404 protein-coding genes, 1 tRNA gene, 3 rRNA genes, 1 pseudogene and 1 riboswitch (2 of these 410 running past the window's edge) are annotated in these 460,267 nt (G+C 70.2%); of the genes and pseudogenes, 170 read left to right on the top strand and 239 right to left on the bottom strand.

All coding sequences use genetic code 11. The annotated features are described in order from the left end of the window. Positions 1–76, bottom strand: the 5' end (the start) of a protein-coding gene (locus OG257_RS30645) for a FadR/GntR family transcriptional regulator (protein ID WP_329212737.1). Its footprint begins 626 nt before the window's first position; 76 of the gene's 702 nt are visible here — the first part of the coding sequence; it begins with the start codon at positions 74–76; its stop codon lies beyond the left edge, outside the window. Positions 77–207: 131 nt separating this feature from the next. Here OG257_RS30645 and OG257_RS30640 point away from each other — a divergent pair, with 131 nt between their 5' ends. Next, positions 208–717: a gluconokinase gene (locus OG257_RS30640; protein ID WP_329212736.1), complete on the top strand. Its 510-nt coding sequence runs from the start codon at positions 208–210 to the stop codon at positions 715–717. 8 nt (positions 718–725) lie between these two features. Then, positions 726–2,123, top strand: coding sequence for a GntP family permease (locus OG257_RS30635; RefSeq protein WP_329212735.1), 1,398 nt, complete (start codon positions 726–728; stop codon positions 2,121–2,123). On the opposite strand, the gene OG257_RS30630 is transcribed toward OG257_RS30635, so the two are convergent. The 4 genes from OG257_RS30630 to OG257_RS30615 all read right to left on the bottom strand — a co-directional run bounded on the left by OG257_RS30630 (position 2,124) and on the right by OG257_RS30615 (position 6,125). Beyond that, positions 2,124–2,789 carry a cytochrome b/b6 domain-containing protein gene (locus OG257_RS30630; RefSeq protein ID WP_329212734.1) on the bottom strand — a complete coding sequence of 222 codons (666 nt, stop codon included), beginning with the start codon at positions 2,787–2,789 and terminating at the stop codon, positions 2,124–2,126. After that, complete coding sequence (locus tag OG257_RS30625; RefSeq protein ID WP_443054506.1) at positions 2,731–3,483, bottom strand: molybdopterin-dependent oxidoreductase; 753 nt, start codon at positions 3,481–3,483, stop codon at positions 2,731–2,733. Before OG257_RS30625 ends, OG257_RS30630 begins: the two co-directional genes overlap by 59 nt. Before the next feature lie 69 nt (positions 3,484–3,552). After that, positions 3,553–5,124, bottom strand: coding sequence for an APC family permease (locus tag OG257_RS30620; protein ID WP_329212733.1), 1,572 nt, complete (start codon positions 5,122–5,124; stop codon positions 3,553–3,555). Between the two features lie 35 nt (positions 5,125–5,159). Next, positions 5,160–6,125, bottom strand: a complete 966-nt coding sequence (locus OG257_RS30615) for a hypothetical protein (RefSeq protein ID WP_329212732.1) — start codon at positions 6,123–6,125, stop codon at positions 5,160–5,162. Between the two features lie 238 nt (positions 6,126–6,363). Here OG257_RS30615 and OG257_RS30610 point away from each other — a divergent pair, with 238 nt between their 5' ends. Then, a complete protein-coding gene (locus OG257_RS30610) occupies positions 6,364–6,789 on the top strand; it encodes an ASCH domain-containing protein (RefSeq protein WP_329212731.1) in 426 nt (141 codons plus the stop codon). A 97-nt stretch (positions 6,790–6,886) separates the two neighbouring features. Here the strand turns inward: OG257_RS30610 and OG257_RS30605 are convergent, their stop codons facing one another. After that, positions 6,887–8,116: a PQQ-binding-like beta-propeller repeat protein gene (locus tag OG257_RS30605; RefSeq protein WP_329212730.1), complete on the bottom strand. Its 1,230-nt coding sequence runs from the start codon at positions 8,114–8,116 to the stop codon at positions 6,887–6,889. A 212-nt stretch (positions 8,117–8,328) separates the two neighbouring features. After that, positions 8,329–9,984 (bottom strand): FAD-binding dehydrogenase, encoded by a 1,656-nt coding sequence (locus OG257_RS30600; RefSeq protein WP_329212729.1) that lies wholly within the window; start codon positions 9,982–9,984, stop codon positions 8,329–8,331. 142 nt (positions 9,985–10,126) lie between these two features. Here OG257_RS30600 and OG257_RS30595 point away from each other — a divergent pair, with 142 nt between their 5' ends. The 4 genes from OG257_RS30595 to OG257_RS30580 are packed head-to-tail and all read left to right on the top strand — an operon-like array spanning position 10,127 to position 12,267. Next, positions 10,127–11,044, top strand: a complete 918-nt coding sequence (locus OG257_RS30595) for a DMT family transporter (protein WP_329212728.1) — start codon at positions 10,127–10,129, stop codon at positions 11,042–11,044. Further along, entirely contained in the window at positions 11,031–11,558 is a 528-nt protein-coding gene (locus OG257_RS30590) for an NUDIX hydrolase (protein WP_329212727.1), read from the top strand. The genes OG257_RS30595 and OG257_RS30590 overlap by 14 nt, the downstream gene beginning before the upstream one ends. 17 nt (positions 11,559–11,575) lie before the next feature. Beyond that, positions 11,576–11,959 carry a YidH family protein gene (locus OG257_RS30585; protein ID WP_329215433.1) on the top strand — a complete coding sequence of 128 codons (384 nt, stop codon included), beginning with the start codon at positions 11,576–11,578 and terminating at the stop codon, positions 11,957–11,959. Then, a complete protein-coding gene (locus tag OG257_RS30580; protein ID WP_329212726.1) occupies positions 11,956–12,267 on the top strand; it encodes a DUF202 domain-containing protein in 312 nt (103 codons plus the stop codon). Before OG257_RS30585 ends, OG257_RS30580 begins: the two co-directional genes overlap by 4 nt. A 14-nt stretch (positions 12,268–12,281) precedes the next feature. Here OG257_RS30580 and OG257_RS30575 read toward each other — a convergent pair whose 3' ends face one another. Together OG257_RS30575 and OG257_RS30570 are read right to left on the bottom strand one after the other, a co-directional pair. Beyond that, entirely contained in the window at positions 12,282–13,217 is a 936-nt protein-coding gene (locus OG257_RS30575) for an NADP-dependent oxidoreductase (protein ID WP_329212725.1), read from the bottom strand. Positions 13,218–13,253: 36 nt separating this feature from the next. Beyond that, positions 13,254–13,892, bottom strand: a complete 639-nt coding sequence (locus tag OG257_RS30570; protein ID WP_329212724.1) for an NADPH-dependent F420 reductase — start codon at positions 13,890–13,892, stop codon at positions 13,254–13,256. Between the two features lie 102 nt (positions 13,893–13,994). On the opposite strand from OG257_RS30570, the gene OG257_RS30565 reads away from it, so the two are divergent. Then, positions 13,995–14,336: a winged helix-turn-helix transcriptional regulator gene (locus OG257_RS30565; RefSeq protein WP_329212723.1), complete on the top strand. Its 342-nt coding sequence runs from the start codon at positions 13,995–13,997 to the stop codon at positions 14,334–14,336. Positions 14,337–14,373: 37 nt separating this feature from the next. On the opposite strand, the gene OG257_RS30560 is transcribed toward OG257_RS30565, so the two are convergent. Then, entirely contained in the window at positions 14,374–15,663 is a 1,290-nt protein-coding gene (locus OG257_RS30560) for a glucarate dehydratase family protein (RefSeq protein WP_329212722.1), read from the bottom strand. A gap of 141 nt (positions 15,664–15,804) precedes the next feature. Between OG257_RS30560 and OG257_RS30555 the strand changes: the two genes are divergently transcribed. Next, complete coding sequence (locus OG257_RS30555; RefSeq protein ID WP_329212721.1) at positions 15,805–16,827, top strand: phosphotransferase family protein; 1,023 nt, start codon at positions 15,805–15,807, stop codon at positions 16,825–16,827. Positions 16,828–16,833: 6 nt separating this feature from the next. Further along, positions 16,834–18,048, top strand: a complete 1,215-nt coding sequence (locus OG257_RS30550) for an acyl-CoA dehydrogenase family protein (protein ID WP_329212720.1) — start codon at positions 16,834–16,836, stop codon at positions 18,046–18,048. A 47-nt stretch (positions 18,049–18,095) separates the two neighbouring features. On the opposite strand, the gene OG257_RS30545 is transcribed toward OG257_RS30550, so the two are convergent. Next, a complete protein-coding gene (locus OG257_RS30545; protein ID WP_329212719.1) occupies positions 18,096–19,430 on the bottom strand; it encodes a M28 family metallopeptidase in 1,335 nt (444 codons plus the stop codon). 349 nt (positions 19,431–19,779) lie between these two features. Between OG257_RS30545 and OG257_RS30540 the strand changes: the two genes are divergently transcribed. Beyond that, positions 19,780–20,490 carry a DUF6215 domain-containing protein gene (locus OG257_RS30540; RefSeq protein WP_329212718.1) on the top strand — a complete coding sequence of 237 codons (711 nt, stop codon included), beginning with the start codon at positions 19,780–19,782 and terminating at the stop codon, positions 20,488–20,490. Positions 20,491–20,544: 54 nt separating this feature from the next. On the opposite strand, the gene OG257_RS30535 is transcribed toward OG257_RS30540, so the two are convergent. From OG257_RS30535 to OG257_RS30525, 3 genes are read right to left on the bottom strand one after another with little or no spacing between them, the layout of a single operon-like run. Beyond that, on the bottom strand, positions 20,545–21,141 hold the full coding sequence (locus tag OG257_RS30535) for a TetR/AcrR family transcriptional regulator (RefSeq protein WP_329212717.1): 597 nt from the start codon (positions 21,139–21,141) through the stop codon (positions 20,545–20,547). 37 nt (positions 21,142–21,178) lie between these two features. Further along, entirely contained in the window at positions 21,179–22,846 is a 1,668-nt protein-coding gene (locus OG257_RS30530) for an AMP-binding protein (protein ID WP_329212716.1), read from the bottom strand. Then, positions 22,843–23,607 (bottom strand): SDR family oxidoreductase, encoded by a 765-nt coding sequence (locus tag OG257_RS30525; RefSeq protein ID WP_329212715.1) that lies wholly within the window; start codon positions 23,605–23,607, stop codon positions 22,843–22,845. Before OG257_RS30525 ends, OG257_RS30530 begins: the two co-directional genes overlap by 4 nt. A gap of 172 nt (positions 23,608–23,779) precedes the next feature. On the opposite strand from OG257_RS30525, the gene OG257_RS30520 reads away from it, so the two are divergent. Continuing rightward, the gene (locus OG257_RS30520) at positions 23,780–25,048 is read left to right on the top strand and encodes an exo-beta-N-acetylmuramidase NamZ family protein (RefSeq protein ID WP_329212714.1); all 1,269 of its coding nucleotides are present in this window, start codon (positions 23,780–23,782) and stop codon (positions 25,046–25,048) included. A 75-nt stretch (positions 25,049–25,123) separates the two neighbouring features. Here the strand turns inward: OG257_RS30520 and OG257_RS30515 are convergent, their stop codons facing one another. Then, positions 25,124–27,952, bottom strand: coding sequence for a penicillin acylase family protein (locus tag OG257_RS30515; RefSeq protein ID WP_329212713.1), 2,829 nt, complete (start codon positions 27,950–27,952; stop codon positions 25,124–25,126). A 223-nt stretch (positions 27,953–28,175) separates the two neighbouring features. Here OG257_RS30515 and OG257_RS30510 point away from each other — a divergent pair, with 223 nt between their 5' ends. Beyond that, positions 28,176–28,787 carry a hypothetical protein gene (locus OG257_RS30510; RefSeq protein WP_329212712.1) on the top strand — a complete coding sequence of 204 codons (612 nt, stop codon included), beginning with the start codon at positions 28,176–28,178 and terminating at the stop codon, positions 28,785–28,787. A gap of 70 nt (positions 28,788–28,857) precedes the next feature. Here the strand turns inward: OG257_RS30510 and soxR are convergent, their stop codons facing one another. Beyond that, on the bottom strand, positions 28,858–29,331 hold the full coding sequence (gene soxR, locus OG257_RS30505; protein WP_329212711.1) for a redox-sensitive transcriptional activator SoxR: 474 nt from the start codon (positions 29,329–29,331) through the stop codon (positions 28,858–28,860). Between the two features lie 159 nt (positions 29,332–29,490). On the opposite strand from soxR, the gene OG257_RS30500 reads away from it, so the two are divergent. Continuing rightward, positions 29,491–29,952 (top strand): MaoC family dehydratase, encoded by a 462-nt coding sequence (locus OG257_RS30500; protein ID WP_329212710.1) that lies wholly within the window; start codon positions 29,491–29,493, stop codon positions 29,950–29,952. 50 nt (positions 29,953–30,002) lie between these two features. On the opposite strand, the gene OG257_RS30495 is transcribed toward OG257_RS30500, so the two are convergent. The 3 genes from OG257_RS30495 to OG257_RS30485 form a co-directional block, all read right to left on the bottom strand. Then, positions 30,003–30,626 (bottom strand): TetR/AcrR family transcriptional regulator, encoded by a 624-nt coding sequence (locus OG257_RS30495; protein ID WP_329215431.1) that lies wholly within the window; start codon positions 30,624–30,626, stop codon positions 30,003–30,005. 85 nt (positions 30,627–30,711) lie between these two features. After that, positions 30,712–31,002, bottom strand: a complete 291-nt coding sequence (locus tag OG257_RS30490; RefSeq protein ID WP_329212709.1) for a YiaA/YiaB family inner membrane protein — start codon at positions 31,000–31,002, stop codon at positions 30,712–30,714. A gap of 74 nt (positions 31,003–31,076) precedes the next feature. Then, positions 31,077–32,228, bottom strand: a complete 1,152-nt coding sequence (locus OG257_RS30485; RefSeq protein ID WP_329212708.1) for an acyl-CoA dehydrogenase family protein — start codon at positions 32,226–32,228, stop codon at positions 31,077–31,079. A 65-nt stretch (positions 32,229–32,293) separates the two neighbouring features. On the opposite strand from OG257_RS30485, the gene OG257_RS30480 reads away from it, so the two are divergent. The 3 genes from OG257_RS30480 to OG257_RS30470 are packed head-to-tail and all read left to right on the top strand — an operon-like array spanning position 32,294 to position 34,687. Next, a complete protein-coding gene (locus tag OG257_RS30480) occupies positions 32,294–32,968 on the top strand; it encodes a TetR/AcrR family transcriptional regulator (protein WP_329212707.1) in 675 nt (224 codons plus the stop codon). A 15-nt stretch (positions 32,969–32,983) separates the two neighbouring features. Further along, positions 32,984–33,706: an ArsR/SmtB family transcription factor gene (locus OG257_RS30475; RefSeq protein ID WP_329212706.1), complete on the top strand. Its 723-nt coding sequence runs from the start codon at positions 32,984–32,986 to the stop codon at positions 33,704–33,706. 33 nt (positions 33,707–33,739) lie between these two features. Next, a complete protein-coding gene (locus tag OG257_RS30470; protein WP_329212705.1) occupies positions 33,740–34,687 on the top strand; it encodes a DMT family transporter in 948 nt (315 codons plus the stop codon). 23 nt (positions 34,688–34,710) lie between these two features. On the opposite strand, the gene OG257_RS30465 is transcribed toward OG257_RS30470, so the two are convergent. From OG257_RS30465 to OG257_RS30435, 7 genes are all read right to left on the bottom strand, one after another. Beyond that, positions 34,711–35,790 carry a Zn-dependent alcohol dehydrogenase gene (locus OG257_RS30465; protein ID WP_329212704.1) on the bottom strand — a complete coding sequence of 360 codons (1,080 nt, stop codon included), beginning with the start codon at positions 35,788–35,790 and terminating at the stop codon, positions 34,711–34,713. A gap of 99 nt (positions 35,791–35,889) precedes the next feature. After that, entirely contained in the window at positions 35,890–37,284 is a 1,395-nt protein-coding gene (locus OG257_RS30460) for an aldehyde dehydrogenase family protein (protein ID WP_329212703.1), read from the bottom strand. Between the two features lie 146 nt (positions 37,285–37,430). Continuing rightward, the gene (locus OG257_RS30455; protein ID WP_329212702.1) at positions 37,431–38,768 is read right to left on the bottom strand and encodes an ABC transporter ATP-binding protein; all 1,338 of its coding nucleotides are present in this window, start codon (positions 38,766–38,768) and stop codon (positions 37,431–37,433) included. Positions 38,769–38,908: 140 nt separating this feature from the next. Next, positions 38,909–40,159 carry an MFS transporter gene (locus tag OG257_RS30450; RefSeq protein WP_329212701.1) on the bottom strand — a complete coding sequence of 417 codons (1,251 nt, stop codon included), beginning with the start codon at positions 40,157–40,159 and terminating at the stop codon, positions 38,909–38,911. Continuing rightward, positions 40,159–41,562 (bottom strand): CitMHS family transporter, encoded by a 1,404-nt coding sequence (locus OG257_RS30445; protein WP_329212700.1) that lies wholly within the window; start codon positions 41,560–41,562, stop codon positions 40,159–40,161. The genes OG257_RS30450 and OG257_RS30445 overlap by 1 nt, the downstream gene beginning before the upstream one ends. Before the next feature lie 121 nt (positions 41,563–41,683). Then, complete coding sequence (locus OG257_RS30440; protein WP_329212699.1) at positions 41,684–43,864, bottom strand: molybdopterin oxidoreductase family protein; 2,181 nt, start codon at positions 43,862–43,864, stop codon at positions 41,684–41,686. Positions 43,865–44,002: 138 nt separating this feature from the next. Beyond that, entirely contained in the window at positions 44,003–44,614 is a 612-nt protein-coding gene (locus tag OG257_RS30435) for a TetR/AcrR family transcriptional regulator (protein ID WP_329212698.1), read from the bottom strand. Positions 44,615–44,867: 253 nt separating this feature from the next. On the opposite strand from OG257_RS30435, the gene hmgA reads away from it, so the two are divergent. The 3 genes from hmgA (at position 44,868) to OG257_RS30420 (ending at position 48,319) form a co-directional block, all read left to right on the top strand. Then, positions 44,868–46,187, top strand: coding sequence for a homogentisate 1,2-dioxygenase (gene hmgA, locus OG257_RS30430; RefSeq protein WP_329212697.1), 1,320 nt, complete (start codon positions 44,868–44,870; stop codon positions 46,185–46,187). Between the two features lie 43 nt (positions 46,188–46,230). After that, on the top strand, positions 46,231–47,007 hold the full coding sequence (locus OG257_RS30425) for a GntR family transcriptional regulator (protein WP_329212696.1): 777 nt from the start codon (positions 46,231–46,233) through the stop codon (positions 47,005–47,007). Between the two features lie 70 nt (positions 47,008–47,077). Continuing rightward, on the top strand, positions 47,078–48,319 hold the full coding sequence (locus OG257_RS30420; RefSeq protein WP_329212695.1) for a type ISP restriction/modification enzyme: 1,242 nt from the start codon (positions 47,078–47,080) through the stop codon (positions 48,317–48,319). 13 nt (positions 48,320–48,332) lie between these two features. Here the strand turns inward: OG257_RS30420 and OG257_RS30415 are convergent, their stop codons facing one another. Next, complete coding sequence (locus OG257_RS30415; RefSeq protein WP_329212694.1) at positions 48,333–49,043, bottom strand: TetR/AcrR family transcriptional regulator; 711 nt, start codon at positions 49,041–49,043, stop codon at positions 48,333–48,335. A 63-nt stretch (positions 49,044–49,106) separates the two neighbouring features. Between OG257_RS30415 and OG257_RS30410 the strand changes: the two genes are divergently transcribed. The 3 genes from OG257_RS30410 to OG257_RS30400 all read left to right on the top strand — a co-directional run bounded on the left by OG257_RS30410 (position 49,107) and on the right by OG257_RS30400 (position 52,202). Then, positions 49,107–50,075, top strand: coding sequence for an ATP-binding cassette domain-containing protein (locus tag OG257_RS30410; RefSeq protein WP_329212693.1), 969 nt, complete (start codon positions 49,107–49,109; stop codon positions 50,073–50,075). Then, on the top strand, positions 50,072–50,902 hold the full coding sequence (locus OG257_RS30405) for an ABC transporter permease (RefSeq protein WP_443054505.1): 831 nt from the start codon (positions 50,072–50,074) through the stop codon (positions 50,900–50,902). The genes OG257_RS30410 and OG257_RS30405 overlap by 4 nt, the downstream gene beginning before the upstream one ends. Positions 50,903–50,972: 70 nt before the next feature. Continuing rightward, entirely contained in the window at positions 50,973–52,202 is a 1,230-nt protein-coding gene (locus tag OG257_RS30400; RefSeq protein ID WP_329212692.1) for a CaiB/BaiF CoA transferase family protein, read from the top strand. Between the two features lie 12 nt (positions 52,203–52,214). Here the strand turns inward: OG257_RS30400 and OG257_RS30395 are convergent, their stop codons facing one another. Then, positions 52,215–52,478 (bottom strand): hypothetical protein, encoded by a 264-nt coding sequence (locus OG257_RS30395; RefSeq protein WP_329212691.1) that lies wholly within the window; start codon positions 52,476–52,478, stop codon positions 52,215–52,217. Between the two features lie 213 nt (positions 52,479–52,691). Continuing rightward, positions 52,692–53,501, bottom strand: coding sequence for an SGNH/GDSL hydrolase family protein (locus OG257_RS30390; RefSeq protein ID WP_329212690.1), 810 nt, complete (start codon positions 53,499–53,501; stop codon positions 52,692–52,694). Between the two features lie 248 nt (positions 53,502–53,749). Between OG257_RS30390 and OG257_RS30385 the strand changes: the two genes are divergently transcribed. The 6 genes from OG257_RS30385 (at position 53,750) to OG257_RS30360 (ending at position 60,332) form a co-directional block, all read left to right on the top strand. Next, entirely contained in the window at positions 53,750–54,076 is a 327-nt protein-coding gene (locus OG257_RS30385) for a hypothetical protein (RefSeq protein WP_329212689.1), read from the top strand. Between the two features lie 408 nt (positions 54,077–54,484). Next, positions 54,485–55,255 (top strand): glycosyltransferase family 2 protein, encoded by a 771-nt coding sequence (locus OG257_RS30380; RefSeq protein ID WP_329212688.1) that lies wholly within the window; start codon positions 54,485–54,487, stop codon positions 55,253–55,255. Further along, positions 55,252–56,298 carry a glycosyltransferase family 2 protein gene (locus tag OG257_RS30375; RefSeq protein WP_329212687.1) on the top strand — a complete coding sequence of 349 codons (1,047 nt, stop codon included), beginning with the start codon at positions 55,252–55,254 and terminating at the stop codon, positions 56,296–56,298. Before OG257_RS30380 ends, OG257_RS30375 begins: the two co-directional genes overlap by 4 nt. Positions 56,299–56,318: 20 nt before the next feature. Further along, positions 56,319–57,119, top strand: a complete 801-nt coding sequence (locus OG257_RS30370) for a polysaccharide deacetylase family protein (protein ID WP_329215427.1) — start codon at positions 56,319–56,321, stop codon at positions 57,117–57,119. Positions 57,120–57,258: 139 nt separating this feature from the next. Continuing rightward, the gene (locus OG257_RS30365) at positions 57,259–59,115 is read left to right on the top strand and encodes a hypothetical protein (RefSeq protein ID WP_329212686.1); all 1,857 of its coding nucleotides are present in this window, start codon (positions 57,259–57,261) and stop codon (positions 59,113–59,115) included. 122 nt (positions 59,116–59,237) lie between these two features. Further along, the gene (locus OG257_RS30360; protein ID WP_383808614.1) at positions 59,238–60,332 is read left to right on the top strand and encodes a DUF5925 domain-containing protein; all 1,095 of its coding nucleotides are present in this window, start codon (positions 59,238–59,240) and stop codon (positions 60,330–60,332) included. A gap of 26 nt (positions 60,333–60,358) precedes the next feature. Here OG257_RS30360 and OG257_RS30355 read toward each other — a convergent pair whose 3' ends face one another. Next, positions 60,359–60,733, bottom strand: a complete 375-nt coding sequence (locus OG257_RS30355) for a GntR family transcriptional regulator (RefSeq protein WP_329212684.1) — start codon at positions 60,731–60,733, stop codon at positions 60,359–60,361. A gap of 110 nt (positions 60,734–60,843) precedes the next feature. Here OG257_RS30355 and OG257_RS30350 point away from each other — a divergent pair, with 110 nt between their 5' ends. Both OG257_RS30350 and OG257_RS30345 read left to right on the top strand, forming a co-directional pair. After that, positions 60,844–61,764, top strand: a complete 921-nt coding sequence (locus tag OG257_RS30350; protein ID WP_329212683.1) for a GNAT family N-acetyltransferase — start codon at positions 60,844–60,846, stop codon at positions 61,762–61,764. After that, the gene (locus tag OG257_RS30345; RefSeq protein ID WP_329212682.1) at positions 61,745–62,239 is read left to right on the top strand and encodes a DUF402 domain-containing protein; all 495 of its coding nucleotides are present in this window, start codon (positions 61,745–61,747) and stop codon (positions 62,237–62,239) included. The genes OG257_RS30350 and OG257_RS30345 overlap by 20 nt, the downstream gene beginning before the upstream one ends. Before the next feature lie 25 nt (positions 62,240–62,264). Here the strand turns inward: OG257_RS30345 and OG257_RS30340 are convergent, their stop codons facing one another. Genes OG257_RS30340 through OG257_RS30325 form a run of 4 tightly spaced genes read right to left on the bottom strand, consistent with a single transcriptional unit; the run spans position 62,265 to position 66,790 of the window. After that, complete coding sequence (locus OG257_RS30340) at positions 62,265–63,743, bottom strand: trifunctional class I SAM-dependent methyltransferase/NUDIX hydrolase/VOC family protein (protein ID WP_329212681.1); 1,479 nt, start codon at positions 63,741–63,743, stop codon at positions 62,265–62,267. A 36-nt stretch (positions 63,744–63,779) separates the two neighbouring features. Next, positions 63,780–65,288, bottom strand: coding sequence for a tripartite tricarboxylate transporter permease (locus OG257_RS30335; protein ID WP_329212680.1), 1,509 nt, complete (start codon positions 65,286–65,288; stop codon positions 63,780–63,782). Positions 65,289–65,291: 3 nt separating this feature from the next. Beyond that, positions 65,292–65,810: a tripartite tricarboxylate transporter TctB family protein gene (locus OG257_RS30330; protein ID WP_329212679.1), complete on the bottom strand. Its 519-nt coding sequence runs from the start codon at positions 65,808–65,810 to the stop codon at positions 65,292–65,294. Continuing rightward, positions 65,807–66,790 (bottom strand): Bug family tripartite tricarboxylate transporter substrate binding protein, encoded by a 984-nt coding sequence (locus tag OG257_RS30325; RefSeq protein WP_329212678.1) that lies wholly within the window; start codon positions 66,788–66,790, stop codon positions 65,807–65,809. Before OG257_RS30325 ends, OG257_RS30330 begins: the two co-directional genes overlap by 4 nt. 133 nt (positions 66,791–66,923) lie before the next feature. Between OG257_RS30325 and OG257_RS30320 the strand changes: the two genes are divergently transcribed. Together OG257_RS30320 and OG257_RS30315 are read left to right on the top strand one after the other, a co-directional pair. Continuing rightward, positions 66,924–67,622, top strand: coding sequence for a response regulator (locus OG257_RS30320; protein ID WP_329212677.1), 699 nt, complete (start codon positions 66,924–66,926; stop codon positions 67,620–67,622). Between the two features lie 149 nt (positions 67,623–67,771). Then, a complete protein-coding gene (locus OG257_RS30315; protein ID WP_329212676.1) occupies positions 67,772–69,346 on the top strand; it encodes an alkaline phosphatase D family protein in 1,575 nt (524 codons plus the stop codon). Between the two features lie 73 nt (positions 69,347–69,419). On the opposite strand, the gene OG257_RS30310 is transcribed toward OG257_RS30315, so the two are convergent. Both OG257_RS30310 and OG257_RS37265 read right to left on the bottom strand, forming a co-directional pair. Continuing rightward, positions 69,420–70,589: a right-handed parallel beta-helix repeat-containing protein gene (locus tag OG257_RS30310; protein WP_443054504.1), complete on the bottom strand. Its 1,170-nt coding sequence runs from the start codon at positions 70,587–70,589 to the stop codon at positions 69,420–69,422. A 145-nt stretch (positions 70,590–70,734) separates the two neighbouring features. After that, positions 70,735–70,908, bottom strand: coding sequence for a DUF6251 family protein (locus OG257_RS37265; protein WP_443054583.1), 174 nt, complete (start codon positions 70,906–70,908; stop codon positions 70,735–70,737). On the opposite strand from OG257_RS37265, the gene OG257_RS30305 reads away from it, so the two are divergent. From OG257_RS30305 to OG257_RS30290, 4 genes and pseudogenes are all read left to right on the top strand, one after another. Next, a complete protein-coding gene (locus tag OG257_RS30305; RefSeq protein WP_267074644.1) occupies positions 70,843–71,004 on the top strand; it encodes a hypothetical protein in 162 nt (53 codons plus the stop codon). The genes OG257_RS37265 and OG257_RS30305 overlap by 66 nt on opposite strands. A gap of 213 nt (positions 71,005–71,217) precedes the next feature. Then, positions 71,218–71,655: an ankyrin repeat domain-containing protein gene (locus OG257_RS30300; protein ID WP_329212675.1), complete on the top strand. Its 438-nt coding sequence runs from the start codon at positions 71,218–71,220 to the stop codon at positions 71,653–71,655. A gap of 91 nt (positions 71,656–71,746) precedes the next feature. Further along, a pseudogene (locus OG257_RS30295) lies at positions 71,747–71,890 on the top strand (IS630 family transposase); the annotation flags it as partial. A 351-nt stretch (positions 71,891–72,241) separates the two neighbouring features. Then, entirely contained in the window at positions 72,242–73,669 is a 1,428-nt protein-coding gene (locus OG257_RS30290) for a serine hydrolase domain-containing protein (protein ID WP_329212674.1), read from the top strand. A gap of 108 nt (positions 73,670–73,777) precedes the next feature. Here OG257_RS30290 and OG257_RS30285 read toward each other — a convergent pair whose 3' ends face one another. Further along, a complete protein-coding gene (locus tag OG257_RS30285; protein WP_329212673.1) occupies positions 73,778–74,899 on the bottom strand; it encodes an IS630 family transposase in 1,122 nt (373 codons plus the stop codon). Positions 74,900–75,435: 536 nt separating this feature from the next. On the opposite strand from OG257_RS30285, the gene OG257_RS30280 reads away from it, so the two are divergent. Beyond that, entirely contained in the window at positions 75,436–76,461 is a 1,026-nt protein-coding gene (locus OG257_RS30280) for a lytic polysaccharide monooxygenase auxiliary activity family 9 protein (RefSeq protein WP_329212672.1), read from the top strand. Between the two features lie 54 nt (positions 76,462–76,515). Here the strand turns inward: OG257_RS30280 and OG257_RS30275 are convergent, their stop codons facing one another. From OG257_RS30275 to OG257_RS30265, 3 genes are all read right to left on the bottom strand, one after another. Beyond that, positions 76,516–77,421 (bottom strand): esterase/lipase family protein, encoded by a 906-nt coding sequence (locus OG257_RS30275; protein WP_329212671.1) that lies wholly within the window; start codon positions 77,419–77,421, stop codon positions 76,516–76,518. Between the two features lie 166 nt (positions 77,422–77,587). Continuing rightward, entirely contained in the window at positions 77,588–78,568 is a 981-nt protein-coding gene (locus OG257_RS30270; protein WP_329212670.1) for a DNA polymerase Y family protein, read from the bottom strand. Next, positions 78,565–82,020 carry a DNA polymerase III subunit alpha gene (locus tag OG257_RS30265; protein WP_329212669.1) on the bottom strand — a complete coding sequence of 1,152 codons (3,456 nt, stop codon included), beginning with the start codon at positions 82,018–82,020 and terminating at the stop codon, positions 78,565–78,567. The genes OG257_RS30270 and OG257_RS30265 overlap by 4 nt, the downstream gene beginning before the upstream one ends. A 334-nt stretch (positions 82,021–82,354) precedes the next feature. Between OG257_RS30265 and OG257_RS30260 the strand changes: the two genes are divergently transcribed. After that, positions 82,355–83,395, top strand: a complete 1,041-nt coding sequence (locus tag OG257_RS30260; protein ID WP_329212668.1) for a DUF3533 domain-containing protein — start codon at positions 82,355–82,357, stop codon at positions 83,393–83,395. A 12-nt stretch (positions 83,396–83,407) separates the two neighbouring features. Here OG257_RS30260 and drmC read toward each other — a convergent pair whose 3' ends face one another. From drmC to drmA, 3 genes are read right to left on the bottom strand one after another with little or no spacing between them, the layout of a single operon-like run. Further along, the gene (gene drmC / locus OG257_RS30255) at positions 83,408–84,172 is read right to left on the bottom strand and encodes a DISARM system phospholipase D-like protein DrmC (RefSeq protein ID WP_329212667.1); all 765 of its coding nucleotides are present in this window, start codon (positions 84,170–84,172) and stop codon (positions 83,408–83,410) included. Then, positions 84,169–86,061: a DUF1998 domain-containing protein gene (locus tag OG257_RS30250; protein WP_329212666.1), complete on the bottom strand. Its 1,893-nt coding sequence runs from the start codon at positions 86,059–86,061 to the stop codon at positions 84,169–84,171. The genes drmC and OG257_RS30250 overlap by 4 nt, the downstream gene beginning before the upstream one ends. Next, positions 86,058–89,876, bottom strand: coding sequence for a DISARM system helicase DrmA (drmA, locus tag OG257_RS30245; protein ID WP_329212665.1), 3,819 nt, complete (start codon positions 89,874–89,876; stop codon positions 86,058–86,060). Before drmA ends, OG257_RS30250 begins: the two co-directional genes overlap by 4 nt. Before the next feature lie 183 nt (positions 89,877–90,059). Here drmA and OG257_RS30240 point away from each other — a divergent pair, with 183 nt between their 5' ends. After that, positions 90,060–92,231 (top strand): UvrD-helicase domain-containing protein, encoded by a 2,172-nt coding sequence (locus OG257_RS30240; protein ID WP_329212664.1) that lies wholly within the window; start codon positions 90,060–90,062, stop codon positions 92,229–92,231. Positions 92,232–92,278: 47 nt separating this feature from the next. On the opposite strand, the gene OG257_RS30235 is transcribed toward OG257_RS30240, so the two are convergent. Further along, entirely contained in the window at positions 92,279–97,567 is a 5,289-nt protein-coding gene (locus tag OG257_RS30235; protein WP_443054582.1) for an AAA domain-containing protein, read from the bottom strand. 859 nt (positions 97,568–98,426) lie between these two features. Here OG257_RS30235 and OG257_RS30230 point away from each other — a divergent pair. The 3 genes from OG257_RS30230 (at position 98,427) to OG257_RS30220 (ending at position 102,336) form a co-directional block, all read left to right on the top strand. Beyond that, complete coding sequence (locus OG257_RS30230) at positions 98,427–99,266, top strand: hypothetical protein (protein WP_329212662.1); 840 nt, start codon at positions 98,427–98,429, stop codon at positions 99,264–99,266. Positions 99,267–99,371: 105 nt separating this feature from the next. Next, positions 99,372–99,740 (top strand): hypothetical protein, encoded by a 369-nt coding sequence (locus OG257_RS30225; RefSeq protein WP_329212661.1) that lies wholly within the window; start codon positions 99,372–99,374, stop codon positions 99,738–99,740. Positions 99,741–99,783: 43 nt separating this feature from the next. After that, on the top strand, positions 99,784–102,336 hold the full coding sequence (locus tag OG257_RS30220; protein ID WP_329212660.1) for a GmrSD restriction endonuclease domain-containing protein: 2,553 nt from the start codon (positions 99,784–99,786) through the stop codon (positions 102,334–102,336). Between the two features lie 111 nt (positions 102,337–102,447). On the opposite strand, the gene OG257_RS30215 is transcribed toward OG257_RS30220, so the two are convergent. Then, a complete protein-coding gene (locus OG257_RS30215) occupies positions 102,448–104,571 on the bottom strand; it encodes a hypothetical protein (RefSeq protein ID WP_329212659.1) in 2,124 nt (707 codons plus the stop codon). Positions 104,572–104,603: 32 nt separating this feature from the next. Continuing rightward, positions 104,604–108,092, bottom strand: coding sequence for a HelD family protein (locus OG257_RS30210; RefSeq protein ID WP_329212658.1), 3,489 nt, complete (start codon positions 108,090–108,092; stop codon positions 104,604–104,606). 430 nt (positions 108,093–108,522) lie between these two features. Here OG257_RS30210 and OG257_RS30205 point away from each other — a divergent pair, with 430 nt between their 5' ends. The 4 genes from OG257_RS30205 to OG257_RS30190 all read left to right on the top strand — a co-directional run bounded on the left by OG257_RS30205 (position 108,523) and on the right by OG257_RS30190 (position 111,248). Beyond that, positions 108,523–109,020 (top strand): phospholipase, encoded by a 498-nt coding sequence (locus OG257_RS30205; protein ID WP_329212657.1) that lies wholly within the window; start codon positions 108,523–108,525, stop codon positions 109,018–109,020. A gap of 173 nt (positions 109,021–109,193) precedes the next feature. Then, positions 109,194–109,535, top strand: a complete 342-nt coding sequence (locus OG257_RS30200) for a hypothetical protein (protein WP_329212656.1) — start codon at positions 109,194–109,196, stop codon at positions 109,533–109,535. Between the two features lie 5 nt (positions 109,536–109,540). Further along, positions 109,541–110,923, top strand: a complete 1,383-nt coding sequence (locus OG257_RS30195) for a hypothetical protein (RefSeq protein ID WP_329212655.1) — start codon at positions 109,541–109,543, stop codon at positions 110,921–110,923. Positions 110,924–110,963: 40 nt separating this feature from the next. Then, a complete protein-coding gene (locus tag OG257_RS30190) occupies positions 110,964–111,248 on the top strand; it encodes a hypothetical protein (RefSeq protein WP_329212654.1) in 285 nt (94 codons plus the stop codon). A gap of 260 nt (positions 111,249–111,508) precedes the next feature. Here the strand turns inward: OG257_RS30190 and OG257_RS30185 are convergent, their stop codons facing one another. The 7 genes from OG257_RS30185 to OG257_RS30155 all read right to left on the bottom strand — a co-directional run bounded on the left by OG257_RS30185 (position 111,509) and on the right by OG257_RS30155 (position 120,034). Beyond that, entirely contained in the window at positions 111,509–113,017 is a 1,509-nt protein-coding gene (locus OG257_RS30185) for a competence protein CoiA family protein (protein WP_329212653.1), read from the bottom strand. Positions 113,018–113,198: 181 nt separating this feature from the next. Further along, positions 113,199–113,600 carry an ATP-binding protein gene (locus tag OG257_RS30180; RefSeq protein WP_329212652.1) on the bottom strand — a complete coding sequence of 134 codons (402 nt, stop codon included), beginning with the start codon at positions 113,598–113,600 and terminating at the stop codon, positions 113,199–113,201. A gap of 101 nt (positions 113,601–113,701) precedes the next feature. Then, positions 113,702–114,283, bottom strand: a complete 582-nt coding sequence (locus tag OG257_RS30175) for a hypothetical protein (RefSeq protein ID WP_329212651.1) — start codon at positions 114,281–114,283, stop codon at positions 113,702–113,704. Between the two features lie 507 nt (positions 114,284–114,790). Then, complete coding sequence (locus OG257_RS30170) at positions 114,791–115,603, bottom strand: hypothetical protein (protein ID WP_329212650.1); 813 nt, start codon at positions 115,601–115,603, stop codon at positions 114,791–114,793. Positions 115,604–115,672: 69 nt separating this feature from the next. Then, on the bottom strand, positions 115,673–118,042 hold the full coding sequence (locus OG257_RS30165; RefSeq protein WP_329212649.1) for a hypothetical protein: 2,370 nt from the start codon (positions 118,040–118,042) through the stop codon (positions 115,673–115,675). Between the two features lie 131 nt (positions 118,043–118,173). Next, positions 118,174–119,427, bottom strand: a complete 1,254-nt coding sequence (locus tag OG257_RS30160; RefSeq protein WP_329215424.1) for a hypothetical protein — start codon at positions 119,425–119,427, stop codon at positions 118,174–118,176. 157 nt (positions 119,428–119,584) lie between these two features. Beyond that, a complete protein-coding gene (locus tag OG257_RS30155) occupies positions 119,585–120,034 on the bottom strand; it encodes an ATP-binding protein (protein ID WP_329212648.1) in 450 nt (149 codons plus the stop codon). Between the two features lie 190 nt (positions 120,035–120,224). Between OG257_RS30155 and OG257_RS30150 the strand changes: the two genes are divergently transcribed. The 4 genes from OG257_RS30150 to OG257_RS30135 all read left to right on the top strand — a co-directional run bounded on the left by OG257_RS30150 (position 120,225) and on the right by OG257_RS30135 (position 123,589). Next, a complete protein-coding gene (locus tag OG257_RS30150) occupies positions 120,225–120,836 on the top strand; it encodes a DUF6461 domain-containing protein (RefSeq protein ID WP_329212647.1) in 612 nt (203 codons plus the stop codon). Between the two features lie 302 nt (positions 120,837–121,138). Then, on the top strand, positions 121,139–121,606 hold the full coding sequence (locus OG257_RS30145; RefSeq protein WP_329212646.1) for a hypothetical protein: 468 nt from the start codon (positions 121,139–121,141) through the stop codon (positions 121,604–121,606). Positions 121,607–121,829: 223 nt separating this feature from the next. Further along, complete coding sequence (locus tag OG257_RS30140; RefSeq protein ID WP_329212645.1) at positions 121,830–122,183, top strand: hypothetical protein; 354 nt, start codon at positions 121,830–121,832, stop codon at positions 122,181–122,183. Further along, complete coding sequence (locus OG257_RS30135; RefSeq protein WP_329212644.1) at positions 122,180–123,589, top strand: hypothetical protein; 1,410 nt, start codon at positions 122,180–122,182, stop codon at positions 123,587–123,589. Before OG257_RS30140 ends, OG257_RS30135 begins: the two co-directional genes overlap by 4 nt. A 275-nt stretch (positions 123,590–123,864) precedes the next feature. Here the strand turns inward: OG257_RS30135 and OG257_RS30130 are convergent, their stop codons facing one another. Next, positions 123,865–125,136, bottom strand: a complete 1,272-nt coding sequence (locus OG257_RS30130; protein ID WP_329212643.1) for a PIN-like domain-containing protein — start codon at positions 125,134–125,136, stop codon at positions 123,865–123,867. Between the two features lie 328 nt (positions 125,137–125,464). On the opposite strand from OG257_RS30130, the gene OG257_RS30125 reads away from it, so the two are divergent. Together OG257_RS30125 and OG257_RS30120 are read left to right on the top strand one after the other, a co-directional pair. Beyond that, the gene (locus tag OG257_RS30125; protein WP_329215422.1) at positions 125,465–126,283 is read left to right on the top strand and encodes a helix-turn-helix domain-containing protein; all 819 of its coding nucleotides are present in this window, start codon (positions 125,465–125,467) and stop codon (positions 126,281–126,283) included. Beyond that, entirely contained in the window at positions 126,280–126,495 is a 216-nt protein-coding gene (locus OG257_RS30120; protein ID WP_329212642.1) for a DUF397 domain-containing protein, read from the top strand. The genes OG257_RS30125 and OG257_RS30120 overlap by 4 nt, the downstream gene beginning before the upstream one ends. 108 nt (positions 126,496–126,603) lie before the next feature. Here the strand turns inward: OG257_RS30120 and OG257_RS30115 are convergent, their stop codons facing one another. From OG257_RS30115 to OG257_RS30095, 5 genes are all read right to left on the bottom strand, one after another. Continuing rightward, positions 126,604–127,116, bottom strand: a complete 513-nt coding sequence (locus tag OG257_RS30115; protein WP_329212641.1) for a hypothetical protein — start codon at positions 127,114–127,116, stop codon at positions 126,604–126,606. Between the two features lie 291 nt (positions 127,117–127,407). Further along, the gene (locus OG257_RS30110) at positions 127,408–131,709 is read right to left on the bottom strand and encodes an Eco57I restriction-modification methylase domain-containing protein (RefSeq protein WP_329212640.1); all 4,302 of its coding nucleotides are present in this window, start codon (positions 131,707–131,709) and stop codon (positions 127,408–127,410) included. Further along, positions 131,706–134,948 (bottom strand): DISARM system SNF2-like helicase DrmD, encoded by a 3,243-nt coding sequence (gene drmD, locus OG257_RS30105; RefSeq protein WP_329212639.1) that lies wholly within the window; start codon positions 134,946–134,948, stop codon positions 131,706–131,708. Before drmD ends, OG257_RS30110 begins: the two co-directional genes overlap by 4 nt. Before the next feature lie 134 nt (positions 134,949–135,082). Then, positions 135,083–136,339 (bottom strand): serine/threonine-protein kinase, encoded by a 1,257-nt coding sequence (locus tag OG257_RS30100; protein ID WP_329212638.1) that lies wholly within the window; start codon positions 136,337–136,339, stop codon positions 135,083–135,085. Positions 136,340–136,436: 97 nt separating this feature from the next. Continuing rightward, positions 136,437–137,369 (bottom strand): serine/threonine-protein kinase, encoded by a 933-nt coding sequence (locus tag OG257_RS30095; RefSeq protein ID WP_329212637.1) that lies wholly within the window; start codon positions 137,367–137,369, stop codon positions 136,437–136,439. Positions 137,370–137,511: 142 nt separating this feature from the next. Here OG257_RS30095 and OG257_RS30090 point away from each other — a divergent pair, with 142 nt between their 5' ends. Next, complete coding sequence (locus tag OG257_RS30090; RefSeq protein ID WP_329212636.1) at positions 137,512–139,512, top strand: N-6 DNA methylase; 2,001 nt, start codon at positions 137,512–137,514, stop codon at positions 139,510–139,512. 68 nt (positions 139,513–139,580) lie between these two features. On the opposite strand, the gene OG257_RS30085 is transcribed toward OG257_RS30090, so the two are convergent. Then, a complete protein-coding gene (locus OG257_RS30085) occupies positions 139,581–140,666 on the bottom strand; it encodes a S1 family peptidase (protein WP_329212635.1) in 1,086 nt (361 codons plus the stop codon). Between the two features lie 428 nt (positions 140,667–141,094). Between OG257_RS30085 and OG257_RS30080 the strand changes: the two genes are divergently transcribed. Continuing rightward, a complete protein-coding gene (locus OG257_RS30080; RefSeq protein ID WP_329212634.1) occupies positions 141,095–141,979 on the top strand; it encodes an alpha/beta fold hydrolase in 885 nt (294 codons plus the stop codon). Positions 141,980–142,039: 60 nt separating this feature from the next. On the opposite strand, the gene fxsT is transcribed toward OG257_RS30080, so the two are convergent. The 5 genes from fxsT to OG257_RS30055 all read right to left on the bottom strand — a co-directional run bounded on the left by fxsT (position 142,040) and on the right by OG257_RS30055 (position 151,068). Next, entirely contained in the window at positions 142,040–145,975 is a 3,936-nt protein-coding gene (fxsT, locus tag OG257_RS30075; RefSeq protein ID WP_329212633.1) for an FxSxx-COOH system tetratricopeptide repeat protein, read from the bottom strand. After that, positions 145,972–147,318 (bottom strand): FxsC protein, encoded by a 1,347-nt coding sequence (fsxC, locus tag OG257_RS30070; protein WP_329212632.1) that lies wholly within the window; start codon positions 147,316–147,318, stop codon positions 145,972–145,974. Before fsxC ends, fxsT begins: the two co-directional genes overlap by 4 nt. 148 nt (positions 147,319–147,466) lie before the next feature. Further along, positions 147,467–149,716, bottom strand: coding sequence for a radical SAM/SPASM protein FxsBH, inactivated beta-hydroxylase extension form (gene fxsBH, locus OG257_RS30065; RefSeq protein WP_329212631.1), 2,250 nt, complete (start codon positions 149,714–149,716; stop codon positions 147,467–147,469). Positions 149,717–149,771: 55 nt separating this feature from the next. Continuing rightward, positions 149,772–149,945 (bottom strand): FXSXX-COOH protein, encoded by a 174-nt coding sequence (locus OG257_RS30060; RefSeq protein ID WP_329212630.1) that lies wholly within the window; start codon positions 149,943–149,945, stop codon positions 149,772–149,774. 412 nt (positions 149,946–150,357) lie between these two features. After that, a complete protein-coding gene (locus OG257_RS30055; RefSeq protein ID WP_329212629.1) occupies positions 150,358–151,068 on the bottom strand; it encodes a hypothetical protein in 711 nt (236 codons plus the stop codon). Between the two features lie 300 nt (positions 151,069–151,368). Between OG257_RS30055 and OG257_RS30050 the strand changes: the two genes are divergently transcribed. Then, complete coding sequence (locus OG257_RS30050; RefSeq protein ID WP_329212628.1) at positions 151,369–152,298, top strand: DUF4231 domain-containing protein; 930 nt, start codon at positions 151,369–151,371, stop codon at positions 152,296–152,298. Positions 152,299–152,328: 30 nt separating this feature from the next. Here the strand turns inward: OG257_RS30050 and OG257_RS30045 are convergent, their stop codons facing one another. The 10 genes from OG257_RS30045 to OG257_RS30000 all read right to left on the bottom strand — a co-directional run bounded on the left by OG257_RS30045 (position 152,329) and on the right by OG257_RS30000 (position 162,862). Then, on the bottom strand, positions 152,329–152,808 hold the full coding sequence (locus OG257_RS30045) for a hypothetical protein (RefSeq protein WP_329212627.1): 480 nt from the start codon (positions 152,806–152,808) through the stop codon (positions 152,329–152,331). Between the two features lie 184 nt (positions 152,809–152,992). Continuing rightward, a complete protein-coding gene (locus OG257_RS30040; RefSeq protein ID WP_329212626.1) occupies positions 152,993–153,892 on the bottom strand; it encodes a S1 family peptidase in 900 nt (299 codons plus the stop codon). 268 nt (positions 153,893–154,160) lie between these two features. Beyond that, entirely contained in the window at positions 154,161–154,967 is an 807-nt protein-coding gene (locus OG257_RS30035) for a DUF1684 domain-containing protein (protein ID WP_329212625.1), read from the bottom strand. Positions 154,968–154,971: 4 nt separating this feature from the next. Then, positions 154,972–156,261: an NtaA/DmoA family FMN-dependent monooxygenase gene (locus OG257_RS30030; RefSeq protein WP_443054501.1), complete on the bottom strand. Its 1,290-nt coding sequence runs from the start codon at positions 156,259–156,261 to the stop codon at positions 154,972–154,974. Continuing rightward, entirely contained in the window at positions 156,258–157,334 is a 1,077-nt protein-coding gene (locus tag OG257_RS30025) for an LLM class flavin-dependent oxidoreductase (protein WP_329212624.1), read from the bottom strand. The genes OG257_RS30030 and OG257_RS30025 overlap by 4 nt, the downstream gene beginning before the upstream one ends. A gap of 17 nt (positions 157,335–157,351) precedes the next feature. Further along, positions 157,352–158,326, bottom strand: coding sequence for an ABC transporter substrate-binding protein (locus OG257_RS30020; protein WP_329212623.1), 975 nt, complete (start codon positions 158,324–158,326; stop codon positions 157,352–157,354). A 90-nt stretch (positions 158,327–158,416) separates the two neighbouring features. Next, positions 158,417–159,169, bottom strand: coding sequence for an amino acid ABC transporter ATP-binding protein (locus tag OG257_RS30015; protein WP_329215418.1), 753 nt, complete (start codon positions 159,167–159,169; stop codon positions 158,417–158,419). A gap of 50 nt (positions 159,170–159,219) precedes the next feature. Beyond that, complete coding sequence (locus OG257_RS30010) at positions 159,220–160,116, bottom strand: amino acid ABC transporter permease (RefSeq protein WP_329212622.1); 897 nt, start codon at positions 160,114–160,116, stop codon at positions 159,220–159,222. Between the two features lie 41 nt (positions 160,117–160,157). Then, entirely contained in the window at positions 160,158–161,999 is a 1,842-nt protein-coding gene (locus tag OG257_RS30005) for an FAD/NAD(P)-binding protein (protein WP_329212621.1), read from the bottom strand. After that, positions 161,996–162,862 carry an amino acid ABC transporter permease gene (locus OG257_RS30000; RefSeq protein WP_329212620.1) on the bottom strand — a complete coding sequence of 289 codons (867 nt, stop codon included), beginning with the start codon at positions 162,860–162,862 and terminating at the stop codon, positions 161,996–161,998. The genes OG257_RS30005 and OG257_RS30000 overlap by 4 nt, the downstream gene beginning before the upstream one ends. A 447-nt stretch (positions 162,863–163,309) precedes the next feature. On the opposite strand from OG257_RS30000, the gene OG257_RS29995 reads away from it, so the two are divergent. Next, entirely contained in the window at positions 163,310–164,248 is a 939-nt protein-coding gene (locus OG257_RS29995; RefSeq protein ID WP_329212619.1) for an ABC transporter substrate-binding protein, read from the top strand. 83 nt (positions 164,249–164,331) lie between these two features. On the opposite strand, the gene OG257_RS29990 is transcribed toward OG257_RS29995, so the two are convergent. After that, complete coding sequence (locus OG257_RS29990; protein ID WP_329212618.1) at positions 164,332–165,537, bottom strand: DUF5685 family protein; 1,206 nt, start codon at positions 165,535–165,537, stop codon at positions 164,332–164,334. Positions 165,538–165,845: 308 nt separating this feature from the next. Here OG257_RS29990 and OG257_RS29985 point away from each other — a divergent pair, with 308 nt between their 5' ends. After that, positions 165,846–166,286, top strand: coding sequence for a cell division protein SepF (locus OG257_RS29985; protein WP_329212617.1), 441 nt, complete (start codon positions 165,846–165,848; stop codon positions 166,284–166,286). Between the two features lie 41 nt (positions 166,287–166,327). Here the strand turns inward: OG257_RS29985 and OG257_RS29980 are convergent, their stop codons facing one another. Continuing rightward, complete coding sequence (locus OG257_RS29980; protein ID WP_329212616.1) at positions 166,328–167,536, bottom strand: acyl-CoA dehydrogenase family protein; 1,209 nt, start codon at positions 167,534–167,536, stop codon at positions 166,328–166,330. A 73-nt stretch (positions 167,537–167,609) separates the two neighbouring features. Then, complete coding sequence (locus OG257_RS29975; protein WP_329212615.1) at positions 167,610–169,310, bottom strand: MFS transporter; 1,701 nt, start codon at positions 169,308–169,310, stop codon at positions 167,610–167,612. Between the two features lie 500 nt (positions 169,311–169,810). Here OG257_RS29975 and OG257_RS29970 point away from each other — a divergent pair, with 500 nt between their 5' ends. Continuing rightward, positions 169,811–170,851 (top strand): phosphatase PAP2 family protein, encoded by a 1,041-nt coding sequence (locus OG257_RS29970; protein ID WP_329212614.1) that lies wholly within the window; start codon positions 169,811–169,813, stop codon positions 170,849–170,851. 107 nt (positions 170,852–170,958) lie between these two features. On the opposite strand, the gene OG257_RS29965 is transcribed toward OG257_RS29970, so the two are convergent. Further along, a complete protein-coding gene (locus tag OG257_RS29965; RefSeq protein WP_329212613.1) occupies positions 170,959–171,174 on the bottom strand; it encodes an I78 family peptidase inhibitor in 216 nt (71 codons plus the stop codon). A 398-nt stretch (positions 171,175–171,572) separates the two neighbouring features. Further along, the gene (locus OG257_RS29960; RefSeq protein ID WP_329212612.1) at positions 171,573–172,856 is read right to left on the bottom strand and encodes a glycosyltransferase family 4 protein; all 1,284 of its coding nucleotides are present in this window, start codon (positions 172,854–172,856) and stop codon (positions 171,573–171,575) included. Positions 172,857–173,157: 301 nt separating this feature from the next. On the opposite strand from OG257_RS29960, the gene OG257_RS29955 reads away from it, so the two are divergent. Both OG257_RS29955 and OG257_RS29950 read left to right on the top strand, forming a co-directional pair. Next, positions 173,158–173,940, top strand: coding sequence for a hypothetical protein (locus tag OG257_RS29955; RefSeq protein ID WP_329212611.1), 783 nt, complete (start codon positions 173,158–173,160; stop codon positions 173,938–173,940). A gap of 137 nt (positions 173,941–174,077) precedes the next feature. Beyond that, on the top strand, positions 174,078–174,380 hold the full coding sequence (locus tag OG257_RS29950) for a hypothetical protein (protein ID WP_329212610.1): 303 nt from the start codon (positions 174,078–174,080) through the stop codon (positions 174,378–174,380). 61 nt (positions 174,381–174,441) lie between these two features. Here the strand turns inward: OG257_RS29950 and der are convergent, their stop codons facing one another. From der to OG257_RS29915, 7 genes are all read right to left on the bottom strand, one after another. Next, positions 174,442–175,911 (bottom strand): ribosome biogenesis GTPase Der, encoded by a 1,470-nt coding sequence (gene der, locus OG257_RS29945; protein WP_329212609.1) that lies wholly within the window; start codon positions 175,909–175,911, stop codon positions 174,442–174,444. A gap of 79 nt (positions 175,912–175,990) precedes the next feature. Further along, the gene (locus OG257_RS29940) at positions 175,991–176,668 is read right to left on the bottom strand and encodes a lysophospholipid acyltransferase family protein (protein ID WP_329212608.1); all 678 of its coding nucleotides are present in this window, start codon (positions 176,666–176,668) and stop codon (positions 175,991–175,993) included. Beyond that, the gene (gene cmk, locus OG257_RS29935) at positions 176,665–177,381 is read right to left on the bottom strand and encodes a (d)CMP kinase (RefSeq protein ID WP_329212607.1); all 717 of its coding nucleotides are present in this window, start codon (positions 177,379–177,381) and stop codon (positions 176,665–176,667) included. Before cmk ends, OG257_RS29940 begins: the two co-directional genes overlap by 4 nt. 102 nt (positions 177,382–177,483) lie before the next feature. Then, positions 177,484–178,569, bottom strand: coding sequence for a prephenate dehydrogenase (locus OG257_RS29930; protein WP_329212606.1), 1,086 nt, complete (start codon positions 178,567–178,569; stop codon positions 177,484–177,486). Further along, the gene (gene aroH / locus OG257_RS29925; protein ID WP_329212604.1) at positions 178,566–178,928 is read right to left on the bottom strand and encodes a chorismate mutase; all 363 of its coding nucleotides are present in this window, start codon (positions 178,926–178,928) and stop codon (positions 178,566–178,568) included. The genes OG257_RS29930 and aroH overlap by 4 nt, the downstream gene beginning before the upstream one ends. Before the next feature lie 36 nt (positions 178,929–178,964). Then, complete coding sequence (locus tag OG257_RS29920; RefSeq protein WP_443054500.1) at positions 178,965–179,579, bottom strand: TetR/AcrR family transcriptional regulator; 615 nt, start codon at positions 179,577–179,579, stop codon at positions 178,965–178,967. A gap of 17 nt (positions 179,580–179,596) precedes the next feature. Next, positions 179,597–179,959, bottom strand: coding sequence for a DUF1304 domain-containing protein (locus OG257_RS29915; protein WP_329212600.1), 363 nt, complete (start codon positions 179,957–179,959; stop codon positions 179,597–179,599). Between the two features lie 152 nt (positions 179,960–180,111). Here OG257_RS29915 and OG257_RS29910 point away from each other — a divergent pair, with 152 nt between their 5' ends. Both OG257_RS29910 and OG257_RS29905 read left to right on the top strand, forming a co-directional pair. Beyond that, on the top strand, positions 180,112–180,558 hold the full coding sequence (locus OG257_RS29910) for a Rieske (2Fe-2S) protein (RefSeq protein ID WP_329212598.1): 447 nt from the start codon (positions 180,112–180,114) through the stop codon (positions 180,556–180,558). A gap of 18 nt (positions 180,559–180,576) precedes the next feature. Next, on the top strand, positions 180,577–181,269 hold the full coding sequence (locus OG257_RS29905; protein ID WP_329212596.1) for a nucleotidyltransferase domain-containing protein: 693 nt from the start codon (positions 180,577–180,579) through the stop codon (positions 181,267–181,269). On the opposite strand, the gene OG257_RS29900 is transcribed toward OG257_RS29905, so the two are convergent. The 14 genes from OG257_RS29900 to OG257_RS29835 all read right to left on the bottom strand — a co-directional run bounded on the left by OG257_RS29900 (position 181,266) and on the right by OG257_RS29835 (position 196,688). After that, entirely contained in the window at positions 181,266–182,042 is a 777-nt protein-coding gene (locus OG257_RS29900; RefSeq protein WP_329212594.1) for a nucleotidyltransferase domain-containing protein, read from the bottom strand. The two genes, OG257_RS29905 and OG257_RS29900, sit on opposite strands and share 4 nt — an antisense overlap. A 3-nt stretch (positions 182,043–182,045) precedes the next feature. Further along, entirely contained in the window at positions 182,046–183,068 is a 1,023-nt protein-coding gene (locus OG257_RS29895; protein WP_329212592.1) for an ADP-ribosylglycohydrolase family protein, read from the bottom strand. Next, a complete protein-coding gene (locus OG257_RS29890) occupies positions 183,065–183,796 on the bottom strand; it encodes an NUDIX hydrolase (RefSeq protein WP_329212591.1) in 732 nt (243 codons plus the stop codon). Before OG257_RS29890 ends, OG257_RS29895 begins: the two co-directional genes overlap by 4 nt. Beyond that, positions 183,793–184,872, bottom strand: a complete 1,080-nt coding sequence (locus tag OG257_RS29885; RefSeq protein ID WP_329212589.1) for an AAA family ATPase — start codon at positions 184,870–184,872, stop codon at positions 183,793–183,795. The genes OG257_RS29890 and OG257_RS29885 overlap by 4 nt, the downstream gene beginning before the upstream one ends. Further along, positions 184,869–185,519 carry a nicotinamide riboside transporter PnuC gene (gene pnuC, locus OG257_RS29880; protein ID WP_329212587.1) on the bottom strand — a complete coding sequence of 217 codons (651 nt, stop codon included), beginning with the start codon at positions 185,517–185,519 and terminating at the stop codon, positions 184,869–184,871. The genes OG257_RS29885 and pnuC overlap by 4 nt, the downstream gene beginning before the upstream one ends. Before the next feature lie 132 nt (positions 185,520–185,651). Further along, positions 185,652–186,803 (bottom strand): pseudouridine synthase, encoded by a 1,152-nt coding sequence (locus tag OG257_RS29875; RefSeq protein ID WP_329212585.1) that lies wholly within the window; start codon positions 186,801–186,803, stop codon positions 185,652–185,654. Further along, positions 186,803–187,453: an SMC-Scp complex subunit ScpB gene (gene scpB, locus OG257_RS29870; RefSeq protein ID WP_329212584.1), complete on the bottom strand. Its 651-nt coding sequence runs from the start codon at positions 187,451–187,453 to the stop codon at positions 186,803–186,805. The genes OG257_RS29875 and scpB overlap by 1 nt, the downstream gene beginning before the upstream one ends. Beyond that, on the bottom strand, positions 187,450–188,547 hold the full coding sequence (locus OG257_RS29865) for a segregation and condensation protein A (protein WP_329212582.1): 1,098 nt from the start codon (positions 188,545–188,547) through the stop codon (positions 187,450–187,452). The genes scpB and OG257_RS29865 overlap by 4 nt, the downstream gene beginning before the upstream one ends. Positions 188,548–188,655: 108 nt before the next feature. Then, the gene (locus OG257_RS29860) at positions 188,656–189,255 is read right to left on the bottom strand and encodes a hypothetical protein (RefSeq protein ID WP_329215416.1); all 600 of its coding nucleotides are present in this window, start codon (positions 189,253–189,255) and stop codon (positions 188,656–188,658) included. Continuing rightward, positions 189,252–190,370 (bottom strand): ParA family protein, encoded by a 1,119-nt coding sequence (locus OG257_RS29855; RefSeq protein ID WP_329212580.1) that lies wholly within the window; start codon positions 190,368–190,370, stop codon positions 189,252–189,254. Before OG257_RS29855 ends, OG257_RS29860 begins: the two co-directional genes overlap by 4 nt. Positions 190,371–190,739: 369 nt before the next feature. Further along, on the bottom strand, positions 190,740–191,855 hold the full coding sequence (gene ald, locus OG257_RS29850) for an alanine dehydrogenase (protein WP_329215414.1): 1,116 nt from the start codon (positions 191,853–191,855) through the stop codon (positions 190,740–190,742). 145 nt (positions 191,856–192,000) lie between these two features. After that, positions 192,001–194,073, bottom strand: coding sequence for a tetratricopeptide repeat protein (locus OG257_RS29845; protein ID WP_329212578.1), 2,073 nt, complete (start codon positions 194,071–194,073; stop codon positions 192,001–192,003). A gap of 242 nt (positions 194,074–194,315) precedes the next feature. After that, complete coding sequence (locus OG257_RS29840; protein WP_329212576.1) at positions 194,316–194,942, bottom strand: NUDIX hydrolase; 627 nt, start codon at positions 194,940–194,942, stop codon at positions 194,316–194,318. A 75-nt stretch (positions 194,943–195,017) separates the two neighbouring features. Continuing rightward, the gene (locus tag OG257_RS29835) at positions 195,018–196,688 is read right to left on the bottom strand and encodes a CTP synthase (protein ID WP_329212574.1); all 1,671 of its coding nucleotides are present in this window, start codon (positions 196,686–196,688) and stop codon (positions 195,018–195,020) included. Positions 196,689–197,128: 440 nt separating this feature from the next. Between OG257_RS29835 and OG257_RS29830 the strand changes: the two genes are divergently transcribed. The 3 genes from OG257_RS29830 to OG257_RS29820 all read left to right on the top strand — a co-directional run bounded on the left by OG257_RS29830 (position 197,129) and on the right by OG257_RS29820 (position 202,151). Then, positions 197,129–198,931, top strand: a complete 1,803-nt coding sequence (locus tag OG257_RS29830) for a glycoside hydrolase family 15 protein (protein WP_329212572.1) — start codon at positions 197,129–197,131, stop codon at positions 198,929–198,931. 113 nt (positions 198,932–199,044) lie between these two features. Continuing rightward, entirely contained in the window at positions 199,045–200,442 is a 1,398-nt protein-coding gene (locus OG257_RS29825) for an FAD-binding oxidoreductase (protein WP_329212570.1), read from the top strand. A gap of 83 nt (positions 200,443–200,525) precedes the next feature. Continuing rightward, positions 200,526–202,151: a PucR family transcriptional regulator gene (locus OG257_RS29820; protein ID WP_329212568.1), complete on the top strand. Its 1,626-nt coding sequence runs from the start codon at positions 200,526–200,528 to the stop codon at positions 202,149–202,151. A gap of 34 nt (positions 202,152–202,185) precedes the next feature. On the opposite strand, the gene OG257_RS29815 is transcribed toward OG257_RS29820, so the two are convergent. The 5 genes from OG257_RS29815 to OG257_RS29795 all read right to left on the bottom strand — a co-directional run bounded on the left by OG257_RS29815 (position 202,186) and on the right by OG257_RS29795 (position 207,332). Then, entirely contained in the window at positions 202,186–203,280 is a 1,095-nt protein-coding gene (locus OG257_RS29815; RefSeq protein ID WP_329212566.1) for a glycosyltransferase family 4 protein, read from the bottom strand. 173 nt (positions 203,281–203,453) lie between these two features. Beyond that, positions 203,454–205,199 (bottom strand): DNA repair protein RecN, encoded by a 1,746-nt coding sequence (gene recN, locus OG257_RS29810; protein ID WP_329212564.1) that lies wholly within the window; start codon positions 205,197–205,199, stop codon positions 203,454–203,456. An 81-nt stretch (positions 205,200–205,280) separates the two neighbouring features. Further along, the gene (locus OG257_RS29805) at positions 205,281–206,204 is read right to left on the bottom strand and encodes an NAD kinase (protein ID WP_329212562.1); all 924 of its coding nucleotides are present in this window, start codon (positions 206,202–206,204) and stop codon (positions 205,281–205,283) included. After that, positions 206,201–207,016 carry a TlyA family RNA methyltransferase gene (locus OG257_RS29800; protein ID WP_329212560.1) on the bottom strand — a complete coding sequence of 272 codons (816 nt, stop codon included), beginning with the start codon at positions 207,014–207,016 and terminating at the stop codon, positions 206,201–206,203. The genes OG257_RS29805 and OG257_RS29800 overlap by 4 nt, the downstream gene beginning before the upstream one ends. 7 nt (positions 207,017–207,023) lie before the next feature. Continuing rightward, positions 207,024–207,332 (bottom strand): hypothetical protein, encoded by a 309-nt coding sequence (locus tag OG257_RS29795; protein ID WP_329212558.1) that lies wholly within the window; start codon positions 207,330–207,332, stop codon positions 207,024–207,026. 43 nt (positions 207,333–207,375) lie between these two features. Here OG257_RS29795 and OG257_RS29790 point away from each other — a divergent pair, with 43 nt between their 5' ends. Continuing rightward, positions 207,376–207,723, top strand: a complete 348-nt coding sequence (locus OG257_RS29790) for an SCP2 sterol-binding domain-containing protein (protein ID WP_329212556.1) — start codon at positions 207,376–207,378, stop codon at positions 207,721–207,723. 10 nt (positions 207,724–207,733) lie between these two features. Here OG257_RS29790 and OG257_RS29785 read toward each other — a convergent pair whose 3' ends face one another. From OG257_RS29785 to OG257_RS29770, 4 genes are all read right to left on the bottom strand, one after another. Further along, complete coding sequence (locus OG257_RS29785) at positions 207,734–208,549, bottom strand: ABC transporter ATP-binding protein (RefSeq protein ID WP_329215412.1); 816 nt, start codon at positions 208,547–208,549, stop codon at positions 207,734–207,736. A gap of 68 nt (positions 208,550–208,617) precedes the next feature. After that, a complete protein-coding gene (locus OG257_RS29780; RefSeq protein WP_329212554.1) occupies positions 208,618–209,676 on the bottom strand; it encodes a FecCD family ABC transporter permease in 1,059 nt (352 codons plus the stop codon). Continuing rightward, complete coding sequence (locus OG257_RS29775; RefSeq protein ID WP_329215410.1) at positions 209,673–210,653, bottom strand: FecCD family ABC transporter permease; 981 nt, start codon at positions 210,651–210,653, stop codon at positions 209,673–209,675. Before OG257_RS29775 ends, OG257_RS29780 begins: the two co-directional genes overlap by 4 nt. Before the next feature lie 149 nt (positions 210,654–210,802). Next, on the bottom strand, positions 210,803–211,831 hold the full coding sequence (locus OG257_RS29770) for an HAD hydrolase-like protein (protein ID WP_329212552.1): 1,029 nt from the start codon (positions 211,829–211,831) through the stop codon (positions 210,803–210,805). Positions 211,832–211,903: 72 nt separating this feature from the next. On the opposite strand from OG257_RS29770, the gene OG257_RS29765 reads away from it, so the two are divergent. Beyond that, a complete protein-coding gene (locus OG257_RS29765) occupies positions 211,904–213,181 on the top strand; it encodes a DUF1015 domain-containing protein (protein ID WP_329212550.1) in 1,278 nt (425 codons plus the stop codon). Positions 213,182–213,252: 71 nt separating this feature from the next. Here OG257_RS29765 and OG257_RS29760 read toward each other — a convergent pair whose 3' ends face one another. After that, positions 213,253–213,981 carry a hypothetical protein gene (locus tag OG257_RS29760; protein WP_329212548.1) on the bottom strand — a complete coding sequence of 243 codons (729 nt, stop codon included), beginning with the start codon at positions 213,979–213,981 and terminating at the stop codon, positions 213,253–213,255. 78 nt (positions 213,982–214,059) lie between these two features. Between OG257_RS29760 and OG257_RS29755 the strand changes: the two genes are divergently transcribed. Continuing rightward, positions 214,060–215,679, top strand: coding sequence for a hypothetical protein (locus OG257_RS29755; RefSeq protein WP_329212546.1), 1,620 nt, complete (start codon positions 214,060–214,062; stop codon positions 215,677–215,679). A 29-nt stretch (positions 215,680–215,708) separates the two neighbouring features. On the opposite strand, the gene rrf is transcribed toward OG257_RS29755, so the two are convergent. The 4 genes from rrf to OG257_RS29735 all read right to left on the bottom strand — a co-directional run bounded on the left by rrf (position 215,709) and on the right by OG257_RS29735 (position 222,206). Next, positions 215,709–215,825: ribosomal RNA gene (gene rrf / locus OG257_RS29750) — 5S ribosomal RNA — on the bottom strand. A gap of 138 nt (positions 215,826–215,963) precedes the next feature. Beyond that, positions 215,964–219,088: ribosomal RNA gene (locus OG257_RS29745) — 23S ribosomal RNA — on the bottom strand. Positions 219,089–219,389: 301 nt separating this feature from the next. Beyond that, positions 219,390–220,915: ribosomal RNA gene (locus OG257_RS29740) — 16S ribosomal RNA — on the bottom strand. The 16S, 23S and 5S rRNA genes sit together here, the layout of an rRNA operon. Positions 220,916–221,564: 649 nt before the next feature. After that, positions 221,565–222,206, bottom strand: a complete 642-nt coding sequence (locus OG257_RS29735; RefSeq protein WP_329212544.1) for a DNA-3-methyladenine glycosylase — start codon at positions 222,204–222,206, stop codon at positions 221,565–221,567. An 86-nt stretch (positions 222,207–222,292) separates the two neighbouring features. Between OG257_RS29735 and OG257_RS29730 the strand changes: the two genes are divergently transcribed. The 3 genes from OG257_RS29730 (at position 222,293) to OG257_RS29720 (ending at position 224,312) form a co-directional block, all read left to right on the top strand. Further along, a complete protein-coding gene (locus tag OG257_RS29730; RefSeq protein WP_329212542.1) occupies positions 222,293–223,075 on the top strand; it encodes a sporulation protein in 783 nt (260 codons plus the stop codon). Between the two features lie 55 nt (positions 223,076–223,130). Next, positions 223,131–223,664, top strand: coding sequence for a YbhB/YbcL family Raf kinase inhibitor-like protein (locus tag OG257_RS29725; protein WP_329212540.1), 534 nt, complete (start codon positions 223,131–223,133; stop codon positions 223,662–223,664). A gap of 141 nt (positions 223,665–223,805) precedes the next feature. Beyond that, positions 223,806–224,312 (top strand): HNH endonuclease, encoded by a 507-nt coding sequence (locus OG257_RS29720; RefSeq protein WP_329212538.1) that lies wholly within the window; start codon positions 223,806–223,808, stop codon positions 224,310–224,312. A gap of 49 nt (positions 224,313–224,361) precedes the next feature. Here OG257_RS29720 and OG257_RS29715 read toward each other — a convergent pair whose 3' ends face one another. The 4 genes from OG257_RS29715 to OG257_RS29700 all read right to left on the bottom strand — a co-directional run bounded on the left by OG257_RS29715 (position 224,362) and on the right by OG257_RS29700 (position 227,565). Further along, positions 224,362–225,129 carry a sulfite exporter TauE/SafE family protein gene (locus OG257_RS29715; protein ID WP_329212536.1) on the bottom strand — a complete coding sequence of 256 codons (768 nt, stop codon included), beginning with the start codon at positions 225,127–225,129 and terminating at the stop codon, positions 224,362–224,364. Positions 225,130–225,213: 84 nt separating this feature from the next. Then, positions 225,214–226,143, bottom strand: coding sequence for an SPFH domain-containing protein (locus OG257_RS29710; RefSeq protein ID WP_329212534.1), 930 nt, complete (start codon positions 226,141–226,143; stop codon positions 225,214–225,216). Positions 226,144–226,271: 128 nt separating this feature from the next. Further along, a complete protein-coding gene (locus OG257_RS29705; RefSeq protein WP_329212532.1) occupies positions 226,272–226,700 on the bottom strand; it encodes an NfeD family protein in 429 nt (142 codons plus the stop codon). A 67-nt stretch (positions 226,701–226,767) separates the two neighbouring features. After that, on the bottom strand, positions 226,768–227,565 hold the full coding sequence (locus tag OG257_RS29700; protein ID WP_329212530.1) for an ABC transporter ATP-binding protein: 798 nt from the start codon (positions 227,563–227,565) through the stop codon (positions 226,768–226,770). A 122-nt stretch (positions 227,566–227,687) separates the two neighbouring features. On the opposite strand from OG257_RS29700, the gene OG257_RS29695 reads away from it, so the two are divergent. Further along, entirely contained in the window at positions 227,688–228,467 is a 780-nt protein-coding gene (locus tag OG257_RS29695; RefSeq protein WP_329212528.1) for a hypothetical protein, read from the top strand. Between the two features lie 130 nt (positions 228,468–228,597). On the opposite strand, the gene OG257_RS29690 is transcribed toward OG257_RS29695, so the two are convergent. The 3 genes from OG257_RS29690 to OG257_RS29680 form a co-directional block, all read right to left on the bottom strand. Further along, positions 228,598–228,849, bottom strand: a complete 252-nt coding sequence (locus OG257_RS29690) for a chaplin family protein (protein ID WP_329212526.1) — start codon at positions 228,847–228,849, stop codon at positions 228,598–228,600. 162 nt (positions 228,850–229,011) lie between these two features. Then, entirely contained in the window at positions 229,012–229,656 is a 645-nt protein-coding gene (locus OG257_RS29685; protein ID WP_329212524.1) for a response regulator transcription factor, read from the bottom strand. Continuing rightward, positions 229,649–230,794, bottom strand: coding sequence for a GAF domain-containing sensor histidine kinase (locus OG257_RS29680; protein WP_329212522.1), 1,146 nt, complete (start codon positions 230,792–230,794; stop codon positions 229,649–229,651). Before OG257_RS29680 ends, OG257_RS29685 begins: the two co-directional genes overlap by 8 nt. A gap of 181 nt (positions 230,795–230,975) precedes the next feature. Here OG257_RS29680 and OG257_RS29675 point away from each other — a divergent pair, with 181 nt between their 5' ends. The 3 genes from OG257_RS29675 (at position 230,976) to OG257_RS29665 (ending at position 233,809) form a co-directional block, all read left to right on the top strand. After that, entirely contained in the window at positions 230,976–231,689 is a 714-nt protein-coding gene (locus OG257_RS29675; protein ID WP_329212520.1) for an SDR family NAD(P)-dependent oxidoreductase, read from the top strand. After that, positions 231,686–232,741 (top strand): S-adenosylmethionine:tRNA ribosyltransferase-isomerase, encoded by a 1,056-nt coding sequence (locus tag OG257_RS29670; protein ID WP_329212518.1) that lies wholly within the window; start codon positions 231,686–231,688, stop codon positions 232,739–232,741. Before OG257_RS29675 ends, OG257_RS29670 begins: the two co-directional genes overlap by 4 nt. Before the next feature lie 303 nt (positions 232,742–233,044). After that, a complete protein-coding gene (locus tag OG257_RS29665) occupies positions 233,045–233,809 on the top strand; it encodes a transglycosylase SLT domain-containing protein (RefSeq protein ID WP_329212516.1) in 765 nt (254 codons plus the stop codon). Between the two features lie 138 nt (positions 233,810–233,947). Here OG257_RS29665 and OG257_RS29660 read toward each other — a convergent pair whose 3' ends face one another. After that, positions 233,948–236,494, bottom strand: a complete 2,547-nt coding sequence (locus OG257_RS29660) for an ABC transporter ATP-binding protein/permease (protein WP_329212514.1) — start codon at positions 236,492–236,494, stop codon at positions 233,948–233,950. 279 nt (positions 236,495–236,773) lie between these two features. Between OG257_RS29660 and serB the strand changes: the two genes are divergently transcribed. Continuing rightward, positions 236,774–238,021 carry a phosphoserine phosphatase SerB gene (gene serB / locus OG257_RS29655; RefSeq protein ID WP_329212511.1) on the top strand — a complete coding sequence of 416 codons (1,248 nt, stop codon included), beginning with the start codon at positions 236,774–236,776 and terminating at the stop codon, positions 238,019–238,021. Positions 238,022–238,092: 71 nt separating this feature from the next. On the opposite strand, the gene OG257_RS29650 is transcribed toward serB, so the two are convergent. From OG257_RS29650 to OG257_RS29635, 4 genes are all read right to left on the bottom strand, one after another. Further along, entirely contained in the window at positions 238,093–238,611 is a 519-nt protein-coding gene (locus OG257_RS29650; RefSeq protein ID WP_329212509.1) for a SixA phosphatase family protein, read from the bottom strand. A 107-nt stretch (positions 238,612–238,718) separates the two neighbouring features. Next, positions 238,719–238,925, bottom strand: a complete 207-nt coding sequence (locus OG257_RS29645; protein WP_329212507.1) for a hypothetical protein — start codon at positions 238,923–238,925, stop codon at positions 238,719–238,721. A gap of 146 nt (positions 238,926–239,071) precedes the next feature. Further along, complete coding sequence (locus OG257_RS29640; protein WP_329212505.1) at positions 239,072–239,191, bottom strand: SGM_5486 family transporter-associated protein; 120 nt, start codon at positions 239,189–239,191, stop codon at positions 239,072–239,074. 17 nt (positions 239,192–239,208) lie between these two features. Beyond that, complete coding sequence (locus OG257_RS29635) at positions 239,209–240,516, bottom strand: CynX/NimT family MFS transporter (RefSeq protein WP_329212503.1); 1,308 nt, start codon at positions 240,514–240,516, stop codon at positions 239,209–239,211. Between the two features lie 126 nt (positions 240,517–240,642). Here OG257_RS29635 and OG257_RS29630 point away from each other — a divergent pair, with 126 nt between their 5' ends. Next, positions 240,643–241,317 (top strand): FadR/GntR family transcriptional regulator, encoded by a 675-nt coding sequence (locus tag OG257_RS29630; RefSeq protein WP_329212501.1) that lies wholly within the window; start codon positions 240,643–240,645, stop codon positions 241,315–241,317. Positions 241,318–241,348: 31 nt separating this feature from the next. On the opposite strand, the gene OG257_RS29625 is transcribed toward OG257_RS29630, so the two are convergent. The 3 genes from OG257_RS29625 to fabG form a co-directional block, all read right to left on the bottom strand. Further along, positions 241,349–241,714, bottom strand: coding sequence for a hypothetical protein (locus tag OG257_RS29625; protein WP_329215407.1), 366 nt, complete (start codon positions 241,712–241,714; stop codon positions 241,349–241,351). 153 nt (positions 241,715–241,867) lie between these two features. Next, a complete protein-coding gene (gene fabI, locus OG257_RS29620) occupies positions 241,868–242,635 on the bottom strand; it encodes an enoyl-ACP reductase FabI (RefSeq protein ID WP_329212499.1) in 768 nt (255 codons plus the stop codon). A 5-nt stretch (positions 242,636–242,640) separates the two neighbouring features. Next, positions 242,641–243,360, bottom strand: coding sequence for a 3-oxoacyl-[acyl-carrier-protein] reductase (fabG, locus tag OG257_RS29615; RefSeq protein ID WP_329212497.1), 720 nt, complete (start codon positions 243,358–243,360; stop codon positions 242,641–242,643). Positions 243,361–243,583: 223 nt separating this feature from the next. Here fabG and OG257_RS29610 point away from each other — a divergent pair, with 223 nt between their 5' ends. From OG257_RS29610 to tyrS, 3 genes are all read left to right on the top strand, one after another. Then, the gene (locus tag OG257_RS29610; protein ID WP_329212495.1) at positions 243,584–245,107 is read left to right on the top strand and encodes a TldD/PmbA family protein; all 1,524 of its coding nucleotides are present in this window, start codon (positions 243,584–243,586) and stop codon (positions 245,105–245,107) included. After that, on the top strand, positions 245,104–246,498 hold the full coding sequence (locus tag OG257_RS29605; RefSeq protein ID WP_329212493.1) for a metallopeptidase TldD-related protein: 1,395 nt from the start codon (positions 245,104–245,106) through the stop codon (positions 246,496–246,498). The genes OG257_RS29610 and OG257_RS29605 overlap by 4 nt, the downstream gene beginning before the upstream one ends. 74 nt (positions 246,499–246,572) lie before the next feature. Continuing rightward, complete coding sequence (tyrS, locus tag OG257_RS29600; RefSeq protein WP_329212491.1) at positions 246,573–247,841, top strand: tyrosine--tRNA ligase; 1,269 nt, start codon at positions 246,573–246,575, stop codon at positions 247,839–247,841. Between the two features lie 94 nt (positions 247,842–247,935). Here the strand turns inward: tyrS and OG257_RS29595 are convergent, their stop codons facing one another. Further along, on the bottom strand, positions 247,936–248,217 hold the full coding sequence (locus OG257_RS29595) for a GlsB/YeaQ/YmgE family stress response membrane protein (RefSeq protein WP_329212489.1): 282 nt from the start codon (positions 248,215–248,217) through the stop codon (positions 247,936–247,938). Positions 248,218–248,426: 209 nt separating this feature from the next. On the opposite strand from OG257_RS29595, the gene OG257_RS29590 reads away from it, so the two are divergent. Together OG257_RS29590 and OG257_RS29585 are read left to right on the top strand one after the other, a co-directional pair. Continuing rightward, complete coding sequence (locus tag OG257_RS29590) at positions 248,427–248,804, top strand: DUF3099 domain-containing protein (RefSeq protein WP_329212487.1); 378 nt, start codon at positions 248,427–248,429, stop codon at positions 248,802–248,804. Between the two features lie 206 nt (positions 248,805–249,010). After that, a complete protein-coding gene (locus OG257_RS29585) occupies positions 249,011–249,259 on the top strand; it encodes a hypothetical protein (protein ID WP_329212486.1) in 249 nt (82 codons plus the stop codon). On the opposite strand, the gene moaA is transcribed toward OG257_RS29585, so the two are convergent. The 3 genes from moaA to OG257_RS29570 form a co-directional block, all read right to left on the bottom strand. Then, positions 249,242–250,231 carry a GTP 3',8-cyclase MoaA gene (gene moaA, locus OG257_RS29580; protein WP_329212484.1) on the bottom strand — a complete coding sequence of 330 codons (990 nt, stop codon included), beginning with the start codon at positions 250,229–250,231 and terminating at the stop codon, positions 249,242–249,244. The genes OG257_RS29585 and moaA overlap by 18 nt on opposite strands. Positions 250,232–250,386: 155 nt before the next feature. Further along, positions 250,387–252,039 carry a solute symporter family protein gene (locus tag OG257_RS29575; RefSeq protein ID WP_329212482.1) on the bottom strand — a complete coding sequence of 551 codons (1,653 nt, stop codon included), beginning with the start codon at positions 252,037–252,039 and terminating at the stop codon, positions 250,387–250,389. After that, a complete protein-coding gene (locus OG257_RS29570) occupies positions 252,036–252,401 on the bottom strand; it encodes a DUF485 domain-containing protein (protein WP_329212480.1) in 366 nt (121 codons plus the stop codon). The genes OG257_RS29575 and OG257_RS29570 overlap by 4 nt, the downstream gene beginning before the upstream one ends. A gap of 305 nt (positions 252,402–252,706) precedes the next feature. Between OG257_RS29570 and OG257_RS29565 the strand changes: the two genes are divergently transcribed. Beyond that, positions 252,707–254,236, top strand: a complete 1,530-nt coding sequence (locus tag OG257_RS29565) for a S8 family peptidase (RefSeq protein ID WP_329212478.1) — start codon at positions 252,707–252,709, stop codon at positions 254,234–254,236. A gap of 71 nt (positions 254,237–254,307) precedes the next feature. Here OG257_RS29565 and OG257_RS29560 read toward each other — a convergent pair whose 3' ends face one another. The 4 genes from OG257_RS29560 to OG257_RS29545 form a co-directional block, all read right to left on the bottom strand. Further along, entirely contained in the window at positions 254,308–255,351 is a 1,044-nt protein-coding gene (locus OG257_RS29560) for a zinc-dependent alcohol dehydrogenase family protein (protein ID WP_329212476.1), read from the bottom strand. Between the two features lie 21 nt (positions 255,352–255,372). Beyond that, entirely contained in the window at positions 255,373–256,053 is a 681-nt protein-coding gene (locus tag OG257_RS29555; RefSeq protein ID WP_329212474.1) for a lysoplasmalogenase, read from the bottom strand. Then, a complete protein-coding gene (locus OG257_RS29550) occupies positions 256,050–256,952 on the bottom strand; it encodes a sterol desaturase family protein (RefSeq protein ID WP_329212472.1) in 903 nt (300 codons plus the stop codon). Before OG257_RS29550 ends, OG257_RS29555 begins: the two co-directional genes overlap by 4 nt. 110 nt (positions 256,953–257,062) lie before the next feature. After that, the gene (locus OG257_RS29545; RefSeq protein WP_329212470.1) at positions 257,063–257,782 is read right to left on the bottom strand and encodes a VIT1/CCC1 transporter family protein; all 720 of its coding nucleotides are present in this window, start codon (positions 257,780–257,782) and stop codon (positions 257,063–257,065) included. A gap of 142 nt (positions 257,783–257,924) precedes the next feature. On the opposite strand from OG257_RS29545, the gene OG257_RS29540 reads away from it, so the two are divergent. The 5 genes from OG257_RS29540 (at position 257,925) to OG257_RS29520 (ending at position 262,711) form a co-directional block, all read left to right on the top strand. After that, a complete protein-coding gene (locus OG257_RS29540; RefSeq protein WP_329212468.1) occupies positions 257,925–258,926 on the top strand; it encodes a DEDDh family exonuclease in 1,002 nt (333 codons plus the stop codon). Between the two features lie 64 nt (positions 258,927–258,990). Further along, complete coding sequence (locus tag OG257_RS29535) at positions 258,991–259,224, top strand: hypothetical protein (protein WP_073747930.1); 234 nt, start codon at positions 258,991–258,993, stop codon at positions 259,222–259,224. 68 nt (positions 259,225–259,292) lie between these two features. Continuing rightward, positions 259,293–260,087 carry an SURF1 family cytochrome oxidase biogenesis protein gene (locus OG257_RS29530; RefSeq protein WP_329212466.1) on the top strand — a complete coding sequence of 265 codons (795 nt, stop codon included), beginning with the start codon at positions 259,293–259,295 and terminating at the stop codon, positions 260,085–260,087. Between the two features lie 70 nt (positions 260,088–260,157). Next, positions 260,158–261,951 (top strand): glycoside hydrolase family 15 protein, encoded by a 1,794-nt coding sequence (locus tag OG257_RS29525; protein WP_329212464.1) that lies wholly within the window; start codon positions 260,158–260,160, stop codon positions 261,949–261,951. Positions 261,952–261,955: 4 nt separating this feature from the next. Then, the gene (locus OG257_RS29520; protein ID WP_329212462.1) at positions 261,956–262,711 is read left to right on the top strand and encodes an SDR family oxidoreductase; all 756 of its coding nucleotides are present in this window, start codon (positions 261,956–261,958) and stop codon (positions 262,709–262,711) included. A gap of 22 nt (positions 262,712–262,733) precedes the next feature. Here OG257_RS29520 and amaP read toward each other — a convergent pair whose 3' ends face one another. From amaP to OG257_RS29495, 5 genes are read right to left on the bottom strand one after another with little or no spacing between them, the layout of a single operon-like run. Beyond that, entirely contained in the window at positions 262,734–263,312 is a 579-nt protein-coding gene (gene amaP / locus OG257_RS29515) for an alkaline shock response membrane anchor protein AmaP (RefSeq protein WP_329212460.1), read from the bottom strand. 5 nt (positions 263,313–263,317) lie between these two features. After that, positions 263,318–264,004 carry a DUF6286 domain-containing protein gene (locus OG257_RS29510; RefSeq protein WP_329212458.1) on the bottom strand — a complete coding sequence of 229 codons (687 nt, stop codon included), beginning with the start codon at positions 264,002–264,004 and terminating at the stop codon, positions 263,318–263,320. Beyond that, complete coding sequence (locus OG257_RS29505) at positions 264,001–264,354, bottom strand: Asp23/Gls24 family envelope stress response protein (RefSeq protein ID WP_329212456.1); 354 nt, start codon at positions 264,352–264,354, stop codon at positions 264,001–264,003. The genes OG257_RS29510 and OG257_RS29505 overlap by 4 nt, the downstream gene beginning before the upstream one ends. Next, positions 264,351–264,542 (bottom strand): hypothetical protein, encoded by a 192-nt coding sequence (locus tag OG257_RS29500; RefSeq protein ID WP_329212455.1) that lies wholly within the window; start codon positions 264,540–264,542, stop codon positions 264,351–264,353. The genes OG257_RS29505 and OG257_RS29500 overlap by 4 nt, the downstream gene beginning before the upstream one ends. Before the next feature lie 36 nt (positions 264,543–264,578). Next, positions 264,579–265,070 (bottom strand): Asp23/Gls24 family envelope stress response protein, encoded by a 492-nt coding sequence (locus tag OG257_RS29495; protein WP_329212453.1) that lies wholly within the window; start codon positions 265,068–265,070, stop codon positions 264,579–264,581. A 94-nt stretch (positions 265,071–265,164) separates the two neighbouring features. Between OG257_RS29495 and OG257_RS29490 the strand changes: the two genes are divergently transcribed. Then, positions 265,165–265,860 carry a hypothetical protein gene (locus OG257_RS29490; protein ID WP_329212451.1) on the top strand — a complete coding sequence of 232 codons (696 nt, stop codon included), beginning with the start codon at positions 265,165–265,167 and terminating at the stop codon, positions 265,858–265,860. A 39-nt stretch (positions 265,861–265,899) separates the two neighbouring features. Here the strand turns inward: OG257_RS29490 and OG257_RS29485 are convergent, their stop codons facing one another. The 3 genes from OG257_RS29485 to OG257_RS29475 all read right to left on the bottom strand — a co-directional run bounded on the left by OG257_RS29485 (position 265,900) and on the right by OG257_RS29475 (position 269,029). Beyond that, positions 265,900–266,691, bottom strand: coding sequence for an enoyl-CoA hydratase/isomerase family protein (locus OG257_RS29485; RefSeq protein WP_329212449.1), 792 nt, complete (start codon positions 266,689–266,691; stop codon positions 265,900–265,902). A gap of 151 nt (positions 266,692–266,842) precedes the next feature. After that, complete coding sequence (locus OG257_RS29480) at positions 266,843–267,064, bottom strand: helix-turn-helix domain-containing protein (RefSeq protein WP_018518904.1); 222 nt, start codon at positions 267,062–267,064, stop codon at positions 266,843–266,845. A gap of 366 nt (positions 267,065–267,430) precedes the next feature. Continuing rightward, positions 267,431–269,029 (bottom strand): ABC-F family ATP-binding cassette domain-containing protein, encoded by a 1,599-nt coding sequence (locus OG257_RS29475; RefSeq protein WP_329212447.1) that lies wholly within the window; start codon positions 269,027–269,029, stop codon positions 267,431–267,433. A 255-nt stretch (positions 269,030–269,284) separates the two neighbouring features. On the opposite strand from OG257_RS29475, the gene ypfJ reads away from it, so the two are divergent. Together ypfJ and OG257_RS29465 are read left to right on the top strand one after the other, a co-directional pair. Next, positions 269,285–270,172: a KPN_02809 family neutral zinc metallopeptidase gene (gene ypfJ, locus OG257_RS29470; RefSeq protein ID WP_329212445.1), complete on the top strand. Its 888-nt coding sequence runs from the start codon at positions 269,285–269,287 to the stop codon at positions 270,170–270,172. 97 nt (positions 270,173–270,269) lie between these two features. After that, on the top strand, positions 270,270–270,680 hold the full coding sequence (locus tag OG257_RS29465; RefSeq protein WP_329212443.1) for a VOC family protein: 411 nt from the start codon (positions 270,270–270,272) through the stop codon (positions 270,678–270,680). 30 nt (positions 270,681–270,710) lie between these two features. Here OG257_RS29465 and OG257_RS29460 read toward each other — a convergent pair whose 3' ends face one another. The 3 genes from OG257_RS29460 to OG257_RS29450 all read right to left on the bottom strand — a co-directional run bounded on the left by OG257_RS29460 (position 270,711) and on the right by OG257_RS29450 (position 274,061). Then, complete coding sequence (locus tag OG257_RS29460; RefSeq protein ID WP_329215405.1) at positions 270,711–272,018, bottom strand: hypothetical protein; 1,308 nt, start codon at positions 272,016–272,018, stop codon at positions 270,711–270,713. A 184-nt stretch (positions 272,019–272,202) separates the two neighbouring features. Next, positions 272,203–273,333 (bottom strand): alpha/beta hydrolase, encoded by a 1,131-nt coding sequence (locus OG257_RS29455; protein ID WP_329212441.1) that lies wholly within the window; start codon positions 273,331–273,333, stop codon positions 272,203–272,205. Between the two features lie 68 nt (positions 273,334–273,401). Then, on the bottom strand, positions 273,402–274,061 hold the full coding sequence (locus tag OG257_RS29450) for a class II aldolase/adducin family protein (protein WP_329212439.1): 660 nt from the start codon (positions 274,059–274,061) through the stop codon (positions 273,402–273,404). A gap of 315 nt (positions 274,062–274,376) precedes the next feature. Here OG257_RS29450 and OG257_RS29445 point away from each other — a divergent pair, with 315 nt between their 5' ends. From OG257_RS29445 to OG257_RS29415, 7 genes are all read left to right on the top strand, one after another. Continuing rightward, on the top strand, positions 274,377–275,639 hold the full coding sequence (locus OG257_RS29445) for an inorganic phosphate transporter (RefSeq protein ID WP_329212437.1): 1,263 nt from the start codon (positions 274,377–274,379) through the stop codon (positions 275,637–275,639). Positions 275,640–275,651: 12 nt separating this feature from the next. Next, on the top strand, positions 275,652–275,873 hold the full coding sequence (locus OG257_RS29440; protein ID WP_329212435.1) for a hypothetical protein: 222 nt from the start codon (positions 275,652–275,654) through the stop codon (positions 275,871–275,873). 164 nt (positions 275,874–276,037) lie between these two features. Beyond that, positions 276,038–276,164, top strand: a riboswitch (cobalamin riboswitch). A 129-nt stretch (positions 276,165–276,293) separates the two neighbouring features. Next, positions 276,294–277,241 (top strand): cobalamin biosynthesis protein, encoded by a 948-nt coding sequence (locus OG257_RS29435; protein ID WP_329212433.1) that lies wholly within the window; start codon positions 276,294–276,296, stop codon positions 277,239–277,241. Continuing rightward, complete coding sequence (locus OG257_RS29430; protein ID WP_329212431.1) at positions 277,238–278,863, top strand: cobyric acid synthase; 1,626 nt, start codon at positions 277,238–277,240, stop codon at positions 278,861–278,863. The genes OG257_RS29435 and OG257_RS29430 overlap by 4 nt, the downstream gene beginning before the upstream one ends. Then, on the top strand, positions 278,860–280,899 hold the full coding sequence (locus tag OG257_RS29425; protein WP_329212429.1) for a putative cobaltochelatase: 2,040 nt from the start codon (positions 278,860–278,862) through the stop codon (positions 280,897–280,899). Before OG257_RS29430 ends, OG257_RS29425 begins: the two co-directional genes overlap by 4 nt. Beyond that, positions 280,899–281,507 (top strand): cob(I)yrinic acid a,c-diamide adenosyltransferase, encoded by a 609-nt coding sequence (gene cobO / locus OG257_RS29420; protein ID WP_329212427.1) that lies wholly within the window; start codon positions 280,899–280,901, stop codon positions 281,505–281,507. Before OG257_RS29425 ends, cobO begins: the two co-directional genes overlap by 1 nt. Beyond that, positions 281,501–282,847, top strand: coding sequence for a cobyrinate a,c-diamide synthase (locus OG257_RS29415; protein WP_329212425.1), 1,347 nt, complete (start codon positions 281,501–281,503; stop codon positions 282,845–282,847). The genes cobO and OG257_RS29415 overlap by 7 nt, the downstream gene beginning before the upstream one ends. 14 nt (positions 282,848–282,861) lie before the next feature. Here OG257_RS29415 and OG257_RS29410 read toward each other — a convergent pair whose 3' ends face one another. Continuing rightward, entirely contained in the window at positions 282,862–283,584 is a 723-nt protein-coding gene (locus OG257_RS29410) for a ZIP family metal transporter (RefSeq protein WP_329212423.1), read from the bottom strand. A gap of 79 nt (positions 283,585–283,663) precedes the next feature. Between OG257_RS29410 and cobC the strand changes: the two genes are divergently transcribed. Beyond that, the gene (cobC, locus tag OG257_RS29405) at positions 283,664–285,172 is read left to right on the top strand and encodes an Rv2231c family pyridoxal phosphate-dependent protein CobC (protein ID WP_329212421.1); all 1,509 of its coding nucleotides are present in this window, start codon (positions 283,664–283,666) and stop codon (positions 285,170–285,172) included. Positions 285,173–285,251: 79 nt separating this feature from the next. On the opposite strand, the gene OG257_RS29400 is transcribed toward cobC, so the two are convergent. Beyond that, on the bottom strand, positions 285,252–286,379 hold the full coding sequence (locus OG257_RS29400) for an SCO1860 family LAETG-anchored protein (protein ID WP_329212419.1): 1,128 nt from the start codon (positions 286,377–286,379) through the stop codon (positions 285,252–285,254). A 313-nt stretch (positions 286,380–286,692) separates the two neighbouring features. Beyond that, the gene (locus OG257_RS29395) at positions 286,693–287,793 is read right to left on the bottom strand and encodes an amidohydrolase family protein (protein ID WP_329212417.1); all 1,101 of its coding nucleotides are present in this window, start codon (positions 287,791–287,793) and stop codon (positions 286,693–286,695) included. A gap of 101 nt (positions 287,794–287,894) precedes the next feature. On the opposite strand from OG257_RS29395, the gene OG257_RS29390 reads away from it, so the two are divergent. The 8 genes from OG257_RS29390 (at position 287,895) to OG257_RS29355 (ending at position 297,437) form a co-directional block, all read left to right on the top strand. Next, positions 287,895–289,001: a pyridoxal-phosphate-dependent aminotransferase family protein gene (locus OG257_RS29390; protein WP_329212415.1), complete on the top strand. Its 1,107-nt coding sequence runs from the start codon at positions 287,895–287,897 to the stop codon at positions 288,999–289,001. A 336-nt stretch (positions 289,002–289,337) separates the two neighbouring features. Then, positions 289,338–289,868 carry a diaminobutyrate acetyltransferase gene (ectA, locus tag OG257_RS29385; protein ID WP_443054499.1) on the top strand — a complete coding sequence of 177 codons (531 nt, stop codon included), beginning with the start codon at positions 289,338–289,340 and terminating at the stop codon, positions 289,866–289,868. A 74-nt stretch (positions 289,869–289,942) separates the two neighbouring features. Continuing rightward, the gene (gene ectB / locus OG257_RS29380) at positions 289,943–291,211 is read left to right on the top strand and encodes a diaminobutyrate--2-oxoglutarate transaminase (RefSeq protein ID WP_329212411.1); all 1,269 of its coding nucleotides are present in this window, start codon (positions 289,943–289,945) and stop codon (positions 291,209–291,211) included. 63 nt (positions 291,212–291,274) lie between these two features. Beyond that, entirely contained in the window at positions 291,275–291,673 is a 399-nt protein-coding gene (locus OG257_RS29375; RefSeq protein WP_037691652.1) for an ectoine synthase, read from the top strand. 5 nt (positions 291,674–291,678) lie between these two features. Next, positions 291,679–292,572: an ectoine hydroxylase gene (thpD, locus tag OG257_RS29370; RefSeq protein ID WP_329212409.1), complete on the top strand. Its 894-nt coding sequence runs from the start codon at positions 291,679–291,681 to the stop codon at positions 292,570–292,572. Between the two features lie 92 nt (positions 292,573–292,664). Next, positions 292,665–294,779, top strand: coding sequence for a rhamnogalacturonan lyase (locus OG257_RS29365; RefSeq protein ID WP_329212407.1), 2,115 nt, complete (start codon positions 292,665–292,667; stop codon positions 294,777–294,779). Positions 294,780–295,062: 283 nt separating this feature from the next. Continuing rightward, positions 295,063–296,322 (top strand): MFS transporter, encoded by a 1,260-nt coding sequence (locus OG257_RS29360; protein ID WP_329212405.1) that lies wholly within the window; start codon positions 295,063–295,065, stop codon positions 296,320–296,322. 107 nt (positions 296,323–296,429) lie between these two features. Further along, entirely contained in the window at positions 296,430–297,437 is a 1,008-nt protein-coding gene (locus OG257_RS29355; RefSeq protein WP_329212403.1) for a VOC family protein, read from the top strand. Between the two features lie 3 nt (positions 297,438–297,440). On the opposite strand, the gene OG257_RS29350 is transcribed toward OG257_RS29355, so the two are convergent. Beyond that, the gene (locus tag OG257_RS29350; protein ID WP_329212400.1) at positions 297,441–298,997 is read right to left on the bottom strand and encodes a glycoside hydrolase family 53 protein; all 1,557 of its coding nucleotides are present in this window, start codon (positions 298,995–298,997) and stop codon (positions 297,441–297,443) included. Between the two features lie 76 nt (positions 298,998–299,073). After that, positions 299,074–301,119, bottom strand: a complete 2,046-nt coding sequence (locus tag OG257_RS29345) for a beta-galactosidase (protein WP_329212398.1) — start codon at positions 301,117–301,119, stop codon at positions 299,074–299,076. Between the two features lie 188 nt (positions 301,120–301,307). On the opposite strand from OG257_RS29345, the gene OG257_RS29340 reads away from it, so the two are divergent. From OG257_RS29340 to OG257_RS29325, 4 genes are read left to right on the top strand one after another with little or no spacing between them, the layout of a single operon-like run. Then, a complete protein-coding gene (locus OG257_RS29340) occupies positions 301,308–302,624 on the top strand; it encodes an ABC transporter substrate-binding protein (protein WP_329212396.1) in 1,317 nt (438 codons plus the stop codon). Beyond that, positions 302,621–303,547, top strand: a complete 927-nt coding sequence (locus tag OG257_RS29335; RefSeq protein ID WP_329212394.1) for a carbohydrate ABC transporter permease — start codon at positions 302,621–302,623, stop codon at positions 303,545–303,547. The genes OG257_RS29340 and OG257_RS29335 overlap by 4 nt, the downstream gene beginning before the upstream one ends. Continuing rightward, positions 303,544–304,401, top strand: a complete 858-nt coding sequence (locus tag OG257_RS29330; protein WP_329212391.1) for a carbohydrate ABC transporter permease — start codon at positions 303,544–303,546, stop codon at positions 304,399–304,401. The genes OG257_RS29335 and OG257_RS29330 overlap by 4 nt, the downstream gene beginning before the upstream one ends. A gap of 42 nt (positions 304,402–304,443) precedes the next feature. Beyond that, positions 304,444–305,478: a LacI family DNA-binding transcriptional regulator gene (locus tag OG257_RS29325; RefSeq protein WP_329212389.1), complete on the top strand. Its 1,035-nt coding sequence runs from the start codon at positions 304,444–304,446 to the stop codon at positions 305,476–305,478. A gap of 97 nt (positions 305,479–305,575) precedes the next feature. On the opposite strand, the gene OG257_RS29320 is transcribed toward OG257_RS29325, so the two are convergent. Next, complete coding sequence (locus OG257_RS29320; RefSeq protein ID WP_329212387.1) at positions 305,576–306,646, bottom strand: alkene reductase; 1,071 nt, start codon at positions 306,644–306,646, stop codon at positions 305,576–305,578. Positions 306,647–306,813: 167 nt separating this feature from the next. Between OG257_RS29320 and OG257_RS29315 the strand changes: the two genes are divergently transcribed. Then, positions 306,814–307,320: a MarR family winged helix-turn-helix transcriptional regulator gene (locus OG257_RS29315; RefSeq protein WP_329212385.1), complete on the top strand. Its 507-nt coding sequence runs from the start codon at positions 306,814–306,816 to the stop codon at positions 307,318–307,320. A 19-nt stretch (positions 307,321–307,339) separates the two neighbouring features. On the opposite strand, the gene OG257_RS29310 is transcribed toward OG257_RS29315, so the two are convergent. Next, positions 307,340–308,401, bottom strand: coding sequence for an aminotransferase class V-fold PLP-dependent enzyme (locus tag OG257_RS29310; protein ID WP_329212383.1), 1,062 nt, complete (start codon positions 308,399–308,401; stop codon positions 307,340–307,342). A gap of 69 nt (positions 308,402–308,470) precedes the next feature. Further along, a complete protein-coding gene (locus tag OG257_RS29305; RefSeq protein ID WP_329212381.1) occupies positions 308,471–309,205 on the bottom strand; it encodes a DsbA family oxidoreductase in 735 nt (244 codons plus the stop codon). 135 nt (positions 309,206–309,340) lie between these two features. On the opposite strand from OG257_RS29305, the gene OG257_RS29300 reads away from it, so the two are divergent. After that, positions 309,341–309,832 carry a DinB family protein gene (locus OG257_RS29300; RefSeq protein WP_329212379.1) on the top strand — a complete coding sequence of 164 codons (492 nt, stop codon included), beginning with the start codon at positions 309,341–309,343 and terminating at the stop codon, positions 309,830–309,832. Between the two features lie 30 nt (positions 309,833–309,862). Here the strand turns inward: OG257_RS29300 and cpt are convergent, their stop codons facing one another. Beyond that, complete coding sequence (gene cpt / locus OG257_RS29295; protein WP_329212377.1) at positions 309,863–310,396, bottom strand: chloramphenicol phosphotransferase CPT; 534 nt, start codon at positions 310,394–310,396, stop codon at positions 309,863–309,865. A 132-nt stretch (positions 310,397–310,528) separates the two neighbouring features. Between cpt and OG257_RS29290 the strand changes: the two genes are divergently transcribed. Next, positions 310,529–311,158 carry a class I SAM-dependent methyltransferase gene (locus OG257_RS29290; protein ID WP_329212375.1) on the top strand — a complete coding sequence of 210 codons (630 nt, stop codon included), beginning with the start codon at positions 310,529–310,531 and terminating at the stop codon, positions 311,156–311,158. Positions 311,159–311,191: 33 nt separating this feature from the next. On the opposite strand, the gene OG257_RS29285 is transcribed toward OG257_RS29290, so the two are convergent. Next, positions 311,192–312,079, bottom strand: a complete 888-nt coding sequence (locus OG257_RS29285) for an NAD(P)H-binding protein (protein WP_329212373.1) — start codon at positions 312,077–312,079, stop codon at positions 311,192–311,194. Positions 312,080–312,142: 63 nt separating this feature from the next. Here OG257_RS29285 and OG257_RS29280 point away from each other — a divergent pair, with 63 nt between their 5' ends. Continuing rightward, on the top strand, positions 312,143–312,739 hold the full coding sequence (locus tag OG257_RS29280; protein ID WP_329212371.1) for a TetR/AcrR family transcriptional regulator: 597 nt from the start codon (positions 312,143–312,145) through the stop codon (positions 312,737–312,739). Positions 312,740–312,894: 155 nt separating this feature from the next. After that, positions 312,895–313,305: an SgcJ/EcaC family oxidoreductase gene (locus tag OG257_RS29275; protein ID WP_329212369.1), complete on the top strand. Its 411-nt coding sequence runs from the start codon at positions 312,895–312,897 to the stop codon at positions 313,303–313,305. On the opposite strand, the gene OG257_RS29270 is transcribed toward OG257_RS29275, so the two are convergent. Continuing rightward, entirely contained in the window at positions 313,298–313,699 is a 402-nt protein-coding gene (locus OG257_RS29270; RefSeq protein WP_329212367.1) for an ATP-binding protein, read from the bottom strand. The genes OG257_RS29275 and OG257_RS29270 overlap by 8 nt on opposite strands. A 158-nt stretch (positions 313,700–313,857) precedes the next feature. On the opposite strand from OG257_RS29270, the gene OG257_RS29265 reads away from it, so the two are divergent. Together OG257_RS29265 and OG257_RS29260 are read left to right on the top strand one after the other, a co-directional pair. Then, positions 313,858–314,715: a helix-turn-helix domain-containing protein gene (locus tag OG257_RS29265; RefSeq protein ID WP_329212365.1), complete on the top strand. Its 858-nt coding sequence runs from the start codon at positions 313,858–313,860 to the stop codon at positions 314,713–314,715. Then, the gene (locus OG257_RS29260) at positions 314,712–314,918 is read left to right on the top strand and encodes a DUF397 domain-containing protein (RefSeq protein WP_329212363.1); all 207 of its coding nucleotides are present in this window, start codon (positions 314,712–314,714) and stop codon (positions 314,916–314,918) included. The genes OG257_RS29265 and OG257_RS29260 overlap by 4 nt, the downstream gene beginning before the upstream one ends. Before the next feature lie 52 nt (positions 314,919–314,970). Here OG257_RS29260 and OG257_RS29255 read toward each other — a convergent pair whose 3' ends face one another. Continuing rightward, on the bottom strand, positions 314,971–315,945 hold the full coding sequence (locus OG257_RS29255; protein ID WP_329212361.1) for a pectate lyase family protein: 975 nt from the start codon (positions 315,943–315,945) through the stop codon (positions 314,971–314,973). 174 nt (positions 315,946–316,119) lie between these two features. On the opposite strand from OG257_RS29255, the gene OG257_RS29250 reads away from it, so the two are divergent. After that, the gene (locus OG257_RS29250) at positions 316,120–316,905 is read left to right on the top strand and encodes an MBL fold metallo-hydrolase (protein ID WP_329212359.1); all 786 of its coding nucleotides are present in this window, start codon (positions 316,120–316,122) and stop codon (positions 316,903–316,905) included. An 89-nt stretch (positions 316,906–316,994) separates the two neighbouring features. Here the strand turns inward: OG257_RS29250 and OG257_RS29245 are convergent, their stop codons facing one another. Beyond that, entirely contained in the window at positions 316,995–317,600 is a 606-nt protein-coding gene (locus OG257_RS29245; RefSeq protein ID WP_329212357.1) for a DUF1349 domain-containing protein, read from the bottom strand. Continuing rightward, a complete protein-coding gene (locus OG257_RS29240) occupies positions 317,597–319,117 on the bottom strand; it encodes an aldehyde dehydrogenase (NADP(+)) (RefSeq protein ID WP_329212355.1) in 1,521 nt (506 codons plus the stop codon). The genes OG257_RS29245 and OG257_RS29240 overlap by 4 nt, the downstream gene beginning before the upstream one ends. 165 nt (positions 319,118–319,282) lie before the next feature. On the opposite strand from OG257_RS29240, the gene OG257_RS29235 reads away from it, so the two are divergent. The 3 genes from OG257_RS29235 (at position 319,283) to OG257_RS29225 (ending at position 322,076) form a co-directional block, all read left to right on the top strand. After that, complete coding sequence (locus OG257_RS29235) at positions 319,283–320,053, top strand: IclR family transcriptional regulator (RefSeq protein ID WP_329212353.1); 771 nt, start codon at positions 319,283–319,285, stop codon at positions 320,051–320,053. Between the two features lie 3 nt (positions 320,054–320,056). Further along, positions 320,057–320,530 (top strand): GNAT family N-acetyltransferase, encoded by a 474-nt coding sequence (locus tag OG257_RS29230; RefSeq protein ID WP_329212351.1) that lies wholly within the window; start codon positions 320,057–320,059, stop codon positions 320,528–320,530. 94 nt (positions 320,531–320,624) lie between these two features. Next, complete coding sequence (locus OG257_RS29225) at positions 320,625–322,076, top strand: peptidoglycan D,D-transpeptidase FtsI family protein (protein WP_329212349.1); 1,452 nt, start codon at positions 320,625–320,627, stop codon at positions 322,074–322,076. 42 nt (positions 322,077–322,118) lie between these two features. On the opposite strand, the gene OG257_RS29220 is transcribed toward OG257_RS29225, so the two are convergent. Beyond that, positions 322,119–323,591 (bottom strand): NCS2 family permease, encoded by a 1,473-nt coding sequence (locus OG257_RS29220; RefSeq protein ID WP_329212347.1) that lies wholly within the window; start codon positions 323,589–323,591, stop codon positions 322,119–322,121. Positions 323,592–324,026: 435 nt separating this feature from the next. Here OG257_RS29220 and OG257_RS29215 point away from each other — a divergent pair, with 435 nt between their 5' ends. From OG257_RS29215 to OG257_RS29200, 4 genes are all read left to right on the top strand, one after another. Beyond that, a complete protein-coding gene (locus OG257_RS29215; protein ID WP_329212345.1) occupies positions 324,027–324,656 on the top strand; it encodes an XRE family transcriptional regulator in 630 nt (209 codons plus the stop codon). A 182-nt stretch (positions 324,657–324,838) separates the two neighbouring features. Next, a complete protein-coding gene (locus tag OG257_RS29210; RefSeq protein WP_329212343.1) occupies positions 324,839–325,411 on the top strand; it encodes a SigE family RNA polymerase sigma factor in 573 nt (190 codons plus the stop codon). Beyond that, positions 325,411–326,133 carry a hypothetical protein gene (locus OG257_RS29205; RefSeq protein WP_329212341.1) on the top strand — a complete coding sequence of 241 codons (723 nt, stop codon included), beginning with the start codon at positions 325,411–325,413 and terminating at the stop codon, positions 326,131–326,133. The genes OG257_RS29210 and OG257_RS29205 overlap by 1 nt, the downstream gene beginning before the upstream one ends. Before the next feature lie 136 nt (positions 326,134–326,269). Further along, positions 326,270–327,109, top strand: a complete 840-nt coding sequence (locus tag OG257_RS29200; RefSeq protein WP_329212339.1) for a pectate lyase — start codon at positions 326,270–326,272, stop codon at positions 327,107–327,109. Between the two features lie 66 nt (positions 327,110–327,175). Here OG257_RS29200 and OG257_RS29195 read toward each other — a convergent pair whose 3' ends face one another. The 13 genes from OG257_RS29195 to OG257_RS29135 form a co-directional block, all read right to left on the bottom strand. After that, positions 327,176–328,279, bottom strand: a complete 1,104-nt coding sequence (locus OG257_RS29195) for a pectinesterase family protein (protein WP_329212337.1) — start codon at positions 328,277–328,279, stop codon at positions 327,176–327,178. A gap of 107 nt (positions 328,280–328,386) precedes the next feature. Then, a complete protein-coding gene (locus tag OG257_RS29190; protein ID WP_329212335.1) occupies positions 328,387–329,718 on the bottom strand; it encodes a pectate lyase family protein in 1,332 nt (443 codons plus the stop codon). Positions 329,719–329,771: 53 nt separating this feature from the next. After that, positions 329,772–330,596, bottom strand: coding sequence for a rhamnogalacturonan acetylesterase (locus OG257_RS29185; protein ID WP_329212333.1), 825 nt, complete (start codon positions 330,594–330,596; stop codon positions 329,772–329,774). 178 nt (positions 330,597–330,774) lie between these two features. Continuing rightward, entirely contained in the window at positions 330,775–332,106 is a 1,332-nt protein-coding gene (locus OG257_RS29180) for an ABC transporter substrate-binding protein (RefSeq protein WP_329212332.1), read from the bottom strand. Positions 332,107–332,212: 106 nt separating this feature from the next. Next, complete coding sequence (locus OG257_RS29175; protein WP_329212330.1) at positions 332,213–333,757, bottom strand: glycoside hydrolase family 43 protein; 1,545 nt, start codon at positions 333,755–333,757, stop codon at positions 332,213–332,215. Beyond that, positions 333,754–334,578, bottom strand: coding sequence for a PmoA family protein (locus OG257_RS29170; protein WP_329212328.1), 825 nt, complete (start codon positions 334,576–334,578; stop codon positions 333,754–333,756). Before OG257_RS29170 ends, OG257_RS29175 begins: the two co-directional genes overlap by 4 nt. Beyond that, on the bottom strand, positions 334,575–335,744 hold the full coding sequence (locus tag OG257_RS29165; RefSeq protein ID WP_329212326.1) for a Gfo/Idh/MocA family protein: 1,170 nt from the start codon (positions 335,742–335,744) through the stop codon (positions 334,575–334,577). Before OG257_RS29165 ends, OG257_RS29170 begins: the two co-directional genes overlap by 4 nt. Next, on the bottom strand, positions 335,741–337,093 hold the full coding sequence (locus OG257_RS29160; RefSeq protein WP_329212324.1) for a pectate lyase family protein: 1,353 nt from the start codon (positions 337,091–337,093) through the stop codon (positions 335,741–335,743). Before OG257_RS29160 ends, OG257_RS29165 begins: the two co-directional genes overlap by 4 nt. Positions 337,094–337,098: 5 nt before the next feature. Next, positions 337,099–338,010, bottom strand: coding sequence for a carbohydrate ABC transporter permease (locus OG257_RS29155; protein ID WP_329212322.1), 912 nt, complete (start codon positions 338,008–338,010; stop codon positions 337,099–337,101). After that, entirely contained in the window at positions 338,007–338,939 is a 933-nt protein-coding gene (locus OG257_RS29150; RefSeq protein WP_329212320.1) for a carbohydrate ABC transporter permease, read from the bottom strand. The genes OG257_RS29155 and OG257_RS29150 overlap by 4 nt, the downstream gene beginning before the upstream one ends. A 145-nt stretch (positions 338,940–339,084) precedes the next feature. Continuing rightward, entirely contained in the window at positions 339,085–340,824 is a 1,740-nt protein-coding gene (gene araD / locus OG257_RS29145; RefSeq protein WP_329212318.1) for an L-arabinonate dehydratase, read from the bottom strand. Next, positions 340,821–341,723 carry a dihydrodipicolinate synthase family protein gene (locus tag OG257_RS29140; RefSeq protein ID WP_329215403.1) on the bottom strand — a complete coding sequence of 301 codons (903 nt, stop codon included), beginning with the start codon at positions 341,721–341,723 and terminating at the stop codon, positions 340,821–340,823. Before OG257_RS29140 ends, araD begins: the two co-directional genes overlap by 4 nt. A gap of 50 nt (positions 341,724–341,773) precedes the next feature. After that, positions 341,774–342,430, bottom strand: coding sequence for a GntR family transcriptional regulator (locus OG257_RS29135; RefSeq protein ID WP_329212316.1), 657 nt, complete (start codon positions 342,428–342,430; stop codon positions 341,774–341,776). A gap of 170 nt (positions 342,431–342,600) precedes the next feature. Here OG257_RS29135 and OG257_RS29130 point away from each other — a divergent pair, with 170 nt between their 5' ends. Continuing rightward, entirely contained in the window at positions 342,601–343,884 is a 1,284-nt protein-coding gene (locus tag OG257_RS29130) for an MFS transporter (protein WP_329212314.1), read from the top strand. Here the strand turns inward: OG257_RS29130 and OG257_RS29125 are convergent. Then, positions 343,867–345,054: a hypothetical protein gene (locus tag OG257_RS29125; protein ID WP_329212312.1), complete on the bottom strand. Its 1,188-nt coding sequence runs from the start codon at positions 345,052–345,054 to the stop codon at positions 343,867–343,869. The two genes, OG257_RS29130 and OG257_RS29125, sit on opposite strands and share 18 nt — an antisense overlap. Next, positions 345,051–346,016, bottom strand: a complete 966-nt coding sequence (locus OG257_RS29120) for a 5-dehydro-4-deoxyglucarate dehydratase (RefSeq protein WP_329212310.1) — start codon at positions 346,014–346,016, stop codon at positions 345,051–345,053. The genes OG257_RS29125 and OG257_RS29120 overlap by 4 nt, the downstream gene beginning before the upstream one ends. Positions 346,017–346,342: 326 nt before the next feature. Here OG257_RS29120 and OG257_RS29115 point away from each other — a divergent pair, with 326 nt between their 5' ends. From OG257_RS29115 to OG257_RS29105, 3 genes are all read left to right on the top strand, one after another. Further along, positions 346,343–347,152, top strand: coding sequence for an NAD-dependent epimerase/dehydratase family protein (locus tag OG257_RS29115; RefSeq protein WP_329212308.1), 810 nt, complete (start codon positions 346,343–346,345; stop codon positions 347,150–347,152). A 76-nt stretch (positions 347,153–347,228) separates the two neighbouring features. Further along, the gene (locus OG257_RS29110; protein ID WP_329212306.1) at positions 347,229–347,462 is read left to right on the top strand and encodes a hypothetical protein; all 234 of its coding nucleotides are present in this window, start codon (positions 347,229–347,231) and stop codon (positions 347,460–347,462) included. A 64-nt stretch (positions 347,463–347,526) separates the two neighbouring features. Further along, positions 347,527–348,759 (top strand): TerD family protein, encoded by a 1,233-nt coding sequence (locus tag OG257_RS29105; protein WP_329212304.1) that lies wholly within the window; start codon positions 347,527–347,529, stop codon positions 348,757–348,759. 116 nt (positions 348,760–348,875) lie between these two features. Here OG257_RS29105 and OG257_RS29100 read toward each other — a convergent pair whose 3' ends face one another. From OG257_RS29100 to OG257_RS29080, 5 genes are all read right to left on the bottom strand, one after another. After that, complete coding sequence (locus OG257_RS29100; RefSeq protein WP_014156926.1) at positions 348,876–349,106, bottom strand: hypothetical protein; 231 nt, start codon at positions 349,104–349,106, stop codon at positions 348,876–348,878. 78 nt (positions 349,107–349,184) lie between these two features. Next, complete coding sequence (locus tag OG257_RS29095; RefSeq protein ID WP_329212302.1) at positions 349,185–350,765, bottom strand: TROVE domain-containing protein; 1,581 nt, start codon at positions 350,763–350,765, stop codon at positions 349,185–349,187. A 338-nt stretch (positions 350,766–351,103) separates the two neighbouring features. Then, positions 351,104–352,570 (bottom strand): alkaline phosphatase PhoX, encoded by a 1,467-nt coding sequence (locus OG257_RS29090; protein WP_329212300.1) that lies wholly within the window; start codon positions 352,568–352,570, stop codon positions 351,104–351,106. Between the two features lie 184 nt (positions 352,571–352,754). Next, positions 352,755–354,227, bottom strand: a complete 1,473-nt coding sequence (locus OG257_RS29085) for a hypothetical protein (protein WP_329212298.1) — start codon at positions 354,225–354,227, stop codon at positions 352,755–352,757. 187 nt (positions 354,228–354,414) lie between these two features. Continuing rightward, positions 354,415–355,122, bottom strand: coding sequence for an antibiotic biosynthesis monooxygenase (locus OG257_RS29080; RefSeq protein WP_329212296.1), 708 nt, complete (start codon positions 355,120–355,122; stop codon positions 354,415–354,417). 125 nt (positions 355,123–355,247) lie between these two features. Between OG257_RS29080 and OG257_RS29075 the strand changes: the two genes are divergently transcribed. Next, the gene (locus OG257_RS29075) at positions 355,248–355,691 is read left to right on the top strand and encodes a GNAT family N-acetyltransferase (protein ID WP_329212294.1); all 444 of its coding nucleotides are present in this window, start codon (positions 355,248–355,250) and stop codon (positions 355,689–355,691) included. 18 nt (positions 355,692–355,709) lie between these two features. Here OG257_RS29075 and OG257_RS29070 read toward each other — a convergent pair whose 3' ends face one another. Next, on the bottom strand, positions 355,710–356,363 hold the full coding sequence (locus tag OG257_RS29070) for a DUF4232 domain-containing protein (RefSeq protein WP_329212292.1): 654 nt from the start codon (positions 356,361–356,363) through the stop codon (positions 355,710–355,712). Positions 356,364–356,500: 137 nt separating this feature from the next. Here OG257_RS29070 and dapA point away from each other — a divergent pair, with 137 nt between their 5' ends. Continuing rightward, positions 356,501–357,388: a 4-hydroxy-tetrahydrodipicolinate synthase gene (dapA, locus tag OG257_RS29065; protein WP_329212290.1), complete on the top strand. Its 888-nt coding sequence runs from the start codon at positions 356,501–356,503 to the stop codon at positions 357,386–357,388. Here dapA and dapD read toward each other — a convergent pair. Both dapD and OG257_RS29055 read right to left on the bottom strand, forming a co-directional pair. Next, complete coding sequence (gene dapD, locus OG257_RS29060) at positions 357,385–358,383, bottom strand: 2,3,4,5-tetrahydropyridine-2,6-dicarboxylate N-succinyltransferase (protein WP_329212288.1); 999 nt, start codon at positions 358,381–358,383, stop codon at positions 357,385–357,387. The genes dapA and dapD overlap by 4 nt on opposite strands. Positions 358,384–358,392: 9 nt before the next feature. Continuing rightward, a complete protein-coding gene (locus tag OG257_RS29055; RefSeq protein WP_329212286.1) occupies positions 358,393–359,703 on the bottom strand; it encodes an MFS transporter in 1,311 nt (436 codons plus the stop codon). A gap of 86 nt (positions 359,704–359,789) precedes the next feature. Between OG257_RS29055 and OG257_RS29050 the strand changes: the two genes are divergently transcribed. After that, positions 359,790–360,662 carry a winged helix-turn-helix transcriptional regulator gene (locus OG257_RS29050; RefSeq protein ID WP_329212284.1) on the top strand — a complete coding sequence of 291 codons (873 nt, stop codon included), beginning with the start codon at positions 359,790–359,792 and terminating at the stop codon, positions 360,660–360,662. On the opposite strand, the gene OG257_RS29045 is transcribed toward OG257_RS29050, so the two are convergent. After that, positions 360,663–361,211: a TetR/AcrR family transcriptional regulator gene (locus tag OG257_RS29045; protein WP_329212282.1), complete on the bottom strand. Its 549-nt coding sequence runs from the start codon at positions 361,209–361,211 to the stop codon at positions 360,663–360,665. It abuts the gene before it with no gap. Continuing rightward, entirely contained in the window at positions 361,211–361,531 is a 321-nt protein-coding gene (locus OG257_RS29040) for a DMT family transporter (RefSeq protein ID WP_329212280.1), read from the bottom strand. Before OG257_RS29040 ends, OG257_RS29045 begins: the two co-directional genes overlap by 1 nt. 146 nt (positions 361,532–361,677) lie before the next feature. On the opposite strand from OG257_RS29040, the gene OG257_RS29035 reads away from it, so the two are divergent. Next, positions 361,678–362,874, top strand: coding sequence for a hypothetical protein (locus tag OG257_RS29035; RefSeq protein ID WP_329212279.1), 1,197 nt, complete (start codon positions 361,678–361,680; stop codon positions 362,872–362,874). 7 nt (positions 362,875–362,881) lie between these two features. On the opposite strand, the gene OG257_RS29030 is transcribed toward OG257_RS29035, so the two are convergent. From OG257_RS29030 to OG257_RS28985, 10 genes are all read right to left on the bottom strand, one after another. Beyond that, the gene (locus tag OG257_RS29030; RefSeq protein ID WP_329212277.1) at positions 362,882–363,247 is read right to left on the bottom strand and encodes a VOC family protein; all 366 of its coding nucleotides are present in this window, start codon (positions 363,245–363,247) and stop codon (positions 362,882–362,884) included. 62 nt (positions 363,248–363,309) lie between these two features. Then, positions 363,310–363,648, bottom strand: a complete 339-nt coding sequence (locus OG257_RS29025; RefSeq protein ID WP_014156915.1) for a metal-sulfur cluster assembly factor — start codon at positions 363,646–363,648, stop codon at positions 363,310–363,312. Further along, the gene (gene sufU, locus OG257_RS29020) at positions 363,645–364,100 is read right to left on the bottom strand and encodes a Fe-S cluster assembly sulfur transfer protein SufU (protein WP_329212275.1); all 456 of its coding nucleotides are present in this window, start codon (positions 364,098–364,100) and stop codon (positions 363,645–363,647) included. The genes OG257_RS29025 and sufU overlap by 4 nt, the downstream gene beginning before the upstream one ends. A 16-nt stretch (positions 364,101–364,116) precedes the next feature. Continuing rightward, positions 364,117–365,385 carry a cysteine desulfurase gene (locus tag OG257_RS29015; protein WP_329212273.1) on the bottom strand — a complete coding sequence of 423 codons (1,269 nt, stop codon included), beginning with the start codon at positions 365,383–365,385 and terminating at the stop codon, positions 364,117–364,119. After that, a complete protein-coding gene (gene sufC, locus OG257_RS29010) occupies positions 365,382–366,146 on the bottom strand; it encodes a Fe-S cluster assembly ATPase SufC (protein WP_205019479.1) in 765 nt (254 codons plus the stop codon). Before sufC ends, OG257_RS29015 begins: the two co-directional genes overlap by 4 nt. A gap of 7 nt (positions 366,147–366,153) precedes the next feature. Continuing rightward, positions 366,154–366,471: a bifunctional 3-phenylpropionate/cinnamic acid dioxygenase ferredoxin subunit gene (locus OG257_RS29005; RefSeq protein ID WP_329212268.1), complete on the bottom strand. Its 318-nt coding sequence runs from the start codon at positions 366,469–366,471 to the stop codon at positions 366,154–366,156. Then, entirely contained in the window at positions 366,471–367,652 is a 1,182-nt protein-coding gene (gene sufD, locus OG257_RS29000) for a Fe-S cluster assembly protein SufD (protein WP_329212266.1), read from the bottom strand. Before sufD ends, OG257_RS29005 begins: the two co-directional genes overlap by 1 nt. Before the next feature lie 59 nt (positions 367,653–367,711). Beyond that, the gene (sufB, locus tag OG257_RS28995) at positions 367,712–369,133 is read right to left on the bottom strand and encodes a Fe-S cluster assembly protein SufB (RefSeq protein WP_329212265.1); all 1,422 of its coding nucleotides are present in this window, start codon (positions 369,131–369,133) and stop codon (positions 367,712–367,714) included. Beyond that, on the bottom strand, positions 369,130–369,870 hold the full coding sequence (locus OG257_RS28990) for a helix-turn-helix transcriptional regulator (protein WP_329212263.1): 741 nt from the start codon (positions 369,868–369,870) through the stop codon (positions 369,130–369,132). Before OG257_RS28990 ends, sufB begins: the two co-directional genes overlap by 4 nt. Positions 369,871–370,100: 230 nt before the next feature. Continuing rightward, positions 370,101–373,631, bottom strand: a complete 3,531-nt coding sequence (locus OG257_RS28985) for a S8 family serine peptidase (protein ID WP_329212261.1) — start codon at positions 373,629–373,631, stop codon at positions 370,101–370,103. 343 nt (positions 373,632–373,974) lie between these two features. Between OG257_RS28985 and OG257_RS28980 the strand changes: the two genes are divergently transcribed. From OG257_RS28980 to OG257_RS28970, 3 genes are all read left to right on the top strand, one after another. Then, positions 373,975–374,901 (top strand): ABC transporter ATP-binding protein, encoded by a 927-nt coding sequence (locus OG257_RS28980; protein ID WP_329212259.1) that lies wholly within the window; start codon positions 373,975–373,977, stop codon positions 374,899–374,901. Next, on the top strand, positions 374,898–375,665 hold the full coding sequence (locus OG257_RS28975) for an ABC transporter permease (RefSeq protein WP_329212257.1): 768 nt from the start codon (positions 374,898–374,900) through the stop codon (positions 375,663–375,665). The genes OG257_RS28980 and OG257_RS28975 overlap by 4 nt, the downstream gene beginning before the upstream one ends. 86 nt (positions 375,666–375,751) lie before the next feature. Next, on the top strand, positions 375,752–376,732 hold the full coding sequence (locus OG257_RS28970) for a COX15/CtaA family protein (protein WP_329212255.1): 981 nt from the start codon (positions 375,752–375,754) through the stop codon (positions 376,730–376,732). A gap of 71 nt (positions 376,733–376,803) precedes the next feature. Here the strand turns inward: OG257_RS28970 and OG257_RS28965 are convergent, their stop codons facing one another. Together OG257_RS28965 and OG257_RS28960 are read right to left on the bottom strand one after the other, a co-directional pair. Next, a complete protein-coding gene (locus OG257_RS28965; RefSeq protein WP_329212253.1) occupies positions 376,804–377,157 on the bottom strand; it encodes a hypothetical protein in 354 nt (117 codons plus the stop codon). 99 nt (positions 377,158–377,256) lie between these two features. Next, complete coding sequence (locus OG257_RS28960) at positions 377,257–378,210, bottom strand: heme o synthase (RefSeq protein ID WP_329212251.1); 954 nt, start codon at positions 378,208–378,210, stop codon at positions 377,257–377,259. Positions 378,211–378,495: 285 nt separating this feature from the next. Between OG257_RS28960 and tkt the strand changes: the two genes are divergently transcribed. The 6 genes from tkt (at position 378,496) to OG257_RS28930 (ending at position 385,511) form a co-directional block, all read left to right on the top strand. Then, positions 378,496–380,583: a transketolase gene (gene tkt, locus OG257_RS28955; protein ID WP_329212249.1), complete on the top strand. Its 2,088-nt coding sequence runs from the start codon at positions 378,496–378,498 to the stop codon at positions 380,581–380,583. 34 nt (positions 380,584–380,617) lie between these two features. Next, a complete protein-coding gene (gene tal, locus OG257_RS28950; RefSeq protein ID WP_329212246.1) occupies positions 380,618–381,736 on the top strand; it encodes a transaldolase in 1,119 nt (372 codons plus the stop codon). 5 nt (positions 381,737–381,741) lie between these two features. Continuing rightward, positions 381,742–383,274 carry a glucose-6-phosphate dehydrogenase gene (zwf, locus tag OG257_RS28945; protein ID WP_329212244.1) on the top strand — a complete coding sequence of 511 codons (1,533 nt, stop codon included), beginning with the start codon at positions 381,742–381,744 and terminating at the stop codon, positions 383,272–383,274. Then, positions 383,271–384,302 carry a glucose-6-phosphate dehydrogenase assembly protein OpcA gene (gene opcA, locus OG257_RS28940; protein WP_329212242.1) on the top strand — a complete coding sequence of 344 codons (1,032 nt, stop codon included), beginning with the start codon at positions 383,271–383,273 and terminating at the stop codon, positions 384,300–384,302. The genes zwf and opcA overlap by 4 nt, the downstream gene beginning before the upstream one ends. Next, positions 384,299–385,081 carry a 6-phosphogluconolactonase gene (gene pgl, locus OG257_RS28935; RefSeq protein WP_329212240.1) on the top strand — a complete coding sequence of 261 codons (783 nt, stop codon included), beginning with the start codon at positions 384,299–384,301 and terminating at the stop codon, positions 385,079–385,081. Before opcA ends, pgl begins: the two co-directional genes overlap by 4 nt. A gap of 70 nt (positions 385,082–385,151) precedes the next feature. After that, entirely contained in the window at positions 385,152–385,511 is a 360-nt protein-coding gene (locus tag OG257_RS28930; protein ID WP_329212238.1) for a VOC family protein, read from the top strand. 10 nt (positions 385,512–385,521) lie between these two features. Here the strand turns inward: OG257_RS28930 and OG257_RS28925 are convergent, their stop codons facing one another. The 15 genes from OG257_RS28925 to uvrA form a co-directional block, all read right to left on the bottom strand. Continuing rightward, positions 385,522–387,030: a PH domain-containing protein gene (locus tag OG257_RS28925; protein WP_329212236.1), complete on the bottom strand. Its 1,509-nt coding sequence runs from the start codon at positions 387,028–387,030 to the stop codon at positions 385,522–385,524. Next, on the bottom strand, positions 387,027–387,530 hold the full coding sequence (locus OG257_RS28920; RefSeq protein ID WP_329212234.1) for a PH domain-containing protein: 504 nt from the start codon (positions 387,528–387,530) through the stop codon (positions 387,027–387,029). The genes OG257_RS28925 and OG257_RS28920 overlap by 4 nt, the downstream gene beginning before the upstream one ends. 4 nt (positions 387,531–387,534) lie before the next feature. After that, positions 387,535–389,187 carry a glucose-6-phosphate isomerase gene (gene pgi, locus OG257_RS28915; RefSeq protein ID WP_329212232.1) on the bottom strand — a complete coding sequence of 551 codons (1,653 nt, stop codon included), beginning with the start codon at positions 389,185–389,187 and terminating at the stop codon, positions 387,535–387,537. A gap of 154 nt (positions 389,188–389,341) precedes the next feature. Continuing rightward, on the bottom strand, positions 389,342–389,677 hold the full coding sequence (locus OG257_RS28910; protein WP_079099553.1) for an RNA polymerase-binding protein RbpA: 336 nt from the start codon (positions 389,675–389,677) through the stop codon (positions 389,342–389,344). A gap of 109 nt (positions 389,678–389,786) precedes the next feature. After that, entirely contained in the window at positions 389,787–390,023 is a 237-nt protein-coding gene (gene secG / locus OG257_RS28905) for a preprotein translocase subunit SecG (RefSeq protein ID WP_069172160.1), read from the bottom strand. A gap of 114 nt (positions 390,024–390,137) precedes the next feature. Continuing rightward, the gene (gene tpiA / locus OG257_RS28900; RefSeq protein ID WP_329212226.1) at positions 390,138–390,914 is read right to left on the bottom strand and encodes a triose-phosphate isomerase; all 777 of its coding nucleotides are present in this window, start codon (positions 390,912–390,914) and stop codon (positions 390,138–390,140) included. Between the two features lie 6 nt (positions 390,915–390,920). After that, positions 390,921–392,132, bottom strand: coding sequence for a phosphoglycerate kinase (locus tag OG257_RS28895; RefSeq protein WP_329212224.1), 1,212 nt, complete (start codon positions 392,130–392,132; stop codon positions 390,921–390,923). Between the two features lie 112 nt (positions 392,133–392,244). Then, complete coding sequence (gap, locus tag OG257_RS28890) at positions 392,245–393,255, bottom strand: type I glyceraldehyde-3-phosphate dehydrogenase (protein WP_329212223.1); 1,011 nt, start codon at positions 393,253–393,255, stop codon at positions 392,245–392,247. Positions 393,256–393,478: 223 nt separating this feature from the next. Next, complete coding sequence (locus tag OG257_RS28885) at positions 393,479–396,412, bottom strand: M14 family metallopeptidase (RefSeq protein WP_329212222.1); 2,934 nt, start codon at positions 396,410–396,412, stop codon at positions 393,479–393,481. 210 nt (positions 396,413–396,622) lie between these two features. Beyond that, positions 396,623–397,612 carry a DNA-binding protein WhiA gene (gene whiA / locus OG257_RS28880; protein ID WP_030919772.1) on the bottom strand — a complete coding sequence of 330 codons (990 nt, stop codon included), beginning with the start codon at positions 397,610–397,612 and terminating at the stop codon, positions 396,623–396,625. Beyond that, on the bottom strand, positions 397,603–398,637 hold the full coding sequence (locus OG257_RS28875) for a gluconeogenesis factor YvcK family protein (RefSeq protein ID WP_329212221.1): 1,035 nt from the start codon (positions 398,635–398,637) through the stop codon (positions 397,603–397,605). The genes whiA and OG257_RS28875 overlap by 10 nt, the downstream gene beginning before the upstream one ends. Then, positions 398,634–399,593 carry an RNase adapter RapZ gene (rapZ, locus tag OG257_RS28870; protein ID WP_329212220.1) on the bottom strand — a complete coding sequence of 320 codons (960 nt, stop codon included), beginning with the start codon at positions 399,591–399,593 and terminating at the stop codon, positions 398,634–398,636. The genes OG257_RS28875 and rapZ overlap by 4 nt, the downstream gene beginning before the upstream one ends. Beyond that, positions 399,590–401,719 (bottom strand): excinuclease ABC subunit UvrC, encoded by a 2,130-nt coding sequence (gene uvrC / locus OG257_RS28865; RefSeq protein ID WP_329212219.1) that lies wholly within the window; start codon positions 401,717–401,719, stop codon positions 399,590–399,592. The genes rapZ and uvrC overlap by 4 nt, the downstream gene beginning before the upstream one ends. A gap of 131 nt (positions 401,720–401,850) precedes the next feature. Next, a complete protein-coding gene (locus OG257_RS28860) occupies positions 401,851–402,279 on the bottom strand; it encodes a Rieske (2Fe-2S) protein (RefSeq protein WP_329212218.1) in 429 nt (142 codons plus the stop codon). A 257-nt stretch (positions 402,280–402,536) separates the two neighbouring features. Beyond that, positions 402,537–405,560, bottom strand: coding sequence for an excinuclease ABC subunit UvrA (gene uvrA, locus OG257_RS28855; RefSeq protein ID WP_329212217.1), 3,024 nt, complete (start codon positions 405,558–405,560; stop codon positions 402,537–402,539). 174 nt (positions 405,561–405,734) lie between these two features. Between uvrA and OG257_RS28850 the strand changes: the two genes are divergently transcribed. Further along, positions 405,735–406,424: a maleylpyruvate isomerase family mycothiol-dependent enzyme gene (locus tag OG257_RS28850; protein ID WP_329212216.1), complete on the top strand. Its 690-nt coding sequence runs from the start codon at positions 405,735–405,737 to the stop codon at positions 406,422–406,424. 10 nt (positions 406,425–406,434) lie between these two features. Then, a complete protein-coding gene (locus OG257_RS28845; RefSeq protein WP_329212215.1) occupies positions 406,435–407,091 on the top strand; it encodes an MBL fold metallo-hydrolase in 657 nt (218 codons plus the stop codon). Between the two features lie 92 nt (positions 407,092–407,183). Here OG257_RS28845 and OG257_RS28840 read toward each other — a convergent pair whose 3' ends face one another. The 5 genes from OG257_RS28840 to OG257_RS28820 all read right to left on the bottom strand — a co-directional run bounded on the left by OG257_RS28840 (position 407,184) and on the right by OG257_RS28820 (position 414,240). Next, the gene (locus OG257_RS28840) at positions 407,184–408,191 is read right to left on the bottom strand and encodes a TerC family protein (RefSeq protein WP_329212214.1); all 1,008 of its coding nucleotides are present in this window, start codon (positions 408,189–408,191) and stop codon (positions 407,184–407,186) included. Positions 408,192–408,455: 264 nt separating this feature from the next. Further along, the gene (locus OG257_RS28835) at positions 408,456–410,390 is read right to left on the bottom strand and encodes a TerD family protein (protein WP_329212213.1); all 1,935 of its coding nucleotides are present in this window, start codon (positions 410,388–410,390) and stop codon (positions 408,456–408,458) included. Between the two features lie 109 nt (positions 410,391–410,499). After that, positions 410,500–411,078, bottom strand: coding sequence for a TerD family protein (locus tag OG257_RS28830; protein WP_096629140.1), 579 nt, complete (start codon positions 411,076–411,078; stop codon positions 410,500–410,502). 132 nt (positions 411,079–411,210) lie between these two features. Beyond that, on the bottom strand, positions 411,211–413,328 hold the full coding sequence (gene uvrB / locus OG257_RS28825; protein WP_329212212.1) for an excinuclease ABC subunit UvrB: 2,118 nt from the start codon (positions 413,326–413,328) through the stop codon (positions 411,211–411,213). A gap of 39 nt (positions 413,329–413,367) precedes the next feature. Beyond that, entirely contained in the window at positions 413,368–414,240 is an 873-nt protein-coding gene (locus OG257_RS28820) for an MHYT domain-containing protein (RefSeq protein WP_329212211.1), read from the bottom strand. Between the two features lie 214 nt (positions 414,241–414,454). On the opposite strand from OG257_RS28820, the gene OG257_RS28815 reads away from it, so the two are divergent. The 5 genes from OG257_RS28815 to OG257_RS28795 all read left to right on the top strand — a co-directional run bounded on the left by OG257_RS28815 (position 414,455) and on the right by OG257_RS28795 (position 419,212). Then, positions 414,455–415,327: a glycerophosphodiester phosphodiesterase gene (locus OG257_RS28815; protein WP_329212210.1), complete on the top strand. Its 873-nt coding sequence runs from the start codon at positions 414,455–414,457 to the stop codon at positions 415,325–415,327. 55 nt (positions 415,328–415,382) lie between these two features. After that, a complete protein-coding gene (locus OG257_RS28810) occupies positions 415,383–415,928 on the top strand; it encodes a methylated-DNA--[protein]-cysteine S-methyltransferase (protein WP_329212209.1) in 546 nt (181 codons plus the stop codon). A 48-nt stretch (positions 415,929–415,976) separates the two neighbouring features. After that, positions 415,977–417,293 (top strand): MFS transporter, encoded by a 1,317-nt coding sequence (locus tag OG257_RS28805; protein ID WP_443054498.1) that lies wholly within the window; start codon positions 415,977–415,979, stop codon positions 417,291–417,293. Between the two features lie 63 nt (positions 417,294–417,356). Further along, positions 417,357–418,310, top strand: a complete 954-nt coding sequence (locus OG257_RS28800; RefSeq protein WP_329212207.1) for a pseudouridine-5'-phosphate glycosidase — start codon at positions 417,357–417,359, stop codon at positions 418,308–418,310. Further along, entirely contained in the window at positions 418,307–419,212 is a 906-nt protein-coding gene (locus tag OG257_RS28795; RefSeq protein ID WP_329212206.1) for a carbohydrate kinase family protein, read from the top strand. The genes OG257_RS28800 and OG257_RS28795 overlap by 4 nt, the downstream gene beginning before the upstream one ends. 3 nt (positions 419,213–419,215) lie before the next feature. On the opposite strand, the gene OG257_RS28790 is transcribed toward OG257_RS28795, so the two are convergent. The 3 genes from OG257_RS28790 to OG257_RS28780 form a co-directional block, all read right to left on the bottom strand. Next, entirely contained in the window at positions 419,216–419,857 is a 642-nt protein-coding gene (locus OG257_RS28790; protein ID WP_329212205.1) for a uridine kinase, read from the bottom strand. 63 nt (positions 419,858–419,920) lie between these two features. Then, a complete protein-coding gene (locus tag OG257_RS28785) occupies positions 419,921–420,415 on the bottom strand; it encodes a cupin domain-containing protein (RefSeq protein ID WP_329212204.1) in 495 nt (164 codons plus the stop codon). 83 nt (positions 420,416–420,498) lie between these two features. Then, positions 420,499–421,164, bottom strand: a complete 666-nt coding sequence (locus OG257_RS28780; RefSeq protein WP_329212203.1) for a winged helix-turn-helix transcriptional regulator — start codon at positions 421,162–421,164, stop codon at positions 420,499–420,501. An 88-nt stretch (positions 421,165–421,252) separates the two neighbouring features. Here OG257_RS28780 and OG257_RS28775 point away from each other — a divergent pair, with 88 nt between their 5' ends. The 4 genes from OG257_RS28775 to OG257_RS28760 all read left to right on the top strand — a co-directional run bounded on the left by OG257_RS28775 (position 421,253) and on the right by OG257_RS28760 (position 424,102). Beyond that, on the top strand, positions 421,253–422,464 hold the full coding sequence (locus OG257_RS28775) for a pyridoxal phosphate-dependent aminotransferase (protein ID WP_329212202.1): 1,212 nt from the start codon (positions 421,253–421,255) through the stop codon (positions 422,462–422,464). Further along, complete coding sequence (locus OG257_RS28770; RefSeq protein WP_329212201.1) at positions 422,461–423,099, top strand: peptidase; 639 nt, start codon at positions 422,461–422,463, stop codon at positions 423,097–423,099. The genes OG257_RS28775 and OG257_RS28770 overlap by 4 nt, the downstream gene beginning before the upstream one ends. 119 nt (positions 423,100–423,218) lie before the next feature. Then, the gene (locus OG257_RS28765) at positions 423,219–423,716 is read left to right on the top strand and encodes a DUF3574 domain-containing protein (RefSeq protein WP_443054581.1); all 498 of its coding nucleotides are present in this window, start codon (positions 423,219–423,221) and stop codon (positions 423,714–423,716) included. A gap of 74 nt (positions 423,717–423,790) precedes the next feature. After that, the gene (locus tag OG257_RS28760) at positions 423,791–424,102 is read left to right on the top strand and encodes a hypothetical protein (RefSeq protein WP_329212199.1); all 312 of its coding nucleotides are present in this window, start codon (positions 423,791–423,793) and stop codon (positions 424,100–424,102) included. Positions 424,103–424,109: 7 nt separating this feature from the next. On the opposite strand, the gene OG257_RS28755 is transcribed toward OG257_RS28760, so the two are convergent. From OG257_RS28755 to OG257_RS28745, 3 genes are all read right to left on the bottom strand, one after another. Further along, positions 424,110–425,393 (bottom strand): SWIM zinc finger family protein, encoded by a 1,284-nt coding sequence (locus OG257_RS28755; RefSeq protein WP_329212198.1) that lies wholly within the window; start codon positions 425,391–425,393, stop codon positions 424,110–424,112. Next, on the bottom strand, positions 425,390–428,281 hold the full coding sequence (locus OG257_RS28750) for a DEAD/DEAH box helicase (RefSeq protein ID WP_329212196.1): 2,892 nt from the start codon (positions 428,279–428,281) through the stop codon (positions 425,390–425,392). Before OG257_RS28750 ends, OG257_RS28755 begins: the two co-directional genes overlap by 4 nt. A 119-nt stretch (positions 428,282–428,400) precedes the next feature. Further along, positions 428,401–429,459 (bottom strand): slipin family protein, encoded by a 1,059-nt coding sequence (locus OG257_RS28745; protein ID WP_329212194.1) that lies wholly within the window; start codon positions 429,457–429,459, stop codon positions 428,401–428,403. A 220-nt stretch (positions 429,460–429,679) separates the two neighbouring features. On the opposite strand from OG257_RS28745, the gene OG257_RS28740 reads away from it, so the two are divergent. After that, positions 429,680–430,051 (top strand): hypothetical protein, encoded by a 372-nt coding sequence (locus tag OG257_RS28740; protein WP_329212192.1) that lies wholly within the window; start codon positions 429,680–429,682, stop codon positions 430,049–430,051. Here OG257_RS28740 and OG257_RS28735 read toward each other — a convergent pair. From OG257_RS28735 to OG257_RS28725, 3 genes are all read right to left on the bottom strand, one after another. Then, entirely contained in the window at positions 430,045–430,506 is a 462-nt protein-coding gene (locus tag OG257_RS28735) for a DoxX family protein (RefSeq protein WP_329212191.1), read from the bottom strand. The genes OG257_RS28740 and OG257_RS28735 overlap by 7 nt on opposite strands. A 149-nt stretch (positions 430,507–430,655) precedes the next feature. Then, complete coding sequence (locus OG257_RS28730; RefSeq protein WP_329212189.1) at positions 430,656–431,354, bottom strand: class I SAM-dependent methyltransferase; 699 nt, start codon at positions 431,352–431,354, stop codon at positions 430,656–430,658. A 60-nt stretch (positions 431,355–431,414) separates the two neighbouring features. Continuing rightward, positions 431,415–432,563, bottom strand: a complete 1,149-nt coding sequence (locus tag OG257_RS28725; protein ID WP_329212187.1) for an ADP-ribosylglycohydrolase family protein — start codon at positions 432,561–432,563, stop codon at positions 431,415–431,417. Between the two features lie 80 nt (positions 432,564–432,643). Between OG257_RS28725 and OG257_RS28720 the strand changes: the two genes are divergently transcribed. Beyond that, positions 432,644–432,922 (top strand): DUF6343 family protein, encoded by a 279-nt coding sequence (locus tag OG257_RS28720; RefSeq protein ID WP_329215401.1) that lies wholly within the window; start codon positions 432,644–432,646, stop codon positions 432,920–432,922. Positions 432,923–432,937: 15 nt separating this feature from the next. Here OG257_RS28720 and OG257_RS28715 read toward each other — a convergent pair whose 3' ends face one another. From OG257_RS28715 to OG257_RS28700, 4 genes are all read right to left on the bottom strand, one after another. Beyond that, the gene (locus tag OG257_RS28715) at positions 432,938–433,306 is read right to left on the bottom strand and encodes a tetratricopeptide repeat protein (RefSeq protein ID WP_329212185.1); all 369 of its coding nucleotides are present in this window, start codon (positions 433,304–433,306) and stop codon (positions 432,938–432,940) included. Positions 433,307–433,385: 79 nt separating this feature from the next. After that, on the bottom strand, positions 433,386–433,988 hold the full coding sequence (gene coaE / locus OG257_RS28710) for a dephospho-CoA kinase (RefSeq protein WP_329212183.1): 603 nt from the start codon (positions 433,986–433,988) through the stop codon (positions 433,386–433,388). 43 nt (positions 433,989–434,031) lie between these two features. Continuing rightward, positions 434,032–434,970, bottom strand: coding sequence for a PAC2 family protein (locus OG257_RS28705; RefSeq protein WP_329212181.1), 939 nt, complete (start codon positions 434,968–434,970; stop codon positions 434,032–434,034). Between the two features lie 81 nt (positions 434,971–435,051). Then, complete coding sequence (locus tag OG257_RS28700) at positions 435,052–436,575, bottom strand: flavin monoamine oxidase family protein (RefSeq protein WP_329215399.1); 1,524 nt, start codon at positions 436,573–436,575, stop codon at positions 435,052–435,054. A gap of 358 nt (positions 436,576–436,933) precedes the next feature. On the opposite strand from OG257_RS28700, the gene OG257_RS28695 reads away from it, so the two are divergent. Then, positions 436,934–437,896, top strand: coding sequence for a right-handed parallel beta-helix repeat-containing protein (locus OG257_RS28695; RefSeq protein WP_329212179.1), 963 nt, complete (start codon positions 436,934–436,936; stop codon positions 437,894–437,896). A gap of 129 nt (positions 437,897–438,025) precedes the next feature. Here OG257_RS28695 and rpsA read toward each other — a convergent pair whose 3' ends face one another. Next, a complete protein-coding gene (gene rpsA, locus OG257_RS28690; RefSeq protein WP_329212177.1) occupies positions 438,026–439,540 on the bottom strand; it encodes a 30S ribosomal protein S1 in 1,515 nt (504 codons plus the stop codon). A 396-nt stretch (positions 439,541–439,936) separates the two neighbouring features. On the opposite strand from rpsA, the gene OG257_RS28685 reads away from it, so the two are divergent. Together OG257_RS28685 and hrpB are read left to right on the top strand one after the other, a co-directional pair. After that, positions 439,937–440,761: a class I SAM-dependent methyltransferase gene (locus OG257_RS28685; protein ID WP_329212175.1), complete on the top strand. Its 825-nt coding sequence runs from the start codon at positions 439,937–439,939 to the stop codon at positions 440,759–440,761. A 25-nt stretch (positions 440,762–440,786) separates the two neighbouring features. Further along, complete coding sequence (gene hrpB / locus OG257_RS28680; protein ID WP_329212173.1) at positions 440,787–443,288, top strand: ATP-dependent helicase HrpB; 2,502 nt, start codon at positions 440,787–440,789, stop codon at positions 443,286–443,288. A 71-nt stretch (positions 443,289–443,359) separates the two neighbouring features. On the opposite strand, the gene OG257_RS28675 is transcribed toward hrpB, so the two are convergent. Then, complete coding sequence (locus tag OG257_RS28675; protein ID WP_329212171.1) at positions 443,360–445,051, bottom strand: lytic transglycosylase domain-containing protein; 1,692 nt, start codon at positions 445,049–445,051, stop codon at positions 443,360–443,362. 187 nt (positions 445,052–445,238) lie between these two features. Here OG257_RS28675 and OG257_RS28670 point away from each other — a divergent pair, with 187 nt between their 5' ends. Beyond that, the gene (locus tag OG257_RS28670; protein ID WP_329212169.1) at positions 445,239–446,105 is read left to right on the top strand and encodes a DUF4184 family protein; all 867 of its coding nucleotides are present in this window, start codon (positions 445,239–445,241) and stop codon (positions 446,103–446,105) included. A gap of 61 nt (positions 446,106–446,166) precedes the next feature. On the opposite strand, the gene polA is transcribed toward OG257_RS28670, so the two are convergent. Next, complete coding sequence (gene polA, locus OG257_RS28665; protein ID WP_329212168.1) at positions 446,167–448,878, bottom strand: DNA polymerase I; 2,712 nt, start codon at positions 448,876–448,878, stop codon at positions 446,167–446,169. A 251-nt stretch (positions 448,879–449,129) separates the two neighbouring features. On the opposite strand from polA, the gene OG257_RS28660 reads away from it, so the two are divergent. The 7 genes from OG257_RS28660 to OG257_RS28630 all read left to right on the top strand — a co-directional run bounded on the left by OG257_RS28660 (position 449,130) and on the right by OG257_RS28630 (position 458,355). Next, positions 449,130–451,400, top strand: a complete 2,271-nt coding sequence (locus OG257_RS28660) for an FdhF/YdeP family oxidoreductase (protein WP_329212166.1) — start codon at positions 449,130–449,132, stop codon at positions 451,398–451,400. Between the two features lie 97 nt (positions 451,401–451,497). Next, complete coding sequence (locus OG257_RS28655; RefSeq protein ID WP_329212164.1) at positions 451,498–451,968, top strand: PaaI family thioesterase; 471 nt, start codon at positions 451,498–451,500, stop codon at positions 451,966–451,968. A 599-nt stretch (positions 451,969–452,567) separates the two neighbouring features. Then, a complete protein-coding gene (locus OG257_RS28650; protein ID WP_329215397.1) occupies positions 452,568–453,776 on the top strand; it encodes a branched-chain amino acid ABC transporter substrate-binding protein in 1,209 nt (402 codons plus the stop codon). Positions 453,777–453,879: 103 nt separating this feature from the next. Next, positions 453,880–454,809: a branched-chain amino acid ABC transporter permease gene (locus OG257_RS28645; protein ID WP_329212162.1), complete on the top strand. Its 930-nt coding sequence runs from the start codon at positions 453,880–453,882 to the stop codon at positions 454,807–454,809. 5 nt (positions 454,810–454,814) lie between these two features. After that, positions 454,815–456,605 carry a branched-chain amino acid ABC transporter permease gene (locus tag OG257_RS28640; protein WP_329212160.1) on the top strand — a complete coding sequence of 597 codons (1,791 nt, stop codon included), beginning with the start codon at positions 454,815–454,817 and terminating at the stop codon, positions 456,603–456,605. 5 nt (positions 456,606–456,610) lie between these two features. Then, positions 456,611–457,642 (top strand): ABC transporter ATP-binding protein, encoded by a 1,032-nt coding sequence (locus OG257_RS28635; RefSeq protein ID WP_329215395.1) that lies wholly within the window; start codon positions 456,611–456,613, stop codon positions 457,640–457,642. Continuing rightward, complete coding sequence (locus OG257_RS28630; RefSeq protein WP_329212158.1) at positions 457,639–458,355, top strand: ABC transporter ATP-binding protein; 717 nt, start codon at positions 457,639–457,641, stop codon at positions 458,353–458,355. The genes OG257_RS28635 and OG257_RS28630 overlap by 4 nt, the downstream gene beginning before the upstream one ends. A gap of 82 nt (positions 458,356–458,437) precedes the next feature. On the opposite strand, the gene OG257_RS28625 is transcribed toward OG257_RS28630, so the two are convergent. Beyond that, complete coding sequence (locus OG257_RS28625; protein WP_329212156.1) at positions 458,438–459,094, bottom strand: ANTAR domain-containing response regulator; 657 nt, start codon at positions 459,092–459,094, stop codon at positions 458,438–458,440. A 100-nt stretch (positions 459,095–459,194) separates the two neighbouring features. Here OG257_RS28625 and OG257_RS28620 point away from each other — a divergent pair. Both OG257_RS28620 and OG257_RS28615 read left to right on the top strand, forming a co-directional pair. Next, positions 459,195–459,267 (top strand) — tRNA-Leu (locus OG257_RS28620). 111 nt (positions 459,268–459,378) lie between these two features. Beyond that, entirely contained in the window at positions 459,379–460,158 is a 780-nt protein-coding gene (locus tag OG257_RS28615) for a helix-turn-helix domain-containing protein (protein WP_329212155.1), read from the top strand. A gap of 13 nt (positions 460,159–460,171) precedes the next feature. Here OG257_RS28615 and pyk read toward each other — a convergent pair whose 3' ends face one another. Further along, positions 460,172–460,267, bottom strand: the end of a protein-coding gene (gene pyk, locus OG257_RS28610; RefSeq protein WP_329212153.1) for a pyruvate kinase. The gene runs 1,338 nt beyond the window's last position; 96 of the gene's 1,434 nt are visible here — the last part of the coding sequence; its start codon lies beyond the right edge, outside the window; it ends in the stop codon at positions 460,172–460,174.

Genomic DNA, 460,267 nt, shown 5'->3' with positions numbered 1-460,267 from the left:
GGAAGTCCCCCGCGGCGATCTCCAGACCCAGGGCGTCCAGCACATGTGTATGCAGCCCCTGGCCCTGTGTGGTCATGCCCACAAGCCTACGGGGCGGCCTGCAGGAACAAAAAGTACGACGTTTATGTCACAGCCACTTGAATAAGTCGTACGTAATGAGTTTCAGTAGCGCGACGGACCGATGTCGAAGAAGACAGCGAGGCACCAATGAGCACCCCCCACGTCGTCGTGGTGATGGGCGTAGCAGGGACCGGAAAGACCACGATCGGCCCCCTGCTCGCCGCCGAACTCGGCGTTCCCTACGCCGAGGGCGACGACTTCCACCCGCCGGCCAACATCGCCAAGATGTCGGCGGGTACCCCGCTGGACGACAACGACCGCTGGCCCTGGCTGGACGCGATCGGCCAGTGGGCCCACGGCCGGGCGGGGCTCGGCGGAGTCGTCAGCAGCTCGGCGCTCAAGCGGGTCTACCGTGACCGGCTGCGCGCCGAAGCCCCTGGTGCCGTCTTCCTCCATCTGACCGGCGACCGGGCACTCATCGAGCGCCGGATGGCGGACCGCAAGGGCCACTTCATGCCGACCGCACTGCTCGACTCCCAGTTCGCGACCCTGCAGGAGCTGCAGGAGGACGAGGCGGGCGTGGCGGTGGACGTGTCCGGAACCCCCGAAGAAATAACCGACCGGGCCGTCGCCGCGTTGCGCCGGCTCGATTCCTAAGGATCACCGTGAGCAGTCTCAGCGTCGAGATGCTGGCAGCGGATGCCGTCGAGCCGATCACCTCGGCCGGCAACGCGCAGTTGGGCATCGCCGTCCTGGCGGGCATCGCCGTCATCGTCGTACTCATCACCAAGTTCAAGGTGCACGCCTTCCTGGCGCTGACCATCGGCTCGCTGGCGCTCGGCGTCTTCGCGGGTGCCCCGCTGGACAAGACGATCACCAGCTTCTCCACGGGCCTCGGCGCCACCGTCGCCAGTGTCGGTGTGCTGATCGCGCTCGGCGCGATCCTGGGCAAGCTGCTCGCCGACTCGGGCGGCGCCGACCAGATCGTCGACACGATTCTCGCGAAGGCGAGCGGGCGCGCCATGCCCTGGGCGATGGTGCTGATCGCCTCGATCATCGGTCTGCCGCTGTTCTTCGAGGTCGGCATCGTGCTGCTGATCCCGGTGGTGCTGCTGGTCGCCAAGCGCGGCAACTACTCCCTGATGCGGATCGGTATCCCCGCGCTCGCCGGGCTCTCGGTGATGCACGGTCTGATCCCGCCGCACCCCGGCCCGCTGGTCGCCATCGACGCACTCGACGCCAACCTGGGCGTCACGCTGGCGCTGGGTGTCCTCGTCGCCGTCCCGACCGTGATCATCGCGGGCCCGGTCTTCTCCCGGTACGCCGCCCGCTGGGTGGACATCCAGGCGCCGGAGAAGATGATCCCCGAGCGCCCCTCGGAGGACCTGGACCGCCGCCCCGGCTTCGGCGCCACCCTGGCCACCGTGCTGCTGCCCGTCGTCCTGATGCTGGCCAAGGCCCTCGTCGAGATCGTGGTGGACAACCCGGAGAACCACGTCCAGCGGGTCACCGATGTGATCGGTTCGCCGCTGATCGCCCTGCTCGCCGCGGTGATCGTCGGTATGTTCACGCTGGGCCGGGCCGCCGGGTTCACCAAGGCGCGGCTCTCCACGACCGTCGAGAAGTCGCTCGCCCCGATCGCCGGCGTGCTGATGATCGTCGGTGCCGGCGGTGGCTTCAAGACGACCCTCATCGACGCCGGTGTGGGCCAGATGATCCTCGAGTTCTCCGAGAACTGGTCGATACCCGCCCTGCTGCTCGGCTGGCTGATCGCCGTGGCGATCCGCCTGGCGACGGGTTCGGCGACCGTGGCCACCATCTCGGCGGCCGGCCTCGTCGCTCCGCTGGCGGCCGGCATGTCCACCCCGGAGGCGGCCCTGCTCGTCCTCGCCGTCGGTGCGGGCTCGCTCTTCTTCAGCCACGTCAACGACGCGGGGTTCTGGCTGGTGAAGGAGTACTTCGGCATGGACGTCGGCCAGACGATCAAGACCTGGTCGGTGATGGAGACCATCATCTCCGTCGTCTCGCTGGGCTTCATCCTGCTGCTGTCGCTGGTCCTGTAACTACTCCTCCGGATCCCGCCACAACGGGTGCTCGGTGCGGGCCCAAGGGCGCTCGACCGACCCGGTGCGCATGCCACGGCGTGCCTCCGGGTCGGCGAGCGCCATTGCCGTATGTCCGGCCAGGACGATGCCGATCGCGAGTGCCAGCCAGTCGTGCACGAAGGTCGCGCCCGTGCGCCACACCAGCGGGGCGAGGTCCGTGAACCACATCAGCAGGCCGGTGCCGAGCATCACGAGCACGGCGCCGGCGATCCAGGCGGCGTAGAGCTTCTGGCCCGCGTTGAACTTCCCGGCCGGCCGGGCTCCGGGCGTGCGGTCGCGGCGCAGCGCGGCCTTCAGCCACTGCCGGTCGTGCGGTCCGAACCGGTTGAGCCGGGAGAGGTCGGCGCGCAGGGCGCGGGAGACCAGCCCGGCGAGCAGCGGTACGGGGACGAGCAGCCCGGACCATTCGTGGACGGTGACCACGAGGTGGCGGCGGCCGACGAGTTCGGCGAGCTGGGGGACGTACAGGAAGGCCGCGGTGGCCACGCAGAGCAGCGTCAGCCAGGCGGTGGTGCGGTGCACCCAGCGCTCGGCGCGGGTGAAGCGGCGGATCCTCGTGGGGTGTTCAGACGGTGGGGGCGTCGTCGCGGCCGTTGGACCGGCCGACCCAGGCGTCGACGTCATAGCCGAGCTCCTCCCAGTAGCCGGGGCGTACGGCGTCGGTGACGGTGATCCCGGAGAGCCATTTCGCCGATTTGTAGAAGTACATCGGTGCCACGTAGAGCCGGACGGGGCCGCCGTGCGAGTGGGTGACCGGCTTGTCCTGCATGCGCAGCGCGACCAGGACGTCTGCGCGGCGGGCCTGTTCCAGGGTCAGGCTCTCGCTGTAGGCGCCGTCGAAGCAGGTGAAGCGGACCGCCTTCGCCCCGGGGCGTACTCCTGCCGCGTCCAGCAGCGCGGACAGCCTGACCCCCTCGAACGGGGTCTCGGGGACCCGCCAGCCGGTGACGCACTGGACATCGCGCACCAGGCGGGTCTGCGGGAGGGCCTTCAGGGAGTCCAGCGTGTAGGTGGCGGGGCGGTCGACCAGGCCGTCCACGGTGAGGCGGTAGTCGGCTGCGGTCTTCTCCGGTACGGATGTGGCGACGGAGTAGTAGCGGAAACCGCCGCCGTTGGGCAGGAGCCCGGTCAGCCCGGTGGGGTCCTTGTCGGCGACCGCTCCGAGCCCGGTCTCCAGCCCCCGCTGGAGGACGGGGGCGGCGACCACCCCGGCGGCGCCCAGGCCGAGCATGGCCAGGACCAGGCGGCGGCCGACGGGCGCGCCTTCGGCACGGCTGCCGTCTGGGGGATCTTCGCTGTCGGGAGGGCGACTGTTCACCCGCCCATTCGAACACCCGCGGCCGCCCGTCACCAGGGGCCGCGGGTGTTCGTCACCACCGGGTAAGAATTACCGGGGGTCCGTCGTGCTCTCCGCGGCCTTCTCCAGCTGGAACGCCTCGTTGCCGAGGCCGATCCTGGCGTGCACCTCGGGCTTCGTGGAGCGCAGCACCGCCCCGTACACCAGGCCGCCGACGAGCGCGACGCCGATGACGCCGGGCAGCAGCCAGTTGAGTACGGAGCCGGGGCCCGAGCCGACCAGTACGTCGAAGTCACGGACGGTGAACACCGCGATGGCCAGCAGCGCGATTCCGGCGAGGCCGGAGGCCACGAGCCGGGGTGCCTGGGCGCGGCCGGCGCCGCGGCGTACGAAGAAGGCGATCACGGCGAAGGAGGCCGCCGCCATCAGCAGGATCACTCCGAGCGCGCCGACGTTGCCCATCCACGTGAACAGCTGCAGGACGGGCGCCGTGGGGTCACCGACCGGGTAGTCGTCCGTGAAGGCGAAGGCCAGCACGATCACGACGGAGATCACGGACTGGAGCAGCGAGCCGGTGGCGGGCGCGCCGCTGGTCTTGCTGGTCCGGCCGAAGCCCGCCGGAAGCAGGCCCTCACGGCCCATGGCGAAGGCGTAGCGGGCGACCACGTTGTGGAAGCTGAGCAGTGCGGCGAACATGCCCGTGACGAAGAGGACGTGCAGGACGTCCGTGAAGGTGGTGCCGAGCCTCTCCTCGGTGAGGCCGAAGAGCATGCCCGGGCCCTCCTTGAGGGAGGTGTCCGAGATGGAGCCGGGGCCCGCGGCGACGGTCAGCGCCCAGGAGCTCACCGCGAGGAACAGGGCTGCGTAGCCGACGGCCAGGAACATGACCCGGGACACGACGACCTGCGGGCGGCTGGTCTCCTCCGCGTACACGGGGGCCTGCTCGAAGCCGACGAACGCGGCTATGCAGAAGCAGAGCGCGGTGCCGAGCCCCGCGCCGGTGAGGGTGTCGGGGTTGAACGCGTGGAAGGACAGGCCTTCGGGGCCGGGCTTGCTCACGGCGGCGATGTCGAAGATGACGACCAGGGCGCACTCGATGACGAGCAGGACGCCGAGCACCTTGGCGTTGAGGTCGATCTTCAGCCAGCCGAGGACACCGACGACGGCCACCGAGACGAGGGCGGGAAGCCACCAGGGCATCTCGATGTCGAGATAGGTGGCGAAGAGGCCGGAGACCTCGAAGCCGAGGATGCCGTAGATGCCGACCTGCATGGCGCTGTACGCGACCAGCGCGACGAGCGAGGCGCCCGCGCCGGCCGTCGGGCCGAGACCGCGGGCGATGTAGGCATAGAACGCACCGGCGTTGTGGACGTGCCGGCTCATCTCCGCGTAACCGACGCTGAACAGCATGAGGACGATGCCGAGGACGACGTAGAGCAGCGGCTGCCCGACGATGCCCATCACACCGAAGACCGTGGGCATCACCCCGGCGACGACCATCAGCGGGGCGCTGGCCGCGAGGACCGAGAGCAGCAGTCCGGGGGTGCCGAGCCGGTCGGCGCGCAGGGCGCGTTCCTCCCCCTTGTAGGTGTTGATCCCGCCGGTGTCGCCGGTTGTCCTGGCCGTTCCGGTCCCGGTCGTATCTGTTCTGCCCGTCGACATGGCGGGGGTGGTCCCTTCGTTGAGAGCAACGTGCATCACGGGGTACCGAGCGCGTAGTTGCGCGCGGCAAGAAATGCGGGGTGCGGATCGCGGCCGGAGTACGACCAGGGGGCCGCGGTCGCGTGGGGGCCGATGCGGTGGAAGAGGGCGGCGGCCTCGGCGGGGCGGCCCTCGCAGATCTTGGCGTGGGCAAGGAAGTTGAGGTCGACGTGGTGGCGGGGGTGGTCCTCGCGCTCCCATTCCAGCCACCAGTCGAAGGCGGCCTTCATGACCTGCCTGGCCCGGCGGCCGGTCCAGTGCCCCGAGCCCGCCGGGTCGTCGGACACGCTGCCCGCCGCGGCCAGGACGCGGTAGCGCTCGGCGTGCGCGACGACGGGGAGTACGGCGAGCGGCGAGTCGGCCGGGGCCTGTTCGGCCGCCCAGGCGGCGAAGTCGTAGACCTCGTGGAGCGGGTCGTCGCCCCCGGGGTCGGTCTCGGCCAGCAGGGCCGTCATCAGGTGGTGCGCCTGGTGGTGTTCGGGGTGGCGGGACCGGATCGCCTCGAACTGCCTGGCGGTCTCCTCCCGGGTGCCGTGCGTGCGGTCGAGCAGCATCAGGCCCAGCCAGGGCGTCGGGTCCGCAGGGTCGAGCCGGGCAGCGCCCAGGCAGGCTTCGCGGGCCTTCTCCCGTTCACCGGCACCGGACTTGGGACCCAGGGCCCTGGTGACGGTGGCACAGGCAAGGAGGGTGGCGGCGTCGGGGCTGTCCGGTTCGGCGAGCAGCCACTCGCGTGCCCAGCCCGCCGCGGACGGGGTGGCTGCGAGTGCGAGGACACGGTGGCCGCGGCGATCCCAGTCGGTGTCGGTGGCGACGAGGAGGGAGCGGGCCCTGGCCCACCGGCCCTGGGCGAACTGACCTCGTACGTCGATCAGTTCGCTGTCGTCGAGAGCCGGGTCGAAGGCGTGGTCCGAGCGCCCGCCCTTGCGGCGGGCGCGGCCCAGGGGCGGCGGAGGCGGGGACATCCGCAGGCTTCCTTTTTTCGACGCGGTGCGCGAGTTGGTTCGACGCTGTGTGCGAGCAAACGATCGCGCACAGCAAAGCGGTAGGTAATGCTCCACGTCAAGGGCGGCCCTTCAACAACTGCATGCGTGAGCCACGCAGTTGATGGTCACGGGTCGTGGTCTGAACCATTCGTGCAGCTCGTCGCGGGGGTGGCGGAGACACGGGAACGGCCGGGGTGACGCGTGCCACACTGCCGTCATGGAGAACCGTGAACCGCTCAAACCCTTCCTCCTCGCCTTCCCCGGACCGCTGCGCGACCGGCTGGTGGCGGCCGTGCTCTCCGGCGAGAAGGTGTCGACGTCGGGGCTGCTCGCGGAGTACGAGGTGGAGAAGGAGGACCTTCCGCCGGTGGGTGAGCGGTCCGCGCTGATCGACTCCCGGGGGCGGGAGGTCGCCGCAGTGGAGCTGACGGAGGTGCGCGTGGTGGCGCTGGGCTCAATCGGCCTTCAGCACGCACTCGACGAGGGCGAGGGGTACACATCGGTCGCCCAGTGGCGGGCGGGTCACGAGGCGTTCTGGCACAGCGAGGAGATGCGGGAGGCCCTGGGGGACCCGGCGTTCACCGTGGACGACGACACGAAGATCGTCGTGGAGAGGTTCCGGGTGGTGGAGCGGTGGGAGTGACGGGGCGGGAGTGACGGGGCGGGGCGGGGGCGGGAGTGACGGTGCCCGGCCCGGCCCCGCGCGCCGGCGCGGCCGGAACCCGGACCGGGAGCCGGGATCACACGGCGGGGAGCGCGTAGAGCTTCTTGCCGTGCATCACGGCCAGCCGCTTGCCCGCCGCCACCACGTACCACTGCTGGATGTCGCCGGTTCTGTCGTTGTAGGTCCAGCGCAGCTTCCCGGTCGTCGCGTCGAAGGAGTGCACGCCCCCGTCCTTGTCGAACTCGGTCGCGCCGTAAAGGGTGTTGTTCACCTTGGCGAACTGCCATGCCTGCGTGGCCGTGTCCCGCAGATCCTCGTTGTGCCAGATCTGCTTGCCCGTCGCGGGATCCACCGCCCACAAGCTGCGGGCGGTGTCGGAGGCGTAGAGCACCCCGTCCAGGACGTGCGGGTCGCTGAAGGTGCTGAACTCGCTCGTCGTGAGGGACCAGCGCTCCTTGCCGTCGGCCAGTGCGAACGCCCGCAGACGCTGTCCGTCCGCCACGATCACCAGCTCCCCGTGCACGGCGAAGCGACGGTGGCTGGACCGGCTGATCTTCTTGGTCCACACCTGTCGGCCCGTCGCCGTGTCGCGGACGGTCACGTTCTCCCGGTAGTCCGTGTAGACGAGGCGGTTGCCCACGGTCGCGGCGGTGATGCCGTACTCCTCGGTGCCCGTGTCGCGCCGCTCACGCCAGGCGACCTTGCCGGAGGCGGTGTCGATCGCGGCGATCACGTTGTCGGGCGAGGTGAAGTCCTTCTCCAGGATGCCGGCGAGGACGTACACATGGCGGTCGTCCGCCGCGATCGGGCGCGGCTGTTCGTACTTCTTGCCCAGCCGGCTCCGCCAGGTCTCCTTGCCGGTGGCGGGATCCAGGCCCACGACGTCACCGTCGTACTCGCCGCTCGCGAGGTACAGCGTCCCGCCGCCGAGGACGAGTTTCGCGCCGGGTGTGGTGACGCCGGCGCGGGACCACTTCTGCTTTCCGGTGACCGCGTCGCGTCCGACCAGCGGGTCGCCCGACACCAGGACCACGTCCCCGGCCACCGCGAGCGCGCCGTCGCCGGCGAGGTTGCTGTTCGCCGCGTTCTGCTGCCACAGCGGCTCGGGGGCGGTGCCCGGTGGCGGGGTCGTGAAGCGGTCACCGTTCTTGCCCCCGCCCGGCGTCGGGCTGCCTCCCGGCTCGGCCGCCTCCCCCTCGGGACCGCATCCCACCGCCCCGGCGCCGATCACGGCCAGGCCAAGGCCTGTCCCCGCCAGCCTGAGTATGTGCCTGCGCGAAACCGCGTACCCGCCACGTTCGACCACGTCTGTTCCTGTCCCGTCCGCTGTTCCGACGCCCCCCGGGGACGCTTGAGCGCCGCAAGGCTAGTCGTCGGATTTCGGCCGGACGCCGGACGGTACGGAATCGGGACAGGGCCGTGAAGCTCCCGTCGCCCCGTCACAGAACGCCTGACGGGCCGTCCGCCCGGCCGGATGCCTCGGCCGGTCAACGCAGCCGGTCAGCGCAGCCGGTCGCCTCAGCCGGTCGCCTCGGCCGCCGCCCGGCCCGCCGCGCGGCCCGAGAAGATGCAGCCGCCGAGGAAGGTGCCCTCCAGGGAGCGGTAGCCGTGGACCCCGCCGCCGCCGAAGCCGGCCGCCTCGCCCGCCGCGTACACACCGGGAAGCGGGGTGCCGTCCGCCGTCAGGACCCGGGAGGACAGATCCGTCTCCAGGCCTCCCAGGGACTTGCGGGTGAGGATGTTGAGCCGGACGGCGATCAGCGGCCCCGCCTCGGGGTCGAGGATGCGGTGCGGCTTGGCCGTACGGATCAGCCGGTCGCCCAGGTAGGCGCGGGCGCCGTTGATCGCCGTGATCTGGAGGTCCTTGGTGAAGGGATTGGCGACCTCCCGGTCCCGGGCGGTGATCTCGCGGCGCAGGTCGTCCTCGTCGATCAGCGGCTCGTCGGTCAGTGCGTTCATCCCGCGGACCAGCGCGCCGAGGTCCTTCTCGACGACGAAGTCCACGCCCTTGTCCATGAACGCCCTGACCGGCGCGGGGACCTCGGCGCGCGCTCTGCCGATCACGTCGCGGACCGACTTTCCGGTCAGGTCGGGGTTCTGCTCGGAGCCGGAGAGCGCGAACTCCTTCCCGATGATCTTCTGGTCGAGGACGAACCAGGTGTAGCCGTACCCGGACTTCATGATGTGTTCGAGGGTGCCCAGCGTGTCGAAGCCGGGAAAGAGCGGGACCGGCAGCCGCTTCCCGCGCGCGTCCAGCCAGAGCGAGGACGGGCCGGGCAGGATCCGGATGCCGTGCTTGGCCCAGATCGGGTTCCAGTTCTCGATGCCCTCGGTGTAGTGCCACATCCGGTCGCGGTTGATGTGATGGGCGCCGGCCTCCTCGGTGATGCCCAGCATCAGCCCGTCTACGTGGGCGGGCACCCCGGAGAGCAGCTTCTCGGGCGGGGTGCCGAGCCGCTCGGGCCACTGGGCGCGTACGAGATCGTGGTTGCCGCCGATGCCGCCCGAGGTGACGATCACGGCCTGCGCCTTCAGCTCGAAGGCGCCGGTGACCTCGCGGCTGCTGGCCGTGCCCCGCTCGGCGCCGCTCGCGTCGAGGAGCTCGCCGGTGACGGTGTCGATCGCCCCGGCCGAGCGGCCGAGGCCGGTGACCCGGTGACGGAACCGCAGCTGGACGAGGCCCTTCGCGACGCCTTCGCGCACACGCCGTTCGAAGGGGGCGACGACACCGGGTCCGGTGCCCCAGGTGATGTGGAAGCGGGGGACGGAGTTGCCGTGGCCGTTCGCGTCGTAACCGCCCCGTTCGGCCCAGCCGACGACGGGGAAGAGCCGCAGCCCCTGGTCGTGGAGCCAGGACCGCTTCTCACCGGCCGCGAAGTCGACGTACGCCTCGGCCCACTTGCGCGGCCAGTGGTCCTCCTTGCGGTCGAAGCCCGCCGTGCCGTACCAGTCCTGGAGAGCCAGCTCGTGGCTGTCCTTGATCCGCAGCCGGCGCTGCTCGGGCGAGTCGACGAGGAAGAGGCCGCCGAAGGACCAGTGCGCCTGGCCGCCTATGGACTGTTCGGGCTCCTGGTCCAGCAGGATCACCGTCCGGCCCGCGTCGACGAGCTCGGCGGTGGCCACCAGACCCGCGAGTCCGGCCCCGATCACGATCACATCAGCGTCGTACGCCATGGTTCCATCCTTCGGGGCGATGCCGTGCGGTGCACGAAGTTACTTGTGCGTCAGATCTTCGGTACCGGCCGCTTCCACGTCAACCGCCCGGTCGGCGCCGCCCTCACCGCTCGCGCGGGTCCGCGGGGCTATCGTCGGACCCGTGTCGGTGCTTGTTCTCCTGCTCTCCGTGGGCGCCGCGTGCTGTCTGGGCTTCGGGTTCGTCCTCCAGCAGGACGCCGCCAGACGTGCGCCCTTGAGCGACTTCCTGTCACCCCGGCTGCTGCTCGACCTGATGCGGGTGCCGAGCTGGCTCGCCGGGATCGGCCTGATGGTCTGCGGCATGGTCCTCGGGGCGCTCGCGCTCGGCCAGGGCGAGGTGTCGCTCGTCGAGCCGCTGCTGGCGACCAATCTGGTCTTCGCGATGGCACTGTCGCGCCACCGCACCGGGCAGTCACTCGGCAAGCAGGGCTGGGGCGGGCTCTGTCTGCTGGCGGGCGGCGTCACCGCGTTCCTGCTGGCCGGCCAGCCGGAAGGCGGTGAGGCGACCGCGGATCCGCTGCGGCAGTGGCTGGTGATCGGCACGGTCGCGGGGCTCGCCGTGGTCCTGACCGTCTCTGCCAGGCACCCGCGGACCCCCGGAACGCCCGTGCTGCTCGGGCTGGCGGCCGGGCTGCTGTACGGACTGCAGGACGCCCTGACCAGGCTCTGCGGGGAGCGGCTGGACGAGGGCGGCTGGGCGACGCTGATGACGGGCTGGCATCCGTACGCGGTCGTCGTGATCGGGGTGACCGGCCTGCTCCTGGTCCAGAGCGCGTTCGAGGCGGGGCCGCTGCGGATGTCGCTCCCCGCGCTGACGGCCGCGCAGCCGCTGGCCGGGATCGTGTGCGGAATCGGGTTCCTGGGCGACCGGGTGCGCACCGACGCGGGTGCCCTGGCCTGGCAGGCTGCCGGACTCGCGGCGATCGTGGCGGGGATCGTGCTGCTCGGGCTCCATCCGGCGATGCCGGAGGGGAAGAGCAGGCACGGGTCCACTGCTGCCGACCGACTGATGTTGGATGAGCAGCATGACTCCGGATGACGAGATCCTGGACATCGTCGATGAGAACGACGAGGTCGTCGGGCAGGCGCCGCGTGGCGAGGCGACCGCGCGGCGCCTGCGCCACCGCTGTGTCTTCATCGAGGCCAGAGACGCCGGGGGACGGCTCTTCGTGCACCGCAGGACGGCGACGAAGCTGGTCTTCCCCTCGCACTACGACATGTTCGTCGGCGGGGTCGTGGGCGCGGGCGAGTCGTACGACGAGGCGGCGCTGCGGGAGGCCGGGGAGGAGCTGGGGGTGCCGGACCTGCCCCGCCCCGAGCCCCTGTTCAAGTTCCTCTACACGAGCGCCGAGCACAGCTGGTGGTCGTACGTGTACCGGGTGCGGTGCGAGCTGCCGGTGAATCCGCAGGTGGAGGAGGTCGCCTGGCACACGTTTCTCACCGATGAGGAACTGGAGCGGCGGCTCGGCGACTGGCTGTGGGTGCCGGACGGGCTGGAGACCTACCACCGCCTGCGGGCGTTCAGGGCCGGGGCAACGGGGTTCACCGCGTGAGCCGGCGAGGCGACGTCATGCGGGGCCTGCGGCTGTGGTTCGCGCCGCAGCAGATCCGTGCGGAGGGCGACACCCCGGACTACCGCTTCTCGCTCGCCAACGAGCGCACGTTCCTTGCGTGGCTCCGGACCGCCCTTGCGCTGATCGGCGGTGGTTTCGCCGTCGACCAGTTCCTGCCCGGTCTGAGCTGGGGCCTCCGGGCGGGCCTGGCCCTCGGGCTGCTCGTGGCCGGTGTCCTGTGTGCCCTGCGCGCGGTGAATCACTGGGTGCGGTGCGAGCGGGCGATGCGGCGCGGTGAGGATCTGCCGGTGTCCCGCTTCCCGGCGCTGCTGAGCATGGTCGTCGCCGTGGTCGCCCTGGCGATGGTGGTGGTGGTCCTGTTCGGCTGGGAGGGCCGGTGACCACGGCAGGGCGCGATCCGGGTCTGCAGCCGGAGCGGACGAGGCTGGCCTGGCGGCGTACAACGTTGTCCTGCACGGTGGTGGCCCTGCTCGCGGTCAGGCAGGCCCTGCACGGCGGGGCGGACGCGGCCGGGGTGATCGCCGTGGCGCTGAGCCTGCTCGCCTGGCTGGGGTTCCTGCGGGTGGCGCACCGCCGGGTGGCGGGCCTGGGATCCACCGCGCCGCCGGCGCTGTCGCAGCGCAACGCGTTGACGGCAGCGGCGTGCACGGTCGCGATCGCGGCGTTCGCCGCCGCCATGCTCTTCTGATCGGCCGCGCGGTCTCAGCTCTCCCAGTCCACGGTGACGACGATCTTGCCGCGGGTGCGCCCCTGCTCGTTGAGCCGGTAGGCGTCCGCGGCCTGCTCCAGGGTGAAGACCTGGTCGACGTGGACGGTGATGATGCCCTGCTCGGCCAGTTCCGCGATCTGTGCGAGGTCCTGGGCGTCGGGGCGCACGAAGGCGTAGCGGCCGCCGTAGGAGAAGACCTCCGCGTCCGCGATGGAGGCGAGCCTGCCGTCGGGGGCGAGCGTCTCCGCGGAGACCCGCAGGGCTTCCCCGCCGACGGTGTCGAACGCGGCGTCGATGCCCTCGGGGGCCAGGGCCCGCAGCCGGTCGGCGAGCCCCTCGCCGTACTCCACGGGTTCGGCGCCCAGCTGCCGCACGTACTCGTGGTTGTGGGGGCCTGCCGTGCCGATGACCCGGCAGCCCGCGTGCCGGGCGAGCTGGACGGCGAACGAGCCGACCCCTCCGGCGGCGGCGTGGACGAGGACCGTCTCGCCGTCCTGGACCTTCAGGGTGCGGTGGAGCACCTGGTAGGCGGTGAGTCCGCACAGCGGGAGGCCGGCGGCCTCCTCGAAGCTCAGGTTCAGGGGCTTGCGGGCGAGGGTGCGCACGGGGGCGGCGACGTATTCGGCGAGGGTCCCGCGCGAGAGGAAGTCCTCGCGCACGTAGCCGATGACCTCGTCGCCCACGGAGAACTCGTCGACGGCGGCACCGGGTTGGACGACGACTCCGGAGACGTCCCAGCCGGGAATGACCGGGAAGACGGCTTCCAGCGCCGACTGGAGGTAGCCCTGGCGCGCCTTCCAGTCGACCGGGTTGACGGCCGCGGCCCGCACCTTCACCAGGACCGAGTCCGGGCCGACCTTGGGGTCGGGCCGGTCGCCGTACTCCAGTACATCGGCCGGACCGTAGCTGCTGTAGCTGATCGCCTTCATCCTCCGACGATCGGCGCAGGTCAGGGTCCCCGCAACTCAGGCTGTGGCGGCGTGGAAGGGCGGGAGCAGGGTGCGCGGGTCGTGACCGGAGTGCCAGAGCCCGATGAGAAAGGCCGTCGTCGTCTCCAGATACCCGGCCCGGTCGAGCCCGCCCACGGTCAGCGGTACGCATCCCAGGGCCCGCACCAGGACCCGTACCGCCTCCAGGGCCTGCTCGTCGTCCCCGCACAGCGGGACGGTGACCGGCCCGTCGGCGAAAACGGGCGGGGTGAGCCGCCACACGGAGTCCGGGAGGTGGTTGAACGCCTTGACGACCCGCGCCCCGGTGGAGTCGGCGATCGTACGGGCGGCGCCCGGGCCCCCGTCCGTGGTGAGCCTGAATCCGGGTCCGACGGCGTTGGTGCAGTCGATCAGCAGCCGGTCCCGCAGGGCACCGTCCGCGGCGCCGAGGCCGCCGAGGACACCGGCAACGGCGTCGTACGGCACGGCGAGCAGGATCGCGTCGCCGAAGGCCGCCGCCTCGGTGACCGTGCCCGCGCTCTGGCCGGTGCGGCCGGCGAGGGAACGGGCGCGGTCGGGTGACCGGCCGCCGAAGAGGACGTCGTGCCCGGCCCTCCCCCACTGGGTGCCGAGGGCTTCCGCCATGTTTCCCGTACCGATGATGCCGATGCGCATGTCCGTCTCCCGTGGCCGCTGTTCGCGTAGCGTCGTCCTGTCGGAACGCTAGGAGATCCGTTGCGCACCGTTCGGTGTCCAACGGGCCGGGGAGGGGGAACCGTGGACCGGCTGCTCGCGGACTGCCGGGCCAGGCTCGGCTTCGACCTGCTGGCGAACACCTGGAATCCCGTGGTCCTGTACGCGCTGGCCACGGGCCCGCGCCGGCCCGGTGAACTGCGGGCGGAGATCGGTGGCATCAGCGCCAAGGTGCTGACCGAGACGCTGCGCCGGCTGGAGGGGTACGGGCTGGTGGAGCGGTGCGCGTACGCCGAGGCACCGCCGCGCGTGGAGTACGCGCTGACAGCGCTCGGCCGGACACTGCTCGAACCGATCGAGGCCCTGGGCCGCTGGTCGGCCCGGTACGGGGACGCGTTCGTCGCTGCGCAGGGCTGGGAGGACTAGGGCCTTCCGCCCTGGGGCCTCACCGGCCTCATCGGCCTCACCAGCGCGGGATCGGAGGAGTCACCCACTCGGGGTCGGCCTTGCGCATCGCCGCCGCGTCGTCGCGTGCGCGCATCGTGCCGTCGTCGTCGAGCCAGCGCCGGTGGAGCGCGGCCAGCCGGTCGCGGTCCAGTTCGACGCCGAGTCCGGGGGCGTCGGAGACGGCGAGGTGTCCGTCCTCGAAGGTGTGGCGGGTGGTGATGACGTCCTCGGTCTGCCAGGGGTAGTGGCTGTCGCAGGCGTAGTCGAGGTTGGGCACGGTGGCGGCTACGTGGGTCATCGCGGCCAGGCTGATGCCGAGGTGGGTGTTGGAGTGCATGGAGAGTCCGACGCCGAAGGTGCGGCAGATCCCGGCCAGTTCACGGGTGCGGTGCAGCCCGCCCCAGTAGTGGTGGTCGGAGAGGATCACCTGGACCGCGTCGCGGGCGAAGGCCTCGGGGACTTCCGCGAGGGTGGTGACGCACATGTTCGTGGCGAGCGGGAGGTCCGTCCCGGCGGAGACCTCCGCCATCGCCGCTGTACCGCTCGCCGGGTCCTCCAGATATTCCAGTACGCCCTTGAGCTGATCGGCGACGTACAGCGAGGTCTCCACGGACCAGGCACCGTTGGGGTCCAGCCTCAGCGGCTGCCCCGGGAAGGCCTCGGCGAGCGCGCGGACGGCGGCGATCTCCTGGTCGGGCTCGAAGACTCCGCCCTTGAGCTTGAAGGAGGTGAACCCGTGCTCGCGGGAGAAGCGCTGCGCCTGGGCGACGACTCCGGCGGGGTCGAGGGCCGCGCCCCAGTCGTCGGGTTCGCCGCCCGCGGGGTGGGCGGCCCAGCGGTAGAAGAGGTACGCGCTGTACTCGACGCGGTCGCGGACCTTGCCGCCGAGCAGGGCGTGCACGGGCAGGCCGAGGGTCTTGCCGAGCGCGTCCAGGCAGGCGACCTCGAACCCGGAGACGACGGAGAGCCGCAGCTTGTCGGCGGTCTGCACGCCGCGCAGCCCACCCGCGTCGACCCGCCCGTCGGCGGCGCGTGAGTCGCCGCACACCTCGTCGGCCAGGGCGAAGAGGCCGTTCAGGTCGCTGACCGGGCGGCCGGGGAGGGCGCGGGCAAGCGGCTCGGCCAGTTCGAGGTAGGTGCCGTCGCCGTAGGTCTCCCCGATTCCCGTGACACCGCCGCGTGTGACGACCTCCACGATGAGCCGCGGGGTGTACGGCTGGTGGACGCCCTGGGTGTTCAGCAGCGGCGGATCGGCGATGAGGATCGGGGTCAGCCGGACGTCGTCGATCAACAATGCTGTATCCATACGTGAACCCTATTCAGGGATACGACTGAACGCCAGACCGTGAGCCAAGATCGTCCACTTGATTCCGGGAGTTCACTGGACGACATACCGACTGGTCGGCATCATGGTCCCGATCGTTCAACCGTCCCGGAGGTGCGCACCATGAGCCCAGTCCATCCGCCAGGTCTCGACCTCGACCTGCTGCGTGGGTTCCTCGACCGCGAGCGGCCCGGGCTGGTGAACGGACCGCTCGAAGGCCGGCTGATCGAGGGCGGACGCTCCAACCTGACCTACATCGTCACCGACGGCACGGGGCAGTGGGTCGTCCGCAGACCGCCGCTGGGCCACGTGCTGGCCACCGCGCACGACATGAAGCGCGAGCACCGGGTGATCAGCGCCCTGCATCCGACCGCCGTACCGGTGCCCGAGCCGGTGCTGCTGTGCGAGGACGAGTCGGTCATCGGCGCGTCGTTCTACGTCATGGAGTACGTCGAGGGAACCCCGTACCGCACCGCCGAGCAGCTCGCCCCCCTCGGCCCCGAGCGCACCCGGGCCGCCGTCCTCGGACTCGTCGACACCCTCGTCGATCTGCACGCCGTGGACCCGGAGGCCGTCGGCCTCGGCGACTTCGGGCGCCCCGAGGGCTTCCTGGACCGCCAGCTGCGGCGCTGGGGCAAGCAGTTGGACGCATCCCGCAACCGTGAGCTGGCCGGCATCGACGAGCTGCACGCCGCGCTCGGCCGGGCGCTGCCCGCCTCCCCCGCACCCACCGTCGTGCACGGCGACTACCGCCTGGACAACGTGCTGATCGGGGAGGACGACCGGATCAAGGCCGTCCTGGACTGGGAGATGTCCACGCTCGGCGACCCGCTGACCGACCTCGGCCTGCTCGTGATGTACAGCTCCGACCTCGACCTGCCCGCCTCCCCGGTGTCCACCACCAGCGGCGCGGCCGGTCACCCCACTCCCGCCGAGCTGATCGAGCGCTACGCCGCCCGCTCCGGCCGGGACACCTCCGGCATCTCCTGGTACACGGCATTCGCCTGGTTCAAGCTCGCCGTGATCCTCGAGGGCATCCACTACCGGTACACCCTCGGCCAGACCGTCGGCCCCGGCTTCGACCGCATCGGCGACCTCGTCCCCGTCTTCATCGCGCACGGCCTCACCACCCTCCAGGAAGGCTGATCACCCATGGACTTCGCATTCGACGCCCGTACCGAAGAGCTGCGCACGAAGCTGCTGGCCTTCATGGACGAGCACGTGTACCCGGCCGAGGCGGTCGCGGAGGAGCAGCGCGCCCGGCTCGCCTCGCCGTGGGACACCCCGCAGATCGTGGAGGACCTCAAGGCGGAGGCGCGCAGGCAGGGCCTGTGGAACCTCTTCCTCCCCGACGCGGAGTACGGTGCCGGACTGACGAACCTCCAGTACGCCCCGCTCGCCGAGATCACCGGCCGCAGCCCGCATCTGGCTCCGACCGCGCTGAACTGCGCGGCCCCGGACACCGGGAACATGGAGGTGCTCTTCCAGTTCGCCACGGACGAGCAGAAGAAGCAGTGGCTGGAGCCGCTGCTCGCCGGCGAGATCCGCTCGGCGTTCGCGATGACGGAGCCCGAGGTGGCCTCGTCGGACGCGACGAACATCGAGACGCGGATCGTGCGGGAAGGCGACGAATACGTCATCAACGGGCGCAAGTGGTACATCTCCGGGGCGATGAACCCGGACTGCGCCGTCTTCATCGTGATGGGCAAGACCGACCCGGACGGCGAGGACATCCGCCGCCAGCAGTCCATGATCCTCGTCCCGCGCGACACCCCCGGCCTGGAGGTGCGCCGTGCGATGCAGGTGTACGGCTACGAGGACCACTCCCACGGCGGCCACGCCGAGGTCGTGTTCACCGATGTGCGGGTGCCCGCCGCGAATCTGATCGGCGAGGAGGGCGGCGGCTTCGCCATCGCCCAGGCACGGCTGGGCCCGGGCCGTATCCACCACTGCATGCGACTGATCGGGATGGCCGAGCGCGCGATCGAGCTGATGTGCAGGCGGGCCGTGTCCCGTACGGCCTTCGGCAAGCCGCTCGCCCAGCAGGGCGTCGTGCAGAACTGGATCGCTGACGCCCGGGTGACCGTGGAGCAGCTGCGGCTGCTCGTCCTGAAGACGGCCTGGCTGATGGACACCGTGGGCAACCGCGGGGCGCACACCGAGATCCAGTCGATCAAGATCGCCACGCCGCGCGCGGTCGTCGGCATTCTCGACCAGGCGGTGCAGCTGTACGGCGCCGGCGGTGTGAGCCAGGACTTCCCGCTGGCCGAACTGTGGTCCTCGGCACGGACCCTGCGGCTGGCGGACGGGCCGGACGAGGTGCACCAGCGGTCGCTCGCCCGTCGCGAGATCAAGAAGTACCTCTGACCGACGGCGGTGCGGCCCGCTCCTACTGACCGCACCGCCGAAGGAGTTCAGAAGGTGAGCTTCCAGCTGTCGATGTAGCCGGTGTCCTGCGAGGCCGTGTCCCGCACCTGGAGCTTCCAGGTGCCGTTCGCGGTCTCGCTCGACGCGTTGACGGTGTACGTCGCGATCACGTTGTCGGCCGAGTCGCTGCTGCTCGCGCTCTTCAGCCGGTACGCGGTGCCGTCCGGCGCGAGCAGGTCGACGACGAGGTCGCCGCGCCAGGTGTGCTTGATGTCCACGCCCACCTGAAGTGCGGTGGGGGCGTTACCGGTTCGTCCGGTGACCGCGATGGAGGAGGTCACGGCCGCCCCGGCGTCCGGCACGGTGACATCGGTGGTGCTGGTGAACACGCCCTCGCCCGTGGGCGGTTCGACGGTGCCTGCGGACAGGGTCCAGATCGCGTGGGCCACCGCGTCGCTGTTGCGGTCCAGGGCCGTGTCGTTGATGTTGGCCGTGGTGTCGCAGGACGAGTGGTAGCAGCGGTCGAAGGACTGCCCCGCGGTGCCGCCCCACTTCGTGGCCTGGGCGCTGCTCTTCGTGTTGCTCGCCCCGGTGAACAGGCCGCCGACGGGCACGCCCGCGCTCTTGAAGGGGGCGTGGTCGGAGCGGCCGTCGCCCTCGGTCTCTATCTCGGTGGGCACCGAGAGACCGGCGAAGTAGCTCTTGAAGGTCTGCTCGATGACCGGGTCGTCGTCGTAGACGAAGTAGCCGGCGTTGGGCGAGCCGATCATGTCGAAGTTGAGGTATCCGTCGAGCTTGGCACGCTCGGTGGCGGCGAGGTTGTTCACGTAGTACTTCGAGCCGACGAGCCCCAGCTCCTCGGCACCCCACCAGGCGAACCGCAGGTGCTTGTCGGGTGCGAGCTGCGCCCGGGAGACGGCGAGGGCGGTTTCCAGCACGGCCGCCGAGCCGGAGCCGTTGTCGTTGATTCCCGCGCCGGAGGTCACCGAGTCGAGGTGGGAGCCGGCCATGAGGACCTGGTTCGGGTCCCCTCCCGGCCAGTCGGCGACGAGGTTGTACCCGGTGGCTCCGCCGGAGGTGAACTGCTGGAGTGCCGTGGTGTATCCGGCCGCGTCCAGCTTGGCCTTCACATAGTCGATGGACGCCTTGTAGCCGGTCCGGCCGTGGGCCCGGTTGCCGCCGTTCGCGGTGGCTATCGACTGGAGCTGGGTGAGGTGCGCCTTGACGTTGGCGAGGGGTATGTCGGGCGCCGCGGCCACCACGGAGGAGGCGGCCACCGCGGAGGGGGCGGGGGCCGCCTGTACAGCGGGGGCTGCCGTCGCGAGCAGGGCCGCGACGGCGAGGGCGGATGCGGACACGGATCTGTATCTGGCTGGGCTCATCGAAGGCTCCGGATTCCGTTCGGGGACTGACGGAACGTGCGGGGGGTACCCGGCCGTGCACGGCCGGGGCCAGGAGCTGGTGGTGCGATGTGCGTGACCGATGGTCAGCGAGATGGCCGCGTACCGTCAAGAGCTGAATCCGGACAGCCCCGTTCGCTCAGCGGACAGAACCGGTGGGCGGGCTGCCGCACGGGATCGGGAGAACACCGTGGCGTGCCGCGCGGGGGTGCCGATCGTCGTGCGCAGGGCCGGAGTTGGCGCCGCACTGACACCGATCCCGCTTGCCCGCCCGATGATCACGGGATAGGGTCCCCGGGCACATATGGGGTGATCATGACAGGCGGGGGACATGGCAGACGTAACAGGCGCACCCACGAAGGGCACGGGCGCATGGGGGCAGGCCGTCCTGGCCGTGGCGCTGGTAGGGGCACTGGGGGTCGGACTGTGGACGGTCCAGGAGACGTCGTCCGCGGACAGCGTCCCGCCGCCTGCCACCTGCTCGGGCGGGGAGCCCGAGAAGGCGACGGGAAAGCCCGGGAAGGCGCCCTGGCGGGTCTCCGGGGCGCAGCTGTGCGAGGCACTTAACCGTCCCGGCCTGGCCGAGGTGCTGGGGACGCCCGGGGAGACCGTGAAGTCGGCCAGCGGCAACGGCGGCTCCCTCGACTTCTCCGGCGCGAAGGAGATCGACACCCCCTCGGCCCAGGTCGAGTTCGGCACCTACACCGTGACGTTGTCGGCCACCTACGACGGTCTTCCGGTGGACGGGTCCGCCACGCTCCTGGGGGCCGACGCCCGGCAGCAGACGTTTCTGGGCCGCCCGGCGGTCATCTACTCGCAGCGCACCATCAGCATCAGCTTCCGCCTCGACGGCAGCGACTCCGAGAGCGGTCCCGGCGCTCCGGCCCGCGTCCTCAGCGTGGCCCAGGACGCGAAGGACGGCGGCGGGTCCTTCGAGGTGGCCGTGTGGCGCACGGACGGCATGACGCCGGACGACGCGGTGCTGCTCCGCGTCGCCGAGAAGGTCCTGCCGACGGTCCCGCGGTGGGCCGACGCCGGCTGACGGCCTGCGGCAGCGCCTCCGCGTCCGGCACACGGAGTCCGGCGGCTTCGGCCGTCAGGGGCGCAGAGCCCTCAGGAGCAGGTCGGCCAGGTGGTCGGCGACCTCCTGCTGGCTGAGGGGGCCGTCCGGGCTGTACCACGTGGACAGGTGGTGGACCGAACCGAAGTGGTAGTCGACCACCAGGTCCGCCGGGGTCGCCGAGGAGAACACCCCGCTGCGCTGCCCCTCCTCGACCAGCGCCCGGAAGCCCTCGTGGTAGCGGCGCCGCTCCATCCGTACCTGCTTGTTCTTCTCCGGGCTCAGGTGGTGCATCGAGCGGAAGAAGATCGAGGCGTCGTCGAGGTTCTCGATGGTGGTGACGACCACGTCCGCCGCCGCGTCGCGCAGCCGCTGCTCGATCGGGGCCTCGGCGTTCGCGTACGCGTCGAGCCGCTCCTGCTGCAGCCGCAGCACCCGGGCGTAGACCTCCTGGAGGAGGTCCTCCTTGGAGCCGAAATAGTGGTAGAGGGCGCCTTTGGTGACGCCCGCCGCCTCGACGATCTCCTGGACCGAGGTGCGGTCGTAGCCACGCTCGGCGAAGAGCCGGGTGGCGGCGGCAAGCAGCCGTTGAGGGACGGGCGTACCGTTCCCGCCGTCCGTCGCCTTGGCCATTGCCGCCACCTGCCCTCTCGTCTGTGCGTGAAGTGTTCTACCGGGGAGAACGCAGTTCCCGCCTGAGGATCTTCCCACTTGCGGTCTTCGGGAGTTCCGTCAGGATCTCCACTTCGCGCGGGTACTTGTACGCGGCGAGCCTTTCCTTGCAGTACGCGCTCAGCTCGCCGGGCTCCGTCTCGGCCCCCGGACGCAGGCTGACGTAGGCCCGGACGGTCTCCCCGCGGTAGGTGTCGGGGACTCCCACGACGGCGGCCTCGCGCACCGCGGGGTGGGTGTAGAGGACGTCCTCGACCTCTCGTGGCCAGACCTTGAAGCCGGAGGCGTTGATCATGTCCTTCTTGCGGTCGACGACGTAGAGCCAGCCCGCCGCGTCCATGAAGCCGATGTCGCCGGTGCGCAGTTCCCCGTCGGGGAAGGCTGCCTCGGTCGCCTCGGGGAGGTTCCAGTAGCCGGAGACGACCTGCGGCCCGCGTACGGCTATCTCGCCCTGTTCGCCGAAGGGGACGTCGTCGCCGTTCTCGTCGATGATCCTGACCAGCGTGTCGGGTCCGGGAACGCCGACGGACAGGGTCCCGGACACCGGGTCGACGGGGGCCTCGTGCTCCGGCGGTACGGCGGCGCAGGGCGCCGTGCACTCGGTGAGGCCGTAGCCGTTGCGGATGTACGGGCCGAAGCCGTCGCGGAACTTCTCCACGAGCGCGGGCGGCAGCGGCGCACCGCCCGAGGAGATCACCTCGAAGGAGGCGAAGTGCTCGCGGGTGACCCCGGGGTGCGCGGCGAGCGCCATGAAGGCGGTCGAGGGGCCGACGGTGTAGGCGGGGCGGTGCTCGGCGAAGGCCTCCAGGACGACGCTCGCCTCGAAGCGGTAGGCGAGGACGAGGGTGCCCGCGTTGGCGATGCAGGCGGCGAGCTGGCACACCATGCCGGTGATGTGGAAGAGCGGGGCGAGCGCGAAGTAGGCGGCCCCCTCGGCGATGGGGTGGCCGGTCCGCTGCCGCTCCGCGTTGACCATGATGTTGCCGTGGGAGTTCATGGCGCCCTTGGGGGTACCGCTCGTCCCGGAGGTGTAGCTGATCAGCGCCACGTCGGCGGCGGTGAGCTCGGTGCCCTCGGGGGCGGCGAGTCCCCGGCGGGCCACGGCCACCAGGTCCGCCGCCCAGTCGTCGGGGCCGGGGGCGGGGAGCCTCTCGAAGCCGAGCACCCGGGGGTCGTCGGCCGTCTGGAGGTCGCGCTCGCAGGCGGTGACGGCGATCTTCACGCCGGGCGCTGCCTCCGCGGTGTCCCGCAGATAGGACTCCCAGGCACGGTCCGAGCAGATCAGCGCGGTCACCCCGGCGTCCTTCAGTACGTGGCCGACCTCGCCGGACTTGTACATCGGGTTCAGCGGGACGACGGTCGCGCCGGCCTTCCAGGCGCCCAGCAGCGCGAGGACGAAGTGCGGGGTGTTCTGCAGCATGATCGCCACACGGTCGCCGCGCCGCAGCCCTTCGGCGGCGAGGTGCCCGGCCACGGAGTCGGAGAGCTCATCGGTCTCGCGGTAGCCGAGACGGCCGTCGAAATAGGCGAGGGCGGGGTGCTCGGGAGCCCGCCCGACAGCGGCGCGGAAGGCGTGCACCAGGGTCTCGGCCGGGTGGACCGGGGCCCGCTGCGCCTCGCTGAGCAGGGCGGTCCAGGGCTTTGCCGCGTAGATCGACTCGGTCATGCGCCGGCCTCCTCCCACTTCTGCTGCAGGTGGTTCATGCTGCCGATCCAGTGGTCGGGGTCCTTGGCGCGGGCCCGGTAGTACCCGGCCACCTCCGGATGCGGCAGGACCAGGAAGCGGTCCTGCTCCATGGCGTCGAACAGGGCGTCGGCGACGGCCTCCGGCTCGATCGCGGTGGGGGCGAGTACGAGATCGCCCGCGGAGCCCGCGGCGGTGAGCATGTCCGTGCGCACGCCCTGCGGGCAGATCGTGTGGACCTTGATGCCGCGGTGGCGGTAGGTGAGCGCGAGCCACTCGGCGAAGGCCACCGCACCGTGCTTGGTGACGCTGTACGGGGCCGCGCCGATCATCGTCAGCAGACCGGCCGCGGACGCGGTGGAGACGAAACGGCCGCTGCCGCGCTCCAGCCAGTCCGGCAGCAGCGCCTTGGCCGCGCGGACGTGGGACATCACGTTGACGTCCCAGGCCCGTGCCCAGACGTCCTCGTCGGCGAAGGCGTCGCCGCCGGATGCCAGGCCCGCGTTGGCGCAGTAGATGTCCACCGTGCCGTCGAGTGCGTCCCGGGCCGCGTCCACGATCCCCGAGGCGTCACCTGCGACGGCGGTCGCGCCGATCTCCTCGGCGAGCGCCTTGATCCGGTCGATGTCGAGATCGTTGACGACGACCCGTGCACCTTCCGCGGCGAATCTGCGGGCCAGAGCGGCTCCGATGCCGCCTCCGGCTCCGGTCACCACTACGCCAGCGCCCTGCACCGTACTCATCGGTCCCGCCTCTCTCAGCCGTCTTCCCCGGCAGACTAACCAGTCGGTATGTGATCAGGGAAGGGGTCCCGGGCAGGACTGGGTATCTGCCCAGTCAGGGCCGTTCCGTGCGGCCCTCGCCCGCGCTAGCGTGCGTGGCCATGACAGTCGGCGCGATCATGGAGGTAGCGGAATGACCCTGTCCAGACGTGGTTTGCTGGCCGTCGGCGGAGCGATGGGTGCCGTCGCGGCCACCACGGCCGGGCCCGGGACGGCCTCGGCCGCGGGCCGGGGGCACGGTGCCGGGCGCACCGGGGTCCGTACCGGCTTCGAACGGCTGGCCGCCGACGGGTACCGGATTCTGGCGGGAGAGAAGGTCGGTGTCGTCACCAATCCGACCGGGATCACGGCGGACGTACGGCACATCGTCGATGTGATGCACCCGGACGAGCGGGTCAATCTGACCGCGGTCTTCGGACCGGAGCACGGCTTCCGCGGGACCGCGCAGGCGGGCGGCTCGGAGGGGCGCTACGACGACCCGGCGACGGGACTGCCGGTCTACGACACCTACCTCAAGAGCGGGCAGGCGCTCGCGGACATCTTCACGGCTTCGGGCGTGGACACGGTCGTCTTCGACATCCAGGACGCGGGCGCCCGCTTCTACACGTACATCTGGACCCTGTACGACTGCATGGAGGCGGCGGCTCTCGCCGGCAAGCGGTTCGTGGTGCTCGACCGGCCGAACCCGGTGACCGGGCGGGCGGCGCTGGGACCGGTGCTCGACCCGGCCTTCGCGACGTTCGTGGGGCGCAGGGAGATCTCCCAGGCGCACGGGATGACGGTCGCCGAGCTGGCGCTGCTCTTCAACGCGGAGTTCCTCGCGGCGCGGCCGGCGGAGCTGGACATCGTGAAGATGTCGGGGTGGCGGCGTTCGGACTTCTTCGACGTGACGGGGCTGCCGTGGGTGCCGCCGAGCCCCAACATGCCGACGCCGGAGACGGCGCTGGTCTACTCGGGGACGTGCCTGTTCGAGGGAACGAACCTCTCCGAGGGGCGGGGCACGACCCGGCCGTTCGAACTGCTCGGGGCGGAGGGGATCGACCACCGGTGGGCGGCGGCGGCGAACGCGCTGGAGCTGCCCGGGGTGGCCTTCCGTGAGGCGTACTTCGCGCCGACGTTCTCCAAGTTCCAGGGGAAGACGGTGGGCGGGGTCCAGGTGCACGTCCAGGACCGGGAGGTCTTCGACCCGGTACGCACCGGCATCGCGCTGCTGGTGACGGCGAAGCGGACGTGGAGCGGGTTCGCGTGGCGACCGGACAACTGGATCGACAAGCTCACGGGCAACACGCGGGTCCGCACGATGATCGACGCCGGCGCGGACACCGATGAGGTGGTGGGGGCGTGGAACGCCGATCTGGCGGCGTTCCGGGCCACGCGCAAGAGGTATCTCCAGTACCGGTGAGTGCCGGAGGCACCTGCCTCCCCCTCGACCGCCGGACGGGCTCGACATGCCCGTCCGGCGCTCGATGAGTCCAGGTCAGCGGTGGGAGGGGAACTCCACGACCTGCTGGTACGTCGGCCGGTTCTGCCAGTGGATCGTCTTGTGCGTGATCCCGCCGAGCGCGCGGTGGACGATCGCGTCGGTGCACCACTGCTCACCCGCCCCGCAGCTGTCGTCCCCGGGGTAGACGGCCGTCGCGGGCTCGGCAGCCGCCTGCTTCAGCGTGGTGAGCAGCGCCTGGCGGCAGGTGCTCAGGTCGCCGTTGCCGCAGTAGGTCTTCGCCAGCGGTCCCTTGACGGGCTGTCCGAGGACCTGTCGCAGGTCCTTGTCGGCGAAGCCCCACCAGCCGTACTGGAACGCGGAACCGCTGTGCGCCCCGCTCGGCCCGTGGCTCGCGGCCGGCGACTCGTCCGTGGCCAGGTTCGCGGTGAGCGCCGTGTAGAGGCCGTCACCCAGACCGGGCCGGAATTCTGCCTCGATGAGTTTCGGCCACCAGGCATCCATGATCCGTACCGCGTCCGCGTGCGTGTAGGTGTGCGATCCCGGACCGGTCTCCTTGCGCTGCGATCCCGCCGCGCGCCATGAGTCCAGCTGCTGCACCACCGCGTTGAGCGCGGGATCGGTGACCGGCTGGGAGCGCAGCACCTTCAGGAGCTCGGGCAGCAGCTGCTCGCCCCGCAGGTCCGTGACGGCCGCCTCCGCCATGGCGCGGGTGAGGGAGGCGCGGGTCACTCCGCCGTCCTCGACCAGTTCCGCCACCCGGTCGTCGAGCAGGTCGCCCCGGTGCACCGCGCCGAAGCCGAACGCGGCGGTGGCGTAGTCCTTGGCCTGGCGGTTGTTCCAGGAGATGTAGTAGTCCTGGCCGCTGGACTGCGGGTGCTCGGCGAACGGCGTGTAGTCGGTGGTGTTGGCGGCCGGGTCGTAGCCCCGCCACTCGTACGCCTTCTCGGCCTTGACCGGCAGCGCCGGGTCGACTCCGGCCGCTCGCACGGGGTTCATGCCGCTGTTGTAGAAGGCGGCGGTGCGCGAGTCCGCGTAGAACCAGTTGAAGGCGTAGTCGATGTGACTGGCCGCCTGCTGGAAGGAGGCCGCGTCGGTGATGTACGCCGGGTCGTTGAAGAGCTGGAAGCCGATGATCGAGTCGGCTTCGTGGCGGTAGGTGGTGCGCAGCGAGGTGTACGCGACCGGCTTGCCGCCCACCGTGGCGCGGTGGGTGACGATGCCGTAGTCCGTGCGCCAGACCTGCATCCGGTAGGAGCCCTTGGCGGTGGAGTCGGCGACCGTGGGCTTCCAGGAGTTGGTGCGCTCCAGCTTCTCCATCGGGGCGCAGGCACCGTCGTTGCGGTAGTGCGCGGAGTTCTTGGAGGGCGTGGAGCCGTCCGGTTCGCAGAGCTCGACGGCGTACGTGTCGGTGATGTCCTGGGCGGCCGATGTGGCGCTCCAGGCGTAGTCCTGGCCGCGGCCCATCTGGATGTACATGCCGACGCCGGCGAAGGAGACGCCGCGGGCGCTGATGCCGGGGCCCTGGAGCTCCTGGAGCATCATCAGCTGGGGGGCGAAGTAGCCGGTCTGGGGGCCCATCACGGCGATCGGGTTGCCGCTCGCGGTGTGCTTGCCGGACACCAGGAGGGCGTTGGACATGCCGCGCTTCTGGGCGCCGCTGCCGGTTCCGGGCAGCGATCCCTCCGGAATGACGCCGTCGTCGTACATGCCCTGCAGCGGCTTGAGGGCGGCCGGCGCCTTGACCGGGGCCTTCGCGTCGGTGCCCGCCGAACCCGTGCGGTCGTGGATCAGGGGTTCGGGTGTGACGGAGCCCGCGTCGGGAAGGGCGGTGCCGCGGGCCTGGTCGGGCTTGCCCGCGTACGGGAACGAGGTGCCGTCGTGGACGGTGAGGACGGCCTCGGGGTCGTTGCGCTGGCGGAACGACTCCCAGACCCTGGTCCCCTCCTCGACGCCGTACTTCTGCTGGGCGGCGAGCAGCGAGAGCGCGGCCTGCACCTCGCCGCCTCCTCCCCCGCCGAACTGTCCTCCGACGACCGAGGCGATGGAGATCAGGTCGGTCAGTTTGAACGGCTGGATCTCGCCTATGTTGGTGATCGAGTCGATCTTTCCGGTGAGGACGTACTCACCCGGGAAGTAGCGGCCGTTCTTCGACTTCACCCGGTAGGCGTTGATGCCGTCGATGTAGGCCTGGGCGTCGGCCATCGCCTGCTCACCGCGTGGGCCCTCGGTGGTCCTGATCCATTCGACCTGGGCCTCGAGGTCCGCCTCGGTGTACGGGGCCTGCGGCCAGAACTGCTGTTCCAGGCCCTGGTTGGCGAGCGCTCCCCCGGCGAACGAGGTCAGCTCACCGCGCCCGATGTGCCGGAAGAGGTCCATCAGCCAGAGGCGGTCCTGTCCGGCCGCGAACCCGGCGCCGAACTCGGTGCCGTAGCGGGTGGTGCCCTTGATGTGCGGAACGCCGCTCTTCTTGTCGCGGGTGATGGTGACGTCCTCGCGCGGCTTCGTGACGGACTCGACCTGGTCGGCGGCGACCCCGAAGGAGGCGTCGTTGAAGAAGTCGGTCAGCTTCTGGTCGGTGAGGCTCGTATGCCCCGCCACCAGGCCGTTGTAGCGGTCGAGCTGGTCGTCGCTGTGAGCCGGGTGGGTGCCGAACGCCTTGTTGCCGAGGATCTCGACGAGGGTGGCGTTGCCGTTCTCGCCGGGTGGCAGGATGTCGGCGCACTGTCCCTGGCAGTGATCGGTGACAGCGACTTGTTCCGGCTGGGCCGCGCCGGCCTGGGGGGCCGAGGCGAGCAGGGACGTACCGAGGGCGAGAACGGCCGCGACTGTGGCGGCTCTGAGCGTGCGGGTGCGTGGGGGCATGCGTGCTCCTCCGGATGGCCGATGCGCCGGAGGTTACTGGCGGTACACCCCGTCAGTAAGATGAACATCAGTCACTTTTTCCGAATCACCACACCCGTCGCCACGCCGCCCCACATGGGCCATCTCAGGTAGTGGACACATTTCACCTTTCGATGGAGCCGAAACGGGCAGTCGTACGTCCATCCCTTGACGCCGAAGTACGACCGACGGAGGTGGCAGTGCCATGGCCGGTTTCCGGAGTCTTGCGAGACAGGTCCGCGATCCGCGGGGCGATCTGGCTTTGCGGCGGTACTCGCTGCGCAAATGCCTGGAGCGATTCGCCCCTTACGGCCACCGGGCCACGTGGGATCACCTGTGCGCCCGGCACGGGATCGAACCCGAGGACCGGGCTCCCGACCCGGTGCGCCTGATCGGTGCGCTGGAGGAGCTGGAGGAGGCGCGGGACGTCTGGCTCGCGTACGAGACGGGGTTCGCCGAACGGCGGCGCCGTGAGAAGCACGACGGACTGCGCCGGCCGGGCGCGTTCGACGACTGGCACCGGCGGACCTGGGGCGGCAACGGCATCGCCCCCTGCGACAACCCGGGGGTCCATCCCGCCGCACCGCTCGCCGACGTGCTGGGGCGCCTGATCGCCGCCCTGAGCGCGGAGCCGGGCGCCGCATGTCCGGTCTGCACCGGGACCGGCATCGTCTGGCGGCAGGACCTGGACCGGGAACCCTGGTCGGGCCCGGTCTGCACGGGGTGCGGCATCGTCGTCCCCCGCCCCGTACTGACCCCGGGAGCACTGGCCAGGGCCCGGGGGATGCGGCCGAGGGATCTGGCGTCGGCGGCCTGAAGCGCGCGGGGGGCGCTCGCCTGTGCGCACCCCGCGTCGTCCACGTCCGGAGCCGGCAGGGCAAGGGCCCCTAGGAGGTGTCCCCCGCCTTGCGCTCGGGCATCAGGCGCGACCCCGTGATCCGTTCGCCGGACACATCGTCGGGGTTGGACAGCACACAGGTCTCCAGCGACAGGCATCCGCAGCCGATGCAGTCGGTGAGATGGTCCCGCAGCCGCCCCAGCTGCTTGATGCGCTCATCCAGCTCCGAGCGCCACGCCTCGGACAGCCGCGCCCAGTCCTCCCGGTTCGGCGTGCGCTCCTCCGGGAGCTCGGCGAGCGCCTGCCTGATGGTGGCGAGCGGGATACCGACCCGCTGCGCCGCGCGTACGAACGCGACCCGGCGCAGGGCGTCCCTGGTGTAGCGACGCTGGTTGCCGCTGGTGCGGCTGCTGGTGATCAGGCCCTTGGACTCGTAGAAGTGCAGGGCCGATACGGCGGCGCCGCTGCGTGCGGAAAGCTGGCCGACCGTGAGTTCGTGAAGTTTCTGCGGGATCTGTGGCACTCCCCGAACCCTACTGGCCCCGCCTCGAACCCTGCCGCCCGCTTCGAAAACCTGGCCGGTCCGTCGTTGACAGGGACGCACCGCCCAACCATGCTGAGCAAGCGCTTAGACATTCGTTCGGGGACGACGGCTGACAGCCGGAAGGCAGGGACCAGGAACATGGCAGAGCCGAAGATCTTCACGTCCGCACAGGAGCTGCGGGACGGAGTGGGCCAGGAGCTCGGTCACAGCGAGTGGCTGGAGATCGAGCAGAAGAGGATCGACCAGTTCGCCGAGGCCACCGGCGACCACCAGTGGATCCATGTGGATCCGGAGCGTGCCGCCGCCGGCCCCTTCGGCACGACGATCGCCCACGGCTATCTGACGCTCTCGCTGCTGCCCGCATTCGTACCGCAGATCATGCGGGTCGAGGGAGTGAAGATGGGCATCAACTACGGCAGCAACAAGGTCCGCTTCCCCTCGACCGTGCCGGTGGGCTCGCGGCTGCGCGCGACGGGTGTGCTCAAGAGCGTCGAGGAGGTGGGCGGCGGTGTGCAGGTGACCACCCTCGTCACCATCGAGCGCGAGGGCGGCGACAAGCCGGCCTGTGTCGCCGAGGCGGTTTCGCGCTTCTACTTCTGAGCCGTACACGTGCGCCGGGCGGACCCTCGGGCCCGCCCGGCGCACGTGCGCTACTTCTGCGCCCCCACCATCCGCAGGACGAGGTCGGCGTAGAGCGTGCCGACCTCGTCGGGCGTCCGGCTCCCCTGCGCGTTGAACCAGCGGGCCACGTCGATGCAGAGCGAGAGCACGGCCAGCGTGGTGCCCGGGACGTCGGGGACGTCGAACTCCCCCGCCCGGACGCCGTCGCTGATGATCCGGCGCACCGCGGCGTCGCTCTTCCTGCGCAGCTCGACGATCTCCACGCGGTGTTCGTCGCCGAGCGCCTCGAGTTCGTACTGGACGACCCGGGCCGTGGTGTGGCGCTCGGCGTGCCAGCGAACGAAGGCCCGTACGGCGCCGGCGAGCCTCTCGGCCGCCGTGCCGTCCCTGTCGGCGGCCGTCTCCAGGAGGAGCAGGGCCCGGTCGTGACCGATCCTGCTGATCCGGTGGAGCAGCTCTTCCTTCGTCTTGTAGTGGATGTACAGCGCTGCCGGGCTCATCCCGGCCCGCCCGGCGATGTCGCGGGTGGTGGTCGCGTGATACCCGCGCTCGGCGAAGGCCTCGACGGCGGCGACGAGCAGTCGCCGGGCCGCCTCGGGCGTGACCTCACTCCACGGCGTCTCGTCGCCGTCGGTCTGCTCCGCCGTGCTCATGGTCACGTGCCCCTCTCCCTCTGCAGGACGAACACCATACCGCGAACCTGAGCAAGCGCTTAGGGGCCGTCGGTGGCTGAGACCGTCAGAGCTTCTGGAAGGGGTCGTGCTCGGCGAGGATCTTCTCCAGCCTGGCCTGGTCGACGCGGCTGATGATCTGCCCCGCCTCCTGACGGTCCCTGATGACCTTGGCCAGAGTGAAGCACGAAGTGACGAGGTAGAGGACGCCGATGGCGAGGAAGGCGCGCACCCAGGCGTCGGCGTCGAGGAAGAAGATACCGAGGGCCACCGCGCCCATGGCCACTCCGAAGGAGAGGACGGCCTGGCCGTAGAAGGCGGCGGTGCTCTGCTGCTTGACCGATGTTGTCTCACTCATGTGGCACAGCATCCGGCGCGGCGGCGTCCGGCACATCCGTCGGCGTACTCAGTTCGGCACTCAGAAGCCGGCACTCAGAAGGCGGAGACTCCCGTGAGCGCGCGGCCGATGATCAGCTTCTGGATCTGGCTGGTGCCCTCGTAGAGGGTCATCACGCGGGCGTCCCTGACCAGCTTGCCGACCGGGTACTCGTCGATGTACCCGTAGCCGCCGAACACCTGGAGGGCGTTGTTGGCGGCGCGGACGGCCGCCTCGGAGGCGAAGAGCTTCGCCGTGGACGCGGCCGTGGCGAAGTCCTGACCGCGGTCGACGAGGTCGGCGACGCGCCAGGTCAGCATGCGCGCCGCGTCGACGTCCACGGAGATGTCGCTGATCAGCTCCTGGACGAGCTGGTAGCTCGCGATGGACTTGCCGAACTGCTCGCGCTCGCCCGCGTACCGTACGGCGGCGTCGAGGGCGGCCTGCGCGATGCCGACGCAGCCTGCCGCGACCGACATCCGGCCCTTCGCCAGGGCGGACATGGCGATGGAGAAGCCCTTGCCCTCCGGCCCCAGGAGCGTGGCGGCGGGAACGCGGATGTCCTCCAGCACGATCTCGGCCGTCGCCTGGCCGCGCAGGCCGAGCTTGCCGTGAACGGTGCGACGGGTCAGGCCGGGGCTGTCGGCCGGCACCAGGAAGGCGGAGATGCCCCGGTGGCCGGGGGTGTCGTTCGTACGGGCGAAGAGCAGCACCACATCGGCCCAGGTGCCGTTGGTGATGAACATCTTGGAGCCGTTGATGACGTAGTCGTCCCCGTCGCGCACGGCCTTCGTCGTGAGGTTCCCCGCGTCGGAGCCGGTACCGGGCTCGGTGAGGCCGAAGCAGCCCACGGCCTCTCCGGCGGTGAGCCTCGGCAGCCACTGCCGCTTCTGCTCCTCGCTGCCCCAGGAGGCGATGGTCTTGGCCACCAGGCCGAGCGAGACGGACACGATGCCGCGCACGGACGAGTCTCCGCGCCCGAGCTCCTCGGTCACCAGGCAGTACGCGAGGTGGTCACCGCCCGAGCCGCCGTACTCCTCGGGGACGGTCAGCCCGAGGAAGCCGAGGGAGCCCAGCTTCTTCACGATCGACTTGTCGACGCTCTCGGCACGGTCCCACTCGACGACATGCGGGGTGATCTCCCGTGCGACGAAGTTCTCGGCGAGCTCCCGGACAGCTGCCTGCTCCTCGCTCAGCTCCAGGTTCATCCTGCGACACCCCACTTTTAATTAGCACTGCTAGTTTTAGGTTTGCAGGCCCTACTATGTGCCGCATGGCCCGACCGCGCAAGCCCCTCCTCAGCAGAGACCGCATCGTCGAGGCGGCGAGCGCGCTCGTCGACGCCGAGGGGCTCGACGCCGTCTCGACCCGCAGGCTCGCGGCCGAGCTGGGGGTCAGCGGACCCTCGCTCTACAACCACTTCCGCAACAAGGACGAGATCCTCGACGCGGTGGCCGACGCCGTGTCCGCGAAGGTCGATCTGTCGATGTTCGAGGAGGCCGACCCCCGCGACTGGCCTGCCGCCCTGCACGACTGGGCGGTCTCCTACCGCGCGGCCCTCGCCGCGCACCCGCACATCGTCCCGGTGCTGGCCCAGGGACCCGGCCGCAGACCGGCCGGCCTGCGGGTCGCCGACGCCGTCTTCGGCGCGATGGTGCGGGCCGGCTGGCCGCCCGCCCAGGCGACCTACATCGGCGCGCTGATGCGCTACTTCATCACCGGCTCGGCGCTCGGCTCCTTCGCCCGCGGATTCGTCGACGACGAGACGGCGTACGACCCCGCCGACTACCCCCACCTCGGCCAGGCCCACCTGCTGGCCGACCGCCGCCAGCAGGTCGACGAGGGCGCCTTCGAGACAGGGCTGCGGGCCCTGCTGGACGGCCTCGCGCTGCAGTACGAGCAGACCGCGCCGAACGGCACGCTTCGGCACGCGCCGAACGGTCGCTGACGCATCCTGGACCGTATGGCCCGCATGACACCGCACGGTCCGGCCGCGTCCCACCTCGCCGCCCTGGCCTCGCTGCTCGCCGACGAGACCCGCGCCGCTTTCTGCCTCGCCCTGCTCGACGGCCGCGCCTGGACGGCGGGCGAGCTGGCCCGGCATGCCGGAGTCGCCCCCTCGACGGCGAGCGAGCACCTGGGGAAGCTCGTCGCGGGCGGGCTGCTGACGCAGGAGCGCCAGGGCCGCCACCGCTACGTGCGGCTCGCCGGCAGCCGCACCGCCCGCCTCGTCGAGGAGCTGGCCGCCCACGCTCTGCCCGAGCGGGACGAGGAGCGTCCGCGGACCCTGCGCGCGGCGGGCATCAGCAGCGCGCTGGCCCGGGGGCGCACCTGCTACGACCATCTCGCCGGGCGGCTCGGCATCACGGTCACGGACGCGATGACCGTCCGGGGGCTGCTGCGCCAGGACACCGGGTTCGCCCTCACCGACGAGGGACTCGACTGGTTCGCGGCGCTGGGAATCGTCCTGGAGCCCGACGGGCGGCGGCCGCTCGCACGGGAGTGCCTGGACTGGACGGAGCGCCGCCCGCACCTGGCGGGGGCCGCCGGGGCCGCGCTGTGCGGTCACGCCCTGGCGGCGGGATGGTGCGTGCGCATCGGGTCCGGGCGCGCGGTGAAGGCCACGCCGGACGGGGAGCGTGCCCTGTCGGAACTGCTCGGAATCGAAGCCGGAACTATTCGGTAGGCGCCGAAGCGTCCCGCGCCTACTGTCGGGCCCATGACGACGACACCGACATCGCGCCGTGCTGCGCAGACCTCTCCGGGACGCGACTGGCGGGCCCCCGCCGCCGCGTGCACCACGGTGGTCCTGTGGGCCTCCGCCTTCGTCTCCATCCGCAGCGCGGGCGAGGCGTACTCACCGGGAGCACTGGCGCTGGGCCGGCTACTCGCGGGGACGCTGACGCTCGGGGCGATCCTGCTCGTACGCCGGGAGGGGCTGCCGTCCCGGGCGGCGTGGCCGGGCATCGTGGGATCGGGGCTGCTGTGGTTCGGGCTGTACATGGTGGCGCTCAACTGGGGTGAGCAGCAGGTCGACGCGGGCACCGCCGCGATGGTGGTGAACATCGGCCCGATCCTGATCGCGCTGCTGGGCGCCGGGCTGCTCGGCGAGGGGCTGCCGCGAAGGCTGCTCGCGGGCATGGCCGTGTCGTTCGCGGGGGCCGCGGTGGTCGGTCTCTCCATGTCCGGGCACGGGAGTTCCTCGGTGCTCGGCGTGGTGCTCTGCCTCGTGGCCGCGGTGGCGTACGCGGGCGGTGTGGTCAGCCAGAAGCCCGCCCTGCGGCACGGATCCGCGCTGCAGATCACCACGTTCGGCTGTCTGATCGGTACGGTCGCCTGTCTGCCGTTCACCGGGGTGCTGGTCTCCGAGGCGGCCGACGCGCCGGTCTCCGCCACGCTGAACATGGTCTACCTGGGCGTCTTCCCGACGGCGCTGGCCTTCACCACCTGGGCCTACGCGCTGGCGCGTACCACCGCGGGCCGGATGGGCGCGACGACGTACGCGGTGCCCGCCCTGGTGGTGCTGATGTCGTGGCTGCTGCTCGACGAGGTACCCGCCCTGCTCACGGTCGCGGGCGGTCTGCTCTGTCTGGCCGGGGTGGCGGTCTCCCGTACCCGCGCGCGCCGGGCGGAACCCCGGGAGGAGCCGGCGGCCCGGGTCCCCTGACCCGGGCCGCCGTACGGGAGCCTCTAGAAGACGACCAGCGCGCGGCCGCCCTTGCCCGCGATCATGTTCTCGAAGGCCGCCGGAATGCCGTCCAGCGCGATCCGCTCCGTCACCAGCATGGAGAGGTCGAACCGTCCGGCGCGGATGTGCTCGGCGAGCACCGGCAGGTCGCGCGCCGGGTCGCTGTTCCCGTACACACAGCCCGTGAGCGACCGGCCCCAGTGGAAGATCTCCAGGGCGTTGAAGGACACCACCTGGTCCTTGCCGCCGATGCCGACGACCGTGGTGCGGCCGCCGCGGCGGGTGGACTCCCAGGCCCCGCGGATCGTGGCGGGCCGCCCCACGCACTCCACGGCGACGTCCGCGCCCTGGCCACCGGTGAGTTTGCGGATCGCGCGCGGGGTGGTGTCGGAGGCGATGACGTAGTCGGTGGCACCCGCCTTGCGGGCGAGCTCCTCCTTCTCCGGTGAGACATCGACCGCGATGATCTTCGATGCCCCGGCGATCCGCGCGGCCTGCAGGACGGCGAGGCCGACCCCGCCGACCCCGAACACGACGACGCTCTCGCCCTCGCGGACCCGGGCGGAGTGGTGCACCGCCCCGTATCCGGTCAGGACCGCGCAGCCGAGCAGCGCGGCGTCGGTGAGCGGGATGCCCGCCGGGGCGGGCAGCACGCAGTTCGCGGCGACGACGGTCTCCTGCGCGAACGCCGCGACGTTCAGCCCCGGGTGGAGCTCCGTGCCGTCGGCGGTGCGGGCGTGGACGTTGGCCGCGCCCTTGAGCGCGTCGGCGCAGAGCCAGACCTCACCGATGCCGCAGTGGAAGCAGTTCCCGCAGGACGGCGCCCAGTTGAGGACGACCGCGTCGCCGGGGGCGACATCGGTCACCCCTTCACCGACGGACAGGACCGTACCGGCGCCCTCGTGGCCGAGGACGGCGGGGACGGGCAGCCGCATGGTGCCGTTCGTCAGGGACAGGTCCGAATGGCAGACACCGGCGGCGGCGAGCGAGATGCTCACCTGGCCGGGGCCGGGCTCGGGGAGTTCGATGTCGGTGATCTCCAGGGGAGCTCCGACGGCGGGCAGTACAGCGGCGCGGACCACGAACAGACTCCTTGACGGTCGGTGAGGTAAGGCGGGTCCTGACCGCCGCGAGTGTGCGTGCCAGGCATCGCGGGGCAGGCGGAAATTTCAGGACACGCCCTAGAACTGGAGGGACTTGGTCTGAAGGTACTCGGCGAGGCCGTGCGGGCCGAGCTCGCGCCCCACTCCCGACTGCTTGTAACCGCCGAACGGCGCCAGCGGGTTGAACCGGCCGCCGTTGATGTCCACCTGACCGGTGTCCAGGCGGCGGGCGAAGGCCACGGCCTCGGCGTCGTCGGCTGCCCAGACGGCCCCGGCCAGCCCGTACACGGTGTCGTTGGCGATCCGCAGGGCGTCGTCGACGTCCTCGTACCGCAGGATCGAGAGCACCGGGCCGAAGATCTCCTCCCGCGCGATGGTCATGGCGGGCGTCACGTCGGCGAACACGGTGGGGCTGACGTAGTACCCCTGCTCCTTGGGCGCCTCGGGGCCCCCTGCGACGAGGCGGGCGCCCTCCTCGATGCCCTTCTCGATGTATCCGCGCACCCGGGCCTGCTGCTTGGCGTTGACGACGGGGCCGACCCGCTCCCCGGGCACGTACTTCGCCACGGCCGCCGCGGCGAGGGCCACGGCCTCCTCGTACCGCTCGCCGTCGACCAGCATCCGGGTCCACGCGCTGCACGTCTGGCCCGAGTTGGACATCACGTTGGCGACGCCGACGTTGACCGCCTTGGCGAGATCGGCGCCGGGGAGGATGACGTTGGCGGACTTGCCGCCGAGCTCCAGGGCGACGCGCTTGACCGCCGCGCCCGCCGTGGCGCCGATCCGCCTGCCGACGGCCGTGGATCCGGTGAAGGAGACGAGGTCGACGTCCGCGTGCTCGGCGAGCGCCTGCCCGGCGACCGGGCCGAGGCCCGTGACCAGGTTGAAGACGCCTGCGGGCAGCCCTGCCTCCTGGGTGACCTCGGCGAAGAGCTGGGCGGTGAGCGGGGTGTCCTCGGCCGGCTTGAGCACGACGGTGCAGCCGGCGGCGAGCGCGGGGGCCACCTTGGCGACGATCTGGTGGAGCGGGTAGTTCCAGGGGGTGATCGCCCCGACTACGCCGACGGGCTCCAGCAGGACGGTGGAGTTGCCCAGCTTCTCCTCGAAGGAGTAGGAGGCGGCCAGTTCGGCGTACGAGCCGGCGACCAGCACCGGTACGCCCGCGTGCACCATCTGGGACAGCGGCAGCGGCGAGCCCAGTTCCGCGGTGACGGTCTCGGCGATCTCGTCCTTGCGGGCGGCCAGCACGTCACGCAGGGCGGCGATCCGTGCGGCGCGCTCGGCGGGCGGGGTGGCCGCCCAGCCGGGGAACGCGGCGCGTGCGGCGCGCACCGCGGCGTCGACGTCCTCGGCGGTACCCGCCGGGACGTGGCCGATGACCTGCTCGTCCGCCGGATTCACGACCGCGATCGTGTCCCGGCCCGCGGCGGGCCGCCACTCCCCGCCGATGTACATCCCGTCATGCGCCTTCATGGCTGTTCCTCCCGGGCTTGCTGTGCCTGCCGCCGTAGCCGTGCGTCGTACGGACGGATGCCGTCCCGGCCCCAAACTAGCGCTGTTAGTTTTTCGGCGCCAGGGAACGGCTGGAGACACAGGTCACGCACGGCCGCGGCCGGCAGTCACACGTCGAGCCCCGGAATGACCTTGGGCAGGGGGCAGATCCGGCGCCCCGAGTGGTCGAAGACGTACAGATGCGCCAGGTCGACGAGGAGCGGCACCTGCCCGCCGGCCCGCAGCCGCATGTCGGGGCCCGTGCGCACCACGAGGTCGCTCGCCGTGACGGCCGGCCGGTCGGGGCTGCGTACGGCGTACGGTTCCGCGTCCGGCTTGTCGAGTACGGCGACGGAACCGGTGGCGCGCTGCTTCAGTCGTTCCAGTACGCCGATCCCGCCACCGGGTGCGCGGCGGCGGCGCTGGGGCGACTGCTGGCGGGCCGACTCCAGGTCGGGCACCACCGCGGGCTGTGAACCCGTGTTGAGGTGGACGAGCGCCTCGTGCCCCTGGTACTCGACGTGCTCGACGATGCCGCTGAGCGCGACCTCGCCCCGGCGGGCATGGCTGGGCGGTGCGATCCGGACCGCCTCGGAGCGCAGGCCCACGATGATCCGGCGGCCCTGCTGGATGCGGAGCAGCTGGTGGTCGGGGCTGAGCGGTTCGGGCAGCGGCAGGCGCTGCCGGCCGAGGTCGATGGACATGCGCCCCTCGAGCGGGGCGTGGACGACGGCCTGGAGCAGATTGATCCTGGGGGTGCCGATGAACGCGGCGACGAACACGTTCTCCGGTGTCGCGTAGACCTCGCGCGGCGTGCTGACCTGCTGGAGCACCCCGCCGCGCATCACGGCCACCCGGTCGCCGAGCGACATCGCCTCGGCCTGGTCGTGCGTGACGTACACGGTGGTGACGCCCAGCTCCCGGGTGAGCTGGGAGATCTCGGCCCGCAGGTGATTGCGCAGCTTCGCGTCCAGGTTGGACAGCGGCTCGTCCATCAGGAAGGCGGAGGGATGGCGCGAGATGGCCCGGCCCATCGCGACCCGCTGGCGTTCGCCGCCGGAGAGCTGGCCGGGGTACCGGTCGAGCACGCTTTCGATGCCGAGCATCCTGGCCGTGGCCTCGACGCGCTCACTGTTGTCCCTGCGCGGGTTCTCCAGCTTCAGCGGGAAGCCGATGTTGGCGCGATTGGTCATGTTCGGATAGAGCGCGAAGTTCTGGAAGACCATGGCCATGCCGCGTTCGCGCGGCGACACGTGGTTGGCGGGCTCGCCGTCGAGCAGCAGCTCCCCCTCGGAGATCTCCTCCAGGCCCGCGATCATGCGGAGCACGGTCGACTTGCCGCAGCCCGACGGCCCCAGCAGCACGACGAACTCACCCGGGTCGACGGACAGCGAGAAGTTGTCGACGGCACGCGGAGCCCGTCCGTACGTCTTGCTCACACTGTGCAGGGAGATGGCACGAGTCATGGTTCCGCCCGGGGAGGTGGGTGGGCTGCACGTGGGGAGCGGCTGCGTGGCCGAAGTTAGCCCACCGGGCGGGGTGTGGGAATGACTCGCGCGCAGGTTAAAAAGTTAAGTCGGCGAAGTGGCGGAGCAGGCCGGATGTGTCAGGTGGGGTTCCGGTTTGCGCAGGGGTGTCCGGTCGCTGGGACGGGTGGGGTGGGAGAGACTTCCGAGGCCTGCGTCCGGCCGCCGCGCAGACCGAGCCCCGCCGCCCCGACGAGCAGCACGCCCAGCATCACGAACGGTGCGGCGCTGCCCGCGATTCCGGCGGTCAGACCCGCCGTCGCGGGGGCGGCCACCTGGCCGAGGCGGTTCCCGGTCAGCCGGAGGGCCAGCGCGGTGGAACGCGCCTTCGCAGGGGCGGCGCGGACGACGGTCGTCATTGACAGGGGCTGGCCCACACCCAGGCAGAAGCCGAGCAGGGCGAGCATCACGGCGAGCACCGGGACGGGTACGGGCAGCGCGATGGCCGCGCAGATCAGGCCGCCGAGCAGGCAGGTCGTGGTGAGCAGCGCGTTCCGGCCGAGGACCCGCAGCATCGGTGTCATCGCCAGCCGGCAGGCGATGGTCGCGGCGGCCCTGAGGCTCAGCAGCAGTCCGACCGTGGCGGGTGCGATACCGCGTTGTTCGCCGACGACCGGCAGGTAGGCGGTGAGGATGTCGGTTGCGGAGAGTACGGCGAGGCTGATGAAGATGCCGGCCGGGACGCCACGGGTGCGCAGGATCCGGCCGACCGGCACCTTCTGTGCCGCTTCCGAGGGGGAGCCGGCGGCCGTGCGGTGCTCGATGCGCCACAGCGCGGTGAAGGACACGACCGCGACGGCTGCGGAGACGAGGAGGGCGAGGGCGCTGGTACGGGCCATGGCGCCGTCCCGCTCCGAGATGAGGTAGCCGGCGACGATCGGGCCGATGAGCTGGCCGAGGGAGGCGCCGATCGTGAAGTGGCCGAAGTTGCGGTCCTGTTCGGCGGGCGCCGACTGCCGTGCGACGAGTGACTGCGCGCCGATCACGAAGCAGAGGTGTCCGAGGCCCATGAGTCCGCTCCAGGCCGCCAGGGCCGGGAGGGAGCCGGCCGTGCCGCTGAGTGCGCAGCCCCCGCCGATCAGTACGACCCCGAGCGGCAGCAGGGGGGCGCAGCGGCCGTGGTCGGTCCTGCGGCCCAGCGGTACGGCGGCGAAGAGCGGCAGGAGCGCGTACACCCCGGCGATGACGCCGATCGCGCTCTCGTCCGCGCCGAGCGAGAGGGCCCGGTAGGAGACGGCGGGCCGCGCCATCGACACCGCGCCCTGGGCGAAGGCGAAGGCGATGACGAGGCGCAGCAGCCAGCCCCTGCCGGGCCGTGGTTCCGCAGGCATCAGATGATGCCGAAGAGGATTCCGGCGCCGAGGACCACCAGCGAGGTGAGCACGGCCCACTTGACGGTGAACTTGGTGTGGTCGCCGAACTCGACCTTCGCCATGCCGACCAGGACGTAGACCGCGGGCACGAGCGGGGACGACATGTGCAGGGGCTGGCCCACCAGGGAGGCCCGGGCGATCTCCAGCGAGGAGACGCCGTGGGCGGCACCGGCCTCGGCGAGCACGGGCAGGACGCCGAAGTAGAAGCCGTCGTTGGACATGAAGTAGGTGAGGGGGAGGCTCAGTACGCCGGTGACGACGGCCATGTGCGGGCCCATCGCCTCGGGGATGGCCCCGACCAGCCAGTCGGCCATGTGATCGACCATGCCCGTGCCGGTGAGCACCCCGGTGAAGACGGCGGCGGCGAAGACCATGCCGGAGACGTTGAGCACGTTGTCGGCGTGGGCGGCGATGCGGGCCCGCTGGTCGGGCATATGGGGGAAGTTGACCGTGAGGGCGAGGGCCGCGCCGAGGAGGAAGAGCACCGGGATCGGCATCAGTTCCAGGATCATCGACGCCAGCAGGGCGACGGTGAGGCCGGCGTTGAACCAGTAGAGCTTGGGGCGCAGGGTCGGCCTGTCGGGGTCGAGCCCCTTGAAGTCCTCGCCGCTGTCACCGTCCGCGTGGTCCTCGGCGGCGTCTCCGCCGCCCGTGGACGCTGTGCCCTTCGCCGGCCGGTCACCGCCGCCGCCCGCGCCGACGAGAACGGTCTCGGGCTCCCGCACGAGCACCTCGTCGAGAGTGAGTGTGCCCAGGCGCTTGCGCTCGCGACGGCCCAGGACGCACGCCAGGAGGATGACGGCGAGCAGTCCGACGCCGAGGGCCGGGATCATCGGGACGAAGATGTCGGCCGCGTCCAGCTTGAGCGCGGTGGCCGCGCGGGCGGTGGGACCGCCCCACGGCAGGGTGTTCATGACACCGTTCGCCGTGGCGGCGACACCGGTCATCACGACCAGGCTCATCTTCAGCCGCTTGTAGAGCGGGTACATGGCCGAGACGGTGATCATGAAGGTGGTGGAGCCGTCGCCGTCCAGGGAGACGATCGCGGCGAGCACCGCCGTACCGATGACGATCCGCATCGGGTCGGCCTTGCAGAAGCGCAGGATGCCCCTGACGACGGGATCGAAGAGGCCGACGTCGATCATCACGCCGAAGTAGACGATGGCGAACATCAGCATCGCCGCGGTCGGCGCGAGGGTGCCGACGCCTTCGATGACGTAGTCGCCGAGCTTGGCACCCTGCCCGACGGCTACGCAGAAGAGTGCGGGGATCAGGACCAGCGCCGCGATCGGCGACATCTTCTTCATCATGATCAGGACCAGGAAGGTCGCGATCATGGCAAATCCGAGGATTGTCAGCATGTGGGATACCTAACGTTCACCTTTGAACTCTCACCGGTCTCGGCGGTTCGGATGACGTTAGGTGTCCCGTCGGGCTGTTAACAAGATGTTGACGTGTGAGCAATACGAGCAAAACCCCAGGTCAGAGAGTTGGCGCTACGGAGACCGGGACGGCGTTGAGCACAGCGGTGCCGGACAGCGGGTCCAGGAGGGTGCCGTCGAGCAGCTGGTTCACATTGACTCCCGGCCCGGTCTCGGCGACGGACATGCGTGTGCCCGGACGGCTGTGTCCCCAGCCGTGCGGAAGGCTCACGACTCCGGTCCGCACCGCATCGGTGATCTCGGCGGGCGCCTCGACCTCGCCGCCCGCCGCGGTGATCCGCGCCGTGGCACCGTCGGCGAGCCCGATACGGGCGGCGTCGTCGGGGTGGATCTGCAGGGTGCAGACGTTCGAGCCGCCACGGAGGGAGGCGACGTTGTGCATCCAGCTGTTGTTGGAGCGCAGATGGCGGCGGCCGACGAGGACGAGACCCGTGGGCCGTTCGTCCAGTGCCTCCCGGAGCCGTGGCAGATCGGCGGCGATGGGGGCGGGGAACAGCTCGATGCGGCCGCTGCGGGTCTTGAGCAGCTGCGGGACGCGGGGCTTCAGCGGACCGAGGTCGATGCCGTGCGGATGCGCGAGGAGCCCTTCCAGCGTGAGGTCGTACGGGCCGAGGCGCAGCATCAGGTCGAGGCGCCGCTCGGCGCCGGTGCGGCCCGTCAGCTCGGCGGCGAACTCCTCCGGGAGGCCGGCCCTTTCGAGGGTGGCGGCGATGACCATGTCGTCGACCGCTTCGGGCGCTGCCCCGTGCATACCGCCGACGGCGAGGACGAGCCGGGCGAGGATCTCGCTCTCGGCCATGCGGTCGTCCTGCAGCGGGACGGCCGCCCGGGTGTAGCGGACCTGGTTGTGCACGGCGAGGGAGTTGAGGGCGAAGTCGAAGTGGGCGCTCTGCGAGGGCGGCGGCGGGGGCAGCACGACGTCCGCGTGGCGTGAGGTCTCGTTGAGGTACGGGTCGACGCTGACCATGAAGTCGAGGCCCTCGGCGAGCGCCCGGTCGAGCCGGTCGCCGTCGGGCGCGGAGAGTACCGGGTTGCCCGCGACGACGACGAGGGCACGGATGCGCCCCTCCCCCGGGGTCTCGATCTCCTCGGCGAGTGCGACGACGGGCAGTTCACCCTTGGCCTCGGGGTGCCCGGAGACACGGCTCGCCCAGCGGCCGAGCGCGAAGCCCTTGCCGGGGGCGGCGGCACGGGGTGCGCGGGCGGTGGCGGAGAGCGGGAAGAGTGCGCCGCCGGGGCGGTCGAGGTTGCCGGTGAGGATGTTGAGCACGTCGACCAGCCAGCTGGCCAGGGTGCCGTGTTCGACGGTGCAGCTGCCGATGCGTCCGTAGACGGCCGCGGCGGGGGCCGCGGCCAGTTCGCGGGCGATCGTACGGATGGTGCCGGCGTCGATGTCGCAGGCGGCGGCCACCGCTTCGGGCGTGAAGTCCTCGATGGCTTCGGCCAGTTCGTCGTAGCCGTCGAGGTGCTCGGCCAGCGCTCCGGGGTCCGCGAGCTTCTCCTCGATGAGGACCTGGGTGAGCGCGGCGAGCAGGAGGGCGTCGGCTCCGGGGCGGATCGCGACGTGCCGGTCCGCGAGGCGGGCGGTGCGGGTGCGGCGCGGGTCGATGACGGTGAGGGTGCCGCCGCGTTTGCGCAGCGCCTTGAGCTTGCCCGGGAAGTCGGGGGCGGTGCACAGGCTCCCGTTGGACTCGAGCGGATTGGCGCCGATCAGGAGCAGATGGGCGGTGCGGTCCAGGTCGGGTACGGCGATGGCGTTGGCATCGCCGAAGAGCAGGCCGCTGGAGACGTGCTTGGGCATCTGGTCGAGGGTGCTCGCGGTGAAGACGTTGCGGGTGCCGAGCGTGGAGAGCAGCAGCTGCGGATAGAGCCCGCCGGCCATCGTGTGCACGTTGGGGTTGCCGAGGACGACGCCGACCGACTGCTTGCCGTGCTCCTGGACGAGGGCCGGGATCCTCGCGGCGATCAGGTCGAAGGCCTCGCTCCAGGTCGCCTCCCGCAGGACGCCGTCCGTGCGCACGAGTGGGGTGCGCAGCCGGTCGGGGTCGGAGTCCAGACCCCCGAAGGACGCGCCCTTGGGGCAGATGAAGCCCTGGCTCAGGACGTCGTCACGGTCGCCGCGGGCGCCGGTGACCGTCGTTCCCTCGATGGTGAGGGTGAGTCCGCAGGTGGCTTCGCAGAGCGGGCAGATACGCAGAGCGGTGCGGGAATCGTGGGACATGGGCCCTCCCCGGGGCGGCGACAGCGGTGGCGCACGGGCATGCGCCGTCGGGCCGCGGACCGCACAGGGGGTGCGAGCTCCCGGCCGGATCGAGCATACCGACCGGTACGGATGCTGGCGAGGTGTTGGCACCACCTGTCATTCGAGGACCCGCGCGAGATAGGCCTGGATCAGCACGCGGGTCTCCCCTATCAGAGCCGGGTCACCCGACGGGTCGGCGTGGAAGGCGAGTTGGAGCACCGCGTCGGCGGCCTCGACGCAGACCAGCACCGTCCGGAGCAGATCGGTGTCGGGGTCGCGGCCGAGATGACCGGAGAGCAGGGTGGCCAGTCGGCCCGCGACCCTGCGGTTGGACTCGTCGAGCGGGTCGCCGGCCGGCGCGGGCGGACCGAAGTCGACGAGGGCGAAGCCGGGGACCGAGCGCTTCATCGCCAGGTACTCGTCGAGTACGGCATCGATCGCGCTCCGCCAGTCCTCGGTGGGGATGTCCGCGAGGCGGGCCACGATGCGCTCGGCGTAGAGGTCCAGATTGCGCTCGGCGAGTGCGTCGACCAGCCCCCGCTTGTTGGAGAAGAACCGGTAGACGGATCCGATGGGCACACCGGCACGGTCGGCCACCGCCCTGGTGGAGAGCTGTTCGTAGCCGGTCTCGTCCAGGAGCTCGGCGCAGGCGTCGAGGATCCGGGCGAGGCGTTCGGCACTGCGCTGCTGCACGGGGGCGCGCCGGAGGTTCGTGTTCGCATGGGGCACGGCTCCATGATGCCGTGGGTCCGGCCGGAGGTGGGCCCACCGTGCGCGGGCCCGGAGGTCCGGTGCGCCGGTCCCGCCCGGCCCGCAGCACCCGTGTCCGCACCTGCTCCCGCCGCGTTTCCGCACCGGCCGTCACGGACACGGCACAGCGGTGCCCGTATGCCGTTGACGGGCGGCGTTTCGATTCCTACGGTTGTCCATAGGATTCTTCGTCAGGGGATCCATGGGATTCCTCTTCCAACGGGAGCGCATGATGAGTGGCACCGAACAGGCCAGGAAGACGGCGGAGACTCTCACGTACAGCGCCGGTTTCGGCAACGAGCACGGCTCGGAGGCCGTCCCGGGAGCGCTTCCGCACGGCCGGAACTCACCGCAGCGCGCGCCGCTCGGGCTCTACGCCGAGCAGCTGAGCGGCTCGGCCTTCACCGAACCCCGCGCACACAACCGCCGCTCCTGGCTCTACCGGATCCGCCCCTCGGCGGCCCATCCCCCGTTCGTCCGCGTCGACAACGGCGCCGTGCGCACCGCTCCCTTCACCGAAGCGGTTCCCGACCCCAACCGGCTGCGCTGGGACCCGCTCCCCGAGCCCGCTCCGGGTACGGACTTCCTGGCCGGCCTGTGGACGCTGGGCGGCAACGGCGACGCGACGCAGCGCACCGGAATGGCCATTCACCTCTACAGCGCGAACTCCTCCATGACGGACAGGGTGTTCAGCGACTCCGACGGTGAGCTCCTGATCGTGCCCGAGCGCGGCGGCCTCCTGGTCCGTACCGAGCTGGGACTGCTGCGCGTCGAACCCGGCCATGTGGCGCTCGTGCCGCGCGGTGTCCGCTTCCGTGTCGAGCTCCTGGACGCCACCGCCCGCGGGTACGTCTGCGAGAACTACGGGCAGCCGTTCGTCCTGCCCGATCTGGGCCCGATCGGCGCCAACGGCCTGGCAGCCGCGCGGGACTTCCTGGCGCCCGTCGCGGCGTTCGAGGACCGTGAGGGTCCGGTCGAGGTCGTCAACAAGTTCTGCGGGAACCTCTGGTCGGCGACGTACGACCACTCCCCGCTCGACGTCGTGGCCTGGCACGGCAACCACACCCCGTACGTCTACGACCTGCGCCGCTTCAACGTCCTCGGCAGCATCAGCTTCGACCACCCGGATCCGTCGATCTTCACGGTGCTGACCTCTCCGTCCGACACCCCGGGGCTGGCCGGGGTCGACTTCGTCGTCTTCGCCCCGCGCTGGCTGGTCGGCGAGGACACGTTCCGCCCGCCGTACTTCCACCGCAACGTGATGAGCGAGTACATGGGACTCATCGAGGGCGCCTACGACGCGAAGGCGGGCGGCTTCGTGCCCGGCGGCGGCTCGCTCCACAACATGATGTCGGCGCACGGACCGGACCGTGAGACCTTCGACCGGGCGAGCGCCGCGAAGCTGAAGCCGCAGAAGATCGACGACGGGCTTGCGTTCATGTTCGAGACCCGCTGGCCGGTCACGGCGACCGCGCAGGCCGCGGCCGCGGACCATCTGCAGCACGGGTACGACGACGTGTGGCAGGGTCTGAGCCGCAACTTCCGGCCGTGAACCCCCGAAGCCGGCCACTGCCCAGAGAGTCCAGGTGAACCGGATGAACCAGGTGAACGAGGTGAATCACACGCCCGCCTTCGCCCCCGACTCCCTCGTGCTGAACCGGAAGCTTCCCCTGTGGTACCAGGTCTCGCAGTCCCTGCGGGCCTCGATACTGGGCCGCCCGCAGGACGCCTCGCCGCGGCTGCCCACCGAGGAGCAGCTCGCCGCGCACTACGGCGTCAGCGTCCTGACCATGCGCCAGGCGCTCAAGGAGCTGGAGACGGAGGGCCTGATCAGCAGGCACCGGCGGCGCGGCACGTTCATCGAGCCGCGCGCCCGGCGGGTGTCGCCGGTCCGGCTGCTGGGTTCGATCGACGCCATCGTCGCCCAGCAGTCGGGTGAGCGGACGACCGTCCTCGGCCATGGCGCCACCCCCGTCCCGGGCGATCTGGCCGAGTTCTTCCCCGACTGCTCCGAGGTGGTCGACTACCGGCGGCTGCGCCGCGACGACGGGACGGGCGAGCCCACCAACTGGGCGGAGAACGCGGTGCGTCCCGACATCGCGGCCAGGATCGACGTGGCCGATCTCGAGCGGTGGCCGATGACGAAGGTGCTGCGTGACGCCGTCGGCGTGCGGATCTCCCGGATCACGGACACGGTCGAGGCCCGTCTCGCCGACCCGGCGACGGCGGAGCTGCTCCAGGTCCCGCTGCTCAGCCCGATCCTGCACTACACGGGCGTGACGTACGACGACGACGGGCGGGTGGTGGACGTGGCGCGCATCCGGTACCGGGGGGACCGTTTCTCCTTCTCCGTGACGGTGGAAGCGCACTGACCGCCCCGCCCCCGCCGCCCGCCGTTACGATGCCCTGGGCGGCGGACGTGGCGACGGGGAGGACGACACGGTGGCAGCACGGGTGGCGGCCGGAGCCGGCGGGGCCGAGGGGATCCCGCTGCTCGACGACCTCATGCCCTGGTCGGTGCGGCCCCTGAGAACGGGGCGCCCCTGGGTGACCGCGCCGGACGCGGCGTCCCTCAGGGCCCGTTGGGATCTGCTGGTACGGGCCGAGGGCGCCGAGCAGGAACGGCTGTTCCGGTCCAGCCGCTCGCGCAGCCCCCTGACCGCGGCCGCGGCGCTGCCGGGCCGCACCACCGCGACGGGCCGGTTCGCCCGGGACCCGGGCCCCTGCCCCGAACCGGTACGGATCCTGCACGGCCCCTTCGACGAGCAGTGGCTGATCCCCGACCAGCGGCTGCTCGACGCGGCCCGCCCCGAGCTGTGGCGGGTCGCCGACGGGCACCAGGTCTTCGCCGTCGAGCACGGATACGTACCGCAGGACACCGGGCCCGCCCTGTCCGTGACGGCGCTGCTGCCCGACGGGCACTCCCCCGCCGGCCGGCCGGGCCGGATACGCCCGCTCTACCGGCGGCCCGGTGGCCGGGAGCCCAATCTCGCGCCCGGCCTGCTCGCTCTGCTGGGCGACCGGTACGCGGCCCCGGTCGATCCGGAGTCCGTCCTTGCCTGGACACTCGCCGTCGCCCGCCCCTCCCCCGCCGGATGTCTCGTGCCGCTGCCCGCCGACGGGACCCTGTGGGCCGAGGGTGTGGAGCTCGGCCGGGAGCTGCTGCGCCTGCAGTTGCGCGGGGCGCACGGCGGGCAGCGTCCCCGGCTGCCGGGCGGCCGCCGGCCCTATGTGCGGGCCGCGATACCGCCCCGGCCGTCCGAGCTGCGCTACGACTCCGAGGACGAGGTGCTCACCCTCGGCGAGGGGCCGGGCGAGGGGCGCATCTCACCCGTTCCGGCCGGAGCGTGGGAGTTCCGGGTGAGCGGCGTCCCCATGCTGGAGCTCTGGTTCGAGCGCCGCACGGCCCAGGACGGGCGGGAAGGCCTGGAGGCGCTGCGACCGCGCGACTGGCCGCAGGAGTGGACGTCCGAGCTGCTCGAACTGATCACCGTCCTCGCCCTGCTCGGTGAGCTGCGGTCCGCACAGGAGGCGTTGCGCAAGCGGCTCACCGCGGAGCCCGCTGTCACCCGCGACGCGCTGCGGGAGGCCGGGGTGGTCCCGGCTCCCCCGATGGCGCGGCGGCCCGCCTCGGTCCTCGACCACCACGAGGAGGGCCCGGAGGGGCAGTTCGCGCTGCTGTGACCCCGGCAGGCGGTTACCGCTCGAACGAGTCCAGCACCCGGCCCAGCGCCCGGTCGAAGACCCCCTCCAGATCGATCGGCCCGGAGTCCTCGGCGAACCCGGCTGCCAGGCGCGGGTACTTGCCGGTCATGATCTGGCTGATCAGGTAGTTGGTGCGGGCCGCGTGCTCCTGCTCCTCGGTCCAGGGCAGCGAGCGGCTGCGTTCGGCCGTGGCGATCTCGTTGGCCGTATAGGTGGTGACCACGCCGTTGACCATGGCGATGAGTTCCATCTTCTCGCCGAACCGGGCGTCGAGCCCGTCCAGGATGCTCAGCGTGTACTCCATGTAGGCCAGTACGTTCGGGCTGAATCCGTAGACCGGTGACATCAGCCGGGGCACCCAGGTGTGGCGGTGCATCATCGCGCGGGCCTGGTGCGCGAGCGCCGTCATGTCGGCGCGCCAGTCGCCGGACGGCTTCTCCGGCAGGTCGTAGCCGCCGCTGACCGCGTCGAGCATCAGCTCGTACAGGTCCTCCTTGCGCGGCACGTAGTTGTAGAGCGACATCGTGCCGCAGCCCAGCTCCGCGGCCACCTTGCGCATCGACACCGCGTCCAGGCCCTCGGCGTCGGCGATACGCACGGCGGCTGCCGCGATGTCCGCACGGCTGAAAGCGGGCTTGGGCCCGCGGCCCGCCCGCTCGGGGCGCGCCCAGATCACTTCGGGTACAGGGGGTCGCCCCGCCATCGGTCATCACCTCGCTCACCATCGTAGTTACGTACACCGTACGTAGTGCGCTACGGTAGGCCCATGACAACTACGTACGCTGTACTTAGTGAAGGTCTGGAGAAGCACTACGGAGACGTCCATGCCCTGCGCGGGCTCGACCTCGCCGTCGCCGAGGGCTCCGTCTGCGGTGTGCTGGGGCCGAACGGCGCGGGAAAGAGCACCGCCGTCCGGCTGCTCACCACGCTGACGAGCCCGGACGGCGGCAGCGCGCGGGTCGCCGGCCACGACGTGGTCCGCGAGGCCGCGGCCGTGCGCGCGGCCATCGGAGTCACCGGGCAGAGCACCTCGATCGACGGCGAGCTCTCCGGGCGGCAGAATCTCCGCCTCTTCGCGCGGCTGCTCCGCTTCCGGGGTCCCGCGGGCCGCTCGCGCGCCGACGAGCTCCTCGAACGCTTCGGGCTGACCGAGGCGGCCGACCGCCCCGCCCGCACCTACTCGGGCGGCATGCGCCGCCGCCTCGACCTCGCCGCCGGACTCCTCACCCGCCCGCAGGTGCTCTTCCTCGACGAGCCGACGACCGGCCTCGACCCGCACAGCCGCAACCAGATCTGGGAGGCGGTACGCGAACTGGCGGGACGCGGCACCACCGTCCTGCTGACCACGCAGTACCTGGAGGAGGCCGACCAGCTCGCCGACGACATCGTGCTGATCGACCGGGGCCGGGCCGCCCACCGGGGCACTCCGGCCGCACTCAAGTCCCTCATCGGCAGTTACGCGGAGGTCGTCGTCGCACACGAGTCGGCGCTCGGGGCCGCGGCGGCCGTGCTCGACCAGCTGACCGGCGCCGAACCGGCGCTCGACCACGAGCACCGCACCGTCGGCGTCGTCGCGTCCGACGCCACCCTCACACTGCCGCGCATCGTCCGCGAACTGGACGCCGCGGGTGTCCCGGTGATCGATGCGAGCCTGCGCCCGCCCACCCTCGACGAGGCCTTCCTCCGACTGACCGACCGCGGCGACGTCCGCGCACCGAAGGAGCCGGCAGCATGAGCACGACGACCCCGGTCCGCGAGCGGACCCCTGCGCCCGCCGTCACGGGCTCCCTGACGGCCGACAGCCTGGCCATGGTGGGCCGCCAGCTGCAGAAGATCAAAGCCGCCCCCGGTGTGCTGATCCTGACCCAGACCATGCCGATCACGATGCTGCTGTTCTTCGGCTACGTGTTCGGCAGCGCACTGGCGGTCCCCGGGCAGGAGTACCGCTCCTTCCTGGTGCCCGGCCTCCTCGCCGCGACGGCGGCCAACGGCCTCATGACCGGAATGTTCCAGGCGGCCCAGGACTGCGACCGCGGGGTGATGGACCGCTTCCGTACGCTGCCGATGAGCCGGGCCGCCGTACCGCTCGGCTCCACGGCCGCGGAGGTGCTGACCACGGCCGTCGGCATGATCCCGCTGATGCTCGTCGGACTCGCGGCGGGCTGGCGGATCGAGGGCGGCCCGGCCGCCGCGCTCGGGGCGTACGGACTGCTGCTGCTGTTCCGGTTCGCCACGTCCTGGGCGGGCTACTGGCTCGGCCTGCTCATCCGCAACGAGGAGGCCGCGGGGCAGCTGGGCAGTGCCACCTTCATCCTGCCGCTGCTCTCCAGCGCGTACATCCCGACGGACGACATGCCGGGCTGGCTGCGCACCGTCGCCGAGTGGAACCCGATCAGCGCCCTCGCCTCGGCCACCCGCGACCTCTTCGGCAACGCCTCCCCGGCCGAGGGCTCCGCCTGGCCGGTCGCGCACCCGGTGGCGGGAACGCTGGCCTGGGCGGCCGTGCTGCTCGCCGTGTTCGTCCCGCTGACCGTGCGCCGGTACGCACGCGGCACGGACTGAACCACGAGCGCCCGCGAGCGGGGGCGGACGGGATGACAGAAGTGCTGCGTACAGGGTAGGTACGGTGCTCATGAGCACTCAGCCACTCCCCCTGGACGGCATCACCGTGGTCGCGGTCGAGCAGGCCGTCGCCGCCCCCTTCGCCACCCGCCAGCTCGCCGACCTCGGCGCCAGCGTCATCAAGGTCGAGCGTCCCGACGGAGGGGATTTCGCCCGCGGCTACGACACCGCGGCGCGCGGACTCGCCTCCCACTTCGTCTGGTGCAACCGCGGCAAGGAGTCCGTCGCGATCGACCTCAAGGACCCACGAGGGCTGGCCGTGGTGCGCCGCCTCGTCGCGGACGCCGATGTGTTCGTCCAGAACCTGGCGCAGGGAGCGGCCGCGCGACTCGGACTGGACGCCGCCGCCCTCTGCGCCGCACACCCGCGTCTGGTCGCCGTGGACATCTCCGGCTACGGCGCCGAGGGACCGTACGCGCACAAGCGCGCCTACGACATGCTCGTCCAGTGCGAGGCCGGCCTGGTGTCCGTCACGGGAACCCCCGGGCAGCCGGTGAAGGCGGGGATTCCCGCCGCCGACATCGCGGCCGGGATGTACGCCTTCTCCGGTGTGCTCGCGGCGCTGCTGCGGCGCGCGACCACGGGGCGCGGCGGTCCGGTGGAGATCTCGATGCTGGACTCGCTGGCGGAGTGGATGGGGCATCCGCTGCACCACGGGATGCACGGAGGTGAAACCCCGGCGCGCACGGGGCTCGCGCACGCGGTCATCGCCCCGTACGACGCGTACCGCACCGCGGACGGGGAACAGGTGCTGCTCTCCGTGCAGAACGACCGGGAGTGGCGCCGTCTCGCCGAACAGGTGCTGAAGCAGCCGGAGCTCGCGGACGATCCGGTCTTCGCGACGAACACCGCCCGGACGGCGAACCGGGAACGGACCGATGCGGTGGTGGGGCAGGCGCTCGCGCGGCTGACCGGCGCGGAGGCGCTCGCCGAGCTGGACACGGCGGGTATCGCCTGCGCACGGCTGAACACCGTCGCGGACGTGGCGGCCCATCCTCAGTTGGCCGCACGGGACCGGTGGCGGGAAGTGGCCTCACCGGTCGGCGCGTTGCGCACGCTGCTGCCGCCGATCACGCTGCCGGGCGGGGCGGATACGCCGATGGGTGCCGTACCGGCGCTGGGGGAACACACCGACGCAACGCTGCGGGCCCTGGGGATGACGGACGAGCAGACAGCAGCACTGCGCCGGGACGGAGTGATCGTGGGCACGGCCCTGAGCGGTGGGCCGGACCGGTCGTGACAGGCCGTCGGGTCAGCGGCGGCTGCCGAAGAGCGAGCGGCGCAGTCGCCGCAGCGGCGCGAAGAGCGAGACACGCGCGCTCCTGCTCCTGCGGGTGTGCGCGGCGTCGCGCGAGGTGAGCTCGAGCATCAGCAGCGTCGCTTCCGCGGACTCACGCTGCGGAACGGCGGGGCCGCCCAGCACTGCGAGATGGCGGTCGAGGCGCGAACTGGTCGCACTGCTCCCACATGTAATGGCAGGCACACGCGCCCTGCTGCGCACCGTTATCTGTTCCATGTCACTCCCCACCCGTACGAGGGCACCCGGCCCGGGCAGGTTAACCCTATCGTCCCGCGATGACACTCGCGTATCCCGGTAACAGGATTACGTACATGTATACGGAGGTTGACGGGCGGTCACCGAATGCCGCGGATGGAGGAGACCCCGAAGGACGGGGCCTCCTCCCCGGCGACGGCCGGGCCGGGTTGCGCTGCGCGACTACGGGCGGTGTCAGGCCGCCGAGTTGAAGACCGGCAGGTAGCCGCCCGACTGTCCGGCGGCGGTGGGGTGGTAGGACTCGCCGATGTTGAGCCAGTTCACACTGTGCAGCCAGGCACTGCCCGAGCAGATCTCGTGGTTGGTGAAGGTGGACGTGACATCACCGAAGGTGAAGCCGTGGTCGGCGGCCCGCTTGGCGGTGGCCGCGTTGAGGTAGTCGGCAGCGCTGTTGATGGCGGCGCGTTCGTTCTCGCTGAGACCTGCGAGGCAGCTGCCGCCGAGCTTGTAGAAGCGGGGATAGCCGAGGACGACGACACGGGCGGCGGGCGCCTTGGCGCTGATCGCCGAGTACACCGAGTCCAGCCGGCCCGGCAGGGTCGAGTCGACGAAGGAGCGGGCGGTGGCGATCCGGCTCAGGCAGGTGGACTCGGACTGCAGGACGCAGGTGGTCATGACGTCGGCGAAGCCCGCGTCATTGCCCCCGATGGAGATCGAGACGAGGTCGGTCGAGGAGTTGACGGGTCCGAGCTGACCGGCCGTGACATCGGCCGTACGTGCCCCTGAGCACGCGGTGAAGGAGAACGAGGAGGGCGCGTTGGCGGCGGCCCAGAGAACGGGGTAGGCCCGGGTGCTGCGCTTGCAGTTGCCGCTTGCGCTGTCGTAACTGCCGGCGCCCACGCCGGAGGAGTACGAGTCGCCGAGAGCCACGTAGTCGACCGCGGCTGCGGATTCTTCGGCGTTGGCGACACCGGCCCCTGTCAGGGCGAGGACGGTGCCGAGCAGGAGAGAGGACGAGAACGCCACGAGTCTGGACATTTTCATGGAACCTCCTTGGGCAGGATCTCTGCCTACTCCGTGGTAGCAGTCACGGCCGCAATTCCGGAAGTGTCCATGCCAAGACCATTCAGCAAGTGCTTCTTGACGCCCTCCTGGCGTTACGTCACATTGAAGTCCGGCATCCGGCGCGCTGGGGGGCAAAGTCGCCAATGCGGATCATCAGTAGTGAGACAGGGTCAGTTCGGACAGATGTGCTGCCTCTTGTGACAGGGGGCGCCGCGGCGGTGGCGGGGGTGGGCGCCGCGCTGGCACTCATCGACTTCGACTCACCACTGCGCGCCCCTTTCGCGCTCTTTCACCTCTTCGCAACCCCGGCCGCCGCGCTCTCCGCGTGGCTGCCCGGCATGGACCGCACGGGCCGACTGGTCGTCTCGGCCTCGGGGTCCCTCGCCGTCAATCTCCTGGCGGCGCAGGCGCTGACCGCACTGGACAGCAGGTCAGCGCGGAATTCCGTTCTGATCATTTCCGCAGCGGCTCTGATCATTTTCCTGTCGGCCCGGATTCCGAAGACCTGGAAAGACCGGAGCAATAGGAAGTCTCAATTCCGCACGCGAGCGTGACAGTCAGGCAAAAATCCGGAAAAAGCGAGACCTCGCGGGAGGTCTTGTCATATAGTTCCACTCGTTAATACCGTCGTACATTCACCCGCAACGGTCCATCACGCAAGGCGGCTCCAGGGGAGGGCTCAGGCAGCCGCGGTGGATACCGGGCGGGGCGCGGTAGGGGGGTGCCGTGCCCAGCGGCCGTACTCAGTCGAGTCGGCCGCCGTGCGGCCAGTTGTGCCAGCTCATCCAGCCAGCTCGGAGTGCCATGCCGTCATGGCCGGGGTGAGAACCCCCCTTTCGAACCGGACCTTTGACCGGACTGCCCGGGGGCGGGCCGTCCACCGGACGAGAGGGAAAAGACTCATGAGTTCAGTTCTGCCTTCCTCGATCAGATCGACAACCGAAGAGACCGAAGTCGCTCGAATGGAGAGCGAATACCGACCGATCTCTTCCCACCTCGCGATAGCGCCGCCGGTAAGTGTCGTGATCCCCGCCATGAACGAGGCGGAGAATCTTCCCTATGTGTTCAAGACCCTGCCCGACTGGATTCATGAAGTCGTGCTCGTCGACGGGAATTCCAGCGACGACACGATCAGGGTGGCCCGTGAACTGCGCCCTGACGTCGTGGTCGTCAAGCAGGTCGGCAAGGGCAAGGGAGACGCCCTGATCAGCGGCTTCGCCGCCTGCACCGGTGAGATCATCGTGATGGTCGACGCGGACGGTTCGGCGGACGGCGAAGAGATCGTCAGCTACGTCTCGGCCCTGGTCGGCGGCGCCGACTTCGCCAAGGGCTCCCGCTTCGCCAACGGGGGCGGCACGGACGACATGACGCCGGTCCGCAAGTTCGGCAACTGGGCGCTGTGCACCGTCGTCAACCGCAAGTTCGGGGCCCGCTACACCGACCTCTGCTACGGCTACAACGCCTTCTGGAAGCACTGCCTGGACAGGATCACCCTGGACTGCACGGGCTTCGAGATCGAGACGCTGATGAACATCCGGGTGGTCAAGGCCGGACTCAGGGTCCAGGAGGTCCCGAGTCACGAGTACAACCGGATCCACGGCGTCAGCAACCTCAGTGCCGTGCGCGACGGGATCCGGGTGCTCAGGGTGATCCTCAGGGAGAAGCGCGTACGCCGCGGCGGGCGCCGGGCGGCCGCCGTGCCCGCGGTCATCGGCCGGGGACAGGTGCTGTGAACCTGCGCGACTTCTCCGTGGTCATCTGTGTGTACACCGAGGACCGCTGGGAGGACATCCTCGCGGCCGTCGGCTCGGTACGCGCGCAGTCCCTGCCGGCCCGGGAGATCCTGCTGGTGGTGGACCACAACCCGGCGCTGCTGGAGCGGCTGGGCAAGGAGTACGGGCAGCCGGGGCGGTCCGGGGCGGTGCGGGTGCTCGCGAACGCGGGCCCCCGCGGCCTCTCGGCCGGCCGCAACACCGGTATCGCCGCGGCCCGCGGGGAGATCGTCGCGTTCCTCGACGACGACGCCGTGGCCGAGGAGGACTGGCTGCGCCACTTCGACAAGGGCTACGACGATCCGCGGGTGATGGCCGTCGGCGGACGGACCGTGCCCGCCTGGTCCTCGGGCCGCAGGCCTGCCTGGTTTCCCGAGGAGTTCGACTGGGTCGTCGGGTGTACGTACAGGGGGCTGCCGCCCGGCACGGTCCGGGTCCGCAACGTCCTCGGGGGCAACGCGTCGTTCCGGCGCACGGCGTTCGACGCCGCGGGCGGCTTCGCCACCGGCATCGGGCGGGACGGCGACAAGCGGCCGCTGGGCGGCGAGGAGACGGAGCTCTGCATCCGGCTCGCCCGTGCCCTGCCCCGCGCGGTCCTGCTGATCGACGACCGCGCGGTGATCCACCACAAGGTCCCCGCGGTGCGGGAGGGGTTCCGCTACTTCCGTACCCGCTGCTACGCCGAGGGGCTTTCCAAGGCACTCGTGTCGCGGAGCGTCGGCGCGGGCAAGGGGCTCGAGTCCGAGCGCCGCTACACCACCCGGGTGCTTCCGGCCGGGGTGGTGCGGGGTGTACGGGACGCGTTGCTCGGCAGGTCCGGAGGGGCCGGCCGGGCGGGCGCCGTCGTGACCGGTGTGCTGGCAGCCGCGGGCGGCTACGCCGTGGGGAGCGTCCGTTCCCGGGGCAACGGGGCGGCGTTCTCCGTACCGGCCGTCGAACGGCGGCCCCCGGAGGCGGAGGACACCGGGGCACCGGGCCCGGGCGCGCGGGGTGAGCCGTCGTGAGTGTGGCCGTACCGATCCTCATGTACCACGCGGTGGGGCACCGTCCGGCCTCCGCCGCGTACGGGCTCTCCGTGTCGCCCGGCGCGTTCCGGGCGCAGATGGAGATCCTCGCCGGGCGCGGCTTCACCCCGCTCACCACGGCGGCACTCGGTGAGGGCTGGCGCTCCGGGCGGCCCCTGCCGTCCCGGCCCGTGCTGATCACCTTCGACGACGGCTACGAGGGGGTGCACCGGCACGCCCTGCCGGTGCTCGCCGAACACGGCTTCGCCGCCACCGTCTTCGTCTCCACCGGCTGGCTGCGCGGTGCGTACGACGAGGGCGGCGCCCCGGACACCATGCTCGACTGGGGCCAGGTACGGGAACTCGCGGCGGCGGGTGTGGAGATCGGGGGCCACAGCCACACCCATCCCCAGCTGGACCAGCTCGACGACGCGCGGCTGCGGGCCGAGACGGTGCGCTGCCGGGACATCATCGCCGGTGAACTGGGCGGGCGCCCGGCCTCCTTCGCCTATCCCTACGGCTACTCCAGCCGCCGGGTGCGGCAGGCGGTGCGGGCGGCGGGCTTCGCCCAGTCCCTGGCCGTGGGCAACGCGCTGGCACACCGCCGCCAGGGGCCGTACGCCCTGGAGCGGGTGACGGTCCGCCGCGGCACGCGTACCGCCGAGTTCGCACGACTGGTCGAGGGCCGGGCGGTCGCCCGCACCTTCGCCGTGGACCGGACGCTCACGAAGGGCTTCGCGGTCGTACGCGGCGTGCGCCGTGCGCGCCGCTTCTTCGACGGCTCCGGAGCGGCTTCAGGGGCCGCTCCGGGACCGGCCTGATCCAAGGACGGCCGGACTCACCGGACGGGCAACGGCGCCCGTCCGGTGAGTCCGGCTGCCCGCTCCTCGCACTGCCCAGGGACACCCATCGCCGCCCGCAGGCACCCATCGGCACAGGAGAGAGCAGGAGAGAACAGAGATGACCGAGCACCGGCCCGCCTGGGCGCTGAGAACACCGCTGCCGCAGGCAGCCACCGTCCCGAGTTCACCCACGTCACCTCCGTCCCCGACCGCGTCGGCCGGTCCGGGCTCCTTCACGGGCACCGCCGGGGACGTCAGCACTGCCCCGCGCGGTCGCCGCGCGCTCCCCCTGCCGTTCGGCCCCGAGCTCGGCATCGGGCTGCTGCTGGCCGCCGCGCTCGCCCTGTTCTGGCTGCCGCTGCGCTCCCTCGGTGACCGGGAGCTGAACAGGATGGACGACCTGGGACTCGTCTCCGTACTGCCCGCGACGACCTTTCTGGGGGCCGGGCTGCTCGTGCTGGCCTTCGTCTCGCTCCTCTGGCTCGACCGGCCGCGCCGCGCTCTGCTGACGGCCGTGCTGCTCGCCACCCTGTTCTCCCTGCACGGCCTGCAGGCCGCGTCGGGTGCCGTTTCCGCGCCGTCCGGGGCGGCGGAGATCCTGGCGGAGTTCACGACGGGAACCCCGGCGGACGCCGCCGTGCTGGCCCGGTGGTGGCCTGCGGCCGTACATCTGCTGGCGCTGGGGCCCCTGTTGCTGATGATGCGGCAGGTCCGGGCGGGCTGGCGGGCTCCGTGGACCGGTGCGTGGATCTTCGTGCTGAGCGCCTGGGCGGTTCCGGACGGCAGCGCCGCCGAGGGCATCGCCCATCTGCTCCATCTGTCGTTCGTCGCCCTGGTACTGGTCCGGATCCGGGTGCCCCGGAACGCGGATCCGTACGAGCGCGAGCGGCCTCCGGGGGAACGGCCTCCGGGCGAGGCCGAGGTGCGCGCGGAAGGGCTCCGCCCCAGGACCGCCGTCCCTGCGGTCGTCGTCGCCGTGTTCGCCGCCGCGCTGGTCACCCATGCGCCGACTGCCCTGTTCATGCTGGCCGTCCTCGCCGGGCTCGTCCTGGCACGCCGTTCGCAGCTGTACGGGCCGCTGGTGCTCATCGTGCTCCTGGCCGTGGGGTGGACCGTGTTCTCCGGCGAGCCGCTGAGGGTGTTCCGTCCGCCGGCCGGGACACCGGGGCCCGGGGGCGGCACCGAACGGCAACTGCTGTTGCCGGCCGGGGTGGTGCCGGCCGCCGCGGTCCTCCTGCTCGCCTGGTACGGATGGTGGCGGCGGCACAGCCACGGCCACTCGGAACGTACGTTGCTCGTCGTGGCGTTCGCGCCGGTCCCGGTGCTCCTGCTCCGGCCGATGGACGAGGCCGTGGCGGCACAGGTCTTCGCGTGCGCGCTGCCCGGAACCGCCCTGCTGGCCGCCCTCGCACTGTTTCCGCGTGCCGGATCCGGGACGGCAGCCGGGGCCACGGCGGGCGGGCGGGAGCGCGGCCGGATGAGCCCGGCCCCGGTCGGCGCGCTCCTCGCGGGGCTCGCGCTGACCGGTGGCTTCCTCGTGGTGCGGGGCGGCGATGCCCCGTTCGAACGGGTCACCCGCGGTGAGTCCGAGGCTGTCGCGTACGTGGAGGGGCTTCCCGGCGGTCCGGGGCGGCTGGTGTGGCTGAGCGACGGAAGCGGGGCCGGGCCCGGGCCCGCGCTCTCCCCCGGCGCCCTGCGTCCGACGGCCGCGCCCCGCGATCCGGTCCTGGTGGGCGGGCTGGTCGCTGCGCTGCGGGAGGCGGGTCCGCAGGCGTATCTGATGGCCGGTCACCGCCAGGCGGAGTACCTGCGGCTCACCGCGGGGCACTCCGCTTCGTGGGAGCGGCGGCTGATCCGCAGCCTCGACGCCCGGCCCGATCTGGTGCGCGTCCTGTCGAACGACGACGCGCATCTGTACGCGCTGCGCGGGACGGCGCACGCAGCGGCGCGCCCGGGGCCCGGGCTCGATGGGTGACTCCCAGGGCGCGCGCCGCGCTGACCTCGGGCTGGGCGGTACGGGGATGCCGTGCGCCCCGGCCGGGAGCAGCTCGCGAAACCTGGGTGCACGGGGTGCCGCCGTGCCGGATCATGGGCGCCATGTCTGCCAACCCTGAGTCCGCTCTGCCGATCCGGCTCACCGTCGACGACAGCGATTCGCCGTCCGACGTCGTCGATGCGCTGTTCCTCGGGCGCTTCGCGACGGGCGAGCAGCCGTACTCGCACAGTTCCTCCCTCGATCGTGTGAAGTCGGGGGCGACCCTGCTGCCGCCGGCGGCCAAGGTCCTGCGGGCCGCCCGGGACGACGACCGCAGTGCCACGCTCGCCGAGGGCGACGGGTGGACACTGCTGATCTCGCGGTGGAACCGGGGCGCCGACGTGACGGTCACGGCCACCAGCCCCGAACTGGCGGAGAAGGTACTGGCGCAGGCGACGGACGGTGCGAAGGACGAGCCTGAGCCCCAGCCCGAGAACGTGACGATGGGGTTCTGGTACGTGTCCCCGCGCCGCGGCCCGCACCGCACCACCCGGCAGATCGCCGCGGGGACCTGGGACGAGGTCCGCACCAACTACACGGCTCCGGTGGCCGATGCCATGGACCGGCTGATGAAGGTCACTCCGGACGACATCTCCGGCCGGCTGCTCCTGCTGCACGGCCCCCCGGGCACCGGCAAGACCTCCGCGCTGCGCACGCTGGCCCGGTCGTGGCGCGACTGGTGCCAGGTGGACTGCGTGCTGGACCCGGAGCGGCTCTTCAACGATGTCGGCTATCTGATGGACATCGCGATCGGCGAGGACGACGGCTCGGCGAAGGGCCGGTGGCGGCTGCTGCTCCTGGAGGACTGCGACGAGCTGATCCGTGGCGAGGCCAAGCACACGGCTGGCCAGGCGCTGTCCCGGCTGCTGAACCTGACGGACGGTCTGCTGGGCCAGGGACGCAACGTCCTGGTGGGGGTGACGACCAACGAGGACCTGGAGCGGCTGCACCCCGCGGTCGTCAGGCCGGGCCGCTGCCTGGCCCGGATCGAGGTGGGCTCGCTGACCCGGGCGGAGTCGGTGTCCTGGCTGGGTACGGAGGAGGGCCTGGGCCGGGAGGGTGCGACGCTCGCCGAGCTGTACTCGCTGCGGCGCGGCAGCGTTCCCCCCTCCGTGCCGAAGCAGGACGCGAGGGCGGACGAGGGCCTGTACCTCTGAGCGCCCTGCGTCCCAGCACCCTGAGGTCACTGCCCGTAGGCCGCCCGCACGGCGTCCTCGGCCAGCGAGAGTGCCTCGGCCCGCGACAGGCCGAGGCGCCTGGCCCCGTCGGCGTACTCCTGCGCCGCCGTCGCGGCCTTCCGTGCCGCCGCGTCACCCGCGGCCGCGATGAACGTGCCGTTACGGCCGCGGGTCTCGATCACTCCGTCGGCCTCCAGCGCCCGGTAGGCCTTGGCGACGGTGTTGGCGGCGAGGCCCAGTTCCTCGGCGAGGCCGCGTACGGTCGGCAGTCGGTAGCCGACGGGCAGGGCGCCGGACCTGGCCTGCTCGGACAGCTGGGTGCGCAGCTGTTCGTACGGGGCGGTGGCGGAATCCGGATCAATGGCGATCGTCAGGGTCACGGGCCGATTCTCCCGCACCGCCCGCCCGCCGCCGACAACCAGGTGGCCGGTCGGGCCCGCCGCCGGAAATTCGGAGGCGGGGTACCCGGACTCCGCGTACCGTCCGGCCCATGACGGTGATCGTTCGTGACTTCCGGCCCGCCGACGCGGAGGCCTGGGTACAGGTGCGGCGTGCGGCCCTGCCCTACATGGTGACGACTCCGGAGCAGGTCCTGCGTGACCTGGCCGACGCCCATCCCGACAAGCACTACCGGCTGCTGGTCGCCGAGGAGGACGGCGAGCTGATCGGGACCGCGCAGGTCGGTATCGCCTACGAGACCCCGGAACCGGGTCAGGGGTTCTGCAATCCGTACACCCGTCCGGACAGGATGGGGCGCGGGGCGGGTTCGCTGCTGGTGCGGACCGCCGAGGAGTATCTGGCCGGCGTCGGTGCGGTGGCCGTCCACACGTGGGTCCTCGACGCGCCGGCCCACCGCGCGTTCGCCGAGAAGCGCGGCTATGTGGCGAGCCGTCCGGCCCACTTCCTCCATCTCGATCTGGCGAACAGCACCCTGCCGGCTCTCCGGAAGGCCCCGGCAGGCGTGGAGTTGCTCACCGCCGCCGACTTCGAGGACGATCCGCGCCCGCTGTTCGAGGCGGACGCCGAGACGACCGCGGACGAGCCGAGCGACACCCCGTCCGAACTCACCGACTACGAGGACTGGCTGACGACGACCTGGCGCCGGCCCGGTTTCGACCACGGGCTCACTTCGGTCGTGGTGGCGGACGGCGAGGTGGCGGCGTTCAGCGTGGCGGAGACCGACGGTCTGACCCGCTACTGGTCGGGCATGACCGGCACCCGGCGCGCCTTCCGCGGCCGGGGTCTTGCGAAGCTCGCGAAGAACGACTCGCTGTACCGGGCGCGGGCCGCCGGGTACACGGACGCCTACACCGGCAACGACGCCGGGAACGGCCCGATGCTGGCGATCAACACCTGGTTCGGCTACCAGATCTGCGCCACGGAGGTACGGCATGTCCACCGTCTCACCTGAGAACGCTCTGTTCGTCACCCTGGTCAAGGCGGGCAGCACCAAGATCCGGTACCCGGCGGACCTGGTCCGCGACGACAGCACCCGCATCACGGTCCGGGCCCCCTGGGCGGCGCCGCACACCCGGGACTTCGGCTTCGTACGGTTCGAGCCGGGCGACGTCTTCACCGAGCACTACTGGCGCGACCGGTGGTTCGCGGTGAAGGAGGTCCGCACCGGCGGCGGGGAACTCAAGGGCTGGTACTGCGACATCACCAGGCCCGCCGTCCTGCGGGACGCCGAACTCCTGGTCGAGGACCTGGATCTCGACCTGTGGGTGTCGGCGGACGGCTCGTCCGTGCTGCGGCTGGACGAGGACGAGTTCGAGGAGAGCGGCCTGGCCGACCGGGACCCGGTGGCGGCCGAGGCTGCGGTGCGGGCGCTGGACGAGCTGGAACAGCTGGCCCGCACCGGAGGCCTGGCGGAACTCCTGGGCTAGAAGCTCTCGTTCGGATCGGGCCGGATCAGGGAGCGACCAGCTCGACCTCGTACCCCGCGGCGTTCTCCAGATACGCCGCGTAGTGCGTGCTGCCGCCCGCGTACGGATGGCGGTCCGGAAAGAGCAGCCGCCAGCCGTGCCCGGGTGCGCGTGCCACCAGCGCGTCGAGCGTCGCACGGTCCCGGACGTGGAAGGCCAGGTGGTTCAGGCCGGGGCGCAGCCTGTCGTGCGTGTCACCGGCGAGGTCGGGTGACTGCGCGACCACCACGTAGCTCCCGCCGCGCCGCCAGCTGAGGCCTTGCGCCCAGCGCTGGTACGGGACATGGCCCAGCTCGCCCAGCAGCCAGCCCCACTCCGCCTCGGCCGCCGCCAGGTCGGGCACCCACAGCTCGATGTGGTGGACCCGGCCGGTGGGGGCGACGGAGACCGGCAGCGGAACCGCGCGCCGTTCCGTGTCCGGTGCGTACGCGACCGGGTCGCCGTCCTCGTGCCAGTGGACCAGGAAGCGCTCCTCGGCCAGGTACCCGTCGAGGCCGGCACGGCAGTACGCCACCATGTCGTCCGGCAGCGAGTCCAGCGGGAACCAGCCGAGCTCGGAGCACTTCTCCGGCTCGGCGTTGCGGGGCGGCCTGGCCGGGTCGTACTCCGCCTCGAAGAACCAGCCCATCCTGGGACTGCCGCCGGGCCCCCGGTGCTGCATGACCAGGGCCACCCGCAGCTCGTCCGGATCCAGTACGACGCCGATCTCCTCGGCCGTCTCCCTGATCATCGCCTCCCGGACGTCCTCGCCGTCCTCCGCGTGGCCGGAGGGGGCGTGGAGCAGCCCGTCCGCGTACCCCGTGCCCGCCCGCCGGGCGAGCAGTACATCGGGTCCGCGGCGCAGGATCAGATGGACGTCGACGACCTCCGTGTGCCGGTGTGCCGGTTCGGCGCGGGCCACCAGGACGTACCGCTCGTCGTCGACCTCCCTGCCCCAGAGCCGGGTGTCGCCGGAGAGCGGCTCGTGGTGGATGCGCTCCGTGTGCGGGGCGAGGAGTTCGGTGAGGCGGGCCGCGGAGAGTCCCACCCCGCCCCATACGCCTTCGATCAGCACCAGCCGGCCGCCCGGCTTCAGCAGCGTGAACCAGTGGTGCAGGGCGGCTGCGGGGTCGGGCAGCAGCCACACCATGTGCCGGGCCAGGATCACGTCGAACCGCTGCTTGCCGACGGGGGGTTGCCCCGCGTCGCCCACGAGCACCTCGGTGCCGGTCCCGGCGAGCTTGGCCCGCGCCTGCTCGGCCATCCGCGGCGAGCGGTCGACGGCGGTGACCCGGTGCCCCTGCCCGGCGACGAGGAGCGCCAGGCTTCCCGTACCGCACCCGAGATCGAGCACCTCGGAGCGCGCCGGGGGCAGCCAGCTCTCCAGCCGCTGCGCCCATGCGTGGCGTATCGCGGGATCGAGGAGCCCGTGGTCGGGCTCCTCGTCGAACGAGTCGGCGGCGGCGTCCCAGTCGATCGTGGTCATACCCGCAATCCTCTCAGCCGCCGCCGACAGCACCCGCTACTTCCGCGCCTCCCGGCGCCTCACCAGCAGCCTCGTCACCGGCCTGCTCACCAGCGGCCACACCAGGATGAGCAGGACGATCGCGTACACCGTCACGGAGAACGGGGTGTTGACCAGACCGGTGGCACTGCCGTCGCTGATCTGCAGTGCGCGACGCAACTGCTGTTCGGCGGCCGGGCCGAGGATGACGGCGATGACCGCGGGGAGCACCGGCAGTCCGTACCTCCGCATCCCGAAGCCGATCAGCCCGATCACCAGCAGGATCACCAGGTCGACCGCCTCGCCGCCGACCGCGTAGGCGCCGACGGCCGCGAAGAACAGGATGCCCGCGTAGAGGTAGGGACGCGGGATCCGCAGCAGCTTGGCCCACAGGGGTGCCAGCGGCAGGTTGAGCGCGAGCAGCAGCACCATGCCGACGAAGAGCGAGGCGATCAGGCCCCAGACCAGCTCGGGTTCACGCTCGAACAGCAGCGGTCCCGGCTGGATTCCGTACTGCTGGAAGGCGGCCAGCATCACCGCGGCGACCGCGGTGGTGGGCAGGCCGAGGGTGAGCATGGACACGAGAGTCCCGGCGGCGGAGGCGGATGCCGCGGACTCCGGGCCGGCGACGCCCTCGATGGCGCCCTTGCCGAACTGGTCGCGGTGCTTGGAGAGCCGCTTCTCCGTGACGTACGAGAGGAAGGTGGGGATCTCCGCACCGCCCGCCGGGATCGCGCCGAACGGGAACCCGATGAGGGGCCCGCGCAGCCAGGACTTCCAGGTGCGGCCGACGTCCTCCTTCCCGAGCCAGGGGCGTCCGACGGGGATCGGCTTCCCGGTGGAGCGGCGCAGGTGGGCGGCGACCCAGAGGGCCTCGCCGATCGCGAAGAGCCCGACCGCGACGATCACCACGTCGATGCCGTCGGCCAGTTGCAGCGAGCCGAAGGTGAGCCGCTGCTGGCCGGTCATCTGGTCCAGGCCGACGAGGCCGATGGTGAGACCGATGAGGAGCGAGGCCAGGCCGCGGATCCGGGAGGAGCCGAGGACGGAGGTGACTGCTATGAAGGCCAGCACCATGATGGCGAAGTAGTCCGGGGCACCGATGTCGACGGCGAGCGAGGCGACGGTCGGGGCGAGGAGGACCAGCAGGATCGTGCCGATCATGCCGCCGCTGAAGTGGCCGATGGCCGCGGCGGCGAGGGCCTGTGCGCCGCGTCCGGCCTTGGCCATGGGGTTGCCTTCGATCGCGGCGACGACCGCCGCGCTCTCCCCGGGGGTGTTGAGGAGGATCGAGGTGGTGGAGCCGCCGAACATCGCGCCGTAGTAGATCCCGGCGAACATGATGAACGCGCCGGTCGGTTCGAGTCCGTACGTGACGGGCAGCAGGAGTGCCACGGCCATGGCGGGACCGATGCCGGGGAGCACACCGATCGCCGTGCCGAGCAGGACGCCGACGGCGGCCCAGAGCAGGTTGACCGGTGTGAGCGCCGTGCCGAAGCCGTCGATGAGGGAGTTGAGGGAATCCATCGGTCAGAGCACCCCCATCAGCGGGCCGCCCGGGAGGGGTACCCCGAGCAGGTTGTCGAAGACGAAGTAGGTCACGAGCGAGAGCCCCGCCGCGATCAGCGGATCGCGGTCGTAGTGGCGGCTGCCGAGTGCGTACGCGGAGCCCCAGAAGAGCAGGGCGCCGGATATGGGGAAGCCGAGCGGGCCGATGAGGACGGCGAAGGCGAGGAAGACCCCGGTGAGCAGGGCGACGGTGCGCCAGTCTGCCGGTTCGGCGAGATCGACGTCCTCACCGCCTTCGGCTTCACCGCGGCCGCCGCGCAGGACGTCGGCGGCGAGCAGTACGGCGACCACGAGCAGGCCGGCCCCGACGACGACCGGGACGGTCCTGGGGCCGACGGGTCCGCGCTGGGTGATGTCCACGTCCATCGTGAGGGCGTCGGTGAGGACGAGGACGCCCAGCACGAGCAGCAGGACGCAGACTCCGAGTTCGGAGTGCTCGCGCAGCCAGGAGCGTGCGGTGGTGGGAGGGGGTGTCGTCACAGTCCCAGCTCCTTCAGCACGGTGGCGACACGGTCGTCCTGGGCCTCCAGGAACTCGCCGAAGGCGTCACCGGTGAGGAACGCGTCGTCCCAGCCGTTCTTCTTCAGGGAGTCCTGCCACTGCTTCGAGTCGTGCAGTTCCCGCAGGAGTGCGACGAGCTTGTCGCGTTCGGCGTCGGAGAGGCCCGGCGGGGCGACGATGCCGCGCCAGTTGGTGAAGTCGGTGTCCAGCCCCGCCTCACGGAGGGTGGGCGCGTCGAGTCCCGGTACGCGCTCGGGTCCGGTCACGGCGAGCAGCCGCAGTTCGCCGGCCTTGATCTGGTCGAGGTACTCGCCGACCCCGGAGACGCCGAAGCCGACCTTGTTGCCGAGGATCGAGGCGAGCAGTTCGCCGCCGCCGTCGAAGGGGATGTAGTTGACCTGCTTGGGGGCTATCCCGGCGGCCTTCGCCATCAGCATGGGTGCCAGATGGTCGGGCCCGCCGGGCGAGGAGCCGCCGCCAACGGGAATCTTCCCCGGGTCCTTCTTCCAGGCGGTGATCAGCTGGTCGATGGTCCTGTACGGGGAGTCCTTGGCGACGACGACGATGTCCTGCTCCTCGGTGAGCCGGGCGATCGGGGTCGTGTCGGCCAGGGTCTTGGGCGACTTGTTCGTGTGGACGGCGCCCACGACGCCGAGACCCATGGACATGGCGAGCTTGCCGTTGCCGTGTTCGCCGGCCAGCCGGGTCACCCCGACGGTGCCGCCCGCGCCGGGCAGGTTGAACACCTCGATGCTGTGGGTGAGGCCGGCGTCCTCGGCGTTCTTGGCGGCGGTGCGCGCCGTGATGTCGTAACCGCCGCCGGGTGTGTTGGGAACCATGAAGCGCAGTCCGGGAATCTGCGTACCGGTGTCGGAGCCGCTGCCCGTGGAGAGCAGCGGTGGCCCCGCGACCACCAGCAGCGCCGCCCCGAACAGGGCGAGTGGAGTGCGCAATCGCACCGGGTGCCGCCTTTCGAGCCATGCGTGGACGAGTGTGAGGTGGCCCACATGTTGCCCGTGCGTTAACCAGCTGTCGCCGTTCCGGAACCAATGGACGTTGTGGTCGTTGTGGTCGCGACCTACGGTGTCGGGCGTGACGAAAGTGCTGGTGGTGGACGACGACTTCATGGTCGCGAAGCTGCACAGCCGCTATGTGTCCGCGATGGACGGATTTACGGTCGTCGGCGTGGCCCACAGTGGCGCCGAGGCCCTGCGCGCGGCCCGTCGGCTGCGCCCCGACCTGGTCCTGCTCGACATCTATCTGCCCGACATGGACGGGATCAACGTGCTGCGGGAGCTGCGCGCGGCGGAGGAGCTGAACGCGGACGCCCACAGCGCGGACGCGCTCTTCATCACGGCGGCCCGCGACGCCGGAGTGGTCAGGGCGGCGCTGAGGGCGGGCGCGCTGCACTACTTGATCAAGCCGTTCCACCGCTCGGCACTGCAGGAGCAGTTGCAGCACGTGGCGGCGCTGCGCAATCGCCTGAGCGCACTCGACGAGTCCCGCCAGGAAGCCCGCCAGGAGGACGTGGACCGCATCTTCGGCACCCGTCCCCCGGGATCGCGCGAACTGCCCAAGGGCCTCGCGGGACATACCGCGGACCTCGTGGAGCGCATTCTGCGGGACCACCCGGCGGGTCTGTCGGCCTCCGAGTGCGCGGAGGCGGGTGCCCTGTCCCGCGTCAGCGCGCGCCGCTACCTCGAGTACTTCGCGGAGACGGGGCGGGCCGAGGTGTCGCTGCGGTACGGGGGTACGGGGCGGCCGGAGCGGCGCTACCGGGCGGTGTCCTGAGCCACTCGCCGTACAGGTGTCCTGAGCCGCTCGACGTATAGGTGTCCTGTTCACGCATCGCTCGGCCCCCGGCCATACGTTGCGCGTGAGCATGACATCAACTCCCGGCAGCGTGTCCGAGGTTGGCGCAGATCAACCGAGGAGGACCCGTGGTCGCGATGTCCGTGTCCCGCAGGCAGATGTTCGGATTCGGCGGGGCCGCAGCCGCCGCGCTGATGCTCGGGACGGGGGCGTGGGACGCGCAGTCCGCGTTCGCCGCGCCCGCCCTGAAGGGTGACCCGTTCACCCTGGGCGTCGCCTCGGGCGACCCCACGTCGGACGGGGTCGTGCTCTGGACACGTCTCGCTCCCGACCCGTTCGCCCAGGACGGCCTCGGCGGCATGCCGACCACACCCGTCCGCGTCCAGTACGAGGTGGCGCTCGACGAGCGGTTCCGCCGGGTCGTGCGCCGCGGCAGCGTGATCGCGACTCCCGAACTGGCGCACTCCGTCCACCCCGAGGTCAACGGCCTCGCGCCCGACCGCGTGTACTGGTTCCGCTTCCGGGCCGGCTCCGCCGTCTCCCCCGTCGGACGTACGCGCACCGCCCCGGCGCCCCGGGACTCCCCGCGCCGGCTGAGGTTCGCCTTCGCGTCCTGCCAGGCGTGGCAGGACGGCTACTTCACGGCCTATCACCACATGGCGCAGGAGGACCTGGACCTGGTGGTGCACCTCGGTGACTACCTGTACGAGTCCGGCGTCAGGACGAACAAGCGCGGCGTGACCACCGATCCCAGGTTCCACACGGAGACCCTCGACCTGGCGCGCTACCGGCTGCAGTACGGCCTCTACAAGTCCGAGGCCCCGCTGCGCGAGGCGCACGCCAACTTCCCGTGGATCATGACCTTCGACGACCACGAGGTGGAGAACAACTGGGCGGACGAGGTCTCCGAGAACAACGAGAACCCCGAGACGTTCCTGAAGCGCCGGGCCGACGCGTTCCAGGCCCTGTACGAGCACGCGCCGCTGCGCCATACCCAGCTGCCGAACGGCCCCGACGTACAGATGTACCGCAGGCTCTCCTACGGGCGCCTCGCCGACTTCACCATGCTCGACACCCGCCAGTACCGTGACGACCAGCCGTGCGGCGACGGCACGTCCGCGGACTGCGCCGAGCGCTTCGACCCGGCACGGACCCTGCTCGGTGCCCGGCAGCGGGACTGGGTCCTCAAGGGCTTCAGCCGCTCGTCCGCCCGCTGGCAGATCCTCGGCAACCAGGCCCCGATGGGCCAGACCGACCAGGACCCGGGTCCCGGCACGACGGTCTGGATGGACCCGTGGGACGGCTATGTCACCGAGCGCAACCGGCTGCTGGCCGAGGCCGACACCCGCGGGGTGCGCAACCTGGTCGTCATCACGGGCGACCGGCACCAGAACTACGCGTGGGACCTGAAGCGCGACTACGCCGATCCGTCCTCGGCGACCGTCGGTTCGGAGTTCGTGGGCACCTCGGTCACGAGCGGCGGCGACGGCGCGGACATGACGGCACAGGGCGAGACGTTCCTCGCGGCGAACCCGCACATGAAGTTCTTCAACAGCCAGCGCGGCTACGTCCGGGTCACGGTGGACCGTGAGCGATGGACGAGCGACTTCCGCGTCCTGCCCTTCGTGACGAAGCCGGACGCGCCGATCAGTACGCGCGCGAGCGTGGTCGTGGAGGACAAGGTGCCCGGCGTCCAGATCTGACCGGCAGTCACAGGGCGCCGTTGGGCCCCGGCCGGTCCGTCCGACACGACAGGACGGACCGGCCGGGAGTCGGTCACGGCGTCACAGAATTCCCGCCGAAGGTCACGGCGAGGCTGCCGTCCGTGGCGAACGACCAGTCCAGGGCGCCGGCGTAGTCGGAGCACCGGGACCCGTTGGTACCGGTCCAGAACTGGTTCGAACCGTCGACGTCACCGATGGTCCTGTCGTTCGTCCCGTCGCCGCTTCGGCACGACACGTTGTCCCGGAACACCGAAGTGCCGTCGTCGAACTGGAAGTTGCGCTCGGCGTTGTCGATGCTGACGTTGCCCGACACCGACATGTGCCCGGGGTTGCTGTTGTAGGTGAACCCGTGCTTGCCGTTGTCGTAGGCGATGCTGCGCCGGACGACGTGGTCGACCTCGATGTCGTCGCCGCCGAGCTTGTAGCCGTTCCGGTCGCCGTTCGAGTCCTGGCTGCCGTCACTCAGGGTGCCGTTGCTGTAGGCGAGGGAGTCCTCGATGGTCACCGCGCCGATCGGTCCCGTCTCCGACTTGGTGTAGAGGTCCCAGCCGTCGTCGATGTTGTTGTGGGACACGGCGTAGCGGAAGACGTTCCCGGGGCCGACGGTGAGCTTCGCGGCGAAGCCATCGGCGTCCTCACCGTCGGAGTCCGCGTTGTCGTGCGACTCCGCGCTCAGGATGAGGTTGTTGGACGGCCACTCGTCACTGGGGGTGGTGGACAGGATCCGTGAGAGCTGCAGCCCGGTGTCGCGGTTGAACCGCGTCACCGTGCGCTCGATGATGTTGTTGCTGCCACCGACGAAGATCCCGTTGTCACCGGCGTGCTCGACGACGATTCCGTTCACGTGCCAGAACGACCCGTTCACGGCGAGCCCGCGGTTCGTCGTCTCCTCGGCCATGGCCGAGAAGTTCAGGACGGGGGTCTCACCCGGGTAGGCGGACAGCTCCGTGCGGTCGCCCGAGGTGCCGTCGTTGCCCTGCGGGATGGTGACCGTCTGCGAGTACTTGTAGGTCCCGCCGCGCAGGTGGACCGTCCCGCCGGGAGTGACACGGCTGATGGCGGAGGTGAGCGTCGTGGGGTCCGACTCGGTTCCGGCGGCGCTGTCGGTGCCGTCGGGCGACACGTACAGCTCGGTGCCCGCGGCGTGCACCGCGTTGCCGGACAGCGCGACAAGCATGCCGGCCAGCAGGCTGACGCATGCGATGAGAGGTCTCAGTTGCATCGTGTCTCCAGGTTGGGTCGACTCGTCCGACCATGGGGGGAGGGAGGAGAGCGCGAGACGAAAGCGCTTTCTAAGGACGCTAGAGTGTTTGCCGTGAACGCGTCAATGGTCCGGTACTTGATTTCCATTCATGGACCTGAACCATCTAGGCGGAACCGGAAGGCCCGAGGCGCTTGACCGTGCGGTCGGGCGGGGCCTGGTGAACGTACTGGTCCACGATCTGCGGCACAGGTACGGCCGCTAAGGTCGGGGCATGGGGGGACTGGACGTCAAGCTGCGGCTGAAGCCGTGCAAGTGGTGCAAACGGCCGATCAAGCAGGGCCGTTGGTGGCGGCCGAAGCGGTACTGCAACCGGTGGCACCAGGTGAAGTACCGGGTTGTGGACCTGGTCAACAACGTGCTGGACGGCCTCTGAGCGCCCAGCCGGGCACCGTCGTCGCAGGCGATCCAGATGCCGAGCGAACGGCTCCCGTCGGCGGCGCCGGAATTCCGCAACCCCGCACAGCGGCACGGTGAGGCCGCCTGACCATGGGCTCCGGCAGGGCGCGCCGCACGCCACCCTGACGAGAGGCTTAGCGAATGGATATGAATGGCTCCGGCGTACTCATAATCGCTAGCCTCACCGGCTATGAAGCAGCGCCAGCAGAAGAAGCTCTCCCGCCACCTCTTCGAAGCAGTCCTGGCAGGTGACGCCATGCGCACGAAGGCCCTGCTGCGCAGTGGAGCAAGTCCAGAGAGACGGAACAGTGACGGCACCACTCCGCTGTACCTGGCTTCAGTGCAGGGCGAAGCCGAGATAGCTCGTTTGCTCTTGGAAGCCGGGGCTTCTCCCGACACCGAAAGCAGCGGCCTCGGCTCTGAGGGCACACCGCTCTGCGCAGCCGCCTGCTGGGGGCACACCGAAACGATCCGGCAGTTGTTGACGCATGGCGCCGATCCCAACCTTCGCGAAGACCACGGCACAGGCAAGTCCCCGCTGGACTGGGCGAACAGCGGCCCTCACCCTGACACTGCCGAGATCCTTCGGGCAGCAGGGGCACAACCGGCAACTCACCCAACTCCGTAGCTAGTGCGTTGACCGGGTGACTTCGCCGGGTCGGTGCTCTGTGGGACGGTGCGGCGTTGAGCCCTATCCGTTTCGGTTTCGCGGAGGCGTGGTGGCAGAGCCGGTCAGGGTCCGTTGGTTGTCCGACCAGGAAGGGCAGAAGCTGCAGCAGATCGGGCGGCGCGGAGCCATGAGCACGGTGCGCTACCGCAGCACGATGCTGCTGCTTGCCTCGGCCGGCGGGAACCGGGTCCCGACCCCATCCCCCAACCGCACGCGCCGCGGCGGGCCCGGCGACCTGCACCAATGATGACAAAGCGCCCAGTGCGTCCAGGCGTCCGTAGACTGCACAACGGCTGGTGCTGCTGCTGCTTGCAGGCCGTATCTACGGCGGCGCCCACAAGCCCGCACCTGCCGGTCGACCCCCTGCGTGCAGAGTTGTCGGACACCGCCATCGACCCATGAAGAAAAACCTCATGGAACCGTGACTCGACCTGGCCGTAGCATACCCAGGCTGGCAGCCCCTGCTCCATGCACATCGCTGTCATCGATCCACCTCCAGCTCAAAGGTCGAACGAGATCCGCGTGCATCTGTCAGAGAGTCAGAATGTCTGCTCAACGCGCCCTGCTTCCACGTTCGGCACCGGCTGCCTCGGGAATCTCGTCCCGTTCGATCGCCGCGCTGCTGGACCGGCTCGAAGCACGATCGATCGAGTGTCACTCCATCATGGTCGTGCACCACGGCCACGTCGTCGCCGAAGGCTGGTGGGCGCCGTACTCGGCCGAACGTCCGCATCTTCTCTACTCGCTGACCAAATCGTTCACGTCGATCGCCGTGGGGCTCGCGGTCGCCGACGGACTCCTCTCGCTGGACGATCGGGTAGTGCAGGTGTTGCCCGACCACGTCCCGGCCGACATCTCGGAGCAGGGAAGCCGCATCACCGTTCACCACCTGCTGTCCATGACGGCCGGGCACCCCACGGACAGCCTCGCCGAAGCCTGGCAGCTGGAACCCGACGACTTGGTGAAGGGCTTCCTGGGCCTGCCGTTTGCCACGGCCGAGGGAACGCGGCACACCTACGACAACTCAACCACCTTCATCCTGGCCCGGATGGTGGAACGGGTCACGGGTCGCAGTCTCCCGGAGTTCCTCGACGAGCGCCTCTTCAAGCCGATGGGCGTCGACCACGCCGAATGGGACCGGGTGAAGAGCGGTGCCGCCTTCGGATTCCACGGACTGCACCTCACGACCGAGGCCATTGCCGCCTTCGGTGAACTACTGCTGCGCGGCGGCCGCTTCGGCGACCAGCAACTCGTCCCGCGCGAATGGGTGGAGCTCGCGACCAGTCGGCACATCGACAGCGAGTGGATCCTGGACGGATCGGACCAGGCGGACTTCTCTTACGGCTACGGCTATCAGTTCTGGATGTCGCGTCACGGCTACCACGGTCATGGCTCCTACGGACAGCAGTGTGTGGTGGTCCCCTCGCACGATCTCGTGGTCGCCGTGACCGCCCAAGGGGCGTCCCAGGAGGTGCTCGACGCCATATGGGAGTGCTTGCTACCCGGCGTGGACCATGCGGGAAGCGCCCAGGACGACGAGATCCTCGCCGATCGACTGCAGCAACTGTCATTGTCGCCGGTGCCGGGTTCCGCCGACCCGGGGCGTTCGGCCAGTGCGACGCTCGACGCCTCCGCTGAGGGCTCGGCCCTGCCCAACGGAACGACGGTGATCATCGATCCCGTCGACGGCGGATGGCTTGTACGGTTCGAGTCGCTCCTCGACGTTGAGGTCGGCCATGGCGACTGGCGGGAAAGCTCCCCGCTCGGTCGGCCTGTCGTCGCGGCCGGTGCCTGGCAGGGCAGCACATTCGTGGCCGATCTCTACGTCGTCACCACCCCGCACCGCGTTCATCTGGTCGTCGACGCCGAGGCGAGGACCGCGGCGGCGACCTGGAGCACCGTGCCCCTGACCGGTCCCAGCCTGGAATTGCACGTGCGTTCGCCACTGATGACACGACCTGACGTCGAGTAAGAGATAGCGGCCGACCGGGTGTTGCCGAAGGCCGCTACGAGAAGCTGTGCGCCAGGCTGCGGGAGCTTGAGCTAGTGCGGTGCCCGGGTGTCTTCGCCGGGTCGGTGGTTATGCAACTGCGAGGAGTGGGCGTCCGCCCCAGCGGATGCCTTTCTCGCTGCGGATGCGGGCGCGTTCGCGGCGTTGGGCGGCCAGGACGTCGGGGTGGCGGGCGTGGGTGTTTCGCCAGCGCAGGTATGCCTGCAGGGCACGGGTCTGGACGGTGTGGTTCGGGTGGTGGGAGTTGGCCAGGGTGAACTGCCGCAGGGGCCCGAAGTGGGCCTCGATCGGGTCGGCCCAGGAGGCGTTCGTCGGGGTGAAGCAGACCTCGACCTGGTGCTGGGTGGCCCAGGTCCTGATTCTGGTGCCCTTGTGGGCGGAGAGATTGTCCATGATCACGTGGATCGGGTCGCCGTCGGGGCGCGCGGCGCGGATCGATCGCAGTGCGGCCAGGGAGTTCACGGCGCCTTTGCGGCGGCGGTTGACGCCCCACAGGGTGTCGTCGCCCACCGAGTAGCAGCCGTGGAAGTAAGTCACCCCGTGGGTGCGGTGGTAGGTGGCCGGCAGCCGGTCCGGGCGGCCGGCCGGTGCCCAGCTCGTCCCGGCCGTGGGGCGGATGCCGAGCGGTCCGAACTCGTCGAACGCGAAGACACGGTCCGGCGCGTGCTCCAGTAGGTACTCGATCCGGTCGAGCTTGGTGTCGTAGTCGGGGTCGGTGGACTCCTTCCAGGTGCTGGTGCGTTGAAAGGTGACACCGCTTCGGGCCAGCAGGCAGCGCAGGGCCTCGCGTCCCAGATTGATGGTCCGGCCCGGGACGGTGGGCAGGTAGGCGGCGAGCTTGCGCAGGGACCAGTGGGTGAAGGGCCTACCCAGGCGGGCCGGACCGGTGGTGGCCGTCTTGACGACGAAGTCCTCGTCGTCAGGGCTGAGCTGGCGGGGACGGCCTCCCGCCCACTGAGGGTCCAGTGCGGCCAGGCCGATCTCGTTGAACCGGTGGATGACGTCGCGCACGGTGTCCTCGTCCGCGGCCACCAGCTGGGCGATGACCGGGACCCGGCTGCCTCCGGCTGAGGCCAGCAGCATCATCGCGCGGCGGTAGCGCACCGTGTTCATGGTGCCGCGCCGCACGATCTGCTGCAGCTGCCGGCCCTCCTGGTCGGATAACCGACGGACCCTGACCGGCTCTGCCACCACGCCTCCACAAAGCTGGAACGGATGAAGCTCAACAACCCACCGTCCCACATCCCACCGACCCGGCGAAGTCACCCGGTCACCGCACTAGCGCGCCTCAGCACTCACTTTCGCAACAGGGCCTAGTGCCGGAAACGTTAGCCACCTCCTACGAACAGCAGGCCCGGACCTCCGTCCGGGCCTGCTGTCGTTTGGGAGCCACCCAGTCCCGATCTGGGAGCCAAAGTGGGAACCACCGACCATGACACGTGGTGGACCCGCCCGGACAGTCCTGGACTGTGAGGCCGCCTGACCATGGGCTCCAACAGGGCGCGCCGCACGCCACTCTGACGACAGGCTTAGCGGTCCCTTAAGCCCGCCATAACGATGGCCACCTGCGGCTTTCCACGGCCGGATCCGCCCTGGACGGCGGCTAGTTTGCTGATCACCGGGACGGGGTCCGTTCCGTCGGTGCGGCATTCGTACGGGGGGCCGCACCGGCGTTCGGCCCTGTGCCGTCCCCTCACAGACGCGTCCGTCGAAGGAGAACCGCCACCATGGCCGCCATCAAGACCGCTCGCCGCAGGCTCGCCCCGATCGTCGCGCTCGGCATCGCTCCGCTCGCACTGACCGGGCTGTCCGCCGCCCCGGCGGCCGCCCACGGTTCGCTGACCGACCCGGTGAGCCGGGTCTCGGCCTGTTTCGCGGAGGGGCCTGAGAGCCCGAAGTCCGCCGCGTGCCAGGCGGCGGTCGCGGCGGGCGGCACCCAGGCGCTGTACGACTGGAACGGTGTGAACATCGCCAACGCGGCGGGCAAGCACCGTGAGCTGATCCCGGACGGCAAGCTGTGCAGCGCGGGCAACGACAAGTTCAAGGGGCTCGACCTGCCGCGCGCGGACTGGCCGTCCACCCCCATGAAGGCGGGCAGTCACACCTTCCGGTTCCGGGCGACCGCACCGCACAAGGGTTCCTTCGAGCTGTACCTCACCAAGGCCGGTTACGACCCCTCGCAGCCGCTGAAGTGGTCGGACCTCCAGGAGAAGCCGTTCGCCGAGGCGACCGACCCGAAGCTGGAGAACGGGTCGTACGTCTTCGACGGCACCGTGCCGCAGGCTTCGGGACGGCAGTTGGTGTACACCGTCTGGCAGCGTTCGGACTCCCCCGAGGCGTTCTACGCCTGCTCCGACGTGGTCTTCGGTGGCGAGGGGACCGGCAGCGGTTCCGTTGCCGCCGTCCCGGCACCGGCTGCCTCCGCCCCGTCCGACCAGGACATCGACGAGGGCGCCGACAAGTCGTCCGTCGAGCACAACGGGCACGGTGACAGCGACGCCGCGACGGGCGCGAAGGTCACCGAGGCGGCCCCGGCCGACGGGGGCGAGGGTGGGGACGGAGCCAACGCTCCTGAGCCGAACAGTGCCGCCGCCGCTCCGGCCGGCGCCGCGGACGAGACTCTCGCCGAGACCGGTGGCAGCGACAGCACCACCTACCTGGCGATCGGCGGTGCGGCCGCGCTGGCGATCGGCGCGAGCGCCCTGTTCGCCTCGGTCCGCCGCCGGGCAGCCACCGGCTCCCACCGCGGCTGACCGCTCACGGCCGGGTTCCCCGCGCGGCCGCACCGCGCGGGGGACCCGGCCGGCTCAGCCGATCACCGACAGACAGTCCGTCGGGGTGGCGTGCGCCGGGTCGAGCGCGTTCTCGACCTCGTGGAAGGCGATGCGGTCGATGGTCCCGATCGCGACGTGTTCGGAGAGGTCGACGGCGCACAGGTTCTGGAGCAGGACATTGCGTACGTTCGGGCCGCTCAGGTACTGCGTGCGGTACGGGGTCACGACCTCGTCGTACTGGGTCGCGATGACGGTGTAGCGGACACCGGGCACGGTGTCGCCGCCCGCGTTGAGCTTGGTGATGAAGGCGGATCCGGCGACCTGGTCGGCGAGGCCGGGGGTGTTCATGGTGAGCAGGTCCTCGATGCCGGGGAAGTACGGCAGGAGCTTGGTCAGGCCGAGGAGTGTGGTGCCGTGGTTGTCGGGGGCGATCCCGACCAGGGCGTTCACCTTGGCGGCGCCGCCGAGGAACTTCAGGTAGTAGTTGGGCATCATGCCGCCCTGGGAGTGGCCGACGATGTCGGCCTTGGGTGCGCCGGTGGCGCCGAGCACCTTGTCGACGAACACCTTGAGCTGCTCGGCCGACTTGTCGATGGGGCCGAGGCCGTTGAAGAGCGGCACGCCCGGGAGCTGCCCGTAGTCGAGCGAGAAGACGCAGTAGCCCCGGTTGACGAGGTACGGCGCGAGGACGAGCCAGTTGTCGATCGAGTTCCCGAAGGTCCCGTGGACCAGGACGACCGGGCGGGGATGGGCGGCGGAGGGCTTGCAGGAGTAGTCGTTCCAGCCACGGGAGGACGCGGCGGACGTGGCGGCGGCTTCCGTGGGGGTGGCTGCGGTCGCGGTCGCCATGGGGGTGGCGAGTACGGCGACGGCGAGGAAGAGTGCGGTGAGGGGTCGGCGCGCGCGTGGGGTACGCGGGGCACGGGTCCAGGGCAGCATCGAGCGATCTCCTTGCGGCTCAAGGGAGTTGCGATGTCTGTGCGCCCTGTGGTCCGGACCACAAGCTGAATGTGCTGGCATTTCTATGTGCTCATGCCAAATTACGCGCGAGTAAGGTAGCGGGGGAAGTTACGCGTCGGTAAAGAAATGCCGGTAGCCCACACGGTCAATCGGCCAGGGCCCCCGGCCGCACGACCCCCGCCCCGAAGCGCCGGCGTGCCCGGTCCGCGGCGGCTTCGGCGGCGCGGGCCCTGGCGTCCCCGCGGTCCAGGGAGAGCTGGCGGTAGGCACCGCCGGCCGGCAGCAGGTCGTCGGCGCGGACGGCGAAGGCACGGACCCGTGCCCGCTGCAGCCCGAGGGCGGCCAGCAGGCCCAGAGCGGCTGCGACGAGGGCGGGCGAGTGGTTGGTGGGTTCCGGCAGCTTGTGCACGCGGGTGGTGGAACTGCGGTCGGCGTACCGCACCGTGAGGGTGATCCGGCCGGCGACCTGGCCCTCACCGCGCAGGCGCTGGCCGATCCGGTCGGCGAGCCCCAGGACGGATCGGTGATGCTGCGCCGGGTCGAGGCAGTCCCGGTCGAGCACGAGATCGTCGGTCAGGTGCGCCGCCGGCTCCATGGGAGTGACCGGGCGGGGGTCGTGACCGCGGGCACGTTCGGCCAGCAGCCGCGCCTGAGCGGCGCCGAGAAGGCGCTGCAGGGTCGCCGGAGGTACGTCTGCAACCTGGCCGACGGTGTGCAAGCCGTATCTGCTGAGCGTCGATGCCGTGGCACGGCCGATCCCCGGCAGTGCGGTGACCGGGCGGGGGTGGAGCCATTCGGCGGCCCGCCCGTCAGGGACCCAGGTGGTATGCCCCGGCGCGGACGCGTCGGCCGCCATGGCCGCCAGCATGCGATTGCCCGCGAGGCCGGCGCTGCAGTCGATGCCGTACAGGGCCTTCATCCTGATCTTCGCCAACTGGACCACATCGTAGGGGGACATGTCGAAGTACCGGAGCGCCGAGGCGAGGTCCAATTGAACGGCGTCGGGCGGAACAGCCTGGACGTGAGGCGTGATACCAGACACCAGTTCGATTACGTCTGCGTACCGGGTCTCGGTAAGTACGTCGTGCAGATGGAGGTGGGCGATGTGCCGCTGACGCTTGGTCATCCCGCGCTCCCCGGGCTGGTGTAGCCGAACTTCTTCAGGTCGGCCGTGCGGCTGCCGGCAGGCTGCAGGTCGGCGTACGGGTGCAGCCGGGCGCCCGTGGTGCCGTTGACCAGGGTGCGCTGCGGCTGTGCGGGAGTCGGTTGCGGATGGTCGGCGCCGAGCAGGGCGAGCGCGGCCTCGGGGCCGTTGTCGCGGCGGGCCGCGGCGATCTCGTCCAGGTCCCAGGCCATGGTGCCGACGACGGTGCGACGGGTCCCGCGCACCTGGACCGTGCCGCGGACCAGCAGCAGCCCGCTGTGGAAGACGGTGTGCGCGCAGGCCGGGTGGGAGTCCTCGAAGAACGCCAGGTCCACCAGTCCCGCACCGTCCTCCAGGGTGACGAAGATGATGCGCTTGCCGCTGGCGATGGGCGGGGTCTGGGTGGAGGCCCGTACACCGGCGACGAGGACCTGCTGACCGGCGCGCAGTCCGGCCAGGTGGGCCGCGTCGGTGGCGCCGATCTCGCGCAGGAGGCGGTGGTGGTGCTCCATCAGGTGCCTGGAGACATCGATGCCGAGTGTGCCCAGCTCCGCGCTCAGGGCTTCGCGCCCGGTCATCTCCGGAAGACCGCTCGGCTCCGCGCCGCCGGCCACGTCCGCGTCGAAGGGCAGCTGGCCCTTGCCCGCGGACCGGGTACGGGAGGCCCGGTGGAGTTCGGCGATCTGCAGCAGCAGGTCGCGCCGCGTGAGGCGGCCGTCGTGGAGGCAGGTCAGGGCACCGATCTCCGCGAGGCGTTCGGCGACCGGCCGGCCGGGGCGGGCCCGCTGCCAGAAGTCCGACAGTGATCCGTACGGCTGCCCCTCCTCGATCCGTGCGCACTCCTCCTTGCTGATGCCGTGCACCGAGGACAGTGCGAGGCGTACCCCCCACTGCTCCGTGTCGGTCCGCTCCACGGTGTGCTCCACCTTGGAGTGGTTGATGTCGACGGACAGGACCGGCACCCCGCGGCGGCGGGCGTCGGCGACGAGGACGCGCTTGGGCCACATCCCGGGATCGTGTTCGAGGAGGCCCGCCAGCAGGAACGCCGGATAGTGCGCCTTGAGCCAGGCGCTCTGCAGGGCGGGTACGGCGAAGGCGACCGCATGGGCCCGGCAGAAGCCGTAGGCGCCGAAGGCCTCGACGGTCCCCCACACCTCGTCGAGGACCTCCGCGCGGTAACCGCGAGCGCGTGCCTGGCGATGGAACCAGTCCTTGATCCTGGGCAGCCGGTTCTTGTCGCCGAGTGCCCGCCGGGCGATCTCGGCCAGTGCGCGGTCGCATCCCGTCAGCACGGACAGCGTCTCGATGATCTGCTCGTGCCAGATGGTCACGCCGTAGGTGTCGGCGAGTACCGGTTCGAGGTCCGGGTGGGCGTAGTGCGGTGTGCCGCCGTGGCGTGCGGCGATGTACCGCTCGGGCATGCCTCCGGCGACCGGTCCGGGACGGAAGAGGCTGATGTCGGCGATGACGTCCTGCGGGTCGCGGGGCTGCAGCCGGGACAGCAGGTCCTGCTGGCCGGGTGATTCGAGCTGGAACAGGCCCAGGGTCTGGCTCTCCTGGATGAGCTTGAACGCGAAGACGTCGTCGAGCGGCACCTGCTGCGGGTCGTCCAGGTCGATGTGGTTGCCGGTCGCTCCTTCGATCTGGGTGACGGCGTGGGCCATCGCGGACTGCATCCGCACGCCCAGGACGTCGAGCTTGATGTTGCCCAGCGCCTCGATCTCCTCCTTCGCCGCCATCGCCATCGGGTAGTCGCCCTGCGGGGTCGGCTGCACCGGCAGCCGGTCCAGGAGTGTCGCGTTGCTGATGACCACGCCGCAGGGGTGCATGGCCATGCCGTGGACCAGGGAGTCGAGGCCCTCGGCGAGCTCCCACAGCGGTCCGTACCGGTCCGCCTCGGCCGCCAGCTGCCGCAGTTCGGGCAGCTCGGCGAGCGCGCCGGTGATGTCACAGGCCCGCAGGTGCGGGAAGCTCTTGGCGATCCGGTCGACCTCTGCGGGCGCGATCCCCAGGGCCAGGCCGGTGTCGCGCAGGGCGCGGCGGGCCCGGTAGGTCTCGGGCATGGCGGTGACCGCCACCCGCTCCTTGCCGAACCGTTCGAAGATCGCGTCGTAGCACTCCAGCCTCCTGGCGGACTCCACGTCGATGTCGATGTCCGGCAGGGACGCCCGTCGCACGCTGAGGAAGCGTTCGAACAGCAGGTGGTGGTCGAGCGGGTTGGCGGTGGCGATGCCGAGCGCGTGGCAGACCATCGACCCGGCGCCCGAGCCGCGGGCCGCGACTCGGATGCCCTTGGCCCGGATGTCGGTGACGACCTGGCCGACGGCGAGGAAGTACGAGTCGTACTTCAGCTCCGCGATCACGCCGAGTTCTTCGTCCAGCCGGTCGAGCGCCGCTCGGTCCCGGTCCAGGCCGCGTCGGGCCAGACCCGTCTCGCACTGGCGGCGCAGCAGCTGCGACGCTCCGCCCGCTCGGGTCCCTGCGCCGAGCACTTCCGGTTCCGGGAAGTGCGGCGTTCCCAGTCCGAGGTCCGCCACGGGGTCGACGGCGCAGGAGACGGCGGCGGCGGTGGTGTCCGCCATCAGGCGGCCCGCCCGCCGGGGGCCGGCTCCGGCGCACTCGGCGATCATCCGTGCGATGCCCGCCATCGCGCCCTCGTCCTTGAGCCAGCGCTGCCCGCTGTCCAGGCGGCGCCGGTCGATCGGCCGCAGCAGCCGCGCGGCGTCCAGGACGTCGGCGAGCCGGTGCTGGTCCGGGTCGGCGTAGCGGACGGCGTTCGACAGCACGGCGGTGGTGCGGGTGCGGTCGGCCAGCGCCAGGGTGCGGGCAGCCAGGCGGAGCGATCCGGGGCCGAGGCCGGAACGCCTCTGTGCGACGGCCTCCAGCCGGATCCCGTCCCCGAAGATCTCCTGCCACGGCGCCAGCAGTTTCACGGCGACGTCCTCCCTGCCTGCCGCCAGCGCCCGTACCGGCTCCGAGAGCGGCCCGAGCAGCACGGTCAGTCCGGGACCGCCGTGCTCACGCAGTGCCTCCCACGGCACCATCACCGGTGCCGCGCCGGATGCGGTGCCGGCGTGCGCGGCCGATGTGATGCGGCACAGCCGGGCCCATCCGGCCCGGTCCTGCGCGAGCAGCACGAACCGCAGCGGCGGCTCGACGACGTGCGCGCCACCGCGTGCCGGGGTACGACGACGCTGTGCCGGAGGCGGCGGTGCGATGGCCTCGACCGCCAGATCGACACCGAAGACCGGCCGGACGCCGGATTTCGCGCAGGCCCGCGCGAACCGTACGGCTCCGGTGACCGTGTCCCGGTCGGTGAGCGCGACCGCAGCCATACCGCGCTCGGCGGTCCGCCGGACGAGGTGCTCGGGATGGGCCGCGCCGTAGCGGACGGAGTAACCGGACGCGACGTGCAGATGGGCGAAGCCCGCCATGTCGCACCTCCATCACTCCACCCCATTTAACCCATTCACCCGATACGTCTATCGTACGCTCGTTCGATTACCTTAGCTTCATCAACCCAGGTCGGCGACACGATTCGAACGTGTGATCGTATTCCAGAGTGCTGATGGCATGCCCTGGACAGGTGTCTCACCGTCACCTCCGTTGCCCGGCAGGAGGGTTGGCGCAGATCGGCCTCCGCGCCGCATGTATCCGTTCGCGGCGAGAGCTTCGTCACCTGCGGCGCCCGTGTCCGCTCCTCCGCCCCCTGGGCCATTCAGCCCCGCCCCGCCTGCGTGATCGGCGGACCGCCCGGACCGTAGGGGCATGACTTTCGCCGGTGAAGTGAAGAACGCCGTCACCACGCGGGCCGCACTGCTCGTCATCGGCGTGCTCGGGCTGCAGCTGCTGTTCATCGCGTCGTACGTCGGGGCGCTACACAAGCCCGACCCGACGGATGTCCCCTTCGGCGTCGTGGCCCCGCAGCAGATGTCCGGGCAGCTCGTCACCCAGCTGGGCGACCTCCCGGGCGGCCCGCTGGACCCGCGCGCGGTGAGCGACGCGGCCGAGGCCCGCAGTCAGATCATGAACCGCGAGATCGACGGCGCCCTGGTCGTCAGCCCCACCGGGAGGACGGACACGGTCCTCGTCGCCTCCGGCGGCGGCACCGTACTGGCGGACAGCCTGGTCAAGATCATCGCGAGGGCGGAGGAGCCCCGGCAGCGCACGGTGCGAGCCGTGGACGTGGCCCCGGCCTCCCCGGAGGACTTCGACGGCCTGTCGTCCTTCTACCTGGTCGTGGGCTGGTGCGTCGGCGGCTACCTCTGCGCTTCGATCCTGGCGATCAGCGCGGGCACCCGGCCCGCCAACCGGCAGCGCGCGCTCATCCGCACCGGAGTCATGGCGCTGTACGCGATCGCGGGCGGGATCGGCGGCGCGGTCATCGTCGGACCGGTGCTCGGCGCACTCCCGGGCAGCGTGTGGGCCCTGTCCGGACTCGGCGCCCTGGTCGTCTTCTCGGTCGGCATGACCACTCTCGCCCTGGAGGCACTCACCGGCATCGTCGGCATCGGCCTGGCCGTGCTGATCATCGTGATCGCGGGCAACCCGAGCGCCGGCGGCGCCTTCCCGCTGCCGATGCTGCCGGACTTCTGGCGCGCGATCGGCCCCGCCCTGCCGCCAGGCGCGGGAACCTGGGTGGCCCGCTCGATCGCGTACTTCAAGGGCAACGCGGTCACCGGCCCCCTGCTGGTGCTGTCGGCCTGGGCGGTCGCCGGCACGGTCGTCACCCTGCTGTCCGCGATGCGGCGGAAGCCGGACGAGGCGACGAGAGCGGCGACGGGCCACGGCGGCTCGAACCTCGCCTGAGGCTGTGAGCGATCACGCGCGGAGCGGCCGGAGCACTCCTGTGCGCTGTAGCTCCTCGACGTGCTCGGCCGCCCGCCGCGGCGCGTCCCCGCCCCGTACCAGGACTCCTGCCTCGATATTGCGCCGGGCGGCGGATTCCGTGAGGTTCGCGCTGCCCAGGAAGAGGACGCGCCGGTCGGCGACGGCGAGTTTCGCGTGCTGCCGCGAGGCGGAGCCGGCAGCCGGTTCGCGTACCCAATGCCAGAGGTGCAACCCGGGTATGGATGCGAACGCACCAGCCGGTTCCCGGCCCGAGAGGAGGCCTCGTGCGCCGGCCAGCGTCTCGACCACCACATGCACCCGCACTCCCCTGGCCGTCGCCTCGGTCAGGGCATGCGTCAGCGCCCTGTAGGGACGTGCCGCGTACGTCATGGCGAGCAGTTCGTCACGGGCCTCGTCGATGACTTCGACCAGCACCTGAGCGGTTGCCCGAACAGGCACCCCGGGTGTGGCGGGCCCGCTCCACACCGTCCTGACCTGGACGGCATCCCGTGCGCGCAACTGGGCCGCGACATAGCCCCGCAGGTAGGCCGCAGCCTCCGCGCTGGGCAGTGCGTCCGCCTCCATTTCTTCGTACAGTTCCGCCACGGCCTCCCGGACCCCCGGCGTCGCAAGCTCGGTCAACGCCCGCTCCTTGCTGTGCCCCCGGGCCAGCAACCCGGCAAGGTCCTTCGTGCGGGAAGGGCCGAGGCTCACTGCAACCGCCTCGGCCGCGGCCTCGAACCTTCGCCTGCTCACGGCAGCAGACTCACCGGCGTGAGCACCTGGTCCTTGTCTCCCGAAAGGGGAACGAGGAAGCGGCGGTCCAGAAACCGGTTACCACGAGCGCACGTGGTTTCGGAGACGAAGAGGCAGATGTGGCAAGCAGCTCCATGGAGGAAGTCGGCGGGATCGTGCGGAAGCCTCTCCGAGCACAGCGGGTCGCCGGAGCAGTGGGAGGCATCAGCCAGAGCACGGCGGACAATCCGGCCGAACTCCCGCTCCTCCGCCAGTGAGACAAGGCCTCCGAGAGTGCCTTCGGAGTCCGGGACGGCGGTGTAGATGAGGATGCCCGTCCTCGGGTTCCCCTCATCCCCTGCGTAGATCCGCTCTGCGAGGGAGGCCGAGTTGTAGCCGCACTCCAGCGCGATGGTACGGATCAACAGGTGCGAGAGGGTGTGCAGAGCGATGTATCGCGCCCCGGGCCAGCCGTGCAGAGGGTCGAAGTCACTGGTCTTGCGATCCGACTTGCGGTTGGTACGGAAGCGGCCGAAGGCTCCCCGGTGGGCCTCCATCTGTGAGGACTTCTCCACCCTCGCCACCCATTCGGCCATCAGTCCGTCGTGCACACGCAGAAAGATGCCCTCACCGCGTACCTCGCTGGCCGGCACCCAGTTCTGTGCAGTGCGTGAGAGGCCGACCTGGTAGCCGATTTCCGGTGACTCCGGATCGGGCGCGTCGAGGCGGGTGAAGCCGATCAACGCGCGTGCCTCACGAAGCCGTTCGACCTGCCGTAGATCGGAGAACAGTTCGCCCAGCGGTTCCGGTACGGGGACCTGCCGTAGCGCGAAGTCGTCGCTCGGCCGAGGGACGGGACCGGACAGGGCATCCCATTCGGGGCCGTACAGGCTCTCCTGGACGTCGGGAGCCGAGGGGACCGGCCCGTCGGCTCCCTCCTTGCGGGCCGCGATGGCCGCGACCAAGGCGTCCGCGTCGAACTCCCTGAGATAGCCAAAGGCCGGAATGCCCGCGAGGAGCTCGTAGTTCTCCCGGGATCCGATGCCCTGCAGCTCCGGCCAGTGGTCCTCGAGAAGCTTGTCGATGTCACCACCCTGCCCCTTGGGCAGTGCGAGGGCGCTGAGAGTCAGCGGGAACCACTGGTTGGACGCGCCGGCAACCATCAGTACGGCCTGCTCACTGCAGCCCTTCGGGCTGAAGGAGCCCAGATGCGGGTGGTGCCCCCGGCAGTGGGGGAGGTTGCGGCGCCCCCGTTCGCCCATGGCCTCACGGATGTTGCGCTTGGTGCCGCAGGCGACACATTCGATCGTGACGTTGGCTGCCTGGTTGCCGCCGTGGTCTTTCATGCGCAGCTTGGGGCGAGCAGTCTTGGAGCAGTTCTGGCCGTGGTGGACGTAGGCCGTGTAGGGGAATTCGTCCAGGTGGCCGGCGGTGCAGACAAGCGTGAATCGGGCCGCGACAGCCAGGGGCTTGCCCCGCTTGCAGTCGTGGACGAACTTCGCCTCGTGCGGGGTGCGCGGGTTGGAGTTGATGAACGTGAACTCGCCCGAGTCGACGGCCGCCAGGACGTTGCACGCGGTGCACCGTAGCCACTGCGGGAACGGTGTGACGGGCACGCCGGTCCCCTGCGCGGCCGAGCCTTTGGGATCGGTGTCCCCGCCTTCCAGCCACGGTGCGGCCCGCAACTGCTCGATCTGGGAGCGCCCGTAGCGCTGGAGAGAGCGGTTGGCGGCGGCTCGCAGGCGGGGTTCGTCGATGCCGTAGTCGGTGACGCCCGAGTAGCTCCAGAAATCGAGCCCTTTGACAAGGACGGAAAAGTTGGGCAGGTCGACGAGGGAGCCGATGCCCGTGGTGAACATGAGGTGGCTGGGGCGGACTGCGCCGACCCGGCGGTTGGAGTTGAAGCTCATCGCTGTCCCTTCCCGGCTCCGCCGGTGGTGGTGGGCCCGTACTCGTCGCTGTCCACGACGGCCGCGTCGTCAGAGTCCGCATCGGTGCCTGCCGCGCCGAAGTTCCAGTCGGGGCCCGCACCCGCGGGTTCGTCGAGGAATGCCCCGCCGCCCGGCAGCAGCAGGTTGATCTCGTTCTCCGTCTCGCGCATGGACATACCGACGGTGAGCTCGGTCCACTGCGAGCCGTCGGCTCGACGCAGGAGTCCGCTCACGATGGTGTTCTTGCGCTTCTCCCGCCGGTAGCCGAGGGCCGCACTGCTCTCGTCGCGCTTACGGCGCCATTCGTCCTTCAACCGGTCCAGACGCTCGCTGAGGTATTCGCGGGCACGTTCTTGGCCCACCCTTTCGGCCCGGTCCAGGAAGCGGCGCTCCACCTCGGCCGCGAGCGGTCCGTCCAGGTCGACCACATGGGCGTCCAGGTTGCGGGAGGTCTCGTACGCTGCCTGACGCAGCGCGGCGACGTAGGTGGCGGCGACTCCCCGGTCAAGGGCCCGGCGGGTGAACGGGGTGACGGAGAGCGCTTCGACCTGCCGGTAGAAGGTGGCGTGGTAGTGCTCGAAGTCCTCGTAGTGGGCGAGGTCGCGCGGGCGAGCCCAGTTGTAGAGGGTGACGACGAGCCCAGGGCGCTTGGAGTCACGTCCGACCCGTGACGACGCCTGGATGTATTCGGCGGTGTTCTTGGGCTGGCCGACGACCAGCATCAGGCCGAACCGTGAGACGTCGACACCGACCTGAAGCATGGAGGTAGCGAGGGCGACGTCGACGGCCTGCCGGGCCATCGGGGTCATCGAGGCACGGGGCTCTCGCTTCTCCTTGATGGCGATGGCGTACTCGCGCAGGAAGGCACGCCGCCGGACAGAGGTATCGCGTTCCGGGTCGAAGCCGGTCTCCAACCTCTTGAGTGCGGCGCCGATGTCGGCGGAGGAGATGCGCGACGTCAGCTCCTGAATACCGAGCATGCCGGTTCGGCTGACGATGCGGTCGGAAAGGGTGTCCTGCCCTTTCCGGCTTCCGTTGGAACGCACCCGGGTGGTGATGTCGTCATCCATGTACCTCCGCATACCAGCGAGTTCACGGGTGGCATTGAAGTAGCCGACGAGAGTCATGTACGGGTCGGCAGGCTTGCCGTAGTCGTCGAAGAGCTGCTGTCCCGCCAGCAGCAGGATCTCGGCGACCCGGATCTCGGCGGCCTTGAGCCGGGTGCCGTGGGCGCACACGCCGAGGTAGCGCCTGCCGGGGTTCTCTCGGCTTAGTTCGACCTGCCGGGAGAAGAAGGTGTCGCCGACGTCCAGAACCTGTGGAGGGAAGACGGCGACCTTCCGGCCGAAGACGCCGAGCACCTGGTCCGCGGCGCGCTTGGTGGTTGCCGTTGATGCGACGATCTTGGGCCCGGCCTCGCGCTGCTGCCCCTGGGCATCGGTGAAGCTCCAGGTGCACAGCTGGTCAATGGCGGACTCGAACAGACCGACGGTGGTGCCGAGAGCACCGGAGATCAGGTGCAGCTCGTCCTGGATGATCAGGTCCGGCGGCCGGAGGCGCGTGACGGGCTGCGCGGTGACGCCTGGCAGGTCGCCCTTGGCGTGGTGCCGACTGCCGCAGCCGGTCTTGGCGTCCAAGTCGTCGTGCCGGTAGCCGTGACGCGGGCAGATCTCGGTGACCCGGCCGAACAGCAGGCCCGCGTACCCGTTCCAGGGAAGCTGGGCGAACTTGTCGACGGTTGCGATCAGCAGGGACGGTGCGAGCCGGTAGATCTCCTCGTCGACCGTCAGGACGGGGATGCCCTCACCGGGGGATTCCAGCCTCGAGAACGGGCATCGGTCCGGTCCCTCGCCGCGCGGGCAGTACAGCAGGACCCGGCGCCGGGCCTCGTCGTACTCCATGTGGGAGCGCGCGGTCAGACCGCTCCCGCACCACGGGCAGGTGAGGACTTGCAGGACCCTGGCGTGCTTGTCGCTTGCGCTCTCGCGGGCGCCGGCGATCTGCTCCTTGGCCTCGTCGAACCAGTTGGGCGAGACGGAGGTCCCGACCCACAGTCCGATACGGAACGGGGTGGCGCCCCAGCGCACATCCCGTGCGAACTCCTCGCGGCGCAGTACCTCGCAGGCGGTCACGAGAGCGGCGGCGCGCTGGAACTGCTGGGCAGTCAGCAGGCGCAGGGTGTAGCGCATGAGGACGCCGACACCCGCCTCCCCACTGCGTGCCTGTGCGCCGGAACCGATAGTTCCCTGCAGGCGGCGCAACGCGAAGGTGTACGCGGCGAGTCCGAGGTAGGCCTCGGTCTTGCCACCACCGGTCGGGAAGAACAGCAGGTCCACGAGGGCCTCGCGCCCCGTCCCGCGGTGCGGGTGACCCGGAGCGCTGAGGGAGGCGAGGTTGAGCAGCACGAAGGCGAGCTGGAACGGGCGCCAGCTGGCCCCCTCCTTGCCTTTGTCGTACACCTCGTCCCTGGCCTCGCGGTAGGAGCCGTTGTCGTCCTCACGACCTGCCCTGGCGGTGGCGATGGAAGTGTTGCGGCGCTGGAGCGCCATGGCCCGGTTGGCGAACCGGAACGCTGCGAGAGCGGTGTCGTCAGCGGCGAGTGTGTCTATGCCCAGCGTGATGCGGTCACAGATCTCCAAGGCCTGCTCGATGGCGACGAGGGCCGATTCGCGCAGGTCCTCCGGCAGCGAACGGGCGCTGCGACGCTGTTGTTCGAGCCAGGCAGCGTAGCCGTCCGCCAGTGGGGCGAGGGCTGCGCTGAGTTCGCTGCCTCGCCCCGGTACGGCCATCTCCGCGAGTTCGTCCATGCCGAGCTCCAGGCCGCGCAGCAGATCCAGGTCCTGGACGGTGGGCGCGGTGGTGGCCCGGACGTCGTATTCGGGCAGCCAGGTGGTGGCGAGCCGGTGTGCGTTGCGTTCGCCGTCTCGTACGTGGGCGTGCACGGCGACATTGCGGCCGTTGGCGTGGCTGAGGCTGTCCCGGTACAGGAGGCGCAGGCGACGGTCCTCGGGGTCTTCGGGAGCGTTGCCCCGGTTCGCCGGATCGAGGGGATCGTCGACGGGGAAGAACACCGCCGCCTGATCGTCGGGGAAAGCGGTGACTTCGATACCGACCTGGAAGAGCCAGCGGGCGTCACGCGCGTCGCGGCTGTCCTCCTGCCCGTTCACCAGGGCCAATTCGACGATACGCAGGTCCTCGCCGCTGCCCGAACTGTGGTGGCGTACCTGTACGTCGAGGACGATGGCGCCCTCGAGAGGAACGGTCCGGCCTGCCGCACTGGTGACGTCGATGTCGACCGGGTACTCCACCGGCTCACGTGCCCATACCTTGCGGGTTGTTCCCTGGTCCGTGGCTTCCTCGGACTGGGTGTAGCGGCCCCAGCGAGCGGTGACACTGAGCGTGCCGACGGAGGCAGGTACGGTGAAGGAGAGCCCCATGGAGGAGGCCCAGATATGGCCGGCTGCCTGCGGGGTCAGGTGGTCCCTGGGTTCGCTGTCGTCGCCCTTTCCCTCGTCCCCGGATTCGCTGTCCGCGCTCTGCGCGGCGGCCAGGGCGATGCCGTCGGAAGTCGTGGCGTGGGGCCGCGGCCCCAGCATTCCGACGAGATACCGGTCGCGGGGTCCCGAGGACGACCCTGGCAACGTCTCGGTCTCACCGTCCCACGGCCCCAGCAGATCACGTCGGATATAGGTGACGAGTCCGTCCCGCACACCGTACGAGTCGCCGGAGAGGAAGGTCTGGGGCACTTCGTCGAGCGGATGCGGGACGGCGGCCGGGTCGGGCTGGGCCGGCATGTGGTGGTCCTTCCGGACGGGAACGGGCCGTGAAGTGAGGTATTACATACAACGACCCGCCCAACATAGATCGTTGACTCAGTTCACACAATACCTGCCTGCCGTCTCGCTTCCGCCGGTGCTGAGTATCTACTCTGTTCCACGACCACCGGCCGCCGGCCGCCCAGCGATCTGAGGACGCCCATGCCCCGACTCGCCCTCTCCGACGACTTCGTCGCGGACCTCATCTCGCTGCAGAGACCTGTGCAGAAGGAGGTCAACGAAGCGATCCAGATGTTTCGGAGTCTGACTGTCCCCCAACTGCACGCCAGCAAGGGCATGCATCTGGAGAAGCTGGAGCGGGCTCGCGACCGACGGATCCGAACGATTCGCATCACCAAGTCCTACCGCGGTGTCCTTCTCGCCCCCGACGACGGCAGCGAACTGTTCACCCTGCTGCGGGTCGCCACCCACGACGAGGCGATCCACTGGGCCTGCAAGCGCGCCTATTCCGTCAACAGCGCGACCGGCGGCCTCGAAGTGCGCAACGTCGAGGCCCTGGAGCAGATGGAGACGTACTTCGAGAGCAAGGCGGTCGCCACTCCCGCGCGTCTCTTCGAGCGGCACTCGGACACCGTGCTGCGTGACCTGGGCATCGACGACCAGGTCCTGCGACTCGCCCGGGTCTGCGTCACCGCCGACGACCTGACGGTCATGGCCCCGCCGATGATGCCGGCCGACCAGTACGAGGTGCTGGAGTACCTGGCGGCCGACTACCCGGTCCAGGAGGTCTGGGAGCAGCTGATCGCCTCACGTGGTCAGATGGTCCGCACGGCCGAGGACCGGCCCGCCGTCACCCTCGCCGAGGCGATCCTCAACAGCCCCGACCGCCTCGTGGAGGTGACTGGTCCGGGTGAGCTGGAACGCATCCTCACCGAGGACCTCGCACGCTGGCGGATCTTCCTCCATCCCGCCCAGAAGCGGTACGCGTACCACCCGGGCTTCAACGGTCCGGCTCAGGTCACAGGCGGTCCGGGAACCGGCAAGACGGTGGTCGCCCTGCACCGTGTGCGCCACTTGCTGCGCACCGGCCAGGAGGACGACCGGATATTGCTGACCACTTTCACCAACGCCATGGCGGCCGCACTGCGGGACAGTCTGGCGCTCCTGCTCGGCGAGACGGACGCGCACCTCCTGAAGCGCGTCGACGTGACCACCGTGGACTCGCTCGCCGCCCGGGTCGTCCGGGGAGCGAGGGGCAGCGCCCCCAAACCCCTCTCCGGCGCGGCGGAGAGGAGTGCCTGGACGAGGGCCACCGCCCGTGAGGACCTGCCCTGGACCGAACAGTTCCTGTCCCAGGAATTCCGTAACGTCGTACTCGCCCAGGGGCTCCGCACGCCCGAGGAGTATCTGCGCTGTGTACGGCGGGGGCGCGGGACACAGGTGGGGCGGGTGCAACGGGCCCGGCTCTGGCGCGTGATGGAGCGCTTTACCGCCGATCTGTCCTCCCGGGATTCCGCAACGTACACCCAGCTGTGCGACCAGGCCGCGCGCTGCCTCGCAGACAGCGGTCCGCGCTACCGTCACGTGGTCGTCGACGAGGCGCAGGACCTGCACCCGGCCCAGTGGCGCGTGTTGCGCGCATCCGTGGCGCCGCAGTCCGACGACATGTTCCTGGTCGGCGACCCCCACCAGCGGGTCTACGACTCCCGGGTCTCACTGCGGTCGCTGGGCGTCCACGTCCGCGGCCGAACGTCCCGGCTGCGCCTCAACTACCGCAGCACGGAGGAGATTCTCCGCTGGTCGGCGTCCTTGCTCGACGGGCAGCCGGTGGGCAGGCTCGGCGAGGACGACGATGACGACGCAGGCCGCGACTCACTGCGGGGCTACCGATCCCAGCTTCACGGCGGCCTCCCTGCGGCACACGGGTACGACAGCCAGGACGAGGAACTCAAGGCACTGACCGAGCAGATCCGGAACTGGATCGACAAGGACAAGGTGAAGCCCTCCGAGGTCGCGGTGTGCGCCCGTTTCAACACTCTCGTCGATGCTGTCATCGCCCGACTGCGCCGGGAGGGCATCCCTGCGGTCGCGGTGAAGGACGACCCCGGCCCAGAGGTCTCGGGGGTCCGGGTGGCGACGATGCACGCCATGAAGGGGCTGGAGTTCCGCTGCGTGGGCGTGGTCGGGGTGACGTCCAAGGTGCTGCCCTTCGCACAGCAGGTGACCCCGGCGGAGGTGGACCCGGTTCAGCACCAGTCCGACCTGATGGCGGAGCACTGCCTGCTCTTCGTCGCGTGCACGCGTGCCCGTGACGCCCTGTCGGTCTCGTGGAGCGGCCAGCGAAGCCCCATGCTCGATCCGGTCGCCGACTGAGAGATGTGGCCGCCGCGGACCCTCGCGGGTCGGCGGCGGCCCTGCGATCAGGCCCGGATCTCACGGACGACGACTCGGTGCGCCTTGTCATGTGAGGCGTTGTACGAGAGGTCGCGCCCCACTCGCTGCCACATCAGGGCATGCCCGAGCGGCGAGGAGGGGGAGACGGTGTCCGCGCCCTCCGCGGGCAGTTCGGCGACCGTGTACAGCGTCTCCTCGTCGACCCGGCCGTCGAACTCGAGGACGAGAAGCGCACCGGGGACGACCACCTGCGGCGCTTCCGTTCCGCCGACTGCCACAGAGTCGAGGAACGCCCGAAGGAACACGAGGCGCTTGGCGCGACGGTCGCGCTGATCGGCCTGCGTCCGGCGTAGGAACACCAGCTCGGGTGCGTCGAGGCCCTCCGGCGTGTCGCTGGGTGCGTCGACCGCAGCCTGCAGCTGCTGCATCTCGCGAACCAGCCGCTGGAAGGCTGCCGCCGGGATCTCCCGTACGGGGAAGGCACCCGGGGAGGTATGGGTGATCTCCCGGTGCTCCGCCGCCTTGCGGGCGGCGACGGGGGCCGGTACCGACACTGTGGGCGACGGCACCCCAGAAACCCGTGTCGAGGGCGTCGGAGGCGTAGGAGTCGCCGGTGCCACTGCCTGCGGAGCCGGAACGGGCGGGGCGGGTACGGCCGCAGTCTGTGGCGCAGAACCCTCGGCGTCGGCGTCCACCCCCACGGCCTCCGATTCGGGTTCGGCCGATCCCTCGTCGGCATCTGCCTCCTCCCGGGCGCTCACATCTGTCCCGTCCTCGACGGCCCGGTACTCTTGCCTGACAGGCTTGATCCCAAGCCGTTCCAGCTCCACCCAGAGCGGTGCCAGCGCCTGCTCCCGGTCAAGGTGGAAGCGGCTTCCCCGGATCCGTACGAACGTCCAGTCCACCCGCTCCAGATCGCGCTGCCGGGCAGCTGCCGTCGAGGCGTCCTCACCCTCCGCGAAGGTGTCGCCGTCGCACGCCACGGCGAGCCGCCGCGTGCCACCCTCGACGACCAGGTCGATGGCATGCCGGCCGACCTTGTAGCCGGGGCGGACACGGTAGTCGCGCCGGGTCAGTTCCAGGTACACCTGCTGTTGGAAGAGACTGTCGAACGCCTCGTGCCGCACGTCGGGCAGCACCTTCCCGTCGACCGCGGCGGTTTCCTCCTCGGCGGGCCGGGTGAGGTGGTCGAGCCACTGGCGGCGCAGGTCGTTCTCGTGGAACTGCTCGGCGCGGGCACTGTGGAACACCCACACCTGGTCCTGGGCGCGGGAGGCGGCCACGTTCAGGCGCTGCTCGTACGTCTTGCCGGTGAAGCCTCCAGGCACTGTCCCAGCGGCCGTGGTGGGCGAGTTGACGCACGAGATGAACATGATATTGCGCTCGTCTCCCTGGAAGTCCTCGGCGTCGCCGACCCTGATGCGCCGCTCCTCCCGCTGCTCGTAGTCGAGGCGCTCGGCAAGCAGGTTCTCCAGCTCCGCCAGGTGTGCCTTGCTTCCGCGGAGGCTAATGACACCCATGGTCTTCCCCTCGTACGAGGGGTCGGCGCAGCAGCGCACGATCTCGGAGACGAGCGCCTCGGCCTCGGCTGCATTGGCCAGACGACTGTTGGCGCCGAGGGCCTCGCCGTTGCCGACGTACACGGTGCGTACGGGCGGCAGGCGGTCGGCACCGTACTGGCGCAGAGGTTGTAGCCGGCCGTTGTAGCAGAGGTCGTTGGAAAAGGAGATGATCTCCGGCATGCACCGGAAGTGCTCCTTGAGCATGAGCGTGCCCCGGCCCGCGGAGAGTGCTTCGGTGAGGTCGAAGAAACTGGACTCCGGGCCGAAGAGGCTGCGGACGTCCGTCTCGAGTCCGGTGAGCAACCGGTCCCTGAGGTGGAAGTACTCGTCCTGCTTGAGTCCGACGTTGGAGGGGCTGACCTGCTTGCTGTCGCCGACGACGACCATGCGGTCAGCGAGCCAACTCAAGAGCATGGCCTCGAGACCGGACTGGCTTGCCTCGTCGACGATGACTACGTCGAACAGGCCGGGTCGGTCCATGGGGACGGTCTCCGCGACCTGGTGCAGGGGCATGATCCAGGCGGGTACGGCCGTCTGCGCCTTGCGCAGGGCGGCCTGGGCGTCACGCCGGTAGCGGTGCTGGTACTTGCCCTTGATGCGACGGGCGGCCTGCTGATACGCGCTGAGCGCACGCGACTGGTCACCGGTCAGCAGCCCCAGGCAACGGTGCCAGGCGCGTGCCGCGGCGAGGCGCGCGAGCATGATCCGGGCCTCGCCGTCAGCCTCGGTGAGCCGCCCCCGCAGGGTGCGCTCGGCGTCCGGGTCGGTGAGCCGTTCCATGCGCTCGCGCCAGGCGGACCAGGCCCAGGCCTCGGCCAGGGCGGCAAGGCGCGTGTCCCAGGTGTTGTCCTCCGGTGTCCCCGTGATCCTCTCGGCCAGCGAAGGGAAGGTTGCCTGCGCGCGGACGAGCGCCACGTGCTGCTCGGCACGCAGCCGGGCCGCCTCGCGGACCTCTGCGAGCTCCTGGCTGAATTCCCGGTAGCCCTCCGGGTTCCGGGCGCGGACGGCGTCCAGGGCCCGTGCCACTGCAGGCGAGACACCGGCCCGGTCGCTCCAAGCGCGGAGAAGTTCCTCTGTGGCGGCGATGACACGGCGCGACTGCTCGGCCGCACGGAGCGTGGTGGCCGCTCGTAGCAGCGCCCGTACGGCGCTCTCGACGGACTGGTCGTGCCAGGTCGCGACGGCCAGTTCCTGCGAAGTGGCAGCGGCCGTGAGCACCTCGGTACGCGCTGCCGCGACGGCAAGGAGAGCGTCGAGCGCCTCGGCCTCCTGCCGCAGGCGGGCGAGGCGCGGACCGTGCCCCTGCCAGGGATTCGCCGGAGTGCCCCACTCGCACTCCACCTGAGCCAGTCGAAGTTCGAGCTGGATGCGGGCGAGCACGACGACGGTCGTGCCGACGTCCTCAGGTGCCCTCCCATCGACACGGACGGCCTCCACGAACGGTCCGACGGCCTTGGACAGCTTCGAGCGCATTCCGAGCGAGCCCCGCAGTTTCTGCCCCTGCTTCAGTCCGTCGTGCAGCGCGGTGGCCTGGCCGAGCGCGGTGACCGGATCGTACTGCTCCAGTCCGCTGACCATGGCGTTACCCATGGCCGAGAGCGAGGCGTCGGCGGTGGCGAGGGCTTCTGTCACGGCGGCGTGTCTGCTGCGGGTCTGCCAGTCCTGACCTGCGCCTACTTCACGCAGCAGGGCGACGGCCCACTCACCGGCTGCGGCAGCCAACGACCCGGCCCGTACGCGGGCACCGGCGAAGGCGTCGAGGGCGGCCGAGACCCGTTCCTGCTCGTCCTCGGCGAGACTACGGATAGCCGCGTCGTACTGCTGACTCAGCACGTCCTGTCGCACGGCCGCGTGCGCGTCCTCTGCGGAGCGCACGACCTCGACGGCTTCTTCGAAGTCACCGGGGCTCGGCAGCTCGGAGGGGCCGGGCACCTCGGCAGCGAGGGCCTGGTGGTGGGGAGTGAAGGCACGGGTGGTGTACAGAACCCGCAATGCGTCCTCGGCGCTCAGGGCCGGTTGTTCCTGTGGGACCTTGCCGATCCAGTCGTACGTGCCGGCCTCGCCCGCGAGTCGCTCGGCGATCTCCTGGAGACTCCCGCTGTAGTCGCCGATCTCCGCCTCGAAGCGGTGGGTCTCCTGCTGCCGCAGAACGGCAAGGTCGCGCAGCATGGCCTGCTGTGCGGACCGGGCTGCGGTGAGCCGGGCCTGCAGCGTCCGGATCTCGCGCTGCGACGCATTCGGGTCGTAACCGGCGTATTCGCTCAGGATCTTGCTGACGGACGCTTCCAGTTCACGCTGCGCGGCAGCGCCGTCCTCGGTGCGGCTGACACACAAGTCGCGCACGGACTCCGGCAGCTTGTCCCGCAGCACGCGCAGGGCACGGGGGGTGTGGCTGGTGATCAGGACACGCTTGCCCTGTGCCAACAGGTCGGTCACCAGGTTGGCGATGGTGTGCGTCTTGCCGGTCCCGGGCGGCCCCTGGACGACGACGAGCCTGTTGGCCCGCAGCCGTTCGGCGATGGTGCGCTGCTCCTCGTTTGCCGGGAGGGCGAAGTACATCTCACCGCTGTCGGTCTGTGCCCCGCCGTCCTGGGCCGCCGCGAGGCCGGCTGCCGTGAGGGCCCCGTCGCGACCCGCGATGTAGCCGAGCAGCTCGGTGGGAGGCGTGCCGCCGTCGATCTGGCGAGCGATGGCTTTGAGCGCATCAAGGGTGGAACGCCTGTTGCGCTCGCGCAGTACGAGTGCCGGGGCGAGTCCGACATGTGGCACATCCAGACTGCGGGGCCTGACGCGCTCCACGGCCGGCGTATAGCTTCCGGCACTGTGAGCGGCATTGACCCAGCTGCGCAGAGCGGTGTGCAGGGCATCGAGCTGTTCGGGGTCCGTGGCATCCGATGCGCCGTCGAGGACACCCACGATCTCCTCCCGGACGGGGCCCGGGACGTGCTGTGCGCCGTCGAGCATGCCCTCTTCGAGCTCCATGCCGACGCCGCTCGGGTCAGGGGCAGCCGTAAGGGTGCCGGTCGACGGGTCGAGCTGCACGGTGGCCCGGTGGGTGACAAGGTGCCGTTCCACGCGCTGGCCGGAGGTCGTCTCCCAGGTCAACCGCCCGAACCCGACAACGAGTTCGTAGGCCTCACCAAGATTCGCGGCATCCTCGTGCATCTTGTGGAGCCGGTCGTAGAGCTTCACGAGCGGGTCGATCGCCCGGCGCCGCTCCGCCCAGGCGGCCCACTCCTGCTCCCACGCCGCATACAGCTTCTCGATCTTTTCCCGCTTCGGGTGCGCGTCCAGTTCGTGGTACGTCTTCTCCAGCGGGATGCCCTGTGACCAGTCCGGAAATTCGGGTTCGATCCGCCGCCGCAGATGGGGTGCACGGGTCTGCTTGAAGTCTCGGATCCGGGTTTCGTCCACCCAGGGCGCCAGCAGTGGCTTCGGCTGGGGAGCGTCCTCACGCTCCGGCCGTGCGACAGTCAGCCAGGCCGGGTCGTCGGTCTGCAGCGCCCCGTCGACCATCACGGCGACGCCGGGGTCGTCCGGCAGTTCCTCGAACCACACGGCCCCTGCTGCGCCGTCGAGAGTGCGGACGGGCCTGGCCTTGGACTCCTCGGCTTCGGCAAGGAAGCGGAAGATCTGCCGGACGCGGGCGGCATCGGTCTTTTCCGTGGACAGAGCGGGGATCTTCACGGGAGCGCTCGGGCGGACAACGTAGTCACCGGAAACGTCCGGTTCCGGCTCCGCCGTGTCGAACAGCGACCGTTGATCGTCACCGAACAGCACTGCCTGGTCGGGCAGTGCTGTAGGTGCCGTCCGGGCGGCGGGAACCCGGGGATCGACCGGGCGAGACGGGTGTGCGGTGGTGAAGGTGACGCTCTCCCGCGCGTCCCCGCTCCTGAACTGCACTTCGAAGTCGAGCTCTCCAGCCGTTCCGGCCGGAATGCTGTACGCCCAGGTCGCCGAGAGCCGCCGCCCCGTGCGCAGAGTGCCGTCCAACTCGTCATCGAGCGTTTCGGTCCGGTAGTCGAGCACCTGCCGGGCTGACTTTCCGTACGTCCCTCCGCGGACCGCCAGACGGATCCCGCCCATATCGATGGGCTGCCCCGTTCCGTTGCTGAGGTACAGGGTGCAACGGATGAGGTCATCACCCTGCCGGTACCCGTGGGAGTCACCGGCGTCCACCAACTCGTACGGCACGACATCGTCGACCCGGACAATCAACCCGTCGTCGTACTGATGCACGGAACCGACCGGCTGAATGCCGTCACCCAGCATGTTCTCGCTCTGGCTCACGCGCCACCCCACTGCCGCTGAGGGCCGCCGACAAGGTGGCCACTTGTGAAATCCCGCCCCGGCCACCCGAAGCGCCGGTCTTGCACGCGCCCCCAGCACACCCCCACCACTTCACGTGTGAACTCAGCACACGCGGCGAGCGTACCAGGGGAAGTGGCGCAGAGCGGGTGCACCAGAGCCTCACAGCAGCGACTCAATCCACACCCGCGGCGCGTGAACAGTAATATGGACTGGTTGACTTAGTTCACAATGCCGATGCAAGCTTGTCACGCACTCATCAGCCGCCTTGCGTCGCCGCCGCTCACCCAAAGGGGCCACCACCATGCACATGGAAATCCTCAACGTCTCTCCCGAGTTGGCCGTCGAGTGGCTCACGCACAACACCAGTAACCGCCCCCTCAGCAAGGGCACCGTCCAGCAGCTTGCCGCCCAGATCCAGCGCGGCGAATGGCAGCTCACGCACCAGGGCATCGCCTTCGACGAGGACGACGTGCTGATCGACGGCCAGCACCGACTCGCAGCGATCGCCAAGGCAGGTATCGCGGTGCCGCTGACCGTCACACACGGGGTGCCCCGCACTGCGTTCACAGTCATGGACACCGGCCGCAAGCGCACCGGCCGGGACACGCTCGCACTCGTCGGCGAGACCAACGCCACACACCTCGCGGCAGCCTTGCGCGGGCTCCACCTCTATCTGCACGTCCCGAACTCCGCCTGGAGCGGCGGATCGTCGACCACCAGCAACGACCAGCTGCTGGTGATGCTGGACAAGCACCCCGGCATCCGCGACGCGCTCCAGCACGGCATCGCACTCAGTCGCGCCTGCCGCATCACTGTCACGGCAGCAACCATCGGCTGGTACGTCACCACAGGGACACGCCCCGACATCGACCAGACCGCGTGGCGGGACGGCATCATCACGGGCGCGCTGCTGGAGTCCGGCGACCCGCGTCTCACCCTGCGCAACACGATGCTCAGCCTGGCCAGCGGTAAGGCACATCGACGCCGCGACGACTCCCGCGAGCACCTCCTGTACTACCTCAAGTCCTGGAATGCTTGGGTCGAGGGCCGCAGCATGAAGCTGCTGCGCCGCTCCCCCAACGAGACGATGCCCAAGGTGTCGAACCATTCGGCCACCGTGGGCGCGAGCACGAGTGCATGACCGCGGGACCCACTCGGCGGACGCAAGCGCACCCTGCGTACATGAACCGTCACGCACCACCACTCTGATCCATTACCGTGTCAGTCGTAGTCCTGGGGAGGGCGCATGAAGAGGAACACGCCGGAGTTCGAGCAGGCCCTGGATGTCATGGTCCGGATCCTGCAAGCGCGTGCTGCCACCGGTGCCGAGCCCCTCACGTACAGCGCACTCAGCGCCGAACTGGACGTGCAGGGACACGATGTCCCTGCACACCGTGGGCCGATGTCCTACCTGCTGGAGGACGCGTCCTTGCGGGAGAGCCCTGATGGGTGTCTGCCCATGCTGTCCGCCCTCGTCGTACTCAAGTCCACGGCATGGCCGTCCGGGGGCTTTTTCCAGCTCGCTCGCCGCGCCCCTTTCTCACGCTCCGGTGACGAGACCGAGCTGTGGACACGCGAGCTCGTGCACCTGGCGAAGCACTACTCGGCACGTTGAAGCGCTCGACACATCTGCCGGTCCACGGCAGGAAAGGATGCGCATGCGCGCGCAGGAGATCACCTTTCTCAACCTTATCCAGGGGGAGAAGCAGTTCCAGGTCCCGCTCTACCAGCGGACATACAGCTGGGGCCGGGATCAGCTTCTGCGGCTCTGGGAGGACGTGAGCGAGCTCGTAGAGCAGCACCGGGCGGGTGAGGCTGCGGCACCGCACTTCCTTGGCTCCGTCGTTCTCGCGCCGGGACAGATCCAGGCCGGCGGAGTGCAGAAGTGGCTGGTCGTGGATGGCCAGCAGCGTCTCACCACGCTGATGCTGGCATTCACCGCGCTCCGCGATCAGCTCAGGGACTCGGGCGACCCCCGGGGCGCCGAGCGGGTGCACCGCCAGATCCTTGTCAACGAGTACCAGGAGGCCCTGAACCACTACCGGCTGCTGCCCACCCAGGCGGACCGCCAGGCGTTCACCGAGTGCGTCGGATCTGCCCCTCAGGCAGGTGGCGGCGGCAACATCGGCTTCGCCTACCGGTTCTTCCTCGGAGCCCTATCCGAGGGGCGGGTGACGGCGGCGGACTCGAAGTGCTGGCTGGAGGCGGTGGAGAACGTCCTCAAGGGCCTGCTGTCAATCGTGGAGATCACCGCTGAGCCGGGCGACAACGTGTACCGGATCTTCGAGTCGATCAACAACACCGGTGTCGGCCTCAGCCAGAGCGACTTGCTGCGCAACTATGTCTTCATGCTGCTGCCCCAGCGCGGCGAGCGGGTCTACCAGGAGCTGTGGCTGCCCATGCAGCAGAGCCTCGGCCCCAAGAACCTGGAGCTGTTGGTCTGGCTCGACCTGGTCGTACGCGGTCACTACAAGACGAAACAGAGCGAGATCTACCGCGAACAGCAGAAGCGGTTGCAGCCGCTCGCGGGTGACGAGAAGGCACTGCAGCACGAGATCGCCCAACTGTCGGAGCGCGCCCAGCGATTCCTCCGCATCGTCGACCCCACCCGCGAGCGGTCGACGCCCCTGCGCTCAGCCCTGGAACGCCTGGTCGCGTGGGGCGGGCAGACGCACTACCCCCTGGCTCTGCATTTGCTGGACCTCGTCGACTCGGGCGCCACGACCCCGGAGGACGCGGCGGAAGCCCTGCGATACGTCGAGTCCTATCTGGCCAGGCGCCTCATCTGCCAGACACCGACGGCCGGGATCAACCGCATCTTCATGGAAGCTCCGAAAGACCTGGAGACCGACCGTCCCGCGGCCGAGGCGGTCCGGCGCTTCCTGTCGGGGAAGCGCCGCCGGTGGCCGAGCGACGAAGAGCTGCGGGCAGCGGTCCGCAGCAAGCCCTTCTACTGGGGCGGACGCCCCCTGCAGCGCAGTTACATCCTGCGCCGCCTGGAGGAGAGCTACTCCCCCACCGAGCCAGTCGACTTCGCCAAAGCGTCACTCACGGTCGAGCATGTCCTCCCCCAGCGGCCGGCGCAGGCGTGGTTCGACCTTCTCTCCGACGAGACGGAGGAGGGCCAGTCTCCTCAGGAGCTGCACGACCTGCTGGTCCATACCCTCGGCAACCTGACCCTGACAGGCGACAACTCCAAACTCTCCAACCACCCCTTCCAGCGCAAGCAGCAGATCCTCGACGCCAGCGCGCTGCGGATGAATCAGGAGATCGCCTCGTCGAAGCGCTGGGGCAAGGCGGAGATCATGGCCCGCGCCGACCACCTCTGGGAGCGTGCCGTGGAGCTGTGGCCCGGCCCGATCGGCGGATTCCGTTCAGTCGGTGAGGAGTCGTCGAGCTGGACGGAGCTGCGGGCGGCACTGGTCGCGATGCCCAGCGGAACGTGGACGGCGTACGGCGATGTCGCCGAGCTCATCGGCAGCCATCCGGTACCTGTCGGGGCCTATCTGTCGGCCAATCCCACGGTGATCGGCGCCTATCGCGTGCTGAGTTCCGAGGGCAAAGTCTCGGCCGGATTCCGCTGGGCAGAAGGCAGCGACCGGCTGCCGCCCCAGGACGTGCTCGAAAGCGAGGGCATCCGATTCGACCGTTACGGCCGCGCCCACACGTCCCAGCGCCTGACAGCCGCCGAACTGGCGACGCTGCTGGGCAAGGACGTCACCCAGCAGACCGCGCACGATCCTCTGCCGGACGGCGAGAACACCGAGGCGGCCGGGCGTTTCCGCAGCCAGTTGCAGGAGCACTGGCCGGAGGCCTCGGCCGGAGTGACTACGACCCTCGACTTCTGGCGTCACCAAGGCGGCTATCTCACTTACGGGCGCCACGAGGAGACGAGCTGCTTCCCCATGCTCGACGCCGGTACGAGCACTCACCCCCACCTGATCTGGCCGCTCGGCCTCTACCCGGTCAGCGGAACGGTCGAGGTCGTCTTCCAGTACCTCAAGGACCGTGCCCCGTTCGATGACACAGAACAGCGACGCGAGCTGCTGCAGCGACTCAACAAGATCGACGGCATCGACCTCTCCGAGGCCAAGCTGGAGCTGCGTCCCTCGTTCCCGCTCGCTGTCTTCGCCAAGCACAGCGAGGCGATCTGCGAGGCACTGGACTGGTTCATCCACACGGCAGCCCTGGACCTGGCCCGGAGGGTGTGAGACGTGAGATCCGTGTACGCCGGGCGGGCTACGCCACCCCGGCGTACACGGGCCGTCTCCTCACGACCGGGGCCGACCACTCCGTTCGGGTGCTGTCACCCTTGAGATGCCCTACCCGCCGCACACCTTGAACACGGCGCGAGCGTGCCGCAACAGCAGTTCGTCGTCGGCGCAGCGGTAGCGCATACGCCCTCTGCCGCCTGTGTTGTTGTGGCGGCGTGCGGCAACGAGCTCTTGGCGGAGCACGGGGACCGCAGGAGTGGCCGCGGAACCCATGCCCGCCCATACCCGGGCTACGTCAGGCCGGTTGTCGATGTGCGCGGACCACGCGTGCAGCAGGACGGGCATGGACTCCTCCACGTCACGGCTCGCCTCCCACAGTGCCACCGCGAGGGTGCCCGCGACCCAGCCGACGTTCCTCTCCGGTGACGCCGCGAGCGCACGCAGTTCGGGCAGCAGTACGGCAGCCCTCGCTCCCATGTCGGCGACCACTCGCAGCGCGTCATGCCGCGGCGACCAGTCCTTCGCTGTGAGCGCTGTCCTGAGTGCGGGGAGGACGGTTTTCTCCTCGCCCCCGACCGGCCACAGTGCTGCTGCCGCGTCGACGCTGTGGTGCGGCGCACCGTTCCGCGCCAGTGACCGCAGCTCCGGGAGTGCCTCGCGGGCTACCGTCGGGCCGAGCCGTGCCAGGGCGCGCAACGCGGCGCCCCTTGCCGGGACGGCCCGCCCCTCCGCAGTCCGCAGGATCCGGAGGACCGTGCTCGGCGCCTCGGCCGATCCGACGGCAACCGCGGCCTTCAGCAGGTACTCGGCGCCCCAGGAACGGTTCACGGGATCCACCGCGCGCAGTCTTCCGTCCAGCACCGGCGCCAGCGCCGCGGCAGGACCCTCGCCCATGCGGTCGATCCAGTCACCCAGGTCCTCCGGCACGTGTCCGAACCGCAGCACTCCCACGAGCCCCGGCACGGCCCGCGCGTCTCCCTGTGCGGCGAGCGCGCTCAGCACGGCCCCGTAGGAGGTTTCGTTCCACCGGGCCTGGGGTGGGAAGTCCGGCCCGGCCGCCGCCCGTTCGGCCAGTGCGTCGGCCGCCGGCCTGCCGAGGGCGTATAGGTGTCTGAGTTCCGATGCCGCCCACCGGACGATGCGGTGATCGGCTTCGCGGATCTGCTCGCCCAGAAGCCGCACGGGCTCCTCGTGCGGGCCCCGCCATCCCGTCAGCAACAGACCACCCATGTCGATCGCCTCACGCCGCTGGCCCCAGTCAGGGCTGCGCAGCTGGTCCTCCAACAGCGCGAAGCGTTCGACGACTCGGTCGTCCAGGGCACGGTGCAGGTCCGCGAGCAGTTCGGTCGCCCAGGAGGCCTTGGCCGTGGTGCGCTGGGACGCCTTGAGCCGGCGCAGATAGGAAATCATCGTCGGTGTCTGTGGGGCGGCGCCCTTGATCTCGCCCGCCGATTCGTCCTCCTGCGCGTCGCGTGCCTCCCGCATCACACCGGTGGCGATATCCACTGACCGTTCCGGGAGCCGACCGGGCGCGCACCGCGCCAGCTGCAGGAGGGCGGACAGTCGCAGCCCGGCATCGCCCGGACCGTTCCTCCGGGCGAGGAGGCCGGCCAGAGTCTCACCGGCACGCTCCGCGAACTTGGCTTCGCGGACGCCCAGTTCTCCCAGCGCTGCGGCCAACGCCCGCAAGACCCCCGGATCCCGCTCCTCAGCGAGCCTTCGGCGCAGCGCTGCCAGAACCGTCTCCGGCTCCTCGTGCAACTGCACCAGCGCGCCCGGCAACGCACACCTCAGCCCCTCGCAGGCGTCGTCGAGGAGCTCCAGGAGCACACCGCTGCGCGCCCGCACCTGCGACTCCGCCTCGGCGAGCATCCCGGCCCAGGCCGCGTACTCGTCCTCGTCGTCGGACCAGAAGTCCATCTCCTCCGGGTCCCGGCCGTCCCCCTCGATACTGCGCAGCAGGTCGACGATCTCGCCGCGTCCCGGCAGGCCTGCTGTCCCGACCAGTTCGAACAGGAAGGGGATGCACGCGACGGTGCTGTCGTACACGTCCCCTTGGTGGTGCACGGCGCCGTGCATGCCGTCGAGTGCGATCTCCCGCTCGGCCGCGTCGGAGGACGCCAGCCCTCGCAGCAAATCCGGCACATCGGAAGCATCGCCGTACGCATGGCCCATGGACGCCCAGTCGACGTCATCGATCCCCGTGAACATGATCGCGAGTCTGTCAGTCACCTCGGACAACGGTGGTGGGCAGCAGGAGCGCGCTATGAGTGCTCCGCCCCCAGCGCGATGTCGGCGCCCTGACCGGCCCACGTCTGCTGCGACGTGCGCCACAGGACGTCGACGCCGAATACGTCGTGGACGGTGGCGGCCGACCAGTCCTCGGCCGGCGGCCCGGACAGGACGAGGCAGAGGTGGTCGGCCGGCATGGCCAGAATGTGGTTGATCTCGCGGAGGCGTGCCGCTCCCGAGCGGAGGTCTGCGTACATGTTGAGGCCGACTCCGAGCACCTCGAAGAGCACGTGGCCGGTCTCCGTGACGCAGTTGACGTCGACGACCGGGTGTTCGGGCTCCAGCTCCCGGCCCGCGCGCAGAAGGGCCGCCTTGAGTTCGAAGCGCACCGCCTCATGGGTCTTGCAGGTGCGGTCCTTTGCGGCCGAGACCGCGAGGACGCCGAGGAGGCCCGAGGGCTGTTCCACATGTGCCGGTGCGGTGGGGGCGTCCGTGGGGGTGGTCATAAGTTCTTCTGCTTTCGGCTCGGACTGCTCAGGTGCCTTGGGTGTCTCGGACGGTTGCGTGGAGTCCGTGCCGTCCTTCTCGTTCTCCGCCACCGGGACGGCCGCGCCACCGATGCGGCGTTCGATAGTCCGCCGTGCCTCCGCCAGGTCCTCGGCCAGGCCACTGCGCTCCAATTCGGCCCGAAACCGGTCCAGGTCCGGTACGCCGGAGGAGGACGCGCGGGTGGCGTTAGCCGCCAGGTCCCGCAGCAGGTTCAGTCGGGTCCTGTCCGGGGAGCCGAGGACATGCCAGACATCCAGCCAGTCGTGCTGGTCCAGACGCAGGCAGCGGTTGGCCATGCCCTTGAGCTCCGACAGCCGGGCACGGAAATCCTCGGGGACGTTCCCGCCGGCCAGGTCCTCGACAACTGCGAGCGCGTCCGCGTAACGCCGGGCCATGGTGGACGAGATGGGCCGACGGCCACGTTCGTCAACGGTGACGAAACTGACGCTGGAAGCATGACGGAGTACCCAGGCGTCCAGCTCCGCCCCATGGACGGGAGGCGTGGAGCCGTGGCGCACGGCCATGAGAAGCGGGCGGCCCGTGGCGGGGGAGATCGCCTCGACCTTGTAGTTGCCGCCGGTGGTATGGCCGATGACCCGGACCCGGATGTCGGTACCGATCTCCGGGATGTCTGCTTCCACCGGTGCGGCGCCGGTGCCGGAGCCGAGTTCTGTCCCGGGGAGCAGTTCCTGCGTGATCCCGGCGGTGCCCGTCAGGGCGTCCGGCAGGGGGGAGGTGTGCAGAACGGTCAGGCTCTGGGTACTGCGGGTCAGCGCGATGTAGAGCTGGCGCAGCCCGGCCGGGCCGCGGTCGGCGATGGTGGCGGGCTCCACGACGAGGACATGGTCGTACTCCATGCCCTTGGCCTGGGTGGCGGCCAGCACGGACACCGCCTCACGTTCGTGTTCCGTGATGCCGTCGGCCGCGTCCAGATGGCGGGCGATCTCGTCGAGCCATCCTGAGTCGTCGGGAACGATGACGGCGACGGAACGAAGGCTGCGCCCGTCGCTGCTGCCGACGAGGCGGACGGCCTGGGTGACGGTATCGCCGAGCAGCTTCCACGGCTCGGTGGCGATCGTGCGTACGGCCTCCGCGCCGGCCTCGCGCACTGCACGCGGGTAGGGCAGCGAGGGGGCGACCGTGCGAGCCAGCGGAGCGACGAACTCCATGATCTCAGCGGGTACGCGATAACTGGTGGTCAGCTCTTCGATGCGCCAGTCACCGTGGTCGGACAGGAGCGCGCCGAGGCGGTCCCATCCCGGGTACGGGTACGGGCCGGTGGCCTGGGCAAGATCGCCGAGTACGGTCATCGAGCCGCCCCTGGCGACGCGGCGTCGCAGGGCGCGGGCCTGCATGGGGGTCAGATCCTGGGCCTCGTCGACGACAATGTGGCCGTACCGCCGCGGCGTCTCACCCGTGACGAGGTAACGGAGTTCCTCCAGACAGACACGGTCGTCCAAGGTCCACGGATCGTCCTCTGCCTTGTCGGCCCGCGGCCGGTGCAGCGCGGCCCGCTCCTCCTCGTCGAGAATTCCGTCGGCACAGGCGCGCAGCAGGTCGGCAGAGTCGTAGAGGCTGCGCAGAGCCTCGCGGGCGCCCGGTGAGGGCCACGCTCGGTCGAGGAGGCGCTCCACCTGGCGGTTGCGTTCCAGGCTGCGGCGGATCGTCCCGTCCGCTCCGCGACGCGGGGCCAGAGCAGCGAGTTCCCGCAGGAGGCGGTCGACGAGCAGGCTACGGAAGCGCTCGCGGCGCTCACGGTGGGGCCCGTCACCGCCGCGCGCCTCCTCGAAGAGGGCGTGAACCTCCGTGCGCGGAATGCGCAGAGTCGTACTGCCGACGGTGATGGTGAAGGCGGGCTCATCGCCCTCGAAGGAGGGTGCGGTGAGGAGGCCGTCGACGGCCTCCGGACGGCACTCGTGCTCGACGCGGCGCCGCAGGACCGCCGACATGCGTTCGTCGGACTTCACCAGCCGCGCCTGGGGTGTATCGGGGCCGAGCACCTCGCCGTCCCACAACCGGGACAGCTGTACGGCGTTGACGTCGCGGGTTCCGAGGGTGGGCAGGACCTGGCCGACGTAGTCGAGGAAGCGCTGGTGCGGGCCGATGACCAGGATGTCCTGAGCCTTGAAGTGGTCATTGTTGACGAGCCAGGTCACACGGTGCAGACCGACGGCGGACTTGCCCGTGCCCGGCCCGCCCTGCACAACGAGGATGTCCGAAGGGGAGCCGGTGACCAGGTCCATCTGGTCACGGCGGATGGTCTCGACGATGTCCCTCATGCGGCCGCTGCGGGAGCGCTGGAGCTCCCGGAGCAGGAAGTCGTCCGGCTGGAGGGGCTTGCGGCGCTGGAGCCGGACGACATCAGCGGGGGTACGGACCGGTGGGCGCCCTCCGCGTGCGGCGATGTCCGACCACTCCGCTCCTGTTCCGCCGGCAACGGCAGTCTCCGGCACGGCGGCATCGTCCCCGGCCGGCCGAGGCGTCGGCACGGCCGGGAGCATGGGAAGGGCAGGATCGGGGACGGGGAGAGCCGGAGCGATGTCATCGAAGTAGTCCTCGACGACGCGCTGCACACACCGCAGTTGACGCCGCAGGGCGACGTCGCCGGGCGCGTGCGGCTGCGCCGCGAACCACTTCGTCGCCAGCGGGCTGGTCCACAGCACGACGACAGTGTCACGGGTCCGGATGTCGGAGACGGCCCGTCGCCCGACGTACCAGGGCAGGGGCGCACCTCCTGGCTCCTCCGGCGCGTCGACACGGGCGGTGACGAGTGATTCGCCACCAAGTCCGTCGTATGCCGCCGCCTTCTCCTCCGCGTCGAGGCGGTTGGCGATGCCGTCCTTGTTGCTGGCAGCGGCTGTGGCTGCTGAAGTCCCGGTCATCTCGGCGAGTCGCTCGGCGTAGCAGTCGTACGCGCGGTCCACGGCCTTCTGCTCATCGGCGATGACCTGGTCGCGTGTGGTGGTCTTCATCTGCTGTCCCTCCCTGGCAGCGCCCAGGGGAACGCCGCTACGGGCATGCAGCCACACCCGTCAACATATGCATCACGACACCATTTTGACGGTCGACCAGGTTGCGCCCCGCGGCCCCTGCCCGCCGCTCACGGCCCGGTGCCAGCGGTCCGACACGGCGACATCCGGGCCGGGCGGCAGCCTTTCGCGACGACCTACCGACACCCAAGCATTGCATTCGTTGACTCAGTTCACAAGTCCCAGGCGGTTCGGGAATGCCGAGCCCCACCGGGCGGCCCCCCGACCACTCCCCGACACTCACACCAATTCTTGGCGTCCAGATGGCGCAAGAGCTAGGCATGGCAGGTACATGGCGTCATTCTGGAGCGGCTCGCGAGACCCGCGAGAAGCACGGCCACCACAACTCCCTTTCATCCCATGGAGGTTGCTCATGCGTCGCCGCTTCGCCACCTTGCTCGCCACAGTCGCCCTGTCGCTCCCGCTCGCCCTGATACCCGCCGCATCCGCTTCGGCTGCCCCTTCGGACAAGCCCCAGGTCCTCAGCTCCTGGACCCAGACGAGCGCCTCCAGTTACAACGCCTGGAATGCCGCCCGCAACAACCAGGGCGCATGGGCCGCGTACGGCTTCGACTGGGGGACGGACTACTGCAGCACCTCCCCCGACAACCCGTTCGGCTTCCCCTTCCAAACGGCGTGCGCCCGCCACGACTTCGGCTACCGGAACTACAAGGCAGCCGGCACCTTCTCCGCCAACAAAGCCCGCATCGACTCCGCGTTCTATTCGGACCTCAAGCGCGTGTGTGCCGGCTACTCCGGCGCCACACTGACGTCCTGCAACGCCACGGCCTGGACGTACTACCACGCCGTGGACATCTTCGGCGTCGCACCGGCCGAGGTGGGCTCCAACAGATCGCCTCAAACCGCCTGACCGCCGCCGATCCGGACCGGGCGCGCGCATTGCGGCCCGGCCCGGATCGGGTCGGCGCTCGAAGCGGTCACCGGACGCAGCGGATCAACTCCCGGCCGTATGGGGCACGTCCGTGCGACGGCGGAACACACCCTCCCCTATCCTGTGACCATGATCCAATCGGGGGACGGAACATGACAGGTCACAACGACGGTTACGCGGTCAGCGGCGCTTCCATCAATGGCAACTCCAACCTGCTGGTAGAGCTTGCCGGACTGCTCTACCAAGGTCGTCCCGACGGCGAGCTGACCGTCACGGCCCGGGTACCACGCACCCACCACGAAGTGTCCGAGGCGCTCGACTCATTTGCGCGCTTCAGCAACGACCAGTTCCTGGACACCGTGTCGCTACTGGCCGCTCTCTCCACGAAGCTCAGGACCGCCGGTGGCAACTACGCGGATGCCGATCACGCGACTGACGCGGAAATCCGCAGGATTCTCGCATCCGGACGCTACGTGGCACCCGAGGACAGGTGAGCACGATGACCTATCGCATCGACGTCGAGTTCCTCGAACTCTGCAATCCGGCTCTGATAGAACGCAATGCGCAGGAGTACCGTCGGCTCCATCAGCTACTGGACGCGACCGACAGCACGTTCCTCAAGGCCTCCCGTACCGAGTGGGTGAGCGAGGCCAACGACCTCTACGAGAAGCGGCTGCGCGAAGCGGAAAGCCTTGCCACCGCCCTCTCGGCTGCCTTCCGTAAATCCTGGGCGGCGCTCGTCGACTACGCCGACGCCGTCGAACGTGCCAAGACGCGTTTCGAAAGCGGGCAGTCGAGCGAGGCCGAGTTGTCCAAGGTCATGTCGAGAGTGGCCGAACCGGTCACGGAGACGGCACAGCGGGCGGAGCCGATGCGGCAGTGGGAGGACCTCCGTAAGAGGACCGGCGTGCTCGACTGGTTCGCGGAGATCACCGTGGACGTCGACGAGATCAGGGAGGAGGCCGAGCGACACTACAACTCGGCCAAGCACGCCTTCGACGACGCCCGGCGGATCGAGGGCGAGGCGCGGTCGACGTGCGTGGCCGAGCTGAACAAGGCCCGCCGTTCGATTCCTGACTTCCGCGGAGATGTACCGGACCCGTCGATCCTGCTCGCGGGGATGCCGGCGTTCCGCCTAGAGGTCGGCGAGTCGAGGCGCGACCCCAATGTGGCTCTGCCCGGGGTAGGCCCTAAGGTCGACGGAATACCCGCGAACGTCGGCACCGACCGGGTCTCTCCCAAACTCCAGGACATCCGGACCCGGCTCGACGGCATGCCGGCCGCCATGGACCAGAACCAGTGGCTGCTGTCGAACTCCGACGCGGATCGTAGGGAATGGATACGTACCAACCGCGAACACATCAGAGATGCCGCCGCCTACACCGGCCTGCCGGCTGACATGATCGCGGGAATCGCCTGGCAAGAGGTACAAGGTGACCCGAAATGGTTCGACGACGTGAGTGACCAGTACCGTCAGAACCAACACGAGGTGTGGCCCGAATTCCAGTGGGTGGCGGACAAGGTCGGCCTCACCGGTGAAGCGGACCAGACCTCCATGGGCCCGATCGCGATCCAGATCCGCAGGTCGGCGGAAGTACTCGGGTACGACCCGGAGAACATGACACAGGTCCAGCGCGACGAGGTCGAGAGGGCTACCCAGGATCCGGCGACCAACGTCTACATCGCGTCCGAATATCTGGCCCAGTTGAAAGCGGAGAGTACGTTCGCCGATGTGCCGGCCGAACAGATGACTCCCGCGCAGTACCAGGAACTCGCCGCCCGGTACAACGGCGGCCCGTATTGGCAGACAGGCGACGCCCAGGCATACGGTCGCGGCTTCACTTACAAGATCGATGAAGCAAGGCAGGCCTTGGGTGACTGAGCAGAACACGACGAGTCAAACGAGAAGGTCCCCGGGGAGGGTGGTCGCGACAGCTCTGTGCGCCGTCTTCTTGCTGGTACTGAACACCGTCGGCGGCTTTTTCGTACTGAACGCCCTGCTGGCCGAGCCCCAAGGGCCATGGGACACCGGAATCACCGACACTGCGCGGGCGATGGCTGTCTTCGCCCTGGTGACCGAGCTGCTGGCAGCCGCGGTGACGGCCGCCTTCGTCGCATTGGTGGGCCTTCGGCGTTGGTGGTACGCGATCCCTGTCATTCTGATTCTGACGGCGATCGTTCGGATGGTGTTCGCTCCGGCTCCGTGACGGGCCTCGGCTGAAGCGAAGCGTCCTGTCATCGCTCGGTCCCCCCGTCGGCCCCCGAGAGTGCAATCGGCGCGCCACCCTGCCGGGATTGTGGAAGCCTCAAGGTCCTTACAACCGAAGCAACACGCCCGATTACCGAAGGCAGATTCTGTGACCGCAGAGCTTGGCACCAAAGAGCAAGTGCGTCATGTCCGGCAGGTGTGGCTAACCAGCCAGATAGGCGCTCGTGAAACCTGCACAAAAGCCGGGCTCTGAGAAGATCAATTCGACCTCTTCTTCTTTGTCCGAGTCGACTTCGGCTTCCGTTTTGGCTTCGGCTGAGCCTTTCTACCTACCGCCGGCTGCGATGCACCCCTGGACGCCTTCTTCGTCTTACGCCCGCCGTCCCGCTTCACTGGATGCGCCTCCAGCCAACGCCGCGCGATCTTCACCTCTTCCACCACAGCGGCACGACGGTGCTGAGGGGCCCGGTCGATCTCCTCGTCGGCACGCTTCAGGAGTACACCGATACGGCTGGCACTGCCCCGCTGCCTCGCACCGCGAAGGGCGGACACGAAATCGACATCTCTCCGCGGAATGGCACCAAGCACCGGGCCGCCCTGGACATGCACGATCATGCGGTGCTCCGCCACCTCTGATCCCTGTCGGCCTACGGTCCCGTCCGACGCGAGTTGCAGACGCAGGGGTGCCGTGCGGGAAGGCACGCCGTGCACGGCGAATACCCGGTCGGCCTCACGCTGGCACCAGTGCCTGAGCACCGTCGCGGACGCCGGGACACCGCAACCCACCGCAGCCACGACTTCGGCAACATAGGGCGGAGGGTTCCCGTCGTCCGCACGAAGCAGGGCCGACAGCATGGGCTCGCTCCTGCCATGCGTGTCTACCTCCACGAGCATCCTGAGGCGGTCTGAGTCAGGGAGATCCTGCAGATCAGCTCCTGCCGAGCGGCAGAGAGCATCCCACGTGGGGCGGGTCCTGAGACGGGCGGCTGCGATGAGGGCTTCCCGCAGCGCTGCTACCACCTGCTCACGTGACCTCTTAACTGCACTCTTCGTGGCGCCGCCGGGCGCGGCGGAGGGCCGGGGGCGGGCGCGCGTCCGCCTTCTTACCGCGCCTGGCACGTTCAGCCCTTCCGGTGTCATCGCGCAGGCGTCAAGCCGCACCCAGTCGGTGCTGCTCCGAGGCTCTTCCGCCCTGATCCGGATGCATCGTGCAGCCCCGAGTGTCTCGAAGCGGAAACGAAGCAGAAAGCCGTACTGGTCGTACATCGCCTCCATGGTCTCGTGGTGCGCCGAGCCCGGCCCGAAGATCCAGTCGAGAGAGGCCGCCTCGCGAGCCAATTGCGAACAGGTCCCAGTCCATTCCTGGTGGGAGAGCCTGCTGAACTGGAAACGCAGATGCTGCCGGCCCCCGCTGACGCGGAAGTCGACAGCGTCTCCCGGTCCCGTACCGAGATTGCGGAGACTTGCGCGCCCCTTCAATTTCTGCCGACCGGCCCAACCTGCGAGGTCCTCCTTGATGAAGAGGTGGTCCGCACTGCTCGCACCGGTCGCCGTCCGATGGCAGGAGGTGTTCGGCCGATGAGCGAAGTGACAGACCTTGTCCCGGTACAAACGGTCTGACAACTCGCTGCCGCAGCCGCCGAGCTGACTACCGCACCAGTAGGTGTTCCGAGGGTGACGACGACGCCAGAATTCGAGCTCGTCGGCGTCCGCTGGCAGGATGATCGCCGTTCCCGAGTTGCGCCCGCCGATCACGGCGGTCTGCACGAGCCGACTGTCGAAAGGAGCCATGACCCTCCGAGGAACACTCACCCCAACAGGGGCGAACCTGAAAGTATTTCTGGCAAGTATGCAACCCATGCACTTAGTTCACAAGGTCTCAGTTGCCTCACTCGCTTGAGTACCGTTCGCCGCGTCCACCTCCGCGCAGACCGTCTTGGTGCAGGTGTCATGAACCGTGCAGCCCCAGCGGTGCGTACGCGTCGACGATGAGGAGCCCGCGGCCTGCGGTGGCATCAGGGAGGGCGGGTGACAGGTTCGACAGGAGGCGCTCGGGGCGGGTGTCCGTCACTTCGATACGCACGGCGTGGGGCAGGAGCCCGAGAGCCAGGCGAAAATCACGGTCGGGCAGGCGACCGTGGGTGATCGCGTTGGCGGCCAGTTCAGCCGTGACCAGGGCGACCGTCCAGGCGTTGCCGGAGCCATACGCGATCCCCCACGCGGCCAGCTGCTGAGGCGGATGACGAATTCGGCCGGCTCGGCGCGGAGTCCGGTAGCGGCGTTTCTCGGTGACATGCGGCCACCGTGCCCCCGCGCCCTCGGTGTCGGCCAGGGTACTCCGCCGTACCACGGCGCACCGTACGGCTGTTGTACGAGTCGCCGCCGTACGACACTCGGCAAGTGCTGACGATCAAAGCCGCGTCGTCTCGCTGCCTGTCGCGCACGGGTTCGTCATTCGTCGATGCCCAGATCAGCACGCATCGACTGCTTCAGTGCTCCCAGGTAGGGCCAGACCTGCTCATGGAACGCACCTTCCAGGGCCGCCAGTTCCTCGGCGTATGCGGAGGGTTCAGCTCCGTACTTCCTGAGCGTGCCGTACGCGGTGTTCAAAGCCGTCTTGGCCGCACTGGCGGCACGCAGCACCGCGTCCGGGAAGACCATCTGGGACTCCGCGTAACTGTCCCGAAAGCCCAGTCGGGCCACTTCCAAGCTGGCCAGCGCCGCATCGACATCCTGTCTGCCTCGCAGCGCATGCACGTAATTGGTCATCTCCGTCACGTACTGGCGTGAGGCGGTGTTCAGTGTGATGTAGCAGGTGCGCCGCCGTTCAAGGCTCTCGCTCTGCCACTGCCTGGCCTGCTCCGCCTGGAGCAGCGCCTCGGCATGCCCACGTTCCTCGCGCCGCTGTTCAGCGGAGGCCTGGAGCTCCATGCGCTTGATGCGGTCCGCGCGATTCTGGGTCAGCAGCGCGGCTCCCAGCGTTCCCGCCACGCCGACCATGGCGATCAGTAAACCCGCCCAGCTTGCACTCATACTCGTTCCCCCTTCATGAAGTCGAAAGACTGGGTCGCGGCACAACTCGAACTCTTCAAGCGAAATCGGCCACCATTGGTGAACTCAAGAAAATGCCCTGCCCCGTGCAAACGCGGCTCCCACTTCCGGCCTACGGACGGCTGATCCGAGCCTCTCGTGATTCCCTGCGGTACTTCGCCGAGTTCATTGGGCCATCGGATTACCCGGATGCAGTCCCTGCAGATCGCGGCCATGAGTGGGCGCGCCGGTGGACAGAGAGCTCCTTGCAGCTTCCCGCAGAAGCCTCAGGCAGATTCGCCGTGTCCGCATCATGAGCCGGTAAGTCCCTTGCAAGAACTGCCAGTTAAGTCAGGTGGACCTCTTGTAGGGACACCATGAAGCAGATTACGCGTTCGGCGAGGTCCGCGGAGGGGGATTCGAGGGGCATCCTTGGGCAGGGGGCCGACAAGGTGGTACGGGGGCCAAGTGCCGACTGCAGGCTCCTCACAATCAGGCCCTCGACACTCGTCAGTACGCGCCGATCGACCAGAAGACGCCCACCTCGTCGTGGCTCACCGCGATCACGCCCAGGTCCTCCAACAGGTCGAGGCCGTTGATGTACTCGCCGGTGAGGAAGTGGTGGGACTCGGTGCCCTTGAGGCCCGCCGTGAGGAAGTCCGGGGCCGGCCCGGACGCGGCGGCCCTCGCGTTGGTCCAGTAACACGCATCCGGCCCGTACCGGTCGAGGAGTGTACGGGCGTCCGTCAGCACGGCGTCCTGGTCCGGGCGGGTTCGCACGGGGGCGCGCTCCCCCATCCATTCCTCCGTCATGACAGCGAGGGCAGTATCCGCCGCCTTCCTGTCCAGGGGGTACAGGTGATCGGCCAGCTCTGATGCGGCAGGCGGATCGAAGGGGTAAGCGGGCACGCTGTCGCGAGCGCTGTTGGTGCGGTCCGGATCCAGTCGGACCCACCCGCGCGGGTCACGGACCGAGCGGTGCAGTACCGCCAGCACGTCGTGCGCCCAGTTCTCGTGCGAGCGAGGCCCTGTGGCCACGAAGACGTACGGGTCGCCGAGCAGCCGGACGGCTGCCACGTTCCAAGGGCACACCCGCGTGCGGAACTCCTCCAACAGGCTGCCGACTTCCTGCGTGAAGACGTCCCCGGGCTGCCGAGAAAAGCCCTTGAGCCGGTCGAGAGCCCAGTGAACGAGGTCGCCCGCCTCATCGACGGCGTGACCGTCGAGTCCGTCAGGCAGCAGCGGAAGATCCGCTCCGTCCCGGAGATCTTCCAAATGGGCGTCGAGCACGTCGAGGGCAGTCCTGCCGGAAAACGGCGTCATCTTGTCACCCTGCGTTCCGGATCATCGGGACGAGAGAATCGACCTGCTGTGCGCACCATGGACTCCCGCTCACTCCCAGGAGCTCGCTTCAGGGGTAAGGCGGGGCGGCAGCTCTCTCGGCGGGTTCCCGTAGGCAGCGTGGGCCCGTTCCTGCTCGCGACGCCATACTCGGCGCAACGCCTCATCGGTCGATGGAACGGCAAGACCCGCAGCACCGAGTACGTCGCGGAAGAAGGGGACGGGTCCGCCGTCCGCTCCCAGCACGAGCGCCGAGAGCACCGGCACGTCGTTCGGAAGCTGACTGTCCAGCGACTCCATCCGCTGCTGCAGATCGGGCCGACGCACGCCCCCGTCCAGGTGCAGGGCCGGAATGGTCTCCCCCAGGGCCGCCACACCGATAAGTTGTCTCGTCAGCCACTCCACTGGGTCTCCCGCAGTCGCCTTCGCCTGCTCAGCAGACTGGTGCGGAGCTGCGGGAGCTGTCGCACGCCGCCGTCCCGGCACCCCTACGGACTCGCGCCCCCGCTCGGCTGCCCGAAGCGTGTACTCCAGCAGACTGACGACGAACTCCGGGGTCTCACACGCCACCTTTTTCTGCTGCTGCCCCTGGGGCCGCCTCTCGCCTTCCCGGTAGGCGAGCCAGGCTTCCGCACGACCGAGAGCTCTGGTCGCCGGCCTGCGGGCGTCCTTGCCCAGCCCGGGTATCAACGCGTCGAGTCGCGTGACGAGCGCCCGTACGCGCCGTGCGTCCTCCGGGTTCTGGACCTTCGGCTCCACCCTGGGCTCCCTCACTGCCGGGGCGGTCCGGGGCTTGGCGGGTTGTTGCGGCGCGCTCTCCTGCTCCCGCTGCTGCGGCACGCGCCGCTCGGGCCTGAGAGACAGCCGAGGCGGCATCAGGCGTGCGGGCTTTGCGTAGGCGGCGAAGGCCCGGTCGGCCTCCACATCGGCCCAACGTGTGATCTGCGACGAGCGCTCGGAGTCAGCCACACCAAGCCGGGAAAGTAGTCGCGGCAGATACGACGGGGGCGCCCCGTTCTCCCTGACGAGCGCGGACAGCACCGGCACGTGCTCCCACAGCGGCTGATCCACGTCCAGGAGCAGGGAGATCCGGTCCTCGGTCGTGCAGGTGTCGAGTGCGCGACCGACGGTCCGGGCGAGCTCTTCCCACGTCGTGGTACGGCCCCGGCGGGCGCTCTGCCTGAGAGCCTCGCGCAGGGCGTTCACCTGCTTGGGCCAGGTGCTGGGGCCACGCGGGGCCTGAGCCTGCTCCGAGGCTTTCTCCGAGACCTTCTTCGCTGCCCTCTTCAATGCCTTCTTCGAGGGCTGAGCCACGGTGGGCGCTACTGCCGAATTCCTGCCCGCCGGCTGCTCGCGGCGAGGTGCCGTCACGGCCACCGGCTCGATGGTGCCCCCGGGAGGCGGGGTCCACAGTCCCGTGCGCTGGGCTTCGTGTGCGTTGAGCCTCTGGTAGCGGTCCGCCTTGACGGCCCAGCCGCCGCCGTCCTCGGCCATCAGGACGCGAGCACCTTCGGAGACGCGGTAGACGTGTTCGGCGGGTGGGCTGTCGGTGTCGCCCGGCAGGGAGACAACGGTCCGGACGATGGGGCCGTCCACCGGCTTCACGTCCGCGAGGAGGAGTCGTCGGCCGTTCTCCTCGAAGGGCGAACGCTCGGGCGTCATGGCTCCCGGGACGGGTGCGAAGACCACCGAACCCAGGACCGGGAAAGCGATCGGCCTGGGCAGCGGCCGGGACAGGCGGATCTCCTCGACATGAGGCGTGACGATGCCAGAGGGTGTCAGGGTGCAGTCCTCGAGCGGGGTCCAAGCGACCGTACGGTCCCGGGCCTCGGCGCCGATGTCCACGCGCCGCTCCCCTCCGACCGTTTCGCAGCGCACGCGGAGGCAGTAGCCCTGGCGGCCGAGGAACTGCTGGGTGACAGGCCCTTCGGTGCCGAAGATCCAGTCGATGTCACCGCCCTGCGCGCCGAGGTCCTCGGCGCTTCTGCGCCATGTCCGGTAGTCCACCGCGCTGAGCTGGAAGCGCAGTCGACGGCGACTGTCGGCGAGATACACATCGACGGCGTCACCGGGGCTGGTCCCGAGATCATGTGTCTGTACCTTGCCCTGGAGCTTCCGCACCTCCATCAGGCGCCGGACGCCCTGCTTGATGAAGAGATGGTCCGCACTGGATTCGCCGGTGGCCTTGCGACGGCAGACGGGGGCGTCCGGTTGGTGGGCGAAGTGACACACCTTGTCGGTGCACCGGCGGTCGCTCAGCTCACCGCCGCAGCCACCGAGCTGCAGTCCGCACCAGTACGTGTAGTCCGGGTGCCTCTTGCGCCAGATGTCCAGCTCGAACGCGTCCATGGGCAGGATGATCGGGAGGTCGGAGTTCTTCTGACCGATCACGGCAGTCTGGACAAGGCGATGGTCGTGCAAGGCGGGCACCCTCCCCCGTGAGAAGCATCCCGGCAAGCATGGCAATCATTGACTCAGTTCACAAGTGGCGCTACGCATCCCATGCTTGGCGGTACAGCCGGCTGCGCACGTACCCGATGACCGGCGCCCGCTCAGCCTTTCTCGTCTGGCTCTTCATCGCGTCCGCGCCGACGGCGCACTCGCTCGGCGATCCCACTGGCGAGCTTCTCCGTCACCGAGCCGGCGCGGTCAAGGGTCTCGCTGCCGAGGCTTCTGGCGGTATCGACACCCTTGGCTCCTGCCTCAAGCGCCTTGTCCCTCGCCTCCACTGCCGCATGCGCCCATCGCCTCTCCTCCGACGACTGCCCACCGGCCTCGATCCCGAGCAGCGCGTGGAAGTCGGAAACGCACGTCGCGACATGGTTGCTCGACTGCACTACGGCCGGGGACTTGGCCGGGTGCAGCAGCACCTTCGCGTTGGCCGTATCGGCAGCCGCGTTCATCCTGGCCAACAGACGCTCGGTGGTCCGCAGGATGAGTTCCAGGCGGTCCTGACGGGCAGCCTTCAGCCCGAGGCGATGCTCGTTCAACTCCTCCGGTGACACGTCCAGCACTCGGTCGAGTTCGAGCACAGCCATCGCGTCCTGCAGCTGGAAGCAGCGAGCCAGAACAGCGAGCCACTCCCGGACGGCGGACTCAGCTTCCTTGGCCGTCGTGGCAAGATCACCGATCTTGTCCTTGTGCTCCATCTTCTCGGCGACTGCGTCGAGTTGACGCAACGCGTACACCTGGGTCTCCGCGATCGCCGTCGGCGCGGCCTGGACTTTCGACCAGGTGATCTCGTCGACTCCCCGCCTCTTCCCGCGGATGGTCATGACCTCCTCGACGACGAAGCCCACTCCGATCATGCGGGCCAGCACAGCGTCCTTCTGGGCGCGCAGCACGTCGTCGACCTTCGCGTCGATCGTCGCGAGATAGTCGGTGATCTCGTCCATGGTCTGCTGCATCGCGACCTGCGACATGAGCTTCGCGGCATTGGCGAGAACCGCCGGGTTACTCAGAAGCGAGCGGGGGGCCTTCACGAACTCGACGAATCCCCTGATCTGCCCCTTCTGCCCCTTCACCACACCCGTACTGAAACCCGTCTTCGAACTCTCCCTCAACCCGTACTTCTTGACGAGCCGTGCCGACTTCGGGGTCAGCTTCACCCAGCGACCGGAGTTGGCGGCAAGGTCCGAACCCACCTGCGCGGCTACAGCCCCGACACCGATGACGGACTTGAGCCGTTGCGCTCCGAGGTCCTTCGACGCGAGCCCCTCCGAGGCGAGGAAACGTTCGACATCGGCCTCGTTCCCAAGGACCGCCAGTCCGTCACCGTCACTGATCAGCTGAATCTCGTTGTCCATCGCCCGCTCCTGAAGTGGCTTCTCACAGTTGGGGGTGCGCACGGTGTTCGCCGGTCAAAGCCGACGGCTTGTCCTGTCCGGGCCGGCACGTCGATCCTTCACATCGGAACGCCTCGTCGGGACGCCCCTCTCCCCTCGACGACAAGACTGTCACTCGTTAACTGAGTTCACAAGATAGCCCGGATACCACTTCCGCCCAGACCGTTTTGGTGTAGGCGTCATGAGCTGCGCAGCCCCATCGGTCCGCGTACGCGTCAACCAGGAGGAGCCCTCGCCCTGCAGTGCCATCAGGGAAGGTGAGCGCGGGGTTCGGTAGCTGGCGTTCGGGACGGGTGTCCGTCACTTCGATGCGCACGGCATGGGGCAGAAGCCCGAGAACCAGGCGGAAATCACGGCCGGGCAGACGGCCGTGGGTGATCGCATTGGAGGCCAGTTCGGCCGTGACCAGAGCGACGGTCCGGGCCGTGCCGGAGCCGTACGGGATATCCCAGGCGGCGAGTTGCTGCTCGGCCAGCCGCCGTGCGAGGCGAGCCCCTCGCGGGGTGCTGCTGAGGCGGACGACGAACTCCGTCGCCTGGGATCCCCCTGCGGTGCAGATCGGTGTCATGCAGGCAACCGTGTCGGCGCGCCACCGCCCAGACCAGGGCATCCTGCCGTACCTGTGCGCTCGGTACGGACGTTGTACGGGTCGGGACAACCGTTGTACGGCATGGCCACGTAGACCCCCTCCACGCATCCGCCGACGCCTCCGATGACCGTGACGATCGGGTGTCAGCGCCGTCTGCCATTCTGCGGACATGAGCGACCACAGCACCGCCGCCGACTACGGATGGCTCGAAGAGCAGTACCCGCACCTCACGGAGGCGTACTGCGTCACGCTCATCCAAGGGCTGTCATCCGATGCGCTGCTCAAGGCTCTGGGAGCCGAGCCTGGCGAGCGGATCACCGGGGTAGGCGGACTGAGTGGGCCAGCGTACGAGGAGTGGGAGTCGGACGAGCGCTTCGTGGGGATCGCACCCGTCGGCGATTGGTCACTGATGGTCGAGTACAACGGCTTCCTGGGCATCGACATCGAGACCATGCTTCCCGTCTCGCGCGGCCGGACGATGGTCTCCCACTACCGGAACATCAACGCGGTCGACCACTTCTACTGGCACGAGGACGGCGCCACCCGCCTGCACTTCGAGCCCCTCTTCCCCCATCACCGCGACGACAGCCATCCTGACGAACTGCTCACCGCGATGCGGGAGTCCGGCTTCGACCTCAGCGACGAGGCCGACGCGAGCTTCGACGGGCACACCGAGGCCGCCTTCGCTCTCGCCGAGCGCATCACGGGCGTGCGCCTGACCCCGGAGCTCTTCGCCTCCGCGGAGTTTGACTGCGGTCGCGTGCCGGAGCCTCGCGCATAGAACGCGCGGCCTTGCCGCGGCCCGACACGGAAGACGAGGCGATAAGGGCACCAGGGGAACACCCCCTGGCGGCCTTGACTGCACACCCTGGACGTCTGAGTGTGTTCCGACAGCGAAAGGCCAACGCGATGGGTGACGGTCGCGTGCCACCGAATCGTGGGGCAGGAGCCGGTGACGCAATGCGGCGGCTGACCTGGACCACGCCGTGCCAGGGGGCAGGATTGAGCACTGGACTCATAGCGTTATTGGTTGCCGTGGTGGGTGTGACCGGCACTCTGCTCGCTCCGATCACCACCGCTTGGGTGAGCTCACGATCGCGCCGCCAGGACTTCGAGCTCCAGCAGCTCTCGGAGCGGGCCAAGCGGCACCTCGACGACGCCCAGGCCCACCTGGAGCGTCGACGCGAAATCTACGTCGCGCTGAACTCCGGCGCCCGACGGTATCGGTTCCACATGATGGAAGACCTCTACGCGATGCGTTCCGGGGCCGACCCGGCCCCCGCGACAGAGGTAGTCCGGGCCGAGTTCCAAGACACCTATGCCCAGGCTCAGATGCTCGTCCCCGACAACGTCCTGCAGCCCTGCCAAGCGGTCCGAGTGGAGCTCGCAGAGGCCAAGAAGCTCATGGAGTCGCTGACCGAGGACGGTGCACACGACCAGCAGAAGTGGCAGGAAACCCACACCTTTCTGATCCAGATGTGGGACGCGATCACGGCGATGCAGCTCGCCATGCGTCAGGACCTCGGCATCTCGACACCGCCCCACCCGTGAACCGAGCGCGTTCGCCACTGACACCTCAGGTTGCCGACAGTGCGGCCGACGCGCGCTCCCGCCCAATCATGTGCGGGCCGCCGGTCGCCGGAAAGGCTCGGGGAGCGAGCGCAGTGGTACCCATGTCTTCCGTTCTCCCCCTCCTGGAGTGGCGGGGTCTCTAAGATGCAGGAGTCGGTCGGACCATCCGATAACCGGAATCCAGCGCAAAGGATGAGACAAGGTGACTGTCGAGGCCTACTGGGATAAGTCCGACGAAGAGCTCTACTCTCTGCTCGGGGCGGAGCTGCTGGGCGAGGGCTTGGGGCTCTCCCCCGAGGATCAGGAGAACCACCGGCGCTTCGGGAAACAGTGGTTCGGCAACAAGCACAGTGAACTGCAGCGCAAGATCTGCCATCACGAGAAGACGCAAGGCCTGCTGGGGACCACGGGATCGGACAGGCTGATCGACGCGTTCACCATCCACGAGCTCCTCACCGACCTGGATGACGACCCCACCACAGCCGCATTGATCGCCGTCCTTGTCGCACGGGTAGGTCTCGGCGCCTTCTGCCGCACGTCACCGGCTCCGTCGTGATCCGCAAAACGATGGCGGACCGCAAGTACGAGTTGCTCCGGGCCGACCGCGAAGTGCAGCGCGGCGAAATGAGGAAGCGGCTGCGTGAGCTCGGGGACGAGGCGGGCCTCCGAGAGCTCGAAGCCGCCACAGCAGCCTGGCAGCAGAGCGAGTGGGCCGGCAAGTACGAAGACATGATGACCGCGCCCGAGGAGTTGGTGACAGAGCAGCTGAAAGCCGCCATGACCGACCTCGGTGCGAGTACGGAACGCCTCGCCTCCGTCCGCGTCGTGAAGACCCTCAGGGAAGACGTCTCGGCACAGATGACGCCGTTCTCGGACGGTTCAGGGCTGGTCAATGTCGCCGACGCGACCCTCACCTTGTGCTCCCACTACGCCCGGTACATCTCGATCTCCCTGACCCAGCTCGCCTCCGGGTCTTTTGGCGCGACCGTACGGGCGGCCAGAGCAGGAAACATGGGCGGGGACCCGGCCGTGCTCACCGGCCTGCTGCGCTACTACTGCACGAACCAGCGGGTGTACGCCTTGGCGGCGAAACTGGGACTGCGGCTGGATCTCGAGGCCGAGAAGAACGCCGCGTTCCTCTACCTCCAGGCCAGTCAGTTCATCATCGGGCACGAAATAGCCCACCACGCACTGGGGCATCAGTCCGCCGTGAGCGGCTTCTCACCTGACGAACACATTCCGGTCTGTTCGGACAACCAGGCCAGGGAACTGGAGGCGGATCTGTTCGCCTACCGCGCCAGCAAGCGGCTGATCGAGCAGGAACTCGCCGGTCATGCCGAGGCTGCCGACGCTGCGACCTTCTCCCTCCTGGGGGCCTTGATCGCCATGCTGGCCGTGCACCTGACGGAGCGGGCGCTGTTCATCCGCCGAGGCTGCACTCACCCGTCCGCCCGCGTCCGGTCTGCGCTGCTTCTCGACCAGGTCGGCGAGCGGGAGCAGCAGTTCGCCAGAATCTTCCTCAGCACGCCGTTGGCTGCGACGGAAGCAGCCTCGACCATCTCCGAAGAAGCCCAGCTCTTCTCCTGGGAGTTGGCCGGCACACCGCCGGTCTACACCTCGTTGCCCCACATGGACATGCTCAAAATTGCCCATCTCGACGCGTGGCAGTGCCGCCCGGAGTCCTGGCACCTTGCCCTGCTGGAGAGTGAGAGCCAGGAGTCCGGCGCATGGCTGGGCGAGGCCGCACAACTCGCCGTCAGCGGAAACCCCGCGGAGGCACTGCGCCTCTGGGGCGTACGCAAGGCCGGCATCGCTCCGCTCTGCGATTCGGCGAAGCCACTCTTGTTCTTCACCCTCATGGACAGCCTGAGACAGGGGTTCAAGGCGCGGGGTGTGGAGAGCGTGCGAACGGATGGGTACGCCTTGGCGGCGGCGACGTTGGCTGCCCGACACCTGACTTGATCTCCGTCCCGTTCGGCGGCAGTGGCGGCAGAAAGCGCTGGTGCCGGGCGGGCCGACAACTGAGCAGATGCGGCGTCGCCTCGCCCGTTTCACTGGGGGCGGGTCGGCTCCGTGTGATCCTGCGGTCGCGCAGCCTCCCGCCCGCGATCAGGATCGCGGGCGCCTCAGACCTGCGTCGCAGTGCTGTCCCGCAGCCGCCGGTGTCATGTCGACCACGGTTCATGCCGGATCCGTAGACACTGCCGGACAGCGCTTGGCTGGGCGTGCGGCGCGCGTCAGCCTTCGTCGGACTCGGGGTCGTATGCCGCGTCCTCGTCGCCGGTGTCCCCGTCCGTCGCCAGCGTGATGACGCCATGAGCGTCGAATTGCTCGGCGATGTTATTCAGCATCGGTACGGTGTAGTCGGGGACGCCGAAGCCCGATGCCAGAACGTCGCCGTCATACACGGCACGCAGCAATTCCTCCGGTGTCCCGTCGATGAGGCCGAGCTCGTGCAGGCGGCGGGTAGCCGTGGCCACTGGCTTGGTGAATCCGCGCAGCATCCGACTCGCGTCATAGCCACCGAGCTTGTAGACGGTCTCCCGGTCGACGAAGCCGTTGTTGCGACCGGCGTGGAGCAGCACCTGGAATCTGACCGGGGACTGGTGCTGGAGCATGGCCAGCAAATAACGGAGCATCGCCTCCGACCACACGACGGGGCTCGACTCTCTCTCCATCTGACGCAGCGCGTCGACAGAGGTGCTCGCCACTCGTCCTCGCAGATCGAGGCTGTCCTGGGCCAGGTCGAGCAGACCGCTGGGCTCCAGCATGTACAGCTGCCGCCCCGTTTCGGCGCGCAACTCGTGTACGAGCTCGACGCGTGGCTGGCGGTCTCCGGACACCGCCAGGGTCCGCCACCAGTCCTCCTTGAGGTCCCTGGTGACGAAGAGGACGTCCGCGCCTCGCGCTGTCACCTCCGCGGAGAGCTGTCTCCACACGATGTAGTCGCCCGCCGCAGCATGATCGGGCTTTCCTTCTTCGAAGTCGCGAAAGCCTGGCGGCTGCCTGTGCTGTGCCCGCTCCTTGGCTTCTGAGACCCACCGAGTGAGCTGGTCATCCGTCGGACGAGCCCCGACTTTGCCCTGGAGCAGCACCTCCAGCTTCCCGATCACCGGGTCCGCCGATGTGTCCGGTGCGCCTGGTACCTGGTCGACCGTGGCCTGCCGTTCGAGCACCTCGCGCAGCCCATCCAGGGTGGCGTCGAGGTCCTCCTCGAGCTTGTTCAGCTCGTCACGGATCGGGGCGTCCGCGGCCAGATGGACCGCTCGCGCCCAACGGTTGAGCGAATCCCCGATGGCACTGCGCGCCTTGGTCATGGCTGCGGCGGTGTCACGCACCTGGGCATGATGGTGTCCGAGCACGCCGGGCTGCTGCTGATTACGCCAGAACTCGACGAGTACCTGATGCGGCACCCACAGGCGGGCACCGAGCGCCTCCAGTACCGTCAGCATGTCCTCGCGAACCTGTCGGTTCATCCGGTACAGATCGATCAGCACATTGGTGTCCACGATGACGACGCCGTGTTGCCAGGACCCCGCGGACTTCCGTCGGCGCAGGTGTCCGGTAGCCCTCGAACCCGCTGAACAGCCCCCGCTGTTCCTCGTCCCCTGAACCCACCATGTTCCCCCCTTTGAACTGCCAGGCCGCCAAGGCTAGTCAGATGATCTGGCTTCGGGGCCGTAATCCATCGAGTGAGCCCGCTGTGTACGGGTGTTGTACGGGTCCGGAGCCGTGACGCGGGGATGGTCCCTGCTGTTGAACCATGTCCAGTCGCAGTGGGGTGGCCGGAAGGGCGTGAGAGCAGTGCGGGAGACGCGGGACGGACGCGTGACGAAGGTGAAGGCCAAGGAGGACAGCGAGCTGCCGGGGGTGTGGGTGGCGTACGGCACGCTCCTCCAGCACCTGCGCAAGCGGGCCGGGTTGAACCAGCAGGGGCTGGGTGAGGCCATCGGGTACTCGTTGGAACAGGTCGCCTCGGTCGAGCAAGGGCGGCGGCCCGCGAAGGAGACGTTCACGATCGCGGCCGAGCGGGCGCTGGAGGCGGGCGGTGTCCTGGACGTGCTCCAGGGCGAGGTGGACCGGGCGAAGCTCCCGCGCTTCTTCCGCAACTTCGCGCTCATCGAGGCGGAGGTGTTGAGCCGCTTCTCGTACGACCCTCTGTTGGTGCCGGGGCTGTTGCAGACGGAGGCGTATGCACGGGCGGTGTTCGCCGGCCACTGCCCCCCGTTCAGCAAGGAGATCGTCGACCAGCACACGGAGGCGCGGCTGGGGCGGCAGAGGTTGCTCACGCGGGACCCGCTGGCGGAGCTGTCGTTCATCATCGGGGAGGAGGCGTTGCGGAACCCGGTGGGCAGCGTCGAGGTGGTACGGGAGCAGCGGCAACACCTGCTTGAGGTAGGCGCCTTGCGCAATGTGGAGGTCCAGGTGATGCCTACCGGGGGCGGCTTCCACACTGGCCTGGACGGCCCGTTCGTCCTGGTCGAGACGAGTGAGCTACGGCGCCTCGGGTACATCGAGTCCCAAGAAGTCGGGTGCATCGTCAGTGATCCGGAAGACGTCAGCGGCTTCGGGCTGCGATATGGCAAGCTGCGATCGCAGGCCCTGAACGCCCAGGAGTCTGCGCGGCTCATCGAACGGCTGGTGGGAGAGACATGAGCGTGGAGCAGGTAACAGGGAACGTGGACGAGCTGCGCTGGTTCAAGAGCAGCTACAGCGGATCGGGCGGCGGCGACTGCGTGGAGGTGGCTGCCGGTCCCGCTGCGGTCTACGTACGGGACTCGAAGGGCGCAGACAAGGGCCCGACACTGCGGATCAACTGGGGCGCCTGGGCATCGTTCGTGCCCTCGACCAGCAAAACCGGAGAATAGAACACCGCTCAACTCAACCTACTCGCCCACGTCACCGCCGTGACGTGGGCGAGCACACATAACACGCAAGCTCGGCTAAACCTTACCTGTTAACCAAAAAGGTTTCGATCAAGTCTCCAAGGCGTCTTCGGGGTCATCCTTACTTTCGGCCATTATCTTGCCACCGACAAAAACCACACCTAGAGCGAGTGCAGCACCAGCGCCCACCACAAGCTTCTTGAGCAATCCATCCAAGAACTGCTTGTTCTCGCTGTCCTTCTGGAACTCAAGCCTTCCAGTTTCCTGGATTTTCTCGATGAGGTACTTCTTCTCTTCCCAACTCAGGTCGCCCTTGTTGAGTTCATGCTTGAGGATTTCCCTGATGTCCTGGAAGGCCTGATGGACATACTCCTGGCTCTGCTTGTTGGCCGAGAGTGTGGCCTCATGCACCTTCTCCATCGCGTTCACGGTATCCATGGCGAAATCCTTGAACACAGGGAATTGCTCAACGATCTTCAGAGCAACCTCAGTGTCCATGTCGGGCATCATGGCCGCAAACCTGATCATCTTGTCTTTGGAGAGGTGCCTCCAGGACTCGATCCCAAGCGCCTGCATGACCTCAGCTTCGTTTCTGTAACCCATGCCTGATTCCGTCCGTCGCCCTGTCTTGCTTCCCAAAACCATGGCGGCGACCGCCGACAAAGCCCCATCGGCGCAATGCCGTTCGGAGTCGCCCCGCCCCCAGGGGCAGCCCTGGCGCGACTGCCGCACGCGATCCCCTTGTCTCATCCAAGCCACACGGCGGCGATCACCGCTTCAGCCCCACTGCCCACTCGTCACCGCCGCTTCGAGATTCTATGACCGCCTCGAAGGGGCAGGGACGTAAACCCATCAATTCCCGGGGCGGCACAATAGGTGGCGTCGACGAAGCGCTCAGAAAAGGGCACCCTCGGCGCCCTCACCGAAATCCGAGCCGCCGCGCGAGGCCAGCTGCTCCTTGCGCTTCCGGATAGCGTCGGCGGAGGGCTTCGGCATGTCCGGGTGCTTGGCGGGCTTCTTGTGCAGGCCGAGGTGAACCTCGTCGGCGTACGCCTGATGGTTCAGCTGGCGCAGCCGGTCGATGATCTCGGTCCGAGCGAGGAGACCGATGGTGTAGCGGGTGCCCTGATCGGTCTCGTGGAAGCCGTGGTCAAGCGGGAACGTCTCATGGGTCGGGTCGGCGTGCGGGGTCTGCCCGGAGTCGTCGAGGAGGTCGTACCAGCCGTACGCCTCGACGGTGGCGCGGTCGATCTCGCGGTGGATTCGGCGGAGTTCGACGATGTCCTCGTCCTGGCAGTCGGGGTTGTGGACGAGGTTGTAGGTGGCAGTGAGACCCATGTTGCGGGCCAGCATCAGGTCGCGGCGGTAGGTGTCCAGGCGAGCGCCGGCAGCGTGGAGGCGGGAAGTAATCGGAGGGCGGACTAGGGTTTCAAATACATCAGTGGGGGTGTATCGGACTCGCGTTTCAAGAGTCGAGGAGCGATCGATCGCCCACCAATAGTGCGGAGCACTGGAGAGGAATGCAAACAAAGCGTATTCGTCTGACACAAAGACGCCGAGTTGATGAGTAAACACCTGACCCGTGGGAACCATCACAGGCATCACCACCTTACTCACCAGCGTAATAACGATGCAGCGATCAAGGCTATCCAGCGCTTTCGTCATATCACCACGCGTGCGCCAATATTGCCACCACCTATCCATCAATCCTGCATAGGATTTCACATCCTTCTTTTGACACTCAGGCTTCACCTCCGCGAGCAACTTCGCATACGCGTTGGGATAACGTCGAGCCCGCATCTCAGGCCATTCATGAAAATTGATAGCCCACCGACCACCCTGATGCAACGGATCACTGTTTAGATCCTGACCATTCAGCAATGGCGCAAGGACGTCAGAGTACCTAGCATCTTCACGAATCCAACTCTGGGCTACCTCCTTCGTAACGCTGAAACCGTCAATAACAAGAACTAGTGAACCCTGGTAGACCTGCGAACCATTGCGTTCCAGCATCTCACTCCACGATGACTCCCGCGTATCTGGGTTCAGTGAAGTAGAAATGCCATTACTTACAACAACTCCATCCAGGACAGAAACGACGCAATCAATCAACCGCCTCTGACTCGTCCAGACTGCACAGTATTCCAGAACCGCAGATCTCGACGGCCACGGCGCACTCTTAACCGCACGGCGAATCTGAACCCCGCCGTCCACCAATTGATCAAGGCCAACCTCGCGAGTATCACCCTGCGCCAGGGTATTTGTCGCCACCAAACCAGTCTGACCCCAGTGGTTCAACAGAAGGTGAGCTCGCAGCTCAAAGTAGGCCACCAAATCGGCGCTACCGCGCTTCCCTCCTGCAATATAGTCAACCAAGCACTCTCGGTATGCCTCCCCTGAAGTGCCCGTCAGCTTCTTTCCACCCAAAAACGGCGGGTTGCCGACAATCGCATCGAACCCGCCCCCCTGCGAAAACACCTCCGGAAACACCAACGGCCAATGCACCGGCCGCCGCTCCATTCCCCCCGCCGGCAGCTCCGCTCCCAGCCACTCCTCCGCCGTAGCCGTCGCCTGCCGCACGACCTCCGAGTCGTCCTCCACACCATCCGCGACGATCTTCTCCACGATCCACGCCGCCTGCGGGAACAGGTCCTTGACCCGCTCGCCCCCATCCGGCGCGTACCACTCCACCCGCCCCGACGCGCACGTCGCCAACGCAGCCCCCACAATCAGGTCGCCCACCAGCCGCAGCCTCCGCGAGTGCCGGTTGACCTCCGCCAGCCGCTCCCGCTTCCGCTTCAGTGCCGGCAGGTCCACGCCCTTGATCGCCGTGATCGCCAGGCGTTCCCGCGTCAGCTCGTCCACCAGCTCACGCGTCTGCTCAGCCAGTATGTCCCGCTGCCCCTGCGGCTTCATGTGCACCGACTGGAGCTGGTCCATGCTGTGCACACCCAGCAGCGAGTCCCCCGCGACCAGCCTGTCGTCCAGGAACGTAAACGGCCGCGTCGGGTCCATCGACACCAGCCACAGCGACAGCTTCGCCATCTCCACGGCCATCGGGTTGATGTCCACCCCGTACAGGCAGTGCTCGATGATCTGGCGGCGGGACTCGACCACCACCGGGTCCTGCTCCGCGTCCGCAGCCGTCACCGCGTCGACGGCTCGGCCGGCCCGGTACGTCATCGCATCCGTGCGGCCCTCGTTCTCCCAGGCCTCGATCAGCCGGTCGCCCAGGTAACGGCAGGCGGCAACCAGGAACGCCGCGGAACCCATCGCGATGTCCGCGACCTTCAGCGCGAGAATCTGCTCGGGCGACTTGAGCCGCCACTTCCCCGAGTCCGCCGTCTGAAGCGGGCCCGGCTCGTAGACCAGCGGCTCCAGCGCGTGACGGACGACGTCCTCGGCCAGGAAGCGGGGGGTGTAGTGGGTGCCGGTGTTCTTCCGGAGCGAGGACTCCGTGACGTACAGCGAGCCGTTCGGGATGACCATCGGCAGGTCACGCAGGTCTCGGCGCAGGATGCCGAAGAACGGGAGCAGGCGCTCGCTCAGCCCCGAGTTCTTCTTGGTCACCGCGTTCAACTGGCGCCGGGCCTCGACCTCGTCCTTCGCCGGGGCGAGCAGCTTCTCCAGCTTTGAAGAGCTCGCCGGCGGCTTCGGGTCCTTCCACTTCTCGTGGATGGACGTGGCCAGGGCCTTCACCGAGCCGCCTGCCTTGGCCGCCAGGGACTCCAGCTCCCGCAGCGGCACCTCGTGTTCGAGGCCCTCGGGGCCGATCAGGCCGACCATGTCCTCGACGGCGCGCTCGCCGCCGAAGGAGAGCAGGCCCTCGTACACGTAACCGATCTGCTCGACGTCCAGGGCACGGAAGCTCAGCGTCCGGACTTCGGCGTTCTTGCCGGTGCCGACGCGGACCTCCTGCACCGACTGGAGCATGTGCAGGACCGTGCGGTCGTCGATCGGCAGAAGCGGGGTGGTGAGCTCCATCCACGCGTACGTGTCAGGGGCGAAGATCGAGCCGTCGTACGCGGGCAGCTTCAGTTCGGGGTGGTCCACTCCCCCGTGGACCGCGTGGAAGAGGGCGATCAGGCGGTGCCAGGCTGAGGTGGTGTGTTCGAGGGCGCTCTCGCCGTCCGCGTCGGCGCGGGCCTTGAGTTCGGCGCGCAGGAAGCGGGCGGAGTACGCCGTGGCGTAGACCTCGTTGTCCGCCGGGAGCAGGCCGCGCTCCTCCGCGTACAGGAGGAACACGACGCGCATCATGACTGCGACGGCACCCCGGTAGACCTCGCCGGCCGCGACGCCCGACGCGTGGAGGCCCGGTGCCCCCGCGTCCATCGCGCGTACGTCCGCTCGCCCTATGGCATCGACGAGGAGTTCGACGGCCTGGCGGACCTGAATGCCGAGTGCCTCGGTGACGTCCTCACCGGCGGCCAGGCTGGCCTTGAGCAGGCCGACCAGGGTCTCGGACTCCTCGTACTCGAAGAAGCGGCGGCGACGCAGCAGGGAGACGAAGGCGCGGACGACGTTGCGTTCGGCGGCCTCGTTCCAGCCGATGGTGTCGAAGACCGCGGTGGTCGTGACGCCGCCGATGGGGGCCCAGACCAGGCACCACCAGCGGCCATCCGTGACCAGGCCGAGCGGGATGTCGTGGTGGCGGAGCAGCCGGGCGAGGCGGTCCGCGGGAGACGCAGCCCAGTCGCCACCTCCGGCGGCGCGTGAGGTGGGCACGGTGCCGGCGGGAACGGTCATGCCGAGGAGGCGTACGCGCATGGCGGCCGAGGCTGTGTCGGGTTCGGCGGCGAGGTCGATGCCCGGCTCGACGAGAGCGAAGTCGGGGCGCAGGACAGCACCGTGCTCCGGGACGTGGAGGGTGAGGCGGTCCAATGCCGGATCCTCGGCCTCGCCCTGGCGCAACGCGAGGGCGTCGCCCCACTCCAGGACGGAACGCAGCAGGTAGGCGACCCACTCGTCACGGCCCGCCGTGGTGTCGTTCTGCCAGTCCGCGTGGCGCGCGCGCAGGCGGGCGCGTTCGTCCTTCTCCAGAGCGTCGAGCTGAGGCCAGGCCCTGCGCAGGACCGGCATGGTGAGGAAGGGGCCGGAGACCTCCGTGAGGTCGAGCCATTCCTGGTGCTGGCGGCGGCCGTCGAGCGCCTGGGCCTTGGCTGCGGCGAGACCACGGGAGGCGGGGCGGGGGCTCATCGGCGGGCTTCCTTTGCGGGGATCACGAAGACGACGGCGACGGGGAAGAGGTGAGCGCGCGGGTCGCGGTAGCGGGCGGCGATGGCGGCGAGTTCGCGTTCCAGTTCGCCGGGCAGCCCATCGAGACGCTGCTGCCAGCGGGCCCGGTCGTCGTCGTACTGACGGCGTTCGGCGGCGGTGATGTCGTGTGCGCTGAAGAGCGCGTACTGCTCACCGGTGCCGTCGCCCTCCTCCTTGAGCTTGGCGCGCAGGGTGGCTTCGAAGCGGCCGAGGGTCGCGGTGATGCGGCGTTCCTCCTCGGTCTGCCGGTCGGTGAGCGCGCGCTCCAGGCTTTCGCCGCGTTCGCGGGCGCGGGCTTCGAGGGAGGTGTTGAGCGGCTTGGCCAGCTTCTCCCAGGCGGTGGTGAGTTCCTGCCTGAGGTGCGGGGCGGCCTCGGTGCCTTCAGTGAGCGCTTTCGAGAGGGCCTCGCCCTGGGTGCGTACGGATTCCCAGCGGCGGAAGCGGCCCGTGTCGCCGAACCAGCCACCCGCGTGGACGACTTCCTCGTGAAGACGGGTGCCGTCGTTGCCGACGAGTACGTACCGGGCGTACGCGGAGACGAGCGTGGTGGTGATCGCCGGGTCGTCGCTGACGACGGCGGTGACGCGGTGCAGGCCGACCGTGTCCGCGTTCCAGACGGCCGCGGTGAGCAGGCGGGTGGAGAGAGCGACGAGCGGATGCTTGAGGTGGGTGAGGACGACGTCCTCACGCCCCTTGGCGGCGACGGCCGCGTCGAAGGTGATGGGGCGCTGTTCGTCCTCGCGCAGCTTGTGGGCAAGGCCCCGGGTGGCCCGCTCCCAGGTACCGGAGAGCGGGGGAACCTCGTACAGCTGGCCCGGTTCGAAGTCCACGGCCAGAGTGCGGTCGGGGGCCAGGGGCGGCTGGTGGTCCAGGGCGAGAGCGGTGTCGACGACGCGCTTGATGTTGGTCGGGGTAAGACCGAGTGTGGAGACGGTCTCGTCGTACTGGTCGGCGAGGCGCTTCGACTGGGCGGTGACGTTCTGCTCGGGCGCGACCTCGCCACCTGTGCGGCGGCCCTGAATCGTGCGCGGCTTGGCGTTCTCGAGGTCGACGGGGGTGGTGTCACCGGTCATACGGCGCTGGACAGCTTCGGCGATGACGGCGTTGACCGAGCCGAGGTCCTGTTCCATGCGCGCCACCTTCTTGGCGACGCGGGACAGGAACTCCAGGTCCGCTTCGTACGATCCGGCCTGGGCCTGCTGCCAGCCCGAGCCGATGAAGTGCGAGATCTCCGGGTCCTTGCGCTGACCCCAGCGGTCGATACGGCCGATGCGCTGTTCGAGCTTGTTGGGGTTGAACGGGATGTCGTAGTTGACCAGCCGGTGACAGTGGTTCTGCAGGTCGATGCCCTCGCCGGCCGCATCGGTGGCGAGCAGGATGCGGACCGCGCCCTCGTCTGTGGAGGGATCGGCCTGAAAGCCGAGGCGGATGCGCTCACGGTCTTCGGTGCTGAGGCCGCCGTGGAGGACGGCCACACGGCCGTCGTCGGTGAGCTTTTCCTGGCGGAGCAGGGTGAGGAGCCAGTCCAGGGTGTCGCGGTACTCGGTGAAGACGACGATGCGCTCGTTCGTCCAGTGCTTGCCGTCGGCGGTGCGGCAGATGGCCTTGAGCGTACGTAGGAGGACGGCGGCCTTGGAGTCGGCGTCGGCCTCGTGCGTGACGGCCCAGCGTTCCATCCGCTGAAGCAGGTCGAGCTCCTGGTGGTCCTCGGCGGGGGTCAGCGAGGTGGAGCGGGTGAGAGCCGAGTCCTCGGCGTCAACGAGGCCGAGGTCGTCGAGGTCGGCGACCAGGTCCGCGAAGTCGTCGAGCCAGTCGGGCACTTCGGCCGCCGCCGTGCGCGTACGGGTGCCTGTGTCCTCCAGGTGCGAGAGGTAGACGCGGACCGTGTGGAGGAAGGCTGCCGGGGAGGAGAAGAGGCGCTTCTTCAGGAGCAGCGTGACCAGGTCGGCGGCGCGGCGGCCACCTCGGGCGGTCGGAACGAGCTTCTTGCGGCGCAGGTCCGCAAACGAGCTGAGCAGGCCGTGGATCTCGCGCTCGGCATCCGTGTAGTCCACGGAGAGCTGCTCGGTCTTCCGCGTACGGAATCGGGGGGTGCCGTCCGCATTGGTGATCGTGGCCTTCAGACGCCGTACGACGGTGTCCTTAAGCGCTTCCTTGTCGGGGTCCATGCCACGGGCGAACCGCTGGTCGTCGATCAGCTCCAGCAGCGCGGTGTAGGACTCGGGGTAGCCGTTGTGCGGGGTGGCGGAGAGGAACAAGCGGTGCTCGAAGTGCGGGACGAGGCGCCGGATCAGCTTCGTCTGCTGTGAGTCGACCGCGTAGACCTGCTTCGGGGCGGACGGGGCGACGTGGTGCGCCTCGTCGAGGACCAGCAGGTCGAAGAACCGCTTGTGGTCGCCGTTGCTGCTCACCTCGGGGGCGCCGATGACCTCGTCGAGGAGACGCTGGGCCTTCGTGCCGCGCAGCCACGGCAGGGACACGATGGTCAGCGGGTGCACACGGAACGGGTTGGCCGCGGTGCCATGGGTACGGCGCAGACGGGCGCAGTGCTCGGAATTGACGATGGTGAAGTCGAGGCCGAACTTCTCCGCCATCTCGTCGCGCCACTTGAGGGTGAGCCCCGCGGGACATACGACCATGATGCGCCGGGCCCGGCCGCGCAGCAGCAGCTCCTGGGCGACGAGTCCGGCCTCGACGGTCTTGCCGAGGCCGACGTCGTCGGCGAGCAGGAGGTTGACGCGAGGAGCGCCGACGGCACGGGAGACCGGCTCAAGCTGGTACGGCTCGACGGCGACGCCGGAGCGGAACGGCGCCTGCAGGGTCTTGCCGTCGGCGGAGGCGACGGCGGACCAGCGGACGGCGTCGAGGAACGCGGCAAGGCGGGACGGAGGGTCGTACTGTCCGGTCGAGGCGTCCGGGAGGGAGCCTGCGGGCAGCACACGGCGGCCCGGCTCAACCTCCCAGATGACGGAGAGGGTGTCGCCGAAGCGGCCGTCTGCGACGGACTGGAGGTGGACGAGGGTGGCAGGCCTGCGTGCGTCGCCCTCATCCGGTGAGGCCGGGGACGGCTCGACGCGGGAGACGACCCAGGACTGGCCACGCACCTCGACGAGCTTCCCCTCTTCCGGAAGCTCCTCCGTAACGGTCCGCTCGCTCTCGCGCTGGGCTGCTGGCGTCATCGGCGCTGTTCCCCTCGATCTCTGCTGCTGCCGTCCGTAGACAGTGTCCTGTCTCCCACCCGAACGATGCAGGCGCAGCGTAACACGCTGATAACACTGTGAACAGAGATCACAGAAGCGCGACCAACAGGCCGTCAGGTCATACGGTCGAGCCGCTTCAGCAGGGCCCGCGAACGGCCGCTCCGAGGGTCGTCCGCTCCCAGCACGCGCTCCTCGTCGTCGACCAGCCGGCGCAACAGCTCCACCGCCGGGTGGCGCTCACCTGTGCGCACGAGAAGCACCGCGATCTCGTAGCGCGTGTCCAGAACACCGATGTCGGCAGGCCCCAGGAGGCTGCGCTGCTCGGCGAGTACGGACTTCAGCTCGTCGAGGGCTTCACGGGTACGGCCGAGCGCGCCGACGCACAGAGCCGCGCCGACACGAGCGGCAAGGAAGTCCGCGTGCCCGAGACCGGGGGCGGCGAGGAACTCCTGATACTGCTCCAGCGCTGGGGCGGGGCGGCCCGAGTGGCGCAGGGCGGCTATTTCGGCCAGACGCGGGTGCGCGAGGGCCGTCGTGGGCGTCGGGGCGGGGGCCCAGGCCGTGAGCAGGGCACGCACCTCGGCGGCCGAGGCTGGACGGTTCTCGGGCTTCTTCTCCAGCAGGCTCTCCACCAGCTTCTTCAGCCCGGCCGGGATGCCCGGGCGGTGACCGGAGAGCGGAGGGACGGGCTCGTTCGCGTGCTGGTGGTACAGCATGAAGGGGCTGCCGTCCGTGAACGGCGGTTTACCGGCGAGCAGTTCGTAGAGTACGCATCCGAGCGAGTAGAGGTCGCTCCCGGGCACGGTCTTGCCTACGGCCTGCTCGGGGGCCATGTAAACAACGGTGCCGGGCGTGGCGTTGGCGGCCGTGAAACGGGTCTCGCCTGGGCGGGGTTCCAGGGCGGCCGCAACTCCGAAGTCGAGAACCTTGACCGCCTCGGACGGCGTGATCATGAGGTTCGACGGCTTGAGGTCGCGGTGCACGACACCCTGCTCGTGTGCGTACGCGAGAACATCGGCGACGCCGTGCGCGACGGCTGCGGCCCGCTCGACGGTCAGCGTGCCCTCGTCCTTGAGCACGGCGTCCAATGCCCGCCCCGGTACGAGTTCCATCACGAGGTACAGCTCGCCGTCGAGGCTGCCGTGGTCGTACACCACAGGGATGCCGGGGTGATACAGACGGCCGGTGAGGCGTGCCTCCCGCAGGAAACGGCGCTCCAGGGTCGAGAGCTCGGACCCGTACGCAGGCGGAGCAAGGAGCTTGACGGCCACGTCACGATCGTTGCTTGGATCCCGGGCCGCCCATACGACGCCCATACCTCCCCGGCCCAGCTCGTGAGTGAGCTCGTACCGTCCAAGGCTTCGCCGCATCGCGCCCGTCCCCAGTTCCGGCGCCGAGAGCGCCTGCCACACCCCTACGACCGGGGCATTGGGGCGCACCCGGTCGACGGCTTCATCCTCTCACCGATCACACGGGCAGCGGTCCCTGCGGGACGAGGAAGGGACGGCGCGGATCTTCAGGCAGACCACGGCGGGATGCCAGCGCGGGGTCCGGGGCCGGCAGGTAAGGGGCGAGGGCCGCATAGACCTCAGTCGCGGAGGCGGGGCGGTCATCGGGGCTCTTGGCCAGCAGGGCAGTCACCAGATCCTGGAGGGGGGCCGGGACCGCTTCGCCGACAGAGGGTGGGGTCGCTGTCAGATGCTGCGAGGCAAGGAGAGCGGGCTGGTCGGTGGAGAACAAAGGAGTGCCGGTGAGCATGTGGTGCAGAAGGCAACCGACCGCGTAGAGGTCGCTGCGGCCGTCGAGCGCGCCCCGTCCGGAGAGCAGTTCGGGCGAGGCGCAGCGAATGTTGCCGATCCCCTCCCCCGTCATCGTCAGGCGCGGATCTACGTCGGCAAGGGACTTGACCAGGCCGAAGTCGAGGATCTTGACGACGCCGTCCCTCCGCACCATCACGTTCTGGGTCTTGAGGTCCCGGTGCACAAGACCGGCGGCATGCGCGGCGGACAGGCCCGCGCACAGCTGGGCGGCGATCGAAGCGGCCGAGGGTACGTCGAACCTTTCGTCCTCCTGCTGGTCGAAGAGGTACTCCAGGGTGGTCCCGTCGACCAGCTGCATCACCAGGCAACAGGTGTCATCCGTGTATGACGCGTCGTACACGGTGGTGATGTTGGAATGGTCGAGGCGGGCCGCCGCCTGCGCCTCCCGCTTGAACCGGGCCAGCGCCTCGTCACGGCTGTGCGGAACGGCCAGCAGCTCCGACGCGATGGTCTTCACCGCCACCGGCCGGTCCAGGTACAGGTCGGACCCCCGCCACACCTGGCCCATCACGCCACGCCCGAGTACGGAGTCGAGCCGGTACCGGTCGCGCAGCACTACTCCCGGAGCAAATGCACCCATATTCCCAAGCCTCCACATTTCCTGCACGCCGACATCACGGGTCAGGCCTGTGAACAAAGTCAATGATCGTAGTAGCCTGCCATGACTGAGGCCGCTGGGACGCCGACCCCGCCCGGCCCGCCTAGGACCCGGAGACCCTCGAATGCGTACTACCAACGCCGTACCGGTCAGTCTGGCCGAGATCGCCCGGATCGCGGGCGTGGGGCGTGCGGCGGTCAGCAACTGGCGCCGGCGCCACGACTCGTTCCCTTCCCGCATCGGCGGGACGGACGTGAGCCCCCAGTTCTCGCTGGCCGAAGTCGAACAATGGCTGCGCAGCAACGGCAAACTGCACGATGTCGCCGGCCGCGAATTCCTGTGGCCCCGGTTCGAAGCACTGGGCAGCAGGGACGAATCAGGTCTCGCCGTGGCCGAGGCTGCCCGCCGGATGCGCTCCCCGCGAGCCCGTTCCCACCCCTCGGACCTCTCCGAGGAGGCACGGGACCTGGCAGGCGAGGCCGCCCGGCTGGGACGGAGCGAGGGACCGCGCGAGACGTTCGAGTTCCTGTTGCAGCGGTGGCTGGACACCCACGTCCGCCAGCTCAGCTCCACGCCCGCTCAACTGGCGTCGCTGATGGCCCGTATCGCGCTCGACGCCCGGCTCGGCGAGGACACCGGCGGCCTCACGGTCTTCGATCCGGCGTGCGGCACAGGGCATCTGCCGGTGGCGGCCGCACAGGAGTACACCGGTCCGGGCTTGGCGCTGCTGGGATGCGAACGCGATCCGGCGCTTGCCGCACTCGCCACGGCTCGCCTCGGATTCGCTACAGAGACCCGCACCGAGGTGCGTACGGAGATCGCCACAGCCGATGCCCTGCGCGCCGATCCGTTTGCGGGCCTGCGGGCCGACATCGCACTGTGCAACCCACCGTTCAACGAGCGCGACTGGGGTTACGAGGAGCTGGCCACGGACCAGCGCTGGACCCACGGACTGCCGCCCCGTACCGAACCCGAGCTGGCCTGGGTCCAACACCTGCTGGCTCACCTCCGGCCCGGCGGCACCGCCGTGGTCGTCCTTCCCCCGGCCGTCGCCTCACGCAAGGCGGGCCGCCGCATCCGCGGGTCCCTGCTGCGCACGGGAACCCTGCGGGCGGTCGTCGCCCTGCCGCCGGGCTGCGCCCAGCCGCACAGCGTCTCGCTCCAGCTGTGGGTTCTGAGAGCCGCCCCCGACGGTCCTGCCTCAGCAGTCTCAGGTGCCCAGGATGCCCTCCTGGTCGACGCGACCAGACTCGCGAAGCCCGGGGCGCGTGAGCAGGGCCCCGACTGGGACCAACTGACGGACTTCGTGCTGTCCGCCGTATCTCAGCTCGACGCGCCGGAAGGGGAGCTCCCGGACGGTGCCGTAAGGATTCCCCTCCTCGATCTGCTGGACGACGAGGTGGATGTGACCCCGGGGCGCTACACCTCTGCGGGCAATGACCCATCGGGTGTGGAACTCGCCGCATCGTGGGATGAGTTGACCGGCTCTCTCGGCCAGTTGACCGAACTGGTACAGAACCTGTCCAAGCTCGGCCTCTCGTCCGGGGAGTCCCGCACGACGGCCACGGTCGGCGACCTCGTCAAAGCCGGCGCCCTCACCCTGCGCGCCGGGCAGCAGCCGGCGGATACCGCGGCACCGCTGCCCCGTGACACAGGTTTGCCGCTTCTCACCGTCGCCGACCTGTTGATGGATGGGACCCCGAGTACCGAGGTCGCTCCCGGAACGGCCGTGACCGTGGCCGAGGAGGGCGATGTCGTGGTCGCCGGGGTGGTCCGTGCCTTCCGGGCCTGGGTGCACGAAGGGCCACCGATCGCCCTGGGCCCCCAGCTCCACGTCCTGCGCGTGGACCCGGAAAAGCTGAGCACCCATTTCCTGGCAGGGTGCCTGCGCGCCCCGTCCAACGGCCGCCAGGCCGGCACGCACGCCTCCAGCTCGTCCCGCGTCGACATCAGGCGCCTGCAGGTACTGCAACTACCTCTGGAGGAGCAGGCCGCGTACGCGGAGGCATTCCTGCACCTCACGTCCTTCACACGGCTGCTGACACGTGCCGACGCCTTGGGCGAGCAGCTCGCGGGCGACATCGGTGACCGGCTCGCAGCGGGCGGACTGACGCCAGGAAGGTGACGCGGGCGGGCCCGCTCCCCTCACACGAGGTGAGGCGAGCGAGCCCGCAGCCTGCCGGATCCCGAGGATCAGCCGATCTCCGCTCCGAAGGCGGACAGCGCCTCCGGGACCGGCTGGAAGAAGGTCTCGCCGCCCGAGGAGCAGTCGCCGCTGCCGCCCGAGGTCAGGCCGATGGCGGTGTCGCCCGAGAAGAGCGAGCCGCCGCTGTCGCCCGGCTCGGCGCAGACCGTCGTCTGGATGAGCCCGTTGACGATGTCGCCGTTGCCGTAGTTGACCGTGGCGTCCAGTGCGGTGACCTCACCGTCGTGCACCTGGGTGGTGGAGCCGCTGCGGGTCACCGACATGCCGACGGTGGCCTCGCCCGCCTTGGTGATCGGCTGGGTGGAGCCGTTGTAGAGGTTCACCTCGCTGGGGTGCGGCACGTCCGAGGTGTACTTGACCAGGCCGTAGTCGTTGTCCGGGAAGCTGGAGCCCTCGTTGGCACCGATCTCCGCGCCGCCCTGCGAGTCCGACCAGCTGGTGATGGACTCGGTGCAGTGGCCGGCGGTCAGGAAGTACGGCTCGCCGCCCTTGACCACGTTGAAGCCGAGCGAGCAGCGTCCACCGCCGCCCCAGATGGCGTCGCCGCCCGCGATGAGGGGCTTGAACTCCCCTGCGGACTTGTTGAGTTCGGCCTTGCCGCCGAGCCCTTCGACCACCGCGCTGAGCTTGTCCCAGGCAGCGCCCTCGACCGTACGGTCGGCGGTGACGACCACCTTGTTGCTGACGGGGTCGACCGCCCAGGAGGTGCCGGGGATGGTGGCCTTGGCGGTGAGCGTCTGCCGGGCCGACTTCAGCTCGGTGAGCGAGTTCTGTACGACTCTGGCCTTGCCGCCCGCCTGGCGCACCTGCTCGGCCGCGACCTCGTCGAGGACGTTCACGACGAGGTTCTTCGCCTCGGCGTCGTAGTACGCGCCGGCCGTGTCGCCGCCCAGGGTCTTGTCCAGGGTCGTGGCGAGATTTCCGGCCGCGTTGGCCGTCAGTGTGCGTGCCGTGAACTGAGGCACGTCATCACTGGCGTTCGCAGTCTGGAAGGTGACTCCTGCTGCAACCAGGGCGACGACAGCCGATCCCGCCATGGCCGCGCGCTTCCTGGATATGCGTCGGTGCTTCAACTTCGACCTCCTGTGGGGCCGTGGTACGGACCAGTGGGGGGTCCGGAACACGGAGGATGGGGCGCCCACTATTCCGATGCGGGCGATAGCACACAAGGTCGACTTCAGGACGCACACACGACAACGACGCTTCACTCCTGACCCGTTCACAACCGGGAGGTCGGGCCACGTCGGTTCCATCTGCGAACACCACGTGCAATCGGTTGTCGGCAGCGGGTGAGGACTAGTCCTGTCCTGTTTCCGCCCTTGCGAGTCCGGATGCTGGGGTTGCCCGTCCGGATGCGGTGCGAGCCGGAAACCGGGCAAACACGGGTTCCTTGCGACAAGGAGTCCCGGTGGTGCCCTTGATGGGTCATCATCGAACTGGCAGCACACACCGGGCACTTGATGCCCGGGACCGGGCGGGGTGACCGAGCGGAGGCGGCGGGGTGCGCAATCGGGTGCGCGTGGCGGACGGACGGCATCTGATGGTCGAGCGTCAGGGGGATCCGCGCGGAAGACCGGTCTTCCTCCTGCACGGAATGCCGGGCAGCCGGCTCGGCCCTGCTCCCCGCGGGATGGTCCTCTACCAGCGCAAGATGCAGCTGATCGCCTACGACCGCCCGGGGTACGGAGGTTCCGACCGGCTGGCGGGACGCCGGGTGGTGGATGTCGTCGAGGACGTACGGGCGATCGCCGACTCGCTCGGTCTGGAGCGCTTCGCCGTGGTCGGCCGGTCCGGCGGCGCGCCGCACGCCCTGGCGTGCGCCGCGATGATGCCCGAGCGGGTCACCCGTACCGCCGCACTGGTCGGCCTGGCTCCCTGGGACGCCGAGGGGCTCGACTGGTTCGAGGGGATGGCCGCGTCGAACGTCCTCGCGTACTCCGCGGCCGCGGCCGATCCCGACGGGCTCGCGGAGTCCTTCATCAGCCGCTCGGCGGAGATCCGGCAGGACCCGGTCCGGCTCCTGGACGACCTGCGCCGGGAGCTGACCGACTCCGACCGGATCGTGGTCAACGACGCCGGGATCCGTACGATGCTGCTCGCCAACTACCGCGAGGGGCTGCGCACATCGGCGTACGGCTGGATCGACGACGCGATCGCGTTCTGCCGGCCGTGGGGTTTCGACCCGGCGGACATCAAGGGGCCCGTGATGCTGTGGCACGGCGAGAAGGACGTGTTCTCACCGGTCGGCCACTCCCGTTGGCTGGCGGAACAGATCCCGGGGGTCACCGCCGTGATGGAACCCGCGGCGGCGCACTTCGACGCACTGTCCGTGCTTCCCGAGGTGCTCAACTGGCTGCTGGACGACCGGGAGGCGCCGGTCTGCTGACCGATGGTCCGGGGTGCGGTGTCCGTTCGGGCACCGCACCCCGGGCCGTGGCAGGCACGGTCACACCGACATCGGCTCCAGTTCGCGCAGGAACCTCGTCTCGTCCCGCGCTATCCGGGTCAGCGGATGGTCGTCGCCGAGCTGGCGTGCCAGCTCGTCGCCCGTCTCCGCCCGCAGCCCCAGTGCCTCGTCCTTGCGCCCCATCGCATCGAGGGTGACCGCGAGGTTGGAGGTCATGGCCAGGGTCTCCGGGTGGTGCGCCCCGAGGACCTCCCTGAGCTGACCGGAGACCTTCCGCTCCGTCTCCAGCACGAGCTCGAGATCGCCGCGCTCGGCCGTCGCGTTGGCCAGGTTCATCACGCAGAACAGGGTGTTCGGGTGCTCGCGGCCGAACACCTCGCGCATCGAGGCGACCACCCGCGTCAGCAGCCTCTCCGACTCCTCCGGCGCACCGGACCCCAAGAGGTACACGCCGAGGTTGTTCTGCGCGGCAAGGGTGTACGGATGCTGCTCCCCCGGCACCTTCATGTACTGGTCGACGACCTCCTGAGCGGTGTTCCTGGCCTCGACCGCCTCGCCTGCCGCGAACAGGTCCGCCGCCAGGTTGAGGTCGCAGGCCAGCGATTCGGGGTTGGCCGAGGTGTACTTGCCCCGGTACCGGGCGCGGGTGGCCACCGTCAGCCTGCGGGCGTCCTCCAGCTGCCCGGCCCTGCGCAGGGAGACCGCGAGGCTCTTCGCGACGCTCAGAGTGGTCGGATAGGTCCGGCCGAGCGTGGACTTGAAGCTGTCGTAGGTACGGCTGAGCAGACCGACGGAGTCCTCGTACCGTCCGACCTCGCGCAGGTCACGGGCCAGGTTCATGGCGGAGGACAGGCTGTGCGGGTGCTCCTGTCCCAGCACCTCGGACCGCAGGTCGTAGCAGTCCTGGTCGATCTCCCTGGCCCGGGCGTACTGCCCGATGCTCCGCAGGTTCAGTGCCAGGTTGTTGGCCGCCGCCAGCGTCCTCGGGTGCCGTTCGTGGAAGATCTGCCCGAAGCCCTCATGGGCCTTGGTCGCCAGCTCGATCGCCTTGCCGTAGTCACCGAGCAGGCCCAGGTCGATGGCCAGACTGCTGGTGGTCATGTACGTGTGCGGGTGCTCCGGACCCAGCACCTCCCGCTGCCGCTGGAGGGTGAACTCGTCGAGCTCCTTGGCCTCCACGTACCGGCCGCGGGTGCGCAGGATGTTGGAGATGTGGAAGCAGAGGTACAGGTACTGCAGATCCTGCTCCCCCAGCATCTCCAGCCAGGTCTCGCGCAGTTCGTCGCCGAGCGTGGCCGCGGTCCTGACGTCTCCGCGCTTCCACAGGTAGCGCACCCGGTCGATCAGCAGCCTGCGGGTCTCCGGCTCCTTGCAGTTGCGCGCGTCGGACGGGCCGAGGTGCGGCCAGATCGAGGCGAAGCGGGGCCAGGTCTCCGGGTTGTCGATCGGCTCGTCGCTGTCGGGCCGTGCCCCGGCCAGGATCCGGTGCACGACATGCCGGGCCTCGCGCTGTTCCTCCTCGCTGAGCTGGGCCTTGATGACGGCCTGTACGAGGCGGTGGACCTGGATCGAGTTGGAGACCTGGTCGACCTTGGCGAGAGCGAACCGGCCGATCTCCCGGATGACCCGGCCCAGGACCAGCTTCTCCTGGAGCGAGGAGTCGTACGGCTTCAGCGCCTCGATCATCTCCTTGCTGTAGAGGAGGTCCGCGGAGATCGGCTCCGGGGCGAAGAAGGCACAGAGCTGGAGCAGCCGCACCGCTGCCGGCGAGCGCTCCTTGAGACGTTCGATGGAGATGTTCCAGGTGGCCGCGACGGGTTCCGGGTAACCCGCGGGCTGGTTGAGGGACAGCACCTGGGGGGCCTGTCGGGCCAGCTGCTCCAGGTAGGTCCCGATGGGGGTGGCGGTCTCCGCGATCCAGGCCGCGGCCTGTTCGACGGCCAGGGGCAGGTCACCGACGGCGGTGGCCACCTGGGCGGCGTCCTCCACGCTCAGCCCCGGGGCGCGGCGCTGGAGGTGTTCGATCGACTCCTCCCGCAGGAAGACGTCGACGGGCAGCGCGTCCCCGTGCTGGGACCACGCCTGGTTCCTCGAGGTGACCAGGATGTGGCCGGAGCCGCCCTGCGGGAAGTAGCGCCTGAGCCGCTCGGGGTCGTCCGCGTTGTCGAAGACCAGCAGCCAGCGGTCCGAGGGCACGCCGCGCCGCAGCAGGTCCACGGCCTCCTGCGAGGCCGTGGCCATGTCGTCGCCGCCCTGGGCGCCGAGCCGGACGGCGAGTTCGGCGAGGCTGGCCACCACGTCGTCGGACTGCTCGGACGATATCCACCACACCAGGTCGTAGTCCGCCATGAAGCGGTGCACGTACTCCAGTGCCACCTGGGTCTTGCCGACGCCGCCGAGCCCGTACAGCGTCTGCGGCTGCGGCAGCACGACGGCCATGCCGCCGCCGAGCTGGTCCCGCATCCGCTCCAGGACCAGTGAGCGGCCGGTGAAGCCGGGGTTGCGGGGCGGTGCGTTCCAGATCCTCGGCACCGTACCGGGGAAGCGGGGGCCCGGCGACGCTCCGTCGCCGAGCTGGACCGGCCTGTCCAGGGCGCGCATCAACGCGGTGGTGGCGTGGACCTCGTCCAGCCGGAACAGGTCGACCGGGTTGCGGTCGATGTACGGCGCCGAGAGGCGCACATCGGTGACCCTGAGCGGCAGCAGCTGACGCCGCCCGCCGCCGGGGTCCTCGGAGACCGCCCGGGTCCACAGGTCGACGGCCCGCTGGGACTTGAGGTAGGCGCTGGAGAGCAGCACGACGGTACGGGCCGCGGCCTCGGGCGTGCTGTGCAGGGCGTCCATGGTGGCGGGGTCGGCGGAGACGTCACGCGGGACCACCCGGAATCCGGCCCGGGTGAGGACCGATTCGATCCAGTCGGCCCACATGCGGTTCTCCGCCACGTAGCTGAGGAAGAGATCGGCCGGCATGGCGGGGCGGCGGCGGGTGAAGGCGTCGCGGATGCGCAGCCGTACCTCCTCGCCCACCGGCGGCATCGAGGTGATCTCCTGGGCGGTGACGACCGCGGTCAGCCGTTCGAAGGCGGACAGGAGCGAGTTGCTGAGTCCGGCCTCGTCACCGAAGGTGGCGAGGGTCTCCTCGTACGCGTAGTAGGGACGGTAAGGGATCTCCACCGCACCCCAGTAGGCGGTGAGTTCGTCGCCGGAGAGGTCCCGGGGCAGCCGGTCGAACTTCAGCCGGGCCAGGGCCCTGCCCGCGTCGGCCTTCTCCTTCTCGCCCTCGTCGATGCGCATCGGGACGGGGAAGATGGAGATGGGGCGGCCGGTGTAGCGCTCGGCGATCTGCCGGGCGACGGACGCCGCGCCGTCGATGGACTGGTCGCTGAGGGTGAAGCAGTCGACCAGCACGTCCGGGAGGTGGACGGTGCAGATGTCGGCGATGTCGCTGAGGCCGGTACGGCTGTCGATGAGGACGTAGTCGTAGTTGGCCTTCATGTCGTCGCGCAGGGCGTCGAAGAAGTGCCCGCCGCCCAGCCGGTCGTAGAAGTTGTCCCAGTCGAAGGTGGAGACGGTCGCGGAGTACTCGCGGTTCTGGCGGCCGGCGGAGACGAAGTCGAGCGTGCCGCCCTGCGGGAACTCCCAGCCGAGCGCCTCGGGGTTGAGCGAGACCGCGTGCGGCTGGATGCGGGCGTAGTCGCGGTGCCAGTCGTCCGCGCGCTGGGCGGGGTTGGTCGCAGCCCAGGCGTACTCGGTGATCAGGTCGATCACACCGGTGGTGGCACCGAGCGTCGACGGGTCGAGGAAGGGGTGGAAGAACCGGTGGAGCCCGGGGGCTTCCAGGTCCCAGTCGACGGCCAGCACCCGCTTGCCGTTCGCGGCGAGGATCCAGGCGGTGTTGGCCAGGGCCATGGTGCGCCCCGTGCCGCCCTTGTACGAGTAGAAAGTGACGATGCGCCCGTCACGACCGGCTGTCATACGTCCTCCGCATCCGTCGCAGGGTCGTGCATGTCGGGTATGAACTGCGTATTACCCATGGGCCCCATCAGTCGCGTCCGTTCGGTGTGCCGTCCGCCGGTCGCGGGCGGATAGACCGTGGCATGCCTCAGATACTGCTGAGCGGCCACCTCGACCACCTGGGGAAGGATCTGCCCGAACGCCTCCATGGTCGGTACCCCCTTGGCCGCCACCCGGCAGAAGGCCCGCCCCTGCCGCATCTTGGCGGGCATCGTCTGCTCGAGCTTCTCGGTCAGTTCGGCCTCGGCGGCTCTGCTCTGGTGGTCGTCGCGGCACCACGGCACGACCATGGTCACCCAGGGCCGGTTCTCCGCGTCGAAGGCCGCGAGCCGGCGCCGCCGGTCCTCGTCCTGCAGGGCCCAGCGGTCGACCAGGAGTATCTCCGGGGTGCTGGGCGGCTGCTTTCCCTCCAGTTGCCCGGACTCCTCGTCGAACGAGGTGATGACGGCCTGGTAGTTGAGGGAGCGGACCAGTTCCTCGGCGACGTAGGCCAGCGGTTTCGCGGCGGCCGGGTGATAAGGGTTCCAGTCGTGCGGGTTGTCGCCGTAGTAGTCCGGGTTGCGTCCCGCCGGCAGGTCGTGGCGTGTGGGCGCGGCGATGGTGATCTGCATGGGCCGGGGTGCTCCGACCCCGCTGCTGGGTGATCCGAAGGCGCTGGGGGCGAGGCGGTAGTCGACCGGCCTCCCGGTGTCGATCTGGACCGCGTCGGCGACGCTGACGATGCGTTTGGCCAGTTCGTAGACGGCCCGCTCGTATTCCTGGGCGAAGAGCCTGAGTTTGATCAGTCCGTAGAGCCCGTCACTGACGTAACGGTCCCCGAAATCACGGTGGTTGAACTGTAACCGCTCTGCTGATCCGGGCAGTTGGTTCGGCGGCACCGGAACCCAGAGCGCCGGAACGATCGCTTCGGCCGGCTGATTCGAGCGGGCCCGGTGGTGGATGGCGCGCTGCTCGAAGGCGTACCACTCCTTGCCGCACATCTCGCTGGCGAAATAGCGCGGCGAGAACAGCGGCACGAAGACACGGCAGGTGGCGAGCACCCCGCCCAGACGTTCCGACCAGCCCTCACCGGAACGTATCTCCCGGTCCATGAACCCCGCGGGCGCACCCGCGGGCAGATCGGTCATGGCCATCACGTGACCACAAAGATCTTGGAAAAGCCGTTCGACCCACATATCGGGGTCGGTTCCACCGCCGTACCCCGGTGTGTGCGCGTAACTCAGAAAGAAGTACGGCCGATGGTCCGCCGCTCGCTGCTGCGTCGATGCGTGCACACGACCCCCGTCCTGTGTGAGCACCCGCATCCCAGGACTTTGGAGAGGGTGCGAGCGAATTCATCATTCCGGAGCGGACCTTGCTCCACCCCCATGGCGTTCGGTCAATCAACGCCGCTTTTCAGTCATCCATACCCAGGTTCATCCGCTGCCTTCGTGATTCACAGCAATCCTGTGGCTATTCAGCCCACTTGTCCCGCGTTTCCTTCATCTCCTCCGTGAGCACTCCGACGAGACGCCTTCCCGCGACCGTGGGCTCGGCCGCTGTCCCGATCATGTCGAGTGCCTGTTCCACACCCTCCATGTAACGGGGATCAAAGGCGGCGATCGCCACCCGTTCATAGGTATCGGCCAGCAGCCGGGAAAACGGAACCAATTCCTCCGACCATGGCAGGCGATGTTCCCAGGCACCGTCCGACGCATAAAGATCGGTGATGTCGAGAATGGCCCGCAACGTGGTCCGCCGGAGTCCGCGCATCAGTCCGAGCGCCAGTTCCTTCGCGTCACCCGTGACCGGGAGTCCGATCGCCCCGTGGCCGGGGCGCCGCTCCTCGCTCCGCCCCGCGGTGAGCGGGGTCAGCGTCGTCAGGCCGGCTCCCGCCGCCGCGGCCGTGGCGGGCGCCGACGCCTCCAGCAGCCCCCAGGCCTCCGCGAGACCGGCACCCCACGCCTCGGCCTCGGCCTGTCCGAGCCGGGGCGCGGCCGGGGCGCGGAAGCAGTCCCGGTACGGGTCGAGGTCGTCGAGCACGAAGGGGGGCGTGCGGTCCTGGCGGAGGAGGCGCACCGGAAGCCAGTCGGGTTCGTCACCCGGGCTGTCCGTCACGATCCGCCACTCGGCCCCGCCGCCGTCCGGCCGCACCACGAACCCGTCGTCCGTGGCGCACACCCGGACCGTGCCGGCCTGTCCGGCCCCACCGGTCCGCAGCTCGCCGAGCGTGGGCAGATAGAGCCTGCCGTCCCGGTACGGAACCTGCGCCGCCAGAGGGAGACCCGCCCGTACCGCGGCTGCCGCGGCGTAGGCCGGGAACCTCAGGGCGTCGTCGACCGCTCCGGGCCGTCCCGCGTGCAGGCCCTCGATCACGTCCAGCAGCCAGGTCCGCGTGTACGGATGGGCCAGCACCCGGTCGAGTGCCGAGGCGCCCTCCTCGGACGACTCGAGCACCGCCGCCAGCTCCCAGGCCTCGTCCCACCGCGCCCCGCCGCGGCCGTCCAGCTCGGAATGGAGCCCGGCGAGCAGGGTGCGGGTCAGGTCCTGCTGCTCGGCGGCCAGTTCCCGCGGGTCGGTCACCGCCGGGGGGACCGTGAGGTGCGCGGTACGTGCCTCGATGCCGCGCACCAGCGCTTCCAGGTCATGGCAGTACACGGACGGGTTGTCGAAGTCGGTGGCCGAGCTGTAGCGGTGCGTGTAGAGCCCTCCACCGCACGAACGTACGACGGGGCAACGGCGGCACGTCTCGCTGACACCCGCCAGTCCGAGCTGCCTCGCCCGCACTCCGGGGTGGGCGGCGACGTCGTCGAAGGAGTGCGAGAAGACGTCGAATCCGGTGGCCGCCGCACCCTCGTACGCACTCTTGAGCGAATCCACCTGCTCCAGCTGGCCGTCGGTCTCGACGACCACCAGATCGGTGGGTGCGAGGCCCAGGGACTCGGTGAGGCTGGGGCCGCCGCTCAGGGTGGAGAGCACCGAGGAGAAGAGGCGCACCGGCAGGCGGTGTTCCGGATCCTGCTCCTGCCAGCGGTCGAAGACCGCGAGGAGCCAGTCGGCATAGGCGGTGGGCGAGCCGTCCGGTCGCAGCGGGGGCTCGTCCCAGGTGGCGTGCGGCAGAAGGAAGTCGACACGGGGCGGTTCGAGCTCGGCGAGCGCGTCGAACACGGCGACCGGGTCGTTCCGGATGTCGATGGTGCACAGGAGCCCGAGGTCCAGGTGGCGGTAGCGTTCCTGACGGAGCAGATCCACGGCTCTGAGAACCTGCGGATGGCTCGTACGCCCGTTGGCGAAGCGGCGGTGCCGGTCGTTCGCCGTGCGATCGCCGTCGAGCGAGATGCCGACCCTGACGTGGAACTCGTCGAAGAGGTCGAGGTAGCGGGGGCTGAGCTGGACACCGTTGGTGTGGATCCTGAGGTCCAGCTCAGCGACACCGTTCATCGCCGATGTGAGCTCCTCGCAGACACGACGCAGTTGCGCGGGCCCGGCCAGGAGTGGCTCTCCTCCATGCAGGATCACTGACATCGAATCGAGCGCATGCGCCGAGGCATGCTCGGCCAGTCGTCGAGCTGTCCATGAAATAGCTTCGTCAGAGATCGTTTTCGGGCGGGTACGCCAGCTCTGATCTGCGTGTTCATAGATATAGCAATGGTCACAGGCGAGATCGCACCTGCTGTGCACCTTCAGTACGATCTCGCGAAAAGGGACCAGGGGTCCTGTCATTGTCCCAGTCTAGCCACGCCAGGACCCCTCTCGGAGCTCGGAGCGGAAGCTTGGCTCAGAGCGCAGAGCTGAAGCTCGACGTCTGGACAGGACGACCCACGGGCGTGCCGAATACCCGGCCGAGCTTCCTGGATGCCTCGATGCTGCGTGCATCGATCTCGGCAAGCGCCACACGACTCTTCTTCGCGTGGTCGGAGGCAGAGGCGGGGGAGGTTTCGTAGGTCTTCACGGCCGTCCTTGAGGGTCCTTGGAGGGGGTGTTTTCGGACACCGACTCGGGCGTCGGAGTCCGCATATTCAGCACGACTTTACTCCCAACCAGCCCCTCTCACACGCCGCCCTGACGTGAAACCTTGCGGTAATGGAGCATTTCGGAGAAGGAAATGCCGGCCGGGGTTCGCCCACCTGGGTGATGAATGAATCCGCAGGCCAAAGCACCTGCGGCCGGGCCCGCTCCGGCGGCCGCCGCGGAGGCCACCGCTCCGCGGATCCCGCACGGACCGGGAACACTCCCGGTGTCGACTTCAGGACACTCCCAGGACAACACACGTTCACTTCCGACCCGTTCACCCGTCCGGTGGTTCCGGGTGACCGGTCATGCGCGTGAACGGTCTGCCCGGCCGCTCGCGGCGGGGACGACAGTCAGTCGAGCGGAGCGTGGACAACCCCTCGCGCACTCTTCATGCAGTCCCCGATGCGCTCATGGCTGTCGCCCACCACGTCGGTCACCCGCACGCGTACGTACAGCGCGTCGACCTTCTCGACGAATCTCTTCGAGAAGGCACCCACCAGCACCGTCTCGTAGCTTCCGGTCCCCACCAGGGGGAAGCCCCGGCCGAACTCGACGAGCTGGAAGTCCTCGGCCACGACCAGCCCGGCCGCGGTCAGTTCGGCCACGGCCTCGGAGACGTCGACCCACGGGGCGGCGCCGGACTCGGTCTCCCCCGCCAGCACCACCCGGCAGTCGAAGGCCTCGATCGCCGCGATGTGCTGACCGCCGTTCAGTATGCCCACCCGCCACGCCTGCGCGTCCGCCTTGAGGAGCCCCTTGGCCCAGGCTCCCCGCCAGCCCAGATAGGGCCGAACGGTGCGGGCGTACTGGGCCCTGGCCAGTACGGCACCGACCGCGACGGCCAGCAGGCTCCCCAGCGCCTCCATCTCGAGCAGCTGGAGACGCCACGGCCACTCGGTCCGCGCGTCGGCTGTCACATTGGCACGGACCGCCTCCCAGAACAGGACGAGGACCAGCAGCCCGAGCAGCACCAGCGGCGCGGTGAAGAGCAGGGGGCTCCGCCGGACCCTGCGCTGGGCCTCGGACGGCGGATCGTCAGGGCGTCGGCCTGCGTTGTTCACACTGTCTCCCCCCGTGGCAGGCGAGACCCGACTGCCACTCCCGCGGGTCAACTCGCCTGTATACATGCCCAGTTGTCAGACCCTCTCATAGAGCGGCGGATCTCACGAGAGCGTCCTGCGCGCACGGCCCGGCCGGGAGGCGCCATTGCAGTCAGCGGGGAGGCGACCCTACTCTCATGGCCCCGGCAGGCCTCGGCGCACGCGACCTCCTGAGCCCCGGGCAGCACACCCGGTCGGGCCCGCGGTCGGACCGGCCGTACGACCGACGGAGCATGCCCACAACTTCACACGGGGGTGAACATGACGGCGATTCCCGGGCCACTTCAGTCCATGGTCTTCCGGAGCGAGGACCTTCCGGAGCTCTTCCACCACACGGACGCCATCGCCATCGCACGCCAGCGGGAGGCGGTCAACACCACCCGCGGACAGCTGATCCTGCTCGTCCTCGGCACCGTTCCCGGTGCTCTGCCCTGGCATGTGGAGGTCGGCGACTCGTTCCAACTCATCGACTCCGTAGCCGTTCTGGCGTATCTCGGAGTCCTGGTCACGACGTATCTCGCCTCGCGGCGCAAGGCCAAGTCGCACTGGCAGCTCAACCGGTCGGCAGCGGAGTACATCAAGTCCAACTGCTGGCGCTACGCGGTCCACGGCTCGCCGTTCGACACCGGCACGCACCATCCGGAAGCCGTGTTCGCCAACCGGCTCGAGGACGGTCTCCAGGAGCTGAGGAAGGTGGGGTGGGACGACCCCCGGGAGGAGATGACGGACGGGGGCGGCGGACTCATCACCGAGTCCATGCGCGAGTTACGGGACAAGGCGTTCACGGTACGCAAGGAGACCTACATCCGGGACCGGCTGATCGAGCAGCGGCGCTGGTACCGCAGGCGCCGGCAGGTCTCCCGGCGGGGTGCGTTCGTCTGGTCGAGCACGATCGCCGCCCTGACACTGCCCGCCCTGGTCCTCGCCCTGCTGCAGGCGTTCGGCACCGCCGGGTCCTTCGCGCTGACGGGGTCGCTGTCCGCCGCCGCTGCCGCCTGTCTCGCCTGGAACGAGATGCGCCGCCATCACCCGCTGGTCTCCGCGCACTCGCTGGTGGAGGACGATCTGGAGAACATGCAGGCGGCGATGGAGACCACTCTGACGGAGCGGCAGTGGGCGGCCGCCGTCTTCGAGACCGAGCGGATCGTCTCCCCCGAGCACACGGACTGGCTGGTCAGGCACCGGATGTGAGTCCGCGCCAGGTACGTCCGCTCGGACGGCTCAGGCCCGCTCCACGCCGTCGCGCCAGATGACCGTGACCGGCCGGCCGAGGCTCCGGGCGTACGTCACGATGTCGCCGGTGCCGCCGAGGCCGCGTGCGGGCCGGCCGTCCCACACCGCGAGCAGCCGGTCGCAGTGGTCGGCGATGTAGGCGCCCGCCGCGTAGTAGGCCTCGTCGGTGGAGTGCGGGTAGTCCAGCCGGACCTCGCGGGCCGCCCGGGCCTTGAGCATCCGGTAGCGCGCGAGGTCGGCCTCGTCGGCGAAGCCCGCCTCGTAGTCCCCGCTGGGGATCACCACGGTCAGCTCCGCCCCGCAGGCCAGCGCGAGGTCGGCGAAGAGCTGGTCGGCTCCGACCGCCAGGCTGGAGAGGGCTTCCTTGGAGCCTTCGAGGCCGCACAGCGCCGCCCGCATCCCTTCCAGGACGTGCGCGTAGGCCTCCTGGGGGATGGATCGGTGACCGGTCACTCCGATGCGTTTCACGGACCTGGAACCCCCTGGGAGTCTGTGGGGGCCCGGAGGGCATCCCTCCGGACAGGCGCAGCGTCCGCCCCCGTGGTGCCTCTGCGACCGACCGTCCTGACATCCTCTCAAAAGCCGCGGACGGAAGGGGAGCCCCCGCCGGCAATCGGCGGGGGCTCTCAGGGGTACGGCCGTGCCCGGCGTGTCAGAACACGCTGACGCCGTAGGCGCTCAGCGCTTCGGTGACCGGCTGGAAGAAGGTCGTTCCGCCGGAGCTGCAGTTGCCGCTGCCGCCCGAGGTGAGACCGATCGCCCGGGTCCCCGAGTAGAGCGGGCCGCCGGAGTCGCCGGGCTCGGCGCACACGTTGGTGCGGATCATGCCGTAGACGATGTCCCCGCCGCCGTAGTTGACCGTGGCGTTGAGGCCGGTGACGGAGCCGCTGTGGATGCCGGTGGTGGAGCCGCGGCGGGTGACGGACATTCCGACCGTGGCGTTGGCGGCGCTCGTGATGTCCTGGCTGCCCACGGTGCCCGACTTGGTGACCGAGGTGTTGGTGTACCGCACGATGCCGTAGTCGTTGGTCGGGAAGCTGGAGCCCGAGGTGGTGCCGAGGACGGTGGTGTGCCCCGAGTTGGACCACCAGGTGCCGGCGCCGTCGGTGCAGTGCCCGGCCGTCAGGAAGTAGTAGGTGCTGCCGCTGCGGACGTTGAAGCCGAGGGAGCAGCGCCAGCTGGTGGCGTAGATGGCGTCGCCGCCGGAGATCAGCTTGCTGAACGTTCCGGGGGTGCGTTCGATGTCCAGGGCGCCCGCGTTGGCTCCGGCGGACTCCTTGATCCGGTTGATCTCCGCCTGCGAGACGGTGCTGTCCACCGTGACGACGAGGCGCTTGGTCGCGGGGTCGATGTTCCAGGCGGTACCGGCGATGTCGGCGCCGAGTACGGCGTCCTGGGCGGCGGTGAGCTGGTTGGCGCTGTACGTCCCGGTCGAGTTGGCGTTGGCCGCGGGGACGGCGAGTGCAGCGACGGCGACGAGGCCTGCGGAGACGGCGATGATCCTGCTGCGTCTCGCTGTGCCGCTGCGGGGGGTGGTGCGCTTGATCCTCACTTTTCGTTCCTCCCGAGGGGAATCGGGGGCCCGCCTGTGGGGTGGCCGGACCCGTGAGGCGCAGTCAGCGGGCGCGTCCGAATTCCGAAGGCGTTCGAATTCCGGATGATCCGTGCCCCTGACAAGCGCTGCTCGGGAGTATTGGGCGCGTCAACTCGCCGCGCAAGGGCGCCTTTCGGCCGCGGCGGGCGCACGGCGGGGACGGCCCCGGCAGCTCTGTGGCTGACGGGGCCGGATGGCAGGGCCGCTGCGTCGCCGGTGGGACGGATCAGGCGTCGATGCGGTTCCGCTCCCCCGCCGGGACCGCGACCGCGAGCGTGTTGCCGGGCGGCGGGAAGGGGCAGATGAAGTGGTCGGCGAAGGCGCAGGGAGGCAGCAGCGCACGGTTGAGGTCGACCCTGACCTTGCCGTCCGCGTCCGGCGCCTCGGGCCGCAGGAAGCGGAAGCGGTAGCTGCTGTCTCCGCTGGTGGCGTCGGCGAAGACGGCCCAGAGCGAGCCGTCGGGCTCGACCGCGACCTGGAGCGTGTGCTCCGCGCCGTCCAGCTGGAAGGCGACCTCGCCGCCGAGGCCCAGCCCCCGCTCGCGCCCGTCGGCGTTCGCCACCCGGACGGTGCGGTCGGAGCCGTACGGGCGGAAGGTGCCCTCCAGCGACCAGCGCGCGTCGTACGGGGTGGCGTCGATGGTGCGGAAGGAGTGCCGTGCGGGTGACTGCGGGTCGAAGTCCCGTACCGCCCACAGGCCTTCGCGGCTCAGTACGACCAGCCTGCGCTCGCCCTGCGCCACCCGGGACGTGTCGATCGGCCCGCGGTCCGCGCCCAGACGGACCTCGCCGTCCAGCGGCTTTCCGTCGACGGTCAGCCCGTCCTCGGCGGCGGCGGTGAGCACCACCTCGTCGCCGTCCTCGTGCCACTGCCCCGGCACGGCCGGAATTCGACCGTCCGGGTGGTCCGAGAGCCAGTGGGTGCCCGTGAGGGAGAGCGGGCCGTGCGGTGCCGCCACCGCGACGATGCGCTCCTCGTGCCACCGCTGCCAATCCTGGAAGTCCTGGCTGCCCTGCTGTACGTCCGTGCTCATGTGATCAACCTTTCCATACCGGCTCGGCCAGACCAAGGTGCGACCGGAGGGTGGAGCCGGTGTATTCGGAGCGAAAGGCTCCGCGTTCCTGGAGGAGCGGGACGACCCGGTCGACGAAGTCGTCGAGGCCGCCCGGTGTGAGATGCGGTACGAGGATGAAGCCGTCGGCCGCGTCGGTGGAGACGAACGTCTCCAGTTCGGCGGCCACCGACTGCGGGGAGCCGATGAAGGACTGCCGGGCCGTGGACTCGATGACCGTCTGACGGATGGACAGCCCCTTGGCTGCCGACAGGGCGCGCCACCTGGCGGCGACGGCCAGCGGATCGGCGACCCTGACCCTGCCCTTGACCAGCCCGGAATCGGGGTCCGGCTCGATGTCGGGCAGAGGGCCGTCGGGGTCGTACGAGGAGAGGTCGCGGCCCCAGACCTGTTCGAGGGCGAGAATGGCGTTCTGCGGGGAGACCTGCTGCCGGCGGATCTCGGCGGCGTTCTGCTGTGCCTCCGCGTCGGTGTCGCCGAGGACGACGGTGACTCCGGGCATGATCTTCAGGTCGTCGGGCTGCCTGCCGTACTTCGCCAGCCGCTCCTTGACGTCGGCGTAGAAGACCCGTCCCGCCTCCAGGGTGCCGTGCCGGGTGAAGATGACATCGGCGGCCGACGCGGCGAACTCCCGGCCTTCGTCGGAGTCCCCGGCCTGGATGACCACGGGGTGCCCCTGCGGGGAGCGGGGGACGGTGAACTCTCCGGAGACCTCGAAGTGCTGTCCGGAGTGCGCGAACGGACGGGACGTCCCGTCCGGTGTCCACGAGTCCCACAACTCCCGTGCGGTGGAGACGAATTCGGCGGCGCGGGTGTAGCGGTCCGCGCGGTCGAGGTAGCCGCCGCGGCGGAAGTTCTCCCCGGTGAAGGCGTCGGAGGAGGTCACGACGTTCCAGGCGGCGCGCCCGCCACTGAGGTGGTCGAGCGTGGCGAGGCGGCGGGCGAGTTCGTACGGCTCGTTGAAGGTGGCGTTGACCGTGGCCGCGAGCCCCAGCCGGTCGGTGACGGCGGCCAGGGCGTTCAGGACGGTGAGGGACTCCGGGCGGCCGACCACGTCCAGGTCGTGGATCCGGCCGTTGTGCTCGCGCAGGCGCAGCCCCTCGGCGAGGAAGAAGAAGTCGAACCGGCCGCGTTCCGCGGTTCTGGCCAGATGCTCGAACGAGGCGAAGTCGATCTGGCTCCGGGAGCGGGGATCCGCCCACACGGTGGTGCTGTTGACGCCGGGGAAGTGGGCGGCGAGGTGCATCTGCTTCATGAGGTCGCCCCCGCGGTCCTCGCGTGCGCGTAGCGGTTGGCCGGGCGGGCCAGGCGGAGGTGCTCGCGCAGTGTGCCCCCCGGGTAGAAGGTGCGGAAGAGGCTGCGGTGCTGGAGCAGGGCCACGGTGCCGTTGACGATCCTTTCGAGGTCGCGCTCGGGGGTGATGGGGGTGAGGTGGAAACCGTCGACGGCCCCGCCCCGGTGCCACTGGGTGATGAGTTCGGCGAGGTCGACCGGGCCGCCCCGGAAGTAGGTCCCCCGTCCGGCGAGCTGCGGACCGCTCTCCAGCCCCGGTTCCGGTGCCGTCTCCGCGTCCCCGAGGTCGACGGTGAGGGCGACCAGCACCCGCAGTGTGTCGGGATCGCGGCCGTGCGCCGCGGCGATGCGACGCACGTCCGCGCGGAGGGAGGCCGCCTGCTCGGGCGAGGTGGCCCGTACGTACACGACGTCGGCGTACCGCGCGGCGGACTCCCGGGCCGGGCCACCCGTGCCGTCGAAGACGGTGACGGGCCTGCCCTGCGGTGGCCGGGGCACGATGGCAGGGCCCCGTACGGAGAAGGTGCTGCCCTCGAAGTCGACGTAGTGCAGCTTGTCGCGGTCGATGAACCGGCCGGTGGCGACGTCCCGGATCTCCGCGTCGTCCTCCCAGCTGTCCCAGAGCCGGGCTCCGACGTCGGCCGTCTCGCCGGCCTCCTGCCACAGGGCGGCGGCGGGTGCTGCACCGCGCCGGCCGAACAGCCGGGCCTCCGCCTCGGTCGTCGACACGTCGGCGTGCCAGCCGGCCCGGCCGCCGCTGACCCAGTCGAGGGTGGCGACGGCGGACGAGACGTGGAAGGGCTCGGTGTGTGTGGTGGTGACGGTCGGTACGAGACCGATCCGGGTGGTGGCCGGGGCGACCCGGGCGAGCACGGCGAGTGCGTCCGGGCCGGGCCGGGCGAAGGAGTCGCCGAGGGTGACGAAGTCGAGCGCGCCCTGCTCGGCGAGGCGGGCGAGCGCGACGTGGGAGTCGGCGTCGTAACGCGGCGGACCGCCGATCTCGGCGGCCAGATGGAGTGGCCTGGTGGCAGACATTGCGGGACCTCTCGGGGTCAGTTCTTGGTCTTGGGGAGGCCGGGCGGGTTGATCTCCGACTTCTCGACGGCCTCGCTGGACAGCCCCCAGCGCTTCAGCACCTTGGCGTAGGAGCCGTCCTGGACGATGTGGTCGATCGCCGCGCCGTAGGCCTCGACCAGGCCGCTGTCCTTCTTCGTGGTGACGGCGATCTTCCCCTGGACCCCGTCACCGCCGCCGGAGAGCGTGCCGACGATCTCGGACTGGCCGGCCGCCGCGACGTGGTAGTTGGCCGAGGGGCTCGGGCCGAGGTAGGCGTCGATGCGGCCCGACTGCAGGGCCAGGTAGTAGTCGGTGTCCTTCTGGAAGTACTTGATCTCCACGGGCTTCCGGCCGGCCTTGACGTTCTGCTCGCTCCAGTCGACGAGGATCTTCTCCTGGTTGGTGCCGGAGGAGACGGAGATCGTCCTGCCCGCCACGTCCTCGGGGCCCTTCACCTTCCAGCCGGAACCCTTCTTGGCCTCGAAGGCGAGGTTGTCGAGCCGGTAGGTCGCGAAGTCGTACTTCTCCTTGCGCTCCTCGGTCACGGTGACGTTGGACAGGACCCCGTCGAACTTGGAGCTGTCGAGGCCGACGAAGAGGTTCTCCCAGGAGACCTCGTCGAACTGCGGCTTCAGCCCGAGCGTGTCGGCGATCAGGGTCGCTATGTCGATCTCGCTGCCGATCCGGGTCTTGTCGTCGGTCGCGTAGAAGCCGAGCGGGGGTGAGGCGTCGGCGCTCGCACCGAGGCGCAGCGTGCCGCGCTCGCGGACGGCGGCGGGCACCTTCGCGGCGATGGCGTCGACCTTCTTGCCCCTGATCCTGTTCTGGTCCGGCCCGATGTTGATCCCGGTGTCCTTCTCCCCCTCGGGGCGGACCACGTCGGTGGCGGCGTCGCTGGTGCCGCAGGCGGTGAGCAGGCCGGCGGCGGTGAGAGTGGCGAGGGCGACGGAGAGGGTGCGGCGGACGGACACGTGACTGCTCCTTGACTGCGGGGACACGGATTGCGGAGACACGGATTGCGGGGGCAGGACCTGCGAGGGAACGGACTGCGAGGGCATGGTTCAGAGGACCTTGGAGAGGAAGGCGCGAGTGCGTTCCTGGACGGGGCGGTCGAGTACGTCGGCGGGCGGCCCCTGCTCGACGATCCGCCCCTCGTCCATGAACACGACGGTGTCGGCGACCTCGCGGGCGAAGCCGATCTCGTGCGTGACGACGATCATCGTGGTGCCCTGGTGCGCCAGGTCCTTGATGACGTCGAGGACCTCGCCGACGAGTTCGGGGTCGAGCGCGGAGGTCGGCTCGTCGAAGAGCAGCAGCTTCGGTTCGAGGGCGAGCGCACGGGCGATGGCGACGCGCTGCTGCTGGCCGCCGGAGAGCTGTTTGGGGTAGGCCCCCGACTTGTCGGCGAGCCCGACCCGGGCGAGGAGGGCCTTGGCCGAGGCGACGGCGTCCTTGCGGGTGCGGCCGAGTGCTGCGACCGGGGCCTCGATGATGTTCTCGAGGACGGTCAGGTGCGGGAAGAGGTTGAAGTTCTGGAAGACGAAGCCGATCTGGGTGCGCTGGCGCAGCACCTCGCGTTCGCGGAGCTCGTACAGCTTGTTGCCGGACCGGCGGTAGCCGACCAGGGTGCCGTCGACGCTGATCCAGCCCTGGTCGACCTTCTCCAGGTGGTTGATGGTGCGCAGCAGGGTGGACTTCCCCGAGCCGGAGGGACCGAGGACGACGGTCACCTCTCCCGCCCGTACGGACAGGTCGATGCCGCGGAGCACTTCTTGGGAGCCGAAGCTCTTGTGCACGGCGCGTATCTCGACCATGGCGTCCGCGGTGTCGGCGGGTGCGTCCTTGGATACATCGGTGGGTGCGCTCATCGCACGGCCCCCTTGGCGTAGTGACGTTCGACGTAGTACTGGAGGACGGAGAGCACGGTGGTCAGGAGGATGTACCAGACCGTGGCGACCATCAGCAGGGGCACGACCCTGCCGTTGCGGCCGTAGACGACCTGGACCTGGTAGAAGAGTTCGCCGATCGCCATCACGGAGACGATCGAGGTGCCCTTGAAGAGGGAGATGATCTCGTTGGCCGCGTTCGGCAGGATGGAGCGCATCGCCTGCGGCAGCACGATCCGCCGCAGCTGCCGCAACCGGGGGATCCCGAGGGCGGCGGCGGCCTCCAACTGGCCGCTGTCCACGGCGAGTACGCCGCCCCGGACGATCTCCGCGGCGTACGCCGCCTGGTGCAGCGCGAGCCCGAGGACGGCCGCGCTCATCGCTCCGACGAGGTTCATGGTGTCGAAGGAGAAGAAGCCGGGCCCGAACGGGATGCCGAACTGCAGCTCCTTGTAGAGGTAGGCGAGGTTGAACCAGAACAGCAGCTGGACGATGAGCGGGATCGACCGGAACGCCCAGATGTAGGCGTACGCGACCGCCCTGAGGAACGGGCTGGCCGACAGCCTCATGAAGGCGAGGACGATGCCGAGCGCGAAGCCGAGGACCGTTCCGTAGAAGGTCAGCTGGAGGGTGACCCAGACCGCCTTGAGGATGGTCTCGGTCGTGAAGAACTGGGCGAAGACGTCCCATTCCCAGCCGGGGTTGGTGATCAGCCCGTTCAGGAACTGGGCGAGCAGCACCGCGGTGGCCGCGACGGCGACCCAGCGCCAGGGGTGGCGCAGTGGGACGACGGTCAGCTCGGCGAAGCCGGGCCCGTCGTGCGGGGGTGTTCGTACGGTCTCTTTGTCGATGGGTGGATCGCTGGTCAGCGGCATTCGGATTCCTTCGGCGACGTGTACGGGAGGAGATGCCGCACTCACGCGGTGCGGCGGTCACGACAGGAGAGGTCGCGCAGGAACGCGAGCGCCGTGCGGGCGGTGGCGTCGTTCTGCCGGAAGGCGGGGCCGCCGGTGCGCGGCCGGGTGAAGGCGCCGCTCGACCGTGCGGTGGTGTACGGGCCGAGGGCGAAGCGGCGCGGGTGCGGCCTGCCGTCGACGCCGAGGATCCGGCTGTCGCGGGCGTCCACGGAGAGCAGTCCCGTGTCGGTGCCGGCGGCCCCGTCCTCGTACAGTCCGCGCAGCAGTGTGCTGCGGGTGCGGTGCAGGGACGGGTCGGGGAGTCTGGCCTCGACCAGTGCCCGGGCCTCGGTGAACTCTCCGGGTACGGTCGCGCCGGAGGCCCGGAAGACGCCCCGCTCCTCGTCGGCCTCGACGGTGAGCCCGGCTCCGAGGAAGCGGACGACTCCGGCGCGGGACAGGGCGAGGAGCTGGCGCAGCCGGGGGCCGGGCGGTCCGGAGGCGAGGTAGCTGAAGAAGCTGTGCCACTTCTCGCCGATGTCGCCGAAGTGGATCAGCTGCCCGTAGACGGACAGCAGTCCGAGGAAGACGGCGAGATCGGGGCTGTTGGCGGGGTCGTGGCGGCGTGCCAGGTCAGCGGTGATGTAGTCGCGCAGCCCGTCCTGCAGGGTGTCGTACGAGGCGTGGCGCACGCCGTCCAGCGGGTGGTCGAGCGCCTCCAGGTCGAGCCGGTCGGCGGGGTCGGGGACGGCCGAGGAGACGAGTGCCTGGAGTTCGGCGCTGCCGGGCTCCGCGACGGCGTACTTCTCCTCGAAGTCGCCCCATTCGACGGTGGTGCGCTCGGGGTGGCTGGTGAAGAGCCGGTGGTAGTGGGCGTGGCCGAGCTCCTTGGTGACCAGCGGCCACAGATCGCGCCGGAAGTCCACGGGGCCGGGACCGTTCAGCAGTTCCTCCACCCGGCCGGGGCCGAAGTGGCGTGGCAGGGGCGGCCGTTCGCCCGTCCAGGTGTAGCCGATCTTCGAGTGGTACGGCACGCCGCGCCGCGATCCGACGTACAGGACGGGTTCCCGGCCGGAGGGGACGTAGGCCCCGTTCTCGTACCGTCCGCCGCGCCCCTCGGTCAGCAGGACCATCAGGTCGATGAAGGCGAGACCGAAGCCGCGGACGATGACCGGTTCGCCCGCGGGCAGGGCCGTCAGGTCGGTGTCGGCGGTGAAGTCCGGGGGCAGGTGGACCAGCCCGTGCCGTGCCGCGAAGTCGCCCAGTTCCCGCTGCTCCGGGTCGAGTTCGGCGTCGAGGTGGCCGACGGTGAGGACGACGAGGTCGGCGACGAGGGGCTCGGTGCGTCCGTCGAGCCAGACGCGCTGGCGGCCGTCGCGGGGGCCGGTGATCTGCCGTGCGCGGCCCAGGTGCTCATGGACGGTGATGCCCGGCGGGAGTGCGGCGAGCGCCTGCTCGTACACCCAGCGCAGATAGGCGCTCTGCAGTCGGCGGCTCGGGAAGTCCTGGGCGCCGAGCCCTCGTATCTCCTCCAGTATCGCGGGGGCGGTGCCGGTCGTGGTCCGCCCCTCGCGGACGTCGGCGGCCCAGGTGTGCAGGGCGGGGCCGGGGCGTACGGGGCCGTCCTGCTGCACGGTGTCGTCGGTGAACATGGTGACGTCCTCGGCCATGGAGTTCATCCAGAGCAGCGGGGACTGGTCCTGCCGCCATATCCGGCCGCCGCCGGGCGGGTACGGGTCGACGAGGTGGATGTCCAGGCGCAGGTCCTCGTACAGCTCGTCCGCGTTGGCGGCGATGCGTTCGATGACGCCGGTGCCGCGCGGTCCGCCGCCGATGATGACGAGGGTCGGTACGCCGCTCATCGGGCGTCTGCCGTGCCGCGCGCGTAGTGGCGTTCGACGTAGTACTGCCCGATGGACAGGAGGGAGGTGACGGCTATGTACCAGAGGGTGGCGACCAGCAGCAGCGGGATGACTTCGTAGGTGCGGTGGTAGACGAGCTGCACCGAGTAGAGCAGGTCCTGCACGGCGATGATGCTGACGATCGAGGTGCCCTTGAGCGTGCCGATCAGCATGTTCCCGGCGGGCGGGACGATGGAGCGCATGGCCTGCGGCAGCACGATCCGCCGGAGCCGGCGCCAGGGTCCCAGGCCGAGCGACTGGGCTGCCTCCAGCTGTCCGCGCTCGACGGAGAGGATGCCGCCGCGGACCACTTCGGCGGCGTACGCGGCCTCGTGGAGGGTGAGTCCGATGACGGCGACGGCGACGGGGCCGAGGATGTTGACCGTGCTGACGCCGAGGACCTCCGGGTACAGCGCGCCGATGTTGAACCAGAAGAGCAGCTGGACCAGGATCGGAGTGGACCTGAACAGCCAGATGTATCCCCAGCTGACGGCCTGCAGCACCCGGTTGCCGGAGAGCCTGAGCACGGCGAGGAGCGTCCCGAGGGCGAAGCCGAGCACCATCACGAGCGCGGTGAGCCACAGGGTGAGCCCGAGGCCGCGCAGTACGGAGGCGGTGGTGAGGTAGTCGCCGACGACGTCCCACTGGAACGCGTCGTTGCGGATGACCGAGGTCAACGCCCCCGCGAGAAGAATCAGGACGGCAACGGCCGCTGCCCACTGTCCTGTTCGTCGTACCGGGACGATGCGCGGGGCGGAGGCTTCGTCGTGCTGTGCGGGCGGGGCCGGAAGCGGCGGTGGGAGGGTATCTGTCTGCGCAGACATGCGAAGGCTCCGTGGATGCAGAGATCGAACACGGGATGTGCCTTCAGCAGAAACACAACGTGGACCGGGCCCCTCAGCGCCGGTCCGGTTCCGAGACAACCGCTGTCCGGGGCCAGTTGTCAAGCTTGTCCACACTGTGAGCCGTACGTCTCAGGGCAGTTGACGTGCAACCGGATGCCTGCTCCACTTGGGCCATGTATTCGCAGCAGTGGCTGGTCACCCGCTCCCACATCGACTTCGGTCGCGTGTGGTCCTCTTCCTGTTGAGCTGACCCCCTGCTTTCCGCTTCTCCCCGCTCGCGCCGCTGCCGGCGCTCGAGTTGATCTTCCGCGTGCCTTCACGTACACAACGCTGCTCCACCCTCCCCTCGTACAGCTGATCTCCCGCCCCGTGGCTCCGTGCTCCCACGCACCGGAGCACGGTCGACGAACCCGGAGAGTTTCCGTCATGCCCCGAACCCGGCACACCGCCGCCTTCGCCCTGATCACCGCTGCCGCGCTCACGCTCACCGCCTGCGGATCGGGTGACCCGGCGGCCTCCTCGGCCGGTACCGGCCCCGCGGGCAAGGGGAAGTTCTCCACGGCCGATGTCGTCTCGTCGGTGAAGAAGAACGAGGCTGCGGCGAAGCTGCTGCCCGCCGATGTACGCGACTCGGGCACCCTCACCATCGCCTCCAGCATCGGCACCCCGCCCGGAGCCTTCTACCTGGAGGACGGCAAGACCCTGACCGGCGCGGACATCGAGTTCGCGGACGCGGCGGCCAAGGCCCTCGGACTGAAGCTGAAGCGTGAGGTCGCCTCCTTCGAGGCGATCCTCCCGGCGCTCGGCAGCGGGAAGTACGACCTGGGTACCGGCAACTTCGGGGTGACCGACGAGCGCCTGAAGACGATCGACTTCGTGACGTACATCAACGACGGCCAGGGCTTCGCCGTCCGCGACGACAGCAAGCTGAAGGACGTCACCGACCTCACCCAGCTCTGCGGCCTGACCGTGGGCACCAGCGCCGGGACCACGTTCGAGGCGACGCTGGAGAAGAACAAGCACGTGTGCGCCGACGCGGGCAAGAAGGCGTACGACGTGAAGACGTACGCCGACCAGGCCGCCGTCTGGATCTCGCTCCAGCAGGGTCGCAGCGATGTCGTCATGTCGACCATCAACGGGTCGCGCTACGCCGTGTCCCAGCAGAAGGGGCTGCGCTTCCTCAGCGAGTTCAAGCGGCTCGATGTCGGCTTCGCCTTCAAGAAGGGCACCCCGCTGGCGCCCGCCTTCCAGGCGGCGGTCAACGGCCTCAAGACGGACGGGACCTACGACCGGATCCTGAACAAGTGGGGCACGAAGGGTTCGGCGATCGAGTCGTCGCAGATCTCGCCGCCCGAGATCAAGTGAGGACGGGCGCCCGCCCAGGGGCGGACAGCCCCACGCGCGCCCGCCTCACGTGAGGCCCCGGTGCGGCTGCCGGACCGCCCGGTTCAGCAGTCGCACCCGCAGTCGCAGCAGCCGCCGTCCTCCCCGCCGCAGCTGCAGCAGTTGCTGCAGCAGTCGCAGGCGTCGCAGCAGTCACCGCAGTCGCACTTCTGGCAGAGGCCTTCGCGTTCCTGCCCCGACCAGGGGTCGTGGAAGCTTCCGCAGCACATCTGGCAGGTGCAGGCGAGCCCCGCCCACACGAGGCAGCCGGCGATCAGGCCGCGCCGGTTGCGGGGCGGCTCGGGCGGGAGCGGCGGGCCGGGGGGACCGTACGGACCACCGGGTGTCGGCGCGTACGGGTTGCCGGGCGCCGGGCCGAAGGATCCCGTCGGCAGGTCCGGCTGATGCGAGCAGGAGGCCGAGCCGAAGGCCCGGTCCACCGAGCGCCGCAGCTCGTGCACCAGCAGCACGTGCGCCAGCTTGCTGTCGGTGAACTCCGCGTCGCGCAGCGCGAGGCGCATCCCGTGCAGCGCGTCGTCGCACAGCCGCCGGGCCTCGGAGAGCGGCGTGCCGGTGGCGGTGAGCGGGTTCCAGGCACCCGACGCCGCGTCAGTTTCCCGGTCCTCCACGGCATCCAGCAGATGGGCGAGCCGCCCGAAGAGCCGTCCGGCCTCGGCGAGCGGCGCGGCGTTCTGCGGCTTGTCCGCGAGTACGGCGGTGTGCGCGAAGGCCGCGGCCGTCGCCGTCTCGGTCGGTTCGGTGACCGTCAGCAGGGGTGTTCCCGGTCCGGCGAGCGACTCGATCCCGGTCTGCCGGTCGACCGCGTCGACCAGTACCGCCGTGTCGAACCCGAGCTCGGCGCCGGTACGGGCCCCGGCCCTGTCCCAGCCGGCGGCCACCCGGCGTGCCGCGGCGGCGACCGGACGCCGCTTCAACAGCCCGTCCCGGTCGGCCACGTGGTCGCGCACCTTCGCCGACGCCAGCACGAGCGAGACGGCGGCGGCGAGTCTGGCCCCCTCGCCGCGGGCGACCGGAGCCGTCCGCATCGAGCGCAGCGGGCAGGGGCCCGCGGTGCGCCGCTGTGCCGTGGTCCTTTCGGTCTGAGCCTCCGTCAGGACCGAGACGATCAGGCCGTCGTAGTTCGTGACGATCCGGGCGAACTGCCCGTGGTCGGCGCGAAGGGCGAGACACAGCCCGCAGAGATGGGCCATCCACTCCGTCCTGAGCCTCTCGGACAGCCGATGGGTGCAGGGCCTCACGATTCCGAACACGACGATCCCCCGGGAGCCGTTCACCTGATGTGCCGCGCTCGTGCACATGCGCGGCGTGCATCGTATCGAGTGACCCGTTCACCCGTACGTCCCCCATGTCACCCGTACGGACCGGAGCATCATATTTTCTTTCCGCGAGCGGCCTTACACAGGAGGAACCTTGACGAATCGCCACATCTTCTGCACCAGTACCGTCACGAATCCCCTGCGCGCCGACTATCCCCTTGGCGCAGTATCCGCATCATGGACGACCATAGGGACAGGAAAGAGATACGGACACCAAGGAACCGCGGTGAGAGGAGGCGTCCATGGGATCGGTGCGCAAGGCGAGTGCCTGGCTGGGCCTCGTAGAGGACAACGACGAGCGGTACTACGACGACGAGTACTCCGAGGATGCTGAGACCGGCACGAACCAGGCCTGGACGACCGACCCCCGCGTGCAGGTGGCTGCCGAGACGGCCGAGGACAGAGGCCGCCGGATCGCCACCGTCACCCCGGACAGCTTCCGGGACGCGCGCGGCATCGGCGAGCTCTTCCGGGACGGTGTGCCGGTGATCGTCAACCTCACGGCCATGGACCCCGCCGACGCCAAGCGCGTCGTGGACTTCGCCGCGGGTCTGACGTTCGGGCTGCGCGGCTCGATCGAGCGCGTGGCCACACGGGTCTTCCTCCTGACCCCTGCCGACACCCAGGTGGTGACCGGCGAAGCCGCCGGCCGGCCGGCCGACGGCTTCTTCAACCAGAGCTGAGCAGGGCGCTCGCCGGACAGATCCGGTTCACCGTCCGCCTTCTACCGGAAGGCGTCCAGACCGGTGAGCGCCTTGCCCAGCACCAGCTGGTGCATCTCCACGGTGCCCTCGTAGGTGAGCACCGACTCCAGATTCGTGGCGTGCCGCATCACCGGGTACTCCAGCGAGATCCCGTTGGCGCCGAGGATCGTGCGCGAGGTGCGGCAGATCTCGATGGCTTCCCGCACGTTGTTGAGCTTGCCGAAACTGACCTGCTCGGGACGGAGCCTGCCCGCGTCCATCCGGCGGCCCAGGTGGTGGGCGAGCAGGATGCCCTTGTGCAGTTCGACGGCCATATCGGCGAGCTTGGCCTGGGTCAGCTGGAAGCCGCCGATCGGCTTGCCGAACTGCTCCCGGGTCTTGGCGTAGTCCACGGCCGACTCGAAGCTGGCGCGCGCCGCGCCCATGGCCCCCCAGACGATGCCGTAGCGGGCATGGCTGAGACAGCTGAGCGGGCCGCGCAGACCGGTGACGCCGGGCAGTACGGCGTCGGCGGGCAGCCGTACTCCGTCAAGGACGAGCTCGCTGGTGACCGAGGCGCGCAGTGACCACTTGTGCCGGATCTCCGGCGCGGAGAATCCCGGGCTGTCCGTGGGCACCACGAAGCCACGGATTCCGGAGCCACCGTCGCCCTCGTCGGTCTGCGCCCAGACGACGGCGACCCCGGCGACCGATCCGTTGGTGATCCACATCTTGCGGCCGGTGAGGACCCAGTCGTCGCCGTCACGCTTGGCGTACGTCCGCATCCCGGCCGGGTCCGAGCCGTGGTCCGGCTCCGTGAGCCCGAAGCAGCCGATGATCTCGCCGGCCGCCATGCCGGGCAGCCACTGCTGCTTCTGCTCCTCGGACCCGAAGCGGTGGATCGCGTACATGGCGAGCGAGCCCTGGACGGAGACGAGGGAGCGGATCCCGGAGTCGGCCGCCTCCAGCTCCAGACAGGCCAGGCCGTACTGGACCGCGGTGGCTCCGGCACAGCCGTATCCCTGCAGGGACATGCCCAGGGCGCCGAGGGAGCCCAGTTCGCGGGCCAGCTCGCGGATGCCTGGGAGCTCGCCGTTCTCGTACCACTCGGCGATGTGCGGCAGGACGCGGTCGGTGGCCCAGCTGCGCACGGTGTCGCGGATCGCGAGGTCCTCCGGCTCGAGGAGATCGTCGATGCCGATGGGGTCGGCCGGGTCGAACGGCGGGAGTTTCGACGGCTTCACGGACATGGGAGTGCCTCCGGCGGCTCGCACGGTACTAAAACTAGCAGTGATAGTTATGGCGTCGCGCCGACGTTACGGCTCAGCGCGGCGCCCGTCCAGAGCTCGTGGCCTCGGCGGGTTCGCGCCGCGCGGGCAGTGCGAGCCGACGGCCCGGCCGCTTCTGCACCGGCAGCGCACGCGGCTCGGGGCGCGGCGCGGCGGCAGCCGGTTCGACCACGCGCGCCCGGCAGGCCTCCCTGGCCGGAGTGCAGTCCATGACCTTGGGCAGCCGCAGCGCCGCCAGTGCCCCGAGCAGCAGCAGTCCGGCGCTGACCAGCAGCGTGACGTGCAGACCCTGGACGAAGGCGTGCCGGGCCGTGTTCCGCAGCAGATCACCCATCGGTCCGCCCAGCTGGGCCGCCACCTGGTAGGCCTCGCCGAGCGAGTTCGAGGCGGCCGAACCGGCCGAGGCGGGCACGCCCTCCTCGTGGAGCCGTACCAGTCCGGGCGCGTAGGCCGCGTTCATGACACTGCCGAGCAGGGCGATCCCCAGTCCGGCGCCCAGCTGGTACGAGGTCTCGCCGATCGCCGCCGCGCCTCCGGCCCGTTCCGCGGGAGCCTCGCTGAGCATCGATTCGTACGCCCCGAAGAGCGTGGACTGCAGCCCGAAGCCCAGCAGCACGAAGCCGACGGTGAGCAGCGCCGGCCGGTCGTGCTGCCCCATCAGGGTCAGCAGGAGCACCGAGGCCGCCGTGAGCACGAAACCCCAGCCGACCATGCGGCGGGGACCGATCCGGCTCAGGGTGTACGAGCCCGTGGCGCCGGCCGCCATCGCGGCGAAGGTCAGCGGAAGGAGCCGCAGACCGGTTTCCAGCGGGCTGAGGTCCAGCACCAGCTGGAGGTACTGGACGGCGATCAGCTCCAGTCCGACCAGGGCCAGCATCGCGAGGACGATGCAGCCCACGGCGGTGGTGAAGGCCGGCCGGGAGAACATCGCGATGTCGATCAGCGGATGCGTACGGCGTTTCTGCCTGCGCACGAAGAACACCAGCAGCGCGGCTCCCGCAAGCAGCGGGGCGACACCGGCGAGGTCCAGCCCGCCACCGCCCATCCGCTTGACCCCGAGGACGACTCCGAGCACGCCCGCCGCGGCCATCAGGGCGCCGACCACGTCCCAGGGGCCGTCTCCGGCGCCGCGGGACTCGGGCAGCAGGAAGCGGCCGAGCGGAAGGATCATGGCCATCAGCGGGATGTTGATGAGGAAGACCGAACCCCACCAGTAGTGCTCGACGAGGAATCCGCCGACGACGGGTCCGGCGGCGGCACCCACGGCGGCGACCGCGGTCCATATCCCGATGGCCAGGGCGCGCTCGCGCCGGTCGGGGAAGACCTGGCGGAGTATCGACAGCGTCGCGGGCATGATCATCGCGCCGCCGACACCGAGCAGGGCACGCGCCGCTATCAGTACGGCGGGAGTATCGGCTGCCGCCGCCAGCGCGGAGGCGATCCCGAAGAGCGCGTAGCCGAACAGCAGGACACGCCGTCTGCCGATCCGGTCACCGAGCGTGCCGAAGAGAATCAGCAGCGAGGCGCAGACCAGCGGATAGGCGTCCACGATCCACAGCAGGCCGACGGCGCTGGGCCGCAGGTCCTCGGTGACGGCGGGGACGGCGACGTGCAGCACGGTCGCGTCGAGTGCGACCAGCAGCAGACTGAGGCAGAGGACGACCAGGACGACCCAGCGGTTGGCACCGCCGGCTGCTGCGCGCAGCCGGGTCACAGCCGTGGACGTCCCGCTCATATACGTACCTCCCAATGAGTCCCTCGCGCTCGGCAGACCTACCGGGGCCCCGGCTTTCGGCGTCCCTCAGGTCCGGCATCGACGGGCGAGTGAGCCGCCAGCGTACGCGAGTTCCACGTGGTCACACGTGGTCCACCTCATACCTTCGCCCGGCCCAGAGTGTGTCGTACGCCACTCCCGCCCCACCGGCGGGGCCGCATCCGCCGCCCGCCGCACCGGTGCGGGAGCGGCGCGGAGGCCGCCCCGCACGCCGTCCCCGGAGCCGCACCGCGCCTCCCCCGAATGGCCGGGCGAATGCATACGAAAGATGCGACGCACCATTACATCGATGATCAAACATTCCTACGAATTGCCGTCGGAGCGAATAGGCCGCACGGCTGATCGGATTCTTCTCAGCCCCCGGAATGGATACCGGTCTGAGACAAAGTCCACATCACATCGTCATCACAAAGAGCCGAGATCGGCCGGATCGCACACTCACTCGCTGTAACGTCCTTTGCGTGCGTACCGACATCTTTGCCCGGCTGGACCGGGAGCCGGAACCGCCGAAGATAGAGATCCCGCGGATGAGTCGTCACCGCATCGCTCTCTTCGGCGGGACTTTGGCGTTCTATCTCGCCATCGTCGTTGCCGTGCTGGTCTCGTCCTGGCTGGTGGCTCTCGACTGGAAGGTCATGCTGTTCCGGCCCTATCAGCAGTGGCCCGGGCTCCATGCCTTCCTCGACTACTACGTCGTGCTCGGCCAGCGTGGCCCCACGGCCGTGATGGTGGCCTCCTGGCTCGGCTGGCGCTCCTGGCGCCAGCACACGCTGCGCCCCCTGCTCACGCTGGGCGCCTCGCTGCTGCTGCTCAATGTGACGGTGGGGGCGGTCAAGCTCGGCCTGGGGCGGCTCGGCCCGCACTACGCCACCCAGATCGGCTCGGCGGAGCTCTTCGCAGGCGGCGATATATTTCCTTCGGGACACACCGCCAACGCCGTGGTGACCTGGGGAATCCTTGCCTACCTGGCCACCACGCCGCGCGCCAGGCGCTATCTGTCGGCCCTGTCGGCGTTCGTCTCGCTGGGCGTGGGGCTGACCACCGTCTACATCGGCACGCACTGGCTCAGTGACGTCCTGCTGGGCTGGGCCGCCGGTCTGCTGATCCTGCTGGCCCTGCCCTGGTTCGAGCCGCTGATCACGCGTACGGAGGTCTGGATCCTGTCGGTGCGCGAGCAGTGGCGCGCGCGGCGCAGGCTCCGGGACGCCGCCCCCGTGGCCCCGGGCGGCCCCTCCCCGGTGCTCCTGCCCCAGTCGCTGAGCACGCTCGGCGCCGAACACGCCGAGCGCGCCGAGGTCTGCGACTCCGCGCTCGACGCACCGGCGGCCGGCGGCCACACCGGCGCGGGCAACCGTGCGAGGGCGCATCCCCCGCACGCGGTCCGCTCGGAACGGACGCCGATCACCCCGGCCGGTTCACGCCGCCCGCCGCACGCGGACCGCGCCCCCCGGAGCGGCACGACTCCGGCACACCCGGTGACGGGCGGATCGGTCGCCCCCTGACCTGCGCGAACGGTGCGCACAGCCGCTTCCCTGTACGAGTTGTACGAGCGAAGGCCCCGACCGGAGTCCGGTCGGGGCCTTCGCTCGTACAACTCGTACAGAAGGGTTCAGCCCACCCAGCAGCGGGTCACGGTGGAGGCGTCGACCTCGAAGTTGATCCGCCCGCCGAGGAACTCCATGGTGATGAACGTGCCCGGCGCAAGGGCCCTCACCGTGCTCCAGCCGCGCGCTCTGGCCTGCCGTTCGGCGGCTTCGGCGTCGAGGCCGACATACGACTGGGGGGTGTCGTCCGGCTGGGCGGGAGGGGTCGGTATAGGTGCCATACCTCTCACCGTAGGCGGCCCGGCACCGTGACGGAAGCCGGGGCGGAAACAAGCGGCGATGCATCCCCACGTACCTCACCGGTCACGCTTGTGTCACAGGATCCCCACACCCGTTTACTTCGAACTGCTTCACCCGAACGAGCCGTCCAAGCGCACACAGTAAGAATGCGGGCTGTCCCGGGAATGACTATCCGGCGCCCTGGAAGGGAAATTGCGGGAGGAGATGCGGCACGAGGTCCGCATTCCCCCGGGCCTGCGGGGGCGGGCGTAAACAGTTTCGCCACCCAGAATTTGCGCGGCCTTATGCGGGTCTTATGAATCCCCCGCAGCCGCCCTCGCCCGCCCCCGCCCGTCGGCGCTATCCGGAATGAAACGATCCGGGATGCCGTGGCCAGAGCTCAGCCGGCCCGCCCCTTGCGCAGCGCGTCGGCCGCCTTGTAGCGCAGCGCATACGCCCCGTCCAGCACCGTGCCCCTGGAGCGGTGGACCACGGTGCGCAGCGCGCTCCGGGAACGGCCCCTCGCCCCTTGCGCGGCCAGCTCGGCGAAGAGTTTCTCGTGCCGTTCGGCGATCGGTGCCGGGTCGAACCGTGCGGAGGAGGCCCGTGCGGCCCGCCCCATCCGCCGCCTCAGCTCGTCGTCGTCGATCAGGGCGAGCAGGGCACGCGCGAACGCGTCGGTGTCCCCCACCGGCACGAGCCGCCCGTCCGTGCCGTCGTCGATGATCTCGGCCGGACCGTGCGGGCAGTCCGTGGCGACGACCGGCAGTCCGCAGCGCATCGCCTCGACGATGGTCATGCCGAACGACTCGCGCTCCGAGGTGACGGCGGCGATGGAGCCCTTGGGCCACTCCGCCTCCATCGGATGGACCGAGCCCATGAGGCGCACCCGGTCCTGGAGCCCGAGTCCGTCGATGAGTCCGCGCAGTGTCTTCTGCTCGTTGCCGGTCGCGTCGCCGCCGCCGTAGATCCGCAGCCGCCAGCCGGGGCGGGCCGCCGCGACCTCGGCGAAGGCCCGGACCAGCAGGTCGTACCGCTTCACCCGGTGCAGCCGTCCCGCCGCGACCACCCACTTGGCGTCGGACTCCGCGGGCGGGCCCGCGGGCTCCGGCACGCCGTTCGGGATGGCCTCGATCCGTACGCCGGGCAGCCGCAGCCTGTTCCGGTAGTCGCGGGCGTCGGCCCGGGTGACGGTGGTGACCGCGTCGAGCAGTCCGTACCGGTGGCCTATCTCCCGGCGCAGCCGGTAGCTGTGGCTGTCGAGGGTCAGGTGCTCCTGGCCGATGCGCACGGGCCCGCGCCGCGCCTGTGCGCTGATGTGGACGTTGAGGCCGGGGCGCGTACCGATGACGACGTCCGCCTCGATCGCGCCCAGATGGGCCGCGATCCGGGTGTCGGTGAGCCTGCTGTACTGCCGGTGCCTCGTGTCGCCGCGCGGGAACACCGAGGCGGGCCTGGCATGTTCCGCGGCGCCGCCCTCGTAGTACGGACTCTCCTTGCGCAGATCGACGAGGTGGCTCATCCGTACGCGGTCGGGCGCGCCCAGCGCGGGTCCGTCACGGTGCCGGAAGACGGACACGATCTCGACGTCGTGCTGCTCGGCCAAGGTCTGCGCGAGCGTGAAGGTGGTACGGATCGTTCCCCCGATGCCGTACGCGTTGTGGAGCAGAAATGAAATGTGCATTACGTAGTCGTTTCCCCTGATCGACTGGTCTGCAACGGACCTTACGTGGCGTCAGGAGCGGTCACAGGGCTCGCACAGGAGTCGTACAGAGTCGTAACAATTCGAACGAACGCCCGTGCATAGTGGATTCATCGGCGGAATACCGGACTCCGCATCAGTTTCCCGATCTGTCGATGTATCGGCCTGCCGACTCTCCCGCTTTCTCCTCCCGATTCGCGCGTGACCCCGGCCCCGGATCGCCCGTTGTCTCTTCATGAGCCGGGAACCGCCCGGCCCACGCACCGAGTTCGAGGAGCCACCCGTGCCGCGCATGCTCGACGTCAGCGAGGACGTACGCGCCGAGATCGGCGATGCCGAAGCCGACCGGCTGCTCGTCGGCGACAACGCCCCAGGCAGTTACGACTGCACCTCCTGCCGCACTCCCGGCGACTCCGACCAGGAGCGCACCAGCACGGTGCTGTTCATCGGCGAGGAGACCGCGGTGCTCGCGTTCGCCCACGCGACCTGCATCCCGTCGCAGGTGGTCCAGGTCGCCGAGGACCAGCTGCAGGGCGCCGTGCGATCCATCACCGGCAGCGAGCCACAGAACGCGGAGAGCCTCATGCCCCAGCAGGCCGTCCTCGGCATCACCAGCGGTCTCGTCCTCATCGAGGACGACCTCCGCCCGGCCCTGGTCGTCGAACCGACCGGCCCGATCGCCCGGCCCGGCACGGACGGCCTGGCGGGCGACCAGTTCCTCCAGCTGCTGCAGGAACAGGGCTTCCTGCACACGCCCGATCTGAACCGTCTGCCGGGTGTGCTCCCCGGCTGGTCGGTCCTGCTCGCCATGGGGCAGCTGCACGCCGTGCTGCAGCCGGGCGCCGGCGGCGGCAACCCGGTTGCCTGGTGGCAGGCCCATCAGCCGCTCCAGGTCACCGAGGGCTGGCGGGCGGCGGCGAACAAGTCGCAGACCGTGCTCGTCTTCGCCGCCCCGGCGGGCTCGATCGGCCAGCAGCCGCGCGAGGACCTGCTCCGCGACGCGCTGGACAAGGCCGCGGTCAACGGGCTCCTGGTCGCCGCGTCGATGCCGCTGGCCGGGACCTGATCGTGTCCGTGCTGCCTTCCCACACCCCCCGAACAGCGATTTCTCCGCCCGGCCCGCATCCGACGGGCGGTGAGGTCGTTGGCACCTACGTGCACTCATACGACCCTCCTCGCCAGCAGCAGACCCCGATCCCGGCCATGCGCCCGTCGCAGGACCCCTCGGGCGGCAAGTCCCCCACCCCGATCTACGACGCGCTGTACTCCGAGTACCGGCGGTCGTTCCGGGCGCTGCCTGGGGACCGGAGCGGTGAGGAGAACCTCGGCTTCAGAACGTTCGGTACCGGGATGTTCGGCAGCCGTGCACCGCTGGGCGGCCGCACGGCGAACGGGCAGGGCAGTCAGAGCACCCACACCGGGAACCTCGGGTCCTGGCAGCGGGTAGGACGGCATGCCGGGCAGGCCCGGCCCGCGGCGCTGCCGCCCGGGTCCGCGGACGCCTGACGGCACGACGAAGCCCCGGACCACTCGCACGGAGCGAGTGGTCCGGGGCTTCGTCGTGCCGTTACTTCTTGCGGCCGCGCTTCTCGCGCACCCGGACCGAGATGTGGAGCGGAGTCCCCTCGAATCCGAACTCCTCGCGCAGGCGGCGCTCGACGAAGCGGCGGTAGCCGTGCTCCAGGAAGCCGGAGGCGAAGAGCACGAACCGCGGCGGCTTCACGCCGGCCTGCGTTCCGAAGAGGATGCGGGGCTGCTTGCCGCCGCGGACCGGGTGCGGGTGGGAGGCGACGATCTCACCGAGGAAGGCGTTCAGCCGACCGGTCGGGATACGGGTCTCCCAGCCCTCGATCGCGGTCTCGATCGCCGGGACCAGCCGCTCCATGTGCCGGCCGGTGACGGCCGAGACGTTGACGCGGGGAGCCCAGGCGACCTGCGCGAGCTCCGTCTCGATCTCGCGCTCGAGGTAGTAGCGACGCTCCTCGTCGAGGGTGTCCCACTTGTTGAAGGCGAGCACGATCGCGCGGCCCGACTCGACGGCCATCGTGACGATCCGCTGGTCCTGCACGCTGATGGACTCGCTCGAGTCGATCAGGATGACGGCGACCTCGGCCTTCTCCACGGCGGCCGCGGTGCGCAGCGAGGCGTAGTAGTCCGCGCCCTCCTGGAGGTGCACCTTGCGGCGGATGCCGGCCGTGTCGATGAACTTCCAGGTGATGCCGCCGAGCTCGATCAGCTCGTCGACCGGGTCACGGGTGGTGCCGGCGAGCTCGTTGACGACGACACGGTCCTCGTTGGCGACCTTGTTCAGGAGCGAGGACTTGCCGACGTTCGGGCGGCCGATGAGCGCGATGCGGCGCGGACCGCCGAGGGCGGTGCCGAACGTCTGGGCCGGCGCCTCGGGCAGTGCCTCCAGCACGGCGTCGAGCATGTCGCCGGTGCCGCGGCCGTGCAGCGAGGAGACCGGGTGGGGCTGGCCGAGACCGAGCGACCAGAGCGCGGTCGCGTCCGCCTCGCCGCTCTGTCCGTCGACCTTGTTCGCGCACAGGACGACGGGCTTCTTGGCCTTGCGCAGCAGCCTGACGACGGCCTCGTCGGTGTCGGTCGCGCCGACCGTAGCGTCGACGACGAAGACGACCGCGTCGGCCGTCGAGATCGCGTACTCGGCCTGGGCGGCGACGGAGGCGTCGAGGCCCAGTACGTCCTGCTCCCAGCCGCCGGTGTCGACGAGCCTGAAGCGGCGGCCGGCCCATTCGGCCTCGTAGTTCACCCGGTCACGGGTGACGCCCGGCTTGTCCTGCACGACGGCCTCGCGGCGGCCGAGGATGCGGTTCACGAGGGTCGACTTGCCGACATTGGGGCGGCCGACGACGGCGAGGACGGGAAGCGGGCCGTGACCGGCCTCACCGATCGCGCCCTCGACCTCTTCGGGGTCGAACCCCTCCTGCGCGGCGAGCTCCATGAACTCCGCGTACTCGGCGTCGCCAAGTGCTCCGTGCTCGTGGTCCGAGCCGTCGGAGTGAATCTGGTCGTTCATGAAGTCCGTTCCCTCTTTGCATCATCATCGATGGGCCACGATCGCGCGGCCCACTACTCAAGTCTCGCAGGCCCTGCCGTCAAACCGCTGACGGCCGGGCCTGGCGCCCGGTGAGGCGCCTGGCGTTCTCCAGGTGCGCGGTCAGCTTCCCCTGGATACGAAGCGTCGCCTCGTCCAGCGCCTTCCTGGTGCGCCGTCCGCTGCCGTCGCCGGCCTGGAAGGCGTCGCCGAAGACGACGTCGACCCGGCTGCGCAGCGGGGGCAGTGCCGGTATCAGCCGTCCGCGGCCCTCGGTGCTTCCCAGGACCGCCACGGGGACGATCGGTGCCCCGCCGCGTACCGCGAAGTACGCGAGTCCTGCCCGCAGGGAGGCGAAGTCGCCCTCGCCCCTGGTGCCCTCGGGGAAGATCCCGAGGACCCCGCCGTTGTCCAGCACACCGAGGGCCTGGGTGATGGCGGTGCGGTCGACGGTCGTACGGTCCACCTTCAGCTGACCGATTCCGCGCAGGAACGGGTCGAGGGGGCCGACGAACGCCTCTTTCTTGATCAGGAAGTGGACGGGCCGGGGCGCGGTGCCCATCAGCATCGGTCCGTCGATGTTGTGCGCATGGTTCACCGCGAGTATGACGGGTCCGGCGGCGGGTACCCGCCACGCACCGAGGACTCGTGGCTTGAACAGCCCGTACATGAGCCCGATGCCGATGCCCCGTCCGACGGCCGCTCCGCGCAGTGCGGGTGCGGCAGTGGCTTCGGTCACTTCACGGCCTGCTTCTCCCCGACGAGGGTGACGACGCACTCGATGACCTGCTGAAGGGTCAGCTCGGTGGTGTCCACCTCGACGGCGTCGCCGGCCTTGGCCAGCGGCGAGGTCTTGCGGCCGGAGTCGGCTGCGTCCCGCTTGATCAGCGCCTCCTTGGTGGTGGCGAGATCGGAACCCTTGACCTCACCGCTGCGGCGGGCGGCGCGCGCCTCCGGGGAGGCGGTCAGGAAGATCTTGATGTCGGCGTCGGGCAGCACGGTCGTGCCGATGTCCCGGCCCTCGACGACGATGCCGCGCTCGGCCTCCGCGGCGATGGAGCGCTGCAGCTCGGTGATCAGGGTGCGCACCTCCGGGACGGCGCTGACGGCGCTGACCTTGGAGGTGACCTCCTGGGTGCGGATCGGGCCGGAGGCGTCCTCGCCGTCGACGGTGATCGTCGGGGCGGCCGGGTCCGTACCGGAGACGATGACCGGCTTGGCGGCGGCGGTGGCGATCTCGGACGGGTTCTGCACGTCGATGCCGTTGTTCAGCATCCACCACGTGATCGCCCGGTACTGGGCGCCGGTGTCCAGGTAGCTCAGGCCGAGCTGGGCGGCGACGGCCTTGGAGGTGCTCGACTTGCCGGTGCCGGAGGGTCCGTCGATGGCGACGATCACTGCGGCCGGTGCGGTCCGGGCGGCGGCGCTTACGGTTTCCACGGTGGTGGACACCTTCCTGGTACGCGGGGTGGGCGGAGCGGGGCCACGGGACGGCCTCCCCCAAGGTTACCGAGTGCGGGAAGGGCCCTTGCCCACCCCTGTCCCGCCGTCGCGCTACGGGCGGATCGACCAGCCCCGCTCGCTGAGCGCCGCGCTCAGTGCGGGCGCCGCGCTCGGCTCGACCATGAGCTGGACCAGACCGGCCTGCTGCCCGGTGGCGTGCTCGATGCGTACGTCCTCGATGTTGACCCCGGCCCGCCCCGCGTCGGCGAAGATCGCGGCCAGTTCACCGGGCCGGTCGCTGATGAGGACGGCCACGATCTCGTACGAGGCGGGGGCGGCGCCGTGCTTGCCCGGCACCCTCACCCGGCCGGCGTTGCCGCGCCGCAGGACGTCCTCGATGCCTTCGGTGCCCGCGCGGCGCTTGTCCTCGTCGGCGGACTGGAGGCCGCGCAGCGCCCGTACCGTCTCGTCCAGGTCGGTGGCGACGCCGGCCAGGACGTCGGCGACCGGGCCGGGGTTGGCGGAGAGGATCTCCACCCACATCCGGGGGTCGGAGGCGGCGATCCGGGTGACGTCCCTGATTCCCTGGCCGCACAGGCGTACGGCGGTCTCGTCGGCCTCCTCCAGGCGGGCCGCGACCATCGAGGAGATCAGCTGCGGGGTGTGGGAGACCAGGGCGACGGCGCGGTCGTGCGCGTCGGCGTCCATGACGACGGGGACCGCGCGGCAGAGCGCGACCAGTTCCAGGGCGAGGTTGAGGACCTCGGTGTCGGTGTCCCGGGTCGGGGTGAGGACCCAGGGGCGGCCCTCGAAGAGGTCGGCGGTGGCCGCGAGGGGGCCTGAGCGCTCCTTGCCGGCCATGGGGTGCGTACCGATGTACCCGGTGAGGTCGATGCCGCGCGCCTCCAGCTCCCGGCGCGGGCCGCCCTTGACGCTGGCGACGTCCAGGTAGCCGCGGGCGACACCGTCACGGATGGCGGTGGCCAGTACGGACGCGGTGTGCGCGGGCGGTACGGCGACGATCGCCAGGTCGACGGGGCCCTCGGGCGCCTCTTCCGTACCTGCCCCGAGCGCCGCCGCCGTCCCGGCCGACGTGGTGTCCCGGTCGACGAGGTGGACGTGGACACCCCGCCCCGCGAGAGCGAGGGCTGCGGAGGTGCCGACCAGGCCGGTTCCGATGACGACGGCTGTTCTCACTGGGCGATGTCCTTGCGGAGGGCGCCGGTGGCGCCGAGGTAGACGTGGCTGATCTCTGCTTTGGAGAGGTACGTCTCGACGTGCGCGAGTATGCGGACCACCCGGGGCATGGCCCCGGTGATGTCGAGCTCCTGGGCGCAGATCAGCGGTACGTCGACGATGCCGAGGCCGCGTGCGGCGGCGGCCGGGAAGTCGCTGTGCAGATCGGGGGTGGCGGTGAACCAGACGCTGATCAGGTCGTCGGCGACGATCTGGTTGCGCTCCAGGATCGCGGTGAGCAGCGCACCCACCTTCTCGTCCATGTGTCCGGCTTCGTCCCGCTCCAGCTGGACGGCGCCTCGGATCGCTCGTACCGCCACGTCGTAACCCCTTGCTTCTTCGATCTGCGTGCTCTTTCAGCCTAGAGGTGCGGCGGGACCCGCGGCCGCCGTGCTCTGTCCGTGAGACGCCGCCGCGGCGTGCACGGCGAGGAGGTTGCGCCAGATCCGTCCGGCGAGCTGCTCCGGGGTGGCGTCGGTCCGGTCGTGGACCCAGTCCGCGAGCATTCCGGTGAACAGTCCGGCCACGGCGCTCGCGGTGAGGTCGTGGCCGCTGCCACCGGGCCTGCGCCGCCGCAGCTCGTCGATGCTGCGCTGCCGCAGTTCCTGGTGCAGCAGGTCGCCGAGGGGGCCGCCGGGGCCGAGCAGGCTCCGGTAGACGGCGGCCCGGCGGCGCACGTCCGCGAGCAGGGCGACCAGCTCGTCCGGTGGAGCGTCGGGTCCCGGGGGTGTCCGGTCCCAGGCGTGGAGGGCGTCGACCGCCTCCCGTACGGGCCCGGCGCAGGCGTCCAGGGCCAGGGCGCGCAGATCGTCGTAGTGCAGATAGAAGGTGGCGCGCCCGACGCCCGCCCCGCGCACCACGTCCGCGACGCTGACCCGGTCCAGCGACCGCTCGGCACAGGCCTCCAGCAGCGCCTCCCGGAGCCTGCCGCGGGTCCGTGCGGTACGCGGGTCGCCGCTGCCGTCCGTCACCGCCGGCGCCATGGCGCTCAGCCCGCCGACAGGACGAGGGCGAGCGCGAGGGCTGCGGGCGCCGCCTGGACGTAGAGGATCTTGCGGCTGACGGTGGCCGCCCCGTACACCCCGGCGACGATCAGGCAGCTCAGAAAGAAGATCTGCGCCTGGTACGCGACGGGATCGCCCGCGATCAGGCTCCAGACCAGCCCGGCGGCCATGAATCCGTTGTAGAGCCCCTGGTTGGCGGCGAGGGTGGCGCTCTGCCCGGAGAACTCCTCGGTGGTGCCGAAGGCCTTCCGGCCGCGCGGGGTGTCCCAGAGGAACATCTCCAGGACGAGGAAGTAGGCGTGGATCAGCGCGACGAGCGCGACCAGCACCTGGGCGGCGGTCTGCATGGCGTGCGGCCTCCTGCGAGTAGATTTCCTGGACAACTGTACAGGAAGTAGCTCCCTCGCCACTCGCCCGGGCGCACCCGCCGCCCGGTTGCTTCGTCCGCGCGGCCCGCGGCGCCACGATGCCTCTCATCGACCACCACGCGAGGAGAGCCATGAACGCACGGCGAAGGACGGTCCTGACGGCGGGCGCCGCCGCACTGGTGACCGGCTGCGGCTCGTCCGGCGACGGGGACAGCGACGGGAGCACGGCCCCGGCCTCCGCCTCGGAGACCGGGAAGACCCCGGAGACCCCCAAGGCCTCGGGGACCTCGGCCGGGGAGCTGACCCGGACCTCCGACGTCCCGGTCGGCGGTGGCACGATCTTCAAGGACCGCAAGATCGTGGTGACCCAGCCGGAGGCGGGCGAGTTCAAGGCCTTCTCCGCCGTCTGCACCCACGCGGGCTGCATCGTCGCGTCGGTGAGCGACGGCACGATCAACTGCGCCTGCCACGGCAGCAAGTTCAGCATCACGGACGCCGCCGTCGAAGCCGGCCCCGCCACGCGCCCGCTGCCCCCGGAGCAGATCACCGTCGAGGGCGACAGCATCCGGCTCGGGTAGGCCGGTAGCCTCGCGCGCATGATCACCCCCGAGGCCGAGGCCCTCGTACGCGACCACACGGTCTACTCGTGTGTGATGGGCTCCCGCGCCTTCGGGCTGGCCACGGACGACAGCGACACGGACCGGCGCGGGATCTTCCTCGCCCCGACTCCGCTGTTCTGGCGCTTCACCAAGCCGCCGACGCATGTCGACGGACCGGATCGGGAGCAGTTCTCCTGGGAGCTGGAGCGCTTCTGCGAACTGGCGCTCCGGGCCAACCCCAATGTGCTGGAGTGCCTGCACTCACCGCTCGTGGAGCGGATCGACGACACCGGCCGCGAACTGCTCGGCCTGCGCGGGGCGTTCCTGTCCCGCCGGGCCCACGAGACGTTCGTCCGCTACGCGGTGGGCCAGCGCAGGAAGCTGGAGGCTGACGTCCGGCAGTACGGCGCACCGCGCTGGAAGCACGCCATGCACCTGCTGCGGCTGCTGGCGGCCGGCCGGGACCTGCTGCGGACGGGCCGGCTGACGATCGAGGTCGGCGACGCGCGCGAGGGGCTCCTCGCGGTGAAGCGGGGCGAGGTCCCGTGGTCCGAGGTGGAGCGCCGGATGAACCGCCTGGCCGAGGACAACGACGAGGCGGTCACCCGTTCACCCCTGCCCCCGGAGCCGGACCTGGAGCGTGTGGAGGCGTTCCTGGTCCGGGCCCGCAGGGCGTCGGCGGCCGGCTAGCCGAGCCGCGCGCGGACCACCAGGTCGTGCAGCGCGTCGAACCCCGAACCGGCGTCGGCCAGCCGTGATCCGGCCTGGGCCTCGTCGAGGACCGTGTGCAGTGCCTCGACGTCCCGCGCCGCCACCGCACCGTCCACGGTGTGGGCGCCGCCGTGCTCGGCCTCCGCCTTGGCCTCGATCAGGGAGGGCAGATACGCGGGTGCCACGACCTCCCCCAGCAGCGTCGGCAGGTGCGCCACCAGTTCACCGCTGCGCATGAGGTGGATGCCGGTGAGCAGGGCCCGGAACGTGTAGAGCAGCGGTTTCAGTTCACCGGTCTTCTCGAACAGCCGCCACTGGGTGCCGGCGAATCCTCGGTAGTGGTGGGCGTGGTTGCGGGTCAGCACGCTCGGCGCCAGTGCGGTCAGTTCCGTGTGCAGCACGGTGGTGTGCACGACCAGCGGGGACAGCAGCTGCTCCAGTACGTAGCCGTTGGGCTTCAGCATGAGGCGGACGAACTTGCGGAGATCGTGGGTGACGAGATCCATCTCGACACCGTCGCGGTCCCACATGCGCGAGCGCGTCTCCTCGGGGTCGCGCAGCCCGACGAGATCCTCCGCGGGAAGGACGTGGACCCCCCGCAGGTCCACGTCCGAGTCGCGGGAGGGGAAGCCGTACAGATGCGCGCCGGAGACGGTGGCGAACAGGAGGGGTCCGGGCTCCTCGGCGAGGACCGGGGCGAAGTCGGTGACCGGCAGCCCGGCCCGTAGGAGGGACGTCGTGTCGAGGTGCATGGATCAAGAGTCCCAGAGCGCACCGAGCGACAGCAGGTCGCTCCGGTACTCGATGCGTTCCGACCACTCCTTGGGCCAGGCCGCCGCCCCCAGATGCGCCCCGGCCAGCGCTCCCGTCAGGCAGCCCAGCGAGTCGGAGTCGCCCCGGGTGCAGGCGGCCCTGCGCAGTGCGGTGGCCGGTTCCTCCGGGAAGAGCAGGAAGCAGTGCAGGGCCGTGGCGAGGGCTTCCTCGGCGATCCAGCCGTCGCCGGTCGCCTCGCACGGGTCGGTCTCCGGGGAGGGGTGACGCAGCGCGTCCTGGACCTTGGCCAGGGCGGTCAGGCACTCGTCCCAGCCTCGGCCGATGTACTCCTCCGGCGAGGCGTCGCCCGCGTACCGCCAGAGGTCGCCGAGCCAGCGCTCCAGGTAGCGGCCCCTGCTCTCGAACGCGTAGCTGCGCAACTGTCCTACCAGGCCCATGGGTTCGGCCCCCTGCGCCAGCAGGAACACCGCGCGGGCCATCAGGTCGGAGGCGGCCAGGGCCGTGGGGTGGCCGTGGGTGAGGGCGGCCTGGAGCTGGGCCGCGCCGGAGCGCTGCTCCTCGCTGAGGCCGGGTACGAGCCCGACGGGTGCGACCCGCATGTTGGCGCCGCAGCCCTTGGAGCCTGTCTGGCTGGCCTCCTGCCAGGGCCGTTCGCTGTCGAGCATGCGGCAGGCCGTCATGCAGGTGCGGCCGGGGGCGCGGTTGTTGTCCGGGGAGTGGTACCAGTCGACGAACTCCTCCCGGACGGGGCGCACCAGCCGCAGCGGGGTGAGCAGTCCGCGGTCCATGGCGGTGCGTATGCCGCGCCCCAGGGCGAGTGTCATCTGGGTGTCGTCGCTGACGATCGCCGGCTTCGGGAGCCGCATCTGCCGCCACGGCCCGCACTTGGCGAGGATGGACGGCACGTTGTTGAACTCGGTCGGGAAGCCCAGCGCGTCACCGAGCGCGAGCCCGGTCAGCGCGCCCGAGGCCGCCTGTTTGGTGAGAATCCTTGTCGGGATCATGATGTCCGTCCTTCCGGGCGCAGGAGTGGAGGGTGCAGGGCGGTGGCGGCACCCGCCCGGTACAGAGCGGCCGGTTTCCCCCGTCCGCCGGTGCGGCGCGGCGGTCCGTCGACGGCCTCGACGAAGCCGGGCGTGGTCAGGACCTTGCGCCGGAAATTTGGCCGGTCGAGCTCGACGCCCCAGACGGTCTCGTAGACCTGCTGGAGGTCCCCGAGCGTGAACTCGGCCGGGCAGAAGGCCGTCGCCAGACAGGAGTACTCGAGCTTGGCGCCGATCCGGTCGTGCGCGTCGGCCAGGATGCCGTCGTGGTCGAAGGCGAGCGGCCCGGTTCCGCCGGTGTCCCACCACTGCGCCCGCGCCGCGTCCCCGCCGCCGCGCGGTTCGGGCAGGTCGGGCACGAGAGCGGCGTAGGCGACGGAGACGACCCGCATCCTGGGGTCGCGGTCCGGATCGCTGTAGGTGCGCAGCTGTTCCAGGTGGAAGGCGCTCACGGTGTTCTGGGTGAGGCCGGTCTCCTCGGCGAGTTCGCGGCGTGCCGCCTCCTCGGCGGATTCGCGGGGCAGCACGAATCCGCCGGGCAGCGCCCAGTGGCCCTTGTAGGGGTCCTCGCCCCGTTCCACGAGCAGCACGTGGAGCCTGCTTTCCCGGACGGTGAAGACCGCGAGGTCGACGGTGACGGCGAAGGGCGCGAAGGCATGGGGGTCGTATCCCTCGGGGACGGTGCTCATCGCTTCTCCGGGAGGGGTTCGGTGAAGTAGGGGCCGGAGGAGAGGAGTTCGTCGACGGCGGCGACCGCCGTGTCCAGCCGTGTCCGGTGCGACCCCGTGACCTCGATGAACTTGCGTCCCGTACGGGTGAGTTCGGCGCGGAAGCGGTCCGTCATCCAGGGCCGCAGCTCCTCGCCGTCGCGCAGTCCGTCGTCCTCGAAGGCGACGCCCTCATGATCGGTGAGCAGCCAGAGGTGGTGGGCGATCCGGTCGGCGGTCTTCTCCACGAGCGGGTTGCGGCCGCCGATGTACCTCTCGTGCCAGACGGTGGTGGCGAAGGAGTCCGTGTCGCAGAAGAGCACCGGGGAGCCGATCCGGGCGGCAGCCTCCTCGCGGGCGTTCTGGGTCTCGGCGATGAGGGGGAAGTCGTCCGTGGTGAAGGTGACGTCCTCCCACTGCGCGCCGGGCCATCGGCTGCGCAGGTCGGCCAGCTTCCGTTCGCTGAACTCCCGTCCGTACTCGGCGACGTACTGGGTGTGCGCCCATGTGCCGCCGCGCTGGCGGTAGTGCTCGGTCAGCGCGCGGGCCAGGGTCGTGGTTCCGGTGGACTCGGCGCCCAGGACGACGATCCGGCGGGTGAGCGCGGCCCGTACGGGGGGTTCGAGAAAGTCCCAGCTGCCGGCCGGGTCCGCGCGGACCGCGGTGCCGGAGACGGGGAAGACGGTGCGGCCGGGGTCGACGAGGACGGACCGGGCGCCGAAGCGGCGGGCGAGTTCGTCCCCGTACGACTCCGAGGTGAAGACGGCGTCGACCTGTTCGGGTACGGCCCCGGTGAACACGGCCATGTGCGCGTCCCAGATCAGCGGGTCGTTCAGGTCCATGGGGGTGTCGTCGACGGCACCCACCACCCGTACGTCCGGGTGCACTTCGCGCATCCAGGCGACCCGGTCGGCCAGGGGCACCGATTCGACGGAGGCCGCGCAGACCAGGACGGTGAGCCGCTCGCAGCGGTCCTGGGCGGTGCGGACGAGGTGGTGGTGGCCGGCGTGCGGCGGGTAGAACTTGCCGAGGACCAGACCGTGTCCGTAGCTCTTCATGCGGGCACCCGCTCCCGGCCCGGGGCTGCGACGAGGTCGCGGCTCCAGTTGCGCAGCCCGATGAGGCAGAGCGTGAGGAAGCCTGCGTACAGCAGGGAGGTGAGGTAGAGCTCCTTGTACGCGTACAGCGGGATGTAGACCACGTCGGCGGCGATCCACAGCCACCAGGACTCGACCCGCTTGCGGCACTGCCCGTACGTCGCCATGAGGGACAGCGAGGTCGTCAGGGCGTCCCAGAACGGCACGGTGGAGTCCGTGGCCCGGGACAGCAGCAGGGTGAGCCCGAGGGTCCCCATCGCCCCCGCCGCGAGCAGCCAGGCCCATTCGGTGCGCGTGGTTCCGCGCACCGGCAGGACGGTCGCACCTGGTCCACCCCCGTGGGTCCAGGTCCACCAGCCGTACGCGGCGAGGGCGATGAAGACGATCTGCAGGCCGGCGTCGGCGTACAGACCGGACTGGGCGAACAGCAGGATGAAGAACAGGTTGTTGGCGATGCCGATCGGCCAGTTGGCGAGGTGCTGGCGGGCAACGAGCCACACGCACAGCGCCCCGCTGCCGAAACCGAGCACCTCGGTCCAGCTGACCGGGGTGTCCAGGACCGTGAACAGGGGCTGCTGCAGGGGGTCGAGTATCTCCGCGAGTGTCACGCCGTGCCTTCTCTCTTCTTTATAGTCACTCTGACTATAAAGAAGAAACGGCGGCAGCAAAAGGCCCGCGGCCGATTCCTGTTCGAGAACGAACCAGGAACCGGCCGCGGGCCGTTCGGTGCGGGGCGCGGGTTACAGACCGACCTCGCGCATCAGCATGCCGACCTCGGTGTTGGTCAGGCGGCGCAGCCAGCCGGACTTCTGGTCGCCCAGCGGGATCGGCCCGAAGGACGTGCGCACGAGCCGCTCGACCGGGAAGCCGGCCTCGGCCAGCATCCGGCGGACGATGTGCTTGCGGCCCTCGTGGAGGGTCACCTCGACCAGGTAGTTCTTGCCGGTGTTCTCGACGACCCGGAAGTGGTCGGCGCGGGCGTACCCGTCCTCCAGCTGGATGCCATCCTTGAGCCGCTTGCCGAGGTCGCGCGGGAGCGGGCCCTGGATGGCGGCCAGGTAGATCTTCTTCACCCCGTACCCGGGGTGCGTGAGGCGGTGGGCCAGCTCACCGTGGTTGGTGAGCAGGATGATGCCCTCGGTCTCGGTGTCGAGCCGGCCGACGTGGAACAGTCGCGTCTCGCGGTTGTTGACGTAGTCGCCGAGGTTCTGGCGGCCGTCCGGGTCCCCCATCGTGGAGACCACACCTGCGGGCTTGTTCAGCGCGAAGAACAGGTGCGTCTGGGTCGCGACGGTCAGGCCGTCGACCTTGATCTCGTCCTTCTGCGGGTCGACACGCCTGCCCTGCTCGAGGACGATCTCGCCGTTGACCTCGACCCTGGCCTGCTCGATGAGCTCTTCGCACGCCCGGCGCGAGCCCATGCCGGCGCGGGCGAGGATCTTCTGCAGCCGCTCGCCCTCCTGCTCGGCGCCCGGGTGCGTCTTGGGCGTCTTGACGGCGGGCTTGTCCGCGTACCTGTCACGGTTGCGCTGCTCGATCTTGGCGTCGAGCTCGCGGGGGCGGGACGGAGCGCCCACGCGGCGTCCGCCCTTGGTCACGTTCTGTGCGGCCTTGGGGCCGCCCTTGGCCCCGCCGCGGGCCGCCGCGCCGCGGCCCTTGCGGGCGCCACCGTCGCCGCCCGGCTTGTCGGAGCCCACGTCGTAGCGGCGCTCCTCGGGGCGGGGCCGGCGGGGGCGCTGCTCCTGCTTGTCGTCGCGCGCGCCGTCACGCCCGCCGTCGGCCTTCGGTCCCCCGGCCTTGGGCCGGAAGGAGCCGCCCGAGCCGCCCCGGGGATTCCGGTTGCCGCCGCTCTTGCCGCTGCCGCTTCCGTTGCTGCTGCCACTGCTTCGCATCAAAATTCCGTCTTGTCGTCTGCGTGAGTTTCCGGGGTGTCCGGTGCGTCCGGATCGAACGACGGCACACCCTCTAGCGTCTCAGCCTCGATCGCGTCCGCCTCCGGGAGGAAGGGCGCGAGCTCCGGGAGCTCGTCCAGGCCTCGCAGGCCCATGCGCTCCAGAAAGTAGTTCGTCGTCCTGTACAGGATCGCACCTGTTTCGGGTTCCGCGCCCGCCTCCTCGACCAGACCCCTCTGGAGGAGGGTCCGCATGACGCCGTCGCAGTTGACTCCGCGCACCGCCGAGACCCTCGACCGGCTCACCGGCTGGCGGTAGGCGACCACCGCGAGCGTCTCCAGGGCCGCCTGCGTGAGCCGGGCGTGCTGTCCGTCCAGGACGAAGCCCTCGACCGCCTCCGCGTACTCCGGGCGGGTGTAGAAGCGCCAGCCTCCCGCGACGAGCCGCAGGTCGAAGCCGCGGCGCTGGACGGTGTACTCGTCCGCCAGCTCCCGCAGGGCGTCCGCGACGGCCCGGCGGGGGCGCTGGAGCACCTTGGCGAGGTGTTCCTCGGTGGCGGGCTCGTCGACGACCATGAGGACCGCCTCCAGCGCGGGCTTGAGGTCGAGCCCGGCGACTGTACCGCTGCGCCCGTCGTCTTCTGCGCTCATTCCCGTTCGCCCTCCTGTACCTCGTGCGCCTCTTGGTCGAACTCGTCCGTCACAAGGGCCTCGGCCCCTTCCCCGCCCGCCCAGCGCACGATGAGATCACCGAGCGCCTCCTCCTGGTCCAGGACGACCGCCTTCTCCCGGTAGAGCTCCAGGAGCGCCAGGAACCGGGCGACGACGGTGAGGGTGTCCGGTGCGTCCTCCGTGAGCGTCCGGAAGCTGAGCTCGCCCTCCGCGCGCAGCCGCGCCACCACGATCTCCCCCTGTTCACGCACGCTGACCAGCGGTGCGTGGATGTGGTCGACGTACACCTGCGGCTTGGGCTTCGGCTGCATCGCCTTCACCGCCAGCCTGGCGAAGCCGTCCGGGCCGATGCTGATGACGACCTCGGGCAGCAGCGCCGCGTGGTGGGGTTCGAGCCCGACGGTACGGGGGTAGCGGCGGGACTCGGACTCCAGCCGCTCACTGAAGATCTCGGCGATCCGCTTGTACGCCCGGTACTGCAGGAGCCGTGCGAAGAGCAGGTCCCGCGCCTCCAGGAGCGCGAGGTCCGCCTCGTCCTCCACCTCGGCGGTGGGAAGCAGCCGGGCGGCCTTCAGATCGAGCAGGGTCGCGGCGACGACGAGGAATTCGGTGGTCTGGTCGAGATCCCAGTCCGGGCCCATGGCCCGGATGTGTCCCATGAACTCGTCGGTGACCTTGGACAGCGCGACCTCGGTCACATCGAGCTTGTGCTTGGAGATCAGCTGGAGCAGAAGGTCGAAGGGGCCCTCGAAATTGACCAGCCGCACGGTGAACCGCTTGTCGTCGGCTGTCCCGGGAGCCGGATCCCCGTCGGGCGCCCCTTGATCCGGAGCCTGCGCCTCGGGGGGCTGCGGCACGCCTGTGGCGCCCTCACGGGGGTCACAGGCGCCCGGACCCTCCTCCGGGGCTCCCGGGGCCTCTCCGGCCTCCTGCGGCGCGCCTGCCGGCCCCGCGGGTGCCTCCGGCGCGTCCACCGGCCCGGCGGGTGCGGCCGGCGGGTCCGCGGGCCGGACACCCGGTCCGCGGCCGAGAGCACGGCGGGGCGGGCGGGCGGAGTCGTCGGCAGTCGGCATTGCGGTCCAGGGGTGCGGCGGAGGGACGGACGGGCGCTGGCCCGTGCACACGGGCCGGGCCGCCCGTGGGGCGGCCCGCTCCCCGGCAGGCTACCGGCGCCGCACCGGTCAGCGGCCCCGCAGCCTTCGTACGAGGATGCTCGCGTCGCCCCGCGACTCCAGGTCGGCGAGCACCACCGCGACCGCCTCACGGACGATGCGCCCGCGGTCGACCGCCAGCCCGTGCTCACCGCGCAGCACGAGGCGTGCGTGCTCGAGGTCCATCAGTTCCTCGGCCGACACGTAGACGGTGATCTTCTCGTCGTGGCGCTCACGACCGCTCGGCCTGCGGTTCGCGCCGCGGCCGGCGCCGCGACCGCGCTGCTGCTGGACGGCAGGAGGAGCCTCCTGCGGTGCGTTACCGCCGGGCCTGCCCGCAGCCGACCCGTTCCCGGCCCGTTCGCCCCCGTCGGCGCGGCTGCGGGAGCCGCCCCCGTCGGAGTCCGCCGCGGAGTGCTCCTCCCGGGACGGGGCGGCGGACGTGCCGCCCGCTCCCCCGGCGCCGCTCTGCCCGGCCGTGTCCGCGGCTGCCGAGGTGTCGCTCTCCCCGGCCGGCGCGGGCACGCGTGCCTCGCCGTTCGCCTTGCGTCGCCGGTCGGCGGGGGACGAGGCCTGAAGGCCCATTCCCCCGGTGGTGCGGAACAGCTCGTCGGCCCCCGGCAGACTCACTCGGCGTGACACCGGGCGAGCACCTCCCTGGCGAGCTGGCGATAGGCGGCTGCACCGACCGAGTTGGAGGCGTACGTGGTGATGGGCTCACCGGCGACCGTGGTCTCCGGGAAGCGCACCGTGCGCCCGATGACGGTGTGGTAGACGTGCTCGTCGAAGGCCTCGACCACGCGCGCGAGCACCTCACGGCTGTGCACCGTACGGGAGTCGTACATCGTGGCGAGGATGCCGTCGAGCTCGAGCTCCGGGTTGAGCCGCTCCTGGACCTTCTCGATGGTCTCGGTGAGCAGCGCCACCCCGCGCAGCGCGAAGAACTCGCACTCGAGCGGGACTATCACCTTGTGAGCCGCCGTCAGGGCGTTCACGGTGAGCAGGCCGAGCGAGGGCTGACAGTCGATCACGATGTAGTCGTAGTCGGCCATCAGCGGCTTGAGGGCACGCTGCAGCGTCGACTCCCTCGCCACCTCGCTCACCAGCTGCACTTCGGCGGCCGAGAGGTCGATGTTGCTCGGGAGCAGGTCCATGTTGGGTACGGCGGTCTTCAGCAGGACCTCGTCAGCCGCCATGCCCCGCTCCATGAGCAGGTTGTAGACCGTGAGGTCGAGCTCCATCGGGTTGACCCCGAGTCCGACCGACAGGGCACCCTGCGGGTCGAAGTCGACGAGCAGGACGCGTCGTCCGTACTCCGCGAGTGCGGCACCGAGGTTGATGGTCGACGTGGTCTTGCCGACACCACCCTTCTGGTTGCACATCGCGATGATCTTCGCGGGGCCGTGATCGGTCAGCGGACCGGGAATCGGGAAGTACGGCAGCGGCCGGCCGGTCGGGCCGATCCGCTCGCGGCGCTGGCGAGCGGCGTCGGGCGCGAGGGTGGCCGCGTACTCCGGATCGGGCTCGTACTCGGCATCGGGGTCGTAGAAGTGCCCCTCGGGCACCTCGGCGAAGTCGGCGAAGTGGGCTGTGTCTCGGCCACTTTCGTTGCCGGCCATGGCGTTCACGTGTAGGCCGTCCATCATCTGGGGGGCTGTCGTCATGTGCTGGTGGGTGGCGAAGGTGCGGACAGCGACGGAGCCGACAGCTTCGAGCCCGATCGGGCTCAGACCCCGTGCAGGCATCCCTGGTTGACCACCCCCGGGAGTAATTGTCGACTCATTCACAAGTCGTCTTACCTCCTTGGATGTGACCAGGAAACTTATCGATAGGTCAGCGTGGCACCATGCCGACGATTGGCGACTCTATGGCGTGTCACCGGTTCGCAGCAACACAATCCGCCGGACCCGGCCCGATGTGTCGGCAATCGAACACCCCTCTGTCAAGAGTGCACGGGGAGCGGAGCGCATCATTCACGGGGGTGCAAAACGGGTAGAGGGTTACGTCTCCGGCGAGTTGAACGGGGCCCGCGAAGGGCCCCGGCATGAGTCCGGCCGGACCTTGCTGGGCAAGGTCCGGCCGGACTCATGAGGTTGACGAACGGCGTTGACCGCTCAGCCGAGAAGCGCGCTCAGTTCGACGTGGTCAAGGCCGTGCGCCTCGGCCACCTCGCGGTAAACCACCTGTCCGTCATGGGTGTTGAGACCCTTGGCGAGTGCGGCGTCACGGCGCAGCGCGTCGGCCCAGCCGCGGTTCGCGAGCTCCAGGATGTACGGCAGCGTGGCGTTCGTGAGCGCGTAGGTGGACGTGTTCGGCACGGCGCCCGGCATGTTCGCGACGCAGTAGAAGACCGAGTTGTGAACCATGAAGGTCGGCTCGGCGTGCGTCGTCGGATGCGAGTCCTCGAAGCAGCCGCCCTGGTCGATTGCAATGTCGACAAGGACACTTCCGGGCTTCATCTTGGCGACCAGCTCGTTGGTGACGAGCTTCGGGGCCTTCGCGCCGGGGATGAGCACGGCGCCCACGACGAGGTCGGCCTCGATGACGGCCTTCTCGAGCTCGAGGGCGTTGGAGACGACCGTCCGCACCTTGGTGCCGAAGATCTTGTCGGCCTCGCGGAGCTTGTTGATGTCCCGGTCGAGCAGCGTGACGTGGAAGCCGAGACCGACGGCGATCTGCGTGGCGTTCCAGCCGGAGACGCCGCCGCCGATGACGACGGCCCTGGCCGAGCCCGTACCGGGGACGCCGCCGGGGAGCACACCGCGGCCGCCGACCGAGCGCATCAGGTGGTACGCGCCGACCTGCGGGGCGAGACGGCCCGCGACCTCGGACATGGGGGCGAGCAGCGGCAGCGCGCGGGTCGCGGTCTCGACCGTCTCGTAGGCGATCGCGGTCGTGCCCGACTCCAGCAGCGCGTCCGTGCACTCGCGGGAGGCGGCGAGGTGCAGGTACGTGAAGAGGGTCTGGCCCTTGCGGAGGCGGTGGTACTCCTCGGCGACCGGCTCCTTGACCTTGAGCAGCAGGTCGGCGGCGGCCCAGACCTCGTCGGCGGTGGACAGGATCTGCGCCCCGGCGGCGACGTACTCCTCGTCCGGGATGGAGGAGCCCTCGCCGGCGTGCTGCTCGACGAGCACCTGGTGGCCGTGACGGACGAGCTCATGCACTCCGGCGGGGGTGATCGCCACCCGGAACTCGTTGTTCTTGACTTCGCGGGGGATGCCGACCTTCACGTCGATCACGGTCCTTGGGCTCGGAGGATGGCTCGGACATGACGGGAGGTACCCGCATGAATCAAGCATAAATGGAGACACCGCAGTGATGCGCGGCAGAGCCATCATTAATGAAGGACTTCTCGCTGTCCAGCCTTACAAAGCATTAAGTTTCCGTCGAAGCACTACGGATTTCGTAGGCTGACCCTTCCTCCGTCAGTAATCTGTCGGCTGCGCCCCGGTGCAGCCTGGCCGCTGCGGGGTCACCGAGCCGGTCCAGCGTGTCCGCCAGCCTGAGCTCCAGCGCCGCCTGCAGCCGTACGTCACCCGCCCGTCGCGCCAGGTCGACCGCCTCGTGGCAGGTGTGCAGGGACTCCTGCGGCCTTCCCGCGTACTCCTGGACCCGCGCGGCCTCACTGAGCGCCCGTGCCTGGGCGGGCAGGTCACCGAGCCTGCGGTGGCCCGCGGCCGCGGCCCGCCAGTTGCGCAGGGCCTCGCCGTAGCGCCCGGCGTACGTGTGGACGGCCCCGAGCCGCCCGTACAGCCGCGCCTCGTCGGCCGGCTCGCCCTGAGTGAGCCGCTGCGCGAGGGCCCGGCCGTACCAGTCGGAGGCACGGTTGAAGTCCCCGAGCTCCGCGTAGGCGCCGCCCACGGATTCCATGGCGCGGCCGGTCGCGTACAGGTCGTTCGCCGCGCGTCCGGCGTCCAGCGCGGCCCGGTACCGGGTCAGCGCCGCCCGGGTACGGCCGGTTCCGGCGTCCAGGTCGGCGAGGTTGAGCAGGGCCGCGGCCTTCTCCCGGGGGAGGTCGCGGCGCTCGGCCACGTCCAGGACCAGACCGTGCAGCCCGTACAGGTCGGGCGCGGCGTCCTCGGTGCCCCGGTGCACGGCGAGCGCCCGGACGAGTGCGGCGACCAGCCTGCGGGCGAGGGTGTCCAGCTCCCCGTCCTCGACCGCGATCCGGGCGGAGGCCAGCAGGGCGGGCCGGCGGATCCGCAGCCACTCGGCGGCGGCCTCCGGGTTGGGGAAGCGCAGCGAGCGGGGCAGCCCGGCGAGCTTGCGGCGGGCCGGGGAACCCTCCGGATCGGTGACGGCCCGGCAGGACTGGAGCTGACGTACGGTCCGCTCCAGCATCCTGGCCCGTGCCAGCTGGATCTCGGCCGGCCGGTCCAGTTCCTCCAACAGGGCGCGCAGCAGCGGTGCGAGGCAGCCGGGGATCTCGTACTGGGGCAGGACCGCGCCGTTCGTCCGCAGGAGACCGAGCCGGACGAAGTCGTCCAGGGTGGTCTGGGCGGCCGAGACGGAACACCCTGCCAGTGCGGAGGCGGTGTGGGCGTCGGCCAGTCCGGCGGGGGCGAGCGCGAGCAGTCGCAGTATCCGGGCGGCGGTCTGCGGCAGCGACTCGTGGACCAGCCGGAAGGCACGGGCCAGCGGGCGGGCGCCGGTGGGCTGTTCGGCGTCGCCCGGCAGGTCGTGCAGCTGCTTGGTGACGTCGGCGACCGACGCGCCCGGGCGGGCCGCGAGCCAGCCGGCGACCAGCGTCAGGGCTGCGGGCTGTCCCGCGCACTCCTCCGTCAGGGTCTCGGCGGTGCGCGGATCCACGGTGATGCGGACCTGGCCGATGGTGCGGGCGAGGAGCTGTACGGCGGAGCCTGCGTCCATGCCCCCGATGGTGCACGGCCGGACGCCCGGGATGCCGGTGAGCGGGCCGGTGGAGGTGGCGACGACCAGGCAGTCCGGGTTGTCCGGCAGCAGCGGGTCGACCTGTTCGGCGTCCACGGCGTCGTCGAGCACGATCAGGGCGCGGCGTACGGCGAACGCCTCGCGGACCATCTCGGAGAGTTCGTCCTCGTCCGCGCCGGGCGGGGCGGCAATGGCGAGCAGGTCCAGGAGGTCGCGTGCGGTGCGCTCGACGGGGACGCGTTCGCCTCCGGGATCGGTGAGCGGGACCCGGAACACCCCGTCGGGGTAGTCGCCGGGTTCCGCGAGCCGGCGGGCGAGCTCGGCGGCGAGGGCGGTGCGTCCGGATCCGGGCCGTCCGGCGATCAGCAGGACCCTGGCGCGTGCGGCCTTCCGGCCGGCGAGTGTGTCCAGTCCCGCTCGCTCGATGTCCGCCTGAAGGGCTTTCAACTCCCGTTCACGGCCGAAGAAGTGGGGTGGCGTGGCATCGGACGGCTGCTCGGCCCCCGCCGTTCCCGCCGCACCGGCCGGACCGCTGGTGTCCACCGCCTGATCGGTCACGAGCCACGCTCCACTTCACTGCACGCGGTTGCCCGGCCGGAACTCCGGTCGGGGCCTTTTGAGCGTAGTTCAGTGGTGCGGACGATCACGGCCGAGCGCGGCGGACACGTCCCCCGATCGGATCAGCGTTTCCTACGATCGGATGCTGATTCGGACCTCGACGGCGGATCGCCGGGCCCGGACCGGCCGGTCCCGGACCGGCCCCGGACCTCTGAGGCCGGCTCGGACCTGGCGGGGACGGTTCAGACCTCGAACGGCCGGGCGGGCCACGGCGCCTCGGCCGGGCGCAGCGAGTCCACCCCGTCGCCCGCGAGCACCGCGGTGAGCGAGAGGACGCCCACCACGAGGCAGTTGTTGTGCAGGTCCCCCGCGAGCACCCCCTGCACGAGCTCCTGCAGCGGCACCCGGGCCTGCTCCATGTCGGCCTCCTCCTCGGAGACCTCGAAACGCTCGCCCTCGGCCTCGGAGAGGTTCCGGGCGAGGAAGATGCGTACGGCTTCGTCGCATCCGCCGGGCGTGGTGTAGACGTCGGTCAGCACCCGCCAGTCCTCGGCCTTGACGTGCGCCTCCTCGTACAGCTCCCGCTGCGCCGCGTGCAGCGGGTTCTCGCCGGGGATGTCGAGGAGCCCGGCGGGGATCTCCCACAGCTTGTGGCGCACCGGGTGCCGGTACTGCCGCAGGATCAGGACGCGGCCGGACTCGTCGAGTGCGAGGACGGCGACGGATCCGGGGTGGACCTGGTAGTCGCGGCGCGCGACGGTGCCGTCGGGCATCACCACGTCGTCGGTGCGGACGCTGGTCTTGTTACCGGTGAAGGGGGTCACCGTCGCGGTGACCTGCCACTCCTCGGGCGTGTCCTGGAAACCCATGTACGTCCTCCCACGAAAAACAGAAACCGGGGCACGCATCCACGAAGGATCCGTACCCCGGTCAACCGTATCGCCTCAGCCCTTGGCGCCGGTCCCCCGCGCTGCGGCCTGGCGTTCCACGGCCGCCTTCACCAGACCGGCGAAGAGCGGGTGCGGGCGGGTCGGGCGGGAACGCAGCTCCGGGTGCGCCTGGGTGGCGACCAGGTAGGGGTGCGCCTCGCGCGGGTACTCGACGTACTCGACGAGCTTGTTGTCCGGGGAGGTGCCGGAGAAGACCAGGCCGGCCTTCTTCTCGAGCTCCGTGCGGTAGGCGTTGTTGACCTCGTAGCGGTGGCGGTGGCGCTCCTCCACGTACGGCTGGCCGTCGTACGCCTCACGGACCACGGAGCCCTCGGCGAGCTTCGCCGGGTACAGGCCGAGCCGCATGGTGCCGCCGAGGTCGCCGGCGCCCTCGACGTAGGCGAGCTGCTCCTCCATCGTCGAGATGACGGGGTGGCCCGTGGCGGCGTCGAACTCGGTGGAGTTGGCGTCGGGGATTCCGGCGAGGTTGCGCGCGGCCTCGATCACGATGCACTGGAGGCCGAGGCAGAGGCCCAGCAGCGGCACCTTGTTCTCGCGGGCGTACTGGATGGCGCCGACCTTGCCGACCACACCGCGCTCGCCGAAGCCGCCGGGGATGCAGATGGCGTCGACGTCGGCGAGCTGCTTCTGCGCGCCGGCCGGTGTCTTGCAGTCGTCGGAGGCGACCCACTTGACCTTGACGCGGGCCTTGTTCGCGAAGCCGCCGGCCCGGATGGCCTCGGTGACCGAGAGGTAGGCGTCGGGCAGGTCGATGTACTTGCCGACCAGGGCGACGGTGACCTCGTGGTCGGGGTTGTGGACGCGGTCCAGCAGATCGCCCCACGTGGTCCAGTCGACGTCGCGGAAGGGCAGGTCGAGCTTGCGCACGACGTAGGCGTCGAGGCCCTCGGAGTGCAGCACCTTCGGGATGTCGTAGATCGACTTGGCGTCCGGACAGGCCACCACGGCGGCCTCGTCGACGTCGCACATCAGCGAGATCTTGCGCTTGATGGAGAGCGGTACGTCGCGGTCGGCGCGCAGCACGATGGCGTCCGGCTGGATACCGATGTTGCGCAGGGCGGCCACCGAGTGCTGGGTCGGCTTGGTCTTGAGCTCACCGGACGGGCCGATGTAGGGCAGCAGCGAGATGTGCACGACGAAGACGTTGTCGCGGCCGACCTCGTGGCGGACCTGGCGGACGGTCTCCAGGAACGGCAGCGACTCGATGTCGCCGACCGTGCCGCCGACCTCGGTGATGACGACGTCGACGTCCGCGGTGGCCATGCGGCGGATGCGGTGCTTGATCTCGTTGGTGATGTGCGGGATGACCTGGACGGTGTCGCCGAGGTACTCGCCGCGCCGCTCCTTGGCGATGACCTGCGAGTAGACCTGGCCGGTGGTGACGTTGGCCGATCCGTCGAGGTCGACGTCGAGGAAGCGCTCGTAGTGGCCGATGTCCAGGTCGGTCTCGGCGCCGTCGTTGGTGACGAACACCTCACCGTGCTGGAAGGGGTTCATCGTGCCGGGGTCGACGTTGAGGTAGGGGTCGAGCTTCTGCATGGTGACCCGCAGGCCACGTGCCTTGAGCAGGGCACCCAGGCTGGAGGCAGTCAGACCCTTGCCGAGGGAGGAGGCGACACCCCCGGTGACGAAGATGTGCTTGGTCGTCGTGGATGTGGGCTGCATAGCCAAAGGGGGCTCCCGTGGTCGCGATCGTGAGGTGCGTACCGGCGTGCCGTCCGGAGAATTCCGGAGGCGCCGTCGCTGCGGTTCGGGGGCCTCGTCCACTGTCGGGACGACCACCGGTCCACGGGCTACCAGGGTAACAGCGACCGGAGGAGGCTGCTTCCGGCCACACCTCTCACACTGGAGTCACAGAATCACCGCACGCCCCTCACGTCCCACCCGTTCGCCACGGACGGGCCGCGGAGAACTTTTGGACAGCGTCGCGCGGATCTTCCTGGTGCGTCGTATCCTGCTCGGACCACTCGCTGCCGAGTTGGCCGGCCAGCGGCTCCACCCCAGCCCGCTCACCCGTGCAAGAGCTCGTCGGTTCTATTACAACGACCCCTTGACCAGCAGTAAGCGCCCCACGGGGCGAATTGGCCGTTCGACTGGAGACGCACGTGGCCGGGCGCATCGAGGATTACGCACTCATCGGAGACATGCAGACCGCTGCCCTGGTCTGCCGGGACGGCACAGCAGACTGGCTGTGCCTCCCCCGCTTCGACTCGCACGCAGTTTTCGCCGGGCTCCTCGGTACCGAGGAACACGGCTTCTGGCGTCTGGGACCCGCACGCGCGGAAGGGGCAGAACCCCTCGCCGCGGACCGCCGCCGGTATCGCGGGGACTCGCTCGTCCTGGAATCGGAGTGGGACACCCCGCGCGGCACGGTCCGCGTGACCGATTTCATGCCGCCGCGTGACGGCGCCCCTCAGCTCATCCGGATCGTGGAGGGCGTCAGCGGCCGGGTGCAGGTGCGCTCGGAACTGCGGATGCGTTTCAGCTACGGGCGGGTCACCCCCTGGGTGCACAAGGTCGACGGCCGGACGGTCGCCGTGGCGGGCCCCGACTCGGTCTGGCTGGACACGCAGGCGGAGACGTACGGCCAGAACCTGACGACGTACTCCGATTTCACCGTCGCCCCCGGCGACCGGATCGCGTTCACGATCAGCTGGCAGCCCTCGCACCACGAGCCGCCCAGCCTGCCGGACCCCGAGGGTTCCCTCGAGGCGACCGAGAACTTCTGGCGCGAATGGGTCGACCAGTGCACGTACCACGGGCCCTACCGGGAAGCCGTGGTCCGCTCCCTGATCACCCTCAAGGCCCTCACGTACGCGCCCACCGGCGGCATCGTGGCGGCTCCGACCACCTCTCTGCCCGAGGAGATCGGGGGCGTTCGGAACTGGGACTACCGCTACACCTGGCTGCGGGACGCGGCGATCACGCTGTCCTCGCTGCTGCGCACCGGCTACCGCGAGGAGGCCCGCGCCTGGCGCGAGTGGCTGCTGCGGGCCGTCGCGGGCGACCCGGAGAACCTGCAGATCATGTACGGCATCGCGGGTGAGCGGGAGCTCGGCGAGGCGGAGCTGGACTGGCTTCCCGGCTACGAGAACTCCGGGCCGGTGCGGGTCGGGAACGGTGCGGCGAACCAGCTCCAGCTCGATGTGTACGGAGAGGTCACCGAGGCGCTGCACCTGGCGCACATGACGGGCCTGACCCGCAACGACTACGCGATGGGGCTCCAGCTCAAGCTGATCAGCTATCTGGAGAAGCACTGGGAGGAGCCCGACGAGGGCATCTGGGAGGTGCGCGGCCCCCGCCGGCACTTCGTGCACTCCAAGGTGATGGCCTGGGTCGCGGTCGACCGCACCATCAAGCTGATCGAGTCCGGGGACACGGACGGGCCGCTGGAGCGGTGGCTCCAGCTGCGCGAGGACATCCACCGCGATGTCTGCGAACGGGGCTACGACAAGGAACGCAACACCTTCACCCAGTCCTACGGGTCGAAGGAGCTGGACGCGTCCCTGCTGCTGATTCCGCAGATGGGCTTCCTGCCGCCCGACGACAAGCGGGTCATCGGCACGATCGAGGCGATCCAGCGGGAGCTGTCCACGGAGGACGGCTTCGTCCTGCGCTACCCCACCGCCGGTGAGCACGCGGGCGTGGACGGTCTGGAGGGCGACGAGGGTGCGTTCCTCGCCTGCTCGTTCTGGCTGGCTGACGACCTCGCGATGATCGGCCGGGTCGACGAGGCCCGCCAGCTCTTCGAGAGGCTGCTGTCCCTGCGCAACGACCTGGGGCTGCTGGCCGAGGAGTGGGACGCGCGGCTGCAGCGCCAGGTGGGGAACTTCCCGCAGGCGTTCAGCCATGTGCCGCTGATCGACACGGCGCTGCGGCTGACGGCCAGCGGGGCGTACGTCGGCTGAGGGGCGCGCCCGCAGACGTATGCGGGCGGTGTGACAGGACCCGGTGGAACGGCCGATCTCCGGGGCCGGGCCTACGATGGAAGGGTCCTGTCACTCCCTGCGAAGGGGGCATCATGACGCCCCGCAGCACCTTGCCCGACGCCGCTCTGAGCGGCCTGCGCACCGATCTCACCGGCGCCGTGCATGTGCCCGGGGATCCGGGTTACGACGAGGCCCGCGCCGTCTTCAACAGCATGATCGACCGCAGGCCGTCGGTGGTGGCGCAGTGTGACTCCGAGGCCGATGTGGCACGGGCGCTGCGTTTCGCGCGGGAGCACGGCCTGGAGGTCGCCGTGCGCGGAGGCGGTCACAGCGTCGCGGGCATGGCCCTGAGCGATGGCGGCCTGGTGGTGGATCTGCGCCGCATGAACAGTGTGGGTGTCGACCGGGAGACCCGTTCGGCCCGCGTCGGCGGCGGGGCCACCATGAGCGATCTGGACCGGGCGGCCCAGCCGTACGCCTTGGCGACCACCGGCGGCCGGGTCTCCACCACCGGGGTCGGCGGCTTCACGCTGGGCGGCGGATCCGGCTGGCTGGAACGCAAGTTCGGGCTGGCCTGCGACAATCTGCTGGCCGCCGATCTGGTCACCGCGGACGGGGGCAGCGTCCGCGCCACGCCCGACGAGAACCCGGAGCTCTTCTGGGCGCTGCACGGCGGCGGGGGAAACTTCGGCGTGGTCACCTCGCTCACCCTGCGGCTGCACGACCTGCCCGCGATGAGCATGGCGCTGATTCTCTTCCGGCCCGAGGACGGCCCCGGGGCCGTCCGTGTGTACCGGGATCTGATGGAGTCCGCGCCGGACGAAGCGGGTGGCGGCTGCCTGTACCTCACCGCCCCGCCCGAGGAGTTCGTGCCCGAACAGCTGGTGGGCACGCTGGTCTGCGCCATCGTGTTCACCTTCGCCGGGACGGAGGCGGAGCTTCGCGAGGCGGCGGCCCCGCTGCTCGCGCTCGGCCATGAGTCGGAGCTCGTGGCCGAACTCCCCTACGCGGAGCTCCAGTGCATGCTGGACGATCCGCCCGGCATGCGGAACTACTGGTCCGCCGAGTACCTGGACAGCTTCCCCGACGAGGCCGTGTCCGTCTTCTGCTCCACCGCGGGCGCGATGCCGGTTCCCTCCGGCTCTCAGCATGTGCTGTTCCCGATGGGCGGCGCGGTGGCGCGGGAGGGCGCCGACTATCCGGTCCCCTGGCGCTCGTCCCCGTGGGGCGTGCACCCGTTCGGGATCTGGGAGAGCGCGGCGGACGACGAGCAGGGGAAGCAGTGGGTGCGTGACGTGCGCGCGGGCGTCCGCCCCTGGGCGAACGGTGCGGTCTACCTCAACTTCATCGGGCGCGAGGGGCAGGATCGCGTCGTCGCCGGGGTGGGCGAGGAGAACTACGCCCGGCTGGCCGCCGTCAAGGCACGGTACGACCCCGGCAACGTCTTCCACCTGAACCACAACATCCGTCCCGCCGCAGCCGCGGTGTGACGTACCCCGCCGGGCCCGGGTAACTTCCTGACCGGGGCGATCGCCCCGTCGCACTTGAGCAGGAAGCACGAAGGTCGGAGTCAGTGGAGACACAGGGCGGAATCACCGTGCGGCAGGCGCTGGAGCTGCCGGGGCTGCGCGGCGGAGTCCCGGAGGTGCTGGCCGGGGCGGACCGGCTGGACCGTACGGTGCGCTGGGTGCACACGGGCGAGGTGCCGAACATCGCCTCCCTCCTCAAGGGCGGCGAGCTGCTGCTCACCACGGGTCTCGTGATGGGCTCCCGGCCCGCCGATCAGCGTGCCTTCGTGCGGCGGCTCGCCGACCGGGGCATCGCCGCCCTGGTGGTGGAGCTCGGACCCCGTTTCAGCCGGCTGCCTGCGGCGATCGTGGACACGGCACGGACGGCTGGGCTGCCGCTCGTACAGCTGCACCGCGAGGTGCCGTTCGTGTCGGTGACCGAGGAGATCCACACCGAGATCGTCAACGGTCACTACGCGCTGCTCCAGCGGGCCGAGGAGGTGCACCGGCGCTGCACGCAGGCGGTGCTCGGCGGCGGTGGGGTGCCGCAGGTGCTGGGCATCCTGGCGGACTTCACCGCCAACCCCGTCTTCCTGGAGACCCCGGACGGCCGGCTGCTGTACGCGGCGGGAACGGGGACCGGGGCGGTGGGAGCCGATCCGCTGCAGGTCTGGGAGGGACTGCGCGGCGGCCGTGCGGCCCGCGAGACACCGCCGGCCGGCGCGGTTCTGGTGGAGGTGCCCGGCGGAGGTTCCGGGACCGGTTCCGTACGGGCCCGGCTGGTGCTGCTCGCCGTCTCGGGACCGCTGGTGGCGGTGCACCGGATGGCGGCGGAGCGGGCCGCGGGCATCATCGCCGTCGTCCTGATGCAGGCGCGTCAGGACGAGGAGCTGGCGGCCCGGGGGCGCGGTGACTTCCTCACGGATCTCGCCGAGGGCAGGATCGCACCCGAGGACGCGCCCGCGCAGGCCAAGGTGCTGGGGTTCAAGCCGGGCGGGGACCCCTTGCTGCCGGTGGTGATGCGGATCGCTCCCGAGCTGTCGCCGTCGGGCAACTGGGCACTGCTGGCACGGGCGGTGCTGGAGGAGCTGTCGGCGGTGGGCGTACCCGTACTGCTCGGGGTGCGGCCCGTGGAGGGCAGAATCCCGTTGCTGCTGGCGCTGCGTCCGGAGACGGGGCGCGCGGCGGTCGCGGACCGGGTGGCGGCGGCGCTGCGGGCGGGCGTCGAGCGGGCGGGGCTCGAACGGGCCGGGGACCGTGCGCCGGTCGTGGTGGTCGGGGCGGCGGGCGGCTGGGCGGCGGCCGGTGCCGGGCTGCGGCACGCGGCGGAGGCGGCGACGGCCGCCCAGGGGCTCGGCGAGCTTCCCTGGTACGACGCACAGCGCCTCGACATCGATCTGCTGCTGTGGCGGTTGCGGGAGCACCCGGACCTGGCGTCCTTCGTGGACCGGACGATCGGGCCGCTGCGTGAGCACGACCGGACCTCCCGTCCCCCGCTGCTGCCCACGCTCGAGGCGTACATCGACCATGCGGGCCGCAAGGCGGAGGCGGCACGCGAGCTGCATCTGAACCGCCAGACGCTCTACAACCGGCTGGCCCGCATCGGGGAGCTGCTCGGCGCCGATCTGGACGACCCCCAGACGGTCCTGGCCCTGAGCCTGGCCCTGCGGGCCCGCCGCCACACGCCTTGAGCCCCGCACCTCCCGGGGCTCGCGCCCCAGGAACTCACCTGCGGACCGTGGCCAGGGGCTGCGCCAACTCGTCGTAGACGGACAGCACATGGGCGATCGTGTCGTCCTCGGTCGGCCACCCCGCGGCCTGTACGAGCCCGGCCGCGGCGAGCCGCTCGCGCTGTTCCCGGTCGCCGAGGAGCTGCACGACGGTGCGGGCGAGCGCTTCCGCGTCCCCGGGGGGTACCGGTTCGGCCGCACCGCCCGCGAGTTCGGCGGGCCCGCCGGTCATGGCCGCCACGAGGGGCACACCCAGCCGCAGCGCCTCGTGCGCCGTCGTCGGCGGGGGCGCCTCCCCGCCGCAGGTCAGCACGGCGAGGTCCGCGGCGGCGAGGATCTCGACGGTGTCGTCCCGGCTGCCGGCCAGCAGGACGGGCAGCTGTTCGTCGGTGATCCTGCGCTGCAGGGCAGCCCGCTCCTGCCCCTCACCGACGATCACCAGCAGGGGTACGGGGTCCAGTTCACGCCAGACGCGTGCGGCGTCCAGCAGTGTGCCGAAGCCGTGGTGCGGCAGGAGAGCGCCGACCGACACCAGCAACGGCCTTCCCACCGCGCCCAGTTCGACGCGCGCCTTGCCGTCGCGGCCGGTGACGGGAGAGGCGCCGGCCGGGATCGCGGCCGGTGCGAGGCGGGCGTCCCTGGCCCCCCGGCGGCGTGCGCGGTCGACGAGGTCCGACGACGTACCCAGCACAACGGCCGCCGCCCGGGCGGCCCTTCGCTCCAGCAGGTGCAGCAGCCGGCGGCGAGCGCCTTCGGTGCGGGCGCGGGCGCGCCAGGTCATGACCAGGGGCGTACTGCGGCCGCTGAGCGCGATCCCGGTCCGGACGGCGGCGTGCAGACCGTGCGCGTGGACCACGTCGGCATCGGCGCAGGCGGCGCGCAGGGCTGCGACGGCTGCGGGGTCGCTGCGCCGGGGTACCGCGACGAAGCGGGCTCCCGTCGCGGGGAAGTCATGGCTGCGGTCCACTCCGGCGGGGGCGCAGACCGTGACCTGCACCCCTCTGGCGACCAGACCTGCGGCGAGCGAGACGACATGAGCGCTGCTTCCGGCACCACCGCCCAGGACTTGGACCGTACGCAGCTGTGACACGTCGAATGGCTCCCGGAGCTCCGGAGTCGGCGGAATGTACAGACCAAGGATGCCAGTCCGTACGCACGTTCCGGGACTGACGAAACGTTGTTCCCGTCCTTGCGGCGACGGGCAGCCGGGCCGCCCCACCCGTACGAGTGAGATCGGCGGCCCGGAATTGACGCCAGAATCCCCTATCCGTCCGCCCGTGCCGTCGCCAGCAGCTCCTCGGCATGGGCACGGGCCGTCTCCGAGTCCTCCTGGCCGGCCAGCATCCGGGAGAGTTCGCGCACCCGGTCCTCGCCCTCCAGGACCGTGACACCACTGCTCGTCACCGAGCCGTCCACCGTCTTCTCCACCAGCAGCTGCCGGTCGGCGAAGGCGGCCACCTGGGGCAGGTGCGTCACCACCACGACCTGCGCTGACCTGGCCAGCTTGGCCAGCCGCCGGCCCACCTCCACGGCCGCCTTGCCGCCGACACCCGCGTCGACCTCGTCGAAGAGGTACGTCGGTACGGGGTCCGAACCCGCGAAGACCACCTCGACGGCCAGCATCACCCGGGACAGCTCACCGCCCGACGCCCCCTTGGCGATCGGCCGGGGCTGGGCCCCGGGGTGCGGTGCCAGCAGGAGTTCGACCTCGTCGGCGCCGGAGGGCCCGTAGAGCACGCTCCGCCCGCCGATGTCGATGCCGGACGCCTCGTCCGCCGCCTCCGTCTGCCGGATGGCGAAGGAGACCCGGGCGTGCGGCATCGCGAGCGACGCAAGTTCCTCCGTCACCGCCCCGGCGAAACGTGCGGCCGCTTCCGTACGCGCGTCGGTCAGCGCCTGCCCGAGCCCGGAGAGCTCGCTGCGCAGCGCGTCGCGCTCCGCCGTCAGTTCACCGATGCGGTCGTCGTCGCCCTCGAGCTCCGTCAGCCGGGCCGCACCTTCCTCGGCCCAGGCGAGCACGGCGGAGACGTCCTGACCGTACTTGCGGGTCAGCGCGGTCAGCGCCGAGCGCCGCTCCTCGACGGCGGCGAGCCGCCGCGGGTCGGCGTCCAGCTGGTCGGCGTACCCGGCGAGTTCCCCGGACACGTCGGCGAGCAGGATGGAGATCTCACCGATGCGGTCGGCGAGCGCGGCCAGCGCCGGGTCGTGGGCCCGCACGGCGTCCAGGGACCGGCCTGCCGCCGCGACGACGGTCGTGGCGTCCACGCCCTCCTGGTCCTCCGGGTCGCCCGCGAGCGCCCCGTGCGCGAGGGCAGCCGCGGAGGCGAGTGCCTCGGCGTGGCCGAGCCGCTCGGCCTCGGCGGCCAGTTCGGTGTCCTCCCCGGGCAGTGGCTCGACCGCGGCGACCTCGTTGAGGCCGAAACGCAGCAGATCCGCTTCCTGGGCCCGCTCCCTGGTACGCGTGGTGATCTCGTCGAGCTCCACGACGACGGCGCGCAGCCGCCGGTAGGCCGCCGCGTACTTGGTGTGCGGGCCGTCGACGCCGTCACCCGCGTACCGGTCGAGGGCCTGCCGCTGCCGCGCGGGCTTGAGCAGCCCCTGCTGGTCGGTCTGGCCGTGTACCGCCACGAGTTCGTCGGCGAGCTCGGCAAGGACCCCCACGGGCACGGATCTGCCCCCGAGGTGGGCGCGGGAGCGCCCCTCCGCCGAAACGGTACGGCTGATGAGCAGCGCCCCGTCCTCGATCTCGGCCCCGGCCTCCTGGGCGCGCAGCGCTGCCGCGTCGCCCTCGGACACCGTGATCCGCCCTTCGACGACCGCGGCCTTGGCCCCGATCCGTACCAGGGCAGGGTCGGCACGCCCCCCGAGCAACAGCCCCAGGCTGGTGACGACCATGGTCTTGCCCGCGCCGGTCTCGCCCGTCACCGCGGTGAAACCGGGTGACAGCTCGACCACCGCGTCGTCGATGACTCCGAGCGACCGTATCCGCATCTCCTCCAACACGGACATGACCTTACGAGGTCCGGACCCCGGTGCGCCAAGGGCCCCGGGTTCCGGTTCACTCTCCCGGGCCCCGGGACCGCTTCCCGCTCAGTGCGGCGCGCCGCGCCAGCCCTGTACCGGGAGCGCGAACTTGGCGACCAGGCGGTCCGTGAACGAGGCCTGGTGCAGCCGTGCCAGCCGTACGGGAACGGCACCGCGCCGCACCTCGACCCGGGCGCCCGCGGGCAGCTCGACGGTCCTGCGGCCGTCGCACCACAGCACCCCGTGCGGGGTGTGCGGCTGTACCTCGACGGCGAGTACCGAGTCGGGTGAGGTCACCAGCGGCTTGGCGAACAGCGCGTGGGCGCTGATCGGCACCATCAGCAGGGCCTCGACCTCGGGCCAGACGACGGGGCCGCCCGCCGAGAAGGCGTAGGCGGTCGAGCCGGTCGGCGTGGCGCAGACGATCCCGTCACAGCCGAAGCCGGTCACCGGCCGGCCGTCGATCTCGAGCACGACCTCCAGCATCCGCTCGGGCGAGACCTTCTGCACGGCTGCTTCGTTGAGCGCCCAGTCGGTGTGCACGATGTCGCCGTTGCTGTGGACGACGACGTCGAGCGTCATGCGCTCCTCGACCTGGTACGCCCGTGTGACGACCCGGTCGACGACCTTGTCGAGGTCGTCCCGCTCGGCCTCGGCGAGGAAGCCGACGCGCCCGAGGTTGACGCCCAGCATGGGTACGCCGGATGCCCGGGAGATCTCGGCGCCGCGCAGCAGCGTCCCGTCCCCGCCGAGCACGATCAGCAGTTCGCAGCCGTCCACGGCCGCGGGCGTGGCGTCCGTGACCGTCACCACGGACGGCGGAAGCGGCAGGTCCGCCGCCTCGACCGCCAGGACCCGGACGCCGAGGCCGTTGCGCAGCAGGCCCTGGACGACGAGCTCGGCGCTGCGGATCGCTGCCGGGCGGCCGGTGTGCGCCAGCAGGAAGACGGTTCGTGCCGCGTTCTCGGGTTGTGCCGCATGCGTCGTCAACGAGGCCCCTCCGCCACTGCACGGTCGACATCCGCGGGATCCAGTTCAGGAGCTCCGGCCCGCAGCCACAGAAAGTATTCGACATTTCCTGACGGCCCGGGCAGCGGGCTCGCCGTGACGCCCCGGACACCGAGGCCCAGGAGGCCGGCGCGGCGCGCCACCTCCCGTACCGCTTCGGCCCGCAGCTCGGGGCTGCGGACCACACCGCCGCTTCCGAGGCGCTCCTTGCCCACCTCGAACTGCGGCTTGACCATGAGGACCAGGTCCGCGTCGGGTGCCGCGCAGCGCGCCAGGGCGGGCAGCACGAGACCGAGCGGGATGAACGACAGATCGCCCACCACCAGGTCCACCGCCTTTCCGTCGAGCTGCTCCAGCGTCAGCTCCCGCACATTGGTACGGTCCTTGACGATGACGCGTTCATCGGACTGCAGGGACCACGCGAGCTGCCCGTAGCCGACGTCGACCGCGAGGACGTGCCCGACTCCGGCACGCAGCAGCACATCGGTGAAGCCGCCCGTGGACGCGCCGGCGTCCAGTGCCCGTCGTCCTTCGACCTTCAGCCCGAGGGGGACGAAGGCGGCGAGCGCGCCCGCGAGTTTGTGTCCGCCGCGCGAGACGTACTCGGGGTCGCTGTCGTCCTTCACGACGACGACGGCGGCGCTCGTCTCGACCTGGGTGGCGGGCTTGGTCGCGGTGTTGCCGCCGACGGTCACCCGCCCCGCAGCGATCAGCTGGCTCGCGTGTTCCCGCGAGCGCGCGAGCTTGCGGCGTACCAGCTCGGCGTCGAGGCGGCGACGTGCCACTCCTGCCACTTCTCGTTCAGCTCCTGTTGTTGTACGGGGGTGCGGGTGCGGGTCTGGCATCCAGCTCGGTCAGCGCGTCGCGCAGCCCACGGTGTACATCCTCGTACACCGCGGTGTGCCCGTCCGCCGGGAGGTGGTCCGCATCGGCCAGTCGCTCCAGCTGCGTATCGACCCCGGGATGCCCGGTGGCGGTGCGTGCGACACCGAGCGGGGCGGGCGGGGCGGGCTCGAAGGAGGGCGCGGGCGGCACGTCGGGCTGTGCTGCGGCCCCGTGTTCCGCGTCGCCCTCCTGCGCCGTCCCCGGCTCCGGCATCCAGTCGCTCATGCCCGGAACGCTACCCCGAACGGCTGGGGTACCGTCGGTGACGATGGCGACCATGGCGGAGTGCCGCAGCGCACTCGACACACTTTCCGGCAACCTGGCAGGGGCCGACGGCGACGTACGCAGTGCTGCTGCTCTCGACCGCTCGCTGAGCTGCCACATCAAGGATCTCGACGTCACGTTCGTCGGGCGGCTGGCGGGTGGCCGGATCCGGGTGCTCGACACGGTCGAGGGCCCGCCCCGCGAGAAGGCCGAGATCCGGCTCGCGATGACCGGGGACGATCTGGTGGCCATGGTGAACGGGGAGCTGAACTTCGCGAAGGCCTGGGGCTCGGGCCGGGTCCGGCTGGAGGCGGGCTTCCGCGATCTGCTGAAGCTCAAGTCCCTGCTGTAGGCCGTGCCCGTCAGGCCCCGGCGGTGGCCTTGGCGCCGGCCCGCTTCCGGCGGGCGGCCGGGACCACGAGCGGAGTTCCCGTCTCCGGGTCGTCGATGACCTGGCACGGCAGCCCGAAGACCTCCTCCACCAGCTCCGCCGTGACCACGTCGCCGGGGACGCCCTCGGCGACGATCTCGCCCCGGCGCATGGCGATGAGGTGGGTGGCGTACCGGGCGGCGTGGTTGAGATCGTGCAGCACGGCCACCAGCGTGCGGCCCTGTGTCTCGTGGAGTTCGGCGCACAGGTCGAGTACGTCGATCTGGTGCTGGATGTCGAGGTACGTCGTCGGCTCGTCGAGCAGGAGCAGCGGGGTCTGCTGGGCGAGCGCCATGGCGATCCAGACGCGCTGGCGCTGGCCGCCGGAGAGTTCGTCGACATAGCGGTCGGCGAGTTCGCCGACCCCCGTGGACGCCATGGACTCCACGACGATCCGTTCGTCCTCGGGAGACCACTGGCGCAGCAGCCCCTGGTGCGGGTACCGGCCGCGCGAGACGAGGTCGGCGACCGTGATGCCGTCGGGGGCTATGGAGGACTGGGGCAGCAGACCCAGGGTCCTGGCGACCTTCTTCGCGGGCATCCGGTGGATGGCCTGCCCGTCCAGCAGGACCTCGCCCCGGCTCGGCCTCAGCATCCGGGACAGCGCGCGCAGCAGGGTCGACTTGCCGCAGGCGTTGGGGCCGACGATCACGGTGAAGGAGTTGTCGGGGATCTCGACCGAGAGGTTCTCGGCGATGACACGCTGGTCGTAGCCGAGGGTCACCGAGTCTGCGGTGAGGCGCTGCATGGTCGTACTCCCGGAGTTGATGGGGTTCGTCTGCGAGGTGTCCGGTGCCGTCACCGGTGTACCGGGCTTCATATGCGTCCCGCCTTGCGCTCGGACACCAGCAGCCACAGCAGGTAGCAGCCGCCCAGCACACCGGTGACCACGCCCACCGGAAGCTGGCGGTCCCCGAAGGCGTTCATCGCGGTCCAGTCGGCGACGAGCAGCAGGGCCGCGCCCGTGCACGCCGCGGCGGCCAGGTTGGGGCCGGGCGAGCGGGTGAGCCTGCGGGCGACCTGCGGGGCACTCAGCGAGACGAAGACGATGGGGCCCGCCGCAGCCGTGGCGACGGCGACGAGGACCACGGCGCAGCCCAGCAGGACGAGCCGGGTGCGCTCCACCCGTACGCCCAGGGCGTGTGCGGCGTCGTCGCCCATCTCCAGCATGCGCAGGGCGCGTCCGTGGCCCAGGACCAGGGGGACGAGAACACCGCAGACCGCCAGCAGCGGCCACACCTGCGCCCAGTCCCGGCCGTCCAGTGAGCCGGTCATCCAGACGACCGCACGGGTGGCGTCGACGAGGTTGGCCTTGGTGATCAGGTAGTGGATGGCCGCGGTGAGCATCGCGGCCGCCCCGATGCCGACGAGGACGAGCCGGTAGCCGTGCACGCCCCGCTTCCAGGCCAGGAGGTAGACGGCGACACCGGTGAGCACGCCTCCGGCGACCGCCCCCGCGGCGACCTCGGTCGGCCCTCCGTGGAAGAGCACGATCACGGTGAGGGCGCCGACCGCGGAGCCCTGGCCGAAGCCGAGCACGTCGGGGCTGCCCAGCGGGTTGCGGGAGACGCTCTGGAAGACGGCACCGCCGACGCCGAGTGCGGCACCGACCAGGAGTCCGACCAGGACTCTCGGCAGGCGCAGGTCCGTGACGATGAACTCCTGCTGGAAGGTCCCGTTGCCGAACAGCGTGGTGAGGACCTCGCCCGGCGTCATGGAGTAGTCGCCGCTGCCGGTGAGCACCACGGCCGCCGCTGCCGCCACCAGGGCGAGCAGCACGATCACGACGAGCGCCCGGACGTCCACGCGGAAGGAGAAGCCGCCGGCGGTCCGTACGGCGCGGACCGACTTCGCGGTGTCCTGCGGGGCCTTCACAGCTGGGCCATCCTCTTGCGTCGTACGAGATGGATGAAGACGGGTCCGCCCAGCAGCGCTGTGACGATGCCGACCTGAAGTTCGGAGGGGCGTGCCATGACCCGGCCGACCACATCCGCGCCGAGCAGCAGCACGGGCGACAGCACGGCCGCGTACGGCAGGATCCACCGCATGTCGGGCCCCGTGATGGTGCGGACGAGGTGCGGGATCATCAACCCGATGAAGACAATCGGCCCGCAGGCGGCGGTGGCCGCCCCGCAGAGCAGGGTGACGGCCGCCATCGCCAGGACGCGGGTCCGGGTCAGATGGGCACCGAGCGCCTTGGCCGTGTCGTCGCCCATCTCCAGCGCGTTCAGCGGCCGGGCGATGAGGAGCGCCAGCAGCACACCGAGCGCGATGAACGGCCACACCTTGCCGACGGTCTCCATGTTGGCGGAGGCCAGCGAACCGACGGTCCAGAACCGGAGCCGGTCAAGCGCCGCCGCGTCCAGCAGCTGTACGGCGTTGACGTAGCCGAACAGCGCCGCGGTGACCGCCGTACCGGCGAGTGCGAGCCGCACCGGGTTCGCGGACCGGCTGCCGCCGAGCAGATACACCGCCACGGACACGATCGCGGCGCCGGCGAACGCGAACCAGACGTACCCGGTCAGCGAGGTGACGCCGAAGAAGCTGATCGCGGAGACGACCGCCGCGGCCGCGCCCGCGTTGACACCCAGCAGGCCGGGCTCGGCGAGCGGGTTACGGGTCAGGGCCTGCATCACCGCGCCGGAGAGGCCGAGTGCCGCCCCGACGATCAGCCCGAGCACGGTCCGCGGGACGCGCACGTCCCGTACGAGGACGTCGCCGTTGGTTCCCGAGTAGTGGAACAGGCCGTGCCAGACCTCGGACAGGGGCAGCGCCTTGGCCCCGATCGCGACACTCGCGAGGCAGACCAGGACCAGGACGCCCACGGCTGCCAGCAGACCTGCGGCACGCACCGCATGACGCGCGGGGCGCGTGGGCGTTTCCGGCGTGACCGCGGGGCCGACGCTCGATTCGGAGGGACTCTCAACCAACACCGGGTTAGGTTAGCCTACCCTCCAGTTGTCTCACCTGGCCGGATCGGCAGCCGTCTCCGACCGGGCGGCTACAGCCCGAGCCTGGCCACCGCCTTCTCCGCGTCGAGCCCGCATGCCCCTTCACCGGCATGCGTCCACGCCGCACCGCACAGGGCCCGCAGTCCGTCCAGCGGATCCCCGTCGCCCTCCAGCACCAGGGCGTCCCCCTGCGCCTCGGCCGTCCAGCCACCGCAGCGGGTCCGGCCGCCCTCCTCCGCCACCTCGGGCTGGCCGGTCAGCAGCCCTCGAAGGTCCCGGTCCACGTAGGTCGGCCGGTACTTCGGCTCGGCGGCCAGGAGCTGCGCCGCGTCGGTGACCCCGGTGAGCACCAGGAGCGAGTCGACACCGCCGTTGAACGCGCCCTCGATGTCCGTGTCCAGCCGGTCCCCGACGACCAGCGGCCTCTCGGCACCGGTCCGCAGGACCGTCTCCCGGTGCATCGGGGGCAACGGCTTGCCGGCGACCTGCGGCTCGGCACCGGTGGCGATGCGTACGACCTCCACCGCCGCACCGTTGCCCGGCGCTATGCCACGGGCGCCTGGAATCGTCAGGTCCGTATTGGACGCGAACCAGACGGCCCCGCGCGTGATCGCGTACGCCGCCTCGGCGAACCGCCCCCACGCCAGGTCGGGCCCGCCGTACCCCTGCGCCACCGCGACCGGCTCGTCGTCCGCCGACTCCACCGGCACCAGTCCCCGCTCGCGCAGCGCGACGCGCAGCCCTTCCCCGCCGACCACGAGCACCCGGGCCCCGGACGGCAGCTGATCGGCCATCAGCCGGGCCACCGCCTGCGCCGACGTGATCACATCGCCGGGCTCCGCCGGCACCCCGAGCTCCGTCAGATGCTCCGCCACCGCGTCGGGTGTGCGCAGGGCGTTGTTCGTGACGTACGCCAGCCGCATCCCGCCCTCACGCGCGGTGCCCAGCGATTCGACGGCGTGGACGATCGCATGCCCGCCCGCGTACACCACCCCGTCGAGATCGAGCAGAGCCGTGTCGTACGCCTCGCTCAGCGCCGCGCTGCTCCCGAGCGGCCGGGACCTGTACTGCTGACTCATATGTCTGTGCTCCTCTTTCCATGCCTCTGCCCCGATCATCGCGCATATAGGGAGCGCACATACGATGCACAAATGAACACATCAGGGCCCGCCGAGCAGGGACTGCGGCTGATCCCCTTCCGCGGGCTGCGGTACGTCCCCGAGCGGGTCGGCAGCCTTGCCGCGGTGACCTCACCGCCGTACGACGTCGTGGTCAGGCCCGACGGGCTGCACCACCTGGAGTCCGCGGACCCGCACAACATCGTGCGGCTGATCCTTCCGCAGGCCGGCACCGCCGCGGCACGCCATCAGCAGGCAGCCGAGACCCTGAAGCGCTGGCTCGCCGAGGGCGTTCTCGCCCCGGACCCGGCCCCCGCGCTCTACGTCTACGAGCAGCGGAGCGGCGAGGTCCTGCAGCGGGGCGTGATCGGGGCCCTGGCGCTCTCCCCGGCCGGCGAGGGCATCGTGCTCCCGCACGAAGACGTCATGGCCGATGTCGTGGAGGACCGCGCCGACCTGATGCGCACCGCGGCGGCCCACCTCGAACCGCTGCTGCTCAGCTACGTCAGCGACGGGGCGCGAGCGGGAGCGAACGCCGTCATCGAACGCGTGGTGGAGCGCCTCCCGCTGCTCACCACCACGACGGAGGACGGCTTCAGCCACCGCCTCTGGGCCGTCACCGACCCTGGCGAGCACGCGGAGATCCAGGCCGACCTCTCCCGCCGCCAGGCGCTGATCGCCGACGGCCACCATCGCTGGGCCACCTACCTCGGGCTCCAGAAGGAACAGCCCGCGCCGGGCCCCTGGGACTTCGGCCTGGTCCTCCTCGTCGACACGGCCCGCTATCCCCTGCAGGTCCGTGCCATCCACCGGCTGCTGCACCGTCTTCCGGTAGCCGAGGCAATCGAGGCCCTGGGCAGCAGCTTCCGGGTCAGGGAGATCGAGGGACCGCTCCCCCGGGCCCTCGACGCACTCACCGAGGCCGCAGCGGAGGGCAACGCCTTTCTGCTCGCGGGCGACGGCAGTTTCCACCTCGTCGACCGGCCGGACGGAGATCTCCTCGCCCGCACGGTCCGTGCCGACAGGCCGGCGGCCTGGCGCGCACTGGATGCGACCGTGCTGCACTCCACGCTCCTGGACCACGTCTGGAGGATTCCCGACGCCCCGGAGCACATCGCGTACATCCACGACACCGCGGCGGCGGTCGAGCAGGCGGAGCGGCACAATGCCACGGCGGTGCTGATGCACCCGGTCCGCGAGGACGTCGTCCGGGACCTGGCCAGACAAGGTGTCACCATGCCCCGCAAGTCGACCTCGTTCGGCCCCAAGCCGGCCACGGGACTCGTCCTGCGCAGTCTCGACACGGACTGAGGAACGGGCAGCAAACAGAAGAGGGCGGCACCCGTCATGGGTGCCGCCCTCTTCTTTCAGCCGTTCAGCGCTTACGCCTTCGCGGAACCCTCCGCGTCGTCGTCGTCGTCGACTTCCTCGATCTCCAGGTCGTCCTCGTCGTAGTACTCCTCGACGCCGTCGTCCTCGTCGTCCTGCTCCGCGGCGCCCGGCGCCTCGGCCTCGACCACGGCAGGGTGCTCGTCGTCCTCACCCATGGCGTCGACGAACTCCACACCGTCGAGCGCGGCGAGCCGGTCCGACGCATCGGTCGCGCCGTCCTTGTCGGCCTCGAGGGCCTTGCCGAACCACTCACGCGCCTCGTCCTCGCGCCCTGCTTCCAGGAGCGCGTCCGCGTACGCGTACCGCAGGCGCGGGGTCCACGAGTGGACGGCGCTGGAGGCGAGCTCGGGGCCCTGCAACGTGACGATTGCCGCGTCGATCTGCCCCATGTCCCTGCGTGCTCCGGCGGCGACCAGGCGCATCTCGACCTGGCCCGCCTTGTCCAGCTTCTGGACCTCGGGCCCGCCGGCCATGTCCATCGCCCGCTCGGGCCTGCCGAGTCCGCGCTCGCAGTCGGCCATGACGGGCCACAGGTCCACGGAGCCGGTCATGCGACGGGACGCCCGGAACTCGGCCAGTGCCTCCGCGTACTTCTGCGTGGCGTACGCGGCGAAGCCGGCAGCCTCACGCACCGCTGCGACACGCGAGGCCAGACGCAGTGCGATACGCGAGTACGCGTAGGCCTGCTCGGGGTCCTCGTCGAGGAGGCGGGCCACCATCACGAGGTTCCGTGCAACGTCCTCGGCCAGGGTCTTCGGCAGGCTGTACAGCTCCTGCCGGACATCCTTGTCGATCTCGTGGCCCGTGACGTCGTCCGGGATGGGAAGCCGCTTGATCGGCTCACGGTCGCGGTCGTCGCGGCCCTGGTAACCGCCGCGGTCATCGCGGCCCTGGTAGCCACCGCGGTCGTTGTCCCGACGGGGCGCACGGTCCCGGTCACGGCTCCTGTCGTCACGACCGCCACGGTCGTCGCGACGGAAGCCACCACCGGTGCTGCCGCCACCACGGCTGTCGTCACGACGGAAACCGCCGCCGGCGCTGCCGCCACGGCTGTCGTCGCGACGGGGGCCGCTGCTGGGACGGTCGTCACGACGCTCGAAGCCACCGCTCGGACGGCCGCCACGGTCGTCACGACGCTCGAAGCCACCACTGGGGCGACCCCCGCGGTCGTCACGCTGACCACCGCGGTACCCACCACGCTCGTCATCACGACGCGGGGCACGGTCATCACGACGGAAACCGCCGCCGGCGCTGCCACCGCGGTTGTCGTCGCGACGGGGGCCGCTGCTGGGACGGTCGTCACGACGCTCGAAGCCACCGCTCGGACGGCCGCCACGGTCGTCACGGCGCTCGAAGCCACCACTGGGGCGACCCCCGCGGTCGTCACGACGCTCGAAGCCACCACTGGGGCGACCCCCGCGGTCGTCACGCCGCTCGAAGCCACCACTGGGACGGCCACCGCGGTCGTCACGCTGACCACCGCGGTACCCACCACGCTCGTCATCACGACGCGGCGCACGGTCATCACGACGGAAACCGCCGCCGGCGCTGCCACCACGGCTGTCGTCACGGCGCGGGCCGCTGCTGGGACGGTCGTCACGGCGCGGAGCGCGGTCGTCACGCCGCTCGAAGCCACCACTGGGACGGCCACCGCGGTCGTCACGCTGACCACCGCGGTACCCACCACGCTCGTCATCACGACGCGGCGCACGGTCATCACGACGGAAACCGCCGCCGGCGCTGCCACCACGGCTGTCGTCACGGCGCGGGCCGCTGCTGGGACGGTCGTCACGGCGCGGAGCGCGGTCGTCACGCCGCTCGAAGCCACCACTGGGACGGCCGCCGCGGTCGTCACGCTGACCACCGCGGTACCCACCACGCTCGTCATCACGACGCGGCGCACGGTCATCACGACGGAAACCGCCGCCGGTGCTGCCACCACGGCTGTCGTCACGACGGAAACCGCCGCCGGTGTTGCCGCCACGGTTGTCGTCACGACGGGGGCCACTGCTGGGACGGTCATCACGACGCGGAGCCCGGTCGTCACGACGGAAGCCACCGCCGGCGCCGCCGCCACGGCTGTCGTCACGACGGAAACCGCCGCCGGTGCTGCCACCACGGCTGTCATCACGACGGAAGCCACCACCGGTGCTGCCACCACGGCTGTCGTCGCGGCGCGGGCCGCTGGAACGGTCGTTGGTGTCACGTCGAGGCGCGCCGGACCGGTCGTCACGACCGCCACGGAAACCGCCCCTGTCACCGCCGTCACGGCGACGCGGCTCGCGCTCCGGACGGTCGTCGGAAGAGTTGGTGGACATGGGGGTGACTCCTGTCATCGGGTACCACAGACATTCTCGCGCAGCCGACCATCCGACGCGCTTCGACAAAAAACAAAAGGACCCTTGGTCCCAGCATGAACGCTGGGACCAAGGGTCCTTGAAAGATTGTTCGGCGGCGTCCTACTCTCCCACAGGGTCCCCCCTGCAGTACCATCGGCGCTGAAAGGCTTAGCTTCCGGGTTCGGAATGTAACCGGGCGTTTCCCTAACGCAATGACCACCGAAACACTATCGGCCAACTCCGCAGTAAAAAGCAGAGTATCGGCACTTAGCGAACAAGCACACTTTTCAATTAAGTAGTGAAACTGTTCAACCAGCACGACTATTCGTGGCCTGGGAACAACACAGTGGACGCGAGCAACTGAGGACAAGCCCTCGGCCTATTAGTACCAGTCAGCTCCACCCGTTACCGGGCTTCCACATCTGGCCTATCAACCCAGTCGTCTACTGGGAGCCTTAACCACTCAAGGTGGTGGGAATACTCATCTCGAAGCAGGCTTCCCGCTTAGATGCTTTCAGCGGTTATCCTTTCCGAACGTAGCCAACCAGCCATGCCCTTGGCAGGACAACTGGCACACCAGAGGTTCGTCCGTCCCGGTCCTCTCGTACTAGGGACAGCCCTTCTCAATATTCCTACGCGCACAGCGGATAGGGACCGAACTGTCTCACGACGTTCTAAACCCAGCTCGCGTACCGCTTTAATGGGCGAACAGCCCAACCCTTGGGACCGACTCCAGCCCCAGGATGCGACGAGCCGACATCGAGGTGCCAAACCATCCCGTCGATATGGACTCTTGGGGAAGATCAGCCTGTTATCCCCGGGGTACCTTTTATCCGTTGAGCGACAGCGCTTCCACAAGCCACTGCCGGATCACTAGTCCCGACTTTCGTCCCTGCTCGACCCGTCGGTCTCACAGTCAAGCTCCCTTGTGCACTTACACTCAACACCTGATTGCCAACCAGGCTGAGGGAACCTTTGGGCGCCTCCGTTACTCTTTAGGAGGCAACCGCCCCAGTTAAACTACCCATCAGACACTGTCCCTGATCCGGATCACGGACCCAGGTTAGACATCCAGCACGACCAGAGTGGTATTTCAACGACGACTCCACAACCACTGGCGTGGCCGCTTCAAAGTCTCCCACCTATCCTACACAAGCCGAACCGAACACCAATATCAAACTATAGTAAAGGTCCCGGGGTCTTTCCGTCCTGCTGCGCGAAACGAGCATCTTTACTCGTAGTGCAATTTCACCGGGCCTATGGTTGAGACAGTCGAGAAGTCGTTACGCCATTCGTGCAGGTCGGAACTTACCCGACAAGGAATTTCGCTACCTTAGGATGGTTATAGTTACCACCGCCGTTTACTGGCGCTTAAGTTCTCAGCTTCGCACACCCGAAAGTGCACTAACCGGTCCCCTTAACGTTCCAGCACCGGGCAGGCGTCAGTCCGTATACATCGCCTTACGGCTTCGCACGGACCTGTGTTTTTAGTAAACAGTCGCTTCTCGCTGGTCTCTGCGGCCACCCCCAGCTCAGGAAGCAAGTTCCCTCACCAGTGATGGCCCCCCTTCTCCCGAAGTTACGGGGGCATTTTGCCGAGTTCCTTAACCATAGTTCACCCGAACGCCTCGGTATTCTCTACCTGACTACCTGAGTCGGTTTAGGGTACGGGCCGCCATGAAACTCGCTAGAGGCTTTTCTCGACAGCATAGGATCATCCACTTCACCACAATCGGCTCGGCATCAGGTCTCAGCCTTAATGTGTGACGGATTTACCTACCACACGGCCTACACCCTTACCCCGGGACTACCACCGCCCGGGCTGGACTACCTTCCTGCGTCACCCCATCGCTTACCTAGTACAAGTCTGGTTCATCGGCTCCACCACTACCCTCAACTCCGAAGAGATCGGGCCGGCTTCACGGACTTAGCATCGCCTGATTCAGTATTGGGCGTTTCAAAGCGGGTACCGGAATATCAACCGGTTGTCCATCGACTACGCCTGTCGGCCTCGCCTTAGGTCCCGACTTACCCTGGGCAGATCAGCTTGACCCAGGAACCCTTAGTCAATCGGCGCACACGTTTCTCACGTGTGTATCGCTACTCATGCCTGCATTCTCACTCGTGAACCGTCCACAACTCGCTTCCGCGGCTGCTTCACCCGGCACACGACGCTCCCCTACCCATCCACACGGGCGTTGGCCCTATATGTGTGAATGACACGACTTCGGCGGTACGCTTGAGCCCCGCTACATTGTCGGCGCGGAATCACTTGACCAGTGAGCTATTACGCACTCTTTCAAGGGTGGCTGCTTCTAAGCCAACCTCCTGGTTGTCTCTGCGACTCCACATCCTTTCCCACTTAGCGTACGCTTAGGGGCCTTAGTCGATGCTCTGGGCTGTTTCCCTCTCGACCATGGAGCTTATCCCCCACAGTCTCACTGCCGTGCTCTCACTTACCGGCATTCGGAGTTTGGCTAAGGTCAGTAACCCGGTAGGGCCCATCGCCTATCCAGTGCTCTACCTCCGGCAAGAAACACACGACGCTGCACCTAAATGCATTTCGGGGAGAACCAGCTATCACGGAGTTTGATTGGCCTTTCACCCCTAACCACAGGTCATCCCCCAGGTTTTCAACCCTGGTGGGTTCGGTCCTCCACGAAGTCTTACCTCCGCTTCAACCTGCCCATGGCTAGATCACTCCGCTTCGGGTCTTGAGCGCGCTACTAAATCGCCCTATTCGGACTCGCTTTCGCTACGGCTTCCCCACACGGGTTAACCTCGCAACACACCGCAAACTCGCAGGCTCATTCTTCAAAAGGCACGCAGTCACGACTGCTGTTCCGAAGAACAACAGCGACGCTCCCACGGCTTGTAGGCACACGGTTTCAGGTACTATTTCACTCCGCTCCCGCGGTACTTTTCACCATTCCCTCACGGTACTATCCGCTATCGGTCACCAGGGAATATTTAGGCTTAGCGGGTGGTCCCGCCAGATTCACACGGGATTTCTCGGGCCCCGTGCTACTTGGGTGTCTCTTAAACGAGCCGTTGATGTTTCAGCTACGGGGGTCTTACCCTCTACGCCGGACCTTTCGCATGTCCTTCGCCTACATCAACGGTTTCTGACTCGTCTCACAGTCGGCAGACTATGAAAAAGAGATCCCACAACCCCGTATGCGCAACCCCTGCCGGGTATCACACGCATACGGTTTGGCCTCATCCAGTTTCGCTCGCCACTACTCCCGGAATCACGGTTGTTTTCTCTTCCTGCGGGTACTGAGATGTTTCACTTCCCCGCGTTCCCTCCACACTGCCTATGTGTTCAGCAGTGGGTGACAGCCCATGACGACTGCCGGGTTTCCCCATTCGGAAACCCCCGGATCAAAGCTTGGTTGACAGCTCCCCGGGGACTATCGTGGCCTCCCACGTCCTTCATCGGTTCCTGGTGCCAAGGCATCCACCGTGCGCCCTTAAAAACTTGGCCACAGATGCTCGCGTCCACTGTGCAGTTCTCAAACAACGACCAGCCACCCATCACCCCGCCCTCACAGGCGAGTTCACTGGGGCCGGCAACCGAAGATCCAGACTCAACGAGCCCGTACCTTCAGATACCCAACAGCGTGCCCGACCCGACCGATCCTCTTCACTTTCCACGCCGAAGCAGTACTCGCAAAAACAACCTGTCGTGCCGAATAGTCAACGTTCCACCCATGAGCAACCACCGTCGAACATTTGCCGACGAAATGGTCTCTGGATTCCCCGAAGAGAATCTAGATGCTCCTTAGAAAGGAGGTGATCCAGCCGCACCTTCCGGTACGGCTACCTTGTTACGACTTCGTCCCAATCGCCAGTCCCACCTTCGACAGCTCCCTCCCACAAGGGGTTGGGCCACCGGCTTCGGGTGTTACCGACTTTCGTGACGTGACGGGCGGTGTGTACAAGGCCCGGGAACGTATTCACCGCAGCAATGCTGATCTGCGATTACTAGCAACTCCGACTTCATGGGGTCGAGTTGCAGACCCCAATCCGAACTGAGACCGGCTTTTTGAGATTCGCTCCGCCTCGCGGCATCGCAGCTCATTGTACCGGCCATTGTAGCACGTGTGCAGCCCAAGACATAAGGGGCATGATGACTTGACGTCGTCCCCACCTTCCTCCGAGTTGACCCCGGCAGTCTCCTGTGAGTCCCCATCACCCCGAAGGGCATGCTGGCAACACAGAACAAGGGTTGCGCTCGTTGCGGGACTTAACCCAACATCTCACGACACGAGCTGACGACAGCCATGCACCACCTGTATACCGACCACAAGGGGGGCACCATCTCTGATGCTTTCCAGTATATGTCAAGCCTTGGTAAGGTTCTTCGCGTTGCGTCGAATTAAGCCACATGCTCCGCTGCTTGTGCGGGCCCCCGTCAATTCCTTTGAGTTTTAGCCTTGCGGCCGTACTCCCCAGGCGGGGAACTTAATGCGTTAGCTGCGGCACCGACGACGTGGAATGTCGCCAACACCTAGTTCCCAACGTTTACGGCGTGGACTACCAGGGTATCTAATCCTGTTCGCTCCCCACGCTTTCGCTCCTCAGCGTCAGTAATGGCCCAGAGACCCGCCTTCGCCACCGGTGTTCCTCCTGATATCTGCGCATTTCACCGCTACACCAGGAATTCCGATCTCCCCTACCACACTCTAGCTAGCCCGTATCGAATGCAGACTCGGGGTTAAGCCCCGAGCTTTCACATCCGACGTGACAAGCCGCCTACGAGCTCTTTACGCCCAATAATTCCGGACAACGCTCGCACCCTACGTATTACCGCGGCTGCTGGCACGTAGTTAGCCGGTGCTTCTTCTGCAGGTACCGTCACTTGCGCTTCTTCCCTGCTGAAAGAGGTTTACAACCCGAAGGCCGTCATCCCTCACGCGGCGTCGCTGCATCAGGCTTTCGCCCATTGTGCAATATTCCCCACTGCTGCCTCCCGTAGGAGTCTGGGCCGTGTCTCAGTCCCAGTGTGGCCGGTCGCCCTCTCAGGCCGGCTACCCGTCGTCGCCTTGGTAGGCCATTACCCCACCAACAAGCTGATAGGCCGCGGGCTCATCCTTCACCGCCGGAGCTTTTAACCCCGTCCCATGCAGGACAGAGTGTTATCCGGTATTAGACCCCGTTTCCAGGGCTTGTCCCAGAGTGAAGGGCAGATTGCCCACGTGTTACTCACCCGTTCGCCACTAATCCACCCCGAAGGGCTTCATCGTTCGACTTGCATGTGTTAAGCACGCCGCCAGCGTTCGTCCTGAGCCAGGATCAAACTCTCCATGAATGTTTTCCCGTAATCGGGAGAGCACCATAAAAGAGCGGGACAACCAACCGGAATAGGGCTGGTCATCCACAGCGTCCTCGCTGATGTTGCCTACCCGCCACATGGGCCAGTAGGACTTCAAAGGAACCACCAACCCACCGAAGTGGGCCGGGGTATCAACAAATTTGGCGTTGACTTTTGGCACGCTGTTGAGTTCTCAAGGAACGGACGCTTCCTTCGGTCCCGTTTCACCGGGGCCCTCCGGGCGCTTCCCTTCGTTCTTGCGTTTCCGACTCTATCAGACTCTTTCGTGTCCGATTCCCTGTCGAAGCGGGGCCGCTTTCCAGTTCTTCGCTTTCGCGTTTCCCTTTCCGGCGATTCCAACTTTACCAGACTCTTTTTCGTTCCGTTTCCGGTCCGAATTTGATTCCGGTGGCCTGTGGACTGGCCTTTGCCTTTCGGCGTGTTCACTACGCTAGCCGATTTCCGTGGTGACTCATAATCGAGTCGTGGAGCAAATTTCGGCATGCCTAAATTGCGCCCGTCAGGGCGAATCGTAGGTAGTGGTTGGCCCTCTCCCGATGCTCCGACCCGGTCCGATGGACCGTGCCAACAACAACTGCATCCGTTCAAGCGGCTCGGACTACATTAGGCAACGGGCAGGGGCGAGTCAAGTTGTGCGGCGGCGTGGCGCATGGGCTCTGTAGGGGCTCACCGTGGGGTCGCCGTCGATCCAGAAGCGCCACGGCTGATGGGAACCGTCCCCGCCCACCCCGGTGCGCGGGCCGCTTCGCACCTGGTCACGGAGTGGCGGGGTGCCACGCAGCAAGGACAGGGGGCGGCGCGGTCCTTCGACGACATCGCTGCCGTTGAGCGTCCGGTCGACTCCGAGGGCAGTGGCCAGGCGCGCCGGCCCTTTGGCCAGTTCTCTGTCATGGCGGGCCGAGAACCGACGTTTGCGGGCCAACTCGGCACCCACGCCGATCTCGCCGGCCCGGAGCAGGACACCGCTCGCCGTACCCTCCGGGCCGCACACCAGGTTGAGGCAGTGCCACATCCCGTACGTGAAGTAGACGTACGAATGGCCCGGCGGGCCGAACATCACGCTGTTGCGTGGTGTGGGACCGCGGAAGGCGTGGGAGCCGGGATCGATCTCGCCCGCGTACGCCTCCACCTCGGTCAGCCGCAGCTCGATGGGGCCGTCCTCACCGGCGCGGACGAGTACGCGGCCCAGTAGGTCGGGGGCCACGTCGAGGACCGGACGGTCGAAGAAGTCCCGCGTCAGCGGCGTACGGTCCATGCCCTCGTTCATGGCGTCCGAGGGTACTGGGATCGCGGCTCCGGGAACCGGCTACGGTCGTGACGCGTATGTAGGGGTCAGGACCAAGGAGGAAAATCATGGGCTTCAAGCGGTTGCTCGCGAGCATGGGTGCCGGCGGTGCTTCGGTGGAAACCGAGCTCACCGAACTCAACGTCGTCCCCGGCGGGGTCGTTCAGGGCGAGGTGCGGATCCAGGGCGGTTCCGTCGACCAGCAGATCGAGGGACTTTCGGTCGGTCTGCAGGCCCGGGTCGAGGTCGAGGGCGCGGACCAGGAGACCAAGCAGGACATCGAGTTCACCAAGCTGCGTCTCGGCGGTGCCTTCGAGGTCAAGGCGGGCGCCGTTCACGTCGTGCCGTTCGGGCTCGAGATCCCTTGGGAGACCCCGATCACGACGTTCGCCGGACAGCACCTGCGCGGCATGAACATCGGGGTGACCACGGAGCTGGAGATCGCCCGTGCCCTGGACTCGGGTGACCTGGACCCGATCAATGTGCACCCCCTGCCTGCTCAGCAGGCCATCCTGGACGCCTTCGCGCAGCTCGGCTTCGGTTTCCGCAGCGCGGACATGGAGCGCGGCCACATCCGTGGCACGCGCCAGCGTCTGCCGTTCTACCAGGAGATCGAGTTCGTCCCGCCGCAGCAGTACCGCGGGCTCAACCAGGTCGAGCTGACGTTCGTCGCCGACGACCGCGAGATGGACGTCGTGCTGGAGATGGACAAGAAGCCGGGTCTCTTCAGCGAGGGCAGCGACTCCTACCGCGCGTTCAAGGTCGGCCACAACGACTTCCAGGGCACGGACTGGGCCGCGTACCTCAACCAGTGGCTCGCCCAGGTCGGCGGACAGCGCAACTGGCTCTGACGGGCTCTAGGGTCGGTGGGGAGAGACTTCACAGCCGACCACGAGAGGTGCTGACGTGACCGAGCCGAAGAGGGCGCCGTTGCCGCACGACTTCCATCCCGAGGTCCCCCCGTTCACCGTGGTGAGCAAGGACCTCGCGCCGGGAGCCGTGCTGGCGGACGCGCAGGTGTTCGCAGCGGGCAACACTTCGCCGCAGTTGCGGTGGGAGGGCTTCCCCGCGGGGACGAAGAGCTTCGCCGTGACGTGTTTCGACCCGGACGCCCCGACGGGCAGCGGGTTCTGGCACTGGGTGGTCTTCGACATCCCGGCTTCGGTCACGGAACTCCCGGCCGGCGCGGGGAGCGGCACGTTCGACGGGCTGCCTGCGGGCGCCGTCCAGGCCCGGAACGACTACGGGTCGAAGGACTTCGGAGGTGCCGCGCCGCCGGCTGGCGAGAACCACCGCTATGTCTTCACCGTGTACGCGGTGGACAGCGAGAAGCTCGGACCGGACAGTGACGCCTCGCCTGCCGTGGTGGGATTCAATCTGCGGTTCCACACCCTGGGACGGGCCCAGCTGATCGGTGAGTACACGTCTCCCGAAAGCTGAGGGTTCGCCTCCTGTTTGCCCTGCCCTGGTCTTGGAGAGATCAGGGCAGGGCATTTTTTATTGCGTTGTCCATCACGGCTCGCCCGGCCAGAGTTGATCCGGGCCAGCCAGGAGGCGGCCGGCACACGGGAGGTGGGCAGGATGCGGGACACACTGGTGCTCAACGCGAGCTTCGAGCCGCTGTCGACGGTGACACTCAACCGCGCGGTGGTGCTGATCCTGCAGGACAAGGCTGTCGTCGAGCAGTCGCACCCTGGACTCCGTATGCGTGGTGCGGCCGTCGACATCCCGGTGCCCGTGGTGATCAGGCTCTGCCGGTACGTACGGGTGCCCTTCCGAAGACACGCCCCGTGGTCCAGAAGGGGTGTGCTCATACGGGACCAGCACCGGTGCGCGTACTGCGGACGACGGGCCAGCACCGTCGACCACGTGGTGCCGCGTGCCCAGGGGGGTCAGGACACCTGGCTGAACACCGTGGCCTCGTGCGCCGAGGACAACCACCGCAAGGCGGCCCGGACGCCGGAGCAGGCGGACATGCCACTGCTCCGGAAGCCGTTCGTCCCCTCGCCCGCGGACGCGATGCTGCTCGCGCTCGGGGCCGGTGACCGGTCGGTGCTGCCGGAGTGGCTGGCGCGGTCCGCGGCGTAGCCCGCGAGGTTCACGGAAGCCCGTCTCCCCCGGGAGGCGGGCGTTTCCGTCAGCGGAGCAGCAGCTGGACGATCGCCGCGGTGCCGACGACGACGATGAGGGCGCGCAGGAAGCCCGGGCTGAGCTTGCGGCCGACCTTGGCGCCTATCTGGCCGCCGATCGCCGACCCCACGGCGATGAGGACGACGGCCGTCCAGTCGAAGTCCGCGACGAAGAGGAAGAAGAGTGCCGCGACGCTGTTGACGACGGCGGCGAGTACGTTCTTGACGGCGTTGAGGCGCTGCATCGTGTCGTCGAGCAGCATGCCCATCAGGGAGAGGTAGATGATGCCCTGGGCCGCCGTGAAGTAGCCGCCGTAGACGCTGGCGAGCATCAGTCCCGTGAACAGGAGCGGCCCGCCGTCGGGGTGGGCGGGGGCACCCGTGTGTGCGCGGCGGCGCTGGACGGCCTTGCTGATGCGGGGCTGCAGGATGACCAGTACGAGGGCGAGTGCCACCAGGACCGGGACGATCGTCTCGAACGCCGTGGAGGGCAGGGCCAGCAGGAGTGTGGCGCCGGTGAGGCCGCCGATGAGTGCGCCGATGCTCAGCTTGATGATGCGGCGGCGCTGGCCTGCGAGTTCGGCCCGGTAGCCGATGGCACCGCTGATCGAGCCCGGGATGAGACCGAGGGCGTTGGAGACGGTGGCGGTGACCGGCGGCAGGCCGGTGGCGAGCAGGACGGGGAAGGTGATCAACGTGCCTGAGCCGACGATCGTGTTGATCGTGCCCGCGCCGACTCCGGCCGCGAAGACCGCGAGAATTTCCCAGATGGACAAGGCCATCCCCTTCGATGGTCAGTGACGCCTCCCCGCCATGAAGGTCGAGGGGCCTCACTGATCATGCACGAAGGTCTTTCGCGGTCAGTCGACCGGGGGCTGCTCGCGGCGCTCCGGTCCCGTACTGAAGCCGGGGGCGCCGCTGCCGAGGTTGCCGAAGGCGCCGCTGAGGCCCTTGAGCGCGTCGCCGATCTCGCTGGGCACGATCCAGAGCTTGTTGGCGTCGCCCTCGGCGATCTTCGGAAGCATCTGGAGGTACTGGTAGGAGAGCAGCTTCTGGTCGGGGTCTCCGGCGTGGATGGCCTCGAAGACCGTACGAATGGCCTGGGACTCGCCTTCGGCGCGCAGGGCGGACGCCTTGGCCTCACCTTCGGCGCGCAGGATCGCGGACTGCTTCTCGCCCTCCGCGGTGAGGATGGCGGACTGCCTGATGCCTTCCGCGGTGAGGATCGCGGCGCGCTTGTCGCGGTCGGCGCGCATCTGCTTCTCCATCGAGTCCTGGATGGAGGTGGGCGGTTCGATGGCCTTGAGCTCGACGCGGTTGACGCGGATGCCCCACTTGCCGGTGGCTTCGTCGAGGACTCCGCGCAGGGCCGCGTTGATCTCCTCGCGGGAGGTCAGGGTCCGTTCGAGGTCCATGCCGCCGATGATGTTGCGGAGGGTGGTGACGGTGAGCTGCTCGATCGCCTGGATGTAGCTGGCGACCTCGTAGGTCGCGGCGCGGGCGTCGGTCACCTGGTAGTAGATGACGGTGTCGATGTTGACCACCAGGTTGTCCTGGGTGATCACCGGCTGGGGCGGGAAGGGAACGACCTGTTCGCGGAGGTCGATCCGGTTGCGGATCGAGTCGATGAACGGGACGACGATGTTCAGACCGGCGTTGAGGGTGCGGGTGTAACGGCCGAAGCGCTCCACGATGGCGGCACTGGCCTGTGGGATGACCTGGATCGTCTTGATCAGGGCGATGAAGACGAGCACCACCAGAATGATCAGGACGATGATGATCGGTTGCATCGTGTGCCTCGTGCCCTTCGGTTGCCGACGGATCGCGATGATCGAGGTCGAGTGCTCATGACGGTTGCATTCTCATGATGATCGACTTCGAGTTTGGCAGACTGCGGGCTGCCGCGTGACCGGTTCGCTCACATGACGACGGCCGTTGCACCGTCGATCTCGACGACATCGACCTGTTGTCCGGGTTCGAAGCTCTGATCGCTGTCGAGCGTACGCGCGGACCAGACCTCACCGGCCAGCTTGATGCGGCCGCCGCTGCCGTCCACCCGTTCCAGGACGACGGCTTGACGGCCTTTCAGCGCGTCGATGCCGGTGGCGTGGTGGGTCTGGCCGGCGCGATGCCTGGCGGCGATCGGGCGTACGACCGCGACCAGCGCCACGGAAACCAGGACGAAGACCAGCACTTGGGCGACGATGCCACCGCCGAGTGCGGCGACGACCGCCGCAGCCACGGCTCCGACGGCGAACATCCCGAACTCGGGCATCGCGGTCAGGACGAGAGGGATACCCAGTCCCACGGCGCCGATCAACCACCATACCCACGCGTCGATTTCCACGTGTTCATCGTAGGACCGCAGGTGCCCTCGCGGACAGGGCGCCGGGGGACGGCTGTTGTGCGGATCCTCAGGAGAGCGGGAGTCCGTGGGCGGTGTAGCGGTCGCCGGTGTGCTCGACGACGAGCGGCAGGCCGAAGCAGAGGGAGAGGTTGCGGGAGCTGAGCTCGGTCTCCATCGGGCCTGCGGCGAGCACCTTTCCCTGACGGATCATCAGGACGTGGGTGAAGCCGGGCGCGATCTCCTCGACATGGTGGGTGACCATGATCATGGAGGGGGCGTACTGGTCACGGGCGAGCCGGCCCAGGCGGCGGACCAGGTCCTCGCGGCCGCCGAGGTCGAGGCCCGCGGCGGGCTCGTCGAGCAGGAGCAGCTCGGGGTCGGTCATCATGGCGCGGGCGATCAGGGTCCGCTTGCGCTCGCCCTCGGAGAGGGTGCCGAACTTGCGGTCGAGGTAGTCGGTCATGCCCAGCCGGTCGAGGAAGGCGCGGGCGCGCTCCTCGTCGACGGCCTCGTAGTTCTCGTGCCAGGTGGCGGTCATGCCGTACGCGGCGGTGAGTACCGTCTGCAGCACGGTCTGGCGCTTGGGAAGCTTCTCGGCCATCGCGACGCCGGCGATCCCGATGCGGGGCCGGAGCTCGAAGACGTCGGTGCCGACGCCGCCGAGCTCCTCACCGAGGATCCTGGCCTTGCCGGTGCTCGGGAAGAGGTAGCTGGACGCAATGTTGAGCAGCGTGGTCTTGCCTGCGCCGTTCGGCCCGAGGATGACCCAGCGCTCCCCCTCCTTGACCGACCAGGAGACGTCGTCCACCAGAGCGCGTCCGTCGCGGACCACGGATACGTCCACCAGCTCCAGTACATCGCTCATGAGCGCGTTGTCTCCCCATGCAGTCTCGAGATCGTCGCGTGCCTGTGGGCACAGCTCCCAGGGAAAACCTACGCCACCCGAAGAGTGCTCCAGCCCTTAGGGCGGTTGCCTAGGCTGTCCCCATGCTTTCGGAACCACGCTCAGGGCGGCTGGCCGCATGGGGAAACGCACTTTTGGCCGGACTTGTGTCACCGGACGACGCTGCGCTCGCGATTGTCGGGGAGGACGCGGTGCACCGCGTCGAGGGCCTGCCGGGTGAGGCGGGGCCTGTCGGGCTCACGCTGGCGCTCGGCCGGCTGAGGGGGCTCGGCGCGACCGGGTTCCGGGTCGCGCTGCCGGTGCCCGGGCATCCGCTGGGGCTCAGCGGGCCGCCGGACTTCAACGCGCGGGCGCTGGACGCCGAGGAGGCGGTGGTCACGTCGGGGGCGCCGTACGGACTCGTGCCGGAGGTGAGTGAGGCGGGGCCTGCCGGGGACGTGCACGTCGAGGTGGTGTGGCGCTGTCTGCCGGTGCGGGAGGCGCCGCCGGCCGATGTGCCGTCGCTGGGCGAGGCGGAGCGGGAGCTGGCGGAGGCCCTGCGGGATGCGACGGCGGTGCTGTCCCGGCTGGACGTGGCCGGTTCCGGACCGGTGGCCGAGGCCGCGGTGGATGCGTACCGGGCACGGGCGGAGCGGGGCCGTGAGGTGCTGGCTCCGGGGTATCCGGCACGGGCGGTACGGGTGCTGGAACTGGCCCAGCGGGTGGGGCTGCTGATCTCGGTGGCCCATGAGAACGGGCACGGCGGCGCAGTGAGCTCCTCGGAGATCGCGGCTCGGGGTGAGGCGCTGCGGCCGGTGGAACGGGTGGCCCGGCGGGCGCAGGTCGCGGCGTACAACGCGTATGTGGAGGAGCGGGGGCGCTAGCTAGGGCCTCTCGTTCGGATCATGACGGGCTCGCGGGGCCCGGCCCGATCCGGACGGAAGTGGCCGCCCCGCGCGCAACCGCCGGACGGGCTCGAAAGGCCCGTCCGGCGGTGGGGTACGGCAGCGCGGATCAGCCGTTCAGGCCGAGGTTGCCGAAGGCGGGGTTGAGCAGGCCGATCACGTTGACCGTGTTGCCGACCACGTTCACCGGGACGTGCACGGGGACCTGGACGAGGTTGCCCGAGGCGACGCCCGGGGAGCCCACGGCCGCGCCGTGAGCACCGGCGCCGTTGTGGCCCGTGGCGGAGGCAGCCCCGGCACCGGCGGCGATGAGTCCACCGGCGATCATGGTGACGGCAGCGGCCTTCTTCAGGTTCTTCACTTCAGGATCCTCCTCGTATCACCGCGGCCGACCGCCGCAGCACGCCATGGAGAACGCCTCGGCGCCGCACAGGATGCGCCGTTCGAGTGACGTACACCCGACAGTATGAATCTCGGACTGGAGTGGAACCGTCCGCTTCCCCTCCCCCGGATCCCGGGCCCGTCAGCCTGCCGCCCCGTGCCGGACGGCCCAGAGTGCGGCCTGCGTCCTGTCCGACAGATCGAGCTTCATCAGGATGTTCGACACGTGCGTCTTGACCGTCTTCTCCGACAGGACCAGCGCCCGGGCGATCTCCCGGTTGGAGCGGCCGTCGGCGATCAGCCCGAGCACTTCCCGTTCCCGTTCGGTCAGGGTGCTCCCCCGGCCCGTACCGCTGCCGGCGTCCTCCTGGGCCAGGAGCGCGCCCGCGACCTCCGGCTGGAGCAGGACGTGGCCTGCGTGGACCGAACGGATGGCGCCGGCCAGCGCGTCCGGGTCGACGTCCTTGTACACGTACCCGGACGCGCCCGCGCGCAGGGCGGGAACGACCGTGCGCTGTTCGGTGAAGCTGGTGACGATCAGTACCTTCGCGGGATTCCCCAGCTCCCTGAGCTTGCGCAGGGCCTCGATCCCGTCCGTACCGGGCATCTTGATGTCCATCAGGACGACATCGGGCCGGAGCTCCTCGGTCCTGGCGACTCCCTCGGCCCCGTCGGAGGCTTCCCCGACGACCTCTATGTCGTCCTGGATCTCGAGGAACGTGCGCAGCCCCCGGCGGACGACCTGGTGGTCGTCGACCAGCAGCACCCTGATGATCTTGTCAGGCACAGGGGACCTCCATCTCGATCGTGGTGCCCTTGCCGGGCTCCGATGCAACGGTGAGCCTTCCCCCGACACTGTCCGCCCGGTGGCGCATCGAGACGAGGCCCAGATGGCGGCCCGCGTGCCGGACGGCATGGGCGTCGAAGCCGCGGCCGTCGTCGGTGATCCGCAGCACCGTGGCGGAGGTGTGCCGGCTGAGTGTGACGGCGACCTGTCCGGCGCCGGAGTGGCGGAGGGCGTTGTGCAGGGCCTCCTGGGCGACCCGGAGCAGCGCCTCCTCCTGGGCGGAGGGCATCGCCCGCACTCCGGCGCTCTCGAAGGTGACCCGGGCACTGTGCGCCCGGTCCAGCACCTGGATCTGGGTACGCAGCGTGGCGACGAGACCGTCCTCGTCCAGGGCGGCGGGGCGCAGCTCCACGACGGCCGCGCGCAGCTCGTCCACGGCTTCCGCGGCCAGGGCCGCGACCTGCTGGAGCTCGCCCTTGGCGCGGGCGGGGTCGCGGTCGACGAGCGCGGCGGCGGCCTGGGCGGTCAGCCGGAGCGAGAAGAGCTTCTGGCTGACCGCGTCGTGCAGCTCATGGGCGAGCCGCGAGCGCTCCTCGGCGATCGTGAGCTCGCGGCTGCGTTCGTACAGTCTGGCGTTGACCAGCGCGATCGCCGCGTGCTGGGCGAGGATCGCGAGGAGCTCCTCGTCCTCCTCCGTGAAGCCGCAGCTCCCCTCGGGCTTGGGGCAGCGCTTGTTGGCGAGGAAGAGTGCGCCGATGATCTCGTCGCCGTCCTGGATGGGCAGGCCCAGGAAGTCGGACATGTCCGGGTGGGCGTCGGGCCAGCCTTCGAAGCGGGGGTCCTTGCGGACGTCGGCGAGCCGCTCGGGCTTCGCCTCGTGGAGCATCGCGGCGAGGATGCCGTGCTGCCTGGGCAGCGGACCGATGGCCTTCCACTGTTCGTCGCTGACCCCGTCCACGACGAACTGGGCGAAGCCCCCGTGGTCGTCGGGGACGCCCAGGGCCGCGTACTCGGCGTCGAGCAGTTCGCGGGCGGAGGCGACGATCGTCTTGAGGACGTCCCGCATTTCGAGGTGCCGGCTCATGGCGAGCAGCGCGGCACTCACCGCGGCGAGGCCCGACGGTGGGCGATGACTCATGTCCTCACCGTACCGGCGGGCCCCCGGCGTCCGTATCGGGCTGAGGACGGCCGTCGGATGGGGCTCCGGGACTAGGCCGAAGTGCCTTGTGCCCCTGCGGCTCATGGACGAGGCGGCGGCAGGGGCCGTGTTCCTACGTTGGTGTGGTCGGAGCTTCACGAGGTTCGAGGGGACGGTTGCCATGCCGATCGCGATGATCACAGGTGCGTCGAAGGGGCTGGGGCGTGCGGTGGGGGCGGCGCTTGCTCAGCGGGGCTGGGACCTGGTCCTGGACGCCCGGACGGCCGGGGCGCTGCGGGAGACCGCGCAGGAGCTGGGCCGTCTGTACGGGACACGGGTGGTCGCCCTCGCCGGGGATGTCACGGACGGGGCGCACCGCAAGGCCCTGGTGGCCGCCGCCGGGGAGCTGGGCGGGCTGGATGTACTGGTGAGCAATGCGAGCGCCCTCGGTGCCGAACCGCTCGTACGGCTGGAGGGGCTGCCCCTGGCCGGGCTGCGGGAGGCGCTGGAGACGAATGTGGTGGCGGCGCTCGGTCTGGTGCAGGAGGCGTTGCCGCTGCTGAGGGCATCGGCGGCGGGGGCGGTGGTGACGGTGAGCTCGGACGCGGCTGCCGAGCCGTATCCGACGTGGGGCGGTTACGGGGCGTCCAAGGCCGCGCTCGACCAGCTGGCCGCGGTGCTGGGCGAGGAGGAACCGGGTCTGCGGGTGTGGGCCGTGGATCCGGGCGACATGGGGACGGACCTCTATACGGCGGCGGTGCCCGGGGACACGGAGCCGCGGCCGGGTCCGGAGAGCGTGGCGCCCGCGTTCGTCCGGCTGCTGGAGCGGCGGCCGGCCGGCGGGCGGTATGCGGCCGCGGCCCTGCTGGAGGAGACGGACCGGGGGCAGCGATGACGGCGCTGGATGCCCTGCGGGTGCCCCCCGAGCTGTCCGCCCGGGTCCCGGCCGAGCAGCGGGGTGCCGGGCGTGACGACGTGCGGCTGCTGGTGTCGCGGGGTACGGCGGTCTCGCACCGGGCGTTCCGGGACCTGCCCGGGGAGCTGCGGGCCGGGGACGTACTCGTGGTGAACACGTCGACGACGCTGGCGGCCGCCGTGAGCGGGCGCGTCGGCGGAGAGCGCGTCGTCGTGCACTTCTCGACCCGCGGGGAGGACGGCCGGTGGGCGGTGGAGCTGCGCAGCCCGGACGGGAACGGGACCACGCGGCCGCGCCCCGGCGGCCCGGCGGGAGCCGCTGTGCGGCTGCCGGGCGGGAACGCGCTGGTGCTGGACGAGCCGCTGGGGCCTCCTGCGGGCGCCCGGCTGTGGTGGGCACGGGCGCCGCGGGACGTACCCGGACTGCTGGGCCGGTACGGAAGGCCGATCCGGTACGCGTACACGGAGCGGGACCAGCCGCTGTCCGCGTACCAGACGGTGTTCGCCGTGCCCTCGCCCGACGGGGCGGGGTCGGCGGAGATGCCGAGTGCGGCGAGGCCGTTCACCGCGGGGCTGGTGGCGGCGCTGGTGAGCCGGGGGGTGCAGTTCGCCCCGCTGTCCCTTCATACGGGGGTGGCGTCGGCCGAGGTGCACGAGCCGCCCTATCCGGAGCGGTTCTCGGTGCCGCGTACGACGGCATGGCTGGTCAATGCGGCGCGGGCGGGTGGCGGCAGGGTCGTCGCCGTGGGGACGACGGCGGTGCGGGCCCTGGAATCGGCGGCGGGGGCGGACGGAGTGGTGCGGGGCGCCTCGGGCTGGACGGACCTGGTGGTGACGCCGCAGCGGGGCGTGCGGGTGGTGGACGGGCTGCTGACCGGATTGCACGAGCCGGAGGCCTCGCACCTGCTGATGCTGGAGGCGATAGCCGGGCGGGCCGTGCTGCAGCGCGGTTACACCCAGGCCCTGCGGCATCGGTACCTCTGGCACGAGTTCGGGGACGTCCACCTCCTCCTACCGGGTTCCGGAAGCTAACACTCCGCATTACAGGAGCAACGTTTCGTGAGCTCGAAGGGGTCCCCATGTGAGCCCAGGCATAGGGCCCACGTCACTTACGAAGATGAATAGTTGGAGCAAAACGGGCAATACTCCGGGCCTCAAACCGGACAAGGAGGTATGAACGACCCCCTGGTCCACTACTCAGCTTCGTACGTCACACCTTTGCCAGGCCGTTTTGCGGTCGCTAAGAATTGCACTCGTCCCCGACGGAGATGCGCACCGCCGCTTCCGTCTGCGTCCTCGCCGAGGACCCCCTGCAATTCGAAGAGGTACGACTGTATGTCCGTGTCCCGCATCTCCAGCCGTAGCCGTCGCCTGAACAAGGCGCAGAAGCTCTCCGTCGCGGGGGTCTCCACCCTGGCCGCCGCCGCTCTCGCTTTCTCCCTCGTCCCGGACAACGCCTCGGCGTCGACCGAGCCGCAGGCCATATCCGGTGCGCCGGTCGCCTTCGCCGGTGCCGCGCAGACCCAGAGCGTCCAGTCCAGCATCCTCGAGCAGCACTCCACCGCCGCGCAGCTGGTGAAGGCCGCCGACTCCGCCAAGGCCCAGGCCGCGGCCGCCGAGAAGAAGGCAGCCGCGAAGAACGAGGCGAAGGCCAAGGCCGTCGCCGAGGCCAAGAAGGACGCCGCAGCCAAGAAGAAGGCTGCCGCCAAGGCCAAGGCCGACGCGAAGAAGCGTTCCGCCAAGAAGGCCAGCCGTGCCGCCGACCGCAAGCCGGTCTACGCCAACAACCTGGACGGCTGGATTCGCGAGGCTCTCGCGATCATGGACAAGAAGAACATCCCCGGCACGTACGAGGGCCTGCACCGCAACATCATCCGCGAGTCCAGCGGTAACCCGCGCGCCATCAACGACTGGGACATCAACGCCATCAACGGCGTCCCGTCGAAGGGCCTGCTGCAGGTCATCAAGCCGACGTTCGACTTCTACCACGTGCCCGGCACCAAGCACGACCAGTACGACCCGGTCGCGAACATCACCGCTGCGGCCAACTACGCCGCGGACAAGTACGGCTCGATCGACAACGTCGACAGCGCGTACTGAGCCACGCACCGAGTCAGGCCTGGCATTTGAGGGCCCGCCGGTCCGCAGCGTCGCGTGACCGGCCGGCACATGCCGAAGGGCGGCACCCCACGGGGTTGCCGCCCTCGGGCGTTTCCGGGCCCGGTCGGGCCGGACGCGTTACTTGCGCATCACCTCGGGCTCGTGGCGCCGCAGCATCCGCGAGACCGCCACGAAGAGGACGGCGCTCATCACGAGCATCACCGTGATGTTGACCCCCCACTGGCCGGCCGAGTGCTCCCAGAGCGGGTCGAGGTCGGTCGGCTTCTTCGGGTCCCACGGCGGCATGAGATGGGCCATGTCCAGCGTGGTACCGGCTGCGGCCACCGCCCAGCGCGACGGCATCAGCCAGGCGAACTGCTCCAGGCCCGGGGAACCGTAGACCTGGAAGAGCACTCCGGTGAAGACGACCTGGACGATCGCGAACATGACGAGCAGCGGCATGGTCTTCTCGGCGGTCTTCACCAGCGCGGAGATCATCAGGCCGAACATCATCGACGTGAAGCCGAGCACGATGATCGACACGCAGATCTCCACGGCGGGCGGCATGAACAGGCCCTCGTCCGGAAGCTTCCGGGTGGAGAACCCGATCCCGCAGATGATCACGCCCTGGAAGGCGGTGATCACGCCGAGGACGATCACCTTGGAGAGCAGATAGGCGGAACGGGACAGACCGGTGGCCCGCTCCCGCTCGTAGATCACCCGTTCCTTGATCAGCTCTCGTACGGAGTTCGCCGCGGCGGCGAAGCACATGCCGACCGCGAGGATCAGCATGATCGTCCCGGCCTTGCCGTTGAACCGGGAGGGCGGATCGGGCTCCGCCAGGCCGAACTCCGCGGGGATGACGACGCTCACCACGCCGAGCACCGCCGGCAGGAGCACCATCAGGAGCAGGAAGCCCTTGTCCGACGCGATCACCGAGATGTAGCGGCGCATCAGCGTCCACAGCTGGGCCACCCAGCCGGAGGGCTTGGGGGGCCGGATCGACTGCGGCGGCGGCATGTGTACGGGCTGCGCGGCGACGGCGTCGATGTCCGCCGCGTACATCTGGTAGTGCTGCGAACCGCGCCAGCGGCCCGCCCAGTCGTAGTCGCGGTAGTTCTCGAACGCGGAGAAGACGTCGGCCCAGGTGCTGTAGCCGAAGAAGTTCAGCGCCTCCTCGGGCGGACCGAAGTAGGCCACGGATCCGCCGGGGGCCATCACCAGGAGCTTGTCGCAGATGGCCAGCTCGGCCACGGAGTGCGTGACGACGAGGACCGTACGGCCGTCGTCGGCGAGCCCGCGCAGCAACTGCATGACGTCGCGGTCCATGCCCGGGTCGAGGCCCGAGGTCGGCTCGTCCAGGAAGATCAGCGACGGCTTGGTCAGCAGCTCCAGGGCGACCGAGACGCGCTTGCGCTGGCCGCCGGAGAGCGAGGTGATCTTCTTGTCCTTGTGGATGTCGAGCTTGAGCTCGGCGAGGACCTCGTGGATCCGGGCGGTGCGCTCGGCCTCGGTGGTGTCCGCGGGGAAGCGCAGCTTGGCCGCGTACCGCAGAGCCCTGGTGACCGTGAGTTCCTTGTGCAGGATGTCGTCCTGCGGGACCAGTCCGATGCGCTGCCGCAGCTCGGCGAACTGCTTGTACAGGTTCCGGTTGTCGTAGAGGACGTCGCCCCGGTTGGCGGGCCGGTAGCCGGTGAGCGCCTTGAGCAGGGTGGACTTACCGGATCCGGACGGGCCGATGACGGCGATCAGGGACTTCTCCGGAACGCCGAACGAGACGTCCTTGAGGATGTCCTTCCCTCCGTCGACCGTCACCGTGAGGTGGCGGGCGGAGAAGGAGACCTCACCGGTGTCGACGAACTCTTCCAGCCGGTCCCCGACCAGCCGGAAGGTCGAGTGACCGACGCCGACGATGTCGTTCGGGCCGATGAGCGCGGAGCCGGACTTGCTGAGCGGCTGGCCGTTGACGTAGGTGCCGTTGTGGGATCCGAGGTCGCGGATCTCGAAGCGGCCGTCGGGCGTCGCACGGAATTCGGCGTGGAGGCGCGAGACCTGGAGGTCGGAGACGACCAGCTCGTTCTCCAGCGCACGGCCGATGCGCATGACCCGGCCGAGATCCAGCTGGTGGAACGTGGTCGGGCTCCGGTCCCCGTACACCGGCGGGGCCCCCGCGGCACCGCCGGGACCGCCCGCTCCGGGCACCCCGAGGCCCTGCTGGTGCGGGACCTGTGGCTGCTGCGGCTGCTGCCAGGCAGCCTGCTGCTGCTGTTGTGCGGGGTCGTGCCAGCCGGCCGCGCCCTGCGGGGGCTGCTGCGGCTGCACGGGCGCGGGCGCCTGCTGCGCCGCCGCGGCCTGGCCGCTGTGGACTCCGGCAGCCGCGGCAGCGCCGGTCAGGCTCAACCGCGGCCCGTCCGTGGCGTTGCCCAGGTGCACCGACGAGCCGGGGCCGATCTCCATCCGCTGGATCCGATGGCCCTGCACATAGGTGCCGTTGGTGCTGCCGTGGTCCTCGATGACCCAGCTGCGACCACCCCAGCTGATCGTGGCATGCCGCCAGGAGACCCTGGCGTCGTCGATCATCAGGTCGCCCTGCGGATCGCGTCCGAGGGTGTACGACCTGGACGGATCGAGCGTCCAGGTCCTTCCATTCAATTCCAGTACGAGTTCCGGCACTCCGCGCCCCACTAGTTGTCCCCCGAGTTACCCCCGTTGCAGGGAGTCTAGGGATGCTGAACATCGTGGGGAACTATTCCAGGAGCAGTCCCCGAACGGAAAGCCGGGCGGGTGAAGACAGCGCGTAGGCCTGTGGGGCACCTCGGCCGACTCGGGAGATATCGCATCGGAGCATGGCAACCGGGGCGGCCCGCGCCGGCACGGCGGTGCGGCCACTCGGGTCGGGGGTGCTGTCCGCCACTCGGGACGGGCTTCGGCGGCCGTGCGCCGGACCTATACGGTGGAACCACCATGAGCGCACCTCAGTCTCCCCGGTCTCCTGAGCCCCCCGAGCCCCTTCAGGGCACAGACGAACCCACTCTTCTCGTCAAGATCTTCGGGAAGGACCGTCCAGGCATCACCGCCGGACTCTTCGACACCCTGGCCGCCTACTCCGTCGACGTCGTGGACATCGAGCAGGTGGTCACCCGGGGCCGCATCGTCCTGTGCGCGCTCGTCACCTCGCCGGCATCGGGCGGTACGACCGAGGGCGACCTCCGGGCGACCGTCCACAGCTGGGCGGAGTCGCTGAAGCTGCAGGCCGAGATCATCTCCGGTACGGGTGACAACCGGCCCCGTGGCGACGGCCGTTCCCATGTGACCGTGCTGGGACACCCGCTGACCGCGGAGTCGACAGCGGCCATAGCTGCTCGGATCACGTCGACCGGCGGCAACATCGACCGTATCTTCCGGCTGGCGAAGTACCCGGTCACCGCAGTGGAGTTCGCGGTGTCGGGCACCGGGACGGAGGAGCTGCGGACCGCGCTGGCGACCGAGGCCGCCGGAATCGGCGTCGACATCGCCGTCGTGTCGGCCGGGCTCAGCCGCCGGGCGCAGCGGCTCGTCGTCATGGACGTGGACTCGACGCTCATCCAGGACGAGGTCATCGAGCTCTTCGCGGCCCATGCGGGCTGCGAGGACAAGGTCGCCGAGGTGACCGAGCAGGCGATGCGGGGCGAGCTCGACTTCGAGCAGTCGCTGCACGCACGTGTGGCGTTGCTGGCGGGGCTCGACGAGTCGGTGGTGGACAAGGTGCGGACCGAGGTCCGGCTGACCCCGGGTGCCCGCACCCTGATCCGTACGCTGAAGCGGCTCGGTTACCAAGTCGGCGTGGTCTCGGGCGGATTCACCCAGGTCACGGACGACCTCAAGGAACGTCTCGGGCTCGACTTCGCCTCCGCCAACACGCTGGAGGTCGTCGACGGCAAGCTCACGGGCCGGGTCGTGGGCGACATCGTGGACCGAGCGGGCAAGGCCCGGCTGCTGCGCAGCTTCGCCGAGCAGGCGGGGGTGCCGCTGGCGCAGACGGTGGCGATCGGGGACGGCGCGAACGATCTGGACATGCTGAACACGGCCGGTCTCGGCGTCGCGTTCAACGCCAAGCCGGTCGTACGCGAGGCGGCGCACACAGCGGTGAACGTCCCGTTCCTGGACACGGTCCTGTATCTGCTCGGCATCACCCGCGAGGAGGTGGAGGCGGCCGACGGCCTCGTCGACTGATCTCTCCGGACGCGTACGTACGAAGGGGCCCCGGCACATCGACAGTGCCGGGGCCCCTTCGTACGTACTGCTCAGTCGTTCGGCGTCCAGTACTCGACGAGCTTGCCCACGCCCTGCTCCAGGCCCTTCCAGGATCCGGAGAACTCGACGACGGCATAGGCGGCCGTCGGGAAGCCGTCCCTGGTCATCCGGGCGAGGGTCTCCCCCTCCGCCTGGCCGGACAGCGCGTCCGCCACACCGTGCATGCCGGGATTGTGGCCGATGACCAGCAGATTCCGCACATCGTCCGGGGTCTCGTTGAACAGCGCAATCAGTTCTCCGAGGGAGGCCTCGTACAGCCTCTCCTCGTACACGGTCCTGGGGCGCTGCGGGAATTCGTGGACCGCGAGCTTCCAGGTCTCGCGCGTCCTGGTGGCGGTCGAACACAGAGCCAGATCGAAGACGGTGCCGGAATCGGCGAGCCTGCGGCCGGCGACGGGGGCGTCCTTCCGTCCCCGTTCGGCCAGGGGCCGCTCATGGTCGGCCGCTTGCGACCATTCCGCTTTTGCGTGCCTGAGAAGGACGATCCTGCGAGGTGTATCGGCGCTCATACACCTCAGCTTCGCACGAAATGCGTGTCCGGGCGCAGGGTGTTGACGTGCTACCCCGTTGAGGGTGAATGACGCCGGGTGACCTGTGCGTGTCCGTCCGGGAGCGGTCAGGCGGTGAGCAGCTCCAGGATGCGCCCGAGCAGCCGTCCGATCGCGGGATCCCCGGTGGCGGCGTGCGCCTGGCCCGGTCCCACGATCAGCAGGAGGAGGGCGGCGAAGGCGACGGCGGGCAGCGCGACGGCCCACCACGGCAGCCGGATCTCGACGCTGTCCGGGGCCGGGCGGTGGGTCGGGGGTTGCGTACGGGCCGACATGTCCGCCTCCGTGGGTCCTCGGCACTGAATACCTAGAACCTACGGACCGCCGGGCGGCGGTCCCATCCGGTGACCCACCCACTCGACCCTGAACCTGGCCCCCTAGGGGAGGGTGGGGCTAGCACCACCCTCGCTCGCGCGAGGCCCTAGGAGGGCGAGGCGATCGTGGCGATGACGCTGATGACGACCCCGATGAGAAGCATCGCCCCGAGGACGAGGAGAAACTTCTTCTGGCCGTTCTGAGGATTCGGATCGAGCACTGGCATGCGTCCAGTCTCGCATCTCAGCATTCGTCCTCGATCGTCCGGTCCCGTCCTGCCAGCACTCCCGCCACCATCTGCGGAACCATGAGCCCCGCCATCAGGGCGATCGGCAGGCCCCAGCCGCCGCTGTGCTGGTAGAGCACGCCGACGAGCAGCGGGCCGGGGATCGAGAGCAGGTAGCCGGTGGACTGGGCGAAGGCGGAGAGCCTGACCACGCCCGCACCGGTGCGCGAGCGCATGCCGATCATGGTGAGCGCGAGCGGGAAGGCGCAGTTGGCGATGCCGAGCAGCAGTGCCCAGAGCCAGGCGCCGCCCGCGGGGGCGAGGTAGAGGCCCGCGTAGCCGATGAGGCCGCAGCCGCCCAGGACGAGGACGATCGGGCCCTGGTTCTTCAGACGGGCGGCCGCCCGGGGGATCACGAAGGCGAGGGGCACGCCCATGGCCATGGTCACGGCCAGCAGGACACCGGCGGTGCCTGCCGGGATCCCCGCGTCGCGGAAGATCTGCGGCATCCAGCCCATGGTGATGTACGCGGCCGTGGCCTGGAGGCCGAAGAAGCAGGCGAGTGCCCAGGAGGTGCGGCTGCGGGTGATCCTGAGGGCGGGGGCCTGCCGCCTGTGCTGTCCGGCCGGCTCCCCGTGGGCGCTGCCGCGGTCCCGTACGAGCGCCGCCCAGGGCAGGATCGCCGCGGCGGCGAGGGCGGCCCAGACAGCCAGCCCGGTCTTCCAACTGCCGCCCAGCGCGTCGGTCATGGGCACGGTGACGGCTGCCGCGAGCGCGGTGCCGAGGGCGAGGGCCATCGAGTAGAGGCCGGTCATGCTGCCGACGCGGTCCGGGAACCAGCGCTTGACGATGACGGGCATCAGGACGTTGCTGACGGCGATGCCCATCAGTGCGAGGGCGCTGGCGGCGAGGAACCCCGCGGTGCTGCCGACGAAGGGGCGGATCAGGAGGCCCGCCGTGATGGCGACCATTCCCGCGCAGACGACGGCGCCGGGCCCGAACCGGCGGGCGAGCCGCGGTGCCATGAAGCCGAAGAGCGCGAAGCAGAGGGGCGGTACGGAGGTGAGGACCCCGGCGACGCTGCCGCTCATGTGCAGCCCGTCCCGCACTTCCTCCAGGAGCGGGCCGAGGCTGGTGATGGCGGGCCGCAGGTTGAGCGCGGCGAGGACGAGGCCGACGACGACCAGGCGCAGCAGCCACGGGGCGGGCCCCGGTGCCGGGCCCGGGCCCGGCACCGGGGCGGCCGCCCGGGAGGCGGGGCCGCTCGGGATGGTCGCGCTCCGGTGGGAGGCGGGGCTCAGGGTCCGGGTTTCGTCGTCGGGCATGAGGCCCATCATAGAATCATGGGATGATTGATTGTCCACTCCGGGTCCCTCCCTCCTGAGAGAATTCCGGCACCGCTCCACACAGCACGACCAGACCCCGTTCCAAGGACCCGAGCAAGGAGCACCATGGCGCTGACGTCTCCGCGGCGTTCGGCTCTCGCCGACCAGGTGATTGCCCAGCTGAGAAATCAGATCACTTCGGGCGAGTGGCCCGTGGGCTCACGGATTCCCACCGAGCCCGAGCTGGTCGAGCAGCTGGGAGTCGCCCGCAACACCGTGCGCGAGGCGGTGCGCGCGCTGGCGCACAACGGCCTCCTGGACATCCGGCAGGGGTCGGGGACGTACGTCGTCGCCACCAGTGAGCTCGCCGGTGTGATGCACCGCCGCTTCGCCGACGCGGACCCGCGCCACGTCGCCGAGCTGCGCTCCACCCTGGAGTCCTCGGCGGCCCGGCTGGCCGCCGCCCGGCGCACGGACCGGGATCTGCGCCAGCTGGACGCGCTGATGGCCCGGCGCGAGGCGACCTGGGCCGCCGGGGACGCGGAGGCCTTCGTCGCCGCCGACGCGACGCTGCACCTCGCCGTGGTCGCCGCCTCGCACAACGACGTACTGACCGAGCTCTATGCCGACCTCAACGGCCTGCTCCGCGACTATCTGCGCGACGACGTGGGCCCGGAGCTGCGCCCCGAGGAGCACATGGACCACGCACGGCTGGTCGAGGCGATCCGGGCGGGCGACGCCGAGACGGCCGCCTCCGAGGCCGCCGGCCATGCGCTGAACTGCCTCAGGAACCGCGTCTGAGGCTGCGCGTACGGGGCTCCGAGGCCCTCGGTCACGGCCTGTGACTGACCCAGGCCGAGCCGACTTCCTTCCAGCACCGGTCCTCGAGGCGCACGGTCCGCCCCGGCTGGACCACGACGGCCTCGCTGTCCGCGTCGACGTCCCACCAGCGGCTGCACTCGGTGTGGAGCTGGACGTGGTCGGTGGTGGAGTCCGGGTTGTGGCAGTAGGCGACGACCCGGGAGCCGTCGACCGACGTACGGCATTCGGCGCCCGAGGGTTCGGGGGCCGGCGCGAGGGGTGCGGCGGCCCCGGATCCCGCCCGGTTCGCCGCGTTCACGGCGACCGGTGCGAGGAGACCGGCGACGGCAGCCGCTGCGGCCATGAGGGCCCAGGTTCGGCGACGTGTGGAGCGCAGCACAGCGATCTCCTCCCCACAGCCTGACCAAAAGTCCGGTTCCTCCACATTCTGCGGTGGATCGACCATCTTTTCGACCTGAGACGCACGACGGCCGCGTACCGGCCCCCTCGCGAGGGAGTTCGGTACGCGGCCGTGAGCGGTCCGCGGGACTCAGGCGCCCATCATGTGCACGCCACCGTCGACGTGGATGATCTCGCCCGTCGTCTTCGGGAAGAAGTCCGAGAGCAGCGCCACGACACCGCGGCCGGCCGGCGCCGGGTCGGCCATGTCCCACTCCAGCGGGGAGCGGTGGTTCCAGACGTCCGCGAGCTCGCCGAAGCCCGGGATGGACTTGGCGGCCATGGAAGCGAGCGGTCCGGCCGAGATCAGGTTGCAGCGGATGCTGTCCTTGCCCAGGTCACGGGCGAGGTAGCGGGAGGTCGCCTCCAGCGCGGCCTTGGCCGGGCCCATCCAGTCGTACTGGGGCCAGGCGAACTGCGCGTCGAAGGTGAGGCCGACGATCGAGCCGCCGTCGTTCATCAGGGGCTTGCAGGCCATGGCGAGGGACTTCAGCGAGAACGCCGAGACGTGCATCGCGGTGGCGACCGACTCGAACGGGGTGTTCAGGAAGTTCCCGCCGAGCGCGTCCTGCGGCGCGAAGCCGATGGAGTGCACGACGCCGTCCAGCGAACCGAGCTCCTCCTTGACCAGGCCCGCGAGCCGGTCCAGGTGCTCGTCGTTGGTCACGTCCAGCTCGATGACCTTGGCCGGCTTGGGCAGCTTCTTGGCGATGCGCTCGGTCAGTGTCGGCCGGGGGAACGCCGTCAGGATGACCTCGGCGCCCTGCTCCTGTGCCACCTTCGCGGTGTGGAACGCGATGGACGACTCCATCAGCACACCCGTGATGAGGATGCGCTTGCCGTCGAGAATTCCGCTCATGGTGATCAGTGACCCATGCCCAATCCGCCGTCAACGGGGATGACGGCTCCAGTGATGTACGACGCGTCGTCGGACGCGAGGAAGCGCACCGCGGCGGCGATCTCAGCGGGCTGCGCGTAGCGGCCGAGCGGCACCTGGGACACGATCCCCTTGCGCTGCTCATCGGTGAGCGCCTGGGTCATGTCGGTGTCGACAAACCCGGGTGCGACGACGTTGAACGTGATGTTGCGCGAGCCGAGCTCACGGGCCAGCGACCGGGCGAAGCCGACGAGGCCCGCCTTGGACGCCGCGTAGTTGGCCTGTCCCGCCGAACCGAGGAGGCCGACGACGGAGGAGATGAGGACGACGCGGCCCTTCTTCGCGCGCAGCATCGCGCGGTTGGCCCGCTTGACGACCCGGAAGGTACCGGTGAGGTTGGTGTCGAGTACCGACGTGAAGTCGTCCTCGGACATCCGCATCAGCAACTGGTCCTTGGTGATACCGGCGTTGGCGACCAGCACCTCCACGGGACCGTGCTTCTCCTCGATCTCCTTGTAGGCCTGCTCCACCTGCTCGGTGTCGGTGATGTCGCACCGGACCGCCAGGCAGCCCGCGTCGGTGAGCGCCTGGGGCGGCTCGCCGGAGCGGTAGGTGATCGCGACCTTGTCGCCGTTGTCGGCGAAGGCGCGGGCGATGGCGAGGCCGATGCCCCGGTTTCCTCCGGTGACGAGAACCGAGCGGCTCAACGGATCACCCTTTCCTTGGCGGTCTGGTACATCGAAAACCTATCGGTACCGTGCCGGATAACGAGAATCGTCCTGTGACAGCACCGCAGTGCCGCGACTGTCGGATCCCTACAGAACGAACCAGCGGGGGGCCGGACACGTTAAATCCGGCGCACCGGGGCCCCGGGACCCCCCATGATTCACTGCGGAGACATTTTCCAGAGGTGGAGAAGGGGAGGCCCGCGTGGCCCACGAGGTAGATCAGTCGTTTCTGGCCCTGCCACTGCGTGCCCTCGCCGACGCGGCGCTCGCCCGCGCGCGTGCGCTCGGCGCGGTGCACGCCGACTTCCGGTTCGAGCGGGTACGGGGCGCCACCTGGCGGCTGCGGGACGCCCGGCCCTCCGGGACCTCGGACACCACCGACCTCGGTTACGCGGTGCGGGTGGTGCACGGCGGTGCGTGGGGGTTCGCGTCCGGGGTGGACCTGACGATGGACGCCGCGGCGAAGGTGGCCTCGCAGGCCGTCGCCATGGCGAAGCTGTCGGCGAAGGTGATCGCGTCGGCGGGGTCCGACGAGCGTGTCGAGCTGGCGGGCGAGCCCGTGCACGGTGAGCGGAGCTGGGTCTCGGCGTACGAGATCGACCCCTTCTCCGTACCGGACGAGGAGAAGGCCGGGCTGCTCGCGGAGTGGAGCTCGCGGCTGCTGGCGGCGGACGGGGTCGCGCACGTGGACGCGTCGCTGATGACCGTCCACGAGAACAAGTTCTACGCGGACACGGCGGGGACCGTCACCACGCAGCAGCGCGTGCGCGTGCATCCGCAGCTGACCGCGGTGGCCGTGGACTCCACGACCGGCGAGTTCGACTCGATGCGGACCATCGCACCACCGGTGGGCCGGGGTTGGGAGTACCTCACCGGCACCGGCTGGGACTGGAACGCCGAACTGGAGCGGATCCCGGGGCTGCTGGCCGAGAAGATGCGGGCGCCGAGCGTCGAGGCGGGGACGTACGACCTGGTCGTCGACCCGTCCAACCTGTGGCTGACCATCCACGAGTCGATCGGCCACGCCACCGAGCTGGACCGGGCGCTGGGCTACGAGGCGGCGTACGCCGGTACCTCGTTCGCCACGTTCGACCAGCTGGGGAAGCTGGCGTACGGCTCCCCCGTGATGAACGTGACGGGCGACCGCACCGCCGAGCACGGGCTCGCCACGATCGGGTACGACGACGAGGGCGTCGAGGCGCAGTCGTGGGACCTGGTCAAGGACGGGACGCTGGTGGGCTACCAGACGGACCGGCGGATCGCGAAGCTGACGGGTCTCGGCCGGTCCAACGGGTGCGCGTACGCGGACTCGCCGGGCCACGTCCCCGTACAGCGCATGGCGAACGTGTCGCTGCAGCCGGATCCGGGCGGGCTCTCCACGGAGGACCTGATCGGCGGGGTGGAGCGCGGGATCTACGTGGTCGGCGACCGGTCCTGGTCGATCGACATGCAGCGCTACAACTTCCAGTTCACCGGGCAGCGGTTCTTCCGCATCGAGAACGGCAGGCTGGCCGGCCAGCTGCGGGACGTCGCGTACCAGGCGACGACCACGGACTTCTGGGGCTCGATGGAGAAGGTCGGCGGGCCGCAGACCTACGTCCTGGGCGGCGCGTTCAACTGCGGCAAGGCCCAGCCGGGCCAGGTCGCGGCCGTCTCGCACGGCTGTCCCTCCGCCCTCTTCCGAGGCGTGAACATCCTCAACACGACGCAGGAGGCCGGGCGATGAGCCGCGTCAGCAAGCCGTACGAGATCGTCGAGCGCGCACTCGAGCTGTCCACCACCGACGGCTGTGTGGTCATCGCGGACGAGAACTCCTCCGCCAATCTGCGCTGGGCCGGCAACGCGCTCACCACGAACGGGGTGACGCGCGGCCGGACCCTGACCGTGATCGCGACCGTGGACGGCGCCCGCGGGACGGCCTCCGGCGTGGTGTCCCGTTCCGCCGTCACCACCGACGACCTGGAACCGCTCGTACGGGCCGCCGAGGCCGCCGCGCGCGGGGCCGGGCCCGCGGAGGACGCGCAGCCGCTCGTCTCCGGGGTGCCGGTGTCCGCCGCCTTCACGGACGCCCCCGCCGAGACCGGCTCCGATGTCTTCGCCGCCTTCGCCCCGGCGCTCGGTGACGCCTTCGCCCGCGCCCGCTCCGGCGGCCGTGAGCTGTACGGCTTCGCCAACCACGAGATGACCTCGACCTACCTCGGTACGTCGACGGGGCTGCGGCTGCGCCACGACCAGCCGAACGGGACGCTGGAGCTGAACGCCAAGTCGCCCGACCGGACCCGGTCCGCCTGGGCGGGGCGGGCGACCCGGGACTTCACGGACGTCGACCCGGCGGTCCTGGACGCGGAGCTCGCGCAGCGGCTCGGCTGGGCCGAGCGCCGGATCGAGCTGCCCGCCGGCCGGTACGAGACGCTGCTGCCGCCGACCGCGGTGGCCGACCTGCTGATCTACCAGTTCTGGTCGTCGAGCGCCCGGGACGCCACGGAGGGCCGGACCGTCTTCTCCAGGCCGGGAGGCGGCACGCGGCTCGGCGAGAAGCTCTCCGCCCTGCCGCTGACCCTGCGCAGCGACCCGCACGAGCCGGGCCTGGAGTCCGCGCCGTTCGTGATCGCCCACGCGTCCGGCGACGACGCCTCCGTCTTCGACAACGGGCTTCCGCTGGCGCCCACGGACTGGGTCAGGGAGGGCAAGCTGGAGCGGCTGACCACGACACGGCACTCCGCGGGGCTCACGGACCTGCCGCTGGCCCCCACCGTGGACAACCTGGTGCTGGACGGCGGCGGCAAGCGCTCGCTGGAGGAGATGGTGGCCGCCACGACCGGCCGGGCTCTGCTGCTGACCTGCATGTGGTACATCCGGGAGGTGGATCCGGCGACGCTGCTGCTGACCGGCCTGACCCGGGACGGGGTCTATCTGGTGGAGGACGGGGAGGTCCTCGGCGAGGTGAACAACTTCCGGTTCAACGAGTCGCCGGTCGATCTGCTGTCCCGGGCGTCCGAGGCGGGCCGCACGGAGAAGACGCTGCCGCGCGAGTGGGGCGACTACTTCACCCGGGCCGCCATGCCCGCGCTGCGGATCCCCGATTTCCACATGAGCTCGGTCAGCCGGGGCGTCTGACCGTCCTAGACTGAACCGCGTATTCCATCGACCCCATCTCGACCCATCTCGACCCCTCAAGGAGCGAAAAGACCGTGACGGACATCGTCGACGAGCTGAAGTGGCGTGGGCTGTTCGCCCAGTCCACCGACGAGGACGCACTGCGCAAGGCTCTCGCGGACGGCCCGGTCACGTTCTATTGCGGGTTCGACCCGACCGCGGCGAGTCTGCACGTCGGACATCTGGTGCAGGTCCTCACCATGCGCCGGCTCCAGCAGGCCGGGCTGAAGCCGCTCGCCCTGGTCGGCGGGGCCACCGGCCAGATCGGTGACCCGCGGCCGACCGCGGAGCGCACGCTGAACGACCCGGAGACCATTGCCGCGTGGGTCCAGCGGCTGCGCGGGCAGATCGAGCCCTTCCTCACCTTCGAGGGTCCGAACGCCGCGACGATGGTGAACAACCTGGACTGGACCGCGGGCCTGTCCGCGATCGAGTTCCTGCGGGACATCGGCAAGCACTTCCGGGTCAACAAGATGCTCACCAAGGACTCGGTCGCCCGTCGGCTGGAGTCCCAGGAGGGCATCAGCTACACGGAGTTCAGCTACCAGCTGCTGCAGGGCATGGACTTCCTGGAGCTGTACCGGCGCTACGGCTGCACCCTCCAGCAGGGCGGCAGCGACCAGTGGGGCAACCTCACGGCGGGGATCGACCTGATCCACCGCGTGGAACCGGCTGCCACCGTGCACGCGCTGGCGACCCCGCTGATGGTGAAGGCGGACGGCACCAAGTTCGGCAAGTCCGAGAGCGGGGCCGTCTGGCTCGACCCGGAGATGACGACGCCGTACGCCTTCTACCAGTTCTGGCTGAATGTGGACGACCGGGACATCTCCACGTACATGCGCATCCTCAGCTTCAAGAGCCGTGAGGAGCTCGAGGAACTGGAGCAGCTCACCGCGGAGCGCCCGCAGGCCCGTTCGGCCCAGCGTGCGCTGGCCGAGGAGCTGACGACGCTGGTGCACGGCGGCGCACAGTGCGCGGCGGTCATCGCGGCGTCGAAGGCGCTGTTCGGCCAGGGCGATCTCGGCGAGCTGGACGGGGCGACGCTGGGCGCCGCTCTGTCCGAGGTGCCGCACGCCGAGGTCACCGAGCTCGGCCCGGTGGTCGACCTCCTGGTCGAGGTCGGTCTGGCGCCGAGCAAGTCGGCCGCCCGCCGCACGGTCAAGGAGGGCGGGGCCTACGTGAACAACGTGAAGGTCACCGACGGCGAGGCCGCCCCGGCCCGCGAGGAGCTGCTGCACGGGCGCTGGCTGGTGCTTCGCCGGGGCAAGAAGAACCTGGCGGCCGTCGAGGTCACGGCCGGCTGATCCGGCCGACGGCACCCACGGCACAGCACGGCGGCCGGTCACGCGTGACGCGTGGCCGGCCGCCGTGCTGTGCCGCCGGACGGGAGGCCGTGGGTCAGGTCCGCTGTTTGCTGCGGCTGCTCCGGATCGACTGCCAGATCATGTCTCCGACTCCGACGACGGCCACGGCGCCGATCAGCTGCAGCAGGTGGCGCATCCAGTCGATGCCCTTGGTCTCGTTGACACCGATCCAGGTCGCGACGGCGTTGCCCAGGACGCTGCCGATGATGCCGAACACGGTCGTCAGCCAGAGGGGGATGTCCTGTTTGCCCGGCAGGATCGCCCGGGCGATCACGCCCAGCACCAGACCCACGATGATTGCCCACAACCAGCTCATATCGCCTCCTCGTGCGGCGCGGTGTGCGCACGTTCGGCCAGTCTCGGCCCATGGGGCATACGCCGCATGCCGGACGGGTCCGTACGTGGCGCGGCGGTACGGATGCGGACGGACGGGACATGCCCCGGTCTCGAACCCGGCGGATGCCGGGCGTACCGTAGGAGCGGCCCGGTCCGGGATTGCCCGGCACAGCGATCTGGTGGTGGAACATGGCGCGCAAGCGGAGCGACACGGAGGTCTTCCGGATCACCGGAGCCCGCCAGGGACTTGCCGACGACGTGCGCGGCAGGCAGCGGCGCTACATCATCTCGATGTCCGTGCGGACCGTCTCGGTGGTGCTCGCCGCAACGCTGTGGAACGTCGAGAGGCATGTGGCCGTGGTGGCCCTCGCGCTGGGCGTCCTGCTCCCCTATGTCGCGGTGGTCATCGCCAACGCCGGTCGCGAGAACGCCCCTTCGCTTCCCTCGACGTTCGTGCCCGCACCCATGCGGCCCGCTCTCGGCACCGCCCCCGCGGCGGGTCCCCCGGAGCCGGACCCCGAGGCCGGGCAGCCGGGCAGCACCGGAAACGCGCGCGCGAACGAGTGAGCCGGCAGGCCGGGAAAGCTCAATAAAAGCTCAGATCAATCATGAAGTTCCGGTGCACCGCACCCCGGTCCCCGTGACATACTTCGTACGCGCTCCGCATCCCCCGTCGGAGCGACGGACCGACGCCGGGCAGCTCCCCCCGTGGCTGCTCGGCGTCGCCTTTTCTCCGGCGGGGATGCGTCGACGAGGCCCTTAGGGTTGAGGTCGTGAACTTTCCCGAGACTTCCGCCGAGAGCGCCACCGGTGCGCCTGTCTGTTCCGCCAAGGGCTGCCGCGACGATGCCGTGTGGGTGCTCGCCTGGAACAACCCGAAGCTGCACACCCCGGAGCGGCGCAAGACCTGGCTGGCCTGTGACGAGCACCGGGAGCACCTCTCCTCCTTCCTCGGGGTACGAGGATTCCTGAAGGATGTCGTGCCCCTCGCGGAGTGGGAGTCCTCAGCCGCCGATCGCTGACATCGGCCGGTCGGGCTGCAGGAAGGCCGGGTCGTCGAGTCCGGAGCCCGCCTTCTTGCCCCACATCGCGAGCTTCCAGATCCTCGCGATCTCCTCGTCCGGCGCGTCCGAGCGCAGGGCGCCGCGCAGGTCCGTCTCCTCGCGTGCGAACAGGCAGGTGCGGACCTGGCCGTCGGCGGTGAGCCTGGTGCGGTCGCAGGCCCGGCAGAACGGCCTGGTCACGGAGGCGATGACACCGACGCGGTGCGGGCCGCCGTCCACGGTCCAGCGCTCGGCGGGGGCGGATCCGCGCGCGTCATCACCTTCGGCGGTGAGGGCGAAGCGGGTGCGCAGCGACTCCAGGATGTCACCGGCCGTGATCATTCCGTCGCGCTTCCAGCCGTGCTGGGCATCGAGCGGCATCTGTTCGATGAAGCGGAGCTCGTAGTCGTGCTCGACGGCCCAGGCGAGGAGATCGGGGGCCTCGTCGTCATTGAGTCCTGGCATCAGGACCGTGTTGACCTTGACCGGGGTGAGTCCGGCGTCGCGGGCGGCCTCGAGTCCGTCCAGCACGTCCTTGTGCCGGTCACGGCGGGTGAGGGTCTTGAAGACGTCGGGGCGCAGGGTGTCCAGGGAGACGTTGACCCGGTCCAGGCCTGCGGCCTTCAGGGCCGCGGCGGTCCGCTTGAGTCCGATGCCGTTGGTCGTGAGCGACATCCTGGGGCGGGGTTCCAGGGCGGCGCACTGCTCGACGATGGAGACGAGCCCGGGGCGCAGCAGCGGCTCGCCGCCGGTGAAGCGGACTTCGCGGATGCCGAGGTCGGTGACGGCGATGCGGATGAGCCTGACGATCTCGTCGTCGCTCAGCAGTTCCTGCTTGGCCAGCCACTGCAGGCCTTCTTCGGGCATGCAGTAGGTGCAGCGCAGGTTGCACTTGTCGGTCAGTGAAACTCGCAGGTCCGTGGCGACCCTGCCGTAGGTGTCGATGAGCACTGTGGGCCCCCTCCCCCGGTGATGTCCGCGGTTGCGGTCTGACTCCTCCGAGACTACGCGAGACCTGTGACATCGAGGGTGCCCGATTGACACGAGGTGCGGCGGGGCCCCGTCGTAGATCTCTACGACGGGGCCCCGACGGGGTGCGGCGCGTGTCAGTGGGCGCCGACGCCGGTGAGGGACTTGACCTCGAGTTCGGCGTACTTGCCCGCGTCCGGCTCCTCCTTGGAGAGGAGCGAGCCGATCCAGCCGAGCAGGAAGCCCAGCGGGATGGAGACGAGGCCCGGGTTCTCCAGGGGGAACCAGGCGAAGTCGACGTCCGGGAACATCGAGGTGGCCTTCCCGGAGACGACCGGGGAGAACAGCACCAGGAAGACGGACGAGAAGAGTCCGCCGTAGATGGACCACAGGGCGCCCTGGGTGGTGAACCGCTTCCAGAAGAGGCTGTAGAGGATGGTCGGCAGGTTGGCCGACGCGGCGACGGCGAAGGCCAGGGCGACGAGTCCCGCCACGTTGAGGTCGCGGGCCATCGCGCCGAGCGCGATGGAGACGACGCCGATGGCGACGGTGGCCCACTTCGCGGCGCGCATCTCCTCCTTCTCCGTGGCCTTCCCCTTGCGGATGACGTTGGCGTAGATGTCGTGGGCGAAGGAGGACGAGGACGCGAGGGTGAGGCCGGCGACGACGGCGAGGATCGTGGCGAAGGCGACGGCCGAGATCACGGCGAGCATGATCGCGCCGCCCGTGGTGCCGACCCCGCCGAGGTACTCGGCGAGCTGCGGTGCCGCCGCGTTGCCCGCGGGGTTCTTCGCCTTGATCTCCTCCGGTCCGATGAGTGCCGCGGCGCCGAAGCCGAGGGCGATCGTCATCAGGTAGAAGGAGCCGATGATGCCGATGGCCCAGTTGACGGACTTACGGGCGGCCTTGGAGGTCGGCACCGTGTAGAAGCGGATCAGGATGTGCGGCAGCCCGGCGGTGCCCAGGACCAGCGCGATGCCGAGGGAGATGAAGTCCAGCTTGGTGATCGCGTCCGCGCCGTACTTGAGGCCGGGCTCCAGGAACGCCTTCGCGTCGCCCTGCTGGCCGGCGAGGCTCTTCTCGGCCGCGGTGCCCAGCAGGTCGGAGATGTTGAAGTTGAACTTCCACAGCACCATGAACGTCATCAGCAGGGCGCCCGCGATGAGCAGCACGGCCTTGACCATCTGCACCCAGGTGGTGCCCTTCATGCCGCCGATGGTGACGTAGAGGATCATCAGCACGCCGACCAGCGCGACGATGACGATCTTGCCCGTGTCGCTGGTGATACCGAGCAGCAGCGAGACGAGGACGCCCGCGCCCGCCATCTGCGCCAGCAGGTAGAAGATCGACACGACGATGGTGGAGGTGCCCGCGGCGGTACGGACCGGCCGCTGCCGCATCCGGTACGCGAGGACGTCGCCCATGGTGTAGCGGCCGGAGTTGCGCAGCGGTTCCGCGACGAGCAGCAGGGCCACGAGCCAGGCGACGAGGAAGCCGATGGAGTAGAGGAAACCGTCGTACCCGAAGAGCGCGATGGCACCGGCGATGCCGAGGAAGGACGCCGCGGACATGTAGTCGCCGGAGACGGCGAGGCCGTTCTGGAAGGCGGTGAACTGGCGTCCGCCCGCGTAGAAGTCGGAGGCGCTCTTGGTCTGCCGGCCCGCCCAGACGGTGATGGCCAGGGTCGCTGCGACGAAGACCGCGAAGAGGCTGATGATCAGCGGCCGGTGCTCGGTCGTGGACGAGGCGGCGAGCTGGATCGCGGAGTGCGAGTGGTATACGGCGCTCATGCGTCGGCCTCCATACGGGACTTGATGGCCTCCGCCTTGGGGTCGAGCTTCGCCGAGGCGTGGCGCGAGTAGAGCCAGGCGATGAGGAACGTGGTGGCGAACTGGGCGAGGCCGAAGACGAAGGCCACGTTGAAGTTGGCGACGACGACGGTTCCCATGAAGTCGCCGGCGTAGCTGGACAGCAGCACGTACAGCAGATACCAGGCGATGAAGCCGACGGTCAGCGGAAAGGCGAAGGAGCGCTGTGAGCGGCGCAGTTCGGCGAACTCCGCGCTCTTCTGCACCTCGAGGAATGCCTCGGTCGTGGGCTGGGCGGGACTGGTGTCCTTCGTGCCCGGGGGCGGCGGTGCATCGGTAGCCACGGATTCTCCTCGCGACGCGGGTGCGGTGGTCTCGGCAGTGGTTTTCACAGGGAGTCCTCTGTGTGGTGGGGGGGGGTTGGTGTGCGACTCCCTGACAACGGCACGGAGAGCACGGCGAAGCGGTTCACTGCAGATTCACCGTTCTCGGACCCGCCCCCGCGGATGCGCCTCCCCGAGATCACACCTCGAACTCACTTGCCCTTATTCATTGATGCGGCGGCATGATCGGAGATAACTTCACTCGTTATGTACCCGGCCGGACACGCCGTGTGTCCGGCCGCAGGCACGGATGATGTGGAGAACCCATGGCTCATCTGGCATCCAGACGGACACGCGCACTCACGCTGCCCGTCGGACTGGCCCTCACGGCCTCGCTCGGTTTCCTCCCGGGAACCGCGACGGCCGCTCCGGCCCAGGAGCCGACCGCGGCGGTGTCGACCGACGGCCCGAAGCTGTCGTACGTCGTGAACACCCGGGCCGGTCACGGCACCGTCAAGCAGGTGAGGAAGGCGATAGCCAAGGCCGGCGGCACCGTCGTGACGTCGTACGACAGGATCGGCGTCATCGTCGTCCACTCGCAGAACCCGGACTTCGGCCCGACGATCCGCAAGGCCAAGGGCGTTCAGTCGGCGGGGTCCACGCGCACCAACCCGATCGTCCCGCAGGCCACCAAGGACATCGGGGTCGAGCAGCCGCTCACCGCCGCACAGGCCGAGGCCGCCGCGGCCGACGCGAAGGCCGGCCAGGACCCGCTGGAGCCCCTGCAGTGGGACCTGCCCGCCATCAAGGCGGACAAGGCGCACGAGAAGTCGCTCGGCAGCAGCAAGGTCACGGTCGCCGTCATCGACACGGGTGTGGACGACACGCACCCGGACCTGGCGCCCAACTTCGACCGCGCGGCATCGGTGAACTGTGTGTCCGGCGCGCCGGACACGACGGACGGTGCCTGGCGGCCCGCCGCCGGTGAGAGCGACCACGGCACGCACGTCGCGGGCACCATAGCCGCGGCGAAGAACGGTGTCGGTGTCACCGGCATAGCCCCCGGCGTGAAGGTCTCCGGCATCAAGGTGTCCACGCCGGCCGGCTTCTTCTACACCGAGGCCGTCGTCTGCGGCTTCGTCTGGGCCGCCGAGCACGGCGTCGATGTGACCAACAACAGCTATTACACCGACCCTTGGCTGTTCAACTGCAAGAACGACCCCGACCAGGGTGCCCTGGTCGAGGCGGTCACCCGCGCCACCCGCTACGCGGAGGGCAAGGGCGTCGTCAATGTCGCCGCGGCCGGCAACTCCGACCACGACCTGGCCCTCGACGCCATCGAGGACTCGACGAGCCCGAACGACACGACGACGGTCACGCGCACGGTCGACCCGAGCGAGTGCCCCGACATCCCGACCATGCTGCCGGGTGTCGTGACGGTCTCCGCCACGGGTGCCAAGGGACTGAAGTCCTCGTACTCGAACTACGGTCTCGGCGTCATCGACGTCGCTGCCCCCGGCGGCGACTCGACGGTCTACCAGACGCCCGCACCGCCGGCCACCAGCGGACTGATCCTGTCCACGCTGCCCGGCGGCAGGTTCGGCTACAAGGCCGGTACGTCCATGGCGTCCCCGCATGTCGCGGGCGTCGCGGCCCTGATCAAGTCGACCCACCCGTACGCCTCGGCGCGCGCGGTGAAGGCACTGCTGACGCACCAGGCGGACGCCACGGCCTGTGGCGCCCCGTACGACATCAACGGTGACGGAACGGTCGACGCGGTCTGCGAGGGCGGCACGAACTACAACGGCTTCTACGGAGCCGGTGTCGTGGACGCGCTCGACGCGGTCCGCCGGTAACACCTGCGGCACGGCGTGAGGAGGGGCCGGGGACAGCTGTCCCCGGCCCCTCCTGCCGCTTCGGGCCGCGGCTACGGCTTGATGAGCACCTTGAGGGCCGTGCGCTCGTCCATCGCCTTGTAGCCGCCGGGCACCCCGTCCAGGCCGATGCTCAGGTCGAAGACGGGAGAGGGGTCGATCGTGCCGTCCAGCACGTCGGGGAGCAGTTCCGGAATGTACGTGCGCACGGGGGCGACGCCGCCGCGCAGCGCGATGTTCCGGTCGAACATGACGTCGAGGTCGAGTCCGGTGCCGCTGCCGTGCGGGACGCCGACGTAGCCGATGGAGCCGCCGTCGCGGACGATGCCGATGGCCGTGCGCATCGACTGCTCGGTGCCGACCGCCTCGATGACCCCGTGGGTGCCCTCGCCCCGGGTCAGTTCACGCACGGCGGCGACGGCGGCCTCGCCGCGCTCGGCGACGACGTCCGTGGCTCCGAAGCGGCGGGCGATGTCGGTACGGGCCTCGTGGCGGCCGAGCGCGATGATCCGCTCGGCCCCGAGCCGCTTGGCGGCCATGACACCGCACAGGCCGACCGCACCGTCACCGACGACCGCGACGGTGCTGCCGGGCTTCACCTCGGCGCCGATCGCGGCGTGGTGCCCGGTGCCGAGGACGTCGGAGAGTGCCAGGAGCGCGGTGAGGAGCCGGTCGTCGGAGGCGGCTGCCGCCGGGAGCTTGACGAGGGTGCCGTCGGCGAACGGGACCCGCACGGCCTCGCCCTGGCCGCCGTCCGATCCGACCGATCCCCAGAAGCCGCCCTGGGCGCAGGACGTGGTGAGGCCCTCGGCGCAGTAGGCGCACGTGCCGTCGGACCAGACGAAGGGGGCGACGACGAGGTCGCCGACGGCGAAGCCGTTGACCGCGGAGCCCGCCTCCTCGACGATGCCGAGGAATTCGTGGCCGATGCGCTGGCCGGGCTGCCGGGCCGACTCGCCGCGGTAGGCCCACAGGTCACTGCCGCAGATACAGGCGCGCAGGACCCGCAGGACCACGTCGGTCGGCTGCTGGACCGTCGGGTCGGGCACCTCCTCGACGCGGATGTCGTGGGGGGCATGGATCACGGTGGCGCGCATGCGTGGGGGTCCTCGCTGGTCTCAGATGCTGATACTCCCCTCACGGTACGCCCCACGGGCCGGGCCGGTGGAACCACCTGGGCCCGCGAGCGCTCCCGTGGTGAGCAGGTACTGCGCGGCCAGATAGGTCAGCATGATCCAGAAGTCGTGGACGGGCAGCTGCGGCCAGTCGGCGATGCCGGTCGCGATGAGCGCGTCGGAGAGCAGGAAGAGCGCGCCGCCGAGTGCCGCGTACCGGCCGAGGATGCCGGCCCGCCAGGCCATGGTGGTGAGGAGCAGGCTGTAGCCGGTCAGCGGGATCCGCAGGTCCGCGGGCAGGCCTGGCCAGAGCAGGACGAGGAAGACCACGAGGACGGCGGCGTACGCGAGGCCGGCGGGCAGGGAGGCCCGGGCACGCCCGAAGAGCCACAGGTAGCAGATGTGGCCCGCGGCGAAGGAGCCCATCCCGGCGAGGAAGGCCGCCTCCGCGTCGGGCATCAGCAGCACGTCCCCGCCCCAGCCGAGGAGCAGCGCGGCGATGAGCAGCCGGGGGCCTCCCCGGGCGGCGGCGTAGGCGGCGAGCAGGGGCATCAGGAGTGGCTTGGTGACCAGGTGGGCGGTCTCGATGCCGGCGAGGAGCCCGGCCAGGTGGAGGGCGGCGACGGCGAGGAAGGCCGCGAGCAGCGGGCGGACGAGGCGGGGCGCGCCGGGGCGGGGGCTCATCCGGTGCGCTCGGCGGAGGTGCGCGGCTGTACGGGGGCGGCTGTGGGGACGGCTGCGGGGGCCCGGCCCGCGGGCTGCCAGCCCGGACCGCGGAAGACCCGTCCCGCCCGCTCGCTCCAGGTGTCCGCCGCCCGTACGTCACGCGCTATGGCCGCGTACTCGTGGGTCGCGACGCGGAGCGGGTTGTTGGTGGCGATGTTCTTGGTGAGGCCGAAGACGGGACGTTCGGTCTCCGCGGTGAAGGAGCCGAAGAGCCGGTCCCAGAGGATCAGGATCCCCCCGAAGTTCCGGTCGAGGTAGCCGCCCTGGGAGGCGTGGTGCACCCGGTGGTGCGAGGGCGTGTTGAGTACGTACTCGAAGGGGCGGGGCAGCTTGTCGATCCGTTCGGTGTGGACCCAGAACTGGTAGACGAGGTTCGCCGAGGAGCAGAAGGCGAGCGCCGCCGGGTGGACACCGCAGGCGATGAGCGGGACGTAGAACGGCCAGACGGTCAGCGAGGTCCAGGGCTGGCGCAGGGCGGTGGTGAGGTTGAACTTCCGGCTGGAGTGGTGGACCACGTGGCAGGCCCAGAGGATCCGTATGACGTGGTGGCCGCGGTGGGACCAGTAGTAGAAGAAGTCCTGGGCGAGCAGCATCAGCAGGACCGTCCACCACAGGACGGGAATGCGCAGCGGGGTCAGCTCGTACACCGCGGCGTAGATCGCGACGATGGGGATCTTCCACAGCAGGTCGAAGGCCAGGCTGCCGAGGCCCATGGTGACGCTGGTGGCGGCGTCCTTGGCGTCGTACCCGGCGGCGTCCTCGTCCGGGTGAAGCCGGTGGACCACCATTTCGAGGACGGTGAGCAGGACGAAGGCCGGGATCGACCACAGCACGACATCGGGCAGGTTCGGCTCCATGCGAGCACCGTAGAGCTGCCGGACGGCCGGGGGCTAGACGTTGTTACCCACAAGTATGCGAGACGAGATGTCAGCAGCTGTTGGCGGGTTCCGCCAAGTGCCGCCCCGTCTCAGATCCCCGCAGCCCCCAGCAACGCCCCCGCACCGTAGGTCACCGCCATCGCCACCGCTCCCCCGCCCATGTTCCGCAGCACCGCACGCCCCACCGCCGCGTCACCGAGCCGCGCGCTCCACCAGCCGGTGAGCGCCAGGGCCGCGAGTACCGACACCACCGTGACCGCCAGCCGCACCGAGGGGGGCGGCAGCACGATCGCCAGCAGGGGCAGCAGCGCGCCCACCGTGAACGCCAGGAAGCTCGCACCCGCCGCATGCCACGGGTTCGTCAGCTCGTCCGGGTCGATGCCGAGCTCGACCTCCGCGTGGGCGCGCAGCGCATCGCGCTCCGTGAGCTGGACGGCCGCCTCGCGGGCCACCTTCGCGCTCAGCCCTTTCGCCTCCAACAGGCCGGTCAGTTCGACGAGTTCGGCCTCCGGCGTCTCCTCCAGCTCACGCTTCTCCGTCGCCAGCGCCGCCTTCTCGGAATCGCGCTGGGTGGACACCGACACGTACTCGCCGGCCGCCATCGACATGGACCCCGCGAGCAGCCCGGCCAGACCCGCCGTCAGCAGGGCGGCCCTGTCGTCCGTCGCTCCGGCGACACCGACGACGAGGCCCGCGGTGGAGACCACACCGTCGTTGGCGCCGAGGACCGCGGCCCGCAGCCAGTTGAGCCGGGTACCAAGTCCGTTTTGATGGGGTTCGTCGTGAGTCTGCGTCTGTGTGTCCGTCACCTCGGGAGGGTCTCACCGCAGGGTCGCCCGCCGCACCCCGACCCGCCCGTCCGCCGACTCGGCCAACTGCTCGGCACCCGCTCCGGGTTCGCCGTCCGGGGGCGCCCGAATAGGGCACTGTCGGTCGCGGCCCGTATTCTCTGTGACCATGCTCGACGACCGCCAGACCGCAGCGCCGTGGCCGACCGCCTACCCCCAGGGGTACGCGGTCGTCGACGTGGAGACAACGGGACTCGCCCGCGACGACCGGATAGTGTCCGCGGCCGTCTACCGCCTGGACGCCCTGGGCGACGTCGAGGACCACTGGTACACGCTGGTGAACCCCCAGAGAGATCCGGGGCCCGTCTGGATCCATGGTCTGACCAGCGACGTCCTGGAGAGCGCACCGCTCTTCCCCGAGGTGGCCGCGCAGCTGTCCGAGCGGCTCGCCGGCCGGGTGCTCGTCGCGCACAACGCGGCGTTCGACTGGTCGATGCTCGCCCGGGAGTACGCGCGCGCATCGGTCGTCGCGCCCGTCGAGCAGCGGCTGTGCACCATCGCGCTCTCCAAGGAGCTCCGGCTCCCCCTCCCCAACCACAAGCTGGAGTCGCTCGCCGCGCACTTCGGCGTGGTGCAGCAGCGGGCACACCACGCGCTGGACGATGCCCGGGTGCTCGCCGAGGCCTTCCGGCCGAGTCTGCACGCGGCGGCCCGGGACGGGATGCGGCTGCCCCTGCTGGAGTGCCGGCCGCTGACCGAGTGGTCCGACTCCCCCGTCACCCCGCGCATCGGCTACCAGGCATCGCACGGCCAGGGCAGCTGGCGGCCCTCGCGCAAGCGCCCCGCGTGCCCGTACCCGAATCCGGGGCGGTACGAGTCGGACAAACCCCTCATGCAGGGGATGCGGGTGGCGTTCTCCGGAGACACCTCGATCGACCGCGAGCTGCTGGAGGACCGCGCCGTGGAAGCGGGCCTGCACGTCGCGACCAGCGTCTCCCGGCTCACGAGCCTGCTCGTCAGCAACGACCCGGACGCGGCGACGTCGAAGACGGTGAAGGCGAAGTCGTTCGGCACCCCGATCCTGGAGGAGAGCGCCTTCACGCATCTGCTGCGGGACGTGGCACCGGCGCGCTCGCGGGTCCTGCCGCCGCCGTCATCGGAGTGAACCGGGCGCGACTCGCCCACCACCCGCTCGCCCGCCGCCGCCCTCTCGTCCGACCCTGTGGCGCATGGCACGTTGCGAGGTTTGCGGAAACGACTACGGGATGTCCTTCGAGGTGCACGCGCAGGGCGCGGTGCATGTCTTCGACTGCTTCTCCTGCGCCATCCACCGCATGGCGCCCATCTGTGAGCACTGCCGGGTCCAGGTGATCGGCCAGGGCGTCGAGGTCGACGGCCACTGGTACTGCGGCGGGCACTGCGCCCGGGCCGAGGGGAGGGCGGGCATCGTGGACAAAGTATGACGGGCCGCCCCGCCGGCCCGGGGACCCCTGCGTGCTGCACCCCATGACCCCGGTTGTACGGTCATGGGGTGTACCGCTTCCTGTTGACCCGGCAGTGGGTGATTCTCACCCTCCTCGTCCTCGTCCTGATTCCCACGATGGTCGAGCTCGGTTTCTGGCAGCTGCACCGGCATCAGCACCGGGTCGCACAGAATGCGCTGATCACGCAGAACCTCGAGGCGAAGCCGGTCCCGGTCTCCCGCCTCACCTCCCCCGGACACACCGTTCCCCGTTCCGACTACTGGCGCGCGGTGACGGCCACCGGCACGTTCGACACCGCGCACGAGGTGGTCGTACGGCGCCGCACCAACAAGGACGAGCGCATCGGTTTCCACGTCCTGACCCCGCTGGACCTCAAGGGCGGCGGCACCGTCCTGGTCAACCGCGGGTGGGTTCCCGCCGCCGACAGCCAGCAGGCCTTCCCGGAGGTCCCGGCCCCGCCCCGGGGAGAGGTCACCGTCACCGGCAGGCTGAAGGCCGACGAGACCACGGGCGCCAGCGGCATCAAGGACCTGGCGGGTCTGCCCGACCGCCAGGTGATGCTCGTCAACAGCGCCCAGCAGTCGCAGCTGCTCGGCAGGCCCGTCCTGGGCGGATATCTCGAACTGACCGCTCCCGGACCGGCCGACGGCACCCCCGAGATGATCCCCGCCCCCGACGACAGCTCCATCGGCTCGCACATGGCCTATGCCGTCCAGTGGTGGCTCTTCGCCGCCGGCGTGCCCGTCGGCTGGGTCATCCTCGTACGGCGGGAGAAGCACGACCGCGAACAGGCCGCGCGGGAGAGCGAGACGGCCGGGGAGCCCGCACCCGTCTCCGTGTAGCGCGTCACGGCGGTGTGTTGGGCCCGGCAGGGCTGCTTAACGGGGCCCAGGTTCGGGAAGACGCCAGAGCGTGACCCCACGTATCGAGGACTACGCACTCATCGGCGATCTACAGACCGCCGCCCTGGTCGGCAGGAACGGTTCTGTCGACTGGCTGTGCCTGCCCCGCTTCGACTCGGGCGCCTGCTTCGCCGCCCTTCTGGGCGACGAGGACAACGGCCACTGGCGCATCGCCCCCCAGGGCACGAGCAGCGCCGACACCTGCACCCGGCGCGCGTACGTGGCCGACTCCCTGGTCCTGGAGACGTTCTGGGAGACCAGGACCGGCACGGTCAAGGTCATCGACTTCATGCCGCAGCGCGACAAGGCGCCCGACATCATGCGCATCGTCGAGGGGGTCAGCGGCAGTGTCGACATGAGCTCCGTCCTGCGGCTGCGCTTCGACTTCGGTTCCGTGGTGCCGTGGATGCGCCGCTCGCACGGCCACCGGGTGGCCGTCGCCGGGCCCGACTCCGTCTGGCTGCGCAGTGAGCCGCCGGTCAAGACCTGGGGCCAGCAGTTCAGCACCTGCTCCTCGTTCACCGTCTCCGAGGGGGAGAAGGTGGCGTTCGTCCTCACCTGGCATCCCTCGCACGCCCCGCGTCCGAAGCTGATCGATCCGCACAAGGCGCTGAAGCACACCCTCACCGACTGGGCGAAGTGGGCGGCGCGCTGTACCTACCAGGGCAGGCACCGGGAAGCCGTGCTCCGCTCCCTGATCACCCTGAAGGCGCTCACCTACGCGCCCACCGGCGGAATCGTCGCGGCCCTCACCACCTCACTGCCGGAGGAGATCGGCGGCGTACGGAACTGGGACTACCGCTACTGCTGGCTGCGGGACTCCACCCTCACACTGGCCGCGATGGTCGCGGCCGGCTACCTGGAGGAGGCCGCGGCCTGGCGGGACTGGCTGCTGCGGGCCGTCGCCGGTGACCCGGCGGACCTGCAGATCATGTACGGCCTCTCGGGTGAGCGCAGACTCCCCGAGTCCGAGCTTCCGTGGCTGAGCGGTTACGAGCACTCCCAGCCGGTGCGTACGGGCAACGCGGCGGTCCGGCAGCGGCAGCTCGATGTGTACGGCGAGGTCATCGACTCGCTCCGGGTGGCCCACGAGGCCGGACTCGACAACAAGCCGCACGCCTGGAACCTGCAGCTCAGTCTGCTCGGCTTCCTGGAGTCCACCTGGCGCGAACCGGACGAGGGCCTGTGGGAGATCCGCGGGCAGCGCCGCCACTTCGTGCACTCCAAGGTCATGGCCTGGGTGGCCGCCGACCGCGCGGTGCTCAGCCTGGAGGAGAACCCCGAACTGCCGGGCGACGCGGACCGCTGGCGGGCGATGCGGGACGCCGTGCACGCGGAGGTCTGCGAGAAGGGCTACGACCCCGTACGCAATACGTTCACCCAGTACTACGGCTCCCAGGAGCTCGACGCCGCCACGCTGCTCATCGTGCGGACCGGCTTCCTGCCTGCCGACGACCCACGGGTCATCGGCACGGTCGATGCCGTACGGAACGGGCTCGCCCGGGACGGTCTGATCCGCCGCTACAGCACCGAGGGACCTTCCGTGGACGGTCTGCCCGGCGACGAGGGGGCGTTCATCGCCTGCTCGTTCTGGCTGGTGGACGCACTGCTGCGGATCGGCAGGACGGACGACGCCGAGGAGCTGTTCGAACGGCTGCTGTCGCTGCGCAACGACGTGGGGCTGCTGGCCGAGGAGTACGACACGGTGGCCGGGCGCCAGCTCGGCAACTACCCGCAGGCGTTCAGCCATATCGGGCTGGTCAACAGCGCGGTCGACCTCGCCCGGCACGACGCGGCAGGATAGGGCCATGGATCTTGGACTGAAGGACCGCGTCTACATCGTCACCGGTGCGACCCGTGGGCTGGGCCGTGCGACCGCGCACGCACTGGCCGCCGACGGCGCGAAGGTGATCATCTCCGGCCGGGACGAGAAGGGGGTCGCGGCGGCCGCCGCGGACCTGGGGCCCGGCGCCCTCGGCCTCGTCGCCGACAACGCCGACCCGACAGCCGCGCAACGGCTGGTGGACGCCGCGAAGGAGAATTTCGGCAGGCTCGACGGCATTCTCATCAGCGTCGGCGGACCCGCACCCGGCTTCGCCGCCGACAACACGGACGATCAGTGGCAGACCGCGTTCGAGTCGGTCTTCCTCGGTGCCGTACGACTGGCCCGTACGGCGGCTGCCGCGCTGGGCGAGGGCGGCGTCATCGGCTTCGTACTGTCCGCGTCGGTGCACGAGCCGATTGCCGGGCTCACCATCTCCAACGGCCTGCGCCCCGGCCTCGCCGGCTTCGCCAAGTCCCTCGCCGACGAGCTGGGCCCGCAGGGGATCCGGGTCGTCGGGGTGCTGCCGTCCCGGATCGACACGGACCGGGTGCGTGAGCTGGACGCCCTGTCCGGTGACGCGGAGGCGTCCCGCAGGGCCAACGAGGCGCGCATCCCGCTGCGCCGCTACGGCACCCCGGAGGAGTTCGGGAGGACCTCGGCCTTCCTGCTCTCCCCTGCCGCCTCGTATCTGACGGGCATCATGGTGCCCGTCGACGGCGGCGCCCGGCACGGCTTCTGACGGTCCGGAACCGACGGCGCCGTCAGCTCACCCGCTCCGCACGGTGCTTGACCGCCTTGAGCCGCACCTCGGCGGGCAGCTCGTCCAGGCCCGCCGAGGTGCGCGCATGGGCCAGCGCCTCGTCGGCGAGACCTCGCAGTGCCTGGTCCGGAGCGGCGTGCGGCTCCAGCAGAAGACGGATCCGGGCCTGCGGGGCGGTGCGCCGGCCGGTCAGCATGACCTTGGCGTCGGACACCCCGTCCAGGGTGCGTGCCTCGCTGCCGAGCACGCCCTCCATGGCCCTGCCCCGCAGGAGCGCGCCCTGGCCGTCGCCGCTGTCGACGAGCACTTCGGCGAGGCGGCCGCGGCGCAGCTGGGCGAGCAGCCACCACAGGGCGAGGACCACCAGGACGGCCAGTCCCGCGATGACGGCCGGCCACCACCAGCCCTCGTCCCGCCAGCGGTCCCGGTCGCCCTGACTGAGCAGCACGTCGTCCTTGCCGTCGAAGGGCCACCAGGAGGGCACGGACACACCGAGCCCCGTCGCCAGGACGGCCCCGCCCACGACGAGGAGGACCAGCCCGGCGAGAGCGAGCAGCACCCGGTTGACGGTTCCGATCACGCGGTTCACCCCTTCTTCGCCGCCCTGCGGACGTGAACGGACAGGCGCGGCGGCCTGGCCAGGCCCAGCTCCTTGATTCCCGCGCCCAGCGCGGTGTCCAGGTCGTTGCGGACGTCGTCGAGTTCACGGAAGTGCGACACGGCGCGCACGGCCACCTTGCGGCGTCCCGTCCTGACCCGTACGGACTGCACACCGGACACCTCCACGGCCCGGTCGCGCAGGACCAGGCCGGCGGCCTTCCGGTCGAGTGCGGCACGGATTGCGGTGTGGTCCCTGCGCATCGGCAGCAGCGCGCGCAGTCCGGGTGTGAGAGCCAGCCAGAGCAGCCACAGGCCGATGGCCGCTGCCGCCCCGGAGCCCACCAGCACCCAGACGTCGTCGAGGTGACGGGTCGCCAGTTCGTCGGCGAGCGAGCGCCGCCACCGCATGGCCGGGTGGCCGGTCCGTACCGCCGCGATGTCGTAGAGCAGGAGCCCGGCGCCGCCGAGGACCACCAGGCCGACGAGCGTGGCGGGGATCCGGCGCTCGGACCGGAACCGGCCGGCGTGACCGCCGGGCTGGTCGGGTACGGGAGCGGGATCGTAGGAGGAACCTGACGCGGACTGGTCCATGTCGAGTACGCCCGTGGGTGCCGCGGACTCCGCGGCGGGCAGGCGCTGTGTGCTGTTCTCCGGATCCTGGGGCTCGCTCATCGAATGCTCCCCTCCGGCATGGCGCCCGCTCCTGCGGGATGCAGCCGCTCGACCTGCACCGCTACTTCGGGCACCTCCATGCCCGCCAGTGCTTCTACCCGCTCGGTGACCCGGCGACGCACCGCCCCGCACTGGCGGCCGATGTCACTGGGGTAGCCGAGCTCAAGACTGACCCGCACCCGGGCGGAGTCCCGGTGCACGGTGACCGTGGCGCTCGGCGGCGCGCCGTCCTTGGGAGGCTTGTCGACCGCCTCCTTCGCCGCCTGCGCGGCGATCTTCGCGACGACCCGGTCGGCGATCCGGGTCTCCCCGCGCTCCGCGGCAGCGACCCGGTCTGTCACCGCCGTCACCGTCGCCGGTCGCCGCGATCGCGACTGCGGAAGAAGTCGCCGGGTTCAAGGTCGCCGTCCAGGAACCGGCCGGCGATGAAGCCGACCGCGCCCAGGGCGGCCACCAGGAGAAAGGCCCCGAACCCGCCGAAGTATCCGGCGAAACCGAGCGCCATGCCGGCCAACAGGCCGGCCACAGCCATGCTCATCGTGCGCTCCTCAACTGCCTCATGGGGAAGGGAGGTCTACTGCAGACGTGGCTCGGGCTCGGACTCGTCCTCCTCGTCGGGCAGTTTGACATCGCTGACCGCGATGTTGACCTCGACGACTTCGAGGCCGGTCATGCGCTCCACGGCCGCGACGACGTTCTCACGCACATCGCGGGCCACGTCGGCGATCGATACGCCGTAGTCGACGACGATCTCCAGGTCGAGAGCGGTCTGGGACTCGCCGACCTCCGCCTTGACTCCGCGGGTCACGGACTTGCCTCCGCCCGGGACCCGGTCGCGTACCGCTCCGAAGGTCCGGGAGAAGCCGCTGCCCATCGCGTGGACGCCGACGACATCGCGCGCGGCCATTCCGGCGATCTTCTCGACCACACCGTCGGCGATCGTCGTGCGGCCGCGGGTGGCGGCGGCTCCCCCGCCGCGCTTGGTCAGCGGATTCTTCCTGCCGTCGTCCCCGCCGGGCACACCGCCGGGGTTGTCGGGCCGGTTCCGCTGTGGGGTCTCGGTCATCGCCGCTCTTCCCTTCGGGGCAGGATCTGACTTCCGTCGCCCACATTAAGTGTGCTTTCCCCGTCCCGCGCCGTGGATGCGGCAGGCTGGGGCAATGACAACGGCTGACAGCCCGCACCGGGCCGACGGATGGACCGCTGCGGTACGGCAACGGCTGGACCTCGGCCGGTTACTCCCTCTGGGCGGCCCGGCCGACGGGAGCTGGATCGCGGAACGGGCGGCGGCGGCCGTGCTGCGGGAGGCCGCGACCGGCTCGGGGGCCGTGCTGGGGCGGCTCAGGATCGCCGGGTCCGACGCGGACAGCGCGCCGGAGCCGGTGGTGCCCCCTCCGCCCAGCGCCCTGCCGCCGGGGCCGCTGCGGATCGAGGCGGGCTTCTCCACGACGGCGCAGCGTCCGCTTCATGTCACCGCGGACGCGCTCCGCTCCGCGTTGCTCGTCGCGGCGTCCGCACGACTGGGCCTGGACGTCACCGAGGTGGACCTTCGGGTGACGGAGCTGCTGGACGAGGAGCCCGAGCCCGCCGCGGTACCGCAGGCCGGGGTGCGTGCGGCCGAGCCGGACGGCGTGGCGGGGACCGCGGCCGCCGGGGTGCCCGGGGTGGTCTCGCTGACGCGGGTGCTGGGCAGCGCGGTGCACACGGGTGCGGATCATGTCCGGGTGGAGCTGGCGACGGCCGGGGACCATCGTGCGCTCGATGTGGCGCAGGCCGTGCGCGAGGCGGTGGCCTTTGCCGTGGAGGGCAGGCCGTCCGTCGCCGTACTGGTCACGGCCGTGGTGGAGCAGAGCTGACCCCGCCCCGGTGCAGGGACGGGGTCGGGGTCGGGCGGCTCAGTCGGTGACGCCGGCGAGGTCACGCAGTCGGCGGCCCTGTGCGGCGCGCTCGGCGGTGCGCTGCTCCTCGTACGTGCGGGAGACGGCGCCGCTGAGCAGGGCCTTGGTCTCGACGACCGCGTCGCGCGGGGCGGCGAGCAGGGCGGCGGCCAGGTCGCGGGCTGCCGCGTCCAGCTGGTCGGCGGGGACCACGAGGTTGGCGAGGCCGGTGCGCTCGGCCTCCTCGGCGTGCACGAAGCGGCCGGTGGCGCAGATCTCGAGCGCGCGGGCGTACCCCACGAGGTTCACCAGGGGGTGGGTGCCCGTGAGGTCGGGGACGAGACCGAGGCCGGTCTCGCGCATGGCGAACTGCACGTCCTCGGCGGCGATCCGGAGGTCGCAGGCGAGGGCGAGCTGGAAGCCGGCGCCGATCGCGTGGCCCTGGACGGCCGCGATCGACACGATGTCGTTGCGGCGCCACCAGGTGAACCCCTCCTGGTACTCGGCGATGGTCGCGTCGAGGTCGGCCTCGGAGCCACGCGCCATGTCGAGGAAGGACGGCTCACCGTCGAACCCCTCGGGGGTGAACGCCTGCCGGTCGAGGCCCGCGGAGAAGGACTTGCCCTCGCCACGCAGCACGACGACCCGCACGTTGCCGGGCAGTACTCGTCCGGCCTCTGCCAACGCCCGCCACAGAGCGGGAGACTGAGCGTTGCGCTTGGCCGGGTTGGTGAGCGTCACCGTGGCAACCGCGTCATCGACGGTGAGCCGTACGCCGTCCTTGTCGAGCACAGAGTCGAGCGAGGTCATGGGGCGCCTCCGGATCGGGTGCAGTCAGCACTTACTGGCAAGTACTGAACAGTAACCACCCGGACGACCTGACGATCGGCCGGGTGGCCACCCGGTGTTCCGGTGAGCCCCGGGGGTCGGCACACGCCTGCCCCCGGACCGCTGCCCGCCGTCAGGCCGTAGCGGCCTTCTTGCCTCGAGTAGCTCCGCCGCGTCCCCGCAGCGTCACTCCGGACTCACTGAGCATCCGGTGGACGAACCCGTAGGAGCGGCCGGTTTCCTCGGCCAGCGCCCGGATGCTCGCACCGGAGTCGTACTTCTTCTTCAGGTCTGCCGCGAGCTTGTCGCGCGCGGCGCCGGTTACCCGGCTGCCCTTCTTCAGAGTCTCGGCCACCCGTGCCTCCTCAAGGAAGTGCGCTCTGGACTCTCATGATCACCCCTCCTGGGCTTCCTGGCCACCCATTCGGCAAGGTCCGTCCGACAGGTTTCCTGGTCCTGAAGCGGGGAGACACAAGTGGAATCCAGCATTCCGAGGGGTCGTGGAGACCCACGGGGCGGCCGTCAGGAAGAACGGCCAGGTCAGGGCCGTACGGGGTGAGTCGCCCCAAATGGGTGCCCCTGGCAGGCATCTGCCGGGCGCCGCGCCGGGGTACGAGACCCGCTCACCCAGATGATGGATCACACGTAGGCCGAATGATCCAGACGCAGTGGATCGACGGATTCACGGCGGGACCGGGCCGGGACGACCGGTCCCCCGGGATCAGGCCAGGGCGACCAGGTCGCGGTAGTCCGCACCCCAGAGGTCCTCGACCCCGTCGGGCAGCAGGATGATCCGCTCCGGCTGGAGCGCCTCGACGGCGCCCTCGTCGTGGGTGACGAGCACGACGGCGCCCTTGTACGTGCGCAGCGCGCCGAGGATCTCCTCGCGGCTGGCCGGGTCGAGGTTGTTCGTCGGCTCGTCGAGGAGCAGCACGTTGGCGGAGGAGACGACCAGGGTCGCCAGGGCGAGCCGGGTCTTCTCACCGCCGGAGAGCACTCCCGCGGGCTTGTCGACGTCGTCGCCGGAGAAGAGGAAGGAGCCGAGCGTCTTGCGGACCGCGACGAGGTCGAGGTCGGGCGCCGCGGAGCGCATGTTCTCCAGGACGGTGCGGTCCGGGTCGAGGGTCTCGTGCTCCTGGGCGTAGTAGCCGAGCTTGAGCCCGTGCCCCTCGATGATGTCGCCGGTGTCGGGCTTCTCGGCGCCGCCGAGGAGGCGCAGCAGCGTGGTCTTGCCCGCACCGTTGAGGCCGAGGATGACGACGCGGGAGCCCTTGTCGATGGCGAGGTCGACGTCGGTGAAGATCTCGAGCGACCCGTACGACTTGGAGAGGCCTTCCGCCATCAGCGGGGTCTTGCCGCAGGGCGAAGGGTCGGGGAAGCGCAGCTTGGCGACCTTGTCGGAGACCCGGACGGCCTCCAGTCCCGAGAGCAGCCGGTCGGCGCGCTTGGCCATGTTCTGCGCGGCGACGGTCTTGGTGGCCTTGGCGCGCATCTTGTCGGCCTGCGCGTTCAGTGTGGCGGCCTTCTTCTCGGCGTTCTGGCGCTCGCGCTTGCGGCGCTTCTCGTCCGCCTCGCGCTGCTGCTGGTAGAGCTTCCAGCCCATGTTGTAGACGTCGATCTGCGCGCGGTTGGCGTCGAGGTAGAAGACCTTGTTGACCACCGTCTCGACGAGCTCGACATCGTGGGAGATCACGATGAAGCCGCCGCGGTAGGTCTTGAGGTAGTCGCGCAGCCAGACGATCGAGTCCGCGTCCAGGTGGTTGGTGGGCTCGTCGAGGAGCAGGGTGTCGGCGTCCGAGAACAGGATGCGGGCGAGCTCGACACGGCGGCGCTGACCACCGGAGAGCGTGTGCAGGGGCTGGCCGAGCACCCGGTCGGGCAGGCTGAGCGCGGCGGCGATGGTGGCGGCCTCGGCCTCGGCGGCGTATCCGCCCTTGGTGAGGAACTCCGTCTCCAGGCGTTCGTACTTCTTCATCGCCTTCTCGCGGGTGGCGCCCTGGCCGTTGGCCATCCGCTCCTCGTTCTCCCGCATCTTGCGCAGGATCTCGTCGAGTCCGCGGGCGGAGAGGATCCGGTCGCGGGCCAGGACCTCGAGGTCGCCGGTGCGCGGGTCCTGCGGGAGGTAGCCGACCTCACCGGAGCGCGTGATGGTGCCGCCGGCCGGGGTTCCTTCACCGGCGAGGCACTTGGTGAGAGTGGTCTTGCCCGCTCCGTTACGGCCGACCAGACCGATGCGGTCGCCCTTGGCGATGCGGAAGGAGGCGGACTCGATGAGGATGCGGGCGCCGGCGCGCAGCTCGATGCCGGAAGCGGTGATCACGGAAAAACTCCAGGGCGGTATGGACGGCGGAGGGACGGTAACGGACTCACGACTCGACGCCGTCTAATGCACAAGGAGAATTGCCATGGAGCTCATTCTACTGGCGGTGTCCACCTGGTTTTCCGCGTGCTTCCCGCCTGACACCCCCTGACCACGGCGCGTCACATAAAAGGGCATCCCCTACCGAACTGTCCGATACTCGGCGCAGGACGGCAAGGGTGCCGTGCCGCGGCCGGAGCAGAGGTGGTGCGCCCCATGCAGTTCGACGACGACGCCGACCTGGACACATCCGAGGTCCAGGATGTGCGCGGCAGCCGGATCCCGGGCGGCAGGGCCACCATGGGCGGCGGCATCGTCGGCATCATCGCGCTGGTCCTGGGGCTCTTCTTCGGCGTCGGCCCGGACCAGCTCGGGCTCTCCTCGGGCGACCCCGACACGACCGCGACCGCGTCGTCCGCCGCCCAGGTCCAGCAGAGCTGCCTGACGGGCGAGGACGCGAACACCAAGGACGACTGCCGGACCGTGGCGGTGGTCAACAGCGTGCAGGACTACTGGCGGCAGGAATTCGCGCGGAGCGGCGAGACGTACACGCCGGCGCGGACCGTCCTGTTCAGCGACCGGATCGGCACCGCGTGCGGGTCGGCCACCTCGGCGGTCGGGCCGTTCTACTGCCCCGGTGACCGGCAGGTCTATCTGGACCTGGGGTTCTTCGACGAACTGCGCACGACGTTCGGATCGAGCGGCGGACCGTTCGCCGAGGCGTACGTCGTCGCCCACGAGTACGGCCACCACGTGCAGAACCAGCTGGGCACGCTGGCCAGGGCGCAGGACGGCCGGCAGGGCGCCGACAGCAATTCCGTGAAGGTGGAGCTGCAGGCGGACTGCTACGCCGGGGTGTGGGCGAACCACGCGACCACCACTCCCGCCGAGTCGGGGCGCCCCCTGATCACCGAGCTGACGGAGGCCGACATCCGGGACGGCCTGGACGCCGCGGCGGCGGTCGGCGACGACCGGATCCAGGAGAGGTTCCAGGGGAGCGTGAACCCGGAGTCGTGGACGCACGGCTCGTCGGAGCAGCGCCGGCAGTGGTTCACCACCGGGTTCCGTACCGGGGACCCGAGCCGCTGCAACACCTTCCGCTGAACCGCCGCCCCTACGGCGCGCACTGTCGGTGCCCGGTGGAAGACTGAGACGCAGATCACAGCAAACCGGTGGGAACGGCTGGAAGAAGGTGAGCGCGATGGCAGGCGCGGGCGGTGTACCGACGATCTACCCGACGGTTCTGTACGACGACGCGAAGGCCGCGATCAGAACGCTGACCCAGGCCCTGGGTTTCACGGAGGATGCGGTGTACGAGGGGAAGGACGGCAGCGTCCTGCACGCCGAGCTGTCCTGCGGCAACGGCAGGGTGATGCTCGGCTCCAAGGGGGGCGAGGGCGTGTTCGCCAAGGCGATGGCGGGGGCGGGACCTGCGGGGGTGTACGTCGTCGTGGACGAGGTGGACGAGCACCACGCGCGGGCCGTGGAGCACGGCGTGGAGATCCTGATGCCGCCCACCGACCAGGACTACGGCTCGCGTGACTACATGGCGCGGGACGCGGAGGGCAACGTCTGGAGCTTCGGGACGTACGCCCCGGGGTCGGCGGGCTGACCGCCTCCCCCGGGGTTTCGCGCTCCGCGCTCAGGCGCCGCCGGTGTGCACCTGGAAGGCCGCCCGGCGTACGGCCTTGGCGAGGGCCGGGTCGGGGTGGGCGGCGGCCAGGGCGACCAGCACCTGCACGGTGCGCGGGTGTCCGACCGCACGGACCTCGTCGAGCAGGGCCGGGACAGTGCCCTGGACGGCGGAGTCGAGATGGCGGACCAGCAGTCCGGTCTCGCCGTGATCCGCGACCGCCGCGGCGGTGTCGATCCAGAGCCAGGTGGCTTCCTCGCGGCTGAGGACGTCCTGGGCGTCGTCCGGGTCGGCACCCTCGTACTCGGCGAGCCAGAGCAGGGCGTACGGACGCAGCGGCGGTTCGCTGACGACGGTGCGCACCACGGGCTCCGCGGGAGCACCGACGACACGCAGCGCCTCGAAGGCGAGACCGCGCAGCAGGGCGTCCTCGCCGCGGGCGACGGCGAGCAGTTCGGTCACCGCGCTGCCGACGGTCCGGGCGGCGAGCCAGGCCCGGTATTCGACGCGGGCGGGCCCGGGGGTGAGCCGGGCGCAGCCGAGCAGCATGTCGGCGGCGGACTGCTCGATGTTCCCGGCCGGGCTCTGGGCGGCGACGCAGATCTGTTCGAGCTTGACCCAGACCGCCCAGTTGCCGAGAGGGGTGAGCGTGGCATGTCCGGCTCCGAGCGTCAGCGCTCCGACGGCGGCGAGGCCTTCGAGGGCCCAGTCGAGCAGGAGCGCGTTCAGGTCCTCGGGCTGCCCGGTCGCGGGGCTGCCGGGGGCGGACTGCTGCGGCGGCCCGTACGGCACCTCGCACCGCTCCTCGTGGAGTTCCGCGACGCGCTGGCCGAGGAGGTCGAGGAGGGCGGGCACGGTGACGGGGCCGGCGGAGAGCTGCAGGAGCGAGAGCACCTGGGGCACCGCCTCGACGGCTTCGGCGACCGCGGTGGCCTCGATGCCTTCGGGTGCGGCGTGGACGAGCGACCAGGCGTCGAAGAGCGCCACCCAGCCGCGGAGCACGGCGGAGTCGTCCCGGTCCCAGGCGCGCAGCCTCCAGCCGGGTCGCGCGGTGTCGCCGTGGAGTTCGATCAGCCCGGCCAGCCTGGCCCGGTCCCAGCCGGTCTGTATCTGGGCGGGCGACAGTTCCAGCGCCGCCGCGGCCCGTTCCAGGGCCTGGGTGGCGAGCGGGGCCGCCCCCGGGCTCGCGCCGTCGGCGGCCCAGTGGGCGATACGGACGGCGTGGGCGAGCACGGCCCTGGCCTGGCGTGCCAGTTCCGCAGGAGGAGGTGTGCCCTCGGGTGGGCGGGGGGCCGGCCTGGTGCGCCGGGTGGTCACGGCCTTGCGGGCGGTGGCAAGGGGTCGCGGGCGGACAAGTCGCAGCCTGGAGTCGCGCGGGGTACGGGACGTCACGGGAGCAGTCTTGCCTCTGACGGCCCGAAAGCCCAAACGGAAGCCGGATCCCATGGCTACGGGAAGGTTTCGGTCCCGGTCACCAACCGGGCCGATCCACCCCATCAGCTCACATCAGGGGCGTGAGGAAGCGCCTGAGGGCCTCTTCGTAGCGTGCCGGACCGGCATTCCACATCGCCGCATGCGGAGCCTGCGTCACGGGGTGCAGAGTGACCAGGTCGGGACGCAGTGCGGCCAGTTCCCGGGACGGCTGCCAGGGCGCGAGGGTGTCGTCGGGGCCGTGGAAGATCAGCGTGGGGGCGTGCAGGGCGGTCGGCACGGAGGTGTCCAGGAGCGGGGCGCCGCGCAGTCCGGTCTGGCCCTGGGCGGCCCGGACGGCGAGGGGCAGGAGTGCGGCGGGGATGCCGTGGGCGACGGCCAGGGCACGGAAGGTGACCTTCCAGTCCAGGACCGGGGAGTCCAGGACGAGACCGCTGATGCGGTCGCGGAGTGCGGAGTTGACGGCGGCGTGCAGGGCCATGGTGGCGCCGGTGGACCAGCCGTGCATGACGACGCGCTCGGCCCCGTAGCGCACGGCGTGGCGGATGGCCGCGTCGAGGTCGCGCCACTCGGACTCCCCGAGGTGGCCGAGCCCGTCCGGCGAGCGGGGTGCGCCGGCGTCGCCGCGGTAGGCGATGTCGAGCACCGGGAACTGCTGCTCCTGCAGGAATCCCGTCACGTTCAGGGGGTGTTCGCGGGTGGTGCCGAGGCCGTGCACGGTGATCACCCAGGTGTCGCGGGCGCCGGGGAGGAACCAGGCGGGCAGGGCGCCCAGCTCGCCGGGCACCTCGACCTCCTTGTACGCGAGGCCGAGTGCGCCGAGCGGGTCGCCGCTGTGGAGCACGGGGGTGAGGCGGACCTTGGCGCCCGGTTCGAGGCTGCCCCGGGTGACGCGTTCCAGCGTGCGCACGACGGTGTCGGCGGAGTCGTGCGGCGCCTGCTCGACGACCGGGCCGACGATCGCGTGGACGTCGCGGCCCACCAGTCCGTACGTGCCGGGCCGCAGCGCGGCGAAGGAGCGGGTCAGAGTGACCTGCCCGGGCGCCGTGGCGTGCACGGTGAGTCTGCGGTCTCCGGGGAAGGGGCGTGGCGACGGGGCCCCGAGGGCGGCGTCGCTGGCGTACCGGCCGGCCGCGACCGCTGCCGCTCCGACGCCGAGGATCGTGGAGACGGCTGCTGCCGTCGCTGTTGCCGGGCGCACGGCTCCAGTGTCCTGGGCCTCGGCGCAGGCTGCCAGTGGGACGGGGCCGTCCGGTGCCGGCCCCGGGCTCAGCCGGGCTGGCCGTACCCCTTCAGGGCGTCCTGTACGTCGCTCAGCTGGGCGCGGGAGAGCAGTGACGGGTGGCGGCCGGGCACGGAGCTCGCGGTGAGCCAGAGCCTGCACATCCATTCGAGCTGGGCGGTGCGGTCGTACGCCTCGTCGAGGGTGTCCCCGTAGGTGACCGTTCCGTGGTTCTGCAGCAGGCAGCCGCTGCGGTCGCGCAGGGCGGTGAGCATGTTCCCGGCAAGCTCCCGCGTCCCGTACCGGGCGTAGGCGGCGGTGCGGACGGGGCCGCCGAGCATGGCGGCGGCGTAGTGCACCAGCGGGACCTCTTCGACGAGGGTGGAGACGGCCGTGGCGTGGACCGCGTGCGTGTGCACGACGGCGGCGGCGTCGCTGTTGCTGTAGACGGCGAGGTGGAGGGGGAGCTCGCTGGTCGGGGTCATGGTCCCGAGGACCTGGCGCCCTTCGAGGTCGACGCCGACCGCGTCCCCGGGGCCCAGCCGGTCGTAGGGCACTCCGCTGGGGGTGACCAGGACGATTCCGCCGGCCCGCGCCGACACGTTGCCCGAGGTGCCGACGACCAGTCCGTCCGCGGCCGTCCTGCGGGCCGTCGCGACGACGCCGCCCCATGCCCGCTCGATCGCGTCCCGGTCCTGATCGTTCATGCGGCGATCCTAGGGTCTCGCGTTCGGATCACGCCGGGTTGGCGGAGGCCCGCCGGGGCCTGTCGGGCGAAGCCGTCGCGGAGTACGTGACCGACGTCTCCCCAATGGGGCAAATGCGGCAGACCGGAGGTGCGCCGGAACCCGGCGAAGGCCGGTTCCCGCACCGCCGCGGGCCGGCGCGGCCGCCCCCGACGCACACAAGCGGAATGGCTGTTCGCGCTTGGAGTCACCGCACCGCCCTGCCCAGTTCATCTTCCGTTCACCCAGGTTGCTTACGTTCCTACAGCCACTGACGTCGAACGATTGCCTGGGTAAATGGAACACATCACGCTGCTGCTCGCGATCGTGATCGTGACAGCTCTCGTGTTCGATTTCACGAACGGTTTCCACGACACCGCCAACGCGATGGCCACCACCATCTCGACCGGCGCCCTCAAGCCCAAGACAGCGGTGGCCATGTCCGCCGTTCTCAACCTCGTCGGCGCGTTCCTGTCGGTGGAGGTCGCCAAGACGATCTCCGGCGGGATCATCAATGAGAACGGCCTCAGAACCGAGGTCATCTTCGCGGCGCTCGTCGGCGCCATCCTGTGGAATCTGCTGACCTGGCTGGTCGGCCTGCCCTCCAGTTCCTCCCACGCACTCTTCGGCGGCCTCATCGGCGCCGCGGTGATGTCGGCAGGCTGGTCCTCGATCAACGGCGGCACCGTCGTGACGAAGGTCCTCCTGCCCGCGATCGCGGCACCCCTCGTCGCCGGTCTGGCCGCACTGCTGGCCACGAAGCTGACGTACCGCCTCAACCGGAAGATCACCGACGAGGCGCAGCTGAAGTCGACCGCCAAGGGCTACCGGGCCGGACAGATCGCCTCGGCGGGTCTCGTCTCGCTCGCCCACGGCACCAACGACGCCCAGAAGACGATGGGCATCATCACCCTGGCCCTGGTCACCGGTGGCGTGCTCGCCCCCGGCTCCAACCCGCCGGTCTGGGTCATCGCCTCCGCCGGTATCGCCATCGCGATGGGCACCTACCTCGGCGGCTGGCGCATCATCCGCACCATGGGCAGCGGCCTCACCGAGCTCAAGCCGCCGCAGGGCTTCGCCGCCCAGACCAGTGCGGCCACGGTCATCCTGGCCTCCTCGCACCTCGGCTTCTCCCTCTCCACCACCCAGTCCTGCTCCGGTGCCGTGATGGGCGCCGGTCTGGGACGCAAGGGGGGCGTGGTCCGCTGGTCCACCGCCACCCGCATGTTCATCGCCTGGGGCCTGACCCTGCCGGCCGCCGGTCTGGTCGGTGCGGGCGCGGAGTTCCTCACCAAACAGGGCCCCTGGGGTGTCGGCGTGGTCGCCGTGCTCCTCGTCGCGGGCTCCGGTGCCATCTGGCTGCTGTCGCGCCGCAAGCCGGTCGACCACACCAACGTCAACGCGACGGACGCCGAGCCCGCGGGCGTCGTCACCACCGCCATCGCGGCCGTCAGCCCGCCGCCCGTCGGCTCCGGCGTCCCGGACCTCAAGACCACCATCCCGGCCCCGGCCCCGACGGCCGGATCCCCGGCCGACCCGGCCCGACCGGCCACGGTGTAAGGACAGATCCGTATGAACATCGACTGGGCAGCTCTCGCCTCCGTCTTCGGTGTCAGCCTCGTGGTCACCGTCGCACTGGTCGGCCTCTTCACTCTCGGCATCATCGGCCTCTCCAAGCAGGCCTCGGCGGTGCAGTCCGGCGGATCTCTCACGCTGGCACGCACCGGCGCGTACGCCTGCTTCGGGCTGTGCGCGGCGGCGGTCGCCTACGGGATCTATCTGATCGTCGTCTGACCACCCCGGCGCTGCGCCGCCGTCTCCTCGCATCGGGCCGGACACACCACGTGTGTGTCCGGCCCGATGTGCGTCTGCGCACACTGCACTCCCGCAGGTCAACGGCAGGTTGACGGGCCTTCACGGGGCGTGGTGGACTGCCGGTGCCATTTACGGCGACAGGAGAGGAAGCCGGTGCGAATCCGGCGCGGTCCCGCCACTGTCACCGGGGAGCAGGCCCCCACACGGAAGTCACGGTCCGACACGGACTGGAAGGCCGGGGGAACTGCGGATCCGGAAGCCAGGAGACTCTCGTCGCCGGTCACGTCGAACCAGGGCGCGGACCCTGAGTTAAGGACATCTGCCATGCCTGGCTGCCGTGCGTCGGTCCCTGTGTCACCCGCTCCGAAGGTCCTTCGAGGCGCGACGGCCGGCTGAACCGTGCGAGCCGACCGCATCTTCGCGTACGGCGCCACCGCCGGCCTGATCGGCGACCTGCTGCTCGGTGACCCCCGGCGGGGCCACCCCGTGGCCGCCTTCGGGCAGGCCGCGGCAGGCGTCGAGAGCCGGCTGTGGCGCGATCACCGCGGCTGGGGCGCCCTGCACGCGCTGGTCTGCGCCGGGGGCGCCGCGGGCGCCGCCGCACTGGCCGCCCGTGCCGTACGGAACCGTCCCGCCGCGGCCGTGGCGCTGACCGCCGCCGCCACCTGGTCCGTCATCGGGGGTACGTCGCTGGGCCGCGAGGCCCGCGCCATCGGCGGTGCGCTCGCCGCCGGTGACATCGAGGTGGCCCGGGAGCGGCTGCCGCACCTCTGCGGCCGTGACCCCGAGTCCCTCGACGGACCGCAGATCGCCCGCGCGGTGGTGGAGTCGGTCGCCGAGAACACCTCCGACGCCGTCGTCGGCGCTCTGGTGTGGGGCGCCATCGGCGGTGTCCCCGGCCTGGTCGCGTTCCGGGCCGTCAACACCCTCGACGCCATGGTCGGCCACAGGTCGCCGCGCCACCGGCGCTACGGCTGGGCATCGGCCCGCCTCGACGACCTCGCCGGCTGGCCCGGTGCCCGCCTCACCGCCGTGCTCGCCGTGGCCGCCGGCGGCCGTCCGCGCGAGGCCGTACGGACCTGGCGGGCCGACGCGGGAAAGCACCCGAGCCCCAACGCGGGCCCGGTGGAGGCCTCGTTCGCGGGTGCGCTCGGCGTGCGCCTCGGCGGGACCCTCGCGTACGGCGGGCGGGTCGAGCACCGGCCCGTGCTCAACGGGGAGAGCGGCCGGGACGTGCGGGTGGCGGATATCGAACGCGCGGTGCGGCTGTCGCGCCGGGTGAGTGTGCTGGCCCTCGGCGTGTGTGCGGCCGCGCGGCTGGCCTCGGGAAGGAGGGGCCGGGCATGAGCGGCGGACAGGGCGGCGGGCTGCTGGTCGCGGGAACGACCTCGGACGCGGGCAAGAGCGTCGTCACGGCGGGAATCTGCCGGTGGCTGGTGCGCCGGGGGGTGAAGGTCGCGCCGTTCAAGGCGCAGAACATGTCGCTGAACTCGTTCGTCACCCGCGAGGGTGCGGAGATCGGCCGCGCCCAGGCGATGCAGGCGCAGGCCGCCCGCGTGGAGCCGAGCGTGCTCATGAATCCGGTGCTGCTCAAGCCCGGCGGTGACCGCTCCAGTCAGGTCGTCCTGATGGGGAAGCCGGTCGGCGAGATGAGCGCGCGCGGCTACCACGGCGGGCGCCAGGAATCGCTGCTGGGGACGGTCGTGGACTGCCTGGAGCAGCTCCGGGGCACGTATGACGCCGTGATCTGCGAGGGGGCGGGCAGTCCGGCCGAGATCAATCTGCGGCGCACGGACATCGTGAACATGGGCATCGCGCGTGCCGCCCGCTTCCCGGTGCTGGTCGTCGGGGACATCGACCGCGGCGGGGTGTTCGCTTCGTTCTTCGGTACGACGGCGCTGCTGGGCGCCGAGGACCAGTCACTGGTCGCCGGGTACCTCGTCAACAAGTTCCGCGGCGATGTGTCGCTGCTGGAGCCCGGCCTGGACATGCTGTTCGAGCTCACCGGGCGCCGTACGTACGGGGTGCTGCCGTTCGCCCACGGCCTCGGTATCGACGAGGAGGACGGGCTGCGGGTGTCGATGCGCGGCGCCGTCCGGGAGTCGGTCGTCGCGCCGCCGCACGGGCAGGACGTCCTGAGGGTCGCGGTGTGCGCCGTGCCGCTGATGTCGAACTTCACCGATGTGGACGCGCTGGCGGCCGAACCGGGTGTGGTGGTCCGGTTCGTGGACCGGGCCGAGGAGCTGGCCGACGCGGACCTGGTGATCGTGCCCGGTACGCGCGGCACGGTGAAGGCGCTGGCGTGGCTGCGCGAGCGGGGACTGGCCGACGCGCTGCTGCGGCGGGCAGCCGAGGGGCTTCCGGTGCTCGGGATCTGCGGCGGGTTCCAGGTGCTCGGTGAGTCGATCGAGGACGAGGTGGAGTCGCGGGCGGGGCTGGTCGACGGGCTGGGGCTGCTGCCGGTGCGGATCCGGTTCGGCCGGGAGAAGGTACTGGGCCGGCCTGTCGGGTCGGCGCTCGGAGAGCCCGTGGAGGGATACGAGATCCATCACGGGGTCGCCGAGGTGCGCGGCGGCGAACCGTTCCTGGACGGGTGCCGGGTGGGCGCCGTGTGGGGGACGCACTGGCACGGGTCGCTGGAGAGCGATGCGTTCAGGCGCCGGTTCCTGGCGGAGGTGGCGCGGGCGGCCGGGCGGCGGTTCGTGGCGGCTCCGGACACGAGCTTCTCGGAGCTGCGGGAGGAACAGCTGGACCGGCTGGGGGATCTGATCGAGGAGCACGCGGACACGGATGCGCTGTGGCGGCTGATCGAGGAGGGGGCGCCGGCGGCGCTGCCGTTCGTGCCGCCGGGGGCGCCGCGGGGGGCGGGGGCTTCCGTCCCTTCCCCGGGCCGGGGCCTCGCCCCGGACGCGGAGCGAACGCCTGATGTGGCTGGACCAGTTGTGCATGTGACAGAGGAGGCACCGTGAGTACCCCGTATCCCTTCACCGCCATCGTCGGACAGGACGATCTGCGGCTCGGGCTGTTGCTGAACGCCGTCAGTCCGGCCGTCGGCGGCGTCCTCGTCCGGGGCGAGAAGGGCACCGCCAAGTCCACCGCCGTGCGGGCGCTCGCTGCGCTCATGCCTGAGGTGTCCGTGGTCTCCGGGTGCCGGTTCTCCTGCGATCCGGTCGCGCCAGACCCGGCGTGTCCCGACGGTCCGCACGAGGCAGGGACCGGCGTGTCGCGTGCGGCGCGGACAGTGGAGCTGCCCGTCGGCGCGTCCGAGGACCGGCTCGTGGGTGCGCTGGACATCGAGCGGGCGCTCTCGGAGGGGGTGAAGGCCTTCGAACCGGGGCTCCTCGCCGATGCGCACCGCGGGATCCTGTACGTGGACGAGGTCAATCTGCTCCATGACCACCTGGTGGACCTGCTGCTCGACGCGGCGGCCATGGGTGCCTCGTACGTCGAGCGCGAAGGCGTCTCCGTACGGCATGCGGCGCGGTTCCTGCTGGTCGGGACGATGAACCCCGAAGAGGGCGAGCTGCGCCCGCAGTTGCTGGACCGCTTCGGGCTGACCGTCGAGGTGGCCGCCTCCCGCGACACCGACCAGCGGGTCGAGGTCGTACGGCGGCGGCTCGCGTACGACGACGATCCGGACGGGTTCGCCGCCCGGTGGGCGCAGGAGGAGGGCGCGTTGCGGGCACGGATCGCCGCCGCGCGTGTCCTGTTGCCCGAAGTGGTGCTCGGGGACGGCGTGTTGCGGCAGATCGCGGCGACGTGCGCGGCCTTCGAGGTGGACGGGATGCGTGCCGACATCGTCATGGCCCGCACCGCTACGGCGCTTGCCGCGTGGGCGGGGCGCGACGAGGTCACCGCCGAGGACGTGCGGCAGGCCGCGCTCCTGGCGCTCCCCCACCGGCGGCGGCGCAACCCCTTCGACGCGCCCGGGCTGGACGAGGACAAGCTGGACGACACCCTCAGGGACGCGGCCGACGACGCGGACGGGGGCGACGACGATCCGGATCCCGACGGGCCGGGTGGCGGCGGGCTGCCCCCTCAGGGCGGCGGTCCCGACGCGGAGGGCGGTCCCGGCACGGAGAGCGGTCCGGGCACGGAGAGCGGTCCCGGGGAGGAGAGCGGCCCCGGAACCGGCCGTCCCGACGCGCCCGCGCCGGCCGGCGGCGGGGAGCAGCAGCCGGTACGTGCCTCGGAGCCGTTCCGCACGAAGATGCTCAGCGTGCCCGGTCTCGGCGAGGGCGCGGCCGGGCGGCGGTCCCGGGCGCGTACCGAGCACGGGCGGACGACGGGGGCGCTGCGGCCCCAGGGGGCGCTGACGAAGCTGCACCTCGCGGCGACCGTGCAGGCGGCGGCGCCGCATCAGCGGGCGCGGGGGCGGTCCGGCCGGGGGCTCGTCGTACGGCGTGACGATCTGCGGCAGGCGACGCGGGAGGGGCGCGAGGGGAACCTGGTGCTCTTCGTGGTGGACGCCTCGGGGTCGATGGCGGCCCGGCAGCGGATGAGCGCCGTGAAGGGTGCCGTGATGTCGCTGCTGCTGGACGCCTACCAGCGGCGCGACAAGGTGGGCCTGGTGACGTTCCGCGGCAAGGACGCCGAGGTCGTGCTGCCGCCCACCTCGTCGGTGGACGCGGCGGCGGCGCGGCTGGAGTCGCTGCCGACCGGCGGGCGCACCCCGCTGGCCGCGGGGCTGCTGAGGGCGCACGACGTCCTGCGGGTGGAGCGGATGCGCGATCCGTCCCGGCGGCCGCTGCTCGTCGTGGTGACGGACGGCCGGGCGACCGGTGGTCCGGACCCGGTGGCGCTGGCCGCACGGGCCGGCCGGCTGCATGCCGCCGAGGGCACGGCGTCCGTCGTCGTGGACTGCGAGTCGGGGTTCGTGCGCCTCGGGCTCGCCGCACAGCTCGCCCGGGACCTGGGGGGCAGCGCGGTCACGCTCGACGAACTGCGCGCCGACTCGATCGCCGGGCTGGTCAAGGATGTTCAAGCAGCCGGGAGGGCCGCGTAATGCCACAGGGACAGCCTGTATCGGTGCCGGACGACGGGCTGACGACGCGTCAGCGACGCAATCGTCCGCTCCTCTTCGTCCACACGGGCATCGGCAAGGGCAAGTCGACGGCGGCCTTCGGGCTCGCCCTGCGGGCCTGGAACCAGGGATGGCCGATCGGGGTGTTCCAGTTCGTGAAGTCGGCGAAGTGGAAGGTCGGCGAGGAGAACGCGCTGAAGGTGCTCGGGGCGAGCGGCGAGGGCGGCACCGTCGACTGGCACAAGATGGGCGAGGGCTGGTCGTGGGTCCAGCGTGGCCTCCACGGCGACAACTCCGACAACGAGGAGAAGGCCCGCGAGGGCTGGGAGCAGGTCAAGCGCGACCTGGCGGCCCAGACGTACAAGCTGTACGTGCTGGACGAGTTCGCCTATCCGATGCACTGGGGCTGGATCGACACCGACGAGGTCGTCGAGGTGATGCGCGACCGTCCGGGGACGCAGCATGTCGTGATCACCGGGCGCAACGCCCCCGCGAAGCTGATCGAGGCAGCCGATCTGGTGACCGACATGTCGAAGGTCAAGCACCCGATGGACGCCGGTCAGAAGGGCCAGAGGGGCATCGAGTGGTGAGTGTTCCTCGTCTGGTCATTGCCGCGCCGGCCTCCAACACCGGCAAGACCACGGTCGCGACGGGCCTGATGGCGGCCTTCGCGGGCCGCGGCCTCGCCGTGTCCCCGCACAAGGTGGGCCCGGACTACATCGACCCGGGATACCACGCGCTGGCCACCGGCCGTCCGGGGCGCAACCTGGATGCGTACATGTGCGGTACGGAGCTGATCGCCCCGCTGTTCGCGCACGGTGCCGCCGGTGCCGACCTGGCGGTCGTCGAGGGCGTGATGGGGCTGTACGACGGCGCTTCGGGGCAGGGTGAACTCGCCTCCACGGCCCAGGTGTCGAAGCTCCTGCGGGCTCCCGTCGTGCTCGTCGTCGACGCCTCCTCGCAGTCCCGTTCGGTCGCTGCCCTCGTGCACGGTTTCGCGTCCTGGGATCCGGAGGTGCGGATCGGCGGGGTGATCCTCAACAAGGTGGCGTCCGACCGGCACGAGGCCCTCCTGCGGGAGGCGCTCGAGGAGACGGGCCTGCCGGTGCTGGGGGCACTGCGGCGGGCGCCGCAGGTGGTGACGCCTTCACGCCATCTGGGTCTGGTTCCGGTGGCGGAGCGGCAGACCGAGGCCGTCGACGCCGTACGGGCGATGGCGGACCGGGTACGGGCGGGCTGCGACCTGGACGCCCTGCTGGCGCTGGCCCGTTCGGCGCCCGCGCTGCCCGACGGGGTGTGGGAGCCGGAGCGGCATTCCGTCGAGGGGGTGCGGCCGGTGGTGGCCGTGGCGGGCGGGGCCGCGTTCACGTTCGCGTACGCGGAGCATGCCGAGCTGCTGACAGCCGCCGGAGCGGATGTGGTGGTCTTCGACCCGTTGCACGACGAGAAGCTGCCCGCGGGGACGGCGGGACTGGTCATCGGTGGCGGCTTCCCCGAGATGTACGCGCCGCAGCTGTCGGCCAACGAACCGCTGCGCAGGTCGGTGACCGAACTGGCCCTGTCCGGCGCCCCGGTGGCGGCGGAGTGCGCGGGGCTGCTGTATCTGGCGCGTGAGCTGGACGGGCGTCCCATGTGCGGGGTGCTGGACGCCTCGGCCCGGATGTCCGAGCGGCTGACGCTCGGCTACCGGCAGGCGGTCGCGGTGTCCGACAGTGTGCTGGCGGCGGCGGGAACCCGGCTGCGCGGGCACGAGTTCCACCGGACGGTGCTGGAGCCGGGCGCCGGTGCCACCCCCGCCTGGGGCATGCACCAGCCGGAACGGCGGGTGGAGGGCTTCGTCCAGCGGGGTGTGCACGCGAGCTATCTGCATACGCACTGGGCGGCGTCACCCGGGGTGGCCCGGCGCTTCGTGGAGCACTGCCGGGCATGAGCAGCACGGCGAGGCTACTCCGCGATGCCGACGACCAGCCAGATGAAGCCCACTCCCGCGACGGTGCACAGCAGCGTGGAGCGGGCCGGGTGGTCGTGGTGGGCCTCGGGCAGGATCTCGGCGGCGGCGAGGTAGAGGAGCGCCCCGCCGAAGAAGCCGAGATAGCAGCCGAGCAGTTCCTCCGGAAGGGTGAACAGCAGGGTGGTCGCCGCGCCCACGATCGGGGCCAGGGCGTCCGCGTACAGCATCAGGAGGGCCTTGCGGCGGGCGTTCCCGTAGAGGCTGGTGATCGTGTACGTGTTGAATCCGTCGGCGAAGTCGTGGGTGATGACGGCGAGTGCGACGGCGGCGCCCATGCCGCCGCCGACCTGGAAGGCGGCGCCGAGCGCGATGCCGTCCATCAGGCTGTGTCCCACCATCGCGGCCGCGGCCGTCATCCCGACCTGCGGCACTCTCTCCTCGCCCGCACCATGTGCCGCCTGGCGTACGGCCAGTGAACGCTCCACGACATGGGCCACCAGGAAGCCGCCCACGAAGAGCAGCAGCGCGGCGGGGACGCCGAAGACCGCTCCGCCCGCGGCATCCACCGCCTCGGGCAGCAGATCGAGACCGACGACGCCGAGCATCAGTCCGCCGGCGAGGCCGAGCACCAGGTGACGGCGGTCGGTGACGCGTTGAGCGACCCAGCCGCCGGCCAGGGTCATCAGGAACGCGCCGAGCGCGACGAACACCGCCATGGGCCCTTGCTAGCCGATCGACCCCCGGGCCCGCATCTCAGGCAGCCCTGAACCACCCCTTCGAACAAGGATTCAGCCCATGAACCGGACCGCGCTCGTCGTCGGCGTCGGTGCCCGCCGGGGCGTCACGGCCGACGAGGTCATCGGGCTGATCCTTCAGACGTTGCGCGCGGCCGGGCTGCGGGCCGCCGATGTGGTGGAGCTGGCAACGCTCGACACGAGGGCGGACGAACCGGGGATCACGGATGCGGCGGCACGGCTCGGGGTGCGGGTGCGCTCGTATCCCGCCGCGGTGCTGGCCGCCGTCCGCGTACCGAACCCCTCGGGGGCGCCGCGGGACGCCGTGGGGACACCGTCGGTCGCGGAGGCTGCCGCGCTCTCCGGCGCGGATGAACTCCTCGTACCGAAGCGGAAGTCGGCCTCGGTGACCTGCGCGGTGGCGCGCCGACTGCTTTCTGTCGGCACCCCGGCGTCGACGAATGGCGCTGAGCCGTTCACCATGGCTGCCATGCCCCCCACGAAGCACATCGACAGCGCCGGGCCGGACCTGCGGCACCACGGCGACGCGGAAGTACGCGGCCTGGATCTGACCGACCTCGCCGTGAACGTACGGACCGGTACGCCCCCGGACTGGCTGCGGGAGCGGATAGCCGCGTCACTGGTCTCGCTGGCCGCCTATCCGGACGGGCGTTCAGCACGGGCGGCGGTGGCCGCGCGGCACGGACTGCCCGAGGAGCGTGTCCTGCTCACGGCGGGTGCGGCCGAGGCCTTCGTGCTGATCGCACGGGCGTTGCCGGCCCGGCGGCCGGTCGTCGTGCACCCGCAGTTCACCGAGCCGGAGGCGGCGCTGCGCGCGGCCGGGCACGAGGTGGGGCGGGTGGTGCTGCGTCCGGAGGACGGCTTCCGGCTGGATCCGGCGGCGGTGCCCGAGGACGCCGATCTGGTGGTCGTCGGCAATCCGACCAACCCGACGTCCGTGCTCCATCCCGCGGGTGTGCTGGAGCAACTGGCGCGGCCCGGGCGGACGCTGGTGGTCGACGAGGCGTTCATGGACGCCGTTCCGGGCGAACGGGAGGCACTGTGCGGGCGCGAGGACGTCCCCGGGCTCGTCGTGCTGCGGAGCCTGACCAAGACCTGGGGCCTTGCGGGGCTGCGGATCGGCTACGTGCTCGCGGACCCGGCGACGCTGGCTCTGCTGCAGGAGGCGCAGCCGCTGTGGCCGGTGTCCTCCCCCGCCCTGGCGGCGGCGGAGGCCTGCATGGAGCCGCGTGCGCTGGTGGAGGCGGCCGATGCGGCGGACCGTGTCGTGGTGGACCGGGCGCATCTGCTGGCCGGGCTCGCGGAGTTCAGTGAGGTGCAGGTGATGGAGCCGGCGGCGGGGCCGTTCGTTCTCCTGCGGGTGGACCGGGCGGACGAGGTGAGGGAGCGGCTGCGCTCACGGGGGTTCGCCGCGCGGCGTGGTGACACGTTCCCCGGGCTGGGCAGCGAGTGGCTGCGGCTGGCCGTGCGCGACCGTGTGACGACCAACAGATTCCTCCAGGCGCTCGACCTGGCGCTGCAGGGGCTGCCCCGGAGAGCGGCCGGCTGACGGACCCACGGGGCGGGAAGCGGTGTTCCGTCACACGAACGCCGCTTCCCGCCCCTCCCCCACGTCCCCCTCGGGTGGTTCAGCTCCGGGCGCGCCTGCGGGCGACGACCGTGGCACCGGCGCCGGCCGCCAGCAGAAGGGCCGAGCCGGCTGCGATGTACGGGGTCGAGGAGCTGGATCCGGTCTCGGCGAGGTCGCCGCTGCCGGATGCCTGGACCGGGTCGGAGCCGGTCTGGGGCTTCACGTCGACGGCATCGCCCTTGTCGCCCGTGCTGCCGGTGCTGCCGGTGTCACCGGATCCGCCGGTCGAGCCGCCGCTTCCGGAGGAGCCGGCGGTGGAGCCGCCGTCCTGCGAACCACCACTGCTCGAACCACCGCTGTCCGAACCGCCACCGTCCGAACCGCCGCTGCTCGAACCGCCGTTGTCCGAACCGCCGTTGTCCGAACCGCCGTCACTGGCGCCGCCGTCCCCCGAGCCGCCACCGCCCTTCGGCGTCCTGCACGTGGCCTCGGCGAGTGTGACCTCTCCCTGCACATCGGCCACGTTGAGCTTGCCCGGGTTCACGGACACCCGCAGCTGAAGCGCCGTCGCGGCGGCCGTGCGCGAGGTGGTGCTGGTCTTCGACAGGTCGAGGGTCACCTCGCCGACGCCCGGCACCTCGACCTGCGTCCGACCGCCCGAGGTCAGCCTGATCCGCTTGCCGAGCACCGAGACGTGCCCCAGTACGTTCGACTCCGCGACCGGCTTCCTCCCCACCTCGCAGACCGCCTTGGAGGTGACCTTCTGGACTTCGATGAGCGAGAGCAGCGGCAGTCCTGGTACGTGCACCCGGGCCTTCACGAGGTTGGTGTAGCCCTCGGCCCTGTGCTTGTCGACGGTCGCTTTCGCGGTGGCCACGTCGGCCTTCAGCACATGGACGGGGCGCCCCCGCTCCGCTCCGTCGAGCTCCACGCTGAGCGCGGTCTCCTCGGCACTCGCCGGTGCCTGCACCTCGTTCAGCGTGGCCTTGAGCGGCACCTCGACCGACTTGTTCAGGAGCGAGACGTCCAGTGCGGCCCGGAGTACGACCGCGCTCGCCTTTCCGCGGCCGTCGGCCGGGGTGGCCGGCGCCGTTCCGGTGGCGGCCTGCGCGGGGACGGCGACCAGCAGTGCGACGGGCGCGGCGGCGACGGCCAGGGCAGCCAGGCGGAAGGTGTTGCTGTTCAAAATGGTGGAACCCCCACAAGAGACTTGGAGCCCTCCGGCGCCGTCAATGGGGGACATCGCGTGCGCCGGGGACCTCGACTCCGTGAATCTTTACGCACAGAGGGTGAACTGACAGACACCTGGCGTCAGTTCACTCCAAAGGGGGTTTTTCGCGTACACCTTCGAATATTCCGGCACAGGAGTTCCCCGGAGTCACTCGTTTCGCCCAGCGCGGCGGCGCGCTCACCGGACGGCCGGAAGAACGCAACGAGGTGCTTCAACGAGTGGGCGGCCACCGGGTCACTGCCGGTCAACCCGGCGCCTCCCCGACCGGTCAGCCGACCACCCGCCCGTTGAGCACCACCCGCCGCGGGTCCGCCAGCACGCGCACGTCCGCCCGCGGGTCCTCGTCGTACACGACCAGGTCCGCCGGAGCACCCTCCTCCAGCACCGGCCGGCCGAGCCACTTCCGGGCGCCCCAGGCCGTCGCGGAGAGGGCTTCGACGGGCGGGATGCCCGCCTTCACCAGTTCGGCGACCTCCCCCGCCACCAGGCCGTGGGCCAGCGAGCCGCCCGCGTCCGTGCCGACGAAGACCGGGATGCCCGCGTCGTACGCCGCGCGCACGGTGTCGTAGCGACGCTCGTACAGCTGCCGCATGTGGGCCGACCACTGGGGGAACTTGGCCTCGCCGCCCGCAGCGAGGTCGGGGAACGTGGCGATGTTGACCAGCGTCGGGACGATCGCGACGCCACGCTCCGCGAAGAGCGGAATGGTGTCCTCGGTCAGCCCCGTCGCATGCTCGATGCAGTCGATCCCCGCCTCCACCAGGTCGCGCAGGGCGGCCTCGGCGAAGCAGTGAGCGGTGACCCTGGCCCCCAGGCGGTGCGCCTCGGCGATGGCGGCCTCGACCTCGGCGCGCGGCCAGCAGGCGGTCAGGTCGCCGGCGTCGCGGTCGATCCAGTCGCCGACCAGCTTCACCCAGCCGTCCCCGCGCCTCGCCTCCCGCGCGACGTACGCGACCAGGTCACCGGGCTCGATCTCGTGGGCGTAGTTCCTGATGTACCGGCGGGTCCTGGCGATGTGACGGCCCGCTCTGATGATCTTCGGCAGGTCCTCCCGGTCGTCGATCCACCGGGTGTCGGAGGGTGATCCGGCGTCCCGGATGAGCAGCGTGCCCGCCTCCCGGTCGCTGAGGGCCTGCTTCTCGCTGGTCGCCGCGTCGACGGGTCCGTGGCGGTCGAGGCCGACATGGCAGTGCGCGTCGACGAGACCGGGCAGGGCCCAGCCGCTGACGGTCACCGCGTCGTCCGCGCCGGGCGGCCGCTCGTAGGTGATCCGCCCGTCGACGGCCCAGAGACCGTCCCTGACGTCGTCGGGGCCGACGAGCACCCGCCCCTTGATCCGCAGCACCGGCGCCACCTCGTGATCACTCATGGCTGCACTGTACGAGGCGGTGGACAAGGGCCTCCAGGAGGCGCTGGGTACCCTCGAAGCACCGCCGACCGCAGCTGGACCGATCCGAAGAGAGCACCACCGTGACGCACCCCCTCCTCGACCTTCCCCCGCTCACCGCAGCGCATTTCGCGGCGATCGAGCGTCGGGTGGCCGACCTCCTCGCCACCGAGCAGGACGTCGTGATCATGCAGGGCGAGGCGTTGCTGCCCCTCGAAGGCTGCATCCGGGGCGGGGCCGGGGCCGGTTCGACCGCGCTGAACATCGTCACGGGTCCTTACGGCCAGACCTTCGGCAACTGGCTGCGGGACTGCGGCGCCGATGTCGTCGATCTCGCGGTGCCGTTCCACACGGCGGTCACCGCCGAGCAGGTCGCGCAGTCGCTGGCCGCGCGCCCGGAGATCGACTTCGTGTCGCTGGTGCACGCCGAGGCCGCGACGGGCAACACCAATCCGGTCGCGGAGATCGGCGAGGCGGTCCGGGCCCACGGTGCGCTGTTCATGCTGGACGCCGTCGCGTCCGTGGGGGCGGAGCCGCTGTTGCCGGACGCCTGGGGTGTGGATCTGTGTGTCATCGGCGCCCAGAAGGCGATGGGCGGCCCGGCCGGGGTCTCGGCGGTGTCGGTGAGCGGGCGTGCCTGGGAGCGGATCGCGGCCAACCCGAAGGCTCCGCGGCACTCGTACCTCTCCCTCCTGGACTGGAAGACGCGCTGGATCGACGGTGGGCGCAAGGCGCTGCTGCACGCGCCCGCACAGTTGGAGATGCTGGCGCTGGAGGCTTGTCTGGAGCGGATCGAGGCCGAGGGCCTGGACTCCCTGATGGCCCGGCACGCCTCGGCGGCGGCGGCGACCCGGGCGGGCGCCCTGGCGCTCGGCGGCGGGCTGGAGCCGTACGTCCACGATGCCCGCGAGGCGGCGCCGGTCGCCACGACGCTGCGCGCCCCCGAGGGCGTCGACGCCTCCGTCCTGGTCGAGCGGGCGCTCGCCGCCGATCCTTCGCTGCCCCTGATCGCGGGCGGCGGCGCGCTGTCCAAGGAGATGATCCGGGTCAACCACTACGGCGTGGACGCGACGCGGGGCTCGGTCCTGTCCTCGCTCGCCGCCCTGGGTGCCGCGCTGGACGGCGCCGGACGCACGACCGACCCGGAGGCTGCCCGCAAGGCCGTATCGGAAACCTGGCCGGGGAACTGAATTCACCCGGACCAATAATCGGGCGCCTCAATCGATGAATAAGGGGAGCTGCTTTATCAGGAGCAGCTCCCCGCATTCTTCTGCCCGCTTTCCTCGCACCTAAACACCCCAGTTCCCACATGGCCCGGCCGCGTAATCCGGATGCGTGTCACGAGAGTTACGACCCTGTGACCGACTCCACAGAGAGGCCGTTATGCCGGATAAATTCCGGTCAAATGGTGAGAAAACGTCCCCCGATCCGGCCTGGATCGCGCCCGCGTGATAACACATCGACACCTCCCGCCCAACCCCCTACGTCGATGCAATTTTGATTTTTGCTGGGTAAATTCAATTCGCATGACCGCAGCACCAGCAGACTTTGCACGTGCCCGAAGCGAATTCCTCAGAATCGACACCCCGCGAGTGGAGGACGGAGCAGCGATCTGGCGAATTGCCCGCGACTCCGAGGTCCTGGACCTCAACTCCTCGTACAGCTACCTGCTGTGGTGCCGTGACTTCGCGGCGACCTCCGTGGTCGCCCGCGACGAGAACGGCGACCCCGTCGCCTTCGTTACGGGATACATCCGCCCCGACCGCCCCGAGACGCTCGTCGTCTGGCAGGTGGCCGTCGACCGGGCCCACCGCGGGAAGGGACTGGCTGCCACGCTGCTGGACGCCCTGATCGCCCGCGTGGCCGCCGCCCAGGGCCTGGCCTCGGTCGAGACGACCGTCACTCCGGACAACACCGCGTCCGACCGCCTGTTCACCTCCTTCGCGCAGCGCCACGACGTTCCCCTGGAGCACGAGGTGCTCTTCGACGGCGAACTGTTCCCGGAGGGAACACACCTGCCGGAGGTCCTTTACCGCATCGGCCCGCTCCACGCGTAGGGCCTGACCCGCCCCCCGCCCCGGGCATGCCTCACCCGCCGCCCGTCACACCCCCCTCGAGCAGGAGATTCGCTGTGACCATCACCCCGCCCGCCCTGAGTGTCTTCGAGACCCTGGAGTCGGAAGTACGGAGCTACTGCCGCGGTTGGCCCGCAGTCTTCGACCGCGCGCAGGGCGCCCGGCTGACGGACGAGGACGGACACTCGTACCTCGACTTCTTCGCCGGTGCCGGATCCCTCAACTACGGCCACAACAACCCGGTGCTGAAGCGCGCGCTGATCGACTACATCGAGCGCGACGGCATCACCCACGGTCTCGACATGGCCACGACGGCCAAACGCGCCTTCCTGGAGACCTTCCAGAACGTGATCCTGCGTCCCCGTGACCTGCCGTACAAGGTGATGTTCCCCGGCCCGACCGGCACCAACGCCGTCGAGTCGGCGCTGAAGCTCGCCCGCAAGGTCAAGGGCCGCGAGTCCGTCGTCTCGTTCACCAACGCCTTCCACGGCATGTCGCTCGGCTCGCTCGCCGTGACCGGCAACGCCTTCAAGCGTGCGGGCGCCGGCATCCCGCTGGTGCACGGCACCCCGATGCCGTTCGACAACTACTTCGACGGCCAGGTCCCCGACTTCCTGTGGTTCGAGCGGCTCCTGGAGGACCAGGGCTCCGGGCTCAACAAGCCCGCCGCCGTGATCGTGGAGACCGTGCAGGGCGAGGGCGGCATCAACGTCGCCCGCGCCGAGTGGCTCCGCGCGCTCCAGGACCTGTGCCACCGCCAGGACATGCTCCTGATCGTCGACGACATCCAGATGGGCTGCGGGCGTACCGGCGGCTTCTTCTCCTTCGAGGAGGCCGGCATCGTCCCGGACATCGTCACGCTGTCGAAGTCCATCAGCGGCTACGGCATGCCGATGGCGCTCTGCCTGTTCAAGCCCGAGCTGGACATCTGGGAGCCGGGCGAGCACAACGGCACCTTCCGCGGCAACAACCCGGCCTTCGTCACGGCCGCCGCCGCGCTCGACGCCTACTGGGCGGACGGCCAGATGGAGAAGCAGACCCTGGCACGCGGCGAGCAGGTGGAGCGGGCGCTGCTCGCGATCTGCGACGAGAACCCTCAGCTCGGCGGTCACTTCCGCGGTCGCGGCCTGGTCTGGGGCCTTGAGTTCCCCGACGCCTCGCGCGCCTCCGCCGTCTGCGCCCGCGCCTTCGAGCTGGGTCTGCTGCTGGAGACCTCGGGCCCGCAGAGCGAGGTCGTGAAGCTGCTTCCGTCGCTGACCATCACCCCCGAAGAGCTGGACGAGGGCCTGCGCACGCTGGCCCGGTCCGTCCGTGAGACCGCCTGACCGGGGTACGCCCCCGGGGCAGGCACATCTGAGCAGTACAGAAGAGAAAGGCACCATCCCACCGTGATCGTCCGATCGTTCAGTGACATCGAGAACACCGACCGGCATGTGAAGGCCGCCTCCGGCACCTGGGAGAGCAAGCGCATCGTGCTCGCCAAGGAGAAGGTGGGCTTCTCGCTCCACGAAACCGTGCTGTACGCGGGCACGGAGACGTCCATGTGGTACGCGAACCACATCGAGGCCGTGCTGTGCACCGAGGGCGAGGCCGAGCTCACCAATGACGAGACCGGCGAGAAGCACTGGATCTCCCCGGGAACGATGTACCTGCTGAACGGGCACGAGCACCACACGCTGCGGCCCAAGACCGACTTCCGCTGCGTGTGCGTCTTCAACCCCCCCGTCACCGGACGGGAGGACCATGACGAGAACGGTGTCTATCCGCTGCTGACAGAGGAGGGCTGAACCCCATGACCACCGAAGTACGCGCCGACCTGTACCCCTCGCGCGGCGCCGCCGAGATGACCACTCCCCGCCAGGACCCGGTCATCTGGTCCGCGCCGGGCGCACCCGGTCCCGTCGCCGCGAAGGACCTCCAGGGCTTCGAGCAGGACGGCTTCCTCACCGTCGACCAGATCATCACGGACGACGAGGTGGCCGGCTACCACGCCGAGCTGGAACGGCTGATCGCCGATCCCGCGGTCCGTGCCGACGAGCGCTCGATCATCGAGCCGAAGTCGCAGAGCGTGCGGTCCGTCTTCGAGGTCCACAAGCTCAGTGAGGTCTTCGCCCGGCTCGTGAGCGACGAGCGCGTGGTGGGCAGGGCCCGTCAGATCCTCGGCTCGGACGTGTACGTCCACCAGTCCCGGATCAATGTGAAGCCGGGCTTCGGTGCTTCGGGCTTCTACTGGCACTCGGACTTCGAGACCTGGCACGCCGAGGACGGTCTGCCGAACATGCGGACCGTGTCCGTCTCGATCGCGCTGACCGAGAACCACGACACCAACGGCGGGCTGATGATCATGCCCGGTTCGCACAAGTCGTTCCTCGGCTGCGCGGGCGAGACGCCGAAGGACAACTACAAGAGGTCCCTGCAGATGCAGGACGCCGGCACCCCGTCCGACGAGGCGCTGACGAAGATGGCCGACCGGCACGGCATCAAGCTCTTCACGGGCAGGGCCGGTTCGGCGACCTGGTTCGACTGCAACTGCATGCACGGCTCGGGGGACAACATCACCCCGTACGCGCGCAGCAATGTCTTCATCGTGTTCAACAGCGTGGAGAACACGGCCGAGGAGCCCTTCGCGGCTCCGATCCGCCGCCCGGAGTTCATCGGGGCGCGCGACTTCACGCCGGTGAAGTAGGGACGTACGACGGTCGGTGGGGGCGGGACGCATCGCGTTCCGCCCCCACTCGCGTTCTCCACTCACGGAGGTAGCGGTCCACGTCGATGCGCATGTGCGGGCGCTTCTCGCCCCACCTGGCCCCCACCGCGCTCAGTTCCGCGGCGACCGTCGCGCGCATCCGGCCCCGCGACGGCAGGCGCCGGCTCGGGCTCCGTCCGGGCGGCAACCTTCCTGCCAGGTGCGGCGACCAGGAGACGTACCGGTCCCTCCACGACGATGACGACGAGGTCGCTATGCCCCGATCCATCCATGCTTCCCACCGTCGCCGCCGCGGCCGCATGTTCGCGGGAGGGGTGCTCGCCACCACGCTCACCGTGACCGCGGGTGTGCTGGCGGTCGGCCCGTCGGCCGGTGCGGCGGAGGAGGTCTCCGCACCCGCCAACAAGGCCACCGCGGCACTGGCCGCCGCACGCGTGGCCGAGAAGCTGGATCGCGGCCTGGTCGCCGTGCCCGCGAGCGGTGGCGTGCTGGTCACCTGGCGGATGCTCGGCAGCGACGCGGAGAGTGTCTCCTTCAAGCTGTACCGCGGCTCGACACTGATCGCGGAGACCGGCAAGACCAACTTCCTGGACACGGGCGGCAGTTCCACCTCCGCGTACGAGGTCCGCGCCCTGGTGAACGGCGTCGAGCAGCCCGGCGAGAAGGCGGGGGTCTGGGCCTCGGGCCGTCTCGACATCCCCCTCGACAAGCCTGCGGGCGGAACCACCCGCGACGGCGTCGCCTACACCTACGCCGCCAACGACGCGTCCACCGCGGACCTGGACGGCGACGGCGCCTATGAACTGGTGCTGAAGTGGGTTCCGTCCAATGCCACCGACGTGGCCAACTCCGGCACGTGCACCGGGCCGACTCTCTACGACGCGTACGAGCTGAGCGGCAAGCGGCTGTGGCGGGTCAACCTCGGGACGAATGTGCGCAGCGGCTCGCACTACGACTCGTTCCAGGTGTACGACTACGACGGCGACGGCAGGGCCGAGGTGGCCGCGCGCACCTCGGACGGTTCCAAGGACTCCGCGGGCACCGTCATCGGCGACGCGTCGGCCTCGCACCTCGCGGCGAACTGCGCGGTGCTGAGCGGCCCCGAGTACCTGTCCGTCTTCAACGGGCAGACCGGCAGGGTGATGGACTCCGTGCCCTTCGAGCCCGCTCGAGGCGCCGTCTCGGACTGGGGCGACACCTGGGGCAACCGGGAAGGGCGGCTGCTCTCCGCGACCGCGTACCTCAACGGTTCCTCGCCCAGCATGATCTTCAGCCGGGGCATCTACGAGCGCATCGCGATCGCCGCGTACGACTGGAACGGCACCGACCTGAGCCGCCGCTGGACGTTCGACACCAACAGCTCCACCAACTACGGCAAGGGCTTCGACCAGCAGGGCAACCACAACCTCGCGGTCGCCGACGTGGACGCGGACGGCAGGGACGAGATCGTCTACGGCGCCATGGCCGTCGACGACAACGGGAGCGGGCTGTGGACCACCGAGCTCGGGCACGGCGACGCACTGCACGTGGGTGACCTGGACCCGTCCCGGCCCGGCCTCGAATCCTTCAACGTGCACGAGCACACCGACTCCGCCTACGGCTACGAGATGCATGACGCGAGGACCGGCCAGATCCTGTGGGGCACCAAGACCGGCACGGACGTCGGGCGGGGCATCTGCGCGGACCTGACCCGCACTCACGCCGGTGCCGAGTGCTGGTCGAGCGGCGGCGGGCTCTACGCGGCCAACGGTACGAAGATCAGCGACGCGGTCCCGACGTTCAGCGGCGGGGCCTCGTACAACTCCGCCATCTGGTGGGACGGCGACGCCAACCGTGAGCTCCTCGACCACCGCTGGTCGGGCACGGCGGGTGTCGGCTACGGCCAGGTGCTGAAGTACACCGGCTCCACCGAACTGACCCGCATCTGGTACGACCAGGACGCCAAGTCCAACAACTGGACCAAGGGCAGCCCCGCCCTCTCCGCCGACCTCCTCGGCGACTGGCGCGAGGAAATGCTCTGGCGCAACACGGACTCCACGGCGCTGCGGCTGTACACCACACCGCACCCCACCGAGTTCCGGCTGCCCACACTGATGAGTGACCCCGTGTACCGGCTCGGGATCGCCTGGCAGAACACCGGATACAACCAGCCGCCGCAGGTCAGCTACTACCTCGGCACGAAGTAGCGGACACCTCTCCCTCAACCCCCTTCGGGGGGAAGCGGTGCCTGGACAGCGGCGCGTACCCGGTGGATGTGCGCCGGGGCCAGTGGCTCGTCGAGATGACGAGCCCGTAGGACCGCCGTCCGGGCACCGCCCATCGGAGCCCGTCAAGTAGCCCCCGATGCCCAAGAATTGGCCCACCCCGGGCGTTCATGAATGGCCCACGATCTTGGGGCACCCGAAGCCTAGGGTTTCCCGGGTCAGTGACGTTGAGCGGCTCTCCGGGCCGCTCCGGCCCGGGAGTCGCATGTCCATACGGTTGCTGCCGCCCCCAGGCGCACCCCGGACCCTCGCCGCCGCCCAGCTGAGCAACTCCATCGGCGACGGCATGTACTACACCTGCTCGGCGCTGTACTTCACCCAGATCGTCGGCCTGTCACCGGCCCGGCTCGGCCTCGGGCTGACGATCGCCTGGGCCGTCGGCTCCCTGGCCGGGGTGCCCCTGGGCCATCTCGCCGACCGGCGCGGGCCACGCACACCCGCGGTCCTCCTGGCCCTGGCCACCGCCGCGCTCGTCGCCTCGTTCCTGGTCATCCACTCGTTCGTACCGTTCCTGCTGGTTTCCTGCCTGTACGCAACCGCCCAGTCGGGCCTCTCGGCGGTCCGCCAGGCCCTGCTCGCGGGCCTGGTCTCCCCCGTCGAACGCACCGGCGTCCTCGCCCACATGCAGTCCACCCTGAACGCGGGCCTCGCCGTGGGCGCGGCGGTCGGCGGCCTGGCCCTGAGCAACGGGACACGCCACGCCTATCTGGCCGTCTTCGCCCTCGACGCGATCGGCTTCCTGGCCTGCGCGCTGATCCTGCTGCGCCTGCCCGCCGTGCGGCCGGCCCCTCGGCGTACGGGCGACGAACCCCGCCTCGCCGTACTGAGGGACCGCCCCTACGCCGTCGTCACGCTCATCAACACGGTCCTGCTGTTGCGACTGCCCCTGCTCAGCCTCGCCATCCCGCTGTGGATCGCCAACCGCTTCCCTCAACTCGCCTGGCTGGCCTCGGGGCTCTTCGTCCTCAACACCGTTGCCGTGATGCTCTTCCAGGTACGGACTGCGAGCCGGGTCAGCGATCTGCGCTCCGCCAACCGCACCGTGCGCCGCGCGGGCGTCATCCTGCTCGCCTCGTGCGCCGTCTTCGCCGTCTCGGCCGCTCGCCTGCCGGCCTGGGCCACCGTGGCGGTCCTGGTCGCCGGTGCGACGCTCCAGGTCATCGGGGAGATGAAGCAGTCCGCCGGGTCCTGGCAGATCGCCTTCGACCTGGCCCCGCCCCACCGGACCGGTCAGTACCAGGGCTTCTTCGGCACCGGCGTGGCCGTGGCCCGCACCCTAGGACCGACGCTGGTCACCGCGCTCTTGCTGACCTGGGGTGTTCCCGGCTGGCTCCTGCTCGGCGGCCTCTTCCTCGCCGCCGGCTACGCGATGGGTCCGGCGGTGCGCCGGGCGGAGGGCAACCGGCCCGGGGCCGGACGGGAGACCGGCGCACCACAGACGCTCAGCGGGGCGGCATCCCCGTGAGGTGATGCGTGTGCCCGGGTCGCTCGTCGGGGCCGGGCGCTCCGACGCACACAGGGATATTCAATCCGCTGGACCGCGGGCCCGGTTGCCGAGGAGAGTGGCGCCCTATGACTTCTCTCGTACAGCACATCACCATCGACTGTTCCGACGCCTACAAGCTCGCCGTCTTCTGGGCCGGAGTCCTCGACTCGGCCGTGTCCGACGACGACGAGCCCGGTGACCCCGAGGCGCTCGTCGAGACGCCTCGTGCCGCACTGCTCTTCGTCACGGTTCCCGAACCCAAACGCGCCAAGAACCGCGTCCACCTCGATCTGCGCCCCGACGACCGCAGCCGTGACGCGGAGGTCGAGCGGCTGCTCGCTCTCGGTGCCACGCTGGTCGCCGACCACCGCAAGCCCAACGGGCGGGGCTGGGCGACGATGGCCGACCCCGAGGGCAACGAGTTCTGCGTGGAGTGCAGCGCCGCCGAGCGCGCGGCGCTGAGCGGGACCCGGATGCCGGTCACCGCGGACGACGTGGCACGGGCCGTGCACCTCGCGGTCGACGTCCTCAAGGAATCCCCGGCGGACAACTGGCAGGTACCGGCCGGATCGTTGGAGTGGAGCTGCTGGGAGACCGTCGAGCACCTGAGCGACGACCTCTTCGCGTACGCGGTCCAGCTCGGCCCCAGGAAGCCGCCGACCGACACCGAGGTGCCCTACCGGTGGGCGGCGGAGCGCGAGGGCGGCCCGGCGAACTCGATCTTCGCGGACCCGGCGGCCGGGTCCGCCGGGCTGCTGCAGACCCTGGAGGCGAGCGGCGCCCTGCTCACGGCGATGGTGCGGACGACTCCGGCGGACGTCCGTTCGCACCACGTGTTCGGGCTCTCCGACGCGGAGGGCTTCGCCGCGATGGGCATCGTGGAGACCCTCGTGCACACCCACGACGTCGCCGAGGGCCTGTCCCTGTCCTGGGCGCCGCCCGCGGATCTGTGCGACCGGGTGCTGGCCCGGCTCTTCCCCGGTGCGCCGGACGACGAGGACCGGTGGGCCGTCCTGCTCTGGTCCACCGGCCGCGCCGATCTGCCGGGCCGCGACCGTGTCAGCTCGTGGAAGTGGCACGGCGCGCCCCTGTAGCCACTACCGGTGCGAGAACCAGCTCGCCGCCGGGAGCAGCTTCCCGTCGTAGTCGAACACCGCCTGGTTCTCCCACGCGTTGCCCGACGAGGGGTCGGCCGGGTCCCAGCCGCTGCCGGTGACCGCGGTCCAGGCCGGCTCCCAGTAGACGGCGCCGAGCCCGCGGCCGTTCGGGACGGCCTCGACGACGTTCATGACGTCGCGGAGGTTGGCGGCCTGGCCGGCCGGCGTCGCCGGGTAGCCGGTGACCAGCTGGGAGGCGGTGGCCACGTTGTTCTCCAGGCCGTCGTCGTCCGCGAGCGTGTGGGCGTACGCGGTCTCGGCGACGAGCACCGGCTTTCCGTACCGGGAGGCGGTGTCGTCGAGGTTGGTCTGCAGCTCGGACAGCGAGCCGTGCCAGTAGCCGTAGTAGGAAAGGGCGATGACGTCGAAGGGGACGCCCTGCGACACGGCGTTGTCGAACCACCAGCGGGTGCCGGCGTTGTCGCCGCCCTTGGCGAGGTGCAGTGCCACCTTCGTACCGGAGGAGACGGCCTTCGCGGCGTTGGCTCCGGAGGTCAGGAGGCCGCCCAGCTGGGACCAGTTGTCCGTGGACCCCTCGGGCCACAGCATTCCGGCGTTGGTCTCGTTGCCGATCTGCACCATGTCGGCGGTGGTGCCCTGGGCCTTCAGCGCGTTCAGCACGTCGTACGTGTGGTTGTAGACGTCGGTGCGGAGCTGGCTGTAGCTGTGGCCGGCCCAGGCGGCGGGCTTGACCTGCTTGCCGGGGTCGGCCCAGGCGTCGGAGTAGTGGAAGTCGATGAGCGTCTTCATGCCGAGTGCCTTGGCGCGCTTGGCCATGGCGAGCACACGGGCCTTGTTGTTGTAGCCGTCGGCCGGGTTCACCCAGACCTTGAGGCGCACGTAGTTCATCCCGGAGTTCTTGAGGATGGTCATCGCGTCGCCGGCCGTACCGCTCGCGTTGCGGTACACCGCGCCGTGCGCCTCGTTCTTCGGGAGGGTGGAGAGGTCGCCGCCCTTGACGCTCAGCCCGGTGGTGCCCTGGGTGAACGTGATGTCGTCGAAGTTGGCCCACTCCCCCGCGTGCGCGTCGGAGTTGAGGCTGATCGTGCAGGCCCCTCCGGTCACCTTGACGGAGGTGACGAGCCGGATCCAGGCGCCGTCGGCCGTGGGCGGCAGGTCGGTGCGCTGCTCTGCGCCGCCGCAGTTGCGCAGGGCTATGTAGGCGGAGTTCTGGCCGCCGCCCGAACGGACCCAGGCGCTGAGGGTGTACGTACCGTCGGTGAGGCCGGAGAGGTACTGGTAGGTCTCGACCTTGTACGCCGAGGCGGACCAGTGGCTGAGCCTGGTGCTGCCGGCGTGGCCGCCCGCCTCGGTGAAGGAGGCGGCGGACTGCCCGCCCGCCGAGTAGGTCGACCAGCCGGTGCTGCCCGATTCGAAACCGGGGTTGGCGGGGGTGGTGGCCGCGTGGGCGGCCTGGGCGGGGAGGGCGGCGAACAGCAGGCCGGAGAGTGCGGCCACCGTTCCTGCGGCTCTGCGGGTGTGCGTCGTTCCGTACATCGTCGATGTCCCTTCGACAGTTGTGCGGGTTAACGGGGGATGTGTGTGCGGGTCCTGCGGGGGTTCTCGGTGCGCCTCAGCCGTCGAGCCGTACGACGCGCACCGCGCCCGCCGGGACGGCGAGGGAGTGCGCGGCGGGCTCGCCGGTGAGGAGTTCGGTGCCGGGGGCGTCCAGCGCCACCTCGGTGTCGGTGCCGGTGTGGTTGATCGCGAAGAGGTACGTGCCGTTGTCCCCGGTGCGCCGTACGACCTCGACGTCATGGGTGAGGCCGGTGCGCGGTGCGATGGCGGCGTCGGCGCAGGCACGGTCGAGGACGGCGTCCAGGTGGGGGCCGGAGAGCCGGGTGGAGACGTACCAGGCGGTGCCCTTGCCGAGCCGGTTGCGGGTGACGGCGGGGCGGCCGGCCGGGATGCCGTCGGCGTACGACCAGACGGTCTCGGCGCCGCGTGGGATCACCACGTCCGTCCAGAGGTCCCCGGTCAGTTCCGGTCCTTCGGGCGCGCCCTCGGGAGTGATCAGGCGGACCGTTTCGCCTTCGCCGAGCGGGGAGAACTCCTCGATCGTCAGGCCCAGGACGTCCCGCAGCGCGCCCGGGTAGGGGCCGGGGTGCACGGCGTCGTTGGTGTCGACGATGCCGGAGAAGTACGAGACGACGAGGGTGCCGCCGTTCTCGACGTAGCGGCGCAGGTTGCGGCCGGTCTCCTCGGTGGCGAGGTAGAGGGCGGGGACGACGACGAGGGGGTACGCGGACAGGTCGGCGTCCGGGTGCGCGAAGTCGACGGTGAGGTGGCGGTCGTAGAGCGAGGCGTAGAACGTGTCGGCGCGCTCGCGGGCGTCGTGCTCCTCGCTGGGGCGCCACTCCAGGGCCTGCGCCCACCAGGACTGCCAGTCCCAGAGCATCGCGGCGTCGGCGACGGTACGGGTGCCCCGGATGCCCTCCAGCAGGCCGAGGCCGGCGCCGAGCGCCGTCACCTCGCGCCAGACGCGGGAGTCGGTGCCGGCCTGCGGGACCATCGCGGAGTGGAACTTCTCGGCGCCGCGCCGGGACTGGCGCCACTGGAAGAACATCGCACCCTCGGAGCCTCGGGCGACGTGGGCGAGGCTGTTGCGGGCCATTTCGCCGGGGCGCTTGGCGGGGTTGCGGGGCTGCCAGTTGACGCCGCTGGTGGAGTGCTCCAGGAGCAGCCAGGGGGCGCCGCCCGCCACCGAGCGGGTGAGGTCGGCGGCCATGGCGAGGTTGACGTGGGTGCGGCGGCCGTCGGTGATCAGGTAGTGGTCGTTGGTGACGATGTCGACCTCGCGGCCCCAGGCCCAGTAGTCGACCGAGTCGCACTGGCTGAGGGCCGTCATGAAGTTGGTGGTGACGGGGACGCCGGGGGCGAGCCGGTGCAGGATGTCGCGTTCGGCGGTGAAGTTCTCGCGCATGGTGGCGTCGGCGAAGCGGGCGTAGTCCAGCTGCTGGGCGGGGTTGCCCACCGTGGGGGTGGTGCGGGGCGGTTCGATCTCGTCGAGGGTGCGGTAGCGCTGGCCCCAGAAGTTGGTGCCCCAGGCCTCGTTGACCGCTTCGACGGAGCCGTGCCGGCCGGTGAGCCAGCGGCGGAAGTGGGCGGCGCAGTTGTCGCAGTAGCAGGCGCTGACGGGGACGCCGTACTCGTTGTGGACGTGCCACATCGCGAGCGCCGGGTGGTTCGCGTACCGGCGGGCGAGCTGTTCGGTGATGTTCGCGGCGGCCGCACGGTACGGGGCCGAGCTGTGGCAGATCGCGCCGCGTGATCCGAAGGCGTAGCGGACCCCGTCGCGGCTGACCGGGAGGGCCTCGGGGTGGGCGCGGTAGAACCAGGCGGGCGGGGCGACGGTGGGGGTGCCGAGGTCGGCGCGGATGCCGTTGACGTGCAGCAGGTCCAGGAGGCGGTCGAGCCATCCGAAGTCGTAGCTGCCCGGTTCGGGTTCCAGCAGCGCCCAGGAGAAGATCCCGACGCTGACCATGGTGACGCCGGCTTCCCGCATCAGGCGCACGTCCTCGTGCCAGACCTCCTCGGGCCACTGCTCGGGGTTGTAGTCGCCGCCGAAGGCCAGCTTGTGCAGACCGAGCGGGGTGGCAGCGGACGCTGAGTGCGGCATGGACGTCTCCTGGCTCTTTGGAACAACTTCTGGGAACGTGCACACACACTCGTGGCGACGCAGGGCCAACATAACCGCACAGCAACAACCATTGACAAGTGTCGGTTTCGTTTCTCTACTGTGAACGCTCACAGCGTCCGATCGGCCGGTCAGCCGATGCGCCCGCCCGTCTCGTCAGGGGAGAAACCATGAAATACCGCTCTGTCGCGGTGACCACCGCCGCCGCACTCGCCGCCGGCGCCCTGCTCTCGGGCTGCGGCTCCTCGGACGACGGGGGCGACGAGCCGGCCGCCTCCGGACCCGCCTCGCTGACCTACTGGGCCTGGGCTCCCGGCCTGGACAAGGTCGCGGACATCTGGAACAAGGGCCCGGGCAAGGAAGCCGGCATCACGGTCACGGTGAAGAAGCAGGCGTCGGGCGACGACCTCGTCACCAAGATCATCACGGCGGCCAAGGCGCACAAGGCCCCCGACCTGGTCCAGGCCGAGTACCAGGCGCTTCCCACCCTGGTCTCCAACGACGTCCTCGCCGACATATCCAAGGAGGCGGGCGACGCGAAGAGCGCCTTCGCGGACGGGGTCTGGCAGCAGACCACCCTGGGCTCCGACGCCCTGTACGCCCTGCCGCAGGACTCGGGCCCGCTGATGTTCTACTACCGCCAGGACCTCTTCAAGCAGTACGGCCTGACCGTGCCCACCACCTGGGACGAGTTCGCCGAGACCGCCCGCGCGCTGAAGAAGAAGGCGCCGGACAAGGACCTCACGACCTTCTCCTCCAACGACTCCGGCCTCTTCGCGGGCCTCGCCCAGCAGGCCGGCGCCAAGTGGTGGACCACCGGCGGCGACAAGTGGAAGGTCGCGATCGACGACCCCGCCACGCAGAAGGTCGCCGACTTCTGGGGCGGCCTCGTCAAGGAGGGCGCCATCGACAACCAGCCGATGTACACCCCGGCCTGGAACAAGGCGCTCAACACCGGCAAGCAGGTGGCCTGGGTCAGCGCCGTCTGGGCACCGGGCACCCTGACCACCGCGGCACCGGAGACGAAGGGCAAGTGGGCGATGGCCCCGCTCCCCCAGTGGACGGCCGGCGAGAACGTCACCGGCAGCTGGGGCGGATCCTCCACCGCGGTCACCAACGACTCCAAGAACAAGAAGGCCGCGGCCACCTTCGCGAAGTGGCTGAACACGGACCCGGCCGCGCTCGCCGCGCTCGTCAAGGAGAGCGGCATCTACCCCGCCGCGACGGCCGCCCAGACCGGTGGGGCGCTCGCCCAGGCCCCGGACTACTTCTCCAACCAGCCCGACTTCTACACCGAGGCCGCCAAGATCGCCCAGGGCACCGCCCCGGCAGCCTGGGGCCCGAACGTGAACGTCGCGTACACCGCGTTCAAGGACAACTTCGCGCAGGCCGCCAAGACCAAGTCGGACTTCGGTCCCGCGCTGACCGCGATGCAGGACGCCACCGTCGCCGATCTCAAGAAGCAGGGCTTCGGAGTCTCCGAGTGACACGCGCACCCCGCAGGAGGCCGTACGGGGTCAAGAGCGCCCCGTACGCCTTCCTGATACCCGCAACAGTCCTCTTCCTTCTCTTCTTCGCCCTGCCCATCGGGTACGCGCTGTACCTCAGCTTCCGCAGGACCGAGGTCAAGGGGCTCGGCCTGGGCAAGGGCGCCCGGGACGAGATCTGGGCCGGACTGGCCAACTACACCGACGCGCTCTCCGACTCGGAGCTGTTGCACGGAGCACTGCGCATCCTCGGGTACGGCGCGATCGTCGTCCCGGTGATGCTGGGGCTCGCCCTGCTGTTCGCCCTGCTGCTGGACACCGAACGGGTCCGGCTGCGCGGCTTCACCCGGCTGGCGATCTTCCTGCCGTACGCGATCCCGGGTGTCATCGCGGCGCTGATGTGGGGCTTCCTCTACCTGCCCGACGTCAGTCCCTTCCTCTACCTGCTCGACAAGGCGGGGCTGCCGCAGCCGGACCTCCTGGACGGCGGCCCGCTGTACCTCTCCCTGGCGAACATCGCGGTGTGGGGCGGCACCGGCTTCAACATGATCGTGATCTACACGTCGCTGCGGGCCATCCCCGTCGAGATCTTCGAGGCCGCGCGCCTCGACGGCTGCTCGCAGCTGCAGATCGCGCTGCGGATCAAGATCCCGATGGTGGCGCCCTCACTGATCCTGACCTTCTTCTTCTCGATCATCGCGACGCTCCAGGTGTTCAGCGAGCCCACCACGCTGAAGCCGCTGACCAACTCGCTCTCCACCACCTGGAGTCCGCTGATGAAGGTCTACCAGGACGCCTTCGTCAACAACGACATCTACGCGGCGGCGGCGCAGGCGGTCATCATCGCCCTGGCCACGCTGGCCCTGTCCTTCGGCTTCCTCAAGGCGGCCAACTCCCGTACGAAGCAGGGAGACTCCCGATGAGTACGCAGTCCCTTGCCACCGGCCCCCGCCGTTTCCCGCTCGTCCCGACGGCCGCGCTGCTCCTCGGCGCCCTGTACTGCCTGCTGCCCGTCCTGTGGGTCCTGGTCGCCTCGACCAAGTCCGGCAGCGAGCTGTTCTCCACCTTCACCTTCCTGCCCGGCTCCGGCTTCTCCGACAACGTCGCCGACCTCACGGAGTACCGCGACGGCGTGTACTGGAAGTGGATGGCCAACTCCGCCTTCTACGCCGGGGTGGGCGCCCTGCTGTCCACGGCGGTGTCCGCGGTCTCCGGGTACGCGCTGGCCGTGTACCGCTTCCGCGGGAAGGAGACCGTCTTCAACATCCTGCTGGCCGGGGTGCTGATGCCGCCGGTGATCCTCGCCGTGCCGCAGTACCTGCTGCTCGCCAAGGCGGACATGACCGACTCGTACCTGTCGGTGCTGCTGCCGGTGATCCTCTCCCCGTACGGCGTCTACCTGGCCCGCATCTACGCCGCGGCGGCCGTGCCCGCCGATGTGGTCGAGGCCGGGCGCATGGACGGCGGCGGCGAGTGGCGGATCTTCCGGACCATCGCGCTGCCGATGATGCTGCCGGGACTGGTGACGGTGTTCCTGTTCCAGTTCGTGGCGGTCTGGAACAACTTCCTGCTCCCCTACATCATGCTCGGCGACGACGAGAAGTTCCCGGTGACCCTGGGTCTCTACACGCTGCTGCAGCAGGGCGCGACCACCCCCGCGCTCTACACCCTGGTCATCACCGGGGCGCTGCTGGCGATCATTCCGCTGATCGCCCTGTTCCTCGTGATCCAGCGGTTCTGGAGCCTCGACCTGCTCTCCGGCGCCGTAAAGTCCTGACAGCTCCTCAACAGGGCTTCCCTTGATGAAAGATCAAGCAAAATGAGCCGCACAGAACAGAACGGCGCGGGACGGCGCCGGCCGCCGACGATCCACGATGTCGCGCGGGAGGCCGGAGTATCCCGGGGCACGGTCTCCCGCGTGCTCAACGGCGGCCACAACGTCAGCCCCGCCGCCCTCGACGCGGTCAACTCCGCCATACACAAGACCGGGTACACCGTGAACCGGCATGCCCGGTCGCTGATCACCGGTCGTTCCGACTCCGTGGCGTTCCTGCTGACCGAGCCGCAGGAGCGGTTCTTCGAGGACCCGAACTTCAACGTCCTGCTGCGCGGCTGCACCACAGCGCTCGCCGCGCACGACATCCCGCTGCTGCTGATGATCGCGGGAACGGAGGCGGAGCGCCGCCGGAACATGCGGTACATCGCCGGTCACGTGGACGGGGTGCTGCTGGTTTCCAGCCACTCCGGCGACCCGGTCGCCGCCCAGCTGCACGAGGCGGGCGTGCCGCTGGTCGCCTGCGGGAAGCCGCTCGGGCAGGGCTCGAAGGTCAGCTACGTGGCGGCGGCCGACCGGGACGGCGCACGGGACATGGTGCGGTTCCTGTACGAGTCCGGGCGCCGCCGGATCGCCACCGTCACCGGCCCGCTGGACACCCCCGGCGGCGTGGAGCGGCTGGCGGGTTACCGCGAGACGCTCGCCGAATGCGGGCTGTCCTTCGACGAGGCGCTGGTCGTGCCGGGCGACTACAGCCGTGCGGGCGGTCAGGCCGCGGCATCGCTCCTGCTGGAGCGCGCACCGGACATCGACGCGGTGTTCGTGGCGTCCGACCTGATGGCGCAGGGGGTGCTGACCGCCATGGAGCAGGCGGGCCGACGCGTCCCGCAGGACATCGCGGTCGGCGGTTTCGACGACTCGCCCGCGGCGCTCGCGGCCCGTCCCGCACTGACGACGGTCCGCCAGCCCTGGGACCGGATCAGCTCCGAGATGGTTCGGGTGCTGCTGGCGCAGATCGGCGGGGAGGATCCGGCCGCGGTCATCCTGCCCACCGAACTGGTCCGCCGGGAGTCGGCGTGACGCCGTCGAGCGGGCCCTGCACCTCTCGGTGATCACGCGTCGCCCCTGACGGGTTCGCCCGTCAGGGGCCGAAGTACGCGGTGCGGCAGCCGGTCGGTTACCGGTCCTGCAGCGCCGGGTAGTCGGTGTAGCCCTTGGCCTCGCCGCCGAAGAATGTCGACGGGTCCGGAGTGTTGAACGGCCCGCCGGCCTTCAGCCGGGCCGGCAGGTCCGGGTTGGCGAGGAACAGCACGCCGTAGGAGATGAGGTCCGCGATCCCGTCGTCGATCACCGTGTGGTGCTCCGGTCCGGTCGGCCCGTCGGTGAGCACGTTGAGGACCACGGTTCCGGAGAACTGCTTGCGCAGCGCGAGCGTCAGCTCACGGATCTCGACCTGCTCCAGGATGTGCAGGTAGGCGAGCCCGAGCGGTTCGAGCTCCGCGACGAGCGCGGTGTAGACGGCGTCGGGGGCGGGCTCCTCGATGCCGTTGTACGGGTTTCCGGGCGAGATGCGCAGCCCGGTGCGCTCCGCGCCGATCTCTGCGACGACGGCCTTGGCGACCTCGACGGCGAACCGGATGCGGGCCTGCTCGGAACCGCCCCACTCGTCGGTGCGCAGGTTGGTGTTCGGTGCGAGGAACTGGTGGATCAGGTAGCCGTTGGCGCCGTGCAGCTCGACCCCGTCGAACCCTGCGTCGACGGCGTTGCGGGCGGCCGTGACGAAGTCCCCGATGGTCGCCCGGATCTCGGCGTCGGTCAGCTCACGCGGCTCGACGAAGTCCTTCGGGCCCACCTGGGTGTAGACCTGGCCGGGCGCCGCGACCGGGGAGGGGGCGACCGGGGTGAGTCCGTCCGGCAGCAGTACGGGGTGGCCGATCCGGCCCGCGTGCATGATCTGGGCGAAGATGCGCCCGCCGGCCTCGTGGACGGAGTCGGTGACCCTGCGCCACGAGGCGACCTGCTCGGCACTGTGTAGTCCGGGGGTGCTGGGGTAGCCCTGGCCCACCACCGACGGCTGGATGCCCTCGGTGATGATCAGTCCGGCCGAGGCCCGCTGGGTGTAGTACTCGACGACGAGATCGGTGGCCGTACCGCCGTCACCGGCCCGGCTGCGGGTCATCGGCGCGAGCGCGATGCGGTTGGCGAGCTGCGTACCGGAGAGGTCGATGGGGTCGAACACGGTGGTCATGGGAGCTCCCGGGGGATTTACATGGTCGGCCAAGTAATTATCTCCGCGCCACTGTAACCCATTAATTGGCCGACCAAGGTAAAGTTCATGGAGACGTCATGGACCAGCGACGTCGCGGACCAGCCAACGGAAACGACAGGGCAGCACCACCGCCCCGAGGAGTCCCGATGAAGGCCGACAGCACGGCCCCCGCAGATCCCGTCTGTGCCGAGGCGCTGCCCAGCGCCGCCCGCGGCGGGCCCGTCAGCCATGCCGTTTCGCGCATCGCCAGGCTGCACCGGATCGCGGCGGGCAGGCTGCTCAAGGGGCTCGGCCTCTATCCCGGCCAGGAACTCCTGATGATGCATCTGTGGGACGGCGGGGCTGTCCGCCAGTCGGAGCTCATCAAGGCCGTGGACCTCGACCCGTCCACCGTCACCAAGATGCTCCAGCGGCTCGACCAGGCCGGGCACGTGCGCCGCCGCCCCGACCCGGACGACCGGCGGGCCGTCCTGGTCGAGGCCACCGTGGACAGCTGCGGGCTCCACGCCTCGGTGCGGGACGCCTGGTCCAGCCTGGAGGAGCACACGCTCGCGGGACTGGACCCGGCGGAGCGCACGGAGCTGGCCAGGCTCCTGGCCAAGGTCGAGGCGAACCTCTGCCAGGAGACCGAGGGGTGTCCCGGCCCGGAGTGACCGGTTCGGGACGGCCGTTTCAGCCCGAGAGCACGTCCAGCGCACGGTCCACGTCGGCCTCGGTGTTGTACAGGTGGAACGCCACTCGTAGATTCCCCGCCCGGTCCGAGACCATGACCCCCGCCCGCGTCAGCTCGGCCAGACGGCTGCCGAGTCCCGGCACGGCGACGATGGCCGACTCCCCCGGTACCGCCTCGTGCCCGATCCCGGCCAGTCCGTCGCGGAAGAGGGCTGCGAGCCCGGTGGCATGGGCGTACAGCGCGTCGACTCCGACCTCCGCCAGCAGCTCCAGGGAGCGCTCCGCGCCGTGGTACGCGAGGAAGGCGGCCGGTTCGTCGAAGCGCCGTGCGGTGACGGCCAGTTGCCCGACCGGCCCGTACGTGCTGTTCCAGCGGTCCTCGGCCGAGACCCAGCCCGCGTACAGCACGGGGATCGTTTCCTGCGCCTCCTCGGTCACGGTCAGGAACGACGCGCCCCGGGGGCACAGCAGGAACTTGAAGCCTCCCGTGACCGTGTAGTCGTACGCCCCGGCGTCCAGCGGCAGCCAGCCCGCGGACTGGCTGGCGTCGAGCAGGGTCCGCGCGCCGTGCGCATCGGCCGCCGCCCGGACGGCGTCCAGGTCGGCGACCCTGCCGTCGGCGGACTGGACGGCGGAGAAGGCGACGAGCGCGGTCTCCGGCCGTACGGACTCGGCCAGCTCCCCCAGCGGGACGTACCGCATCTTCAGGTCACCGCGGACGGCGAACGGGCTGACGACCGAGCTGAACTCGCCCTCCGGGGCGAGGACCTCGGAGCCCGGCGCCAGCGAGGCCGCGACCAGCCCCACATGGGCGGCGACGGAGCTGCCGGTGGCGACCCGGTCGGGAGCGACACCGGCGAGCCGGGCGAAGCCGGCCCGGGCGGCGTCCACCGACTCGAAGCTGCCGGCACCGGCCCGGCGGCCCGTGGCGTTGTCGTCGGCCAGTTCCTTGACCGCCTCGACGGTCCGGCGGGGCAGCAGACCGCAGCTGGACGTGTTGAGGTAGGTGGTCTCCGGTGCGAACTCGGCGGCTGTGACCTGGTGAATCGTAGACGTCTCCATGCGTCCACCCTGTCCGCCCCTCAACCCCTCGTCAATCACGAAGAGTTGAGGGGCAGACCCAAGAAGTGCTTATGCGTGCCCGTCGGAGGCGCCCTGGGGGACCTCGCAGGCCCCGTCCGCGTCGCAGGCCTCGGCGTCGCCGCCGAGGGTGGTGAGCGCGCTGACCGGACGGTCCTTCCACGCCCGCTCCAGCGCCTGGACGAAGACCTCCGAGGGCTGGCCGCCGGAGATTCCGTAGCGCCGGTCGAACACGAAGAACGGCACCGCGTTGGCGCCCAGCTCGGCCGCCTCACGCTCGTCGGCCCGCACCTCGTCGGCGTACGCCTCGGGGTCGGCGAGCACCGCCAGCGACTCCTCCCGGTCGAGCCCCGCCTCCACGGCGAGGTCGGCCAGCACCGCGTCGTCGAAGACCGAGCGCTCCTCGGCGAAGTTCGCCCGGTAGGCGAGGCTCAGCAGCTCGTCCTGGCGACCGCGCGCCTTGGCCAGGTGCAGCAGCCGGTGGATGTCGAAGGTGCTGCCGTGGTCACGCCCCTCGGAGCGGTAGCCGAGCCCTTCGGACTGCGCGTTCGCCGCGACATTCGCCTCCATGCCGCGGGCCTCCTCGGGGGTGCGCCCGTACTTCTGCGCCAGCATGTCGATCACCTTCTCGGTGTCGCCCTTGGCACGCCCGGGGTCGAGCTCGAAGGAGCGGTGCACCACCTCGACCTCGTCACGGTGGGCGAACTCGGCCAGGCCCTTCTCGAAGCGCGCCTTCCCGATGTAGCACCAGGGGCAGGCGATGTCGCTCCAGATCTCGACGCGCATGACTCTTCTTCTCTCCAGCTCTGCCGTACGGGTGCGGAGCCACCCTCCGCCGCCCGTTCAACGTTCAACGGCGACGGCTGATTCCCGGTATCCATTGGGCCGGAACCTGACCTGATTGCTTCCTGGCCTGTCCGCATGACACCTGAGACCGAGAGCGTCCTGACCGCTCTGCGCGATGCGCGGCGACTCCTCCTCATCACCGTGCGGGACATCACCGACACGCAGGTCGCGGAGCGTTCCACCGCGAGCGAGCTGACGCTCGGAGGCATCCTCAACCACCTCACCCAGGGCGAGCGGGTCTGGACGCACATCATGACCGACACCAGCGGCCGGACCCCGGACGGGATGTGGGACATGACCCAGTACCTGGCACCTGAGGGCGCAACCGTCGACAGCCTGCGCGCCGCCTATGCCGAATCCGCGCGTGCCACGGACGAGGCGTACGCGAAGGCGGATCCGGACGCGGAGGTACGCCTGCCGGAGGCGCCCTGGGAGCCGGGCGTCGTGCACCACTGGCCGGTGCGCCGGATCCTGCTGCACCTCCTCCAGGAGACGGCCCAGCACGCCGGGCACGCGGACATCATCCGGGAGTCGCTCGACGGCGCGAGCAGCACGGCCCGCCGGTGACGGCGCCGCGCGGTCCCGGTGGCGTCGCGGTCACCCGACCCGCGCGGCGACAACCCGCGCACAGTCCAGGGACTCCGTGTGCGTGGTGTCCACCTCGAGGTCGTAGACCACGCCCCGGTGGACCGTCTCCGCCTGCAGGGCGGCCATCCCCTGGGCCCGGTCCCCGCGGGCGACCTCGCGGGCCGCGGCGACCTCACCCTCGCACCTGACGCCGACCCACAGCACGTCCAGTCCGCCCAGGGCCTTCCGCCACCGCTCCTGGGACGCCGCTCCGCCGAGGAAGACGTCGTCGACGATGACCCGGGCGCCCGCGCGGGCCATCGCGGCGACCCCCTCCATCCACGCCGCTTCCAGCTCCCGGAACTGCGAGCCGACATTCACCGCGCCGTCCGCGGCGAATTCGATTCCCGCGTCCGACGTCTGCATGGATGCGGGCATCGCCTCGATCAGCGAGTCGACCGCGGCGGCGAGCCACGGATCCCGCAGTACCGCCTGCAGACACCGGACGATCCCGGACTTGCCCGAGCTGGACCCGCCGTTGAGCACAATCACCTGAGTTGCCATCCTGGCACGGTAGAGGCAGTCCCTTCTCGAACCCACTGGGGTCGTCCCGTACTCAGGTGATGGGATCAAGCCCCAGGGGCGGTACGGAGCCGGAGAACGGCCGCGAACGGCACGAGTGTTAGCTTCTTCGCCATGGCGGGACACCAGGACGAGACCAGGGCGGCCTACGACGGGGTCGTCGAGCTCTATGCGTCGATGTTCGCCAATCGACTGGACACGCAGCCGTTCTCACGGAACATGATCGGCACGTTCGCCGAGCTGGTTCGCGGGACGGGGAACCCGCGGGCAGCCGACATCGGGTGCGGGCCTGGACATCTGACGGCCATGTTGCACGAACTGGGGCTGGACGCCTTCGGGCTCGACCTCTCCCCGGGCATGGTCGACCACGCCCGGCGGGCCCATCCGGCGCTGCGGTTCGATGAGGCGCCGATGGAGGCCCTGCCGGTCGAGGACGGCGCGCTCGGCGGCGTGCTGGCCCACTACTCGGTGATCCATACTCCGCCTGGGGAATTGCCCGCGCTGCTCGCCGAGCAGGTACGTGTTCTGGCACCAGGGGGCCTGTTCCTGGTCTCGTTCTTCGCGACCGACGGACCGGCGCCGGTCCGCTTCGACCACAAGGTGACGCCCGCCTACAGCTGGCCGGTGGACCGGTTCGCAGAGTTGCTGGCCGGGGCCGGGCTCGTCACGTTCGCCCGGCTGATCCACGACCCGGCCTCCGAGCGAGGCTTCCTCGACGCCCACTTGCTGGCCCGCCGTCCCTAAGGGCGTACGCACGATTGCCCTGGGCCGCTGAGCCTACGACCCCTCCGAACCCTCCGTGAACGCGGTGGCGTGGTCGGCGGCCCACTGGCGAAACGTTCGCGGCGCCGTCCCGAGGATGTCGGCCACCGCAGTGGTGACGTACGCGGGCTGTCCGACCGCCGCGCTCCACGCAGCGAGCAGCATGTCGACAACCGAACTGGGCGCTGTGCCCTCGCACAGGCTTCGGAACTCATCCGGCGTCATCTCCTCGAATGCGATCCGGCGCCCCAGGGCGTCACCGATGACGTCCACCTGCGCGGCTTGGGTCAGTGATTCGGGGCCCGTAAGGACGTAGTCGCCTCCGACGTATCCGCCCCGATAGAGCGTCCGCGCCGCGACGGCCGCGACGTCGCGGTCGTCGACCGGTGCCGACTCGGCAGCACCGTAAGGCCACCGGACGACCTCGCCGGCCCGGATCGCGGGCGCCCACCAGGCCAGCGCGTTCGACGCGAACATCCCCGGCCGGATGATCGTCGACTCGAGTCCGGTGGCCGCGATGAGCCGCTCGATGTCGGCGTGCAGCACAGCCATGGGATTGGGCTGCTGGAAGAGGGGGTGCGGCGTCTGATGCGGGGAGGAGAGGAGGACGACCCGCCGCACGTGGGCTGCCAGCCGCTCGACGACTGCCTCGGCGGTCCGAGGCGGGGCGGTCCAGACGAGGAAGACCGCACCGGCGCCGTTCAATGCCCGGTCGAGCGTCTCGGGCACGGTGAGGTCGCCGGTGAAGACCTCGACCTTCGCCGGCAGCGTCGCCGCGGCCTCGGAGCGACGGGTGAGGGCGCGGACCGGCACGCCTGCGTCGAGGAGTTGGTCGATGACGACGCGGCCGACCCGGCCCGTCGCCCCGGTTACGAGCACGGGAGGAATGTCCATCTGGTTCATGCCGCCCATAAAAACGTTACTCGGTTAAAAACTCAACCTGGTAATGAATGTTACGGTGGTCTGATGAGCGAGTCGACGGGACTGCGGGCCCGCAAGAAGGAGCGGACGCGCGACGCCATCGGCGACGCGGCCGTCTCGCTGTTCCTGGAGCACGGCTTCGACCGCGTCTCGGTCAACGACATCGCCGCGGCGGCCGAGATCTCCAAGCCCACCCTCTTCCGGTACTTCCCCACCAAGGAAGACCTGGTGCTGCACCGGTTCGCGGACCACCAAGGAGAGGCGGCACGCGTCGTACGTGACCGCAGGTCCGGCATCAAGCCGGTGACGGCGCTGCACCGGCACTTCCAGGCCGGCCTCGATCGGTACGACCCCGTCACCGGCCTCAACGATCATCCCGAGGTGGTGGCGTTCCATCGACTGGTGTTCACCACGCCGAGCCTGGCGGGACGGCTCACGCGGTACCAGCTCGAGGATGAGGAGGCACTGGCGGACGCCCTCGGCGAAGGCATCCAGGCGCGCCTGCGGGCCGCCCAGGTGCTCGCGGTCCAACGGGTGCTCTCCCGGACCAACTGGCAGAAGATCGCCGACGGCCGAACCGCCCACGACGTTCACCCCGAGGCCGTAGCCGACGCCGACCAGGCATTCAACCAACTGCGGTGACGGGCGACACTCCCAGTCGAAGAAGGTTCCGCAGGCTGGTGCACGCGTTGCCACCGGCCCAGTCAGGCCACTTTCGCGCACTCGAAGCGATTTTCCGCCTGGTGACCACCTTCCCGCGATCATCCCTTGACCTCAATCGAACTTGAGGTCCAACGATGGTGTCCATGACTACACCATCCACGTCACGCGCGGCAGACCTCGAAGCGATCAGCCGGCTCGTCGCCACCGTCGAGCACTCACAGGTGAACAAGGACCCCGAGGAGTTCCTCGGCCTCTTCCACCCGGACGCGATCTGGACGACCGGCCACGGCAAGGTCCTCATCGGCCTCGACGCGATCTCGGAATTCACCCGCAAGGTGCTTCCCTCCTCGGACTGGGACGGCAGGGTCACCTACGAGGTCGCCCACGTACTGTTCATCCGCCCCGACGTCGCGGCGGTAAAGGTCCGTCAGCGCTACCTGACCCCGGACGATGAGAGCGAGGGCGCTCCCCTCTACGTCATCTCCAAGCAGGACGACGGCCGTTGGCTGCTGACCGCCTGCCAGAACACCCCGGTCGTCACCTGATTCCGATCTCCGCCCAGACCGTCTTCCCCGAGGGCGGGAACGGCCTCACGCCCCAGTCCGCGGCGAGCGCGTCGACGACGACCAGCCCGCACCCCCCGCCGGACCGGGCGAGGGCCCGTTCACCACGCGGGTCCGTGACCTCGATGCGCAGCCGCGCACCCGGCAGGAGTACGAGGCCGAGCCGGAAGCCCCGCCCCTCCAGCCGCCCGTGCCGCACGGCGTTGGCCGCCAGTTCGGCGACGACGAGTGCGGCCGCGTCGATGGGTTCGCCGCCGCGCGGCCACCCCCATGCGGCGAGCTGCTCCACGGCGAGCAGCCGGGCGAGGCGCGCACCCCGCCGGGTGGCGCTCAGCAGCTGGGTGAACTGCGGTGCGGGTGTTACCGGTTGGCGCATGCCTGTGTGTACGGATTCGCTCTTCACACCACTCAGCGTGGCCGGGTGACCGTACGCTGACCAGGAGTGACTACGGTACGCAGCGTGCGTGTACCGGTGCGAGTGGTGATCGGTACCGGTCGTCCGCCGTGCGGCACGCGGGACGAACGGGGCCGGCGATGGGGCTGACGGACGCGATCGGGGAGAACGACGACTCGGAGGGCGCGGCGGACCTGTTCCGGGTGGTCGGCCGCCAGGTCCGGCTGCTCCGTGAACGGGCGGGACTCACCCAGCGGGAACTCGGTGAGCGGCTCGGCTACAGCGAGGACCTGGTCCGCTCACTGGAGTGCGGACGCAGGACGCCGCAACCGGAGTTCCTGGACGCGGCGGACGACGCGCTGGGTGCGGGCGGGCTGCTGCGGGCCGCGACGGAGGACGTCACCCGGGCGAAGGCCAGGGCGCGGGTGAAGCATCCGGCGTGGTTCCGGGACTACGCGCGGTTGGAGGCGGATGCGGTGGAGGTCCATGAGTACGGCAGCCATGTCGTGCCGGGCCTTCTGCAGACCGAGGACCACGCGCGGGCCCTTTTCGCTATGCGCAAGCCGCTCCTGGACGATGCGACCATCGAACTTCGGGTCGCCTCACGCATGGATCGTCAGGAGCTCCTGACTCGATGGCCTGCACCGATCCTGACGTGCATCATCGAAGAGGCCGTGCTGCGTCGGCCGATCGGCGGTTCTACGGTGCACAGGGCGCAGCTGGAGAAGCTGCTCGATCTGGGCCGGCTGAGGAGCCTGGAGCTTCAGGTCATGCCGACCGACCGGGTGCAGCATGCCGGTATGGGTGGGCCGTTCATTCTTCTGACACCCAAAGGGCGACCTCAGGTGGCGTACCTGGAGGTTCAGAACATCAGCCGTCTGGTCACCGATCCGGACGAAGTCCGTATCCTGGCCGCACGCTACGGCAGCATCAGGGCACAGGCGCTCAACCCGTCCGAATCCCTCGCTGTCATCAAGGAGTTGCTGGGAGCGGCATGAGTGACATCGGCGCTGTGGACATGACGGCATCCCTCACGTGGGCCAAGAGCACCTACAGCTCCAACGAAGGGGGAGCGTGCGTCGAGGTCACCTCCAGCGGCCCCGCCGTCCTCGTGCGCGACTCGAAGGACGTCACCCGCCCCCACCTGACGGTCTCCCCCGCCCACTGGGCCCGCTTCGTGCGGTTCGCGGCCGACCGCTGAGGGGTGCGCCGCCCGTGTCCGGGCCGCGCACCCCTCACTCACCCGTCGCGGGTCAGATCTTGCCGGCTCCCGCGCCCGCGGTCACCGAGGCCGCGACGGACGAGGCGGGCTCGGCCGTATAGGAGTACGGCGGCGTGGTGAACGAGCCCGTCTGGGAGATCTCGGTGGCCGCGCCGCCGAGATCGTTGCCCCGCTGGACGACGTAGCCGTCCTCGTCGCTGCTGCGGCTGGTCGTGATGGCGACCTTCGTGTTGCGGAAGACGTTGTTCTCGACCAGCATCTGCGCACCCATACGGGAGTGCACGGCGGTGTCCGCGCCCTCGACGTAGTTGTCGTAGAAGTGGCCGGTGCCGAAGCGGAGGCTCGGGATGCGGGAGAAGACGTTCTGGAAGTGGTTGTGGTGGTACGTCACGCGCAGATGGCCCTTGTCCTCGCTCTCGTTGCTGTCGCTGTGCCCGACGAGGCTTCCCTTGAAGTGGTTCTTGAAGGTGTTCCAGGACACGGTGACGTTGTCCGAGGCGTGCGTGATGTCCAGCAGGCCGTCGTAGTAGTCCTTGTCGTGGTCCCGGTCCGCGGAGAAGGAGTTGTGGTCGATCCAGACCTTGGTGGAGTTCTGGACGGTGATGCCGTCGGAGGGGGCGAGCGGCTTGCTGATGTTCAGGTTGCGGATGACGATGTTCGACTCGCTCTTGAGGCGCAGGCCGCCGCCGGTGAATCCGGAGGACGAACCGACGCCGAGCACGGTGGTGTTGGAACCGATGTCGACCTGGCCGCTGAGCGAGATGAGACCGCTCACCTTGACCGTCTTGGCGGTGTCGCCGGTGACGGCCGTCTTGAACGCGGCGAGGCTGCTGACGGTCACCGCGGAGGCGCTGCCGCCGCCGGTGGTGCCCGCGCCGAAGCCCACGGGGCTGGACTCGGCGGCGCCTGCGGAGTTGGGGAGCACCGCGACGGTGAGCGCTGCGACGGTGGAGGCGGCGGCCAGCGCCGTGATACGGCTTCGGCGGCTGCGGAGATGGGTGCGCATGGGGGGCCCTTTCTCGGTACGACTGAGTGCGGGGTGCACTCATGGGTCGCCGCAGGTGGCGCTCAGGTTGCCGGGTCGGGCAGATTAATTCACGTACGTGGAGCCGGACTTGGATATGTGACCCAGGTCGGCTCCCGCTGACGTCCGAAGAAGCATCCGTAGGAGGAGGGCACATTGGAACGGCACGGAAACGTTCTCGCGTTGCTGGACGCCGCAGGCACGTTCTTCAAGCGGGAACGGCTCGCTTTTCCCGGGGCGGGCGAACGTGACTGGGAACGCGCCGCGTCCCTCGATCCGGGCGCACGGGGGCCGGACGGCACGTGGCGGCTGAACTTCTGGTGTTTCGCGATCGAGCGGCCCGGCGGGCGCTGGGTCCTCGTCGACGCGGGTGTCGGGCCGGCCGAGGGTCCGGGCGCCCCGTGGTGCCCGGTACCCGGCCGACTGCCGGAGGCGCTCGCCGAGGCAGGGATCGCACCCGGGGACGTGGAGTCCGTCGTGCTGACCCATCTGCACGAGGATCATGTGGGCTGGTCGACGACGGCGGCCGGGGACCCCATGTTCCCCCGGGCCCGGTACGTCGTCCAGCACGCGGAGACGGCCGCCCTCGACCGGTCGGACCCCGTGTGGAAGTGGGTCGTCGAGCCGCTCCGCGCCACGGGACAGCTCGACGAGGTCCGCGGGGAGCACCGGCTCGGGAGGGGGCTGACCCTCCTCCCCACGCCCGGACACACTCCGGGCCACCAGTCCGTCCTGGTCGAGCAGCCGGGCGGCCGGGACGTCGTCGTCACCGGTGACGCGCTGGTGCACGCCGTCCAGTTGGGCAATCCGGCCGTCGCCTACGCCCACGAGCGCGACCCGGTCACCGCCCGCGCCTCCCGCGAAGCACTGCTGGAGCGGGCCGCGGCGCACCGCGCCCTGCTGGCCCCCGCCCACCTGACTCCGGCGTTCGTCGCACCGTAGGGGCCCGCCCGGGCTACCTCTGGCTCACGCTGCAGAGAACGCGCCCACCCCCCGGCCGGGGCCGGGAGGGGTGGGCGCGCCGCTGACCGTCAGCTGCCGTCGCGCAGGTCGCCGAGGCCGGCCGGCCGGTACGCGATCCGGTCGAAGGCCACCTCGCAGCCCTCGCCCGTGGGCGCCTGGGCCAGGAAGCCTGCCAGTACCGGCGCCTGCTCCGTCCCGAGGGCGAAGACGCGGACGAAGGTCCACTTCTCGCCGTCCTCGGAGGCGTGGAAGGCGAACGCCTTGCCGGTGCGGCTGAGCCGCAGCCACACGGTGTCACCGTCCACGACGAAGGAGTTGGCGTCGTCGGAGTGGCCGCGGGTGACGACCGTGCAGATGGTGGGGCGTTCCGGGGAGAGCTCGAAGCAGAGCTTCGCCCACTCCCGTTCACCGGCGTGCAGATAGAGCACGCCCGCGTCGAACGCCCCCGCGAAGCCCACCTTCACCCGGGCGGCCAGCTGGAAGTCGCCCTCCGGCACGGCACCCAGCAGGCGCGGGGCGTCGGAGGCGGGTTCCAGGGCGTCGCCGCCCGGCGGGACGAAGCGGTCCTGGCGGGCGCCCGCCCGGCCGGTCAGCACGCCGTCCTCGTACCCCCAGGCCCCCTCCGGGCCGAACGGCTCCAGCGGGAAGGGCACTTCGGGGAGGTGCACGGTCATACGCGGCGCCCGTCGACCCGGCGGGGCAGGCCCTGCGGGTTGTCCTCGCGCAGCTCCGGCGGGAGCAGCGCCTCGGGCGTCGACTGGTAGCTGACCGGGCGCAGCCAGCGCTCGATCGCTGTCGCGCCGACGGAGGTCGAGGTGGAGGTGGTGGCCGGGTACGGGCCGCCGTGGTGCTGGGCGGGGGCGACGGCGACGCCGGTCGGCCAGCCGTTGACCAGGACGCGTCCGGCCAGCGGGGTGAGCGCCGCGAGCAGACCGGCGGCACTGCCGTCGGCCTCCTCGGTGGCGATCTGGAGGGTGGCCGTGAGGTTGCCGGGGAGGCGGGAGAGGACGGCGGTGATCTCGTCCTCGGAGTCGTAGCGTGCGACGACGGTGACCGGGCCGAAGCACTCCTCCAGCAGCGCGTCGTGCGGGCCTTCGGCGGCCAGCCGCTGGGCGGGGACGGTCAGGAAGCCCGCGGAGACGGTGTGCTCGCTGCCCGCGCCGGGGGTGACGGGGGCCTCCACGTCCGCGAGTGCCGCCCTCTCGGCCACTCCCGCGACGAAGGCGTCCCGCATCCGGTGGTCGAGCATGACGCCCGCACCGGTGTCGCTGACCGTCTCGGTGAGGGACTTCAGCAGTCGGTCACCGGCCTCGCCGAACGGGGCGAAGACGAAACCGGGCTTGGTGCAGAACTGCCCCGCGCCCATGGTCATGGAGCCGCCGAGCCCTGCACCAATCTGCTCGCCGCGCTCCGCGGCGGCCGCGGCGGTGACGACGACGGGGTTGAGGGAGCCGAGCTCGCCGTGGAAGGGGATCGGGGTGGGCCGGGCCGCCGCGGCGTCGAAGAGTGCCCGGCCGCCGCGGATCGAGCCGGTGAAGCCGGCGGCGGTGACGAGAGGGTGCTTGACCAGCTCGACGCCCGCGTCGAAGCCGTGCACCACGGTCAGGACGTCCTCGGGCAGGCCGTTCTGCGCGGCGGCCCTGCGCAGGAGCGAGGCGCAGAGTTCGGAGGTGGCGGGGTGGTCGGGGTGCGCCTTGACGACGACCGGGCAGCCCGCGGCGAGCGCGCTCGCGGTGTCGCCGCCGGGGACGGAGAAGGCGAGCGGGAAGTTGCTGGCCGCGTAGACGGCGACGACACCGAGCGGGATCTTGTAGCGGCGCAGGTCCGGCCAGGGCGGGGTCCTGCTGCCGTCCTCGTGGTCGATGTGGATGTCGAGGAAGGACCCCTCCTCGACGACCTCCGCGAAGGCCCGCAACTGGGCTGCGGTGCGGGCGAGTTCGCCGGTGAGCCGGGCCGGGCCGAGCGCGGTCTCCGCGTCGGCGGCCTCGATGACGTGCTCCCCCGCACCGGCGAGCAGATCGGCCGCGGTACGCAGGAACGCGGCGCGCACCGTGCGGTCGGCCAACGTGTCGCGCACGGCATGCGCGGCCCGGACCGCGCGGTCGACCTCCTCCGCTGTAGCCTCCACCGCAACCTGCTCACGCGGGTTCCCGGTTCGGGGGTCGACGCTCCAGACTGGTGCTGCTGCCACCGTGTTTCCTTCCGGTCCACTGCCACACATCAGGAGTTGTTCGGTATTCTGAACAGAGTTCCTGATCGTGAATATGTAGGGGACTCTATTTCCGGGCGTTCCGTGTTGGCAAGAAGTCGCAGCGTTGCGCAGGTAGTACAAGAAGGCTGGAAGGGGCATAGGGCGATGTCGGTTGCCGAGTCCGGTGGGACACAGGTCAAGTCTGCGGTACGGACGGTGGAGCTCCTCGAATACTTCGCGGGGCGCCCCGGTATGCACTCACTGGCCGCCGTGCAGGAGGCCGTCGGATACCCCAAGTCCAGCCTCTACATGCTGCTGCGCACGCTGGTGGAGCTGGGCTGGGTCGAGACCGACGCGACGGGCACGCGGTACGGGATCGGGGTGCGGGCCCTGCTCGTCGGCACCTCGTACATCGACGGGGACGAGGTGGTCGCCGCCGCCCGTCCCACCCTGGACCGGCTCTCCGACGACACCACGGAGACCATCCACCTGGCCCGTCTGGACGGGACGAACGTGGTGTACCTCGCCACCCGGCAGTCCCAGCACTACCTGCGCCCGTTCACCCGCGTCGGCCGCCGGCTGCCCGCCCACTCCACCTCGCTCGGCAAGGCGCTGCTGGCCACCCACAGCGACGAGCAGGTCCGCAAGATGCTGCCCGAGACGCTGCCCGCGCTGACGGAGCACACCCTCACCGACCGCGAGAAGCTGATCGAGGAACTGCGCCTCATCCGCGAGCAGGGGTACGCGGTGGACCGCGAGGAGAACACGCTGGGCCTGCGCTGCTTCGGGGTCGCGATCCCGTACCGCACCCCGGCGCGCGACGCGATCAGCTGCTCGGTGCCCGTCGCCCGGCTCACGCCCGCGCACGAACAGATGGTCAAGGACGCCCTGTTCGACGCCCGCGACCGGCTGACCCTCGCGACCCGGAGGCTCTGACCCGTGCGCCTCGAACTGCGCGAGGTACGGGACGGCGACCTGCCCCTGTTCTTCGCCTTCATGAGCGACCCGGAGGCGACCCGGATGGCGGCCTTCACCAGCGCCGACCCCTCCGACCGGGCCATGTTCGACGCCCACTGGCAGCGCATCCGCGCCTCGGACACGGTGACCATACGCACGGTGCTCGCCGACGACGTGGTGGTAGGCAGCGTGGGGGTGTACGGGCCGCCGGCCGAGCGTGAGGTGACCTACTGGCTGGACAGGGCGCAGTGGGGCCGGGGGCTGGCGACCGCCGCGCTGCGCGCCCTGCTCGACACCGTGCCCGAGCGTCCCCTGCACGCGCGCGCCGCTGCCGACAACACCGGTTCGGTGCGGGTGCTGCAGAAGTGCGGTTTCGTCCTGACCGGCACCGACCGGGGCTACGCCCAGGCCAGGGGCGAGGAGACCGACGAGGTGCTCCTGCGGCTGGACGCCTGACACACCTGGGCCGACCGCCGGAGCAGCTGAGAAAACGGTGAGAAGGGACACGAACGGGAACGTCCCGGGCTCCCCCGCTCGTCCCTCCAGCGGGATGAACAAGACAATCAGGCGCGCTTCGGTCTTCTGCCTGCTCATGGTTCTCGCCCTGCTGGTGCGGGCGACCTGGGTGCAGGCGTACGAGGCCCGGGCGCTCGCAGACGACGAGCACAACCGGCGGAACACGATCGCGCAGTACGCGCAGCCGCTCGGTGACATCATCGTGGCCGGTTCCCCGGTCACCGGTTCGAAGGAGACCACGGGCGGCGACCTCCGCTACAAGCGGACCTACACCCAGGGCGAGCTGTACGCGGCGGTCACGGGCTACAGCTCACAGGCCTACGGCGCCACGCAGCTCGAAGGCATCTACAGCGATGTGCTCGACGGCACCGACAACCGGCTCAAGGATCCCGCCGCGGTCCTCACAGGCGAGCAGACCGCCCCGGGACAGGTGCTGACGACCATCGACCCGGACGTCCAAAAGGCGGCCTTCGAGGCGCTCGGCGACGACCGGGGCGCAGCCGTCGCGATGGATCCGGAGACCGGCCGGATCCTCGGCATGGTCTCCTCCCCGTCGTACGACCCGTCCGGCATCAGCGGGACGACCGACGGGGACGCCTGGCAGAAACTGCTCGACGACAAGAGCAAGCCCCTGGTCAACCGGGCGCTGCGGCAGCCGCTCCCGCCCGGCTCGACCTTCAAGCTGGTGGTGGCGTCGGCGGCCCTGGAGAACGGCCTGTACGACTCGGTCGACGAGCCGACGGACAGCCCCGACCCGTACACGCTGCCGGGCACGACGACGGTCCTGTCGAACGAGAACCCCTCGGCCCCCTGCGAGAACGCCACGCTGCGCACCGCGCTCCAGTACTCCTGCAACAACGTCTTCGCGAAGGTGGCCGCCGACCTCGGGCAGGACAAGCTGAAGGCGATGGCGGACGCGTTCGGATTCGACACCGAGAAGCTGGACGTGCCGGTGCGGGCCGCCGAGAGCGTGTACCCGACGGGCATGGACAAGGCGCAGACCGCGCTGACCGGCATCGGCCAGTTCGAGGTGACGGCGACGCCGATGCAGATGGCCATGGTCTCGGCGGCCCTCTCGAACGGCGGTGAGCTGGCCGCCCCGCACATGGTCTCCGAGGTGACGGACGCCGGCGGATCCACGCTGCAGGAGTTCGAGGACGGCGACACCGAGCGGGTCGTGTCGGAGTCCACGGCGGAGCAGCTGCGCAGTGCGATGGTCACCGTCGTGGAGGAGGGCACGGGCACCAACGCCCGGATCGACGGCGCGGAGGTGGGCGGCAAGACGGGTACGGCGCAGAACGGCGTGGACAACAGCAACACCCCGTACGCCTGGTTCACCTCGTACGCGAAGGACGACTCCACCGGCAAGCAGGTCGCGGTCGCGGTGGTCGTCGAGGACTCGGGGGCGGCCCGCTCGGAGGTCAGCGGCAACGGCCTGGCGGCGCCGATCGCGCAGAAGATGATGAAGGCGGCGCTCAAGGGCTGACACACGGTGGGTTCCGGCAGCGGCCGGAACCCACCGTGACCGCTACTTCACCCCGAGCAGCTGCTCGATCGGGTCGATGGCGAAGTACACCGCGAACAGCGCCGAGGTGCCCCACAGCAGCCAGTGCACCTCGCGCGCCTTGCCGAGGAACGCCTTGATGACGACGTACGCGACGAAGCCGGCGCCGATGCCATTGGTGATGGAGTACGTGAACGGCATCACGGCGATGGTCAGGAAGGCCGGGATGGCCAGCTCGAAGCGGTCCCAGTCGATGTGCTTGACCTGGGTCATCATCAGGAAGCCGACCGCGATCAGCGCAGGCGCCGCGGCCTGCATCGGCACGATGGTCAGGATCGGGGTGAGGAACAGGGCGAGCCCGAACAGGCCGCCGGTGACCAGGTTGGCGAACCCGGTGCGTGCGCCCTCGCCGACGCCCGCGGCCGACTCGATGTAGGTCGTGGCGGAAGAGGCGGACGCCGCGCCACCCGCGACGGCAGCCGCGCCGTCGATGAGCAGGACCCGGCCGAGGCCCGGGACCTGGCCGCGCTCGTCGAGCAGTCCGGCCTCGGCCGTGACGCCGACGACGGTGCCCATGGTGTCGAAGAAGTCCGACAGGATCAGGGTGAAGACCAGGAGCACCACGGTCAGCACGCTCACCTGCCCGAAGGAGCCGAACAGGTCGAAGTTGCCGAGGAGCCCGAAGTCCGGCGATGCGACGATCTCGTCAGGCATCTGGGGCACGGTCAGACCCCAGGACTTGACCTCGGCGAACTCGTTGACCAGAACGGCGACCACGGTCATCAGGAGGATGCTGATGAGGATCGCGCCCTTGACCTTGCGGGCGAGCAGCACGATCGTCAGAAGCAACCCGGCGCAGAAGACCAGCATGGGCCAGCCGCTCAGCGTGCCGGTGCCGAGCTGGACCGGCACGGTGGTCTGGGCGACATCCGGGATGCGTGTGACGAATCCGGCGTCGACGAAGCCGATGAAGGCGATGAACAGGCCGATACCGACGCTGATGGCTTGCTTGAGCGGCTGCGGAATGGCGTGCATCACCGCTTCTCGCAGACCCGTCAGGACGAGAACGCAGATCAGCAGGCCCTCGAGCACGATGAGACCCATCGCGTCGTCCCAGCTCATGAGAGGCGCGATCTGGAAGGCGACGACTGCGTTGAGTCCGAGCCCGGCGGCCAGAGCCAGCGGCAGATTGCCACCCACACCCATGATCACTGTCATCACGGCGGCCACCAGAGCCGTGGCCGTGACGAGTTGGACCGCATCGAGTTGGTCGCCGAACTTGTCCTTGGCGCTGCCCAGGATGATCGGATTGAGCACGAGAATGTACGCCATCGTGAAGAACGTGGCGAACCCGCCGCGTATCTCCCTCGCGTACGTCGAACCGCGCTCCGTGATGCGGAAGTAGCGATCCACCGCCGATCCGGATCCGGATCCTGATCCTGGCCCTGCGGCAGGCGTTCTGGCGGAATCCGCCTTGCCGGTCGCGCTGGTCTGCATGGTTTCTCCTGTTGTCTACGGATGGGCGCGAGGAGTGCACACCCCCAAGCGCGCGGGACGGCACGGCACGGAGGGGTCAACGCCCTGGTGGGATACGCCGATAGCCGCACAGCGGACGTCACGGACGAACGCACACGCGACGACGGGACGCGTGTGCGGATCATACGCGCGCCACAGGAGTGCCTGATTCCCTTATGGAAACAGGGAGTTACAGGATCTTCAGGTGCTCGGTACGCGTCATTCCGGTACTGCTTCTTGTTAATTTCTCCAAAATCGAGCCAGTAGGTTTCCACCAAATCCGACAACTGGCGATACAGGCCAATGGGCAGCATGACGATCGCCCCCTACCCTGTGCCCGTGCAGCATCACTCCTCAGCCGACCCGGCGCCCCCCTTCAACGCGCGTGCCTCTCGGGCCATGCGTGAGAGTTTGGGCATGGCTCCCGGGCATGTGGCCTACGGCATGCGCGCCTCATACGGGATGACCCACGTCACCGCGGATCACATCACCGCCTGGGAGCGCGGCACCTCCTTACCATCGGCATCCGAACTCGCGGCGCTGGCCGGGGCGTTGTGGTGTTCGCCGAGTCAACTCATCGGGGCGCCACGGAACTTGCGGGAGCACCGACTCGCGCGCGGGCTCGCCGTCGAGGACATAGCCCGCGCCACCGGACTGGATGTTCACGCCTACCACCACATGGAGTCGACCGGGGAGTGGACCGGCACCAGCCGCCAGTCCGTGGCACTCGCGGGGGTCCTCGCGCTCAACCCCCGGGACTTCATCACGGTGACCGGGCTGGACGGTGAACTGACGCAGATGCTGCACGACGCGGTCGGCACTCGCTGGCAGGCCCACACCCGCCCGATCGCCCGCCTGCTGTCCATGGACCGCCGCGAGCTGTCGGGCCCGTTGCGCGAGATGCACCAGGAGTACCAGGCGCTGATGACCGCGACCCTGAGCAGGGCCGGCGGTTCGTCCGCCTCGGGCGAGGCGGGCCAGCGCTACCTGGAGGAGATCCTGGACCACTTCTGGTCGAAACTCCCGCCCGCGGGTGCGGGTAGTTGACCTTGGTCCACAGGGTTCACGTTTTCGCCGTGTTACGTCTTACTAGGTTGTGCACCGTGTCGAAGCGCTTCCGCGGTGCGCTGGTACGCTCACGCACCGCGCCCGCGCTCCGCGGACCGGAACGGGAACGTATGCAGCCAACAGCCTGAGCGCACGGAATCGGATGCAGGGAGAACGTACCCGTGGGCACAGTCGTCGACGATGCTGCCGCCGCCGAGTTCCATGCGTTCTTCGAGGCGCACTATGCCGAACTCGCCCGGCTCGCCCATCTGCTGACCGGTGAGGCCGACGCGGCGGACGATCTGGCGGCCGATGCGCTCATGGCGCTCTGGCACCGGTGGGACCGGGTCAGGGGCGCCGACCACCCCGTCGCGTACGCGCGCGGGGTCGTCGCCAACCTGGCCCGTACGCGCATCCGCAGCGCCGTGCGTGAGCGCCGCAGGATCGCACTGTTCTGGGCGCCGCGCGGGTCCGGTGACGGATACGCCGTGGACGGCCCCGATGTGTCGGCGGTGGTGGACGTGCAGGGGGCTCTGCGGAGCCTGCCGTTCCGTAAGCGGGCGTGCGTGGTGCTGCGGCACGCCTTCGACCTGTCCGAACGGGACACCTCGCTGGTGCTGGGGATATCGGTCGGTACGGTGAAGAGCCAGACCTCGCGCGGTGTGGCGGAGCTGCAACGGCTGCTGGGCCCCGAAGCCCCCGCGGCGCAGAAGCAGGTGGCCGCCGCGGGGCAGCGCACCGGAGGAAGGCACTGATGGACGACGACCTGCGTGAGCGGCTGCGCCACGCCGCCGCCTCGCACCGCCCCGACCGGGAGCGGATGCTGGCCCGGATCGAGCGGAGCATGGCCGAGGAGCCGCCGGTCCGTCTCCCCCTGCGCACCCCGCACGCCCCGAAGCCGTGGCTCCGGGTCGTGGGCGCGACGGTGGCGGTGTGCGGGGTCCTGGCGGCCGGCGCGATCGCCGTGACCTCGGCGGGGCAGGGCGAGCAGGGCACGGGACAGCCGGGGCAGCAGGTGGCCGGTGAACCCGTGTCACCCGCGCCGGAGCCGTGGCCCTCCGCGCGGGGCGGTGCGCTGCCCGCCGAGAACGGGCCGCTGTGGTCGGACGGTTCGGTCGACCCCCACAGCAACAGGTACTGGGCGCAGAGCAATGTGACGCTCAGGACCACGCAGCCGCTGACCGAGCTCGCCGTCGAGCTCCGGGTCGCCCTGAACGGCGGGGTGGGCACCACCGGTTCCTGGCGGTCCCTTCCGGAGGAGGACTTCGTGGCCTCCGCGCAGCAGGAGGACGGCTTCCTCGTCTACCGGTGGACGCTGAAGCCGGGACGGAACGTGCAGGTGGGCACGCACACCTTCGCGGCGCAGTACAACCACGCCGAAGGCGTCCGGAGCGCGGGACGGGACGACTACACGGCGCGGGCCCGTGCGGCCGGCGGACCGGCCTCGGTGGGGGGCGGCTTCACCGTCGGCCGCTGAGGCACCCGGGCCGGACGGGGCGGGTGGTGCGGGGAAAGAGCGCCGGAAAATGATCCGTACACGGCAACCCTTCCGTGCGCCGGTGGCGACCAAGGAGCGCAACACTCCCCCACCACCGAGGAACGGAACACCGAACATGAGGGAACGAGCCGCACTCCGGCACACCCATCGGCGCCGTCCCGGCCGCCGCCGCATGGCAGCCGCGCTGACCGCGGCGCTGGGTCTCACCGGCGCCGCCCTGGCCACCAACGTGATGCTCCAGCCTGCCGGCGCCGCCGCCGCGGTGCCCGCCTGGCCCACCGCCCAGGGCAGCCAGGCCGTCTCGTCGACCATCGAGGTCTCAGGAACGTACGACGGCGGCCTGAAGCGCTTCTACGGGAGCGGCGACCTCGGCGACGGAGGCCAGGACGAGGGCCAGGACCCGATCTTCAAGCTGAAGGACGGGGCGACGCTGAAGAACGTCATTCTCGGCTCACCCGCCGCGGACGGCATTCACTGCTCCGGCAGTTGCACGCTCCAGAACGTCTGGTGGGAGGACGTCGGCGAGGACGCCGCGTCCTTCAAGGGCACGTCGACCGGCTCCGTGTACACGGTGTACGGCGGCGGCGCCCGAAAGGCCTCCGACAAGGTCTTCCAGTTCAACGGCGCCGGCAAGCTGGTCATCACGAAGTTCCAGGTCGCCGACTTCGGCAAGCTCGTCCGGTCCTGCGGCAACTGCTCCACGCAGTACAAGCGCGACATCATCGTCAACGACGTGGATGTGACCGTGCCGGGGAAGTCCCTGGTCGGCATCAACACCAACTACGGGGACACCGCCGCGCTGCGCTCGGTCCGCATCCACGGCGACAGCAGCAAGAAGATCAAGCCCTGTGTCCGCTACACGGGCAACAACACGGGTGCCGAGCCGAAGGAGACCGGCAGCGGCCCCGACGGCACGTACTGCCGCTACTCCTCGTCGGACATCAGTTACGACTAGGGTCACCGTTCACAAGGGCCAGGGTTCGGCGCGGACAGCGCCGGGCCCTGGCCGTGTTCCCCGCGGTCACACGCGGGGCCGCCAGTCGCCGAGGTAGTCGGCGGGGGTGTGCGCGCGGGCCTCCGACGCTGCGAGCTGGGGGCGGTTGCCGGGGACGGTGACGCGGGCGCCGGGGCCGGTGTTGCGGTACTCGGCGAAGCGCTGGTCCTGCCAGGGGAAGCCGGCGGACATGGTGGCGTAGGGCGTGACGGCGTCGATGCCCGCGCCGAGGTGGCTGTCGCGGACGGTCAGCATCGGCCGTGCGGTGAGATCGGACGAGGGCACCCAGGGGCGGGCCAGTTTGTAGTACGCGTCGGGGGCGGTGCTGGTGACCCGGGAGCGCAGGACCAGGTAGCCGTGCGGGTTGGCACCGGGGGTGCTGGGCGCGAAGACGAAGCCGTACGGGGCCGAAGCGAGGTCGGTACGGGTCAGGGTGCGGAAGTGGCAGCGGTCGTACACGGCGGTGGCGCGGCCGAACACGAAGTCGACGTCGCCCTCCACGTAGCAGTCGCGGTAGTACTGGCGGGCGAACGCGGTCAGGGAGAGCGAGTCGGCGTACAGGGTGTCCTGGTGGCCGAGGAAGCGGCAGCCGTAGAACGCCGAACGGTCGCCCTGGACCTTGATGGCGACGGCCTGGGTTCCGGTGTACTCGGGGTTGTCGGAGCGCAGCCAGTCGTTGGCGAAGGTCAGGTCGCGGGCGGTGAAGTCGGCGGCCTGGACCGTGACGGTGGCCGATCCGCTGGTGCCGTAGGTGCCCGAGCCGTCGGGCTTGGGGGTGCCGGCCGCGTTGTTGTGGACGATGACGGTGTCGCGCGGGTCGCCGCTCGCCCCGATGAGGGTGAGGCCGGCCCGGTCCGCCGGGACGGTGACCGTTCCGCGGTAGGTGCCGGGGGCGAGCACCAGGGTGTACCCGGTGCCGGCGGCCGCGGCCACGGCGGACCGGACGTCGGTGTGGTCGCCCCGGCCCTGCGGGTCGACGTAGAGGGTGCGGGGGTCCGGGCGGTCGGCCGGTGAGCCGTGGCGGCCGAACGGGCGGACCTGCGCGGGCCGGGCGTGTGCGGTGGGGGCGCCGACGGCGAGGGCGGCGCCCGCGCCGGCGAGCAGTGACAGCGCGCTGCGTCTGCTGGTCATGGCGGTACTCCTGACGTGGGAGGCGGGGAAAGTGAGTGGCCGGAGCGGCTCTCTCCGGGGTGGTGGGGAGAGTGCGGTGCCGCTCCGGCCGGTTCGGATGTGCGTCGTCAGCGGCCCGAGACCTTGCCCGCTCCGGCCTTGAGTGCGACGAGCACGGGGACGACGAGCGGGTGGTCGACCTTCGTGCGCAGCTCGGGCGTCCAGCCGGCGCCCACGGTGAGCTGCTCGGCGGGTACGCCCGCGTTGTGCACGGCGATCAGGTCGGTCTTGCGCCCGTTGACGTAGTTGTCGTCCGCGGTGAGGGAGGACTCGGACCACTTCTTGAGGACGGTGGCCTTGTCGAAGCCGCTGCCGAGGCTGAACGCGTTGTGCTCGGCGACGAGCTTGGATTCGAATCCGATGCCGTACGAGTAGCCGTAGGCGCTGCCCTTGGTGGCGACGAAGTGGTTGTTGTACGAGTCGACCTGGCCGAAGCGGACGCGGGGCGCGCGCTCCTTCACGTCCTTGAAGAGGTTGTGGTGCAGCGTGACGCGGAGCTTGCCGCGGTCGGTCGCACCTGCGCCGTCGCTGTTGCCGATGAGCATGGTCTTGTCGTGGTCCTTGAGGACGTTCCACGACACGGTGACGAGGTCGGCGCCGCGGACGATGTCGAAGAGCCCGTCGTGCTGCTGGAACACCTGGCCGAAGTACAGGGGCTGGTCGGCGTCGGGCCGGTCACCGTCGCTGAAGGTGTTGTGGTCGACCCAGACGTGGGTGGAACCGTAGACGACGAGGTTGTCGTACTCGGAGTTCCAGGCGCCCTTGTCCCCGTCGGTGGGGTCCCACTGGGGGAAGCAGTCGTAGGTGTCCTCGAAGGCGATGTTGCGGATGATGACGTTGGAGACGCCCTTCACCTGCAGGCTGGCGCCGATGATCGTCGCGTCGTCGCCGACGCCGACGAGGGTGGTGTTGGAGGGGACGTTCACGTTGACCGCGGCCGCCTGCAGCTTCGCGGAGGCCACCCGGGCGTCCTCCAGCGGACCCGACGGGACCTCGGCCGTGCCCCAGACCGCGGGGTCGTAGGCCGCGAGGTACTTCTCCAGGGTGTAGCCGTCCTGCTCGTAGTCCGCGCAGCCGATCGGGGTGCCGTTGACGTCGGAGTTGCCGTGGACGGTGCCGGCGATTCTGATGATCTTGGGGGCGTCGCCCGCGTCCTGGAAGGCCGCGATGAGCTCGGCTCTGTTCGTGACGGTGTAGATGTGGTCGGGAGTGGCCTGCGAGCCGCCCGTGGTGGAGCCGTCGGCCGCGGCCCAGCCGTCGCCTGCGGGAAGTACGGCGCGCTCGATCCCGTTGCCGTGGTGGTGCGGGGCCGCCTGGGCGGGGACGCTCACGGCGAGGGCCAGCGAGGCGCAGCCGAGCACCACGGCGGTGGCACGGGCATGAGTGATGCGTGCGGGCATGGCGAATCCTTAGCTGTCGTACGGGAGAAGGAAGAAGGTGGTGGTGAAGCGGTTCAGGCCTGCGGCCAGCTGATCCACTCGACGGGGACCGGGTCGTCGAGACGGCGCAGGTCCCGTGGGGCGAGCACGCGTTCCGCGCCGAGGGCACGGGCGGTCGCCCTGGCCACGTCGATCGCGCCCGCGGGCCGGAAGTGGGTGTTGTCCTGCTTGCCGTCCGGGTAGTTCGGGGACTCCCCCGGCTCCAGCCAGTTGAAGTAGGGCTCGGTCCCGTCCGGGCCGAGTTCCTGCCAGCGGGCGAGGGAGAGCGCCTGGAGGTCGAGCAGCGGCACGCCCTCCTCGGCGGCCAGGGCGCGCATGGCGGCGGGATATTCGCCGTGGGTGGGCCGGGCGGTGCCGTCGGCGGCGAACCGGCGTCGCTCCACCGGGGTCAGCAGCACGGGCTCCGCGCGGCGGGCCCGCGCGCCCTTCACGTACTGGCGCAGGTACTCCTGGTACGTGGTGTACGGGTCGGTGCCGCGGGCCGGGTCCTCCGTCTTCTCGTCGTTGTGCCCGAACTGGATGAGGACGAGATCGCCGGGCAGGACGCCTTCCAGGAGGGCGGTCAGACGGCCCTCGTCGATGAAGCTCTTGGAACTGCGGCCGTTCATCGCGTGGTTGGCGACGGTGAGTCCACGGCCGAGGAAGAAGGGGAGGGCCATGCCCCACCCGGTCTCGGGTGCGGCGTCGGCGTACTTCTGGGCGGCCGTGGAGTCGCCCGCGATGTGGAGCGTCCTGGACCGTGGCCTGCCCCCGCCGCCGTGTGCGAGCGCGGGGGTGGCGGTGAGTGCGAGCGGCAGCGCGAGGAGCGCGGCTGCCGTCCGCCTGCGGGTGAGTGACACAGCGGGACTGCCTCTCTCGTACGACTGACTCGTACGACGTACCTGACGTGCTCGACGTACCTGACGTACCTGACGTGCAAGGCCTGACGTACAAGGGGAGAGGGACCGGCGGCGGGGCGCGACCCGGACCGCCGCCGGTCCCCGGTCATCGGGTACCGGCCGTGGCGAGACGGTCGGATCAGTGGCCCAGGTCCTTCCACTCCTTCTGGGCGGTGTTCAGCTCCTCGGCGATCTTGTCCAGGAACTGCTTGGCCGTGACCTTGCCGAGCAGCAGCTTCTGGAACTCCGGCTCGTTGTCCGCCTTGCTGATGTTGTTCCAGTCGGGCAGGTAGTACGGCAGCTGGACGATCTTGGTGGAGCCGTCGGTGAGCGCCTTGGCGGCGAGCGCCGTCGGCTCGGTCTTGGAGATCCAGGGGTCCTTGGCCGCGTCGGTGTTGGCCGGGATGGCACCCGCGGCCTCGTTCCACTTGCTGTTCGACTCGTGCGAGGCGGCGAACTCGATGAACTTCCAGGCCGCCGTCTTGTTGTCGCTCGCCCGGAACAGGCCGAGTCCGTCGACCGGGTTGGAGACCTGGACCCGGGTGCCGCCCGCGCCGATCGGTGCGGGGATGCCGGCGAACTTGTCCGCCCCCAGTGCCTTCAGGTGGTCCTGGTAGGAGCCGAGGTTGTGGCTGAGCATGCCGATGGTGCCGGTGTCCCACTGGGCGACCATCTTGGTGAAGTCGTTGTTGACGTCGGCGGAGGGCGTCGTCTTCTTGAAGAGGGCGGCGTACTTCTCCAGCGCGGCGACGTTCTTGGGGTCGTTGAGCGTCGTCTTGTCGCCGGCCCAGAAGTCCGTGATGCCGGACTGGCCGTAGACCGCGTCCAGGGCCTGCGCGATGGAGCCGGCGCCGCCGCGGATGGTGTAGCCGAACTTGTTGTTCTTCGCGTCGGTGAGCTTGTCGGCCGCCGTGTAGAAGTTGTCCCAGGTGGTGGGCGCCTCGAGGTTCGCCGCCTTGAACAGGTCGGTGCGGTACCAGAGCGCACCGTTGTTCGCGGAGGTCGGCACGCTGTACAGGTCGTCGCCCCGGCCTCCCGCGGTCTTGACGCTGTCGACCATGCCCTCGACCAGCTTGCCGTTCAGCGACGACTCCTTGATCCGGTCGGTGACCGGCACAAGGGCTTCCTGCGACACGATGTTGGCGAGGTACGCGGTTCCGACGCCGCCGACGTCGGGCAGGCCTCCGCCCGCGATCGCCGTGTCGTACTTGGACTGGACGTCGGCGATCGGGATCGGGACGTACTTGACCTTGATGTCCGGGTACTTCTTCTCGAAGTCCTTGATGATCTCGGTCCAGATGGCGGTGCGCGGGCCACCGTTGTTGTCCCAGAAGGTGATCTCGCCCTTGCCGCTGCCTTCGTTGCCGGTTCCACTGCCGTCGTCACCGCACGCGGTGGCCGTCAGGGCGAGTGCCGCCGTGAGGGACATCGCGGCCATGGCGCGCCCCCGCTGCGTCTTGGAGATGGTCATCGTCGGCTCTTCTCTCTCGGTTCTGTCGGTGAAATCGCTGGTGTCGCAGGTGCTGTGCGTTACGTCAGTGGGGGGCGGCCGTGGGGGTGGTCTGTGGTGTGTGCGGTCAGCCGCTGGTACGGAATGCGGTGAAGGCAGCCGTTCCGGCGGGGCCGGTCCCGGCCGGTGCGGTGGCGAAGAGGCCGAGCAGGGCGCCCACCCAGCGCCAGGGTGTGGCGGCGAAGACCTGGCCCGAGGGCCGGAATCCGTCACCGGTGTCGGCGAAGAAGCGGCAGCGGGCCCCCGTGCTGACCTCGATGCTGAGCCTGACCCGTCCCTCGGGGGCCGCGCGGGAGTGTTCGGCGTCCCGCTCGTGTTCGGCAACGGACTCGGCGTAGCGGTGGACGAGCCGGGCCGTCCCGTCCTCCCCGGCCTCCAGCCCGATCCAGCTGAACGCGTCGCCCAGGACCGCGAGTCCGGCGTTGGCACCGGGTTCCCGGCTGTTCAGCGCGAGGTCGACCTCGACTCTGAACTCCTCGGCAGGCAGCCGCTGGACCAGGACGTTGGACAGGGCCCGCAGATCGTGCGCGTACGCGGTCCGTACGCAGCTGAGCCGCAGCCCGTCCCCGGCGTGCTCGACCGTCCAGCCGGGCCGGGGGCTCGCCGTCCACTGCCACTGCCTGCCGTACCGCCCGCCGGGGAAGCCGTCGCTGGAGGCCGGTGCCTCCACGGGCTGTTCGGGCGCGTTCGGCTTGGTGTGCACGGCGACGGGTTCTCCCTCGTGGCCGATGACCGGCCAGCCGTCGCCGTCGGCGGGCCAGCTCATGGGCTGGAGGTGGACCACCCGCCCGTAGGCCCCGCGGGACTGGAAGTGCAGGAACCAGTGGGAGGAGGGACCGCCTTCCGCGGTCTGCACCCAGGCGCCCTGGTGCGGCCCGTTGACGTCGGTTCCGCCCTGGGCCAGGACGACCTTCTCCTCGTACGGGCCGAAGAACTCCCGCGACCGGAAGGCACCCTGCCAGCCCGTCTCCACCCCGCCGGCCGGGGCGAAGATCCAGAAGTACCCGTCGTGGCGGTAGAGCTTGGGCCCTTCCAGGGTGAACCAGCCGGGGATCGTGTCGGCGTCGACGAGGGTCTTGCCTTCGTCGAGCAGTTCGCGTCCGTCGGGGCTCATCCGGTGGCCGGTGAGCCGGTTCTTGATGCCGGAGCGGGACTTGGCCCAGGCGTGCACGAGGTAGGCCTCGCCGGTCTCCTCGTCCCACAGGGGGCAGGCGTCGATCAGTCCTTTGCCGGCCTTGACGAGGTGCGGGGCGCTCCACGGGCCGCGGATGTCCTCGGCGTTGATCTGCTGGATCCCGTGGTCGGGGTCGCCCCAGAAGATCCAGAAGCGTCCGGCGTGGTGCCGCAGCGAGGGGGCCCACACCCCGCAGTCGTGGCGGGGAACCGCGAAGTCGGCGGCCGGTTCGAGGCGTTCGAGCGCATGGCCGATGAGTGACCAGTTGACGAGGTCGCGCGAGTGCAGCAGGGGCAGTCCGGGGACCCGGCCGAAGCTGGACGCGGTGAGGTAGTAGTCGTCGCCGACCCGTACGACGTCCGGGTCGGACCAGTCGGAGTTCAGGACGGGGTTGCGGTACGTACCGTTGCCGAGGTCCGCGGTCCAGGCTCTGCTCATGCGGTCGCCACCTTGCGGACGTAGCCGGCGGCGGTCTCCCGGTCGAGCGTGCCGTCGGCTATGACGGTGACCACCCGGCGTACGACGGTGGCGCCGGCCGCGACGGGGAGCCGCCGGTCAGCGGCGAGGGAGGATCCGACGCCCGGGTACTCGGTGGTCCGTACGAACCACGGGTCGCGCCGGGTCTCGTCGGTCGCCCCGGCGAAGACGAGGGTCCAGCCGTCGCCGGTCAGCGCCAGCCAGTCGGCGGCCCTGCCGTGCACCGCCTCCTCGCCGTCGAGGGTGCCGCTGAACACACCGGGCGCGGTGGGTTCCTTGGGGGCGCGCCAGAAGAAGCCGCCGTATCCGGCGCCGGGCCGGCCGTTGGTGGCGGGGCTGCCGATGGAGAGGTCCGTGCTGCCGCGGTTGGTCAGCGAGAAGGAGAAGTCCAGCGCCCAGGCGGTGTCGGTGAGTTCATGGACGGCGACCGTGCGGTGCTCGCGCAGCAGCTCGGTGCCGTCGGCCTCCCAGCTGAGCTCCTCCACGAAGCCGTCCGGGTCGCGGAGCTTCCAGCCGAGGTGGCGCTGGACCCCGTGGTTGTCGAGCTCGGTGGGGCCCTGGTCGCGGACGAAGGTGCGCCCGCCCCAGAAGTTGTGCCCGGCCACGTCGGGGACGGCGACGGAGGCGCCCAGGTGGTGGATGTGGTCGGCGGGGCGTTCCTCGGTGACGGGGGTGCCCGCCAGGGTGGTGACGGGGTGGAGGTAGGGGCGGCTGTCCGTCCCGGGCCGGTAGCTGTAGCGGCCTACGGGGCGTCCGGCGCAGCTGAGGAGTGCGGTGGTCACGGTGTGCTCACCTCGCTGGGTTGCGCCCAGGGGGCGCCTAGTTCGGAGAAGAGGGTGAGGGTGTCGGCCCCCGCGGCGACCATGGCGTCGATGCCGCGCACGATGCGCCGCACCCCGCCACCGGTCTCGGCGGGCCGGGTGACCCAGGCGCCGGCGGGCAGCGCGGTGGGTTCGGGGGCGGTGCGCACGGCCTCGACGACCCGCATGAACGCGCCGGTGCGGTGGGGCGGTACGAGCAGGTCGGTGCCCCGCACCAGGTGGTCGACGAGGTTCTCCAGGAGGTCGGTCCGCCCGTGCACGGCTTCCTCGGGACCGTGTCCCGCGCGCTGGACGAGGACCCGGTCCTGCTTGTACCAGAAGGTGATGCGCCCCCGGTCGCCGTGGACGATCACGTAGGGCTCCCCGGCCTCTTCGGCGCAGAGGGTGACCGCGGCGGTGACCGGCAGCCCGTCGGTGGTGGTGACGCGGACGCAGCTGGTGTCGTCCGCCTCGATGTCGTGGGCCCGGAACAGCTCGGTCTCGATGGACGCCACGTCCTCGGCGGTGCCCCGGTCGGCGAGTTCGAGCGCCGTGGCGAGGGCGTGTGCCAGCGGGTTGGTGAGCACACCGTCGACCACGTCCGTGCCGCCCAGGGTGCGGCGGCCGGCCCAGGGCGCCCGCCGGAAGTAGGCGTCGTCGCGGACCCAGGCACCGGCGGCGCCGATGCCGCGTACGTTCCCGATGGCTCCGGAGCGTACGAGTTCCTTGATGGCGGGCACGGCGTGCGAGCCGAAGGACTGGAAGCCGACCTGGCAGGCGATGCCGGCTTCCCGTACACCGTCGGCCATGCGGGCGTAGTCGGCCCAGGTCGCGGCGGGCGGCTTCTCCAGGAGGAGGTGGACGCCGCGGGCCGCCGCCGTCAGGGCCAGCGCGGTGTGGGTCGGGATGGGGGTGCAGATGATGGCGGCGCGGGCCCCGGTGGAGTCGAGGAGCGCACCGAAGTCGGCGGACTGCTCGGGCATCTCTCCGGCGAACGCGTCGAGTTCGCCGTCGGTCAGCGGGTTCAGTTCGCAGATCCCGGCCAGCCTGACGAGGCCCTGGTGCTGGAGGCGGCGGATGTTGGCGAGGTGCCAGCGGCCGTGGCCCCGGGCGCCGGCCAGGACGATGGTCAGCGGTGTCGTGGTCATCCGGCCCTCCCCGCTCCGGCCTCGCGGGCGACGTCGGCGGCGGCGCGTTCGGCGCTGTCGACCGGGCCGTGCAGGGTGGGTGTCCAGCCGGTGTCGGTGGCGAGATCGGTCTCGCTGCCGGAGTTGTAGGCGTTGTAGATGGAGACCAGGTCGACGGGGAAGCCGTTGAACACGGTGCCGCGCTGGGTGAGGGCACTGCCGTTCCAGCTCTTCAGCAGGTCGGCGACCTCTACGTGGCCGGGGCTCTCGAAGGAGTTGTTCTCGGCGACGATCCGGGACTCGGTCGAGACGCCGAGGGAGTAGCGGTAGTCGCCCTCCCCGGGGATGACGTAGCGGTTGTTGTAGAGGTGGACCTGGCCGAAGCGGACGCGGGGCGCGCGCTGCACGACGGAGTGGAACTCGTTGTGGTGCAGGGTGACGCGGAGCTTGCCGCGGTCGGTGGTGACGCCGTCGCCGTTGCCGATGAGGATCGCCTTGTCGTGGTCGGCGAACCGGCTCCAGGAGACGGTGACGAGGTCGGCGCCGTTGGTGATGTCGAGGAGCCCGTCGTGGCGCAGGAAGTTGCGTCCGAAGTAGGTCGGTTCGCGGTCGTCCGGGTGGCCCTTGTCGCTCGCGGTGACGTGGTCGACCCAGACGTGGGTGGCGCCGCGCAGCCACAGGGTGTCGTACGCGGTCTTCCAGTCGCCGAGTCCGCCGGTGTTGGGCTGCCAGGCCGGGAAGCAGTCGTAGGCGTCGCGGAGTTCGAGGTTGCGGACGATGACGTTGTCGGCGTCCTTGACCTGGAGGCTCGCGCCCTTGAGTACGCCGCTGCGGCCCACGCCGACGAGCGTGGTGTTGGAGCCGATGAGCAGCTCCACGCGTTCGGCCTGGCGGGCGGCGGACGCCTTGCGGGCGTCCTCCTGCGGCCCCGCGGGCTTGGCGCCGCCCCAGGTACGGGGGTCGTAGGCGGCGAGGTACGCGTCGAGGGCGTAGCCGTCGGTGGCGTAGTCGGCGCAGTCCAGCCGCCGTCCCCGGTCGTCGGTGTTCGCGTCGATGGTCCCGGCGACACGGATGATCTTGGGTACGGAGCTGCCGCCGTCCAGCGCGGCGACGAGCTGGGCCCTGGTGCGCACGGTGAAGACGTGGGCGTCGTCGGCGGCCGAGCCACCGGTGGTCCCGGTACCTTCGGCGGCCCAGCCGTCGTCGGCGGCGAGGACCTCCCGGCCGAGGTCGCGGTCCGCGGCGGGCGGCTGCGCCGCCGGTGCCGGGGTGGCGGCCTCGGCGCCCGGCTGGAGGGCCAGGCTGCCGAGGAGCAGGGCGAGCGCGGCGGCGGCGCGGCGCGCGGCGCGGGGGCGGAGGTGTGGGGTCATGTCCGTCAGCCCTTCACTGCGCCGGCGCTGAAGCCGGTGATCAGCCACTTCTGGATGAAGGCGAAGACGATCACCACGGGCACCGCGGCGATGACACCGCCCGCGGCCAGCGCCCCCAGGTCGACGCTGTCGGCGCCGATCAGGGTGTTCAGGCCGACCGGGATCGTCTGCTTGTCCTGCTCGCTGAGGAACATCAGGGCGAACAGGAAGTGGTTCCAGCTGTGGACGAAGGCGAAGGAGCCGACGGCGATCAGTCCGGGTCGCAGCAGCGGCAGGACGACCGCGCAGAAGGCCCTGAAGCGCGAGCAGCCGTCCACCCAGGCGGCCTCCTCCAGGGAGACCGGCACGTTCTTGATGAAGCCGCTGATCAGGATGATCGACAGGGGCAGCTGGAAGACGGTCTCCGCGATGACGACGCTCCCGAGGGAGTTGATCATCTGGAGGTTCTTGAAGATCTCGAAGAGCGGTACGAGCATCAGCGCGCCCGGGATGAACTGCGAGCAGAGCAGCGCCAGCATGAACGCGCTCTTGATCTTGAAGTTGAACCGGGCCAGGGCATAGCCGCCGGCGAGCGCGACCAGGGTCGTGGCGAACAGCGTGCAGACGCCGACGATCATGCTGTTCTGGAAGAAGAGCGCGAAGCTCCGCTCGTTCCAGACCTTGGAGAAGTGCTCTCCCGTCATCGGCCAGGGCACCAGCGAGGTGGAGCCGGCGGGCCGTACGGCGAACAGGAACATCCAGTAGAACGGGATGAGCGTGAAGAGCAGGTAGATGCCGAGCGGCACGTAGATCTGCCAGCGCGGTACGTCGTCGAAGGCACGCTCGCGCTTGGGTCGGCGGGTCGAGGAGGGCGGCGGGGCGCTGTGTCGCACAGACCGTCCCGGTGCGCTGTTCTTCTCTGCGAGTGCGGCAGTCACTTGTGGTCGCCTCCGAACTTGCTCAGGCGCAGATAGACGATCGAGCAGAAGAGGAGGATCACGAAGGCGACGGTGGTGAGCGCCGAGGCGTAGCCGAAGTCGTGGCCCTCGATACCGGTATTGGCCACATAGAGCGGCAGGGTGGTGGTTTCGCCGGCCGGTCCGCCGCCGGTGAGGGTGTAGAGGAGGTCGACGTTGTTGAACTCCCAGACACCGCGCAGCAGCGTGGCGAGGATGATCGCGTCCCGCAGGTGCGGGAGGGTGATGTGGAAGAACTGCCGCAGCCTGCCCGCGCCGTCGACCGATGCCGCCTCGTACAGCTCCTTCGAGACGGACTGCAGGTCGGCGAGGATGAGGATGGCGAAGAAGGGGACACCGCGCCAGAGTTCGGAGATGGTCGCCGCCCAGAAGACGGTCCCGGTGTCGGAGAGCACCGAGGTGCCGTACTCGCCGATTCCGGCGTCCGCGAGATAGCGGCTGAAGCCGGTCGAGGAGTTGTAGAGCAGGATCCAGATGGTGCTGGTCAGCACCCCGGAGACGGCCCAGGGCGAGAAGACCATGGCGCGCGAGATGCCGCGGCCGATGAAGCTCTGGTTGACGATCAGCGCGAGTGCGAGACCGAGTGCGAGCTGCAACGTGACCTGGGTGAAGACCCATTGGGCGCTGAAGCCGAGCGTCGGCCAGAACTGCTCGTCCTCGGTGAAGATGCGGGTGAAGTTGTCGAAACCGGCGAAGCCGTTCCGCCACGGCTTGGTGACGTTGTAGTTCTGCAGGCTGTAGTAGAAGACGCTGATCACCGGATAGGCGATGAAGCCCAGCATCAGCAGGCCCGCGGGCGCTATCAGCAGATACGGCAGGCGGCGGGGGCTCGCCGAGCGGCGCCGGGGCACCTTGGGCGGCGGTGTGGCCACGGCTGCGGATTGGGCCATGACACGTCTCCGATCTCTGGGAAGTGCTGGATGTGCCGTGCGGTGGTGCTTGTGCTGTGCGGTGGTGCGTGTGCCGTGCAAGCGCTTACCGCATGTCGTTCGGTGTACCGAACGGATCGGTGCGCGGAATTCTCTTCGCCCGGTTTCAGCCCGCGTACGGGTCGGGCACGTCTCCCTGCCTGGCCAGGAACGCGAAGTCGCATCCGGTGTCGGCCTGGGTGATCTGGTCCTGGTAGAGCGCCCCGTAGCCGCGCCCGTACCGTGCGGGCGGCGGTGTCCACCGGGCCCTGCGCAGCTCCAGCTCATCGTCGGGAACATCGAGGTGGAGCAGCCGCGCCTCGACGTCCAGGGTGATCAGGTCACCGGTGCGCACCAGGGCGAGCGGCCCGCCGACGAACGACTCGGGCGCGATGTGCAGCACGCACGCCCCGTAACTGGTGCCGCTCATCCGGGCGTCGGAGATCCGCACCATGTCCCGTACACCCTGCTTCAGCAGGTAGTCCGGGATCGGCAGCATGCCGTACTCGGGCATGCCTGGACCGCCCTTGGGCCCGGCGTTGCGCAGCACCAGCACATGGTCCGGAGTGAGGGCCAGGGCCGGGTCGTTGATGGTGCGCTGCATCTCCTTGTAGTCGTCGAAGACGACCGCGGGACCGGTGTGGCGCAGCAGGTGGGGCTCGGCGGCGATGTGCTTGATGACCGCGCCGTCGGGGCAGAGGTTGCCGCGCAGCACCGCCACGCCGCCCTCCTCGACCAGGGGGTTGTCCCGCTCCCGGATGACGTCGGAGTTGTGCACCAGCGCCCCGTCGAGCTGTTCGCGCAGCGTGGTGTGCGAGACGGTGGGACGGTCCAGATGCAGTACGTCGGTGAGCCGGGCCAGGAATCCGGGCAGTCCGCCGGCGAAGTGGAAGTCCTCCATCAGGTACTTGCCGCCGGGCCGGAGGTTGGCGAGGACCGGGACGGTGCGGGCGATGCGGTCGAAGTCGTCCAGGGTGAGCTTCACCCCGGACCGGCCCGCCATCGCGGTGAGGTGGATGACGGCGTTGGTGGAGCCGCCGAGCGCGAGAACGGTGGCGACGGCGTCCTCGTACGCGTCGGCGGTGAGGATCTTCGACAACGTGAGCTGCTGCCAGACCAGTTCGACGATCCTGAGCCCGGACTGCGCCGCCATCCGGTCGTGACCGGAGTCGACGGCCGGGATGGACGAGGCGCCCGGAACCGTGACGCCCAGCGCCTCGGCGGCGGCCGTCAGGGTCGACGCGGTGCCCATCGTCATGCAGTGGCCGGGCGAACGGGCGAGCCCGTTCTCCAGCTCGGCCATTTCGCAGTCACCGATGAGCCCGGCCCGCTTGTCGTCCCAGTACTTCCACATGTCCGTACCCGAGCCGAGCACTTCGTTGCGCCAGTGGCCCGGCAGCATCGGCCCGGCGGGCACGAACACGGTCGGCAGGTCGACGGAGGCCGCGCCCATGAGGAGCGCGGGCGTCGACTTGTCGCAGCCGCCCAGCAGCACGGCGCCGTCGACGGGGTAGGAGCGCAGCAGCTCCTCCGTCTCCATCGCGAGCATGTTGCGGTAGAGCATCGGAGTCGGCTTCTGGAAGGTCTCCGAGAGTGTGGAGACCGGGAACTCGAGCGGGAAGCCGCCCGCCTGCCAGACGCCCCGCTTGACGGCCTGCGCGCGGTCGCGCAGGTGGACGTGGCAGGGGTTGATGTCGGACCAGGTGTTGAGGATCGCGATGACCGGCTTGCCCAGGTGCTCCTCGGGGAGGTAGCCGAGCTGGCGGGTGCGGGCGCGGTGGCTGAACGAACGGAGCCCGTCCGTTCCGTACCACTGGTGGCTGCGCAGCTCCTCGGGAGTGATGCGCGTGCCCTCGGTACCTGTCATATGGACCACCCCGCCACCAGGTCGGCGACCTCGGCGCGCTGCGCCTCGGGCAGGACCCTGCTCGGTGCGCGGACGTCGCGGCGGCAGAGCCCGAGCGCGGCCAGGGCCTCCTTGACGACGGTCACGTTGTTGGCGGACTGCCGGTCGGCGCGCAGGTCCTCGAAGCGGCGGATCTGCTCCCAGACCTTCATCGCCGCCGCGTAGTCGCCCGCCCTCAGTGCCCCCAGCATGGCCAGCGAGACACCGGGGGCGACATTGACGAGGCCGGAGGTGAATCCGGTGGCGCCGGTGGCGAAGTAGGAGGGTGCGTACAGCTCGGCGAGTCCCGCGACCCAGACGAAGCGTTCCAGGCCGGCGTCCCGGGCGAAGGCGCCGAAGCGTGCGGCGTCCGGGACGGCGTACTTCACGCCGATGACGTTGGGGCAGCTGTCCGCGAGTTCGGCGAGGCGGTCGCCGGCGAGGAGCGGATTGCGGATGTACGGGACGACTCCGAGCTCCGGAACGGCCTCGGCGATGGCCCGGTGGTAGTCGATCCAGCCTTCCTGCGAGATGTAGGGGTGCACGGGCTGGTGCACCATCACCATCTCGGCGCCGGAGTCCCTGGCGTGCTCGGCGGCGGCCACGGCGGTCGGTACGTCGTGTCCGACGCCCACGAGGACGGTGGCACGGCCGCCCGCCTCGTCGATGGTGAGCTCGGTGACGGCGCGCCGCTCGTCGGGGGTCAGCGCGTAGAACTCCCCGGTGTTGCCGTTCGGGGTGACGATGCGGACGCCACCGTCGAGGAGCCGTCGCAGCAGGGCGCGGTGCGCCGTCGTGTCGATGCTCCCGTCCTCGGCGAACGGGGTCACCGGGATCGCCACAACGTCTGCGAGGGCCGCCTTCAGCGGGGTGAGGTCCATGCGGACTGGCCTTTCGTCGAGGTGCTGGTGGTTGAGCTCCAGCTGGTTGTTCACGCCGCGTCACCCCCGTCTTCGTCGTCGGGGAAGGCGCGGCGCACGAACGACGCGATGTGGTCGTGCAGAGCCCCGGCCGCCGCCGCCGCGTCGTCCGCGAGGGCGAGCCGCAGGATCTCCCGGTGTTCGGCCGCCTCCCGCTCCCACGAGGGGATGGCCGTCCAAGCGACGGTCGACACGAGGGCGGCCTGGTCACGGATCTCGTCGAGCATCCGGGAGAGCAGCGGGTTGCCGCAGGGCAGGTAGAGCGCGCGGTGGAAGTCCCGGTTCGCGAGCGACCTGTCGGCCTTGTCGACCGCCGAGTCGGAGCGCTCCAGGGCCTCCTGTGCCGCGTCGAGCGAGGCCTTGCGGGTGATGGAGCGGCGCAGCGCCTCGGGCTCCAGGAGCAGGCGCACGTCGTACACCTCCCGCGCCATGGTCGCGTCGACGAGTCGCACGGTGGCGCCCTTGTACTGGCTCATGACGACGAGCCCCGTACCGGCGAGCGTCTTCAGCGCCTCACGTACAGGAGTCTTCGACACCCCGAACTGCGCGGCGAGCTCCGTCTCGACGAGCGCCTGCCCCGGTCTCAGCTGCGCTGTCAGGATGGCGTGCTTGATCGCCTCCAGCACGTACTGGGTCCGGGAGGGGATCGGGGTGGGCGCAAAGGTCATGGGTGAAGGGCTCTCGCATCTCGCGTATCGCGTCTCATATATGACGTACGAAGTACGACGCGATGAAGTTAGAGCGGTCGCGAATGTTTCGTCAACGCTTCTGACAGAAGATGTTTCGACGCATCTCTAGGGCTTCTGCCCGATGTCCGGAGGCGTCCTTAGTCGCCAGCATGGCCCCGTTGGCGTGGCCAGGGGGCGAGTGCGCAGGTCACGGTGGTGCGAGGGCGGGCGGTGCCGTGGGCAGAGTGGTATGCGATCGGACGGCCCTGCTCGTTCTGGCAGGGGTGCTCGTCTCCGGATTCGGTACGTCCGCGATGTGGCTCACCGCCGGGATCTGGGTCAAGTCGCTCACCGGTTCGGACAGCCTGGCGGCCCTGACCGTGTTCGCGATGTGGGCCCCGGTGCTCGCCGGCCCCGCACTCGGCGCGCTCGCCGATCTGCTGCCCCGCAGACAGCTGTTGATCTGGGTGAATCTGGCCATGGCGGGGCTCATGACCTCGCTGCTCGTGGTCGATTCGGCCGGCCGGGTCTGGGTGCTCTTCGCCGTTCTGTTCGTCTACGGGGTGAGTGGCGTCCTGCTGGACGCGGCCGAGGCGGCGCTGGTCGCCCGGGCGGTGGACGCGCGGCTGCTGGGGGACTTCAACGGGCTGCGGACCATGGCGAACGAGGGCATGAAACTGCTCGCGCCGCTGGCGGGCGCGGGCCTGTTCGCGCGGTACGGCGGCGGGCCGGTGGCGCTCCTGGACGCGCTGACGTTCGCCCTGGCCGCGCTGGTGTTCGCGCAGTTGCGGGTACGGGAGCCCGACAGGGCGGGGCGGGTGTCACGGCGGGGTGGCACGGCGGCGGGCATACGGCTGCTGCGCGGCTCGCAGGCGCTGCGGCCACTGGTGTACGCCGGGGCGCTGACGATGCTGGTGGCCGGACTCAACGGCGCTGCGGTGTACGCCGTCGTCGATGATGTGCTCGGCCGCTCCCCCGCCTACGCAGGGGTGCTGTACGCGGTCCAGGGCGCCGGTTCGGTGGCGGCGGGGCTGCTGGCCGGGCCGCTGCTCCGGCGCATGCCGGAGCGGGTCTTCGCGGCGGCGGGGACCGCCGTGTTCGCGGTGGCGGTGGGGGCGCGGGCACTGCCCTGCGAGCCGGTGGCCCTGGTGGCGAGCGCGGCCATCGGTCTCGGTCTGCCGTGTGTGCTGATCGCCGCGATGACGGCCGTGCAGCGGGAGACCCCGGACGCGGTGCTCGGCCGCACGGCCGCGGCGGCCAACTCGCTGATGACGGTGCCGAACGCGGTGGCCCTGGCGCTCGGGGCGGGGCTGGTCGCGGTGGTGGACGTCACCGTGCTGCTGCCGCTGACCGCGGTGGCCGGACTGGGTACGGCGGCATGGCTGGGCACGGGCCGGTGGGGGCGGCTGACGGGCGCCCCCACCGGTCCGCTTCCTTCATCGACCGATGCGTGAGAGTGCGTCGGCGACGGTCTCGAGATCCGGCCCGGAGGCCAGTCCGGCGTGGTACAGGCGCAGTTCGGTGGCGCCGAGCGAGAGTGCGTGCGCCGCGTCCCGCTCCAGCGTTCCGGGGCTGCCGCCCATGCCGGTGACCACACCGAAGTTGGCGGCCCGCACTCCGGACAGCCCGGCGAACGGGCCGAGCACCGCTTCGCGCGCCGCGTCGTCGCCGGTGCAGGGCAGCACCACGCCGTCCGCGGTGGACAGGATGTGCGCGGCGTCGACTCCGACGTTGGCGCCCGTGCGGTACGGGGCGGGGTCGGCGTGCAGCAGGACCTGGAAGTCCCGGCCCTCCGCGGCCTGCCGCACCGCGGCGACGGCCGACTCCTGGAGCGTCCGGGCCACCTGGCCGCGCCACCGCAGGGTGGCATCGGCGAGGCCGGCCCCCAGCAGCTTCTCGACGCCGGACCAGCCGGTCTCCCTGGAGCCTGAGCCGGATCCTGCCCAGACCGGCTCCAGGGCCCGCCGTACCGCCGCACCCAGTTCGTCGGCGTCCAGCCCCTGCCCGCCGTAACCGGCACGGCACGCGGCGCAGAAGCAGAGCGACATCAGGTACTGCGCCGCGTCCCCGAGGCCCACACCCGCGACCTTGTCGTGTGCGTGCAGATGGGCGAAGCCGTACCAGCCGCAGGACTCCAGTTCGGTGCCGTGCGCCCCGGGGCGTACCGCCGCCTCCGCCGCCAGGTCCACCAGGTAGGTGTGGACGGCGGGCTGCGCGATGCACGGTGCCCAGGGGTAGCGGTCGCCGTAGGCGTTGACCACGGAGGTGTCCGGATGCTCGGCGCCCAGGCGGGAGTTGTGCGCGAGGACGACCCAGGAGTGCACCTGGAGACCGGCGTCGGCCAGGGCCTCGGCCGCCTCGGCGTACGGGTCCTCGCCCGCCACCCAGGTCTGTCCGTAGGGCCGCAGCTCGCGCCCCGCCCAGCGCGCCGGGTCCGGCGGGTAGAGCACGGCGGCGTGCTCGGCCGTGACGATCCGGCGTCCGGGGTGACGCGAGGTCAGGGCCCGGGTCGAGTGGTATGCGGAGGCGAGCGTCACCTGCTGGACACCGAGGTCCCGGACGCGTGTGGCCGCGTCCGGGTCCCCGACGACGTCCCAGGGGTAGAGGAAGGCGGAGGTCTTCACCCGCGCCCCTCCTGCCCGGCCCCGTGCTTCTCCAGCAGGGCACGGCCGTTCGCGATGATCACGGTCAGTTCCTCGACGTGCTCGGCGGGCGGCTCGGTGAGCGGGGTGCGCACCTCTCCGACCTCCAGGCCCTCGAGCCGGACGCCCGCCTTCACCAAGGACACCGCGTAACCGCGCCCCTTGGCGCGCAGTTCGACGAGCGGCCGGTAGAAGTGGTCGAGCAGCGCGTTCACCAGGTCGTCGTCGCCGGATTCCATGGCCCGGTAGAAGGCGAGGGCGATGTCGGGTGCGAAGGCGAACACCGCGGAGGAGTAGAGGGTGACGCCGATGCCGCGGTAGGCGAGCCCGGTGAGTTCGGCGGTGGGCAGGCCGTTGAAGTACAGGAAGTCCTGGCCGGGCAGGCCGGTGCGTACGGCGCTGACGATGCGCTGCATCAGGTCGAGGTCGCCGAAGCCGTCCTTGAGGCCGATGATCCCGGGGGTCTGCGCGAGGGCGAGGACGGTCTCCGGGGTGAAGACCGCGTTGTCGCGCTGGTAGACGATCGTCTCCAGGCCGGTGGCCGCGGCGAGCGCGGTGTAGTGGCCCAGTAGGCCTTCCTGGCCGGCGACGACGAGGTACGGGGGCATGGCGAGGAGTCCGTCCGCTCCCGCGTCCTCGGCGAGCTTCGCGTACTGGATCGCGAGCGCGGTGCCGTAGCCGGCGCCCGCGACGACGGGTACCTGTCCGGCGGTCTCCTCGACGGCCGCGGCGACGACGATCCGGAACTCCTCCGGCGTCAGCGCGTGGAACTCGCCGGTGCCGCAGCAGGCGAAGACCGCTGCGGCGCCGGCGTCGATGCCGGCGCGCACATGCGCACGGAAGGCGTCGAGGTCCACGGTGCCGTCCGGCCCGTAGGCGGTGACGGGGAAGAAGAGCGGCCCGGCGACATCGGTGAGTCGGGCGGCAAGGGGGGCTGAGGTCACGGGCGCTCCCTGAGCAGATTCAGGCGTGCACAATTCTGATCGGTGTCCATATTTCTGAACGGCGCCACGCTAAGGCAGCCGCGCGGCGCAGGTCAAGACGAGAACGCCCAACCTGGACACGGAGCAGCTCACTCCGGGCCACACTTGACGTGATCCGCCAGGACTTCTTAGCTTGTCCATGCATGTGAATGTCGTCCATGGATTTGACGCATCGCGCTGATGTGTCATGCCTGCGTGCCGCGCGTACCTTGCTGTCCGTACACACCGCACGGCACGTCCGCGTACGCCGCGCCCCCGTCCTGTGCCCGCACCGAGGAGATTTCCGTATGCCCGCTCCCCGCACCGTCCTGCTCACCGGCGCCGCCGGCGGCCTCGGCACCCTCATGCGGGGACTGCTGCCCGCATACGGCTATGAACTGCGCCTCTTCGACGTCATCCCCATCGAGGGCGAACCGGACGCGATCACCGCCGACCTCGGCGGCAAGGAGGCCCTGCGGGAAGCCGTACGGGGCGTCGACGCGATCATCCATCTCGCGGGCATCTCCCTGGAAGCGTCCTTCGACAAGATTCTGCGCTCCAACATCGAGGGCACCTACAACCTCTACGAGGCCGCACGCGAGGAGGGCGTCGGGCGCATCGTGTTCGCCTCCTCCAACCACGCCATCGGCTACACCCCGCGCCCCCTGCCCGGCGACCCGCTGATCCCGATCGGCACCGCACGCCGCCCCGACACCTTCTACGGTCTGTCGAAGTCCTTCGGCGAGGACCTCGCGCAGCTCTACTGGGACAAGTACGGCGTCGAGACCGTCTCGGTGCGCATCGGCTCCTGCTTCATGGAGCCGACATCGGTCCGGATGCTGTCGGTCTGGATGAGCCCCGGCGACGGCGCGCGGCTCTTCCACGCCGCGCTCACCGCCGAGGACGTGCGCCACACGGTGATCTACGGCTCCTCCGACAACACCCGCCTGTGGTGGGACCTGACGACGGCCAAGTCCCTCGGGTACGAGCCGCAGGACGACTCCGAGCAGTACGCGGACAAGCTCGTCGCCGAACACGGGGAGCTGGACCCGGAGAACCCGGACCACGCCCACATCGGCGGCCACTTCGTCACGGACCCGCCGATGTGGCCGTACTAGTCCCGGCACGGCTCCGTCGGCCGGGCCCCGGAAAATCGCGCGACGGCGCACTCGGGGCGCGGGCACCATGGGGCGCATGCCGAGACCTTCCGGATTCCTGTACGAGCAGCACGCCGACGCGAGCGTCACGATCACCCATCACGGCCGCCCTGCGGGCACCCTGCGCGGCGGCCGTGCGGAGAAGTTCCTCGCCGAGGTGACGTCCGGCGACGCCCAGCTGGTCATGGCGCGCTGGACGGGCGCGTACAAGCACGGCAACGAACGCGCGGCCCGCAACCACCCCCGGAACCGGTCCGTGGGCGGGCGCTGAGCCGTACGGAGCAAGTCCCCGAAGGTAAGGGAACGGCAAAGCCGGGTCATTCGTTAGCCCGTGCATGACCGCAATGACCCCCGGCTCGAACATCCCTCTCTCCGCCGCCCGCGTGGCGGTGGACGTCGCCGCCCCGGTGCGGCTCGACGTCTCGGGCCTGCTGCTCACCGCCGACGGCAAGGTGCGCTCCGACGACGACTTCATCTTCTACAACCAGCCCTCCGGCCCGGGCGTGACGTACCGCTCGGGCGGCGGCTCCGCGCCCGACGCGATCGTGGTGGACACCTCCGCGGTCCCTCCGGGCATCGAGAAGATCGTCGTCACCGCGAGCCCCGACGCCGCGGGCCAGACCTTCCAGGGGGTCGAGCCCACCGCGACCGTGCGCAACGCGGACGACGGCAGCGCGCTCGCCACCTTCACCCCGCCCCAGCTGGGCGCGGAGACGGCGCTGGTGGTCATCGAGATCTACCTGCGCAACGGCGCCTGGAAGGCCCGCGCCGTGGGCCAGGGCTATGCGAACGGCCTGGCGGGCATCGCCACGGACTTCGGCGTGTCGGTCGAGGAGCCGGCAGCGCCCGCCGCCCCGGTCGCGCCGGCCGCACCGGTGAACGTCCAGCCTGCTCCGCCCGCTCCCCCGGCGCAGGCCCCCGTGGACCCGCGGATCGCTCCGCCCGCCCCGCCTGCGCCGCCGGCCGCCCCGCCCGCCCCCGCCGCCTCCGGCAAGATCAACCTCGACAAGGGCCGGGTCAGCCTCCAGAAGAACCAGACGGTTTCCCTGGTCAAGGGCGGCAGGCCGCTGCTGTCCCAGGTCAAGATGGGCCTCGGCTGGGAGCCCGCGTTCCGCGGCAAGGACATCGACCTCGACGCCTCGGTGATCGCCTTCGGTCCCAACCGCAATCACCTGGACAGCTGCTACTTCGGCAAGCTCTCCATCCTCAACGGCGCCATCCAGCACTCCGGCGACAACCTCACGGGTGAGGGCGCGGGTGACGACGAGGTGATCGTCGTGGACCTCGGCCGGATCCCCGCCGACGCGACCGGTCTGGTCTTCACGGTCAACTCGTTCACCGGCCAGAAGTTCACCGAGGTCGCCAAGGCCTACTGCCGGCTGATCGACGCGGCGACCGGCGAGGAACTGGTGCGCTTCGACCTGACGGGCGCGGAGCCGCAGACCGGCGTCATGATGGCGAAGCTGATCAAGCAGTTCACCGGCGAGTGGGAGATGACCGGCATGGGCGAGTTCGTGAAGTCGCGGACCGTTCGCGGCATGGTGAAGCCCGCCGCGAAGGCGCTGTAGGCCGCAGCAGCCCGCACACCCCTGGAACGGCTTCCGGGGCACCCGACGGATTTCTCCTCAGGTGCCCCGGATCCGGAGAGTCTCCGGTCGGACGCTGTAGGTGCTCGTCCTCCCTCTCAGAGCTTGGTCAGCTTGGAGTACGGGCTCAGGATCCTCCCCTGTCGCCCCGAGAAGTCGATGAGCACTGCGTCGTTGTCGCCCTCGACAGCAAGGACTCGGCCGAGTCCGAACTGGTCGTGCGACACCCTGTCGCCCACATCGAAGCATTCGACCGGTGGGGCCGCCTGGGCCGGGCGGTTGAAGGGACTGGAAGGCAGGTGACGCCGGGATCCGGCTGACTGTTTCATTACGTTGAGTATGCGCCTTGGGAGCGCCCGACGCCATGCCCGACCACTCCCGGGGCCGCAGTAGTGCCGGATTCGTAATCAGCCGTTCCACGGCCAGTCGGCGCTCCTGCCCGCTTCCAGCAGGGGCACCATCCGGAATGCCGCGTCGGAAAGACCCCCGAAGGTGTGGCGGTTATCGCTCCCCGACGGGCCGTGCCCGATCCGGTACCCGGCGAGGTTCCAGGTGTAGACCGGAACGGTCGGCGGGATCCCCTCGGCGACGTCCCCGTAGTGCGTGAACGAGGCCTGCTCATCGGTGACGATCAGCACCCGCTCGTGCTTCCTGTAGTGCCTGCGCACGGCCTCCACGGTGTTGGTTCCGCCCAGGCTGTGGAAGCGCTCCAGGATCTTCAGGACCGACTCGCCCCGGCGGTGGGACACCGGCGCACTGCTCGTGCCAAACTCCACCAGGTCGGCGTCCGCGGCCCGCAGTGCCAGGGCCGTACCGAAGACGGCCGCGGCGTCGGCCCGGTTCAGCTGCGAGCGGTCCGAGAGCGGCGCCCACATGGAACCGGAACGGTCCACGAGGATCAGGGTGCGGCCGGGCAGCGCCGGAATGTTCGCCAGCGAGTGCCCGAGCGCCTGCTCCAGCGGGTAGGCCCAGCGCAGCGAGGGCGCGTGCTGGTAGGCCGCGAGGTAGCGGAAGGGGAACTGCCGGGAAGCCTCGACCGCCGCCGGGTCGGAGATCCTCGCCGCCACCTCGGCCGCGACCGCGTCGGAGACCCCGGCCTCGTCGAAGTTCCGCAGGTTGCGTACGAGCGCCATCGCCCCCATGGAGGGAATGACCGCCTCCCAGACCGCGGCGTCCATCGGACCCTGCAGCCAGCCCGCGAGTGCCTCCCAGGTCATGCCGGCGGCGGCCAGCCGGTCCGCCCCACCGGGTCCTGTGACGACGCCGCGACGCTCTGCGACCGGCAGGTCCATCAGTGCCCGGTGGGCGGTCAGGACGCGGTTCGAGACGGGCGGAACGGCGTCCTCGGGGTGGTGCCTGCGGTCCAGCGCGTACCGGAACAGCTCGCCCTGCCAGGCCTTGGCCGGGTCGGGCGCGGCGTGCACCAGGTTGAGGATGTCGCCGAAGCGGTACCCCTTGGACGCGGTGTCGTACTTCAGCAGCGCCTTGCCGCTGTAGAGCCGGCGTACGGCGTCGGCGATGCCGCGCTTGACGGGCTTGGGCACGGCACGGCCGTACCGCGAGGTCCAGTAGCCGAGCAGCTCACCGGGCTCGTCCGCACGCAGCAGCACCGAGTCCACGACCTGCCGGTTGGACGGGCCGTCCACGGCGCCCGCGTCGAGCCGGGCCTTCACGTACTCGGCGGCGCCGACGATCGACGCCGTACGCATCCCGCCCTCGCGGCGCAGCCAGTGCAGCAGCCCCGCGGTCCACTGCGGGTCCTCGACGGCGAGCTTCCGCACCAGCGTCGCGAAGCGGCTGTCGCGCTCGTCGCCGCCCTCGTGGAAGGTCTGCTGCGACACGAAGTTCGCGACCGCGAGGAGGAAGAGCTCGGAACGGCTGTCCCGGAGGTGTCCGACGGCGCCCTGGTGGTTGCGCGCGGTGCGCCCGGTGGACTTCACGGGCGAGGTGACGCGGGGCCTGATGAGACGGGTATTGAAGCGTGCCATGTGAATTCCCCCCGAATTCATGGGAGAAGGCACAGCGAAAAGGGGTGCCCGAGTTCAGGAGTCGGCGACGGGCTCATGTCTGATGCTCTGTCCGATTGAGCTACCGGCCGTGGCCGGACGGGATTCGAACCCGCAACCTTCAGATCCCGGAAGTATCCGTTGCCTGCGCACCGGGCACCCCGACGCTTGTGCCTCCCGAGGTCAGGACGGCTGCGGCGTGATTTCTGGGAGAGAAGTAGCCGCTGCCTTCGCACCGGGAGGTGCATGGCCCTGACTCTAGGAGAACAACTGCGCGGCACGCGAGGGAATTTCCCCGACGTGCCGCGCACCGGCCGATGTCAGTGCCGGTTCGGCTGACGCTTCCACGGGCCCGTGATGGCGAGCATGATTCCGGGCGTCTGGATATTGGCGAACAGTGTCTTTCCGTCCGGCGAGAAGGTGACACCGGTGAATTCGCTGTACGAGGGGTCGTCCTCGGTGCCCGCGTTCAGGTCGTTGCGTGCGATCGGGTACGTGCGGCCGCTGTCCGTGGCACCGAAGAGGTGCTGGATGCCTTCGCCGTCCTCGGAGATGACCAGACCGCCGTACGGGGACACGGTGATGTTGTCCGGGCCGTCGAGGGCGCCGTCCTTGGACGGGTCGGGGTTGACGCCGAGGAGCACCTTCAGGGTGAGCGTGCGGCGCTTGGGGTCGTAGAACCAGACCTGGCCGTCGTGCTGGGCGGGGCTCTCGCTCCGGGCGAACGAGGAGACGAGGTAGGCGCCGCCGTCTCCCCACCACATGCCCTCGAGCTTGCGGGCGCGGGTGACCTGGGTGTTGTCGAACTGCTTGCGCACGGGGACGGTCTTCGCGTCACGGTCGGGTACGTCGACCCAGTCCACACCGTAGACCGTGCCGATCTTCGTGGCCCGGGAGAGGTCGTCGACGAACGCGCCGTTCTTGTCGAAGCACTTGGTGGCCTGCAGGACACCCGCGTCGTCGGCGAGGGTGCGCAGCTTGCCGCGGCCGTGCTTGAAGCCGTGCGGCGGGACCCAGCGGTAGAGCAGGCCGTTGGGGCCCGACGCGTCCTCCGTCAGATAGGCGTGGCCGAACTTGGGGTCGATGACGACGGCCTCGTGGGCGTACCGGCCGAACGCCTTGATCGGGCGCGGGTCGCGGTTGGCGCGCCTGTCGTAGGGGTCGACCTCGAAGACGTAGCCGTGGTCCTTGAGCAGACCGTTCTTGCCGGCCTTGTCCTCGGTCTCCTCACAGGTGAGCCAGGTGCCCCAGGAGGTGCTGCCGCCCGCGCAGTTGGTCGACGTACCGGCGATGCCGACCCACTCGGCTGTACGTCCGTCGCGGCGGGTCTCCACGACGGTGCAGCCACCGGCCGCGACCGGGTCGTAGACGAAGCCCTCGATGAGCGGGACGGGGTGCTCCCAGCCGGCCCTGGTACCGCTCAGCTCATGGTTGTTGACGAGGAGGGTGACACCGCGCGGGCCCTCGAAGGCGGCGGTGCCGTCGTGGTTGGAGGGGGTGGATTCGCCGCTCTCCAGCTTGGTGACACCGCTGTGCGTGACGATGCGGTACGAGAATCCGGCGGGCAGCGCGAGGATGCCCTTCGGGTCGGGGAGCAGCGGGCCGTAGCCCAGCTCCTTGCTGTGTCCGTGCCCGTGGTCGTCGTGGTCGTTGCCGTGTCCGTGCCGTGCGTCCTCGGCGGCCAGGGCGCCCGGTGCGGTGGCCAGCGCGCCGACGGTGCCGGTGAGGGCGATACCGGCACCGGTGAGGGCGGACTGTCTGGTGAATTCCCTGCGCGTGAACGACATCACGGACTCCTGGTACGACGTGGCCGGGTGGTTGGCGCGATCACACTCCCCCTCCCGCACCAACACCAGTTGAACGCCGCACGACTTCGAGCGGGCCCTGACACCAAGCCCGTCCGGCGTTTGAGGACAAACCCGACACCTGGCCGTATCCCGGCCGCCCTCCGCTGGCCGAAAAGGCTCCCGCTCAGTTCCCGCCGCGCGACCGCGCCTTGAAGGCGGCCTTGCGTGCGGCCTTCGCCGTCTTCCTGTCGCGGTGCAGCCGTCCGATCGCCTCGAGCACATCGGCCGTCGCGGGGTGGTCCACCCGCCACGCCTCGTCGAAGAAGCCGCTGTGCTGACCGGAGAGCCCCTCGACCAGTTCCTGGAGCTCGTCCATGTCGCCGTCGGCGTCCAGTTGCGCGGCGATGGTGTCGACGGCGAGCCAGAAGATCATCGACTCCGGCGGGGCGGGCACGTCCGCCGCGCCCCGTTCGGCGAGCCAGACCCGGGCGAGCCCGCCGAGCTCCGGGTCGCCGAGCACCGCACGCACCGCGGGTTCGGCCTCCGGGCCGACCAGGGCGAGGGCCTGCTGGCAGTGGAGCCTGCGCAGCGGGCCTCCCTGGTCCGCGCCGCGTGCCGCGACCAGCAGCTCGGCCGCGGCGGACACCGCTCCGTCCGCTCCGTGCCGCGCGAGCCACAGCTCGACCTCGGCACGGGAGGCGTCCTCGGGGTAGTACGCGATGCCGTCGAGGAGCACGTCGGCGCCCTTGTCCGCGAGGTCACCGACCGCGGGTGCGTCCACACCGGCCTCCAGCATCCGCTCCCGGATGCCGTAGAAGCCGAGCGGCGTCAGCTTCACCAGCCCGTACCGGGTGACGTCCTCGTCGTCGGCGGGCGGCTCCGCCTCCTCGCCCTCCTCGGCCAGCAACGCCTCGTCCACGGGCCGGTATTCGACGATCCCGATGGGCTCGAGCAGCCGGAACTGGTCGTCGAGCCGCATCATCGCCTCCGACACCTGTTCCAGGACGTCGTCGGTGGGCTCGCCCATGTCGTCGGGCACGACCATGGAAGCGGCGAGGGCGGGCAACGGCACGGGGCCCTCGCCCGGTCCGCCCTCGGAGAGGCTCAGCAGATAGAGGTTGCCGAGCACGCCGTCGAGGAATTCGGCCTCGACGTCCGGGTCCCAGTCCAGGGCCTCGAAGTCGACGCTGCCGTCCTCACGGATGAGGTCGGCGAAGTCGTCGAACGCCGGCGCGATGGCGTCCGCGTGCACGGCCTCCAGACCGTCGAGCCAGATGGCGAGAACGTCCTGGGGGGATCCGGCGGTCAGCAGCGCCAGGTTCCCGCCGGCGGTGACGGTGCCCTCCGCTCCGTCGTCCGGCTTGCCGTCCTCGTCCTGCGGGTCCTCGACGTCCACGAGCCCCGCGTCGACAGCGAGGCGCCACGCCTCGCTGGCGGACGCGGCCCCGTCCTCGTCGCCGGTCAGACCGAGGTGCTCCGCCGCCGCGGGCAGCTGCGCTTCGACGAGCTCGCCACCGGCGCCGACCCGGGTCTCGGGTCCGGCCCAGCGGGCGAGCCGGACGGCGCGCGCGAGCAGCGGAGCGGCCAGCGCGTCCCGTGCCAGCTCGGCCTCGGTGTGCAGCCGCACCGGCGGCAGGGAGGGGCGCTCTGCGGACATCTGGGGGTTCTCCTCGGGCGTGCTCGGGATATGTGCGGGGCGGAGCCGTTGCGCGGGCCCGGACCCGTTGCGCCGCGGCCCCCGTGCGTACGGGCGGATCCCGTTGCGCACGGCGCGGGCCCTTGCGTACGGGCCAGGCGCCGCAGCCCCAGCGTAGACGCATTTCGTCCCGAGCCGCCCGGTTCTGCTACAGGCCCGCTCCGAGGCTGAGCGCCGGGGTGTAGCGGTGCACACCGCCGCCGGTCACACCCGGGTAGTTCTGGACCCGCTTCCACTGCGGTGTCGGGGATCCGACGCCGTCGCCGGCCGAGGCGAGGGCGTCGACGTGGGCCTGCGCGGTCTCCCACTCGGCGTAGTTGAGTACGCGGTCGCCCTCCGTGCCGAGGTGGAAGTGCGCCGCGATGCCGCCGGGTGCCGGCACCGGATCGGTGCCCAACGCCTCGAACACCGCGTCCACCCAGTCCCGTTGGCGGGCCGGGTCCGGTCCGTCGAACTCGACGTCGACGATCACGACGCAGCCCGGTTCACGGTTGTCTCCCCCTTTGGCCCCCGACCGGTACAGCTCGAACGTGTGCAGCCCGATCCGCTCGATTCCGGGGACGGCCGCGTCGATCTCGGCATTGCGCGTGTCACGGCCGCCGCGCACGAAGTCCTGGTAGGCCTCCTCGCCGGTCCACTGCGAGTAGTGGAGCAGCGTCCTGCCGTCCTCCCCGGTGTGCACGGTGTACGAGAGCAGGCCCGGGTGCGGCCAGTCACGGCCGGCCCATGCCGAGCGCACGGCTTCGACCGTCTGCCGCTGCCGCTCGGGGGAACCGGTGTCCCAGGTGCTGACCTTGACGAGGCGCGCGTCGGAACGCGTGATCTCGGGGCGGGAGTTGACCTGTGTGGTCGGCATGGCGGTGATCCTCTCCGGGCGCACTCCTGCGGTGCGCAGCCGATTACCACCCTCGTACGTCAAGCGCGCTCGAGGTCAAGGGTGGCTGATCCCCCGCCCGGGTGCTCGTGCCAGACTGCGCACCTGTGAACCTCCGACCGGCGACGCGCCACGATCTCCCTGCAGTTCTCGCACTTCTCGCGGACGAGGACCGGGTGGTGGACCCTGCGTCGGTCGTCGTCGACGCGGCATACGAGACGGCCTTCGCGGCCATCGACAGCGATCCCCGGAACGAGATGCTGGTCCTGGCGGACGGCAACGGGGTGCTGGGGTGCCTGCAGATGACGTACATCCCCGGTCTCGGGAAGCACGGAGCCGAGCGTGCGCTGGTCGAGGCGGTGCGGATCAGGGCCGACCTGCGGGGCGGCGGTCTGGGGCGCGACCTCATGCGGCAGGCCGTTGAGCGAGCCCGGCTGCGGGGCTGCGCGCTCGTGCAGCTGACCAGCGGCAGGCAGCGGACGGACGCCCACAGGTTCTACGAGTCGTTGGGCTTCGCCCGCAGCCACGAGGGCTTCAAGCTCTCCCTCTGACTCCGGCCGCCCCCCGGCTCATTCCGGCAGTTCGGTGCGCCACGCAGTCGTGTTCAGCTCGTCCATCAGGCGCAGGTCGTGGCCCTCCAGCGGGAAGACGCGGGCTCCCGTGTCGGGGGCGGGAGCGATCTCCAGGGCGTCCCCCTCGATGAGGTCGCCGCCCTCCTTGGTGGAGACCCAGGCCAGGACCGACCTGACGGTTCCGCCCGGCTTCAGCGTGACGCCCTTCGCTCCTTGGTCGTTGCCGAACATCGAGCCGCCCGCGTTCACGGGGACGGGAATCCGCTCGCCGTCCTCACCCAGCGCCCGGACGGACGGATAGCCGTTCACGCTGTAGGGCTTCGTACCGCAGTTCACGAGCGTGAGGGTGACGGCCCGGTGGAACATCGCGGTCTGTACGGGGCCCACATCGACCCGGACCCCGGAGGCGGGGCAGTCCGCCGTCGGCGCGTCGGTGCTCGGAGCGCCCTGGGCCGGCGCGTCCGCCGAGACGGAAGGTGCCGGAAGCGGCTCGGCACGCACCCCGCCGGTCTGCGCCCGTTCGGTGCTCGACGCGCTCGGTGTCCGGCCGGGCTCCCCCTCGCCCGCCGGGACGAGGAAGCCGGAACAGCCCGGGAGTGCCAGCGCGCCGGCCATGATCACGACCGCCGACATCGTTTTCCGTACCCGCATACCCGTGTACCCCACCCCTGGAACGGTCTGCCGTCTATCTGTTCGATCATGCCAGACGGTGAGTTCAGCGCCGCTTCACCATCACCCCAAGCAGAACTAAGTGGACCTGCACGGACCGCCGCGCGGAGACTTCCGGCATGACAGCCACCCCGGCCAGGCCCTTCGGCCGCGCCCTCTGCGCCATGATCACTCCGTTCACCCCCGCCGGTGACCTGGACCTGGTCACCGCCCGCGAGCACGCCCGGGGCCTGATCGCGGAAGGCTGCGACGGCCTCGTACTGAGCGGCACCACGGGCGAGTCCCCGACCACCACCGACGAGGAGAAGACCGCCCTGCTGCGGGCGGTCCGCGAGGCGGTCGGCGACGGCGTCCCGCTCCTCGCGGGGGTCGGGAGCTCCGACACCCGGCACACCGTCCGGCTGGCCCAGGAGGCGGAGGCGGCCGGCGCGGACGGGCTGCTGGTGGTCACCCCGTACTACAGCCGCCCCCCGCAGGCCGCCGTGGAAGCGCACTTCGTCCGGGTCGCCGAGGTCACGGGCGTTCCCCTGATGCTGTACGACATCCCGGGCCGCACGGGGACGAGGATCGAACCGCGGACCCTGCTGCGGCTGGCGGAGCACCCGCGCATCGTGGCGGTCAAGGACTGCGCGTACGACCTGCTCGGGGCGACGAAGGTGATGGCGCGCACCCGGCTGGCCTACTACTCGGGCTGCGAGGAGATGAACCTTCCGCTGTACGCGGTCGGCGGCGCCGGCTACGTCAGTACGGTGGCGAACGTGGCGCCGCGCCGGATGCGGGCCGTCCTGGACGCTTTCGACGCCGGTGACACCGCGGAGGCGGCCCGCCTGAACGGGCTCACCATCGGGCTGGTCGAGGCCATGATGTGCGCCGGACTGCCCGGCACGGTCACCGCGAAGGCACTGCTCGACGCGGGCCCGGTCCGCGAACCGCTGCAGCCCGCCGGCCGCGAGGCGACCGACGGGCTGCGCAGGGTGTACGAGGAACTTCTCGCCGTTACCGACTAGTTGTGGCTGTGCAGTACGTCGTTGAGGCCGCCCCAGACCGCGTTGTTCGGGCGGGCCTCGACGGCGCCGGAGACCGAGTTGCGGCGGAAGAGGATGTTCGAGGCACCGGAGAGCTCCCGGGCCTTGACGACCTGCCCGTCCGGCAGCGTGACCCGGGTGCCGGCCGTGACGTACAGCCCGGCCTCGACGACGCACTCGTCGCCGAGCGCGATCCCGATGCCGGCCTCGGCACCGATGAGGCAGCGCTGCCCGATGACGATGCGCTCCTTGCCGCCGCCGGACAGGGTGCCCATGGTGGACGCGCCGCCGCCGATGTCGGAGCCGTCACCGACGACGACACCCGCGGAGATGCGGCCCTCGACCATGGAGGTGCCGAGCGTGCCGGCGTTGAAGTTGACGAAGCCCTCGTGCATCACGGTCGTACCGGCGGCCAGGTGCGCCCCGAGGCGGACCCGGTCGGCGTCGGCGATCCGTACGCCCTTGGGTGCGACGTAGTCCGTCATCCGGGGGAACTTGTCCACCGAGGTGACCTGGAGGTGCAGGCCCTCCGCGCGGGCGTTGAGCCGCACCTTCTCCAGGTCGTCGACGGCCACGGGGCCGAGCGAGGTCCAGGCGACGTTGGCGAGGAAGCCGAAGATGCCGTCGAGGTTCTGCCCGTGGGGCTGGACGAGGCGGTGCGAGAGCAGGTGCAGCCGCAGGTAGGTGTCGTGCGCGTCGAGCGGCTTGTCGTCGAGCGAGGAGATGACCGTGGCGACGGCGACGACCTCCACCCCCCGACGGGCGTCCACGCCGATGGCCCTGGCCGCGCCCTCGCCGAGCCGGTTCACCGCCTCGTCGGTGCCGAGGCGCTGCGTGCCGGCCGGCCCGGGGTCGGCGACGAGCTCGGGGGCGGGGAACCAGGTGTCGAGGACGGTGCCGTCACCGGCGATGGTGGCGAGGCCGGCGGCGACGGCGCCGGTGGTGCGGGCGGAGCCCTGGGAAGTCGTGTCGGTCATGCACAGAACCTAACCGGCCGGGCGGTGCGCGGGCGAACCGGTCTCAGGACGGGAAGACCTCCCGGCCTGCCCCGGCGCACCCCCGGCCGACGGGGTCGCCACCCCCGGCGGGCCGGGAGGCGGGCAGGTGCGCGGCGCCGTGGAGACGCCGCTTGCGGGGCCCATCCGCCGTGCCGCCAGCACGGCCACCCCCGCGCCGCACGCCACGGCTGCGCAGACCGGCCAGAGCAGGGCGGGCGAGGCCACGTAGAGCGCGCCGCCGAGGGGTGGCGCCAGGACCTGGCCGCTGATGGACGCACCCGCGTACAGGCTCTGGAAGCGGCCCTGCGCGTGGGCGGGTGCCTGGTCGGCCACGTAGGCCGTGGCCGTCGTCTTGTAGAGGACCTCGCCCGCGGTCAGTGACAGCATCATCGTCACGGCGAACAGCACCCCGGCCCCGGGGATCAGCACCGCGTAGCCGAGCCCGACCAGGAGCAGGCCGGCACCCACGATGCCCAGCGGCGCCCGGCCGCGCAGTACGTGCGCGGCGGGCAGTTCGAGACAGAGGATGACGCCGCCGTTGATGGCGATCAGCCAGCCGTAGAACTGGGCGTCGAAGCCGTGGTCGGCGAGGAAGACCGGCAGCGTGGAGTACTGCTGCCGGTACACGAGGTCGACGCAGACGATCGCGGCGAGCAGGACGATCACCGCCGGTCTGGCGCGCAGTTCCGGCCACAGGCCCGGTGCACCGGGGTCGTGCGCGGGCTTGGTGTGCGCGGTACCTCGCGTGGGCAGGACGGCGGCCGCGTAGGCGGCGAAGAGCAGAGTGCCCAGACCGTCGGCGAGGAACAGCCAGCCGTACGAGTACCGGTCGGCGATCAGCGCACCGAGCGGCGGGCCCACGATGAAGCCGCCGTTCGACGCGAAGCGGGTGAGGGCGAAGCTCTGGCGCCGCCCGCCCTCGGGCACGGAGACCGCGACGAGTGCGGCGTCGGCTGCGCGCACGACGCCCGACGCGTACTGGGCGAGCGGCAGCACCGCGTACAGCGCGGCGACGGGCAGCACGGGCAGGGTGACGAGCGCGGCGCCACTCGCGCAGGCGCCGGCCAGGAGCATCCGGCGATGGCCGTACCGGTCCCCGAACCAGCCGCCGGTGAAGTTCCCGGCGACCAGACCGATACCGCCGATGCCGCTGATCACCCCGGCCTGCGCGACGGACAGGCCGCGCGGTCCGGTGAGGTAGATGAAGAGGTACACGAACGTGAAGCTGACGACGGCGTTGAGGAAAGCGCCGAATGCCAGGAGCCGTACCGTCCTCGGTACGCCGCGCAGCATGCCCATCCCGTGCCCCCCGAGTGAGTTCCTTTTGGGAACGGACTATGGCAGCATGATCTGCGCAGGTCAACCGAGTAGGAAGGCGGGCCGTCATGCCCCAGCGCACCAGCCTGGCCGACGCCGACTGCGCGATCGCCCAGGCGCTCGACGTCGTGGGCGACTGGTGGACCCTGCTGATCGTTCGTGACACGGCACGCGGGGTGCACCGCTTCGACGCCCTCCAGCAGGAGCTGGGCGTGTCCCGCAAGGTGCTCACCGAGCGGCTGCACCTGCTGACGGACGCCGGGGTCCTGGCCCGCGAGCCGTACCAGGACCGGCCGGTCCGCCACGAATACCGGCTCACCCCGCGCGGGCGGGCACTGCTGCCCGTGCTGATCGCACTCCAGGACTGGGGCGACGCGTGGGTGCTGGGAGAAGGGGAGACGATGGCCACGACCGAGGAGGGCTCGAAGGAGGCCGCCCGGGTGCGGTCGCTGGTGGGCACCCGGCTGCCCGAGCTGGAACTGCTCGACTTCGACGGCGAGTTGCGCGACCCCGTCGCCGGCACCCCGTACACCGTCCTGTACTGCTTCCCCGGCGCGTACGCCCGGAAGGACGCCTACCCGCCCGGCTGGTCCGGGATCCCGGGCGCGAGCGGCTGCACCCTCGAATCGTGCACCTACCGCGACCAGCTGGCCGAGTTCACCGCAGCCGGCGCGACCGTGCACGGGGTGTCCACCCAACGCCCCGACGAGCAGCGGGCATTCGCCGACAAGGAGGGGCTGCGCTTCCCGCTGCTCTCCGATGCCGCGCTGACACTGACGGCCGCTCTGCGGCTGCCGACCTTCCGCGCGTCGGGCGTCAGCAGGCTGAAGCGGCTGACACTGGTGGTGGACAGGGAGCGGGCGGTCGTCGAGGCGCTCTACCCGATCACCGACATCGAGGAGAGCGTGCGGGCCGCTCTGGCGGCCGTCCGGCGCCAGTGATCAGCGCGCTGCACCGTCCACGATCCTGGCCAGCATCTCCCGCGCGTACTCCGGGTCGAAGTCGCTCCCGGCGAGGAGCACCTGCAGGCTGATCCCGTCCAGCAGGGCAACCAAGGCCCGCGCGGTGGCCGGATCGGTGCGGTCGACCAGCAGGCGGCTGACGCCGTCGGTCCACTCCGCGGCGACGGGCCGCAGGGCGGGCCGGCGCAGGGCGGCCAGATACAGCTCGTACTCCAGCTCCAGGGGGCCGCGCCCGCCCTCGAACCACTCCGTCAGCAGCCGCGTCAGCTCGTCGGCGAGATCGGCGTCCGGGTCCGCGAGGTACGCGCTCTCCCGCGCGACCCGGGCGAAGTTGTCGTTGCACCGGCGCAGCGCCGCGATCAGCAGTTCGTCGAGCGAGGCGAAGTGGTACGTCGTCGAGCCGAGCGGAACGTCGGCCTCGGCGGCCACGGAGCGGTGGCTGAGGCCCGCGATGCCCCGGTCCGCGACGACGCGGATCGCCGCGTCGATGATGCGGTCGCGCCGCTCGGGGTCGTGACGGCGCACCATCAGTGGGCACCGCCGAGGTTGAGCACCACGACCCCCGCGATGATGAGCGCGATGCCGGCCAGCTTGGCCGCCCCCGCGGACTCGCCCATCCACAGGATCCCGATGGCGGCGACGGCCGCCGTGCCCGCACCCGCCCAGATGGCATAGGCGGTGCCGACGGAGAGCGTCTTGAGGGTCTGGGCGAGCAGCGCGAACGCCAGCACGTAGCCCACGACCGTGATGAGCGAGGGCCACAGCCGGGTGAAGCCCTCGCTGTACTTCATGGCCGTCGTCCCGGCCACCTCGGCGGCGATCGCGACGGCCAGCAGTCCGTATCCCATGCGTACGAGTGTACACATCGTTGCGTACGACCGTACACAACGGCGTGGGGTGTCCTCCCCGGACGCACCGCCGCCACGGGACGCTACGGTGTCCCGACCGGTCGTACCGGATGATGAATGCACGACAACAACACAACGGAGTAGCAGTGGCGCAGGACGCAGGGTGGGGCGGCGGCGCGCACGGGGGCGCACCGTACGGCGGATTTCCGTACGGGGGGCCTCCGGGGGCGCCGGGATGGGGCGGCTGGGTTCCGCCGTCGAAGCCGGGGGTGATACCGCTCGCGCCTCTCAGGCTCGGGGATGTGCTCAACGGCGCGTTCTCGACGATGGGCAAGTACTGGAAGCAGCTGTTCGGCCTGGGCGCCGCCCTGTACGGCGGCGCGGCACTGCTGATGGCGGCGGCGGTGGCCATCGCCTACTCCGCCGTCGCTGATCCGCTGGAACGGGTGGTCTCGCTCGACTACGAGGAGGAGGCCGCCTCGTCGGACGTCGTCTCGCTCGTGACCGCGGTGGGCGTCCTCGCGGTGCTGGGGATCATCACGATGATGATCGTCTCGGGCCTGATGTACGCGGCGGTCCCCACGGTGCTGCAGGAGGCGGTACTGGGCAGGCCCATCGAGTTCTCCACGGTGTGGCGCCGGGCGTGGTCCCATCTCGCCCCGGTGATCGGCACGTTGATCCTCACGGCGCTGATCGTTGCCGTACCCGTGACGCTGATCATGGTGGCCTTCGTCGGGGTGATCATCGCGGCGGTCACCCTGGAGAGCGGCTCCGGCGCCGCCACGGCCATGACGGTCGGTATCCTCGGCGCCCTGGCGACCGGGCCGCTGGCCGCCTGGCTCTGGGTCAAGTTCTGCCTGGCACCGGCGATCGTGGTCTTCGAGGGCCAGCGCCCGGTGGCCGCCCTGCGCCGCTCCGCCCAGCTGGTACGCGGCGACTGGTGGCGGATCTTCGGCATCACGCTGCTCGTCTACATCATGGCCGCGACGGCCGGCTACTTCATCCAGATGCCGTTCTCGATCCTCGGCATGTTCCCCGGCATCATCAGCACGTCCTCGCTGGACGACGACCCGAGCCCCGCGGCGATCGTGGTCGCGATGAGCGGCTACTTCGTCGCGACGATGCTGGGGCAGATGGTCAGCCAGATCATCTCGACGACGTTCCCGCAGCTGGTGACCGGTCTGCTGTACGTGGACCGGCGGATACGGACGGAGGACCTGGGCCCGGTGCTGGCCGAGGCGGCCGGCGTACCTCAGCAGGGCGGGGTCCCGTACGGAGCGCAACCCGGCCAGGCCCCGTACGGAGGGCAGCAGGGCGAAGCCCCCTACGGCCCCCCGCAGTAGGACCGGCTCAGTCCACCAGGGAGTTCTTCGGGCGCAGTACGCAGAACTCGTTGCCCTCGGGGTCGGCCAGCACCACCCAGGTCACGTCCTCGCCCTGCCCCACGTCAACCCGCCGGGCACCGAGCGCGATGATCCGCTCGACCTCGACGGCCTGGTCGTCGGGGACCAGATCGATGTGCAGCCGGTTCTTGACCGTCTTCCCCTCCGGTACGGGGAGGAAGCACATGCCCGGCATCGCGAACTCGTCGGCACCGATGACGATCTCGTCCTCGTCCTCGAACAGGACCTGCCAGTCCATGACGCGGCACCAGAAGCGCGCCAGCGACGGCAGATCGTGGGCGTCGACGGCGAGGTGGTAAAAGCGAACGGCCATGCCCGCCAGTCTGCCTGGCGTGCATGGCCGTTCGTCGTACCGAAACGGGGCGACGACTGGACTCAGACGTTGAAGCCCAGGGCGCGAAGCTGCTCGCGGCCGTCGTCGGTGATCTTGTCAGGACCCCACGGCGGCATCCAGACCCAGTTGATCCGCAGCTCGTTGACGATGCCGTCCGTCGCGGACTTCGCCTGGTCCTCGATGACATCGGTCAGCGGGCAGGCCGCGGACGTCAGAGTCATGTCGAGGGTGGCGATGTTGGCGTCGTCGATGTGGATGCCGTAGATCAGGCCGAGGTTGACGACGTCGATGCCCAGCTCGGGGTCGACCACGTCGTACAGCGCCTCGCGGACCTCCTCCTCGGAGGCCGGCTTGGTGGTAAGAGTCTCGTTCTCGCTCATGCCGTCTTCCCTTCGGACAGCGCCTGCGCCGTCGCGTCCTTCCACGCCATCCAGCTCAGCAGCGCGCACTTGACCCGGGCCGGGTACTTGGAGACACCGGCGAACGCGACCGCGTCCTCCAGCACCTCCTCCATCGCATCGTCCGGCTCCAGCTGGCCCTTGGACTGCATCAGCTCCAGGAAGGTCTCCTGGATCTTCTGCGCCTCGCCGAGCTGCTTGCCGACCAGCAGCTCGTTGAGCACGGAAGCGCTGGCCTGGCTGATGGAGCAGCCCTGGCCCTCGTAGCTGACGTCGGTGATGGTCTCGCCGTCGTACTTCACGCGGAGCGTGATCTCGTCGCCGCACGTCGGGTTGACGTGATGCACCTCGGCGTCGCCCTCCCGCAGGCCGCGCCCGTGGGGGTGCTTGTAGTGGTCCAGGATCACTTCCTGGTACATGGAGTCAAGCTTCACCAGTCAACCCTCGCCATTAACCGAAAAAGTTCCGCACGTGCTCCAGGCCGTCCACCAGGGCGTCGACCTCGGCGGGCGTGGAGTACAGATAGAACGACGCTCGCGTCGTCGCAGGAATTCCGTACCGCAGGCATACCGGCCGTGCGCAGTGGTGTCCGACCCGGACCGCGATGCCCTGCTCGTCGAGTACCTGGCCCACGTCGTGCGGGTGGATGTCCCCGAGCGTGAAGGAGATCGTCGCGCCGCGGTCCTCGGCCGTCGCAGGACCGATGATCCTGAGGTCGGGGACCTCCAGGAGCCGCTTCACCGCGTACTCCGTGATCGCCTGCTCATGGCGGTGGATGTTCTCCATGCCGATGGCCGAGAGGTAGTCCACGGCCGCACCGAGGCCGACGGCCTGCGCGATCGGGGGCGTACCGGCCTCGAACTTGTGCGGCGCCGGAGCGTACGTCGACGAGTGCATCGACACGGTCTCGATCATCTCGCCGCCACCGAGGAACGGCGGCAGGTCCTCCAGGAGCTCCTGCCGTCCCCAGAGCACGCCGATGCCGGTCGGACCGACCATCTTGTGGCCGGTGAAGGCCACGAAGTCGGCCTGCAGCGCCTGCACGTCGAGCACCATGTGCGGGGCTGCCTGCGAGGCGTCGATGCAGACCAGCGCGCCGACCTGCTGCGCGCGACGGATGATCTTCTCGACCGGGTTGATCGTGCCCATGATGTTGGAGACCAGCGTGAAGGAGACGATCTTCGTCTTCTCCGTGATGATCTCGTCGATGTTGGACAGGTCCAGCCGGCCGTCGTCCGTGATGCCGAACCACTTCAGCTTCGCGCCCGTGCGCTGCGAGAGCAGCTGCCACGGCACGATGTTGGAGTGGTGCTCCATCTCCGTGGTGACGATCTCCGTGTCGCTGTCGACCCGGTAGGGCTCGTCCGCCCAGCCGAGCATGTTGGCGACGAGGTTCAGCGACTCCGAGGCGTTCTTGGTGAAGATCACCTCGTTGCGGCTGGGTGCGTTGATGAAGGCCGCGACCTTGTCGCGAGCGCCTTCGTACAGCGCGGTGGCCTCCTCCGCGATCGTGTACACACCGCGGTGGACGTTGGCGTTGTGCCGCTCGTAGTACTCGTTGAGCGCGTCGAGGACCTGGCGCGGCTTCTGCGAGGTTGCCGCGCTGTCCAGGTAAACGATCTTCTTGCCGTCGTGGACCGTGCGGTCCAGGATCGGGAAGTCCTTGCGGATCGCCTCGGTGTCGAGGAGGCCGGAGAGCCCCTGTCGGGCGTCAGTCACGCGGAAGCGCCACCCTTCGTGTAGGCCTCGTAGCCCTCGTTCTCCAGCGTGTCCGCGAGCTCGGCGCCACCGGAGGCGGCGATCCGGCCGTTGGCGAAGACATGCACGTAGTCGGGCTTGATGTACTTGAGGATGCGTGTGTAGTGCGTGATCAGCAGGGTGCCGACCTCACCGGTCTCGCGGACCCGGTTGACGCCCTCGGAGACGGTCTTCAGCGCGTCGACGTCCAGGCCGGAGTCGGTCTCGTCGAGGATCGCGATCTTCGGCTTGAGGAGCTCCAGCTGGAGGATCTCGTGGCGCTTCTTCTCACCGCCGGAGAAGCCCTCGTTGACGTTGCGCTCGGCGAAGGCGGGGTCCATCTGGAGCCCGGCCATCGTCTCCTTGACCTCCTTCACCCACGTACGCAGCTTGGGCGCCTCGCCGCGGACGGCGGTGGCGGAGGTGCGCAGGAAGTTGGAGACCGAGACACCGGGGATCTCGACCGGGTACTGCATGGCGAGGAACAGGCCCGCGCGGGCGCGCTCGTCCACGGACATCTCCAGGACGTCCTCGCCGTCCAGGGTCACCGTGCCGCTCGTGATCGTGTACTTGGGGTGACCCGCGAGCGAGTAGGCGAGGGTCGACTTGCCGGACCCGTTGGGGCCCATGATGGCGTGGGTCTCGCCCTGCTTCACGGTCAGGTCGACGCCCTTGAGGATCTCCTTCGTGGCGTTGTCGGCCTCGACGGAGACGTGCAGGTCGCGGATTTCAAGCGTTGCCATGGGTGACTCAGGACTCCTGGGTGACGGAGACGAGCACATCGTCCCCTTGGATCTTTACGGGGTATACGGGGACGGGGCGCGTCGCGGGAAGACCGGACGGCTTGCCGGTGCGGAGGTCGAAACTCGATCCGTGCAGCCAGCACTCGATCGAGCAGTCCTCGACCTCGCCCTCCGACAGCGAGACGTTCGCGTGCGAGCAGATGTCGTTGATCGCGAACACCTCGCCCTCGGTGCGGACGACGGACACCGGCGTGCCGTCGAGCTCCACCCGCTTCGGGGTGTCGTCCTCCAGCTCGCTCAGCGCACAGGCTTTGACGAAGGCCATCAGACCGACGCCTTCAGCTCGGTCTCGATCTTGTCGAGGAGACGGGCTTCGACGTCGGGCAGGCCGATCTGCTGGACGAGCTCGGCGAAGAAGCCGCGCACGACGAGTCGGCGGGCCTCCTCGGCCGGGATACCCCGGGACTGCAGGTAGAACAGCTGCTCGTCGTCGAAGCGGCCGGTCGCCGAGGCGTGTCCGGCGCCGACGATCTCGCCGGTCTCGATCTCCAGGTTCGGTACGGAGTCGACCCGGGCACCGTCGGTGAGAACCAGGTTGCGGTTCATCTCGTACGTGTCGGTGCCCTCGGCGGCGGCCTGGATGAGGACGTCACCGATCCACACGGCGTGCGCGCCGTCGCCCTGGAGCGCGCCCTTGTAGGCGACGTTCGACTTGCAGTGCGGGGCGTTGTGGTCGACCAGGAGGCGGTGCTCCTGGTGCTGGCCCTTGTCGGTGAAGTACAGACCGAAGAGCTCCGCCTCGCCGCCGGTGGAGGCGTAGGCGACCCGCGGGTGGAGGCGGACCACGTCGCCGCCGAAGGTGACGACGATGGACTTGAAGGAGGCGTCCCGGCCGATCAGCGCGTTGTGCTGACCGAGGTGGACGGCGTTCTCGTCCCAGTCCTGGACGGAGACGACGGTGAGCTTCGCCCCGTCACCCAGGACGTAGTCGACGTTGGCGGCGAGCACCGCGTCACCGGTGTGGTCGATGACGACGACTGCCTCGGCGAAGGCCCCCAGCTCGATGACCTGGTGGCCGTAGGCCACACCGCCCTGGCCGTGCACGGCGATCCGGATCGGCTCGGTGAGCACGGCCTCCTTGGCGACCGTGACGACCGAGGCCTGCTGGAAGGACGAGTACGCCTGGGCGGCGACCCGGTCCACGGGCGTGCCGGCCCTGCCGAGCCGCGCGTCGTCGCGGCCGACCGTCTCGACCGTGACGCCGGAGGGCGCCTCGATCACGACCTTGACCCCGTCACCGGTGGCGACGGCGGTGCCGTCGTGCAGTCCGCGCAGCCGCTCCAGCGGCGTGAACCGCCACTCCTCCTCGCGGCCGTGCGGGACCGGGAAGTCCGCGACGTCGAAGGACGGGGGGGCGCTCATGCGCGTGGCGACGGTGGACTCGGCCGCCACCGCGATGGACCCGGCGGTGGTGGAGCCCGCCGGAATGTTCTGAGCCTCAGCCATGGCTGTCGTAGTGCTCGCTTTCTCAGTCAAATGTCAGGGGGATCCGGTCGGCGGGCCTGCTAGCCGACCGAGCCCTCCATCTGCAGCTCGATCAGCCGGTTGAGCTCCAGGGCGTACTCCATGGGCAGCTCCTTGGCGATCGGCTCGACGAATCCGCGCACGATCATCGCCATGGCCTCGAACTCGGTCATGCCGCGGCTCATCAGGTAGAAGAGCTGGTCCTCGGAGACCTTGGAGACGGTCGCCTCGTGACCCATCGACACGTCGTCCTCGCGGACGTCGACGTACGGGTAGGTGTCCGAGCGCGAGATGGTGTCGACGAGCAGTGCGTCGCACAGCACGTTCGACTTGGCGCCGGGGGCGCCCTCACCGATCTCGATCAGTCCGCGGTAGGAGGTACGGCCGCCGCCTCGTGCCACCGACTTGGAGACGATGTTGGAGGAGGTGTTCGGGGCCATGTGCACCATCTTGGCGCCGGCGTCCTGGTGCTGGCCCTCGCCCGCGAAGGCGATGGACAGGGTCTCGCCCTTGGCGTGCTCGCCCATCAGGTAGATGGCCGGGTACTTCATGGTGACCTTGGAGCCGATGTTGCCGTCGACCCACTCCATGGTCGCGCCCTCGTACGCCACGGCGCGCTTGGTGACGAGGTTGTACACGTTGTTCGACCAGTTCTGGATGGTCGTGTAGCGGCAGCGGCCGCCCTTCTTCACGATGATCTCGACGACCGCGGAGTGCAGGGAGTCCGAGGAGTAGATCGGCGCGGTGCAGCCCTCGACGTAGTGGACGTAGGCGTCCTCGTCGACGATGATCAGCGTCCGCTCGAACTGGCCCATGTTCTCCGTGTTGATACGGAAGTAGGCCTGGAGCGGGATCTCCACGTGCACGCCCTTCGGCACGTAGATGAAGGAGCCGCCGGACCACACGGCCGAGTTCAGCGAGGCGAACTTGTTGTCACCGACGGGGATGACGGTGCCGAAGTACTCCTGGAAGAGCTCCGGGTGCTCCTTCAGCGCGGTGTCGGTGTCCATGAAGATGACACCCTGCGCCTCGAGCTCCTCGTTGATCTGGTGGTAGACCACCTCGGACTCGTACTGCGCGGCGACACCGGCGACCAGGCGCTGCTTCTCCGCCTCGGGGATGCCGAGCTTGTCGTACGTGTTCTTGATGTCCTCGGGCAGGTCCTCCCAGGACTCCGCCTGCTTCTCCGTGGACCGCACGAAGTACTTGATGTTGTCGAAGTCGATGCCCGACAGGTCCGAGCCCCAGTTCGGCATGGGCTTCTTGCCGAACAGCTTCAGGCCCTTGAGACGGAGCTTCAGCATCCACTCCGGCTCGTTCTTCTTCTCCGAGATGTCGCGGACGACAGCTTCGGACAGGCCGCGCTTCGCCGCCGCGCCTGCCGCGTCGGAGTCGGCCCAGCCGAATTCGTACGTGCCCAGGCCATCGAGCTCAGGGTGGGCAGTCTCCGTAGGGAGCGTCATGCGGGGTTCCTCCCGGCCGTACTTGCAGATGCTGATGTGGTGGTCTGTGGTGCTGCGGGGCTGCTGCGCGGAACGAACGTCGTGCACACCCCGTCGCCGTGGGCGAGGGTGGCCAGACGCTGTACATGCGTCCCGAGCAGGCTGGAGAAGAATTCCGTCTCCGCCTCGCACAGCTGCGGGAACTGCTCGGCGACATGCGCCACCGGGCAGTGGTGCTGGCACAGCTGCTCGCCCTGCTGGGGGCCCGGCGCGCTGCGCGCCGTAGCAGCGTACCCGTCGGCCGACAAGGCCTTGGCCAGCGCCTCTGTGCGTGCCTCGGGGGCCACGGCGTCGACCGCGGCGCGGTACGCCTCCCACTGGGCCGCCATCCGCGCGCGGGCGAAGGCGACGAGCGCCTCGTCCCCGCCCGTTTCGGCGATCCAGCGCAGGGCGTCGGCGGCGAGCTCGTCGTAGGACTGGTCGAAGGCGTCCCTGCCGCAGTCGGTCAGGGCGAACACCTTGGCCGGACGGCCACGGGTGCGTGCTCCGTACACCCGCTGTTCGCGGGCCTCGACGACGTCGTCGGAGACGAGGGCGTCGAGATGGCGGCGTACGGCGGCCTGGGTCAGGCCGACGCGCTTCGCCAGATCGGCGGCGGTGGACGGGCCGTGATCCAGGATGGAGCGCGCGACCCGGTTGCGCGTCGAGCGCTCACCGGTCGCGAGTTCCTCCTGAGGAGCCTCGCCAACGTATTTCACAACGCCATTGTTGCGTAATTCATCCGGGCCTGACAACCCACCCCCGGACCGGGCGCGGTGCGCTTCATCACTTAGGCGAACCTAAGTTGACCTGCGGAAATGATGATCTCCAGCAAGGCTTCGCAGGTGGGAGGTCCAGACCACGGGCAGCGGCCGGGCCTGCGGAAACGCGGGACCGGCCCCCGGCGGAAGAAGGTCCGCCGGGGGCCGGTCGAGTGATTGCGGGCCGGTCAGCCCGCCGCGAGGTCGGACCGCTCGGTCACTCTGATCGAGTTGACCAGCGTCCTGCCCTCATTGGCCACGAACCGGAGGTTCAGCTGGCCGTCGGTGACCGTGACGGTGAACGCACGGTCGTGCGCGGTGTACCGCCCGGCCTCCAGCGCCAGGTCGAGGTTGGGCACGACCTGTGCCCCCTCGGCCATCACGTCGAAGACCCGGTCGGTCGGATCGTTGGAGGCGAGCTCGGCGAAGCCCAGCTCGATCCGGTACGTGCCCGAGGGCAGCCCGTCGAAGCGGTACTCGTACATGCCCTGCCGCGCCGTCGCGTAGCGTGCCGGGTCGTCGGTCGCCGAGACGGTCCTCGACGTGGTGACCCGCGAGGTGCTCCCGAGATACCCGTAGGCGCCCGCGGTGTAGGCCGGGTCGACCGTCCAGGTGTCACCGAGCGTGTCGACGGCCGAGCTCCTGGCGCCGGTGTCCAGCGCCGTCTGGTACGCCGGGACGACGACGCTCACCGGGATCTCGACCACCGGCGCACGGCCGCTGCCGCTGGTGAGCACCAGGGTCGCGGTGAGAACCGTGCCGGGCGTGGCGCCGCTCGTGTCGAAGGCGAGCGGAACGGATGCCTCCGCGCCCCGGGCGAGCGTGCCCTCGGCGGAGGACAGCCCGAGCCAGCCCGCGTCCTGCTTCTCGGTCACGGCGTAGGCCGACTCCGTACCGGCGTTCGCCAGGTCCAGCGTCCGGGTACGGGACTGCCCGGCCGGAACGACCAGTTTCACGGTGTCCTGCGCGGACCGCACCAGCGGTGTGCCGAGCGCCGTCGTGGTGTACGCGACGTCTCCCGCCTTCGCGTCGACCGGTGCGGAGGCGGTCGCGTAGCGGTCGGCCGAGACCTCCACGGTGTACTCCCCCGCGGCCGGCTGCAGCGCGTACGTGCCGTTGCCCGCCGTGGTCACGCTCTCCCCGGCGACGGTGACGGTGGCACCGGCCAGCGGCTCGTTGTCGTTGGCGTCGACGACCTTGCCTGCCACGACGCCGCGGGCCTTGGCACCGAAGGACAGGGTGGTGCCGTCCGTGATGACCGGGGCGTTGAAGGAGTAGAGGAGCGCGTCCGTGCCCGTGGCGTTCTCCAGGCCCACCGTCGCGGTGGCACCGTTGCCCGGCACGCTCTTGTAGTGGTACGAGACCGAGCCGTCCTCGCCGATCACGGCGGAGAACGTGGCGCGCGTGCCGCCGGTCACGACCAGGGCGTCCCGCCACTCGACGACGGCCCTGCGGTGCGGCGCGGTGCCGGTGACCGCCCAGTACACGCCTCCCGAGGCGTCGACCGTCATGTTGTCCCACAGCGGGTAGAGCGCCCCGTTGGGGGTCCCGGTGGTCGGCAGCGTGGCGTTGGTGCTGCTGGTGGACGAGGTACCGAACGCCAGCACACCCTCCAGGGTCGCGGTCGCCGTCGTGTAGCCCTTGCCGTACAACGCGAACGTGAACGGCAGGCTGAAGGAGGCCGCACCCGAGGTGGTGGAGGTGTAGGTCAGCTTCTCGGTGCCGGCCGGGAAGTCGGCGGCGCTCTCGGTGCTGCAGGAGTAGCCGAAGGTGTCGGTCCGGTCGTCCAGGGCGATGTCCTGGGTGAGGTCGGCGGCGATGTCGACCGTGAGCGAGGTCGCGGTGGCACAGGCGCCCGCCGGGGTGACCGTCAGGGTGTACGAGCCCTGCGGGAGCGTGAGGCTGTACGAGCCGTCGGCCCCGGCCGTCGTGGTGACCGGGGTTCCCTGGGCCGCGACGACGGCGCCTGCCTCGGCGCCCGCGGAGCTGGTGACCTTGCCCGACAGGGTGGCCGCGGGCGCCGGGGCCAGCGGGAAGTCCTTGACCGCCGCACCGTTCTCGACGACGGTCACCGCACCCTTCGCCGGGACGTACCCGAACTTGGCGACGGAGACCTCGTAGTCGCCGACCATCAGCTTGGGCAGCGCGTAGGCGCCGTCCGCCGCGGTCGTCGCGGTCGCGCGCATCGGCCCCTCGAAGGTGACGACGGCGTCGGCGACGGCCGCGCCGCCGGAGGTGACGCTGCCGCTGACGGCTCCGAGCGCTCCGCGCGGGGTGGCGTTGACCGCCTCGAAGGCGTCGAGCCGGCCCTCGCCGAAGACGTTGTTGCGGGCGGGCGTGCCGCCGCACTGGTCGGCGGCGGTGTCGATGGCGGTGGAGTCGAGCAGCGCCTCCGTGGCCGCGACGTCACCGGCGATGGCGGGCGAGGCCGCCCACATCAGGGCGACGGTCGCCGCGGTGTGCGGGGAGGCCATCGACGTACCGGAGATCGTGTTGTAGCCGCCGCCCGCCCAGGAGGAGCGGACGTTGACTCCCGGCGCCGCGAGGTCGGGCTTGATCTCCGCGTTCTCGCCGGTTCCGCGGGCGGAGAAGGAGGCGATGGCGTTGTTGATGTCGAACGCGCCCGAGGAGTAGGAGTTGGTGTACGAGCCGGGGCTGCCCGAGGTGGTGCAGCTGGGGCCGTTGTTGCCGTTGGAGAAGGCCGGGAAGATGCCGGCGTCCCTCCAGGACTGGACGGTGTCCCGGTACCAGGCGTCGTAGACGTTGGCGCCCCAGGAGTTGTTCACCACGTCGGGTGCCAGCTCCGGGCGCGGGTTGGCGCCGGCGGAGTCGGTGGGGGCGACGACCCACTGGCCGGAGGCGAGCAGGGTGTCCCGGGCGCAGGAGCTGGTCGCGCAGCCCTTTGCGGCGATCCACTTGGCGCCCGGAGCGACGCCGATGCCGTCGGCGCCCACCATGGTGCCCATGGTGTGCGTGCCGTGGCCGTTGTTGTCGCACGGTGCGGCCGTGGCGCAGACCGAGGCCGGGTCGAACCAGTTGTAGTCGTGGCTGTACGTGCCGTCGGCCTTGGTGCCGCGGTAGGCGGCCTGGAGCGCCGGGTGGTCGAACTGGACGCCGGAGTCGATGTTGGCGACGACGATGCCCTCGCCCTTGACGCCGAAGCCGCTCCACACCTTGGGCGCGTTGATCCGGTCGATGTTCCACTCGACGGCGTCGACCTCGGGCTCGCCGGTGCCGGGCAGCGGGTCGGGAATCGTGACCGGGTCGTCGGCCTCGATGGTGGCCACGTCGGAACGGGCGGCGATCTTCTCGGCGAGTGCCTTGTCGCCGGTGATCTGCACGGTGTTGGCGATCCAGAACGACTTGTACCGCGCTCCGGCGTCCTTGGCCAGTGCGATGACCCCGGCCTGGGACTTCTTGGCGAACGCGGTCTTCGTTTCGAGAACGGCGCGGGCCTTGGCCGTCTTGCCCTTCGCCTTGTGAGCGGACGTGACATCCGCTTCCGCCTTCAGGCCGACCCAGAAGGTCACCTCGTCCTGCACGGCGAACTGCTTGAGCAGCTCGCCCTCGGACTTGGCCTGGTACGCGGACTGCGGCGCCGGCTCGGTCTCCCTGGCCTGGGCCGGGGATGCGCTGATCAGGAGCGGTATCGCGGTCGCTGCCGCGGTGAGGAGTGCGGCGGCGGACCGCCGTCTGAGACGCGTGGAACGTCTGGTCACGAGCTCTCCTTCAGGAACAGGCGGGGATCGCCCGCCGTAGGGGATGAAGGAACAGGCGCGGGTGCCACTCACAACTGCCGCTGCCCGTGTGCGCGTGGGGGGCGCAGCAACCGCGTGAGCTCAGGAAGGAGCATGGGGGACGTGACGCAGGACACGGAAGGGGGCAGCGGGGCGCCTGGGGCGTCATTGGCCGAGCTTTGAGGTGTACCGAGGTATCGCCCAGGGAAGTACGCCCGGCTCCCGGAGGGGACTCCCGGCCCCGGCCCGGCCCCACATTGGCCAATTCGCGCTCCACGGGACCCAGGCCCCGGGGTCCTTCGGTCACTGCCTAGACTTACCGGCCATGAGCAGCGAGCCCGTCGTACAGGTCAAGGCCCTGGTAAAGCGCTACGGCACCAAGACCGCAGTGGACGGCCTCGACCTGGAGGTCCGGGCGGGCGCGGTGACCGCGGTCCTCGGCCCCAACGGCGCCGGCAAGACCACCACCGTCGAGACCTGCGAGGGCTACCGCAGGCCGGACGACGGGACCGTGCGGGTCCTCGGCCTCGACCCGGTCGCCGACGCGGCCGCACTCCGTCCCCGCATCGGCGTGATGCTGCAGTCCGGCGGCGTCTACTCCGGTGCGCGCGCCGACGAGATGCTCAAGCACATGGCGAAGCTGCACGCCCACCCGCTGGACGTCGGCATGCTCATCGAACGTCTGGGGCTCGGCAGCTGCGGCCGGACCAGCTACCGCCGGCTCTCCGGTGGCCAGCAGCAGCGCCTCGCCCTGGCGATGGCCGTCGTCGGCCGGCCCGAGCTGGTCTTCCTGGACGAACCGACCGCGGGCCTCGACCCGCAGGCACGCCGCTCCACCTGGGATCTGATCCGGGAGCTGCGCACCGACGGCGTGTCGGTCGTCCTCACCACCCACTTCATGGACGAGGCCGAGGAACTCGCCGATGACATCGCCGTCATCGACGCGGGCCGGGTCATCGCCCAGGGCAGCCCGGAGCAGCTGCGCCGCGGCGGCGCCGAGAACACCCTGCGCTTCACCGGCCGTCCCGGGCTGGATCTCGCCTCGCTCCTGAAGGCCCTGCCCGACGGCACCGAGGCGGCCGAGCTCACCACGGGCGCGTACCGCATCACCGGGAGGATCGACCCGGAGCTGCTGGCCACCGTCACCTCCTGGTGCGCCCAGCACGGCGTGATGCCGGACGGCATCGCGGTGGAGCGGCACACCCTCGAGGACGTCTTCCTCGAACTGACCGGCAAGGAGCTGCGCGCATGAGCGCCGGTACGTACACCCCACGCCCCGGCGCCGCCCCGCTGCCGCGCATGATCGCCGCGCAGGCCGCGCTGGAGACGCGGATGCTGCTGCGCAACGGCGAGCAGCTGCTGCTGACGGTGGTCATTCCGACGCTGCTGCTGGTGCTGTTCAGCGCGGTCGACATCGTCGACACGGGCGCGGGCGAGCCGGTCGACTTCCTGGCGCCCGGCATTCTCGCGCTCGCGGTGATGTCCACGGCCTTCACCGGCCAGGCCATCGCGACGGGGTTCGAGCGGCGCTACGGGGTACTCAAGCGACTGGGCGCCTCACCGCTGCCGCGCTGGGGCCTGATGGCCGCGAAGACCCTCGCGGTGCTGGTCACCGAGGTGCTGCAGATCGTCCTGCTCACGGTGATCGCCTTCGCGCTGGGCTGGTCCCCCGAGGGCAGCCCGTTCGCCGTCCTGCTGCTCCTGGTGCTGGGCACCGTGGCCTTCTCCGGCCTCGGGCTGCTGATGGCGGGGACGCTGAAGGCCGAGGCGACCCTCGCGGCGGCCAACCTGGTCTTCCTGCTGCTGCTGGTCGGCGGCGGGGTCATCGTGCCGCTGGACAGGTTCCCGGACGCGGCGCAGTCGGTCCTCGGGCTGCTGCCGATCTCGGCGCTCTCGGACGGCCTCAGGGACGTCCTCCAGCACGGCGCCCCGATGCCGTGGGGCGACCTGGGAATCCTCGCGGTGTGGGCGGTGCTCGGGCTGGGCGCGGCGGCGAAGTTCTTCCGCTGGGAGTGAGCATGCGGTGACATACCGCTGATGTCGCGAGACGTCCGGGAATGACCACCACCCCTCGTGAAAACGTGCACAAGCCGTTGCCTACGATGGTGCGCGTGGAAACCCCCCTCTCCTACATCGCCAAGCGCTGGACGCCGTCCGTGACGACGGCCCGGCGTGCCGCACTGTCCGCAGTCGTCATGACGGTCTTCATCATCGTCACCGGCGGTGCCGTCCGGCTGACCGGTTCCGGTCTGGGCTGCGACACCTGGCCCAAGTGCACGGACGACAGCCTCTTCGCCACGCCGGAGCAGGGCCTGCACGGCGCCATCGAATTCGGCAACCGCATGCTCACGTACGTCCTCTCGGCCGCGGTCGGCTGGGCGATCGTCGCGGCGCGCTCCCTGAAGCCCCGCCGGCGCGGTCTGACCCGGCTCGCCTGGTCGCAGTTCTGGCTCGTGATGGGGAACGCCGTCATCGGCGGTATCACGGTCTGGGCGGGCCTCAACCCGTGGTCGGTGGCCGGCCACTTCCTGCTCGCCAACTGCCTGCTCACCGTGGCCGTCCTCACCTGGGTGCGGATCGGTGAGGGCGACGGCCCCCGCCGCCCGCGCGCCCCGAAGCCGGTGCGCACCCTGTCCTGGGCGATCGTGGCGGCCTCGGTGGTCCTGATCGTGCTCGGCACCACGGTGACCGGCTCGGGCAAGCACGCCGGGGACAGCAGCGACGTACCGCGCATGCCGTGGGACTGGTCCGCCGCGGCCCATGTCCACGCCGTCGCCGCCTGGGTGGTCTGCGCCCTGGCGATCGCGATGTGGCTGGCCCTGCGGATCGTGGACGCCCCAGCCGACACCCGGGCGCGCTCCCGGGACCTGCTGATCGTCCTGGTGGCGCAGGGCACCATCGGGTACGTCCAGTACTTCAGCGACGTCCCCGAGATCCTGGTCGGCCTCCACATGCTCGGCTCGGGCCTGATGTGGATCGCCGTGCTGCGACTGCTGCTGTCGCTGCGCGAGCGCCCGGTGGCGACGGCCACCGTTCCCGCCCCGGCGGCCGGACAGCGGCCTGAGCACACGCCCGTGGCCTGACCCGAGCAGAAACGGCCTCCGCCGTCGCACCCGAGCGGGTGCGACGGCGGAGGCCGTTGCCGTGTGCGGGTTCAGCCGTTCGACGGGCCGCCGAGCTGGATACCGGCCATCCGGGTCCACTCGTACGGTCCTGTGCGGATCTTGGAGGCGAAGTCGCCGTCGAAGCTCTCGTGCATCGTGATCCCGGACTTCTGCGCCGCGCTGTCGGCCACCGCGTACGAGGGGGCGACGAGGTCGCCCCAGCCGCCGTCCTGCCCGACGAGGACGATGCGGGTGCCCGACTGCCCTATGTGGGCGAGGTGGCCCTCGGCTCCGCCGTGCGCCTTGGCGAACACACCGATCTGCTTGGCCAGCTTCGCCGCCCTGCGCTCCGCGCGGGCCGCCTGCTTGCCGTCCACCTGCTGGGTCTCTGCCGTCTCTGCCATGTCAAGGATGCTACCGAGGGGTAGATCGACTGGCGACGGGCGGGCCACGTGGCCTGTGCCACGTGGCCCGCCCGTCGGCGGGAAGTCAGATGCGCGGAGCTACCGCAGGAAGGGATCCACCGCGATGGCGACGAACAGGAGGGAGACGTAGGTGATGGACCAGTGGAACAGCCGCATCTCCTTGAGCTTGCCTCCGGTCACCCCGGCCCTGGCCCGGTTCTGCAGGCCGTGCGCCTCCCAGAGCCAGAAGCCGCCGGCCAGCAGGGCGACCGCCGTGTAGAACCAGCCGGTGTAGCCCAGTGGGGTGAGGAGCAGCGAGACGCCGACCATCACCCAGCTGTAGACGACGATCTGGCGGGCCACCACCCGGTTGGAGGCGACGACCGGGAGCATCGGGACGCCGACCCGGGCGTAGTCCTCCTTCACCTTCATCGACAGCGGCCAGTAGTGCGGCGGCGTCCAGAAGAAGATGACGGCGAAAAGAATGACCGCGGCCCAGGACATCGAATTGGTCACGGCGGACCAGCCGATGAGTACGGGCATGCAGCCGGCGATTCCGCCCCAGACGATGTTCTGCGAGGTCCGGCGCTTGAGCAGCATCGTGTAGACGACGACGTAGAACAGAAGTGCGCCGAGCGAGAGCGCGGCCGAGAGCCAGTTGACGAGCAGGCCGAACCAGACCGTGGAAATCACCCCGAGGGCGATTCCGAAGACCAGGCACTCGCGCGGGCTCACCATGCCGGTGACCAGCGGCCTCTGGGACGTACGGTCCATCAGCGCGTCGATGTCACGGTCGATATACATGTTGAGCGCATTGGCACCGCCCGCGGAGAGATATCCGCCGATGGTGGTGGTGACTACGAGCCATAGGTCGGGCACGCCTTGAGCGGCAAGAAACATCACCGGAACGGTGGTGATCAACAGCAACTCGATGATGCGCGGCTTGGTAAGTGCCACGAATGCCTTGATGCGGGCCCCGAACGGGCGATGGCCCACTGGGCTCGGAGTCAAGGCGACCCCTGCGGGTCGGGACTCGACGGCCGTCACGCACACCCCTGACAGAGAAATCCCAGCAAGCTCCAGGCATGAAGGCCCGGTAAAGACTTGCGCGAACCAGACCACTGTAGACGTTGCGGATACGCCCCTCTTCGCGGGGGTGGGGTCGTGTTGGGGTGGCGCAGAAGTGAACGGTGGCGCTCATACGGGAGGCGAACTCCGCAGGTCGCCCGCACTGTGGAAAGGGCAGAAGTGAGGCCTTGTTCCGGGGGTAGGCTCGGCAATGCCCGGTGCGGTATCAGCCACCGGTTTACAAACAGTGGAGAGGAGCCCTGACTCAGGGTGAGCACCAAGCCGACCACCACAGACCTCCAGTGGACCGAATTGGACCAGCGGGCCGTGGACACTGTCCGCGTCCTCGCCGCGGACGCCGTACAGAAGGTCGGAAACGGCCACCCGGGTACGGCGATGAGCCTGGCTCCTGCCGCGTACACCCTCTTCCAGAAGGTGATGCGCCATGACCCGGCGGACGCGGACTGGACCGGCCGCGACCGGTTCGTCCTTTCCGCGGGCCACTCCAGCCTGACGCTCTACATCCAGCTCTACCTGGCCGGTTACGGCCTCGAGCTGGACGACCTCAAGGCCTTCCGCACCTGGGGCTCCAAGACGCCCGGCCACCCGGAGTACGGCCACACCACCGGTGTCGAGACGACGACCGGCCCGCTCGGCCAGGGTGTCGCCAACGCCGTGGGCATGGCGATGGCCTCCCGTTACGAGCGCGGCCTGTTCGACCCGGAGGCGGCCCCCGGCACCTCCCCGTTCGACCACACGATCTGGGTCATCGCCGGTGACGGCTGCCTCCAGGAGGGCATCTCCGCCGAGGCGTCCTCGCTGGCCGGCCACCAGAAGCTCGGCAACCTGGTGCTCCTGTGGGACGACAACCACATCTCGATCGAGGGCGACACGGAGACCGCGGTCTCCGAGGACACCCTCAAGCGGTACGAGTCCTACGGCTGGCACGTCCAGCGCGTCGACCAGTCGCCCAGCGGCGACCTGGACCCCGAGGGCCTCTACCGGGCGCTGCTGGCCGCCAAGGCCGAGACCGAGCGCCCGTCGTTCATCGCGGCCCGCTCGATCATCGCCTGGCCCGCCCCGAACGCCCAGAACACCGAGGCCGCGCACGGCTCGGCGCTCGGCGACGAGGAGATCGCGGCCACCAAGCGGGTGCTCGGCTTCGACCCGGAGAAGACCTTCGAGGTCTCCGACGAGGTCATCTCGCACACCCGTGAGGCACTGGACCGCGGCCGCGAGGCCAAGGCCGAGTGGGAGAAGTCCTTCGCGGCGTGGCGCACGGCCAGCCCGGAGCGCGCCGCCGAGTTCGACCGCATCTCCGCGGGCGAGCTGCCCGAGGGCTGGGAGGACAAGCTCCCCCTCTTCGAGGCGGGCCACGGTGTCGCCACCCGTGCGGCCTCCGGCAAGGTCCTGCAGGCGCTCGGCGGGGTCATCCCCGAGCTGTGGGGCGGCTCGGCCGACCTGGCCGGCTCGAACAACACCACGATCGACAAGACGTCGTCGTTCCTCCCGGCAGGCAACCCGCTGCCCGAGGCCGACCCGTACGGCCGGACGATCCACTTCGGCATCCGCGAGCACGCGATGGCCGCGGCCATGAACGGCATCGCGCTGCACGGCAACACCCGTATCTACGGCGGCACCTTCCTGGTGTTCTCCGACTACATGCGCAACGCCGTGCGCCTGTCCGCGCTGATGCACCTGCCGGTGACGTACGTGTGGACGCACGACTCGGTCGGCCTCGGTGAGGACGGTCCGACCCACCAGCCGGTCGAGCACATCGCCTCGCTGCGCGCCATCCCGGGCCTCAACGTCGTCCGCCCGGCCGACGCCAACGAGACCACGATCGCCTGGCGCGAGATCCTGCGCCGCTACACCAAGGTGTTCGGCAAGGGCGCCCCGCACGGTCTGGCGCTGACCCGCCAGGGTGTGCCGACGTACGCGGCGAACGAGAACGCGGCCAAGGGCGGCTACGTCCTGTTCGAGGCCGAGGGCGGTGAGCCGCAGGCGGTTCTGATCGGTACGGGCTCCGAGGTCCAGCTGGCCGTCGAGGCGCGGGACGAGCTCCAGGCGGCCGGTGTACCGACCCGTGTGGTCTCGATGCCGTGTGTCGAGTGGTTCGAGGAGCAGGACCAGGAGTACAAGGACAGCGTGCTGCCGCCGTCCGTCAAGGCCCGTGTCGCCGTCGAGGCCGGCATCGGTCTGACCTGGCACCGGTACGTGGGTGACGCGGGCCGGATCGTCTCGCTGGAGCACTTCGGTGCCTCGGCCGACGCCAAGGTCCTCTTCCGCGAGTTCGGCTTCACCGCCGGCCACGTGGCCGCCGCCGCCCGGGAATCTATCGCCGCCACCGCGCGCTGACCCGGTTATACGACTAGTAGGAGATGCAATTCTCATGACAGACGCACTCAAGCGCCTCTCCGACGAGGGCGTGGCGATCTGGCTCGATGACCTGTCCCGTACACGGATCACTTCCGGCAACCTGGCCGAGCTGATCGACCAGAGCCACGTCGTGGGTGTCACGACCAACCCGTCGATCTTCCAGAAGGCGATCTCCGAGGGCCACGGTTACGACCAGCAGCTCACCGACCTCGCCACCCGCAAGGTCACGGTCGACGAGGCCATCCGCATGATCACGACGGCCGACGTCCGCGACGCCGCCGACATCCTGCGCCCCGTCTTCGACGCCACCGACGGCCAGGACGGCCGGGTCTCCATCGAGGTCGACCCGCGCCTGGCCCACCGCACGGCGGCCACCGTCGCCGAGGCCAAGCAGCTGGCCTGGCTGGTGGACCGGCCGAACACGCTCATCAAGATCCCCGCGACGAAGGCCGGCCTGCCGGCGATCACCGAGGTCATCGGCAAGGGCATCAGCGTCAACGTGACGCTGATCTTCTCGCTGGAGCGCTACCGCGAGGTCATGGACGCCTACCTGGCGGGCCTGGAGAAGGCGAAGGCCGCGGGCCTGGACCTCTCCAAGATCCACTCGGTGGCCTCGTTCTTCGTGTCCCGTGTGGACAGCGAGATCGACAAGCGCCTGGACGCCGTGGGCACCGACGAGGCGAAGGCACTGAAGGGCAAGGCCGCTCTGGCCAACGCCCGCCTCGCCTACGAGGCGTACGAGGAGGTCTTCTCCTCCGACCGCTGGGCGGCCCTCGACAAGGCCCGCGCCAACAAGCAGCGTCCCCTGTGGGCCTCCACGGGCGTGAAGGACCCCGCGTACAAGGACACCCTGTACGTGGACGACCTGGTCGCCCCCGGCACGGTGAACACCATGCCCGAGGGCACGCTGAACGCCACGGCGGACCACGGACAGATCACGGGCAACACCATCGCCGGCACCTACGAGCAGGCACGTGCCGAGCTCGACGCCGTCGGGAAGCTCGGGGTCAGCTACGACGACGTCGTCCAGCTCCTCGAGGACGAGGGCGTCGAGAAGTTCGAGGCTGCCTGGATCGACCTGCTCAACTCCACCGAGGCCGAGCTCAAGCGCCTCGCTCCTTCGGAGGGCTGACCACCTTGTCTGGTGTTCCCGGAGTGAACCCGCTCCGTGACGCACAGGACCGACGGCTCCCGCGTATCGCGGGGCCGTCGGGCCTGGTGATCTTTGGCGTCACGGGCGATTTGTCCCGTAAAAAGCTGATGCCCGCCGTCTACGACCTGGCCAACCGCGGCCTGCTGCCGCCGGGCTTCTCGCTCATCGGTTTCGCACGCCGCGAGTGGCAGGACGAGGACTTCGCCCAGGAGGTCCACGACGCCGTCAAGCAGCACGCGCGTACGCCGTTCCGTGAAGAGGTCTGGCAGCAGCTCATCCAGGGGATGCGCTTCGTCCAGGGCAACTTCGACGACGACGACGCCTTCGAGACCCTGAAGGCCACGATCCAGGAGCTCGACAAGGCACAGGGCACGGGAGGCAACTTCGCCTTCTACCTGTCCGTACCGCCGAAGTTCTTCCCCAAGGTCGTCCAGCAGCTCAAGAAGCACGGGCTCGCGGACCAGAAGGAGGGCTCCTGGCGGCGTGCCGTCATCGAGAAGCCGTTCGGGCACGACCTCACCAGCGCGCAGGAGCTCAACCAGCTCGTGCACGATGTGTTCCCGCCGAACGAGGTCTTCCGTATCGACCACTACCTCGGCAAGGAGACGGTCCAGAACATCCTGGCGCTGCGCTTCGCCAACACGATGTTCGAGCCGATCTGGAACAGGTCGTACGTCGACCACGTCCAGATCACGATGGCCGAGGACATCGGCATCGGCGGCCGGGCCGGCTACTACGACGGCATCGGCGCAGCCCGTGACGTCATCCAGAACCACCTGCTCCAGCTGCTGGCGCTGACCGCGATGGAGGAGCCCGGCTCCTTCCACCCGAAGGCCCTGGTCGCCGAGAAGCTCAAGGTGCTCACGGCGGTGGAGCTGCCGGACGACCTGGGCAAGCACACCGTGCGCGGCCAGTACGCGCACGCGTGGCAGGGCGGCGAGGAAGTCCCCGGCTATCTGGAGGAGGACGGTATCGACCCCAAGTCGAAGACCGACACCTTCGCCGCGATCAAGCTGACGATCAACAACCGCCGCTGGGCGGGCGTGCCGTTCTACCTCCGTACCGGAAAGCGGCTCGGCCGCCGGGTCACGGAGATCGCGGTCGTCTTCAAGCGCGCCCCGTACCTGCCCTTCGAGTCCGGTGCGACGGAGGAGCTGGGCAGCAACGCCCTGGTCATCCGGGTGCAGCCGGACGAGGGCGTCACGGTGCGGTTCGGCTCCAAGGTGCCCGGTACCTCCATGGAGGTACGGGACGTCACGATGGACTTCGCGTACGGCGAGTCCTTCACGGAGTCCAGCCCGGAGGCGTACGAGCGGCTCCTCCTGGATGTCCTGCTCGGCGACGCCAACCTCTTCCCGCGCCACCAGGAGGTCGAGCTCTCCTGGAACATCCTCGACCCGATCGAGGAGTACTGGGACAAGCACGGCAAGCCCGCCCAGTACGCGGCCGGCACCTGGGGTCCGGCCGAAGCCGACGAGATGCTCGCACGCGACGGACGGAGCTGGCGCCGGCCATGAAGATCGATCTCACGGAAACCACGTCCAGCAAGATCAACCAGGCCCTGGTGTCGGCCCGCCGTTCGCTCGGCACCCCGGCCATCGGAATGGTGCTCACCCTCGTCGTCGTCACCGACGAGGAGAACGCCTACGACGCCCTCCGGGCGGCGGCCGACTCCTCGCGCGAGCACCCCTCGCGGATCATCGCGGTGATCAAGCGGATCAGCCGTTCGCCGCGCAGCCGGCGTGACGCCCGCCTCGACGCCGAGGTGCGGGTCGGTTCCGACTCGGGCTCCGGCGAGACCGTCGTCCTGCGTCTGCACGGCGAGCTGGCCAATCACGCCCAGTCGGTCGTCCTGCCGCTGCTGCTGCCGGACGCCCCGGTCGTGGTGTGGTGGCCCGAGGACGCCCCGGCGGACCCGGCGAAGGACCCGCTGGGTGCACTGGCCCAGCGCCGTATCACCGACACGTACTCGGCCGAGCACCCGCTCGACGAGCTCGCGGTGCGTGCGGCGACGTACCAACCGGGTGACACCGACCTGGCGTGGACCCGCATCACGCCGTGGCGCTCGATGCTGGCGGCCGCGCTCGACCAGCAGCCCGCCCAGGTCGTCTCCGCGACGGTCGAGGGCGAGTCGGACAACCCGAGCTGCGAACTGCTGGCCATGTGGCTCGCGGACCGGCTCGGTGTCCCGGTGGAGCGCACCCTGTCCGCCGGTCCCGGTCTGACGGCCGTCCGGCTGGAGACCAAGAACGGTGTCATCGTTCTGGACCGGGCCGACGGCTCGCTGGCCACGCTCTCCATGGTGGGCCAGCCGGACCGTGCGGTGGCGCTGAAGCGGCGGGAGACCGCCGAGCTCCTCGCGGAGGAGCTGCGGCGGCTGGACCCGGACAACATCTACGAGGCCACGGTGAAGTTCGGCGTGGAGCGTCTCGGCGGTCCCGCCGAGGCGTCCTCGGTCGGTGCCGGGCACAAGCCGTCGTCCCCGGCCGGTGCCGCGGCCCCGGCCGCGAAGAAGGCCGCGGCCAAGAAGGCGGCCTCGAAGTGAGTGCTCCGCAGCTCGTCGTGCACCGCGACAAGGAGCTGATGGCCCAGGCCGCGGCGGCCCGGCTGATCACGAAGATCGTGGACGCCCAGGCCGCACGCGGATCGGCCTCCGTGGTCCTCACCGGCGGGCGCAACGGCAACGGCCTGCTGGCCGCGCTCGCCGGTTCGCCCGCGCGGGACGCGATCGACTGGTCGCGGCTCGACCTGTGGTGGGGCGACGAGCGGTTCCTGCCCGAGGGCGATCCGGAGCGCAACGTCACGCAGGCCCGTGAGGCCCTGCTGGACGCGGTGGCCCTGGACCCGTCCCGGGTGCACGCGATGCCCGCCTCGGACGGTCCGTTCGGCGGCGACGCGGATGCCGCCGCCGCGGGGTACGCCGCCGAGCTGGCCGCCGCGGCGGGCCCGGAGGACCACGGGCCCGTACCGACGTTCGACGTGCTGATGCTGGGCGTCGGCCCGGACACGCATGTGGCGTCGCTCTTCCCGGAGCTGCCGGCGGTACGGGAGACCGAGCGCACCGTCGTCGGTGTGCACGGGGCCCCCAAGCCGCCGCCCACCCGGGTCTCGCTCACGCTGCCGGCCATCCGGGCGGCGCGTGAGGTGTGGCTCCTGGCGGCGGGTGAGGACAAGGCCGAGGCGGCGGAGATCGCGCTGTCCGGTGCCGGGGAGATCCAGGCCCCGGCGGCGGGCGCGTACGGCCGCAGCCGCACGCTGTGGCTGCTGGACGCGGCGGCGGCCTCGCGGCTGCCGCGTGCGCTGTACCCGCCCGCCTCCGCGTAGGCACAGGTCGTCGGAGGCCCGGTTCCGCTCCCAGGAGCGGGCCGGGCTTCTGTCGTGCCAGGGTGGCGCCATGGTGCGAATCGGGACTGTGGTGATGGGCGCGTCGGACGTACGGCGCGCGGCGGACTTCTGGATGGCGGCGCTCGGCTACGTGGAGCGTGAGCCGCTCGAGGACGACTGGGTGGTGCTGGTCCCGGCCGAGGGGCACGGCGCCGGACTGGCCCTGGGGCGGAGCGAGTCACCCGTGCAGGAGGTGCCGCGCGTCCACCTCGATCTGTACACCGATGAGCAGGACGCCGAGGTGGCGCGGCTGACGGGGCTGGGGGCGCAGCCGGTGGCGTGGGAGCTCTATCCGCCGGATCCGGACTTCGTGGTTCTCGCGGACACGGAGGGCAACCGCTTCTGCGTCATCGATACGACGCACGGCTGACCCGTACCGCTCAGCTGCGCTCCAGGAACGGCTCCAGCAGGCCGGGCACGGCCTCCGCGGCGAAGGTGAGGCCTTCGGAGGCGTCGGTGTCGTGCGCGGTGTACGCACCGGCTCCGGCTGCCGTCGTGGCGGTGACACTCAGCAGTCCGGCCCGGCGCTGGAAGCAGGACTGCTTCACCGTCCAGCCGATCACCCCGGTCCGCTGCAGGGCCGCCGTGGACCGCCGGACGGTACCGGACCGGGTCACGAGGTAGTCGCCGCTGACGGTGTGCCCCAGTGCCCGGTACGCGTCGAGGGCAAGCAGTACGGCGAGGGGAAGGAACACCACGGCACAGGCCAGCGCGATCCACAGCAGTACGGGCGTGAGTACGGCGCCCAGAACCGCCAGGGTCAGCACGGGGACCGCGACGGCCCCCAGCGCGCGGCGCAGCCGCCTGCTCCGGGCCGCGCGGGGGTGGGCGGTCAGCGGGGCACCGGTCGGGGTCCTTCTCTCGCGCAGGACCTCGGCCGCTATCACCTCGGCCAGCGGGCGGGGCGCGGCCGGGAGCAGGGTGTTGTGGTCGGCGCCCTGCGATTCCTCGTCCTTGGCCAGCCCCGTGGTGATCGCGTCGACCCGCGCGGCGCCGAACAGCCGCACGCCGAGCGGTTCCACCAGGTCCACTCCGCGCAGCCGGCGTTCCTCGACGGAGAGGGAGCGGGAGGTCAGCAGCCCCCGCCGCACCCGCAGGGTCCCGCCGGGTTCGCGTTCCAGGCGGTAGTTCCACCACATCTCGACCCAGAGGCCGAGTGCCCCGACGACACCGGCGGCCAGGGCGGCCCCCGCCATGACCACGATCGCCCAGACCAGCGGGGTGTCGAGGAAGCGGTCGGCGACCCAGTCGATCACCTCGCCCTGCACCCCCGCCCACTCGCTGATCTGCAGCAGCCCGCCGACCGCGGCACCGCCCAGCGCGGGAGCGACGAAGGAGACCGGTGCGTAGCGGATCCAGCGCGGGTCGAGCGTGGCCAGTTCGCCCTCGCGGTGCGTACCGGAACCTGGCTCCGCGGCACGGTCGAGGAGTTCGTGGCGCAGCCGCTCCCCCTCGGCCCGGGTGACGGGGTCGAGTTCCAGGGTGGATTCGCTGCCGGCCTGTTCACCGGTGCCGATGCGCACCGTGACCAGACCGAGGAGCCGCAGCTGGACGGGGGCGGTGAGGTCGACGCTGCGGATCCGTGTCCGGTCCAGTGAGCGCCGTTTGACCAGCAGAAGTCCGGTGTGCAGATCGACGCGTTCGGGGCCGATGCGGTAGCGGGTGCGCCGCCACCGCACGTAGTCACCGGCGGCGGCGCACCCGATCAGGACGGCGGCCCCGGCCAACGCCCAGCCGACGGCTCGCGCGTATCCGAACCGGCCGGACAGACCGAGGACGACCGGTACGGCTGCGCCGGCCGCGACTCCTGCCGTGACGAGCGCGGTGACCAGCACCGTGCGCGGGTGGATCCGCCGCCACCGGGGGTCCTCGGCCGCGGCGGTGCTCACGTGGCGTCCCCGGGGGTGGCCTGCGTGACCCTGGTCAGCCGTTCGACGAGCTCGGCCGCGACCTCGTGGCCGAGGCCCTCGATCCGCACGGCCCCCTTGGCCGACGCGGTGGTGACCGTGACCGTGGCCAGTCCGAAGAGCTGCTCCAGCGGGCCCCGCACGGTGTCCACGGTCTGGATGCGGGACATCGGCGCGATCCGCCACTCCTGCAGGAAGACACCGGTCCGTACATAGACCGCGTCGTCGGTGACCTCCCACCGATGGGTGCGGAACCACCAGAGGGGGAAGAGGACGGCGCACAGCAGGCCGAGGACCGCCAGCGCCGCCGCGGGCACCAGCAGCCAGGACCTGGCCGGGGCGATGAAGGCTCCCAGCAGTCCCAGCACGGCCACCGGAGCGGCCGTCAGCAGCAGCCACTGGGCCCGCCACCAGCCGACGGCCCGCGGAGCCGGTGTGTTCCGCGGCGGCCTGAGTACTACCGTCCCCGCCCCCCTGCCCATCGGCTCAGCGACCCCGCAGCGTGCGGTACGCGGAGACGAGGGCGGCGGTGGAGCTGTCGAGCTCCTCCGCGCCGGTGCCGTCGGTCAGGACCGGCTCGATCTTCCTGGCGAGGACCTTGCCGAGCTCGACGCCCCACTGGTCGAAGGAGTCGATGTTCCAGACGGCGCCCTGGACGAAGACCTTGTGCTCGTACAGGGCGATCAGCTGGCCGAGCACCGACGGGGTGAGCCGGTCGGCGAGGATCGTGGTCGTCGGGTGGTTGCCGCGGAACGTCTTGTGCGGAACGAGTTCCTCGGCGACGCCCTCCGCGCGGACCTCGTCGGGCGTCTTGCCGAAGGCGAGGGCCTGGGTCTGGGCGAAGAAGTTGGCCATCAGCAGGTCGTGCTGGGCGATCAGGCCGGGCAGCAGGTCGCCGACGGGCGCGGCGAAGCCGATGAAGTCCGCCGGGATGACCTTCGTGCCCTGGTGGATCAGCTGGTAGTAGGCGTGCTGGCCGTTGGTGCCGGGGGTGCCCCAGACGACCGGGCCGGTCTGCCAGTCGACCGGATCGCCGTCCCGGTCCACGGACTTGCCGTTGGACTCCATGTCCAGCTGCTGCAAGTACGCGGTGAACTTGGACAGGTAGTGGCTGTAGGGCAGCACGGCGTGGGACTGGGCGTCGAAGAACGCGCCGTACCAGACACCCAGCAGACCCAGCAGGAGCGGAGCGTTCTCCTCGGCGGGCGCGGTGCGGAAGTGCTCGTCGACGAGGTGGAAGCCGTCGAGCATCTCGCGGAACCGGTCCGGACCGATGGCGATCATCAGCGAGAGACCGATCGCCGAGTCGTAGGAGTAGCGGCCGCCGACCCAGTCCCAGAACTCGAACATGTTGGCCGTGTCGATACCGAAGTCCGCGACCTTGTCCGCGTTGGTCGACAGCGCCACGAAGTGCTTGGCGACGGCGTCCTGACCGGCCCTCAGCTCGGTCAGCAGCCAGTCGCGGGCGGAGGTGGCGTTGGTGATGGTCTCGATCGTGGTGAAGGTCTTGGACGCGACGATGAACAGCGTCTCCGCCGGGTCGAGTCCCTGTACGGCCTCGTGCAGGTCCGCACCGTCGACGTTGGACACGAAGCGGACGGTGAGCGAGCGGTCCGTGAAGGAGCGCAGCACCTCGTACGCCATGGCGGGGCCGAGGTCGGAGCCGCCGATGCCGATGTTCACGATGTTCTTGATGGGCTTGCCGGTGTGACCGGTCCACTCGCCCGCCCTGACCCGGTCGGAGAAGGCGGCCATCTTGTCGAGGACGGCGTGCACGGCCGGCACCACGTTCTCGCCGTCGACCTCGATCACGGCGTCGCGCGGGGCGCGGAGCGCGGTGTGCAGGACGGCGCGGTCCTCGGTGGTGTTGATCTTGTCGCCGCGGAACATCGCGTCCCGCAGCCCGGCGACGTCCGTGGCGGCGGCGAGCTCGCGCAGCAGGCCCAGCGTCTCGTCGGTGACCAGGTGCTTGGAGTAATCGATGTGGAGGTCGCCGACCCGGAGGGTGTACGCGCTCCCGCGGTCAGGCGCGTCCGCGAAAAGCTGACGCAGACCGGTGCCGCCGAACTCCTCACGGTGCTTGCCGAGAGCCGTCCACTCGGGCGTCTGATTGAGCTTCGTTCGGCTTTGTGCGTTCATCCGGGAAATCGCCCACTTCTTCTCGTACCTGCAACATCCCCGCTGCCCCACCAACCTAATTGATGTGAAGGGCGCGACGGGGCAGCAGCGGGCTGCGGGACGACATACGGATTCCGGCCGGGCACCCGTGGGGTGACCGGCCGGTGAACAGCTCTCAGATTTCGCCGCGGAGTTTCGCGAGGGCTTCGGCGAGGATCGCTTCGCCGTCCGCGTCACTGCGCCGCTCGCGCACGTACGCCAGGTGCGTCTTGTACGGCTCGGTGCGCGGGGGCGCCGGCGGATTGTCCCGGTCCTGGCCGGCCGGGAAGCCGCACCGCGGGCAGTCCCAGGTCTCCGGTACCTGCGCGTCATGGGCGAAGCTCGGCTGCGTCTCGTGCTCGTTCGAGCACCAGAAGGAGATGCGGAGGCGCGGCGCGGACTCGCCGCGCTCGGCCTCCCCCATCGGCCCCGCTCCGACCCGGCTTCCCCGGATCGCGTTGCCACTTGCCACGGTCGTAACTCCCTGCGTGATGGTGCTCGAAGATGCCCCAGTCTACGTAAGGCCCAACGCGCGTCCAGTAGAAGGAGTTACACCCTCACCGGGAATCGCGAACGACGGGTCAGCTGTCCAGCTTGATGAGCAGACCAAGGACGACAATGCACGCGAACCAGGCCAGACCAACCACAACGGTAATGCGGTCGAGGTTACGCTCGGCGACCGACGAGCCGCCCACGGACGACTGCATTCCGCCACCGAACATGTCGGAGAGGCCGCCGCCCTTTCCCTTGTGCATCAGCACCAGCAGCATCAGCAGCAGGCTGAAGACGATCAGGGCGATCTCGAACGCCAAAATCACGGCTGGTCCCTACTTTCCGGAATCTTTAGGACTGCATGTACGAACAGCGGGGGCCTGAGGGGGATACCCCTCTCGGCCCCCGCAAGGGTACGACGGATCGGCGCTACCGCATACTCACTGGTCGCGGAAGCGGACGATCTTGACGAACTCGTCGGCGTCCAGGGCGGCGCCGCCGATGAGCGCACCGTCCACGTCGGGCTGCGCCATGATGGCCGCGACGTTGCCGGACTTCACCGAGCCGCCGTACTGGATACGGACGGCGTCGGCCAGCTCCTGCGAGTACAGCTCGGCGAGGCGGCGGCGGATCGCACCGCAGACCTCCTGGGCGTCCTCGGGGGTGGCGACCTCGCCGGTCCCGATGGCCCAGACCGGCTCGTACGCGATGACGATGGACTCGGCCTGCTCGGCCGGGACGTCCTTCAGGGCACCGTCGAGCTGCGCGAGGGTGTGGGAGACCTGCTCACCGGCCTTGCGGATGTCCAGGCCCTCACCGACGCAGAGGATCGGCGTCAGACCGTGCTTGTAGGCGGCCTTCACCTTGGCGTTGCAGATCTCGTCGTTCTCGCCGTGGTACTGGCGGCGCTCGCTGTGGCCGACGGCCACGTACGTGCACTTCAGCTTGGCGAGCATCGGGCCGGAGATCTCACCGGTGTACGCGCCGGAGTCGTGCGCGGAGATGTCCTGGGCGCCGTACTTGATCTTCAGCTTGTCGCCGTCGATCAGGGTCTGCACGGAGCGCAGGTCGGTGAAGGGCGGCAGGACGGCGACCTCTACGGCGTCGTAGTCCTTGTCGGCCAGCGCGAAGGCGAGCTTCTGGGTGTGGGCGATGGCCTCGAGGTGGTTGAGGTTCATCTTCCAGTTGCCCGCCATCAGCGGGGTGCGGGTGCTCATTAAGGGTCAGTCCTCCAGTGCGGCGAGGCCGGGAAGCGTCTTGCCCTCGAGGTATTCGAGGCTGGCGCCGCCACCGGTCGAGATATGGCCGAATGCGTTCTCGTCGAAGCCCAGGATGCGGACGGCGGCTGCGGAGTCCCCGCCGCCGACGACGCTGAAGGCCGAGGAGTCGACGAGGGCCTGGGCGACCGCCCTGGTGCCCTCGGCGTAGTCGGGGTGCTCGAAGACGCCCATCGGGCCGTTCCAGAAGACGGTGGCCGCGTCGGCGAGCTTCGAGGCGTAGAGCTTGTTGGTCTCCGGGCCGTTGTCCAGGCCCATCACGCCGGCCGGAATGGCGTCGGCGGCGACGGTGGTGGGATTGCCCGGGGTCTTGGCCTTGAGGTCCGGGAACTGCGCGGAGACGACGACGTCGACGGGGAGCACGAACTCCACGCCCTTCTCCTCGGCGCGCTTGAGGTAGCCGAGCACCGCCGGGATCTGGTCCTCCTGGAGGAGGGAGCTGCCGACCTCGTGGCCCTGGGCCTTGAGGAAGGTGTAGGCCATGCCGCCGCCGATGAGGATGCGGTCGGCCTTCTCCAGCAGGTGGTCGATCACGCCGAGCTTGTCGGAGACCTTGGAGCCGCCGAGGACCACGGCGTAGGGGCGCGTGACGTCCTCGGTGAGCTTCTTGAGGACGCCGACCTCGGTGGCGATCAGGCCGCCGGCCGCGTGCGGGAGCCGGGCCGGAAGGTCGAAGACCGAGGCGTGCTTGCGGTGGACGGCACCGAAGCCGTCGCCCACGTACACGTCGGCGAGCTCGGCGAGCTGATCGGCGAAGGCGCCGCGCTCGGCGTCGTCCTTCGACGTCTCGCCGGCGTTGAAGCGGAGGTTCTCGATGACGGCGACCTGGCCGTCGGTGAGAGCGGCGACCGTGGCGCGGGCGGACTCGCCGACGGTGTCGGTCGCGAAGGCGACCTCGGCACCGAGCAGCTCACCGAGGCGCGCGGCGGCGGGAGCCAGCGAGAACGCCGGGTCCGGGGCGCCCTTGGGGCGGCCGAGGTGCGAGGCGACGACGACCCGCGCGCCGGCTTCGGCGAGCCTGGCGACCGTCGGCTGGACGGCGCGGATGCGGCCGTCGTCGGTGATCGTGGTGCCGTCGAGCGGCACGTTGAGGTCGGCGCGGACGAATACCCGCTTGCCGGCGACCCCTTCGGCGAGAAGTTCGTCGATCGTCTTCATCTTGTTCGCGGTACTCCTTGGAAGGACGGATGAGCACGCAAGGGGCTCGGACGGCGCCACGTTGCGCCGCCCGAGCCCCTTACTCACATCGAGATGCCTGCCGATCCGAGGATCAGAGCTGCTCGCCGACGAAGACCGTCAGGTCGACGAGGCGGTTGGAGTAACCCCACTCGTTGTCGTACCAGCCGAGGATCTTCACCGACGTACCCTCCTGGACCATGGTCAGGGAGGAGTCGAAGGTGCAGGAGGACGGGTCGCCGACGATGTCCGAGGACACGATCGGGTCCTCGGTGTAGGTCAGGAAACCCTTGAGGTCGCCGTCGTCGGAGGCCTTCTTGAACGCGGCGTTGACCTCGTCCTTGGTGACCTCGCGCTGCAGCGTCACGACGAGGTCGGTAGCGGAACCGGTCGGGACCGGGACGCGCATCGCGATGCCGTCGAGCTTGCCCGCGAGCTGCGGCAGGACCAGAGCGGTCGCCTTGGCGGCGCCGGTCGTGGTCGGAATGATGTTCTCGGCCGCGGCGCGGGCGCGACGCAGGTCCGAGTGCGGGAAGTCCAGGATCCGCTGGTCGTTGGTGTACGCGTGGACCGTCGTCATCAGGCCCTTGACGATGCCGAAGTTCTCGTCCAGAACCTTGGCCATCGGCGCCACACAGTTGGTGGTGCAGGAGGCGTTGGAGATGACGTGGTGGTTGGCCGCGTCGTACTTGTCCTGGTTGACGCCCATCACGATGGTGATGTCCTCGTCCTTGGCCGGAGCCGAGATGAGGACCTTCTTGGCGCCACCCGCGATGTGCTTGGCGGCGTCGGCCTTCTTGGTGAAGATGCCGGTCGACTCGATGACGATGTCGACGCCCAGCTGACCCCAGGGGATGTCGGCAGGGTTGCGCTCCGAGAGCACCTTGATGGTGTGACCGTCGACGGTGATGGTGTCGGCGGTGTGGCTCACCTCTGCCTTGAGACGACCCAGAATGGTGTCGTACTTCAGCAGGTGGGCCGTGGTCGCAGTGTCACCCAGGTCGTTGACAGCCACGATCTCGATGTCCGCACCCTGCTCCAGCAGCGCGCGGAAGTAGTTACGACCGATGCGGCCAAAGCCGTTGATGCCTACGCGGATCGTCACGAACCGATCTCCTCGTTAGGTACGCCGGTTTTCGACGCCGGCGAGTTGTATGGGATGTCCCCGACCGCCTCCGACCCTACCTCTCCGAGGGCCCGGTAGTGACATCGAGTAGGCGCGGAACGGACAGCGAGGCCCGTACTCCCGAGTAGGAATACGGACCTCCGGTACTGCCGCAATCGCACGGGCGGGGCGCCGGCCCCACCCGTGCGACGGTTACGGAGCGTCAACGCCCCAGACTTCTCAGCGCCTTTCCGATCAGCTGCTTCCGCTCGGCCGCACCGGCCACGTGTTCCAGGCCGAAGCCGAGCAGCACGGTGTCACGGGTCGTGACGGCGGCCTGCGAATGGAACAGCGGTCCGGAACGGGTCCAGTCGGCCGTGTTCTGCGGGCTGCCGGCCGGTGCCCCGGGAGTGCTCCAGGGGCCGAGGGCGGTCTCGAAGCCCTCGGTGTCCCGGGGCGTCCCGCCGACGACGAGCTCGGTGTCGTCCACGAAGACCCCGATGCCGCCCGAGCCCGGGTCGGTGACGTAGGAGACCGAGAGCTCGACCTGCTCGCCCGCGTACGCGCCGAGGTCCACGGAGACCTCCTGCCAGCCGTTGGAGCTGCCCGTGAACCGGTTCCAGCTGCCGGTGGTCCCGGTTCCGGTGCAGGCGTCGCCGCCGACGGTCAGGTAGTGGGTGAGGAAGGGGTGGAGCTGGGCGTAGTAGCCCTCCTCGCAGTCCGTGGGCAGGCCGGTGTCGGTGCCGCCGTTGGCGTCGGGCAGGGTCGTCCAGTCGTCCTGGCCCACGGTGCGGGCCTCGATGACGACATTGTCGTACCCCTCCTCGGTGTCGTAGCTGAGCTGGAACCGCAGACCCGGGTCGTCCGCCGCGGTGGTGCCCGTCAGGTCGACGGTGCGGGAGAGCCTCTTGTAGGAGTCGTCCTGGTGGGTGGCGGCGGCGAACCAGGAGCCCCCGTACGGCTCGAAGGGTGTGCGGACCCCCGGGTAGTCACCCGCCGCGGCGCTGCGGAACTGCGGGAACTCCTCCGGGTCCAGCGTGTCGGAGGTGACGGTGTACGCGCCCGCCGCCTCCAGTGCGTTGTCCGGGACGTCGCCGAGCGTTCCCGTCGCCCCGGACAGCCGTCCGGAGCCCGCGAAGGAGGGCGGTGACTTCAGCCCGACCCTGTTGTACGCGCCGAGGTAGTACTGCGAGAAGTCGTCGGTGCCTCCGGCGCCGGTGACGGTCCCGCCCGCCTGCTCGCCGGCGTTGATCAGCTTGCCGCCCTCGTTGACGTAGGAGCGGACCGCGAGCATGGTCGCGGCGGCCGGGCGCCGGTCGCCGGTGTACCAGAGGACGGTGCGGAAGTGGCTGAGCACCCCGAGGGCGTGCGGGGCGCCGTTCGCGGCGACGTCCCAGACGGCCGCTCCGTGGCCGTTGGCCGCGAGCGCCCCGGTGTACGCGGCGGTGTGCCGGGCGGGGGCGCCCTCCTCGGCGATCACCAGGGTGTCGCCGCGCGGCCGGTCGGCGACGGTGTAGGTGAAGGGGGTGCTGGAGGTGCGCTTGCCGGCTGTCGTGCGGCCGGTGAACCAGACCGTGACGGTGTCGCCCTCGTCGGCGTCCTCGACCTCGGCGCGGTACTGGTCGAAGTGGAGGTTGTCCTCGCCGCCGTAGGTCTCGCCGCCCTCCCAGGCCTTGAGCCGCTCGGTGTGCGTACGGCCGCCGTCGATGCGGTAGTTGAGGCGCTTGTCGCGGACGGACTTGCGGGCGGTCACCGCCACTTCCTGGTCGCCGCCGCGGGCGTAGGAGGTGGTGAAGGCGTCAGGGGTGAAGTCGGGCGCTTCGATGCCGACCGGGGAGACCGGCCGGTCGGGGTGCGCGGCGGACTCGGCGACCGCGAGCGCGAACGGGACGTTCTTGGCGAACTCCTGCTGGATCAGCTTCTCGTCGTCCGGGAAGCGGAAGACCGAGCCGCAGTCGGCCGGTTCCCACGCGTCGTCGGGGTCGACCCGGGAGGCGGTCGCGCACGTCGACATCTCCGGCGTGAACATCATCATCCTGTTGACGTTGGCCGCGTGTCCGTCGGCCTCGCCGTTGGTGACGTACAGCTCGGAGGAGACCTGTGGGCGGTATCCCGGGACGGCGGACTTCTCGGGCGTTCCGGCGAGTGCCTTGTAGACGATGTCGTCGGGGGTGTCCGTGGCGACCTGCCAGCCCACTCCGTACAGCAACAGCTGTGCGGCGGAGTGGTAGTTGATCCCGTACTGGAAGCCGATGCGCTTCTGGAAGGCGTCCAGCGCCCTGGTCTCCGGCTCGGAGGCGGGCGCGGTGCCGCGGAAGGTCTCGTCGCCCGGGTCCGGCGACGAACCCTCGTTGTCGTAGCCCCACTTGTAGCGGAAGTTGCGGTTGAGGTCGACGCCGTCACCGGGGGTGATGGAGCCGTCGCCGTTGTTGTCGCGGAGGTTCTTGCGCCAGTCCCGTTCGCCGGTGAACGTGTAGTCGTAGCCGTCGGGGTTGGCGGAGAGCACGAACCACAGTTCGGTGGTGTCGACGATCCTCGTGATCCGCGGGTCCTTGCCGTACCCGTCGAGGTAGTGGTGCATCAGCCGGCGGGTCATCTCCGGGGTGATCCACTCCCGGGCGTGCTGGTTGGACATGTACAGCGTGGCGGGCCTGGAGCCGTCCTTGGCCTTCTTGGCGCCCTTGGTGAGCTTCAGGGCCAGGATGTCCTGGCCACGGACGGTCCTGCCGATGCTGACGACCTTGGTGAGGCCGGGGTTGGCCTGTGCGGTCGCGAGGATCTCCTTCTGCAGGCCGTTCTCGCCGCTGTACGGGCGGAAGACGCCGTCGCCGGCCGCCGCGACCCGCTTCGAGGCCTTGGCGGAGAGCGTGTGCTCGGTGACCTCGACGCCCTTGCCGCGCAGGTCATCGGCCTGCCGGTCGGTGAGGTAGAGCTCGACGGTGGCCGAGCCCCGGTCGGGCACCCGCTCACTCAGCTCGTGACTGTCGGTGCCCGCCTCGGCCAGCAGCGGCAGCTGAGCCGCGGAGACCTCCGCGTGCCAGACACCCAGACCGTCCTCACCGCCGCCCCTCCCCTGGTCCGCCTGGGCAACGGGTACCGCCAGTCCGGCCATCAGCAATGAAGCCGCGGCGAGGATCGCTCGCGCTCTGCGTCTCATGAGCCCCCCATGCAGTTGTCTGTCACTTCCGTCCGCCCGGTGGGCGGACAGAGGACAGGTTCGTGATGGTCCATGGCCATGTCAATAGGGCATCGTTGCGGCACAAAAAGCGTGTACCGGGCATGCATGCGGGTCGCGTGAGGGCTGTCCCGGCAATGCCGTCGCCGACGCCCTCGGGAGGTGCGCCGGCGACGGAAGGTGTGCGGACGCTCAGCCGACGAGACCGTCGGCCAGCTCCTCACTGAGGGTGGATTCCGTGCCCGGGATACCGAGGTCCTGGGCCCGCTTGTCCGCCATCGCCAGCAGCCGCCGGATCCGGCCCGCGACCGCGTCCTTGGTCAGCGGCGGGTCGGCGAGGGCACCCAGCTCCTCCAGGGAGGCCTGCTTGTGCTCCATGCGCAGCCGTCCGGCCGCCGCGAGGTGCTCCGGGACCTCCTCGCCCAGGATCTCCAGCGCACGCCCCACACGGGCACCTGCGGCCACCGCGGCCCGGGCGGAGCGGCGGAGGTTGGCGTCGTCGAAGTTGGCGAGCCGGTTGGCTGTGGCGCGGACCTCGCGCCGCATCCGGCGCTCCTCCCAGGCCAGCACCGACTCATGGGCGCCGAGGCGGGTCAGCAGCGCGCCGATGGCGTCACCGTCCCGGACGACGACGCGGTCCACCCCGCGGACCTCACGGGCCTTGGCCGCGATCGAGAGCCTGCGGGCGGCGCCGACCAGGGCGAGGGCGGCCTCCGGGCCGGGGCAGGTCACCTCCAGCGAGGAGGAGCGGCCGGGCTCGGTGAGCGAACCGTGGGCCAGGAAGGCCCCGCGCCAGGCGGCCTCGGCATCGCAGGTGGCCCCCGAGACGACCTGCGGGGGCAGTCCGCGGATCGGCCGGCCTCGGCCGTCCACCAGCCCGGTCTGGCGGGCCAGCTGATCGCCGCCCGCCACGACGCGTACGACATAGCGGGAGCCCCGGCGCAGTCCGCCGGGAGCCATCACGATCAGCTCCGAGCTGTGCCCGAAGATCTCCAGGATGTCCCGCTTCAGCCGGCGCGCCGCCATCGCGGTGTCGAGCTCGGCCTCGATCACAATCCGGCCGCTCACCAGGTGCAGCCCGCCCGCGAATCGAAGAATCGCCGAGACCTCTGCTTTTCTGCAGCAGGTCCGGGTCACGGGAAGCCGAGAGATTTCGTCCTTCACCGCTGGCGTCATCGCCATGGGCCGATCCTTCCATGCATCCGAAAAATACGGTCGTACGCGGCAGCCAACAGCTCCGGATCGTGAATCGGAACACCGTCGGGCGAGGCCACCGGGGCCAGCTCGACCGCGGCTCCGAGCCGCTTGGCGGCGTCGGCGAGGGACTCACGGTCGGGCACGGCAGCCTCGTCGGCCAGCACCACGTCCAAGGCGAGTTTAGGGGCGTGTCGTCCCAAAACCTCCAAATGACGCTGCGGTGAGAAGCCTTCTGTTTCACCGGGTTGCGGTGCGAGGTTCAGCGAGAGGACCTTTCGGGCCTTCGTGGAGACCAGCGCGTCGAGCAGTTCGGGCACCAGCAGGTGCGGGATCACGGAGGAGAACCACGACCCCGGGCCGAGGACCACCCAGTCCGCGTCGAGGACGGCCGCTACCGCTTCCGGGACCGCCGGCGGGTCGGCGGGCACCACGTGGACGGACTGCACCTCACCGGGGGTGAGCGCCACGGTGGCCTGTCCCCGCACGGTCACTATGTCCTCGGGACGCTCCGGGTCGTGACCCCGTACGAGCGCCTGGAGCTCCAGGGGTACGGCGGACATGGGCAGCACCCTGCCGTGCGCGCCGAGCAGCTTGCCGACCAGGTCGAGCGCCTGCACGTGGTCGCCCAGCTGTTCCCAGAGGGCGACGATCAGCAGGTTGCCCACCGCGTGCTCGTGCAGGTCGCCCTTGGACTCGAAGCGGTGCTGGATGACCTGGGCCCAGGTCTGGCCCCATTCGTCGTCCCCGCACAGCGCGGCCAGCGCCTTGCGCAGGTCACCGGGCGGCAGGACGCCCAGCTCCTCGCGGAGCCGGCCACTGGAGCCCCCGTCGTCTGCGACGGTGACGACGGCCGTGAGATCACCGGTGATCCGGCGCAGCGCCGTGAGCGACGCCGACAGACCCATACCGCCGCCGAGGGCGACGACCTTGGGCTGCGCGCCCCGCTTGCGGCCGGAGAGCGCGGAGGTGGCTCTGCTCAGCCTGCGCAGGCGCAGATTGCGACTGGTCACTCGCGCCCCATGTCCCGGTGTACGAGCACGGTCTCGATACCCTCCGTGGCCAGCCGGGCCGCCAGCTTCTCCGACATGGCCACGGAACGGTGCTTGCCGCCCGTACAGCCGACGGCGATGGTCACATAGCGCTTGCCCTCGCGGCGGTAGCCCGCGGCGATCAGCTGGAGCAGCTCCGTGTACTGGTTGAGGAACTCCTTGGCGCCGGGCTGGTCGAAGACGTAGTCGGAGACCTCCTCGTTGAGCCCGGTGAAGGGACGCAGCTCGGGGACCCAGTGCGGGTTCGGCAGGAAGCGGCAGTCGACGACGAGGTCGGCGTCGACGGGCAGGCCGTACTTGAAGCCGAACGACATCACCGTGGCCCGCAGCTCCGGCTCCTCGTCGCCGGCGAACTGGGCGTCCATCTTGGCCCGCAGCTCGTGCACGTTGAGGCTGGAGGTGTCGATCACCAGGTCGGCGTCGCCCCGCAGCTCGCGCAGCAGATCCCGCTCGGCGGCGATGCCGTCGACGATCCGGCCGTCGCCCTGGAGGGGGTGCGGACGGCGGACCGACTCGAACCGGCGCACGAGTGCGTCGTCGGAGGACTCCAGGAAGACGATCCGCCGGGTGACGTGCTTGGCCTCCAGGTCCGCGAGGGACTGGCGGAGGTTGTCGAAGAAGCGGCGGCCCCGTACGTCGACGACGACGGCGATACGGGCGACGTTGCCCTGCGACCGGGCCCCGAGCTCCACCATCGTGGGGATCAGCTCGGGCGGGAGGTTGTCGACGACGAACCAGCCGAGGTCCTCCAGACACTTGGCGGCGGTGCTGCGCCCGGCGCCCGACATACCCGAGATGATCACCAGCTCGGGGATGGCCGGCACGGCGGCCTCGGCCTTCTCCTTGGTGCTTCCCGTACTCACGTCTGCTGCTCCGTCTGCTCGGTCGTTCTGGCGTTCATGCGCGTGCTCGGTCATGACGTGCTGCCCCCGTCGTCCTCTTCCATGATCTCTCCTGTGGCCGTGTTCACGGCGGGCGCGGCCGGGGCTGCCGTGGCGAGGGCCGCGGCCACTGATTCCGCTGTCCTGCGGCCTATCCCCGGAACCTCGCAGATCTCGTCGATTGTCGCCTGCCTCAGCTTCTTGACGGAGCCGAAATGCTTGATCAGCGCCTGCTTGCGGGTCTCACCGAGACCGGCGACGTCGTCCAGCGGGCTGCTGCGGATGCGCTTGGCCCGCTTGGCGCGCTGATAGGTGATCGCGAAGCGGTGGGCCTCGTCGCGGATGCGCTGGAGGAGGTAGAGGCCTTCGCTGGACCGAGGCAGGACCACCGGGTCGTCGTCATCGGGCAGCCAGACCTCTTCGAGGCGCTTGGCGAGGCCGCAGACCGCGATGTCGTCGATGCCCAGCTCGTCCAGGGCACGCTTGGCCGCGGCGACCTGGGGCTGCCCGCCGTCGACGACGACGAGCTGCGGCGGGTAGGCGAACCGCTTGGGACGGCCGTCGTCCTCGCGGGGCTCCTCACGGGGCTCTTCACCGGGCTCTTCACCGGGCACGGCGGGGGCATCGGCCAGGGCGGTGGGTACACCCCCGGCGGCGCCCGCGGGCGCAGGTGACCCGGGTGCGGGCCCCACGGACGCGGGTGACCCGGGTGCCGGTACGGGGCCCGTCGCGGCCGGGGTCTCCTCCCACTCCCCCGTGCGCTCCTTCTCCTGGAGGTAGCGCTTGAAGCGGCGTCCGATGACCTCGTGCATCGACCGGACGTCGTCCTGGCCCTCGAAGCCCTTGATCTGGAAACGGCGGTACTCGCTCTTGCGTGCGAGTCCGTCCTCGAAGACCACCATGGAGGCGACCACGTCGTCACCCTGCAGATGCGAGATGTCGAAGCACTCGACCCGCAGCGGTGCCGTGTCCAGGCCGAGAGCCTCGGCGATCTCCTCCAGGGCCCGGGAGCGGGTCGTGAGGTCGGAGGCGCGTTTGGTCTTGTGCAGCCCCAGGGCCTGCTGGGCGTTGCGCTGGACCGTGACCATCAGGTCCTTCTTGTCGCCCCGCTGCGGGATGCGCAGGCTGACCTGGGAGCCCCGGCGGTCCGCGAGCCACTGGGAGACGGCTTCCGGGTCCTCGGGGAGCGCCGGGACGAGGACCTCCTTGGGGACGGAGTCGCCCGTCTCCTCCCCGTACAGCTGCTGGAGCGCGTGCTCGACCAGGCCCGCCGTGTCGACGGCCTCGACCTTGTCGGTGACCCAGCCGCGCTGGCCGCGCACCCTTCCGCCGCGGACGTGGAAGATCTGGACGGCGGCCTCGAGCTCGTCCTCGGCCACCGCGATCAGGTCGGCGTCGGTGGCGTCGGCGAGGACGACGGCGCTCTTCTCCATGGCCCGCTTGAGCGCCTCGGCGTCGTCGCGCAGCCGGGCAGCCCTCTCGTACTCCATCTCCTCGGCCGCCTGCATCATGTCCTTCTCCAGGCGGCGGATGTACGTACCCGTCCGTCCGGCCATGAAGTCGCAGAAGTCCTCGGCCAGTTCGCGGTGTTCGTCGGGGCTGACCCTGCCGACGCACGGGGCCGAGCACTTGCCGATGTAGCCGAGGAGGCAGGGGCGGCCGGTCCTGGCGGCGTTCTTGAACACCCCTGCGGAGCAGGTGCGCACGGGGAAGACCCGGAGCATGAGGTCGACCGTCTCCCGGATCGCCCAGGCGTGACCGTACGGACCGAAGTAGCGCACGCCCTTCTTCTTGGCGCCGCGCATGACCTGCACGCGCGGGAACTCCTCGTTGAGCGTGACCGCGAGGTAGGGATAGCTCTTGTCGTCGCGGTACTTGACGTTGAACCGGGGGTCGTACTCCTTGATCCAGGAGTACTCCAGCTGGAGCGCCTCGACCTCGGTGGAGACTACCGTCCATTCAACGGAGGCGGCCGTGGTGACCATCGTGCGCGTGCGCGGGTGGAGGCCGGCCAGGTCCTGGAAGTAGTTCGCCAGGCGCTGGCGCAGGTTCTTGGCCTTCCCGACGTAGATCACCCGGCGGTGCTCGTCGCGGAATTTGTAGACCCCCGGGGAGTCGGGGATCTGTCCCGGCTTGGGGCGGTAGCTGGAGGGGTCTGCCATGTCTCACACCCTACTTGCGGGCGGTGACAGCGCGGCATTCTCGCAGGGGATCCGCCCTCCGGCGAGCGCGGGGACCGGGAGCCGTCCAGGGTGCGCCCGGCGGAGGTCCGGGGGCGGTCCGCCGCTCGCGGTCAGGCCTCGGGGCCCGCGACCAGCTTTCCGCCCTCGACCTTCACCGGGACTGCGGGCAGCGGCACGGTGGCCGGGCCGTGCAGCGCCTTGCCGGTCGTCATGTCGAACCGGCTGCCGTGGCACGGGCAGTTACCCTCGTTGCCCTCGACCTTGTCCAGGAGGCAGCCCGCGTGGGTGCACTGCGCGCTGAACGCCTTGTACTGGCCCTTCGCCGGGCAGCTCACGACGAGCCGCTGCTCCCGGTAGAGCTTCGCCCCGCCGACCGGGACCTCGTCGGCGGCGCCGAGGTCGACGGGCGCGGTGGGCGTCGGCGTCTGTGCGTGGCCGAGCTTCGAGTCGGTCGAGCAGGCGGCCACTCCCAGCCCGGCGGCACCGGCGAGAGCGGCGCCCTTCAGTACGGTACGGCGGGCGGCGGGCAGGCCGGACATGCGGTCTCCACTGGTCGGGGGGACAGAGAGCCGCCGTTTCCGCCCCGGGGCACCGGATGCCCACGGACATCGGGCCCAGGCCGCACCTGAAGGCATCGGCGACAGACCCGACGATACCGGCGGAGAACGCCGCCCCTTCGACCGGCCCCGCCCGGACCACGGACGGCGAAGGCCGGGACCGGGTCGGGACCGGCCGGGGGCCGGGACGGCACCGAGGCGGCCCCCGGGGTGCCGGGGGCCGCCTCGTCCGGACGGTGTCAGGCCTTCCGCGTGCGGGTGGCCTTCTTCTTCGGTGCGGGCTCCTCGGCCGCGGCCTTCTTGGCAGTCCTGGCCGTGGCCGTCCTGCGGGCCGGGGCCGCCTTCGCGGCGACCGCCTTCTTCGCGGCCGTCCTGCGCGCCGGCTTGCGGGCGGCGGGCACCGTGGCCGCACTGATCCGGTCCGCTCCCAGGACGGTCTGGAGAAACTTCCCGGTGTGGCTGGCAGGCACCGAGGCGACATGCTCCGGGGAGCCTTCGGCGATGACCAGGCCGCCGCCCTTGCCGCCCTCGGGGCCCATGTCGATGACCCAGTCGGCGGTCTTGATGACATCGAGGTTGTGCTCGATGACGATCACCGAGTTGCCCTTGTCGACCAGGCCGGAGAGCACCGTGATGAGCTTGCTGATGTCCTCGAAGTGCAGACCGGTCGTCGGCTCGTCCAGGACGTAGACCGTGCGGCCGGTGGAGCGCTTCTGCAGCTCGCTCGCCAGCTTCACCCGCTGCGCCTCACCGCCGGAGAGTGTCGGCGCGGACTGGCCGAGCCTGACGTATCCGAGGCCGACCTCGTTGAGCGTGCGGAGGTGGCGGGCGATCGTCGGGACGGCCTCGAAGAACTCCAGGCCCTCCTCGATCGGCATGTCCAGCACCTCGGCGATGGACTTGCCCTTGTAGTGGACCTCCAGCGTCTCCCGGTTGTACCGCGCTCCGTGGCAGACCTCGCACGGGACGTACACATCGGGCAGGAAGTTCATCTCGATCTTGATCGTGCCGTCGCCGGAGCAGTTCTCGCAGCGGCCGCCCTTGACGTTGAAGGAGAAGCGGCCCGGCAGATAGCCGCGCACCTTCGCCTCCATCGTCTCGGCGAACAGCCTGCGGACATGGTCGAAGACTCCGGTGTACGTGGCCGGGTTGGACCGGGGCGTACGGCCGATCGGCGACTGGTCGACGTGCACCACCTTGTCGACGAGGTCGTCGCCCTCGACGCGGGTGTGCCGCCCGGGTACCGACTTGGCCCCGTTGAGCTCGCGGGCCAGGTGGGTGTACAGGATGTCGTTGACCAGGGTCGACTTCCCGGAACCGGAGACACCGGTGACCGCGGTGAGGACACCCAGCGGGAAGGACACGTCGATGTCCTGGAGGTTGTTCTCCCGGGCGCCGTGCACCGTGAGCAGGCGCGTCGGGTCGACGGGGCGCCGGATGTCGGGCATCGCGATGGACTTCTTGCCGGACAGGTACTGCCCGGTGACCGACGCCTTGTTCGCCAGCAGGTCCTTGAGCGAGCCGGAGTGGACGACCTTGCCGCCGTGCTCACCGGCTCCGGGGCCGATGTCGACGACCCAGTCGGCCACCTTGATGGTGTCCTCGTCGTGCTCGACGACGATGAGCGTGTTGCCCATGTCGCGCAGCCGGACCAGGGTCTCGATCAGCCGGTGGTTGTCGCGCTGGTGCAGCCCGATGGACGGCTCGTCCAGCACGTACAGCACGCCGACGAGTCCGGAGCCGATCTGGGTGGCGAGCCGGATGCGCTGGGCCTCGCCACCGGACAGCGTTCCCGCGGCACGGTTCAGCGAGAGGTAGTCGAGGCCGACGTCGACGAGGAACTTCAGCCGCTCGTTGACCTCCTTGAGCACCCGCTCGGCGATCTTCTTGTCGCGGGCGTTCAGCTTGAGGCGGCCGAGGAACTCGGCGCACTCGCTGATCGACATCGCGGCGACCTGGGCGATGGACTTCTCCATCACCGTCACCGCGAGCACGATCGGCTTGAGCCGGGTGCCCTCACAGGTCGGGCAGGGCACCTCACGCATGTAGCCCTCGAAGCGCTCCCGGCTGGAGTCGCTCTCGGCCTCGGAGTGCCGCCGCTTGACGAACTGCACCGCACCCTCGAAGGCGGGGGTGGTGTAGGCGCGCTCACGCCCGTAGCGGTTGCGGTAGCGCACCTCGGTCTGGATCTTGTGGCCGTGCAGCAGTGCCTTCCTGGCACGCTGCGGCAGCCCTGCCCAGGGGATGTCCGTACGGAATCCGAGCGCTTCGGCGAGTGCGTTGATCTGGCGCCCGAAGTACTCCTTGGTGTGGCCGTGCGACCAGGGGTGGATCGCGCCCTCGTCGAGCGACTTGTCCTCGTCCGGGACGATCAGCTCCGGGTCCACCTCCATGCGCGTACCGATGCCCGTGCAGTCCGGGCAGGCGCCGAAGGGCGAGTTGAAGGAGAAGGAGCGCGGCTCGAGCTCCTCGAAGGACAGGTCGTCGTACGGGCAGTAGAGGTGCTCGGAGAACATCCGCTCACGCTCGGGGTCGTCCTCCGGGAGGTCGACGAAGTCGAGTACGACCATGCCTCCGGAGAGGCCGAGCGCGGTCTCGACCGAGTCGGTCAGCCGGCGCTTGGCGCTGTCCTTCACCGTGAGGCGGTCGATGACCACCTCGATGGTGTGCTTCTCCTGCTTCTTCAGCGTGGGCGGCTCGGAGAGCTGGATCGTCGCGCCGTCGACCCGGGCCCTGCTGTAGCCCTTGGTCTGCAGATCGGCGAAGAGGTCGACGAACTCGCCCTTGCGCTCGCGCACCAGCGGGGAGAGCACCTGGAAGCGGCTGCCCTCGGGCAGGCCGAGGACCTTGTCGACGATGGCTTGGGGCGACTGGCGGGAGATGGGCCTGGCGCACTCGGGGCAGTGCGGCTTGCCGATCCTGGCGAAGAGCAGCCGGAGGTAGTCGTAGACCTCGGTGATGGTGCCGACCGTCGAGCGCGGGTTGCGCGAGGTCGACTTCTGGTCGATGGAGACGGCGGGCGACAGACCTTCGATGAAGTCGACGTCCGGCTTGTCCATCTGGCCGAGGAACTGCCGTGCGTACGAGGAGAGCGACTCCACGTAGCGCCGCTGCCCCTCGGCGAAGATCGTGTCGAACGCGAGCGAGGACTTGCCCGACCCGGAGAGCCCGGTGAAGACGATGAGGGAGTCACGGGGGAGGTCGAGCGAGACGTTCTTCAGGTTGTGCTCGCGCGCGCCACGGACGATGAGACGGTCGGCCACGCCGGTCCGCACCTTTCTGGAGAGAAGTGGGGGAACTGAGCCCCTGTCCCAGGGTATGGGGGGCGCCACAGCGATGTAGGGAGTTTCGACTCCGAGCGTATAGCACGCGCATTCGATTTACGGACGGCTGATGACTCCTTCACCCGAATGAGTGGCGAGGCTAGGCTCGGCCTCATGATTGATCATGTGCACGACCTGGACGCTGTACGTGAAGCGACCGAACGGCTCCTGAGCGCGACGGGCAAACTGGACAACGCCGCCGTCGCCGAGCCGTCACGGCTGCCGGGCTGGAGCAGAGGACATGTCCTCGCCCACCTGTCACGTAACGCCGACGCCCTCGTAAATGTTCTCCAGGGCCGCCCCATGTACGCGAGCAGCGAAACCCGGGACGCCGACATCGACCGCGACGCGCCCCGCCCACTCGCCGAGCAGCTCGCCGACCTGCGCGGCAGCGGGGACGGCTTCCTGGCGGCTGCCGGGGCGCCCGCCGACTGGTCCCGCACGATCACGATGCGCAACGGCGTGACGGACTCCGCCTCCCGGGTCCCGTTCCGCCGCTGGGTCGAGATCGAGCTGCACCATGTCGACCTGGGGATCGGCTACGAGCTGGAGGACCTTCCGGAGGAGTTCGTGATCCGGGAGAACGACTTCCTGGCGGAGCGGTTCGCCGGGCATTCCGCCGTGCCGCCCACGACGGCGGTGACTGCGGACGGCAGCCTCTGGACCACCGGCGGGGGCGCGGACGCCGGACCGGTCGTGGTCCGGGGCAGCGCGACCGACATCCTCGGCTGGCTCTGCGGGCGCCGCGACGGCTCCGGGCTCACCGCGGAAGGCGGCCCCCTTCCCGTACTGCCCCCGCTATAGGCTGAGACGTATGACGTACAGCGGAGCGGTCAAGGTCGGCGGACCTGCGAATGTGCACGAGCTGACGGATCTGATGATCTCCAAGGTCGCTGTGGGCCCGATGAACAACAACGCCTATCTGCTGCGCTGCCGGGCGACCGGCGAGCAGCTCCTGATCGACGCGGCGAACGAGGCCGGGACCCTGCTGCAGCTGATCGGCGACGACTCGATCACCTCGGTCGTCACCACGCATCAGCACGGTGACCACTGGCAGGCCCTGGGCGAGGTCGTGGCGGCCACCGGGGCGCGCACGTACGCGGGACGGTACGACGCCGAGGGCATTCCGGTCCCCACCGATGTACTCGTCGAGGACGGGGACACGATCCGGGTGGGCCGGGTCGCGCTGACCGCCCGCCATCTGGCCGGCCACACCCCGGGCTCCATCGCGCTGGTCTACGACGACCCGCACGGGGCGCCGCACCTGTTCACGGGGGACTGCCTCTTCCCCGGCGGGGTCGGCAATACGCGCAAGGACCCGGAGGCGTTCGCGAGCCTGCTCCACGATGTGGAGACCAAGCTCTTCGACCCGCTGCCCGACGAGACCTGGGTCTATCCGGGGCACGGACACGACACCACGCTCGGCGCCGAGCGGCCTCATCTGCCGGAGTGGCGCGAGCGCGGCTGGTGACACCGGCGGCCGGGTGCCTGTTGGCCCCGGCCGCCGATTCGTCCGCTGATCGTGCGTCTACCGGCTCTGCTTCCGCCGGTCCTGCTTCCGGTCTACTTCTGGGCGCCGATGCTCTTGCTCTCCTCGTCGGACGCCTCCGCCTTCTCGGCCTCCGCCGCCGCCGTCTTCTTGTTGGCGATCAGGCTGGTGATCGTGGTGACCACCAGGACGCCGCAGATGAAGGCGAGGGAGAACGGGATGGAGATCTCGGGGACGTGCACCCCGGACTCGTGGAGTGCGTGCAGCACCAGCTTGACGCCGATGAAGCCGAGGATCACCGAGAGCCCGTAGCTGAGGTGGACCAGCTTCTTCAGCAGACCGCCGATGAGGAAGTACAGCTGACGCAGGCCCATCAGAGCGAACGCGTTGGCGGTGAAGACAATGTACGGGTCCTGGGTCAGCCCGAAGATCGCGGGGATGGAGTCCAGCGCGAACAGCACATCGGTGGTGCCGATGGCGAGCATGACCACCATGAGCGGGGTCATGACGCGCTTGCCGTTGTTGCGGATGAAGAGCTTCGTCCCGTGGTACCTGTCGGCGACACCGAAGCGGTGCTCGATCGACTTCAGGAGACGGTTCTCCTCGAACTCGTCCTCCTCGTCGCCTGCCCGCGCCTCCTGGATGAGCTTCCAGGCGGTGTAGATCAGGAACGCGCCGAAGATGTAGAAGACCCACGAGAAGTTGGCGATGACCGCGGCGCCGGCCGCGATGAAGATCGTTCGGAGCACCAGCGCGATCAGCACACCGACGAGCAGCACCCGCTGCTGGAGGTGTGAGGGCACCGAGAACTTCGCCATGATCAGGACGAAGACGAAGAGATTGTCGACGCTGAGCGATTTCTCGGTGATGTAACCGGCGAAGAATTCGCCCGAGGCCTGGGTCTCGCCGAGGACCAGCAGGCCGAGCCCGAAGAGCGCGGCCAGCACGATCCAGACGATGGTCCAGATTCCGGCTTCCTTGGTCGACACGTCATGGGGCTTGCGCCCGATGAAGAAGTCGACGGAGATGAGGGCGACGAGACCAAGAATGGTCAACGTCCAAACGGTCCATGAAACGTCCACTGCGCCTCCGGCAGTTCGCTACGGCTATAGATCAGCGTCGTCGCTGCCGGAGGTCTCTTCCACCCAGGGTGCGCGGGTTGCGCACGGGGCCGACGCCCCGGGACCGGTCACAGTCCGTACTGACGGGAACGTCGCGATCGGGAGTACTCCCCTCCGCCCAAAGAACAGTACAGGAACTCCCAAGAAAAGGTAAAGTCCCAGGCAAGGGGGCGCCAAAAGGGCTGGTCATGCCGCTTTACGGAGTCTCCCCGGGGGCGCCCGGAATCAGCGATAGCCGTTACGCCGGGCGGCGGCCACGAGCGCGAGCACCTGCTCCAGGACGCGGCTGCCCTGCGGCGGCCTCAGCGGCTCGTACGTCCAGGCGTGGCCCACCCACGGATCGGCCAGATGGTCGTCGGCGACCGGGGTGATCCGCAGCAGCGACCGCCACAGCGGATCGAGCACGGGACCGTAGGCACGCGCGTCCTCGCGGTCGGCCACCATCAGCAGGTGCACGCCCACGGCGGGCCCCTCGTCGGCCAGATAGCGCAGCTGTGTGACCGCCCGGTCGTCGAAACCGTGCGGGAAGTCGTTGACGATCAGCAGCTGCTCGCCCGTGTCCAGGTCCGGCGGGAGCGAGTCGGCGGCACCGGCCCTGATGGCCATCTGCACCAGGTCGACGCGTCGCGTCAGCCGGGCGAGCACCGAAGCCACTCCCCCGGCACCGGCGGCGGGCGGCTCCGCGAGGACCCCGGAGCCGACCAGGGGCGCCAGCGCACCGGCCGCGGAGCCTGCGGGGTCGATGACATGCACCGAGAACTCGTCCGCGGGATAGACGGCGAGCATCCGGGCGGCCAGGGCGACCGCGGTTTCCATGCCCAGCCGGCGCAACTGGTCGCTGTCCGCCAGAGCGGAGGCCTCGGACGCCGTACGGCCGCTGTCGACCCAAATCCCTCGTTCCAGCGGCAGCCGCACCAGCAGCGGGATGTGCAGGTCGGTGCGCTCGGGCAGGTGGAGGTCGCCGATGCGCAGCGCCATCGGGATCTCCATCGGCACCCGGTAGGCGTGCCAGACGGGATTGCCCCAGCCCGCGTACGCGGCGGGGAGCGCGGGCTCGACCACGGCGGACTCGGCGGCCAGCTGGGCGAGATCGCGGTCCAGCGCCTCACGCGCCCGCGCGGTCAGCTCGTCGCGCTTGGCCCGGGCCTCCTCACGGGCCCGGTCACCGGTGCCGCCGATGCGGCTGCGCGGGTCGGACAGTGCCCTGTCGAGCTCCTGGTCCATCCGGGACTCGGCGAAGTCGACCGCGCTGCGGTAGGCGGCGGTGGCCCGGGCCAGGTCCTCGAACATGCCCCAGATCTGGTTGTAGAGGCGCTCGTCCATGGACCAGCCGGTGGCGTCACCGGCGACGGGCTGGGCGGGCTGTCCCGGTGCGGCGGGAGGGGCCACCGGAGGGGGCGGGGGCGGTGCGGTGGTCTGGCGGCGCGGATGCGCGTAGTCGATCGGGCCGCCCGTCGTGGGGTCGGCCACCGGCGGGGACGGTTCACCGACGGGCTCGGAACCCCGGGTGTGGGGCTGACCGCCGCCCGTGGGCGGAACGGGGCCGGCCGGGTGACGTACGCGCCCCCCGTCCGCGGTGCGCGGCGGCGGGGGCGTCACGGAGCGGGCCAGGCCGGAGGCGACCGCCTCCTGTATCGAGCGCGCCAGCTCAGCGGCCTGTGCCACGCCCTGGTCGGCGAGCATCTCGGCGAGCCCGGCGGCGTATCCCTGGCCGACGGCACGGACCTTCCAGACCCCCTGCCGGCGGTAGAGCTCCAGTGCCGTCACGGCGGACTCGGCGTCCAGGCCCGTCAGGGTGAAAGTGGCGATCTCGGTGCCGTCGAGTCCGGTGACGGCGACGAACGGCGCGGCGACCGCACCGAACCGGACGGGCCTGCCCGCCCCCAGGGGAAGGGCCAGGAGCACGGTGACGCGGTGCACCGCGTCGGGGAGCGCCTCCAGGTCGACTGCGAGCCGGTGGTCGGCCGCTGCCTGCCTGGACACCTCGAGTCCGGGCAGCTGGGGCGATCCGGGGTGGGCGATCCACTCGACGCCGTGGACCGTGCCCTGCTCGTCCCCGAGCGTGGCACCGGCCACGACGGGTGAGCCCGCCGACACCCTGATCTCCAGACGGGTCTGGGGCAACGTGTGATTCTGCCCCCGGACCAGCTCGGCCGTCATTGCCCTGTCCCCTCGACGTTCGGTGTGGTGCCCTGCCATGGGCGCAGCTCCCGGCGGCGGTTGCCTCCGGGAGCTGCTCGTACTGACGTCGGACCGCGGTCCGGTCCTGCTACAGGTGCGGCAGGATGGACGGCATCAGGTCCTGGAAGGTCCGACCGTTGGCCGGGTTTCCGAGGGCGGTCATCTGCCATCCGCTGCCCGCACGGTGCACCTTGGCCATGATCTGGGCCGTGTACTGGCCGCCGCCGTCGAGCGTGTAGCGGGCGAGCTCCTGGCCGTTCGTCTCGTCGACGATGCGGCAGAAGGCGTTCTGCACTTCCTGGAACGTCTGGCCGGTGAAGGAGTTCACCGTGAAGACGATCTGGTCGATGTGGACCGGGACCCGCTGCAGGTCGACGAGGATCGCCTCGTCGTCGCCCCCCGAGCCGGCGCCGCCGACCAGGTTGTCGCCGGTGTGCTTGACCGAGCCGTCGTCGCTGACGAGGTGACGGAAGAACACGACGTCCACGGGCTGCTTGTCGGCGAAGAGCACCGCCGAGGCGTCCAGGTCGATCTCCCGGGTGCGCGAGCCGAACAGACCGCGGCGCGGAGCCGCCTGCCAGCCGAGCCCCATCCGTACCGCGGTCAGGGTCCCCCCGTCGCTCTTCTGCAGGCTGATGGCCTGACCCTTGGTCATATTGACCGTCACGCGCTGTCCCCTCTCCGCTTGCCCCGCAACCGTCCGTGTGCGGTTTCCCCGCACCCTACGCAGTCCACTCAGGGCGGAAGCAGGTAAGGGCCGTTTTTGTGTCGTTCTTGCAACACACCAGGTGCACGCCGGTCAGGCCAGTCCCGCCTCCCTCATCTGGCGCAGCTCCTTCTTCAACTCACCCACCTCGTCGCGCAGTCGGGCCGCCACCTCGAACTGCAGGTCCGCGGCGGCCGCCCGCATCCGGTCCGTCATCTCCTCGATGATCCCGGCGAGCTCCGTGGCGGGCCGGTCGGTGACCGCCGCGCCACCCCCCTTGGCCTTGCCGGCCGAGGCCTTTCCACCGAGCGCGGGCACGGGGGCCTTGGCACCCTTGCCCTGCCGGTAGCCGGTGCCGAGGAGCTGCTCGGTGTCGACTTCCTCGCGGGCGATGGTCGCGACGATGTCGTTGATCTTCTTGCGGAGCGGCTGCGGGTCGAGCCCGCGCTCGGTGTTGTACGCGATCTGCTTCTCACGGCGGCGGTTGGTCTCGTCGATCGCCTGAGCCATCGCCGGAGTGATCTTGTCCGCGTACATATGGACCTGTCCGGACACGTTACGGGCGGCACGGCCGATGGTCTGGATCAGAGAGGTGCCGGACCGCAGGAAGCCCTGCTTGTCCGCGTCGAGGATGGCCACGAGTGACACCTCGGGAAGGTCGAGGCCCTCGCGCAGCAGGTTGATACCGACCAGCACGTCGTACTCGCCGGAGCGCAGTTCGCGCAGCAGCTCGATGCGGCGCAGCGTGTCGACGTCGCTGTGCAGGTAGCGGACCTGGATGCCGAGCTCGAGGAAGTAGTCGGTGAGGTCCTCGGACATCTTCTTGGTGAGGGTGGTGACCAGGACCCGCTCGTCCTTCTCGGTCCGCTTGCGGATCTCGTGCACCAGGTCGTCGATCTGGCCCTCGGTGGGCTTGACGACGACCTCGGGGTCGACGAGCCCGGTGGGCCGGATGATCTGCTCCACGAATCCGTCGCCCCGGGAGAGCTCGTACTTCCCCGGGGTGGCGGACAGGTAGACGGTCTGGTTGATCCGGCCCAGGAACTCCTCCCATTTCAGCGGGCGGTTGTCCAGGGCGGAGGGCAGCCGGAAGCCGTGGTCGACGAGCGTCCTCTTCCGGGAGGCGTCGCCCTCGTACATCGCACCGATCTGCGGCACCGTGACGTGCGACTCGTCGAGGACGAGGAGGAAGTCCTCGGGGAAGTAGTCCAGGAGGGTGTTGGGCGCGGTACCCGGATCACGGCCGTCGAAGTGCATCGAGTAGTTCTCCACGCCGGAGCAGGTGCCGATCTGGCGGAGCATCTCGATGTCGTACGTCGTGCGCATGCGCAGCCGCTGGGCCTCCAGCATCTTGCCCTGCTTCTCCAGCTCCGCGAGGCGCTGCTGGAGCTCGGCCTCGATGCCGCCGACCGCCTTCTCCATGCGCTCGGGGCCGGCCACGTAGTGGCTGGCGGGAAAGACGTGGAGCGATTCGTCCTCGCTGATGACCTCGCCGGTGAGCGGGTGGAGGGTGGAGAGCGCCTCGATCTCGTCGCCGAACATCTCGATCCGGACGGCGAGCTCCTCGTACACCGGGAAGATCTCGATGGTGTCGCCGCGCACCCGGAAGGTGCCGCGGGCGAACGCCAGGTCGTTGCGGGTGTACTGGATCTCGACGAAGCGGCGCAGCAGCTGGTCGCGGTCGATCTCGTCGCCGACCTTGAGCTGGACCATCCGGTCCACGTACTCCTGCGGTGTGCCGAGGCCGTAGATGCAGGAGACGGAGGCGACCACGACGACGTCGCGCCGGGTCAGCAGTGAGTTCGTGGCGGAGTGGCGCAGCCGCTCGACCTCCTCGTTGATCGAGGAGTCCTTCTCGATGTAGGTGTCCGACTGCGGGACGTACGCCTCGGGCTGGTAGTAGTCGTAGTACGAGACGAAGTACTCGACGGCGTTGTTCGGGAGGAGCTCGCGGAACTCGTTGGCCAGCTGGGCGGCGAGCGTCTTGTTGGGTGCCATCACCAGGGTCGGCCGCTGCAGCTTCTCGATCATCCACGCGGTCGTCGCCGACTTGCCGGTGCCGGTCGCGCCGAGCAGGACGACGTCCTTCTCGGCGCCGCGGACACGCCGCTCCAGCTCGGCGATGGCCGCGGGCTGGTCACCGCTGGGCTGGTAGGGACTGATGACCTCGAAAGGCGCCATCGAACGTTCGATCTTCGAAACGGGCCGCATGCAACCACCGTACGACCCGCCACCGACAACGGCGCCGGATCAGCGATTCCGCGGCTGCCGGTACTCCCTGCGGACCTCGGTCCCGTACGGCGTGTGCCGCCGCTGGACGGGGATGCCGGGGACCTGCCCGGCGCTGCGCGGGCGGTCACCGGGCCGGCGGTCCGGCCCGTCGGGAGCGCCCATCACCACCAGCGGGTCGAACAGCACGACCACTCCGGCGAGGAGCAGGAAGCAGCCCGGCCCGATCAGCATCGGCAGGAGCAGCGAGGCAGGTGTGTCGCCTGCCTGCGTCCCCTGGGCCACGGCCGGGTGCAGATGCACGCTGAGCGCGGCCATTCCCGTGTAGTGCATTCCGCTCACGGCGACGCCCATCACCAGGCTCGCGCCGAGGCTGGGCAGGAAACCGTGGATGGAGACGGCGGCCCACAGCGAGGCGGTCGCGGCCACCACGGCGATGACGACGGAGAGGGAGACGGTGACCGTGTCGTACGCGAACTGTCCCTCGAACCGCATTCCGGCCATGCCGAGGTAGTGCATCGAGGCCACGCCGAGACCCGTGATCGTGCCGCCGGTGACCAGTGCCATGCGCGTGGCTCCCCGGTAGCCGACGATGAAGATCCCGATACCGACCATCACGATCGCCACGGCGAGGCTGGCGAAGGTGAGCGGCCTGTCGTAGCTGACCGGTGCCTCCTCGACCGAGAAGCCCAGCATCGCGACGAAGTGCATCGTCCAGATGCCGGAGCCTATGGAGGTGGCACCCAGAGCCAGCCAGCCCGCCTTGAAGGAGCGTTCGGTGCGCAGGGACCGTGCGGTGCAGCGCAGCCCGAGAGCTGCGCCGAGGCACGCCATGAGGAATGCCACGACCGGGGTCAGGAGGCCGTAGCTGAAACCGTCGACTGTGCCCTGCATGCTGGTACGCCCTTCGCGGAAGCCCGGGTTCGGGGGTGACCCTAAAGGGCGAGGCCCGGCAGGCAAACATAAGAGGGGCATTTTATCCGGCTTGGAGCCGGGCCACGATCCGGTAGCGAACAATCCGTTCACATTGTGGTCATCGTCTTCCTGTCGTCCGTTGGGTACCGGCTGGGAGTCTCTGCATGTCCACACCCTGACGCGAGGAGCACACGTGTCCGTACGCACCGCAACCGCCTCCGCCGCTGTCGCCGCTCTGCTCGGCGGCTGTGCCCTGCTGCCCGCCGCCCAGGCGCAGGCGGCGGGCGCGAAGGACGGCCCGGTCGTCTTCGCCCACCGCGGCGCCTCCGCCTACGCCCCGGAGAACACCCTGGCGGCCGTGGACGCGGCCGACCGTCTGGGCATCGACTGGGTGGAGAACGATGTGCAGCTCACCAAGGACGGTGTGCTGGTCGTCGTGCACGACACCACCCTCGGGCGGACCACCGACGCCGAGCAGGTCTTCCCCAGCCGGGCCCCCTGGGCGGTCAAGGACTTCACCGCTGCCGAGATCGCGAAGCTCGACGCGGGCAGCTGGTTCGGCGCCGCGTACGCGGGGGCACGGGTGCCGACGCTCACCCAGTATCTGCACCGTGTCGAGCGCAACCGCCAGAAGCTCCTCCTGGAGATCAAGAGCCCGGAGACCTACCCGGGAATCGAGAAGGAGACCCTGCGGATCCTGCGCGAGGAGGGGTGGCTGGACCGCGGTCACGTCAAGCACCGGCTGATCGTCCAGAGCTTCGGTGCAGAGAGTGTGAAAGCTGTCCACGATCGGCGTCCCGACGTCGTCACCGGCTTCCTCGGCACCCCCGCGGTGGCAGATCTGCCGTCGTACGCGGCCTTCACCGACCAGATCAATCCGTCGTACACGACGATCGGCGCCGACTACGTCGCCGCGGTCCAGAAGCTGAAGGGCCCCCACGGGAAGCCGCTCCAGGTGAACACCTGGACGGTCAACGACGCGGCGAACGCGGCGAAGGTGGCCGGCTTCGGTGTCGACGGCATCATCACCAACAACCCCGACATCGTGCGGGACGCCACCCGCTGAGGGATCCGCGGGGCCGTGGCAGGGCGTTGTCAGTGGCCGGCCGTACGGTGGTCGCATGGACAGCAACGAGCAGAGCGTGGAGTGGTCCGTCGTGCAGAGCGACATCGGGCCGCTCCTGCTCGCCGCGACCGGCACGGGCCTGGTGAACGTGGTCTTCCATGCGCGCCCCGCCGTCCGGGACAAGGCGCTCGGGCACATATGGACGCGGCTGGGCGCGGAGCCCGTACAGGCACCCGGCTCCGCGCGGCTCGCCGAGCCCGAGCGCCAGCTCGCCGCGTATTTCGCGGGCGGGCTGCGCGCGTTCTCGCTGGACCTGGACTGGTCGCTGACCTCCGGTTTCAACCGCGAGGTGCTCCGCGAGCTGGCAGCCGGCGTGCCCTACGGCACCGTCGTCGGATACGGGGACCTGGCCGGGCGGGTGGGGCAGCCGGGGGCCGCCCAGGCCGTCGGGGCGGCGATGGGATCCAATCCGCTGCCGGTGGTGGTGCCGTGCCACCGCGTGGTGGAGAGCGACGGAGGGCTCGGCGGCTTCGGCGGCGGGCTGGAGACCAAGCGGCAGCTGCTGGCGCTCGAGGGGGTCCTTCCGCAGCCGCTGTTCTGAGGACCGTCCGGCGCGGTTCCGCCCGGGCAATTCCGGGCCGGAAACCGGATGTCGCACGGGCACACGAACTGGCACACTTCGGCGGTGACAGAAGCCCTCCCCACCTCCCGGATCACGGCTGCGGACGTGCCCGCGCTGCAGCGCAGGACCTCCGCCGTACTCATCGGCAGCCAGATACTCGGCGGCCTCGGCGTGGCTATCGGTATCGCCCTGGCACCGGTCCTGGCGGCGGAGGTGAGCGGCTCCGACGCCCTGTCCGGGCTCGCCCCGACCGCCTCGGTGGCGGGTACCGCGCTGCTGTCACTGCCTCTGGCCGCCCTGATGACCTCACGGGGCAGGCGCCCCGGACTCGTTCTCGCCTATCTGATCGGGGCGGTGGGCGCGTCTTTGGTCGTGACCGCCGCCGTGGTGGGCAGCTTCCCGCTGCTGCTCGTCGGCATGGCCGGTTTCGGCGCCGGTTCGTCGGCCAATCTCCAGGCCAGGTTCGCCGCAGCCGATCTGGCCGAGCCGGACCGCCGCGGGCGGGCGATCTCCAACGTCGTCTGGGCCACCACGATCGGTTCGGTCCTCGGCCCCAACATCTCGGCACCCGCCGGCCATGTCTTCCGCGGCACCTCAGTGCCCGAGACGGCCGGTCCGTTCGCCTGGGCCGCCGCCATCTTCCTGCTCACCGGTGCCGTGGTCGCCGTGCTGCTGCGCCCCGATCCGCTGCTCACCGCCCGCGCGCTCGCCCCGCAGGAGACCGGGACCACCCAGCAGCGCTCCCTGCGGGCGGGCATCGCGGCGGTGCGGGCCTCCCCGATGGCCCGTCTCGCGCTGGTGACCATCGCGGTGTCGCACACCACCATGGTCTCGATCATGGTCATGACCCCGGTCCACCTCGGGCACCACGGCGCGGACATCCAGCTGATCGGGCTGGTCATCAGCGGTCATATCGCGGGCATGTACGCGTTCTCGCCCATCATGGGCTGGCTCGCCGACCGGGTGGGGAGGCTGTCCGTGATCGGGCTTGCCGTCGGCCTGCTGTGCTGCGGCGCGGTGCTGGCCGGTACATCGGGCGCGGGACACGGCCGGACCGCCGCGGGCCTGTTCGTCCTGGGCCTCGGCTGGTCGGCCGGTCTGGTCGCCGGTTCGGCGCTGCTCACCGACTCCGTGCCGCAGGCCGCCCGCGCCGCGGTGCAGGGACTCTCGGACCTCACGATGAACACGGCGGCGGGCGTCGGCGGCGCGGTCGCCGGAGTGATCGTCTCCCGGCTGAGCTACGGCTGGCTGAACACGGCCGCCGCCTGCCTGCTGCTGCCCCTGGCCGCGCTCGCCCTGCGCCGGACCCTGAACCGGCGGTCCCCGGTGTCCGGGAAGGCCTGAGAGACCGACGGCTCCCCGCCCCGTCCGGGTTTGCGGGCGCCGTGCCTGCGACAGGGATGGGGCATGCATCGGAACCCATCGGCATCCACGTCGCAGGAAACCGGCCGCCACGCCCCCGTGCTCTCCACCGAGGTGCGCGACGCTCTCGCCGACCGCCGCCCCGTCGTCGCCCTGGAGTCGACGATCATCGCCCACGGTCTGCCACGCCCCCGCAACCTCCAGGTCGCAAAGGAGCTGGAGGAGCTCGTACGCAAGGAGGGGGCCGTGCCCGCCACGGTCGCCGTGCTCGACGGCCGGGCCCATGTGGGTCTGACGGACGACCGGTTGGAGCGGGTGGCCGGGGACCCGGCGATGCGGAAGCTGGGCCACCGCGACCTCGCGCCCGCGCTCGCCCAGGGAGCGAGCGGGGCGACGACCGTGTCCGCGACCGCGTTCCTGGCGGCGCGGGCGGGGCTGAACGTCTTCGCGACCGGAGGGCTCGGCGGCGTACACCGGGAGTGGACCGAGACGCAGGACGAGTCCGCGGATCTGCGGCTGCTTGCCAGGACCGGCATCACCGTGGTCTGCGCGGGCGTGAAGTCGATCCTGGACGTGCCGGCCACGCTCCAGCGCCTCGAGACGCTCGGCGTCGGCGTGCTCGGTTACGGGACGGAGTACTTCCCCGGCTTCTACCTGAGCAGTTCGGGCGAGCCCGTCGACTGGACGGTCCGCACACCGCGGGAGGTGGTGGACGTGATGCGTGCCCGGGAGGAGCTCGGGGGTCCCGCCGCCGCGCTGATCGTCGCCAACCCCGTACCGGAGGAGGAGCAGTTGGACCCCGAGGTGCACGACCGGGTGCTCGCGCAGGCTCTGGACGCCTGCCGGGAGCGCGGGATCGTGGGGCAGGCCGTCACCCCGTTCCTGCTGGAGTACCTGATGCGGGAGACCGGCGGAGCGTCCCTTGAAGCGAATCTGGCCGCCGTGCGCGGGAACGTGCAACTGGCCGCGCGGATCGCGGCAGCGGCGGCGGCGCGGTGACCGAGGGCGGCCTTCTCGTCGTCGGCGATGTGGTCACCGATGTCGTCGTCCGGCACGGCTCGGCCGTGGTCCACGGTACGGACACGCCTGCGCGGATCAGCACGCTGCCGGGCGGGGCGGGCGCCAACGTCGCGTGCTGGGCCGTTCGTTCGGGATGCCGGGACGCGCGACTGCTGGCGCGGGCCGGGGCCGATTCGGAGGCCTGGCACCGGAGTGCGCTGGAACGTGCGGGGGTGCGTCCGCTGCTGTCCGTGGACGAGGAGGCGCCGACCGGCACGGTGGTGGCCCTGGTCGACTCCTCGGCCGAGCGCACCTTCCTCACCGACAGCGGCGCGGTCCTGCGCCTCTCCCCCGACGACTGGTCGGCGTCCTTACTGGACGGCGTCGCCCGGCTCCACCTCTCCGGCTATCTCCTCTTCGCGGCGACGAGCCGTGCGACGGCGCAGCTGGCCCTGCGGGAGGCCAGGCGGCGGGGCATCCCGGTGAGTGTGGACCCGGCGTCGGCGGGCTTCCTCGCCGTTCTGGGCGCCGGCGCCTTCCTGGACCTGGTCGAGGGCGTGGACCTGCTGCTGCCCAACGCGGACGAGGCCCGGGAGCTGACCGGCCTGCCGGACCCGGCCGACGCGGCGGCCAAGCTGAGCCGTCACGCCGGGCGGGTCGCCGTCACCCTCGGGGACCGGGGCGTCCTGCTGGCGGCCGGGGGCATGGTGACCGCACGGGTACCCGCCCCGGCCGTACCCGATCCGATCGACTCGACGGGCGCGGGCGACGCCTTCACCGGCGGTTTCCTCGCCGCCCTCATCGCCGGGGCGGACGGTGCCGCGGCAGCTGCGGCCGGCTGCCGGGCCGGGGCCGAGGCGGTCGCGACGGTCGGCGGGCGCCCGGGGCCTCGGCCGGCGTAGTGGCTACGCGCCGATGCCGGTCCAGGCGGGGTGGTGCGGGTCGTCGGCCCGCACCACCGCGTCCGCGCGGTCGGCGGGCGCCACCTCGTCCTCGTACCGCGCGAAGGCGGGCAGCGTCCACCGCTCGCTCTCCTCGGTGCGCCGTCGCAGCGCACCGGGCGAGAGGCGCAGGTGAACGGCGAGGTCGAAGGGGAACCACTGCCCGAGGAGCAGCGGCCCGTGCATGATCAGCACCCCGCCCTCGGGCAGCACCCGGTACGGGCTGCGGGTGGCCCGGTCCGTCACGGGGTCCCAGAGGTCGGGCAGCACCCGTCCGCTTCCGCCGGGCTCCAGCGGACGGAACACCTCGCGCCACAGCGCGTTGGTGTCGAACCAGCTGTCGGCGTAGGAGTCGGGGTCCTCCTTGCCGTACTCGTAGCGCAGACTCGCCGGCCGCAGGAACCCTCCGGTGGAGACGGTGAGCACCGCACGGCCGCGCGCCCGCAGTTCCTCGGCGAGGCGTCCGGCGGGCTCACCGGGGCGGGCGGCCGAGGCTCCGTCGACACCGATTCTGAGCCAGGGCCCGCCGTCGGCCGGTTTCAGGCCGTCGGCGTGCGCGGCCAGCGCTTCGGCCAGGCGTTCCCAGGTGATCGGTTCGAATCGCACGCATCCATCATCACCCGGCCGCGCCCCCTGCCGTACGGGAGCGCGCCCGCCCCGGTGCCGGACCTACTTCGCCGCCGGGCAGTCCACCGCGTCGGCGTCGTCGGAGAGTTGACTGCCCTCGGGAAGCAGATAGGTCACCCACAGCACCACGGGTACCGTCCCTAGGTTGCGCCCGATGTGCCGGTGCTTGGTTCCGGACGGCTCGATGAACGCCGTTCCCGCGGGTGTCACCTCGACCGAGCAGTCGTCGAGGGTCCGGGTCAGCGTCCCGGACTGGACGACGGCGATCAGCTGGCCCGCGTGGGTGTGCCAGCCGGTGGAGCCGCCGGGCGCCACGGTGATGGTCCGGACGGTCACATCCGTGCGGCCCTTGGGGGTCTTCACCTTCAGCTTGCCCTCGGACGTGCCCTTGGCGACGACGGTGCCGCTCACACCGCTGCCGGGCGTCGCGACCGCGGCTGCCGGGACGAGACCGAGCGCGGTCACACAGGCGCCCACGAGCATGACCTTGCGCAGCGTGCCCCGCTGCTTCGTGCCGACCCTGCTGCCGAACTCCATGGACATCTCCCTCGTCCCGCCGGACCGGATGAACGAACCCACGCTACGCGCGAGTCGGGCTGCCGTCACCGGTGGCGCGGCTGTCATCCCCCGCGGAGTTCGGCGGCGAGCGGGCCTTCCCCGTGCACCTCGGCCCGGCCCTCCGCGACCGCTTCGGCCAGTGTCAGTTCGCCGCGCCCCAGCGCCAGGCAGAGCTCGGCGTCGAGCACGATGCGGGCGTCGGGGTACGGGGCGGGGCCGTACCCGTACGCATCGTCCCCCTGGGTGTCCCCGCCGGTGCGGATGTGGAACTCCCCCTCCTCCAGCCGGACTTCGACCACGCCCGCGTGCTCGGTCCCGTCCAGCGCGCGCAGCAGCGGCAGGGCGAACCAGTGGGCACGGACGGCGTCGGTGGGGCGGCGCTCGGCGAGTGCGGGCGTGCCCCACCGGGCGAGCGCGCTGAGGACCGGGAGCAGTCCGCGGCCGTGTTCGGTCAGTTCGTAGACCGAAGCGGCGGCGGGCGGAGGCAGCCGCCGGCGCACGGCCAGGCCGCTCTGCTCCATGTCCTTGAGCCGGGAGGCGAGCACGTCCGTGCTGACTCCGGGCAGGTCGGCGTGCAGATCCGTGTACCTGCGCGGGCCGGCCAGCAGTTCACGGACAATCAGCAGCGTCCACCGGTCGCCCACGGAGTCGAGGGCCCGGGCGGCGGCACAGAACTGGTCGTAACTCCGGCGGCGGACGGGGCGTGTTGGCGGCTGCTGACGTGGCATGCGACGCAGTCTAGACATGTTGTTGGACTTTCCAAGCTCCAACTTGGTAAAACCAAGTAACACAGTTCAGGGTCGGGGAGGGCACAGCATGGAGTTCCGGCAGTCCAGCAAGCTCAACGAGGTCTGTTACGAGATCCGGGGCCCTGTCATCGAGGAGGCCAACGCCCTCGAGGAGGCGGGCCACAGCGTGCTCCGCCTCAACACGGGCAATCCGGCGCTCTTCGGGTTCGAGGCCCCCGAGGAGATCGTCCAGGACATGATCCGGATGCTCCCGCAGGCACACGGCTACACCGATTCGCGCGGCATCCTCTCCGCCCGCCGGGCCGTGGCGCAGCGCTACCAGTCGATGGGCCTCGTCGACGTCGACGTCGACGACATCTTCCTCGGCAACGGCGTCTCCGAGCTGATCTCCATGTCCGTACAGGCACTTCTGGAGGACGGCGACGAGATCCTCGTCCCGAGCCCCGACTACCCGCTGTGGACCGCCGTCACCACACTCGCGGGCGGCAAGGCCGTGCACTACACCTGCGACGAGGCCGCGGACTGGAATCCGGACATCGCGGACATGGCCTCGAAGATCACCGACCGCACCAGGGCCATGGTCATCATCAACCCGAACAACCCGACGGGTGCCGTCTATCCCCGCGAGATCCTCGAAGGCATGCTCGATCTGGCGCGCAGGCACGGGCTGATGGTGTTCGCCGACGAGATCTACGACCAGATCCTCTACGACGACGCCGAGCACCACTCCGTGGCGGTCCTGGCTCCTGATCTGCTCTGCCTCACCTTCAGCGGGCTGTCCAAGACGTACCGCGTGGCAGGATTCCGCTCCGGCTGGATGGTGGTGTCGGGCCCGCAGCAGCACGCCCGCAACTACCTGGAGGGGCTCACCATGCTCGCCTCCATGCGGCTGTGCCCCAACGCCCCCGCCCAGTACGCGATCCAGGCGGCGCTCGGCGGCCGGCAGTCGATCGGGGCGCTCGTCGCCCCCGGGGGCAGGCTCCACGAGCAGCGCAACCGGGCCTGGGAGCGGCTGAACGAGATCCCGGGGGTGTCGTGCGTGAAGCCGAAGGGCGCCCTGTACGCCTTCCCTCGCATCGACCCGAAGGTCCACAACATCGTCGACGACGAGCGGTTCGTCCTGGACCTGCTACTGCGGGAGAAGATCCAGGTGGTTCAGGGCACGGGCTTCAACTGGCCGCGCCCCGACCACTTCCGGATCCTGACCCTCCCGCACGCCGACGTCCTCGACGCGGCGATCAGCCGCATCGGCCGCTTCCTGAACGGATACCGCCAGTGATCTGCGCCGGCTGCCGGACCCCCGTCCACACACAGTTCGCGTCGCCCGGCCTGGTGGGCGCGATCGTGGAGGGCGGGCTCGATCCGGCCGAGGACCCGGGCTGGGCGGACTCCGGCGCCGCCTCGCCCGCCGAGTACGCGCGCTGGGCAGGCCACCTGTGCGGGATGACCTGCCTGCGCATGGCGCTCGGCCCCGACGCTCCGACCCTGTTCGCGCTGCGCGACGGCGCAATCGAGTACGGCGCGTACACGGAGGACGCCGAGGGAGTGATCCGCGGCCTGGTCTACGCTCCGTTCGCCGCGTACGTGACCGAGGCGCACGGCCTCGACGCGACCGTCCACCGCCACCTGTCCCCCGCCGGGATCCTCGGACTGCTGGACGACGGCCGAAGCGTGATGGCGTCCGTGCACTACGGAATCCGGCACCCGGAACTGCCGGCCCCGGGGCGGGGCGGGCATCTGGTCCTGCTGACCTCGCGCACCGCGGACGGATCGGGAGTGCACTTCCACAACCCGTCGGGGACGACGGCGGACACACGCGCGGCCGAGCTGCCGCTGCCGGTCTTCGAACGCTTCTTCGCGGGCCGCGGGGTGTCGTTGCCCGGGGTCACGACCACGGGTGCGGTGGCGCCGTAGCACCTCACCCTTACGGGTGGTCCGGCCCGGATTCCGGTGTCCTGCCGCGCCGTTGCGACGGCCGCGTGCCACGGTGAGCGCCGTTCCGGCATCCGACCGCCCCGTGGGAGATCACCTTGCTGCGTCTGCGCAACCGTCCGAAGCCGGAAACCGAGCGACCCGCGCGGCGCACCGCACTCGTGGCGGGCGTGGCCGCCTGCGCCGTACTCGCCACGGGCGCGCCGATCGCGTACGCCGCACTCGGCGGCGAGGCACCGGCGGCGGGGCGGGCGACGGCCGCCAGGGGCGCCGAGTACGTGGAGACCCGGCTGTTCTTCGGTACGGAACGCCCCGACGGCGGACCGGACGTGACCGACCCGCAGTTCCTTGCCTTCATCGACCGGTATGTCACGCCGGACTTCCCGAGCGGCCTCACGATCCAGGACGGCCGTGGGCAGTGGCGCGACTCCAACGGGGTGATCGAGCGGGAGCGTTCGTACGAACTGATCCTGCTCTACCCGGCGTCGGAGGCGCGCCTGCGCGACCCGCGGATCGAGCGGATCCGCGCCGCGTACGAGAAGGCCTACGCCCAGGACTCGGTGGCCCGGCTCGACGAACGCACCCTCGCCGATTTCTGAGCCCCGGGGCCTCGTCCGCACCGCCGCCGCCTACCGTTGCCCCGGAACGACGGACGAGCACGGGAGCGACGCACATGGGCGCGGCAATACGCCACTTCACAGCCACCGGACCGGGCGGCCAGGTCTTCACGGTGAACATCGAACGCGACTTCCGGTACGACCCGTACCGCGACTTCCTCGTGTGCGCGCACTGCGACTGGTCGCCGTCGCTGCTGACCACGAGGAAGATCATCGACATGGCCGGGGAGCATCTGGCCACCGCTCACGGTGCCGACCGCGGACTGGCGCAGCAGGAGAACGAATCGTTCCGCAAGGCCCGTTGGGTGATGCTGCCGCTGTGCGCGGTCCTGGTGATCGGACTGCTCGCCTACTACGCACAGAGCTGACGGTGCATCAGCCCCGCAGGGCGGTGAGCGCGCCCACCGGGTCGGTGTCCGGGGTGGCGCGGGGCCACCAGTCGTCCGCACCCGGGTCCGATTCGTAGCCGTACCAGCGGCCGTCGTGACCGAAGCGGAGCTGGAGGGTGCCCCCGGCATTGGTCAGGTGGTTGCGCCAGGGCTGGAAGCGCGGGAAGTCGGCCGCCGCGAGGGCGGGGCGGGCCCGGTCGAACGGGCCCGCCGGCGGGTCCCAGGGGCTCTCCAGGACCGCGAGGCCCTCCGCGCCGCCCTGCCGCCAGGCGGCGACCGCGCGGGCCAGGTCGGTGGTGCTGCGGCCGGTGGCGTAGGCGAGTTCGCGGTAGAGCGCCCGGGTGGTCGCCGTGAGCCCCGCGGTGGGCCGGGACGCGGCGATGCGCACCGCGTCCTGCCAGGTGCTGAGCCCGGCGATCGGATCGTCCCCTGTGGTCAGGAGCGCGTGGGCGCGGGCGGCCGCGTCCGAGGCGAGGTGGTCCAGGGACAGCGGGTCATGGGCACCGGGCAGGTCCGGGTAGGACGGCGGCTGCCCGGGATACGGCGGCACGGGCAGCGGTGCCGGGAGCGGCGGCAGGAAGCGACCGGCCAGGGCCTCGTCCGCCGGGAGCGAGGGCATCGCGGGGGTGGCGGGGCGCTCCCGGGCGGAGTGCTCGGCGTTGCGGCGGCCGAGCTCGTCGAGGAGTTCCCGCTCGCCCCGGCCGCGCATCAGCAGCAGGACGAAGGGGTCGCTGTCCAGGAGCCGTGCCGTCTGGAAGCAGAGCGCCGCCACGTGCTTGCACGGCCAGCCACGGTCCGGGCAGGAGCAGTCCGGGTCGAGGTCACCGGCGGCGGGCAGCAGCCTGATGCCGGTCTCCCCCGCCGTGTCGACCAGGGAGTGCGGCATGTCCTTGTCGAGCAGCGCGGACAGATGCCCGGGCCGCGCCGCGACGGCGTCCAGGAAGGTGTCCCAGTCGGAGGCCGAGAACGTACGCAGGCGCAGCTCCGCGCGGTACGGGCGGGGGCGGCTGCCGTGGACGTAGGCGATGACCCGGCCGGGGGTCACGGTGATCGCGGCGACATGGCCGCCGTCGGCGTACGTACGGCCGCGGGCGAGCCGCCCCTCGTCCATCGACAGGGACTCCAGGGCGTCCACCCAGGCCCGGCCCCACCAGCTGTCCGCGAAGGGTTCCGCGGTGTCGGAGGCGCGGGCGGGCACCGCCTCGAAGGTGCGCCGCAGGTCGTCGGGGCCGGGGCGCGCCGTGGGACGGGAGGCTGCGGCCGGGCTCATGCCGTCCTCCGGAGCGATACGAGGTCGGCCAGGTCGCGGTCGCTGAGCTCGGTCAGAGCGGCCTCGCCTGATCCGAGCACCGCATCGGCGAGGGCGCGCTTGGACTCCAGCAGTTCACTGATCCGGTCCTCGACGGTGCCCTCCGCGATGAGCCGGTGCACCTGCACGGGCTGCGTCTGGCCGATGCGGTACGCACGGTCGGTGGCCTGCTCCTCGACCGCGGGATTCCACCAGCGGTCGTAGTGGATGACGTGTGCGGCGCGGGTGAGGTTCAGCCCGGTGCCGGCCGCCTTGAGGGACAGCAGGAAGACGGGGACCTCGGCGGACTGGAAGCGGTCCACCATCCGCTCCCGCTCGGGCACCGGGGTACCGCCGTGCAGGAGCTGGGAGGGGACGGAGCGGGAGGCCAGGTGGGCGGAGAGGAGGCGGGCCATCGACACGTACTGGGTGAAGATCAGGACGGAGGCGCCCTCGGAGAGGATCGTGTCGAGGAGCTCGTCGAGCAGGGCGAGCTTGCCCGAGCGTCCGGTGAGCCGGGTCGGCTCCTCCTTCAGGTACTGCGCGGGGTGGTTGCAGATCTGCTTGAGCGACCCGAGCAGCTTCATGATCAGCCCGCGGCGGGCGATGCCCTCGGACTGCTCGATGAACGCCATGGTCTCCCGCACGGCCGCCTCGTAGAGCGTGGCCTGCTCGCGGGTGAGGGAGACGGGGTGGTCGGTCTCCGTCTTGGGCGGCAGCTCGGGCGCGATGCCGGGGTCCGACTTCTTGCGGCGCAGGAGGAAGGGGCGGACCAGCCGGGAGAGCCGCTCGACCGCCTCCTCGTTGCCCAGGCCCGCCGCGGTGCCGGTGTTCTCGACGATCCGGGCGTGCCGGGACCGGAACGCCTTGAGCGGGCCGAGCAGCCCGGGGGTGGTCCAGTCGAGCAGCGCCCAGAGCTCGGAGAGGTTGTTCTCGACGGGGGTGCCGGTCAGCGCGACGCGGGCCGGGGCGGGGATGGTGCGCAGCGCCTTGGCCGTGGAGGAGTGCGGATTCTTCACGTGCTGCGCCTCGTCGGCGACGACCAGCCCCCAGGTGTGTTCGGCGAGCCGGTCCGCGCTGGAGCGCATCGTGCCGTAGGTCGTGAGGACGAAGCCGCCGTCCGGGTCGGTGAGCGTGCGGTCGGTGCCGTGGAAGCGGCGCACGGGGACGCCGGGCGCGAAGCGGTTGATCTCGCGGTGCCAGTTGCCGAGGAGGGAGGCGGGACAGACGACGAGGGTGGGGGCGGCGTGGGCGCGGTGCAGGTGGAGGGCGATGACGGTGATGGTCTTGCCCAGGCCCATGTCGTCGGCGAGGCAGCCGCCCAGGCCGAGCGAGGTCATCCGGTCCAGCCAGGCCAGGCCGCGCAGCTGGTAGTCGCGGAGGGTGGCGTCGAGGCCGGGCGGCGGTGGGAGGGTGGCGTCCTCGTCGAGGATGCGCGAGCGGAGTGCCGCGAGCGCTCCGGCCGGCACCGCCTCGACCTGTTCGCCGTCGACCTCCGCGCTGCCGGTCAGGGCGACGGCCAGCGCGTCCACCGGGTCCAGCAGACCGAGCTCCCGCTTGCGCGCCTTGCGTACGAGCGCGGGGTCCACGACCACCCACTGGTCGCGCAGCCGCACCACCGGGCGGTGGGCCTCGGCCAGCGTGTCCATCTCGGCCTCGGTGAGCTGCTCGTCGCCCAGGGACAGCTGCCAGTTGAACGCGAAGAGGTGCTCGGCGTCGAAGAACGAGGTGCCGTCGGTGGCCGATCCCGGCGCGGGCCGGACGACGGCCGCGGCGGTGAGCGAGCGGGCGAGCTCCCGGGGCCAGTGGACGGCGACCCCGGCCGCCGCCAGCCGTGGTCCCGCTTCGCCGATCAGCTCGTACAGCTCGTCCTCGGTGAGCGCGAGCACGTCGGGGACGGGCTGGTCCAGCAGCCGCTCCAGAGGGGGCCAGATCCGGGCGGCCCGGCGCAGGGCGAGCACCGCGTCGATCCTCGCCCGCGGCCCGAACGGCTCCCCTGCCCCGCCGCTCCACAACGTCGCCGCATCGGTGACGTACGTCGGGTCGGCCAGGCTGTGCACCTGCGTGATGGCCGCGGCGGCGTGGCGGGCGGCTGCCGGGGATCCGTCCGCGTCCGTCCCGGCGGTGGGGCCGGTGGTGTCGAAGAGTTCGTGGACGGACAGGTCGAGCCGGAGGGAGACGCGCACCCCCGCGTCGAGTCCGGCGGCCACCTCGACGGCCCAGGCGCGGGCGCCGGGCAGCTGCTGGGCCTCGCGCGCGGCGAACGGCGCGCCCATCGCGTGGCCCGCGGCGGGGGTCCGGGGCAGGGTGTCCGCCACGGCGTCGAGGAAGGCTCCGAGCAGCGCCAGGGGGTCCGGGACCCGCAGCGGTGTGCCGTCCAGCGGGACCGCGTGCCCCTCGGGGGGCATCGAGGCGGCGACCGCCCGGAGATGGGCGATGTCCTCCGCGTCACGGGGCCCGGCCCGCCATGCGTCGTGGTCGTCGGCTGTCAGACCGGGCAGGAGCCTGCCGCGCGCCACCAGGGTGAGCGCGTGCAGCGCGGCCGCGCCCCAGGCGCGCGTGGCGGGGTGGGTGGAGGCCCGGTGCCGGGCGCGGGCGAGGAGCGGCACGGCATCCGCGAGGGACAGCAGCACCGCGGGCACCGTGCGCCGGGACGCGCCCGCGCCGTGCAGCCCGACGACCGTCAGCTCCGTGACGGTGTACGGCGGATCCCCGCTGTCGCCCGGCGGCCCGTCGGCAACGGCGCAGGGGCTACCCCCCTCGGGGTCCCAGAAGGCGATCCGGCCGTCCCGGGGCAGCGCGGCCGGCAGGAAGACCGCCGCGTACCGCACGAGCCGGTCGGCGGCCGGGACCGTGGTCTGCTGTGCCATGTCCACCGCCCCTCCCGCCTCGGTCCGAGTGCCTGACGTCCTGTCTTCGCGAGTCTAGGCGGGGGGTACGACAGCGCCCGCCCCGCACGTGTCTCCAGGCTGCGGGGCGGGCGTCCGCGTCAGTGGCGGGCGAGGGGCTCGGTGTGCGCCCCGCCGGGCTGCCGCTCCTCCGCGGGGTCCGGCGGCGCGGTTCCGGGGCCGGGCGGAGCGGGAGGATCGGTCGCCGGGAGGCGTGCGGCCCGTGACCCGGCCTGTGCGAGGTCCTCGCCCCGCGCACGGGACTCGGTCCGCGCTGGGGACTCGCCCCGCGGGGAGGACCCGTCGTACCCGGACGGCGGCGCGGGTTCCGGCACGGCCTGGGGAACGGACGGCGGCACGGACGGGCTCTGCGGCTGCTGCACCTCCGCGGGCGGCTGCCCCTGCTGCGCGCGCTCCAGGAAGCGGAGCAGCTCGACGGGGAACGGCAGCACCAGCGTGGAGTTCTTCTCGGCGGCCACCGCGACCACGGTCTGCAGCAGCCTGAGCTGCAGCGCCGCCGGCTGGCTGGACATCTCCTGGGCCGCCTGGGCCAGCTTCTTCGAGGCCTGCAGTTCCGCGTCGGCGTTGATGACCCGCGCACGCCGCTCACGGTCGGCCTCGGCCTGCCGGGCCATGGACCGCTTCATGGTCTCCGGCAGCGACACGTCCTTGATCTCGACCCGGTCGATCTGCACACCCCAGCCGACCGACGGGCTGTCGATCATCAGTTCCAGTCCTTGGTTCAGCTTCTCCCGGTTGGACAGCAGATCGTCCAGGTCGCTCTTACCGATGATCGACCGGAGGGACGTCTGCGCCATCTGCGAGACCGCGAACCGGTAGTCCTCCACCGCGATCACCGCGCTCGCCGGGTCCACGACCTTGAAGTAGATGACGGCGTCCACACGGACCGTCACGTTGTCCCGCGTGATCCCGTCCTGTGCGGGCACCGGCATCGTCACGATCTGCATGTTCACCTTGCGGAGCCGGTCCACACCCGGAACGATCATGGTGAATCCCGGCGGTCGCACACGGTCGTGGAGCCTGCCGAGCCGGAGCACCACTCCGCGTTCGTACTGCTTGACCACCCGGGCCGCGGCCATCCCGTACACCGCCGCGCCCGAGACGACCGCCACCGCTGCGATCACCAGCTCCTGGACCATCACGGCCCCCTGCGTCCGAGAGTGCGTTCCAGCACCCATCCATCACGCCCTATTACCACGGTATGCCCGGTATGTGCACCCGTCGAACCTCTGTCCGGGTGTCAGTGGCCCGGCCGGCCGCGCACCGGATGCCGGGGCTCCGCGGAACAGGCAGGGTGACCAGCACCAGCACGTCTCCGTGCCGTACCGATGAGCCGGACGAGCAGACGAGGACCCGCCCATGTCCGTCACCGCGACCGCGACCGCCACCGACCGCCGCCGACGCCGCCGACACACCGGCGTCGCAGTCGGCGCGGCCCTGCTCACCCTCGGCCTCACGGGCTGCTCCGGCCTCGGGCGTACCGCGGTCGGACCGGTCATCTACACCACCGAGCGGGACAGGGTCGTCAGCGTGAACAGCCCTTCGGCGAACGGCTGCCACCGGTTGGCGCCCGCGGGCGCCAACGAGGTCGCCAACAGGACCCTGATCGACATCATCCTGTACCGCACCCGCGACTGCACCGGCGGTGGCACCACCTACGTCGCCACCACGCTGACCGACGCGAACTCCCCGCGCAGCCTGCCCTGGCGCAGCTACAGGTTCGTTCACTGACCGCGGCGCCCCGTACGGCCGCGCCCCCGGACCAGCGCGACCAGCTCCGCCGTCCGCTCCCTGCGGTCCCGGGCGATCAGGACGACCACGGCGATCAGGAGCGCGGGCATGACCGCGTTCGGCGGGTCCAGGAGCGTCAGCTGCACGATCGACGCCCCGGCGAGCAGCCCGGCGAAGGCCATGGCGGCCACCCCGGACAGCAGGGGGATCAGGAGGGCGACTGCGCCGGCCAGCTCCAGGCCGCCGATCGTGTACATCGCGCCGCTGCTCCAGCCCATGCGGTCGAAGGACTCCACGGCGGACTCATGGGCGACGAGCTTGGGCACCGCGCTCAGTCCGAAGAACAGTGCGAGGACGATCCGGGCCGCCGTCAGGGCGACGGCAGCCCGGCTGCGGCGCGGCGGCACGACGGCCGGTGTGGCGGGGGAAACGGCGGCGGCGTCGGTTTTTGACATGGGGGTCTCCTCTGGGGGCGTCGTGGATGACGTGCGCCGGTGCGGGGGCGGACCTGCCGCTTCGCCTTCCCGGCGCTTACAGAGGGGTAGACCCTGCCGGGGTCCGGAACTCATCGCGTTCCGGACCACTGATTCGCTTTCTTCGAGGGCTACTTGGGTCGGGCGAGCACCCAGACACCGTCATCGGTGAGATAGCGGTCGACGGCCAGTCCGGCCGCTTCGAGACAGGCTTCGAACTGCTCCACGGACAGGGCCCGTGACCGGAACGTCTGGGTCCACCGCGCGTCCTCGAACACGTACTCGGCACGCACCTCGCTCACCCCGTCGCCCAGGGGCTCCGCCGACACGATGCGTATGGTGCAGCCCGCGGCCCGGTCCTCCCGTTCCCGCGGCAGATCGGTGTGGTAGTCGGCACCCTCCCGCTGGAGGAGGACGACGCCGCCGTCCTTGACGTACCTGCGGCAGGTCCGCAGCAGCCCCTCCCGGACGCGGTGATCACTCGTGTGCACCAGGAACGACGCGAGCAGGACCACGTCGAACCTCTCGTCGCCGAGGTCCAGCGACTCGATGGGGCTCCGCACCGTGCGTGCGCCTTCGATGTGGTCCAGCATCCGCGCCGACTCGTCCACAGCGGTCACCGCGAAGCCACGTTCGACCAGGGGGTGCGTCACCCGGCCCGCCCCGCAGCCGAGTTCGAGAATGCTCGCTCCGGCGGGCACGGCCGCCTCGATCACATCCGGTTCGTTTCCGGCGGACAGCCGCGCGTACAGCTCGACCGCGCAGCCGTCCGGTGTGATGGAGCCCGGCCCCGTACCCGAATGTCCCTCACGTATCAGTCGTCCGCTCATACCTGGCCGAACGCACGGCAGCCGGGCCCCGTTCCCCGGGCCGTTGCGGACGGTGCCCCGTCAGTACTGCGGGTAGCGGCCGTCCGGCCACACCACCGGCTGCTCGAGCTCCATGCACAGATCGTCGGCGAGCTCCGCGATCACGGCCCTGCCCTCCGTCAGGGCGAGCCAGGAGGCCGGCAGCGCCACGTCCCCGTGGTGCGCGCCGAGCAGATTGCCGCAGACCGAGCCCGTGGAGTCGCTGTCGCCCGAGTGGTTGACGGAGAGCAGCAGCGCCTCGGCCACGTCGTCCGGTCCCGGCAGCACCAGCGCGCAGTGGACGGCGATGGCGAGGGCCTCCTCGGCGACCCACCCCGCGCCCAGTGACTCCACCCGCTCGGCGGTCGGCCGTCCGCGGGCGGCCAGGTCGACGGCGGCACGCAGCGCGGCCGTCGTCTCCTCGTGACCGCGGTGGCGGGCCAGCAGGTCCATGGCCCGCAGGACGGCGCCCGCCGGGGAGTCGCCCTCCAGCAGGTGCGCGACGATCGCGGCGAGCGCTCCTGCCGCGTACGCCCCGGTGGGATGGCCGTGGGTGATCTGCGCGCACCGGGCGGCCAGTTCGAAGGCCTTCGGCGCGTCCGCTCCGAGCAGCCCGAAGGGTGCCGACCTCATCACCGTGCCGCACCCCTTGGAGTGCGGGTTGACGGGACCTTGCACGTCGAGCGGTGTGTCGGCGCCGGGGACGTGACCGGCCGCGAGCCCTGTCAGACAGGCGTTGCCGGGTGCCCGGCGCGCGTACAGCCAGGGCTGCTGCCTGAGCCATCCGGTCCGTACGGTGTTCTCCCCGCCCCGTGTCGGCGGGGCGGGATGGTTCTGGGTGTCGAGCCAGCGCAGGTAGGCATTGCGTACGAGGGCGGTCTCCGAGCCGCCGACCCCCTTCGACCTGGCCCTGGCATGGGCCCTGATCAGCCCTTCGACCGTGAACAGCGTCATCTGGGTGTCGTCCGTGATCCGTCCGACGACCCCGTCCGCGTCCGCGACGGGCTCCCGCACGCCCCGCTCCCCGTAGGCACGGCGGATGCCGCCGAGCGAGAGGAACTCGACCGGGTTGCCCAGCGCGTCCCCGACAGCGCCGCCCAGCAGGGCGCCGCGCACCCGGGCGCGGCGGGCGACGACGTCACCCCACGACGTCTTTCCCCCGGTGGCGTTCCCCTGTTCCCTGGCGTCCACGGTCCGCTCCCCCTCATCCGTCCGGCATCGGTTTCCGTACGCCGCACCGCGGGTTCATGCTGGGAGGAGAGGCGATGCCGATGCGTACCGGGAGTGAACCGTCCACCGCGCGCAGTCCCCTGCGGATGCGACTCTGGCTGAGTCTATGGGGCATGATCTGGGCAGTTTTCGGCCTGACGGCCTTCGTGCTGACCGGACGCGCCGGCTGGGCGGCGGCGTGCGGCGTGCTTCTCGTGGTGACGGTCACGGACTTCTGCTTCGTCGTCCGCCACATCCGCCAGGGCTCGCACTACCAGCCGGGCAGGGACGTCCCGCCGTACGAGCCCGACCGCGGCGAGCGGGGCGGGCTCGGCCGCTGAACCCGGATGGGCGGGTCAGGGGCGCTCGTCGAAGCGGGCTGCCTTCAGATACTCCGGATTCGGGTCGAGCGCTGCCGCCAGCCGGAAGTGGCGGGTGGCCTGGTCCTCACGGCCGGCGCGCTGGAAGGTGCGGGCCAGGGCGAAGTGCGCGAAGGCGTTGTCCGGCTCCCGCTCCAGGACCAGCTCGAACTCGAGCTCGGCCGGGCGGAGTTGCGCGGCGGCGAAGAAGGCGCGGGCACGCAGCAGGCGGGCCGCCGTGTTCTCCGGATGGGCGGCTATCACCGAGTCGAGCAGTTTCACCGCACCCCTCGGATCCCGCGCGGCAAGGAGCTGCTCCGCCGCGCGGAAATCGATGACATGGGTTTCCGGGTTTCGCTCGGGCATGCCGGCATCCTTCCCCTGCTTCAACGTCCGGGGCACTTCAACGTCCCGCCGGATCCCGGTATTCCGCGCCCGGCGCGGCTCAGCCCCGCTCTGCCCGCGCGGTCAGTTCCGACCAGAGGGTGCGGACCTGCGGCTCCAGGGCCTCCAACGGCCCGTCGTTGTCGACGACCCGGTCGGCGACGGCCTTTCGCTCCTCGCGTGTGGCCTGTGCGGCCATCCTGGCGCGCGCGTCGGACTCCGTCATCCCGCGCAGCGTGACGAGCCGGTCGAGCTGCGTCCCGGGGGTGGCGTCCACGACCACGACCAGGTCGTAGAGCGGGGCGAGGCCGTTCTCGGTGAGGAGGGGGACATCGTGGACGACCACGGCGTCGGGTCCGGCCGCCCGCTCCAGCTCCGCGGACCGGGCACCGACGAGCGGGTGGACGATGGCGTTCAGTGCGGCCAGGCGCTCGGGGTCCGCGAAGACGATCGCGCCGAGTGCGGGCCGGTCCAGCGTGCCGTCCGGGGTGAGGATCCCGGGCCCGAAGGCCTCGACGACGGCGTCGAGCCCGGGCGTGCCGGGCTCGACGACCTCACGCGCGATCCTGTCGGCGTCGATCAGTACGGCTCCGTAGCTCACGAGCAGCCGTGACACTTCGCTCTTGCCGGCGCCGATCCCGCCGGTCAGGCCCACTTTCAGCATGCGCCGAGCCTAGAGGTGTCCTACGGGCGGCAGGGAGCCGCCCTCAGGACTCGCCTTCGCGCTCGGCCAGGAAACGTTCGAACTCGAGGCCGATCTCGTCCGCCGACGGCAGGTCGACCGGCTCCGCGACGAGATTGCCACGCGTTTCGGAGCCCGCCACCGCGTCGTACTGGTGCTCGAGCCCCTCGACGAGCGAGACGAGCTCCTCGTCGCCCTGGCCGATCTGCCGGTCGATCTCCGTCTGGGTGCGGTGTGCCTCCGTACGCAGACTGTGCGCGATGCTCGGCAGGACGAGGCCGGTCGCGGCGGTGATCGCCTCGAGCGCGGTGAGTGCCGCGTCCGGGTACGAGGACCGGGCGACGTAGTGCGGGACATGGGCGGCGACGCCGAGGACGTCGTGGCCCGATTCCATCAGCCGGTACTCGACGAGGGCCTCGGCGGAGCCGGGGACCTGTGCCTCGTCGAACGGGCTGCGGTGACCGGGCATGAGGTCGGTGCGGTTGCCGTGCGGGGTGATTCCGACCGGGCGGGTGTGCGGGACGCCCATCGGGATGCCGTGGAAGTTGACCGCGAGGCGGACGCCGAGCCGCTCGACGATCTGCTCGACCGCGGCGGCGAACCGCTCCCACTCCACATCCGGCTCGGGGCCGGACAGCAGCAGGAACGGTGCGCCCGTCGCGTCCTGGACCACGCGCACGTCCAGCGTCGGAACCTCGAAGGCCGTCCAGCGGTCCCGCTTGAAGGTGAGCAGCGGGCGCCGTGCGCGGTAGTCCACGAGCCTGTCGTGGTCGAAGCGGGCCACGATCTGGTGCGGCAGGGTCTCGAGCAGGCCGTCGACGATCTGCTCGCCGGTCTCGCCCGCGTCGATGTATCCGTCGAAGTGGTAGAGCATGACCAGGCCGGCCGACTCCTGGGCGAGCGCCATGTCGACGACGGCCAGGCCCTTCGGCTCCCATTCGTACAAACTCTGCGGATCAGGCACGGTTACCGCTCCTCCTCGTGTTCCTCGACAAGAACACCCCGCACGGCACCGGCATTCCCGCGCGCGCCCCTTTCGCGGTTGTTACGTCAGAACACGGCTGTGGAGCGCGGTGACCGCCTTCCGTGCGGATGTGAAGGCACCGTGCTGCCAGGCGTCCGTGTGGCTGAGGTAGTCACCGGCGAAGTAGACGTGCCCTGCGGCCTCGTTGAGCGGTGCGAACGCCGGGGCGTCGGGGCCTCCGGAGAGCGAGTGCCAGGCGGCCTCCAGGTAGGGGGTCTGGCGCCAGTGGTGGGAGAACGACGAGGAGAGTTCCGTGCGGTACTTCTCGCCGTGGATCTTGACGCCCTGGGCGACGGCGCGCGCCTCACGCTCACGCGGGGCGAGCGCGGCGTACGAGTCGGCCTGGGAGCCGTAGTTGTAGTACCCGATGACGAGTCCCCGGTCCCCGTTGTGACCGTAGGACGGGTACCAGATGTGGGACAGGTCCAGGTCCGTCTCCGTGATGCCGCCGTAGATCCGGTGGTCGCTCTCCCACCAGCGGCTGCGGTACTCCAGCCCGATCTTTCCGGCCGAGGACGGCTTGCACGCCTCCAGGGCGGTCTGGACCGCGGGGCCGAGGTTGTGAGCGGTCTTGGCGAGGATGTTGGGCGGCAGTGCGGCGATGCAGTAGTCGGCGTCGATGGTCCGGGTGCGTCCTGACTGGGTGTAGGTCACGGTGACGCCGTGCGCCGTGTCGGTGATGTCGGTGACCGCGGCGCCCGTCCTGATCCGGCGCTCCCCGACGGCCCGGGTGAGTGCGGCCGGTATCCGGTCCATGCCGCCGACCGGCTGGAACATCAGCATGGCCTGGTCGTACTCGAACTCGAAGGAGAAGTACCGGCCGACACCGCTCGCGAACACCTCGGACGCGGTGGGTACGGAGCCGAGCTCCTCGCCCGGGGTGCCGGCCGCCGCCGGGTCGACGCGGTAGCCGCGGCGCGGGCTTCCGGTGTAGTCGAGGCTGTCGCCGATGTCCCCGAAGTCCTTGAGGAACTCCAGGAGCCGCTCCTGGTCCTCGACGGTGATCTGCCGGTCGAGGGCGCCCTTGTCGGTGGCCTTCGCAAGGAGTTCGGCGACATAGCCGTACATATCGGCCTTCGCGGTGCGGTAGCGCACGGGGGCCTTCATGCCCGCTGTTTCGTTGTATATATAGGCATTGGCGTTCACGTTGGTGAACACCTCGATGGGTACACCGAGTTCACGGCAGTAGTCGAGGGTGACCATCCACTGCGGGATCCGGCCGGGGCCGGCGTTCATGTACTGCCCGTCGTGGAAAGCGGCGGTCTGCTTGTTGCCGTAGGTGTCGACGGTCGAATCCCCGCCGCGCACGGTGAAGTTACGACCGCCCGTGCGGCCCCGGGCCTCCAGGACCGTACAGTCGTAGCCCGCCTTTCCCAGCTCGTACGCGGCGGCCAGGCCGGCGATGCCTCCGCCGACCACGACGACCTTCGCCGCCGCCCTCCCCTTGAGGTTGAAGTCCCCTTTGCTCGGCGCCCGGAAGGCGGGTTCACGGCCTGCGGCCTGGGCTGTGGGCGCGAGACCGAGCGCCCCCATGGTGGCGAACATCGCGCCCGCGCCGCCGGTGATGCCGACGTTGCGCAGGAAACTCCGACGGCTGGCACCGGCCGCCACGGGGGAAGTCTGCGCGTCGCGCGAGGTGTTCGACGTGTATGTCATGTCCTGGCTCACCTTCGTTCCTGAGGTTGCCGGGATCTTGGCAAGCGCTTGTTACAGGCCATCAGTTACTCGTGTATCCCGCAGGTTTCCCTCCGTTCACCACCGGACGGGCAATGGTCCAGACCTTGACATGGCCACATCCCATCCCTAGCGTCACTGGGCAGTAGATTCAGAAACTCGCCCCATGTTCATGTACGAGAACACCCTTTGCGGGAACCTCTGAACCCTTCGACGGGAAGGCACCCCCATGCGCACCCGCACACTGCTCCCCACCCTGCTGGCCGCCGCGCTCGCCGCCGGAGGCCTGTCCCTCGCCTCCGCCGGCAGCGCGTCGGCGGAGGCGGTCATCGACGTGACCACAGCGGCCCAGCTCAAGGCGGCACTCACGGCCGCGGCTCCCGGCGATACGATCCGGCTTGCCGACGGCACGTACACGGGCAACTTCAAGGCGACCGTCGCCGCCACCTCCTCCGCCCGGATCACCCTCACCGGCTCCGACAAGGCGGTCCTCACCGCCGGCGGCGGCTACGGACTGCACCTCAACGGAGCGTCCTACTGGACCGTGCGGGGCATCACCGTCACCGGCGGCCAGAAGGGGATCATGGCCGACGCCGCCACCGGTGTCGTCATCGACGGTGTGACCGTGCACGACCTCGACATGGAAGGCGTCCACTTCCGTAAGTCCAGCAGGGACGGCGTCATCAAGAACTCCCGGATCTACGACACGGGGCACGACGGGCGCGGCATGGGCGAGGGCGTGTACGTCGGGTCCGCGGGCGATCTCTCCGACCGCAGCGACGCGGTGCAGATCCTCGACAACACCATCGGGCCCGGCGTCGGCGGCGAGAACATCGACATCAAGGAAGGCACGACCGGGGCGCGGATCATCGGCAACACCTTCGACGGCAGCGGGCTGACCGGTGCCAACTACGACGACTCCTGGGTCGACGTGAAGGGGAACGACGTCCTGGTCCAGGGCAACAGGGGCTCCCGTACGACGAACAAAGGGTACGAGACGCACACCCAGCAGAGCGGCTGGGGCTGCGGCACGGTGTTCCGCGACAACGCCTCGGACCTGACCGGTGCCACCGGTGACAAGCAGCTCGCCGTCAACGTCACCAACCAGAGCTCCACCTGCGGCACGACCGTCCACAGTGACAACACGGTCACCGGCGGCAAGGGGCTGACGAACATCGCCGTCACCCCGTAGGGCCCTTGTCGGGCCGGCCCCCGGGCCCGTTGTGTTCGCGGATACGAGTAAGGCCCGCCCCCCGAAGGGAGCGGGCCTTACCGACAAGCTCTACAGCTCTACGGCCGATGAGCGACTGGGGTCAGAGCGTCAGCTCTGGCCACCGGCCAGCTTCTCGCGCAGGGCAGCCAGCGCCTCGTCCGACGCCAGGGCGCCGGAGTTGTCGTCGGACTCCGAGGAGTACGAGCCGCCGCCACCGCTGCCGCCGGAGGCAGCCGGGACGCCGGCGGCCGGGGCAGCAGCGCCCTCGGCAGCAGCGGCCTCGTCGGCCTCGCGGGACTTGATGACCTGGGCCTGGTGCTGCTCGAAGCGCGTCTGCGCCTCGGCGTACTGGGTCTCCCAGACCTCGCGCTGAGCCTCGAAGCCCTCGAGCCAGTCGTTGGTCTCGGGGTCGAAGCCCTCGGGGTAGATGTAGTTGCCCTGGTCGTCGTACGACGCGGCCATGCCGTACAGCGTCGGGTCGAACTCGACCGAAGCCGGGTCGCCACCGAAGGCCTCGTTGGCCTGCTTCAGCGAGAGGCTGATGCGACGGCGCTCGAGGTCGATGTCGATGACCTTGACGAAGATCTCGTCGTTGACCTGGACGACCTGCTCCGGGATCTCCACGTGGCGCTCGGCCAGCTCGGAGATGTGGACCAGGCCCTCGATGCCCTCGTCGACGCGAACGAACGCACCGAACGGAACGAGCTTGGTGACCTTACCGGGGACGACCTGCCCGATCTGGTGCGTACGGGCGAACTGCTGCCACGGGTCTTCCTGCGTCGCCTTGAGCGACAGGGAGACACGCTCGCGGTCCATGTCCACGTCGAGAACCTCGACGGTGACTTCCTGGCCGACCTCGACAACCTCGGAGGGGTGGTCGATGTGCTTCCAGGAGAGCTCCGAGACGTGCACGAGACCGTCGACGCCACCCAGGTCCACGAAGGCACCGAAGTTGACGATCGAGGAGACGACGCCGGAGCGGACCTGACCCTTCTGCAGGGTCGTGAGGAACGTCTGGCGCACCTCGGACTGGGTCTGCTCGAGCCAGGCGCGGCGGGACAGGACCACGTTGTTGCGGTTCTTGTCCAGCTCGATGATCTTGGCCTCGAGCTCCTTGCCCACGTAGGGCTGGAGGTCGCGGACACGACGCATCTCGACGAGGGACGCCGGCAGGAAGCCACGGAGGCCGATGTCGAGGATGAGACCACCCTTGACGACCTCGATGACGGTACCGGTGACGATGCCGTCTTCTTCCTTGATCTTCTCGATGGTGCCCCAGGCACGCTCGTACTGAGCGCGCTTCTTCGAGAGGATCAGGCGGCCTTCCTTGTCCTCCTTCTGGAGAACCAGGGCCTCGATCTCGTCGCCGACCTTGACGACCTCGTTCGGGTCGACGTCGTGCTTGATCGAGAGCTCGCGGCTCGGGATGACGCCTTCGGTCTTGTAACCGATGTCGAGGAGAACCTCGTCCCGGTCAACCTTGACGATGACGCCGTCAACGATGTCGCCATCGTTGAAGTACTTGATCGTCTCGTCGATCGCCGCGAGGAACGCGTCCGCGTCGCCGATGTCGTTGACCGCAACCTGCGGAGTGGTGGCGGTGGTCTCGGTGCTGCTCGTCATGTGGGAAAGGGCTCCGGTACGGACAGAGAGTCGAAGTTACTGCTACGCCGTAAGCCCGTATCGCCTCTGAAGACTCCGGACAGCTTTGAAAGCACCCGACCGGATTCCGGAAGGCGCCTCGACAACCGAGGGGACATACGACAGACGCGAGCGCGGCCTGCTAGGTCTGAAGCGCGCAGGCTCGCGGCGCAACTTGTAGCATACGGGGGCAGCCGGAAGCGGTCAATGCGCGAAGGCGCACACGCGGGGCACAACGCCCCATTCCCGGCACAACTCATGTTGTCCGAGGCCACATCGGCCACGGCACCGTTCCGCACGCACGCGGCCGTACTCACCCGTACAGCCCGATCGGGCACCGTGTGCGGCGGGTGAAGGCAAACTACAACGACGGGCACGATGAGCCAAGAGATCCGCGGGTCCGAACCTGAAGCGACCCGCCGGGAGGCCGGGGAATCGGAGAGCAGCCGGGCAAGTCGCGGCTGGTGGGACCGGAACGCCGACGAGTACCAGAGCGACCACGGGGCCTTCCTGGGGGACGACCGCTTCATCTGGGGTCCGGAGGGCCTGGACGAGGCCGAGGCGGGCCTGCTGGGCCCCGCCGCCGGGCTGAAGGGCCTGGACATCCTGGAGATCGGTGCCGGCGCGGCCCAGTGCTCGCGCTGGCTGGCCGCACAGGGCGCCCGCCCGGTGGCCCTGGACCTCTCGCACCGCCAGCTCCAGCACGCGCTGCGGATCGGCGACGACGTCCCCCTCGTGGAGGCCGACGCGGGCAGGCTCCCGTTCCGGGACGGCTCCTTCGACCTGGCCTGTTCCGCCTACGGGGCGGTGCCCTTCGTCGCGGACCCCGGACAGGTGTTCCGTGAGGTGCACCGGGTGCTGAGGCCCGGGGGCCGCTGGGTCTTCTCGGTGACGCACCCGGTCCGCTGGGCGTTTCCCGACGAGCCGGGCCCCGAGGGGCTCTCGGTCGCCGCCTCCTACTTCGACCGGGTCCCGTACGTGGAGCAGGACGAGCAGGGCGACGCCGTGTACGTGGAGCACCACAGGACACTCGGCGACAGGGTGCGCGACGTGGTGGCGGGCGGTTTCCGGCTGACGGACCTGGTGGAGCCCGAGTGGCCCGCCTGGAACAACCAGGAGTGGGGCGGCTGGTCCCCCCTGCGCGGCAACCTCATCCCCGGGACCGCGATCTTCGTGTGCGAGCGGGACCGCCGGACCTGGTGAGGGGCGGGCGTACGAGACTGGGGGCGTGATCCGTACCGACGCCCTCGGCCAGTTGCCCGTACGCACCGCTGTGCCCGCTCTGGAGCGGGCACTCGACGACCGGGGGGTCGCGGTGCTCTGCGCACCGCCCGGGACCGGCAAGACGACCCTCGTGCCCCTGGTGCTCGCCGGCCTCACCGGCGGCGGTCCGGTGCGCCGGGTGGTGGTCGCCGAGCCCCGGCGGATCGCGGCCCGGGCGGCGGCACGGCGGATGGCCTGGCTGATCGGCGAGCAGCCGGGCGGCCGGGTCGGCTTCACCGTGCGCGGGGAACGGGTGGTGGGGCGCGACACGGTGGTCGAGGTCGTGACCACCGGGGTGCTGCTCCAGCGGCTGCAGCGCGACCAGGAGCTGGCCGGCGTCGATGTCGTGATCATCGACGAGTGCCACGAGCGCCATCTGGACGCCGACACGGTCGCCGCGTTCCTCCTCGACGTGCGGGCGGCCATCAGGCCGGACCTGCGACTGGTCGCGGCGTCGGCGACGACGGACGCGGAGGGCTGGGCCCGTCTGCTGGGCGGCGCTCCCGTGATCGAGGCACAGGGGGTGTCCCATCCGGTCGAGGTGGTGTGGGCGCCGCCGCCCGGGTCCGTGCGTCCGCCGCACGGCATGAGGGTCGATCCGGCACTGCTGACGCACGTGGCCGCCGTGGTGCGCCGCGCGCTCGCCGAGCGTGACGGCGACGTGCTGTGCTTCCTGCCCGGGGTCGGGGAGATCGGCCGGGTGGCCGGGCAGCTCGCGGGCGTGGGTGCCGAGGTGCTCCAGGTGCACGGCCGGGCACCCGCGGCCGTGCAGGACGCGGTGCTCGCCGGGTCGTCGCAGGGGCGCCGGGTGGTCCTCGCGACATCGGTGGCGGAGTCGTCGCTGACGGTGCCGGGGGTGCGGGTCGTCGTGGACTGCGGGCTGGCCAGGGAGCCGCGTACCGACCATGCGCGGGGTCTGAGCGCGCTCACGACCGTACGGGCGTCCCAGGCGGCCGGACGGCAGCGCGCGGGCCGGGCGGGGCGCGAGGCGCCGGGCGCCGTGTACCGCTGCTGGGAGCAGGCCGAGGACGGGCGGCTCGCCCGGTTCCCGTCCCCCGAGATCAAGGTGGCCGATCTGGCCGCGTTCGCACTGCAGGCGGCGTGCTGGGGCGATCCCGACGCCTCGGGGCTCGCGCTGCTGGATCCGCCGCCGGCCGGGGCGATGGGCGCGGCACGGGAGGTCCTGACCGCGGTGGGCGCGGTGGACGCGTCGGGGCGGGTGACGGACCGGGGTGTGCGGATGTCCCGCCTGGGTCTGCACCCGCGCCTCGCGCGGGCCCTGCTGGACGGTGCGGACGAGGTGGGCGGGCGCCGTGCCGCGGAGGTCGTGGCGCTGCTGAGCGAGGAACCGCCGCGGGAGTACGGGGACGATCTGGCGGCCGCGCTGCGCACCGCGCGGCGGGGCGGCGACGGTTACGCGGCCCGCTGGCGGCAGGAGGTGCGGCGGCTGTCGTCCTCGCTCGGCAGGGCCGCAGGCCCGGGTACGGGGTCGGACGACGCGGCCGCGGGACTCGTGGCGGCGCTGGCGTTCCCCGAGCGGGTGGCACGGGCCAGGGGCGAGGGGGCGTTCCTGATGGCGTCGGGGACCGGGGCGGAGCTCCGGGACGGCTCACGGCTGCGCAGCGCACCGTGGCTGGCCGTCGCGGTCGCCGACCGGCCCGCACACTCGGCGTCCGCCCGGGTGCGTCTGGCGGCGGTCGTCGACGAGGACACCGCGCGGCTGGCGGCCGGGCATCTGCGGTTCTCCGGCGAGGAGGTCCGCTGGGTGGACGGCGATGTGGTGGCCCGTTCCGTGGAGCGGCTGGGGGCCGTAGAGCTGTCGGTGCGCGCACTGAAGCAGCCGGCGCCCGAACTGGTGCGCGGTGCCCTGCTGGACGGTCTGCGGCGCGAGGGCACGGGGCTGCTGCGGTGGACCCGGGACAGCGAGCAGCTGCGGCTTCGGCTCGCGTTCCTGCACCGGGAGCTGGGGGCTCCCTGGCCCGATGTGTCGGACGGCGCGCTGCTGTCGCGTACCGAGGAGTGGCTGGAGCCCGAGCTGTCGCGGGCCAGGCGCCGCTCGGACCTCGCGCGGATCGACGCCGGGCAGGCGCTGCGGCGGCTGCTGCCGTGGGCGACGGGCGATGCCGCCCGGCTCGACGAGCTGGCCCCGGAGCGGATCGCGGTGCCGAGCGGGTCGCGGATCAGGGTGGAGTACGGCGGCGAGCAGCCGGTCCTCGCGGTGAAGCTCCAGGAGCTGTTCGGGCTGCGGGAGACGCCCCGGGTGGCCGGGGTGCCCGTCCTGGTCCATCTGCTCTCCCCCGCCGGGCGGCCCGCGGCGGTGACGGCGGATCTGGCGTCGTTCTGGCGGGAGGGGTACAAGGCGGTACGGGCCGAGCTGCGCGGCCGGTACCCGAAGCACCCGTGGCCCGAGGACCCGACGACGGTGGAGGCGACGCGCTTCACCTCGGCGCGGCTGCGGCGCGAGTAGAACCTGGTCCGGCACGCGGCCGCCCCCCTGCCGCGGGTGCGGCAGGGGGGCGGCTGTGCTCGCGGTACGGGTCAGGCGGCGGGCGCCTCGGCAGCGGATGCCTCGACCTTGAGTTCGACGACGAGCGTGGCGCCGCTCGCGGTCGTGAGACGCAGCAGGAACGTGCCCGCCGTGTCGTCGGCGTAGATCTTCGGGAGCTTCAGGACTCCGTCGGCGCCGGTCTTCAGGTCCGTCAGGGTCCTGACCGCGTTGCCGTCCGCGTCCTTGAAGTGGGGACCCTTGTCGTTCTCGGCGGGCGTCTCCCCGCCGGTGATCATCGTGGCGGTGACGGCGGTGCCCGCCACCGCGATGCCCTTGTACGTCGCCTTGACCTCGACGGTGTCGGCGAACTCGGTGCCGGGGGCGGCCGTCAGGGCCTTCTCGTCGGTCCGGGCGATCGTGTCGGCCTGCCGGGCGGCGACGGCCGCCGTGTAGGTGAGGACGCGCGGCTTGTTGGTGCCCGCCACGGCCGTCACCTTGAACTCACCGGTCTTCTCACCCGCGTTGAGGACGGGCGCGGTGGCGATGCCGTCCGCCGCGGTGGGCAGCGTGACCGTGCTCCGCCCGCCGGAGAAGCGGGTGTCGGTGTCGCCGGTGATCGTGAAGGTGACCGAGGCCTTGGCGAGCGGCGACCCGAGCGTGTTCCTGGCCCGCACCTTGACGCGTTCGGCGAACGCCTCGCCCGCCGTGGCGGCGAGGGGGCCGGTGCCCGCGTTCTCGAGGCTGCCCAGCGTCCGGGACGGCGTGGGGGTGGGCGACGGCTCGGGGGGCGGCGTCGGCGTGGGGCTGGGCGAACCGCTGCCGCCCGGCTTGGGCGGGGTCGGGGAGGGGCTCGGGGTCGCACCGCTGCCGCCCGTCCCTGACGGGGAGGGGCTGGGGTCCGGCGACGAGCCGGCGCCGGAGCCGCTGGTGTTGCCCGAGGGGAGGACGCCCGTGCCGTCGGGGACCTCGTGGGTGCCGCGCTTGTAGAACTCGAACCAGGAGCGAACCGTCCGCAGGTACTCCTGCGAGTGGTTGTAGCTCAGCACCGCCCGGTCGAGGTCCGCCGCGACGGCCAGGTTCCGGGTGCCCGCGCAGAGGTAGCGCCCGGCGGCCAGTGCCGCGTCGTAGATGTTGTTGGGGTCCTTGCGTCCGTCGCCGTTCCCGTCCTGGCCCCAGGTGGCCCAGGTCTGCGGGATGAACTGCATCGGGCCGACCGCACGGTCGTGGGTGGAGTCGCCGTCGTACGCTCCGCCGTCGGTGTCCTTGATCAGCGCGAAGCCCTGGCCGTTGAGGGCCGGGCCGAGGATCGGGGAGAACGTGGTGCCGTTGGCGTCGACCTTGCCGCCGCGTGCCTGGCCGGACTCGACCTTGCCGATCGCCGCGAGGAGTTGCCAGGGCAGCCGGCAGGCCGCGTCGGTGCCCGCGAGGTCCTGCTCGGCCTTCTTGTACGCCGCCAGGATCGAGGCCGGTATGCCCGCTTCCGCACTGCCCGTGACCGGTAGATTCACGGACGAACCGGGCTTGTTGGGCGTGTTGAGCGGCGGCAGGTCCGTGTAGTACGGCGAGTTGCCGGTGGCCGCGCTGTCGCCGGGCGATGCGGAACCGGACGCCGCCGGGTCACCGCCGCCGTCGGCGAGCGGGGCACCGGGAGCCTGCGAAGCGGAGAGGGCCGCAACAGCGGCTGCCGCCACCGCGGTCGTGGTGGCCCCCCTGCGAAGCCGTCGGCCGAATTGCGCTGCCATACGTTCTGGTCCCTCCCCGTCGACGGCTGTTCGCGCTCTCCCCAGCGCGGGACTCAGGCGACCCTACGGCAACTTGTGCCGCCCGAACACTGGCACATGACCGGTTCTTACCGACTTTTCACGAAGCCGCCGACACCTTGCACGGGAGGTTCGGGCAGGTGACGGGGGCTCACGCATACTTGCCGTCATGCCGTTCACCCTCAGCCATGCCGCAGCCGTACTGCCGGGCATCCGCAGGTCCGGGACGGGCCGTGGCCCGCTGTCCGCCTCAGCGCTCGTCGCGGGTTCGTTCGCACCCGACATGCCCTACTTCGCGGACACGGCCATTCCCGGGGCGATGGAATTCGGCGCGGTCACCCACGCGGTGTGGGGTGTGTTCACGGTGGACGTGGCCATCGCCTCGGCCCTGGTCGCACTCTGGCTGCTGCTGCGCGAACCGCTCGTCGCGCTCCTGCCCACGGCGTGGCAGGGGCGCGTGCACACCTTCGTACGGGGCCGGCGACGGGAACCCGGCACGCCGCCGACCGTGTCCGAAGTTCTGTGGTTCGTCCGGTCCGCGGTCATCGGGGCGGGCACCCATGTCGTGTGGGACGCCTTCACCCATCACGACCGGTGGGGCACCGAACTCGTTCCCGTGCTCAACCGCAGCATCGGCGGCTTCCCGGTGTTCCAGGTCGTCCAGTACGGGAGTTCGGCCGTGGCCCTGACGGTCCTGGCCTGGTTCACGTACACGGGCCTGCGCCGGACAGGACCGGCGGCCGTCCCGGAGTCCGTACCGGTCCTCGGCCGGACGGAGCGCCGGTGGGCGGGCGTCCTGCTCGCCGTGTGCGTGCTGCTCGGTGTCGTCCACCGGTGTGCCCGCTGGTACGCCTACTTCGGACAGATCAACACCCCGCTCGACATCATCCCGACCGCGTGCTTCGGGGCCGGAGCAGGTCTGGCGGTCGGACTCGTGCTGTACGGGGCGTGGATGCGGCTGCGGGCACCGCGCCGCCCCCGGCCCCCGGACAGGCCCGGAACACGGACCCGCCCGGCGAACGAGGACGCGCGCTGAAGGGGCCGCCTTCGAGGAGGACCCACCCCTCGAAGGCGGCCCGTTCCGGGCGGCGGACGCCTCAGTGCGCAGCCGTCTCCCAGTCCGTGCCGACACCCACGGAGACGTCCAGCGGCGCACGGAGCTCGACCGCCGTGGACATCTCCCGGCGCAGGATCTCCTCGACCTGCTCCCGCTCGCCCTTCGCGATCTCCAGGACGATTTCGTCGTGGACCTGGAGCAGCATCCGCGACGTCAGCTTCGCCTCCGTCAGCGCACGGTCCACGTGCAGCATCGCGACCTTCACGATGTCGGCGGCCGTCCCCTGGATCGGGGCGTTGAGCGCCATCCGCTCAGCCGTCTCGCGCCGCTGACGGTTGTCGCTGTTCAGGTCCGGGAGGTAGCGGCGCCGGCCGAAGACCGTCTCCGTGTACCCGGTGGACCTGGCTTCCTCCACGACCCGGTGAAGGTAGTCGCGCACCCCGCCGAACCGCAGGAAGTAGGTGTCCATCAGACCGCGCGCCTCACCGGCCTCGATGTTCAGCTGCTGGGAGAGTCCGAACGCGGAGAGCCCGTAGGCCAGCCCGTACGACATCGCCTTGATCTTGCGGCGCATCTCCGCGTCGACGGCCGACTTCTCGACACCGAACACCTGCGAGGCGACCGTCGTGTGCAGGTCCTCGCCGGAGGTGAACGCCTCGATCAGACCGGCGTCCTCGGAGAGATGGGCCATCACCCGCAGCTCGATCTGGCTGTAGTCCGCCGTCATCAGCGTCTCGAAACCCTCGCCGACGACGAAGCCCCGGCGGATCGCCCGCCCCTCGTCCGTACGGACGGGGATGTTCTGCAGGTTGGGGTCGGTGGAGGAGAGCCGGCCCGTCGCCGCGACCGTCTGGTTGAACGTGGTGTGGATACGGCCGTCCGCACCGATCGTCTTGATCAGGCCTTCGACCGTGACCCGCAGCTTCGCCTGCTCACGGTGGCGCAGCATGATGACCGGCAGCTCGTGCTCGGTCTGCGCGGCCAGCCACGCCAGCGCGTCCGCGTCGGTCGTGTAGCCCGTCTTCGTCTTCTTCGTCTTCGGCAGGGCCAGCTCGCCGAAGAGCACTTCCTGGAGCTGCTTGGGCGAGCCGAGGTTGAACTCACGGCCCACCGCGGCGTGCGCCTCCTTCACCGCCTGCTGCACCGCACCGGCGAACTGCTGCTCCATGCCCTCCAGATGGGCCCGGTCGGCGGCGATGCCGTGCCGCTCCAGCCGGGCCAGCATGATCGAGGTGGGCAGCTCCATGTCGTACAGCAGCTCGGTGGCACCGACCTCCTTCAGGCGCGTCGTGAACGCGTCCCCGAGGTCCAGCACCGCGCGGGCCTGCGCCATCAGGGCATCGGCCTCCGCACGGTCGTCGGCGCCGAAGGCCAGTTGCCCGTCGGATGCGGGGGCCGGGGCCAGCTCACGGCCGAGGTACTCCACGGCCAGCGCGTCCAGCGCGAAGGAGCGGCGGCCGGGCTTGACGAGATAGGCGGCGAGCGCGGTGTCCATGGCGATGCCGTCCAGCCGCCAGCCCTGCTCCGGGAAGACCCGCAGGGCGTTCTTGGCGTTGTGCAGGACCTTCGGGCGCTCCGGGTCCGCGAGCCAGGCGGCCAGAGCCCGCTCGTCGGCCTCGTCGAGCTCGGCCGGGTCCAGCCAGGCGGCGGCCCCGTCAGCGGCTGCGAGCGCGACCTCCGTGACCGTGCCGGTGCCCAGCGACCAGGTGTCGACGGTCATCACGCCGAGCGGCTGCCCGCCATGGGCCTCCAGCCACGGGGCGACCTCACCCGAGCCCAGGACCGCTCCGTCCAGCTCGATGCCGGCCGCGGGCTCCGGCGGACCGGCCTCCTCCGCACCCGGGTCGACGGCGAGCAGCCGCTCGCGCAGGCTCGGGTTGCGGATCTCCAGAACGTCCAGCACACCCGTGACGGCCGTGCGGTCGTACGGAGCACGCTCGAGCTCGGCCGGGACCTTCGGCAGCTCCACGTCACGGACCATCTCGGTCAGCACGCGGTTCATCTTCACCGCGTCCAGGTGGTCCCGGAAGTTCTGGCCGGCCTTGCCCTTGACCTCGTCGGCCCGCTCGACCAGCGCCGCGAACGACCCGAACTCGTTGATCCACTTGGCAGCCGTCTTCTCACCCACACCAGGGATCCCCGGAAGGTTGTCCGAGGGGTCACCGCGCAGCGCCGCGAAATCCGGATACTGCCCCGGCGTGAGCCCGTACTTCTCCTGGACCTTCTCCGGGGTGAAGCGCGTCAGCTCCGAGACGCCCTTCGTCGGGTAGAGCACCGTCACGTTGTCCGTGATCAGCTGGAACGAGTCCCGGTCGCCCGTGACGATCAGCACCTCGAAGCCCGCCGCCTCGGCCTGTGTGGCCAGCGTCGCGATGACGTCGTCCGCCTCGAACCCGTCCACCGCGAACCGGTCCGCGTGCATCGCGTCCAGGAGCTCGCCGATCAGCTCGACCTGCCCCTTGAACTCGTCGGGGGTCTTGGAACGGTTCGCCTTGTACTCGGGGAACTCCTGCGCACGCCACGTCTTGCGGGACACGTCGAACGCGACCGCGAAGTGCGTGGGCGCCTCGTCGCGCAGCGTGTTCGCCAGCATCGACATGAAGCCGTACACGGCGTTCGTCGGCTGCCCCGTCGCCGTCGTGAAATTCTCCGCGGGCAGGGCGAAGAACGCCCGGTACGCCAGGGAGTGCCCGTCCATCAGGAGCAGGCGCGGTCGGTTGTCTGCCGTCTTCTTCGATGCCGTCTCAGCCACGCCCCCGATCCTGCCACGGACCACCGACAATCCGGACCGGCCGCCGCTCGTCTCCCGGTCGAGCACAGCTCGAGCGCCCTGCGCCGCGCGCCCCGCCCGATACCGCAGCGCCCCGGCCGCCCTCCGGGCGCCCCGGCGGCCGTGCGTGACAGGATCAAAAGACAGTCGCATCGCCACCAGGGAAGACGTGACAGGACGCCACGACGCGTACGCGCGGGTCGCGGGTTCGCAAGCGCTCGAAGGGGAGCACCATGGCCACCAAGCCCCCGACCGGTGACCCGGTCCAGGACGCGCCGCAGGTCGAAGCGGTCCAGCACGCGGCCGCGGGACTGCCCGCCGTCGCCCACAGCCTGCGCGTCGCCCAGCAGCAGATGGGGATGCGCCGCACCGCGCAGACCCTCCTCAAGGTGAACCAGAAGGACGGCTTCGACTGCCCCGGCTGCGCCTGGCCCGAGGGCGACAAGCGGCACACCGCCGAATTCTGCGAGAACGGCGCCAAGGCCGTCGCCGAGGAAGCGACCCTGCGCCGCGTCACCCCCGACTTCTTCGCCGCACACCCCGTCGCCGACCTGGCCACCCGCAGCGGCTACTGGCTCGGCCAGCAGGGCCGCATCACGCAGCCCATGTACCTGCCCGAGGGCGCCGACCGGTACGAGGCCGTGACCTGGGAGCGCGCCTTCCGGATCATCGCCGAGGAACTCACCGCGCTCGGCTCCCCCGACGAGGCGCTCTTCTACACCTCGGGCCGCACCAGCAACGAGGCGGCGTTCCTGCTCCAGCTCTTCGCCCGCGAGTTCGGCACCAACAACCTGCCGGACTGCTCCAACATGTGCCACGAGTCGTCCGGATCCGCACTCACCGAGACCATCGGCATCGGCAAGGGCAGCGTCAGCCTGGAGGACCTCCACCACGCCGACCTGATCATCGTCGCCGGGCAGAACCCGGGCACCAACCACCCCCGGATGCTCTCCGCCCTCGAACGGGCCAAGGCCGCCGGAGCGAAGATCATCTCGGTGAACCCCCTGCCCGAAGCCGGCATGGAACGGTTCAAGAACCCGCAGACCGCCCGCGGCATGATCAGGGGCGCCGCCCTCAACGACCTCTTCCTGCAGATCCGAATAGGCGGCGACCAGGCCCTCTTCCGCCTGCTCAACAAGCTGATCCTCGACACCGGAGGGGCCGTCGACACCGACTTCGTCGCCCGGCACACCCACGGATACGAGGACTTCGCCGAAGCGGCCCGCGCCGCCGACTGGGCCCAGACACTCACCGCCACCGGCCTGGACCGCGCCGACATCGAGCAGGCGCTCGCCATGGTCCTCGCCTCCGAGCGCACCATCGTCTGCTGGGCCATGGGCCTCACCCAGCACAAGCACTCCGTGCCGACCATCCGCGAAGTCGTCAACTTCCTCCTGCTGCGCGGCAACATCGGCAGGCCCGGCGCCGGCGTCTGCCCCGTGCGCGGCCACTCCAACGTCCAGGGCGACCGCACCATGGGCATCTTCGAACGGCCCTCCGCCGCCTTCCTGGACGCCCTGGACAGGGAATTCGCCATCACCTCGCCGCGCCACCACGGCTACGACGTCGTACGGTCCATCCAGGCGCTGCGCGACGGCGAGGCCAAGGTCTTCTTCGCCATGGGCGGCAACTTCGTCGCCGCCACACCCGACACCACCGTCACCGAAGCGGCGATGCGCCGCGCACGGCTCACCGTGCACGTGTCGACCAAGCTCAACCGCTCCCACGCGGTGACGGGCACCCGCGCCCTGATCCTGCCCACCCTGGGCCGCACCGACAAGGACGTCCAGGCCGGGCAGAAGCAGTTCGTCACCGTCGAGGACTCCATGGGCCTGGTCCACTCCTCCCGCGGCAACCTCACGCCCGCGAGCCCCCACCTGCTCTCCGAGCCGGCGATCGTCGCCCGCCTGGCCCGCGCCGTCCTCGGCCCCGCCTCCACGACACCCTGGGAGGAGTTCGAGAAGGACTACGGGACGATCCGGGACCGCATCTCACGCGTCGTCCCCGGCTTCGAGGACTTCAACGCCCGCGTCGCACGCCCGGGCGGCTTCGCGCTCCCCCACGCCCCCCGCGACGAGCGCCGCTTCCCCACCGCCACGGGCAAGGCCAACTTCACCGCCGCGCCCGTCGAGTACCCCGAGCTCCCCGAAGGCAGGCTGCTGCTGCAGACCCTGCGCTCCCACGACCAGTACAACACCACGATCTACGGCCTCGACGACCGCTACCGCGGCATCAAGGGCGGCAGGCGCATCGTGATGGTCAACCCCGAGGACGCCCGCGCCCTGGGGCTCGCCGACGGCTCGTACACCGACCTCGTCAGCGAGTGGAAGGACGGCGCCGAGCGCCGCGCACCGGGCTTCCGCGTCGTCCACTACCCGACCGCGCGCGGGTGCGCCGCCGCGTACTACCCCGAGACCAACGTGCTCGTCCCGCTCGGCGCCACCGCCGACACCAGCAACACCCCGGCCAGCAAGTCCGTCGTCATCCGTTTCGAGAAGGCCTGAGAAACCTGGACCCACCAGCGGCTAAGCGTTCGCTCAGCCGTCTGATAAGAACAGTGCACACAGCAACGAACGACCGCAGACGAACGGAGCCGGACCCATGGGCGAGCACATCGCACCCACGTTCCCCCAGGAGATCATCGACGAGTACGCCGCACTCGGCGTCGACCTCCCCGCCCTCTTCTCCGCCGGACACCTCGGCGAGCGTATGGGCGTGCAGATCGTCGAGGCCTCCGCCGAGCGCGTCGTGGGCACCATGCCCGTGGAAGGCAACACCCAGCCCTACGGGCTGCTCCACGGTGGCGCCTCCGCCGTCCTCGCCGAGACGCTCGGCTCCATCGGCACCATGCTCCACGGCGGCGCCACCAAGATTGCCGTCGGCGTCGACCTGAACTGCACCCACCACCGAGGGGTCCGCAGCGGCCTCGTCACGGGCGTCGCCACCCCCGTACACCGCGGCCGTTCCACCGCCACGTACGAGATCGTCATCACCGACGAGCAGGACAAGCGCGTCTGCACCGCCCGCCTCACCTGCCTGCTCCGCGACATGCCCCGGCCCGCCGCCGACTGAACCGGCCGCCACAACCCCCCTGCCCGGCCCGGAAATCGCACCGCATTCCGGACCGGGCAGACCCATATCCGGAGCAGGGCAGAGACGTTGACCACCACTCTCGGTCAACACCCTTGACCGCGCCACGCGTTCCATGAGCCACTTCAGCAGCCACAGCGGTCACCGCAGCAAATCGAACACATCACCCAGATGTAACACTGCGTAACAGGTGTGCAATACACGAAAAATACCGCGCGCCGCGTCCCCGGTCCGGAGGGACAGCCTCGCCGCGCCCCTTGCGCCCCGATTCGTGCGACAGCACCAAGATCGGGTCAAGCGCCTTAGCAGAGCTGCACGTTCTCAGCATGCGGTCACTTCGCAAGCCGTAAATGTCCACACTGCGCCCACCAACCCTTCCCCATGGCATAACAAGACAGTCACATCATTAGCGGACCTGTCCCGCACCCCCTCACCTGCCCTTAGAGTCACGGCCAGTCACCGCGCCGCCGGGCGCGTCTGCTGCACAGCCTTTTAAACCACCAGAACGGCCCGGCGATCGTCACGGCACCTCAGCAGAGGAGGCCGCGCCAGGGAAAGGACCTTTCGTGCGACACCGTTCTTTGCTTATCCTCACCGCAGTGCTCACCACAGGAGCACTCACCCTCACCGCCTGCGGGTCGCGCGACGACGACAAGAAGAGCAGCGGCAGCGGCGACACCCAGACCGTCGTCATCGGCCTGGACGCTCCCCTCACCGGCGACCTCTCCGCACTGGGCCTCGGCATCAAGAACTCCGCCGACCTCGCTGTGAAGACCGCCAACAAGGACAAGACCGTCCCTGGCATCAAGTTCGAGATCCAGCCCCTCGACGACCAGGCACAGCCCTCCGTCGGCCAGCAGAACGCCCAGAAGTTCATCGGCAACAAGGACGTCCTCGGAGTCGTCGGCCCCCTGAACTCCGGCGTCGCCCAGTCGATGCAGAAGCCCTTCACGGACGCCAAGCTCACCCAGGTCTCCCCCGCCAACACCGGCACCGAGCTGACCCAGGGCAACGACTGGAAGACGGGCAACAAGAAGCGCCCCTACGCGGCCTACTTCCGCACCGCCACCACGGACGCGATCCAGGGCGCCTTCGCCGCGAACTACCTCTTCAAGACGGCCAAGGTCAAGGACGTCTACCTCATCGACGACCAGAAGCCCTACGGAGCCGGCCTCGCCGCCTCCTTCAAGGCGACGTTCACGGAGCTCGGCGGCAAGATCGTCGGCACCGACCACGTCAACCCCGACGACCGTGACTTCAACTCCGTCGTCACCAAGGTCAAGGGCTCCGGCGCCAAGGCCGTCTACTACGGCGGCGAGTACCCCGCCGGCGCACCCCTGAGCCAGCAGCTCAAGGACAGCGTCCAGATCCCGCTCATGGGCGGCGACGGCATGTACAGCGCCGACTTCATCAAGCTCAACAAGAAGGCCGAAGGCGACATCGCCACCTCCGTCGGCAAGCCCGTCGAAGAGCTCGACTCCGCCAAGAAGTTTATCGCGGACTACAAGACGGCCGGCTACAAGGACGCCTACGAGGCGTACGGCGGCGGCACCTACGACGCCACCTGGGCGATCATCGAGGCCGTCAAGGCAGTCGTCGCCGCCAATGACGGCAAGCTCCCCGACGACGCCCGCGCCAAGGTCCTCGAGGCCATGGCCAAGGTCAGCTTCGAAGGCGTCACCGGCCCCGTCGCCTTCGACGAGTACGGCGACACCACCAACACCCTCATGACCGCCTACCAGGTAACCGGCGGCAAGTGGGTCTCCAAGCTCAGCGAGGCCGTGAAGTAGGTCCGCAAGGACCCTCGATCACACATAGCAACCAGACCGCGCGGGAGCGCTACGAGCGCTCCCGCGCGGTGCCATATCCGAACCACTCGACGGAGGCCCTGCGGTGAACGAACTGCCGCAACAGCTGGCCAATGGACTCATCCTCGGCGCGATGTACGGTCTCATCGCGATCGGTTACACGATGGTCTACGGAATCATCCAGCTCATCAACTTCGCACACGGCGAGATCTTCATGATCGGGGGCTTCGGAGCCCTCACGGTCTACCTCGGGCTTCCGTCCGGACTCTCCCTGCTGGCTGCGATACCCCTCATGATCGCCGGCGGAGTCCTGTGCTCCGTCGCCGTCAGCGTCGCCGCTGAACGCTTCGCCTACCGGCCACTGCGCAGCGCGCCACGTCTCGCCCCCCTCATCACCGCAATCGGCCTCTCCCTGGCACTCCAGCAGGCCGTATGGATGTGGTACCCCGACGCCACGAAGGACCGCTCCTTCCCCCAGTTCAAGGGTGAAGCGATCGAAATCTTCGGCGCCAACATCCAGCGCGGAGATCTCTTCGTCCTCATCGCAGCCCCCGTGTGCATGCTCGCCCTGGGCTTCTTCGTCTCCAAAACCCGCGCCGGACGCGGAATGCAGGCAACCTCCCAGGACCCCGACACCGCCAAGCTCATGGGCATCAACACCGACCGCATCATCGTCATGGCATTCGCCATCGGTGCCGCGTTCGCAGCCGTCGCCGCCGTCGCCTACGGGCTCAAGAACGGCCAGATCGGCTTCCGCATGGGCTTCATCATGGGCCTGAAAGCCTTCACCGCAGCCGTACTCGGCGGCATCGGCAACATCTACGGAGCCATGCTCGGCGGAGTCGTCCTCGGCGTCGCCGAATCCCTCGCCACCGGCTACATGAGCGAGGTCCCCGGCATGGAACTCTTCGGCGGCGGAGCCTGGAAGGACGTCTGGGCATTCGTCCTCCTCATCCTCGTCCTCCTCATCCGACCCCAGGGCCTACTCGGCGAACGCGTCGCGGATCGGGCGTGATACCGATGACAACCAACACCACGCCCCAGACCGGCGCACTCCTCGCGCTGCCCACCGCGGCAGCCCGCACCCTCACCGTCGCGGGCGCAGCCGTCGCACTCGTCGGCACCTTCCTCGCCTGGACCTGGACCGACGAATTCCCCGGCGACCTCACCGTCACCGGATACCCCGGCGGCCTCCAGGTCCTCACCCTGATCAGCGCAGCACTCACCCTGCTCTTCGCGCTCTCCGGGTACGGCATCCGCGGCCTGCGCTGGCTCACCCCCGGCGGCACCAACAGCCCCACCCGGCTCGCCGCACTCGGAACCCTCGGCGTCACCGGCTACGCCATCGGCGCGATCTCCGTCAAGCTCGGCGGAGTCGTCAACCTGGAACCCGGCGCCTGGATCAGCGGCATCGGCGCGATCATCGCCGTCATCGCCGCACTCGGACTCCCCAGCGACCAGCCCATCGAGCACACCACCAGGCCCAACACCCTGGACCGGTTCCTCAACAGCCTCCGCGCCCCCTCACCGGACCGCGCCAAGGCACTCCCCTCCTGGGCCGAGATCCTCATCATCGCCGGAGCATTCGGCGTCGCGCTGTACGTCTTCACCTACGGCATCGACACCGAATACGCCGAACTCTTCATCGGCTACATCATCGCCGTGGCCTTCGGCTTCACCGCACTCACCCGAGCCGGGCTCATCGCCCGGATCACCGCACTCACGGCCAAACACCGCAACGTCACCCTCGCCGCCGCACTCGTCGCAGCGTTCTGCTTCCCCTTCACCCAGCAGAACGAGGAATACGCCCTCATCGGCGCCAACATCCTCATCTTCGCGACCGTCGCACTCGGCCTGAACGTCGTCGTCGGCCTCGCCGGCCTCCTCGACCTCGGATACGTCGCATTCCTCGGCGTCGGCGCCTACGCCGCCGCCCTGGTCTCCGGCTCCCCGCTGTCACCCGTCGGCGTCCAGTTCCCCTTCTGGGCAGCAGTCCTCACCGGCGCCGCAGCCTCACTCGTCTTCGGCGTCGTCATCGGCGCCCCGACACTCCGGCTGCGCGGCGACTACCTCGCCATCGTCACCCTCGGATTCGGTGAAATCTTCCGGCTCACCGTCAACGCCCTCAACGGCGTCAGCGGCCCCGACCTCACCAACGGCTCCCAGGGCATCCCCAGCATCCCCGACCTCACCCTCTTCGGGTTCGACTTCGGGATCAGCCACGACATCGGCGGCTTCACCCTCGGCAGGTCCGCCAACTACTACCTGCTGATGCTCGTCTTCACCGCCGTCGTCGTCATGGTGTTCCGCCGCTCCGGCGAATCCCGCATCGGCCGCGCCTGGGTCGCCATCCGCGAAGACGAAACCGCAGCCACCGCCATGGGCATCAACGCCTTCCGGCTCAAGCTGCTCGCCTTCGCCCTCGGCGCCACCCTCGCCGGACTCGCGGGAACCGTCCAGGCACACGTCTCCTACACGGTCACCCCCGAGCAGTACCAGTTCGCCGGCTCCGTACCGCCCAACTCCGCATTCCTCCTCGCCGCCGTCATCCTCGGCGGCATGGGAACCCTCAGCGGACCCCTCGTCGGCGCCGCACTGCTCTACCTCATCCCGGCCAAGCTGCAGTTCATGCAGGACTACCAGCTGTTCCTCTTCGGTCTCGCGCTCATCCTCCTGATGCGCTTCCGCCCCGAAGGCCTGGTCGCCGACCGCAGGAAGCAGCTCGAATTCCACGAGACCGGCCAGCTCGACGTGCCGCCGGACATCCCACTCACCGACACAGCCGCCGGCACCACGAAGGCGGGGGCGTGACCACCATGACGACAACAGCCACACCCACCACCGGCACCGCGGTCCTCGACGCCAGCGGCGTCACCATGCGCTTCGGCGGCCTCACCGCCGTACGCAACGTCGACCTCACCGTCAACGCAGGCGAGATCGTCGGCCTCATCGGCCCCAACGGAGCCGGCAAGACCACCTTCTTCAACTGCCTCACCGGCCTCTACGTCCCCACCGAGGGCAAGGTCAGCTACAAGGGCACCGTCCTGCCGCCCAAGCCCCACCTCGTCACCCAGGCAGGCATCGCCCGCACCTTCCAGAACATCCGGCTCTTCGCCAACATGACCGTCCTGGAAAACGTCCTCGTCGGACGCCACACCAGGACCAAAGAAGGCCTCTGGTCCGCACTGCTGCGCCTCCCCGGCTACAAGAAGGCCGAGAACGCCAGCCGCGAACGGTGCATGGAACTCCTCGAGTTCATCGGCCTCCAGGACAAGGCCGACCACCTCGCGCGCAACCTCCCCTACGGAGACCAGCGCAAGCTCGAAATCGCCCGCGCACTCGCCAGCGACCCCGGTCTCCTCCTCCTGGACGAGCCCACCGCCGGCATGAACCCCCAGGAAACCCGCGTCACCGAAGAGCTCATCTTCGCGATCCGGGACCAGGGCATCGCCGTACTCGTCATCGAGCACGACATGCGGTTCATCTTCAACCTCTGCGACCGCGTCTCCGTCCTCGTCCAGGGCGAGAAGCTCGTCGAAGGCACCGCCGAAGTCGTCCAGGGCGACGAACGCGTCATCGCCGCCTACCTCGGCACCCCCTTCGAAGGCGCCCCCGGCGCCGAAGAAGTCGCCGAGGTCGAAGCCGCCGAAGCGGAAGCCTCGGCCGCGGCCGACGCCACCGCGAAGACGGTCACGCCGGAACCGGACACCACCCCGGAAGCCGAAAGCACCACGGAAACCGACACCTCCGCGGACGCCGAAAGCACCCCGGAAACCGAAGGCACCACGGACGCAGACAGCGCACCCGAGGCCGACACCACCCGCACCGAGGAGGAGGACACCCGATGACCGCACTGCTCGAGGTCGAGGACCTCCGCGTCGCCTACGGCAAGATCGAAGCCGTCAAGGGCATCTCCTTCAGCGTCGAGGCCGGCCAGGTCGTCACCCTCATCGGCACCAACGGTGCGGGCAAGACCACCACCCTGCGCACCCTGTCCGGACTCCTCAAGCCGACCAGCGGACGCATCACCTTCGACGGCAAGCCGCTCGCCGACATCCCCGCACACAAGATCGTCTCCCTGGGCCTCGCCCACTCCCCCGAGGGACGCCACATCTTCCCCCGGCTGACGATCACCGAGAACCTCCTCCTCGGCGCCTACCTCCGCAACGACAAGGCAGGCATCGAGAAGGACATCCAGCGCGCCTACGACCTCTTCCCCATCCTCGGGGAACGCCGCAAGCAGGCCGCAGGAACCCTCTCCGGCGGCGAGCAGCAGATGCTCGCCATGGGACGCGCACTCATGTCCCAGCCCAAGCTGCTCATGCTCGACGAGCCGTCCATGGGACTCTCGCCGATCATGATGCAGAAGATCATGGAGACCATCGTCGAGCTCAAGGCGGCAGGCACCACGATCCTGCTCGTCGAGCAGAACGCCCAGGCGGCCCTCTCCCTCGCGGACCAGGGCCACGTCATGGAGGTCGGCAAGGTCGTCCTCTCGGGCACCGGCGCGGACCTCCTCCACGACGAGTCGGTCCGCAAGGCCTACCTCGGCGAGGACTGACACCCTCCGCACCCGCACACGAAGGAGGCCCGCACCCCGATCGATCCGGGGTGCGGGCCTCCTTCGTATGTCCCTACGGGGCTTACTCGGCCGCCTTCTTCTTCTCCTCGGCGTCCTCGATCAGCGCCTCGGCGAGCTGCTGCATGGAGAGCCGGCGGTCCATCGACGTCTTCTGGATCCACCGGAACGCGGCGGGCTCGGAGAGGCCGTAATCCGTCTGCAGAATGCTCTTCGCCCGGTCCACCAGCTTCCGGGTCTCCAGCCGCTGCGAGAGGTCGGCGACCTCGTTCTCCAGCGCCTTCAGCTCCGAGAAACGGGACACGGCCATCTCGATGGCCGGCACGACGTCGCTCTTGCTGAACGGCTTCACCAGGTACGCCATCGCACCGGCGTCCCTGGCCCGCTCGACGAGGTCGCGCTGCGAGAACGCGGTGAGCATCAGCACGGGGGCGATGGACTCCTCCGTGATCTTCTCGGCAGCGGAGATCCCGTCGAGGACCGGCATCTTCACATCGAGGATGACCAGGTCCGGCTTGTGCTCCCGGGCGAGCTCGATGGCCTGCTGGCCGTCGCCGGCCTCACCGACGACCGAGTAGCCCTCCTCCTCCAGCATCTCCTTGAGGTCGAGACGGATGAGCGCCTCGTCCTCGGCGATGACGACACGGGTCGTCAGCGGCGGGACGTGCGACTTGTCGTCGTCGGCGGCGTCTACGGGCTGGGGCGACTCGGGGGTGGTCACGGGGCTCCTTGGTCAAGACAGGGGTGCAGCTCCCAAGAGCCTACCTAGTTGCGGTATGTTTGAGGCACGGAGGGTCCCGCGGATCCTTCGTTTCGAAGGGGCCCCGGTAGCCCAGCGGCAGAGGCCATGGATTCAAAACCCATACAGCGTCGGTTCGAATCCGACTCGGGGCACTTCTCCTTCGTTTCCAAGGTTGATTCGCATGTTGGCGATCTTCACCCCTCCCGGTGAACGCTCCTTCGAATCTGGTGCACGCCAGCGAAGGCCGCAGAAGACTCCACTTCATGGGACAGCACAATCCATCGATACGTGACGAAGCGCTTGCCCTTCTGAGGGGCGGGACCACAAATCGAGTAGTTGCAGAACTCCTCAATGTGCCTCGCGGAACAATCGGCTGGTGGCTCCACGAGGACCGCAAGCGCCGTGGCGTGGAGTACGTGCAGGCCACCGACTGCCCGGTGTGCACCGGCCGGGACGTCGACCGCGTCGCGTACGCATATCTCCTGGGGCTCTACCTCGGAGACGGCCACATCATCGCCAAGCCGAAGCAGAACCACCTGTCGATCTTCTGTGGTGAAACATGGGCCGGCCTGATCGATGAGGCGGAGTCGGCCATGCGTCGGGTGATGCCCATGCCGCGCACCGGACGGCGCCACAGGAGCGGCTGCGTCGAGGTCAAGTCCTATACGAAACACTGGACATGCGTCTTCCCGCAGCACGGACCCGGCAAGAAGCACGAACGCCGCATCATCCTCGAACCGTGGCAGCAGGAAATCGTCGACGCGCACCCCTGGGACTTCATCCGCGGCCTCATCCACTCCGACGGCTGCCGGAACATGAACTGGACGACCCGGATGGTCGGCGGCGTACGGAAGCGGTACGAGTATCCGCGGTACTGGTTCACCAACGTCTCGGACGACATCCGGGAGCTGTACACGGACACCCTCGACAAGCTCGGCATCGAGTGGACGCACTGCACCCGCGCGGGCAAGAAGTACAACATCTCCGTCGCCCGACGGGCATCCGTCGCGCTCATGGATGCTCACGTCGGGCCGAAATACTGAGCCGAGTCCGCCCCTACTTCGGGCTGTCGTCCTCGCCGATGTGGTGCACCCGCACCAGGTTCGTCGAGCCCGCGACTCCGGGCGGGGAGCCGGCCGTGATCACGACGAC

It is taken from the genome of Streptomyces sp. NBC_00683 (genome assembly GCF_036226745.1).
Classification (GTDB): Bacteria; Actinomycetota; Actinomycetes; order Streptomycetales; family Streptomycetaceae; genus Streptomyces.
The sequence above is the reverse complement of the archived record's forward strand: the minus strand, read 5'-3'. Positions and strand labels throughout refer to the sequence as shown.

Excerpts from the sequence above, each read along its gene's own strand:
- OG257_RS30640 (WP_329212736.1), top strand. The coding sequence starts at position 208 with ATGAGCACCCCCCACGTCGTCGTGGTGATGGGCGTAGCAGGGACCGGA.
- OG257_RS30630 (WP_329212734.1), bottom strand. The coding sequence starts at position 2,789 with ATGACGTCGACGCCTGGGTCGGCCGGTCCAACGGCCGCGACGACGCCC.
- OG257_RS30620 (WP_329212733.1), bottom strand. The coding sequence starts at position 5,124 with ATGTCGACGGGCAGAACAGATACGACCGGGACCGGAACGGCCAGGACA.
- OG257_RS30615 (WP_329212732.1), bottom strand. The coding sequence starts at position 6,125 with ATGTCCCCGCCTCCGCCGCCCCTGGGCCGCGCCCGCCGCAAGGGCGGG.
- OG257_RS30610 (WP_329212731.1), top strand. The coding sequence starts at position 6,364 with ATGGAGAACCGTGAACCGCTCAAACCCTTCCTCCTCGCCTTCCCCGGA.
- OG257_RS30600 (WP_329212729.1), bottom strand. The coding sequence starts at position 9,984 with ATGGCGTACGACGCTGATGTGATCGTGATCGGGGCCGGACTCGCGGGT.
- OG257_RS30590 (WP_329212727.1), top strand. The coding sequence starts at position 11,031 with ATGACTCCGGATGACGAGATCCTGGACATCGTCGATGAGAACGACGAG.
- OG257_RS30585 (WP_329215433.1), top strand. The coding sequence starts at position 11,576 with ATGCGGGGCCTGCGGCTGTGGTTCGCGCCGCAGCAGATCCGTGCGGAG.
- OG257_RS30575 (WP_329212725.1), bottom strand. The coding sequence starts at position 13,217 with ATGAAGGCGATCAGCTACAGCAGCTACGGTCCGGCCGATGTACTGGAG.
- OG257_RS30570 (WP_329212724.1), bottom strand. The coding sequence starts at position 13,892 with ATGCGCATCGGCATCATCGGTACGGGAAACATGGCGGAAGCCCTCGGC.
- OG257_RS30560 (WP_329212722.1), bottom strand. The coding sequence starts at position 15,663 with ATGGATACAGCATTGTTGATCGACGACGTCCGGCTGACCCCGATCCTC.
- OG257_RS30555 (WP_329212721.1), top strand. The coding sequence starts at position 15,805 with ATGAGCCCAGTCCATCCGCCAGGTCTCGACCTCGACCTGCTGCGTGGG.
- OG257_RS30550 (WP_329212720.1), top strand. The coding sequence starts at position 16,834 with ATGGACTTCGCATTCGACGCCCGTACCGAAGAGCTGCGCACGAAGCTG.
- OG257_RS30545 (WP_329212719.1), bottom strand. The coding sequence starts at position 19,430 with ATGAGCCCAGCCAGATACAGATCCGTGTCCGCATCCGCCCTCGCCGTC.
- OG257_RS30540 (WP_329212718.1), top strand. The coding sequence starts at position 19,780 with ATGGCAGACGTAACAGGCGCACCCACGAAGGGCACGGGCGCATGGGGG.
- OG257_RS30535 (WP_329212717.1), bottom strand. The coding sequence starts at position 21,141 with ATGGCCAAGGCGACGGACGGCGGGAACGGTACGCCCGTCCCTCAACGG.
- OG257_RS30530 (WP_329212716.1), bottom strand. The coding sequence starts at position 22,846 with ATGACCGAGTCGATCTACGCGGCAAAGCCCTGGACCGCCCTGCTCAGC.
- OG257_RS30525 (WP_329212715.1), bottom strand. The coding sequence starts at position 23,607 with ATGAGTACGGTGCAGGGCGCTGGCGTAGTGGTGACCGGAGCCGGAGGC.
- OG257_RS30520 (WP_329212714.1), top strand. The coding sequence starts at position 23,780 with ATGACCCTGTCCAGACGTGGTTTGCTGGCCGTCGGCGGAGCGATGGGT.
- OG257_RS30515 (WP_329212713.1), bottom strand. The coding sequence starts at position 27,952 with ATGCCCCCACGCACCCGCACGCTCAGAGCCGCCACAGTCGCGGCCGTT.
- OG257_RS30510 (WP_329212712.1), top strand. The coding sequence starts at position 28,176 with ATGGCCGGTTTCCGGAGTCTTGCGAGACAGGTCCGCGATCCGCGGGGC.
- OG257_RS30500 (WP_329212710.1), top strand. The coding sequence starts at position 29,491 with ATGGCAGAGCCGAAGATCTTCACGTCCGCACAGGAGCTGCGGGACGGA.
- OG257_RS30495 (WP_329215431.1), bottom strand. The coding sequence starts at position 30,626 with ATGAGCACGGCGGAGCAGACCGACGGCGACGAGACGCCGTGGAGTGAG.
- OG257_RS30490 (WP_329212709.1), bottom strand. The coding sequence starts at position 31,002 with ATGAGTGAGACAACATCGGTCAAGCAGCAGAGCACCGCCGCCTTCTAC.
- OG257_RS30485 (WP_329212708.1), bottom strand. The coding sequence starts at position 32,228 with ATGAACCTGGAGCTGAGCGAGGAGCAGGCAGCTGTCCGGGAGCTCGCC.
- OG257_RS30480 (WP_329212707.1), top strand. The coding sequence starts at position 32,294 with ATGGCCCGACCGCGCAAGCCCCTCCTCAGCAGAGACCGCATCGTCGAG.
- OG257_RS30475 (WP_329212706.1), top strand. The coding sequence starts at position 32,984 with ATGGCCCGCATGACACCGCACGGTCCGGCCGCGTCCCACCTCGCCGCC.
- OG257_RS30470 (WP_329212705.1), top strand. The coding sequence starts at position 33,740 with ATGACGACGACACCGACATCGCGCCGTGCTGCGCAGACCTCTCCGGGA.
- OG257_RS30460 (WP_329212703.1), bottom strand. The coding sequence starts at position 37,284 with ATGAAGGCGCATGACGGGATGTACATCGGCGGGGAGTGGCGGCCCGCC.
- OG257_RS30455 (WP_329212702.1), bottom strand. The coding sequence starts at position 38,768 with ATGACTCGTGCCATCTCCCTGCACAGTGTGAGCAAGACGTACGGACGG.
- OG257_RS30450 (WP_329212701.1), bottom strand. The coding sequence starts at position 40,159 with ATGCCTGCGGAACCACGGCCCGGCAGGGGCTGGCTGCTGCGCCTCGTC.
- OG257_RS30445 (WP_329212700.1), bottom strand. The coding sequence starts at position 41,562 with ATGCTGACAATCCTCGGATTTGCCATGATCGCGACCTTCCTGGTCCTG.
- OG257_RS30440 (WP_329212699.1), bottom strand. The coding sequence starts at position 43,864 with ATGTCCCACGATTCCCGCACCGCTCTGCGTATCTGCCCGCTCTGCGAA.
- hmgA (WP_329212697.1), top strand. The coding sequence starts at position 44,868 with ATGAGTGGCACCGAACAGGCCAGGAAGACGGCGGAGACTCTCACGTAC.
- OG257_RS30425 (WP_329212696.1), top strand. The coding sequence starts at position 46,231 with ATGAACCAGGTGAACGAGGTGAATCACACGCCCGCCTTCGCCCCCGAC.
- OG257_RS30415 (WP_329212694.1), bottom strand. The coding sequence starts at position 49,043 with ATGGCGGGGCGACCCCCTGTACCCGAAGTGATCTGGGCGCGCCCCGAG.
- OG257_RS30410 (WP_329212693.1), top strand. The coding sequence starts at position 49,107 with ATGACAACTACGTACGCTGTACTTAGTGAAGGTCTGGAGAAGCACTAC.
- OG257_RS30405 (WP_443054505.1), top strand. The coding sequence starts at position 50,072 with ATGAGCACGACGACCCCGGTCCGCGAGCGGACCCCTGCGCCCGCCGTC.
- OG257_RS30400 (WP_329212692.1), top strand. The coding sequence starts at position 50,973 with ATGAGCACTCAGCCACTCCCCCTGGACGGCATCACCGTGGTCGCGGTC.
- OG257_RS30395 (WP_329212691.1), bottom strand. The coding sequence starts at position 52,478 with ATGGAACAGATAACGGTGCGCAGCAGGGCGCGTGTGCCTGCCATTACA.
- OG257_RS30390 (WP_329212690.1), bottom strand. The coding sequence starts at position 53,501 with ATGAAAATGTCCAGACTCGTGGCGTTCTCGTCCTCTCTCCTGCTCGGC.
- OG257_RS30380 (WP_329212688.1), top strand. The coding sequence starts at position 54,485 with ATGGAGAGCGAATACCGACCGATCTCTTCCCACCTCGCGATAGCGCCG.
- OG257_RS30370 (WP_329215427.1), top strand. The coding sequence starts at position 56,319 with ATGTACCACGCGGTGGGGCACCGTCCGGCCTCCGCCGCGTACGGGCTC.
- OG257_RS30365 (WP_329212686.1), top strand. The coding sequence starts at position 57,259 with ATGACCGAGCACCGGCCCGCCTGGGCGCTGAGAACACCGCTGCCGCAG.
- OG257_RS30360 (WP_383808614.1), top strand. The coding sequence starts at position 59,238 with ATGTCTGCCAACCCTGAGTCCGCTCTGCCGATCCGGCTCACCGTCGAC.
- OG257_RS30350 (WP_329212683.1), top strand. The coding sequence starts at position 60,844 with ATGACGGTGATCGTTCGTGACTTCCGGCCCGCCGACGCGGAGGCCTGG.
- OG257_RS30345 (WP_329212682.1), top strand. The coding sequence starts at position 61,745 with ATGTCCACCGTCTCACCTGAGAACGCTCTGTTCGTCACCCTGGTCAAG.
- OG257_RS30340 (WP_329212681.1), bottom strand. The coding sequence starts at position 63,743 with ATGACCACGATCGACTGGGACGCCGCCGCCGACTCGTTCGACGAGGAG.
- OG257_RS30335 (WP_329212680.1), bottom strand. The coding sequence starts at position 65,288 with ATGGATTCCCTCAACTCCCTCATCGACGGCTTCGGCACGGCGCTCACA.
- OG257_RS30310 (WP_443054504.1), bottom strand. The coding sequence starts at position 70,589 with ATGCAACTGAGACCTCTCATCGCATGCGTCAGCCTGCTGGCCGGCATG.
- OG257_RS30305 (WP_267074644.1), top strand. The coding sequence starts at position 70,843 with ATGGGGGGACTGGACGTCAAGCTGCGGCTGAAGCCGTGCAAGTGGTGC.
- OG257_RS30300 (WP_329212675.1), top strand. The coding sequence starts at position 71,218 with ATGAAGCAGCGCCAGCAGAAGAAGCTCTCCCGCCACCTCTTCGAAGCA.
- OG257_RS30290 (WP_329212674.1), top strand. The coding sequence starts at position 72,242 with ATGTCTGCTCAACGCGCCCTGCTTCCACGTTCGGCACCGGCTGCCTCG.
- OG257_RS30280 (WP_329212672.1), top strand. The coding sequence starts at position 75,436 with ATGGCCGCCATCAAGACCGCTCGCCGCAGGCTCGCCCCGATCGTCGCG.
- OG257_RS30275 (WP_329212671.1), bottom strand. The coding sequence starts at position 77,421 with ATGCTGCCCTGGACCCGTGCCCCGCGTACCCCACGCGCGCGCCGACCC.
- OG257_RS30270 (WP_329212670.1), bottom strand. The coding sequence starts at position 78,568 with ATGACCAAGCGTCAGCGGCACATCGCCCACCTCCATCTGCACGACGTA.
- OG257_RS30265 (WP_329212669.1), bottom strand. The coding sequence starts at position 82,020 with ATGGCGGGCTTCGCCCATCTGCACGTCGCGTCCGGTTACTCCGTCCGC.
- OG257_RS30260 (WP_329212668.1), top strand. The coding sequence starts at position 82,355 with ATGACTTTCGCCGGTGAAGTGAAGAACGCCGTCACCACGCGGGCCGCA.
- OG257_RS30250 (WP_329212666.1), bottom strand. The coding sequence starts at position 86,061 with ATGAGCTTCAACTCCAACCGCCGGGTCGGCGCAGTCCGCCCCAGCCAC.
- drmA (WP_329212665.1), bottom strand. The coding sequence starts at position 89,876 with ATGCCGGCCCAGCCCGACCCGGCCGCCGTCCCGCATCCGCTCGACGAA.
- OG257_RS30240 (WP_329212664.1), top strand. The coding sequence starts at position 90,060 with ATGCCCCGACTCGCCCTCTCCGACGACTTCGTCGCGGACCTCATCTCG.
- OG257_RS30230 (WP_329212662.1), top strand. The coding sequence starts at position 98,427 with ATGCACATGGAAATCCTCAACGTCTCTCCCGAGTTGGCCGTCGAGTGG.
- OG257_RS30225 (WP_329212661.1), top strand. The coding sequence starts at position 99,372 with ATGAAGAGGAACACGCCGGAGTTCGAGCAGGCCCTGGATGTCATGGTC.
- OG257_RS30220 (WP_329212660.1), top strand. The coding sequence starts at position 99,784 with ATGCGCGCGCAGGAGATCACCTTTCTCAACCTTATCCAGGGGGAGAAG.
- OG257_RS30210 (WP_329212658.1), bottom strand. The coding sequence starts at position 108,092 with ATGAAGACCACCACACGCGACCAGGTCATCGCCGATGAGCAGAAGGCC.
- OG257_RS30205 (WP_329212657.1), top strand. The coding sequence starts at position 108,523 with ATGCGTCGCCGCTTCGCCACCTTGCTCGCCACAGTCGCCCTGTCGCTC.
- OG257_RS30200 (WP_329212656.1), top strand. The coding sequence starts at position 109,194 with ATGACAGGTCACAACGACGGTTACGCGGTCAGCGGCGCTTCCATCAAT.
- OG257_RS30195 (WP_329212655.1), top strand. The coding sequence starts at position 109,541 with ATGACCTATCGCATCGACGTCGAGTTCCTCGAACTCTGCAATCCGGCT.
- OG257_RS30175 (WP_329212651.1), bottom strand. The coding sequence starts at position 114,283 with ATGAGTGCAAGCTGGGCGGGTTTACTGATCGCCATGGTCGGCGTGGCG.
- OG257_RS30170 (WP_329212650.1), bottom strand. The coding sequence starts at position 115,603 with ATGACGCCGTTTTCCGGCAGGACTGCCCTCGACGTGCTCGACGCCCAT.
- OG257_RS30160 (WP_329215424.1), bottom strand. The coding sequence starts at position 119,427 with ATGGACAACGAGATTCAGCTGATCAGTGACGGTGACGGACTGGCGGTC.
- OG257_RS30155 (WP_329212648.1), bottom strand. The coding sequence starts at position 120,034 with ATGACACCGATCTGCACCGCAGGGGGATCCCAGGCGACGGAGTTCGTC.
- OG257_RS30150 (WP_329212647.1), top strand. The coding sequence starts at position 120,225 with ATGAGCGACCACAGCACCGCCGCCGACTACGGATGGCTCGAAGAGCAG.
- OG257_RS30120 (WP_329212642.1), top strand. The coding sequence starts at position 126,280 with ATGAGCGTGGAGCAGGTAACAGGGAACGTGGACGAGCTGCGCTGGTTC.
- OG257_RS30115 (WP_329212641.1), bottom strand. The coding sequence starts at position 127,116 with ATGGGTTACAGAAACGAAGCTGAGGTCATGCAGGCGCTTGGGATCGAG.
- OG257_RS30110 (WP_329212640.1), bottom strand. The coding sequence starts at position 131,709 with ATGAGCCCCCGCCCCGCCTCCCGTGGTCTCGCCGCAGCCAAGGCCCAG.
- drmD (WP_329212639.1), bottom strand. The coding sequence starts at position 134,948 with ATGACGCCAGCAGCCCAGCGCGAGAGCGAGCGGACCGTTACGGAGGAG.
- OG257_RS30100 (WP_329212638.1), bottom strand. The coding sequence starts at position 136,339 with ATGCGGCGAAGCCTTGGACGGTACGAGCTCACTCACGAGCTGGGCCGG.
- OG257_RS30095 (WP_329212637.1), bottom strand. The coding sequence starts at position 137,369 with ATGGGTGCATTTGCTCCGGGAGTAGTGCTGCGCGACCGGTACCGGCTC.
- OG257_RS30090 (WP_329212636.1), top strand. The coding sequence starts at position 137,512 with ATGCGTACTACCAACGCCGTACCGGTCAGTCTGGCCGAGATCGCCCGG.
- fxsT (WP_329212633.1), bottom strand. The coding sequence starts at position 145,975 with ATGACAGCCGGTCGTGACGGGCGCATCGTCACTTTCTACTCGTACAAG.
- fsxC (WP_329212632.1), bottom strand. The coding sequence starts at position 147,318 with ATGCGGGTGCTCACACAGGACGGGGGTCGTGTGCACGCATCGACGCAG.
- fxsBH (WP_329212631.1), bottom strand. The coding sequence starts at position 149,716 with ATGACAGGACCCCTGGTCCCTTTTCGCGAGATCGTACTGAAGGTGCAC.
- OG257_RS30050 (WP_329212628.1), top strand. The coding sequence starts at position 151,369 with ATGACGGCGATTCCCGGGCCACTTCAGTCCATGGTCTTCCGGAGCGAG.
- OG257_RS30035 (WP_329212625.1), bottom strand. The coding sequence starts at position 154,967 with ATGAGCACGGACGTACAGCAGGGCAGCCAGGACTTCCAGGATTGGCAG.
- OG257_RS30030 (WP_443054501.1), bottom strand. The coding sequence starts at position 156,261 with ATGAAGCAGATGCACCTCGCCGCCCACTTCCCCGGCGTCAACAGCACC.
- OG257_RS30025 (WP_329212624.1), bottom strand. The coding sequence starts at position 157,334 with ATGTCTGCCACCAGGCCACTCCATCTGGCCGCCGAGATCGGCGGTCCG.
- OG257_RS30015 (WP_329215418.1), bottom strand. The coding sequence starts at position 159,169 with ATGGTCGAGATACGCGCCGTGCACAAGAGCTTCGGCTCCCAAGAAGTG.
- OG257_RS30010 (WP_329212622.1), bottom strand. The coding sequence starts at position 160,116 with ATGCCGCTGACCAGCGATCCACCCATCGACAAAGAGACCGTACGAACA.
- OG257_RS30005 (WP_329212621.1), bottom strand. The coding sequence starts at position 161,999 with ATGAGCGGCGTACCGACCCTCGTCATCATCGGCGGCGGACCGCGCGGC.
- OG257_RS30000 (WP_329212620.1), bottom strand. The coding sequence starts at position 162,862 with ATGTCTGCGCAGACAGATACCCTCCCACCGCCGCTTCCGGCCCCGCCC.
- OG257_RS29995 (WP_329212619.1), top strand. The coding sequence starts at position 163,310 with ATGCCCCGAACCCGGCACACCGCCGCCTTCGCCCTGATCACCGCTGCC.
- OG257_RS29985 (WP_329212617.1), top strand. The coding sequence starts at position 165,846 with ATGGGATCGGTGCGCAAGGCGAGTGCCTGGCTGGGCCTCGTAGAGGAC.
- OG257_RS29980 (WP_329212616.1), bottom strand. The coding sequence starts at position 167,536 with ATGTCCGTGAAGCCGTCGAAACTCCCGCCGTTCGACCCGGCCGACCCC.
- OG257_RS29975 (WP_329212615.1), bottom strand. The coding sequence starts at position 169,310 with ATGAGCGGGACGTCCACGGCTGTGACCCGGCTGCGCGCAGCAGCCGGC.
- OG257_RS29965 (WP_329212613.1), bottom strand. The coding sequence starts at position 171,174 with ATGGCACCTATACCGACCCCTCCCGCCCAGCCGGACGACACCCCCCAG.
- OG257_RS29960 (WP_329212612.1), bottom strand. The coding sequence starts at position 172,856 with ATGCACATTTCATTTCTGCTCCACAACGCGTACGGCATCGGGGGAACG.
- OG257_RS29950 (WP_329212610.1), top strand. The coding sequence starts at position 174,078 with ATGCGCCCGTCGCAGGACCCCTCGGGCGGCAAGTCCCCCACCCCGATC.
- der (WP_329212609.1), bottom strand. The coding sequence starts at position 175,911 with ATGAACGACCAGATTCACTCCGACGGCTCGGACCACGAGCACGGAGCA.
- OG257_RS29915 (WP_329212600.1), bottom strand. The coding sequence starts at position 179,959 with ATGCAGACCGCCGCCCAGGTGCTGGTCGCGCTCGTCGCGCTGATCCAC.
- OG257_RS29910 (WP_329212598.1), top strand. The coding sequence starts at position 180,112 with ATGAACGCACGGCGAAGGACGGTCCTGACGGCGGGCGCCGCCGCACTG.
- OG257_RS29905 (WP_329212596.1), top strand. The coding sequence starts at position 180,577 with ATGATCACCCCCGAGGCCGAGGCCCTCGTACGCGACCACACGGTCTAC.
- OG257_RS29900 (WP_329212594.1), bottom strand. The coding sequence starts at position 182,042 with ATGCACCTCGACACGACGTCCCTCCTACGGGCCGGGCTGCCGGTCACC.
- OG257_RS29895 (WP_329212592.1), bottom strand. The coding sequence starts at position 183,068 with ATGATCCCGACAAGGATTCTCACCAAACAGGCGGCCTCGGGCGCGCTG.
- OG257_RS29890 (WP_329212591.1), bottom strand. The coding sequence starts at position 183,796 with ATGAGCACCGTCCCCGAGGGATACGACCCCCATGCCTTCGCGCCCTTC.
- OG257_RS29885 (WP_329212589.1), bottom strand. The coding sequence starts at position 184,872 with ATGAAGAGCTACGGACACGGTCTGGTCCTCGGCAAGTTCTACCCGCCG.
- OG257_RS29875 (WP_329212585.1), bottom strand. The coding sequence starts at position 186,803 with ATGCGAAGCAGTGGCAGCAGCAACGGAAGCGGCAGCGGCAAGAGCGGC.
- scpB (WP_329212584.1), bottom strand. The coding sequence starts at position 187,453 with ATGAGCGCAGAAGACGACGGGCGCAGCGGTACAGTCGCCGGGCTCGAC.
- OG257_RS29865 (WP_329212582.1), bottom strand. The coding sequence starts at position 188,547 with ATGCCGACTGCCGACGACTCCGCCCGCCCGCCCCGCCGTGCTCTCGGC.
- OG257_RS29855 (WP_329212580.1), bottom strand. The coding sequence starts at position 190,370 with ATGCCTGCACGGGGTCTGAGCCCGATCGGGCTCGAAGCTGTCGGCTCC.
- OG257_RS29840 (WP_329212576.1), bottom strand. The coding sequence starts at position 194,942 with ATGGGTTTCCAGGACACGCCCGAGGAGTGGCAGGTCACCGCGACGGTG.
- OG257_RS29835 (WP_329212574.1), bottom strand. The coding sequence starts at position 196,688 with ATGCAGCCCACATCCACGACGACCAAGCACATCTTCGTCACCGGGGGT.
- OG257_RS29825 (WP_329212570.1), top strand. The coding sequence starts at position 199,045 with ATGACGCCCCGCAGCACCTTGCCCGACGCCGCTCTGAGCGGCCTGCGC.
- recN (WP_329212564.1), bottom strand. The coding sequence starts at position 205,199 with ATGTCCGTGTTGGAGGAGATGCGGATACGGTCGCTCGGAGTCATCGAC.
- OG257_RS29795 (WP_329212558.1), bottom strand. The coding sequence starts at position 207,332 with ATGAGCGACTGGATGCCGGAGCCGGGGACGGCGCAGGAGGGCGACGCG.
- OG257_RS29790 (WP_329212556.1), top strand. The coding sequence starts at position 207,376 with ATGGCGACCATGGCGGAGTGCCGCAGCGCACTCGACACACTTTCCGGC.
- OG257_RS29785 (WP_329215412.1), bottom strand. The coding sequence starts at position 208,549 with ATGCAGCGCCTCACCGCAGACTCGGTGACCCTCGGCTACGACCAGCGT.
- OG257_RS29770 (WP_329212552.1), bottom strand. The coding sequence starts at position 211,831 with ATGAGTCAGCAGTACAGGTCCCGGCCGCTCGGGAGCAGCGCGGCGCTG.
- OG257_RS29765 (WP_329212550.1), top strand. The coding sequence starts at position 211,904 with ATGAACACATCAGGGCCCGCCGAGCAGGGACTGCGGCTGATCCCCTTC.
- OG257_RS29760 (WP_329212548.1), bottom strand. The coding sequence starts at position 213,981 with ATGGTGGCCCGCCTCCTCGACGAGGACCCCGAGCAGGCCTACGCGTAC.
- OG257_RS29735 (WP_329212544.1), bottom strand. The coding sequence starts at position 222,206 with ATGAACGAGGGCATGGACCGTACGCCGCTGACGCGGGACTTCTTCGAC.
- OG257_RS29730 (WP_329212542.1), top strand. The coding sequence starts at position 222,293 with ATGGGCTTCAAGCGGTTGCTCGCGAGCATGGGTGCCGGCGGTGCTTCG.
- OG257_RS29720 (WP_329212538.1), top strand. The coding sequence starts at position 223,806 with ATGCGGGACACACTGGTGCTCAACGCGAGCTTCGAGCCGCTGTCGACG.
- OG257_RS29710 (WP_329212534.1), bottom strand. The coding sequence starts at position 226,143 with ATGCAACCGATCATCATCGTCCTGATCATTCTGGTGGTGCTCGTCTTC.
- OG257_RS29700 (WP_329212530.1), bottom strand. The coding sequence starts at position 227,565 with ATGAGCGATGTACTGGAGCTGGTGGACGTATCCGTGGTCCGCGACGGA.
- OG257_RS29695 (WP_329212528.1), top strand. The coding sequence starts at position 227,688 with ATGCTTTCGGAACCACGCTCAGGGCGGCTGGCCGCATGGGGAAACGCA.
- OG257_RS29680 (WP_329212522.1), bottom strand. The coding sequence starts at position 230,794 with ATGAGTCATCGCCCACCGTCGGGCCTCGCCGCGGTGAGTGCCGCGCTG.
- OG257_RS29675 (WP_329212520.1), top strand. The coding sequence starts at position 230,976 with ATGCCGATCGCGATGATCACAGGTGCGTCGAAGGGGCTGGGGCGTGCG.
- OG257_RS29670 (WP_329212518.1), top strand. The coding sequence starts at position 231,686 with ATGACGGCGCTGGATGCCCTGCGGGTGCCCCCCGAGCTGTCCGCCCGG.
- OG257_RS29665 (WP_329212516.1), top strand. The coding sequence starts at position 233,045 with ATGTCCGTGTCCCGCATCTCCAGCCGTAGCCGTCGCCTGAACAAGGCG.
- serB (WP_329212511.1), top strand. The coding sequence starts at position 236,774 with ATGAGCGCACCTCAGTCTCCCCGGTCTCCTGAGCCCCCCGAGCCCCTT.
- OG257_RS29650 (WP_329212509.1), bottom strand. The coding sequence starts at position 238,611 with ATGAGCGCCGATACACCTCGCAGGATCGTCCTTCTCAGGCACGCAAAA.
- OG257_RS29645 (WP_329212507.1), bottom strand. The coding sequence starts at position 238,925 with ATGTCGGCCCGTACGCAACCCCCGACCCACCGCCCGGCCCCGGACAGC.
- OG257_RS29640 (WP_329212505.1), bottom strand. The coding sequence starts at position 239,191 with ATGCCAGTGCTCGATCCGAATCCTCAGAACGGCCAGAAGAAGTTTCTC.
- OG257_RS29635 (WP_329212503.1), bottom strand. The coding sequence starts at position 240,516 with ATGCCCGACGACGAAACCCGGACCCTGAGCCCCGCCTCCCACCGGAGC.
- OG257_RS29630 (WP_329212501.1), top strand. The coding sequence starts at position 240,643 with ATGGCGCTGACGTCTCCGCGGCGTTCGGCTCTCGCCGACCAGGTGATT.
- fabI (WP_329212499.1), bottom strand. The coding sequence starts at position 242,635 with ATGAGCGGAATTCTCGACGGCAAGCGCATCCTCATCACGGGTGTGCTG.
- OG257_RS29605 (WP_329212493.1), top strand. The coding sequence starts at position 245,104 with ATGAGCCGCGTCAGCAAGCCGTACGAGATCGTCGAGCGCGCACTCGAG.
- OG257_RS29595 (WP_329212489.1), bottom strand. The coding sequence starts at position 248,217 with ATGAGCTGGTTGTGGGCAATCATCGTGGGTCTGGTGCTGGGCGTGATC.
- OG257_RS29590 (WP_329212487.1), top strand. The coding sequence starts at position 248,427 with ATGGCGCGCAAGCGGAGCGACACGGAGGTCTTCCGGATCACCGGAGCC.
- OG257_RS29575 (WP_329212482.1), bottom strand. The coding sequence starts at position 252,039 with ATGAGCGCCGTATACCACTCGCACTCCGCGATCCAGCTCGCCGCCTCG.
- OG257_RS29565 (WP_329212478.1), top strand. The coding sequence starts at position 252,707 with ATGGCTCATCTGGCATCCAGACGGACACGCGCACTCACGCTGCCCGTC.
- OG257_RS29560 (WP_329212476.1), bottom strand. The coding sequence starts at position 255,351 with ATGCGCGCCACCGTGATCCATGCCCCCCACGACATCCGCGTCGAGGAG.
- OG257_RS29555 (WP_329212474.1), bottom strand. The coding sequence starts at position 256,053 with ATGAGCCCCCGCCCCGGCGCGCCCCGCCTCGTCCGCCCGCTGCTCGCG.
- OG257_RS29550 (WP_329212472.1), bottom strand. The coding sequence starts at position 256,952 with ATGGAGCCGAACCTGCCCGATGTCGTGCTGTGGTCGATCCCGGCCTTC.
- OG257_RS29535 (WP_073747930.1), top strand. The coding sequence starts at position 258,991 with ATGGCACGTTGCGAGGTTTGCGGAAACGACTACGGGATGTCCTTCGAG.
- OG257_RS29520 (WP_329212462.1), top strand. The coding sequence starts at position 261,956 with ATGGATCTTGGACTGAAGGACCGCGTCTACATCGTCACCGGTGCGACC.
- OG257_RS29510 (WP_329212458.1), bottom strand. The coding sequence starts at position 264,004 with ATGAGCGAGCCCCAGGATCCGGAGAACAGCACACAGCGCCTGCCCGCC.
- OG257_RS29500 (WP_329212455.1), bottom strand. The coding sequence starts at position 264,542 with ATGAGCATGGCTGTGGCCGGCCTGTTGGCCGGCATGGCGCTCGGTTTC.
- OG257_RS29495 (WP_329212453.1), bottom strand. The coding sequence starts at position 265,070 with ATGACCGAGACCCCACAGCGGAACCGGCCCGACAACCCCGGCGGTGTG.
- OG257_RS29490 (WP_329212451.1), top strand. The coding sequence starts at position 265,165 with ATGACAACGGCTGACAGCCCGCACCGGGCCGACGGATGGACCGCTGCG.
- OG257_RS29485 (WP_329212449.1), bottom strand. The coding sequence starts at position 266,691 with ATGACCTCGCTCGACTCTGTGCTCGACAAGGACGGCGTACGGCTCACC.
- ypfJ (WP_329212445.1), top strand. The coding sequence starts at position 269,285 with ATGCAGTTCGACGACGACGCCGACCTGGACACATCCGAGGTCCAGGAT.
- OG257_RS29465 (WP_329212443.1), top strand. The coding sequence starts at position 270,270 with ATGGCAGGCGCGGGCGGTGTACCGACGATCTACCCGACGGTTCTGTAC.
- OG257_RS29450 (WP_329212439.1), bottom strand. The coding sequence starts at position 274,061 with ATGAACGATCAGGACCGGGACGCGATCGAGCGGGCATGGGGCGGCGTC.
- OG257_RS29445 (WP_329212437.1), top strand. The coding sequence starts at position 274,377 with ATGGAACACATCACGCTGCTGCTCGCGATCGTGATCGTGACAGCTCTC.
- OG257_RS29440 (WP_329212435.1), top strand. The coding sequence starts at position 275,652 with ATGAACATCGACTGGGCAGCTCTCGCCTCCGTCTTCGGTGTCAGCCTC.
- OG257_RS29430 (WP_329212431.1), top strand. The coding sequence starts at position 277,238 with ATGAGCGGCGGACAGGGCGGCGGGCTGCTGGTCGCGGGAACGACCTCG.
- cobO (WP_329212427.1), top strand. The coding sequence starts at position 280,899 with ATGCCACAGGGACAGCCTGTATCGGTGCCGGACGACGGGCTGACGACG.
- OG257_RS29410 (WP_329212423.1), bottom strand. The coding sequence starts at position 283,584 with ATGGCGGTGTTCGTCGCGCTCGGCGCGTTCCTGATGACCCTGGCCGGC.
- cobC (WP_329212421.1), top strand. The coding sequence starts at position 283,664 with ATGAACCGGACCGCGCTCGTCGTCGGCGTCGGTGCCCGCCGGGGCGTC.
- OG257_RS29395 (WP_329212417.1), bottom strand. The coding sequence starts at position 287,793 with ATGAGTGATCACGAGGTGGCGCCGGTGCTGCGGATCAAGGGGCGGGTG.
- ectA (WP_443054499.1), top strand. The coding sequence starts at position 289,338 with ATGACCGCAGCACCAGCAGACTTTGCACGTGCCCGAAGCGAATTCCTC.
- thpD (WP_329212409.1), top strand. The coding sequence starts at position 291,679 with ATGACCACCGAAGTACGCGCCGACCTGTACCCCTCGCGCGGCGCCGCC.
- OG257_RS29365 (WP_329212407.1), top strand. The coding sequence starts at position 292,665 with ATGTGCGGGCGCTTCTCGCCCCACCTGGCCCCCACCGCGCTCAGTTCC.
- OG257_RS29360 (WP_329212405.1), top strand. The coding sequence starts at position 295,063 with ATGTCCATACGGTTGCTGCCGCCCCCAGGCGCACCCCGGACCCTCGCC.
- OG257_RS29355 (WP_329212403.1), top strand. The coding sequence starts at position 296,430 with ATGACTTCTCTCGTACAGCACATCACCATCGACTGTTCCGACGCCTAC.
- OG257_RS29350 (WP_329212400.1), bottom strand. The coding sequence starts at position 298,997 with ATGTACGGAACGACGCACACCCGCAGAGCCGCAGGAACGGTGGCCGCA.
- OG257_RS29345 (WP_329212398.1), bottom strand. The coding sequence starts at position 301,119 with ATGCCGCACTCAGCGTCCGCTGCCACCCCGCTCGGTCTGCACAAGCTG.
- OG257_RS29340 (WP_329212396.1), top strand. The coding sequence starts at position 301,308 with ATGAAATACCGCTCTGTCGCGGTGACCACCGCCGCCGCACTCGCCGCC.
- OG257_RS29330 (WP_329212391.1), top strand. The coding sequence starts at position 303,544 with ATGAGTACGCAGTCCCTTGCCACCGGCCCCCGCCGTTTCCCGCTCGTC.
- OG257_RS29325 (WP_329212389.1), top strand. The coding sequence starts at position 304,444 with ATGAGCCGCACAGAACAGAACGGCGCGGGACGGCGCCGGCCGCCGACG.
- OG257_RS29320 (WP_329212387.1), bottom strand. The coding sequence starts at position 306,646 with ATGACCACCGTGTTCGACCCCATCGACCTCTCCGGTACGCAGCTCGCC.
- OG257_RS29315 (WP_329212385.1), top strand. The coding sequence starts at position 306,814 with ATGAAGGCCGACAGCACGGCCCCCGCAGATCCCGTCTGTGCCGAGGCG.
- OG257_RS29310 (WP_329212383.1), bottom strand. The coding sequence starts at position 308,401 with ATGGAGACGTCTACGATTCACCAGGTCACAGCCGCCGAGTTCGCACCG.
- OG257_RS29305 (WP_329212381.1), bottom strand. The coding sequence starts at position 309,205 with ATGCGCGTCGAGATCTGGAGCGACATCGCCTGCCCCTGGTGCTACATC.
- OG257_RS29300 (WP_329212379.1), top strand. The coding sequence starts at position 309,341 with ATGACACCTGAGACCGAGAGCGTCCTGACCGCTCTGCGCGATGCGCGG.
- cpt (WP_329212377.1), bottom strand. The coding sequence starts at position 310,396 with ATGGCAACTCAGGTGATTGTGCTCAACGGCGGGTCCAGCTCGGGCAAG.
- OG257_RS29290 (WP_329212375.1), top strand. The coding sequence starts at position 310,529 with ATGGCGGGACACCAGGACGAGACCAGGGCGGCCTACGACGGGGTCGTC.
- OG257_RS29285 (WP_329212373.1), bottom strand. The coding sequence starts at position 312,079 with ATGAACCAGATGGACATTCCTCCCGTGCTCGTAACCGGGGCGACGGGC.
- OG257_RS29280 (WP_329212371.1), top strand. The coding sequence starts at position 312,143 with ATGAGCGAGTCGACGGGACTGCGGGCCCGCAAGAAGGAGCGGACGCGC.
- OG257_RS29275 (WP_329212369.1), top strand. The coding sequence starts at position 312,895 with ATGGTGTCCATGACTACACCATCCACGTCACGCGCGGCAGACCTCGAA.
- OG257_RS29270 (WP_329212367.1), bottom strand. The coding sequence starts at position 313,699 with ATGCGCCAACCGGTAACACCCGCACCGCAGTTCACCCAGCTGCTGAGC.
- OG257_RS29265 (WP_329212365.1), top strand. The coding sequence starts at position 313,858 with ATGGGGCTGACGGACGCGATCGGGGAGAACGACGACTCGGAGGGCGCG.
- OG257_RS29260 (WP_329212363.1), top strand. The coding sequence starts at position 314,712 with ATGAGTGACATCGGCGCTGTGGACATGACGGCATCCCTCACGTGGGCC.
- OG257_RS29255 (WP_329212361.1), bottom strand. The coding sequence starts at position 315,945 with ATGCGCACCCATCTCCGCAGCCGCCGAAGCCGTATCACGGCGCTGGCC.
- OG257_RS29245 (WP_329212357.1), bottom strand. The coding sequence starts at position 317,600 with ATGACCGTGCACCTCCCCGAAGTGCCCTTCCCGCTGGAGCCGTTCGGC.
- OG257_RS29235 (WP_329212353.1), top strand. The coding sequence starts at position 319,283 with ATGTCGGTTGCCGAGTCCGGTGGGACACAGGTCAAGTCTGCGGTACGG.
- OG257_RS29225 (WP_329212349.1), top strand. The coding sequence starts at position 320,625 with ATGAACAAGACAATCAGGCGCGCTTCGGTCTTCTGCCTGCTCATGGTT.
- OG257_RS29220 (WP_329212347.1), bottom strand. The coding sequence starts at position 323,591 with ATGCAGACCAGCGCGACCGGCAAGGCGGATTCCGCCAGAACGCCTGCC.
- OG257_RS29215 (WP_329212345.1), top strand. The coding sequence starts at position 324,027 with ATGGCTCCCGGGCATGTGGCCTACGGCATGCGCGCCTCATACGGGATG.
- OG257_RS29205 (WP_329212341.1), top strand. The coding sequence starts at position 325,411 with ATGGACGACGACCTGCGTGAGCGGCTGCGCCACGCCGCCGCCTCGCAC.
- OG257_RS29200 (WP_329212339.1), top strand. The coding sequence starts at position 326,270 with ATGAGGGAACGAGCCGCACTCCGGCACACCCATCGGCGCCGTCCCGGC.
- OG257_RS29195 (WP_329212337.1), bottom strand. The coding sequence starts at position 328,279 with ATGACCAGCAGACGCAGCGCGCTGTCACTGCTCGCCGGCGCGGGCGCC.
- OG257_RS29190 (WP_329212335.1), bottom strand. The coding sequence starts at position 329,718 with ATGCCCGCACGCATCACTCATGCCCGTGCCACCGCCGTGGTGCTCGGC.
- OG257_RS29180 (WP_329212332.1), bottom strand. The coding sequence starts at position 332,106 with ATGACCATCTCCAAGACGCAGCGGGGGCGCGCCATGGCCGCGATGTCC.
- OG257_RS29175 (WP_329212330.1), bottom strand. The coding sequence starts at position 333,757 with ATGAGCAGAGCCTGGACCGCGGACCTCGGCAACGGTACGTACCGCAAC.
- OG257_RS29165 (WP_329212326.1), bottom strand. The coding sequence starts at position 335,744 with ATGACCACGACACCGCTGACCATCGTCCTGGCCGGCGCCCGGGGCCAC.
- OG257_RS29160 (WP_329212324.1), bottom strand. The coding sequence starts at position 337,093 with ATGACCCCACACCTCCGCCCCCGCGCCGCGCGCCGCGCCGCCGCCGCG.
- OG257_RS29150 (WP_329212320.1), bottom strand. The coding sequence starts at position 338,939 with ATGGCCCAATCCGCAGCCGTGGCCACACCGCCGCCCAAGGTGCCCCGG.
- araD (WP_329212318.1), bottom strand. The coding sequence starts at position 340,824 with ATGACAGGTACCGAGGGCACGCGCATCACTCCCGAGGAGCTGCGCAGC.
- OG257_RS29140 (WP_329215403.1), bottom strand. The coding sequence starts at position 341,723 with ATGGACCTCACCCCGCTGAAGGCGGCCCTCGCAGACGTTGTGGCGATC.
- OG257_RS29135 (WP_329212316.1), bottom strand. The coding sequence starts at position 342,430 with ATGACCTTTGCGCCCACCCCGATCCCCTCCCGGACCCAGTACGTGCTG.
- OG257_RS29130 (WP_329212314.1), top strand. The coding sequence starts at position 342,601 with ATGGCCCCGTTGGCGTGGCCAGGGGGCGAGTGCGCAGGTCACGGTGGT.
- OG257_RS29115 (WP_329212308.1), top strand. The coding sequence starts at position 346,343 with ATGCCCGCTCCCCGCACCGTCCTGCTCACCGGCGCCGCCGGCGGCCTC.
- OG257_RS29110 (WP_329212306.1), top strand. The coding sequence starts at position 347,229 with ATGCCGAGACCTTCCGGATTCCTGTACGAGCAGCACGCCGACGCGAGC.
- OG257_RS29105 (WP_329212304.1), top strand. The coding sequence starts at position 347,527 with ATGACCGCAATGACCCCCGGCTCGAACATCCCTCTCTCCGCCGCCCGC.
- OG257_RS29100 (WP_014156926.1), bottom strand. The coding sequence starts at position 349,106 with ATGAAACAGTCAGCCGGATCCCGGCGTCACCTGCCTTCCAGTCCCTTC.
- OG257_RS29095 (WP_329212302.1), bottom strand. The coding sequence starts at position 350,765 with ATGGCACGCTTCAATACCCGTCTCATCAGGCCCCGCGTCACCTCGCCC.
- OG257_RS29090 (WP_329212300.1), bottom strand. The coding sequence starts at position 352,570 with ATGTCGTTCACGCGCAGGGAATTCACCAGACAGTCCGCCCTCACCGGT.
- OG257_RS29085 (WP_329212298.1), bottom strand. The coding sequence starts at position 354,227 with ATGTCCGCAGAGCGCCCCTCCCTGCCGCCGGTGCGGCTGCACACCGAG.
- OG257_RS29080 (WP_329212296.1), bottom strand. The coding sequence starts at position 355,122 with ATGCCGACCACACAGGTCAACTCCCGCCCCGAGATCACGCGTTCCGAC.
- OG257_RS29070 (WP_329212292.1), bottom strand. The coding sequence starts at position 356,363 with ATGCGGGTACGGAAAACGATGTCGGCGGTCGTGATCATGGCCGGCGCG.
- dapA (WP_329212290.1), top strand. The coding sequence starts at position 356,501 with ATGACAGCCACCCCGGCCAGGCCCTTCGGCCGCGCCCTCTGCGCCATG.
- dapD (WP_329212288.1), bottom strand. The coding sequence starts at position 358,383 with ATGACCGACACGACTTCCCAGGGCTCCGCCCGCACCACCGGCGCCGTC.
- OG257_RS29055 (WP_329212286.1), bottom strand. The coding sequence starts at position 359,703 with ATGGGCATGCTGCGCGGCGTACCGAGGACGGTACGGCTCCTGGCATTC.
- OG257_RS29050 (WP_329212284.1), top strand. The coding sequence starts at position 359,790 with ATGCCCCAGCGCACCAGCCTGGCCGACGCCGACTGCGCGATCGCCCAG.
- OG257_RS29045 (WP_329212282.1), bottom strand. The coding sequence starts at position 361,211 with ATGGTGCGCCGTCACGACCCCGAGCGGCGCGACCGCATCATCGACGCG.
- OG257_RS29040 (WP_329212280.1), bottom strand. The coding sequence starts at position 361,531 with ATGGGATACGGACTGCTGGCCGTCGCGATCGCCGCCGAGGTGGCCGGG.
- OG257_RS29030 (WP_329212277.1), bottom strand. The coding sequence starts at position 363,247 with ATGGCCGTTCGCTTTTACCACCTCGCCGTCGACGCCCACGATCTGCCG.
- OG257_RS29025 (WP_014156915.1), bottom strand. The coding sequence starts at position 363,648 with ATGAGCGAGAACGAGACTCTTACCACCAAGCCGGCCTCCGAGGAGGAG.
- sufC (WP_205019479.1), bottom strand. The coding sequence starts at position 366,146 with ATGGCAACGCTTGAAATCCGCGACCTGCACGTCTCCGTCGAGGCCGAC.
- OG257_RS29005 (WP_329212268.1), bottom strand. The coding sequence starts at position 366,471 with ATGGCCTTCGTCAAAGCCTGTGCGCTGAGCGAGCTGGAGGACGACACC.
- sufD (WP_329212266.1), bottom strand. The coding sequence starts at position 367,652 with ATGGCTGAGGCTCAGAACATTCCGGCGGGCTCCACCACCGCCGGGTCC.
- sufB (WP_329212265.1), bottom strand. The coding sequence starts at position 369,133 with ATGACGCTCCCTACGGAGACTGCCCACCCTGAGCTCGATGGCCTGGGC.
- OG257_RS28980 (WP_329212259.1), top strand. The coding sequence starts at position 373,975 with ATGAGCAGCGAGCCCGTCGTACAGGTCAAGGCCCTGGTAAAGCGCTAC.
- OG257_RS28975 (WP_329212257.1), top strand. The coding sequence starts at position 374,898 with ATGAGCGCCGGTACGTACACCCCACGCCCCGGCGCCGCCCCGCTGCCG.
- OG257_RS28970 (WP_329212255.1), top strand. The coding sequence starts at position 375,752 with ATGGTGCGCGTGGAAACCCCCCTCTCCTACATCGCCAAGCGCTGGACG.
- OG257_RS28965 (WP_329212253.1), bottom strand. The coding sequence starts at position 377,157 with ATGGCAGAGACGGCAGAGACCCAGCAGGTGGACGGCAAGCAGGCGGCC.
- tal (WP_329212246.1), top strand. The coding sequence starts at position 380,618 with ATGACAGACGCACTCAAGCGCCTCTCCGACGAGGGCGTGGCGATCTGG.
- opcA (WP_329212242.1), top strand. The coding sequence starts at position 383,271 with ATGAAGATCGATCTCACGGAAACCACGTCCAGCAAGATCAACCAGGCC.
- OG257_RS28930 (WP_329212238.1), top strand. The coding sequence starts at position 385,152 with ATGGTGCGAATCGGGACTGTGGTGATGGGCGCGTCGGACGTACGGCGC.
- OG257_RS28920 (WP_329212234.1), bottom strand. The coding sequence starts at position 387,530 with ATGGGCAGGGGGGCGGGGACGGTAGTACTCAGGCCGCCGCGGAACACA.
- pgi (WP_329212232.1), bottom strand. The coding sequence starts at position 389,187 with ATGAACGCACAAAGCCGAACGAAGCTCAATCAGACGCCCGAGTGGACG.
- tpiA (WP_329212226.1), bottom strand. The coding sequence starts at position 390,914 with ATGAGCACCCGCACCCCGCTGATGGCGGGCAACTGGAAGATGAACCTC.
- OG257_RS28895 (WP_329212224.1), bottom strand. The coding sequence starts at position 392,132 with ATGAAGACGATCGACGAACTTCTCGCCGAAGGGGTCGCCGGCAAGCGG.
- OG257_RS28885 (WP_329212222.1), bottom strand. The coding sequence starts at position 396,412 with ATGAGACGCAGAGCGCGAGCGATCCTCGCCGCGGCTTCATTGCTGATG.
- whiA (WP_030919772.1), bottom strand. The coding sequence starts at position 397,612 with ATGGCGATGACGCCAGCGGTGAAGGACGAAATCTCTCGGCTTCCCGTG.
- rapZ (WP_329212220.1), bottom strand. The coding sequence starts at position 399,593 with ATGACCGAGCACGCGCATGAACGCCAGAACGACCGAGCAGACGGAGCA.
- uvrC (WP_329212219.1), bottom strand. The coding sequence starts at position 401,719 with ATGGCAGACCCCTCCAGCTACCGCCCCAAGCCGGGACAGATCCCCGAC.
- OG257_RS28860 (WP_329212218.1), bottom strand. The coding sequence starts at position 402,279 with ATGTCCGGCCTGCCCGCCGCCCGCCGTACCGTACTGAAGGGCGCCGCT.
- OG257_RS28850 (WP_329212216.1), top strand. The coding sequence starts at position 405,735 with ATGATTGATCATGTGCACGACCTGGACGCTGTACGTGAAGCGACCGAA.
- OG257_RS28845 (WP_329212215.1), top strand. The coding sequence starts at position 406,435 with ATGACGTACAGCGGAGCGGTCAAGGTCGGCGGACCTGCGAATGTGCAC.
- OG257_RS28835 (WP_329212213.1), bottom strand. The coding sequence starts at position 410,390 with ATGACGGCCGAGCTGGTCCGGGGGCAGAATCACACGTTGCCCCAGACC.
- uvrB (WP_329212212.1), bottom strand. The coding sequence starts at position 413,328 with ATGCGGCCCGTTTCGAAGATCGAACGTTCGATGGCGCCTTTCGAGGTC.
- OG257_RS28820 (WP_329212211.1), bottom strand. The coding sequence starts at position 414,240 with ATGCAGGGCACAGTCGACGGTTTCAGCTACGGCCTCCTGACCCCGGTC.
- OG257_RS28810 (WP_329212209.1), top strand. The coding sequence starts at position 415,383 with ATGGACAGCAACGAGCAGAGCGTGGAGTGGTCCGTCGTGCAGAGCGAC.
- OG257_RS28805 (WP_443054498.1), top strand. The coding sequence starts at position 415,977 with ATGTCGCACGGGCACACGAACTGGCACACTTCGGCGGTGACAGAAGCC.
- OG257_RS28800 (WP_329212207.1), top strand. The coding sequence starts at position 417,357 with ATGCATCGGAACCCATCGGCATCCACGTCGCAGGAAACCGGCCGCCAC.
- OG257_RS28785 (WP_329212204.1), bottom strand. The coding sequence starts at position 420,415 with ATGGAGTTCGGCAGCAGGGTCGGCACGAAGCAGCGGGGCACGCTGCGC.
- OG257_RS28780 (WP_329212203.1), bottom strand. The coding sequence starts at position 421,164 with ATGCCACGTCAGCAGCCGCCAACACGCCCCGTCCGCCGCCGGAGTTAC.
- OG257_RS28775 (WP_329212202.1), top strand. The coding sequence starts at position 421,253 with ATGGAGTTCCGGCAGTCCAGCAAGCTCAACGAGGTCTGTTACGAGATC.
- OG257_RS28760 (WP_329212199.1), top strand. The coding sequence starts at position 423,791 with ATGGGCGCGGCAATACGCCACTTCACAGCCACCGGACCGGGCGGCCAG.
- OG257_RS28755 (WP_329212198.1), bottom strand. The coding sequence starts at position 425,393 with ATGAGCCCGGCCGCAGCCTCCCGTCCCACGGCGCGCCCCGGCCCCGAC.
- OG257_RS28750 (WP_329212196.1), bottom strand. The coding sequence starts at position 428,281 with ATGGCACAGCAGACCACGGTCCCGGCCGCCGACCGGCTCGTGCGGTAC.
- OG257_RS28745 (WP_329212194.1), bottom strand. The coding sequence starts at position 429,459 with ATGGTCCAGGAGCTGGTGATCGCAGCGGTGGCGGTCGTCTCGGGCGCG.
- OG257_RS28740 (WP_329212192.1), top strand. The coding sequence starts at position 429,680 with ATGTCCGTCACCGCGACCGCGACCGCCACCGACCGCCGCCGACGCCGC.
- OG257_RS28735 (WP_329212191.1), bottom strand. The coding sequence starts at position 430,506 with ATGTCAAAAACCGACGCCGCCGCCGTTTCCCCCGCCACACCGGCCGTC.
- OG257_RS28730 (WP_329212189.1), bottom strand. The coding sequence starts at position 431,354 with ATGAGCGGACGACTGATACGTGAGGGACATTCGGGTACGGGGCCGGGC.
- OG257_RS28720 (WP_329215401.1), top strand. The coding sequence starts at position 432,644 with ATGCGTACCGGGAGTGAACCGTCCACCGCGCGCAGTCCCCTGCGGATG.
- OG257_RS28715 (WP_329212185.1), bottom strand. The coding sequence starts at position 433,306 with ATGCCCGAGCGAAACCCGGAAACCCATGTCATCGATTTCCGCGCGGCG.
- coaE (WP_329212183.1), bottom strand. The coding sequence starts at position 433,988 with ATGCTGAAAGTGGGCCTGACCGGCGGGATCGGCGCCGGCAAGAGCGAA.
- OG257_RS28700 (WP_329215399.1), bottom strand. The coding sequence starts at position 436,575 with ATGTTCGCCACCATGGGGGCGCTCGGTCTCGCGCCCACAGCCCAGGCC.
- OG257_RS28695 (WP_329212179.1), top strand. The coding sequence starts at position 436,934 with ATGCGCACCCGCACACTGCTCCCCACCCTGCTGGCCGCCGCGCTCGCC.
- rpsA (WP_329212177.1), bottom strand. The coding sequence starts at position 439,540 with ATGACGAGCAGCACCGAGACCACCGCCACCACTCCGCAGGTTGCGGTC.
- OG257_RS28685 (WP_329212175.1), top strand. The coding sequence starts at position 439,937 with ATGAGCCAAGAGATCCGCGGGTCCGAACCTGAAGCGACCCGCCGGGAG.
- OG257_RS28675 (WP_329212171.1), bottom strand. The coding sequence starts at position 445,051 with ATGGCAGCGCAATTCGGCCGACGGCTTCGCAGGGGGGCCACCACGACC.
- OG257_RS28670 (WP_329212169.1), top strand. The coding sequence starts at position 445,239 with ATGCCGTTCACCCTCAGCCATGCCGCAGCCGTACTGCCGGGCATCCGC.
- OG257_RS28660 (WP_329212166.1), top strand. The coding sequence starts at position 449,130 with ATGGCCACCAAGCCCCCGACCGGTGACCCGGTCCAGGACGCGCCGCAG.
- OG257_RS28655 (WP_329212164.1), top strand. The coding sequence starts at position 451,498 with ATGGGCGAGCACATCGCACCCACGTTCCCCCAGGAGATCATCGACGAG.
- OG257_RS28640 (WP_329212160.1), top strand. The coding sequence starts at position 454,815 with ATGACAACCAACACCACGCCCCAGACCGGCGCACTCCTCGCGCTGCCC.
- OG257_RS28635 (WP_329215395.1), top strand. The coding sequence starts at position 456,611 with ATGACGACAACAGCCACACCCACCACCGGCACCGCGGTCCTCGACGCC.
- OG257_RS28630 (WP_329212158.1), top strand. The coding sequence starts at position 457,639 with ATGACCGCACTGCTCGAGGTCGAGGACCTCCGCGTCGCCTACGGCAAG.
- OG257_RS28615 (WP_329212155.1), top strand. The coding sequence starts at position 459,379 with ATGGGACAGCACAATCCATCGATACGTGACGAAGCGCTTGCCCTTCTG.